The sequence below is a fragment of the Streptomyces luomodiensis genome, from assembly GCF_031679605.1.
Lineage (GTDB): Bacteria > Actinomycetota > Actinomycetes > Streptomycetales > Streptomycetaceae > Streptomyces > Streptomyces luomodiensis.
In genome coordinates, this window is the sequence record NZ_CP117522.1 from 2,863,901 (window position 1) to 3,320,288 (window position 456,388).

At 72.1% G+C, this 456,388-nt stretch carries 400 protein-coding genes, 4 tRNA genes, 1 other RNA gene, 14 pseudogenes and 2 riboswitches (2 of these 421 cut by a window edge); of the genes and pseudogenes, 222 read left to right on the forward strand and 197 right to left on the reverse strand.

The window, feature by feature from the left end; genetic code table 11:
* Positions 1-79, reverse strand: partial view of a sulfite oxidase-like oxidoreductase gene (locus tag PS467_RS12295; protein WP_268971502.1) — the start only. The gene continues 545 nt to the left of window position 1, outside the view; only the first 79 of its 624 coding nucleotides appear in the window; the start codon lies at positions 77-79; the stop codon falls past the left edge of the window.
* A 158-nt stretch (positions 80-237) separates the two neighbouring features.
* On the opposite strand from PS467_RS12295, the gene bfr reads away from it, so the two are divergent.
* The gene (gene bfr, locus PS467_RS12300; protein WP_311035298.1) at positions 238-717 is read left to right on the forward strand and encodes a bacterioferritin; all 480 of its coding nucleotides are present in this window, start codon (positions 238-240) and stop codon (positions 715-717) included.
* 31 nt (positions 718-748) lie between these two features.
* Here the strand turns inward: bfr and PS467_RS12305 are convergent, their stop codons facing one another.
* Both PS467_RS12305 and PS467_RS12310 read right to left on the reverse strand, forming a co-directional pair.
* Positions 749-1,012, reverse strand: a complete 264-nt coding sequence (locus PS467_RS12305; RefSeq protein WP_311035299.1) for a (2Fe-2S)-binding protein — start codon at positions 1,010-1,012, stop codon at positions 749-751.
* 135 nt (positions 1,013-1,147) lie between these two features.
* Positions 1,148-2,497, reverse strand: coding sequence for a class II 3-deoxy-7-phosphoheptulonate synthase (locus PS467_RS12310; protein WP_311035300.1), 1,350 nt, complete (start codon positions 2,495-2,497; stop codon positions 1,148-1,150).
* Positions 2,498-2,769: 272 nt separating this feature from the next.
* On the opposite strand from PS467_RS12310, the gene PS467_RS12315 reads away from it, so the two are divergent.
* The 3 genes from PS467_RS12315 to PS467_RS12320 all read left to right on the forward strand — a co-directional run bounded on the left by PS467_RS12315 (position 2,770) and on the right by PS467_RS12320 (position 5,463).
* The gene (locus tag PS467_RS12315; RefSeq protein WP_311035301.1) at positions 2,770-3,321 is read left to right on the forward strand and encodes a hypothetical protein; all 552 of its coding nucleotides are present in this window, start codon (positions 2,770-2,772) and stop codon (positions 3,319-3,321) included.
* 38 nt (positions 3,322-3,359) lie between these two features.
* The gene (locus PS467_RS42320; protein ID WP_106516695.1) at positions 3,360-3,416 is read left to right on the forward strand and encodes a trp operon leader peptide; all 57 of its coding nucleotides are present in this window, start codon (positions 3,360-3,362) and stop codon (positions 3,414-3,416) included.
* Positions 3,417-3,507: 91 nt separating this feature from the next.
* Complete coding sequence (locus PS467_RS12320) at positions 3,508-5,463, forward strand: anthranilate synthase family protein (protein WP_311035302.1); 1,956 nt, start codon at positions 3,508-3,510, stop codon at positions 5,461-5,463.
* An 87-nt stretch (positions 5,464-5,550) separates the two neighbouring features.
* Here the strand turns inward: PS467_RS12320 and PS467_RS12325 are convergent, their stop codons facing one another.
* The 4 genes from PS467_RS12325 to PS467_RS12340 all read right to left on the reverse strand — a co-directional run bounded on the left by PS467_RS12325 (position 5,551) and on the right by PS467_RS12340 (position 9,483).
* A complete protein-coding gene (locus PS467_RS12325) occupies positions 5,551-6,579 on the reverse strand; it encodes a 6-phosphofructokinase (protein ID WP_311035303.1) in 1,029 nt (342 codons plus the stop codon).
* A 180-nt stretch (positions 6,580-6,759) separates the two neighbouring features.
* Complete coding sequence (locus PS467_RS12330; RefSeq protein ID WP_268971511.1) at positions 6,760-7,440, reverse strand: response regulator; 681 nt, start codon at positions 7,438-7,440, stop codon at positions 6,760-6,762.
* Entirely contained in the window at positions 7,437-8,693 is a 1,257-nt protein-coding gene (gene macS / locus PS467_RS12335; RefSeq protein ID WP_311035304.1) for a MacS family sensor histidine kinase, read from the reverse strand. The genes PS467_RS12330 and macS overlap by 4 nt, the downstream gene beginning before the upstream one ends.
* Before the next feature lie 64 nt (positions 8,694-8,757).
* Positions 8,758-9,483: a lysophospholipid acyltransferase family protein gene (locus PS467_RS12340; protein ID WP_268976926.1), complete on the reverse strand. Its 726-nt coding sequence runs from the start codon at positions 9,481-9,483 to the stop codon at positions 8,758-8,760.
* 141 nt (positions 9,484-9,624) lie between these two features.
* On the opposite strand from PS467_RS12340, the gene PS467_RS12345 reads away from it, so the two are divergent.
* On the forward strand, positions 9,625-10,440 hold the full coding sequence (locus PS467_RS12345) for an alpha/beta hydrolase (RefSeq protein WP_311035305.1): 816 nt from the start codon (positions 9,625-9,627) through the stop codon (positions 10,438-10,440).
* Positions 10,433-11,053, forward strand: coding sequence for a hypothetical protein (locus PS467_RS12350; protein WP_311035306.1), 621 nt, complete (start codon positions 10,433-10,435; stop codon positions 11,051-11,053). Before PS467_RS12345 ends, PS467_RS12350 begins: the two co-directional genes overlap by 8 nt.
* A 71-nt stretch (positions 11,054-11,124) precedes the next feature.
* Here the strand turns inward: PS467_RS12350 and PS467_RS12355 are convergent, their stop codons facing one another.
* The 6 genes from PS467_RS12355 to PS467_RS12380 form a co-directional block, all read right to left on the reverse strand.
* Positions 11,125-11,922 carry an endonuclease/exonuclease/phosphatase family protein gene (locus PS467_RS12355; RefSeq protein ID WP_311035307.1) on the reverse strand — a complete coding sequence of 266 codons (798 nt, stop codon included), beginning with the start codon at positions 11,920-11,922 and terminating at the stop codon, positions 11,125-11,127.
* A 21-nt stretch (positions 11,923-11,943) separates the two neighbouring features.
* The gene (locus PS467_RS12360; RefSeq protein ID WP_268971518.1) at positions 11,944-12,885 is read right to left on the reverse strand and encodes an ROK family glucokinase; all 942 of its coding nucleotides are present in this window, start codon (positions 12,883-12,885) and stop codon (positions 11,944-11,946) included.
* Between the two features lie 57 nt (positions 12,886-12,942).
* Positions 12,943-13,416 (reverse strand): DUF5304 domain-containing protein, encoded by a 474-nt coding sequence (locus tag PS467_RS12365; RefSeq protein ID WP_311035308.1) that lies wholly within the window; start codon positions 13,414-13,416, stop codon positions 12,943-12,945.
* A gap of 119 nt (positions 13,417-13,535) precedes the next feature.
* The gene (locus PS467_RS12370) at positions 13,536-14,891 is read right to left on the reverse strand and encodes an ArsA family ATPase (RefSeq protein WP_311035309.1); all 1,356 of its coding nucleotides are present in this window, start codon (positions 14,889-14,891) and stop codon (positions 13,536-13,538) included.
* A 45-nt stretch (positions 14,892-14,936) separates the two neighbouring features.
* Positions 14,937-15,377 carry an SRPBCC family protein gene (locus PS467_RS12375; protein ID WP_311035310.1) on the reverse strand — a complete coding sequence of 147 codons (441 nt, stop codon included), beginning with the start codon at positions 15,375-15,377 and terminating at the stop codon, positions 14,937-14,939.
* 66 nt (positions 15,378-15,443) lie between these two features.
* Positions 15,444-16,205, reverse strand: coding sequence for a metallophosphoesterase family protein (locus PS467_RS12380; RefSeq protein WP_311035311.1), 762 nt, complete (start codon positions 16,203-16,205; stop codon positions 15,444-15,446).
* A 252-nt stretch (positions 16,206-16,457) separates the two neighbouring features.
* Between PS467_RS12380 and PS467_RS12385 the strand changes: the two genes are divergently transcribed.
* Positions 16,458-18,254, forward strand: coding sequence for an AMP-dependent synthetase/ligase (locus PS467_RS12385; RefSeq protein ID WP_311035312.1), 1,797 nt, complete (start codon positions 16,458-16,460; stop codon positions 18,252-18,254).
* Positions 18,255-18,315: 61 nt separating this feature from the next.
* Here the strand turns inward: PS467_RS12385 and PS467_RS12390 are convergent, their stop codons facing one another.
* The 6 genes from PS467_RS12390 to PS467_RS12415 all read right to left on the reverse strand — a co-directional run bounded on the left by PS467_RS12390 (position 18,316) and on the right by PS467_RS12415 (position 25,217).
* Positions 18,316-19,458, reverse strand: coding sequence for a glycosyltransferase family 4 protein (locus PS467_RS12390; protein WP_268971524.1), 1,143 nt, complete (start codon positions 19,456-19,458; stop codon positions 18,316-18,318).
* A gap of 98 nt (positions 19,459-19,556) precedes the next feature.
* Positions 19,557-20,831: a hypothetical protein gene (locus tag PS467_RS12395; RefSeq protein ID WP_311035313.1), complete on the reverse strand. Its 1,275-nt coding sequence runs from the start codon at positions 20,829-20,831 to the stop codon at positions 19,557-19,559.
* A 31-nt stretch (positions 20,832-20,862) separates the two neighbouring features.
* Positions 20,863-22,035: a C40 family peptidase gene (locus PS467_RS12400; RefSeq protein WP_311035314.1), complete on the reverse strand. Its 1,173-nt coding sequence runs from the start codon at positions 22,033-22,035 to the stop codon at positions 20,863-20,865.
* A 224-nt stretch (positions 22,036-22,259) separates the two neighbouring features.
* The gene (locus tag PS467_RS12405; protein WP_311035315.1) at positions 22,260-23,285 is read right to left on the reverse strand and encodes a C40 family peptidase; all 1,026 of its coding nucleotides are present in this window, start codon (positions 23,283-23,285) and stop codon (positions 22,260-22,262) included.
* Positions 23,286-23,592: 307 nt separating this feature from the next.
* On the reverse strand, positions 23,593-24,954 hold the full coding sequence (locus PS467_RS12410) for an NYN domain-containing protein (protein WP_311035316.1): 1,362 nt from the start codon (positions 24,952-24,954) through the stop codon (positions 23,593-23,595).
* A gap of 17 nt (positions 24,955-24,971) precedes the next feature.
* Positions 24,972-25,217: a hypothetical protein gene (locus tag PS467_RS12415; RefSeq protein WP_268971528.1), complete on the reverse strand. Its 246-nt coding sequence runs from the start codon at positions 25,215-25,217 to the stop codon at positions 24,972-24,974.
* Between the two features lie 153 nt (positions 25,218-25,370).
* Here PS467_RS12415 and PS467_RS12420 point away from each other — a divergent pair, with 153 nt between their 5' ends.
* Together PS467_RS12420 and PS467_RS12425 are read left to right on the forward strand one after the other, a co-directional pair.
* Positions 25,371-26,081: a rhomboid family intramembrane serine protease gene (locus tag PS467_RS12420; RefSeq protein WP_268971529.1), complete on the forward strand. Its 711-nt coding sequence runs from the start codon at positions 25,371-25,373 to the stop codon at positions 26,079-26,081.
* Positions 26,078-26,359 carry an Lrp/AsnC ligand binding domain-containing protein gene (locus tag PS467_RS12425; RefSeq protein WP_268971530.1) on the forward strand — a complete coding sequence of 94 codons (282 nt, stop codon included), beginning with the start codon at positions 26,078-26,080 and terminating at the stop codon, positions 26,357-26,359. The genes PS467_RS12420 and PS467_RS12425 overlap by 4 nt, the downstream gene beginning before the upstream one ends.
* A 53-nt stretch (positions 26,360-26,412) precedes the next feature.
* On the opposite strand, the gene PS467_RS12430 is transcribed toward PS467_RS12425, so the two are convergent.
* The 6 genes from PS467_RS12430 to ctaE form a co-directional block, all read right to left on the reverse strand.
* Positions 26,413-27,810, reverse strand: a complete 1,398-nt coding sequence (locus PS467_RS12430) for an aminotransferase class V-fold PLP-dependent enzyme (protein ID WP_311035317.1) — start codon at positions 27,808-27,810, stop codon at positions 26,413-26,415.
* A 200-nt stretch (positions 27,811-28,010) separates the two neighbouring features.
* Positions 28,011-28,129, reverse strand: a riboswitch (SAM riboswitch).
* Positions 28,130-28,243: 114 nt separating this feature from the next.
* Entirely contained in the window at positions 28,244-29,317 is a 1,074-nt protein-coding gene (trpD, locus tag PS467_RS12435) for an anthranilate phosphoribosyltransferase (protein ID WP_311035318.1), read from the reverse strand.
* A gap of 174 nt (positions 29,318-29,491) precedes the next feature.
* A complete protein-coding gene (gene qcrB, locus PS467_RS12440) occupies positions 29,492-31,129 on the reverse strand; it encodes a cytochrome bc1 complex cytochrome b subunit (protein ID WP_311035319.1) in 1,638 nt (545 codons plus the stop codon).
* Entirely contained in the window at positions 31,126-32,181 is a 1,056-nt protein-coding gene (gene qcrA, locus PS467_RS12445; protein ID WP_311035320.1) for a cytochrome bc1 complex Rieske iron-sulfur subunit, read from the reverse strand. Before qcrA ends, qcrB begins: the two co-directional genes overlap by 4 nt.
* Positions 32,178-32,987 (reverse strand): cytochrome bc1 complex diheme cytochrome c subunit, encoded by an 810-nt coding sequence (gene qcrC / locus PS467_RS12450; RefSeq protein WP_311035321.1) that lies wholly within the window; start codon positions 32,985-32,987, stop codon positions 32,178-32,180. Before qcrC ends, qcrA begins: the two co-directional genes overlap by 4 nt.
* Before the next feature lie 69 nt (positions 32,988-33,056).
* Positions 33,057-33,677 carry an aa3-type cytochrome oxidase subunit III gene (ctaE, locus tag PS467_RS12455; RefSeq protein WP_268971536.1) on the reverse strand — a complete coding sequence of 207 codons (621 nt, stop codon included), beginning with the start codon at positions 33,675-33,677 and terminating at the stop codon, positions 33,057-33,059.
* 211 nt (positions 33,678-33,888) lie between these two features.
* Between ctaE and PS467_RS12460 the strand changes: the two genes are divergently transcribed.
* On the forward strand, positions 33,889-34,290 hold the full coding sequence (locus PS467_RS12460; RefSeq protein ID WP_311035322.1) for a hypothetical protein: 402 nt from the start codon (positions 33,889-33,891) through the stop codon (positions 34,288-34,290).
* 33 nt (positions 34,291-34,323) lie between these two features.
* Here PS467_RS12460 and PS467_RS12465 read toward each other — a convergent pair whose 3' ends face one another.
* The 4 genes from PS467_RS12465 to ctaC form a co-directional block, all read right to left on the reverse strand.
* Positions 34,324-35,571: a L,D-transpeptidase gene (locus tag PS467_RS12465; protein WP_311035323.1), complete on the reverse strand. Its 1,248-nt coding sequence runs from the start codon at positions 35,569-35,571 to the stop codon at positions 34,324-34,326.
* Positions 35,572-35,740: 169 nt separating this feature from the next.
* On the reverse strand, positions 35,741-36,139 hold the full coding sequence (locus PS467_RS12470; protein ID WP_311035324.1) for a cytochrome c oxidase subunit 4: 399 nt from the start codon (positions 36,137-36,139) through the stop codon (positions 35,741-35,743).
* Positions 36,136-37,878 carry an aa3-type cytochrome oxidase subunit I gene (ctaD, locus tag PS467_RS12475; RefSeq protein ID WP_268971540.1) on the reverse strand — a complete coding sequence of 581 codons (1,743 nt, stop codon included), beginning with the start codon at positions 37,876-37,878 and terminating at the stop codon, positions 36,136-36,138. Before ctaD ends, PS467_RS12470 begins: the two co-directional genes overlap by 4 nt.
* Positions 37,875-38,837 (reverse strand): aa3-type cytochrome oxidase subunit II, encoded by a 963-nt coding sequence (gene ctaC, locus PS467_RS12480; RefSeq protein WP_311035325.1) that lies wholly within the window; start codon positions 38,835-38,837, stop codon positions 37,875-37,877. The genes ctaD and ctaC overlap by 4 nt, the downstream gene beginning before the upstream one ends.
* A gap of 1,156 nt (positions 38,838-39,993) precedes the next feature.
* Between ctaC and PS467_RS12485 the strand changes: the two genes are divergently transcribed.
* A complete protein-coding gene (locus tag PS467_RS12485; RefSeq protein WP_311035326.1) occupies positions 39,994-41,394 on the forward strand; it encodes a cysteine desulfurase/sulfurtransferase TusA family protein in 1,401 nt (466 codons plus the stop codon).
* Positions 41,395-41,527: 133 nt separating this feature from the next.
* On the opposite strand, the gene PS467_RS12490 is transcribed toward PS467_RS12485, so the two are convergent.
* The gene (locus tag PS467_RS12490; RefSeq protein ID WP_268971542.1) at positions 41,528-42,502 is read right to left on the reverse strand and encodes a carbohydrate kinase family protein; all 975 of its coding nucleotides are present in this window, start codon (positions 42,500-42,502) and stop codon (positions 41,528-41,530) included.
* Between the two features lie 172 nt (positions 42,503-42,674).
* Between PS467_RS12490 and PS467_RS12495 the strand changes: the two genes are divergently transcribed.
* Both PS467_RS12495 and PS467_RS12500 read left to right on the forward strand, forming a co-directional pair.
* Entirely contained in the window at positions 42,675-42,899 is a 225-nt protein-coding gene (locus tag PS467_RS12495; RefSeq protein ID WP_268971543.1) for a hypothetical protein, read from the forward strand.
* Positions 42,900-42,990: 91 nt separating this feature from the next.
* The gene (locus PS467_RS12500) at positions 42,991-44,484 is read left to right on the forward strand and encodes a hypothetical protein (protein ID WP_311035327.1); all 1,494 of its coding nucleotides are present in this window, start codon (positions 42,991-42,993) and stop codon (positions 44,482-44,484) included.
* A 102-nt stretch (positions 44,485-44,586) separates the two neighbouring features.
* Here PS467_RS12500 and PS467_RS12505 read toward each other — a convergent pair whose 3' ends face one another.
* Positions 44,587-44,940, reverse strand: coding sequence for a HesB/IscA family protein (locus PS467_RS12505; protein ID WP_020871998.1), 354 nt, complete (start codon positions 44,938-44,940; stop codon positions 44,587-44,589).
* 236 nt (positions 44,941-45,176) lie between these two features.
* On the opposite strand from PS467_RS12505, the gene nadA reads away from it, so the two are divergent.
* Positions 45,177-46,355, forward strand: coding sequence for a quinolinate synthase NadA (gene nadA, locus PS467_RS12510; protein WP_311035328.1), 1,179 nt, complete (start codon positions 45,177-45,179; stop codon positions 46,353-46,355).
* Between the two features lie 63 nt (positions 46,356-46,418).
* Here the strand turns inward: nadA and PS467_RS12515 are convergent, their stop codons facing one another.
* The 4 genes from PS467_RS12515 to PS467_RS12530 form a co-directional block, all read right to left on the reverse strand.
* Positions 46,419-47,096 carry a response regulator transcription factor gene (locus PS467_RS12515; protein WP_311035329.1) on the reverse strand — a complete coding sequence of 226 codons (678 nt, stop codon included), beginning with the start codon at positions 47,094-47,096 and terminating at the stop codon, positions 46,419-46,421.
* On the reverse strand, positions 47,093-48,376 hold the full coding sequence (locus tag PS467_RS12520; protein WP_311035330.1) for a sensor histidine kinase: 1,284 nt from the start codon (positions 48,374-48,376) through the stop codon (positions 47,093-47,095). The genes PS467_RS12515 and PS467_RS12520 overlap by 4 nt, the downstream gene beginning before the upstream one ends.
* Before the next feature lie 116 nt (positions 48,377-48,492).
* Positions 48,493-48,771, reverse strand: coding sequence for a PspA-associated protein PspAA (gene pspAA, locus PS467_RS12525; RefSeq protein ID WP_311035331.1), 279 nt, complete (start codon positions 48,769-48,771; stop codon positions 48,493-48,495).
* Between the two features lie 37 nt (positions 48,772-48,808).
* Complete coding sequence (locus tag PS467_RS12530; protein ID WP_268971557.1) at positions 48,809-49,597, reverse strand: PspA/IM30 family protein; 789 nt, start codon at positions 49,595-49,597, stop codon at positions 48,809-48,811.
* A gap of 270 nt (positions 49,598-49,867) precedes the next feature.
* Between PS467_RS12530 and PS467_RS12535 the strand changes: the two genes are divergently transcribed.
* A complete protein-coding gene (locus tag PS467_RS12535) occupies positions 49,868-50,464 on the forward strand; it encodes a DUF3043 domain-containing protein (RefSeq protein ID WP_268971558.1) in 597 nt (198 codons plus the stop codon).
* Positions 50,465-50,592: 128 nt separating this feature from the next.
* Positions 50,593-51,258, forward strand: a complete 666-nt coding sequence (locus tag PS467_RS12540; protein ID WP_311035332.1) for a class I SAM-dependent methyltransferase — start codon at positions 50,593-50,595, stop codon at positions 51,256-51,258.
* Positions 51,259-51,845: 587 nt separating this feature from the next.
* On the opposite strand, the gene PS467_RS12545 is transcribed toward PS467_RS12540, so the two are convergent.
* Positions 51,846-52,049, reverse strand: coding sequence for a hypothetical protein (locus PS467_RS12545; RefSeq protein WP_268971560.1), 204 nt, complete (start codon positions 52,047-52,049; stop codon positions 51,846-51,848).
* Positions 52,050-52,190: 141 nt separating this feature from the next.
* On the opposite strand from PS467_RS12545, the gene PS467_RS12550 reads away from it, so the two are divergent.
* Together PS467_RS12550 and cobT are read left to right on the forward strand one after the other, a co-directional pair.
* On the forward strand, positions 52,191-53,390 hold the full coding sequence (locus PS467_RS12550) for a bifunctional adenosylcobinamide kinase/adenosylcobinamide-phosphate guanylyltransferase (RefSeq protein WP_311035333.1): 1,200 nt from the start codon (positions 52,191-52,193) through the stop codon (positions 53,388-53,390).
* A 682-nt stretch (positions 53,391-54,072) separates the two neighbouring features.
* Entirely contained in the window at positions 54,073-55,122 is a 1,050-nt protein-coding gene (gene cobT, locus PS467_RS12555) for a nicotinate-nucleotide--dimethylbenzimidazole phosphoribosyltransferase (RefSeq protein ID WP_311035334.1), read from the forward strand.
* 140 nt (positions 55,123-55,262) lie between these two features.
* On the opposite strand, the pseudogene PS467_RS12560 reads toward cobT, so the two are convergent.
* Positions 55,263-56,021: pseudogene (locus tag PS467_RS12560) on the reverse strand (adenosylcobinamide-GDP ribazoletransferase); the annotation flags it as partial.
* A 432-nt stretch (positions 56,022-56,453) separates the two neighbouring features.
* Between PS467_RS12560 and PS467_RS12565 the strand changes: the two are divergent.
* From PS467_RS12565 to PS467_RS12595, 7 genes and pseudogenes are all read left to right on the forward strand, one after another.
* Positions 56,454-57,989 (forward strand): leucyl aminopeptidase, encoded by a 1,536-nt coding sequence (locus tag PS467_RS12565; RefSeq protein WP_311035336.1) that lies wholly within the window; start codon positions 56,454-56,456, stop codon positions 57,987-57,989.
* Positions 57,990-58,284: 295 nt separating this feature from the next.
* Positions 58,285-59,673 carry a dihydrolipoyl dehydrogenase gene (lpdA, locus tag PS467_RS12570; RefSeq protein ID WP_030838769.1) on the forward strand — a complete coding sequence of 463 codons (1,389 nt, stop codon included), beginning with the start codon at positions 58,285-58,287 and terminating at the stop codon, positions 59,671-59,673.
* A gap of 53 nt (positions 59,674-59,726) precedes the next feature.
* Positions 59,727-61,487 (forward strand): 2-oxoglutarate dehydrogenase, E2 component, dihydrolipoamide succinyltransferase, encoded by a 1,761-nt coding sequence (gene sucB / locus PS467_RS12575; RefSeq protein ID WP_311035337.1) that lies wholly within the window; start codon positions 59,727-59,729, stop codon positions 61,485-61,487.
* Between the two features lie 126 nt (positions 61,488-61,613).
* Positions 61,614-62,237, forward strand: a complete 624-nt coding sequence (locus PS467_RS12580) for a GntR family transcriptional regulator (RefSeq protein WP_268971567.1) — start codon at positions 61,614-61,616, stop codon at positions 62,235-62,237.
* A gap of 91 nt (positions 62,238-62,328) precedes the next feature.
* A complete protein-coding gene (gene aceE, locus PS467_RS12585; protein ID WP_311035338.1) occupies positions 62,329-65,004 on the forward strand; it encodes a pyruvate dehydrogenase (acetyl-transferring), homodimeric type in 2,676 nt (891 codons plus the stop codon).
* Between the two features lie 178 nt (positions 65,005-65,182).
* Positions 65,183-65,755, forward strand: a pseudogene (locus PS467_RS12590) (helix-turn-helix transcriptional regulator); the annotation flags it as partial.
* Positions 65,756-66,577: 822 nt separating this feature from the next.
* Positions 66,578-66,985, forward strand: a pseudogene (locus tag PS467_RS12595) (WYL domain-containing protein); the annotation flags it as partial.
* A gap of 67 nt (positions 66,986-67,052) precedes the next feature.
* Here the strand turns inward: PS467_RS12595 and PS467_RS12600 are convergent.
* A complete protein-coding gene (locus PS467_RS12600) occupies positions 67,053-67,973 on the reverse strand; it encodes an SDR family oxidoreductase (RefSeq protein ID WP_311035339.1) in 921 nt (306 codons plus the stop codon).
* Between the two features lie 150 nt (positions 67,974-68,123).
* Between PS467_RS12600 and PS467_RS12605 the strand changes: the two genes are divergently transcribed.
* From PS467_RS12605 to PS467_RS12615, 3 genes are all read left to right on the forward strand, one after another.
* Complete coding sequence (locus PS467_RS12605) at positions 68,124-68,645, forward strand: DUF4240 domain-containing protein (RefSeq protein ID WP_311039835.1); 522 nt, start codon at positions 68,124-68,126, stop codon at positions 68,643-68,645.
* A 49-nt stretch (positions 68,646-68,694) separates the two neighbouring features.
* The gene (locus tag PS467_RS12610) at positions 68,695-69,585 is read left to right on the forward strand and encodes a TIGR01777 family oxidoreductase (protein ID WP_311035340.1); all 891 of its coding nucleotides are present in this window, start codon (positions 68,695-68,697) and stop codon (positions 69,583-69,585) included.
* 305 nt (positions 69,586-69,890) lie between these two features.
* Entirely contained in the window at positions 69,891-71,234 is a 1,344-nt protein-coding gene (locus PS467_RS12615) for an NAD(P)/FAD-dependent oxidoreductase (RefSeq protein WP_311035341.1), read from the forward strand.
* Between the two features lie 581 nt (positions 71,235-71,815).
* Here the strand turns inward: PS467_RS12615 and PS467_RS12620 are convergent.
* Positions 71,816-73,294: an NsdA family TPR-like regulatory protein gene (locus tag PS467_RS12620; protein ID WP_311035342.1), complete on the reverse strand. Its 1,479-nt coding sequence runs from the start codon at positions 73,292-73,294 to the stop codon at positions 71,816-71,818.
* A 205-nt stretch (positions 73,295-73,499) separates the two neighbouring features.
* Here PS467_RS12620 and lipB point away from each other — a divergent pair, with 205 nt between their 5' ends.
* The 4 genes from lipB to PS467_RS12640 all read left to right on the forward strand — a co-directional run bounded on the left by lipB (position 73,500) and on the right by PS467_RS12640 (position 76,614).
* Complete coding sequence (lipB, locus tag PS467_RS12625) at positions 73,500-74,324, forward strand: lipoyl(octanoyl) transferase LipB (RefSeq protein ID WP_311035343.1); 825 nt, start codon at positions 73,500-73,502, stop codon at positions 74,322-74,324.
* Between the two features lie 212 nt (positions 74,325-74,536).
* Positions 74,537-75,487: a lipoyl synthase gene (gene lipA / locus PS467_RS12630; protein ID WP_268971575.1), complete on the forward strand. Its 951-nt coding sequence runs from the start codon at positions 74,537-74,539 to the stop codon at positions 75,485-75,487.
* A gap of 238 nt (positions 75,488-75,725) precedes the next feature.
* Positions 75,726-75,923 carry an SCO2195 family GlnR-regulated protein gene (locus PS467_RS12635; RefSeq protein WP_268971576.1) on the forward strand — a complete coding sequence of 66 codons (198 nt, stop codon included), beginning with the start codon at positions 75,726-75,728 and terminating at the stop codon, positions 75,921-75,923.
* Positions 75,924-75,933: 10 nt separating this feature from the next.
* Positions 75,934-76,614, forward strand: coding sequence for a DUF4191 domain-containing protein (locus PS467_RS12640; RefSeq protein ID WP_311035344.1), 681 nt, complete (start codon positions 75,934-75,936; stop codon positions 76,612-76,614).
* A 173-nt stretch (positions 76,615-76,787) separates the two neighbouring features.
* On the opposite strand, the gene PS467_RS12645 is transcribed toward PS467_RS12640, so the two are convergent.
* The gene (locus PS467_RS12645; RefSeq protein WP_311035345.1) at positions 76,788-77,255 is read right to left on the reverse strand and encodes an RDD family protein; all 468 of its coding nucleotides are present in this window, start codon (positions 77,253-77,255) and stop codon (positions 76,788-76,790) included.
* 253 nt (positions 77,256-77,508) lie between these two features.
* Between PS467_RS12645 and glnA the strand changes: the two genes are divergently transcribed.
* Positions 77,509-78,918, forward strand: coding sequence for a type I glutamate--ammonia ligase (glnA, locus tag PS467_RS12650; RefSeq protein ID WP_268971579.1), 1,410 nt, complete (start codon positions 77,509-77,511; stop codon positions 78,916-78,918).
* A 94-nt stretch (positions 78,919-79,012) separates the two neighbouring features.
* Here glnA and PS467_RS12655 read toward each other — a convergent pair whose 3' ends face one another.
* The 5 genes from PS467_RS12655 to PS467_RS12675 all read right to left on the reverse strand — a co-directional run bounded on the left by PS467_RS12655 (position 79,013) and on the right by PS467_RS12675 (position 83,364).
* Positions 79,013-79,612, reverse strand: a complete 600-nt coding sequence (locus PS467_RS12655) for an Ig-like domain-containing protein (protein ID WP_311035346.1) — start codon at positions 79,610-79,612, stop codon at positions 79,013-79,015.
* Between the two features lie 333 nt (positions 79,613-79,945).
* Positions 79,946-81,298: a hypothetical protein gene (locus tag PS467_RS12660; RefSeq protein ID WP_311035347.1), complete on the reverse strand. Its 1,353-nt coding sequence runs from the start codon at positions 81,296-81,298 to the stop codon at positions 79,946-79,948.
* A 67-nt stretch (positions 81,299-81,365) separates the two neighbouring features.
* The gene (locus PS467_RS12665; protein WP_268971582.1) at positions 81,366-81,956 is read right to left on the reverse strand and encodes a TetR/AcrR family transcriptional regulator; all 591 of its coding nucleotides are present in this window, start codon (positions 81,954-81,956) and stop codon (positions 81,366-81,368) included.
* A gap of 113 nt (positions 81,957-82,069) precedes the next feature.
* Positions 82,070-82,588: an inorganic diphosphatase gene (locus tag PS467_RS12670; RefSeq protein WP_311035348.1), complete on the reverse strand. Its 519-nt coding sequence runs from the start codon at positions 82,586-82,588 to the stop codon at positions 82,070-82,072.
* Between the two features lie 83 nt (positions 82,589-82,671).
* Positions 82,672-83,364 carry a TetR/AcrR family transcriptional regulator gene (locus tag PS467_RS12675; protein ID WP_311035349.1) on the reverse strand — a complete coding sequence of 231 codons (693 nt, stop codon included), beginning with the start codon at positions 83,362-83,364 and terminating at the stop codon, positions 82,672-82,674.
* A gap of 138 nt (positions 83,365-83,502) precedes the next feature.
* Here PS467_RS12675 and PS467_RS12680 point away from each other — a divergent pair, with 138 nt between their 5' ends.
* The 3 genes from PS467_RS12680 to PS467_RS12690 are packed head-to-tail and all read left to right on the forward strand — an operon-like array spanning position 83,503 to position 86,632.
* Complete coding sequence (locus PS467_RS12680; protein WP_311035350.1) at positions 83,503-84,558, forward strand: medium chain dehydrogenase/reductase family protein; 1,056 nt, start codon at positions 83,503-83,505, stop codon at positions 84,556-84,558.
* Positions 84,555-85,958 (forward strand): carotenoid oxygenase family protein, encoded by a 1,404-nt coding sequence (locus tag PS467_RS12685; RefSeq protein WP_311035351.1) that lies wholly within the window; start codon positions 84,555-84,557, stop codon positions 85,956-85,958. The genes PS467_RS12680 and PS467_RS12685 overlap by 4 nt, the downstream gene beginning before the upstream one ends.
* 41 nt (positions 85,959-85,999) lie before the next feature.
* Positions 86,000-86,632 (forward strand): GntR family transcriptional regulator, encoded by a 633-nt coding sequence (locus PS467_RS12690; RefSeq protein WP_268971587.1) that lies wholly within the window; start codon positions 86,000-86,002, stop codon positions 86,630-86,632.
* 1 nt (position 86,633) lies between these two features.
* Here the strand turns inward: PS467_RS12690 and PS467_RS12695 are convergent, their stop codons facing one another.
* The 3 genes from PS467_RS12695 to PS467_RS12705 all read right to left on the reverse strand — a co-directional run bounded on the left by PS467_RS12695 (position 86,634) and on the right by PS467_RS12705 (position 89,275).
* Complete coding sequence (locus PS467_RS12695) at positions 86,634-87,005, reverse strand: cupin domain-containing protein (RefSeq protein ID WP_311035352.1); 372 nt, start codon at positions 87,003-87,005, stop codon at positions 86,634-86,636.
* Entirely contained in the window at positions 87,002-87,805 is an 804-nt protein-coding gene (locus PS467_RS12700; protein ID WP_311035353.1) for a carbon-nitrogen hydrolase family protein, read from the reverse strand. The genes PS467_RS12695 and PS467_RS12700 overlap by 4 nt, the downstream gene beginning before the upstream one ends.
* A 114-nt stretch (positions 87,806-87,919) precedes the next feature.
* Positions 87,920-89,275 (reverse strand): MFS transporter, encoded by a 1,356-nt coding sequence (locus PS467_RS12705; protein ID WP_311035354.1) that lies wholly within the window; start codon positions 89,273-89,275, stop codon positions 87,920-87,922.
* Positions 89,276-89,513: 238 nt separating this feature from the next.
* On the opposite strand from PS467_RS12705, the gene PS467_RS12710 reads away from it, so the two are divergent.
* Positions 89,514-90,236 carry a DUF2848 domain-containing protein gene (locus tag PS467_RS12710; protein WP_311035355.1) on the forward strand — a complete coding sequence of 241 codons (723 nt, stop codon included), beginning with the start codon at positions 89,514-89,516 and terminating at the stop codon, positions 90,234-90,236.
* Positions 90,237-90,407: 171 nt separating this feature from the next.
* On the opposite strand, the gene PS467_RS12715 is transcribed toward PS467_RS12710, so the two are convergent.
* Positions 90,408-90,848: an SPW repeat protein gene (locus tag PS467_RS12715; protein ID WP_268971592.1), complete on the reverse strand. Its 441-nt coding sequence runs from the start codon at positions 90,846-90,848 to the stop codon at positions 90,408-90,410.
* 112 nt (positions 90,849-90,960) lie between these two features.
* On the opposite strand from PS467_RS12715, the gene PS467_RS12720 reads away from it, so the two are divergent.
* Positions 90,961-93,972, forward strand: coding sequence for a helix-turn-helix transcriptional regulator (locus tag PS467_RS12720; RefSeq protein ID WP_432280739.1), 3,012 nt, complete (start codon positions 90,961-90,963; stop codon positions 93,970-93,972).
* 287 nt (positions 93,973-94,259) lie between these two features.
* Positions 94,260-95,048: a S1 family peptidase gene (locus tag PS467_RS12725; protein WP_311035357.1), complete on the forward strand. Its 789-nt coding sequence runs from the start codon at positions 94,260-94,262 to the stop codon at positions 95,046-95,048.
* Positions 95,049-95,109: 61 nt separating this feature from the next.
* Here the strand turns inward: PS467_RS12725 and PS467_RS12730 are convergent, their stop codons facing one another.
* A complete protein-coding gene (locus PS467_RS12730; protein WP_311035358.1) occupies positions 95,110-95,481 on the reverse strand; it encodes a 5-carboxymethyl-2-hydroxymuconate Delta-isomerase in 372 nt (123 codons plus the stop codon).
* Between the two features lie 339 nt (positions 95,482-95,820).
* On the opposite strand from PS467_RS12730, the gene PS467_RS12735 reads away from it, so the two are divergent.
* On the forward strand, positions 95,821-96,378 hold the full coding sequence (locus tag PS467_RS12735; protein WP_311035359.1) for a winged helix-turn-helix domain-containing protein: 558 nt from the start codon (positions 95,821-95,823) through the stop codon (positions 96,376-96,378).
* 122 nt (positions 96,379-96,500) lie between these two features.
* Here the strand turns inward: PS467_RS12735 and PS467_RS12740 are convergent, their stop codons facing one another.
* Positions 96,501-98,696 carry an MMPL family transporter gene (locus PS467_RS12740; protein WP_311035360.1) on the reverse strand — a complete coding sequence of 732 codons (2,196 nt, stop codon included), beginning with the start codon at positions 98,694-98,696 and terminating at the stop codon, positions 96,501-96,503.
* Positions 98,697-98,950: 254 nt separating this feature from the next.
* Between PS467_RS12740 and PS467_RS12745 the strand changes: the two genes are divergently transcribed.
* The gene (locus PS467_RS12745) at positions 98,951-100,228 is read left to right on the forward strand and encodes a sensor histidine kinase (RefSeq protein WP_311035361.1); all 1,278 of its coding nucleotides are present in this window, start codon (positions 98,951-98,953) and stop codon (positions 100,226-100,228) included.
* A gap of 71 nt (positions 100,229-100,299) precedes the next feature.
* Here the strand turns inward: PS467_RS12745 and PS467_RS12750 are convergent, their stop codons facing one another.
* The 3 genes from PS467_RS12750 to PS467_RS12760 all read right to left on the reverse strand — a co-directional run bounded on the left by PS467_RS12750 (position 100,300) and on the right by PS467_RS12760 (position 103,104).
* Positions 100,300-101,211, reverse strand: a complete 912-nt coding sequence (locus PS467_RS12750; protein WP_311035362.1) for a hypothetical protein — start codon at positions 101,209-101,211, stop codon at positions 100,300-100,302.
* Between the two features lie 75 nt (positions 101,212-101,286).
* Positions 101,287-102,144 (reverse strand): putative RNA methyltransferase, encoded by an 858-nt coding sequence (locus PS467_RS12755; RefSeq protein ID WP_311035363.1) that lies wholly within the window; start codon positions 102,142-102,144, stop codon positions 101,287-101,289.
* Between the two features lie 180 nt (positions 102,145-102,324).
* Positions 102,325-103,104, reverse strand: coding sequence for a hypothetical protein (locus PS467_RS12760; protein ID WP_311035364.1), 780 nt, complete (start codon positions 103,102-103,104; stop codon positions 102,325-102,327).
* 165 nt (positions 103,105-103,269) lie between these two features.
* On the opposite strand from PS467_RS12760, the gene PS467_RS12765 reads away from it, so the two are divergent.
* From PS467_RS12765 to PS467_RS12780, 4 genes are all read left to right on the forward strand, one after another.
* On the forward strand, positions 103,270-104,355 hold the full coding sequence (locus PS467_RS12765) for a hypothetical protein (protein ID WP_311035365.1): 1,086 nt from the start codon (positions 103,270-103,272) through the stop codon (positions 104,353-104,355).
* Between the two features lie 95 nt (positions 104,356-104,450).
* Positions 104,451-105,098, forward strand: a complete 648-nt coding sequence (locus PS467_RS12770) for a response regulator transcription factor (RefSeq protein WP_311035366.1) — start codon at positions 104,451-104,453, stop codon at positions 105,096-105,098.
* Between the two features lie 107 nt (positions 105,099-105,205).
* Complete coding sequence (locus PS467_RS12775; RefSeq protein ID WP_311035367.1) at positions 105,206-108,346, forward strand: alpha-N-acetylglucosaminidase; 3,141 nt, start codon at positions 105,206-105,208, stop codon at positions 108,344-108,346.
* Positions 108,347-108,411: 65 nt separating this feature from the next.
* Positions 108,412-110,358, forward strand: a complete 1,947-nt coding sequence (locus tag PS467_RS12780; protein WP_311035368.1) for an amino acid adenylation domain-containing protein — start codon at positions 108,412-108,414, stop codon at positions 110,356-110,358.
* A 30-nt stretch (positions 110,359-110,388) separates the two neighbouring features.
* On the opposite strand, the pseudogene pulA reads toward PS467_RS12780, so the two are convergent.
* From pulA to PS467_RS12810, 6 genes and pseudogenes are all read right to left on the reverse strand, one after another.
* Positions 110,389-112,926: pseudogene (pulA, locus tag PS467_RS12785) on the reverse strand (pullulanase-type alpha-1,6-glucosidase); the annotation flags it as partial.
* 277 nt (positions 112,927-113,203) lie between these two features.
* Complete coding sequence (locus tag PS467_RS12790) at positions 113,204-114,595, reverse strand: alpha-amylase (RefSeq protein WP_311035370.1); 1,392 nt, start codon at positions 114,593-114,595, stop codon at positions 113,204-113,206.
* 252 nt (positions 114,596-114,847) lie between these two features.
* Positions 114,848-115,879, reverse strand: a complete 1,032-nt coding sequence (locus PS467_RS12795) for a LacI family DNA-binding transcriptional regulator (RefSeq protein ID WP_268971607.1) — start codon at positions 115,877-115,879, stop codon at positions 114,848-114,850.
* Entirely contained in the window at positions 115,876-116,706 is an 831-nt protein-coding gene (locus PS467_RS12800; protein WP_311035371.1) for a sugar ABC transporter permease, read from the reverse strand. The genes PS467_RS12795 and PS467_RS12800 overlap by 4 nt, the downstream gene beginning before the upstream one ends.
* 2 nt (positions 116,707-116,708) lie before the next feature.
* Positions 116,709-117,731 (reverse strand): carbohydrate ABC transporter permease, encoded by a 1,023-nt coding sequence (locus tag PS467_RS12805; protein WP_311035372.1) that lies wholly within the window; start codon positions 117,729-117,731, stop codon positions 116,709-116,711.
* Positions 117,732-117,742: 11 nt separating this feature from the next.
* A complete protein-coding gene (locus PS467_RS12810; RefSeq protein ID WP_311035373.1) occupies positions 117,743-119,023 on the reverse strand; it encodes an extracellular solute-binding protein in 1,281 nt (426 codons plus the stop codon).
* A 293-nt stretch (positions 119,024-119,316) separates the two neighbouring features.
* Here PS467_RS12810 and PS467_RS12815 point away from each other — a divergent pair, with 293 nt between their 5' ends.
* The 9 genes from PS467_RS12815 (at position 119,317) to PS467_RS12855 (ending at position 129,687) form a co-directional block, all read left to right on the forward strand.
* A complete protein-coding gene (locus PS467_RS12815) occupies positions 119,317-120,978 on the forward strand; it encodes a glycoside hydrolase family 13 protein (protein ID WP_311035374.1) in 1,662 nt (553 codons plus the stop codon).
* A gap of 25 nt (positions 120,979-121,003) precedes the next feature.
* Positions 121,004-122,092, forward strand: coding sequence for a LacI family DNA-binding transcriptional regulator (locus tag PS467_RS12820; RefSeq protein ID WP_311035375.1), 1,089 nt, complete (start codon positions 121,004-121,006; stop codon positions 122,090-122,092).
* Between the two features lie 65 nt (positions 122,093-122,157).
* Positions 122,158-123,006, forward strand: coding sequence for a phosphatase PAP2 family protein (locus PS467_RS12825; protein ID WP_311035376.1), 849 nt, complete (start codon positions 122,158-122,160; stop codon positions 123,004-123,006).
* A gap of 192 nt (positions 123,007-123,198) precedes the next feature.
* On the forward strand, positions 123,199-124,029 hold the full coding sequence (locus PS467_RS12830) for an HAD family hydrolase (RefSeq protein WP_311039836.1): 831 nt from the start codon (positions 123,199-123,201) through the stop codon (positions 124,027-124,029).
* A 62-nt stretch (positions 124,030-124,091) separates the two neighbouring features.
* Positions 124,092-124,956, forward strand: a protein-coding gene (locus PS467_RS12835; RefSeq protein ID WP_311039837.1) for an IS5 family transposase whose coding sequence is annotated in 2 segments (ribosomal slippage) — positions 124,092-124,634 and positions 124,636-124,956 — 864 coding nt in all. Because the reading frame shifts where the segments join, the coding sequence is not laid out codon by codon here.
* A 179-nt stretch (positions 124,957-125,135) separates the two neighbouring features.
* Positions 125,136-126,047 (forward strand): MerR family transcriptional regulator, encoded by a 912-nt coding sequence (locus PS467_RS12840; protein WP_311035377.1) that lies wholly within the window; start codon positions 125,136-125,138, stop codon positions 126,045-126,047.
* A 909-nt stretch (positions 126,048-126,956) separates the two neighbouring features.
* A complete protein-coding gene (locus PS467_RS12845) occupies positions 126,957-127,286 on the forward strand; it encodes a hypothetical protein (protein ID WP_311035378.1) in 330 nt (109 codons plus the stop codon).
* A 98-nt stretch (positions 127,287-127,384) separates the two neighbouring features.
* A complete protein-coding gene (locus tag PS467_RS12850) occupies positions 127,385-128,479 on the forward strand; it encodes a hypothetical protein (RefSeq protein WP_311035379.1) in 1,095 nt (364 codons plus the stop codon).
* Positions 128,476-129,687, forward strand: coding sequence for a hypothetical protein (locus PS467_RS12855; protein WP_311035380.1), 1,212 nt, complete (start codon positions 128,476-128,478; stop codon positions 129,685-129,687). Before PS467_RS12850 ends, PS467_RS12855 begins: the two co-directional genes overlap by 4 nt.
* An 83-nt stretch (positions 129,688-129,770) precedes the next feature.
* Here PS467_RS12855 and PS467_RS12860 read toward each other — a convergent pair whose 3' ends face one another.
* Positions 129,771-132,998 (reverse strand): bifunctional [glutamine synthetase] adenylyltransferase/[glutamine synthetase]-adenylyl-L-tyrosine phosphorylase, encoded by a 3,228-nt coding sequence (locus tag PS467_RS12860; protein ID WP_311035381.1) that lies wholly within the window; start codon positions 132,996-132,998, stop codon positions 129,771-129,773.
* A 149-nt stretch (positions 132,999-133,147) separates the two neighbouring features.
* Entirely contained in the window at positions 133,148-134,509 is a 1,362-nt protein-coding gene (glnA2, locus tag PS467_RS12865) for a gamma-glutamylpolyamine synthetase GlnA2 (RefSeq protein WP_268971630.1), read from the reverse strand.
* 481 nt (positions 134,510-134,990) lie between these two features.
* Between glnA2 and PS467_RS12870 the strand changes: the two genes are divergently transcribed.
* Together PS467_RS12870 and PS467_RS12875 are read left to right on the forward strand one after the other, a co-directional pair.
* Positions 134,991-136,643 carry a multicopper oxidase family protein gene (locus tag PS467_RS12870; RefSeq protein ID WP_311035382.1) on the forward strand — a complete coding sequence of 551 codons (1,653 nt, stop codon included), beginning with the start codon at positions 134,991-134,993 and terminating at the stop codon, positions 136,641-136,643.
* A gap of 153 nt (positions 136,644-136,796) precedes the next feature.
* On the forward strand, positions 136,797-138,551 hold the full coding sequence (locus tag PS467_RS12875; RefSeq protein ID WP_311035383.1) for an NAD+ synthase: 1,755 nt from the start codon (positions 136,797-136,799) through the stop codon (positions 138,549-138,551).
* A 359-nt stretch (positions 138,552-138,910) separates the two neighbouring features.
* On the opposite strand, the gene PS467_RS12880 is transcribed toward PS467_RS12875, so the two are convergent.
* From PS467_RS12880 to PS467_RS12895, 4 genes are all read right to left on the reverse strand, one after another.
* Complete coding sequence (locus PS467_RS12880) at positions 138,911-140,116, reverse strand: MFS transporter (protein WP_311035384.1); 1,206 nt, start codon at positions 140,114-140,116, stop codon at positions 138,911-138,913.
* 205 nt (positions 140,117-140,321) lie between these two features.
* Entirely contained in the window at positions 140,322-141,350 is a 1,029-nt protein-coding gene (locus PS467_RS12885; RefSeq protein ID WP_311035385.1) for an endonuclease/exonuclease/phosphatase family protein, read from the reverse strand.
* Positions 141,351-141,524: 174 nt separating this feature from the next.
* On the reverse strand, positions 141,525-142,142 hold the full coding sequence (locus PS467_RS12890) for a TetR/AcrR family transcriptional regulator (RefSeq protein ID WP_311035386.1): 618 nt from the start codon (positions 142,140-142,142) through the stop codon (positions 141,525-141,527).
* Positions 142,139-143,764, reverse strand: a complete 1,626-nt coding sequence (locus PS467_RS12895) for an MFS transporter (RefSeq protein ID WP_311035387.1) — start codon at positions 143,762-143,764, stop codon at positions 142,139-142,141. The genes PS467_RS12890 and PS467_RS12895 overlap by 4 nt, the downstream gene beginning before the upstream one ends.
* 191 nt (positions 143,765-143,955) lie before the next feature.
* Between PS467_RS12895 and panB the strand changes: the two genes are divergently transcribed.
* From panB to PS467_RS12910, 3 genes are all read left to right on the forward strand, one after another.
* A complete protein-coding gene (gene panB / locus PS467_RS12900; protein WP_311035388.1) occupies positions 143,956-144,816 on the forward strand; it encodes a 3-methyl-2-oxobutanoate hydroxymethyltransferase in 861 nt (286 codons plus the stop codon).
* Positions 144,817-144,959: 143 nt separating this feature from the next.
* Positions 144,960-145,973, forward strand: a complete 1,014-nt coding sequence (locus PS467_RS12905) for an ATP-binding cassette domain-containing protein (protein WP_311035389.1) — start codon at positions 144,960-144,962, stop codon at positions 145,971-145,973.
* A 64-nt stretch (positions 145,974-146,037) separates the two neighbouring features.
* Positions 146,038-146,862, forward strand: a complete 825-nt coding sequence (locus tag PS467_RS12910; protein WP_311035390.1) for an ABC transporter permease — start codon at positions 146,038-146,040, stop codon at positions 146,860-146,862.
* A 309-nt stretch (positions 146,863-147,171) separates the two neighbouring features.
* Here the strand turns inward: PS467_RS12910 and PS467_RS12915 are convergent, their stop codons facing one another.
* The gene (locus PS467_RS12915) at positions 147,172-150,564 is read right to left on the reverse strand and encodes an ATP-binding protein (protein WP_311035391.1); all 3,393 of its coding nucleotides are present in this window, start codon (positions 150,562-150,564) and stop codon (positions 147,172-147,174) included.
* A 230-nt stretch (positions 150,565-150,794) separates the two neighbouring features.
* Here PS467_RS12915 and PS467_RS12920 point away from each other — a divergent pair, with 230 nt between their 5' ends.
* Positions 150,795-151,592: a site-2 protease family protein gene (locus PS467_RS12920; protein WP_311035392.1), complete on the forward strand. Its 798-nt coding sequence runs from the start codon at positions 150,795-150,797 to the stop codon at positions 151,590-151,592.
* Positions 151,593-151,617: 25 nt separating this feature from the next.
* Here PS467_RS12920 and PS467_RS12925 read toward each other — a convergent pair whose 3' ends face one another.
* The 6 genes from PS467_RS12925 to PS467_RS12950 form a co-directional block, all read right to left on the reverse strand.
* Positions 151,618-151,821 carry a hypothetical protein gene (locus tag PS467_RS12925; RefSeq protein WP_311035393.1) on the reverse strand — a complete coding sequence of 68 codons (204 nt, stop codon included), beginning with the start codon at positions 151,819-151,821 and terminating at the stop codon, positions 151,618-151,620.
* A 100-nt stretch (positions 151,822-151,921) separates the two neighbouring features.
* Entirely contained in the window at positions 151,922-152,668 is a 747-nt protein-coding gene (gene npdG, locus PS467_RS12930; protein WP_311035394.1) for an NADPH-dependent F420 reductase, read from the reverse strand.
* 71 nt (positions 152,669-152,739) lie between these two features.
* On the reverse strand, positions 152,740-153,603 hold the full coding sequence (locus tag PS467_RS12935) for a carbohydrate ABC transporter permease (RefSeq protein ID WP_311035395.1): 864 nt from the start codon (positions 153,601-153,603) through the stop codon (positions 152,740-152,742).
* The gene (locus PS467_RS12940) at positions 153,600-154,532 is read right to left on the reverse strand and encodes a carbohydrate ABC transporter permease (RefSeq protein ID WP_311035396.1); all 933 of its coding nucleotides are present in this window, start codon (positions 154,530-154,532) and stop codon (positions 153,600-153,602) included. Before PS467_RS12940 ends, PS467_RS12935 begins: the two co-directional genes overlap by 4 nt.
* Before the next feature lie 8 nt (positions 154,533-154,540).
* Complete coding sequence (locus PS467_RS12945) at positions 154,541-155,863, reverse strand: ABC transporter substrate-binding protein (protein WP_311039838.1); 1,323 nt, start codon at positions 155,861-155,863, stop codon at positions 154,541-154,543.
* Between the two features lie 92 nt (positions 155,864-155,955).
* The gene (locus PS467_RS12950; protein ID WP_311035397.1) at positions 155,956-157,083 is read right to left on the reverse strand and encodes a sialidase family protein; all 1,128 of its coding nucleotides are present in this window, start codon (positions 157,081-157,083) and stop codon (positions 155,956-155,958) included.
* Positions 157,084-157,392: 309 nt separating this feature from the next.
* Between PS467_RS12950 and PS467_RS12955 the strand changes: the two genes are divergently transcribed.
* Entirely contained in the window at positions 157,393-157,998 is a 606-nt protein-coding gene (locus PS467_RS12955) for a hypothetical protein (RefSeq protein WP_268971648.1), read from the forward strand.
* A gap of 532 nt (positions 157,999-158,530) precedes the next feature.
* On the opposite strand, the gene PS467_RS12960 is transcribed toward PS467_RS12955, so the two are convergent.
* Positions 158,531-158,737: a hypothetical protein gene (locus tag PS467_RS12960; protein ID WP_268976931.1), complete on the reverse strand. Its 207-nt coding sequence runs from the start codon at positions 158,735-158,737 to the stop codon at positions 158,531-158,533.
* An 87-nt stretch (positions 158,738-158,824) separates the two neighbouring features.
* Between PS467_RS12960 and map the strand changes: the two genes are divergently transcribed.
* The 3 genes from map (at position 158,825) to PS467_RS12975 (ending at position 161,270) form a co-directional block, all read left to right on the forward strand.
* Positions 158,825-159,682 (forward strand): type I methionyl aminopeptidase, encoded by an 858-nt coding sequence (map, locus tag PS467_RS12965; RefSeq protein WP_311035398.1) that lies wholly within the window; start codon positions 158,825-158,827, stop codon positions 159,680-159,682.
* Positions 159,683-159,832: 150 nt separating this feature from the next.
* Complete coding sequence (locus tag PS467_RS12970) at positions 159,833-160,477, forward strand: biliverdin-producing heme oxygenase (RefSeq protein ID WP_311035399.1); 645 nt, start codon at positions 159,833-159,835, stop codon at positions 160,475-160,477.
* A gap of 88 nt (positions 160,478-160,565) precedes the next feature.
* On the forward strand, positions 160,566-161,270 hold the full coding sequence (locus PS467_RS12975; RefSeq protein ID WP_311035400.1) for a hypothetical protein: 705 nt from the start codon (positions 160,566-160,568) through the stop codon (positions 161,268-161,270).
* Positions 161,271-161,298: 28 nt separating this feature from the next.
* Here the strand turns inward: PS467_RS12975 and PS467_RS12980 are convergent, their stop codons facing one another.
* Positions 161,299-161,619, reverse strand: coding sequence for a hypothetical protein (locus tag PS467_RS12980; RefSeq protein WP_311035401.1), 321 nt, complete (start codon positions 161,617-161,619; stop codon positions 161,299-161,301).
* Between the two features lie 575 nt (positions 161,620-162,194).
* Between PS467_RS12980 and efeO the strand changes: the two genes are divergently transcribed.
* From efeO to PS467_RS13000, 4 genes are read left to right on the forward strand one after another with little or no spacing between them, the layout of a single operon-like run.
* The gene (gene efeO, locus PS467_RS12985) at positions 162,195-163,328 is read left to right on the forward strand and encodes an iron uptake system protein EfeO (RefSeq protein ID WP_311035402.1); all 1,134 of its coding nucleotides are present in this window, start codon (positions 162,195-162,197) and stop codon (positions 163,326-163,328) included.
* Between the two features lie 11 nt (positions 163,329-163,339).
* On the forward strand, positions 163,340-164,635 hold the full coding sequence (gene efeB / locus PS467_RS12990) for an iron uptake transporter deferrochelatase/peroxidase subunit (RefSeq protein ID WP_311035403.1): 1,296 nt from the start codon (positions 163,340-163,342) through the stop codon (positions 164,633-164,635).
* Between the two features lie 33 nt (positions 164,636-164,668).
* A complete protein-coding gene (efeU, locus tag PS467_RS12995) occupies positions 164,669-165,646 on the forward strand; it encodes an iron uptake transporter permease EfeU (protein ID WP_311035404.1) in 978 nt (325 codons plus the stop codon).
* Positions 165,597-166,502: an SCO2278 family lipoprotein gene (locus tag PS467_RS13000; RefSeq protein ID WP_311035405.1), complete on the forward strand. Its 906-nt coding sequence runs from the start codon at positions 165,597-165,599 to the stop codon at positions 166,500-166,502. The genes efeU and PS467_RS13000 overlap by 50 nt, the downstream gene beginning before the upstream one ends.
* Positions 166,503-166,551: 49 nt before the next feature.
* Here PS467_RS13000 and PS467_RS13005 read toward each other — a convergent pair whose 3' ends face one another.
* Complete coding sequence (locus PS467_RS13005; RefSeq protein WP_311035406.1) at positions 166,552-167,289, reverse strand: bifunctional DNA primase/polymerase; 738 nt, start codon at positions 167,287-167,289, stop codon at positions 166,552-166,554.
* Positions 167,290-167,457: 168 nt separating this feature from the next.
* Between PS467_RS13005 and PS467_RS13010 the strand changes: the two genes are divergently transcribed.
* Both PS467_RS13010 and PS467_RS13015 read left to right on the forward strand, forming a co-directional pair.
* Positions 167,458-168,360 carry a glycerophosphodiester phosphodiesterase gene (locus PS467_RS13010; protein WP_311035407.1) on the forward strand — a complete coding sequence of 301 codons (903 nt, stop codon included), beginning with the start codon at positions 167,458-167,460 and terminating at the stop codon, positions 168,358-168,360.
* A 480-nt stretch (positions 168,361-168,840) separates the two neighbouring features.
* On the forward strand, positions 168,841-169,863 hold the full coding sequence (locus PS467_RS13015; RefSeq protein WP_311035408.1) for a small ribosomal subunit Rsm22 family protein: 1,023 nt from the start codon (positions 168,841-168,843) through the stop codon (positions 169,861-169,863).
* A 106-nt stretch (positions 169,864-169,969) separates the two neighbouring features.
* Here the strand turns inward: PS467_RS13015 and PS467_RS13020 are convergent, their stop codons facing one another.
* The 3 genes from PS467_RS13020 to PS467_RS13030 form a co-directional block, all read right to left on the reverse strand.
* Entirely contained in the window at positions 169,970-171,286 is a 1,317-nt protein-coding gene (locus tag PS467_RS13020; RefSeq protein ID WP_311035409.1) for a cytochrome P450, read from the reverse strand.
* A 116-nt stretch (positions 171,287-171,402) separates the two neighbouring features.
* Complete coding sequence (locus PS467_RS13025) at positions 171,403-172,506, reverse strand: serine hydrolase domain-containing protein (RefSeq protein ID WP_311035410.1); 1,104 nt, start codon at positions 172,504-172,506, stop codon at positions 171,403-171,405.
* Positions 172,467-173,822 (reverse strand): multidrug effflux MFS transporter, encoded by a 1,356-nt coding sequence (locus PS467_RS13030; RefSeq protein WP_311035411.1) that lies wholly within the window; start codon positions 173,820-173,822, stop codon positions 172,467-172,469. The genes PS467_RS13025 and PS467_RS13030 overlap by 40 nt, the downstream gene beginning before the upstream one ends.
* A 92-nt stretch (positions 173,823-173,914) precedes the next feature.
* Here PS467_RS13030 and PS467_RS13035 point away from each other — a divergent pair, with 92 nt between their 5' ends.
* A complete protein-coding gene (locus PS467_RS13035; protein ID WP_311035412.1) occupies positions 173,915-174,922 on the forward strand; it encodes a Gfo/Idh/MocA family protein in 1,008 nt (335 codons plus the stop codon).
* Between the two features lie 48 nt (positions 174,923-174,970).
* On the opposite strand, the gene PS467_RS13040 is transcribed toward PS467_RS13035, so the two are convergent.
* Entirely contained in the window at positions 174,971-176,593 is a 1,623-nt protein-coding gene (locus PS467_RS13040; RefSeq protein WP_311035413.1) for an alkaline phosphatase D family protein, read from the reverse strand.
* A gap of 173 nt (positions 176,594-176,766) precedes the next feature.
* Between PS467_RS13040 and PS467_RS13045 the strand changes: the two genes are divergently transcribed.
* The 12 genes from PS467_RS13045 to PS467_RS13100 all read left to right on the forward strand — a co-directional run bounded on the left by PS467_RS13045 (position 176,767) and on the right by PS467_RS13100 (position 191,594).
* The gene (locus tag PS467_RS13045; protein WP_311035414.1) at positions 176,767-177,540 is read left to right on the forward strand and encodes an SDR family oxidoreductase; all 774 of its coding nucleotides are present in this window, start codon (positions 176,767-176,769) and stop codon (positions 177,538-177,540) included.
* 350 nt (positions 177,541-177,890) lie between these two features.
* Positions 177,891-178,499, forward strand: coding sequence for a hypothetical protein (locus PS467_RS13050; RefSeq protein ID WP_311035415.1), 609 nt, complete (start codon positions 177,891-177,893; stop codon positions 178,497-178,499).
* 144 nt (positions 178,500-178,643) lie between these two features.
* Positions 178,644-179,483, forward strand: a complete 840-nt coding sequence (locus tag PS467_RS13055) for a glycosyltransferase family 2 protein (RefSeq protein ID WP_349256485.1) — start codon at positions 178,644-178,646, stop codon at positions 179,481-179,483.
* A 156-nt stretch (positions 179,484-179,639) separates the two neighbouring features.
* Complete coding sequence (locus PS467_RS13060) at positions 179,640-180,848, forward strand: PP2C family protein-serine/threonine phosphatase (protein ID WP_311035417.1); 1,209 nt, start codon at positions 179,640-179,642, stop codon at positions 180,846-180,848.
* Positions 180,849-180,867: 19 nt separating this feature from the next.
* Positions 180,868-183,444 carry a SpoIIE family protein phosphatase gene (locus PS467_RS13065; protein WP_311035418.1) on the forward strand — a complete coding sequence of 859 codons (2,577 nt, stop codon included), beginning with the start codon at positions 180,868-180,870 and terminating at the stop codon, positions 183,442-183,444.
* A 209-nt stretch (positions 183,445-183,653) separates the two neighbouring features.
* Positions 183,654-185,567: a molecular chaperone DnaK gene (gene dnaK, locus PS467_RS13070; RefSeq protein ID WP_311035419.1), complete on the forward strand. Its 1,914-nt coding sequence runs from the start codon at positions 183,654-183,656 to the stop codon at positions 185,565-185,567.
* A 92-nt stretch (positions 185,568-185,659) separates the two neighbouring features.
* Complete coding sequence (locus PS467_RS13075) at positions 185,660-186,262, forward strand: nucleotide exchange factor GrpE (RefSeq protein WP_311035420.1); 603 nt, start codon at positions 185,660-185,662, stop codon at positions 186,260-186,262.
* Between the two features lie 21 nt (positions 186,263-186,283).
* Complete coding sequence (locus tag PS467_RS13080) at positions 186,284-187,252, forward strand: DnaJ C-terminal domain-containing protein (RefSeq protein WP_311035421.1); 969 nt, start codon at positions 186,284-186,286, stop codon at positions 187,250-187,252.
* A 28-nt stretch (positions 187,253-187,280) separates the two neighbouring features.
* Positions 187,281-187,652, forward strand: a complete 372-nt coding sequence (locus PS467_RS13085) for a chaperone modulator CbpM (protein ID WP_311035422.1) — start codon at positions 187,281-187,283, stop codon at positions 187,650-187,652.
* The gene (gene clpB, locus PS467_RS13090) at positions 187,643-190,285 is read left to right on the forward strand and encodes an ATP-dependent chaperone ClpB (RefSeq protein ID WP_311035423.1); all 2,643 of its coding nucleotides are present in this window, start codon (positions 187,643-187,645) and stop codon (positions 190,283-190,285) included. The genes PS467_RS13085 and clpB overlap by 10 nt, the downstream gene beginning before the upstream one ends.
* Positions 190,286-190,473: 188 nt before the next feature.
* Entirely contained in the window at positions 190,474-191,082 is a 609-nt protein-coding gene (locus tag PS467_RS13095) for an Hsp20/alpha crystallin family protein (RefSeq protein ID WP_311035424.1), read from the forward strand.
* An 80-nt stretch (positions 191,083-191,162) separates the two neighbouring features.
* On the forward strand, positions 191,163-191,594 hold the full coding sequence (locus tag PS467_RS13100; RefSeq protein WP_311035425.1) for a DUF2267 domain-containing protein: 432 nt from the start codon (positions 191,163-191,165) through the stop codon (positions 191,592-191,594).
* A gap of 50 nt (positions 191,595-191,644) precedes the next feature.
* Here PS467_RS13100 and PS467_RS13105 read toward each other — a convergent pair whose 3' ends face one another.
* The gene (locus tag PS467_RS13105; protein WP_311035426.1) at positions 191,645-192,547 is read right to left on the reverse strand and encodes an alpha/beta fold hydrolase; all 903 of its coding nucleotides are present in this window, start codon (positions 192,545-192,547) and stop codon (positions 191,645-191,647) included.
* Between the two features lie 117 nt (positions 192,548-192,664).
* Here PS467_RS13105 and PS467_RS13110 point away from each other — a divergent pair, with 117 nt between their 5' ends.
* Entirely contained in the window at positions 192,665-193,555 is an 891-nt protein-coding gene (locus PS467_RS13110) for a LysR family transcriptional regulator (protein WP_311035427.1), read from the forward strand.
* Positions 193,556-193,612: 57 nt separating this feature from the next.
* Positions 193,613-194,683, forward strand: coding sequence for a tartrate dehydrogenase (locus PS467_RS13115; protein ID WP_311035428.1), 1,071 nt, complete (start codon positions 193,613-193,615; stop codon positions 194,681-194,683).
* Positions 194,684-194,738: 55 nt separating this feature from the next.
* On the opposite strand, the gene rnpB is transcribed toward PS467_RS13115, so the two are convergent.
* Positions 194,739-195,143: RNase P RNA component class A (rnpB, locus tag PS467_RS13120), an RNA gene on the reverse strand.
* 174 nt (positions 195,144-195,317) lie between these two features.
* On the opposite strand from rnpB, the gene yaaA reads away from it, so the two are divergent.
* Together yaaA and eda are read left to right on the forward strand one after the other, a co-directional pair.
* Positions 195,318-196,121, forward strand: coding sequence for a peroxide stress protein YaaA (gene yaaA, locus PS467_RS13125; protein WP_311035429.1), 804 nt, complete (start codon positions 195,318-195,320; stop codon positions 196,119-196,121).
* A gap of 94 nt (positions 196,122-196,215) precedes the next feature.
* Positions 196,216-196,875, forward strand: coding sequence for a bifunctional 4-hydroxy-2-oxoglutarate aldolase/2-dehydro-3-deoxy-phosphogluconate aldolase (gene eda, locus PS467_RS13130; RefSeq protein ID WP_311035430.1), 660 nt, complete (start codon positions 196,216-196,218; stop codon positions 196,873-196,875).
* Positions 196,876-197,088: 213 nt separating this feature from the next.
* On the opposite strand, the gene PS467_RS13135 is transcribed toward eda, so the two are convergent.
* The 3 genes from PS467_RS13135 to PS467_RS13145 all read right to left on the reverse strand — a co-directional run bounded on the left by PS467_RS13135 (position 197,089) and on the right by PS467_RS13145 (position 200,114).
* Positions 197,089-198,411, reverse strand: a complete 1,323-nt coding sequence (locus PS467_RS13135; RefSeq protein ID WP_311035431.1) for a bifunctional RNase H/acid phosphatase — start codon at positions 198,409-198,411, stop codon at positions 197,089-197,091.
* A gap of 4 nt (positions 198,412-198,415) precedes the next feature.
* Positions 198,416-199,159, reverse strand: coding sequence for a zinc ribbon domain-containing protein (locus PS467_RS13140; RefSeq protein ID WP_268976935.1), 744 nt, complete (start codon positions 199,157-199,159; stop codon positions 198,416-198,418).
* Between the two features lie 94 nt (positions 199,160-199,253).
* Positions 199,254-200,114, reverse strand: coding sequence for a Nif3-like dinuclear metal center hexameric protein (locus PS467_RS13145; protein WP_268971678.1), 861 nt, complete (start codon positions 200,112-200,114; stop codon positions 199,254-199,256).
* Positions 200,115-200,456: 342 nt separating this feature from the next.
* On the opposite strand from PS467_RS13145, the gene PS467_RS42110 reads away from it, so the two are divergent.
* Both PS467_RS42110 and PS467_RS13155 read left to right on the forward strand, forming a co-directional pair.
* On the forward strand, positions 200,457-203,168 hold the full coding sequence (locus PS467_RS42110; RefSeq protein WP_432280577.1) for a hypothetical protein: 2,712 nt from the start codon (positions 200,457-200,459) through the stop codon (positions 203,166-203,168).
* 135 nt (positions 203,169-203,303) lie between these two features.
* A complete protein-coding gene (locus PS467_RS13155) occupies positions 203,304-203,465 on the forward strand; it encodes a hypothetical protein (RefSeq protein ID WP_268971679.1) in 162 nt (53 codons plus the stop codon).
* Between the two features lie 121 nt (positions 203,466-203,586).
* On the opposite strand, the gene PS467_RS13160 is transcribed toward PS467_RS13155, so the two are convergent.
* The 3 genes from PS467_RS13160 to chsH3 form a co-directional block, all read right to left on the reverse strand.
* Positions 203,587-204,603 carry a 3-oxoacyl-ACP reductase gene (locus PS467_RS13160; protein WP_311035432.1) on the reverse strand — a complete coding sequence of 339 codons (1,017 nt, stop codon included), beginning with the start codon at positions 204,601-204,603 and terminating at the stop codon, positions 203,587-203,589.
* On the reverse strand, positions 204,588-205,673 hold the full coding sequence (locus PS467_RS13165; protein ID WP_268971681.1) for a Zn-dependent alcohol dehydrogenase: 1,086 nt from the start codon (positions 205,671-205,673) through the stop codon (positions 204,588-204,590). The genes PS467_RS13160 and PS467_RS13165 overlap by 16 nt, the downstream gene beginning before the upstream one ends.
* 85 nt (positions 205,674-205,758) lie before the next feature.
* Positions 205,759-206,616: an enoyl-CoA hydratase ChsH3 gene (gene chsH3 / locus PS467_RS13170; protein ID WP_311035433.1), complete on the reverse strand. Its 858-nt coding sequence runs from the start codon at positions 206,614-206,616 to the stop codon at positions 205,759-205,761.
* A gap of 320 nt (positions 206,617-206,936) precedes the next feature.
* On the opposite strand from chsH3, the gene PS467_RS13175 reads away from it, so the two are divergent.
* The 9 genes and pseudogenes from PS467_RS13175 to PS467_RS13215 all read left to right on the forward strand — a co-directional run bounded on the left by PS467_RS13175 (position 206,937) and on the right by PS467_RS13215 (position 214,665).
* Entirely contained in the window at positions 206,937-208,145 is a 1,209-nt protein-coding gene (locus PS467_RS13175) for a sensor histidine kinase (protein ID WP_311035434.1), read from the forward strand.
* A gap of 173 nt (positions 208,146-208,318) precedes the next feature.
* Complete coding sequence (locus PS467_RS13180) at positions 208,319-208,924, forward strand: response regulator (protein ID WP_311039839.1); 606 nt, start codon at positions 208,319-208,321, stop codon at positions 208,922-208,924.
* 39 nt (positions 208,925-208,963) lie between these two features.
* The gene (locus PS467_RS13185; protein ID WP_311035435.1) at positions 208,964-209,248 is read left to right on the forward strand and encodes a hypothetical protein; all 285 of its coding nucleotides are present in this window, start codon (positions 208,964-208,966) and stop codon (positions 209,246-209,248) included.
* Positions 209,230-209,640: pseudogene (locus PS467_RS13190) on the forward strand (hypothetical protein); the annotation flags it as partial. The gene PS467_RS13185 and the pseudogene PS467_RS13190, both read left to right, overlap by 19 nt.
* A gap of 94 nt (positions 209,641-209,734) precedes the next feature.
* Positions 209,735-210,421, forward strand: a complete 687-nt coding sequence (locus PS467_RS13195) for a class I SAM-dependent methyltransferase (RefSeq protein WP_311035436.1) — start codon at positions 209,735-209,737, stop codon at positions 210,419-210,421.
* Between the two features lie 843 nt (positions 210,422-211,264).
* Entirely contained in the window at positions 211,265-212,143 is an 879-nt protein-coding gene (locus PS467_RS13200; RefSeq protein ID WP_311035437.1) for an N-acetylmuramoyl-L-alanine amidase, read from the forward strand.
* Positions 212,144-212,305: 162 nt separating this feature from the next.
* Positions 212,306-213,136 carry a DUF5336 domain-containing protein gene (locus PS467_RS13205; RefSeq protein WP_311035438.1) on the forward strand — a complete coding sequence of 277 codons (831 nt, stop codon included), beginning with the start codon at positions 212,306-212,308 and terminating at the stop codon, positions 213,134-213,136.
* A gap of 160 nt (positions 213,137-213,296) precedes the next feature.
* Positions 213,297-214,307, forward strand: coding sequence for an LLM class F420-dependent oxidoreductase (locus PS467_RS13210; RefSeq protein ID WP_268971695.1), 1,011 nt, complete (start codon positions 213,297-213,299; stop codon positions 214,305-214,307).
* 64 nt (positions 214,308-214,371) lie between these two features.
* Entirely contained in the window at positions 214,372-214,665 is a 294-nt protein-coding gene (locus tag PS467_RS13215; protein WP_268971697.1) for a hypothetical protein, read from the forward strand.
* A gap of 171 nt (positions 214,666-214,836) precedes the next feature.
* Here the strand turns inward: PS467_RS13215 and PS467_RS13220 are convergent, their stop codons facing one another.
* The 3 genes from PS467_RS13220 to PS467_RS13230 all read right to left on the reverse strand — a co-directional run bounded on the left by PS467_RS13220 (position 214,837) and on the right by PS467_RS13230 (position 218,100).
* Positions 214,837-215,937 (reverse strand): prenyltransferase/squalene oxidase repeat-containing protein, encoded by a 1,101-nt coding sequence (locus PS467_RS13220; RefSeq protein ID WP_311035439.1) that lies wholly within the window; start codon positions 215,935-215,937, stop codon positions 214,837-214,839.
* Positions 215,934-216,677: a class I SAM-dependent methyltransferase gene (locus PS467_RS13225; RefSeq protein WP_268971699.1), complete on the reverse strand. Its 744-nt coding sequence runs from the start codon at positions 216,675-216,677 to the stop codon at positions 215,934-215,936. Before PS467_RS13225 ends, PS467_RS13220 begins: the two co-directional genes overlap by 4 nt.
* An 85-nt stretch (positions 216,678-216,762) precedes the next feature.
* A complete protein-coding gene (locus PS467_RS13230; protein ID WP_311035440.1) occupies positions 216,763-218,100 on the reverse strand; it encodes a glycosyltransferase family 4 protein in 1,338 nt (445 codons plus the stop codon).
* A 412-nt stretch (positions 218,101-218,512) separates the two neighbouring features.
* Here PS467_RS13230 and PS467_RS13235 point away from each other — a divergent pair, with 412 nt between their 5' ends.
* Entirely contained in the window at positions 218,513-219,127 is a 615-nt protein-coding gene (locus tag PS467_RS13235) for a TetR family transcriptional regulator (protein WP_268971701.1), read from the forward strand.
* 300 nt (positions 219,128-219,427) lie between these two features.
* Positions 219,428-220,048, forward strand: coding sequence for a response regulator transcription factor (locus PS467_RS13240; RefSeq protein ID WP_311039840.1), 621 nt, complete (start codon positions 219,428-219,430; stop codon positions 220,046-220,048).
* 182 nt (positions 220,049-220,230) lie between these two features.
* Here PS467_RS13240 and PS467_RS13245 read toward each other — a convergent pair whose 3' ends face one another.
* Positions 220,231-220,464 carry a ferredoxin gene (locus tag PS467_RS13245; RefSeq protein ID WP_311035441.1) on the reverse strand — a complete coding sequence of 78 codons (234 nt, stop codon included), beginning with the start codon at positions 220,462-220,464 and terminating at the stop codon, positions 220,231-220,233.
* A complete protein-coding gene (locus tag PS467_RS13250) occupies positions 220,464-221,930 on the reverse strand; it encodes an aldehyde dehydrogenase (RefSeq protein WP_311035442.1) in 1,467 nt (488 codons plus the stop codon). The genes PS467_RS13245 and PS467_RS13250 overlap by 1 nt, the downstream gene beginning before the upstream one ends.
* A gap of 112 nt (positions 221,931-222,042) precedes the next feature.
* Here PS467_RS13250 and PS467_RS13255 point away from each other — a divergent pair, with 112 nt between their 5' ends.
* Complete coding sequence (locus PS467_RS13255; RefSeq protein ID WP_311035443.1) at positions 222,043-223,119, forward strand: Strvi_7410 family MBL fold metallo-hydrolase; 1,077 nt, start codon at positions 222,043-222,045, stop codon at positions 223,117-223,119.
* 139 nt (positions 223,120-223,258) lie between these two features.
* Entirely contained in the window at positions 223,259-224,821 is a 1,563-nt protein-coding gene (locus PS467_RS13260) for a cytochrome P450 (protein ID WP_311035444.1), read from the forward strand.
* Positions 224,822-224,897: 76 nt separating this feature from the next.
* Here PS467_RS13260 and PS467_RS13265 read toward each other — a convergent pair whose 3' ends face one another.
* A complete protein-coding gene (locus PS467_RS13265; protein ID WP_311035445.1) occupies positions 224,898-225,362 on the reverse strand; it encodes a protein-tyrosine phosphatase family protein in 465 nt (154 codons plus the stop codon).
* A gap of 125 nt (positions 225,363-225,487) precedes the next feature.
* Here PS467_RS13265 and PS467_RS13270 point away from each other — a divergent pair, with 125 nt between their 5' ends.
* The 6 genes from PS467_RS13270 to PS467_RS13295 all read left to right on the forward strand — a co-directional run bounded on the left by PS467_RS13270 (position 225,488) and on the right by PS467_RS13295 (position 232,447).
* Entirely contained in the window at positions 225,488-226,060 is a 573-nt protein-coding gene (locus PS467_RS13270) for a GNAT family N-acetyltransferase (protein ID WP_311035446.1), read from the forward strand.
* Between the two features lie 20 nt (positions 226,061-226,080).
* A riboswitch (cobalamin riboswitch) is annotated at positions 226,081-226,155 on the forward strand.
* Positions 226,156-226,322: 167 nt separating this feature from the next.
* Positions 226,323-227,621, forward strand: a complete 1,299-nt coding sequence (locus tag PS467_RS13275; protein ID WP_311035447.1) for an SCO2321 family membrane protein — start codon at positions 226,323-226,325, stop codon at positions 227,619-227,621.
* 158 nt (positions 227,622-227,779) lie between these two features.
* Positions 227,780-228,427 (forward strand): SCO2322 family protein, encoded by a 648-nt coding sequence (locus PS467_RS13280; RefSeq protein WP_432280740.1) that lies wholly within the window; start codon positions 227,780-227,782, stop codon positions 228,425-228,427.
* A 50-nt stretch (positions 228,428-228,477) separates the two neighbouring features.
* A complete protein-coding gene (locus tag PS467_RS13285; protein ID WP_311035448.1) occupies positions 228,478-229,836 on the forward strand; it encodes an energy-coupling factor transporter transmembrane component T in 1,359 nt (452 codons plus the stop codon).
* Positions 229,833-231,455 carry an ABC transporter ATP-binding protein gene (locus PS467_RS13290; RefSeq protein ID WP_311035449.1) on the forward strand — a complete coding sequence of 541 codons (1,623 nt, stop codon included), beginning with the start codon at positions 229,833-229,835 and terminating at the stop codon, positions 231,453-231,455. The genes PS467_RS13285 and PS467_RS13290 overlap by 4 nt, the downstream gene beginning before the upstream one ends.
* Positions 231,456-231,646: 191 nt before the next feature.
* Entirely contained in the window at positions 231,647-232,447 is an 801-nt protein-coding gene (locus PS467_RS13295) for an ECF transporter S component (RefSeq protein WP_311039842.1), read from the forward strand.
* A gap of 69 nt (positions 232,448-232,516) precedes the next feature.
* On the opposite strand, the gene PS467_RS13300 is transcribed toward PS467_RS13295, so the two are convergent.
* Both PS467_RS13300 and PS467_RS13305 read right to left on the reverse strand, forming a co-directional pair.
* Positions 232,517-233,083, reverse strand: coding sequence for a hypothetical protein (locus PS467_RS13300; protein ID WP_311035450.1), 567 nt, complete (start codon positions 233,081-233,083; stop codon positions 232,517-232,519).
* 287 nt (positions 233,084-233,370) lie between these two features.
* Positions 233,371-234,540 carry a steroid 3-ketoacyl-CoA thiolase gene (locus PS467_RS13305; protein ID WP_311035451.1) on the reverse strand — a complete coding sequence of 390 codons (1,170 nt, stop codon included), beginning with the start codon at positions 234,538-234,540 and terminating at the stop codon, positions 233,371-233,373.
* Positions 234,541-234,799: 259 nt separating this feature from the next.
* Between PS467_RS13305 and PS467_RS13310 the strand changes: the two genes are divergently transcribed.
* A complete protein-coding gene (locus PS467_RS13310) occupies positions 234,800-236,038 on the forward strand; it encodes a cytochrome P450 (protein ID WP_311035452.1) in 1,239 nt (412 codons plus the stop codon).
* 35 nt (positions 236,039-236,073) lie between these two features.
* Here the strand turns inward: PS467_RS13310 and PS467_RS13315 are convergent, their stop codons facing one another.
* The 3 genes from PS467_RS13315 to PS467_RS13325 form a co-directional block, all read right to left on the reverse strand.
* The gene (locus PS467_RS13315) at positions 236,074-236,703 is read right to left on the reverse strand and encodes a superoxide dismutase family protein (protein WP_311035453.1); all 630 of its coding nucleotides are present in this window, start codon (positions 236,701-236,703) and stop codon (positions 236,074-236,076) included.
* Between the two features lie 88 nt (positions 236,704-236,791).
* Entirely contained in the window at positions 236,792-238,855 is a 2,064-nt protein-coding gene (locus PS467_RS13320; protein WP_311039843.1) for a bifunctional glycosyltransferase 87/phosphatase PAP2 family protein, read from the reverse strand.
* Between the two features lie 274 nt (positions 238,856-239,129).
* A complete protein-coding gene (locus PS467_RS13325; protein WP_311039844.1) occupies positions 239,130-239,942 on the reverse strand; it encodes a helix-turn-helix domain-containing protein in 813 nt (270 codons plus the stop codon).
* A gap of 166 nt (positions 239,943-240,108) precedes the next feature.
* Between PS467_RS13325 and PS467_RS13330 the strand changes: the two genes are divergently transcribed.
* From PS467_RS13330 to PS467_RS13340, 3 genes are all read left to right on the forward strand, one after another.
* Positions 240,109-240,519, forward strand: coding sequence for a DUF2000 domain-containing protein (locus PS467_RS13330; protein WP_268971715.1), 411 nt, complete (start codon positions 240,109-240,111; stop codon positions 240,517-240,519).
* 268 nt (positions 240,520-240,787) lie between these two features.
* Complete coding sequence (locus tag PS467_RS13335; RefSeq protein WP_311035454.1) at positions 240,788-241,111, forward strand: DUF6355 family natural product biosynthesis protein; 324 nt, start codon at positions 240,788-240,790, stop codon at positions 241,109-241,111.
* A gap of 615 nt (positions 241,112-241,726) precedes the next feature.
* Complete coding sequence (locus PS467_RS13340) at positions 241,727-242,053, forward strand: antibiotic biosynthesis monooxygenase family protein (RefSeq protein WP_311035455.1); 327 nt, start codon at positions 241,727-241,729, stop codon at positions 242,051-242,053.
* A gap of 123 nt (positions 242,054-242,176) precedes the next feature.
* Here PS467_RS13340 and PS467_RS13345 read toward each other — a convergent pair whose 3' ends face one another.
* Positions 242,177-242,740, reverse strand: coding sequence for a flavoprotein (locus tag PS467_RS13345; RefSeq protein ID WP_311035456.1), 564 nt, complete (start codon positions 242,738-242,740; stop codon positions 242,177-242,179).
* A gap of 130 nt (positions 242,741-242,870) precedes the next feature.
* On the opposite strand from PS467_RS13345, the gene PS467_RS13350 reads away from it, so the two are divergent.
* The 4 genes from PS467_RS13350 to PS467_RS13365 all read left to right on the forward strand — a co-directional run bounded on the left by PS467_RS13350 (position 242,871) and on the right by PS467_RS13365 (position 247,129).
* Positions 242,871-244,055 carry a helix-turn-helix domain-containing protein gene (locus PS467_RS13350; protein WP_311035457.1) on the forward strand — a complete coding sequence of 395 codons (1,185 nt, stop codon included), beginning with the start codon at positions 242,871-242,873 and terminating at the stop codon, positions 244,053-244,055.
* 133 nt (positions 244,056-244,188) lie between these two features.
* Positions 244,189-244,491: a hypothetical protein gene (locus PS467_RS13355; protein WP_311035458.1), complete on the forward strand. Its 303-nt coding sequence runs from the start codon at positions 244,189-244,191 to the stop codon at positions 244,489-244,491.
* Positions 244,488-244,820 carry a hypothetical protein gene (locus PS467_RS13360; protein WP_311035459.1) on the forward strand — a complete coding sequence of 111 codons (333 nt, stop codon included), beginning with the start codon at positions 244,488-244,490 and terminating at the stop codon, positions 244,818-244,820. Before PS467_RS13355 ends, PS467_RS13360 begins: the two co-directional genes overlap by 4 nt.
* Positions 244,821-245,911: 1,091 nt before the next feature.
* A complete protein-coding gene (locus PS467_RS13365; protein ID WP_311035460.1) occupies positions 245,912-247,129 on the forward strand; it encodes a hypothetical protein in 1,218 nt (405 codons plus the stop codon).
* Between the two features lie 17 nt (positions 247,130-247,146).
* Here PS467_RS13365 and PS467_RS13370 read toward each other — a convergent pair whose 3' ends face one another.
* Positions 247,147-247,413 carry a GntR family transcriptional regulator gene (locus PS467_RS13370; RefSeq protein WP_311035461.1) on the reverse strand — a complete coding sequence of 89 codons (267 nt, stop codon included), beginning with the start codon at positions 247,411-247,413 and terminating at the stop codon, positions 247,147-247,149.
* Between the two features lie 537 nt (positions 247,414-247,950).
* Between PS467_RS13370 and PS467_RS13375 the strand changes: the two genes are divergently transcribed.
* From PS467_RS13375 to PS467_RS13385, 3 genes are all read left to right on the forward strand, one after another.
* Entirely contained in the window at positions 247,951-249,147 is a 1,197-nt protein-coding gene (locus PS467_RS13375; protein WP_311035462.1) for a helix-turn-helix domain-containing protein, read from the forward strand.
* Complete coding sequence (locus PS467_RS13380) at positions 249,144-249,539, forward strand: hypothetical protein (RefSeq protein ID WP_311035463.1); 396 nt, start codon at positions 249,144-249,146, stop codon at positions 249,537-249,539. The genes PS467_RS13375 and PS467_RS13380 overlap by 4 nt, the downstream gene beginning before the upstream one ends.
* A 123-nt stretch (positions 249,540-249,662) precedes the next feature.
* Positions 249,663-250,445 (forward strand): HD domain-containing protein, encoded by a 783-nt coding sequence (locus tag PS467_RS13385; RefSeq protein ID WP_311035464.1) that lies wholly within the window; start codon positions 249,663-249,665, stop codon positions 250,443-250,445.
* A gap of 34 nt (positions 250,446-250,479) precedes the next feature.
* On the opposite strand, the gene PS467_RS13390 is transcribed toward PS467_RS13385, so the two are convergent.
* A complete protein-coding gene (locus tag PS467_RS13390; protein WP_311035465.1) occupies positions 250,480-251,778 on the reverse strand; it encodes a glycoside hydrolase family protein in 1,299 nt (432 codons plus the stop codon).
* 218 nt (positions 251,779-251,996) lie between these two features.
* Between PS467_RS13390 and PS467_RS13395 the strand changes: the two genes are divergently transcribed.
* The 5 genes from PS467_RS13395 (at position 251,997) to PS467_RS13415 (ending at position 256,340) form a co-directional block, all read left to right on the forward strand.
* On the forward strand, positions 251,997-252,740 hold the full coding sequence (locus PS467_RS13395) for a response regulator transcription factor (RefSeq protein WP_268971725.1): 744 nt from the start codon (positions 251,997-251,999) through the stop codon (positions 252,738-252,740).
* Positions 252,737-253,456, forward strand: a complete 720-nt coding sequence (locus PS467_RS13400; RefSeq protein WP_311035466.1) for a sensor histidine kinase — start codon at positions 252,737-252,739, stop codon at positions 253,454-253,456. Before PS467_RS13395 ends, PS467_RS13400 begins: the two co-directional genes overlap by 4 nt.
* Positions 253,457-253,697: 241 nt before the next feature.
* Positions 253,698-254,936: a cytochrome P450 gene (locus PS467_RS13405; RefSeq protein ID WP_311035467.1), complete on the forward strand. Its 1,239-nt coding sequence runs from the start codon at positions 253,698-253,700 to the stop codon at positions 254,934-254,936.
* A 19-nt stretch (positions 254,937-254,955) separates the two neighbouring features.
* Positions 254,956-255,153 (forward strand): ferredoxin, encoded by a 198-nt coding sequence (locus tag PS467_RS13410; protein WP_268971728.1) that lies wholly within the window; start codon positions 254,956-254,958, stop codon positions 255,151-255,153.
* Positions 255,150-256,340, forward strand: coding sequence for an NAD(P)/FAD-dependent oxidoreductase (locus PS467_RS13415; protein ID WP_311035468.1), 1,191 nt, complete (start codon positions 255,150-255,152; stop codon positions 256,338-256,340). Before PS467_RS13410 ends, PS467_RS13415 begins: the two co-directional genes overlap by 4 nt.
* 536 nt (positions 256,341-256,876) lie before the next feature.
* On the opposite strand, the gene PS467_RS13420 is transcribed toward PS467_RS13415, so the two are convergent.
* Positions 256,877-257,215, reverse strand: coding sequence for a P-II family nitrogen regulator (locus PS467_RS13420; protein WP_311035469.1), 339 nt, complete (start codon positions 257,213-257,215; stop codon positions 256,877-256,879).
* Positions 257,212-258,522, reverse strand: a complete 1,311-nt coding sequence (locus PS467_RS13425; RefSeq protein WP_311035470.1) for an ammonium transporter — start codon at positions 258,520-258,522, stop codon at positions 257,212-257,214. The genes PS467_RS13420 and PS467_RS13425 overlap by 4 nt, the downstream gene beginning before the upstream one ends.
* Positions 258,523-258,975: 453 nt before the next feature.
* Here PS467_RS13425 and thrS point away from each other — a divergent pair, with 453 nt between their 5' ends.
* Entirely contained in the window at positions 258,976-260,208 is a 1,233-nt protein-coding gene (gene thrS, locus PS467_RS13430; RefSeq protein WP_311035471.1) for a threonine--tRNA ligase, read from the forward strand.
* A 492-nt stretch (positions 260,209-260,700) separates the two neighbouring features.
* Here the strand turns inward: thrS and PS467_RS13435 are convergent, their stop codons facing one another.
* The 5 genes from PS467_RS13435 to PS467_RS13455 all read right to left on the reverse strand — a co-directional run bounded on the left by PS467_RS13435 (position 260,701) and on the right by PS467_RS13455 (position 264,630).
* Positions 260,701-261,846 carry a serine hydrolase domain-containing protein gene (locus PS467_RS13435; RefSeq protein ID WP_311035472.1) on the reverse strand — a complete coding sequence of 382 codons (1,146 nt, stop codon included), beginning with the start codon at positions 261,844-261,846 and terminating at the stop codon, positions 260,701-260,703.
* A 140-nt stretch (positions 261,847-261,986) separates the two neighbouring features.
* A complete protein-coding gene (locus tag PS467_RS13440; protein ID WP_311035473.1) occupies positions 261,987-262,541 on the reverse strand; it encodes a GNAT family N-acetyltransferase in 555 nt (184 codons plus the stop codon).
* Between the two features lie 86 nt (positions 262,542-262,627).
* Positions 262,628-263,203: a helix-turn-helix domain-containing protein gene (locus PS467_RS13445; protein WP_311035474.1), complete on the reverse strand. Its 576-nt coding sequence runs from the start codon at positions 263,201-263,203 to the stop codon at positions 262,628-262,630.
* Positions 263,204-263,341: 138 nt separating this feature from the next.
* Positions 263,342-263,608 carry a hypothetical protein gene (locus tag PS467_RS13450; RefSeq protein ID WP_311035475.1) on the reverse strand — a complete coding sequence of 89 codons (267 nt, stop codon included), beginning with the start codon at positions 263,606-263,608 and terminating at the stop codon, positions 263,342-263,344.
* 326 nt (positions 263,609-263,934) lie between these two features.
* Entirely contained in the window at positions 263,935-264,630 is a 696-nt protein-coding gene (locus tag PS467_RS13455) for a hypothetical protein (RefSeq protein ID WP_311035476.1), read from the reverse strand.
* 125 nt (positions 264,631-264,755) lie between these two features.
* Here PS467_RS13455 and PS467_RS13460 point away from each other — a divergent pair, with 125 nt between their 5' ends.
* Positions 264,756-265,295, forward strand: a complete 540-nt coding sequence (locus PS467_RS13460; protein WP_311035477.1) for a GNAT family N-acetyltransferase — start codon at positions 264,756-264,758, stop codon at positions 265,293-265,295.
* A 207-nt stretch (positions 265,296-265,502) separates the two neighbouring features.
* Here PS467_RS13460 and PS467_RS13465 read toward each other — a convergent pair whose 3' ends face one another.
* Positions 265,503-267,596, reverse strand: coding sequence for an MFS transporter (locus PS467_RS13465; RefSeq protein WP_311035478.1), 2,094 nt, complete (start codon positions 267,594-267,596; stop codon positions 265,503-265,505).
* Between the two features lie 176 nt (positions 267,597-267,772).
* On the opposite strand from PS467_RS13465, the gene PS467_RS13470 reads away from it, so the two are divergent.
* Positions 267,773-268,825: a peptidoglycan-binding domain-containing protein gene (locus tag PS467_RS13470; protein WP_311035479.1), complete on the forward strand. Its 1,053-nt coding sequence runs from the start codon at positions 267,773-267,775 to the stop codon at positions 268,823-268,825.
* A gap of 176 nt (positions 268,826-269,001) precedes the next feature.
* A complete protein-coding gene (locus PS467_RS13475; protein ID WP_311035480.1) occupies positions 269,002-269,652 on the forward strand; it encodes an HAD-IA family hydrolase in 651 nt (216 codons plus the stop codon).
* A gap of 1,027 nt (positions 269,653-270,679) precedes the next feature.
* Here PS467_RS13475 and PS467_RS13480 read toward each other — a convergent pair.
* The gene (locus tag PS467_RS13480; RefSeq protein WP_268971741.1) at positions 270,680-271,261 is read right to left on the reverse strand and encodes a TMEM165/GDT1 family protein; all 582 of its coding nucleotides are present in this window, start codon (positions 271,259-271,261) and stop codon (positions 270,680-270,682) included.
* A 191-nt stretch (positions 271,262-271,452) separates the two neighbouring features.
* Positions 271,453-272,268: an ABC transporter permease gene (locus tag PS467_RS13485; RefSeq protein WP_311035481.1), complete on the reverse strand. Its 816-nt coding sequence runs from the start codon at positions 272,266-272,268 to the stop codon at positions 271,453-271,455.
* 187 nt (positions 272,269-272,455) lie between these two features.
* Between PS467_RS13485 and PS467_RS13490 the strand changes: the two genes are divergently transcribed.
* From PS467_RS13490 to PS467_RS13510, 5 genes are all read left to right on the forward strand, one after another.
* Positions 272,456-273,124, forward strand: a complete 669-nt coding sequence (locus PS467_RS13490; RefSeq protein WP_311035482.1) for an HNH endonuclease family protein — start codon at positions 272,456-272,458, stop codon at positions 273,122-273,124.
* 116 nt (positions 273,125-273,240) lie between these two features.
* A complete protein-coding gene (locus tag PS467_RS13495) occupies positions 273,241-274,995 on the forward strand; it encodes an alkaline phosphatase D family protein (protein WP_311035483.1) in 1,755 nt (584 codons plus the stop codon).
* A gap of 461 nt (positions 274,996-275,456) precedes the next feature.
* Positions 275,457-275,939, forward strand: a complete 483-nt coding sequence (locus tag PS467_RS13500; protein ID WP_311035484.1) for a DoxX family protein — start codon at positions 275,457-275,459, stop codon at positions 275,937-275,939.
* A 243-nt stretch (positions 275,940-276,182) separates the two neighbouring features.
* Positions 276,183-276,872 carry a DedA family protein gene (locus PS467_RS13505; RefSeq protein WP_311035485.1) on the forward strand — a complete coding sequence of 230 codons (690 nt, stop codon included), beginning with the start codon at positions 276,183-276,185 and terminating at the stop codon, positions 276,870-276,872.
* A gap of 84 nt (positions 276,873-276,956) precedes the next feature.
* Complete coding sequence (locus PS467_RS13510; protein WP_311035486.1) at positions 276,957-277,655, forward strand: lytic transglycosylase domain-containing protein; 699 nt, start codon at positions 276,957-276,959, stop codon at positions 277,653-277,655.
* Here the strand turns inward: PS467_RS13510 and PS467_RS13515 are convergent.
* Positions 277,639-278,421, reverse strand: a complete 783-nt coding sequence (locus PS467_RS13515; RefSeq protein WP_268971748.1) for an alpha/beta fold hydrolase — start codon at positions 278,419-278,421, stop codon at positions 277,639-277,641. The two genes, PS467_RS13510 and PS467_RS13515, sit on opposite strands and share 17 nt — an antisense overlap.
* Before the next feature lie 463 nt (positions 278,422-278,884).
* Between PS467_RS13515 and PS467_RS13520 the strand changes: the two genes are divergently transcribed.
* Entirely contained in the window at positions 278,885-279,469 is a 585-nt protein-coding gene (locus PS467_RS13520) for a helix-turn-helix domain-containing protein (RefSeq protein ID WP_311035487.1), read from the forward strand.
* A gap of 39 nt (positions 279,470-279,508) precedes the next feature.
* Here the strand turns inward: PS467_RS13520 and PS467_RS13525 are convergent, their stop codons facing one another.
* The 3 genes from PS467_RS13525 to PS467_RS13535 all read right to left on the reverse strand — a co-directional run bounded on the left by PS467_RS13525 (position 279,509) and on the right by PS467_RS13535 (position 282,091).
* Positions 279,509-280,114, reverse strand: coding sequence for a ClpP family protease (locus PS467_RS13525; protein ID WP_268971750.1), 606 nt, complete (start codon positions 280,112-280,114; stop codon positions 279,509-279,511).
* Position 280,115: 1 nt separating this feature from the next.
* Positions 280,116-280,778: a ClpP family protease gene (locus PS467_RS13530; RefSeq protein WP_268971751.1), complete on the reverse strand. Its 663-nt coding sequence runs from the start codon at positions 280,776-280,778 to the stop codon at positions 280,116-280,118.
* 191 nt (positions 280,779-280,969) lie between these two features.
* Positions 280,970-282,091, reverse strand: coding sequence for an MFS transporter (locus PS467_RS13535; RefSeq protein WP_311035488.1), 1,122 nt, complete (start codon positions 282,089-282,091; stop codon positions 280,970-280,972).
* Positions 282,092-282,365: 274 nt separating this feature from the next.
* On the opposite strand from PS467_RS13535, the gene PS467_RS13540 reads away from it, so the two are divergent.
* The 3 genes from PS467_RS13540 to PS467_RS13550 are packed head-to-tail and all read left to right on the forward strand — an operon-like array spanning position 282,366 to position 283,704.
* Positions 282,366-282,980, forward strand: coding sequence for a TetR/AcrR family transcriptional regulator (locus PS467_RS13540; RefSeq protein ID WP_311035489.1), 615 nt, complete (start codon positions 282,366-282,368; stop codon positions 282,978-282,980).
* 43 nt (positions 282,981-283,023) lie between these two features.
* Positions 283,024-283,335 (forward strand): hypothetical protein, encoded by a 312-nt coding sequence (locus PS467_RS13545; RefSeq protein ID WP_311035490.1) that lies wholly within the window; start codon positions 283,024-283,026, stop codon positions 283,333-283,335.
* 27 nt (positions 283,336-283,362) lie between these two features.
* The gene (locus PS467_RS13550; protein ID WP_311035491.1) at positions 283,363-283,704 is read left to right on the forward strand and encodes a hypothetical protein; all 342 of its coding nucleotides are present in this window, start codon (positions 283,363-283,365) and stop codon (positions 283,702-283,704) included.
* A 120-nt stretch (positions 283,705-283,824) separates the two neighbouring features.
* Here PS467_RS13550 and PS467_RS13555 read toward each other — a convergent pair whose 3' ends face one another.
* Complete coding sequence (locus PS467_RS13555; RefSeq protein WP_311035492.1) at positions 283,825-284,415, reverse strand: TetR/AcrR family transcriptional regulator; 591 nt, start codon at positions 284,413-284,415, stop codon at positions 283,825-283,827.
* Between the two features lie 135 nt (positions 284,416-284,550).
* On the opposite strand from PS467_RS13555, the gene PS467_RS13560 reads away from it, so the two are divergent.
* Positions 284,551-285,201 (forward strand): peroxiredoxin-like family protein, encoded by a 651-nt coding sequence (locus tag PS467_RS13560; RefSeq protein ID WP_311035493.1) that lies wholly within the window; start codon positions 284,551-284,553, stop codon positions 285,199-285,201.
* A gap of 84 nt (positions 285,202-285,285) precedes the next feature.
* Here PS467_RS13560 and PS467_RS13565 read toward each other — a convergent pair whose 3' ends face one another.
* Positions 285,286-286,737 (reverse strand): amidase, encoded by a 1,452-nt coding sequence (locus PS467_RS13565; protein ID WP_311035494.1) that lies wholly within the window; start codon positions 286,735-286,737, stop codon positions 285,286-285,288.
* Positions 286,738-286,945: 208 nt separating this feature from the next.
* A pseudogene (locus tag PS467_RS13570) lies at positions 286,946-287,176 on the reverse strand (hypothetical protein); the annotation flags it as partial.
* A gap of 274 nt (positions 287,177-287,450) precedes the next feature.
* On the opposite strand from PS467_RS13570, the gene PS467_RS13575 reads away from it, so the two are divergent.
* Positions 287,451-288,299 (forward strand): oxidoreductase, encoded by an 849-nt coding sequence (locus tag PS467_RS13575; RefSeq protein ID WP_311035495.1) that lies wholly within the window; start codon positions 287,451-287,453, stop codon positions 288,297-288,299.
* Positions 288,299-288,913 carry a TetR/AcrR family transcriptional regulator gene (locus PS467_RS13580; RefSeq protein WP_311035496.1) on the forward strand — a complete coding sequence of 205 codons (615 nt, stop codon included), beginning with the start codon at positions 288,299-288,301 and terminating at the stop codon, positions 288,911-288,913. Before PS467_RS13575 ends, PS467_RS13580 begins: the two co-directional genes overlap by 1 nt.
* 283 nt (positions 288,914-289,196) lie before the next feature.
* On the opposite strand, the gene PS467_RS13585 is transcribed toward PS467_RS13580, so the two are convergent.
* Positions 289,197-289,682, reverse strand: a complete 486-nt coding sequence (locus tag PS467_RS13585) for a hypothetical protein (protein WP_311035497.1) — start codon at positions 289,680-289,682, stop codon at positions 289,197-289,199.
* 154 nt (positions 289,683-289,836) lie between these two features.
* Here PS467_RS13585 and PS467_RS13590 point away from each other — a divergent pair, with 154 nt between their 5' ends.
* Together PS467_RS13590 and PS467_RS13595 are read left to right on the forward strand one after the other, a co-directional pair.
* Complete coding sequence (locus PS467_RS13590; RefSeq protein WP_311035498.1) at positions 289,837-290,106, forward strand: hypothetical protein; 270 nt, start codon at positions 289,837-289,839, stop codon at positions 290,104-290,106.
* A gap of 21 nt (positions 290,107-290,127) precedes the next feature.
* Positions 290,128-291,270: a methyltransferase domain-containing protein gene (locus tag PS467_RS13595; RefSeq protein ID WP_311035499.1), complete on the forward strand. Its 1,143-nt coding sequence runs from the start codon at positions 290,128-290,130 to the stop codon at positions 291,268-291,270.
* Between the two features lie 247 nt (positions 291,271-291,517).
* On the opposite strand, the gene PS467_RS13600 is transcribed toward PS467_RS13595, so the two are convergent.
* A complete protein-coding gene (locus PS467_RS13600; RefSeq protein WP_311035500.1) occupies positions 291,518-291,934 on the reverse strand; it encodes a hypothetical protein in 417 nt (138 codons plus the stop codon).
* A 746-nt stretch (positions 291,935-292,680) separates the two neighbouring features.
* On the opposite strand from PS467_RS13600, the gene PS467_RS13605 reads away from it, so the two are divergent.
* From PS467_RS13605 to PS467_RS13630, 6 genes are all read left to right on the forward strand, one after another.
* Entirely contained in the window at positions 292,681-293,343 is a 663-nt protein-coding gene (locus PS467_RS13605) for a hypothetical protein (RefSeq protein WP_311035501.1), read from the forward strand.
* A gap of 252 nt (positions 293,344-293,595) precedes the next feature.
* Positions 293,596-294,807, forward strand: a complete 1,212-nt coding sequence (locus tag PS467_RS13610) for a helix-turn-helix domain-containing protein (protein ID WP_311035502.1) — start codon at positions 293,596-293,598, stop codon at positions 294,805-294,807.
* A 113-nt stretch (positions 294,808-294,920) separates the two neighbouring features.
* Positions 294,921-295,508, forward strand: coding sequence for a hypothetical protein (locus PS467_RS13615; protein ID WP_311035503.1), 588 nt, complete (start codon positions 294,921-294,923; stop codon positions 295,506-295,508).
* Positions 295,505-295,849, forward strand: coding sequence for a hypothetical protein (locus PS467_RS13620; RefSeq protein WP_311035504.1), 345 nt, complete (start codon positions 295,505-295,507; stop codon positions 295,847-295,849). The genes PS467_RS13615 and PS467_RS13620 overlap by 4 nt, the downstream gene beginning before the upstream one ends.
* Positions 295,850-296,187: 338 nt before the next feature.
* Positions 296,188-296,658 carry a glycine-rich domain-containing protein gene (locus PS467_RS13625; protein ID WP_311035505.1) on the forward strand — a complete coding sequence of 157 codons (471 nt, stop codon included), beginning with the start codon at positions 296,188-296,190 and terminating at the stop codon, positions 296,656-296,658.
* A gap of 45 nt (positions 296,659-296,703) precedes the next feature.
* Positions 296,704-297,366, forward strand: coding sequence for a class I SAM-dependent methyltransferase (locus PS467_RS13630; RefSeq protein WP_311035506.1), 663 nt, complete (start codon positions 296,704-296,706; stop codon positions 297,364-297,366).
* A 159-nt stretch (positions 297,367-297,525) separates the two neighbouring features.
* Here the strand turns inward: PS467_RS13630 and PS467_RS41930 are convergent, their stop codons facing one another.
* Positions 297,526-297,672 (reverse strand): helix-turn-helix domain-containing protein, encoded by a 147-nt coding sequence (locus tag PS467_RS41930; RefSeq protein WP_349256465.1) that lies wholly within the window; start codon positions 297,670-297,672, stop codon positions 297,526-297,528.
* Positions 297,673-297,992: 320 nt separating this feature from the next.
* Positions 297,993-298,064 (reverse strand) — tRNA-Val (locus PS467_RS13640).
* 272 nt (positions 298,065-298,336) lie between these two features.
* Here PS467_RS13640 and PS467_RS13645 point away from each other — a divergent pair.
* The 3 genes from PS467_RS13645 to PS467_RS42115 all read left to right on the forward strand — a co-directional run bounded on the left by PS467_RS13645 (position 298,337) and on the right by PS467_RS42115 (position 301,106).
* Positions 298,337-299,650 (forward strand): hypothetical protein, encoded by a 1,314-nt coding sequence (locus PS467_RS13645; RefSeq protein WP_432280578.1) that lies wholly within the window; start codon positions 298,337-298,339, stop codon positions 299,648-299,650.
* Positions 299,651-299,756: 106 nt separating this feature from the next.
* Positions 299,757-299,984 carry an FmdB family zinc ribbon protein gene (locus PS467_RS13650; RefSeq protein WP_311035508.1) on the forward strand — a complete coding sequence of 76 codons (228 nt, stop codon included), beginning with the start codon at positions 299,757-299,759 and terminating at the stop codon, positions 299,982-299,984.
* 144 nt (positions 299,985-300,128) lie between these two features.
* Entirely contained in the window at positions 300,129-301,106 is a 978-nt protein-coding gene (locus PS467_RS42115) for a DUF4383 domain-containing protein (RefSeq protein ID WP_432280579.1), read from the forward strand.
* On the opposite strand, the gene PS467_RS13660 is transcribed toward PS467_RS42115, so the two are convergent.
* The 4 genes and pseudogenes from PS467_RS13660 to PS467_RS13675 all read right to left on the reverse strand — a co-directional run bounded on the left by PS467_RS13660 (position 301,063) and on the right by PS467_RS13675 (position 307,792).
* A complete protein-coding gene (locus PS467_RS13660; RefSeq protein ID WP_311035509.1) occupies positions 301,063-301,725 on the reverse strand; it encodes an O-methyltransferase in 663 nt (220 codons plus the stop codon). The genes PS467_RS42115 and PS467_RS13660 overlap by 44 nt on opposite strands.
* Before the next feature lie 134 nt (positions 301,726-301,859).
* On the reverse strand, positions 301,860-302,732 hold the full coding sequence (locus tag PS467_RS13665; RefSeq protein ID WP_311035510.1) for an HAD family hydrolase: 873 nt from the start codon (positions 302,730-302,732) through the stop codon (positions 301,860-301,862).
* 101 nt (positions 302,733-302,833) lie between these two features.
* Positions 302,834-306,292, reverse strand: a pseudogene (locus PS467_RS13670) (phosphoribosyltransferase); the annotation flags it as partial.
* Between the two features lie 231 nt (positions 306,293-306,523).
* A complete protein-coding gene (locus PS467_RS13675; RefSeq protein ID WP_311035511.1) occupies positions 306,524-307,792 on the reverse strand; it encodes an HpcH/HpaI aldolase/citrate lyase family protein in 1,269 nt (422 codons plus the stop codon).
* Between the two features lie 234 nt (positions 307,793-308,026).
* Here PS467_RS13675 and PS467_RS13680 point away from each other — a divergent pair, with 234 nt between their 5' ends.
* Positions 308,027-309,181 (forward strand): TerD family protein, encoded by a 1,155-nt coding sequence (locus PS467_RS13680; RefSeq protein WP_311035512.1) that lies wholly within the window; start codon positions 308,027-308,029, stop codon positions 309,179-309,181.
* 82 nt (positions 309,182-309,263) lie between these two features.
* On the opposite strand, the gene PS467_RS13685 is transcribed toward PS467_RS13680, so the two are convergent.
* The 6 genes from PS467_RS13685 to PS467_RS13710 form a co-directional block, all read right to left on the reverse strand.
* Positions 309,264-310,007 carry a TerD family protein gene (locus PS467_RS13685; protein WP_311035513.1) on the reverse strand — a complete coding sequence of 248 codons (744 nt, stop codon included), beginning with the start codon at positions 310,005-310,007 and terminating at the stop codon, positions 309,264-309,266.
* Between the two features lie 147 nt (positions 310,008-310,154).
* The gene (locus PS467_RS13690; protein ID WP_311035514.1) at positions 310,155-311,360 is read right to left on the reverse strand and encodes a DUF475 domain-containing protein; all 1,206 of its coding nucleotides are present in this window, start codon (positions 311,358-311,360) and stop codon (positions 310,155-310,157) included.
* Positions 311,361-311,410: 50 nt separating this feature from the next.
* Positions 311,411-311,986 carry a TerD family protein gene (locus tag PS467_RS13695; RefSeq protein ID WP_311035515.1) on the reverse strand — a complete coding sequence of 192 codons (576 nt, stop codon included), beginning with the start codon at positions 311,984-311,986 and terminating at the stop codon, positions 311,411-311,413.
* A gap of 146 nt (positions 311,987-312,132) precedes the next feature.
* Positions 312,133-312,708, reverse strand: coding sequence for a TerD family protein (locus PS467_RS13700; protein WP_268971776.1), 576 nt, complete (start codon positions 312,706-312,708; stop codon positions 312,133-312,135).
* Positions 312,709-312,810: 102 nt separating this feature from the next.
* A complete protein-coding gene (locus tag PS467_RS13705; protein ID WP_311035516.1) occupies positions 312,811-313,269 on the reverse strand; it encodes a peroxiredoxin in 459 nt (152 codons plus the stop codon).
* Between the two features lie 114 nt (positions 313,270-313,383).
* Complete coding sequence (locus tag PS467_RS13710; protein WP_030826007.1) at positions 313,384-313,824, reverse strand: DUF3052 domain-containing protein; 441 nt, start codon at positions 313,822-313,824, stop codon at positions 313,384-313,386.
* A 471-nt stretch (positions 313,825-314,295) separates the two neighbouring features.
* Here PS467_RS13710 and aceE (PS467_RS13715) point away from each other — a divergent pair, with 471 nt between their 5' ends.
* The gene (gene aceE, locus PS467_RS13715; protein ID WP_311035517.1) at positions 314,296-317,025 is read left to right on the forward strand and encodes a pyruvate dehydrogenase (acetyl-transferring), homodimeric type; all 2,730 of its coding nucleotides are present in this window, start codon (positions 314,296-314,298) and stop codon (positions 317,023-317,025) included.
* A 123-nt stretch (positions 317,026-317,148) separates the two neighbouring features.
* On the opposite strand, the gene PS467_RS13720 is transcribed toward aceE (PS467_RS13715), so the two are convergent.
* Together PS467_RS13720 and PS467_RS13725 are read right to left on the reverse strand one after the other, a co-directional pair.
* On the reverse strand, positions 317,149-317,535 hold the full coding sequence (locus PS467_RS13720) for a peptidase inhibitor family I36 protein (protein WP_311035518.1): 387 nt from the start codon (positions 317,533-317,535) through the stop codon (positions 317,149-317,151).
* A 124-nt stretch (positions 317,536-317,659) separates the two neighbouring features.
* Entirely contained in the window at positions 317,660-319,261 is a 1,602-nt protein-coding gene (locus tag PS467_RS13725) for an MFS transporter (protein ID WP_268971780.1), read from the reverse strand.
* Between the two features lie 127 nt (positions 319,262-319,388).
* Between PS467_RS13725 and PS467_RS13730 the strand changes: the two genes are divergently transcribed.
* From PS467_RS13730 to PS467_RS13750, 5 genes are all read left to right on the forward strand, one after another.
* On the forward strand, positions 319,389-320,054 hold the full coding sequence (locus PS467_RS13730) for a TetR family transcriptional regulator (protein WP_268971781.1): 666 nt from the start codon (positions 319,389-319,391) through the stop codon (positions 320,052-320,054).
* A gap of 100 nt (positions 320,055-320,154) precedes the next feature.
* The gene (locus PS467_RS13735; protein ID WP_311035519.1) at positions 320,155-321,360 is read left to right on the forward strand and encodes an alpha/beta hydrolase; all 1,206 of its coding nucleotides are present in this window, start codon (positions 320,155-320,157) and stop codon (positions 321,358-321,360) included.
* A gap of 86 nt (positions 321,361-321,446) precedes the next feature.
* A complete protein-coding gene (locus tag PS467_RS13740) occupies positions 321,447-322,505 on the forward strand; it encodes a DUF4429 domain-containing protein (RefSeq protein WP_311035520.1) in 1,059 nt (352 codons plus the stop codon).
* Positions 322,506-323,897, forward strand: coding sequence for a sensor histidine kinase (locus PS467_RS13745; protein ID WP_311035521.1), 1,392 nt, complete (start codon positions 322,506-322,508; stop codon positions 323,895-323,897).
* Positions 323,894-324,574, forward strand: coding sequence for a response regulator (locus PS467_RS13750; RefSeq protein ID WP_311035522.1), 681 nt, complete (start codon positions 323,894-323,896; stop codon positions 324,572-324,574). The genes PS467_RS13745 and PS467_RS13750 overlap by 4 nt, the downstream gene beginning before the upstream one ends.
* A 778-nt stretch (positions 324,575-325,352) precedes the next feature.
* Here PS467_RS13750 and PS467_RS13755 read toward each other — a convergent pair.
* Positions 325,353-326,396, reverse strand: coding sequence for an aldo/keto reductase (locus PS467_RS13755; RefSeq protein WP_311035523.1), 1,044 nt, complete (start codon positions 326,394-326,396; stop codon positions 325,353-325,355).
* Positions 326,397-326,403: 7 nt separating this feature from the next.
* Positions 326,404-326,844, reverse strand: coding sequence for a MerR family transcriptional regulator (locus PS467_RS13760; RefSeq protein WP_311035524.1), 441 nt, complete (start codon positions 326,842-326,844; stop codon positions 326,404-326,406).
* A 148-nt stretch (positions 326,845-326,992) separates the two neighbouring features.
* Here PS467_RS13760 and PS467_RS13765 point away from each other — a divergent pair, with 148 nt between their 5' ends.
* A complete protein-coding gene (locus PS467_RS13765; protein ID WP_311035525.1) occupies positions 326,993-327,805 on the forward strand; it encodes a serine hydrolase domain-containing protein in 813 nt (270 codons plus the stop codon).
* 89 nt (positions 327,806-327,894) lie between these two features.
* Here the strand turns inward: PS467_RS13765 and PS467_RS13770 are convergent, their stop codons facing one another.
* Entirely contained in the window at positions 327,895-328,563 is a 669-nt protein-coding gene (locus PS467_RS13770; protein ID WP_311039847.1) for a pirin family protein, read from the reverse strand.
* Positions 328,564-328,677: 114 nt separating this feature from the next.
* On the opposite strand from PS467_RS13770, the gene PS467_RS13775 reads away from it, so the two are divergent.
* From PS467_RS13775 to PS467_RS13795, 5 genes are all read left to right on the forward strand, one after another.
* Entirely contained in the window at positions 328,678-329,862 is a 1,185-nt protein-coding gene (locus tag PS467_RS13775) for a PucR family transcriptional regulator (protein WP_268971789.1), read from the forward strand.
* A gap of 89 nt (positions 329,863-329,951) precedes the next feature.
* The gene (locus PS467_RS13780) at positions 329,952-330,947 is read left to right on the forward strand and encodes an ACP S-malonyltransferase (RefSeq protein WP_311035526.1); all 996 of its coding nucleotides are present in this window, start codon (positions 329,952-329,954) and stop codon (positions 330,945-330,947) included.
* On the forward strand, positions 330,944-331,954 hold the full coding sequence (locus PS467_RS13785; protein WP_311035527.1) for a ketoacyl-ACP synthase III: 1,011 nt from the start codon (positions 330,944-330,946) through the stop codon (positions 331,952-331,954). The genes PS467_RS13780 and PS467_RS13785 overlap by 4 nt, the downstream gene beginning before the upstream one ends.
* An 82-nt stretch (positions 331,955-332,036) precedes the next feature.
* The gene (locus tag PS467_RS13790; RefSeq protein WP_014060365.1) at positions 332,037-332,285 is read left to right on the forward strand and encodes an acyl carrier protein; all 249 of its coding nucleotides are present in this window, start codon (positions 332,037-332,039) and stop codon (positions 332,283-332,285) included.
* Between the two features lie 74 nt (positions 332,286-332,359).
* Positions 332,360-333,625, forward strand: a complete 1,266-nt coding sequence (locus PS467_RS13795) for a beta-ketoacyl-[acyl-carrier-protein] synthase family protein (protein ID WP_311035528.1) — start codon at positions 332,360-332,362, stop codon at positions 333,623-333,625.
* A gap of 887 nt (positions 333,626-334,512) precedes the next feature.
* Here the strand turns inward: PS467_RS13795 and PS467_RS13800 are convergent.
* Both PS467_RS13800 and PS467_RS13805 read right to left on the reverse strand, forming a co-directional pair.
* Positions 334,513-335,406, reverse strand: a complete 894-nt coding sequence (locus PS467_RS13800) for an NAD(P)-dependent oxidoreductase (RefSeq protein WP_311035529.1) — start codon at positions 335,404-335,406, stop codon at positions 334,513-334,515.
* A 60-nt stretch (positions 335,407-335,466) separates the two neighbouring features.
* Positions 335,467-335,961: a DUF3145 domain-containing protein gene (locus PS467_RS13805; protein ID WP_268971794.1), complete on the reverse strand. Its 495-nt coding sequence runs from the start codon at positions 335,959-335,961 to the stop codon at positions 335,467-335,469.
* A gap of 365 nt (positions 335,962-336,326) precedes the next feature.
* Here PS467_RS13805 and PS467_RS13810 point away from each other — a divergent pair, with 365 nt between their 5' ends.
* Positions 336,327-337,310: an SGNH/GDSL hydrolase family protein gene (locus tag PS467_RS13810; protein WP_311035530.1), complete on the forward strand. Its 984-nt coding sequence runs from the start codon at positions 336,327-336,329 to the stop codon at positions 337,308-337,310.
* A 799-nt stretch (positions 337,311-338,109) separates the two neighbouring features.
* Here PS467_RS13810 and PS467_RS13815 read toward each other — a convergent pair.
* The gene (locus PS467_RS13815) at positions 338,110-340,695 is read right to left on the reverse strand and encodes a glycoside hydrolase family 3 protein (protein WP_311035531.1); all 2,586 of its coding nucleotides are present in this window, start codon (positions 340,693-340,695) and stop codon (positions 338,110-338,112) included.
* Between the two features lie 179 nt (positions 340,696-340,874).
* Between PS467_RS13815 and PS467_RS13820 the strand changes: the two genes are divergently transcribed.
* Complete coding sequence (locus PS467_RS13820) at positions 340,875-341,477, forward strand: TetR/AcrR family transcriptional regulator (protein WP_311035532.1); 603 nt, start codon at positions 340,875-340,877, stop codon at positions 341,475-341,477.
* A 31-nt stretch (positions 341,478-341,508) separates the two neighbouring features.
* Here PS467_RS13820 and PS467_RS13825 read toward each other — a convergent pair whose 3' ends face one another.
* Both PS467_RS13825 and PS467_RS13830 read right to left on the reverse strand, forming a co-directional pair.
* The gene (locus PS467_RS13825) at positions 341,509-342,003 is read right to left on the reverse strand and encodes a DUF6299 family protein (protein ID WP_311035533.1); all 495 of its coding nucleotides are present in this window, start codon (positions 342,001-342,003) and stop codon (positions 341,509-341,511) included.
* A 223-nt stretch (positions 342,004-342,226) separates the two neighbouring features.
* Positions 342,227-343,414, reverse strand: coding sequence for an MFS transporter (locus tag PS467_RS13830; RefSeq protein WP_311035534.1), 1,188 nt, complete (start codon positions 343,412-343,414; stop codon positions 342,227-342,229).
* Positions 343,415-343,625: 211 nt separating this feature from the next.
* Here PS467_RS13830 and PS467_RS13835 point away from each other — a divergent pair, with 211 nt between their 5' ends.
* From PS467_RS13835 to PS467_RS13875, 9 genes are all read left to right on the forward strand, one after another.
* A complete protein-coding gene (locus PS467_RS13835) occupies positions 343,626-344,600 on the forward strand; it encodes a transcriptional regulator (protein ID WP_311035535.1) in 975 nt (324 codons plus the stop codon).
* 267 nt (positions 344,601-344,867) lie between these two features.
* The gene (locus tag PS467_RS13840) at positions 344,868-346,028 is read left to right on the forward strand and encodes a mandelate racemase/muconate lactonizing enzyme family protein (protein ID WP_311035536.1); all 1,161 of its coding nucleotides are present in this window, start codon (positions 344,868-344,870) and stop codon (positions 346,026-346,028) included.
* Positions 346,025-347,053: a zinc-dependent alcohol dehydrogenase gene (locus PS467_RS13845; protein ID WP_311035537.1), complete on the forward strand. Its 1,029-nt coding sequence runs from the start codon at positions 346,025-346,027 to the stop codon at positions 347,051-347,053. Before PS467_RS13840 ends, PS467_RS13845 begins: the two co-directional genes overlap by 4 nt.
* Before the next feature lie 246 nt (positions 347,054-347,299).
* Positions 347,300-348,289 carry a hypothetical protein gene (locus PS467_RS13850; protein ID WP_311035538.1) on the forward strand — a complete coding sequence of 330 codons (990 nt, stop codon included), beginning with the start codon at positions 347,300-347,302 and terminating at the stop codon, positions 348,287-348,289.
* A gap of 41 nt (positions 348,290-348,330) precedes the next feature.
* Complete coding sequence (chvE, locus tag PS467_RS13855) at positions 348,331-349,440, forward strand: multiple monosaccharide ABC transporter substrate-binding protein (protein ID WP_311035539.1); 1,110 nt, start codon at positions 348,331-348,333, stop codon at positions 349,438-349,440.
* A 14-nt stretch (positions 349,441-349,454) separates the two neighbouring features.
* Positions 349,455-351,020, forward strand: a complete 1,566-nt coding sequence (gene mmsA, locus PS467_RS13860; RefSeq protein WP_311035540.1) for a multiple monosaccharide ABC transporter ATP-binding protein — start codon at positions 349,455-349,457, stop codon at positions 351,018-351,020.
* Positions 351,017-352,249 (forward strand): multiple monosaccharide ABC transporter permease, encoded by a 1,233-nt coding sequence (gene mmsB, locus PS467_RS13865; protein ID WP_311035541.1) that lies wholly within the window; start codon positions 351,017-351,019, stop codon positions 352,247-352,249. Before mmsA ends, mmsB begins: the two co-directional genes overlap by 4 nt.
* Positions 352,250-352,272: 23 nt before the next feature.
* Positions 352,273-353,481, forward strand: coding sequence for an aldose epimerase family protein (locus tag PS467_RS13870; RefSeq protein WP_311035542.1), 1,209 nt, complete (start codon positions 352,273-352,275; stop codon positions 353,479-353,481).
* 286 nt (positions 353,482-353,767) lie between these two features.
* Positions 353,768-355,024: a pyroglutamyl-peptidase I gene (locus PS467_RS13875; RefSeq protein WP_311035543.1), complete on the forward strand. Its 1,257-nt coding sequence runs from the start codon at positions 353,768-353,770 to the stop codon at positions 355,022-355,024.
* 12 nt (positions 355,025-355,036) lie between these two features.
* Here PS467_RS13875 and PS467_RS13880 read toward each other — a convergent pair whose 3' ends face one another.
* Together PS467_RS13880 and PS467_RS13885 are read right to left on the reverse strand one after the other, a co-directional pair.
* Complete coding sequence (locus tag PS467_RS13880) at positions 355,037-355,834, reverse strand: EI24 domain-containing protein (protein ID WP_311035544.1); 798 nt, start codon at positions 355,832-355,834, stop codon at positions 355,037-355,039.
* An 86-nt stretch (positions 355,835-355,920) separates the two neighbouring features.
* Positions 355,921-356,178 (reverse strand): hypothetical protein, encoded by a 258-nt coding sequence (locus tag PS467_RS13885; RefSeq protein WP_311035545.1) that lies wholly within the window; start codon positions 356,176-356,178, stop codon positions 355,921-355,923.
* 207 nt (positions 356,179-356,385) lie between these two features.
* Here PS467_RS13885 and PS467_RS13890 point away from each other — a divergent pair, with 207 nt between their 5' ends.
* Complete coding sequence (locus tag PS467_RS13890; protein ID WP_268971812.1) at positions 356,386-357,180, forward strand: intradiol ring-cleavage dioxygenase; 795 nt, start codon at positions 356,386-356,388, stop codon at positions 357,178-357,180.
* Positions 357,181-357,278: 98 nt separating this feature from the next.
* Here the strand turns inward: PS467_RS13890 and arfA are convergent, their stop codons facing one another.
* The 3 genes and pseudogenes from arfA to PS467_RS13905 form a co-directional block, all read right to left on the reverse strand.
* Positions 357,279-358,787, reverse strand: coding sequence for an arabinosylfuranosidase ArfA (gene arfA / locus PS467_RS13895; RefSeq protein WP_311035546.1), 1,509 nt, complete (start codon positions 358,785-358,787; stop codon positions 357,279-357,281).
* A gap of 310 nt (positions 358,788-359,097) precedes the next feature.
* Positions 359,098-359,568, reverse strand: coding sequence for an NUDIX domain-containing protein (locus PS467_RS13900; protein ID WP_311035547.1), 471 nt, complete (start codon positions 359,566-359,568; stop codon positions 359,098-359,100).
* Between the two features lie 3 nt (positions 359,569-359,571).
* Positions 359,572-360,215, reverse strand: a pseudogene (locus PS467_RS13905) (XRE family transcriptional regulator).
* Between the two features lie 153 nt (positions 360,216-360,368).
* Here PS467_RS13905 and PS467_RS13910 point away from each other — a divergent pair.
* Positions 360,369-360,677: a hypothetical protein gene (locus PS467_RS13910; protein ID WP_311035548.1), complete on the forward strand. Its 309-nt coding sequence runs from the start codon at positions 360,369-360,371 to the stop codon at positions 360,675-360,677.
* Positions 360,678-361,323: 646 nt separating this feature from the next.
* Here the strand turns inward: PS467_RS13910 and PS467_RS13915 are convergent.
* Positions 361,324-361,701 carry a hypothetical protein gene (locus tag PS467_RS13915; protein ID WP_311035549.1) on the reverse strand — a complete coding sequence of 126 codons (378 nt, stop codon included), beginning with the start codon at positions 361,699-361,701 and terminating at the stop codon, positions 361,324-361,326.
* A 216-nt stretch (positions 361,702-361,917) separates the two neighbouring features.
* Here PS467_RS13915 and PS467_RS13920 point away from each other — a divergent pair, with 216 nt between their 5' ends.
* On the forward strand, positions 361,918-363,309 hold the full coding sequence (locus PS467_RS13920) for a glycoside hydrolase family 30 protein (RefSeq protein ID WP_311035550.1): 1,392 nt from the start codon (positions 361,918-361,920) through the stop codon (positions 363,307-363,309).
* A gap of 82 nt (positions 363,310-363,391) precedes the next feature.
* Here PS467_RS13920 and PS467_RS13925 read toward each other — a convergent pair whose 3' ends face one another.
* Positions 363,392-364,411 (reverse strand): NADP-dependent oxidoreductase, encoded by a 1,020-nt coding sequence (locus PS467_RS13925; RefSeq protein ID WP_311035551.1) that lies wholly within the window; start codon positions 364,409-364,411, stop codon positions 363,392-363,394.
* Between the two features lie 89 nt (positions 364,412-364,500).
* Here PS467_RS13925 and PS467_RS13930 point away from each other — a divergent pair, with 89 nt between their 5' ends.
* Complete coding sequence (locus PS467_RS13930) at positions 364,501-364,929, forward strand: MarR family winged helix-turn-helix transcriptional regulator (RefSeq protein WP_268971818.1); 429 nt, start codon at positions 364,501-364,503, stop codon at positions 364,927-364,929.
* Between the two features lie 30 nt (positions 364,930-364,959).
* Here PS467_RS13930 and PS467_RS13935 read toward each other — a convergent pair whose 3' ends face one another.
* The 3 genes from PS467_RS13935 to PS467_RS13945 all read right to left on the reverse strand — a co-directional run bounded on the left by PS467_RS13935 (position 364,960) and on the right by PS467_RS13945 (position 367,515).
* The gene (locus tag PS467_RS13935; protein WP_311035552.1) at positions 364,960-365,712 is read right to left on the reverse strand and encodes an SCO2400 family protein; all 753 of its coding nucleotides are present in this window, start codon (positions 365,710-365,712) and stop codon (positions 364,960-364,962) included.
* A 151-nt stretch (positions 365,713-365,863) separates the two neighbouring features.
* Complete coding sequence (locus tag PS467_RS13940) at positions 365,864-366,742, reverse strand: SMP-30/gluconolactonase/LRE family protein (RefSeq protein ID WP_311035553.1); 879 nt, start codon at positions 366,740-366,742, stop codon at positions 365,864-365,866.
* On the reverse strand, positions 366,739-367,515 hold the full coding sequence (locus tag PS467_RS13945) for an IclR family transcriptional regulator (RefSeq protein WP_311035554.1): 777 nt from the start codon (positions 367,513-367,515) through the stop codon (positions 366,739-366,741). Before PS467_RS13945 ends, PS467_RS13940 begins: the two co-directional genes overlap by 4 nt.
* A 145-nt stretch (positions 367,516-367,660) precedes the next feature.
* On the opposite strand from PS467_RS13945, the gene PS467_RS13950 reads away from it, so the two are divergent.
* On the forward strand, positions 367,661-368,293 hold the full coding sequence (locus PS467_RS13950) for a hypothetical protein (RefSeq protein ID WP_311035555.1): 633 nt from the start codon (positions 367,661-367,663) through the stop codon (positions 368,291-368,293).
* Here the strand turns inward: PS467_RS13950 and PS467_RS13955 are convergent.
* From PS467_RS13955 to PS467_RS13970, 4 genes are all read right to left on the reverse strand, one after another.
* A complete protein-coding gene (locus PS467_RS13955) occupies positions 368,268-368,693 on the reverse strand; it encodes an OsmC family peroxiredoxin (RefSeq protein ID WP_268971823.1) in 426 nt (141 codons plus the stop codon). The two genes, PS467_RS13950 and PS467_RS13955, sit on opposite strands and share 26 nt — an antisense overlap.
* 75 nt (positions 368,694-368,768) lie before the next feature.
* Positions 368,769-369,416 (reverse strand): histidine phosphatase family protein, encoded by a 648-nt coding sequence (locus tag PS467_RS13960; RefSeq protein ID WP_311035556.1) that lies wholly within the window; start codon positions 369,414-369,416, stop codon positions 368,769-368,771.
* Entirely contained in the window at positions 369,409-369,822 is a 414-nt protein-coding gene (gene trxA / locus PS467_RS13965; protein ID WP_311035557.1) for a thioredoxin, read from the reverse strand. Before trxA ends, PS467_RS13960 begins: the two co-directional genes overlap by 8 nt.
* A 67-nt stretch (positions 369,823-369,889) precedes the next feature.
* Complete coding sequence (locus PS467_RS13970; RefSeq protein ID WP_311035558.1) at positions 369,890-371,506, reverse strand: FG-GAP and VCBS repeat-containing protein; 1,617 nt, start codon at positions 371,504-371,506, stop codon at positions 369,890-369,892.
* Positions 371,507-371,678: 172 nt separating this feature from the next.
* Between PS467_RS13970 and PS467_RS13975 the strand changes: the two genes are divergently transcribed.
* A complete protein-coding gene (locus tag PS467_RS13975) occupies positions 371,679-372,326 on the forward strand; it encodes a CatB-related O-acetyltransferase (RefSeq protein ID WP_311035559.1) in 648 nt (215 codons plus the stop codon).
* Here the strand turns inward: PS467_RS13975 and PS467_RS13980 are convergent.
* Positions 372,323-372,853, reverse strand: a pseudogene (locus PS467_RS13980) (helix-turn-helix transcriptional regulator); the annotation flags it as partial. The gene PS467_RS13975 and the pseudogene PS467_RS13980 sit on opposite strands and share 4 nt — an antisense overlap.
* Before the next feature lie 381 nt (positions 372,854-373,234).
* A pseudogene (locus PS467_RS13985) lies at positions 373,235-373,756 on the reverse strand (helix-turn-helix transcriptional regulator); the annotation flags it as partial.
* 100 nt (positions 373,757-373,856) lie between these two features.
* Here PS467_RS13985 and PS467_RS13990 point away from each other — a divergent pair.
* The 3 genes from PS467_RS13990 (at position 373,857) to PS467_RS14000 (ending at position 376,674) form a co-directional block, all read left to right on the forward strand.
* On the forward strand, positions 373,857-374,435 hold the full coding sequence (locus PS467_RS13990; RefSeq protein WP_311039848.1) for a DinB family protein: 579 nt from the start codon (positions 373,857-373,859) through the stop codon (positions 374,433-374,435).
* Positions 374,436-374,533: 98 nt separating this feature from the next.
* Entirely contained in the window at positions 374,534-375,577 is a 1,044-nt protein-coding gene (locus PS467_RS13995; protein ID WP_311035560.1) for an aldo/keto reductase, read from the forward strand.
* Positions 375,574-376,674, forward strand: a complete 1,101-nt coding sequence (locus PS467_RS14000; RefSeq protein ID WP_311035561.1) for a winged helix DNA-binding domain-containing protein — start codon at positions 375,574-375,576, stop codon at positions 376,672-376,674. Before PS467_RS13995 ends, PS467_RS14000 begins: the two co-directional genes overlap by 4 nt.
* Before the next feature lie 33 nt (positions 376,675-376,707).
* On the opposite strand, the gene PS467_RS14005 is transcribed toward PS467_RS14000, so the two are convergent.
* The 3 genes from PS467_RS14005 to PS467_RS14015 form a co-directional block, all read right to left on the reverse strand.
* A complete protein-coding gene (locus PS467_RS14005) occupies positions 376,708-377,460 on the reverse strand; it encodes a GNAT family N-acetyltransferase (protein WP_311035562.1) in 753 nt (250 codons plus the stop codon).
* Positions 377,461-377,708: 248 nt separating this feature from the next.
* Positions 377,709-379,208, reverse strand: coding sequence for a carboxylesterase/lipase family protein (locus PS467_RS14010; RefSeq protein WP_311035563.1), 1,500 nt, complete (start codon positions 379,206-379,208; stop codon positions 377,709-377,711).
* A 21-nt stretch (positions 379,209-379,229) separates the two neighbouring features.
* A complete protein-coding gene (locus tag PS467_RS14015; RefSeq protein WP_311035564.1) occupies positions 379,230-380,144 on the reverse strand; it encodes an MBL fold metallo-hydrolase in 915 nt (304 codons plus the stop codon).
* A 249-nt stretch (positions 380,145-380,393) separates the two neighbouring features.
* Between PS467_RS14015 and PS467_RS14020 the strand changes: the two genes are divergently transcribed.
* Entirely contained in the window at positions 380,394-383,201 is a 2,808-nt protein-coding gene (locus tag PS467_RS14020; RefSeq protein WP_311035565.1) for a helix-turn-helix transcriptional regulator, read from the forward strand.
* 79 nt (positions 383,202-383,280) lie between these two features.
* On the opposite strand, the gene PS467_RS14025 is transcribed toward PS467_RS14020, so the two are convergent.
* A complete protein-coding gene (locus PS467_RS14025; RefSeq protein ID WP_311035566.1) occupies positions 383,281-384,189 on the reverse strand; it encodes an SDR family oxidoreductase in 909 nt (302 codons plus the stop codon).
* A 125-nt stretch (positions 384,190-384,314) separates the two neighbouring features.
* Here PS467_RS14025 and PS467_RS14030 point away from each other — a divergent pair, with 125 nt between their 5' ends.
* Positions 384,315-384,887: a TetR/AcrR family transcriptional regulator gene (locus PS467_RS14030; RefSeq protein WP_311035567.1), complete on the forward strand. Its 573-nt coding sequence runs from the start codon at positions 384,315-384,317 to the stop codon at positions 384,885-384,887.
* Positions 384,888-385,078: 191 nt separating this feature from the next.
* Here the strand turns inward: PS467_RS14030 and PS467_RS14035 are convergent, their stop codons facing one another.
* From PS467_RS14035 to PS467_RS14045, 3 genes are all read right to left on the reverse strand, one after another.
* Positions 385,079-386,452 carry an MFS transporter gene (locus PS467_RS14035; protein WP_311035568.1) on the reverse strand — a complete coding sequence of 458 codons (1,374 nt, stop codon included), beginning with the start codon at positions 386,450-386,452 and terminating at the stop codon, positions 385,079-385,081.
* Positions 386,449-388,146: an acetate--CoA ligase gene (locus tag PS467_RS14040; RefSeq protein WP_311035569.1), complete on the reverse strand. Its 1,698-nt coding sequence runs from the start codon at positions 388,144-388,146 to the stop codon at positions 386,449-386,451. Before PS467_RS14040 ends, PS467_RS14035 begins: the two co-directional genes overlap by 4 nt.
* Before the next feature lie 109 nt (positions 388,147-388,255).
* A complete protein-coding gene (locus tag PS467_RS14045) occupies positions 388,256-389,080 on the reverse strand; it encodes an enoyl-CoA hydratase/isomerase family protein (RefSeq protein ID WP_268971846.1) in 825 nt (274 codons plus the stop codon).
* Between the two features lie 205 nt (positions 389,081-389,285).
* Between PS467_RS14045 and PS467_RS14050 the strand changes: the two genes are divergently transcribed.
* On the forward strand, positions 389,286-390,257 hold the full coding sequence (locus tag PS467_RS14050; protein ID WP_311035570.1) for a LysR substrate-binding domain-containing protein: 972 nt from the start codon (positions 389,286-389,288) through the stop codon (positions 390,255-390,257).
* Positions 390,258-390,313: 56 nt separating this feature from the next.
* Here PS467_RS14050 and PS467_RS14055 read toward each other — a convergent pair whose 3' ends face one another.
* Positions 390,314-390,622, reverse strand: coding sequence for a hypothetical protein (locus PS467_RS14055; protein ID WP_311035571.1), 309 nt, complete (start codon positions 390,620-390,622; stop codon positions 390,314-390,316).
* Here PS467_RS14055 and PS467_RS14060 point away from each other — a divergent pair.
* Entirely contained in the window at positions 390,579-390,842 is a 264-nt protein-coding gene (locus PS467_RS14060) for a hypothetical protein (RefSeq protein ID WP_311035572.1), read from the forward strand. The two genes, PS467_RS14055 and PS467_RS14060, sit on opposite strands and share 44 nt — an antisense overlap.
* Positions 390,839-391,321 carry an MmyB family transcriptional regulator gene (locus PS467_RS14065; RefSeq protein ID WP_311035573.1) on the forward strand — a complete coding sequence of 161 codons (483 nt, stop codon included), beginning with the start codon at positions 390,839-390,841 and terminating at the stop codon, positions 391,319-391,321. The genes PS467_RS14060 and PS467_RS14065 overlap by 4 nt, the downstream gene beginning before the upstream one ends.
* Before the next feature lie 45 nt (positions 391,322-391,366).
* Here the strand turns inward: PS467_RS14065 and PS467_RS14070 are convergent, their stop codons facing one another.
* Positions 391,367-392,110 (reverse strand): SDR family oxidoreductase, encoded by a 744-nt coding sequence (locus tag PS467_RS14070; RefSeq protein WP_311035574.1) that lies wholly within the window; start codon positions 392,108-392,110, stop codon positions 391,367-391,369.
* A gap of 94 nt (positions 392,111-392,204) precedes the next feature.
* On the opposite strand from PS467_RS14070, the gene PS467_RS14075 reads away from it, so the two are divergent.
* Positions 392,205-393,107, forward strand: a complete 903-nt coding sequence (locus PS467_RS14075) for a LysR family transcriptional regulator (RefSeq protein ID WP_311035575.1) — start codon at positions 392,205-392,207, stop codon at positions 393,105-393,107.
* A gap of 136 nt (positions 393,108-393,243) precedes the next feature.
* On the opposite strand, the gene PS467_RS14080 is transcribed toward PS467_RS14075, so the two are convergent.
* The 6 genes and pseudogenes from PS467_RS14080 to PS467_RS14105 all read right to left on the reverse strand — a co-directional run bounded on the left by PS467_RS14080 (position 393,244) and on the right by PS467_RS14105 (position 398,465).
* Positions 393,244-394,119 (reverse strand): aminoglycoside phosphotransferase family protein, encoded by an 876-nt coding sequence (locus PS467_RS14080; protein ID WP_311039849.1) that lies wholly within the window; start codon positions 394,117-394,119, stop codon positions 393,244-393,246.
* Between the two features lie 279 nt (positions 394,120-394,398).
* Positions 394,399-395,250, reverse strand: a pseudogene (locus PS467_RS14085) (lantibiotic dehydratase); the annotation flags it as partial.
* A 246-nt stretch (positions 395,251-395,496) separates the two neighbouring features.
* Complete coding sequence (fxlA, locus tag PS467_RS42120; RefSeq protein ID WP_432280580.1) at positions 395,497-395,619, reverse strand: FxLD family lanthipeptide; 123 nt, start codon at positions 395,617-395,619, stop codon at positions 395,497-395,499.
* 41 nt (positions 395,620-395,660) lie between these two features.
* Entirely contained in the window at positions 395,661-396,902 is a 1,242-nt protein-coding gene (gene fxlM, locus PS467_RS14095) for a methyltransferase, FxLD system (RefSeq protein WP_311035576.1), read from the reverse strand.
* A 168-nt stretch (positions 396,903-397,070) separates the two neighbouring features.
* Positions 397,071-397,934: an exonuclease/endonuclease/phosphatase family protein gene (locus PS467_RS14100; protein ID WP_311035577.1), complete on the reverse strand. Its 864-nt coding sequence runs from the start codon at positions 397,932-397,934 to the stop codon at positions 397,071-397,073.
* Between the two features lie 33 nt (positions 397,935-397,967).
* A complete protein-coding gene (locus PS467_RS14105) occupies positions 397,968-398,465 on the reverse strand; it encodes an ATP-binding protein (RefSeq protein WP_311035578.1) in 498 nt (165 codons plus the stop codon).
* Positions 398,466-398,667: 202 nt separating this feature from the next.
* On the opposite strand from PS467_RS14105, the gene PS467_RS14110 reads away from it, so the two are divergent.
* Positions 398,668-399,090: an Hsp20/alpha crystallin family protein gene (locus tag PS467_RS14110; protein ID WP_311035579.1), complete on the forward strand. Its 423-nt coding sequence runs from the start codon at positions 398,668-398,670 to the stop codon at positions 399,088-399,090.
* Positions 399,091-399,154: 64 nt separating this feature from the next.
* Positions 399,155-399,553 (forward strand): DUF2267 domain-containing protein, encoded by a 399-nt coding sequence (locus PS467_RS14115; RefSeq protein ID WP_079115615.1) that lies wholly within the window; start codon positions 399,155-399,157, stop codon positions 399,551-399,553.
* A 20-nt stretch (positions 399,554-399,573) separates the two neighbouring features.
* Here PS467_RS14115 and PS467_RS14120 read toward each other — a convergent pair whose 3' ends face one another.
* The 5 genes and pseudogenes from PS467_RS14120 to PS467_RS14140 form a co-directional block, all read right to left on the reverse strand.
* Positions 399,574-401,664, reverse strand: coding sequence for a hypothetical protein (locus PS467_RS14120; RefSeq protein ID WP_311035580.1), 2,091 nt, complete (start codon positions 401,662-401,664; stop codon positions 399,574-399,576).
* Between the two features lie 818 nt (positions 401,665-402,482).
* Positions 402,483-402,854: pseudogene (locus tag PS467_RS14125) on the reverse strand (IS701 family transposase); the annotation flags it as partial.
* A 568-nt stretch (positions 402,855-403,422) separates the two neighbouring features.
* Positions 403,423-403,496, reverse strand: a tRNA-Ile gene (locus PS467_RS14130).
* A 174-nt stretch (positions 403,497-403,670) separates the two neighbouring features.
* Positions 403,671-403,743, reverse strand: a tRNA-Asn gene (locus PS467_RS14135).
* A gap of 5 nt (positions 403,744-403,748) precedes the next feature.
* A tRNA-Asn gene (locus PS467_RS14140) sits at positions 403,749-403,821 on the reverse strand.
* A gap of 248 nt (positions 403,822-404,069) precedes the next feature.
* On the opposite strand from PS467_RS14140, the gene PS467_RS14145 reads away from it, so the two are divergent.
* Positions 404,070-404,339 carry a YtxH domain-containing protein gene (locus PS467_RS14145; protein WP_268976948.1) on the forward strand — a complete coding sequence of 90 codons (270 nt, stop codon included), beginning with the start codon at positions 404,070-404,072 and terminating at the stop codon, positions 404,337-404,339.
* 25 nt (positions 404,340-404,364) lie between these two features.
* Entirely contained in the window at positions 404,365-405,861 is a 1,497-nt protein-coding gene (locus tag PS467_RS14150; RefSeq protein WP_311035581.1) for an FGGY family carbohydrate kinase, read from the forward strand.
* A gap of 633 nt (positions 405,862-406,494) precedes the next feature.
* On the opposite strand, the pseudogene PS467_RS14155 reads toward PS467_RS14150, so the two are convergent.
* The 5 genes and pseudogenes from PS467_RS14155 to PS467_RS14175 all read right to left on the reverse strand — a co-directional run bounded on the left by PS467_RS14155 (position 406,495) and on the right by PS467_RS14175 (position 413,790).
* A pseudogene (locus PS467_RS14155) lies at positions 406,495-407,798 on the reverse strand (RNA polymerase sigma factor).
* Positions 407,799-407,958: 160 nt separating this feature from the next.
* Complete coding sequence (dnaG, locus tag PS467_RS14160) at positions 407,959-409,980, reverse strand: DNA primase (protein ID WP_311035582.1); 2,022 nt, start codon at positions 409,978-409,980, stop codon at positions 407,959-407,961.
* Positions 409,981-410,053: 73 nt separating this feature from the next.
* Complete coding sequence (locus tag PS467_RS14165) at positions 410,054-411,349, reverse strand: NAD(P)/FAD-dependent oxidoreductase (RefSeq protein ID WP_311035583.1); 1,296 nt, start codon at positions 411,347-411,349, stop codon at positions 410,054-410,056.
* A gap of 192 nt (positions 411,350-411,541) precedes the next feature.
* Positions 411,542-412,912, reverse strand: coding sequence for a deoxyguanosinetriphosphate triphosphohydrolase (locus tag PS467_RS14170; RefSeq protein ID WP_268971858.1), 1,371 nt, complete (start codon positions 412,910-412,912; stop codon positions 411,542-411,544).
* Positions 412,909-413,790 (reverse strand): sirohydrochlorin chelatase, encoded by an 882-nt coding sequence (locus PS467_RS14175; protein WP_311035584.1) that lies wholly within the window; start codon positions 413,788-413,790, stop codon positions 412,909-412,911. Before PS467_RS14175 ends, PS467_RS14170 begins: the two co-directional genes overlap by 4 nt.
* A gap of 160 nt (positions 413,791-413,950) precedes the next feature.
* Here PS467_RS14175 and PS467_RS14180 point away from each other — a divergent pair, with 160 nt between their 5' ends.
* Positions 413,951-416,155 carry a molybdopterin oxidoreductase family protein gene (locus tag PS467_RS14180; protein WP_311035585.1) on the forward strand — a complete coding sequence of 735 codons (2,205 nt, stop codon included), beginning with the start codon at positions 413,951-413,953 and terminating at the stop codon, positions 416,153-416,155.
* A 383-nt stretch (positions 416,156-416,538) separates the two neighbouring features.
* Here the strand turns inward: PS467_RS14180 and PS467_RS14185 are convergent, their stop codons facing one another.
* Positions 416,539-417,516 (reverse strand): adenosine deaminase, encoded by a 978-nt coding sequence (locus tag PS467_RS14185; RefSeq protein WP_311035586.1) that lies wholly within the window; start codon positions 417,514-417,516, stop codon positions 416,539-416,541.
* A gap of 123 nt (positions 417,517-417,639) precedes the next feature.
* On the opposite strand from PS467_RS14185, the gene PS467_RS14190 reads away from it, so the two are divergent.
* From PS467_RS14190 to PS467_RS14200, 3 genes and pseudogenes are all read left to right on the forward strand, one after another.
* Positions 417,640-417,996: a hypothetical protein gene (locus PS467_RS14190; RefSeq protein ID WP_311035587.1), complete on the forward strand. Its 357-nt coding sequence runs from the start codon at positions 417,640-417,642 to the stop codon at positions 417,994-417,996.
* Positions 417,997-418,072: 76 nt separating this feature from the next.
* Positions 418,073-418,240 (forward strand): hypothetical protein, encoded by a 168-nt coding sequence (locus PS467_RS14195; RefSeq protein WP_311035588.1) that lies wholly within the window; start codon positions 418,073-418,075, stop codon positions 418,238-418,240.
* A gap of 73 nt (positions 418,241-418,313) precedes the next feature.
* Positions 418,314-418,985: pseudogene (locus PS467_RS14200) on the forward strand (SanA/YdcF family protein); the annotation flags it as partial.
* A 159-nt stretch (positions 418,986-419,144) separates the two neighbouring features.
* Here PS467_RS14200 and cutA read toward each other — a convergent pair.
* Positions 419,145-419,468 (reverse strand): divalent-cation tolerance protein CutA, encoded by a 324-nt coding sequence (cutA, locus tag PS467_RS14205; RefSeq protein WP_268971864.1) that lies wholly within the window; start codon positions 419,466-419,468, stop codon positions 419,145-419,147.
* A gap of 124 nt (positions 419,469-419,592) precedes the next feature.
* Here cutA and PS467_RS14210 point away from each other — a divergent pair, with 124 nt between their 5' ends.
* Entirely contained in the window at positions 419,593-419,952 is a 360-nt protein-coding gene (locus PS467_RS14210; protein ID WP_268971865.1) for a cupin domain-containing protein, read from the forward strand.
* An 18-nt stretch (positions 419,953-419,970) separates the two neighbouring features.
* Here PS467_RS14210 and PS467_RS14215 read toward each other — a convergent pair whose 3' ends face one another.
* Complete coding sequence (locus tag PS467_RS14215; protein ID WP_311035590.1) at positions 419,971-420,645, reverse strand: TIGR04222 domain-containing membrane protein; 675 nt, start codon at positions 420,643-420,645, stop codon at positions 419,971-419,973.
* Between the two features lie 184 nt (positions 420,646-420,829).
* Positions 420,830-421,495: a maltokinase N-terminal cap-like domain-containing protein gene (locus PS467_RS14220; protein WP_311035591.1), complete on the reverse strand. Its 666-nt coding sequence runs from the start codon at positions 421,493-421,495 to the stop codon at positions 420,830-420,832.
* Between the two features lie 271 nt (positions 421,496-421,766).
* On the opposite strand from PS467_RS14220, the gene PS467_RS14225 reads away from it, so the two are divergent.
* The 9 genes from PS467_RS14225 (at position 421,767) to nirD (ending at position 431,817) form a co-directional block, all read left to right on the forward strand.
* Complete coding sequence (locus PS467_RS14225) at positions 421,767-423,140, forward strand: ATP-binding protein (RefSeq protein ID WP_311035592.1); 1,374 nt, start codon at positions 421,767-421,769, stop codon at positions 423,138-423,140.
* Positions 423,140-423,586: a roadblock/LC7 domain-containing protein gene (locus PS467_RS14230; RefSeq protein WP_311035593.1), complete on the forward strand. Its 447-nt coding sequence runs from the start codon at positions 423,140-423,142 to the stop codon at positions 423,584-423,586. Before PS467_RS14225 ends, PS467_RS14230 begins: the two co-directional genes overlap by 1 nt.
* Positions 423,583-423,948: a DUF742 domain-containing protein gene (locus PS467_RS14235; protein WP_268971870.1), complete on the forward strand. Its 366-nt coding sequence runs from the start codon at positions 423,583-423,585 to the stop codon at positions 423,946-423,948. Before PS467_RS14230 ends, PS467_RS14235 begins: the two co-directional genes overlap by 4 nt.
* 115 nt (positions 423,949-424,063) lie before the next feature.
* Positions 424,064-424,657, forward strand: coding sequence for a GTP-binding protein (locus tag PS467_RS14240; RefSeq protein ID WP_432280581.1), 594 nt, complete (start codon positions 424,064-424,066; stop codon positions 424,655-424,657).
* A complete protein-coding gene (locus PS467_RS14245; protein ID WP_311035594.1) occupies positions 424,654-425,910 on the forward strand; it encodes a cytochrome P450 in 1,257 nt (418 codons plus the stop codon). The genes PS467_RS14240 and PS467_RS14245 overlap by 4 nt, the downstream gene beginning before the upstream one ends.
* Positions 425,907-427,169: a cytochrome P450 family protein gene (locus tag PS467_RS14250; RefSeq protein ID WP_311035595.1), complete on the forward strand. Its 1,263-nt coding sequence runs from the start codon at positions 425,907-425,909 to the stop codon at positions 427,167-427,169. Before PS467_RS14245 ends, PS467_RS14250 begins: the two co-directional genes overlap by 4 nt.
* An 81-nt stretch (positions 427,170-427,250) precedes the next feature.
* Positions 427,251-428,804: an NAD(P)/FAD-dependent oxidoreductase gene (locus PS467_RS14255; protein WP_311035596.1), complete on the forward strand. Its 1,554-nt coding sequence runs from the start codon at positions 427,251-427,253 to the stop codon at positions 428,802-428,804.
* A 2-nt stretch (positions 428,805-428,806) separates the two neighbouring features.
* On the forward strand, positions 428,807-431,431 hold the full coding sequence (nirB, locus tag PS467_RS14260; protein WP_311035597.1) for a nitrite reductase large subunit NirB: 2,625 nt from the start codon (positions 428,807-428,809) through the stop codon (positions 431,429-431,431).
* Positions 431,428-431,817, forward strand: a complete 390-nt coding sequence (nirD, locus tag PS467_RS14265) for a nitrite reductase small subunit NirD (RefSeq protein ID WP_311035598.1) — start codon at positions 431,428-431,430, stop codon at positions 431,815-431,817. The genes nirB and nirD overlap by 4 nt, the downstream gene beginning before the upstream one ends.
* On the opposite strand, the gene PS467_RS14270 is transcribed toward nirD, so the two are convergent.
* The 4 genes from PS467_RS14270 to PS467_RS14285 all read right to left on the reverse strand — a co-directional run bounded on the left by PS467_RS14270 (position 431,800) and on the right by PS467_RS14285 (position 435,357).
* Positions 431,800-433,080 carry a hypothetical protein gene (locus tag PS467_RS14270; RefSeq protein ID WP_311035599.1) on the reverse strand — a complete coding sequence of 427 codons (1,281 nt, stop codon included), beginning with the start codon at positions 433,078-433,080 and terminating at the stop codon, positions 431,800-431,802. The genes nirD and PS467_RS14270 overlap by 18 nt on opposite strands.
* 78 nt (positions 433,081-433,158) lie before the next feature.
* Entirely contained in the window at positions 433,159-434,340 is a 1,182-nt protein-coding gene (locus PS467_RS14275) for a CU044_5270 family protein (RefSeq protein WP_311035600.1), read from the reverse strand.
* 1 nt (position 434,341) lies between these two features.
* Complete coding sequence (locus tag PS467_RS14280) at positions 434,342-434,878, reverse strand: RNA polymerase sigma factor (RefSeq protein WP_311035601.1); 537 nt, start codon at positions 434,876-434,878, stop codon at positions 434,342-434,344.
* 104 nt (positions 434,879-434,982) lie between these two features.
* Entirely contained in the window at positions 434,983-435,357 is a 375-nt protein-coding gene (locus PS467_RS14285; protein ID WP_311039851.1) for a cellulose binding domain-containing protein, read from the reverse strand.
* A 333-nt stretch (positions 435,358-435,690) separates the two neighbouring features.
* Here PS467_RS14285 and PS467_RS14290 point away from each other — a divergent pair, with 333 nt between their 5' ends.
* The 5 genes from PS467_RS14290 to PS467_RS14310 all read left to right on the forward strand — a co-directional run bounded on the left by PS467_RS14290 (position 435,691) and on the right by PS467_RS14310 (position 442,657).
* On the forward strand, positions 435,691-436,734 hold the full coding sequence (locus PS467_RS14290; protein WP_268971877.1) for a LacI family DNA-binding transcriptional regulator: 1,044 nt from the start codon (positions 435,691-435,693) through the stop codon (positions 436,732-436,734).
* 327 nt (positions 436,735-437,061) lie between these two features.
* The gene (locus PS467_RS14295; protein ID WP_311035602.1) at positions 437,062-438,369 is read left to right on the forward strand and encodes an extracellular solute-binding protein; all 1,308 of its coding nucleotides are present in this window, start codon (positions 437,062-437,064) and stop codon (positions 438,367-438,369) included.
* On the forward strand, positions 438,369-439,292 hold the full coding sequence (locus PS467_RS14300) for a carbohydrate ABC transporter permease (RefSeq protein WP_311035603.1): 924 nt from the start codon (positions 438,369-438,371) through the stop codon (positions 439,290-439,292). Before PS467_RS14295 ends, PS467_RS14300 begins: the two co-directional genes overlap by 1 nt.
* On the forward strand, positions 439,289-440,206 hold the full coding sequence (locus tag PS467_RS14305; RefSeq protein WP_432280582.1) for a carbohydrate ABC transporter permease: 918 nt from the start codon (positions 439,289-439,291) through the stop codon (positions 440,204-440,206). Before PS467_RS14300 ends, PS467_RS14305 begins: the two co-directional genes overlap by 4 nt.
* 51 nt (positions 440,207-440,257) lie before the next feature.
* Entirely contained in the window at positions 440,258-442,657 is a 2,400-nt protein-coding gene (locus tag PS467_RS14310) for a beta-xylosidase/alpha-l-arabinosidase (protein WP_311035604.1), read from the forward strand.
* Positions 442,658-442,731: 74 nt separating this feature from the next.
* On the opposite strand, the gene PS467_RS14315 is transcribed toward PS467_RS14310, so the two are convergent.
* Positions 442,732-444,726, reverse strand: coding sequence for a hypothetical protein (locus tag PS467_RS14315; RefSeq protein WP_311035605.1), 1,995 nt, complete (start codon positions 444,724-444,726; stop codon positions 442,732-442,734).
* 545 nt (positions 444,727-445,271) lie between these two features.
* Positions 445,272-445,874 carry a TetR family transcriptional regulator gene (locus PS467_RS14320; RefSeq protein ID WP_311035606.1) on the reverse strand — a complete coding sequence of 201 codons (603 nt, stop codon included), beginning with the start codon at positions 445,872-445,874 and terminating at the stop codon, positions 445,272-445,274.
* A 109-nt stretch (positions 445,875-445,983) separates the two neighbouring features.
* On the opposite strand from PS467_RS14320, the gene PS467_RS14325 reads away from it, so the two are divergent.
* Together PS467_RS14325 and PS467_RS14330 are read left to right on the forward strand one after the other, a co-directional pair.
* Entirely contained in the window at positions 445,984-446,790 is an 807-nt protein-coding gene (locus tag PS467_RS14325; RefSeq protein WP_311035607.1) for an SDR family NAD(P)-dependent oxidoreductase, read from the forward strand.
* Between the two features lie 159 nt (positions 446,791-446,949).
* Positions 446,950-447,882 carry an oxidoreductase gene (locus PS467_RS14330; protein WP_311035608.1) on the forward strand — a complete coding sequence of 311 codons (933 nt, stop codon included), beginning with the start codon at positions 446,950-446,952 and terminating at the stop codon, positions 447,880-447,882.
* 7 nt (positions 447,883-447,889) lie between these two features.
* Here PS467_RS14330 and PS467_RS14335 read toward each other — a convergent pair whose 3' ends face one another.
* Positions 447,890-448,297, reverse strand: a complete 408-nt coding sequence (locus PS467_RS14335) for a hypothetical protein (protein ID WP_311035609.1) — start codon at positions 448,295-448,297, stop codon at positions 447,890-447,892.
* A 324-nt stretch (positions 448,298-448,621) separates the two neighbouring features.
* Positions 448,622-448,897, reverse strand: coding sequence for a hypothetical protein (locus tag PS467_RS14340; RefSeq protein WP_311035610.1), 276 nt, complete (start codon positions 448,895-448,897; stop codon positions 448,622-448,624).
* Between the two features lie 231 nt (positions 448,898-449,128).
* Here PS467_RS14340 and PS467_RS14345 point away from each other — a divergent pair, with 231 nt between their 5' ends.
* From PS467_RS14345 to PS467_RS14355, 3 genes are all read left to right on the forward strand, one after another.
* A complete protein-coding gene (locus PS467_RS14345; RefSeq protein ID WP_311035611.1) occupies positions 449,129-449,875 on the forward strand; it encodes a DUF6879 family protein in 747 nt (248 codons plus the stop codon).
* Between the two features lie 21 nt (positions 449,876-449,896).
* A complete protein-coding gene (locus PS467_RS14350; protein WP_311035612.1) occupies positions 449,897-450,748 on the forward strand; it encodes a helix-turn-helix domain-containing protein in 852 nt (283 codons plus the stop codon).
* A gap of 157 nt (positions 450,749-450,905) precedes the next feature.
* Positions 450,906-451,703: a putative protein N(5)-glutamine methyltransferase gene (locus PS467_RS14355; RefSeq protein WP_311035613.1), complete on the forward strand. Its 798-nt coding sequence runs from the start codon at positions 450,906-450,908 to the stop codon at positions 451,701-451,703.
* Between the two features lie 4 nt (positions 451,704-451,707).
* Here the strand turns inward: PS467_RS14355 and PS467_RS14360 are convergent, their stop codons facing one another.
* Positions 451,708-452,148 carry a MarR family winged helix-turn-helix transcriptional regulator gene (locus PS467_RS14360; protein ID WP_268971886.1) on the reverse strand — a complete coding sequence of 147 codons (441 nt, stop codon included), beginning with the start codon at positions 452,146-452,148 and terminating at the stop codon, positions 451,708-451,710.
* Between the two features lie 221 nt (positions 452,149-452,369).
* Between PS467_RS14360 and pcaH the strand changes: the two genes are divergently transcribed.
* The 4 genes from pcaH to pcaDC all read left to right on the forward strand — a co-directional run.
* Positions 452,370-453,137 (forward strand): protocatechuate 3,4-dioxygenase subunit beta, encoded by a 768-nt coding sequence (gene pcaH, locus PS467_RS14365; protein WP_311035614.1) that lies wholly within the window; start codon positions 452,370-452,372, stop codon positions 453,135-453,137.
* Positions 453,137-453,718 (forward strand): protocatechuate 3,4-dioxygenase subunit alpha, encoded by a 582-nt coding sequence (gene pcaG / locus PS467_RS14370; protein WP_311035615.1) that lies wholly within the window; start codon positions 453,137-453,139, stop codon positions 453,716-453,718. The genes pcaH and pcaG overlap by 1 nt, the downstream gene beginning before the upstream one ends.
* Positions 453,719-453,803: 85 nt before the next feature.
* The gene (pcaB, locus tag PS467_RS14375) at positions 453,804-455,135 is read left to right on the forward strand and encodes a 3-carboxy-cis,cis-muconate cycloisomerase (protein ID WP_311035616.1); all 1,332 of its coding nucleotides are present in this window, start codon (positions 453,804-453,806) and stop codon (positions 455,133-455,135) included.
* A gap of 145 nt (positions 455,136-455,280) precedes the next feature.
* Positions 455,281-456,388, forward strand: partial view of a bifunctional 3-oxoadipate enol-lactonase/4-carboxymuconolactone decarboxylase PcaDC gene (gene pcaDC, locus PS467_RS14380; RefSeq protein ID WP_311035617.1) — the 5' portion only. It continues 122 nt past the right edge of the window; only the first 1,108 of its 1,230 coding nucleotides appear in the window; its start codon is at positions 455,281-455,283; the stop codon falls past the right edge of the window.

Below are 456,388 nucleotides of genomic sequence, written 5' to 3' on the forward strand. Positions count from 1 at the left end.
TAACCGGCCAACCGCGCTGCAGTCGCTGCCCCGGGGGCAGCTTCGCGAGCTCCCCCTCGCGGCTTTCCGACTGACCCATGGACTCCATGGTCTCAGACCGCCGGGGGTGGTCGTGACCAGGGCATCGAGCGCCGGGACAACTCGTACTAAGCGTGCACTTACTGGACGCCCTACCAGGCGCGATGCGACGATGCGCGGAACCTGCCGTTCCCGATCGGATTGGAAGGAGCCCCTCCGATGCAGGGTGACCCCGAGGTCCTCGAGTTCCTCAACGAGCAGCTGACCGGCGAACTGACCGCGATCAATCAGTACTTTCTGCACTCGAAGATGCAGGACAACTTTGGCTGGACTCGGCTTGCCAAACACACCCGGTCGGAGTCTTTCGATGAGATGAGGCATGCGGAGACGCTCACCGACCGGATCCTTCTCCTGGAGGGCCTGCCCAATTACCAGCGGCTCTTCCACGTCCGGGTGGGCCAGACGGTGACCGAGATGTTCCAGGCCGACCGGCAGGTGGAGGTCGAGGCGATCGACCGTCTCAAGCGGGGCATCGAGCTGATGCGGTCCAAGGGGGACATCACCTCGGCCAACATCTTCGAGGACATCCTCGCCGACGAGGAACTCCACATCGACTATCTCGACACCCAGCTGGAGCTGATCGAGAAGCTCGGCGAGGCCCTCTACATCGCCCAGCAGATCGAGCAGCCGAGCGACTGAACCGGGACGCCGGCCAGTCCGGCCAGTCCCGTCAGGCCGCTTCGGCCGCCGCCGGAACGGAGGCGGCAGCGGTGGCCGTGGCCGCAGTAGTGGCCGCCGTCAGGACGACCGGGTCCAGCGCCTCGCGCCGGGGGCAGGCGCCGCGGCCCAGCAGCGCCTGGATCTTCCGCACGCACGAACCGCAGTCCGTGCCGGCCTTGCAGGCACCGGCGATCTGGCGCGGGGTGCACGCGCCCGCCTCCGCGTGCTCACGCACCTGCCGCTCGGTGATGCCGAAGCATGAGCAGACGTACACGGGCTCTCCAGCGGTGGCGGTGATCAGTGAGGTAACCCTTACCTTACCTGCCGCACCGGACCCCCACAACGCACAGGGGGCGCGGATCCTTGTGATCCGCGCCCCACCTGCGTCTTTGCGATCTTCGCCGGATGCCTACTGGTCCCGGTACATCTCCGCCACCAGGAACGCCAGGTCCAGCGACTGGCTGCGGTTGAGCCGCGGGTCGCAGGCCGTCTCGTAGCGCTGGTGCAGATCGTCGACGAAGATCTCGTCGCCGCCGCCCACGCACTCCGTGACATCGTCGCCGGTCAGCTCCACATGGATACCGCCCGGGTGGGTGCCCAGCGCCTTGTGGACCTCGAAGAAGCCCTTGACCTCGTCCAGCACGTCGTCGAAGCGGCGGGTCTTGTGCCCGGACGCCGCCTCGAAGGTGTTGCCGTGCATCGGGTCGCAGACCCAGACGACCTGCGCACCGGAGGCGGTCACCTTCTCCACCAGGTTGGGCAGCTTGTCGCGGATCTTGTCCGCGCCCATCCGGGTGATGAAGGTCAGCCGGCCCGGCTCGCGGTCCGGGTCGATCCGCTCGATCAGCGTCAGCGCCTCTTCCGGCGTGGTCGTCGGGCCGAGCTTCACGCCCACCGGGTTGCGGATCTTCGAGGCGAACTCGATGTGCGCCCCGTCCAGCTGCCGGGTGCGCTCACCGATCCAGACCATGTGGCCGGACACGTCGTACAGCTCACCGGTGCGCGAGTCGGTGCGGGTCAGCGCCGTCTCGTAGTCGAGGATCAGGGCCTCGTGCGAGGAGAAGAACTCGACCGTCTTGAACTCCTCCGGGTCCACCCCGCAGGCGTTCATGAAGGACAGCGCCCGGTCGATCTCGCGCGCCAGCGCCTCGTAGCGCTGGCCCGACGGGGAGGACTTCACGAAGTCCTGGTTCCAGGCGTGCACCTGGCGCAGGTCCGCGTAGCCGCCGGTGGTGAAGGCCCGCACCAGGTTCAGCGTCGAGGCCGACGCCTGGTACATGCGCTTCAGCCGCTGCGGATCCGGGATCCGGGCCTCGGGGGTGAACTCGAATCCATTGACGGAGTCGCCGCGGTAGGTGGGCAGGGTCACCCCGTCCCGGGTCTCGGTCGGCTTCGAGCGCGGCTTGCTGTACTGCCCGGCGATCCGGCCCACCTTCACCACCGGGACGGATCCGGCGTAGGTCAGCACGGCGCCCATCTGGAGGAGCGTCTTGAGCTTGTTGCGGATCTGGTCGGCGCCCACGCCGTCGAACGCCTCGGCGCAGTCCCCGCCCTGGAGCAGGAACGCCTCGCCCCGCGCCACGGCCCCCAGGCGGTGCCGCAGCGCATCGCACTCGCCCGCGAAGACGAGCGGCGGATAGGACTCGAGCTCAGCGATCACATCGCGCAGAGCCGCTCGATCCGGCCAGTCGGGCTGCTGCGCCGCGGGAAGAGACTGCCAGGTGTGGCCACCGGCGTGGGTTTCAGCGTTCACGGTCACCCGCACAAGGTTACGGGGTCCGCACCGCCTCCCAGGGCGCTGCCCACAGGATGAGACATCTTCCGCCACGCCGTGGGCTCTCTCCCGCCCCTCCCCCGCGCATCCGCTCCCGCCCCGCACATCCGCGGCCCCGGGCGCAAGAACGACCGCTCGGGCATCCTGCGACCGGTTATGGCCATGTCGTGAAGAACACGTGATGGAATCGCGCCCTCCTCGGACGCTGTCCGTGCCGGTCCACCCCGGGCCGGCACGGACACCCGAAGGAGTGCGCCATGAGGAAGCCCAGGCACCTGAGGAAGGTGCTCCGCTCCACCGCCACGGCCGTCGCGGCCGCCGCCTCGCTCGTCCTGCTGCCGTTGGCCGCCGCCCCCGCCCAGGCGGCGCCCTCGGCCATCGCGTCCGGGATGACCTGGACCGTGCTCGCCAAGGGCGACGGCACGGTCCGGGTGGGGGCCGACGCCTCGACCGACGCCTACAACGGCGACACCGCCGCCACCGCGACACTGCCCCTCCTGTGCCTGAGAGTGAACGGCAGCGCCGTGCCCAGCGGGATCACCCCGGACTTCTACGCCGGCTGGTCGCGCGGCACCGTCGCCGCGACCCCGCCGGTGCTGGGCCGGACGCTGACCAGCCGAGCCGTCGCGGACGCCCTGTGCGCGCAGTACTACGGCCCGGAGTGGCGCATGGCGGAGTTCCACGACGGCCGCTACGGCAGCGCTCTGGAGTACAGCGGCGGCTGGTCCTTCTGGGCGTACGGCTATGTCCCGGACGGCACCCGCTTCTGGACCGCGATCGACGACCAGCCCGCAAATCCTTGGAATTGATCCGTTGCGGCCGGAACCGGTCCTGTAAGGTCTGGCACATGTTCGCGCGACTGACCATGACCTGGTGGTGGACCGCTCATCCGGCGGCCCACTGAATCGCGCACTCCCAGACACCGCGAAGGCCGCCCGAGGGGCGGCCTTCGGCGTTTCCGCGGGTCGTTCCTCATTCCGGAAGGACTATCCGCCATGCAGAACCCCGCTCAGGCCGTCGTCGCACGGCTGCTCTCCGACGACGCGCCGCCCTTCGCCCTGCTGCACCGCCGCACCCCCGGCCGGGCGTCCGACACGGTCGAGGTGCTGCTCGGTCCGGTCACCGAGGTGGAGCGGCTGACCGACATCCCGCTGCCCACCGGCGCGCCGGAGGACGGTGCCCCGGTGGTGGACGCGCTCGCGCTGGTGCCGTTCCGGCAGATCCGGGAGCGGGGGTTCGAGGTGCGCGACGACGGGACGCCGCTGGCCGTGCTGCGGCCGCGGGAGACCGTCGAGCTGCCGCTCGCCGAGGCGCTTGAGGCGCTGCCCGCGCACCGGGTGCGGGTCGAGGACGGGGCGTTCGACGTGGCCGACGACGCCTACGCCGACATCGTGCGGCGGGTCATCGAGAACGAGATCGGCACCGGTGAGGGCGCCAACTTCGTCATCCGGCGGACGTTCCGGGGCGAGATCCCGGGGTTCGGCAGCAGCGACGCGCTCGCGCTCTTCCGGCGGCTGCTGGCCGGTGAGCGGGGCGCCTACTGGACGTATGTGGTGCGGCTGCCGGACGGGCGGACGCTGGTGGGGGCCAGCCCCGAGGTGCATGTGCGGGTGTCCGGGGGGACGGTCGTGATGAACCCGATCAGCGGGACGTACCGCTATCCCGAGGGCGGGCCGAGCACGGCGGGGCTGCTGGAGTTCCTGCACGACCGCAAGGAGGTGGAGGAGCTGTCCATGGTCGTGGACGAGGAGCTGAAGATGATGTGCACCGTCGGCGACATGGGCGGGACGGTGATCGGGCCCCGGCTCAGGGAGATGGCGCATCTGGCGCACACCGAGTACGAGCTGCGCGGCCGTTCCTCGCTCGACGTCCGGGAGGTGCTGCGCGAGACGATGTTCGCCGCGACGGTCACCGGATCGCCGGTGCAGAACGCCTGCCGGGTGATCGAGCGCTACGAACCCCTCGGACCGGACGGGGCCGCGCGCGGCTACTACGCGGGCGCCCTCGCGCTGATCGGACGGGACGGCGGCGGCGCCCAGACCCTGGACTCGCCGATCCTGATCCGCACCGCCGACATCGACGCCGCGGGATCGCTGAAGGTGGCGGTCGGCGCGACGCTCGTGCGCCACTCGGACCCGCGCGGCGAAGTGGCCGAGACGCATGCGAAGGCGGCCGGGGTGCTGACCGCGCTGGGCGTGCGGCCGGCGCCGGTACGGCCCGAGGCGCGGGATCCGCGGCCGCGGCTCGCGGACGATCCGCGGGTGCGGGCGGCGCTGGACGCGCGGCGGGCGGACCTGGCGCCGTTCTGGCTGCGGATGCAGCAGACCCCGTCGTCGGCGGACGGGTCCCTGGGCCGGAAGCTGTCCGGGCACGCCCTGGTGATCGACGGGGAGGACACGTTCACCGCGATGCTCGCGCATCTGCTGCGCACCTCGGGGCTGACGGTGACCGTGCGGCGGTACGACGAGCCGGGGCTGCGGGAGGCGGCGCTGGCGCATCAGGGGCCCGTGGTGCTCGGCCCGGGGCCGGGCGACCCCGGCGACACGACCGACCCGAAGATGCGCTTCCTGCGGGCGCTGACCGCGGAGCTGGTGGCCGGGCACCGGCACGGGCTGCTGGGGGTGTGCCTGGGCAGCGAGCTGATCGCGGCCGAGCTGGGGCTGGAGATCGTGCGCAAGGCTGTGCCGTTCCAGGGGGCACAGGAGCGGATCGACTTCTTCGGGCGCGAGGAGACCGTCGGCTTCTACAACACCTTCACGGCACGCTGCGACGAGGCGGCCGAGACGGAGCTGGCGATGCACCGCGTGGAGCTGAGCCGGGACCCGGTGACCGGCGATGTGCACGCGCTGCGCGGGCCGGGTTTCGCCGGGGTGCAGTTCCACCCGGAGTCGGTGCTGTCCCGGGACGGGGCGGCGCTGGTGGCGGAGCTGCTGGCGGCCGTGCTGGTCTGACGGGTCCGGCCGGTCCGCCGCGGGCGTGACGATGGGCCGGGTGCGGGGAACGCGCCCGGCCCATCGCCGTACTGCACCCAGACGGCCTCAGCCGAAGAAGACCTCGGCCTCGGCGTAGAGCGAGGGATCGACCGTCTTGAGCCGTGCGGTCGCCTCGGCGAGCGGGACCCGGACGATGTCGGTGCCGCGCAGGGCGACCATCTTCCCGAAGTCCTCGTCCCGCACCGCGTCGATGGCGTGCAGCCCGAAGCGGGTGGCGAGCCAGCGGTCGAAGGCGCTGGGCGTGCCCCCGCGCTGGACATGGCCGAGGACGGTGGTGCGGGCTTCCTTGCCGGTGCGCTTCTCGATCTCCTTGGCCAGCCACTCGCCGATGCCGGAGAGCCGGACATGGCCGAAGGAGTCCAGCGTGTCGTCCTTGAGGACCACCTCGCCGTCCTTGGGCATCGCGCCCTCGGCGACGACCACGATCGGGGCGTAGCGGATCTGGAAGCGGGATTCGACCCAGGCGCAGACCTGGTCGATGTCGAAGCGCTGCTCGGGGAGGAGGATCACGTTGGCGCCGCCGGCCAGCCCCGAGTGCAGGGCGATCCATCCGGCGTGACGGCCCATCACCTCCACGACCAGGACCCGCATATGCGATTCGGCGGTGGTGTGGAGCCGGTCGATGGCCTCGGTGGCGATGTTGACGGCGGTGTCGAAGCCGAAGGTGTAGTCGGTGGCGGAGAGATCGTTGTCGATGGTCTTGGGGACGCCCACGCAGGCGATCCCGTAGTCGCCGGAGAGCTGGGCGGCGACGCCGAGGGTGTCCTCGCCGCCGATCGCGATCAGCGCGTCGACCTCCTGCTTGACGAGGGTCTCCTTGACCCGCCGGATGCCGTCCTCGCTCTTGAGGGGGTTGGTGCGGGAGGAGCCGAGGATGGTGCCGCCGCGCGGCAGGATGCCGCGCACCGCGCGGATGTCGAGGGGGACGGTGTCGTTGTCGAGAGGGCCGCGCCAGCCGTCCCGGAAGCCGATGAAGTCATAGCCGTATTCCTGTACGCCCTTGCGCACGACGGCGCGGATGACCGCGTTGAGCCCGGGGCAGTCACCGCCGCCGGTCAGCACTCCGACCCGCATCGTTTCTTCCCTTCTCCCGTGAAATCCCGTGATTGGGCCCGGTATGGAAAGCCACGCTAACGGTGATCCAGGTCACACGGGATGGGGCGTCGGCCGATTTCCGTGCGCGCCAAGGGAGTTGGTTTTGAACTTCACTCGTACGAGCGGTTGCGCGGTGTCGACGTGCTCAGCCGGACGGCGTCAGGCGTCGTCCAGGCCACGCTCGATCGCATAGCGGACCAGCTCCACGCGGTTGTGCAGCTGAAGCTTGCCGAGGGTGTTCTGGACGTGGTTCTGCACCGTGCGGTGCGAGATGACCAGCCGCTCGGCGATCTGCTTGTACGACAGCCCCTTGGCCACCAGCCGCAGCACCTCCGTCTCGCGCTCGGTCAGCCGCGGGGCGGCCGGCTGGTCGGCGGCGGTGGGGGCGGGCTCGCCCGCCAGCCGCCGGTACTCGCCGAGCACCAGGCCCGCGAGCCCCGGGGTGAACACCGGGTCGCCGGCCGCCGTGCGGCGCACCGCGTCCAGCAGCTCCTCGGTGCTGGCCGACTTCAGCAGATAGCCGGTGGCCCCGGACTTGACCGCCTCCAGGACGTCCGCGTGCTCACCGCTCGCGGAGAGCACCAGCACCCGCAGCCCGGGGCGGTCGGCGACGACCTCCTTGCACACCTCGACCCCCGGCAGACCGGGCAGGTTGAGGTCGAGCACCAGGACGTCGGGCCCGGTGGCCTTGGCCCGGCGGACCGCCTGCGGCCCGTCCCCGGCCGTGGCCACCACGTCGAACCCGGCCTCGGCCAGGTCCCGGGCCACCGCGTCACGCCACATCGGATGGTCGTCGACCACCATCACCGTCACCGGCCGACCGTCCAGCTCAGCGGTCATCGCGCCGCTTCCCCCTTCTCCTTCTGCTCCGCCTTCTCCGCCGGCCGCTTCGCCGACGCCTTCGGCACCGTCAGCTCCACCTCGGTGCCCTGGCCCGGGGCCGAGATCCACTCGGCGGTGCCGCCGAGGTCGCGCAGCCGTCCCCGGATCGACAGGGCCACCCCCAGGCGGCCCTCCGCCTCCGCGTCCGCCAGCCGTCCCTCGGGGATGCCGGGGCCGTCGTCCCGTACGGTCACCATCACCGCGTCCGGCTCGTCCTCCAGCAGGATCCAGGCATGGGCCCCCTCCCCGGCGTGCACCCGCACATTGTCCAGGGCGGCACCGACGGCGGCGGCCAACTCCCCGGCGGCGCCCGCCGGGAGGAGCACCGGGGCGCCCGGTTCGGAGAAGGTGACCCGGGAGCCCGCGTGCGGTGCCAGCAGGGCCCGCAGATCGCAGGGCGCGCCGTCGGAGCGCTCGGGGCCGGGCGGACAGGGCGAGTCCGACGGGTCCGCCGCGCCCGGGAGTCCGTACGGGTCCGGTGCGGTGTCCGCCGCCCCGCGCGGCGGGGTCACCAGACCGGTGGAGACCAGGGTGCGCAGCGCGATCTCCTGTTCCCCGGCCATCCGGCCCAGTTCGGCCGCCTCGCCGCCGATGGCGGCACCGCGCCGCTGCACCATGGCGAGCACCTGGAGCACGCTGTCGTGGATGTCGCGGGCCAGCCGCTCCCGCTCCCGGGTCGCCGCCTCGATGCGCAGCGCGCGGGCGAGGGTGCGCTCACTGGCGCGGGCCACCTCGACCACATAGCCGATGGCCACGCTCGCCACCCACACCAGCATCAGCATGTGGATGGTGTCCTGGGCGAAGGTGCCACGCTCGATCACATTGGCGGCGCAGACGACGGCGGAGGCCCAAGCGCCCCAGCGCCAGCCGCCCTTGATGGCGAAGCCGAGGACCGCGCCCATCGTCCATATGGACGGCAGGGTGGGCGTGCCCTCGGCGATCCGGTCGTGGTTGTCCACGAGCGGGGTGAGCAGAATGCCGGCCACGGCGATGCCGAGGTCGCCGACGAGGAACCGCCGGGTGCAGCGCTCGGCCGAGGAGACCATCCGGAAGGTGAGCGCGGTCCACAGGGTCAGCACCGCCATGTAGACGACCGCGCCGAACGGATGGTCGTAGTCGTCGTACGCGTAGACGCACAGGCCGAGCGCGTAGAGCAGAGTGAGCACCCGGTAGGCGGTCAACGCCTGCCACAGCGGCTGCTCGACGGACATGCGCACCACACGTCCAGGCCTGGACCGCTCCGTCAACGTCCCCCCTCCCCCGGTGCCGGCGCCGCTAGGCGTCGGGCTTGTGCTTGTCCTTCTCCTTCTCCGCCTGCTTCCGGGCCGCTTCCGCCTCCGCGATCTGCCGCTTGGCGGCGGTCGCGTAGATGTCCACGTACTCCTGACCGGAGAGCTTCATGATCTCGTACATGACCTCGTCGGTCACCGAGCGCAGGATGAAGCGGTCGCCGTCCATGCCGTGGTAGCGGCTGAAGTCCAGCGGCTTGCCGATCCTGATGCCGGGCCGCATCAGCTTCGGCATGACCTTGCCGGGGGGCTGGATCTTCTCGGTGTCGATCATCGCGACGGGGATCACCGGCGCACCGGTCGCGAGCGCGACCCGGGCCAGACCGCCCGGCTTGCCCCGGTAGAGCCGGCCGTCGGGCGAGCGGGTGCCCTCGGGGTAGATGCCGAACAGCTCACCCCGCTCGATCACCTCGATACCCGCCTTGATGGCGGCCTCGCCGGCGCCGCGCGAGCCCGAGCGGTCCACCGGGAGCTGCCCGACGCCCTTGAAGAAGGCCGCCGTCAGCCGCCCCTTGACCCCGGGGGTGGTGAAGTACTCCTGCTTGGCGATGAAGGTGACTTTGCGGTCGAGCATCGCGGGCAGGAAGAAGGAGTCGGAGAAGGAGAGGTGGTTGCTCGCGAGGATGGCCGGGCCCTCGGCCGGGATGTGTTCCAACCCCTCCACCCAGGGCCGGAAGGCGAGCTTCAGCGCTCCCCCCACCGACAGCTTCATTGCGCTGTAGAACAACCGGGACCTCCTGTATCCGACGAGGAGACCTTAACCTGCCTACCCCCTGTGCGGCGCGCCGCGTACGCTGAGGACCTCGATACCCGCTTCCCGCTTCCCCGCTTCCCCAGTGAATGGAGATCCGTGGTGCCGCTCCTGCCCGGAGCCGAGCCGTTCCGCCACGACGGCGGCGAGATCGGCGTCCTCGTCTGTCACGGCTTCACCGGTTCCCCGCAGTCCGTGCGGCCCTGGGCCGAGCATCTGGCGGCCCGTGGCCTGACCGTCTCGCTGCCGCTGCTTCCCGGCCACGGCACCCGCTGGCAGGATCTCGCCGTCACCGGCTGGCAGGACTGGTACGCGGAGGTGGACCGCGAACTGCGGCGGCTGGTCCGGGTGTGCGAGCGGGTGTTCGTCTGCGGTCTGTCGATGGGCGGCGCGCTCGCGCTGCGGCTGGCCGCCCTGCACGGTGCGGCGATCAGCGGCCTCGCGCTGGTCAATCCGGCCAACAAGGTGCACGATCCGCTGGCGGTGGCGCTGCCGGTGCTGCGTCATCTGGTGCCCTCGGTGAAGGGCATCGTGAGCGACATCGCCAAGCCGGGGGCGCGGGAGTCGGGCTACGACCGGATGCCGCTGCACGCCGTGCACGCGATGCGCCGGCTGCTGAGCGTCGTCGACGCGGAGCTGCCGCAGGTGACCCAGCCGCTGCTGGTGATGCACAGCCCGCAGGACCATGTGGTGCCCCCCGCCGACTCCGAGCGCATCCTGAGTCAGGTGTCCTCGCGGGACATCACCGAGCGGCTGCTGGAGCGCAGCTACCACGTGGCGACCTTGGACCACGACGCCGAGTTCATCTTCGAGCAGACGGACACGTTCATCACCCGGCTGACGGCGGGTATGGGTCAGGACACCCGGACCGGCCTCGGGAAGGGCAGCGGAAAGGAGGGGGCGGCGGCCAGTGGCTGAGCGCGACTCGAATGAGAACGAGGCGGACGCGCGGCGCGATGACGACGCCGCCTTCGCCGCGATCGTCGCCGCGTACGGGGAGGAGCCGCAGGACCCGCCGGGCGCCGAGCGGTGGCCCGCCGCCGAGAACCTCGACGAGGACCCGGACCGGGACCGCCGGTCCGGCGCCGCGGACGACGACGCCGACGACGGCACCGATACCGACGCCGACGCCGAGGGCTCCGGTGAGGGCGCGGCGGCGACGGGCGGTCTGACCAAGCCCGACAAGCCGGTGGGCAGCTTCATCGTCTACGCCCCGGGCGTGGGGCCCCGCGACTGGGAGCCCGACGAGCCGTCCGAGGACGACTTCGACGAGACCGACGAGGGCCATTTCGTCCCGCCCGAGCCGCCCCCGCTCCCCGAGTCGGACACCACCTCCCGCTTCGCTTGGCTGGGGGTGCTGGGCGGACCGCTGCTGCTGCTCGGTGCGGTGATCTTCCAGGTGGAGATGGTCTGGTGGATCACGACGCTGGGCGTCGGCGGCTTCCTGGGCGGCTTCGTCACGCTGGTGCTGCGGATGAAGGACGACGACGAGGACGAGGACGACGACCCGGGGCGCGGCGCCGTCGTCTGACCCCGGCGCCCCGGCTCCCGGAAGGGTCCTGGCCCCCGCCGGCTGCCAAAAGAGCCCTGGCCGGCCCCGGCTCAGACCGGGGCCACGCGCGGCAGTCTGAGCGCGGCCAGGACCGGAAGGTGGTCGGTGGCCGCTTCGAGGTCCGCGTCGGCGACGCCCGGCAGCCCGGCCGGCACGCCACAGCCGATGATCTCCACGCCCTCGGAGGCGAAGACGGCGTCGATGCGCCGGCGCGGGTCCCGGGGGGTCGAGGTGGCCTCGCTCCCCCAGGGCTCGGTGGCCCAGCCGTCCCGCAGCTTCCCCGCGATCCGGCGGAAGGCGCGGCCGTCCGGCCGGTCGTTGATGTCACCGGCCGCGATGGCGTACGGGACGTCCAGCGCGGTCAGGTGGTCCAGCAGCATCCCGGCCTGGTCGTAGCGCTCGGCCTCCGCGAGGCTCAGATGGCAGCTGACCACGCCGAGCCGGACGCCGTTGCCATTCCCCGGACCGCCGGTGTCCCGGTGGCCGCCGCCGAAGCGCAGCACGGCGGTGGCGAACCCGCGCCGGTGCAGCCCGGGGACACGGGGCAGCAGGGTGTCCTCGGCGTGCTCCACCTGGGCGCGCAGCGAGGTGAGGATCATCGGGCCGGCGGCGGTGGCCCCGCCCGTGGTGTAGACGAGGCCGGTCTCCCGGGCCAGCCAGGCGGCGGCCTTGCGCCAGCGGAAGAAGCGCGGCGCCTCCTGGACGCACACGACGTCCGGGGCGCAGGCCCGGATCACCCGGGCCAGCGCCTCGCGGTCGTCACGCATCGAGCGGATGTTGTAGCTGAGCACCCGCACCACCGCCGCGTCCGGGCCGGTGGTGGATCGTGGCAGGTCCGCGAGCGGCACGATGTCGGTCCCCCTCGCCCCTCAGCCCTGGCGGGCCAGGTCGGCGGCGCCGACGAGCCCGGCCTTGCCGCCGAGCTGGGCGGCGAGCACCTGGGCGTGCGGACGCCACTGGTTGCCGACCAGCCAGCGCCGGAAGGACTTGCGGATCGGCTCCAGGACGAGATCGCCCTCGTCGGAGACCCCGCCGCCGACGATGAACGCCGAGGGGTCGAAGAGCGAGGCGAGGTCGGCGAGCCCGGCCCCGGCCCAGCGGGCCAGCTCACGGAAGGAGTCGACGGCGACCGCGTCGCCCTGGCGGGCGGCGTCGCTGATGTGCTTGCCCTCGATGCCCTCCGGGGTGCCGTCGCCGAGGCCGAGCAGGACCGTGGCGTTCTCCGGGGTGGCGGCGGCGCGCTGCTTGGCGTAGCGGACCAGCGCGCGGCCGGACGCGTACTGCTCCCAGCAGCCCTGGCTGCCGCAGCCGCACAGCAGACCGTCCGGGACGACCCTGATGTGGCCGAACTCGGCCGCGACGCCGAAGCGGCCGCGGTGCAGCCGGCCGCCGATGATGATGCCGCCGCCCAGGCCGGTGCCGAGCGTGATGCAGACGACGTCGTCATGGCCGACGCCGGCGCCGAAGCGGTACTCGCCCCACGCGGCGGCGTTCGCGTCGTTCTCCACCACGACCGGCAGGCCGACGCGCTGCTCGACCTTGTCCTTGAGCGCTTCGTGCCGCCAGTTGATGTTCGGCGCGAAGAGCACGGTGGCGCGCTTGTCGTCCACGTACCCGGCCGCGCCGATGCCGACGGCCTCGATGTCGTGTCCCTCGCTCACGATGCGCACCGCGTCCGCGATGGCATCGACGACCCCCTCGGGGGTCCGCGGGGTCGACACCTTGCTCGTCTCGAGAATCGTGCCCTCTTCGTCGACCACGCCGGCCGCGATCTTCGTGCCGCCGATGTCGACGCCGATGGTGAGTCCCATGAGTCCCTCAGTTATTTGGTCGAACCCCGCCGAGGCTAACGGTACCGGAGGTAGCGCTCAGTCGAGGTCGATGTGTTCACTACTCGAACTCTTGCCTTCGTCGCCACGGCCCTTCGTATCGCCGGCGGCGCCCTGGGTCCAGCGCCGCTCCTGGCCGGTCACGGCGGCGCGGTAGGCGGCGAGCAGCTCGGAGCCGGCGCCGGCGAGGTGCTCGAAAACGTCTGGGTTGCGCTCTATGACCGGCTCCACGGCGGCCTTGGCCTGTGCGATCAATTGTTGTACGGCCCCTTGAACCGCCGTCCCGCCGATCGGTGCCTGGATCCCGGCGACCTTGTCGGCGAGCGCGTCGGCGAGCTTGAGGAACTCCTCGGCGACGCTCCCCGGCTCCTCGGCCGTCTGCCGGGCCCGCCGCCGGGCCCGCTCGGCGGCGAGGTCCTCGGCACAGGCGCGCTCCCAGGCGTCGGGGTCGATCTCGGTGACCGGTACATCGGTGACCGGGGGTTCAGCGGGGCGCTCGGTGGCATCGCTCATGGCGAACTCCTGGCGGCGGGGATGCTGGCGGCCCGTGCGTTCATCCGGGCTTGTGACCGACGTTACCCGAAGGAGGGGGCGCGGTCAGAGCCCAGGACCGGCCGGGACGGGAGCCGGGTTCACGGCCGCTTCGGCCACAGCTCGGGGTCGGGGGCGAAGCGGACCTCGAGCCGGCCGTCGCGCAGCCCGGCACCGGCGACGGTGCAGCGGCGCAGGGCGGACGGCAGGGGCAGTACCCGGTGGAACGAGCCGACGGTGACGATCAGTTCATCGCCCCGGCGCACCAGCCCCAGTCCGTCGCGGTCGGCGCCGGGCAGCGGCAGCCGCCACAGCAGCACCCCGTCGTCGGCCAGCCGGTCCTCGACGGTCCAGGGGTCGGGGGCGGGCCGGTCGGGCCGCGGCTCGGGGACCCCGACGGCCCCGGCGAGCGCGGCGAGGCCGCCCGGGGCGCGCCCGGCGTCGCCGCCGGGCCCGGCCGGATCCGCCTGCCGCGCGTCCCCGGCCCCGAACGCGTCCCCGGCGCCCCGAGGGTCGCCGAGCCCCGGCACCTCGCCCAGCCCCTGCGGATCGCGGCCCAGATGCGGCAGTTCGCGGACCGGGACGGCGGGGGCCCACTGTTCGTACAGCTCCTTGAGCGCGGCCTGCTGCTGACCGGAGAGCGCGGCGAGCCACGGGTCGGAGGTGGCGGTGGGCAGCAGCCGGTTGGCGATGACCGCATCCACCCGGCAGCCGTGCAGCGCGAGGCCCGCGCGGGCGGTGCGCAGCGCCCGGTCGGCGAGCGGTCCGGGCTCCACCACCAGCCGTACCGTCGTGGCCTCGGACTCGATCACCGACTGGACGGCGGCCAGCTCCCGCTCCCAGCGCTCGGCCGTCTCGTACAGCTTCTGCGCGGGCATCGCCACCCCCGCCAGCTGGGCGAGCATCGGCCGCAGCGCACGGGCCGCCTGCCGCTCGGCGGGCAGCAGCCGCCGCAGATAGCGCCGCAGCTGCTCGGGCAGCGCGAGCGTGGTGACGGTCTCCGGCGCGGGCGGCATGTCGACGACGAGGACGTCCCAGCCGGCGCCGGGCGGGGCGGCCTGGGCGGCGCGCAGGGCACGCAGCAGCGCGACGGCCGCCACCCCGGGGAGGACGGTCAGCTCCTCGTCGTCCAGCGGGGTCGCGCCGAGCATGTCGAGCAGACCGTGGCCGCGCTCCTGGAGGGCGGCCAGCTCGCCGCGGAACCACTCGTCCGTGACGACCCGCGCGGCCCACAGCCCCGGGGCGAGCTCGACGGGTACGGACCACGGCAGCCGGTCCGCCGGCCGCCCGGGGGCGGACCGCAGCGGGCCGGTCCCGAGCAGCGCCTCCGGGGTGCCGTCCGGGTCGGTGGTGAGCAGCAGCGTCCGTCGCCCCTCACGGGCGGCGGCGAGGGCGGTCGCGGCGGCCACGGTGGTGCGGCCCGCGCCGCCGGTTCCGGTGACGAGGACCGTACGCATGAAGGAAGCCTCCGGCAGGTGATGCGTCAGACTGTCAGGAGGCTGTCAGGCGCCCTCGACGCGCTTCTTCAGGCCCGCGAGCGCGCGGTCGATGATGACCTTCTCGGCCTTGCGCTTGATCATGCCCAGCATGGGGATCTTGACGTCGACGGTGAGCTGGTACGTCACCTCGGTGCTCCTGCCCCCGTCCAGCGCCGACAGCCGGTAGGAGCCGTCGAGGGAGCGCAGCATCTGGGACTTGACCAGGGACCAGCTGACCAGGTCGTCGCCGGTCCAGGTGTACTGGAGGACGTAGTCGTCCTTGATCGCCCCGGCGTCGAGCAGCATCCGCACCTGCTCGGCACGCCCGTGGTCGTCCTTGGTGAGGATGTCGGCCTCCTTGACCTCACCGGACCACTCCGGGTAACGGTCGAAGTCGGCGATCACCCCCATCACGTCGGCCGGTGCCGCCTCGATCGTGATGCTCGAGCTGGTGTGTTCCGCCATCGCCGTGGCTCCTCCGTACCGGTCCGCCGCATGGGATCTCTGCCGCTGAAGGCTACCGCGCCCGGATCACCACTCCAGGGCCCAGGGGGTGCCCGAGGAGGCGAAGTGTCCGACATTGACGCACTCGGTGGCACCGATGCGCATACGGCGCGCGAGCGGCTGGTGGACATGGCCGAAGAGGGCGTACTTGGGCCGGACGGTGTGGATCGCCTCCAGCAGGGCCGCGCTGCCGCGCTCGAAGCGGCGGGCGACGGTGTCGTAGCAGAGGTCGGGCACATCCGGCGGGATGTGGGTACAGAGCACGTCCACCTCGCCGAGCGCCGCGAGCTTCGCCGCGTAGGTCTCGTCGTCGATCTCGAACGGGGTGCGCATCGGCGTGCGCAGCCCGCCGCCCACGAACCCGAAGACCAGCCCGCCGATGTCGACGCGCTCACCGTCGAGGACGGTGGTACCGGGCCGGGCGTACTCCGGCCACAGGGCGGGCATGTCGACATTTCCGTAGGTGGCGTACGTCGGGGTGGGGAACGCGGCGAACAGCTCGGCGTACTGCCGGCGGACCGCGGACTCGATGGCCGCGTCGCGGTCGAGCCCCGCCCACAGCCGGTTGCCGAACTCCCGGGCCTCCTCGAAGCGGCGGGCGGTGCGCAGCTCGACGATGCGGTGGGCGTTCTCCACCCCGAAGAGGTCGGGGAAGATGCCACGTGAGTGATCGGCGTAGTCGAGGAAGAGGATGAGGTCGCCGAGGCAGATCAGGGCGTCCGCGCCATCACCCGCCTTCTCGAGGTCCTCACTGTTGCCATGCACGTCACTCACCACGTGGACTCGCATGCGTGTCACCCTAAGACGTAAGGGTCCGCGCCCGTAAGGTGTTCCGCCTGCGTCTCCCCGCGTCCACCTGCGGTTCCCGGGCGGTCGCGGCGTCCGTCGACTAGTCTGCGGGCAGTGTGAAGGCGGTGTGTGACGCATCGAACATCTGGGCGGGAACCCCTATCCCGGAAGCGTACCGATGGGTAACGTCCGGGCCGTCCACCACCCCCCATGCCCTGTAGCGGCGCCGGCGCCCCACGAGGAGCAGCAGTCTTGCGCGAGTTCAGCCTTCCGGCCCTGTACGAGGTCCCGGCCGACGGCAATCTGACGGATCTCATCCGCCGCAATGCCGCCCAGCATCCCGATGTCGCCGTGGTCGGCCGCAAGGTCGACGGCCGTTGGGAGGACGTCACCGCGACCGAGTTCCTGGCCGAGGTGCGCGCCGCCGCCAAGGGTCTGATCGCGGCCGGGGTGGAGCCGGGCGACCGGGTCGGGCTGATGTCGCGCACCCGCTATGAGTGGACGCTGCTGGACTTCGCCATCTGGAGCGCGGGCGGGGTCACCGTGCCGGTGTACGAGACGAGTTCACCGGAGCAGGTCCAGTGGATCCTCAGCGACTCGGGCGCGGTGGCCGCGCTGGTCGAGACCGGGCTCCACGAGGCCGCCGTGGAGTCCGTACGGGACGGCCTGCCCGCCCTGAAGCACGTGTGGCAGATCGAGGACGACGCCATCGGGGCGCTGCGGAAGCTGGGCGCGGACGTGCCCGACGAGAAGGTGGAGGAGCGCTCCTCGATCGCCACCGCCGACTCCCCCGCCACCATCGTCTACACCTCGGGCACCACGGGCCGCCCCAAGGGCTGTGTGCTCTCGCACCGCAGCTTCTTCGCCGAATGCGGCAACGCGGTGGCGCGGCTCAAGCCGATCTTCCGCACCGGTGAGTCGTCGGTGCTGCTGTTCCTCCCCGAGGCGCATGTCTTCGGGCGGCTGGTGGAGATCGCGGCGGTGCTGGCGCCGATCAAGCTCGGTCACGTACCGGATGTGAAGTCCCTGACCGATGAACTCGCCGCGTTCCGGCCCACGTTGATCCTGGGCGTGCCGCGCGTCTTCGAGAAGGTCTTCAACGCGGCGCGGGCCAAGGCGCAGGCCGAGGGCAAGGGCAAGATCTTCGACAAGGCGGCCGACACCGCCATCGAGTACAGCAAGGCGCTGGACACCCCGGGCGGTCCGTCCCTCGGACTCCGGTTCAAGCACAAGCTCTTCGACCGGCTGGTCTACGGCAAGCTGCGGGCTGTGCTGGGCGGCCGGGCCACCCACGCCATCTCCGGCGGGGCGCCGCTGGGCGCGCGGCTGGGCCACTTCTACCGGGGCATCGGCTTCACGGTGCTGGAGGGGTACGGCCTGACGGAGTCCTGCGCGGCGACCACCTTCAACCCCTGGGACCGGCAGAAGATCGGCTCGGTCGGACAGCCGATGCCGGGCTCGGTGGTGCGCATCGCCGACGACGGCGAGGTGCTGCTGCACGGTGAGCACCTCTTCACCGAGTACTGGAACAACGAGGCGGCCACGGCGGACGCGCTCTCGGACGGCTGGTTCCACACCGGGGACGTGGGCACCCTCGACGAGGACGGCTATCTCACCATCACCGGCCGGAAGAAGGAGATCATCATCACCGCGGGCGGCAAGAACGTCGCCCCGGCGGTGATCGAGGACCGCATCCGGGCCCACGCCCTGGTCGCCGAGTGCATGGTCGTCGGCGACGGCCGCCCCTTCGTGGGCGCGCTGATCACGGTGGACGAGGAGTTCCTGCCGCGCTGGGCGGCCGAGCACGGCAAGCCCGAGGGCGTGACGGTGGCCGAGCTGCGGGAGGACCCGGAGCTGCTGGCCGAGATCCAGCGGGCGGTGGACGACGGCAACGCGGCGGTGTCCAAGGCGGAGTCGGTGCGCAAGTTCCGCATCGTGGCCACGCAGTTCACCGAGGACTCCGGGCATGTGACGCCGTCGCTGAAGCTCAAGCGGAATGTGGTGGCGAAGGACTTCGCCACCGAGATCGAGGCCATCTACCACGGCTGACGACGGCGAGGCCCCTGGGCCCACCTGGCGCCCGGCCCAGGTCAGGCCCAAGGCCGCTCCGTCACAGCAGCGACTTCAGGCGGTCGGCGAGCAGATCCCAGCGCCAGCGCTCCTCGACCCAGGCGCGGCCCCGCTCACCCATGCGGCGGCGCAGCTCGGCGTCCTCCAGGAGCGTCACGATGCGCTCGGCGCTCTGCTCGGCGGAGCCGCCCCGGACCACCCACCCGGTCTCCCCGTCCAGCACCGCGTCCGGCGCTCCGCCCGAGTCCCCGGCGACGACCGGCAGCCCGGTCGCGGACGCCTCCAGATAGACGATGCCCAGGCCCTCGACGTCCAGTCCGCCGCGGCGGGTGCGGCAGGGCATGGCGAAGACGTCGCCCGCGCCGTAGTGGGCGGGCAGCTCCTCCCAGGGGACCGGGCCGGTGAACCGTACGGAATCGGCCACGCCCGTGGTCTCCGCGAGCCGGTGCAGATCCTTCGCGTACGGCCCGCCGCCGACGATCAGCAGCACGGCGTCCGGCACCCGCCGCAGGATCCGCGGCATGGCCCGGATCAGCGTGTCCTGCCCCTTGCGCGGCACCAGCCGGGAGACGCAGACCACCACGGGCCGCTCGGCGAGGCCCAGCCGGGCCCGGATCTCATCGCCGCCCGAGCCGGGATGGAAGGTCTTCTCGTCCACACCGGGCGGGAGTTGGACCATCCGGGCGGCGGCCCGGGGGTCGAGCGCGGCGGCGATCCGGGAGCGGGTGTACTCACCGAGATAGGTGATGGTGTCCGTGGCCCCGCCGATCCGCCGCAGCAACCCCCGGGCGGCGGGCAGCTGCGCCCAGGCCGCCTCGTGGCCGTGCGTCGTGGCCACCAGCCGCCGCGCCCCCGCCCCGCGCAGCGCGGGGGCCATCAGCCCGAGCGGCGCGGCGGCGCCGAACCACACCGAGGTGCAGCCGTGCTCACGCAGCAGCGCGACCGCGCGGCGGGTGACACGGGGGGTGGGCAGCAGCATGGTCGTCCGGTCACGGACGACCTGGTACGGCTGCTCGGCGTCGAATCGGGCGGTGGCCTCCGCGCCCTCCTGGCCTCGCTTCCAGGTGGACGCGTAGACGACGATCCGGTCCGGGTCGAGGCGCAGCGCGATGTTGTGCAGGAACGCCTGGATGCCGCCGGGGCGGGGCGGAAAGTCGTTGGTCACGAGCAGGGTCTTGTCCATCGTGGCCGACAGTACCGGGTACGGCACCGCGCTCCCGCCCACGGCCACCCGCCCCGGGACCTCCCGGACCCGCGGGGGAGGCAGGCCCGGGTCGGGGTTCAGTCCAGCTTGCTCGCTACGTACTTCCGCCACAGCGCCGTGAAATCCGCCAGGTTCATCCCCAGCACTTCGTCCAGCGCGGACTCCACCGCCCCCGCGCGCTCGGGCGCCCGGCCCACCGTGCGGTAGAACTCGACCAGCTTCTTCTCGCCCCACCGGTCCGCGATCAGGCGGCAGGCGAGCCAGCCCTGTTCATAGGCGCGGGAGAGGCTGTCGGAGTCGCTGCCGAAGCGGAAGTCGTCGTCGCGCGGCAGCGCGGCGGGCAGGTGTCCGGCGGCGACGGCCTCGGCGAGTTCCGGGGCGACTTGGCGCGGGGGGCGGCCCGGGGCGCGGTAGCCCACCCAGTCGGCGAAACCCTCGGAGAGCCACAGCGGGGTGGCGGCGGTGGTGGCGGTGCGGGTGGCGACATGGGCCGTCTCATGGGTGATCACGACGTTCCGGCCGAAGTCACCGAGGACCTGGTACGCCTCGGGGTTGACGATCACACGGTCGGCGGGGGCCTCGTCACCGGACCCGCCGACCTCGCCGGTGGTGACGGCGGCGATCCCCCGGTAGCCGTCCGCGGAGGCGCCGAGCAGGGCGGCCATGTGGCCCAGGGAGGCGGGGACCTCGACCACGACGCGTCCGGCCCACGCATGGGGCCAGACCCGGTCGAGGGCGGGCACCGCCCGGTCCGCGGTGTCGGCGAGCGCGCGCAGCACCCGCCGGTCCTGGCCGACGCCGAGGACGAGGCTGTGGGCGCCGCGGACGACGTCGACCGTGCCCTGGTCCCACAGCTGCTGAAGACCGCGCTTGCCGTCCACCACTCCGTCGTCGTTCGCCACGTACCACCGTCCGCCGCGCTGGGCGAGGGTCAGGTACTGGGCGGAGACCAGCGGCGCGGTGTCGTACCCCTTGAGCCGGTAGCGGAGTTCGACCTGTGCGGCGAGGCGGCGGCCGGTGACCCGCGCGGGCTCGAAACCGCCGGTGCGCACCAGGCGGTAGGTCCAGGAGTCCAGCGGTACGGCGGACATCTGCCGGAACACCCGCCGCTGCTCGGCCCGGTAGCCGGCGGAGCCGCGGTCGACGGTGGCGAGGAACGCCTCCGCGTCCCGGTTCCGGACCGCCGCGGCCCGCTGGTCGAGCATGCGCTGCACGGCCCGGCCGTCGCGCCCCTCGGGGTCGTCGGGCGCGGGGACGGCGCCGCAGCCGCTCAGCGCGGTCACACAGAGCGCGGCCGCCAGCGGCAGGCACAACAGCGCCCGCCATCCGCCCGATCTCCACCGACCCGCCACGTCTTAGATCGTACGAGCCCGCGCGCCGGCTTCAGACGCGTGTGATGGAAGAGATCGGCAACATGCCGACGGGGTCATAGCGGACCCGTGCCCCGGGGTAAGGGGCATGGATCACTTGCCCGTTGCCCGCGTACAGGGCGACATGACTGGCATCGGAGCGGTAGACCACCAGATCGCCGGGGCGGGCCTGGGACAGCGGCACCGGCTGCCCGGCGTGCGCCTGGGCCTGTGAGGTGCGCGGGATGGCCACCCCGGCGCGGGCGTACGCCCATTGGGTCAGCCCGGAGCAGTCGAAGGCGGTCGGACCGGCCTGGCCCCAGGCGTACGGCAGCCCGAGGGCCGCCCGTGCCGCGTCGACGGCCGCGGCGGCCCGCCCCGAGGACGGCGCGAAATCCGGCCCGCCGGTGAGGCCGTCGGGGAACCCGCCCCAGCCGGAGCCAGATCCGGAGCCGGAGCCGTGCACGGAGCCGGAACCGCGACCGTGCACGGAGCCGGGGGCGGAGCCCGGCAGCCCGCCGGCGAGGGCGCCGGGCTCCCGTCCGCCCGCCCGCGAGGCGCGGCGCGCGTACGTCTCCCACTCCCTGGGCGGCAACTGGTGCACCAGCCGCCGCGCCGTGGCCAACCGGCGCTGGACGGTCCGCTTGTGGCGGGCCACGGCCCGGCGGCTGTGCTCCAGCTTCACCAGCTTGGCGGCGGCCTCCGCCCGTTCCTGCCGCAGCGTCCGCTGCGCGCCCTGGAGCACCCGCAGTTGGGCGGCCTGGCGGCTGGTGATCCGCTCCAGCGTGGCGGCCTTGTCGAGGTACTGGGCCGGGTCCTCGGAGAGGAGCAGGACGAGGCCCGGGTCGATCCCGCCGGAGCGGTACTGATCGCCCGCGAGGGCGCCGAGCGCCATCCGCATCCGGTTGACCCGCCCCTGGCCGCGGGCGACCCGGTCCTGGAGCCGGTCGACCTGGCGGCGCAGGCCCTGGGCGCGCGTCCGAGCCGCGTTGTAGCGCTCGGTGGCCCGCTCCGCCTGGGCGTAGAGGGTGGCGATCCGGTCGCCGGGGGACCGGGACGAGGGACGGCCCGCCGGGTCATGCGGTTCGGCACCGGCCGCCACGGCGGCCAGTGCGGCGGCGGAGGCCACCACGGCGGCCGAGGCGGCGGCCGTGACGGTGGCCCGGCCGGACCCGGGTTTCGCTGCGCGGTGGCGACGGGACGCCATGGGAAGCCGCACTCCTTTCCGCAGTGTCGGGCGAGAACTGCGGGCAGACAGTAGCCGGGGGGCTACGCACGGTCCAACGGCCGTGAGGTGCGGACAAGCTGACGCCCCGCCGACTGACGCAGGTCACCGGCGGGGCGGAGGATCAGCGAGGGTGCTGGAGATTCGCCCGAAAGGATGGCCTTTCAGACGGTTGAAACCCGGTTCGACCCGGTTCCCGGCTCCGGTCAGACCCGGACGCCGAACTGGAACGGCATGTTGTCCATCGACTCGTAGCGCACGTTGGCACCGGGCTTGGGCGCGTGCAGCACCTGGCCGTTGCCCGCGTACAGACCTATGTGGTGCAGGTCGCCGTAGAAGAGCACCAGGTCACCCGGCTTGAGCTCACCGCGGCCGATGCGGGTGCCGGCGTTCGCCTGGTCCTGCGAGATACGCGGCAGCTGCACACCGGCCTGCTGGTACGCCCAGCCGGTGAGGCCGGAGCAGTCGAACGACGACGGACCGGTGGCGCCCCACACATAGGGGGTGCCGATCTTCGTCTTGGCGGCGGCGAGCGCGGCGGCGGCACGCTGCGAATCGGGCACCTCGCTGCCCAGGTCGACACGGTCGCTGGAGCGGTTGGCGCGCTCCGCGTCCTTGGCCGCGATCTGGGCGCGCTCCTTGGCGGTCAGCGTGTTGAGGAGGTTCCGGGCCTTGGAGAGCTTGCCCTGGATCTCGTCCTTCTTCTTGCCCAGCGCCGTACGGGTGTCCGCCAGGTCCTGGAGCTTGGTGGACGCCTCCTGGCGCTGCTGCTTGAGGGTGCGCTGCTTGTCGGCGATCTTGCGCAGGGACTCGGCCTGCTTGCCGCTCAGCTGGTTGAGGGTGGACGCCTTCTCGAGGTAGGTGTCCGGGTCCGAGGAGAGGAGCAGCTGCACCGAGGGGTCGATACCGCCGGAGCGGTACTGCGCGGTGGCCATCGCGCCCAGGCCGTTGCGCAGCTTGTTCAGCTCCTCCTGACCGCGCGCCACCTTGTCCTGCAGCTCGCCGACCTGCTTCTCCAGCTTCTGCTGCTTCTCCTTGGCGCCGTTGTACTTCTCGGTCGCCTGCTCCGCCTCTTCGTAGAGCTTGTCGACCTGCTCCTTGACGTCCTTCTTGTCCTGCTTCGGAGCGGCCTGAGCGGCCTGGGACGTGAGAGCGACGGCGGCGGCCGCGGTCGCGGTGAGGACGGTTACCCGAGTGCGGCTCGGCTGCTTGGGTCGACGGTGGGACGCCACGAAGGCGAGCTCCTTCTTCCTCCAGCCGCCTACCGGGAGTTGGGGGGGTTGTGAAGCCCCGGCTCCGCGACAGGGCGCGGACTCGGCGGTACCTCCGCTGTCACCCCGGATGGGTGATCAACCGCGCGAAGGTTCGAGGCGACCATAGTGACCTCGCCGTGATCCGTTCAAATCCCGACGGCAAAAAAGTTGCTCCAGAAGGGCATCTTTTACAAACAACGCACAGGCAGTGACGGCCGATTGACGCTCCGCCGACATCAGAAGTGGTGCGGTTCCGACTTCTGAAGTGATTCGGACGTACCGGGCCTCAGGTACGGGCAAGTCGCTTCAGCAGCAGCGCGGATGCCACGGGGCGCGCTCCGGCGCGCGCCACCCCATCGGCCACCTCGCGATCGGTGGACACCACCACCACCGGCCGGCCCGGCGGCTCCGCCCGCACCAGCTGCCGGATCAACTCGTCGGCCGTCACCCCCGGCTTGCTGAACAGCACCCGCACCCCGCGCGGCGGTGCGAGCAGCACCGGCGCGGCCAGCTCCGCCCCGTCGAAGACACAGGTCATCTCCGCGCCCGTCTGGGCCGCGAGCACCGCAAGACCGCCCAGCAGCCGCAGCCGCTGCTTCTCCAACGGCATCGTCGGATAGCCGGTCTTGGTGACGTTGTAGCCGTCCACCACCAGATGCGCCTGCGGCAGCGCGAGCAGCTGGTCCAGCAGCGCCGGATCCATCTCCGACAGCGCCCGGGTCGCTATGTCCTTCGGCGTCATCTTCCCCGGCTCCACGGCGGCCACCGTGTCCGCCGGGCGCGTCGACGCGGGCGGCAGGGCCAGTTCCCGCCGCAGCCCCTGCGCCGCGTCCAGCACCGTGTCCAGCAGCAGCCGCAGCCGCATGTCCTCCACGCTGCGCCCCTCGCGCGCCGCCCGCCGGCTGGCCTCCAGCGCCGACTCCGCCTCCGCGAGCCGGGCCCGCAGCCGCCGCGCCTCGCTGTCCGCGGTCGCCTGACGCGCCGTCGCCTCCGACCGCACGGACTCCAGCTCCGCCTCGACCTTGCGCAGCGCGGCCGCGCCCCGCTTCACATCGCTCAGCGCGCTGCGCAGCTTGCGCTGGAGCACGTCGTTCTCCTTGCGGGCCGCCTCCAGTTCGCCGCGCGCCCGCTCCGTCTCGTGACGGATGGCCGCCTTGGTCTCGGCGAGCTGGTCGCGCAGCCGCTGGAGCTCGCGTGCCGCCTCCTCACCGGCCCGCTCGGCGGAGGCCCGCTGGGCCTCCTCGCCCGCCGCCTCGACCAGCTTGACCCAGCCCGCCGGGCGCAGCACATACGCCACCGCCGCGACGTCCACCGGGTCGGCCGCGGCGGGCGGCGAACCGCTCTCGATCGCCTCGGACAGCTCCGGCTGGGCCTCCCGCAGCCGGCTCGCGATCCGCTGCCGGAAGAGGGGGTCGCTCTCCACCGCGGCGGCCATCGCGTTGCCCGCGAACTTGGCGCGCCGGGTCGGGGTGAAACGGGCGTACTGCCGCAGCTGGGTGGGCAGCTCGGTGACCGTCAGCCCGCCGAAGGCATCGGCGACCAGCGCCACCACCCGCCGCCGCACCCCCTCCGGCAGGGGGCGGTCCAGCGCCTCGGTGACGCCCTCGGCATCACCGGCCGCCCCGGGGCCACCGGTCCGCTCCACCACCTGTCATCGCTCCGTTCTCAGTCGCCGGCGCCGCTGCTCGGACGGTCCACGAGTTCGATCTGGTCGACCGCGTTGCACCAGCGACAGCGCACTGACTCAATGGTCTCACTGAGCACCTCGCGCTCCTCGACACTGGGTTCCCCGGCCAGGTCGAGATGCACATACTCCACGGCCCTCGTCGCACGGGTCACATCGAACCGGGTGAGGTTGCCGCACAGCGTGCAACGCCAGCGGGTCTCGGCGGTCGGCTGGGGAACGGCCATGATTGCGGATCCTCGCTTCTCGGCTGTCGGCGGCGTCCTGTAACCCTACGGCCTGAGCCCTGGCCCGTGCCCGGCCCGTACCGCCGCCGCGTCCCGGCGGGAGCGCGGCGAGGCGCTCTGTGGAGGTTGTGCCCGGTACGCCATGATCTGACCATGATCGAGACGTCGGCGGGGCCCGGCCGTCCCTGGGTGACGTACGGCCTGATCGTCAGCTGCTGCCTGCTCTTCGTCCTCGGACCGGCCTCGGGGCTCAATCCCGGCTATGGCTCGGGCGGGGAGCTGGTGGCGGCCCAGTCCGCGTACTTCGAGCGCTGGGGGGTGGTGCCCAGCGCCCTGTGGGGCGGCGCCCCCGATGCGCCGCTCGCCCCGCTGACCGCGCTGTTCGTGCACGGCAACTGGCTGCATCTGCTCGGCAACATGCTGTTTCTGTACGTCTTCGGCGCGATGACCGAGGAGCGCATGGGCCGGTTCCAGTTCGCCGTCTTCTACGTCGCCACCGGCTATCTGGCGCTGCTCGGCTACGCCGCCGCGCACCCCGACTCCACCCAGAGCCTGGTGGGCGCCTCCGGGGCCATCTCCGGGGTGCTCGGCGCCTTTCTGTGGCTGTTTCCCCGGGCCCGGGTGACCAGCCTCTTCCCGTTTCTGTTCTTTCTCCCGCTGCGCTTCCCGGCCTGGGCGGTGCTGATCTTCTGGGTGGCCCTCCAGTGGCTGGCCGCCCGCGAGGCCGACGACCGTCCCGGGGTCGCCTATCTCGCCCATCTCGTGGGCTTCACACTCGGCTTTCTCTTCGCGTGGGCCCGGTTCGGGGGGACGCGTAGAGTGGGCGGCGCAGCCAGGTCCAGCGAGGGAGAAAGCCAGCCGTGATCACTTCGATCGTGCTCATCAAGACCAGTGTGGACCGGATCCCGGAGATCGCCGAGAAGATCGCCGCGCTGGACGGTGTGAGCGAGGTCTACTCGGTCACCGGTGCGCACGATCTGATCGCGATGGTGCGGGTGGCCCGCCACGACGACCTCGCGGACATCATCCCGGGCCAGATCAGCAAGGTGCCGGGGGTGGCCTCCACGGAGACGCACATCGCCTTCCGGACCTACTCCCAGCACGACCTGGAGGCCGCGTTCGCCATCGGCCTGGACAGCTAGGCCCGGTCCGGACAGGCCCCGGTCCGGGCCTCCCCCGGCGCCCGCCCAGGGGCTCAGCCGCGGTCCGGGACGCAGCGGCCGTCCTCGGTGCGGTAGCTCCACCGGGCACCGTCGCGTACGAGCTCGGCCACGGCGCGGACGAACCGCTCCACATGTTCGTCCGGGGTGCCCGCCCCGAAGCTGACCCGGATCGCGTTCAGCGCACGCTCCCCCGGCGCGGCCTCGGGCGCACCGCATTCCCCCGGCTCGTCGGGCTCGCTGTCCAACAGGGTGCGGACCAGCGGATGCGCGCAGAAGAGCCCGTCGCGCACGCCGATGCCGTACTCCGCGGAGAGCGCCGCCGCGAAGTGGGAGCTGTTCCAGCCCTCCACCACGAACGAGAGCACACCGACCCGGGGGGCGTCGTCGCCGAACAGCGACAGCACCCGCACCTCGGGCACCTCGGCCAGCCCCGCCCGCACCGTGGCGATCAGCTGCCGCTCACGGGCCACCAGGCCCTCGAAACCGGCCTCGGTCAGCGCCTTGCACGCGGAGGCGATCGCGTAGACGCCGATGACGTTCGGCGAGCCCGCCTCGTGCCGGGCGGCCGTGGTGTGCCACTCGACGTCGATCCCGCCGTCGTCCCGGCGCGCCACCTTACGGCTGGCGCCACCGCCCGCCAGATACGGCTGGGCCTCCCGCAGCCAGTCGGCCCGCCCGGCCAGCACACCGGCCCCGAAGGGCGCGTACAGCTTGTGCCCGGAGAAGGCCACCCAGTCCACGTCCGCCGCCGCGATGTCCACCGGGTGGTGCGGGGCCAGCTGCGCGGCGTCCAGCACGATACGGGCGCCGTGGGCGTGCGCCGCGGCGGCCAGCTCCCGTACCGGCCACAGCTCACCGGTCACATTGGACGCGCCGGTCACGCAGACCAGCGCCGGGCCCTCGGCCCGCCCCGCGAGCGCCGTCTCCAGCGTCTCCACCGCCTGCCGCGGGGAGCGCGGGGCGCTGAGGTAGTGGACGGCGATGTCCGCCCGCTGCCGCCAGGGCAGCAGCGAGGCGTGGTGTTCGGTCTCGAAGACGAAGACCTGGGTGCCGCGCGGCGCCACGGCGGCCAGGAGGTTGAGCGAATCGGTGGTGGAGCGGGTGAAGACGACCTGGTCGTCCGCGCGGCAGCCGAGGAAGGCGGCGACGTCCTTACGGCTGTTCTCGAAGAGGTCGGTGGACAGCTGCGAGAGGTAGCCCGCCCCGCGGTGCACGCTGCCGTAGTAGGGCGCGTAGGCGGCGATGTCGTCCCAGACCCGCCGCAGGGCGGGCGCGCTGGCGGCGTAGTCGAGCGCCGCGTAGGTCACCTCGCCGCCGGTGACCAGGGGCACCAGGACATCGCTGCCGAGCACGGGCAGCGGCTCACAGGCGGCGGAGGAGGAAGTGGCGGAGGAGTCGGCGGAGGCGAGGGCAGAAGGGCGCACGGACATGACGAGGTCTCCCGGAAGGGTCGAAGGCGTGCCGCGCCACGGGAGCGGCGGCGGTGAACCTGCCGTCGGGGCGCGGAAAGGTCGCTCGACGCACGGCACCACCGCGCGGAGCGGACAATAGAAAAACGGGCCGCTCGGCCCTAGCGCATTCGCTGCATCACGGAAGAGCTCCCTCGACCACCAGGACCCCTAGTGTGAGGGGTCCGCGCTTGCCACCGGCCTTGTTGCCAGGCGGCCTGGTCATCACCCGGGGCACCCCGCCACGGACGGAGGGTTGCCGGACAGCGGGCCGGGGCCGTAGTCGCTGTCGCTCGTGACCTGGGCAGGAGTATGCCATGCCGAACGCCGACGCCCATGTTCTGTCCGCATCCCGGACAGAACATGGGCGTCGTCAACAGAACACGGGCGGCGTAAGGGGGCCGCCGGGGTCCGCTCAGGCGTTGGTGGCCCGCACCCACCGCTCCAGGGCGTCGCGCGCCGCCCCCGAGTCGATCGACTCGGCGGCTTGCTCGACCCCCGCCGCGATCCGCTCCGTCAGGGGCTTGTCCCCCGGCTCCGGTTCGAGCGCCACGAGCGCCGCCGCCGAGTTCAGCAGCACCGCGTCCCGGACCGGGCCCCGCTCGCCCGCCAGCAGCCGGCGGGCCACATCCGCGTTGTACGAGGCGTCGGCACCGCGCAGGGCCTCCACGGGAGCCAGCCCGATGCCCACGTGCCGGGGGTCGAAGGTCTCCTGGCGCACGGCGCCGTTCCGGACCTCCCACACCTGGGAGGTCGAGGTCACGGTCAGCTCGTCCAGTCCGTCGTCGCCCCGGACGACCAGCGCGGAGGAGCCGCGCTCGGCCAGCACCCCGGCCATGATGGGCGCCATCCGGGCATCGGCCACCCCGGTCGCCTGGGATGTGACCCGTGCCGGGTTGGTCAGCGGGCCGAGGAAGTTGAACGGGGTGGCGACGCCGAGCTCGCGGCGGGCCGCCGCGACATGCCGCAGCGACGGGTGGAACTTCACCGCGAAGCAGAAGGTGATGCCCGCCTCCTCCGCGATCTCGACCACCCGCTCCGGGCTGATGTCCAGATTGACGCCGAGCTTCTCCAGGACGTCGGAGGCACCGCTGGCGGAGGACGCGGCGCGGTTGCCGTGCTTGACCACCCGTGCGCCGGTGCCGGCCACGACCAGCGCGGACATGGTCGAGATATTGACGGTCTTGGCGCGGTCGCCACCGGTGCCGACGATGTCCACGGTCGCCCCGGGCACCTCGATCACCTTGGCGTGCTCGTACATGGCCCGCACCAGACCGGTCATCTCGGAGACCGTCTCGCCCTTCGCCCGCAGCGCGACCGCGAAACCGGCGATCTGGACGTCGGTCGCCTCGCCCCGCATGATCTGGTCCATGGCCCAGGCGGTGTCGTCCGCGCCGAGGTCCTGGCCGGCCAGCAGCGAACTCAGTACGTCCGGCCAGGTGCGGGCCGTCGCGGTGCTGTCGCCTCCGGCGGGGGTCACAACGTCCATGGTCCGCTCCTGGATCCGTGGGGGTGGGCAGGGAAAAGGGGTCCGCGACGTCAGCGGCCCGCCGCAAGCCTATCGGCAGTACGACCGGGGCCCCGGTCCGGACCGTGCGGTCCGGGCCGGGGCCCTGGTCTGTGGCGTCGCTACAAGTGGAGAAACCGGTGGGTGGGAGAGAGATCAGTGGTGGCCGTGGCCGCTGGTGATCTCGTGGTACTCCTCGCGGGTCGGCTTCGGAATGATGTTGTCCCCGCCGTAGTAGCCCTTGGAGAGCTTGGAACGGAGCTTCTGGGAACGCTTTATCTTCCGCTTGACCCCGTTCTCGTCGACCTCGGGGCCGATCTCATAGGGCTCGGGCTGCTCGTGCTGGGTCAGCGCGAACAGCTGGTCCTGCGAGAGCGGCTCGTGGACCTCGATGAACTCACCGTGCGGCAGCCGCTTGATGATGCCGGTCTCACGGCCGTGCAGCACCTTGTCGCGGTCGCGCCGCTGGAGGCCGAGGCAGATCCGCTTGGTCGCGATGAACGCCAGGACCGGGCCGACGAAGAAGCCGATCCGCACGAACCACGTGATCGAGTTGATCGACAGGTGGAAGTGGGTGGCCCACAGGTCGTTACCGCCACCGATCAGCATCACGAAGTACGCGGTCAGCCATGCGACACCGAAGGCCGTACGGGTCGGGGCGTTGCGCGGGCGGTCCAGGATGTGGTGCTCGCGCTTGTCACCGGTGATCCAGGACTCGACGAACGGGTAGAGCCCGATCGCGAAGAGGACCAGCGGGAAGAGCACGATCGGGATGAACACGCCCAGGACGAGCGTGTGACCCCAGGCGGTGATCTCCCAGCCGGGCATCACACGGACCAGACCCTCGGCGAAGCCCATGTACCAGTCGGGCTGGGCGCCGGTGGACACCTGGTCGGGCCGGTAGGGACCGATGGTCCAGACCGGGTTGATGGTCGCGATCGCGGAGACGACCGCGATCACACCGAAGACCAGGAAGAAGAAGCCGCCCGCCTTGGCCATGTAGACCGGCAGCAGGGGCATGCCCACGACGTTCTTCTCGGTCTTTCCGGCCCCGGGGTACTGCGTGTGCTTGTGGTAGAAGACCAGGATCAGGTGCGCCACCAGCAGGCCGAGCATGATGCCCGGCAGCAGCAGGACGTGGACCGGGTAGAGCCTCGGGATGAGGTCCATCCCCGGGAACTCGCCGCCGAAGACGAACATCGAGATGTAGGTGCCGACCACCGGGATCGACAGGAAGACACCCTCGATGAACCGCAGACCGGTGCCGGAGAGCAGGTCGTCGGGGAGCGAGTAGCCGGTGAAGCCGGTCAGCATGCCGAGGAAGAACAGCAGGAAGCCGAACAGCCAGTTGATCTCACGCGGCTTGCGGAACGCACCGGTGAAGAACACGCGCATCATGTGCGTGAACATGCCGCAGAGGAAGACCAGCGCGGCCCAGTGGTGGATCTGCCGGATCAGCAGACCGCCGCGCACCTCGAAGCTGATGTCGAGCGTCGAGGCGAACGCCTCGGACATCTTGACACCCTGCATCGGGACGTACGGCCCGTGGTACGTGACCTCTTCCATGCTGGGGTGGAAGAACAGCGTCAGATACACACCCGTGAGGATGATGATGATGAAGCTGTAGAGGCAGACCTCGCCCAGCATGAAGGACCAGTGGTCCGGGAAGATCTTGCGCATGTTGGCCTTGGCCAGGCTGTAGATGCCCAGCCGGCCATCGGCCCAGTCGGCGACGCGCTCGCCCGCGGGCGCTTTGCCGCGGCGCTGCGCGCCGCTGTCGCTTGCAGTGCTCATCCGCGCTCCCAGTAAGCAGGACCGACGGGCTCCGAGAAGTCGCCCATGGCTTCGAGGTACCCCTGGTCGTTGGCCCTGATCCGCAGCTGCGGCAGCGCGTGACCGGCCGGACCGAAGATCACTCGGCCACCGTCGGAGAGGTCGAAGGTCGACTGGTGGCAGGGGCACAGGACGTGGTGCGTCTGCTGCTCATAGAGGTTGATCGGGCAGCCGACGTGGGTGCAGATCTTGGAGAACGCCACGATGCCCTCGTGCGACCAGTCCAGCTCGCGCTTGTCCTTGATGTTCTCCGGCTGGAGCCGGACCAGCATCAGGGCGGCCTTGGCGATCTCGGTCTGGAAGTCGTGGTCCTCCTCGCTCATGCCCTCGGGCATGGCGAAGGTGAGCGAACCGACGGCGATGTCCTCGGGGCGCAGCGGCTGCATGGTGTTGTAGTTCATCAGCCGCTTGCCCTTGGCCCACTTGGTGTGCCGCAGCTTGGTGCCCGGCATCGGACCGAGGTCGCGCAGCAGCACGACACCGGAGAGCGGCACCAGCGCGAGCGCGCCGAAGAGGGTGTTGCGGGCGAGCTTGCGCCGGCCGAAGCCGGACTCCTTCGCACCCTGGCGGAAGTCCTCGAGGACCTTCGACTTCACCTCGGGGCTGGCCTCGATGGCGTGCCGCTCGTCGGCGATCTCCTCGTCGGACATCAGGGTGCGGGCCCAGTGGACCGCGCCCGCGCCGATGCCGAACAGCGCGATGCCGAGCGTCACCCCGAGCGCGAAGTTGAGCGCGCTGATGTGCCCGATCGGGAAGACGTAGATGTACTTGTCGACCGGGATCGCCACGTACGCGGCGATGAAGGCGATCGTGGCCAGCATCGAGACCGTGAAGAGCAGGGCGACGGTGCGCTCGGAGCGCTGCGCGGCCCGCTCGTCGATGTCCTGCTTACGGTGCTCGTGCGGCGGCAGCCCCGGGTCGGCGAAGGGGTCGTCGGCCGGCCTTACGGCGCTGGCGGCCCCCCGCCCTTCCGGCAGCTTGTCTTCTGCTTCTGAAATCTCGTGGCTACTCATGACTTCTTGGCCTTTGCGGTCCGGGCGGCGACCCAGATGGTGAGGACGATCATCGCGCCCATGCCGAAGACCCAGCCGAACAGACCCTCGCTCACCGGGCCGAGCCCGCCGAGCTCAAGGCCACCGGGGGTCTTGCTCTTGTCGCTGTTGACCGTGTCGAGGTAGGCGATGATGTCCTGCTTGTTCTTCTCCGGCATCACGGTGTCGGGGAAGGAGGGCATGTTCTGCGGGCCGGTCTGCATGGCCTCGTAGAGATGCTTGGGGCTGACCCCTTCGAGGGACGGCGCGAACTTGCCGTTGGTCAGGGCGCCGCCCTTACCGCCGAAGTTGTGGCACTGCGCGCAGTTCGTCCGGAAGAGCTCCCCGCCCTTCGCGACGTCCGCGCCATCGGTGCTGTACTGGTCCTTGGTGGGCGTCACCGGACCGGCACCGAGCGAGGCGATGTACGCGGCGAGCTGCTCGATCTCGGCGTCCGAGTAGATCTTCTTCTTCTTCGGCACCTGGGCGCCCGGCTGCTGCGCGGGCATACGGCCGGTGCCGACCTGGAAGTCCACGGCGGCGGAGCCGACGCCGACCAGGCTCGGGCCGTCAGAGGTCCCCTGACCGCCCGTGCCATGGCAGCTGGCGCAGCCGACGGCATAGAGCTTCTTGCCCTCCTCGATGGCGAGGGACTGGGCGGAGCTGTCGTCGGCCTTCGCCTCACTCGGCGAAAACGCTGCGTACAGCCCTCCAGTGACCGCCAGCGCGAAGAGTAGGACGACGAGCGCAGCCAGCGGATGGCGCCGTCGTGCGGAGAGCTTTTTCACGGATTACCCCGGTGTCAGGATCTTCTGCGTCGATGCTGTTAAGGACGTTATTCCGGTGCGGTGACCGGCTTACTTGATCATGTAGATCGTGGCGAAGAGGCCGATCCAGACGACATCGACGAAGTGCCAGTAGTAGGACACGACGATGGCCGCCGTCGCCTGCTGGTGGGTGAACCTCTTGGCCGCGTACGTCCTGCCCAGGACCAGCAGGAAGGCGATCAGGCCGCCCGTCACATGCAGTCCGTGGAAGCCGGTGGTCAGGTAGAACACCGAACCGTACGGGTCGGACGAGAGCGAAAGCCCGTCGTTCTTGACCAGCTCGGTGTATTCGAAGATCTGACCGCCGATGAAGATCGCGCCCATGATGAAGGTGATCACGAACCAGGTCCGCAGCTTCTTCACGTCGCCGCGCTCGGCGGCGAAGACGCCGAGCTGGCAGGTGAGAGAGGAGAGCACCAGGATCGTGGTGTTCGTCGCGGAGAACGGGAAGTTCAGCGCGGACGCCATTTCCTTCCAGTGCTCGGCTCCGGTCACCGATCGCAGGGTGAAGTACATCGCGAAGAGGGCCGCGAAGAACATCAGCTCGGAACTCAGCCAGATGATGGTTCCGACGCTGGTGAGGTTCGGCCGGTTGACCGACGGGTGCGCGTGCCCGGTTTCTACTGCTGTTGCTGTCGCCACGACCGACATTATGTCGGTCGCTTATCCAGCCCTCACTCCCGGGGGTCCCGTTCGGAGTGTCAAGGGCCGCGTCAAGGGCATCGACCCTGCTCGTCGGGGCTGTTCGGGACAGTCCCCCGAAGGGAGGAGAGATCCGTACGCCCCCTCCTCCGGACGGCTGTACGGGAGTAGCATCCGCCCCAGGAGCCCGGCAGATCACTTACTTCGCCCGGAGGTCATGATGCGGCCGACCGCAACGGTGCTGGTCTACAGCGACGACGCGAGCACCCGCGAGCAGGTGCGCCTGGCGGCCGGGCGCCGGCCCGCCGCCGATGTGCCCCCGGTGGAGTTCCTGGAGTGCGCCACCCTCCCGGCCGTTCTCTCGGCGCTGGAGGAGGGCGGTATCGACGCCTGCGTGCTGGACGGTGAGGCGGTGCCCGCGGGCGGGATGGGCGTCTGCCGGCAGATCAAGGACGAGATCTTCCAGTGCCCGCCGGTGCTGCTGCTCATCGGCCGCCCGCAGGATGCCTGGCTGGCCACCTGGAGCCGCGCGGAGACCGCGGTGGCGCATCCGGTGGACCCGGTCGCCCTGGCGGACGCGCTGGCCGGGCTGCTCCGCAAGCGGCTCTCGGTGGACGCCTGACCTCACCGTCTTCCTCACACCCGGGGACCTTCCTCACACCTGGGGACGGAGCCGGGCCGAGTCGGCGGGGGTGCCGTCGGGCTGGCCCGCGGCGATCGCGCTGCCCTTGCGCCAGTCCGCCCACGCCATGTTCCAGTCGCCGTAGCCGTTGTCGAACGTCGCCATGTCCTCGCCGTTGCTGTTGACGACCTCCACGATGTCGCCCAGGCGCACGGTGTTGAAGAACCACTCGGCGTTCGCGGTGCTCATGCCCGTACAGCCGTGGCTGACGTTGGCGTAGCCCTGCGAACCGGTGGACCAGGGCGCGGCATGGACGTACTCACCGCTCTTGGTGACCCGGGCGGCCCAGTAGACCATCAGGTCGTAGGAGCCGGCGCCGAGTCCGATGCTGGCGCCCGTCATCCGTACGGCTGATTCCTTGGCCAGGATCACCTTGATGCCGTTCCGGGTGTCGAATCCGGGCATGCCGGTGGTGATCGGGATGGTCCGGATCGGCACGCCGTTCCGCTTCACCGTCATCTGGTGGGTGCCGGAGTCGGTGAGGGCCTCGATGCGGTCGCCGGTGGTCAGCCGCAGCGATGTGGACGGGCCGCCGTAGAGCCCGCCGCCGACCCTGATGCCCTTGAGATTGGAGTGGACCGTGATGGTGGCGTGGGCGGGCCAGTACTCCCGCGGACGGTAGTGCAGATTGCGGCTGTCCACCCAGTGCCAGACGCCCTCCACCGCGGGCCGCGAGTCCACCTTCAAGGCGCGTTCGATCACGGCTCGGGCCGAGGGGTCCTTGACGGGCCGACTCAGCCGGGCCGTGATGGGCTGCCCCACCCCGTACTCCCCCGCCTTGGGGCCGAAGGTGACCTTCAGCAGCCGGCGGGCGGGGCTGGTGGTGAAGTCGACGGTACGGCGGCCGGGGGCCCCGTTGGAATCCTCCGTGGACACCTTCAGTGTGTAGCGCGCCCCCGCGGCCAGTGGCACGGTGCTGCGCCAGCGCTTGCCGTCGGACGCCAGCTCGCCCCGGACATAACGGCCCGCGGCGTCGGTGGCCGTGACGTCCGTGATCCGGCTGTCGTCGTCCTTGGCCGTCACGACGAGCGGTTTGTCCGGATCGGCCTTGCGGCCGTCGCCGTCGCCGCTGAACGAGATCTGGTCGGCGGCGTCGTACGGCTTGGCGGACAGGGGGTCGGGAGAGCCCCCGCATCCGCTCAGACCCGCTATCAGCGGCGCCACCAGCAGGGCGCAGGTGAGCGTCGCCCGGCTGCTGAGTGATCGAGGTGTGTGGCTCATGGTCTCAACGTACGAACGGCGTCCGTGCCCGTCGCGCCGGATGAGGCAGTGGAGTGAGCCACCGGCCCGTGCCCCGGTGCGCGGGCGACAACGCGTAAGCGGGGCCCGGACACCTGGGGAGGTGTCCGGGCCCCGCTCGTCTCACCGGTCGTGTCGGCCGACCGGCCCGCTACTGGTTGGCGTTCTCGCCGCGGTAGTACTCGAAGACCCAGCCGAAGAGACCGATCATGATGATCGGGGCCGAGAAGAAGAGCAGCCACCAGCCGAAGACCACGCCCAGGAAGGCCATGGCGCCACCGACGGCCAGGGAGAGCGGCTGCCAGCTGTGCGGGGAGAAGAATCCCAGCTCACCGGCGTCGTCCGCGACGTCCGCGTCCTTGTTGTCCTGCGCTCCGACATCCACCCGGCGCGCCGTGAACGCCAGGTAGTAGCCGATCATGATGCTCAGCCCGAAGGCCAGGAAGAGCGCGGTGGTGCCGGCCGGCTCCTTCGACCACACGCCATAGACGATCGCCATGACGAGGATGAAGACGGCCAGCCAGATGAACATCCGGCCTTGGACCTTCACTTGCCGGCCTCCTTACCACCCGCGAGGGCCTTGTCATCGTCAGGCGCACCGTGGTTCTCGAGCTGGTCGAGCGCCGCGATCTCCGGGTGGTGCAGGTCGAACGCCGGGGATTCGGAACGGATCCGCGGCAGGGTGAGGAAGTTGTGCCGCGGGGGCGGGCAGGAGGTCGCCCACTCCAGCGAGCGGCCGTAGCCCCAGGGGTCGTCGACCTCGACCTTCTTGCCGTACTTGGCGGTCTTCCAGACGTTGTAGAGGAACGGCAGGATCGACAGGCCCAGCAGGAAGGAGCTGATGGTCGAGATGGTGTTCAGCGTGGTGATGCCGTCGGCCGCCAGGTAGTCGGCGTACCGGCGGGGCATGCCCTCGGCGCCCAGCCAGTGCTGGACCAGGAAGGTGCCGTGGAAGCCGATGAACAGCGTCCAGAAGGTGATCTTGCCGAGCCGCTCGTCGAGCATCTTGCCGGTGAACTTCGGCCACCAGAAGTGGAATCCGGAGAACATCGCGAAGACCACGGTGCCGAAGACCACGTAGTGGAAGTGGGCCACCACGAAGTACGAGTCGGAGACGTGGAAGTCCATGGGCGGCGACGCCAGGATCACACCGGTCAGACCACCGAAGGTGAAGGTGATCAGGAAGCCGATCGCCCAGAGCATCGGGGTCTCGAAGCTCAGCGACCCCTTCCACATCGTGCCGATCCAGTTGAAGAACTTGATACCGGTCGGCACCGCGATGAGGAACGTCATGAACGAGAAGAACGGCAACAGCACTCCGCCGGTGACATACATGTGGTGGGCCCACACCGTCACCGAGAGACCGGCGATCGAAATGGTCGCGGCGATCAGGGAGATGTAACCGAACATCGGCTTCCGGGAGAAGACCGGAATGACCTCGGAAATGATGCCGAAGAACGGCAGCGCGATGATGTACACCTCTGGATGGCCGAAGAACCAGAAGAGGTGCTGCCAGAGCAACGCTCCGCCATTGGCCGCGTCGAAGACATGCGCCCCGAATTTACGGTCCGCCTCCAGGGCGAACAGCGCGGCGGCCAGCACCGGGAAGGCGAGCAGGACCAGCACCGCGGTCAGCAGCACGTTCCAGGTGAAGATCGGCATCCGGAACATCGTCATGCCCGGGGCGCGCATGCAGATGATCGTGGTGATGAAGTTGACCGCACCGAGGATGGTGCCGAAGCCGGAGAGGGCCAGACCCATGATCCACATGTCCGCGCCCACACCCGGTGAACGCACCGCGTCCGACAGCGGGGAGTAGGCGAACCAGCCGAAGTCGGCCGCGCCCTGCGGGGTCAGGAAGCCGCCCACCGCGATCAGCGAACCGAACAGGTACAGCCAGTACGCGAACATGTTCAGCCGCGGGAACGCCACATCGGGCGCACCGATCTGCAGCGGCATGATCCAGTTCGTGAAGCCCGCGAACAGCGGGGTGGCGAACATCAGCAGCATGATCGTGCCATGCATGGTGAACGCCTGGTTGAACTGCTCGTTCGACATGATCTGCGTACCCGGACGGGCCAGCTCGGCGCGCATGAAGAGCGCCATGAGGCCGCCGATGCAGAAGAACGCGAACGACGTGACGAGATAGAGCGTGCCGATCGTCTTGTGGTCCGTGGTGGTCAGCCACTTGACGACGACATTGCCCGGCTGCTTCCGGCGTACCGGCGACTGCCGCTCATGCGAGCCGGCCGTGTCGGCGGCACCCTGGGGTTCGTTGAGGATGCTCACGATGTCTTGGTCTCCGCGTTCTTGGCGGCGTCCGTCTGCTCAATGCCCGCCGGGATGTAGCCGGTCTGGCCCTTCTTCGCCAGCTCCTTGAGGTGCTGCTGGTAGCGCTCCGGCGACACGACCTTGACGTTGAAGAGCATCCGGGAGTGGTCGACGCCGCACAGTTCGGCGCACTTGCCCTTGAAGGTGCCCTCGCGGTTCGGGGTGACCTCGAAGCGGTTGGTGTGGCCCGGGATGACGTCCATCTTCATCAGGAAGGGGACCACCCAGAACGAGTGGATGACATCGCGGGACGTCAGGATGAACTGGACCGACTCGCCCTTCGGCAGCCACAGGGTCGGACCCGGGTTGCCGGTCTGCGGGTTCCGCTCACCGGGGGTGCCCGCCTCGTAGACGCCCTCCGCGCCCTTGGGGACCGCGCTGAGCATGCGCTTGGGGATCGAGGAGATCTCCTTGGCGGTCGCCTTCGGAGTCGCGGTCTTCCCGTCCACGTTCTCCATGTAGTTGAAGCCCCAGCTCCACTGGTAACCCACCACGTTGACCACGTGGTCGGGCTTCTTGGAGGTCTTGAGGAGCGCGTTCTCATCGCGTGCGGTGAAGTAGAACAGCACCGAGACGATGATGATCGGGACCACGGTGTACAGCGCCTCGATCGGCATGTTGTACCGGGTCTGCGCGGGAACCTCGATCTTGGTCCTGCTGCGGCGGTGGAAGATGACCGCCCAGATGATCAGGCCCCAGACCAGGACGCCCGTGGCGAGCGCTGCCGCCCACGAGCCCTGCCACAGGGAGAGGATCCGCGGCGCCTCCTCCGTGACGGGGGTAGGCATTCCGAGGCGGGGGAAGTCCTTCGATGTGCAACCGGTGGCGGTCGCCAGGACCAAGCCCGCGGCCAGCGCCTGCAGCAGCTTCCGCCGCACCGGGCGCCGCGACGAGCGGTCGGAGCCGTTGGGACTCACGTAGCGCCTTCCCGAGAGTCTCGCCCGCGCGGTCGGCCGCGGCCGTCTGTCTGGTCGGTCGCCGGCCCGGTGCGGGCAGGGGTTTGGATGTTTATGCGGACCAAACCCTACTGGACGCCATTTGGGGTCGTGCGGGGAGGGTGCCCAACGCGCCGGGGCGCTCCACGAAGGGGTGGAATCCCGGGCTCCGGTGGCCTTTTCCGCACCTGACACGACCCCGCCCCCGGCCCCGGCACACCCCGCTTCGGGACCCTGGCACGGCCCGGCTCGGGGTCCTGGCACGGCTCGGCTCGGAGCCTTGCGCGCCCCGGCTTGGGGTCCTGGCACGGCTCGGCTTGGGGCCCTGCGCGCCCCGGTTCGGGCTCCTGGCGCGGCTCGGCTGGGGGCCCTGCGCGCCCCGCCCCCCCGAGTCGGCCACGGCCCAGCCTCGGCGCCGATGCGACCCAGCTGCGAGGCCAGTGCGGCCCGGCACGGCGCGGTCGCGGCCCCGCACCCGCGCGACCCCGGCCACCGGCCCGGCGTGACCTCGGCTCCGCGGTCGGTGCGGTCCCGGTACGGACCCGGCCCGCCCTCGCCCCCGGAGCCGGTGCCGTCTCCGTCCCGGACCTGGCGCGGCCCGGCCTCGGGCTGACGCGGCCCCGACCCGGGGCCAGGTGCGGCACGGCCCGGTCTCGGCGCCGATGCGACCCAGCTGCGAGGCCAGTGCGGTCCGGCACGGCACGGCACGGCACGGTCGCGGCCTCGGCCCCGCACCCGCGCGACCCCGGCCACCGGCCCGGCGTGACCTCGGCTCCGCGGTCGGTGCGGCCCCGGTACGGACCCGGCCCGCCCTCGCCCCCGGAGCCGGTGCCGTCTCCGTCCCGGACCTGGCGCGGCCCGGCCTCGGGCTGACGCGGCCCCGACCCGGGGCCAGGTGCGGCACGGCCCGGTCTCGGGGTCGGTGGGACTCGGCTGCGAGGCCAGTGCGGTCCGGCACGGCACGGTCGCGGCCCCGGCCCCCGGAGCCCGGCGGGGTCTCGGCTCGGCGGTCGGTGCGGCCCCGGTACGGACCCGGCGCGGCTCGGCCTCGCGCCCGGCACGGCTCGGCCCCGGCCGCCGGGCTCGGACGGGGGCCGCGCGCGCCCGGTTGTCGGTGGTGGCGACTAGCGTTTCGTATGTGCCCTACTTCGACGCGGCCTCGTCCGCTCCGCTGCACCCCGTCGCCCGGCAGGCGCTCCTGGCCGCCCTCGACGAGGGGTGGGCCGACCCCGCCCGGCTCTACCGGGAGGGGCGCCGCGCCCGGCTGTTGCTGGACGCCGCGCGGGAGGCGGCGGCCGAGGCCGTGGGCTGCCGCCCGGACGAGCTGGTCTTCACTCCTTCGGGGACGCGCGCGGTGCACGAGGGCATCGCGGGGGCGCTCGCGGGCCGTCGGCGCGCCGGCCGTCATCTGGTCGTCTCCGCCGTGGAGCACTCCTCGGTGCTGCACGCGGCGGCCGCGCACGAGGCGGACGGCGGCACGGTCACCGAGGTGCCGGTGGACCGTATGGGGCGGGTCGCGCCGGGCGCGTACGCGGCGGCCCTGCGGGAGGCCCCGGACGGGGTGGCGCTGGCCTGTCTGCAGTCCGCCAACCACGAGGTGGGCACCCTCCAGCCAGTGGCCGAGGCGGCCGAGGAGTGTGCGGCGGCGGGCGTACCGCTGCTGGTGGACGCGGCGCAGTCGCTCGGCTGGGGTCCCGCGGCGGGCAAGTGGTCGCTCCTGACGGCAAGTGCCCATAAGTGGGGTGGCCCTGCGGGGGTGGGGCTGCTCGTGGTGCGCAAGGGGGTGCGCTTCCGTACGGCCTCGCCCGCCGACGAGCGGGAGTCGGGCCGCTCCCCCGGTTTCGAGAACCTCCCCGCGATCGTCGCCGCGGCCGCCTCGCTGCGGGCCGTCCGGGCGGAGGCCACCGCCGAGGCGGAACGGCTGCGGGGGCTGGTGGACCGCATCCGGGCGCGGGTGCCGGCGCTGGTGCCGGAGGTCGAGGTGGTCGGCGATCCTCAGCGGCGGCTGCCGCATCTGGTGACCTTCTCCTGTCTCTATGTCGACGGAGAGGCGCTGCTCCACGAGCTGGACCGCGCGGAGTTCTCGGTCTCGTCCGGCTCCTCGTGCACCTCGTCCACGCTGACCCCGAGCCATGTGCTGCGCGCGATGGGGGTGCTGTCCGAGGGCAATGTCCGGGTCTCGCTGCCGCGCGGTACGGCCGAGGCGGAGGTGGACCGGTTCCTGGAGGTGCTGCCGGGGGTGGTGGCCGAGGTGCGCGAGCGCCTGGGCGCGCCACGGCCGGCCGGAGCCGAAGCCTCCGCCCCGGCTCCCGAGCCCGAGCTGGTGGTCGATTCGCTCGGCAAGCGGTGCCCGATCCCGGTGATCGAGCTGGCCAAGGTGATCGGCGACGTGCCGGTGGGCGGCGTGGTGACGGTGCTGTCCGACGACGAGGCGGCCCGGCTGGACATCCCGGCGTGGTGCGAGATGCGGGGCCAGACCTACGAGGGCGAGCGCCCGGCCGAACGGGGCGTGGCCTACCGGGTCCGCCGCCGCGACTGAGCCCCGTCGGCCCTGTCCGGCACATCACGCCGTCCGGCGGAGGCGGTGCGCGCGGCCTCTGGCACACGGGGTGCCTCCCAGCGGTGGCTGGAGGAGCCGGCACGGCGGGATGTGTCGGACAGGGCCGGTGGGGTCAGGAGAGGTGGGCCGCGATCTCGCCCGCCGCCTCATGGCCGTACGCCTTGGCGAACCGCTCCATGAAGTGGCCGCGGCGCAGCTCGTACTCCTGGGTGCCGACCGTCTCGATGACCAGCGTCGCCAGCATGCAGCCGACCTGGGCGGCGCGCTCGAGCGGGAGTTCCCAGGCCAGACCGGAGAGGAAGCCCGCGCGGAAGGCGTCGCCGACGCCGGTCGGGTCGGCCTTCCGCTCCTCCTCCGGGCAGCCGACGACGATGGGCTCCTCGCCCTCGCGGTCGATCCGCACACCCTGCGCGCCCAGCGTGGTGACCCGGGTGCCGACCTTGGCGAGGATCTGGTCCGCGGTCCAGCCGGTCTTGGTCTCGATCAGCGCGGCCTCGTACTCGTTGGTGAAGAGGTACTCGGCGCCGCCGATCAGCGCCCGGATGTCCTCGCCCTCCATGCGGGCGAGCTGCTGGGAGGGGTCGGCGGCGAAGGGAATGCCGCGGGTGCGGCACTCCTCGGTGTGGCGGACCATCGCCTCCGGGTCGTCCGCGCTGATCAGGACGAGGTCGAGGCCGCCGACCCGCTCCGCGACCGGCTGGAGCTCGATCTGGCGGGCCTCGCTCATGGCGCCGGTGTAGAAGGAGGCGATCTGGTTGTGGTCGGCGTCCGTGGTGCAGACGAAGCGCGCGGTGTGCAGGACCTCGGAGATCCGCACGGACGCGGTGTCCACACCGTGCCGGTCCAGCCAGGCGCGGTAGTCGGCGAAGTCCTCGCCGGCCGCGCCGACCAGGATCGGGCGCAGGCCCAGCACGCCCATGCCGAAACAGATGTTGGGGCCGACCCCGCCACGGCGGACGTCGAGGGTGTCGACCAGGAAGGAGAGGGAGACCGTATGCAGCTGATCGGCGACCAGCTGATCGGCGAAGCGGCCGGGGAAGGTCATCAGATGGTCGGTGGCGATGGAGCCGGTTACGGCGATACGCACGGGATTCGCTCCTGCGAGGGGCGGCGAGATCGGACGCTTCACGCTATCCGCTTCCCCCTGCCCATACGAACGGAAGAAACTACCCGATAGTAGGTCTTTTTTCGCGGACACCCGCTGAATAGCGTGCTCGACGCGGGGTACGCGTGGGCGGCCCCCTGGACCGGGAGACCTCATGCCTCAGCGATTCGCCTCCGCCTTCTCCGCCACCGGAGTCATCGAACCCGAGCAGCTGGAGGAGCTGCGCGGGGACGGTGCGCGGATGGCGCCGCACTGGGCGGTCACCGTATCGCCTGCCGCCGCCCCCGCTTCACCGGTCTCCCCCTCCCGCATCCGGGGGATCACCGTGCCGCCCGCGTCGGCCGATCTGCTGGCCGGCATGTCGGATTACGGCAACTGAAGGAACCGGGTGCGCCCCGGCTCCGTCTCATCGGCATCTCCTCGCGAGGGATGCGACCGTAGAACGTGAGCGGAGCCGAAGGAGCGAAACGGTGAGCACCGAGGACACCGACACCCCGCAGACCCCCGACGACGACACTCGCCGACCGCGCCGACGCTCGCCGCTGGCCGTCGTGTCAGTGGCGGCGGCGGTGCTGGTCGCCGGTGGTGGCGGCGCCTACTGGGCCTCCAGCGCGGCGGACGGCGGCACGCGAGGGCCGGGCGCGGCGGGCGAGGACGGCGCGCCGAAACCCCTCGCACTGGACGCCTACGCCTCCCCGGCCGGGGAGCGGGGCGGGGACGAGGGCATCGCGCCGGGTGAGCCCGATCCGCGCGGCGGCCGCTATGTGATCAAGGGGAAGTACCCGGACGGGCCCGAGGAGGCCCCGGTGTACCTGAGCGACCCGAAGGTCACCAAGGCCGATGCGGCGCGGCTGGCGAAGGCCCTGGACGTGTCCGGCAGCCCCCGCGCCGACCACGGGTACTGGAAGGTCGGCGGCACCAAGGACGCGAGCGGCCCGACGCTGCGGGTGAGCCGGACCGGACCGGGCAGCTGGTCGTACTCGCGCTATGGGGCGCCGGGCGGTACGTCCTGCGTCCACCCGGACGGGAAGCCGGCGGATCAGGGCGCGCGGACCGACAAGGGCGGTCAGGCCGCCGGGACGGAGGCTGACAAGGGCGCCGCGGACTGCCCCTCCTACCGGGACGGCGACAAGCGCGGTGACAACGGCGCCGGTGAGGGCGGCGACCAGGCCGTGTCCGAGGAGAAGGCGGAGCGCACCGCCGAGCCGGTGCTGAAGGCGCTGGGCCTGTCGGACGCGAAGCTCGACGCGCGGAGCCGCTACGGCGCCGTGCGGATGGTGAACGCGGACCCGCGGGTGGGCGATCTGCCGACCCACGGCTGGCGGACCAGTCTTCAGGTCGGCGCCGACGGCCAGCTGGTGGGCGGCAGCGGAACGCTGGCGCTGCCCCGGGAGGACGACAGCTATCCGCTGCTCGGCGCGGAGCAGGCGCTGCGGCGGCTGAACGATACGGCGGCGGCCAAGGGCGGCGACGGCTCCGACAAGGTGACGGTGCGCAAGGCCACCTTCGGCCTCGCCTCGCACCTGGTCGACGGCCGGCGGGCGCTGGTGCCGTCGTGGATCTTCGAGACCGAGCCGACCGGGGCCAACGGGGTGGCGGTCACCCTTCCCTATCCCGCGGTGAAGCCGGAGTTCATCAAGAAGGCCGAGGAGCCGGGCCACTCCCCGTCGCGGCCGGGCGAGGGGGACGAGACCTCCAAGCCCGATGACATCACCTCGTACAGCGTGGACGGCAAGACCCTGACGGTGCGCTTCTGGGGCGGTGTCTGCAACACCTACTCGCTCTCCGCGAAGGAGACGTCCGAGCAGGTGACGCTGGAGCTGGGGAGCAAGCCGACCCATCCGGGGCGGGCCTGCATCCTGATCGCCAAGCAGCTGGAGAAGAAGGTGACGCTGAAGGAGCCGCTGGACGGCCGGAAGGTCGTGGACGGGTCCACCGGTGAGACGGTGCCGCTGCGGAAGTGACGGTGCCGTCGCGGGAACAGGCGTAGCGCGGCATGCGGAAGGGGGCGGGCCCATGGGGCCCGCCCCCTTCGTCGCGCCGTTCGCCGCCGCCGTGCCGGCGGTTCAGCTGAAGGAGTCGCCGCAGGCGCAGGAGCCCGTGGCGTTCGGGTTGTCGATGGTGAAGCCCTGCTTCTCGATGGTGTCGACGAAGTCGATCGAGGCACCGCCCAGGTACGGGGCGCTCATGCGGTCGGTCACGACCTTGACGCCGCCGAAGTCCTTGACGACGTCGCCGTCGAGCGAGCGCTCGTCGAAGAAGAGCTGGTAGCGCAGGCCGGAGCAGCCGCCGGGCTGGACGGCGACGCGCAGCGCGAGGTCGTCGCGGCCCTCCTGCTCCAGCAGGCTCTTGACCTTCGACGCGGCGGCGTCGGACAGGATGATGCCCTCGCTCGCGGTGGTCTCGTCCTGAACGGTCATCTGCTTCTCTCCCGGGTCGTACGGACTGCTTGCCGTCGGAACCAACCAACGGCGTCCCGGATTCATTCCGGGCCCAGCGCTTGTCTCCTGTTGCCCTTCATGCTCGCACACGGGTCGGCACACCGGAATGCGTCACATCGACACAATGCCCATCGTCAAAGTGACGTGAAGCGGCTATGATAGATAGCGTCATTCTGACGATTAGGGTTCCCAGTGAAGAAAGAAGGGTGCGTGACGTGACCACCGCCCAACCCCTCGACGTGCAGCCGACCCCGCTCGCTCTGCTGCTTCTCGGCCGGGAGGCCGACCCCCGGAGCGAGCGCGGCGTGGAATGCCCGGGAGACCTTCCGGCGCCCTCCGACCCGGATCTGGTGGCGCGTGCCCGCGCGGCCAAGGAGAAGCTCGGGGACAAGGTCTTCGTCCTCGGCCACCACTACCAGCGCGACGAGGTGATTGAGTTCGCCGATGTCACCGGGGACTCCTTCAAGCTCGCCCGGGAAGCGGCGGCCCGGCCGGACGCCGAGTACATCGTCTTCTGCGGTGTGCACTTCATGGCCGAGTCCGCCGACATCCTGACCAACGACGCCCAGCAGGTCGTCCTACCCGATCTGGCGGCCGGCTGCTCGATGGCCGACATGGCCACGGCCGAGCAGGTCGCCGAGTGCTGGGAGGTGCTGACCGAGGCGGGGGTCGCGGATGTGACGGTGCCCGTCTCGTACATGAACTCCTCCGCCGACATCAAGGCGTTCACCGGTCGCCACGGCGGCACGATCTGCACCTCCTCCAATGCCCAGCGGGCCCTGGAGTGGGCGTTCCAGCAGGGCGAGAAAGTGCTGTTCCTGCCCGATCAGCACCTGGGGCGCAATACGGCGGTCCGCGACCTGGGCATGTCGCTGGAGGACTGTGTCGTCTACAACCCGCACAAGCCGAACGGCGGCCTCACCCCCGAGCAGCTGCGCGCCGCGACGATGATCCTGTGGCGCGGCCACTGCTCGGTGCACGGCCGGTTCTCGCTGGACTCGGTCAACGATGTGCGCGAGCGGATACCGGATGTGAACGTGCTGGTGCACCCCGAGTGCAAGCACGAGGTGGTGGCCGCGGCGGACCACGTGGGCTCGACCGAGTACATCATCAAGGCCCTGGAGGCCGCCCCCGCCGGTTCGAAGTGGGCGATCGGCACCGAGCTGAACCTCGTACGGCGCCTGGCCAATCGTTTCGCCGATCAGGGCAAGGAGATCGTCTTCCTCGACAAGACGGTCTGCTTCTGCTCGACCATGAACCGGATCGATCTGCCGCACCTGGTCTGGGCGCTGGAGTCGCTGGTGGACGGCAAGGTGGTCAACCGCATCCAGGTCGACAAGGAGACGGAGCACTTCGCCAAGCTGGCCCTGGAGCGGATGCTGGCGCTGCCGTAGCCGGCGGCGTGTGCCGGGAACCGGGGCTGAGCTCGGCAGTCGGCCCCGGTTCCCGGCCCCCGGTCAGTGGCCCGCGCGGACCAGCCCCGTCTCGTAGGCGATCACCACCAGCTGGGCGCGGTCGCGGGCGCCCAGCTTGGCCATCGCGCGGTTGACATGCGTCTTGACCGTGAGCGGGCTCACCTCCAGCCGGGCGGCGATCTCGTCGTTCGACAGCCCGCCGGCCACCTGGACCAGGACCTCGCGCTCGCGGACCGTGAGGACGTCCAGCCGCGCGGCGTCGTAGCCGCTCCCCTCGTCGCTCCGGTCGCCCTGGGCCAGGAAGCGGGCGATCAGCCCCTTGGTCGCGGCCGGGGACAGCAGCGCCTCGCCCGCCGCCGCGATACGGATCGCCGCGAGCAGCTCATCGGGTTCGGCGCCCTTGCCGAGGAATCCGCTGGCGCCCGCCCGCAGCGAGTCCACCACGTACTCGTCGACCTCGAAGGTCGTCAGCATGACCACCCGGACGCCGCCGAGCTGCGGATCTTCGGTGATCATGCGGGTGGCGGCCAGCCCGTCCGTACCGGGCATCCGGATGTCCATCAGGACCACATCGGCACCCTCGGCTCGGGCGATCTCCACCGCCTGCGCCCCGTCGGACGCCTCCCCCACCACCTCCATGTCCGGCTCGGAGTCCACCAGGACGCGGAACGCGCTGCGCAGCAGCGCCTGATCGTCCGCGAGCAACACCCTGATCGTCATGAGTCCCCTCCGCTACGCAACTGCAGAGGAAGTCTCACCCGGACCCGGAAGCCGCCCTCGGGCCGGGGTCCCGCCTCGCAGCTGCCGCGCAGCGCGGTCACCCGCTCGCGCATGCCCAGCAGGCCGTGCCCGCCGCCCCCGGTCTCCTCCCCGGGCGCGCCCTTGTCGTCCGTCCCCTCCGGCCCGCCCGGCCCCTCGGTCCGCGCCCCCGCCCCGTCGTCCTCGACGGTGACCTCCAGGGCGTCCCGGACGCGGACGATGCGGACCTCGGCGGTGGCCCCGGGCCCGGCGTGCTTGTGCACATTGGTCAGCGCCTCCTGGACGATCCGGTAGGCCGTCAGGTCCACCGAGCCGGGCAGCGGGCTGAGCGCCTCCGGTGGCTCCGCCCGGACCTCGACCCGCATCCCGGCCCGGACGAAACCGTCCACGAGCTGGTCCAGGACGGCGAGGCCGGGGGCCGGTTCGGTGGGCGCGGCGGGGTCGCCGTACTGCCGCAGCAGACCGACCGTGGCGCGCAGTTCGTCCAGCGCCGAGCGGCTCGCCTGCCGTACGTGGGCGAGCGCCTCCTTGGCCTGGTCCGGACGGTTGTCCATGACGTGGGAGGCCACCCCGGCCTGGACGTTGACCAGCGCGATGTGATGCGCCACGACATCGTGCAGCTCACGGGCGATGCGCAGCCGCTCCTCGGCGACCCGGCGGCGCGCCTCCTCCTCGCGGGTCCGCTCGGCCCTGACCGCCCGCTCCTCGATGGCGGCGATGAAGGCGCGGCGGCTGCGCACCGCGTCGCCGGCCGCCGCGGCCAGCCCGGTCCAGGCGAAGAGCCCCCAGTTCTCCTGGGAGTACCAGGGGTTGAGCCCGAAGAGCATCCCGGCCCCCGTGACCAGCACGGCCGTGGCGGCGCCGAGCCGCCAGGTGGTGGGGCGGTCGGTGCGGGCCGCGACGGTGTAGAGCGCCACCACGACGCCGAACACGATGGAGGTGCGCGGCGGGCCCACGTCATTGGTGATGATCTCGACGAGGGTGAGGCCGACGTTGAAGACGAGCACTCCGCACGGCCGTTCGCGGCGGAACACCAGCGAGCCGGCGGCGAGCACGGCCAGCAGCACGAAGAGGGGGCCCAGCGGCTGATCGGGCACGCGCGGACTGGCCACCGCGCCGACCAGGATCAGCACCAGGACCCCCGCCGACACCATGGCGTCCAGGGAGCGGGGGTGGTCGCACAGCCAGCGGTGCGGACGGGCCAGACCCGGCCCGACGGCGAGGGGAGTCACGGGATCCAACGGTAAGGGCCGCGGCGGGCCGCCCGGCTTCATGAGCGCCCGAGCCCGGCCGGCCGAGCGGGCACGAGCTGTGCTGGAGTGCGGTCCGGGGGCGCGTCGCACGACCTTGCGCCGCACTATCCCGGAATGAGGCCGTCGTCCTTGAGCATCGCCTTGACTTCCTCAAGGGTGGCGTCGGCGGCGGGGAGAATCAGCTCGGACGGCTGGAGGGCGTCGTCGGGCAGCGGCTCACCGGCCGAGCGCACCGCCTCCAGCAGCGCGCCCAGGGTCTTCCGGAAGCCCTCGTGATCGCCGTCCTCGATCTCGGCGAGCAGCTCGTCGTCCAGTCTGTTCAGTCCGGGCAGCCGGCTGTCGGCCACCAGCACCTGGCCCTCCCCCATGATCCGTACGATCATGACGACCTCCTCGGAGACCTCGCCCAAGGGGCGCGGGCTACTGCTTGTCGAACCTGTGCTGGGTCTGGGACTGCTGGGCCTGGTCCTGCTTGCCGCCCTCGATCGCCTGCTGCGGGCTGCCGCCGGCCAGCTCGGCCTTCATCCGCTGGAGCTCCAGCTCCACGTCCGTACCGCCGGAGATCCGGTCGAGCTCGGCCGCGATGTCGTCCTTGGTGGCCATACCGGACTGGTCGTCGAGGGCTCCGGAGGCCAGCAGCTCGTCGATCGCACCCGCGCGCGCCTGCATCTGGGCGGTCTTGTCCTCGGCACGCTGGATCGCCATGCCGACGTCGCCCATCTCCTCCGAGATGCCGGAGAACGCCTCGCCGATACGGGTCTGCGCCTGGGCCGCGGTGTAGGTGGCCTTGATGGTCTCCTTGCGGGTGCGGAACGCGTCGACCTTGGCCTGCAGCCGCTGGGCGGCCAGCGTCAGCTTCTCCTCCTCGCCCTGGAGCGTCTGGTGCTGCGTCTCCAGGTCGGTGACCTGCTGCTGGAGCGCGGCACGGCGGGACAGCGCCTCGCGGGCCAGGTCCTCCCGGCCGAGCGCGAGCGCCTTGCGCCCCTGGTCCTCCAGCTTGGTGGACTGGCCCTGCAACTGGTTGAGCTGAAGCTCCAGGCGCTTGCGCGAGGTCGCCACGTCCGCGACACCGCGCCGCACCTTCTGGAGCAGCTCGAGCTGCTTCTGGTACGAGTAGTCAAGGGTCTCGCGCGGGTCCTCGGCCCGGTCCAGGGCCTTGTTGGCCTTCGCGCGGAAGATCATTCCCATACGCTTCATGACACCGCTCATGGGCCTCGCGCGCCCCCTTCTGACGGACGTGTGCTCCGGCACTCCAATAGACCCAGCCTACGGGGCCCACTTCCATTACCGCACTGTTCGCGTCCGCGCGCGCTCCTCCTCCAGGACGATCAGGCACCCGGAGTCTCCGGCGCAAGGAGGAGTGCGCCCCCTGTGTCCCGATCTGTGTCCCGATCGGGCCCCGGTACGGCGGGATCCCGTTGCCGGATCGTTCCCCCTGAGGCTGGGGCACCCACCCGGCAACCCGTACCCTTGGGCTTTGTGTTCCGAAGCCGTTCCAAGGATGAGCAGGCCGCAACCACCAAGGTGACCGCGGACCAGCCGCAGCAGCCCCGTGACCCGCAGGCGCCCAAGGGCCGCCCCACTCCCAAGCGGAGCGAGGCCCAGTCACAGCGCCGCAGCCTGGCGAAGACGCCGGCCAACCGTAAGGAGGCCACCAAGCGTGCGCGCGAGGCCCGCCGCGCCGATCTGGCCAAGCAGCGCGAGGCGCTGGCCGGGGGCGACGAGCGGTATCTGCCGGCCCGCGACAAGGGTCCGGTGCGACGTTTCGCCCGCGACTTCGTGGACTCGCGGTTCTCAGTGGCGGAGTACTTCCTGCCGCTTGCGGTGGTCATCCTGGTGCTGAGCATGATCCGGGCCGGCGCCCTGCAGAGCTATGTGCTGCTGCTGTGGATGGTGGTCATCGTCCTGATCGTGATCAACTCCATCGTCCTCGGCTTCCAGCTCAAGCGGCAGTTGCGCAAGCGCTTCCCCGACGAGAACCTGCGCGGCGCGGTGGCGTACGCCCTGATGCGCACCCTCCAGATGCGCCGGCTGCGGCTGCCCAAGCCGCAGGTCAAGCGCGGAGAGCGGCCCTGAGCGGCCAACCCTCCGGCTTCGCCGGCGGGGCGACCGGCTGGCTGGGTCACCTCGGGGCCCTGCGGAACACCGTCCGGCAGACACTGGTCGCGCACCAGCTCGACGAGCAGATCACCGCCCGCTTCCCGGTGGGACAGCGGCTGCGGGTGCTCGACGTGGGCGTCGGCCAGGGCACGCAGGCCCTGCGGCTGGCCCGTGCGGGCCATGAGGTGACCGGGCTGGAGTCGGACGCCGCCATGCTGGAGGCGGCCCGCACCGTGCTCGCCGACGAGCCCGAGGGCATCCGGCGGCGGGTGCGGCTGATCGAGGGCGACGGCCGGGAGACCGGGGCACACTTCCTGCCGGGCACCTTCGACGTGGTGCTGTGCCACGGGGTGCTGATGTACGTGCCCGAACCGGATCCGCTGCTCGCCGGGCTGGCCCGGGTACTGGCACCCGGCGGCCTGCTCTCCCTGCTGGTGCGCAACGGTGACGCGCTGGCGATGCGGCCGGGGCTGGCCGGGGACTGGGACACCGCGCTGACCGCCTTCGACTCCCCCTCGTACACCAACCGGATCGGCCTGCGGGTGCGCGCCGACCGGCGCGAGGAGCTGACCTCGACCCTGACCGCGATCGGCGCGCCGCTGCGCGCCTGGTACGGGGTGCGCGTCTTCACCGACCTCGCCCCGAACGACGCGGAGCCGCCCGGCTCCCCGGAGTGGGAGCGCCTGCTGGCAGCCGAGGAACGGGCCGGCCGCACGGATCCGTACCGCGCGGTGGCGGCACTGCTGCATCTGTGCGGGGTGCGGGGCTGATCGCCGATGCGGGGTGGGTGCGGGGTGGCGGTGCCCACCGCCACCCCGCACCCACCCCGCGCGAGCGCCACCTCGCGCGGGCGCTATCGGGCGCGCACGTCCTGCTCGGCACGCTTCCCTGCGCACGCGCTCGCGCGGGCACCACCTCGCACGGACGCCACCCTGCGCGGGCACCACCCTGCGCAGGCACCTGCGCAGGCGCGCGGGCACCACCTCGTACGGACACCACCCCGCACGGACGCCGCTCCGCACGGGCAGCACCTCGCACGGGTGCCACCCTGCGCAGGCGCCACCTCGTGCGGACGCTATCGGGCGCGCACGTCCTGCTCGGCCAGCCCGCCCCTCGGCCCACCGCTTGCTCGGTCCGTATGTCTTGCTCAGAGCGCAGGTCTTGCTCGGCGCATGCGTCCGGCTCGGCGCGGGCGTACTGCAAGGTGTGCGAGTCCGGTGCGATGCACCCTTGCTCTTCGGGTGGGTGCCCTGCGGTGCGTGGACGCCTGATCGGCGTCCACCGTCCGGCTCGGTGCGCGCCGGCCGAGTAGGCGCGTGGGCCTACTCGGGGCGCACCGTCCGACTCGATGCCACGCCTACTCGGCGCGCAGGCTCATCGGGCCGTAGATCTTCGTGCCGTCCTCGAAGAGCGTCACCTGCTCCGCTCCTCCCTCGAGGAGCGCCCGCCACTCCTCGCCGATCCACGACTCCGCGTCCCCCTGAGTCGGGAACTCGTCCGGCTGCACCGCGGGCTTCGTCTCCGTCCCGTCGGACTTCTCGAATCGCCATGTCCACGCCATATCCAGCCTCCTCCATCCTGCCGGCCCACAGGTGATACCCGCCGGTCCACAGGTGATGTCTGCCCGCAGCCTAAGTGACTGATCACTCCCTAGGGGGTGGCCCCGCGCGACCCGTGGGACCGGACGCGAGACGATCAGACCGTGGAACTCACTCTTCTGGGCACCGGGTCGCCCGACGGGCTGCCGCGCCACGGCTGCCCCTGCGCCTCCTGCGCCGCCGCCGTCGGCGAGGAGGCGCGGGCCGCCACCTCGCTGCTGATCGACGGCGCGCTGCTGATCGACCTCACCCCGGGGGCCGCCTTCGCCGCCGCGCGGGCCGGCCACTCGCTGGTCGGCGTACGGCAGGTGCTGCTCTCGCATCCGCACGCGGGCCCGGCCGTCGAGTTCCCGGCCGGGCTGCCCGCGCCGGGGCGGGTGCCGGACGGCCGCCGGCTGTCCCTGATCAGCGGCCACCGGGTACGGGCGGTGGCGCTGGACTCCCCCGGTACGGGCTACGAGGTCACCGGCCCCGACGGCCCCCGGCTGCTGTACCTGCCGCCGGGCGGCGCCCCCGCCGGCCTCCCGGACCCGGCCGAGCCGTACGACATGGTGCTGCTCGATGTGCTGGGCCGCCCCGACGCCCTGGCCGCCCTGCGCGCCTCGGGCGCCGTGGGCGCCACCACGGACGTCGTGGCCGTGCACCTCGACCACACCGTCCCGCCGGGCCAGGAGCTGCACCGCCGTCTCGCCACGGCGGGTGCGCGGACGGTGCCCGACGGGCGGACGCTGATCGTCGGCGAGTACCACGCGGTGCCGGATCTGCCGCGCCGCACGCTGGTGCTGGGCGGTGCCCGGTCCGGTAAGTCCCTGGAGGCGGAACGGCGGCTGGCCGCCTTCCCCGACGTGCTGTACGTCGCCACGAGCGGCATCCGCGAGGGCGACCCGGAGTGGGCCGCCCGCATCTCGGCCCATCGCGAGCGCCGCCCCGGCTCCTGGCGCACCACCGAGACCTGCGATCTGACACCGCTGCTCGCCCAGGACGGCCCGCCGCTGCTCATCGACTGCCTGGCGCTGTGGCTCACCGACGCGATGGACTCCGTGGACGCCTGGGACGACGACAAGTGGGCGCACGGCGGTGAACGCGCCCTCCGCGAACGGGTGTCCGCGCTCGTCGCGGCGGTCCGCGCCACCAGCCGTACGGTGGTGGCGGTGAGCAACGAGGTCGGCGCCGGGGTCGTCCCCGCGACCGCCTCCGGCCGCCGCTTCCGCGATGAACTGGGGCGGTTGAACGCGGCGTTCGCCGAGGAGTGCGAGCAGGTGCTCCTGGTCGTGGCCGGTCAGCCGCTGCCGCTGCGCGGCTGAGCCCGGTCGGGGCAACCTCGGCCGGGCCCCGGGCGCCGGGTGGCCCGGCCGGGGCTCCTGGGTCCCCCGGTCTTGCGGGGCTGTTCGGCTCGGTCGGGTGCGGGTTTCGTCTCGCGCCTTCGGCGCACTTGAGCAGCGGGGCAGGGGGTGGGGGGCGCGGCGCCGCCGCCGGGCGCCGGGGCGGTGGGGGCGGGCGCCGGTGGCGGCTTCCGTGCTCGACGGCCGGGACCCATCCGGACTGCGGGCTGCGGGCTGCGGGCTGCGGGGCAAGATCCCGTCGGCTTCCGGCGGTCCGGCGCCGCACTCGATGAGATGTCCTCCCGCCCGGCCCTTCCCGGTACCCCCTAAATAACGCTTGATCTGACGCAACTAATTGGTCAATCAGTCTCCAGAGGGGTACCCCACCCCCCTGCTGTCCGGCATCGGCCTCGGCCCCCGGCCACGGAAGCCGCCACCGGCCCCCGCCCCCACCGACCCGGCGGACGGCGATGCGGGCCCGGCCCGGCACCCCCTGCCCCGCTGCTCACTTGCGCCGAAGGCGCGAGACGAAACCCGCACCCCACCGAGCCGAGCAGCCCGACGCCGATGCCGACGACAACGCCGACGACAACGCCGGCGCGTGAGCCGACCCCAACCGGCGGAGCCGGTACCGCTTTCCGGCCCGCCCGGTAGGGTTCGCCAGGTGAGTGCTCTCAATCTCGATGACTTCGTCGACCTGATCGAGCGCCCCGACGGGGGCATCCGGCGTGACGCCGAGGAGCGCCGCGAGCGGCTCGCGTTGCCGCCGGGTGCGCTCGGGCGGCTGGACGAACTGGGCGAGTGGCTGGCCGCCGCGCAGCAGCGGGTGCCGGTCAAGCCCGTCGAGCAGCCCCGCGTCATCCTCTTCGCGGGCGACCACGGCGTCTCCGACCTGGGCGTCTCCGCCCGCCCCGCCAGGAGCACCCACCGCCTCGTCCGCGCCGTGCTGGACGGCGAGAGCCCGGCCGCCATCCTCGCCGCCCGGCTCGGCGCGCCCGTCCGCGTCGTCGACATGGCGCTGGACTGCGACCCCGAGGACCTCCCCGAGGAGGTCACCCGCCACCGCGTGCGCCGCGCGTCCGGCCGGCTCGACGTCGAGGACGCGCTCACCCTGGACGAGGCCGAGCGGGCCTTCCGTACCGGCATGGCCATCGCCGACGAGGAAGTGGACTCCGGCACCGACCTCCTCGTCCTCGGCGACCTCAGCGTCGGCGGTACCACCGCCGCCGCCACCCTGATCGCCGCGCTGTGCGGTACGGACGCGTCCGTGGTCACCGGCCGGGGCGGGGCCGCCATCGACGATCTCGCGTGGATGCGCAAATGCGCCGCGATCCGCGACGGGCTGCGCCGGGCCCGCCCGGTGCTCGGCGATCAGCTCCAGCTGCTGGCCACCGTCGGCGGTGCCGACCTCGCCGCGATCACCGGCTTCCTGTTGCAGAGCGCCGTGCGCCGTACCCCCGTGATCCTGGACGGCGTCGTCTCGGCGGCCTGTGCGCTGGTCGCCCAGCGGGTGGCGTTCCGTGCCCCGGACTGGTGGCTGGCCGGTCAGGCCAGCGGCGAGCCGGGCCAGGAGAAGGCGCTCGACCGCATCGCCCTCACCCCGCTGCTCGACCACGGCGTCACGGTCGGCGAGGGCACGGGCGCGCTGCTGGCCCTGCCGCTGGTGCAGGCGGCCGCGGCCCTGCACGCGGAACTCCCCGAACAGGACGGCTGAGGTCCTTCCGACGGACCTCCGCGGGAGCCGCGCGTGGGAACGGGCCGCGGACCTGCCGTAGCGGCGGCCGCTCGCCGCCGCGAACCCACCGCAACCCGGGCACCGGGCACCGGATGGTCAGGGGCCGGCGGCGGTCGGCCCTAGCCGAAGGTCAGGATCACCAGGGCGGTCGTCGCGGCCGTCTCCGCGAGCGCGCCGAAGACATCGCCGGTCACCCCGTCGAGACGGCGGCGGCAGTGGCGCAGCAGGAGTTCGGCGGCCACCAGGGCGGCCAGGGCGGCGAAGGCGTGACGGACGACGGCGTACGGGCCGAAGGGGGCGGCCGCCACCGCGCAGCCGGCCACCGCCACCGCCGCCACGACACCGGCGGACCGCCACGGCACGGTGCCCGCGACGGCCGCGCCCAGTCCCTCCGGACGCGCCGCCGGGACTCCCACGCGCGCCGCGAGCGTCAGGGAGCAGCGCGCGGCGACACCGGCCACGGCCGCCGCGACCGCGCCGTGCGCCCAGTCCTGCCCGTACAGCTGGGCCAGGGCCGCCACTTGGCCGAGCAGGACGAACAGCAGCGTGATCACGCCGAACGGCCCGATGTCCGACCGCTTCATGATGCGCAGCGCGTCCTCGGCGGGCTTGCCGCTGCCGAGCCCGTCCGCGGTGTCGGCGAGCCCGTCGAGGTGGAGGCCGCGGGTCAGTACGGCGGGTATCGCGGCGGTGGCGACGGCCGCCAACAGCGCCCCGGCGCCGAGGAACAGCAAGGCCCCACCCACCGCCGCCGCGCACAGCCCCACGGCCAGCCCGGCCAGCGGAGCGCACAGCATCCCGGCGTGGGCCGCCTGCCGGTCCCAGCGGGTGACCCGTACGGGCAGCACCGTGAGCGTGCCGAAGGCGAAGCGGACCCCGTCGGCCCAGGGGGCGCGCGGAGCGTGCGCGGGCGGCGGGTCGTACGCGGGGCGCGGCGGATGCTCCGGGCGGCCGGGAGGCTCCGCGCCTTCCGGGCGACCGGGGGGCTCCGCGCCTTCCGGGTGCTCGGGCTCCGGCCCGCGCTCGGACTCCGGCCCGCGCGCGGACGACCGCGGCTGCGGCGGCTGCGACGGGGAGTGCGGCGGCTGCTCCGGCGTGGTGTCCATCGCGCGGAAGGCTATCGCGCGGCCTCTCATCCCTGAACGGCCACCGTCAATTCCGTTTCCCCCGCCCGCCCCCGCTCCGAGGCCCCGGGCACCACGCCCCTGAGGCGTACCGAGCCTCGAGAACAAGCGACCGCATACGATGCGGAGGGCGCGGCCTGCAACCCATATCGGCCGACGAACCAACGGAAGAGGGACCCGACCACTGTGACTGCTCTGACTCTCAGCACCTCCTCCGCCGCGGCACTGCGCGCGGACGCCGTCGTCGTCGGCGTGGCGAAGGGGGCCAAGGGCCCCGTCGTCGCCGCCGGCGCCGAGGCCGTGGACAAGGCGTTCGGCGGGAAGCTGGCCGCCGTTCTGGAGACGCTCGGCGCGACCGGCGCCGAGGGCGAGGTGACCAAGCTGCCCTCCGCGTCCGGCCTCAAGGCCCCGGTCGTGCTGGCGGTCGGGCTGGGCGAGGCCCCGGCCAAGGGCGACGGCTATGCCGCCGAGACACTGCGCCGGGCCGCCGGGGTGGCCTCGCGCGCACTGTCCGGTTCGAAGAAGGGCGCGTTCGCGCTGCCGGTCGAGAACGCGGCGGACGCCGGCGCCGTCGCCGAGGGCGCGCTGCTCGGTGCGTACGCGTACGACAAGAGCAACGGCAACGGCGGCAAGGCCAAGGACGGCAAGGACAAGAAGAACAACGGCCCGCTCGCCGAGGTCACCCTGCTCGGCGGCAAGCCGCGCGACAAGGCGTACAAGGCCGCCGCCGAGCGCGCCACCGCCCTGGTCGCGGAGGTCAACCGGGCCCGCGACCTGATCAACACCCCGTCCAACCTGCTCACCCCGGCCGTCTTCGCGGCCGAGGCGGTCGCGGCCGCGAAGGAGCACGGTCTCAAGGCCGAGGTGCTGGACGAGAAGGCGCTCAAGAAGGGCGGGTACGGCGGCATCCTGGGCGTGGGCCAGGGTTCGGAGGCCCCGCCGCGGCTGGTCCGGATCGCGTACACCCACCCCAAGGCCGAGAAGACGCTCGCGCTGATCGGCAAGGGCATCACCTACGACTCGGGCGGCATCTCGCTCAAGCCGGCCGGTCACAACGAGACGATGAAGTGCGACATGAGCGGGGCCGCCGCCGTGTTCGCCGCGGTCGTCACCGCCGCCAAGCTGGGTCTGCGGGTCAATCTGACCGGCTGGCTGGCGCTGGCCGAGAACATGCCGTCGGGTTCGGCCACCCGTCCCGGCGATGTGCTGTCGATGTACGGCGGCAAGACCGTCGAGGTGCTGAACACCGACGCCGAGGGCCGGCTGGTGCTCGCCGACGCGATCACCCGCGCCGGTGAGGAGAAGCCGGACGCGATCGTGGACGTGGCGACGCTGACCGGTGCGATGGTGCTCGCGCTGGGCAACCGCACGTTCGGGATCATGTCGAACGACGACGCGTTCCGCACCACGCTCCACGAGACCGCGGAGCAGGCCGGTGAGCAGTCGTGGCCGATGCCGCTGCCGTCGGATCTCCGCAAGGGCATCGACTCCCCGGTCGCCGATCTGGCGAACATGGGCGAGCGCATGGGTGGCGGTCTGGTGGCGGGTATCTTCCTGCGGGAGTTCGTGGCGGACGGGATCACCTGGGGCCACCTGGACATCGCGGGCCCGGCCTTCAACGAGTCCGGTCCGTTCGGCTACACCCCCAAGGGCGGCACCGGCTCCGCGGTCCGCACGCTGGTGCGGCTGGCGGAGCGCGCCGCCGACGGCGATCTCGGCTGAGCCGGGACGCGGACGGACGCGGCCGGGCCATGGGCCGAAAGTCCCGTCGATTTCGCCCTCAACGAAATCGACGGGGCTCCGCGTTCCGCCTACGCAGGAGTAACCCCTGAACTGGGGTGTGGAGATTTCTCACACAGCGGCCCCGCGTCCCGCCTCCTCTCAACAAGTGCGAAGATGTTGTCCCGGCAGGACAGGGCCCCAGACACCAGGGCCGTAAGCAAGAAGCGGCCGAACACCCGCCGCCGCCCGGCCGACCGACGGCCGACCCCGGCGCACCATGCATGGAGGACGTGACGTGGCGAACGACGCCAGCACCGTTTTCGACCTAGTGATCCTCGGAGGCGGTAGCGGCGGTTACGCCGCTGCCCTGCGCGCGGCGCAGCTGGGTCTGGACGTCGCCCTGATCGAGAAGGACAAGCTGGGCGGCACCTGCCTGCACCGCGGCTGCATCCCCACCAAGGCTCTGCTGCACGCCGGTGAGATCGCCGACCAGGCCCGTGAGGGTTCGGAATTCGGTGTCAAGACCACCTTCGAGGGCATCGACATCGAAGGTGTGCACAAGTACAAGGACGGCGTGGTCTCGGGCCTCTACAAGGGTCTCCAGGGCCTGATCGCCTCCCGCAAGGTCACCTATGTGACGGGTGAGGGCCGGCTGTCCTCCCCGACCTCCGTCGATGTGAACGGCCAGCGGTACACCGGCCGCCACATCCTGCTGGCCACCGGTTCGGTGCCGAAGTCCCTCCCCGGCCTGGAGATCGACGGCAACCGCGTGATCTCCTCCGACCACGCGCTGGTGCTGGACCGGGTGCCGAAGTCCGCGGTCGTGCTGGGCGGCGGTGTCATCGGTGTCGAGTTCGCCTCCGCGTGGAAGTCCTTCGGGGCCGACATCACCATCGTCGAGGCGCTTCCCCACCTCGTCCCGGTCGAGGACGAGAACAGCTCCAAGCTGCTGGAGCGCGCCTTCCGCAAGCGCGGCATCAACTTCTCCCTCGGCTCCCGCTTCTCCGGCGTCGAGTACACCGCCGACGGCGTCAAGGTCTCGCTGGAGAACGGCAAGACCTTCGAGGCCGAGCTGCTGCTGGTGGCCGTCGGCCGCGGCCCGGTCTCCCAGGGCCTGGGCTACGAGGAGGCCGGGGTCGCCATGGACCGCGGCTACGTCCTCGTCGACGAGTACATGCGGACCAACGTGCCGACCATCTCCGCCGTCGGCGACCTGGTCCCCACCCTCCAGCTGGCCCACGTCGGCTTCGCCGAGGGCATGCTGGTGGCCGAGCGGCTGGCCGGCCTGAACCCGGTGCCGGTCGACTACGACGGTGTGCCGCGGGTGACCTACTGCCACCCCGAGGTCGCCTCCGTCGGCATCACCGAGGCCAAGGCCAAGGAGCTGTACGGGGCGGACAAGGTCGTCGCCCTGAAGTACAACCTCGCGGGCAACGGCAAGAGCAAGATCCTCAAGACCGCGGGCGAGATCAAGCTCGTGCAGGTCCGCGACGGTGCCGTCGTCGGCGTCCACATGGTCGGTGACCGGATGGGCGAGCAGGTCGGCGAGGCTCAGCTGATCTACAACTGGGAGGCGCTGCCGGCCGAGGTCGCGCAGCTGGTCCACGCCCACCCGACCCAGAACGAGGCGCTCGGCGAGGCCCACCTGGCCCTGGCCGGCAAGCCGCTGCACTCCCACGACTGATTCATCCCGAGCGCGAACCATCCGTAAAGATCGTTAAGGAGCAACCGAACACCATGGCGGTTTCCGTAACCCTGCCGGCGCTCGGCGAGAGCGTGACCGAGGGCACCGTCACCCGCTGGCTCAAGGCCGAAGGTGAGCGCGTCGAGGCCGACGAGCCCCTGCTCGAGGTCTCGACCGACAAGGTCGACACCGAGATCCCGGCCCCCTCGGCCGGTGTGCTGACCTCCATCAAGGTGGCCGAGGACGAGACGGTCGAGGTCGGCGCCGAGCTCGCCGTCATCGACGACGGCGGCGCGGCCCCGGCCGAGGCCCCCGCCCCGGCGGCCGAGCCCGCTCCGGCGGCCCAGCCCGAGCCCGCCCCGGCGCCCGCCGCCGAGGCCCCCGCGCCTGCCGCCCCCGCCCCTGCCGCCGCCGCTCCGGCCGGTGGCGCCGAGGGCACCGATGTGGTCCTGCCCGCGCTGGGCGAGTCGGTGACCGAGGGCACCGTGACCCGCTGGCTCAAGGAGGTCGGCGACTCCGTCGAGGCCGATGAGCCGCTGCTCGAGGTCTCCACCGACAAGGTCGACACCGAGATCCCGGCCCCGGCCGCGGGCACCCTGCTGGAGATCCTGGTCGCCGAGGACGAGACCGCCGAGGTCGGCGCCAAGCTCGCCGTGATCGGCGCCGCCGGCGCCGCTCCGGCCGCCGCGCCCGCCCCGGCCGCCCCGGCTCCCGAGCCGGCCAAGGAGGCCCCGGCCCCGCAGGCCCCGAGCGCCCCGGCGCCGCAGGCCGCCACCCCGGAGCCGGTCGCCCCCGAGCCGGCCCCGGCCGCCCCGGCGCCCGCCCCGGCTCCGGCTCCGGCTCCGGCCGCGACCATCCCCGCTCCCGCGGCCCCCGAGGCCGAGGGCGCCTACGTGACCCCGCTGGTGCGCAAGCTCGCCGCCGAGAACGGCGTGGACCTGGCCACCGTCAAGGGCACCGGCGTCGGCGGCCGCATCCGCAAGCAGGACGTCATCGCCGCCGCCGAGGCCGCCAAGGCCGCGGCCCAGGCCCAGGCCCCGGCCCCGGCCGCCGCCGCCGCGCCGAAGGCCGCCCCGCAGGCGGTGTCCCCGCTGCGTGGCCAGACCGTCAAGATGCCGCGGATGCGCAAGGTCATCGGCGACAACATGATGAAGGCCCTGCACGGCCAGGCGCAGCTGACCAGCGTGGTCGAGGTGGACGTCACCAAGGTCATGCGGCTGCGCGCCCAGGCCAAGGAGGCGTTCGCGCAGCGCGAGGGCGTCAAGCTCTCGCCGATGCCGTTCTTCGTGAAGGCCGCCGTCCAGGCGCTGAAGGCCCACCCGGCCATCAACGCCCGGATCAACGAGGACGACAACACCATCACGTACTTCGACGTGGAGAACGTCGGGATCGCGGTGGACGCCGAGAAGGGCCTGATGACCCCGGTCATCAAGGGCGCGGGCGACCTCAACATCGCGGGCATCGCCAAGAAGACGGCGGAGCTGGCGGGCAAGGTCCGCTCCAGCAAGATCACCCCGGACGACATGTCCGGCGCCACCTTCACGATCAGCAACACCGGTTCGCGCGGTGCGCTGTTCGACACGATCATCGTGCCGCCGAACCAGGTCGCCATCCTGGGCATCGGCGCGACCGTCAAGCGTCCGGTGGTCATCAACCACCCGGACCTGGGCGAGACCATCGCGGTGCGCGACATGACGTACGTGGCCCTCTCCTACGACCACCGCCTGGTGGACGGTGCCGACGCGGCCCGCTACCTGACGGCCGTCAAGGAGATCCTGGAGGCCGGGGAGTTCGAGGTCGAGCTCGGTCTCTGAGCCCTCCGAGGCCCCCTCTGAGGCACTGCCGCGCCCCGCACGGGCTTTCCGTGCGGGGCGCGGTTTTCGTTCCGGCAGTACCGGGATAATGGCTGCTGTTCACTGTTGGTTCCTAAGGAGCGCCCCATGGCCCCGCCCGTCGTCCACTCGCTGCGCGAGCAGATCCGCGAGCACCTCGTGGAGGGCATCGTCAGCGGCCGCTGGAAGCCGGGCGAGCGGATCGTGGAGCGGAGGATCGCCACGGAACTGGAAGTCAGCCAGACGCCGGTCCGGGAGGCGCTGCGGGAGCTGGAGTCGCTGCGGCTGATCGAGTCGGCCCCCAACAAGGGCGTCCGGGTGCGGAATCTGACCGCGGCCGACCTCGAGGAGATCTATCCGGTACGGGCCGGGCTCGAGCAGATCGCGGCGGAGCTGGCCGCGCCCGCGCTGGCCGAGGACACCTCCGCGCTGGAGCCCGAGGTGCGGGCGCTGTACGCGGCGGACCGGGCGTCGGACGGGGAGGCGCAGGTCAGGCACACCGTGGCGTTCCACCGGGAGCTGGTGCGGGCGTCGGGCAACAGCGTGCTGCTGCACACCTGGGAGTCGCTGGGCATCGAGATCTGGACCACGCTGTCGATCCGCTGGCTGGGCACCGTCCAGCAGTCGTACGCCGAGGAGCACCAGGCGGTGGTGGACGCCTTCAAGCGGCGGGACCCGCGAGTCGGCGAACTGGTCAAGGAGCATGTGCTCGGCTGTGCACCGCGTGCCTAGTTTCGCGGCACGGAATGCCAATTTCGGCCTGCGGAGCAGTTTTTTCCCGGCGGCGCTTTGATCGATCATCGATCAGACTTACAGTCGGTCCATGACCGATCTCGCACGCACGCAGCCGAGTGCGCTCGACCAGCTTCCCGACCGTGACCCCGAGGAGACCGCCGAGTGGGGCGCCTCCCTGGACGCCGTCGCGCGGGAGGCCGGGTCGCACCGCGCCTCGTACCTCATGCGCCGCACCCTGGAGCGCGCCGAGAGCGCCGGGCTCGCGCTGCCGCCCCTGCTGGAGACGGACTACGTCAACACCATTCCGACCGCCGCCGAGCCCGCGTTCCCGGGCGACGAGGCGATGGAGGCCCGCATCACCGCCTGGAACCGGTGGAACGCGGCGGCGATGGTCACCCGCGGCAGCCGTGACGGCCTCGGCGGCCACATCGCCACCTTCGCCTCCGCCGCGTGGCTCTACGAGACGGGCTTCCAGCACTTCTTCCGCGGCAAGGAAGCCGACGGCTCCGGCGACCAGCTCTACATCCAGGGCCACGCCTCCCCCGGCATCTACGCCCGCGCCTTCCTCGACGGCCGGCTGACCGAGGCCCACCTGGACAACTTCCGCCGTGAGGCGGGCGGCGAGGGGCTGCCGTCCTATCCGCATCCGCGCCGGCTGCCGTGGCTGTGGGAGTTCCCCACCGTCTCGATGGGCATCGGCCCGATCTCCGCGATCTACCAGGCCCGCTTCAACCGCTATCTGGCGGCGCGCGGCATCAAGGACACCGCGAACTCCCACGTCTGGGCCTTCCTCGGCGACGGCGAGATGGACGAGCCGGAGTCGACCGCCGCGCTCGCCCTGGCCGGGCGTGAGGGCCTGGACAACCTCACCTTCGTCATCAACTGCAACCTCCAGCGCCTCGACGGCCCGGTGCGCGCCAACTTCAAGATCGTGCAGGAGCTGGAGGCCCAGTTCCGCGCGGCCGGCTGGAACGTGATCAAGTCGCTGTGGGGTTCCGCCTGGGACGAGCTGTTCGCGCTGGACACCTCGGGGGCGCTGGTCCGCCGGCTGCGCGAGGTCCCGGACGGTCAGTTCCAGACGTACGCGACCCGCGACGCGGCCTACATCCGCGAGCACTTCTTCGGCGCCGACCCGGAGCTGGCCCGGCTGGCCCAGGGCCTCACCGACGCCAAGCTCACCGAGTGTTTCCACACCTCGCGCGCCGGCCATGAACCGCGCAAGGTGTACGCGGCCTACCGCGCGGCCGTGGCGCACAAGGGCGCCCCGACCGTGGTGCTCGCCCAGACCGTCAAGGGCTGGACGCTGGGCCCCGGCTTCGAGTCGCGCAACGCCAACCACCAGATGAAGAAGCTGACGGGCAAGGAGTTCCGCGCCATGCGGGACCTCCTGGAGCTGCCCATCCCGGACAGCAAGCTGGACGACGCCCTCGTCCCCTACGTCCACCCCGGCCCCGACTCCCCCGAGGTCCGCTACCTCCAGGAGCGCCGCGCGGCCCTCGGCGGCCCCGCCCCGGCCCGCAAGGTCCACCCGGTGGCCCTGCCCGAGCCGTCCCCGAAGCCGTTCGAGACGCTCGCCAAGGGTTCCGGCAACCAGGAGATCGCCACCACCATGGCCTTCGTCCGGCTGGTCAAGGACCTGATGCGGGACAAGGAGACCGGGCGGCGCTGGGTGCCGATCGTGCCCGACGAGGCACGCACCTTCGGCATGGAGTCGCTCTTCCCGACCGCCGGGATCTACTCCCCGCTCGGCCAGACCTACGACCCGGTCGACCGCGATCAGCTCCTGTACTACAAGGAGGCCGCGAACGGTCAGATCCTCAACGAGGGGATCACCGAGGCCGGTTCGATGGCCGACTTCACCGCCGCCGCGACGTCGTACGCGACCCACGGCGAGCCGATGATCCCCTTCTACATCTTCTACTCGATGTTCGGCTGGCAGCGCACCGCCGACCAGATGTGGGCGCTCGCCGACCAGCTCGGCCGCGGCTTCCTCATCGGCGCCACGGCCGGCCGTACGACGATGACCGGCGAGGGCCTCCAGCACGCCGACGGCCACTCCCCGCTGATCGCCTCCACCAACCCGGCGGCGCTCGCCTACGACCCGGCCTTCGCCTACGAGATCGGCGTGATCGTGCGGGAGGGCCTGCGGCGGATGTACGGCCCCCGGGCCGAGGACGTCTTCTACTACCTGACGGTCTACAACGAGACCAAGGTCCAGCCGCCGATGCCGCAGGGCGAAGGCGTCGAGGAAGGCATCCTCAAGGGGCTGTACCGCTTCAAGGAGGCCGAGGCGCCCGCCGCCGACGCCCCCCGCATCCAGCTCCTCGCCTCCGGCACCGCCATCCACTGGGTGCTGGAGGCCCAGAAACTCCTCGCCGACGACTGGGGCGTGGCCGCCGACGTGTGGTCCGCCACCTCCTGGAGCGAGCTGCGCCGTGACGCCCTGTCCTGTGACGCGGCGCAGCTCAATGGCGAAGACCGGGTCCCGTTCGTCACCCGTGCCCTGGCAGGCGCACCGGGCCCGGTCCTCGCCGTCAGCGACTGGATGCGCGCCGTCCCCGACCAGATCAGCCAGTGGGTCGAGCAGGACTGGTACTCGCTGGGCACGGACGGTTTCGGCCTCTCCGACACCCGCGAGGCCGCCCGCCGCCACTTCGGCGTGGACGCCCCGGCCATCGTGGTGACCGCACTGTCCCGGCTGGCCCGTCAGGGCGTGGTACGAGCCACCGCGCCCAAGGAGGCCGCGAAGCGGTACGGCATCTGACGGCACCACTCCCCCGCCCCGCCCACGGCAGCCGACAAACGGCTCGCCGCGTGACGGGGCACCGCGTGGGGGGGCACCGCGTGGCGGGGCACCGCATGGCGGGGCCCAGACCTCGTGAGCCGGCTGTCCTGCGATCCGGCCCGGCCTCGCCACGCGGCGGCACGGCATCATGGGGGCCGTGCGTGCTGCCCGGCTCATCAAGATGGTGCTCCTGCTGCAAGCCCGGCCCTCGATCACGGGGGCCGAGCTGGCGCGGGAGCTGGAGGTCTCGGAGCGCACCGTGACCCGGGACGCCGCCGCGCTCTCCGAGGCGGGCATCCCGGTCTACGCGGACCGGGGCCGGGCCGGCGGCTACCGCCTCATCGGCGGCTACCGCACCCGGCTGACCGGCCTCGGCCGGGCCGAGGCCGAGGCGCTGTTCCTGTCCGGTGTGCCCTCCGCGCTGCGCGAGATGGGGCTCGCGGACGCCGCCTCCGCCGCCCGGCTGAAGGTCTCCGCCGCACTGCTCCCGGAGCTGCGGGACGCCTCGCACACCGTGGCCCAGCGGTTCCACCTCGACGCCCCGGGCTGGTGGCAGGAGCCGCAGACGCCTCCGCTGCTGCCGGAGGTCGCCGACGCGGTGTGGGACGACCGCCGGCTACTGGTGCGCTACCGCCGCCGGGACACGGAGGTGGAGCGCGAGCTGGAACCGTACGGGCTCGTACTCAAGGCGGGCGTGTGGTACCTGGCAGCCCGCGTGAACGGCACGGACGGCATGGATGGCTCGGACGGCACGGGCGGCGCGGACGGTACAGGCGGACCGGGCAGCACGGGCGGCGCGGGTGGCACGGGCGGACCGAACGGCACGGGCCGTCCCGGCGACACGGGCAGCGCGGGCGGCACGCACAACACGGACGGCCCGGACGGCGCGGGCCGTCCCGGCAGCACAGGCAGCGTGGGCGGCACACACAACACGGGCAGCGCGGGGCGTCCCGGTGGCACGCACAGCGCGGGGGGCACGGGCTCAGGCCGGCCCCGCGATCCAGGCCGCCCCGGCAGCTCCGGCGGCACGCACGACACGGGCGGCTCCGACGGCACGCACAGCACGGGCGACTCCAGCAGCTCAGGCCGCCCCGGCAGCTCCCGCGGCTCCGGCAGCACGCACTCCACGGGCAGCACGGGGGGCTCCGGCGGCACGGGCGGACCGAACGGCGCGGGACGTCCCGGCAGCACAGGCAGCGTGGGCGGCACGCACAACACGGGCAGCTCCGGCGGCACGCACGCCACGGGCGGCCCGGACGGCTCGGGCGGGCCGAACAGCACGGACGGCCCGGACGGCACGCACGCCACGGGCGGCAAGGGCGGCTCCGGCGGCACGGGCGGACCGGACGGCGCGGGACGTCCCGGCGGCACGGGCGGACCGGACGGCGCGGGACGTCCCGGCGGCACGGGCGGCGTGGGCGGCGCGCACAGCACGGGCGGACCGGACGGCGCGGGACGTCCCGGTGGTACGCACAGCGCGGGGGGCACGGGCTCAGGCCAGCTCCGCGGTCCAGGCCGCCCCGGCGGCCCCCGCGGCCCCCGCGGCCCCCGCGGCGACTTCCGGGTGTACCGGGTGGATCGCCTCACCGACGTCGCCCCCGTGTCCGGCGCCCCGCGCTTCGGTCGGGACGAGGCGTTCGACCTGCCCGCCTTCTGGGCCGAGCGGGCCGCTCAGTTCGCCCGCTCGATCCTCCGCGAGGAGATCACCCTGCGGCTCAGTCCGGACGGGGCCCGCCGCCTGCCGTACGTCACGGACCGTACGGCGGGCGAGGAGGCCGTCCGGGCGGCCGGGGAACCGGATGGGGAGGGGTGGATCACCGTCACGCTGCCGGTGGAGTCGGCGGACGTGGCGTACGGCCAGCTGCTGGCCCTCGGCCCCGAGGCGGAGGTGTTGTCCCCGGCCTGCCTGCGGGAGCGCTTCGCGACGGCGGCGCGCCGCATGGCATCGCGCTACCGGTAGCCCGGTAGCCCCGCCGGCCCCGCGCCATCGCCGGCCCCGCCCCATCGCCGGCCCCGCGCCACCGGTCCTACCGGTAGTCGGCGGCCGTGGCCTCCTTCTCCCCGAAGACGACGTCCCGGAAGTAGCCGGAGACGTCCGGCCGGGAGCCGTCCAGATCGGTGAAGCCGTAGACCTTGGCCAGATCCCCGCTGAAGACGGACTTCCCGTTCCACCGTGCCCGCTCCGGGTCGGCGGCGAGCGCCGCGACCGCCCGTCCGACGAAGCGCGGCGACTCGGCGATGGCGAAGTGCGGCTCCTTCTCCACCGCGTCCCGCCAGTTGGCCTCGGTCACCCCGAAGTGGTCCAGCATCTGTTCGGAGCGGAGAAAGCCCGGGGAGACGGACACCGCCGTGCCGCCGAACTCCTTCAGCTCCTCGGCGAGCCCGAAGGCCGTGCGGATCGGGGCGTTCTTGGTGAGGTCGTAGAAGAGGTTCAGGCGGTAGGTCCGGTTGAACTCCGCGGTGCCGTCGGTCACCTCGACCACCAGCCCGCCCGGCTGCCGGATCAGCAGCGGCAGCGCGTAGTAGGCGGTGATGAGGTGGGTCTCGACGCCGAGCCGGAGCATCCGCAGCCCGGACGCCAGGGTGGTCTCCCAGGTCTTCTTGCCGAACTCGATCAGCGCCTCGCCTCCCCATACGTCGTTGACCAGGATGTCCAGCCGGCCCTGTGCCCGGTCGATCCGCTCCACCAGCGCCCGCACCCGCTCGGGCTCCAGATGGTCGACCGGGACCGCGATGCCCACCCCGCCCGCGGCCGTGACCAGCTCCGCCGTCTCCTCGATGGTCTCCGTGGCCCGCCCCACCTCGCTGATCCGGTCCCGGGTGGTGCGCCCCGTCACGTAGACGGTGGCCCCGGCCGCCCCCAGTTCGACGGCCATCGCCCGGCCCGCGCCGCGCGTCGCCCCCGCGACGAGCGCGACCTTGCCCGCCAGCGCGCCCTGTGTGCCCATGTCCCCGCGTCCTCTCGGTGTGGCTGCCGTGTGGTGATGTGGCCGACCCTCGCAGGGAAACCCGACACCTGCTGTCCGGTATCGCGAGAGGGCCGCGTCCGGCCCGCTCCGCGTGCGGGGGTGCGCGGGAGGGCCGATCCTGATCCCGTGATGATGGACGAGACGGAGTTCTGGGGGCTGGTCGACAGCGCTCGGGAGGCCGCGGAGGGCGACCCCGAGGACCAGTCCGACCTGCTCGTCGAGCAGCTGTCACAGCTCGACCCCGACGCGGTGCTGGACTTCGCCCGGCACTTCGAGGCCCGCTCCAACCGGGCGTACCGCTGGGATCTGTGGGGCGCCGCGTGGGTGCTGCTCGGCGGGGTCGACGACGACGCCTTCGAGTCATTCCGCTACTGGCTGATCGGCCAGGGGCGGGAGGTCTTCGAGGGCGCGCTGCACGATCCGGACGCGCTCGCCGAACTGCTGGAGGACTTCGACGACCAGGTGGACGGCGACTGCGAGGACCTGGGGTTCGCGGCGGACGAGGCGTATGAGCGGCTGACCGGGGCTCCTCTGCCGGCGCTGGAGATCCCTCCCGCGCCCGGTGAACCGATCGGGGAGCCCGGCGACTTCGAGAACGAGGCGGTACTGGCGGAGCGGTATCCCCAGCTGTGGGAGCGGTTCCGGGCCTGACGGGCACGGACACGACATCCCTCCGGATGATCGAGGGCAGGATGGTGCCATGCGTATCGCGGTCACCGGCTCGTCCGGGCTCATCGGCACGGCTCTCGTCCGCTCGCTGCGCGAGGACGGCCACCAGGTGGTGCGTCTGGTGCGGCGCCCGCCGCGGGCGGAGGACGAGGTGGGGTGGGACCCACGACGGCAGTGGGTGGACACCGCCGGGCTGATGGGCTGTGACGCCGTGGTCCATCTCGCGGGCGCGGGCGTCGGCGACCGCCGCTGGACCGAGGCGTACAAGAAGGAGATCCGGGACAGCCGGGTGCTGGGCACGGCGGCCATCGCCGAGGCGATCGCCTCGCTGGACGTTCCGCCCCGGGTGCTGGTGAGCGGGAGCGCGGTCGGGTTCTACGGTGACACCGGGGAGCGCGCGGTCGATGAGAGTGCGCCCCCCGGCCACGGTTTTCTCCCGGATCTCTGCCAGGAGTGGGAGGAGGCGGCGGCCGCCGCGCAGGAGGCGGGCATCCGTACGGTCTTCGCCCGGACCGGTCTGGTGATCTCCGCCGAGGGCGGGGCGTGGGGCCGGCTCTTCCCGCTGTTCAAGCTGGGGCTCGGCGGGCGGATGGGCAACGGCCGCCAGTACTGGAGCTTCATCGCGCTGCGGGACCACATCGCCGCGCTGCGCCATGTCCTCGACACGCCCGAGCTGACCGGCCCGGTCAACCTCACCGCGCCGACACCGGTCACCAACCGCGAGGTGACGGCGGCCATGGGCCGCGTGCTGCGCCGCCCCACGCTCTTCACCGTCCCCGCCCCCGCCCTCCGGATCGCGCTCGGTGAGATGTCCGGCGATGTCCTCGGCAGCGTCCGGGCCGTCCCCCGCCGCCTCCTGGACTCCGGCTTCTCCTTCGCCCACCCGCGAGTGGACGATGCCATCAAGGCGGCGCTGGCGTAGGAGAGTTGACGGTCCTCGGGTTCCGGTAGCGCATCCCTCGAACCCCGGTCGAGCACCTCTCGAACCCCGGTCCAGCACCTTCTGAACCCCGGTCGCGTACCCCTCGGGCCCCGGTCGCGCACCCCCCAGCGGCAGTGTGCGACCGGCGTGCGCCCGTGCCCGGTCGATGCGCGTCTGGCATCGACCGTTTTTGTCCGTACTGTCAAGTACCGTCCCGCCGAGAGGTTGGGCGGGACGGTACGCATCCGGGCCGCCGGTCGGGGCAGCAGCCCCCGTGACGGACGCACCGACCTCGGGGAGGACACGTGCTCGAGCACGCGCACCGCACGGACGTCGTCATCGTGGGCGCCGGACTCGCGGGGCTGGCCGCGGCTCATCGGCTGACCGCCGCGGGAGTGGCGGTCACGGTCCTGGAGGCCGCGCCCCGCGTGGGCGGACGGATGACGACCGACACCGTCGACGGCTTCCGGCTGGATCGCACCGGCCATTTGATGAACACCTCGTTCCCGGAGCTGCGGCGCACTCCAGGGCTCGGCGCCCTCGCCCTGCGCCCCTTCGCCCAGGGGGTGCTGGTCCACAGCGAGGGCCGTACGCAACGGGTGGACACGCCCCGGAGCATGAGGGGCGCATTCACCACGGCACGCGCCCTCGCGAACGCCGCCCGCGCGCCGCTCGGCAGCGGGCTCGACCAGGCCCGACTCGGTGCCGCGCTCGGCAGGCTCGCCGCCCTGCCCGCGGACCGCCTGCTCGCCCGCCCCGACCGGCCGGTCTCCGAGACCCTGGGGGGGCGGGGCCTACCTGCTCGTACGGTCGAGGGGGTGCTGCGTCCGCTGCTCGTCTCGCTGCTCAGCGACCCGGACCTCACCACCTCCAGCCGCTGCGCCGACCTCGCGCTGCGCGGCTACGCACGCGGCCGCCTCTGCCTCCCGGCGGGCGGCGCGTCCACCGTCCCCGAACTGCTGGCGGCCGCGCTGCCGCCGGGGACGGTCCGTACGGGCGTCCGGGCCGTATCGGCCTCCACCACCGCCGTGGCCACCGCCGAACACGGCGAGATCGGCTGCCGTGCGGTGCTGGTGGCCACCGGAGCGCATGACGCGGCGGAACTCCTGCCCGGACTGCGGGTGCCGGCCTTCCACCCGATCACCGTGGTGCACCACACCGCCGGCCGGCCGCCGCTGCGCGAGCCCGCGCTGATACTCGCCGCGGGCGGCCGGGGCCCGGTCGCGCACACCACGGTGGCCAGCGAGGTCGACCCCTCGCGCACCCCGCCCGGCCGGGTGCTGATCACCTCCACGGTGCTGGGCACCGCCGCCGCGCTGCCGACCGCCGAGCTCGACCGGGCCGTCAGGACCCAACTGGCGGCGGTGTACGGGACGTCGACGGCCGACTGGGAGCTGCTGGCCGCGCACCACGACCCGTACGCGGTCCCGGCCATGCCCGCCCCGCACGATCCGCGCCGCCCGGTGCGGCTGCTGTCGGGGCTGTACGTATGCGGCGACCACCGGGACTCCAGCACGGTGCAGGGCGCCCTGGCCTCCGGCCGGCGGGCCGCCCGCGCGGTGCTCAGCGACTTCGGCGCACCTCCGGGCTCCGGGATGGACGCGGGCTCCGGCACCGGCTCCGGCTCCCTGCCCGCCGCGGCGGCCTGATCCGCCGCCCCCCTCGGGGCCGACCGGGCCCCGGGCGGCGGGCGGCGGCATCCGGCCCGAGACGAACCCCGGGCAGCGGCGCCCGGCCCGAGACGGACCCCGGGGTCGGCCCGGCCGCCCCGGTCAGCGGCCCGGCCACGGCCGGGACACGGGGTGCCGACGCACGCCACACCCCGCCCGGACACCGACGCGGCAACCGCCGGCCGCGCGCCCGAACCGACCGACCCCGCCCACTACCCCAGCGCCGCCACAGCCGCGACACGAGGTGCCGACGCGCGCCACACCCCGCCCGGACACCGACGCGGCAACCGCCGGCCGCGCGCCCGAGTCGACCGGCCCCGCCCGCTACCCCAGCGCCGCCACGGCCGCGACACGGGGTACCGACGCGCGCCCGAGCCAACCGGTCACCCCGCCCGGACACCGACGCGGCAACCGCCGACAACACGCCCGAACCGACCGGCCCCACCCGCTACCCCAGCGCCGCCACAGCCGCGACACGGGGCGCCGACGCGCGCCACACCCCGCCCGGACACCGACGCAGCAACCGCCGGCCGCGCGCCCGAGCCGACCGGCCCCGCCCGCTACCCCAGCGCCGCCACCCGCTCCCGGTAGCCCCGTACCGCCGCCGCGTCCCGGTACGGTTCCAGGCGGCGTTCGAAGTCCCGTACGTACTCCAGCGCCCGCACCGAGCGCATCTCCGACGCCTGCTGCGCCGCCTCCGCTCCCAGCTGGCACGCCTGCTCCAGTTCGCCGAGGCCCAGTCGCGCCGTCGCCAGCACCACCCGGCAGAACAGCCGGCTGCGGGCGAACCCGGCGCCGCGCAGTCGCAGGGCGCGCTCGGCGTGCTGGGCGGCGGCGCGGTACTGCTGGAGATCGCGGTGGCAGTGGCCGAACTCGTCGGCCAGCTGTGCCTCGTCGAAGAGCCGGGCCCAGTACGGCACCTCGTCCCCCGGCCGTGCCGCCTCCAGCGCCCGCTCGGCGCGGGCGAGGGAGGCGGTGCAGGCGCGCACCTCGCCCAGGATGCCGTGGCCGCGCGCCTCGACCGCGTGCAGCAGCGACTGGAGCACCGGCGGGGCGCCGCCGCCCACTCCCTGCTGGGCCACCCGGGCCAGCTGCACGGCCTCCCGCCCGTGGCCCAGATAGACGGCCTGGCGGCTCATCGTCACCAGCACATAGCCGCCGTACGGACGGTCGCCGGCCGCCTGGGCCAGCCGCAGCGCCTGGACGAAGTAGCGCTGGGCCAGACCGTGCGCGGCGATGTCGTACGAGGTCCATCCGGCCAGCCGGGTCAGATCGGCGATCGCGCCGAACAGCCGCCGCCCGGTGGCCTCGTTGTAGGTGCCGCGCAGCATGGGCTCGCCCTCGTGCTCGAGGTAGCGCACCAGGGCCTGCCGGGCGTGCCCGCCGCCGTACGTCTGGTCCAGCGCGCCGAACAGCTCGCCGACCGAGCGCAGGGCCGCGATGTCGCCGGAGGTCACCCGGTGACCCGCCGCGCGCCGGTCGCGGTCGGGCCGGCGCTGGCGGGGCAGCGGCGCCCGGCTCCGGTCGGGGGCGAGCCCCGGCCCGGGAGCCGGGCCGCCCGTCGGGCCGCCCGCCGTCGGCTCACCGCGCGCCACCCGGTCGTCGGGCCGGCCGATCAGCCAGTCGCGGCTGGGGACGACCAGCCCCGCCGGGGTGAAGGCGATCTTCCGCAGCTCCGCATGGCTGCCGGAGTCCTTGCGCCACAGCCCGCTGACGATGTCCACCGCCTCCTGCGGGGTGGCGGCGAACTCCAGCCCCGCGTAGACCGGCGCACACGCGTCCAGGCCCAGGTCCTGGGCGGTCAGCCGGCGTCCGAGGCGCCGGGTGAACACCTCGGCGATCAGCGCCGGGGTGGTGCCGCGCGGCTGCTGTCCGCGCAGCCACCGCGTCACCGATGTCTTGTCGTACCGCAGGTCCAGACCGTGCTCCAGCCCGAGCTGGTCCACCCGCCGGGCGAGCCCTGCGTTGGAGAAGCCCGCCTCGGCGATGAGCGCGGCGAGCTGACGATTGGGGATGCGCTGCGGGGGTTGTTCCGTCATCAGCCTGCCGGTCTCCCTGATCGCTCTGTGGAACGGCGCGAATGTAACCGCCGCTCGAGGGCTGATCGCGCCCGTCGGGCTCCATTCATCCGATCGTGTGAGAACGAGCCGAGTGAGGACGTAACGGCACACGGTCGTACAGTGGCTGAGGCGTCGCCGCGAGGCGTCGCCACCTCATCGAACGCGGGCCGAGAAGGAGCTTGTCGTGACCGCCGTGACCACGTCTTCCCCGGGGCCGGTCCCCGGTTCACCGGCACTGGCCTACGTCCACCTGGGCTTCGGGGCGGACGCCGTGGACTACCAGGAGGCGTGGCAGGAGCAGCGCCGGGTGCACGCCGCCCGCTTCGCGGACGAGATCCCCGACACCTGCCTGCTGCTGGAGCATCCGCCGGTCTACACGGCGGGGCGGCGCACGGCCGACAGTGAGCGCCCCCTGGACGGCACCCCGGTGGTGGACGTGGACCGCGGCGGCAAGATCACCTGGCATGGCCCCGGTCAGCTGGTCGGTTACCCGATCCTCAAGCTGCCGCGCCCGGTGGACGTCATCGCGCACGTCCGCCGCCTGGAGGAGGCGCTGCTGCGCACCTGCGCGGAGTTCGGCGTGGCGGCCACCCGGGTGGAGGGCCGCAGCGGGGTGTGGGTGCTGGGCGACCCGGTGGAGCAGCGCCCCGCGCTCGGCGGGCTGAAGCTGGACTTCGACCCGCGGCTGGCGGACGAGGAGTTCGACCCGCGGCTGAACGGCCCGGAGTACGCCCCGTCCAACGCCGGGCAGCGCCGTGAGGACCGTAAGCTCGCCGCCATCGGGGTGCGCATCGCCAAGGGCGTGTCCATGCACGGCTTCTCGCTCAACTGCAATCCGGACAACACCTGGTTCGACCGGATCGTGCCGTGCGGCATCCGGGACGCGGGCGTGACCTCGCTCTCGGAGGAGCTGGGCCGGGACGTACCGGTGGCCGAGGTGGTCCCGGTCGTCGAGCGGCATCTGCGGGAGGTCCTGGAGTCCTCCGTGCCGCTGCCGCGGGCGGTCTGACCCTCCCCCGCCGCCGCGGGTCTGGCCTTCCCCGCCGTCGCGGGCGGTCCGGCCCTGCGGCGGGAATGCGTCCTGGCTGCCTTCGGTTGCCCTGGACGTAAATCCGTACGAACCACGGGCGTACCCTGGTGACCGCCGACGACCCACAATCCCGCCGGCAAACTCGCCGCGCCGAGCCGCCCAGCAGAGCCAAGCAAAGAGGAGTGCCGGACGTGTCCGCAGTCGCACCCGACGGACGCAAGATGCTGCGCCTGGAGGTCCGGAACAGCCAGACCCCCATCGAGCGCAAGCCCGAGTGGATCAAGACCCGGGCGAAGATGGGCCCCGAGTACACCGAGCTGCACGGCCTGGTGAAGCGGGAGGGCCTGCACACCGTGTGCCAGGAGGCGGGCTGTCCGAACATCTACGAGTGCTGGGAGGACCGCGAGGCGACCTTCCTCATCGGCGGCGACCAGTGCACCCGGCGCTGTGACTTCTGCCAGATCGACACGGGCAAGCCGCAGGCGCTGGACCGGGACGAGCCGCGCCGGGTGGCCGAATCCGTACGCACGATGGAGCTGAAGTACGCGACCATCACCGGTGTGGCCCGTGACGACCTCGAGGACGGCGGCGCCTGGCTGTACGCGGAGACCGTGCGCCAGATCCACTCCCTGATGCCGGACACCGGTGTGGAGCTGCTGATCCCGGACTTCAACGCGGTCCCCGAGCAGCTCGCCGAGGTCTTCTCGGCCCGTCCCGAGGTGCTCGCGCACAACGTCGAGACGGTTCCGCGGATCTTCAAGCGGATCCGCCCCGGCTTCCGCTACGAGCGCTCGCTCGAGGTGATCACCAAGGCGCGTGAGGCGGGTCTGGTCACCAAGTCCAACCTGATCCTGGGCATGGGCGAGGAGCGCGAGGAGATCAGCCAGGCGCTTCAGGACCTCCATGACGCGGGCTGCGAGCTGATCACCATCACCCAGTACCTGCGGCCGTCCGCCCGGCACCACCCGGTGGAGCGCTGGGTCAAGCCCCAGGAGTTCGTGGAGCTGAAGGAGGAGGCGGAGGAGATCGGCTACGCGGGTGTGATGTCCGGGCCGCTGGTCCGCTCCTCGTACCGGGCCGGCCGTCTGTACCAGCAGGCCATCGAGCGGCGCAATGTCGCGGTGGCCTCCCAGGCGGTCTGAGGTCACCGTCCGTCACCGCCTTCGTCCGGTGTGAGCAACACGTTATGTGATTGCGGGCACACACATGTCCGAAGGCTCCGACAACGTCGCAGGTCACGGGCGTCATACGGGCCGCAGCGGGGATTCATCGGTGTTTGACCGCCCAGTCACGCACTGGTAACACCATTGGGTAACGATTAAGCCACGCACCGCTCATAGGTTGTGCGTCACGATCATCCGCCGCTTCCGAGGGGTACCCATGCCGGCTGCGCCCGTACGCCCGTCCGTCACCGACGCGCTCCTCGTCCTGGAGGCCCTGCTGCTGCGCGGCGGGCAGCGCACCGCCCGCCGCAACGCCTGGACGGCGGTGCTCGAGGACCGCCGCCGGGCCAAGGACCGGCACGAGGCGGAACATGTGCTGGAGGCCGTGTCCACCGGGGCTTCCCAAGCCACGTAAACTTCGCTGTATGGCGAGGAAGGAAACATCCGAGAACCCCGGGCGGCTGAAGCAGATCGCCCTGACCTACAAGATGACCAAGCGGGTCGACTCGAAGGTCGGTCTTGTCGTCGCCGGCGTGGGGATTGTCACCTTCGGTGTCCTTCTCGCGATCGGCTTCTGGATCGGCCACCCGATCTTCCTTGGCATCCTGGGCTTCGTCCTGGCTTTCCTCGCGATGGCGATCATTTTCGGCCGCCGTGCCGAGCGGGCCGCCTTCGGACAGATGGAGGGCCAGCCGGGCGCGGCGGCGGCGGTGCTGGAGAACGTGGGCCGCGGCTGGTCGGTGACCCCCGCGGTGGCCATGAACCGCAACCAGGACGTCATCCACCGCGCGGTGGGCAAGGCGGGCATCGTGCTGGTCGCCGAGGGCAACCCGAACCGGCTCAAGAGCATGCTGGCCGCCGAGAAGCGGAAGATGGCGCGCATCGTCGCGGACGTTCCGGTCCACGATGTGATCGTGGGCTCCGGCGAGGGCCAGGTCGAGATCAAGAAGCTGCGCACCACACTGCTGAAGCTTCCCCGGGTGCTGCCGGGCGCACAGGTCACGGTGGTGAACGACCGGCTGCGCGCACTGGGCGACCTGATGAGCAACATGCCGATTCCCAAGGGCCCGATGCCGAAGGGCATGCGGATGCCGAAGGGGCGCTGAGCACTCCCCGTCACCGCACGGACTACGCATACGAGACGGCGGCCCGGATATCGATTCCGGGCCGCCGTTTCTGTGCGTTTACGGGTCGTATGTAATCCGCGCATTGTATGTAATCGAAAGCCGGACGGCCGACCTGCGCGGGGTGGGCCTCGGCGATCCGCGCGGGGCGGGCCTCAGACCCTGATCTGCACCGAGCGGGAGAGCCGGTCGTGCAGTCCGCGGGTGTCGCGGTCCCAGACCACGGCCGGGATGACGAGCACCACCAGCACACTGCGCAGGACGGCCCGCGGCAGGCTCAGCCGCACTCCGCCCTCGCCGATGACCCGCAGCTTGAGCAGCAGCTTGCCGGGGGTGGCGCCGACGGTGCCCACGGTGATCAGGCTCAGCACCAGGAAGACGAGCAGGGCCCAGTTCCCGGCGGCCCGCGCATCGCGGCCGGACAGCAGGGCGTAGGAGACGAGGAGGCACAGGGCCCAGTCGATGAAGAGCGCCCCGAAGCGGCGCCCCAGTGGCGCTATGGCGCCCGGTCCGCTCTCGGGAAGCCCGAGGCCCTCTCCCCGGTAGCCGAATTCGACACCCATGTCCTCGGCGGCCGCGCGGGGCCCGGAAAGCCACGATCCGATTGCTTGCCTCTTGTCCACCCGTCCACGTTACTGCGACCGCATACGTTTCCCGGGCCGGGCCCCTCCCCATCGGCTTCCGCCGATCCCGTGCGGCGCCTATTCACCTGCCGCGAAGCCCCCGCAACCACCCCTGAGCCGGTTAACCTGGGTGAAACAAATGGGTCATGCACGGGAAATCCCGGCTGCCTATGGTCGGCGAAGCGCGCCACCGCACAGGACCGCGCGACCGAACGAATCCCCGTCCCCCCGCGGCCGGGCTAGGAGGAGTTGGATGTTCCAGAACGCCGACGACGCTCGGAAGTTCATCTCGGACGAGGACGTCAAGTTCGTCGACGTCCGATTCTGTGACCTTCCCGGCGTCATGCAGCACTTCACCGTACCGGCGGAGGCGTTCGACCCGAACGAGGAGCTGGCCTTCGACGGTTCGTCGATCCGCGGTTTCCAGGCGATTCACGAGTCGGACATGGCCCTGCGCGCGGACCTTTCCACGGCGCGGGTCGACCCGTTCCGCCGGGACAAGACCCTCAACATCAACTTCTTCATCCACGACCCGATCACGGGTGAGCAGTACAGCCGCGACCCGCGGAACATCGCCAAGAAGGCCGAGGCGTACCTCGCCTCCACCGGTATCGCGGACACCGCGTACTTCGGTCCCGAGGCGGAGTTCTACGTCTTCGACAGCGTGCGCTTCGAGACCAAGTCGAACGAGGCCTTCTACCACATCGACTCCGAGGCGGGCGCCTGGAACACCGGTGCGCTGGAGGACAACCGCGGCTACAAGGTCCGCTACAAGGGCGGTTACTTCCCGGTTCCGCCGGTCGACCACTTCGCCGACCTGCGCGCCGAGATCTCCCTGGAGCTGGAGCGGGCCGGCCTCCAGGTCGAGCGCCAGCACCACGAGGTGGGCACCGCCGGCCAGGCCGAGATCAACTACAAGTTCAACACGCTGCTCGCGGCCGCCGACGATCTCCAGCTCTTCAAGTACATCGTCAAGAACGTCGCGTGGAAGAACGGCAAGACCGCGACCTTCATGCCGAAGCCGATCTTCGGTGACAACGGCTCGGGCATGCACGTCCACCAGTCGCTGTGGCAGAACGGCTCCCCGCTCTTCTACGACGAGCAGGGCTACGCGGGCCTGTCGGACACCGCCCGCTACTACATCGGCGGCATCCTCAAGCACGCTCCGTCGCTGCTGGCCTTCACCAACCCGACGGTGAACTCCTACCACCGCCTGGTCCCGGGCTTCGAGGCGCCGGTCAACCTGGTGTACTCGCAGCGCAACCGCTCCGCCGCGATGCGTATCCCGATCACCGGCTCCAACCCGAAGGCCAAGCGCGTCGAGTTCCGCGCCCCGGACTCCTCGGGCAACCCGTACCTGGCCTTCTCGGCCCTGCTGCTCGCGGGTCTGGACGGCATCAAGAACAAGATCGAGCCGGCCGAGCCGATCGACAAGGACCTCTACGAGCTCGCCCCCGAGGAGCACGCGGGCGTTCCGCAGGTCCCGACCTCCCTCCCGGCCGTCCTCGACTCCCTCGAGGCCGACCACGAGTTCCTCCTCCAGGGCGGTGTCTTCACCTCCGACCTGATCGAGACCTGGATCGACTACAAGCGCACCAACGAGATCGCGCCGCTCCAGCTGCGTCCGCACCCGCACGAGTTCGAGCTCTACTTCGACGTGTAAGACGTGCGAGTCGACGTGTGAGCGAAAAGCTCGCGGTCTTCGCCGAGCCCCCGCCACCGCCCGATGGGCGGCGGCGGGGGCTCGGTGCGTCAGGTCAGGGGTTCACGGTCTGGGTGTCGGTGCCGGAGGACGGCAGGAAGCTGGTGTCGCCGTTGTAGAGGGCAACCACCAGGTGGGTACCGGCGTCCAGGTTGCTGAGCGACAGCGTCGCCGTACCGCCCGACAGCGGCTGGACGAACGTACCGCCGCCGGAGCCGCCGACGAAGAAGGTGACCGTCCCGGTCGGGACGCCCGACCCGGGTGCGATCGGGGTGACGTTGGCGGTGAACGTGACCGACTGGCCCACCGTCGAGGGGTCCGGCGAGGAGGTCACCGACGTCGTGGTCGCCGATGGGATGACGATGATGGCGCCAACACCGCTGGAGGGGGCGAAGGTGGTGTCACCGCTGTAGTTGGCGAGGACGGCGTGGGCGCCGACGCTCAGCCCGGCGGGGACGGTGACCGAGGTCGTCCCGCCCGACAGCGTCCCGGTCAGGGTGGGGCCGCCGGTGACGACGAACGTGACGGTACCGGTGGGGGTTCCGGTACCCAGTGGGATCACGGTGGCGGTGAGGGTGACCGACTGTCCGGCCGTCGCGGGAGTGGGGGTCACCGTGACCAGGGTGATCGTGGGCGTGGTCGTGGGCGTGGTCATGTTGGGCCCTCCGAGTGAGGTGAGGTTGGTGGGCCTCGCCCGCCACGCAGGCCCGGAGCGGGGCGCGGCGGTGCATCGGAGGCTAGGGGGTGCGCACATACGGCGATCCACGCGGGGACATCCCCGTGTCGCCGTCCCCCGGCAGATGGGGAACCCACCGGTCTGTAGCACCAGTAGGCGCGCGGCTCGCCGCCAATGCCATAGAGGTGCCGCCGAATTACCCCGGATAGCGCAGCGCTCGGCGGCTCCCCCAGCGCACATCGCTCACCTCACACGGCGCGCGTCCCCCACCGCCGGGACACCGCGCACACTCCGCGCATCCAGCCCCGGAGATCAGCCGCCGTCGCCGAAGCCTCCCCCGAAGCCGCCGCCGAAACCACCGTCGAAGCCGCCGCCGTCGCCGAAGCCACCGCCGAAGTCGTCGCCGTCCCCGCCGTCGCCGAAGCCGCCGCCGAAGTCACCGGTGTCGTAGCCGGGGCCGAGGGATCCGCCCAGCAGCGTGCCGATCAGCAGTCCGGGCAGCAGCATCGAGCCGTATCCGCCGAAGTACCCGCTCGCCCAGGGTCCGTAGGCGGGACCGGCCTCCCAGTACGGGCGTCGCCGGTCGCCGCCGACGGGGACGGTGCGGGCGTCCGGCTCGAGGCCGTCGTCGATGCGGGTGGCGTCGGCGGCGCAGGCGGGGACGGAGCGCGAAGTGCCGCCCGCGGGCGCCCACGGGACGTCCCGGACCGATGGTCCGTGCCGCGGGTCGAAGAAGCACGGAGGGCGCCGCTGGGGCAGCGGGCCGCCCTCGCGGCGGGCGTCGAGCATCGCCAGTGCGAAGCGGCCCTCCTCCAGCGCCTCGGTCACCGGCCGCATGTCCCCGGGCCGCCGGGCGGCGGCCGACCTGGCCTTGGCCTCGTCGTACGCGTCCAGGGCGCGGCCGTAGTCCTCCGCCATCTCGGGGGTGGACGCCGGGTCGGCGGGGTCGAAGCCGGTCCGGCCGAGCTTCTCGCCGTACGCGGTGATGTCCTCTTCGACCGCGCCGCGCACCTGCTCCAGCTCGGTCCGCTCGCGCTCACGGCGGTGCTTGTTGGTGCGCCGCAGCATGTAGAGGCCGCTTCCGCCGACGGCGGCCAGGACGATCAGCACCGCCACCGCGTCCCCCACCGACAGGCCGGTGGAGTCCCGCGCGCCCCGGTCGCCGCCGGTCCCCTGGCCGGTCCGGTCGTGGATCGCCGCCGCCGCGTCGGCCACGAAGCCGTCCAGGACCGCCGCGAGGTCGCGCGGATGCTGCCGCAGGTTCCGCTCCGCCAGCGCCTGCGAGGTGCGTCCGGGCAGCACCGAGGTGTCGGAGGCCGCTCCGAAGGAGGAGCCCAGCGCCACCGCGTAGACGCCGGGGCGGTCGACGGCGGCGCGCAGCCGCCCGAAGACGCGCTCTCCGCCGTACGCGGGGTCGTCCGGCAGGACGGCGACGTAGACGGGCACCCCGGCGGCACGGATGTGTCCCGCGAGGTCGCGCGCCTGCGCGGCGCTCAGCGCGGCGGAGGCTCGTGGATCGACGTACACCGGGTTGCTGCGCAACGCCTTGCCGATCTTGTCCACGTCCGTTTCGGCACGCGCGCCCCCGGCGGTGAGCACCACCGCCGCCAGGGCGACGAGGATGGACAGCACCACCGTGCCCCATCGCGACGTCTTGCCGGACACACCCCGGGGTTACCCGCACATGGGACATCTATGCACATTTAGGACTTGATGCTCAGGCGGCCGGCGGTCAGTGCGGCCGGCGCAGTCCCGCGATGAGGAGCTGAGCCAGTCGACGTGCGTCGTAGTGGCTGTCGCTCTCCGCGCCGATGCAGAGGTTCCCTACGCCGCGCATCAGCTCGTAGGCCCTCAGATCGGAGTGGATCTCGCCGGCGGCGGCCGCGGCGTCGAGCAGTTGGGTGCACACGGGCACGAGGCGGTCGAGGAAGTAGGCGTGCAGCGCGTCGAAGCCGGCGTTGTCGGACTGGAGCACGGCGGCGAGTCCGTGCTTGGTGACCAGGAAGTCGACGAAGAGGTCGATCCACTGCCCCAGGGCGGCGTGCGGAGTCGCGCTGGTCTCCAGCAGGGCCGGACCGGCCTCGGCGCAGGCCTCCACCTGGTGCCGGTAGACGGCGATGATGAGATCCGCTCGGGTCGGGAAGTGGCGGTAGATCGTGGCCGTCCCGACACCGGCCTTGGCCGCGATGTCGCGCACCGGCGCTTCCACGCCCGATGTGACGAAGATGGCGGCGGCCGCCTCGAGCAGGGCCTCCTGGTTGCGCCGGGCGTCCGCCCGCTTGGGCCGGGCCGCTTGGCCCGCGCCGCGGTCGCTGTCGTTCACCGTACCGGCTCCCTCCGTCATCGGGTTGGCTCACGGAACAGGGTTCCACAGCCTGAAGCGGAGTGAGGTTCCGATTCGCTCGATGATGCGTCGAGGCCGGCTTGTCCGGCTTGTCAGGGGGGCCGGAGCCGGCCGACTTCGGTTTCGGCCGCTCGGGCGCGGGAGGCGGCTATTTCGGCGTAGGCCCGGTCGCGGCCCTCCCAGTGGGAGCCCTCGACGGACTTGCCGGGCTCGAGGTCCTTGTAGACCTCGAAGAAGTGGGTGATCTCCATCCGGTCGAATTCGGGGACGTCCCCGATGTCCTGGACACCGGCATAGCGCGGGTCATGGGCCGGGACGCAGAGGATCTTCTCGTCCGGGCCCTTCTCGTCACGCATGCAGTACATGCCGATGGCCCGGCAGAGGACCACACAGCCGGGGAAGGTCGGCTCGGCGACGGTGACGAGGGCGTCCAGCGGGTCGCCGTCCTGGCCGAGGGTGTGGTCGATGAAGCCGTAGTCGGCCGGGTACTTCGTCGAGGTGAACAGCATCCGGTCCAGCCGGATGCGGCCGGTCTCGAAGTCCATCTCGTACTTGTTGCGGGACCCCTCCGGGATCTCCACGACCACGTCGAACTCAGCGTGCTCCTCCATCGCGCCCTCCGGTCACCCGTGCGCTCCGGTGTTCTTCCAGTGTGCGCCGGGCGCGCCGGACGGGCAGCTCGGACCGGGGCGCCTCAGCCGCCCCGCATCAGGGCGTCGATCTCGGCCTCGAAGAGGACCGAGGGATCGAAGCCCATGGTGGTGAACTGGCCTTGCAGATCCAGGCTGATCACGCCGTGCAGCCGGGTCCAGGTGCGCAGCGCACGGCCCTTCAGCTCGCCGCCGGGCTCCTCGCCGGACACCCAGGGACCCGCGCCCTCCAGATGGCGCGCCAGCTCGGCCTCGAGCTCGGTGAGGGGCTGCCCGCTGCTCCCGGCGCCGCCGCTGCCGGTGGCGGCACTCCCGGCGGTGGCACAGGCGTCGAGGATGGTCCGCATCAGCCCGGCCGCGATCTCGGTGGTCTCCGGCGGTGCCTGGTAACCGGGCACCGGGGTGCCGAAGATGAGCAGATAGCGGTCGGGCTGCCGCTTCGCCCAGTCGCGCAGGGTACGGGCCAGGGCGCGGAAGCGATCGGCCGGGGCGGCGTCGGCGACGGCCTGGGCCGCGGCCTCGGCCAGATCGCGGTAGGCGTCGGTGATCAGCTCGGTCAGCAGCTCGTCCCGGCTGGCGAAATAGCGGTAGAGCGCGGGGCCGGTCATGCCCATCTCCTTCGCGATCGCGTTGACCGAGATGCCCGCCGTGCCCGCCTGGGCCAGCTGGGCCAGGGCCACGGCCTTGGCCTCCTCCCGGGTCTGTTTGCGGTAGCGCTCTCGCCGTGCTGTCGCCATGGACGCGCCTCTCGTACGGATCGTCGACTTCGCACTTGACACTCCGAGAGTAACAGGTTCATTGTTTGGTTAGAAGTTCTTACGGAGACGAGAAGTCCTCACAAGAACCAGAAGCCCTTACGAGAACCGAGGTCAACCATGCTCACCGAAGTCGTTCTGCCGGGCCGGGTGGAGCCGGAGGGGCTCCAGCTCCGCACCCGACCGCTGCCCGAGCCCGGTCCCGGGCAGGCGCTGGTGGCCGTCGAGGCGTCGGGGGTCTCCTTCGCCGAGCAGCAGATGCGCCGGGGGAAGTACTACGACCAGCCGCCGTTCCCCTTCGTGCCCGGCTATGACCTGGTGGGCACGGTGGTCTCCACCGGCCCCGGGGTCGATCCGGCCCTGCGGGGGCGCCGGTTCGCGGCGCTCACGAAGATCGGCGGCTGGGCCAGCCACGCCGTCCTCGACGCGGGCGATCTGGTGGAGGTCCCCGACGGGGTCGGTTCGGCGGAGGCCGAGACGATGGTGGTCAACGGGATCACGGCCTGGCAGATGCTGCACCGCGTGGCCAAGGTGCGCCCCGGGGCGACCGTGCTCGTTCACGGGGCCAACGGCGGGGTGGGCTCCACCCTGGTCCAGCTCGCCCGTCTCGCGGGCGTCGAGGTCATCGGCACCGCCTCACCCCGCCATCACGACGCGGTGCGCGCCCTCGGCGCCACCCCGCTCGACTACCGCGACCGGGATCTGTCCGGCCGGGTGCGCGCGTTGGCGCCCGGCGGGGTCGACGCGGTCTTCGACCATGTCGGCGGCGAGGGCATCGTCGACTCCTTCCGGCTGCTCGCCCGCGGCGGCACGCTGGTCTCCTACGGCACGGCGGCCACCCGGGACGTCCCCGGATCGTCCCGGGCCCCGGTGCTCAAGCTGCTCGCCCGGCTGGCCCTGTGGCACCTGCTGCCGAACGGCCGGCGGGCGCACTTCTTCAACCTCTGGGCCGGACGGCGGCGGCGGGCGGCCTACCAGGCCCGGATCCGCGCCGACCTGGGGCAGGTGCTGGCGCTGCTGGCGAGCGGCGAGCTGACCGCGCTGGTGGCGGCGAGGATTCCGCTCACCGACGCCGCGGAGGCGATGCGGCTGGCCGAGTCCGGCACCGTCGCCGGAAAGGTGGTCCTGGTGGCGGATCAGGGTGCCCGCCGGGGCGGCGAGGAGGGCGCGCGATGAGCGGCAAGCCCTATGTCAGCGGCCACTACGCCCCTTTGGCGCTGGAGGCGACGGCCTGGGGGCTCACCGTCCACGGCTCCCTCCCGCCCGAGCTGACCGGCCGTTACCTGCGCAACGGCCACAATCCCGTGCCCGGGGTGGTGCCGTCGCACTGGTTCAAGGGCAGCGGCATGGTGCACGGAGTGCGGCTGCGCGATGGAAGAGCGGAGTGGTACCGCAACCGCTGGGTGCGGACACCGGCCCTCCACGACGCCGTGGAGGCGGCCGCGGGCGGTGCGGGGGCCGCGGCGGCGAGCACGGCCGAGGGGGCGGAGGGTGCGGCCGATCTCACCGCCAGCGTCGCCGGCACCCATGTGATCGAGCATGCGGGCCGCGTCCTGGCCCTCCAGGAGGCGAACCTCCCCTATGAGCTCACCCCCGAGCTGGCCACGGTCGGCGCCTACGACTTCGGGGGAAAGCTGACCCGGGCCATGACGGCGCACCCCAAGGAGGATCCGGTCAGCGGGGAGCTGCACTTCTTCTCGTACTCCCCCTTACCGCCCTATCTCGTCTATTACGTCGCGTCCCGCGACGGCCGCATCGTCCGCGAGGAGACCATCGAGGGTGCGGGGCCCTCGCTGATGCACGACTTCGGGCTGACCGAGCACTTCGTGGTCTGGCTGGACCTGCCGGTGGTCTTCGACCCCGCCGAGCGCTCCGGCATCCCCTACCGCTGGTCCGACCGCTACCGGCCGCGCATCGGGGTCATGCCGCGCACCGGGCCGCCCCGGGTCACCTGGTGCGAGGTGGAGCCGGGCGCCCTGCTGCACATCGCCAACGCCTACGAGGACGCGGCGGGCCGCATCGTCGTGGAGGGGCCGCGCTACGACCGCACCGCATGGCAGACCTCCTGGAAGTGGTGGACGGGCGCCCCGGGCCACGCCCCCGTCCCGCTGGTCGGCTCCCTGCGCCACCGCTGGATCCTCGACCCCGCCTCGGGCGGCGTGCGGGAGGAGCCGCTGGACGACCTGGTCACCGAGTTCCCCACGATCAACGACAGCGTGCTGGGGCGGCCCAGCCGCTATGCCTACGCCGTCGCCTTCCCCGGGGCCGGCCTGGAGGAGTACGCGCTGGTCAAGTACGACACGGCCACCGGAGCCCGGCAGATCGCGCCGACGGGGCCGGGCCGGATGCCGGGGGAGGCGGTGTTCGTGCCCGCGGCCGGGAGCGGAGGAGGCGGCGAGGACGACGGCTATCTGCTGACCATCGTCAGCGACCTCCGCCGCGACGCCTCCGAGCTGATCGTCCTGGACGCCCAGGACATCACGGCCGCCCCCGTCGCCACCGTGGAACTCCCCCACCGCGTCCCCGCGGGCATCCACGGCTCCTGGATCCCCGACGCGTCCCCCGGTCCGTGGTAATTTTCGTATACGAGTTGTATGCGAAGCAGCATGGGGGCCCAGTGCCAGCGCAGTCCGGACGAGAAAAGGCGTACGCGTTCCTCAAGGAGACCGTGCTGACCGATCCCGACATGCAGGGCAGGTTCCTCACCGAGCAGGAGATCGCCGACCGGATCGGCATCTCCCGGACCCCGATCCGCGAGGCCCTGCTCCTGCTGGCGGCCGAGGACCTGGTCCAGCTGGTCCCCAAGCGGGGCGCGCATATCGCCCCGCTCTCCGGCCGGGAGATCACCGAACTGATGGAGCTGCGCGGGATCGTCGAGCGCCATGCCGCCGAGCAGACCATCGAGGCGGGCACGGTGCCGGTCGGGAAGCTGGCGGAGCTGCTGGAGCGGCAGCGCGGGCTGATGGGGCCGGAGCAGGCCAAGGAGTTCATCGCCGTCGACCACCTCTTCCACGCGACCATGGTCGCCGCGGTGGGCAATGAACTCCTCAACCGGCACTACGACGGACTGCGCAGTCGGCAGATCCGGGCGGGCGTGGTGGCCCTGTTCAACCAGACCGGCCGCCAGGAGGCGGTGCTGGTGGAGCACCAGGCGATCCTGGACGCGGTGGCCTCCGGCGACGTGGCGGCGGCGCGGGCCGCGATCAGCTGCCATCTGGAGACCACGCTGAAGGTGCTGCTCGCCGGGTGAGTCAGCGCCCGGCCGTCACCTCCGGATAGGTGATCACCAGCATGGTGACGCCCTCCTCGGAGACCCAGGGGCCGTGGGGCATCCCCGGTGGCCGGCAGGTGTAGAAGCCGCGGGAGAAGGTCTTCTCCAGCGTCAGATCGCGCATGCTGCCCTCGAGGAGATAGACCTCCTCCCAGCCGTCGTGGCGGACGACCCCGGACGGGGAGGTGTCCGTCCCCGGCTCCCAGCGCACCAGGGCGGTGGTGTGGGTGCCGCTCCCGTCCACGGCCAGGATCTGTTCGCTGACCCCGGGGACCGCGCCCGGCGGCCGTCGCCAGGGCGCGGAGGGCAGGTGGAACTCGAGTTCGGGTTTGGCCCCGCCGGTGCCGCTCATGGCCGTACGCCCAGCCTGCGGTTGTCCAGGACGGCCACGCTGCGCCGTACGGCGGTGACCTCCTCGGTGTCCACCTCCCCGACCAGCAGTCCCGGCCCCGCGTCCAGCCGCTCCCGTACGGTGCCGTCCGGGCCGATCAGGGCGCTGTGGCCGATACCGGTGGGGGCGGAGGTCGTGGTGGTCCGGCCGGACGCCGCCGGGTCGGCCTGGCCCACGGCGGCCAGCCATACGGTGGCGTCGAGTGCCCGCGCCCGGGTCAGCAGTTCCCATTGCTCGCGCTTACCGGGTCCCGCGCCCCAGGAGGCGGGCAGCACGGAGAGCACCGCACCCGCGTCGGCATGCGCCCGGAAGAGCTCGGGGAACCGTACGTCATAGCAGGTGGCCAGGCCGATCCGGACCCCGTCGAGGTCGAAGGTCACCACCTCCGAGCCCGGGGCCACCGTCTTGGACTCGGCGAAGCCGAAGGCGTCATACAGATGGATCTTGTCGTAGGAGGTCTCCACTCCCGGGCCGGTGGCCAGCAGGGTGTTGGTCACCCGGCCGTCCGGCGCCGGGGTGAACATCCCGGCCACGACCACCAGCCCGGCATCCTTCGCGATCTGCCGGACCTCGGTGGCCCAGGGGCCGTCCAGCGGTTCGGCGACCGGTTTCAGCGGGATGCCGAAGCAGGCCATCGCCGCTTCGGGGAACACCACCAGACGGGCGCCGGCCTCCGCCGCGCGGTCCGTCTGCTCGCGCAGGAGGGCCAGGTTCTGCTCCGGCTCCGGACCGGTGGTGATCTGGCTCAGTGCGATGCGCATCAGGGGTGCGGCCTCTCTTCCATGGGTTGTTGGGTCCACTATGCGCCGTCCGGCGCCACGTGGCGGAGATCGAGTTCCGCCCCGGCCGGGCCGGTCGCCCGGCCCGGCCCGGCTTCAGCCGACCGTGGCGGAGGGGCGGTCCCCGGCCGGCAGCGGCTCCGGTTCCTCCCGCTGAGCACCGGACGCGTCGCGGCCCAGACACAGTCCGACGACAGTGACGGCGGCCGTGACGGCGATGTAGAGCGCCAGCGGCACCCATGCGTGATAGGTCCCGAGCAGCGTGGTGAAGAGCAGCGGCGCGATCGCACCGCCGATGATCCCGGCCAGGGTGTAGGCGAGCGAGGAGCCGGTGTAGCGCAGCCGCGGGGAGAACTGCTCGGCGATGAAGGCCGCCTGCGGCCCGTACATCAGCGAGTGGATCACCAGCGCGCCGATGACCCCGAGGGTGAGCAGCGCCCAATTGCCACCGGCGACCAGGGGGAAGAACAGGAACGGCCAGACACCGGCGGCCACGGCGGCGCCCCCGTACAGCAGCCGCCGGTTGACGCGGTCCGAGAGCGCCCCGGCCAGGGGGATGAGCACGATCTGCAACGAGGAGCCGATCAGCACGGCGGTCAGCGCCGACCCCCGTGACATGCCGAGTTCCTCGGTGGCGTAGGTGAGGACGAAGACGGTGAACATCGCGTACAGCACATCGGGGGCGACCCGGCTGAGGATCGCGGCGGTCAGCGCCCTCGGCTGGGTGGTGAACACCTCGCGCAGCGGTGCCTCCGGCCGGTCCTGCGCGGCCTCCATGGCCTTGAAGACCGGCGTTTCCTCCAGCTTGGCGCGGATCCACAGGCCGAACACCACCAGGGCGCCGGAGAGCAGGAACGCCACCCGCCAGCCCCAGCTGATGAACTGGTCTTCCGTCAGCGCCGCGCCCAGCCCGGCCAGGACGCCGTTGGCCAGCAGATTGCCCGCCGGGGGGCCGATCTGTGCGGCGGAGGCGTAGAAGCCGCGCCGCCGCGGATCGCCGAACTCGCTGGACAGCAGCACCGCACCGCCCCACTCACCGCCGACGCCGACGCCCTGCGCGAAGCGCAGCAGCACCAGCGCGGCCGGGGCCGCGACGCCGACCGTGGCGTAGGTGGGGAGCAGCCCGATCAGCAGTGTGGCGGCCCCGATGAGCACGAGCGTCGCGATGAGCACCTTCTTGCGGCCGATGACATCGCCGAGCCGGCCGAAGACGAAGCCGCCCAGCGGCCGGGAGACATAGCCGACGGCGTAGGTGGAGAACGCGAGCAGGGTGCCGGTGAAGGGGTCCTTGGAGGGGAAGAAGAGGTCGCCGAAGACCAGCGCCGCGGCGGCGGAGTAGACGGCGAAGTCGTACCACTCCAGGGCGGTGCCGGTGAGGCTGGCGACGAAGGCGCGGCGAACCCCGGACCGGTCGGCCCGGGGCGGCGGTGCGCTGGATGCGGTGTGCTGCATGTTCCGTCCTCGAGGTGGTGCGTGAGGTTGACGGGGGTGGTGCGGTGAGGGGCCAGGGTAAGCGCTCGACCTTCCGGCATACTTGTTGTATACCAAGCGTATGCGCAACCCCTCTGGAGGAAGTTAACCGCTTCGAAACCGCGGAAACCGCGGAAACCGCGGAAACCGTAGAAATCGCACTCGAATCCACACACAGCAACCGCACATCGCCCCACCGCGCCCTTGGAGAGCACCACCCATGACCACGCAGCCGTCGCAGCCCTCACAGCCCGCCCAGCCCTCGCTCACCTTCGAGCTCCCCGATGGCTCCCTCCAGCAGGTGCGGGTCACCCAGGTGCTCAACGCGGGCTACGCCGGACGCAGCCAGGAGGACGTGGCCGCCCATGTCGCCGAGCTCGCCGAGCTGGGCGTGCCCGCACCCTCCGTGACGCCCGCCCTCTACCCGGTCTCCCCCTACCTCGCCCAGCAGACCGGCCGGGTCAGCGTCCAGCACGCCCGCACCTCGGGCGAGGCCGAGTGGGCGCTGGTCGTGGCCGCGGACGGGGAGCTGCTGCTGACGGCCGCCTGCGACCACACCGACCGGGCCCTGGAGGTCCACGGCGTGGCCTGGAGCAAGAACGCGGCCCCCGATGTGCTCGCCGCCCGCGCCTGGCGGCTGGCCGATGTGGCACCCCGCCTCGACGATCTGACCCTCCGCGCCTGGGTCACCCACGACGGCACCGAGACGGAGGTGCAGAGCGGCACCCTGGCCGAGCTGCTGCCCCCCGCCTACTGGGTCGAGGTGCTGCGCGAACGCGGTGACCTGGTGCCCGGGACCGTGCTGATCTCCGGCACCATCCCGATGGCCGAGGGCGTGGACCAGTTCGCCGAGCGGTGGCGGGTGGAGCTGGGCGACCCGGCCACCGGCGAGACCATCGAATGCGCCTACGACGTGGTCCCGCTGCCCGAGCCGATCGGCTGAGACCGGCCGCACCCGGATCGTCCGGGGCCGGCCGCACCCGGATCATCCCGGACCGGCCGCACCCGAATCGCCCGGGACCGGCCGCACCAAGGCCGTCCGCCGTACGCCCCTCGGGGTCGTACGGCGGGCGGCCTTCGCCGATGTGCGGCGGTGGGGTGGTTCAGCGTCCGGTCAGGTCTCCCTGCCCTTCCGCATCACCATGCCGGCTGCGATCAGCCCGAACAGGCAGGTGATAGCGCCGACGACGACATTGTTCACGATCATCCCGGCATCAGGACCCCGGGCGACCACCCAGGGGGAGATGATCATCCACACACCGATCGCGGACATGGCCCAGCACAGGCTGTACATCCTCCTCGGTGCCGTGGTGAGTCCGAGCCCCAGCAGGGCGACGGTGACACCGAGAATGAGGTTGTTGACCATGAGGTTGGGGCTAGTGCCCGAGAAGTGCACCACCCATGGAGAGATGGCGAAGTACAGACCGGCGAGAAGCACCGGCCCGTCGAGGAAGACAACGTCCCGCGCGTCCATCATGCGGGCGTAGCGCTCCCGCATCTCGGACACGTCGGGGTGGCCCGTAAGATCACCTCTCGCGCGTGAGACGTCGGCCATTCGACTCGCCTCCTTCGATCCATGCAAGTCTGACCGCGCAGTGCGGTAAAAACACCGCACCACCATTGTGCGCCTCGCCTTGGTTTATAGGTAGATGTCGGATTCGTGGTCGATGGCGTACGGTTCGCCATCGGCCGCCGTACGGGCACGCGCACAGGAGGCAGGGGAGGGGGCGAGGCCCGTGGAGCGGTACGGCGAACAGCCGGAACCCGTGGTCGGACGCGGTGAGCTGCTGGCACGAGGGCGTGAACAGCTGGCCCGGGGCGGCAGCCTGCTGCTTCCCGGTCCCGCCGGGATCGGCAAGTCCACCGTGCTGCGGGCACTCGCCGCCGAGGGCGCGGACGGCGGGCGGCGGCTCGTGCTGCGCTGCTCACCGACCGAGTCGGAGAGTCAACTGCCGTTCCTGTCCCTCATCGATCTGCTGGGACCGGTGGCCGACGAGGCGTCCGGCGCGCTGCCCGCCGCGCAGCGCGCCGTCCTGGACGCGGCGCTCACCGGGCGGCGCGGCCCGGCCGACCACCACGACGGACTGGCGCTGCGGCTGGCCGTGCTGTCGGTGCTCCGGACGCTGGCCGGGCGGGCGCCGGTACTGCTGGTGGCCGACGATCTCCAGTGGATGGACGCGCCCAGCCGGGAGTTGCTGGCGTTCGCGGCCCGCCGGGCGGGCGGACTGCCGCTGCGGATGATCGCGGCGGTACGGACCGGCGCCCCCGGGACGGACCGCGTCGACCCGGACCCGCCGACGGACGCCGGGCACCACTCCCCGGACCACCCCCGCAGCCGCCCCCTGGACCGCTCCTTCGGCCGGCCCCTCGGCCACCTCGCAGCGGAGACGGGCGGCATCGACCACTTTCTACGCGCGTTACCCCCGCCCGCGCTCGTCCTGCCCGTCCCACCGCTCACCTATCCGCAGACGGCCGCGCTGCTCTCGGCGCGACGCCACGGAAGACCCGCGGACCTGCCCGGTTCCGTGGTCCGGGAGATCCATCGCACCAGCGCGGGCAATCCCTTCTACGCCCTCGAACTGAGCCGCGCCCTGGCCGAGTCGGGGACCCTGCCGCGCCCCTGCGACCCCCTCCCGGTGCCCACCGGGCTGCGCGCCCTGGTCCTCGACCGGCTGCGCGCCCCCGCCCCCGGCACCCGGGAGACCCTGCTGCTGGCCAGCGCCGCCGCCCGCCCCACCCTCGCGCTGCTGCGGGCGGCCGGGCGCCCGGACGCCGAGGCGGAGCTGGCCGAGGCCGCCGCGCTGGGCCTCGTGGACGGCGAGACGGAGCCGGTGGTGCGGTTCACGCATCCGCTGGTCTCCGCCACCCTGTACGCCGCCGCCGGGCCCCGCGAACGGCGCGGTGCGCACGCCGCCCTCGCCGCCGCCTCCACCGACCTCATCGAGCGGGCCCGCCATCTGGCGCTGGCCGCCCCCGGCCGCGACGAGCGGGTGGCCCGCACCCTCGCCGGGGCGGCCGCCGTGGCCCGGGAGCGCGGGGCGCCCGCGGCGGCCGCCCGGCTCGGGTTGCTCGCCGCCGACCGCACCCCGTCCGAGGCGGCACCCGCCGCCCACGCCCGGCGGCTGGTGGCGGCCGAGGACGCGCTGGTCGCGGGCGAACCGGAGGTGGCCCGCAGCATCGCGCACGAGGTGCTCGCCGAGTCCGTACGCCCCGCCGACCGGGTGCGCGCCTGGATCGCCGTGATCGACTCCGCCGGGCAGGCCATGGCGGACGTGGACGACGTCTTCCCGCAGGCGCTCGCCGACGCGGACGGCGATCCGCGGCTGCTGGCACCGCTGCACTACCAACTGTCCTGGCGGGCCCTGCTGGTCCTCGGCTCGCTGCCGCGGGCCCGTGCCGAGGCCGCCGAGGCCGCGCGGCTCGCGGCCCTCGCCGAAGACCGCCGCACCGAGCTGCTCGCGCTGTCCTTCCAGGCGCTGGCCGAGACACTGATGGGCCACCGGGACGCCGAACAGACCCTGGCCAGAGCCCTCGCCGAGCCCCAGGACCCCCATGTGGCCCGCGACCACAACGGCCCCGGTCACACCCGCTTCCGCTGCCTGCTGATGAGCGATCGGCTGGACGAGGCGCGGGCCGTCGTCGGGACGCTGGTCCGGCTGGCCGAGCGGAGCGGGGCCGTGGAGAGCCGCATCCTGTTCCTGCGCGGGCTCGCCGAGACGGAGCTGCGGGCCGGCCGCTGCGCCCACGCCCTCGAACTGGCCCACCGCAGCCTGCGGCTGGCGCGCGACGCCGGGATCGGCGAGGGCCCCGCCCTCCAGCTCACGGCGCTCGCGGAGGCGGCGGGCGGCAGCGTGGCACGCGCCCTGACGCTGGCCCAGGAGGCGGTGGACAGCGCCGAGGAGGACGGCGATCTGCTCTATCTCGCCCGCCATCTGTACGCGCTGGGCCACGCCCGGCTGGTGTGCGGCGACGCCGAGGGCGCGGTGACGGCGCTGCGGCGGGTACGGGAACTGGAGCGCGGGCAGGGCGTGATGGACCCGGCGCGCGGCCGCTGGCAGGGCGATCTGGCCGAGGCCCTGGTGGGCACCGGCCAACTCGCGGAGGCCGCCCAGGTGATCGAGTCCACCCGGGCGTCGGCGACCCGGCTGGGGCGCGGCGGGGTGCTGGCCGTGCTGGCCCGCGCGCAGGCGCTGGTGACGGCCGCGCACGGCGATCCGGGAAAGGCGGCGGGCGCGCTGCGCGCGGCGGGCGACCGACTCGGCGGGCTCGGCTACCGGGTCGAGGAGGGGCGCTGCGCACTGGCGCTGGCCCGGGTGGAGCTGGGCCGTGGGGAGGTGGCGGCGGCCCGTACCGCCCTGGAGGCGGCGGCCCGGATCTTCCGGCGCGCCCGCGCCCACCCCTGGCTGGAGCGGACGACGGCCGAACTCGCCGCCGTACCGGCCGGGTCGGCGCCGCCCGCGGCCGGTGTGACGGCGCGGCCACGGCTGTTGGACACCCTCGCCGAGACCGAGCGCCGGGTCGCCACGCTCGTCCTGGAGGGGGCGACCAACCGGGAGATCGCCGCCCGGCTGTTCATCAGCGTCAAGACCGTCGAGGCGACGCTGACGCGGGTCTATCGAAAACTGGGGATCCGATCGCGGGTCGACATCGTCAGACTCGCGACGGACGGCGGCACGTGAGGACGCGCGGCGGCCGCGAGGCCCCGGCGGCGGCACCTCAGGGCGCGATGAGGGACAAGGCGACGCGAGGGTGGCGCGACCGCACGGGTAACGGCCGTGTGAAACGGGTTTATTGACGGGGCATAGGGGGTTTTCCCTATGGCCCCGATCGAGGGCCGACCCTCATTGGGCGGGTGGCGGACGGCTCTTAGCGTGTAGCCGCCGTCGGCGACGGGCCACGTCGCCGGCCGGCTGTGCTCCGCTTCCGGTTCCGGTTTCCCCCACTCCTCGAAGCCCTGGAGAGAAGCATGTTCTTCAAGCTCCCCCGCCGCGCCGCGCTCGCCGCCGCCGCCGTCGCCACGGCCGCCTCCCTCGCCGGTGTGCTGACCGGCACCGCGCAGGCCGCTCCGCAGCCCATCGTGGGCGGTTCGACGACCACGACCACCGCGTACCCGTACGTCATGCAGATCACCGACGCCTCGCAGAACCAGTTCTGCGGCGGCACGCTGGTCTCGCCGACCAAGGTCGTGACCGCGGCCCACTGCATGGTGGGCGAGACCACCAGCAGCGTCCGGGTGGTCGGCGGCCGCACCTATCTCAACGGCACCAACGGCACGGTGAGCAGAGTCAGCAAGATCTGGATCAACCCGTCGTACAGCGACGCCACCAACGGCGACGACGTGGCCGTGCTGACGCTCTCCACGTCCATGCCGTACACCACGCTGCCGTATGTGTCGTCCTCCGAGACCGGGGTGTACGCCGCGGGCACCACCGCCCGCATCCTCGGCTGGGGCACCACCAGGTCCGGCGGCTCCTCCTCCAACCAGCTGCGCACGGCCACCGTCCCGACCGTGTCCGACTCCAGCTGCAGCAGCTCGTACGGCTCCGACTACATAGCCTCCGACATGGTCTGCGCCGGGTACCCCGAGGGCGGCGTGGACACCTGTCAGGGCGACAGCGGCGGCCCGCTGATCATCAACGGCAAGCTGGCGGGCATCACGTCCTGGGGCAACGGCTGCGCCCTGGCCGGCTACCCCGGTGTCTACACCCGGCTGACCACCTTCTCCTCACTGGTGTCGGCCCAGGTCAACTCCTGACCGGCCGGCCGCCCGCGGGGACGTCGCGGAACGCGTCCCCGCGGGCGGCCGCACGCGTCCGTCAGGCCGGATGCGCCACCTCGTGCTTCTGGTAGCAGTCACGGTCGAGATCGCGCACATCGACGGTGGTCTGCACGGTCAGTCCCGGCACGGGCGACACATGGGCGCGGACCACCTCCAGGACGGCGGCGGACAGCTCCCGCTTGGTCTCGGCGTCCCGCCCGGACAGGATGGACACCTCGACATGGATCATGGCGAGGCCCGGGGCGCCGTCCGCCAGAAAGGCGTCCTCCACCCGCCGGAAGCGGGTCTTGCAGCCCGCCACCGCCGTGTCGACGGTCTTGGCGATCACCGGGTGCAGGGCGGCACCGAAGCCGGGACGGTCGAAGGCGTCGGTCAGGGTGTCGGAGTATTCGACGACGATATGCGGCATGTGCGTGCGCTCCTCAAGGGGTACGCGGCGGCCTGGGGCACTCCCGCGTGGGGCCTCTTAACGTGGGCATCGTCGCACTTCTTCGTTCTCCGCGGCCGAGCGCCCCGGGCCCGGTATCTGCTTCAATAGGGGGCATGGCCAGCCTCCACCACCTCGCGACGGGTCGATACGACCTCGAGCCGTTCTGGCCGTCCCGGCAGGCGCACCACTTCGACCGCGAGTGTTGCCGCGCATCCGATGCGCGGGCCCGCTCGCTCGGCCGCTGATCTCTCCGCCCGGCCGCCCAGCCCGCGCGCACGACGTCCACTGACGCCCTCTCGCGCGAAAGAGCTGACCTCCATGACGCACGTCCGTAGTCTGTCGTCCGCCCCCGTCGCCCCGTCCGTCCCGGCGGCCCGCCAGCGGCTCCGAGCCGTCGCACCGGACGAGGTGCCGCCGGTCGCCGATCTGCTGCACCCGGGCGCCACCTGGCTGCCCGCTCCCCCGCACACCGTGCCCGCGCTCCCCGGCCATCCGCCGATGGTCGGCTATCTGGTGCTGGTCCCGGCCGACCGGCAGCAGCCCGAGGCGGCGGCGCCGCCCTCGGAGGCGACAGCGGCGACCACGGGTGACGGGCTCATCCGGATAGACCCCGAGCAGCGGACCGCCCAGATCGCGGGGCGCCCGCTGGACCTGACCTATCTCGAGTTCGAGCTGCTGGCCCATCTCGTCGCCCATCCGCACCGGGTGCACACCCGCGATCAGCTGGTGACCACGGTGTGGGGGTACGGCCATGTCGGCGACGGCCGGACCGTCGATGTCCATGTGGCCCGGCTGCGCCGCAAGATGGGCCCCGAGCACCGGGGCACGATCGTGACGGTGCGGCGCGTGGGGTACAAGTACGTGCCCACTGTCTGACCCATATCCGTATCCGTGTCCGCTACGACGCCCGCCGTGCCGGGCCGGCCAGGAGCCGGTCCGGCACGGCGGGCGCGCTCGTACGGGACGCGTTCATACGGCCCGCGCTCAGCGCCCCCCGCTCACCGGTCCGCCCCGACCAGCGGCGGCCGGGGCCGCTCCACCGGCTCCTCGCCGTGGCTGACGCTGGGCAGCCGCCGCAGGGCGCGCGGCAGGTACCAGTTGCGCTCGCCGAGCAGTGCCATCGCCGAGGGCAGCAGCACCATCCGCACCAGCGTGGCGTCCACCAGCACCGCCACCGCGAGCCCGACGCCCATCTGCTGCATGTCCTGCATCCGCAGCAGGGCGTAGACGGCGAACACGACGACCATGATGGCGGCCGCGCCGGTGACCGGGCCCGCCGTGGTCCGGATGCCCTCGCGGATCGCCTCCCGGGTGGCGAGGCCCCGTGCATGGGCCTCCCGGATCCGCGAGACCACGAAGACGTGGTAGTCCATCGACAGTCCGAAGAGGATGACGAGGACGAACAGCGGCATCCACGACTCGATCGCCCCGGCCGGCTCCGTCCCCAGCAGCTCCGCGCCCCAGCCGTGCTGGAAGACGGCGGTCATGGTGCCGTACGCGGCGCCCACCGACAGCAGGTTGAGCAGGATGGAGACGATCGCGATCGGCAGCGACCGGAAGCAGAGCAGCATCAGGACGAAGGTCACGGCGGCGATGAAGAGGAAGACCGGTGCGATATCGGTCTTCAGCTGGTCGTTGAAGTCGCGGTTCGCGGCGAGGTCACCGCCCACGTGGACCTGGTCGGAGACCGGTCCGAGAATCCTGGGGACCAGGTCCTCGCGGAGGGTGTCCAGGGCGTGCCGGGAGGTGGCGTTCCCGCCGTCCCCGGCCAGCGGCACCTCGATCCGGACCACCCCCCGCGTACGGTACGTCTCCACCTCGACCGTCCTGCCGAACTCCCCGGACGCGGCGAGCTCCTTCCTGAGGTCCGCCACGGCCGCCGCGAAGCGGGGAGAGCCGATGTCGCCGGAGCGCAGCACCACCTCGGCCGGGGCGGGGCCGCCGGGGAACGCGCCGGTGATCTCCTGGTACGCCACGGTGATCGCGGCGTCGGAGCCGAACTGCTTCTCCAGGCCGAGCTGTTCGGTCTTCATGCCGAGGGCGGGTGCGCACAGCACCAGCAGCAGCGCGCCCGACACGGCGGCGAACAGCTTCGGCCGGGCCAGAACGGGCCGCATCAGCCGGCCGGAGACGCCCCCGGCGGCCCGCGCGCCCTGCTTCCGGCGGCGGTTCAGCAGCGGCACCCGCCCGGCGTCGATCCGGTCGCCCAGCCAGGACAGCGTCGCGGGCAGTACGGTCACCGAGCCGAGCATCGCCATCAGGACGACCAGGATGGTGGCCACCGCGAAGCCCTTGAACAGCATCAGCCCGGACAGGAACATCCCCGCCATGGCCAGGATGACCGTGACCCCGGAGATCAGCACCGCCCGGCCACTGGTGGCGGCCGCGATCCGCAGCGCGGTCGCGGCGTCCCGGCCCGCGGCCCGCTCATCGCGCTCACGCCGCAGGTAGAACAGAGAGTAGTCGACCCCGACGGCCAGGCCCACCAGGAACATCACCGAATTGGTGGAGTCGAACAGGGGCACCTCACGGCTGGCGAAGGCGAGCAGTCCGAAGGTGCCGACGCAGGCGGTCACCCCGAGCAGCACCGGCAGCAGCGCGGCGACCAGCGCCCCGAAGACCACCAGCAGAATGCCCAGCGCCAGCGGTACGGCGGTCAGCTCGGCCTTCTTCAGGTCGTCGGTCAGCATGCCGTCGAGGATGTGCTGGGCGGTGGCGTCGCCGAACTCGTAGACCTCGATGCCCCGATGGGCCGCCTCGGTCCGCTCCACCGCGTCGACGACCGGCCCCACCCGCTCCCCGGCGGTGTCCGGATCGCCCCTCAACTCGAAGGTGACCAGTGCCTCCCGTCCGCTCTCCGAGCGCACCGGGGGCTGGACGCGCGCCGTCTCACCCGTCCGCTCCAGACGCGCCGAGAGGTCGCGGGCCGCGGCCCGCCAGCCGTCCGGGCGGTCGCTGCGCAGCATCACCATCTCTCCGGCCGGGGTCTGGAGGCCGGCGTCCTCCAGGATCTTCTCGGCGCGCGCGGAATCGCCCGCCCCGTTCTCGGAATTGGTCATCTGCCGGGACCCCGAGACGCCGCCGGCCACGGCGACGACCACGACGAACAGCAGCCATCCGATGATCGCGGTCTTGCGGTGGCGGGTGCTCCACCCGCCGAGCCGCACGGCCAGGCCCTTTCTCGTCGCACTCATCGCGTCTCTCCCCCTGAGCTACGGGCTGAACAGGTCATGCCACGACGCTAGGAATCCGCGGGACCGCGCCCCAGCCGGTCAGCCACCCCTTCGCCGAGCCATAGGGCCCGGCGGGGAGGTGGTGCCAGGTACACCCCGGAACGGGGCCGCGCCCCCGTGACCGGTGAAGGGGGCGCGGCCAGACTGGGGGGTGTTGACTGACCGTGCCGGACGATCAGGGGTCGGCCGGACGCGATCGCCGAGGGAGACGCGGGATGAAGGTACGCACGGCGCTGCTGGCCTGCGCACGGGGGCTGGCTCTGGTCCCCCTCACACTCGCGGGTTCGATCACGCTCTTCACACTGCTGGTCGTGTCGATCTGCCTGATCCCGCTGGGCGTCGGGGTGTTCACCACCCCGCCCCTGGTCCGCGCGGTACGGGCGCACGCCAATCGGCGCCGGCTGCTGGCCGCCACCTGGGCCGACGTCCCGATCCAGATCCCGTACCGCCCGCTTCCCGCCGGCCGGCGCTCCGGCGTCACCGGGCAGGTGGAGCTGTGCGCCTTCCTGCTGAAGGACCCGGCCACCTGGCGGGACCTGCTGTGGCTGCTCGTCGACATGGTCGCCGGCTGTATCAGCGCGCTGCTGGCCTTCGTTTTCGTGCCCTACGGGGTCGAGGGGTTCGTCATGGCCGCCGGGGTGTGGAAGCCGATCGTGGACGCGAGCGGCACCTACTGGTACGCGTTCCTCCCCATCGGCTCGTGGGGCACCGCCCTCCTGGCCGTCCCGCTCGGCGTCGGCTTCCTCTGCCTGGGCCTGGTCGTCTCCCCCCTCCTGCTGCGCGGCCACTTCCTGCTCTCGCGCGCCTTACTGGACCCGACCCCGCACATGGCGCTCGAGGAGCGGGTGCAGCGGCTCACCCAGACCCGGCACGACGCCGTGGACACCTCCGCCGCCGAGCTGCGCCGGATCGAGCGCGATCTGCACGACGGCGCCCAGGCCCGCCTCGTCGCCATGGGCATGAGCCTGGGCACCGTGGAGGCCCTGATCGAGAAGGACCCGGCCAAGGCCAAGGAGCTGCTCGCCGCGGCCCGTACGAACTCCGCCCAGGCCCTGGCCGAGCTGCGCGACCTGGTCCGGGGCATCCATCCGCCGGTCCTGGCCGAACGCGGCCTGGGGGACGCGGTGCGCGCACTGGCACTGCGGATGCCGGTGCCCGTGGAGGTGGACGTGGACCTGCCCGGCCGCGCCGACGAACCCGTCGAGTCGGCCGCGTACTTCGCGGTCAGCGAGGTGCTGACCAACGCGGCGAAGCACGCGGAGGCCACACGCATGTGGCTCGACGTGCACCACGAGGACGGCATGCTCCGCATCACCGTGACCGACGACGGCCGGGGCGGCGCGCGGATCACCCCGGGCGGCGGCCTGAGCGGCGTCGAGCGACGCCTGGGCACCTTCGACGGCGTCCTCGCGGTCAGCAGCCCCGGCGGCGGGCCGACCATGGTGACGATGGAGATCCCGTGCGCCCTCTCGGCCCCGGAGCCCACCGGCTGACGCGCCTACCGGCTGACGCGCCTACCGGGCGGCGGCGCACCGGTGCCGGGCCGGGGCCCCGCCGCCCGGCATCACGTCACCTCCACCCGGACCTCCTCGCGCAGATCGGTGGCGATCGCGGCGGACTCGTCGAGGGTCAGCGCCTTGTTGCCCTCCGTGGGGACCACCGCGCCCACGGTGCCGTAGTCGCCCCAGACGCACAGGGCGATGGAGGTCGGCTCCTCGGCGTTGGTCTCCTCGGTGGTCCGGATGGTCTGGCACTTCATGATGGCGTTGTCCAGCCCGTCGGGCGTCTTCCGCTCCGGGGTGCCGACCAGTTCCACATCGCTGTCGCCGCTGCCCGCCGTCCTGCTCCGGCGCTCGAGGTCGGCGAAGTAGGCGTCGACGGACTTCTCCGGGTCCGTCACCTCCCCGTAGGCGCCGATGAGCTGGAGCCGCTTGGCCTCGCCCGAGGTCTCCCAGACGGCGTTGAGACCGCTGCCGCCCTTGTCGACGCCGAAGGCGGCCGCCTGCTCATCGGTCAGCTTCTTCTCCGTCCCGGCGTCGGAATAGGCGCTTTCGTAGTCGCCGAGCACCCTCTCGGGCGCGGTGAGCTTGTACTCCTTGCCGTCGTCGGTGACCCCGCCGCCGTCGTCCCCGCCGAACAGCACCACCCCGCCGACGATCGCCCCGACCACCGCCACGGCCCCGATCGCGAGCCCGACCGCCTTCCCCTTCGAGCCGCGCCCGCCGCCCGGCGGTGGCGGCGGCGGATAGCCCGGGACCTGCGGCTGGGCATACGGATTCCCCCCACCCTGCGGCGGCTGTCCGTACGCCCCGTAGGGTCCGGGTCCGGGTTGCCCGTACGCCCCGTAAGGCCCGGGTTGACCGTACGGACCGGGCTGCCCGTACCCACCCGGCTGCCCGTACCCACCGGGCTGCCCACCGGGCTGGCCACCCGACTGCCCGTACGGCCCCTGCGGTGGCGGCTGGTGATGACTCATCGACAGCGTCCTTTCCCCCTGCGCCTCCTGCGCGACGCACCGCCCAACTGGACGCTCCCCGACGGCGGCACGGTTTCACCGGGGCCGGTAGACGGATGCGCGCACGGAAACGGTCACGGGTTGCGGACAGCTCAGGCGAGCGATGCGGTGGCGCAGCTCATCGGCGTCGATGTGGTGGGCGGTCGGCCCCATGGAGACCAGGGCGTCGAGGTCCTGCCCGCCGAGGCGCAGGACGTACTCCAGCGGCTCGGTGCGCTCATGCCGGAAGCGGTCGCCCAGCGCGCTGTGCAGCCGCCGCTCCTTGGCGGGGTCGACCGACAGCAGGCCGAGCCGGCTCCGCAGCTCTCGCAGATGCCCGGACGCCGGGGTGAGCACCAGCAGGGCGCCGTCCGGGCGGAGAACACGGTGGAACTCACCGCCGTTGCGGGGCGCGAAGACGTTGAGCACGAGATCGACCGAACCGGTCCGCACCGGCAGCGGCCGCCAGACGTCCCAACTGGCCGCCCCCGCACGCGGATGCGCCCGTGCCGCCGCCCGCAGCGCGTACGCGGAGGTGTCGAGCCCCAGCCCGAGCGCCCCGGGCAGCGCGTCCAGCACCGCCGCGAGGTAGTACCCGGTGCCGACCCCGGCATCCAGGACGGTGCCGTCGGCCGGGCACAGTGACAGCGCCAGCCCGGCGAGGCGGGACGCCAGCGGCGCGTAGTGCCCGGCCCCGAGAAACGCGGTCCGGGCCCGGACCATCTCCGGGGTATCGGCGCTGCGGGCCCGCCGGCCGGTCATCAGGCTGAGGTATCCCTGCCGGGCGACGTCGAAGCTGTGCCGCCCCTCGGCACAGCGCAGGGCACGCCCGGCGGGGACGAGGCGGGCCCGGCACACGGGACAGGTCAGCAGGGCCGGCAGCCCGTCGTGCGGGCAGGAACCGGTGAAAGGCATGGTCGCTCCTGGTGCGGCGGTGAGCCGCGTGCGGTGATGGACGAGGGCACACGAAGCCGGCGGCGTGACGAACCGCCCGGGAACCGAACCCGGGGTCACGCCGCTGTGCTCACCACCGCGTCAGAGAAAGCAGTGCGGAACGCTTGTCCATGCCATACCGCACAGACTACGCGTCGGTTCTCATGAAACGGTTTCGGGATCTTCGTCCTCCCCGCCGACCGCGATACGCACATAGGTGCGGTCGTCGTACGAGAGGTCGTCCGGCCGGAGGGATTTGGTCTGTGCGTGGTCGCCGATCAGCAGGGGGTCGGTCTTCAGCACCTGGGCGAGGGCGTCCTCGCTCTCGGCAAGGCTGGAGCGGACCTCGGGATAGCCGTCGCTGGCCAGCACGATCTCATGCCGCCCCGGAGGGACGTCGACGACTTCGATGCCCGAGAGCGGGACGGGATTCCCGTCCAGGACCGGGAAGGAGTACGGATGCGGTGTCGGCGTGTTCTGACACATTTCCTGGTACCGGTACAGCGTCTGCAGGATGTCCCGCACATCGCCGTCCAGTTCGTGCTGGTCCAGATCGGCGCTCAACCCCGCGTGGAGAATCAGACGGCGTACGTCGATCAAGGTTTGTTCGAACGCCTTGGGCGGCGGGTTGGACACCTGGTCGTCCACCCGGAAGGCGCAGTCACCGACTCGGATGATCTGACGCATGGCGTTCGAGTACACCACCAGATTCGCCGCCGGCCACGGAGGTGTGAGCCCGTCGCGGGCCATTTCGTCACGCCGCTCGGACAGGGCCTTCGTCAGTGCGGCGACGAGTTCGGCGGGCGTGGCATCCGGGGAGAGCCTCCGCACGGCGGCGCCCAGCGTCTCGGCCGCGTCCCGGCCGAGGGAGCGGCCCTGCCAGGTGCGGCCCCGCGGGTCACCGGCCCCGTCGATGACCGCGACGAAGTGCGGAGTCCTCACGAGGACGTCTTCGCTCGTCCTTGACTCCGACCGGGCGACAGTAAGTTCTTCGAGAACTCGCACACGCACACACTATCCGCGCATCCACAGGGTGTGCGGTTTTCGGGTCTGGTGTGCGGAGGTGTCGATGGGCCACCGGGGCATGCGTCCGTCATATAAGGTCGCATGATCACAGCTGTCGTGTTCCCGGGGGAGGACGCGCCGATGACAACGGCCGTGGACAGGCTCGCGAGTCAGCTCGAAGCCCTGCCGGGGGCGGACGATCCGTGGTTCCCGCCCGCGCTCAACGACCTGGTCTTCCGCACCTCGGAAGTGCGCCGGTCCCTCGACGCGATCGTCTGCGATGACACCAGACCACTGACGACCCGGTTCAAGGCCTTCTACGGCTACCTCAACCATGCGCGCCGATCGCTGGACATCAGCGCGTACGACCGCTATCACGACCGGCACGCGAACCTGTTCAGCGCGTTCCGCATGGCCCCACTGCTGCGCTCTCAGCGGTTCCTCAACCATCTGCAGGCCGGCGAACGGTCGAATGAGTTCGCAGTCGCGGCCAAGCGCTTCGCCGATGTCGCGAAGAGTCAACTGCCGGACCACTTCGGCGTCCAGGCCCACTGGGCGACCGTGGTCGCGACGACCCAGTCACTGCTCCCCGACGCTTCCCGGGACATCACCTTGCTGCGTGAGGCGATCGAGGCACAGGACCTCGCGCTCCTCGAATCGGATGGCAGGTACCCACGCTTTTACGCCACCAAGGCCGAACTGCTCCACCTGGTGCAGGACTGGGAGGCGGCTCTGGCAGCGATCGCCACCGCCATCGACCGGGAGGACTCGACCCTCGCGGACTATCCGGTGCGTATCGGCCGCTACCAAGCCCTGCGCGCCGAGATCGAGTCGGAGCGGCGCCTTCAGGCCGTCTTCGAATCCTCCGTGGCCGAATTGCACAGCCTCAGAGAGCAGACCGCCATGGTCCGCAAGGAGTTGGAGGGCCTGCGTAATTCGACCCTCACCCTCGTCGGTCTGCTCGCCGCCATCGTGGCGTTCATCACCACCAGCACGTCTTTGGCGTCCCGCCTGAAGATTGCCGACGCGATCCATTTGATCGCCGTGTCCAGCGCCAGCATGCTCGTGGTTTTCGCTGGCATTCTCTGGCTTGTCACCGGTGCGGACAACCGCGCCGCCGCCGTGAGGTTCCTGGGCGTATTGGTCCTGGCCGGTCTCCTCTGGGCCGTGGCCCTGATCCCGGCTTGACACCAGGTGCCACGGCTGCGGACGGAAAGAGCGGTAGATTCGGACCGATTCGGCCGTGTCCCCGCTCCGGGGCCCGAGGGAGTCAGGGAGCCGCCGTGCGTGTTGTGGTCGCCGAGGATCTGTTCCTGTTGCGGGACGGGCTGGTGCGGATGCTGGAGGCGTACGACGTCGAGGTGGTGGCCGCGGTGGCGAGCGGGCCCGAGCTGAGCAAGGCGTTGGCGGAGCTGGCGCCGGATGTCGCGGTGGTGGATGTGCGGCTGCCGCCGTCGTTCAGCGACGAGGGGTTGCAGTGCGCGCTGGCGGCGCGGCGGGAGCGGCCGGGGTTGCCGGTGCTGGTGCTGTCGCAGCATGTGGAGCAGCTGTACGCGCGGGAGTTGCTCGCGGACGGCAGCGGCGGCATCGGGTATCTGCTGAAGGACCGGGTCTTCGACGCGGATCAGTTCATCGACGCGGTGCGGCGGGTGGCCGCCGGGGGTACGGCGATGGATCCGCAGGTGATCTCGCAGCTGCTGGACCGGCGGGCGCAGGACAAGCCGCTGGGGCGGCTGACGCCGCGGGAGCTGGAGGTGCTGGAGCTGATGGCGGAGGGGCGGTCGAACGCGGCGATCGCCTCGCGGCTGTGCGTCACGGAGCGGGCGGTGGCCAAGCACACCTCCAATATCTTCGGGAAGCTCGGTCTGCCGCCGTCGGACGACAACAACCGCCGGGTGCTGGCGGTGCTGGCCTATCTCGATCGGGGCTGAGCGGGACTGAGCGGCGGCCTCGCCCCGCGCACCATTGCTCCCGCCCCGCAACGCTGGTTAAGTGCCGTATCCGCACGACGCATTGGCCGTTGTCCGATGGGGGGCGCATGAGCGACCTGAGCAGACGCACGCTGATCGGAACAGCCGGAGCACTCGGGGCCGGGGCCACGCTGGGGAGCCGGTTCCCCGCGGCGGCCGACGGGCCGGACGACGCACAGGACACCGCCGTGACCCCCTTCGACACCGCCCCCGCGCGCGCCGCCCTGCGGCGGCTGCTGCCGGCGCACGCCGATCAGTTCCGGCTGGTGGCGCTGGAGCGGCGGGGCGATGAGGAGCGGTTCGAGGTCGAGGGGTCCGCGGGGCGGCTGACGGCCTTGGGGACCAGCCCGGCGGTGCTGCTCACCGGCGTGCACTGGTATCTGAAGTACACCTGCCACGCCCAGATCACCTGGTCCGGCGATCAGCTGAACCTGCCGGAGCGGCTGCCCGCGCCCGCCCGGCGCGTGGCGGGCTCGACCACGCTGCCGCACCGCTTCGCGTTCAACGACACCCACGACGGCTACACCGCGCCGTTCGCCGACTGGGACCGCTGGGAGCACCTGATCGACGTCGCGGCCCTGCACGGCTGCAACGAGCTGCTGGTCACCGCCGGTCAGGAGGCCGTCTACCACCGGCTGCTCCAGGAGTTCGGCTATCCGGAGGCCGAGGCGCGCGCCTGGCTGCCCGCCCCCTCCCACCAGCCGTGGTGGCTGTTGCAGAACATGAGCGCATACGGCGGCCCGGTGTCCACCGCGCTCCTTGACAAGCGCACGGCGCTGGGGCGGCGGATCGCGGACCGGCTGCGCGAACTGGGCATGCGGCCGGTGTTCCCCGGCTACTTCGGCACCGTCCCGGACGGGTTCGCGGACCGCAACCCGGAGGCCCGTACGGTGCCGCAGGGCGACTGGAACGGGCTGCGGCGGCCCGACTGGCTCGATCCGCGCACCGCGTCGTTCCGTCAGGTGGCCGCCGCCTTCTACCGGCACCAGCGCGACCTGTTCGGCGAGGCCGAGCTGTTCAAGATGGACCTGCTGCACGAGGGCGGCGACCCCGGCGACGTCCCGGTGCCCGAGGCGGCCCGCGCCGTGGAGACCGCGCTGCGCACCGCCCACCCCGGTGCCATCTGGGTGATCCTCGGCTGGCAGGAGAATCCCCGCCGTGACCTGCTGGACGCCGTCGACCACGACCGGATGCTCGTCGTGGACGGGCTGTCGGACCTGGAGACCGTCACCGACCGGGAGCGGGACTGGGGTGCGGTGCCGTACGCGTTCGGCACCATCCCCAACTTCGGCGGCCGCACCACGATCGGCGCCAAGACCCATATGTGGGCCGAGCGGTTCACCGTGTGGCGCGACAAACCGGACAGCAAGCTCGTCGGCACGGCCTATATGCCGGAGGCGGCCGAACGCGACCCGGCGGCGTTCGAACTGTTCAGCGAGTTGGCGTGGCGGGACGAGCCGGTGGACCGGGCCGAGTGGTTCCGCCGGTACGCCGATGTGCGCTACGGCGGAGCGGACGCCAGGGCCCGGGAGGCGTTCGCGGCGCTGCGCACCACCGCGTACCAGATCAGCAGCAAGGACGGCCGGCCGCACGACTCGGTCTTCGCCGCCCGCCCCTCCCTGACCGCGCGCTCGGGCACCAACTACGCGACCCACACCCCCGCCTTCGACCCGGCCGGCTTCGACGTGGCCTTCGCGGCGCTGCTGGGCGTCCGCGCGCCGCTGCGCGACAGCGACGCCTACCGCCACGACCTCACCGACCTCGCGCGGCAGGCGCTCGCCAACCGCTCCTGGCAGCTGATCCCCCAGCTTAGGGACGCGTACGAGCGCAAGGACCGCACGGCCTTCCGGACGCTGTCCCGGCTGTGGCTGAAGCTGATGCGGCTCAGCGACGACATGACCGGCGCCCACCGGCGGTTCCTGCTGGGCCCCTGGCTCGAGGACGCCAAGCGGATGGCGTCCGGCGAGGAGGAGTCGGCCCAGCTGGAGCGGGCCGCCCGCACCCTCGTCACCACCTGGGCGGACCGCGCCACGGCGGACGGCGGCAAGCTCGCCAACTACGCCAACCGCGACTGGAGCGGCCTCATCGCCGACTTCCACCTCCCCCAGTGGCAGTCCTATCTGGACGAGCTGGAGGACGCGCTGGCGGAGGACCGCGCACCGCGCGCCTTCGACTGGTACGCCGTCGAGGAGCCGTGGACGCGGGAGCGCACGACCTATCCGGTGCGGCCGACGGCGGACGCCCACCGCACCGCCCAGCGGGTGTACGAGGCGCTGGCCAAGGCCCCGTACCAGGGCACGCTGACCGTCACCGCCGAGCCCGCCACCCTGCCGCCCGGCGGCTCCGCGTCCCTCACCGCCGCCCTGCGCAACGTCAACGGGCTGCGCCCCACCGGCCGCGTCGACTTCGACCTCACCGTGACCGGGCTGGACCCGGCCCCGTCCCCGGACGGCCCGACCCGGCTGCCCGGCGTCCCCGCGGGCGGCACCGGCGAGGTCCACTGGCGCGCGACCGCGCCCGACGAGCCGCTGGAGCGCCCGCTCGAGCCGCTGCCGTACGAGCTGGGCGTCACCTACGGGCCCCGGGGCGAGGACCGGGTGCGGGCGGTGCGCACCGGTTCGCTGTGGATCGCCGGACCGCTGGCGGAGGGGATGCGGACGGTCACCAACAGCGGTGCGGTCTTCGGCCGGCTGGACGACCGGTTCGCGATCGACGGCGCGGGCCAGGACCTGTGGAAGGGCACCGCCGAATTCGGCTCCGTCTACCGCGACGGCGTCCTTGACGTGGGCACGGCCATGACCGTGAAGGTGACCTCCCAGGCGGCCACCGGGCCGTGGGCGCGGGCCGGGATCATCGTCCGCAACGACCTCGCCACGGCCGGCTCCCCCGGTTTCGTGAACCTCTCCGTCACCCCGGCCAACGGCGTCGTCCTGTCGTACGACTCGGGCGGCGACGGCACGCTGGACACCTACCGGCGGATCACCGGCGTCAAGGCGCCCGTGCTGCTGCGGCTGACCCGCACCGCCGCCACCTCCTACACCGGCGAGCTGTCCACCGACGACGGCGCGACCTGGCGGACGGTGGCCACCGTGACGGCACCGGGCGGGGCAGCCGCGCAGGACGCCGGGATCTTCATGAGCGCGGCGAACGGCGGCAGCGGGGCGCGGGGCACGGTCGAGTTCAGCGGCTGGAAAACCAGCACGGCATAGCGGGTTCGCGGGGTGGCGGGACGGGGCCAGGTGACCAACCCGCCCCGCCACTCGTTCTACGAACCGTGGACCAGCACCAGGCGACAGTCGCCCCCGACGACGAGACCACCGGCCTGATCGACGTCGAGCAGGCCGAGGCCGCCATCGTCGAGCACTACCCACGGCTGGTGCGGCTCGCGTATCTCATCCTCCCGCCCGGCCTCGCCCGCACCCGCCGGGTGCTCGCGGCGCATGCCCTCGCACAGCGCGCGCTGCCCCGCAACCGGGCGTACGGCGCGGGCGCCGACCGGCAGCCCGAGGTCGAACTGCCCTGGCAGCGCGGGACGAAGGGCCCGGCGGCCGACGCGGGCTACGGCTATGTGCGGCTGCGGGTGCTGCGCCTGGCGCTGCGCGCCGCCCGGCCGCGCCGCTGGTGGCGGCCGCCCCCGGCGCTGCCGCAGGTGCTCGGGCTGCGGCTGTTCCCGCGCTCCGGCGGCGCCGATGAACTGGCCCTGGACAAGGCGCTGTCACAGCTGTCCGGGCCCGGCCGCGCCGCGTACGTCCTGCGGGAGCTGGAGCGGCTCGGCGAGCACGAGACGCGCACGCTGCTGCGGGCCGCGGGGGTCACCGACGCGCGGGCCGCGCTGGAGGAGGCGGAGTCGGTGCCGGAGCCGGCCGGCGGCCGGGACGGATCGCTGCTGGAGTCCGCGGAGTTCGACCCGTGTTCGCTCCAGGCGCGGCCCACCGATCTGATGCGCCGCCGTCAGCATCTGCGGGCGGTGCTGGTGGCCGTGGTGGCGCTGGTGGTGTGCGGCACGCTGCTGGGGACGCCGGGGCGGGGCTGGGGGCCGAGCGGTGCGGCCGCGCCCTTGTACGCCCGCCACCCCTCCGCCGAACGGGCCCTCGATCCGCAGCGGTTGACGCGCGCCCTGCCCGACGCCTGGCGCACCGCATCCCGTGCCGACTTCTCCGTCTGGCCCGCGCGCGGGGACCGCCTCCATGACACCGGTCTGCTGCGCCGCGCGCTGGCCGTCTGGGCGCGGCCGGGCCCCTCGGTGCGGGTGTCGGCCACCATGGGCACCCAGTCCGGGCCGCCCTCGGGGCCGCCGCAGCTGCTGTTCGCGGGCGAGGTGGACCGGACGTCGGTGGTGCTGCTGTACGACGGGCTGCGGGTGGCGCGGTACGCGGAGACGGGCGACGGCGACGGCGGTGCGGTGGCGCTGGACTTCGCCCGGCTGGACGCCGCCGACGCGGCCACCTCGACCGCGCTGGTCCTCAGCCGGGTGGACGGCAATGTGCGCTATCTGACCGCCCCTTGGGTGCGCCACGCCTGGGTGCGGGATCTGCTGCGCCCCGGCCAGGCGCCGCGTCCGCTGCACCGCACCGGCGAGGGGGTGACCGACCCGGTGCGCACCGTGCCGTCGCTGCGGCCCTGCCGGGGCTGGCCCGCGCTCCAGTTCGGCCCGCGGCTCGTGGCCGACCTGGGCGAACTGGCCCCGGCCCGGCTCACCTACGGCACCCCCGGGCACGGTGTGCGCGATGTGGCGGGGCGGGCGGCCCGGCTGAGCTGGGCCAGGACCGGGTGCCGGCTGGCGCTGATGCGGGCGCGCGGGGTGCGCACGGTCAACTCCTGGCGGTTCGCCGCCCAGCGGCTGCCGGAGGCGGGGGGCCACGCGGCCTGGCTGTGCACCCGCGCCGACACCTGGCGGGGCACGGGAGCCAAGGTGCTGGCCCAGTTCCAGCCGTGGGACACCCGCCGGGGCGCGGCGGGCGCGGTCGCCGCCGGCGCCGACAACTCCCCCGCCTGCGGCCCGCGTGCGCCGCGGGTGCTGGCGGGGGTGCTGTGGAAGGCGCGGTCCGGCCACTGGTACCTGCTGGCCGCCGGAAGCCGTCAGGTCACCGCGATCGCCGCCACCGGCGGTGTCCGGGGCCACTCCTACGGCCGCGCCCTGACCCTGCCCGCCAAGGCGGGTGCCCGAGCGGACCTGAGGGCCCGGCTGGCGGGCGGTGGCCGACTGGGCCCCCTGCGGTGACGCTCCGCGGGACGTGCTCCGCCCGTCCGCTCAGCGCCCGGCGGCTCCGGCCGTGAAGACGGCGACCGTGCGGCCGGGGACGGTGAAGGTGCCGGTCGCGCGCTCGTAGCCGGCCGTCTTCACCGTGGCGTCGGAGCCGTGCGCCTGGACCGGGTGGAGCGCGTACGGGGTTCCGGCCAGGGCGGGGACGGTTTGCGCCTGCCGGGACGGGGTGGCGTTGAAGACCACGACGAGCCGGTCGAGCCGCATGGTGATCACGCCGGGCGTCTCCCCGGTGCCGGACAGCGGGAAGGACAGCGCGTCCTGCACCCCCTTTGCCGTGGCCTGGCTGAACGCCTTCTCGGTGGTACGGATCCGCAGCAGGTCCCGGTAGGCCGCCGAGGCGCCGGTGATCTCCGCGCAGCCGGGGCGCGCCGCCGGGTTGGTCAACAGGGGTGCGGCGTAGGGCCACTTGGCCTGGTTGTCCGCGGCCGGGGGCAGTCCCCGGCCGAATCCGTTGCCGTCCTCGCAGTCCCAATGGATGGCGTTGAACCAGTCGCCGCTGTCGTAGGAGTTGCGGTCCAGCGACTTGGAGCGCAGCAGATCGGTGCCGGCCTGGCTGAGCGCCGGGCCCTGGGAGAGGGCGGCGGTGGCCAGGGCCAGGACCTGCGCGCGGGCGCGGTCGGCGGCCGGGGTGGTGGCGGGGAGCTTGTAGGCGAGCGCGTCGTAGAGGGTCTCGTTGTCATGGGCGTCGGCGTAGGCGAGCGCGTCGCCGGGGGCGGCGGCGTAACCGGCCGGGGAGCCGTTGTAGTCGACCTCGGAGCCCTTGACCCGGTGTCCGGCGGTGTCGGTGAAGGTGTAGTCGGCGAGGTTGCCGGAGAGCCCGACCTTGATCAGGTCCTGGGCGTGCAGCAGCCGGGCCCGCTGCTCGTCCGGTGTGCCGTTGGCGGGTGAGCCGCCCGGATCGGTGAAGAGTCCGGAGGCGAAGCCCTGGACGCGGGGGTCCTCATCGAACGGCCCGCCGCCGCGCACCGCGTCCCTGGCCCGGTCGCTGAAGGTGGCGATGCCGGTGCCGGCCATGGTGCGCTGGGTGGCCTGGACGAAGCGGGCGTCGTCGGCCACCTCGCCGAAGTTCCAGCCCTCGCCGTAGAGGATGATCGACTTGCCGTCCACCCCGTCCTTGGCGGGGGTCAGGGCGTCCAGGGCCTTGCGTACGGCCAGGATGTTGGCCTTGGGGTGGTGGCCCATGAGGTCGAAGCGGAAACCGTCGACCTTGTACTCCTTGGCCCAGGTGACGATCGAGTCCACCACGAGCTTGCCCATCATCGCGTGCTCGGGCGCGGTGCCGGGGCAGCAGGTGGAGGTGGCCACGCTGCCGTCGTCCAGCAGCCGCTGGTAGTAGCCGGGCACGATCCGGTCGAGCACCGACTTGCCGTCCTGTCCGGCGGCCACGGTGTGGTTGTAGACGACGTCCATGACGGTGCGCAGCCCGGCCCGTGCCAGGCCCTGCACCATCTGCCGGAACTCGCGGGTGCGCGCCGGGCCGTCCGGGTCGCTCGCGTAGCTCCCCTCCGGCACGGTGTAGTGCAGCGGGTCGTAGCCCCAGTTGTAGCCGTCCCGGCCGGCGGTCCGGGCCACGCACGTCTGCTGCTGGTCGGAGTCGGCGGGCAGGGCGGCCAGGTCGCAGCCGGGCCGGGCCTGGTCGGACCGCCGCTCCGGAACGGTGCCGAAGTCGAAGGCGGGCAGCAGATGGACGTACGAGGTGCCGGACCGGGCCAGCTCCCGCAGGTGCCGCATCCCGTCCGAGTCGCGGTCGGTGAAGGCGAGGTACTGGCCGGGGTGGGCGCTGGTGCGGTCCGCGACGGAGAAGTCGCGGATCTGGAGCTCCTGGATGCGGGCGTCGCGCAGCGGGACGGCCCGGGGCTTGGTCAGCTCCGCCCAGCCGGCCGGGGCGAGCCGGGGGTCGGCCAGGTCGGTGACCAGGCTGTGGGTGGAGTCGGCGGTCAGGGCGGTGGAGTAGGGGTCGGTGACCTCGTTGGTGACGGTCTTGCCGACGCTCGGCGCCCAGACCCGGACCCGGTAGCGGTAGGGCTTGTCCCGCCAGTCGGGGCTGCCGGTGACGCTCCACACCCCGCTGCGGGCGTCCCGCCGCATGGCGACGGTGCGCCCGTCCAGGTCGAGCGAGACGCTCCGGGCGGTCGGCGCCCATACGGAGAGGGTGGGGCGGGAGCCGTGGAAGACCGGGCCGAGGTCGGCCCGGCCGGCCCGGTCCGCGTAGAGGTCGTCCAGGACGCCGGGGATCTGTACCCCGGTGCGGTGCAGTACCTGCTCGTGGTCGTCGGCCGCGCGCTGGACGGCGGCGAGGGGGCCGCGCAGGGCGGTGGCGGCCTTGTCGCGGTCGCGCGGGTCGAGCCGGTAGGCGGGGCGGCCGGTCAGGTGCGGGTAGGCGGCCCGCTGGGCGTCGGTCAGGGAGGCCGGGGTCAGCCGCAGGGTGCCGCCACCGGTGTAGCTCAGCTCCTCGGTGGTCGCGGCGGTGTGCTCGACCGGCCAGACGACGGTGGCCCGGTCGATCCACTGCGCCTCGGCGGTGGCGGGGGGCTGCGCCCCGGCGGTGCCGGTCGCGGCCCGCGCGGTCTGCGGTACGGCGGGCACGGCGGCCGCGCCCAGGGCCAGGGTGGCGAGCGCGGCGGCGGCGCGGAAAAGGGTGACTCTCGGGGGTTTCACAGGGCTGGTGACTCCTTGAGGTGTGGTGTGGGTGTGGGCCCCGCGCCCACCCGCCCGGGTGCGGGCGCGGGGCCCCCGCACGCCCGGGGGCGCGGGCGCGAAGCCCTCACCCCCGGGCGTGCCCGCCGGTGCGGGCCACGGCCTATCCGCAGCTACGGGCACCCACGTGCAGCGCCACCGCCGTGTTGGCGCCCAGCGTCGCGGTGAACCGGCCGGAGGAATCCACCGTGACGGTCTTGCCGCTCTGCACATCGCAGTAGCCGCCCGACGGCAGCGAGGTCTGGAAGGTCTGGGTGAGGGAGCCGCTTTCGTGGTTGATGGCCACGAACGCCTTGTCGCCGCGCCCGAAGGCGATGGCGTCGTTGCCGTTGTCCCACCAGTTGGTCACCGCCGTGCCCCGGGCCGTGTTGCGGAGGGCGACCATGCTCATGATCTCGGGCCACTTGTGCTGGCACTTCCAGCCGTCCTGGTAGCAGGCGTTCACCGTGCCCCCGTTGGGCGGGCCGGCGTCGTTGTCGCTGAACTCGTAGCCGGAGTGGACGTCCGGGGAGCCGTAGGGCCAGGCCAGCATGAAGACGTTGGCCAGGGTGTAGTCGGCGCCGTTCTTGTAGGTGAGGGTGGAGCCGTTGCGCTCGGTGTCCCAGTTGTCGACGAACACACCGGACTTGCCGCTCGCCATGTAGCCCCAGCCCTCGCCGAAGTTGTTCAGGTAGGCCAGCTTCTCGTTCTGGAACACCCGCTTGAGGTCACGGCCGTAGCGGAACTCCTGCACATCGCCGTTGCCCAGGTACTCGGTCGGGGAGACCGCCTCGCCCTCGCCGTAGATGACCTCCTGCTTCCAGTAGACGCCCGAGTTGCTCAGCTGGCTCTTGATGGCGGCCAGGTCGTCGGCCGGGATGTGCTTGGCACCGTCGACACGGAAGCCGTCCACGCCGAGCGAGAGGAGGTCGTTGAGGTAACGGGCGATCCGGGTCCGGACGGAGGACTCGCCGGTGTCCAGGTCCGCCAGGCCCACCAGCTCGCAGTGCTGCACGTTCCAGCGGTCCTGGTAGTTGCTGATCTGCGAGGTGCAGTCGTCCATGTCCTGGGACTGGTAGATCCCGGGGTAGTTGTACTTGGTGTACGAGGAGCCGCCGGTGCCGGTGCCGGACCCGGCGGACATGTGGTTGATGACGGCGTCGGCGACGACCTTGACGCCCGCGGCGTGACAGGTGTCGATCATGTTCTTGAAGGCGGTGCGGTCGCCGAGCCGTCCGGCGATCCGGTAGCTGACGGGCTGGTAGGAGGTCCACCACTGGCTGCCCTGGATGTGCTCGGTGGCCGGGGACACCTCGACATAGCCGTATCCGGCGGGGCCCAGGGTGGTGGTGCACTCCTTGGCGACGGAGGCGTACGTCCACTCGAAGAGTTCGGCGGTGACGTCCTTGGTGCCGGGCGGTGCCGCCTGCGCGGGCTGCGGGGGCAGGGCGACGAGCGCCGCCGCGCCCGCCGCGAGGGCGAGCGCGGTGGCGAGGGGGGTGCGACTGCTGGCCATCGTTCCTCCGTGGGGGGAGTTCGGGGTGCCGATCGAGCCTCGTACGGCAACGCGCCATGCCCGTAAGGCCAGGTGAAGGTTCTTGCCGCACGCGCCAGTGCGGTGTTGGTGACGGGACCGTACTCGCGAGTTTTTGTTGTTGCAAGACCTTTCGCAAGCAATTGCGGCGGTGTTACGTTCAACCACGTTCTCCGGTCCGGCCGGTCGGGGGCCTGTATTAACAGGCCCCACGCGCCCGGCCGGTCGGGCCGGTTATGGCACTTGGGCCGTGGAGCCGCGGACCACCAGGTCCGGCTGGAAGACGAACTCCGTGCGCTGCACCGGGTTGCCGGCCATCTCCTCCAGCAGTGCCCCGACCGCCGCCGTCGCCATCGACTGCACCGGCTGACGGACGGTGGTCAGCGGCGGATCGGTGAAGGCGATCAGCGGGGAGTCGTCGAAGCCGACCACCGACACATCGCGCGGCACCCGCAGCCCCCGCCGGGCCGCTTCCCGGATCACCCCGAGCGCCATCAGATCGCTGCCGCACACGATGCCCGTACAGCCCTGGTCCAGCAGCGTGGCCGCCGCCACCTGCCCGCCCTCGACGCTGAAGAGCGTATGCCGCACCAACTGCCGTGCCTCGCCCGGCGACCGTCCGAGCAGGTCGGCGCTCGCCGCCAGGAACCCCTCGACCTTGCGCCGTGCCGGGACATAGCGGGCGGGCCCCACCGCGAGGCCGATCCGGTGGTGGCCGAGCGCGGCCAGATGGGTGGTGGCCATCCGGGCCGCGGCCCGGTCGTCGGGTGAGACGAACGTGGCGCGGATGCGCTCGTTGTAGCCGTTGATCAGCACGAACGGCACCTTGCGGCCGGCCAGCCGGGCGTAGCGCGCGGGGTCGGCCGTGGTGTCGGCGTGCAGTCCGGACATGAAGACGATGCCCGCCACATCGCGCTCCTCCAGCTGCTCCACCAGTTCGTCCTCGGTGGCGCCGCCGGGCATCTGGGTGCACAGGATCGGGGTGTAGCCATGGCCGGCCAGCACCTGCTCGATGATCTGCGCGAAGGCGGGGAAGACCGGGTTGGTCAGCTCCGGGATCACCAGGCCGACCAGCCCGGCGCTGCGCCGCCGCAGCCGCACCGGCCGCTCGTAGCCGAGGACGTCGAGGGCGGCGAGCACCCGCTGCCGGGTGGTGGCCGCGACCCCCGCCTTGCCGTTGAGCACCCGGCTGACGGTGGCCTCGCTGACCTCGGCCTGCGCGGCGATGTCGGCGAGCCGCGGCGGCGCCGCCGGTGGGCTCGTCACGACTTGGTCGCTCCGGCCGTGAGGCCCGCCACGAGGTGGCGCTGGGCCCAGGAGAACACCAGCGCGGCCGGGATGGCGATCATGACGGCCGCGGCCGTCATGGAGCCCCAGTCCGAGGTGTACTGGTTGACGAAGGTCTGGAGCCCCGCGGCGAGGGTGAGGTTGTCCTCGCCGGTCATGAAGGCGGAGGCGTAGGCGACTTCGGCCCAGGCGGTGATGAAGGTGTAGAACGCGGTCACCGCGAGCCCCGGCTTGGCCAGCGGGACGACCAGCCGCCAGAAGGTCCCGAAGGGGTTGAGGCCGTCGACCCGGCCCGATTCGTCGATCTCCACCGGGATGGTGTCGAAGAAGCCCTTCATCATCCAGGCGCAGAACGGCACGGCCACCGTGAGGTAGGTGACGATGAGCGAGATCGGCTGGTTGAGCCAGCCCAGCGTCGACATGATGTTGTAGAGCGGCACGATGAGGATGGCCACCGGGAACATCTGGGTGATCAGCAGCAGCCACATCAGCGGGCGCATCCCGGGGAAGCGGAAGCGGCTGACGGCGTAGCCGGTGGTGGCCGCGACGAACACGCCGAGGACCGTGGTGATGACCACGACGAACAGCGAGTTGCCGAACCAGGTCAGGAACTCGGTGTCGTTCAGTACGTGCTGGTAGTTGCGCAGCGTCGGGTTCTTCACCACATCGGTGCTGAACGCCTCGGTCTTGGGCTTGAACGAGGTCACCACCAGCCACAGCGGCGGGAAGACCGCGACGGCGGAGGCGATGACGAGCGTGGTGTGCAGCCCGACGGAGGCGAGCGGGCCGCGTCGTTGGTCGCGCATGGCTACCAGACCTCTCCCTGCTTGCGGAGCGAACGGCGGTAGACCACCGCGAAGAGCATGAGGATGAGCAGGATCAGCACACCCCAGGCCGAGGCGCCGGCGAAGTCGCGCGGGCTGTTGACGAAGGAGAGCCGGTAGGCGTACGTCACCAGGATCTCGGTGGAGTCGCCGGGTCCGCCGCGGGTCAGCAGGAAGATCACCGGGAACATGTTGAACGTCCAGATGGTGGACAGCAGGATCACGGTGGAGCTGACCGAGCGCAGTCCGGGCAGGGTGATGTGGCGGAACCGCTGCCAGGGGCTCGCCCCGTCCATCTCGGCGGCCTCGTACAGCTCACCGGGGATGGACTGCAATCCGCCGAGCAGGGCGACCAGCATGAACGGCACCCCGAGCCAGATGTTCACGGCGATCACCGAGACCTTGGCCATGGTGGGGTCGTTCAGCCAGGGCACCGCGTCGATCCCGCCGCCGTCCAGCACCTTGTTGAGGATGCCGTTCTTCTCGTTGTAGAGCAGCCGCCAGGCGAAGACGGAGACGAAGGCGGGCACGGCCCAGGGCAGGATCAGCAGCGACCGGTAGAGGGTGCGCCCGGCGAACCGGCGGTTGAGCAGGACGGCCAGGCCCAGGCCGATCGCGAAGGTGAGCGCCACACAGCTGACGGTCCAGGTGACGGTCCAGATCAGCCGGTCCCAGAAGACCTGGTCCTCCAGGATGGCCTGGAAGTTGTCGAGGCCGACCGTTGTGTAGGTGGCGGGGATGTGGTTGACCCCGATGGTGCGCTCGACGTTGGCCTCGTTGGCGTCGGTCAGCGACAGGTAGACGCCGCGGACCAGCGGATAGCCGATGATCAGCCCGATGACGACCACGACGGGCGCGACCATGGCCCAGGCGTACCAGTGGCGGGCCAGTGCGTGGCGGATGCGGCGCGGCGGCGGGGTGCCGTCCTTGCGAACCCGGCCGCCGCGGCCGCGGGCGCCCTTCGCGCCCGCGGCCGGGTCCAGCGGCCGGCTGGTGTCGACAGCCATCGTCGCCGGCCCTACTTCCAGTCGCCCTTGAGGAGCTTGCGGTATGCGTCACCGACCGACTTCGCGGCCTTCTCGGGTGAGGTCTTGCCGGTGAGGACGTTCGGGAACTGCACCAGGATCGCCTGGAAGAGGCTGTTGCCCTCGGGGATCCAGGGGCGCTCGACGGCCTTGTCCACGGCGTCCTTGAAGAACTTCACATTGGTGTTCGCGGCGACCGTCTTGTTCTCGTAGACGGAGGTGCGGGTGGGCAGCAGCGAGAGCTTCTCGGTGGTCTTGGCCTGGACCTCGGCCGAGCTCATGTACGCCGCGAAGGCGTAGGAGGCGTCCAGGTTCTTCGAGCCGGCGTAGACGGTGAGGTTCTGGCCGCCCTGCGGGGCGCCCTGGCCCTCGCTGCCGGCCGGGACCGGGACCACGCCGAGGTTGGACTTGTCCTTGAACGCCTTGCCGGCCAGGGTGTCCTCGATCGCCCACGGCCCGTTGATGGTCATCGCGACGTCGCCGTTCTTGATGGCGTTCTGCATGTTGTCCCAGCCGTCGGTGGCGTCGGTCTCCGCCGCCCCTGAGGTGACCAGGTCACGGGCGGCCGCGAACGCCTTGACGCCGGGCGCGTCGTCGACGGTGACCTTCTTGGCGCCGGTGTCGAGGAGGTCGCCGCCCTCGCCGTAGATGAAGGGCAGGTACCAGTAGGCGTCGTCGCCGCGCAGATACAGACCGGTCTTGCCGGTCTTCTCCTTGATCTTCTTGGCGGCGGCCTTCAGCTCGGTCCAGTCCTGGGGCGGCTCGACCCCGGCGTCCTTCAGCATCTTCTTGTTGTAGAAGAGGCCGAGGGTGTCGATGACCTGCGGTACGGCGTAGGTCTTGCCCTTGAACTTCGCGCCGGCGAGGGCCTTGGGCAGATAGTCGGACTGGTCGGCGAGGGCCGCGGTGCCGTCCAGCGGGGCGAGATAGCCGATGTTGGCGAGGTCCTGGGTCCAGGCGACCTCGGTGCGCAGCACGTCGGGGGCGCCGGAGCCACCGGAGCCCGCGGCGTTCTTGAACTTGGCCAGCGCCTCGCCGAAGGGCACGTTGACGTAGTTGACCTTGACGTCGGGGTACTTCTTCTCGAAGCCCAGGGCGAGCTCCTTGTAGGTGCCCTTCTCCGCGTCGTTCGACGTGTCCCAGTACGTCACGGTGCCGGACAGATGGCCGCCGGACTTCTTGTCGCCGCCGCTGTCGCCGTCGTCACCGCCGCACGCGGTCGCCGCGAGCGCCATGGCCGCGACGAGTGCGGTGGCCGCTATGCCACGTCGCATCTGAACTCCTCCAAGCCGGCCGCTCCGTCGCGGCCCCGGGTTGCGGAGGAACGTAACAGGGCCGCAAGCTCACCGAAAGACCTTGCGGCAAATTTCTGCAAGGCACCCGGGCATCGTTACCCGCACGTGTCCCGGCGGTAGCCACTCCGCTCCCCTATCGGCGCTTGACATCGGCTTACGGGCGCCCCGTACGCGCCCACGGTGCGACCGGAGTCCCCCGGAGCGCACCGGAGCGCATCACCAGCGGCTGCAAGCTCTTCCGCAAGGCATTGCAGAGCTGTTACGTTCCCGCCATGACCCAGGAGCTCACGACCTCCCTTCCCACCGAGCCGGAACGGCCGTCCCAGAGCCCCGGCTGGTGGCGCGACGCCGTCATCTACCAGGTGTACGTGCGGTCCTTCGCCGACAGCGACGGCGACGGGATCGGCGATCTGCGCGGGGTGCGGGAGCGGCTGCCGCACCTCGTCCAGCTGGGCGTGGACGCCGTCTGGCTGACCCCCTTCTACGCCTCCCCGCAGGCCGACGGCGGCTACGACGTGGCGGACTACCGCGCCGTCGATCCGCTCTTCGGCACCCTCGGCGACGCCGACGACCTGGTACGCACCGCCCATGAGCTGGGGCTGAAGGTGATCGTGGACGTCGTCCCGAACCACAGCTCGGACCAGCACCCGTGGTTCCGCGAGGCGCTCGCCGACCGGCCCGGCGGGGCGGCCCGCGCCCGCTACCACTTCCGCCCCGGCCGTGGCGCACACGGCGAACTGCCGCCGAACGACTGGGAGTCGGTCTTCGGCGGCCCCGCCTGGACCCGCACCACCGATCCGGACGGCACCCCCGGCGAGTGGTACCTGCACCTGTTCGCCCCCGAGCAGCCCGACCTCAACTGGGACTCCGACGAGGTCCGCGAGGAGTTCGACTCGGTGCTGCGCTTCTGGCTGGATCTGGGCGTGGACGGCTTCCGCGTCGATGTCGCGCACGGCATGGTCAAGGCCGCCGGACTGCCCGACATCGGCCGCACCGAGCAGGCCAAGCTGATCGGCGCCCAGGTGCTGCCGTTCTTCGACCAGGACGGGGTGCACGAGATCCACCGCTCCTGGCGCCGGCTGCTGGACTCCTACCCCGGTGACCGGATCGGCGTCGCCGAGGCATGGGCGCCCACCGCCGAGCGGCTGGCCCTCTACGTACGCCCCGACGAGCTGCACCAGGCGTTCAACTTCCAGTTCCTCAAGTGCCCGTGGGACGCGGCCGCGATGCGCGAGGTGATCGACGAGTCGCTGGCCGCGACCGCCTCCGTCGACGCCCCCACCACCTGGGTGCTCTCCAACCACGACGTGGTCCGGCACACCACCCGCTACGCCACCGACAGCCCCGAGCAGGGGCTGACCCGGGCCCGCGCCGCGGCCCTGCTCACCCTGGCGCTGCCCGGCTCGGCGTACCTCTACCAGGGCGAGGAGCTGGGCCTTCCCGAGGTGACCGAGCTGCCGGACGAGCTGCGCCAGGACCCGGCCTTCTTCCGCACCGCCCCCGACGGGCAGGACGGCCAGAACGGGCAGGACGGCTTCCGCGACGGCTGCCGGGTGCCCCTGCCCTGGACCCGCTCCGGCGACAGCCACGGCTTCGGCCCCGGCGGCAGCTGGCTGCCCCAGCCGGCCGCCTGGTCCGAGCTGTCCGTCGAGGCGCAGACCGGCGACCCCGGCTCCACCCTGGAGCTGTACCGCGCCGCGCTGGCGCTGCGCCGCGAGCTGCCGGGCCTGGGCGACACCCCGATGACCTGGCTGGACGCCCCGGAGGGGGTCCTCGCGCTGGCGCGGCCGGGCTTCGTGTGCACGCTCAACACGCTCGGGGAGGAGGTCGAACTGCCGGTGCCGGGGCGTGCCCTGCTGTCCTCGGCGCCGCTGGAGTACGGGGACGGCACCGTGCGCATTCCGGCTGATTCATGCGCGTGGTGGGCAATCTGACATGCGACCGGTACAGTCCCACTCCATGACCGCACGGCTTGCTGATATCGCAGCCCAGGCGGGGGTCAGCGAAGCCACCGTCAGCCGCGTCCTCAACGGCAGGCCGGGGGTGGCGGCGGCCACCCGCGAATCCGTCCTCGCCGCGCTGGACGTCCTCGGCTATGAGCGGCCGGTGCGACTGCGCCAGCGCAGCGCCGGGCTGGTGGGACTGATCACCCCCGAGCTGGAGAACCCGATCTTCCCCGCGCTCGCCCAGGTCATCGGGCAGGCGCTCACCCGGCAGGGCTACACCCCGGTGCTGGCCACCCAGACCCCCGGCGGCTCGACGGAGGACGAGCTGACCGAAATGCTGGTGGACCGGGGGGTGGCCGGGATCATCTTCGTCTCCGGGCTGCACGCGGACACCTCGGCCGATATGCAGCGCTATGACCAGCTGCGCGGCCAGGGTGTTCCGTTCGTGCTGGTGGACGGCTTCTCGCCGAAGGTGCGGGCGCCGTTCATCTCCCCCGACGACCGGGCGGCGATGGGGCTGGCGGTCACCCATCTGGTCTCGCTCGGTCATACCCGGATCGGTCTCGCGCTCGGACCGAAGCGGTTCGTTCCCGTCCTGCGCAAGATCGAAGGCTTCCAGCAGGCGATGCGGGACCGGCTGGGGCTTACCCCGGAGGAGACCGAGGAGCTGATCCAGCATTCGCTGTACACCCTGGAGGGCGGTCAGGCGGCGGCGACCGCGCTGATCGACCGGGGCTGTACGGCGGTGGTGTGCGCGAGCGACATGATGGCGCTGGGCGCCATACGGGCCGCCCGGCAGCAGGGTCTGCGGGTCCCTCAGGACGTCTCGGTGGTCGGCTTCGACGACTCCCCGCTGATCGCCTTCACCGATCCGCCGCTGACCACCATCCGCAAGCCGGTGCAGCCGATGGGTCAGGCCGCGGTGCGGGCGCTGCTGGAGGAGATCGGCGGCACCCCGGCACCGCCCAGCGAGTTCGTCTTCCTCCCCGAACTGGTGGTGCGCGGCTCCACGGCGTCGGCGCACGGCGTTCAGCCGCGGGGCCGGGCGTCCGGGAGCGCCGGAAGTGGCGGGAGTGGCGGGAGCGCCGGGAGTGCGACATAAGCGACGGACGGCCGGGGGCGCGACATAGGCGTACGTAGGGGTGCGTACGCCTAGACTGTTGCCCTATGGGTGGAGCGACTATCAGGACCACGGCAGGCCGGACGGCCGCCCCGGCACCCATCGCGGACACCGAGGCAGCACGGGCGCCGGGCAACACCCTGATGCAGCGGTTGCGGGCGCCCAGAAGGCCCCGGCTCTGGTTCGAGATCGTCCTGATCGCCGTCAGTTACTGGATTTATTCACTGGTTCGCAACGCCGTCCCGGAGCAGAAGTCGGAGGCGCTGCGCAACGCGAGCTGGATCTGGGACTGGGAGCACCGGCTCGGCATGGCCTTCGAGCGGGGCGTCAACCACGCGATCGACTCGGTCAGCTGGCTGATCGTGGGCATGAACTACTACTACGCCACGCTCCACTTCATCGTGACGCTCAGCGTGCTGGTGTGGCTCTACCACTGGCATCCGGGCCGTTACGCCGCCACCCGGCTGGCGCTCTTCGCGGCCACCGGCGTGGCCCTGCTCGGCTACTACTTCTTTCCGCTGGCCCCGCCCCGGCTGATGAGCGGCGGTCATTTCATCGACACCGTGGTGGTGCACAACACCTGGGGATCGATGGCCTCGGGGAACCTCGCCGACATGTCGAACCAGTACGCGGCGATGCCCTCGATGCACATCGGCTGGTCGCTGTGGTGCGGTCTGTCCATCGCGACCCTGGCCCGTCCGGTGTGGGTCAAGACGCTGGGGCTGCTCTACCCCTCGGCCACCCTGCTGGTGATCGTCGCCACCGCCAACCACTTCTGGCTGGACGCGGTCGGCGGGGTCGTCTGTCTCTCCTTCGGCCTCTCGCTGTCCTGCGCGTGGTACGGCTCGCTGCCGTACCGGCTGCCGCGGCAGGTGGCCGTGATCTGCACGGCTTGATCGCCCCTGGTCCGAACCGCCATTCTCTGTTCCGCAAGTTCGATGTTCGATGTGAGTTCAGGGGCTCCCTGTGTCGCGCCGACCGACGCGGAACGAGCACGATGAGCGTGACGAAAGGGACCACCGGCCACCGTGCACACCGCCGACCCGACCGCCTCCGCCCCTTCGACCGTCGCCGCTCCGGGCGCGCCGCTGCTCCCTGGGCCCCGCACCGCCGCGCGGCCCCGCTTCCCGCTGGTGGCCACCGACCTCGACGGCACCCTGTTGCGCGCCGATCTGACGGTCTCGCCCCGCACCCGTGCGGCGCTCGCCCTCGTCCGGACCGCAGGAGCCCGGCATCTGGTGGTCACCGGGCGTCCGGCCGCGTCCTGCCGGGAGTTCCTGGTCGCGATGGGCTACCGGGGGCTCGCGGTGTGCGGACAGGGCGCGCAGCTGTACGACGCCTCCGCGGACCGACTGCTGGTCTCGGCGTCGCTGGACCGGGAGCTGGCCCGGTCGGTGGTGGAGCGCACGGAGGAGGCGCTGGGCGCCGGGCCGCTGGAGCTCGCCGTGGTGACCGCGGCCCCCGAGAACCGCTTCCTGGTCACCGCCCGCTTCGCCGACCGGACGCGCCCGGAGTGGGGACTGGTGGAGCGGGCGGAGCTGTGGGCGGCGCCGATCGAGAAAGTGCTGATGCGCCACCGTACGGTTGAGGACGGACTGGTCGCCGCGGCCGCGGAGCGGGCGGGGGCCGGCGAGGTGGCGGTGACGCACTCCGAGAAGGGCATGATCGAGGTGCTCCCCGCCGGGACGGACAAGGCGGTGGGGCTGCAACTGGCCGCCGACCGGATGGGGTTCACCCCGGCGGAGACCATCGCGTTCGGCGACATGCCCAATGACATCCCACTGCTGGGCTGGGCCGGATACGGGGTCGCGATGGCCAACGCGCACCCCGATCTGCTGGCGATGGCCGACGAGGTGGCGCCCTCCCACGAGGAGGACGGAGTCGCGGTGGTCCTCGAACGACTCTTCACCCACGCTTGAGCGACTAGGCCGTGTTTTAGGTTCGGCTTCCTGTGCACGCCCTGGATGATGATGATCAAGATGTGGGGCGAGGGGATCTTTCTGATGAGCAGTGGTCGGTGCTGGAGTCGTTGCTGCCTGCGGTGGGCATAAGTCGCAGGTGGCCTAGCTGTCGGCGGCTGATAGACGGTGTGCGGTGGCGGGTTCGGACCGGAGTTCCGTGGCGGGACCTGCCGTTCGAGTACGGACCGTGGCAGACGGTGTATGGACTGCTCCGGAGATGGCAGCGTCGGGGTGTGTGGGCCCGACTGCTGACGTTGTTGCAGGCGAGAGCTGATGCGGCCGGGCTGATCTTCTGGGAGGTCAATGTCGACTCCACCATCTGCCGAGCACACCAGCACGCTGCCGGTGCCCGCCGGCGCAGTGCTGTGCAGAAGGAACCGCCAGGCGGAGTCAGCACCGAACCTGAAGACCATGGACTGGGCAGGTCGCGAGGCGGGTTCACCACGAAGATTCACCTGACGTGTGAGCAGGGGCAGAAGCCGTTGTCGCTGCTGATCACCGCCGGGCAGCGCGGCGACAGTCCGCAGTTCGAGCCGGTCCTGAACGCGATCGGGGTACCCCGGGCCTGGAGTCGGTCGGCCGAGAAGCCGCCCGCTGAGGGTGCGAGGCGATAAGGCGTACTCTTCACGCGCGAATCGCGCATACCTGCGCAGACGTGGCATCAGGTGCACGATTCCTGAGCCGGCCGATCAGGTCCGCAGGCGCCGCGGACGTGGCGGTGGCCGTCCGCCCTTCTTCGACCACGAGGACTACAAGGCCCGGCACGCGGTCGAATGCGGGATCAGCCGTCTCAAGCAACACCGGGCCGTGGCGACCCGGTTCGACAAACTTGCGGTTCGGTTCGAGGCGACGGTTCAGGTCGCGGCGATTCATCAGTGGCTGTGAACCCTCAGCCTGCCGTCGTGCGGATGCCACAGCAGCAAAGGACGGCCCTGCGGTCACTACGGAGGAAGGGCGCATTGCCTGGCATTGGCGCGGCGCGGTGTGTATGGGGTTGCACCTTCCGTAGCGGCATGTGGTCCGGTGGACTTACGTCCCGATGCCTTGAGGAAAGGTCCCTGCTCATGCATTCGTCTTTCATGCCACCCCGTCAGGTCAAGATCGGTGACGCGGCGGCCTTCGTCGGCAGCACGCCACGGGCGATTCGCCATTACCACGAGATCGGCCTGCTCCCCGAGCCTAAGCGGGGCGGCGATGACCGCCGCCGCTACGGGTACGAGGACATGATCCGCTTGCTGTGGATTCGCAAGATGGCCGACGCCGGGATCGCCCTGGACGACATCCGTGACGCCTTTACCACCGGCACGGCTTCCGCCGGTGCGGACAGCGGAGAAGGTATCGCGGGCATCCTGGAGCGGTTGGAGGAAACCCTCGCCGAGCAGGAGGCGGAATTGCGGCGGCAACGGACCGCCGTGCAGCGGATGCGCACCGAAGGCAGCCGGATGGGCCTGCTCTCCGACTTCGTCACCGAACGCCTCAAGAGCCTGCCCGAGGGCTCCCTGCGTCAGGCGGACCTGGACAGTCTGCTGGTCACTGAGCGGATCTTCGGCCCGCTCGGCGCGGCCGTCCAGGCCACCCGCTTCGTCGTCCTGGCCACGCATCCCACTCTGCGGGAGGATTCCGACCGCATCGATGACGCCGAGGAGGCACTCGATGACAGTGTCGCCGTCGATGATCCACGGGTGGCTCAAGTGGCCGTCGAGCGGCATGCCTTCGAAAGCGCCCTGCAGGCCGTCATTGAGGAGTCCGGCCTGGGTAAAGACGACGATGCCCTCTTCGATGCCTGGGACACTTTGCACCCTGCCACCGCCGATGACGGCGAGGGCGAGGCCGACCTCGGCTCTGGCAGACGGGAGGCTGACTCCATGAGCGTGTTCGAAGCCACCGGCAAGATGCCCTACGACTTCTCCCCAGCCCGCCTGCGCTGTATGGAACTGGCGGAAGAACTATCCGCCCAAGACTCACCCGCTACCTAAAACACGGCCTAGTGGACACCGGGGCCCGGTCACTGCGGCGCTACCGAGCGGCCCTCCCGGTAGGCATCGACGCCCCGGTGTCACTGGCTGAAGGGTGCCCCCCGCTGGTCGAAAAGGACTCGGGGAACGATCGGCGCGGCCAGGAGCCTCCGCTTGTCCGGCTCGGTCGGGTGCGGCTTTCGTCTCGCGCCTTCGGCGCACTTGAGCAGCGGGGCAGGGGGTGCCGGGCCAGGCCCGCGTCGCCGTCCGCCGGGCCGGTGGGGGCGAGGACCGGTGACGGCTTCCGTGACCGGGAGCCGACGCCGCTGCCGGACAGCAGGGGGTGGGGTACCCCTCTGGAAACTGATTGACAAATTAGTTGCGTCAGATCAAGCGTTTTTTAGGGGAGTACCGGGAGGGGCCGTCCCGACTGCCCCCGCAGTCCGGCGGGACTCCGGCCACCGAGTACGGAAGCCGCCACCGGCACCCACGCCAAAGGACCCGGCGCCCGGCGACGGCGCCGCGCCCCCCACCCCCGCCGCCGCTGCTCAATTGCGCCGAAGGCGCGAGACGAAACCCACACCGCGCCACCGTCCGAACCGCGTCCCGGACGGTCACACGCTCCCCGGCAGCCGGTCGAAATCACCCGCTTGAGCCCCTCGATGCGGTTCCGTACTGAGCACCACGGGCCTTCCCCGGGAAAGCGGTGTGGTTCCAGGTCAGCGGGGCCCGTTCATGAACAGCCCAGATGCGTACAGCATGCGAGAGGGTTCGGGGGTCGTCCTTCTCACTTCCGGTCAGATGGGCGGGGGCGGTCCACGCGCCGCATTACGGTGACGGCACGTTCCCCCTGTTCATCGGCGTCTGGAGGATGGTGTGCGGTACAAAGGGCCGCTTTCGAAGCGCGCGACCGGGCCGTTCAATCGGTGGGTGGCCGGGTTGCGCTCCTCTCCCCGGTGGGGGCGGCTGGTGCGCGGGCGCCTTACGGTCGTGACGTACACGGGGCGGCGCTCGGGCCGTACGTTCAGCACGCCGGTCGCCTACCGGCGGGCCGCCGACCTCGTCACCATCACCGTGGCCCTGCCCGAACGCAAAACGTGGTGGCGCAACTTCACCGATGAGGGCGGCCCGATATCGCTGGACCTGGACGGGGGCGACCGCACGGGACATGCGGTGGCCCGGGTCGACGGCAAGGGGCGGGTCACCGTCACCGTGCGGCTCGACCCCGGCCCGCCCGCCGGGGACGGTATCGGTCGCTGACGCGGCCACGCACCGCGCCCAGCCACTTGCCATGCCCCCTTCACGCTTTCGCGGAGCCGGTGCGTAAGATCGACGGCCACACGGGGGAAGGAACAGCGATGAAACAGCTGATGAGCGGCGTGCGCAGCCGCGTGCGTCGGCGGACCGCCCTGGTCGGCGGCGCCGTCGTGGTGCTGGTGGCGGCCGGGCTCGGCACTTGGGCCACGGACACCTGGCCGTTCGACAAGGACACCTACTGCTGGGGCGCCTGGAAAGAGGACAGCGGACCGCACTTCCTGAGCGGCGAGGCCATCGACGAGGACAACGCCGGCCGTACGTCGAAGGAGACCGCGCCGACACCACGGCGGCCACAGGGGCGGTGCACGGTCTCGCTCCACTCCGAGGACGCCGAAGTGGCCGAGAAGACCGAGGTCACGGTCGTCTACGGCCCCGCGCCCGAGGACGCCGCGGAGCGTGTCGAGTGGATCGGCGGATACCTCGGCGACCGGGCGATGCCGCTGCCCGACGGACTGCCGGGCGCCACCGACGGCAAGCACGCGCTGCTGGTGCTGCCCAAGGAGTGCGACACCCGCGACGGGCGGCCGACCGCGGTGACGCTCGACGCCACCGCGGAGTCGGTCTACCGCGACTCCACCATGTCGGGTGACGCGGGGCTCGGCGGCTCCCAGTCCGTGGCCCGGTTGCTGGTCGCGGTCGCCAACCGGGCGATGGAGAAGGCGGGTTGTGCCCCGGCGAAGCCGCTCGAGGTCCACTCGCCGATCACCACGCTGCCCGAGGAGGAGGAATCCTTCTTCACCCGCGCCTGCCGGATCAGGGGCCTGGACCTCGGCGATGCGGCCAAGGAGCTGGAGTACCAGGTCGGCGCGGTCACCCGGGACCTCCAGTCGTGTTCGGTGCGGCTACGGCGCGGCGAGGGCCGGTACTTCGACGCCCTGATGGTCGCCCAGCCGCGTCTGGCCGCGCTGTTCGACGGCGTCACCGGCAGCAAGGCGCCGGCGCGCGGCTGGCGCGGTACGGGGGTCTTCGCCGACGAGTACAAGGTCGTACGGGCCGGATGCGCGGACCGCCCGCTCACCGTGCTGATGCTCGCCCCGTCCACCCGCGAGACGACGCCGTACTTCGCCACCTTCGCCAACGCCGTGGCGCGACGCGTCGGTTGCGCGCCCATCGCACCTGGGGGGACCGACCGATGACCGACCACACCGGGGACAACGAGCACCACGACAGCACCGAGAACCCCGAGCAGGACGGCGACACGACCGCTGTGCCGCCGCCGCACGAGCGGCACCGCCCCTGGTGGCACTGGCGGCGCCTGACCGGCAGCCGGCTGCGGCTGGCCGTGACCGCGGGCGTGGCCGGGGCCGTCGCCGGTGCGCTGCTCGGCGGCGCGGGAGTGGCCTGGCGGGCCGAGGCGGGTCCGTTCGCGGACGACCGGGCCTGCTGGGGGGCGCTCAGCCGGGACGATGTGGCGGCGCTGTTCGACGGCAAGACGGACATCGAGACGTCCGACGTGCCCATCACCACCGACCGCATCGGCTCCGAGGGCCCGTCGGGCACATGCCGTCTGACGTCGCCGCGCGGGCGGCGGATCACCGTCGAGGCGCACCGGCTGGACACCCGGTTCGGCGGCTCGGGCGACCAGTGGGCCGATGAGTTCCTGTCCGCGCGGCTCACCCCGCTGGGCGGCGGGCTGCTGGGCATGGCCTCGGACACCCGGGCCTGGCTCGCGGTGCCCGACGGCTGCCTGGGCCGGCCGAGCCGGACCGGCGTCTCCGACGGCCCCACCGTGATCGACATGAACACCGGCTGGACCGTCTACGACGACGAGGTCGACACCGAGGCCCGCGACGCGCTCGCCCGCGCCGTGGTCAAGCTCGTCAACCACTACATGGCCGACCAGGGCTGCGCGGGCACCATCGCCGACCCGGTCGGCGGCATGCCCGCGCCGCCGCGCTTCCTGGACGAGAAGAAGGACGCCATGTGCGGCGTCGAGGGGCTGCCGCTCCCCGCCGCGTACCAGCGCGACGGGCTGGGCGGCCCGCTGGTGACCCGGGGCGACGGCCCGGTGCGCACCTGCGACCGCGATGTGCTCTTCGACCACCCCGGGCTGCGGCTGATGACGGTCGAGGACCCCCGGCTGGCCGTGCTCTACGACCGGCTGTCCCTGGACGGTGCCAAGGAGCCGGTCAAGGCCGGTGAGGGCGACGGACGCGGCTTCGTCCGCGACGACATGGGGATGTTCCAGGCGGAGTGCCAGACCGGCCAGGTCACCTTCCTGGTCCGGGCGGACGACGCGGACCGCCCCGGCGCCATCCGTACCCTGCTCACCCGCTATGTGGCCGCAGAGGCCGACCGCATCGGCTGCGGTCCGCTGCGCCTCACGCTGCCCGAGGACGGCTGAGGCACCGCTTCACCGCGCCGTCGGTTCCCGTAGGCGCCGTCGGTTCTGGTTCTCCTAGGCGCCGTCAGTTCTCGTCGTCGCCGTCAGTTCTCGTAGTCGTAGAACAGCCGCTCCACCACCGCCCGCGCCCGGCGGGTGGTGCGGCGGTAGTCCTCCAGCGCCTCGCCGACGTGGCCGGGGCCGTAGCCCAGGTAGCGGCCCACCGCGGCCAGTTCGCGGACATCGGTCGGGAAGGTGTCGCCGGGGCGGCCGCGGACCAGCATGACGGCGTTGCGGACGCGGCTGGCCAGGACCCACGCCTCGTCCAGGGTCTGGGCGTCCTCGGTGGAGATCAGCCCGGCGGCGTGGGCGGCGGCCAGGGCCTGGCGGGTGCGGGTGGTGCGCAGACCGGGCTCGGCCCAGCCGTGGCGCATCTGGAGCAGTTGGACGGTCCATTCGACGTCGCTGAGGCCGCCGCGGCCGAGTTTGGTGTGGGTGGTGGGGTCGGCCCCGCGCGGCAGCCGTTCGGACTCCATCCGGGCCTTGAGCCGCCGGATCTCGCGGACCGCGTCCTCGCCCAGCCCCTGGGAGGGATACCGCAGGGGATCGATCAGCTCGATGAACCGCTCGCCGAGCCCGGGGTCGCCCGCGACCGGTTCGGCGCGCAGCAGTGCCTGGCTCTCCCAGACCAGCGACCAGCGGCGGTAGTAGGCGGCGTAGGAGGCGAGGGTGCGCACCAGCGGGCCGGACTTGCCCTCGGGACGCAGGTCGGCGTCGATGAGGAGGGGCGGGTCGACGGTGGGGAGCTGGAGCAGCCGCCGCATCTCGTTGGCCACGGCGAAGGCGGCGCGGGCGGCTTCCTGTTCGTCGGCGCCCTCGCGCGGCTCGTGGACGAAGAGCACGTCCGCGTCGGAGCCGTAGCTGAGTTCATGGCCGCCGAAGCGGCCGAGGCCGATCACGGCGAAGCGGGTGGGCAGCTCATCGCCCCAGGTGTCGCGGACGGCGGCGCGCAGGGCGCCCGCCAGGGTCGCGGCGTTCAGATCGGAGAGGGCGTCACCGACCATGTCGACCAGCCCGGCGGCGTCCACGGGCGGTTCGGCGGCGGGGGCGGTGGGCCGGGCCGGCACATGGGGTTCGGACTCCTTGAGGGCGGTGGGCAGCTCGGAGCGCTTGGCCGCCGAGGGGGCGGGCGTGGGCCCGGTGGCCCGGCCCGGCGTCCGGTCGCCGGACGGCGGCCAGCTCACGGTGGGGCGCACCTCGCCGTTGGCCAGCCGGGCGCTTTCGATGATGTCCGCCGCCGCGGTACGGAACATCTCGCGCCGCCGCACTCCGCGCGCCACCGCGACCGCCTGCTCGGCACCGTCGGCGCGGCCGACGGCGGCCAGCACCTCCTGCTCCAGATGGGCCCGGCCGCGCGGGCGCAGCCCCTCCGGGTCGCCGAGCAGGGCGACCGCCTCGGGGGCGCGCAACAGCAGGTCGGGGGCGAGCCGCCCGGCGGACAGCACCCGGGCCAGGTTCTCCGCGGCGGCGCCCTCGTCCCGCAGCAGCCGCAGGTACCAGGGGGTTTTGCCGAGCGCGTCGGAGACCTTGCGGAAGCCGAGCAGTCCGGCGTCCGGGTCGGCGGAGTCGGCGAACCAGCCCAGCAGCACCGGCAGCAGCGTGCGCTGGATCGCCGCCTTCCGGGTCACCCCGGACGCCAGGGCCTCCAGGTGCCGCAGCGCTCCGGCCGGGTCCGCGTAGCCCAGGGCCGTGAGGCGCTGGCCGGCCGCCTCGGAGCTGAGCCGGATCTCACCGGGCTCCAGCTGGGCGACGGCGTCCAGCAGCGGCCGGTAGAAGAGCTTTTCGTGCAGCCGCCGTACCTCGCGGGCGTGCCGCCGCCACGCGGTGTCCAGTTCGGTGACCGGCTCCGTGCGGAACCCCAGCGACCGGCCGAGGCGTCGCTGATCGGCCTCGTCCTCGGGCATCAGATGGGTGCGGCGCAGCCGGTGGAGCTGGATGCGGTGCTCCATGGTGCGCAGGAAGCGGTACGCGGAGTTCAGCGCGGCGGCGTCGGTGCGCCCCACATAGCCGCCCGCGGCCAGTGCCGCGAGGGCGTCCAGCGTCGTGCCGCTGCGCAGCGACTCATCGGACCGTCCGTGCACCAACTGGAGCAGCTGGACGGCGAACTCGACGTCGCGCAGGCCGCCGGGGCCCAGCTTGAGTTCGCGGTCGACCTCGGCGACGGGGATGTTCTCGACCACGCGGCGGCGCATCTGCTGCACGTCGGGCACGAAGTTCTCGCGCTCGGCGGCCTGCCAGACGAGCGGCGCGAGGGCGTCCACGTACGCCTGGCCGAGCGCGCCGTCGCCCGCGACCGGACGGGCCTTCAGCAGCGCCTGGAACTCCCAGGTCTTGGCCCAGCGCTGGTAGTACGCCAGATGGCTGGAGAGGGTCCGCACCAGCGGGCCGTTGCGCCCCTCGGGGCGGAGGTTGGCGTCGACGGGCCAGATGGTGCCCTCGACGGTGACATCGGAGCAGACGCGCATCAGCCGGGAGGCGAGCCGGGTGGCGGCCCGTACCGCCTCGTCCTCCGGAACGCCCTCCACGGCCTCCGCCACGAAGATCACGTCCACGTCGGAGACGTAGTTGAGCTCGCGGCCGCCGCATTTGCCCATGCCGATCACGGCGAGTTTGCAGGCGGCGGCGTCCTGCGGCTGCTCCTCGGCCGCGATCTCCAGCGCGGCCCGCAGCGTCGCGGTCGCCAGGTCGGCCAGTTCGGCGGCCGTCTGGGTGATCTCGGTGGTGCCGCACACATCGCGGGCCGCGATGGCCAGCAGCGCCCGCCGGTAGGCGACGCGCAGCGCGTCGGCCCGGGGCAGCCCCGCCCCGGGCTCGCCCCAGACGCCCTCGGCCAGGGCCCGCTCGAATTCGGGGGTGGTCGGGTGCAGATCGGCCGACTCGTAGGTCACCAGGGCGTGCCAGTCCTGCGGATGGCGGGCGAGGTGGTCGCCCAGCGCCTCGGAGGCGCCGAGCACACCGAGCAGCCGGTCGCGCAGCGGTTTGGCGGTGACGAGGGTGTCCAGCAGCGCCTGCCGGGAACCGGCCCGCTGCCCGCCGTGCTCCCCCGGGCCGCTCTGCTCCTCCTCGGGCAGCGCCTCGACCAGCCGGACCAGCCCGAGCAGCGCCAGATCCGGATCGGCGGTCGCGCCGAGCCCCTCCAGCAGTACGGAATCGCTGCGCACCCCGGCCAGCTCGGGCGCGTCCAGCAGCCGCTGGGCGGCCGAGGCGTCGGTGAAACCGTGCCGCAGCAGCCGGGTGAAGTTGCTGCTCCTGCGTCCCTGCGGTACGGACATCCCGCCGCCTCCCGTCCCTGGTCGACTCCGCGCCGCCCGATCACGCGCCGCGCACAGCGTGATCAATGCGCCGCTGACGAGCCTAAGCGACCTCGGCGGCGAAGCGGCAGGTCCGGGCGGGGGCGCGGCCGGCGCCCCCGCCTGGCCCGCTACAGCACCGGCAGGTTCTTGCGCAGCTCGAACGGGGTGACCTCGGAGCGGTACTCCTCCCACTCCTGCTTCTTGTTGCGGAGGAAGAAGTCGAAGACATGCTCCCCGAGCGTCTCCGCGACCAGTTCGCTGCGCTCCATCAGGTCGATCGCCTCGCCCAGGTTCTGCGGCAGCGGTTCGATGCCGAGCGAGCGGCGCTCGGCGTCGGAGAGGGCCCAGACGTCGTCGTCGGCGCCGGCCGGGAGCTCATAGCCGCCCTCGATGCCCTTGAGCCCGGCCGCGAGCAGCACCGCGTAGGACAGGTAGGGGTTGGCGCCGGAGTCCAGGGAGCGGACCTCGACCCGGGTGGAGCCGGTCTTGCCGGGCTTGTAGAGGGGGACGCGGACGAGGGCGGAGCGGTTGTTGTGGCCCCAGCAGATGTAGGAGGGGGCCTCGCCGCCCGCGCCGGCGGTGCGCTGGGAGCCGCCCCAGATGCGCTTGTAGGAGTTGACCCACTGGTTGGTCACGGCGGAGATCTCCCCGGCGTGGCGGAGCAGCCCCGCGATGAAGGAGCGGCCCACCTTGGAGAGCTGGAACTCGGCGCCGGACTCGTAGAAGGCGTTCCGGTCGCCTTCGAAGAGGGAGAGGTGGGTGTGCATGCCCGAGCCGGGGTGTTCGGAGAACGGCTTCGGCATGAACGTGGCCTGCACCCCCTGCTCCAGCGCGACCTGCTTCATGACCAGGCGGAAGGTCATGATGTTGTCGGCGGTGGAGAGCGCGTCGGCGTAGCGCAGATCGATCTCCTGCTGGCCGGGGGCGCCCTCGTGGTGGGAGAACTCGACCGAGATGCCCATCGATTCGAGCATGGTGATCGCCTGGCGGCGGAAGTCCATGCCGATGTTCTGCGGGGTGTGGTCGAAGTAGCCGGAGGAGTCGGCGGGCACCGGGCGGGTGCCGTCCACCGGCTTCTGGCTGAGCAGGAAGAACTCGATCTCGGGGTGGGTGTAGAAGGTGAAGCCGAGGTCGGAGGTCTTGGCGAGGATGCGCTTGAGGACGTAACGGGGATCGGCGAAGGACGGTGAGCCGTCCGGCATCAGGATGTCGCAGAACATCCGGGCGGTCCCCGGGGCCTCGGCGCGCCAGGGCAGGATCTGGAACGTCCCGGGGTCCGGCTTGGCGATCATGTCGGACTCGTAGACACGGGCGAAGCCCTCGATCGCGGAGCCATCGAAGCCGATGCCCTCGTCGAAGGCGCCCTCGAGTTCGGCGGGTGCGACGGCGACGGACTTCAGAAAGCCGAGCACGTCGGTGAACCACAGCCGCACGAACCGGATGTCGCGCTCTTCGAGCGTGCGGAGCACGAACTCCTGCTGCTTATCCATGGTCCCCTATCCTTGCAGGTCAAACGGCTCTTTACGCGGGCGCGGGGCACCTTTCGCAGCCCCAGTATCACGTGGCGGGATTTCTTGGAGGTTTCGTCCGGCCGCTCCGGTCTCCCCCTGTACCTCACCACGATGTGTGCATCGTACTTTCACGCGGCCGGTCACGGACCCGAGCGTTCCGCGCCCGCCGTGGCGCCTTCGGGAGGTCCATACCCCTTGGGGGTAAGCTGCCGATCATCACGATGATCAAACAGTCGGATAATGATCATAACGGCCAGAGCGACCAGAACGGTCAGATGGAGGCGGCGATGCGCCGTCGGAGCCCCTCACCCCTCACCCCACCCCTCAGCCGGTCGCCGGCGCGCCGCACGGCACGCACAGGCCGTATAGAGCGGCGCGTCGGCCGCCCGCCCTCCCGGCGGGGCGGCGGACGCGCCGACCCTCACCCATACGGCACACATCAGCATTGGGGTACCGACTCATGCACGAAAAGACTCGCCGTGCCGTACTCGGCACGGGCATCGCCGCCGCCGGCAGCGGTCTGCTCCCGGCCTGCGGCTCCCCCGCCCCCCACCGCGCCAAAGACCACGACGGCATGGACGGCGCCCGCAGGGGCGCCCCCGGCAGGGCCGGCGCGCCCGCGAGCGACGTCCCGCCCGCCTACATCTCCCCGCACGGCCCGGAGGTCGCCGAGCGGGAGCGGAAGCGGGACCCGGGGCCGGTGCGGCGGTTCCGGCTGACCGCCACCGCGACCACGCTGGACATCGGCGCCCGCAAGGTGACGTCCTGGGCCTTCGAGGACCAGGTGCCGGGCCAGGAGATCCGCGTGACCGCGGGCGACACGATCGCGCTCACCCTCGCCAACAACCTGCCGCAGTCCACCACGCTGCACTGGCACGGCATCCGGCTGCGCAACGACATGGACGGCGTCCCGGGGGTGACCCAGCGGCCGATCAAGACCGGCGCCGCCTTCGACTACCGCTTCACGGCGCTCTACCCGGGCACGTACTGGATTCATCCGCACTCGGGCCCCCAGCTGGACCGGGGGCTGTACGCACCGCTGATCGTGGAGGATCCGAAAGAGACGCTGACATACGACAAGGAGTGGGTCGTCGTCCTCGACGACTGGCTCGACGGAGTGGGCGGCCGCACCCCGGACACGGTGCTGAAGCAGCTCAACGGCGGTAAGGCCGCCCATGCGATGGACGACGACGGTAAGGGCGACGCCGAGGAGGCGGCCAAAGGGGCCAAGGCGGCAGACAAACGTGCGGACAAGGGCGCCGCGAAGGGCGGCCGGGCCCGGCCCTCGGCCCGGCACGAGGCCGCGCCGATGGAGAGCGCGCTGCTGGGCGGCCACGCGGGCGATGTCACCTACCCCTACTACCTGGTCAACGGGCGCAGCCCGGAGTCCCCGCAGGTCTTCCGCGCCAAGCGCGGCGACCGGGTCCGCATCCGCATCATCAACGCGGGGGGCGACACCGCCTTCCGCGTCGCCCTCGGCGGCCACCGGATGACCGTCACCCACACCGACGGCTATCCCGTCGTGCCGGCCGAGACGGACGCGCTGCTGCTGGGCATGGGCGAGCGCTACGACGTTCTGGTCACCGTCAAGGACGGGGTCTTCCCGTTCGCCGTCCTCGCCGAGGGCAAGGGGCGGTCCGCGCTGGCGGTGCTGCGCACCCGCGGCAAGGAGCCCGTAAGGTTCCCGCGCCCCAAGGAGTTGGACGGCACGCTGCTCACCGCGGCCGGGCTGAAGGCGGCCGAGGAGGTGCGGCTGGCGCCCAAGGACCCCGACCGCATCATCCGGCTGCGGCTCACCGGCTCGATGCGGAGGTGGGACTGGGCGATCAACGGCCGGCCGTACGATTCCTCGCAGCGCTATCCGGTGCGGTCCGGGGAACGGGTCCGGCTGTCCTTCATCAACGGCACCGACATGTGGCATCCGGTGCATCTGCACGGCCACACCTTCGCGCTGCCGGACGGCGGCCCCCGTAAGGACACCACGATCCTGCTGCCGCACCACAAGGTGAACGTGGACCTCGACGCCGACAACCCCGGACTGTGGATGGTCCACTGCCACAACGTCTACCACTCGGAGTCCGGGATGATGACCATCCTCGGTTACCAGAAGTAGCCACCGCGGCGGAGCAGACCCGGCCCCGGAGCGCAGGGGCCGGGCGGGCGGGCGCCTTCGGATCGGGCGGGCGCCACCGGGGCCGGGCGGGCGTGAGCAGGCAGACAGAGACACCCCCGGCTATCGCGTCAGACAGACGATTACACTGGGCCCGTGCCTCAACTTCGCCTCGCTCTGAACCAGATCGACTCGACCGTCGGAGACCTCGCCGGCAACACCGAGTCGATACTCCACTGGACCCGGCACTCCGCCGAGCAGGGCGCCCATCTGGTGGCGTTCCCCGAGATGGCGCTGACCGGCTACCCCGTCGAGGACCTGGCGCTGCGCTCGTCCTTCGTCGAGGCGTCACGCTCCGCGCTGCGCTCACTCGCCGAGCGGCTGGACGCCGAGGGACTGGGCGAGGTGCCGGTGGTCGTCGGCTATCTCGACCGCAGCGAGCGCGCCCGGCGGTACGGCCAGCCGGCCGGCTCACCGCAGAACGCGGGCGCCGTGCTGCACCGGGGCACGGTCGCCCTGACCTACGCCAAGCACCATCTGCCGAACTACGGCGTCTTCGACGAGTTCCGCTACTTCGTGCCCGGCGACACCCTGCCCATGGTGCGCGTCCACGGCATCGACGTGGCACTCGCCATCTGCGAGGACCTGTGGCAGGACGGCGGCCGGGTGCCGGCCGCCTGCACGGCGGGGGCCGGGCTGCTGCTGTCGATCAACGCCTCGCCGTACGAGCGGGAGAAGGACGACACCCGGCTGGACCTGGTGCGCAAGCGGGCCCAGGAGGCGGGCTGCACCACCGCGTACCTGGCGATGATCGGCGGCCAGGACGAGCTGGTCTTCGACGGTGACTCGATCGTCGTGGACCGGGACGGCAAAGTCATCGCGCGGGCCCCGCAGTTCGCGGAGGGGTGTGTGCTGCTCGACCTCGATCTGCCCGCCGCGGACCCGGGCTCCGTCCCCGAGGGGGTCGTGGACGACGGGCTCCGCATCGAGCACGTCACCCTCTCCGCCGACCCGCTCCCCGCGTACGAGCCGGAGCTCGCGGGCGGCGAGGCCGAGCGGCTCGGGGACGACGAGGAGATCTACACGGCGCTGGTCGTGGGGCTCCGGGCCTATGCGGCGAAGAACGGTTTCCGCAGTGTTCTGATCGGGCTCTCCGGCGGGATCGACTCCGCCCTCGTCGCCGCCATCGCCTGTGACGCGGTCGGCGCGCAGAACGTGTACGGCGTCGCCATGCCCTCGCGCTACTCCTCCGAGCACTCGATCGCCGACGCCACCGAGCTGGCGCGGCGCACCGGGCTCAACTTCCGTACGGTCCCGATCGCCCCGATGTTCGATGCCTATATGGGCGCCCTGGGCCTGACCGGGCTGGCCGAGGAGAACCTCCAGTCGCGGCTGCGCGGCACGATGCTGATGGCGATCTCCAACCAGGAGGGCCACATCGTCCTCGCCCCGGGCAACAAGTCCGAGCTGGCCTGCGGCTACTCCACGCTCTACGGGGACTCGGTCGGCGCGTACGGCCCGATCAAGGACGTCTACAAGACGTCCATCTTCCGGCTGGCGAAGTGGCGCAACCGCGCGGCGGAGGAGCGGGGCCAGACCCCGCCCATCCCCGAGAACTCGATCACCAAGCCCCCGAGCGCCGAGCTGCGCCCCGGCCAGGTCGACACCGACTCGCTCCCCGACTACGACGTCCTCGACCGCATCCTGGAGCTGTACGTGGACCGGGACCAGGGGCGTGCGGAGATCGTCGCCGCGGGCTACGACGACGCGCTGGTGACCCGGATCCTGCGGCTGGTCGACACGGCGGAGTACAAGCGGCGCCAGTACCCGCCGGGCACGAAGATCTCCGCGAAGGGCTTCGGCAAGGACCGCCGACTGCCGATCACCAACCGCTGGCGCGAGCACGTGTGAGCCGGTTCCGGCCCCGGGCACCACGCCTGGGCGTCCAGGAACCCGCTGATCAGGCCCAGCCACTCGGCGGGCGCCTCGACCTGGTCGATCGCGCCGGGCGGCACGGAGGCGCGGCCGCCCTCGACGACGGCGGCCGGCTCCTCGGGCGTCATCCGGTCCGGACAGGGCGCGCCCGCGCCGACGAGCGCCGTCCAGCGGACGGCCGGCTCCCCGGTGCCCGAACGCCACCGGCACAGCCAGTCGCCGCCCCGTAGCCGCGTCCGGACGCCGGGGAAGGTCGCGGTCAGCTCCAGCGCATACGGGACAAGGCCCCCGCCGGTGGCGGGGGCCTTGTCCCGTAGTGCCGTCGGGCCGGGCGCTCAGCGCACCTCGGACAGCTGCGGCGTCGACTCGCTGCTCGCGACGACCCGCGAGCCGCTCGCCGGGGTCCGGTCGGTCAGCCCCGCGATCAGGGCGATCGACAGACCGACCACCGCGAGCACCGCGCCCACCAGCGTCGGGGAGGTCCAGCCCCAGCCCGCCGCGATGGCCACGCCGCCCAGCCACGCGCCACCGGCGTTGGCGAGGTTGAAGGCGGAGTGGTTGGAGGCGGAGGCCAGCGTCGGGGCGTGCTGGGCCTTGTTCATCACCAGCATCTGGAGCGGGGTGGTGGTCATGAAGCCGACCGCGCCCAGCACCACGACCGACAGCAGCGCCGCCCACTTCACATGCACCGTGAAGTCGAAGACCACGAGCATGGCGGCCAGCGCCGCCAGCGAGCCGTAGAGCGTGGGCCGCAGCGCCCGGTCGGTCAGCGGACCGGCGGCCAGGGCGCCCAGCGTCATGCCGATGCCGAACAGCGCCAGCACCAGGGTGACCGTCGACTCGCCGAAACCGGTGACCTCGGTCACCATCGAGGCGAGGTAGCTGTAGACGGCGAAGACGCCGGCGAAGCCGAAGACGGCGGTCAGCAGTCCCAGCACCACCTGCCGGTCGCGCAGGGCACCGAGCTCCTGGCGCAGTCCGCCGTGCTGGTCGTGGGAGATCTGCGGGACGAGCCGGGCCAGCGCGGACATGGCGACCACGCCGATGCCGGCGACGACCAGGAAGGTCGCCCGCCAGCCGAGGTGCTGGCCGAGCAGGGTGGCCACGGGGACGCCGACGATGTTGGCGATCGTCAGGCCCAGGAACATGGTGGCGACCGCGCGGGCCCGCCGGTCCTCGGTCACCAGCCGCGCGGCGACGACCGCGCCGACGCCGAAGAACGCGCCGTGGGGCAGTCCGGCGAGCACCCGGCCCGCGATCAGCAGGCCGAAGCTGGGGGCGAGGGCGGAGGCGAGGTTGCCCACCGTGAAGAGCGCCATGAGCAACACGAGCATCCGCTTGCGCGGGATACGGGAGCCGAGAGCGGTCAGCAGCGGAGCGCCCACCACGACCCCGATGGCGTAGGCGGAGACGAGGTATCCGGCCGTGGGCACGGAGGTGCCCAGATCGTTCGCGACATTGGGCAGCAGGCCCATCATCACGAATTCGGTAGTACCAATGCCGAAGGCGCTCACAGCAAGGGCGAGCAGGGCCAGGGGCATGAGAGACCTTTCAAACGAAGGAGAAACGTGCAGAGGATGCGTATGTTCTCTAGCTGAACAAACTCTCTCACGGCAGATGTTCCCGAAGAGGATCCCCAGATGAACAGCACGTAAGATCTCGCCGGGCGCCCCGTGAGTTGGGTCACCCGGGAGCGCCCCGAGCCCCCTGCCCCTGCCCCCTACGTCCCCTGAGTCCCCCGGAAGCTCAGTAGTCGACCGACGCCGCCACCGGAAGGTGATCGCTGCCGGTCTTCCCCAGTGTCCACGCCGAGACCGGGTCCACCCCCCGCACCATGATCTGGTCGATCCGCGCCATCGGGAACGAGGCGGGCCAGCTGAAGCCGAAGCCGTCGCCCGCCGCGCCCTGGGCGGACCGCATCTGCGCGGTGACGGGGGCGAGCGCCCGGTCGTTCATGGTGCCGTTCAGATCGCCGAGCAGGATCACCTTGTCGAGCGGCTCGTGGGAGATGGCCTCGCCCAGCGCCTCGGCGCTGGCGTCGCGCTGTTCGGCGGTGAAGCCCGCGTTGAACTTCACCCGCACCGAGGGCAGGTGCGCCACGTAGACACCGACCTCACCGTGCGGGGTGCGCACCGCGGTGCGCAGCGCCCGGGTCCAGCCCAGCTTGATGTCCACCGGCTTGGTGCCGGACAGCGGGTACTTGCTCCACAGCCCCACCGTGCCCTGCACGGTGTGGTAGCGGTAGCTGTCCGCCAGCGCCCGCTCGTACCGGGGCACGGCCGTGCTGGTCAGCTCCTCCAGCGCCACCACGTCGGCGCCCGAGGCGGCCACGTCCTTGGCGGTGCCCGAGGGGTCGGCGTTCTCCGCGTTGACGTTGTGGGTGACGACGGTCAGCTCGCCGCCGCTGCCGGACTTGTCGGAGAACATCAGCCCGCCGAAGAGGTTCAGCCAGACGGCGATCGGCAGCACCAGGGCCAGCACGGCGCTCGCCGACCGCCGCACCAGGCCGAGCACCAGCAGCACCGGAAGGGCCAGGCCCAGCCACGGCAGGAAGGTCTCCAGCAGGGAGCCGAGGTTGCCCACGCGGTTGGGCACATCCGCGTGGAAGATCATGACCAGGGCGAGCAGGATCGCGATCGCCGCCAGCACCAGCCCGCGCCGCCACAGCCCGCGATCGTTCCGCAGCCGGTCGAGCAGGCGGCCGATCCGGGAGCCCGATGGCTGGGGCGCGTCGTCCCCGAGCTGTCGTGTCTCCTGCGTGTACGCCTGCGTCATTCGCTGTCCCTCACTGCCTCAACTACCGCGCCTTGGGCTACGACCATAGGTGATGACCAGGGGCTTTCCCGGCGCCCCCTGGGGCGCTCCCGGTTGGAGGACGTCATGGTCCGGGCCGGGAGTTCCGCGACCGGGCGCGGACGGGACTGTTGTGACACAACAGGCACAAACCGCTCAGTCGCGTGGCGAGACCCCGGCGAGGACCGTGTCGACGATCCGTTCGGCCAGCCCTTCGGGAAGTTCCTTCCACTCGTGGAGCATGGCACGGGAGAGCATCGGGCCGGTGAAGAGGTCGGCGAGCAGCTCCAGATCCACATCGGCGCGGATCTCACCGCTCTCCCTCCCCCGCCGCAGCACGGCGCGCAGGCTCGCGCGGCGGGCCGCTATGACATTCTCGTCGTAGGCCCGCCACAGCTCCTGGTGCGCGTGCATCTGGGTGACGACGGTGCGCAGCAGGGCGGAGTGGCGCTTGGCGAGCCCGCGGCGGCGCATGAACTCCAGGACGGTGACGAGGTCGTCGCGCACCGAGACCCCGGCCGGCTCCGGGCTGGGCTCCTCCAGGGAGCGCAGCACGTCGAGCATCAGCGCGTCCTTACCGGGCCAGCGGCGGTACACGGTGGCCTTGCCGACGCCCGCCTCGCGGGCGATCCTCTCGATCGACAGCCCGCCGACCGAGGCGCCCTCCTCCAGCAGCCGCAGGGCGGCCTCGATGATCGCGGCGTCGGTGGCGGGGCTGCGGGGGCGGCCGCGCAGTTTGGGTACGGAGGGTACGGAGCTGTCCGGGACGGTCATCGGTCGGCCGACGCCTCCTCCCGCGGACCCGTCCGCCCGCTGTCGGGGGCCTGTCCGGAGGCGTCCTTGCCGGGCAGGAAGGCCAGCACGACCAGCGCGCCGAGGAGGGCGACGCCCGCCGAGCCGAGCGCGGTGACGTGCATGGCGTGCACGAAGGCGTCCTGCGCCGGGCCCACCAGCGTCTGACCCCTGGGCCCCAGCTTCTCGGCGACGGCCAAGGTGGCCTCGACGGACTCGCCCGCCGAGCGCCGTACGGAGTCGGGCAGTCCGGGCACGGCGGCCAGGGTGTCCCGGATGCCGTCGCGGTAGGCGGCGGAGAGCACCGAGCCGAGCACGGCGACCCCGAGCGCGCCGCCGACCTGCCGGAAGGTGTTGTTCAGCGCCGAGCCGGAGCCGGCCTTCTGGCGCGGCAGCGCCTGCATGATCGCGGTGGTCACCGGCGGCATGATATGCGCCATGCCGGAGCCCTGTGCGAAGAACAGCACCTCCAGCACGAAAATCGGGGTGTCCACGCCCAGCAGCAGGAACCCGGACATGGTGGCGGCCACCAGCAGCATGCCGCCGGTGCACACCGCGCGGGCGCCGAACCGCTCCACGACCAGCCGGGCACGCGGCGCGAAGAGCAGCTGCGCCACGGCCAGCGGCAGGATCAGCAGCCCGGATTCCAGCGCGCTGTAGCCGCGCACGCTCTGGGTGTAGAAGACCATGAAGAAGGTCACGCCCATGAGGGCGAAGAAGACCAGGGCGACGGCGGCGATGGCGGCGGAGAAGGCGGAATTGCGGAAGTAGCCGACGTCGATGGCCGGGTGGTCGCTGCGCTTCTCGTGCACCACGAACAGGGCCAGGACGACGAGTCCGGCCCCGATGGAGCCCAGCACCTGGGCGTCGGTGAAGTCGGCGAGCTGACCGCCCTTGATGATGCCGTAGACCAGCAGCACCAGCCCGACCACGGACAGCAGCACCCCCAGCGGGTCCAGCCGGCCGGGCGCGGGGTCCTTGGAGTCGGGGACGAGCACCACCATCGCGATCAGTCCGGCGATCACGATCGGCACATTGACGAAGAAGACCGAACCCCACCAGAAGTGCTCCAGCAGCAGCCCGCCGGTGATCGGGCCGATGGCGATGGCCAGGCCCACCGCGGCGACCCAGATGCCGATCGCCTTGGCCTGTTCCTCGCGTTCGAAGACATTGACCAGGATGGCGAGGGTGGCGGGCATCACGAAGGCGGCGCCCAGGCCCATCACGGCCCGGAAGCCGATGAGTTCGGCCGGCGAACCGGAGAAGGCGGCGAGCACCGAGCCCACGCCGAACACCGCCATCCCGCCGAGCAGGACCTTCTTACGGCCGAGCCGGTCGCCCAGCAGTCCCGCGGTGAACAGCAGCCCGGCGAAGACCAGCGTGTAGGAGTTGATCGCCCACTCGAGCTGACTCTGGGTGGCGCCGAGCCCGGTGGGCTTCGGTGAGGCGATGGTCTTCATCGCCACGTTGAGTATCGAGTTGTCGAGGACGACGACCAGGACGCTGACCATCAGGACGACGAGGATCGCCCAGCGCCGCCGGTGGACCGCCTCGGGAACGGCGGACCCGGCCGGGGCACCCTGGGTGCTGGAAGGGGTTGCCATGCCGTCCAGGCTAGGCAGCTTCCGATACGAGACCGTCTCGTATCGGAAAGTATGGAAAAGACTTTGCGAGGGTTTGGGGCCGACGGGGCGAGGGCCCCCACCACTTTCGTCCCGGCAGGAGCCGTGCCAGCATGGGGGTGGTCCGGGGACGCCGTCAGGGCGCCTCGAGATGATGAACAGGAGCCGTAGCGATGACGCACGTCAGCCCTGCGCGAAACCAGTCCGACAAGGCGCTCTACGGGGGCACGAGCTCCCGCCGCATCACCGTCCGGGACATCGCGGCCGCCAAGGAGCGCGCCGAGAAGTGGCCGATGCTCACCGCCTACGACGCGATGACAGCGTCCGTCTTCGACCAGGCGGGCATCCCGGTCCTGCTGGTCGGCGACTCGATGGGCAACTGCCACCTGGGGTACGAGTCCACCGTGCCCGTCACCATGGACGAGATCGCGCTGCTCTCCGCCGCCGTGGTCCGCGGCACCAAGCGCGCCCTGGTCGTCGCCGACCTGCCCTTCGGCTCGTACCAGGAGGGCCCGGTGCAGGCGCTGCGCAACGCCACCCGGCTGGCCAAGGAAGCGGGCGTGGGCGCGGTGAAGCTGGAGGGCGGGGAGCGCTCCGCCGACCAGATCGAGCTGCTGGTCCAGTCCGGCATCCCGGTCATGGCGCACATCGGCCTGACCCCGCAGTCCGTCAACGCCTACGGCGGTTACCCCGTCCAGGGGCGCGGCGAGGAGGCGGCCCAGCAGCTGCTGCGGGACGCCAAGGCGGTCCAGGACGCGGGCGCCTTCGCGGTCGTCCTGGAGCTGGTCCCGGCCGAGCTGGCCGCCGAGGTGACCCGGTCGCTGCACATCCCCACCGTCGGCATCGGCGCCGGTCCGGACTGCGACGGCCAGGTCCTGGTGTGGACGGACATGGCGGGCATGACCGACGGCCGGGTGCCGCGCTTCGTCAAGCGGTACGCACAGCTGCGCCAGGGCCTGGGCGACGCGGCGCGGGCCTTCGCCGAGGACGTGGTCGGCGGGGCCTACCCGGCCGAGGAACACTCCTTCCACTAGGGGGCACGCTCCGCCGGGGAGCGCTCCTTCCAGCAGCCGGCAAGAGCCACTGCGGTACAACGGCAGCCCGCCGATCTTCCCCCGTCGGCGGGCTGTCTGCCGCGTGTCGGTGGTCTGTCGGTGGCGCCTGGCATCGTGGTGGCATGACGCGAGGGGAACACAGGATCAGAGACGGCAACGCCGTCGAAGTACGGGGGCTGGTCAAGCACTTCGGTGACACCAAGGCCGTCGACGGGGTGGACCTGGACGTGCCGGAGGGCACCGTCCTGGGTGTGCTGGGCCCCAACGGCGCCGGTAAGACCACACTGGTGCGCTGCCTGTCCACCCTGCTGGTGCCGGACGCCGGCACCGCGGTGGTGGCCGGGTACGACGTGGTGCGCCAGCCCCGCCAGCTGCGCCGCACCATCGGGCTGACCGGGCAGTACGCCTCGGTCGACGAGAAGCTCCCCGGCTGGGAGAACCTCTACATGATCGGGCGGCTGCTCGACCTCTCCCGCAAGGAGGCGCGGGCGCGGGCGGACGCCATGCTCGAGCGGTTCTCGCTCACCGAGGCGGGCAAGCGGCGCGTGCGCACCTACTCCGGCGGTATGCGCCGCCGGCTCGACCTGGCCGCGTCCATGATCGGCCGGCCCTCGGTGCTCTATCTGGACGAGCCGACCACCGGTCTGGACCCGCACGCCCGCAACGAGGTGTGGGACGAGGTCAGGCGGATGGTCGCCGACGGGGCCACCGTGCTGCTGACCACGCAGTACATGGAGGAGGCCGAGCAGCTCGCCGACCACCTGACGGTGATCGACCGGGGCAGGGTCATCGCCGACGGCGGGGTGAACGAGCTCAGGGCCAAGATCGGCGGCCGCACCCTGCAAATCCGCCCCTCCGACCCCGGTGAGCTGCACCGGATGGTCGGCGCCATCACCCAGGCGGGGCTCGACGGCATCGGCGGCGCGACCGCCGATGTGGCGGAGGGCCTGGTCAACGTGCCCATCGCCAGCGACGAGCAGCTGACCGCCCTGATCGGGCTGCTCGGTCAGCGCGGTTTCGCGATCGCCGGAATCGACACCCATGTGCCCAGCCTGGACGAGGTCTTCCTGGCCATCACCGGCCGGAAGGCGTCCGCACTGCAGGACGGCAAGACGCTGGACGAGGTCGTCGCGTGAACGCCGCGCACCTCGATGTCACGAGCAGCCGCCGACGCGGCGGGACGAACGGAGGGGACACAGCATGACCGCGGCCACGACGACCGCGCCCGTGCCGGGAAAGAGCGACGCCCGGATCGGGCTCCGGGCCAATCTGCGCCATATCGGCGCGCTGGTGCGGCGCTACTTCATGCAGATCCGGTACGAACCGTTCTCGATGTTCGACGCCCTGGCGACGCCGATCGTCTTCTCGCTGCTGTTCACCTATGTCTTCGGTGGCGCGATGACGGGCGGCAACCGGAGCGAGTACGTCAACTACTTCATTCCCGGTCTGATGGCGATGGGCGGGCTCAACATCGCGATGTCGATCGGCACCGGCGTCAGTGACGACTTCAACAAGGGCGTCATGGACCGCTTCCACACGCTGCCGATCGCCCGCTCCTCGGTGCTGATCGCCAAGCTGGTCGTGGAGAGCGGCCGGATGCTGGTGTCCACCGTCATCCTGCTGATCATGGGCTTCATCATGGGCTTCGAGCTCGAGACCGGGCCGCTGGAGCTGTTGGCCGCGGTGCTGCTGGCCCTGGTCTTCGGATCCTCACTGACCTGGATCTTCATGCTGCTGGGGATGTCGCTGCCCACCCCGCAGGCGGTCAGCGGTATGGGCTTCATCGTGATCATGCCCCTACAGTTCGGCTCGTCCATCTTCGCCCCGACCGCCACCATGCCGGACTGGCTCCAGTCCTTCACCGAGTACAACCCGCTGTCCCGGCTCGCGGACGCCGCACGGGCGCTGACCAGCGGCCGGGGCGCGGTGGCGGAGCCAGTGACGGTGACCTTGATCTGGGCGCTGGCCATCACGGTGATCGTGGCGCCGCTCGCGGTGCGCAAGTTCCGCGACAAGACCACCTGACGGCCCGCGGCCCCGCCACGGCTCTTGCCCCGCGGCCCCGCCGGAGGGCCGCGCCGCACGGGAGGCGGCGCGACCCTCCGGCGTCGCCCCAGGCGCGGTCAGCGCCCTGCACCACCCGGCGGCGCCTGAACCAATCGGCCGTGGGCGGGACCACCGGGCCGTGCGCAGGCCCCCTGCGGGCCGGTACGCGGGTCCCCGGCCGGTATGCGAGACCCCGACCGGTACCCGGGCCCGAGCCACGCGCGGCCCCAAGCCGTACGCAAGACCCCCGGGCCAGCGGGCAGGCCCCCGGGCCGTGGGCGGGGCCAGTCAGAGCAGGGTGAGCGCCTCCTCCAAGGTGAGGCCGGTTCCCTCGGTGTAGGCCCGCTCGTACGCGGCATCCCCGAGCTCGGCCCGCACCGCGGCCTCGGTCCGCTCCCGGCCCGTCCGCTCCGTGGCGGCGCGCCGGTAGGACTGGGGCGTGCGCAGTGTGTCGTAGGCCCCCACCAGCCGCGCCGCGGCCGTGGCCCGCTCCGCGCCGCCGAGGCCGCTCAGCGCCTCGGCCGCGGTCAGCAGTTGCATCACCGGGATGAACGGCGCGACCAGCCCGGTCATCCGGTGGGACGTCTTCGCCAGGGCACCGCGGACCGTCGTCAGGGCGTCGCCCGGCCGTTCCTCCAGCAGGTCCAGCCCGGCCAGCATCCCCTCCACCATGCCCTCGAACAGCCGCAGCGCCCGGGTCGCGAACTCCCGGCGCAGCGAGGTCAGGATCGTCCGTGCCTCGGTGAGGCGGCCCGTGGCGGCACAGTGCTGCGCCAGATGGATCCGGGCGTACGACAGCGCCTCGGCGCCCACGTGCTGCCCCTGCTCGACCACCTCGCGCAGCATCCGCTCGCCCTTCGCGACCTGTTCGCCCTCCCCGAACTCCACGAACAGCCCGGCCAGCCGGGACCGCAGCAGCAGCACCTGCTCATGGGCCCCGAGGTCCTGGGCACAGCGGATCGCCGCACGGTAGTCCTCGGCCGCGGCGGCGGCCGCGCCCCGCCGCTCCCGGGCCTCGGCACGGCCGGACAGCGCCTCCGCCGCGCCCCACGCGTCACCGAGCCCGCGGAAGATCTCCAGGCTTTCGTCGGCGTCGCCGGCCGCGTCCTGGTCCCGGTCGCTCCGCTCGTTGTTGTCGATCTTGGCGCGCAGCTGGAGGGTGAAGGCCAGCTCCCAGGCGTAGCCCAGCTCCCGGCAGGTGCGCACCGCCGCGTCGGCCATCTCCCGCATCAGGGTGAAGTCGCCCTTGAGGAGCACCGCGAAGAACCACAGGGCACCGGGGAGACGGCAGGTCTGGGGCAGGCCGGGCCGGTAGGCGGAAACGATTCCCTCCAGCTCGCCGTGTGTCCCGTCGTCCGCCATGGCCTGGAGGTCGCCCTCGATGTTGGCCAGCGCGAACAGCCGCACCCCCCGCCGCGCCTCGACCAGCAGCTCGGGTGCCATCGGCGGCGGGGCGGCGGTGCAGCTGACGTACAGCGGCGGTGCGGGCGTCACGGGCGGTGCGAAGGGGCTCGGCCCGAGCGCCGCCGCGGCGACCGCCCAGTGCCGCGCTTCGCCGCGGTGGCCGCGCAGATGCCAGAACCAGCCGAGCGAGAGCACCAGGCACAGCGCCTCCTGCTCGTCACGGGCGGCCACGGCCCGGCGCAGCGCGGTGCGCAGATTCTCGTGCTCGGTCTCCAGCCGGTCCAGCCAGTGGCGCTGCGCGGGGCCGCGCAGCAGCGGATCGGCGGTACGGGCCAGCTCCCGGTAGGCGACCAGATGGCGCCGTTCGACCGCCGCCCGCTCACCGGACTCGTCCAGCCGCTCGGCCGCGTACTCGGCGACGGTCTCCAGCAGCCGGTAGCGCATCTCCCCGTCCGCGCCCGGTGCGGCGACGACGAGCGATTTATCGACAAGGGAACCCAGTAGCGCGGCCACATCGCGGGACTCCACGGCCCCGCAATCCCCTACCGCGTCCTGTCCGACCTGCCCTTCCGCGTCCTTCCCGGCGTCCCCTCCCGCCTCTCGTTCGGTGTCCCCGCACACCGCCTCCGCCGCGGCGAGATCGCAGCCGCCGGCGAAGACGGACAGCCGGGCGAGCACCGTGCGTTCGGGGGCGTCGAGCAGGTCCCAGGACCAGTCGACGACGGCTCGCAGCGTCTGCTGGCGGGGCAGCGCCGTACGGCTGCCGCTGGTCAGGATGCGGAAGCGGTCGTCGAGGCGGTCGGCGAGCTGCCGCGGGGTGAGCAGCCGCAGCCGGGCGGCGGCCAGCTCGATCGCCAGGGGCAGCCCGTCCAGGCGCCGGCAGATCTCGGCGCACGCGGCCGGATCGTCCTCGGTACGGAAACCGGGCCGGGCCGCCGCGCCCCGGTCCTGGAGCAGCCGCAGCGCGACGGGGTCGGGCAGCGGTTCCACCGGACGCACCAACTCGCCCGGCACCGCGAGGGGTTCACGGCTGGTGGCCAGGATGGTGACCCCGGGGCACTGGGCGAGCAGGGACTCCGCGAGGTGGGCCGCGGCCTGGACGAGGTGTTCGCAGTTGTCGAGCACGATCAGCATGCGGCGCGGGGCGCAGTGCTCGATGAGCCGGGTGCGTGGATCGCGCACGGCCGGATCGGTCGCGGCGCGCAGCCCTTCCGTCGCCGTGCCGAGGATGACGGTCTCGCGCGCCCCGAGCGCGGTGAGGACCGTCTCCGGAACGGTCTCGGGGTCGTCGACGGGCGCGAGTTCGGCCAGCCACACCCCGTCCGGCCAGGCGGACGCCACCGACTCGGCGGCCTCCTGCGACAGCCGCGTCTTCCCGGCGCCGCCGGGCCCGAGGAGGGTGATCAGCCGATGGCCCGCCAGATCGCGGCGCAGGGTGCGCAGATCGGACTCGCGCCCGACGAAGCTGGTCAGCCGGGCCCGCAGATTGCCGCCGCCGGTCCGGGCAGGGGCGGACGGCACAGGGGCGGGAGCGGACGGCACGGGGGCGCCCGCACCGGGCTCCGCCAGCAGCTCGGCGTGGAGCGCCCGCAGCTCCGGACCCGGATCGGCGCCCAGCCGCTCGGCGATCTCCGTACGGATCGCCTCGTACGCCGCCAGCGCCTCCGCCGTACGGCCCACGTCCCGCAGGGCGCGGATGCGCAGCGCGTGCAGCGGCTCGTCCAGGGGGTGGCCGTCGCAGAGGCCGGTGAGCGCGGGGAGGGCCTGCTCGGCACGGCCGAGGGCGAGGTCGGCGGCGAGCCGGCCGCGCCGCGCGGCCAGCCGCCGCGCCTCGGCACGGGCGGCGGGCGCCCCGGCGTCGGGCAGATCGCTGAGCGCCGGCCCGCGCCACAGCGCGAGGGCGTCGTCGAGCAGATCGACGGCCTTGGCCGGATCGCCGTCGGCGAGGGCGCGGGCGCCCTCCTCCGCGAGCCGTTCGAAGCGGTGCAGATCGACGTCGTCGGGGTGGGCGCGCAGCCGGTATCCGCCGGGGACGGACTCCACGGCGTCCTTGCCGAGCGCCCGCCGTAGCCGCCCGACCAGGGCCTGGAGCGCGCCCTGCCCGTCGGCGGGCGGATCGGTGTGCCAGATCTCCCCGATGAGCACCCCGGTGGTCCGGGCCCGGCCGGGCGCCAGCGCCAGCGCCGCCAACAGCGCGCGCAGCCGCGCCCCGCCGAGCTCGACGGGGGTGCCGTCGTCTTGGCGGGCCTGGGTGGTGCCGAGGATGCCGTAGCGCACGGGCCCATTCTGGTGGATGGCCCGCCCGGCGGGGCATCAGCCTCAACCGCGCGGGAACCGACGACGGGTCCGGGCCCGGCCCTCCGGTCGCCGGCCGGGCTCTCGATCCGCTCGCCGGGCGCCCCGCCCGCGTGGCCCTGGTCACGTCCGTTTCCCCTGGCCCGGAACTCCGTGCACGCTGTTCATCGTTCCTCTGCCAGCAATCACCAGCCGTATGGAGACCCCACCCGATGACCACCGCAGTCAGCCGCCACGACCGGCGCGTCAGTCCCGTCTTCCTCGGTCTGGTCGCGATCATGGCCGTGTCCGCGTGGGCCGTGTGGACGGAGTACTCCGCGAGCCCCGGCTTCGCCGTCTTCCTGTTCGTCGTCTCCGGCTGGGTCGTCTCCCTGTGCCTGCACGAGTACGCCCATGCGCGTACCGCGCTGCACGGCGGGGACCTGACCATCGGGGCGAAGGGCTATCTGACCCTCAACCCGATGAAGTACACGCATGTGGCGCTGAGCATCGTGCTGCCCCTGGTCTTCGTGATCATGGGTGGCATCGGGCTGCCCGGCGGGGCGGTCTTCATCGAGCGGCACCGCATCCGGGGCCGCTGGAAGCACAGCCTGATCTCGGCCGCGGGCCCGCTGACGAACGTACTGTTCGCGGCGGCCTTGACGGCCCCGTTCTGGCTCGGCGCCACGGACCGGGTGCCGGAGCTCTTCCGCTACGCGCTCGCCTTCCTGGCGCTGCTCCAGGTCACGGCGGCGATCTTGAACTTCCTGCCGGTGCCGGGCCTGGACGGCTACGGGGTGATCGAGCCGTGGCTGTCCTACCGCATCCGGCGCCAGGTCGCGCCGTACGCGCCGTTCGGGCTGCTCGCGGTCTTCGGCATCCTGTGGATACCGGAGGTCAACCAGGTGTTCTTCGACGCGATCGACGCGGTGATGCGGGCCCTGGGCGTATCGGAGTGGGAGACCTACTGGGGTCAGGAGTTCTTCCGCTTCTGGCAGGGCGAGCCCCAGCTGCCCGGCTTCGGCTCCTAGAGCCTGCCCGGCAGGGCTTCAGGGATCAGCTCGTGGCGCCCGCGCCCGCGCCCTCGCGGTCGGCACGGTCGGCGCGGGCCTTGCGCAGGTAGTACCAGGCCATGTTGGACGAGATACCGGCGATCAGGACCCAGACGATCCCGAGCCAGCTCCCCCGCGCGAAGGACACGACGGCCGCGGCAATGGCGAGGACGCAGACGGCCAGGGTGTAGAGGGCGAGGCGGGGCATGGGGTCGGCTCCTGTCGGGGGGTGTGTCACTCCCCCACATTGTCCCCCATGCACCGCCTAAGGGGCCGGGCGCCCCGGTGGAGCGGACGCGTGGGCGCCCTCAGATGTCCGTGACGCGCAGGCCGGCGTGGGCCTTGTAGCGACGGTTGACCGAGATCAGGTTGGCCACCAGGGACTCCACCTGGTGGGCGTTGCGCAGCCGGCCCGCGTAGACGCCGCGCATCCCCGGGATGCGGTTCGCGAGCGCCTGGACCAGATCGGTGTCGGCGCGCGACTCCCCCAGGACCATCACATCGGTGTCGATCTGCTCGACCTCGGGGTTCTGGAGCAGCACCGCCGAGAGGTGGTGGAAGGCCGCGGTGACCCGGGAGTCCGGCAGCAGGGCGGCGGCCTGCTCGGCGGCGCTGCCCTCCTCCGGCTTCAGGGCGTACGCGCCCTTCTTGTCGAAGCCCAGCGGGTTGACGCAGTCGATGACGAGCTTGCCGCTGAGCTCCTCGCGCAGCGACTCCAGCGTCTTGGCGTGGCCGTCCCACGGGACCGCGACGATGACGACATCGCTGCGGCGCGCGCACTCGGCGTTGTCCGCGCCCTCGATGCCGAGCTCCGCGCCGCCCAGTTCGCGCGCCGCGGTCTGCGCGCGCTCGGCGGCGCGTGAGCCGATGATCACCTTATGGCCCGCCCTGGCCAGCCGGTAGGCGAGGCCACGGCCCTGGTCACCGGTGCCGCCCAGGACGCCGACGGTCAGACCGGACACATCGGGGAGGTCCCAGGGGTCCTTGGCGGGGGCCTTCTTCGCGGGTGCGTCGGATCCGGGATGCGCGGCGTGAGGTGCGTCAGGAGTAGTCATGACAGCGATACTGTCACGCGCCGCGCTCCGCTTCGGGGTGACATCTCTTACGCCGTGACGCCCACCTGCCGTTACGCCTTGACGCTCCCCTCCGTCAGCCCCGTGCGCCAGTACCGCTGGAGGACGCCCATCAGCACCATCAGCGGCAGCACGGACAGCAGCGCCCCGCCGACCGTGTACTGGTACAGCTCCGGCTGCCGGTCCGCGTACCCCTGCCAGGAGGTCAGGCCGAGCTGGATCGGATAGAGGTCGGAGTCGGAGAGCATGACCAGCGGCAGGAAGAAGTTGTTCCAGATGTGCACGAACTGGAACAGGAAGACGGTGACCAGCGCCGGGGTCATCAGCCGCAGCCCCAGGGTGGAGAAGATCCGGGCCTCCCCCGCACCGTCGATCCGCGCCGCCTCCAGGAGGGAGCCCGGGACGGCGGCGGCCGCGTAGATCCGGCAGAGGTAGACCCCGAAGGGGCTGACCACGCTGGGGATCAGCACCGCCCAGTAGGTGTTGGCCAGGCCGATCTCGCTGAAGAGGAGGTAGAGCGGGAGGGCGAGCGCCGTGCCCGGGATCAGCACGCCGGCCAGGATGACGTTGAAGATCCCCTCCCGGCCGGGGAAGCGGAACGTGGCCAGGGCGTAGCCGGCCGCGGCCGACAGCAGGGTCGCGGCGAGCGCGCCGACGCCCGCGTACATCAGGCTGTTGGCGAACCACCGGACGTAGACGCCGTCGTCGTAGCTGAGCACCCGGTGCAGATAGTCGAGCGGATGCGGGTCGTGGAACCAGAAGCCGAAGGTGCCGAAGAGGTCGCTGCTGGACTTGGTGGAGGAGACAACGAGCCAGTAGACGGGGGTCAGGAAGTAGATCGCGGCGACGGTGAGCAGCGCGACGGTGACGATCCGGTGCCGCAAGGGGGGTTGGGACAGGTCGTTCGGTTTGCTCATCCCCGCTCACCGTCCTTCCCCCGCTGTCCCACGAGCCGGAGGAACCCGAAGGACAGCACACAGGCGACGAGGGCGAGCAGCACCGCCTCGGCTGCCGCGATGTGCTGGTTGTTGCTGGTGAACGCCTCGTTGTAGGCGGCCAGATTGGGGGTGTAGCCGGAGTCGATGGAGTTGCTCAGCGGTTTGAGCACCTTCGGCTCGGCGAAGAGCTGGAGCGTGCCGATGAGGCTGAAGACGGTGGTGAGCACGAGCGCGGGCCGGATGAGGGGGAGTTTGATGTGCCGGGCCACCTGCCAGGCACTGGCCCCGTCGATCCGCGCCGCCTCGTACAGCTCCCCGGGTATCGCCTTGAGCTGGGCGATCAGCACCAGCATGTTGTAGCCGGTGAACTGCCAGGTGACGATGTTGGCGATGGACCACAGGACCGCCCCGCGGCCCAGGAAGTCCACGTCCCAGCCGGCCGAGTGGGCCATCTCCACCAGCGGGCTGATCCCGGGGACGTAGAGGAAGCCCCACAGGATCGAGGCGATCACACCGGGCACGCCGTACGGCAGGAAGAAGGCGGTCCGGAAGAAGCCGACCCAGCGTGCGGAGGCGGCCTCCAGCAGCAGCGCGAGCGCGGTGGCGAAGGCGATCATCACTGGGATCTGGACGGCGCCGAAGAGCAGCACCCGTCCGAAGCCCGCCGTGAAGCGGTCGTCCTGGAGGGCGTGTGCGTAGTTGGACAGGCCCGCCCACACCTGGGTGGTCTCGCCGCCGAGGCCGAGCGGCCCGGTGCGCTCGACCTTCAGCAGGCTCTGGTAGAGGGCGTAGCCGATGGGGGCGATGAAGCACAGCAGGAAGAGCGCGAGGAAGGGCAGCAGGAACCCGGTCGCGGCTCGGGCGCCGCGCGCCTCGGTCCGGGTGAGGCGGCGGGGGCGTGCTCTCATCCGCCGCCTCACCCGGCCTCCACCTTGAGGCCCTTTTCCTTCAGATCGCCGATCGTCTCGCCCTGCACCTTCTTCAGCACGGAGCGGAAGGAGGACCCGTCTCCGATGGCCGCCGTGAAGGCGTCGCCGAGCCGCTGGTAGAGGGTGTCCGTGGCGGGGCCCCACTGCCAGCTGGTGTCCACGCCCTTGCTCGCCGCGTCGAAGACCTCGCTGTACTCCTGGCCGCCGAAGAAGTCCTTGTGCACATCGAGCTGGGAGGTGGTGTATCCCTGTTTGGCGCCGGGGGTGCCGTAGCCGTTCTCGATCAGGAGCTTGATCGACTCGGGGTCGGTATTGAGCCAGATCGCGAAGGCCAGCGCGTCCTTGGGGTACCTGGACTTGGCGAAGACCGCGGTGGTGGAGCCGCCCCAGTTGGCGTAGGCGGCGTCGCCCTTCCGCCACTGCGGCATGGGCACGACCCGCCACTTCCCGGCCGTCTTGGGCGCGTTGCCGACCAGCAGGGCGTCGCCCCAGCTGGCGCCGAGCCAGGAGGCCATGGCGCCGGTCTGGACATCCTTGTACCAGGCGTTCTGCCGGTCCGGGATGGTCTTGATCAGCTTCCGCCGGACCAGGTTGTCCCAGTAGTCGGCGACCTTACGGGTGGGCTCGTCGTCGATGGAGACGGTCCAGGTGTCGCCCTCGGTGCCGAACCAGCGCGCCCCGGCCTGCCAGGCCAGTCCCGCGAAGCGGTTGCCGTTGGTCGCCGAGAAGGTCTCGATCCAGGCGCCCTTCTTACGGATCGCCTCGGCCGCCGCCTCGTACTCGTCCCAGGTCGTGGGCGGTTCCACGGCCCACCGGTCGAACAGGTCGCGGCGGATGAACAGGCCCATCGGACCGGACGCCTGCGGTACGGCGTAGACGGCCTTGCCGAACACGGACTGCTGCCACTGCCAGCCGATGAACTTGTCCTTGTGGTCGGCGATCCCGTACCTGGTCAGGTCCAGCAGGCCGTTGTCGATGAGGAAGCTGGGCACGACCGGGTACTCGATCTGGCCGAGGTCCGGCGGATTGCCCGCCTTGATGGCGGCGTGCATCTTGGCGTACTGGGCGCCGTCGACGGCCGAGACCTTCTCGACCTCGACCTGGACCTCGGGGTTCTCCCTGTTCCACAGGGCGACGGGCTTGTCGATGCCCGGCACCCAGGACCAGAAGGTCAGGGTGATCTTCTCGCCCTTCTTGCGGTCCTTGGGCTCATCGCCGCCATCGCCGTCCGAGCCGCAGCCCGCGAGGGCGAGCCCGGCGGCCGCGGCGGCGGCCCCGCCGAGGACGGCGCGGCGGGACGCGCCGTACATCCGGGTGTTCCGTCGGGCCGGGGTGCCGCGCGTATCGGTCGGGGTGCCGCTCATACCGGTCGGGGTGCCGCTCGTATCGGTCGGGGTCTCGCTCATACCAGCTCCTCCAGGGGGATGCGCCGGAATGTGATGGTCGAGTAGGCGCTGAAGTCGCCGGTCTCGTAGAGCAGTCCGACCGTGGCGTCATCGAGCCGGACCAGGTCGGAATAGGCGGCGGGCAGGCCGTTCACGGTGTGCGTGGGCCGCCAGGTGACGCCGCCGTCATGGCTGGTGCGGACGGTCATCAGGGCCCGGTGGGCGGGGTCGGCGGGGCCGGAGTAGAGCAGCGCGTCCGGCTCGCCGAGGTGCAGCACACTGCCCTCGACCCCGGGGGTGACCAGACCGGCCTGGGGCCGGAAGGGGAGCTCCAGGGTGGCGCCGCCGTCGAGGGAGTAGGCGTCGGCGCGGGTGCCGGGCGCGTTCGCCTCGGTGCGGGTGTTGAGGTAGACGCGGCCGTCGGGGAGTTGGGCGGCGGTGGTCTCGTTGGCGTTGACGTAGCCGTCGGGGTTGTCGTCCACGTAACCGATCCGCCAGGTGGCGCCGTCGTCGTCGCTGAGCAGATCGTGCCCGCCGTTGTACCGGCCCTCGGTGCCGTCGTCGCCGGGGACGGTCGGGGGCAGCGAGTGGTTGGCCGGGACGACGATCCGGCCCGCGTGCGCCCCGTACCGCAGCCGGAGGGCGTGGCCGGGGGTGGTGGCGTACCAGCGCCATGCGGGCCGCTTGGTGCTCGCGGTGATCTCGCGGGCCTCGCTCCAGCTCGCGCCGTCGTCGTCGCTGTGCGTCAGCCACACCCGCCGCCCGTCGGCCGCGCCGACCTCGCCGCGCCGGATGCGGTCCTCGGTGGCCGAGGCGGCGCTGCGGACGTGCACCAGCAGGACGCGGCCGTCGTGCGGGCCGCCTTCGAGGACGACGGGGGCCGGGTTGCCCGCCGTGCCGTCGCCGTTGCGGGCGACGACCTGTAAGCCGCCCCAGGTCCGTCCGCCGTCGGCCGACCGCTTGAGCACGAGGTCGATGTCGCCGTGGTCGGCGGAGGAGCCCACCCGGCCCTCGGCGAAGGCGAGGACGGTACCGGCGCGGGTCAGCACGGTCGCCGGAATCCGGTAGCTCGCATAGCCCTCGGTCCCCGCCCGGAACGGAACGGACACCTCGTACGAGCGTGCCGCCCCCGTGCCGACTGCCATCAGACCTCCCGATGCCCCGTCGCAATCGAGTGCCGAGTCAGAAAAATGGGACGTAGGACGTCCCTTGTGTGCCGCGACCTTAGGGTTTGCCTCACAGAGCGTCAAGAGACGGCGCAATGAACAGTTCGAGACGGTTGCTGGGCGGCGAACTCCGTGCCCCGATACGGGATTCGGGACACGCCCCGGATCCCGTATCCGGATACGGACCCGGATACAGATCCGGATGCGCGATCCGGATACGCCCCGAAGGAGTGAGCCGGGGCCCAACCGGGCCCGCCGGGGCGCGGACCGGGGCAGGATGCGGATGCCATGGACGCCGTAAGGGTCGCGCTGCTGCGCGAGGTCCTCGCCGGAACCGAATGGCTTCAGGCCACCCGCCGCTTCGCGGGCTCGCTGCGGGCCTCGGTCGGGCCGCGTGCGGGCGGGCTGCTGCTGGTCGGCAGCGAGGAGTACGAACCATGGCACCTGGCCGCGCATCTGGACGACGAGGCGGCCTGGTCCGGACTGCCCGAGCTGTCCCCCACCCTGGTCCGCCACCGGGTCCCGGAGGGCGGCGCCGTCCCCGCGCATCTGGCGGTCGGGCTGGGGCGGCTGGAGAGCGCGGGCCGTGGTGAGACGCTGCTGGTGGTCGCGCCGGGCGACCCCGGGGCCGGGCTGCTGGAACGGGTCAACGACGCCCGCCGGGGCGGGGCGACCGTACTCGCCCTCGACAGCGGCGACACCGAGCTGGGGGCCCTGGCCCACGACGGGCTGTCCGCCCCCGAGGGCGGCGAGCTCGACCTCGACACCATTCAGCACCTGGTCAGCGCGGCCGCCGGGGAGAACAGCCTGCCGCGCCCCGGCCGCCGCCGCTTCCAGGACCGGCTGGCCCGGCTGGCCGAACACCTCACGGCACCGCCACCGACCCGCTGGTGACGGCGCGGATCGCTCCGCCGCTCCCCGGGCCGCTGCCGGATCGCCCGGCGGCGATCCGGCTCCTCACACCCCGCGCCCCGCCCCGCGGGAAACCGGACACCTCCCCGGCCTGAGTGCCGGGGCTCCTCCGGGAACCCCGATGGCCTACGGCGCCCGGCCCGGTCCCGGGCTGATCACCGGGCTGGCCCCAAGGCCCGGCGGCCCGGGGCCCGTCCCGTCCGGGCTCAGGACCCGTCCCGTCACGACTCGGGACCCGTCCCGTCTGAACTCGGGACCCGTCCCGTCCGGACCCGGGGCCCGTCCCGTCCGGACTCGGGACCCGTCCCGTCCAGGCCCAAGGGGCGTCGCGGCGGGGGGGCCGGGGCCCAACCGCCGTGGCCCAGCCGTCGTGGCCCACCGCCGTGATCCAGCCACCGTGACCCGGCCGCCGTGACCCAGCCGCCGGGGCCCAGCCACCGTGCCCCAGCCGCCGTGACCCAGCCACCGTGCCCCAGCCGCCGTGACCCTGCCGTCGGGGTCCAGCCGCCGTGGTCTAGTCGTCCTGCCAGCGGGGGTCGTTCCGCCACTCCTCGTTCCGCTCGCGCGCCGTCTCCATCGCGTGGGCGGCCTCCTCGGGGGAGGCGTACGGGCCGAGGCGGTCGGCGGCGCGGCACTCCGGGCCCTCCTCGACCTTCTGGTGCCGGACGCAGTAGTACCACTCGCCGGGCTTGCCGGCGGTCCCTCTCCTGAACAGCGCCATCCCGGCCTCGCCCTTCCGCTCGTGCTCCCCCGCGGCCATCTCTCTTGCGGCCATGCTGCCCCATGCGCCGCCGATACACTCGCTGGTATGTCTGGCCAGTCGCTTCTAGTCCCGGGGAAGCTCTCCCCCACTCGCGCCGTTCCCGCCTCGATCCCGCGCCCGGAGTACGTCGGGAAGGATGGCCCGACCCCCTATGCCGGGCCCGAGGTCCAGGACGCCGAGACGATCGAGCGCATGCGGATCGCGGGGGGCATCGCCGCGCGGGCGATGGCGGAGGCTGCCAAGCTGATCGCGCCGGGGGTCACCACGGACGAGCTGGACCGGGTCGCCCATGAGTACATGTGCGACCACGGTGCGTACCCCTCGACACTGGGCTACCGCGGCTTCCCCAAGTCGCTGTGTTCCTCGATCAACGAGGTCATCTGCCACGGCATCCCGGACACCACCGTCCTGAGGGACGGCGACATCGTGAACCTCGACGTCACCGCCTACATCGGCGGTGTGCACGGGGACACCAACGCCACCTATCTGTGCGGCGAGGTGGACGAGGAGTCGCGGCTGCTCGTCGAGCGCACCCGGGAGTCCCTCAACCGCGCGATCAAGGCCGTCAAGCCGGGCCGCCGGATCAACATCATCGGCCGGGTCATCGAGTCGTACGCCAAGCGCTTCGACTACGGCGTGGTCCGCGACTTCACGGGGCACGGCATCAACACCTCGTTCCACTCCGGCCTGATCGTGCCGCACTACGACAGCCCGCACCACACCACCGAGATCAAGCCGGGGATGACGTTCACCATCGAGCCGATGCTGACGCTCGGCACCTACGAGTACGACATGTGGGAGGACGGCTGGACCGTGGTCACCAAGGACCGCAAGCGGACGGCGCAGTTCGAGCACACGCTGGTGGTGACGGAGACCGGGGCGGAGATCCTGACTCTGCCGTAGCGGCTGAGACCAGAAGGGCTGTCGGTGGTGCCACCGACAGCCCTCTTTGCTGTCGTGTTTTACCGACAACCTGTCGGGAAGGTATTGACGTAGCGCACGGGCTCCACTTAGGTAAGGCTAACCTACTCACCCCGGCCCCGGAGGTCCACCGTGGAGTTCTCCGCCCTGATCCGCACCGCCTCACGGGAAGCGCACACGAGCGTCGGGAGCTCGTCGTTCATGAGCGATCTGCTCGGGGGGCGGCTCGGTGTGTCGGCCTACCGCCGCTACTCCGAGCAGCTGTGGTTCGTCTACCGCGCCCTGGAGGCCCCGGCCGACGCGCTCGCGAAGGACCCCGTGGCGGGGCCGTTCATCCGCCCGGAGCTGGCCCGCCTGGCCGAGCTGGAGCGCGATCTGGCCCATCTCGGCGGCCCGGACTGGCGCACCGGCCTGACCGCGCTGCCCGCCACGGCGGCGTACGCGGCGCGGGTGGCGGAGTGCGCCCGTGACTGGCCGGCGGGCTATGTCGCCCACCACTACACCCGCTACCTGGGCGATCTGTCCGGCGGCCAGATCGTACGGGACACGGCGGAGAAGACCTGGGGCTTTTCGCGCAAGGGCGACGGGGTGCGGTTCTACGTCTTCGAGTCGATCGGCAACCCCGCCGCGTTCAAGCGGGAGTACCGCGCGCTGCTGGACGCGCTGCCGGTGGACGACCTGGAGAAGCAGCGCGTGGTGGAGGAGTGCAAGCGCGCGTACGCGCTGAACGCGGCGGTCTTCGCGGACCTGGCCGAGGAGCTCCGGCTCAGCGCCTGAGCGGCGTCCACGCGGAAAAGCCGCCAATTCCATAGCGCACCAACTGGTCCTAAAATGTGTTGGCTTGGGGCCGACGGGGGGAAGGTTGATGCGCGTGGAGTCGACACCGGCGCTGATTGTGGCCGCCTTGCTCTGCTGGTTGATCTACACACTGTTCGTATGGATCCGCGGAGTCGTGCACCGGCGGGGGCTCCCGGAGCCGTCGGTCGCCCCGGGCCAGTTGGAGATCTACCAGGGGCAGGCGTTCCGCGAGATGTGCCGACGGGCGGCGTACCCGGGGCGGCGCGTGATGATGACCGACTACTTCGCCGAGCGCGGATGGAATCGGGCGGACGTCATGCGCATCCTGGCCGAACTGCTCAAGCACAAACTGATCGCTGTGGAGGGTTGGCGGTTCGGCAGCTACAGCGTGACGCACAAGGGCTGGGCCGAGTACGAGGGCAAGCTCATCTGGACAGGAGGCGAAGGGGTGCACATCTCCACCGGACCGGGCGGCTTCGTCGTGGCGAACGTCAACAGCCACCATTCGGTGGCCCACGGCGGCTACGGCAACCGGGCGAACGCGCCCGACGTTCCCCACCAGCAACTGATCGACGCCCTGCGCACGGACGCGGAGACCGCGACGTCCGATGAGGCGGTAAGGGCGCGGGAGTACGCCGACGACCTGGCCGCGGCCGTCGACGCACAGGATGCCGACAGGACGGCTCGCGTCCTCGAAAGGATCAACGCCCTCCTGTCCACCGCTACGGCTGCCTTCACCCTGGCTCGCGGACTACTGCCATCCGGCTCGTAGCGCCGAGCCCGCGGCCTCGTGTCAGACCTCAGCAGGTCGCGGCGGTGGAGATGCGAATCCCCGTGAGCGGTCCCGCGACGTCGATGGTGTACTCCGGCGGCAGGCATATGGTCGAGCCGGTGGAGAACCGGATGTGGGCGGTGTCGTCGAGACGGGTGTTGGTGATGGTGATGGTGCCGCTCGGTTGTGACGGCAACGGCTGCCAGTCCGTGGTGACGTCCTGGAACTGGCCGATCTTGAGGCCGTCCTTGAACAGACATACGTAGGGGTACGCACAGCTCGCCGCAGCCCTCGGCAGGATTGAAGCGCTCGTGGGGACGGCGACCGCCGTCCCTGCGGAAACGGCCATGAGCCCGGTGACCGTCACCGCGGCCCATACAGCTCGGCTGAGGGTCCGCCCTGATGGCCTCATCTCTTCTGTTATGGATGCACACGTACGGGTAGACGCAGGTGTCGGCGGGGGGCGGCGGAGGCCGACGACGCACCCAACGACAGGGTGGTTCCCAGCGCCGCTGCGGTACAGACGGCGCTCGCAATGGTTCGCGCGGTGCTCATGTCCCCCTCCACGTCGCCTTACGGCGATGCTCGGCAACAGTGGCTGGGACGCTAACCACTGAGCGGGGGATTCAGAAGCATCAATCAGGACCTCGCGCATTAATCGCCGAGGTCAAGCGGCCCTCGGGACACACCTCCCGGGCCGCTCGGCCGCAGGAGCCCTCCCAGCAACAGCCCACACACAAGAGATGTGCGTCACATTTTTCCGCCCGTCCACCGCATCAAATCAGCCAACTTGGCAAACGCTTTGCTTTCCACGGAGAACTCCTTGACTTTACATAGGACTCACACAGGCAAGGCTCAGTTAAGTTAGGTCAGCCTTATCCGGCTGCCTTGCGTCCGCCCGTCCTGATTCCGTCTGGAGCCCGTATGCGAGCCGCTCGCACCTCCGTCGTCGCCGCCGTATCGGCCCTGACGACGATCACCGTCGTCGCCGGCTGCGCCCAGAAGTCCGACGCCAAGGGCGCGGGCGCCGTCCAGGTCACCGCGTCCGACAGCGCGTGCGAGGTCTCCAAGACCTCCTTCCCCGCCGGGCATGTGAAGCTCGCGGTGGAGAACAAGGGCTCCAAGGTCACCGAGGTCTACGTCTACGCGCCGGGCGACCGGATCGTCACCGAGCGGGAGAACATCGGCCCCGGCACCCGCGCCTCGATCAACGCCGAGATCAAGGCCGGTTCGTACGAGATCGCCTGCAAGCCCGGGATGAAGGGCCACGGCATCCGCCAGAAGGTCTCCGCCACCGGCAAGGGCAAGCTGCCCCCGCGCGACCCGAAGCTGGACAAGGCGGTGGCCGCGTACCGGACGTACGTCCAGAAGCAGGCCGACGAGACGCTGCCCAAGGTCCGGACGTTCGCCGACGCGATCAAGAAGGACGACATCGAGGCCGCCAAGAAGGCGTACGCCCCCTCCCGCGTCGGCTGGGAGCGCACCGAGCCGGTCGCCGAGTCCTTCGGCGACATCGACCCCAAGGTCGATGTGCGCGCGGACGGCCTGGAGCAGGGCCAGAAGTGGACCGGCTGGCACCGGCTGGAGAAGTCGCTGTGGCAGACGAAGAAGATCACCGCGGCCGACCACGCCCTCGCCGACCAGCTGGTCGAGGACCTGAAGGACTGGCAGAAGCGCGTCGGCACCGCCGACATCACCCCCACCGGCATGGCCAACGGCGCCAAGGAGCTGCTGGACGAGGTGCAGACCGGCAAGGTCACCGGTGAGGAGGAGCGCTACAGCCACACCGACCTGGTGGACTTCGAGGGCAACGTCGAGGGCGCCAAGACCTCGTACACACTGCTCAAGCCGGTGGTGTCCGCAAACGACCCGGCGCTGGCCAAGGAGCTGGACAAGCAGTTCGCGGCCGTCGGGAAGCTGCTGGACGGCTACCGCCAGGGCGACGGCTTCGTGTCCTACGACACCGTCTCCACCTCCCGGCGCAAGGAGCTGTCCGACGCGGTCAACGCGCTGGCCGAACCGCTCTCGCGGCTCGCCGCCGCCGTGGTCAGCAAGTGAGGGAGCCGGGCATGACGGACGACGCCGGCACGTCTCCCTCCCGCCGGGCACTGCTCGGCTGGGGCGGCGCCGGGCTCGCGCTCGGCGCCGCGGCCGCCGGAGGCGCGGCGGCCGCGCTGAGCGGCGGTGCGGACGAGACCGGGGCGGCCGCCGGCAGCGGCGGCGCGGTGCCCTTCTACGGGGCGCACCAGGCGGGGATCGCCACCCCGGTGCAGGACCGGCTGCACTTCGCCGCGTTCGACGTCACCACCGACGACCGCGCCGAGCTGATCGCGCTGCTGAAGGAGTGGACGAAGGCGGCGGCCCGGATGACCCAGGGGCACCCGGTCGGCGGCGGCGCGGTGAGCGATCTGGTGGAGGCCCCGCCGGACGACACCGGCGAGGCGCTCGGCCTCAAGGCGTCCCGGCTCACCCTCACCATCGGCTTCGGACCCACGCTGTTCCGGGACAAGAAGGGCAAGGACCGCTTCGGTATCGCCGACCGCCGTCCCGAGGCGCTGATCGACCTGCCCGCGTTCCCCGGCGACAACCTCGAGGCGGCGCGCAGCGACGGCGATCTGTGCGTGCAGGCGTGCGCGGACGATCCGCAGGTGGCCGTGCACGCCATCCGCAATCTGGCCCGGATCGGCATGGGCCGGGTGGCCATCCGCTGGTCGCAGCTGGGCTTCGGCAAGACGTCCTCGACCACGCCGGACGCGCAGACCCCGCGCAACATGCTGGGCTTCAAGGACGGCACCCGGAACATCGCGGGCACCGACACCGCCGCGCTGGACAAGCACGTGTGGGTGAGCGAGAAGGCGGGCCCGGCGTGGCTGGCGGGCGGGTCGTACCTGGTGGCGCGCCGTATCCGGATGCACATCGAGACCTGGGACCGCACCTCGCTGAAGGAGCAGGAGGACGTCTTCGGCCGGGACAAGGGCGAGGGCGCGCCGCAGGGCAAGCAGCACGAGCACGACGAGCCGGACCTGCGGGCGATGCTGCCCACCGCGCACGTCCGGCTGGCGCATCCGGACTCCAACGGCGGGGCGCGCATCCTGCGCCGCGGCTACTCCTTCACCGACGGCACCGACGGTCTGGGGCGGCTGGACGCGGGGCTGTTCTTCCTCGCCTACCAGCACGACGTACGGGACGGGTTCGTGCCCGTGCAGCGGCGTCTGGCCCGCTCCGACGCCCTCAACGAATACATCCAGCACGTGGGTTCGGCGCTCTTCGCCATCCCGCCGGGCGTCCGGGACGCGGACGACTGGTGGGGCAGGGCGCTGTTCTCCGGACGGGCTCCGGACGGGGCTCCGGACGGGGCTCCCTGACCGGAACGGATCCTCGAAAGGAAGGCGAACCTCGTGTTCGGCAACTACCTGATCGGTCTGCGCGAAGGGCTCGAAGCCAGCCTGGTCGTCTGCATCCTGGTCGCCTACCTGGTCAAGACCGGGCGCCGGGACGCGCTGCGCCCGGTGTGGCTCGGCATCGCCGCCGCGGTGACCTTGAGCATGTCCTTCGGCGCGGCACTGGAGTTCGGCTCCCAGGAGCTGACCTTCGAGGCGCAGGAGGCGCTGGGCGGCTCGCTGTCGATCGTCTCGGTCGGCCTGGTGACCTGGATGGTCTTCTGGATGCGGCGCACCGCCCGCCATCTGCGGTCCGAACTGCACAGCAAGCTGGACGCGGCGCTGGCGATGGGCACCGGGGCGCTGGTGGCCACGGCCTTCCTCGCGGTGGGCCGAGAGGGCCTGGAGACCGCGCTGTTCGTGTGGACGGCGGTGCGGGCCAGCAACGACGGTACGGCGGACCCGCTGATCGGTGTGGTGCTGGGCCTGGTCACCGCGGTGGCGCTGGGCTGGCTGTTCTACCGGGGCGCGCTCCGGATCAACCTGTCGAAGTTCTTCACCTGGACCGGCGCGATGCTGGTCGTGGTGGCGGCGGGGGTGCTCGCGTACGGCTTCCACGATCTGCAGGAGGCGGACTGGCTCCCCGGACTGCACTCGACGGCGTTCGACATCAGCTCGACCATCCCGCCCGACTCCTGGTACGGCACGCTGCTCAAGGGCGTCTTCAACTTCCAGCCGGACCCGACCGAGCTTCAGCTGTGGATGTGGGCGCTCTATCTGGTCCCCACGCTCGCGCTGTTCCTGCGCCCCGGTAGGGTGTCGCCGTCCACAGCAGCCCCCAGGAACCGGGAGCCGGAGCCCCATGACACGCAGGTCGCCCCGTCGGCAGTTCGCAGTTCCGACCGCAGCGGTGGTACTGACGCTGGGGATGACGCTGACAGGGTGCATGACGGTGCACGGGGAGCGGGAGAACATCCCGTCGGTGGACAAGGCTGAGGCGCCCAAGGCCCTCAAGCGGTTCCTCGACACCTACAACGAGGCGTACCGGGAGCTGGATCCGTCGCTGGCGAGCCAGGTGGAGACGGGCCCGCTGGGGGCGATCAGCACGGCCGACCTCAAGGCCCAGCACGCGGGCTCGCCCGGCGGCAACCCCAGGTACTCGCCGCTGAAGCTGTCCGACGCGACGTTCCACATCCCCAAGCAGGTGGGCTGGCCGAAGTTCTTCGTCGCGGACACCGACAGCAACCGCGACGACAACCGCTGGCTGTTCGTCTTCACCCGCGACGGCGCCGACGAGCCGTGGAAGGCCGCGTATCTGTCGATCCTCAGCCAGGACGAGGTGCCGGACGTCGCGACCGACGAGGACGGCTGGGCCAAACCGGTCCCGGCCGCGGGTCCGGCCCCGAAGCTGGCGGCCCGGCCGGACAAGCTGAGCGCGGAATACACCGACTACCTGATGACGGGCAAGGGCGCGGTCTTCGCCGACGGCCAGTCGACCTCACGGCTCCGGGACGCGCGGAAGAAGTACCTGCGCACGCCGAAGTTCTGGACGGAGTACATCGACACCCCGGCGCAGGGCGACCAGTACGCCCCGGTGGGGCTGCGCACCTCGGACGGCGGGGCGATCGTGTTCTTCGCCTCGCACCACCTGCAGAAGCAGACCATGGCCAAGGGCTACCGGCCCAACCCCGATCCGCAGATCAAGGCGCTGATGACCGGGGAGGCGAAGAAGGCGGTGACGCTGACCAGGGTCGCCGAGTCGGCGGTGCGGGTCCCGGCCAAGGACGCGGCGGACCCGCAGGTGGTCTTCCTCAACCGCCTGGAGGGTGTGACCGCCGCCAAGGGCGAATGATCCGGTTCCGGGGCGCTACCGCCCCAGCAGCGCTGTCGCCCTGTCGGCGCTACCGCCCTATCGGCCAGGCGGCCGAGTCGTGGTCCTGGTCCTCGCCCGCGAACTGGGCACACGCGTCGGTGAGCGACTCCAGCAGGGTCAGGGGGTCGGGCAGCGGCCGCTCCGGGCCGAGCAGCCAGCCCACATGGCCGTCGCCGGGCAGCCGCGCGGGCGGTACCAGCACATAGCTGCCCCGGCAGTGCCAGCGCAGCCCCGGGTGCTCGTCCATGGTCTCAGGGTGGCAGTCCAGCTCACAGGGCCACCACTCGTCCTCGTCATCGGGGGTGCCCCGGGTGGCGGTGAAGAACAGCATCCGGCCCTGCTGGAGATCGCCGCTGCTGGTGGCCACCGGCCCGACCTCGACCTCGGCCGTGCCCAGCCGCTCCAGGGCCAGCCGCCCGGCGTCCGCGGGCACGTCCAGCACATCGTGGACGATGCCGGTGGCGGTGATGAAGTTGGCCTGCGGATCGGCCCGCAGCCACTGCGCGACCCGGTCCGGGTCGGTGGTCGCCTGCGTCTGCCAGGCGAACGAGACGGGGTGGCGGGCGGGGGTGGGACAGCCGATGCGGTCACAGGAACAGCCGTAACCGGAGGGGTGGGCGGCCGGTGCGAGCGGGAATCCCGCCGCGGCGGCGGCCAGCAGCAGGTCCTCGCGGACGCCGCCGGCGCCCGCTCCCGTGTCCTTGTCGCCGCCCGCTTGGCTCCTCGGCCGACGCAGCCACTGGGAGAACCTGCTCTTGCGTTCCATCTACCGCCTCGCTTCACCGCCGGCCCGGCGGTACCGCCGGTACCCGATCAATGCTGCCACCATCCTGCTCCCGAAGTGGCCGGTGTCCGCATCCGGGGTACGGAAGAGCACCCCGACCGGGTGCGGATAGCAGGGCATACCGGGCGTCCCGCCCCTAGCGTTCCGTTTATGTTCAGCAGGCGCGTATCGATCGCGGCCGCGGTTCTCAGCCTCTCCATACCGGCGGCCGTCGCGGCCCACCCCGCCGCCCGGCCGTCCCCCCGACGCCTCACACCCCCGGTCGCGGAACCGACGCGCCTCAGGCCCGCGCTCATCGTGCCCCCGGCCGGACAGCCCGCCGTCACCTACACGGCACACCGCGGCGGCGCCCTGGAAGTGCCCGAGAACAGCATGTCCGGGCTGGCCGTCGCCTTCCGCCGGCACGACGCCCAGGTCCTCGACTTCGACACCCGCATGCTGCGGGACGGCACGCTCGTGGTGATGCACGACGCGACGCTGGACCGCACCACCGACCGGACCGGGCCGGTACGGGACCTGACCGCCGCCCAGTGGCGGACGGTCCGGCTGCGCCCCGCCGCCTCGCTGCGCGGCGACTGGCGGCCCGAGCGTCCGCCGACGGTCGCCGAGGCGCTGGACCGGTTCGGCGGCCGGATCACCCTGATGGTGGAGGCCAAGGATCCGGAGAGTCTGCCGCGACTGGCCACGATGATCCGTGACCGCGGACTGATCCACTCCGTCTACGTCAACACCAACCGCCCCGAGGTGGCCCGCGAGGCGCACCGCGCGGGACTGCTGACCCAGCTGTGGCGGTCCGCCCGGCAGCTGCGCACCGACACCCCGCGCGACTGGCGCGGCACCGTCGATCTGCTGGACGTCGACTACCGAGCGCGGGACACCGATGTACGGCGGGCCGTCGCCTCCGGGATACCCCGGGTGTGGGCGCACACCGTGGACACCCCGGCCCAGCGGGACCGGATGCTGCGGCTGGGCTGCGACGGCATCATCACGGACGCGCCGGCCCGACTGGCCGCCACGCCCATACGACCGGCGCGGACGCGGGACGGGGGCTGAGGCCCCGCAGAGCCGTGACTGGCGCGGCCGCAGGGCCGTGACGACCGGCCCAAGGCGTCCGCGCACGCGTCCGCCGCCGGTGGCCCACCCCGGCCCGCCCTGCGGGCGGCCGCTCGCCGAGCACCACCAGGGCATCGAGCAGGACGCGGCCTCGGCGGGCCACCAGCGGCAGACGGTCCGCTCGCCGACCCCGGCGCGGTCGACGGCCCGGCACGGGCGACGGCCCGGCACGGGCGACGGCCCGGCGCTGGCGGCAACCCGGCACGGGCGGCAACCCGGCACGGGCGGCAACCCGGCACGAGGCGGCGCCCCAGCACGAGGCAGCGCCCCGGCGCAAGCGGCAGCCCGGCGCAAGCAGCGCGGCCCGGTGCGGGCGGTGGCGGTCTTGGGGGTGGGGTCCACGCCGGGGGCTGCCGGAGGCGGGGGAAGACGTTTCGCCGTGGGGAAGGCGGGCCCCTTTCGGCCGGTAGAATCCAGCGAATGCACGCCCCCGACGCCGCCCGCACCGACGAGACGCCGCACACCGCGCTCGCCGGCCTTCTCGACGGGCTGCCGCCCCGCCAGGCGGCCCAGGCGGTCGACCGGCTGATCGGCCACTACCGGGGGCGCACCCCGACCGACGCGCCCGTGCTGCGGGACCGCTCCGATGTCGCCGCGTACGCCGCGTACCGGATGCCCGCGACCTTCGAGGCCGTGCGCGCCGCGCTCACCGCCTTCCGCGCCGGGGCGCCCGCATGGGCCCCGGCCTCGCATATCGACATCGGCGGCGGCACCGGCGCGGCCAGTTGGGCAGTGGCCGCCACCTGGCCGGAGGCCGGGCACACCACCACGGTCCTGGACTGGGCCGAGCCCGCGCTGGACCTCGGCCGCGAACTGGCCCGCCAGGCGCCCTCCGCGTCGCTGCGCACCGCCCGCTGGCAGCGCCGGGCCATCGGCGACGGCCTCGCCCTGCCGGACGGGACCGACCTCGTCACCGTCAGCTATGTGCTGGGCGAGCTGACCGAGGCCGACCGGCGGGCCGTGGTGGCCGAGGCGAGCCGCGCGGCCCAGGCCGTGGTGCTGATCGAACCGGGCACCCCGGACGGCTATCTGCGAATCCGCGAGGCGCGGGAACGGCTGCTGGCGGCCGGGCTGCGGATCGTCGCCCCCTGTCCGCACGGCGCGGCCTGCCCGATCGAGCCCGGCGCCGACTGGTGCCACTTCGCCGCCCGGGTCCGCCGCTCCTCCCTGCACCGGCAGGTCAAGGGCGGTTCGCTGCCGTACGAGGACGAGAAGTTCAGCTACGTCGCGGCCGTACGGTTCGACGCCGCGCCCGCCGGGGCGCGGGTGGTGCGCCGTCCGCAGATCCGCAAGGGCCAGGTGCTGCTGGACCTGTGCGACCGGCCGGAGGGGCTGGGGCGCACCACGGTGACCAAGCGCCAGGGGCCGCTGTACCGGGCCGCCCGCGACGCGTCCTGGGGGGACGTCTGGCCCCCCGAGTCCGCCGCGACCGACCCGGCGTAGGGCCTGCGCCGGGCCCGGTCCGGCGGATCTTCGGGGCCACGGACCTTCAGGGCCACGGACCTTCGCGGGCCCGCGGTGCCTGGTACGGCTCCCCCGGCTGCCGGGCCTAGTCGGTGACGGGTGCCGGCGTGAAGGTGACCGGCAGCGAGACCAGGCAGCGGTACCACAGGGAGTCCGCCCACTGGAGTTCCTCGGGTTCGACGGCCAGCGTCAGGTCCGGGACGCGGTCCAGCAGCACCTCGATCGCCGTCTCCGAGATGATCTTGCCCAGCTCGGGGGCGCCCGCCGGGCACCCGTAGTCGCCGCCGGTGAAGGACACATGCGCGTTGTTCCCGGCGTAGCCCGCCGTGGAGTCGGGCCACAGCAGCGGGTCCGCGTTCGCGGCGGCCAGGCCGAGGACGAGGAGGTCACCGGCGCGGATGCGCTGCCCGCCGAGCGTGGTGTCCCGGGTGGCGAAGCGCCCGATGACGTTCTGGAGCGGGGAGTCGGCCCACAGCACCTCGTTCATGGCCTCGCCGATGCTCCGGCGGCCGCCCGCGAGGGTCACCGCGAACCGGTCGTCGGTGAGCATCAGCCGGACGGTGTTGCCGATCCAGTAGGACGTGGCGGGCAGACCGGCGGCCATCATCGCCATCAGGTCCCCGATCAACTGCTCGTCGGTAAGGTCCGGGGCGTTCTGGATGAACCGGGAGGTGACGTCCGAGCCCGGCGACTCGCGCTTGGCCGCCACCAGCTCCTCCACCCCCGTGGCGGCCCGCTCCTTGGCCGCCATGGACTCCTCGGTGGACAGCAGCGAGACGGTCAGGGCCTCCGCCATGTACTCCAGCCTGTCCTCGGGCAGGCCGAACATCTGGCCCATGGCGAGGGCGGGCACCGAGTACACGTAGTCCCGCACCAGGTCCGCCTTGCCGCTGCCGGCGAACTTGTCGATCAGCCAGTCCGCGAAGCGCTCGCAGTGGTTGCGCAGTTCGAACGGGTCGATGGCGGAGAGGGCGTCGCTGACGGCCGCCGAGCGCCGCCGGTGCTCGTCCCCCTCGGTGAGGTAGAGCATGGGGCCGTGCTCCACCCAGGGCAGGAGGGACCAGTCGGACGGCACCTCGTCCCAGCGGTTCCAGCGGCGCGAGTCACGGCCGTAGGTCTGGGTGTCGGTGACGACCTGGCGCACCTCGCGATAGCCGAGGACCAGCCACGCGGGGATGTCGGACTCGAGCAGGACCGGGGCGACCTGTCCGTGCTCCTTCCGCATCCGCTGATAGCTCTCGGTCGGATTCCGCAGGTAGTCCGCCCCGTACAGCAGCGCGGGGCCGGCGTGGGCGGGGCAGCCGGGGGGCGGCGCCACCGGGGCCGTGCCGCCGGGCGCGTCCCCCGCGCCCGGCACGTCCTGGGAATCCGGTATGTCCTGCGGGTCCTGGGGGTTCGTCACAGCGGTCTTCCTCGTAGCGGTGGATCAGCGCTGCCGCCGGGCGGATACGGCAGTGGCACAGGCTAACCAAGCGCATCGACCAGGCCAACTGCCGCGACGTTACAGGATGGTGCGGCTCAGCGCAGGGCGCGGGCCAGCGCCGTGGCCGCCGCCGCGCGGGGCGCGCTGTCGCCGGGGCGGCGGCGCGGGTGCACCGTGGTGGCGAGCAGCACCAGATAGGCCCCGCGGGCCCGGTCCACCACCAGGCTGGTCCCGGTGAAGCCGGTGTGCCCCGCGGCGCCCCGCCCCGCCAGCTCCCCCATGAACCACGGCTGGTCGACCTCGAAGCCCAGCCCCGGCGCGGTCAGCATCAGCTCGGTGGACTCCGGCGACAGCACGGGCCCGCCGCCGGCCAGCAGCGCCCGGCACAGCACCGCCAGGTCCCCGGCCGTCGAGAAGAGCCCCGCGTGGCCCGCGACCCCGCCCAGCGCCCACGCGTTCTCGTCGTGCACCACGCCCCGCAGCATCCCCCGGTCCAGCTTTCCCCAGGGCCGCCGCTGGTCCTCTGTGGCCGCGATCCGGGGCAGCCAGGAGGCGGGCGGGCGAAAGCGGGTGGCGGCCATGCCCAGCGGGCCGGTGACCGTCTCCCGCACGAGCTGGTCCAGGGTGCGCCCCGCGGTCCGCTCCAGCACGCGCTGGAGCAGCAGGAAGTTGAGGTCGGAGTAGCGGCGGGCGGTGCCGGGCGGGGTGGTGGGCGGCTCGGCCGCGACCCGGGCCAGCGCCCGCTCCCGCCCGTCCTCCTCGTACAGCGGCAGTTCGGGCAGCAGCCCCGAGGTGTGGGTGAGCAGCTGCCGCACCGTGATGCCGTGCTCGGCGGCGGCCGTGCACTCGGGGGCGTACGCGGCGACCTGCCCGTCCAGCGCGATCAGCCCGCGTTCGACCGCGCGCAGCGCCACGATGGTGGTGAACAGCTTGGTGAGCGAGGCGAGGTCGAAGACGGTGTCGTGCCGCACCGGCACCCACCGCTGTCGCGGCAGCTCCACGCCCCGGCCGGCGGCCTCGTCGTACGCCGCGTAGCGCACCGCCCAGCCGAAGGCCTCCTCGGCGACCGGGCCCGATCCGGTCCCGGCGGCCAGCGCCACCCCCGAACACCAAGGGCGCTCCCCCTCGGGAAGCGCCCTGACGGTCTCCAGCAGCCGGGTCAGGCCACGGTCGTGCTCTGCTTCGTACGTCGCTGCCACGGACGGCAGAGTCCCATGAAGCAGGCCATGGCCGCGAGCGCGCAGGACAGCTGGACGACGGCCATCGGCACCGCCGTGGTCTCGCCCGCGATCCCCACCAGCGGGGAGGCCACCGCGCCCAGCAGGAAGGTGGAGGTGCCCAGCAGCGCGGAGGCGGAACCGGCGGCGTGCGGGGTGCGGTTCAGCGCCTGGGCGTTGGTGTTCGGCATGGCCAGGCCCATCGCGGACATCAGCACGAACAGGCTCCCCGCCACCGGGACCAGACCGGCCTTCCCGAAGACCCCGGAGGACAGCACGAGCAGCGCGGCCGCCGCGGCGGTGATCACCACCAGCCCCACGGTCAGCACCTTGTCCATGCTGACCCGGCCGACCAGCACCCGGCCGTTGAGCTGGCCGGTGACGACCAGACCGATCGAGTTCAGCCCGAACAGCAGGCTGAAGGTCTGCGGTGAGGCGCCGTAGATCTCCTGGACCACGAAGGACGAACCGGCGACATAGGCGAACAGCGCCGCGAAGGTGAAACCGCCCGCGAGCATGTAGCCGGTGAAGACGCGGTCGGCGAGCAGACCGCGCATGGTGCGCAGGGTCTGGCCGAGCCCGCCGGCATGGCGCCGCTGGGGCGGCAGGGTCTCCCCCAGCCAGCGCCAGACCACGAGGGTGAGCAGGGTGCCGATCACGGTGAGCACCACGAAGACCCCGCGCCAGTCGGTGAAGCGGAGGATCTGGCCGCCGATGACCGGGGCCGCGATGGGCGCCACACCCGAGATCAGCATCAGGGTGGAGAAGAAGCGGGCCATCGCGATGCCGTCGTAGAGGTCGCGGACGACGGCGCGGGCGATCACTATGCCGGCCGAACCCGCCAGTCCCTGGAGCAGCCGGAAGGCGATGAGCATCCCGGCGCTGGGGGCGAAGGCGCAGATGGCGGTGGCGACGATGTAGATCACCATGCCGGTGAGCAGCGGGCGGCGGCGCCCCCACTTGTCGCTCATCGGGCCGACGACGAGCTGGCCGAGCGCCATGCCCATCAGACAGGCGGTGAGGGTGAGCTGGGCGGTGGCGGCCGAGCTGTGGAGCGCGTCGGTGACCTCCGGCAGGGCCGGGAGGTACATGTCCATGGACAGCGCGGGGAGTGCGGTGAGCCCGCCGAGGACCAGGGTGACGAGGAGGCTCGTACGGCGCTGCGCGGTGAGCCCGGGAGCGGAGGCGGCGGACCCGGGGGCGGCGGAGGGGAGGGAGGCGGTGACGGAGTCGGGGGACGGGGTGTCGGGCCGGTCGGCCCGGGGGGAAGCGGCGGCCGGTTGGCCGGGCTGCTGCATGCTTACCTTCCATGAGTCGTTGATGCGTTCTCTATGCTCTCAGCAATTCGAATCGGGTCGAACCTTTTACGGACAGGGGGCGTGGGGGCGGGATGGCCGGAACAAGCGGGTCGCAGGCCGTGCGGTGGGGGATTCTGGCGACCGGTGGGATCGCCGCGTCGTTCACCGCGGATCTGCTGGAGATGGCGGACGCGCAGGTCATGGCGGTCGGCTCGCGCCGGCCGGAGTCGGCGAAGCGGTTCGCGGAGCGGTTCGGGATACCGCGCGCCTACGGCGGCTGGGAGGAGCTGGCGGCCGATGACGAGCTCGATGTGATATACGTCGCCACCCCGCACTCGGCCCATCGGGCGGCGGCCGGGCTGTGCCTGGAGGCGGGGCGGGCGGTGCTGTGCGAGAAGCCGTTCACGCTCAATGTCCGTCAGGCGAAGGAGCTGGTGGACCTGGCCCGGAGCCGGGGCCGCTTCCTGATGGAGGCGATGTGGACGTACTGCGATCCGGTCGTCCGCCGGATGACCGAACTGGTCCACGACGGCGCGATCGGGGAGGTCCGGGCGGTCCACGCGGACTTCGGGCTGCCCGGCCCCTTCCCGCAGGACCACCGGCTGAGCGATCCGGCCCTGGGCGGCGGCGCCCTGCTGGACCTCGGCGTCTATCCGGTGTCCTTCGCCCAGCTGCTGCTCGGCGAGCCGGACACGGTGCGGGCGGTGGGGCAGCTCTCCCCGCGGGGCGTGGACGTGAACACGGGCCTGGCGCTGGGCTGGGACAGCGGGGCGGTGGCGCTGCTGTCCTGCTCGATCACCGCGGACACGCCGATGACCGCGGCGGTGACGGGGACGGCGGGGCGGATCGAGTTCCCGCGCGGCTTCTTCCACCCCGAGCGCTTCGTGCTGCACCGGCCGGGCCGGGACCCGGAGGAGATCACGGCGGTGGACGGGCTGCGCTCCTACCAGCGCGAGGCGGCGGAGGTGATGCGCGCGCTGCGCGCGGGCGAGACGGAGTCCCCGCTGGTGCCGCTGGACGGCACGCTGGCGGTGATGCGCACCCTGGACGCGGCGCGCGAGCTGATCGGGGTGCGGTACCCGGGCGAGGGCGGGGAGTGAGCCGGGCGGGCCCGGCGCAGGGGATGCGCGCCGGGCCCGTCCGTCCGGTCAGACCTGCCGCAGGCCGGGGTTGCCGGCCTCGCTGACGAACGACGCCGCCGTGGTGAGCGGCGCGTTGGGGGTGGTGACCGCGGAGACCGTCTTGTAGTCGGCCTGGGCCCGCCGCTCGTCCAGCGAGACCGTCACATAGCCGCGCCGGCCGTTGTAGAACTTCATATGCGGGTTGGCGTCCATGTACGTGGCCCAGTTGGCGGGCTTGTCGGCGCCGTCCTTGCCGCTGGCGATGGACGTGCCGACGAACTCCACGCCCAGGGTGCGGGAGGCCGGGTCGTCGAAGTCCCGCTTGATGTCGAAGGCGTAGTGCACATGCACATCGCCGGTGAGCACCACGAAGTTCTCCAGGCCGGCCTGCTCGACACCGGCCAGGATCCGGGCCCGGGAGGCGGGGTAGCCGTCCCAGGAGTCCATCGAGAGCTTGGAGCGCTCGGCGGTGGTGTTCTTCCGCTGCGAGAAGGTGACCTGCTGCGGCAGCACGTTCCAGGTGGCGGTGGAGCGCTGGAAACCGTCGAGCAGCCACCGCTCCTGGGCGGCGCCGGTGAGGGTGCGCGAGGGGTCCTCGGACTCCGGGCCGGGGTACTGCCAGCCGTCGCCGTACGCCTGGTTGGAGCGGTACTGGCGGGTGTCGAGGATGTCGAACTGGGCGAGCTTCCCGTAGTGGAAGCGGCGGTAGAGCCGCATGTCGGCGCCGTCCGGCCGCTGCGGCATGCGCAGCGGCATGTTCTCCCAGTACGCCCGGTAGGCGGCGGCCCGGCGGATCAGGAACTCCTCCGACGGACCGTCGTGCTCGTCGATGTCGCCCGCGTAGTTGTTCTCGGTCTCGTGGTCGTCCCAGGTGACGTACCAGGGGAAGGCGGCGTGGGCGGCCTGGAGGTCCTCGTCGGACTTGTAGAGCGCGTAGCGCAGCCGGTAGTCCTCGAGGGTCACCGTCTCGGTGTTGAACACCGCGGGCAGGGTGCGGTCGGTGTAGTTGCGGGCGCCGCCCACGGAGTTGACCGCGTACTCGTACTGGTAGTCGCCCACGTGGAAGACGGCGTCCAGGTCCTCGCCGGCCAGGTGGCGGTAGGCGGTGAAGTAGCCGTCGTGGTACGCCTGGCAGGACACCAGGCCGAAGCGGACGTCCCGGACCTTCGCGCCCGCGGCCGGGGTGGTGCGGGTGCGGCCGGCCGGGCTGGTCCAGCTCCCGGCCCGGAAGCGGTACCAGTAGACGCGGTCCGGCTCCAGCCCCTTGGCGTCCACGTGCACGGTGTAGTTGAACTCGGCGTGCGCGGTGGCGGTCCCCCGGCGGGCGACGCGCTGGAACTGCTCGTCGCGGGCGATCTCCCACTCGACCTTGACGGTGCCCTCTTCGGGCAGCCCGTTGCCCGGCTCGTACGGGCGCGGTGCCAGCCTGGTCCACAGCACGACCGCGTCGGGCAGCGGGTCGCCGGAGGCCACGCCGAGGGTGAAGGGGTTGTCGGTGAGCGCTTGCGGAGACACCTGCGCGGCGTGGGCGGTGGGCAGGTTGGTGGTGAAGGCGAGCGCGGCGGCGGCCGCGGTGACGGTGAGGAAGCGGCGGCGTCCCAGACGTGCGGCCGCGGCTCGTATGGCCCGCTGATGCGAGTCGTGTGCCATGTGCTCTCCCCTGGCTCGGTGCGTCAGAGGAATTGGAGTGTCGGGGGACGGCCAGGTGTTTGCCTGTGCACGACAACCGCATGACCGGTGGGTGAGGTCCGGCCCCGGAACGGACCTTTGCGGCGAACCGGCCCGGAGCCGCGGCGGGGTGACGTGGCGTACGCTGCGGCGCCATGAGCGACGGTCGTGTGTCGGTGGTGTCGAAGGTGGCGGTGGTGACGGGCGCGGGCTCGGGGATCGGCCGGGCGGTGGCGCTCGAACTCCTCGACGCGGGCTGGTCGGTGGTGCTGGCGGGGCGCCGCGAGGAGGCCCTGGCGGAGACGGCACGGCTGGCCGGCGGCGGCCCCCCGGCCCTCGTGGTGCCGACGGACGTGGCCGGCCCGGAGCGGGTGGACGCGCTCTTCGCGGCGGTGCGGGAGCGGTTCGGGCGGCTCGATCTGCTGTTCAACAACGCGGGGAGCTTCGGACCGCGCGGCGTGGCGCTGGCGGATCTGCGCTACGAGGACTGGCGGTCGGTCGTGGACACCAATCTGACGGGCGCGTTCCTGTGCGCGCAGGCGGCGTTCCGGCTGATGCGCGAGCAGGACCCACACGGCGGGCGGATCATCAACAACGGCTCGATCTCGGCCCACGCGCCCAGGCCGGACAGTGTGGCGTACACCGCCACCAAGCACGCCATCACCGGGCTCACCAAGTCGCTGTCGCTGGACGGCCGCCGGTACCGCATCGCCTGCGGGCAGATCGACATCGGCAATGCGGCGACCGAGATGACGGAGCGGATGCCCACCGGTGTGCCCCAGGCGAACGGGGAGGTGATGGTCGAGCCCGTGATGGACGTCGCGGACGTGGCGCGCACGGTGCGGCATATGGCGTCGCTGCCCCTGGAGGCGAACGTGCAGTTCGCGACGGTCATGGCGACGGCGATGCCGTACATCGGCCGTGGCTGACGGCGCATCGGCCACGACGGACCGCGCATCGGCCATGGCGGACCGCGCATCGGCCACGGCTGACGGCGCATCGGCCATGGCTGGCGGATGAGGGTTCGTCACCCAGCGTAGATAGCCTCCGCTTGTGGAGATGATGTGAGGATGCGGGTAATTCACCCCATCGGCACATCGGCTCCGGCGCCCGCCGTCACCGCCCCCGGACTGTTCGACACCCGCGCGGTATGGCAGTGTCGTCTCCCACCGCGCAACAGGTTTCACCACGGCCCCACGCCCCCGCCTCGTCTCACCACCCCACGACCGCACCCGTGTTCACCGCCCCACGACCGCCATCCGATCGAAAAGAGACCGCCGTGCGTTCTCTGCCGCTCATCCTGGTCGCCCGTCTGCTGCCCGTCGCCGTCCTCGCCGCCGCGGGTGTGGCCATGACGACATCGGGCGACTCGGACGCACACGCCACCCCGGCGAGCCCCTCCCCGCACCCCTCGGCCCCGGCCACCGGCTCCGCCGCGCCGCGCTACGCCAAGCCGCCCACGGAGGCGTGCGCCGCCCTTCCGGAAGCGCTGGTCAAAGAGCTGGTGCCGGGTGCGGAACCGGCCGGGAACGAGCTGAAGTCCAGCGACCTCAGCCGCCGCACGGGCTGCAACTGGCACGCCCTGCACGGCTTCGACTACCGCTGGCTGGACATCTCCTACGACGTCTCGGACGTCGCGCGGGCCAAGGGCAAGGGCGGCAGCGCGGTGTCCGGCCTGGGCGACGACGCCTCGGTGACCGAGGAGACCACCGAGGACGACGGCCAGGGCATACGCGAGGCGGTGGTGACGGTCCACCAGGACAACGCCACGGTCACCGTGACGTACAACGGCGGCGACTTCGAGAGCCACAAGGCCGCCGGCACCGACGCGATCCGTAAGGGCGCCATCAGCGCGGCCAAGGAAGCGGTCACCGCGCTCGACGACTGACCACGACGCGCTCATCGGTGAACATCAGCTGTACGGAAGTGGATTCCTGGGTGAACGGTTACGATCGCGGGCATCGCAACCGAGCTCTGGAGTCCCACCGTGTCCGCCACCTCCGAACCACGCCTGGGTATCGCCATCCTGACCATGGGCAACCGGCCCAGGGAGGTGGCGGCGCTGCTGGAGTCGGTCGCGAAGCAGGACCTGCCCCCGGCCCGCGTCGTGGTGGTCGGCAACGGCTCCCCGCTCCCGGAGATGCCCGCCGGGGTGACCACGGTCGAGCTGACGGAGAACCTCGGGGTCTCGGGCGGCCGTAACGTCGCCTGGCGGCGGCTGCGCGAGTTCGGCGACGTGGACGTCGTCGTCGACCTCGACGACGACGGGCTGCTGGTCGACGCCGACGTCTTCCGCCGGGTGCGCGACCTGTACGCCGAGGACCCGCGCCTGGGCATCGTGAGCTTCCGCATCGCCGACGAGACGGGCGAGACCCAGCGCCGCCACGTGCCCCGGCTGCGCGCCTCCGACCCGATGCGCGGCGGTGAGGTGACCACCTTCCTCGGCGGCGGCCACGCCCTGTCGATGCGGATGCTGGAGCAGATCGGCGGCTGGCCGGACGCGTTCTTCTTCACCCACGAGGAGACCGACCTCGCCTGGCGGGCGCTCGACGCGCGCTGGAAGGTCCTCTACGCCCCCGAGCTGCTGCTCCAGCACCCCCGCACCTCCCCCGCCCGGCACGCCGTCTACTACCGCATGACCGCCCGCAACCGGGTCTGGCTGGCCCGCCGCCACCTGCCGCTGCCCCTGGTCCCGCTCTACCTGGGCACCTGGACGCTGCTCACGCTCGCCCGCACCCGTTCCGTGACGGGGCTGCGGGCCTGGGCGGGCGGCTTCCTGGAGGGCCTGCGCACCTCCTGCGGCCGCCGCCGGCCGATGCGCTGGAGCACGGTGTGGCGCATGACCCGGCTGGGCCGCCCGCCCGTCATCTGACGGGCGGCGCGGCGCCGCCGCGCGGGAGCCGGTGCCCGCGCCCCCCCGTGCTCCCCCGGAAGTCTGCTCCTCCGGGCGTCTGCTCCCTGACGTCCGCTCCCCCGGGCGTCCGCTCCCCCCGGGCGTCGCAGGGCCCACCGCCGTAAGGTTGACCGCATGGTGGACGCGAGCGTGTCGGCCTCGGCCGAGACCGCTGAGCAGTTGCTGGAGGAGCTGCTCCGGGCCACCCACGAGGCATCGCCCGCGGAGCTCCCGGGGGCCTTGGACCGCTATACCGAGGCCATGCGCATGGGCCGCGCGGTCGTCTATCTGATCGACCTCCAGCAGCGGCTGCTGATGCCGCTCGCCGAGGGTGAGCCGCGCCTGGGCCTCGACGACTCCCTGGCCGGTTTCGCCTACCGGACCGACACCGTACGGGTCGAGGAGGACGGCGCGGACGGGCTGGCCCTGTGGCTGCCGCTGATGAACGGCGCGGAGCGGCTGGGGGTGCTCCAGCTGCGGACGGTCTCCCTGGACGGGCTCACGCTCTGGCGCTGCCGGATGCTGGCCTCGCTCCTCGCCCTGGTCATCACCTCCAAACGGACGTATCTCGACACCTTCGCGCAGCGCATCCGCACCCGGTCCATGCAGCTGCCCACGGAGATGGTGCGGGCGTTCCTCCCGCCCCGCTCCATCGGCACCGGCCGGGTGGTCTCGACGGCCGTTCTGGAGCCCGCGTACGAGCTGGGGGGCGACGCCTTCGACCATTCGTTCACCGAGGACGTCCTGCACGCCTCGATCCTCGACGCCATGGGCCACGACCTGGCGTCCGGGCTGACCACCTCCGTGGCCATGGCGGGCAGCCGCAACGCCCGGCGCACCGGCGCCGATCTGGCGGCCCTGGTCGCCACCGTGGACGAGGCGCTGTCCGCATGGCTTCCGGACCAGTTCTGCACGGGCGTCTTCGTCCGGTTGCACATGCCCAGCGGGGTGCTGCGCTGGGCCAACTGCGGCCATCCCACACCGTTGGTCATCCGCCGCCAGCGGCTGCTGGAGAAGGAGCTGGAGCGGGCCTCCGAGCCCCCGCTGGGGCTGCCCGCGCAGCTGTCGAACGCCACCCGGCAGATCCATGAGACGACCCTGGAACCCGGGGACCGCGTCCTGCTCTACACCGACGGGGTCGTGGAGTCGCGCGACGAGGGCGGCGAGCAGTTCGGCCTGGAGCGCTTCGCCGACCACATCATCCGGTCCACGGCCGCCGGGCAGAGCGCCCCCGAGGTGCTCCGCCTGCTCATCCACGCGATCCTCGACCACCGGCACCGCGAACTCAGCGACGACGCCACGATCCTGATGATCGAGTGGCATCCGCCGGATCCAGGTCCATGAGCCGCCTGGGCGATGTGCGATGACGACCCCCGACCCCACTGACCCCACCGCCCCCCGGGGCCGGCCGGACACGCCGCCCGGAACGGCCGGGCCGAGTGCGACCACGGCCGGCCTGGCCACGGCCACGGTCGACGACCACGGCGTGCTGACCGGGTGGAGCGAGGGCGCGCGGCGGTTGCTCGGCCACCGCGCCGAGGAGGTCCTGGGGCGGAGGGCGGCCGAGCTGCGCGCCGAGCCCACCGCCGAGCCCACCGCCGGGGACACCGTGGGCGGCGCCGGGCCGTGCCTGGCGGAGGGGGCCCGGTGGAGCGGGACGGTCGCGCTGCGCCACCGGGACGGCCATCGGGTGGAGGTCGAGCTGCTGGCCCACCGCGGTCCGGTGGCGGAGGACGGAGCCACGGGCTGGCTGCTGGTCTCCGCCGTACCCCGGGAGCCGCTCCCCCGCGACGCACCGGCCCTCCAGGACGCACCGCTGCCCCAGGACGCACCGCTCCCCCAAGACGAACCGCCGTCCCAGAACGAACCGCGGCCGCAGGACGCACCGCTCCCCCGGGACCCGGGTGCGGCGGAGCGCGGGTTCGTCCAGTCCCCGTGCATCCTGGCGCTCTTCGACACGGAGCTGCGGCTGACCCGGGCGAACGCCGAGATGGAGGCCACCACCGCCCTCAGCGAGGACCGGATGCGCGGGCTGCGGCTGTCGGAGCTGGCCCCCCACCGGGAGAGCGATCGGGTCGAGCGCGCCATGCGCCGGGTGCTGGAGAGCGGTGAGCGGCACGACCTGGAGTCGGGGCATCTGCGGTTGCCGGGCATGAGCCACGAGCACGCCTATTCGGTCTCCCTGGCCCCGCTGACCGACCCGGCCGGCGGACTCCGTGGCGTGTGCTTCGCGGCGTACGACATCACCGCCCAGCGCGAGGCCCGTCAGCGGCTGCTGCTGCTCAGCGAGGCGGGGGCGCGGCTGGGCAGCACCCTGGACCTGGACCGGATCGCCCAGGAGCTGGTCGAGGTGGCGGTCCCTCGGTTCGCCGACTTCGCCAACGTCGATCTGCTCACCTTCCTCCACCGCGGCGACGAGCCCCCGGAGGGGCCGCTGAGCGCGCCCATCACCCTGCGGCACACGGTCCACCGGTCCGTCCTGGAGGACGCCCCGGAGGCGCTGGCCGGCATCGGGGGTCTGATCACGCACCCCGAGCACTCCCTCACGGCCAAGAGCCTGACCGAGGGCCGGGCCGTGCGGTACCAGATAACGGCGCCCCTGCTGGCGAGCTGGGAGGCCAGGGACCCGGTGCGGGCCGCCCGGATCCGCGACCTCGGGATACATTCGGTGATCATGGTGCCGATGCGCGCCCGCGGGGTCACCCTCGGCGCCGCCTCCTTCGCCCGCCACCGCACACCGACGCCGTTCACCGCGGACGACGCGATGCTGGCCGAGGAGCTCACCGCACGAGCGGCCGTCTGCGTCGACAACACCCGCCGCTATCTGCGCGAACGCAGAACGGCCCTGACCCTCCAGCGCAGTCTGCTGCCGCAGCGGATGCCCGATCTGGCGGCGCTGGAGGTCGCCTCCCGTTATCTGCCCTCGGGCACCTACGCGGGGGTGGGCGGCGACTGGTTCGACGCGATCCCGCTCTCCGGCGCCCGCGCCGCCGTGGTGGTCGGCGACGTGGTGGGCCGCGGCCTGCGGGCGTCCGCCACCATGGGGCGGCTGCGCACCGCCGTACGCACCCTGGCCGATATCGACCTGCCGCCCGGTGAGCTGCTGACGCACCTCGACGACCTGGTCACCCGGCTGTCCTCGGAAGAGGACCCCGAGATGCCCGCGGCCGTCGGCGCCACCTGTCTGTACGCGATCTACGACCCGGTCTCCCGGCACTGCGCCATCGCCGCCGCGGGCCACCCCGCACCGCTGGTGGTCAGCCCGGAGGGCACCGCCGACCTGCCCGCCCTGTCCATCGGCCCGCCCCTGGGGCTGGGCGGGCTGCCCTTCGAGACCACGGAGACGGAGCTGCCCGAGGGCAGTGTGCTCGCCCTCTACACCAACGGCCTGATCAACAGCCGCCACCGGGAGATCGGCGAGGGGCTCGACACCCTGCGCAACGCCCTGAGCAGTCCCGTCGCCTCCCTGGACGCGCTCTGCGACAGCGTGCTGCGCGCCCTGCTCCCGGCCCGTCCCGACGACGACATCGCCCTGCTCCTCGCCCGCACCCGGGCGCTCGGCACCGACCGGGTCGCCACCTGGGCGATCCCCCCGGACGCGGCCGCCGTCGCCGACGCCCGCCGGAACACCGTCGAGCGGCTGACCGACTGGGGACTGGAGAAGGCCGTCTTCACCACCGAGCTGATCGTCAGCGAACTGGTCACCAACGCGATCCGTTACGCCCGCCCGCCCATCCGGCTGCGGCTGATCCGCGACCGCGCCCTCATCTGCGAGGTCTCCGACGGCAGCAGCACGGCACCCCATGTGCGGCGGGCCCGGGTCTTCGACGAGGGCGGCCGCGGCCTGATGCTGGTGGCCCAGATGGCGACGCGCTGGGGCACCCGGCAGAGCACGGACGGCAAGACGATCTGGGTCGAACAGGACCTCGCCTCCGACTGAACCGGACCCCGGCTGAACCGGGCCCCGACTGAACCGGACCCCGGCTGAACCGGGCCGACGCGCGTACGGAGCCGAGCCCCTGTCCCGCGGGGCCACCCGAGGCATCGACATTCGCCCCCGTGGACGCAGGACCCGAGCGCATCCGATTTGTCATGCTATGAGGTAGAGGCGTGCGACGTGACCCCCGGCCGGCCCCGAAAGGAGTTGCCATGGCCAAGGCAGTCGGAATCGACCTGGGCACCACCAACTCGGTGATCGCCGCATGGGAAGGCGGTGAGGCCTCGGTCGTGCCGAACTCCGAGGGCAGCCGCACCACCCCGTCGGTGGTGGCGTTCACCGACGCCGGTGAACGGCTGGTGGGGCAGCTGGCCCGGCGCCAGGCGATCCTCAACCCCAAGGGCACCATCTACTCGGCCAAGCGGTTCATCGGCCGGCACTACGACGAGGTCACCGACGAGGCCAAGGCGGTCGCCTACGACGTCGTCCCGGACGACCACGGCCTCGCCCGCTTCACGGTACGCGACAAGCTGCACTCGCCGGAGGAGATCAGCGCCCAGGTGCTGCGCAAGCTCGCCGACGACGCCGGGAAGCAGCTGGGCGAGCGGGTGACCGAGGCGGTCATCACCGTGCCCGCGTACTTCAACGACGCCCAGCGCAGTGCCACCAAGGACGCCGGTGAGATCGCCGGACTGAAGGTGCTGCGGATCATCAACGAGCCGACCGCCGCCGCCCTCGCCTACGGTCTGGACAAACGCGGCCATGAGACGGTGCTCGTCTTCGACCTCGGCGGCGGCACCTTCGACGTGTCCATCCTGGACGTCGGGGACGGGGTGGTGGAGGTCCGCTCCACCGCGGGCGACAGCCATCTGGGCGGCGACGACTTCGACCGCCGGCTGGTGGACCACCTCGCCGGCACGTTCCAGCGGCAGAACGGCATCGACCTGCGCCAGGACGCGCAGGCGCTGCAGCGGCTCTTCGAGGCCGCGGAGAAGGCCAAGACCGAGCTGAGCTCGGTGTCCCAGACCCAGGTCAGCCTGCCGTTCATCACCGCGGACGCCTCCGGTCCCAAGCATCTGACCGAGACGGTCATGCGGTCCACGTTCGAGCAGCTCACCGCCGACCTGGTGGAGCGCTGCCTGGGCCCGGTCCGGCAGGCGATGGCCGACGCGAAGGTCGGCGAGAACGACATCGACGAGGTGATCCTGGTCGGCGGTTCGACCCGGATACCCGCCGTACAGGCCCTGGTCCGCCGGCTGACCGGCGGCAAGGAGCCCAATATGAGCGTCAACCCCGACGAGGTCGTGGCCCTGGGCGCCGCGATCCAGGCCGGGGTGCTCAAGGGCGAGGTCCAGGACGTCCTGCTGCTCGACGTGACCCCGCTGTCGCTGGGCGTGGAGACCCGTGGCGGCGTCATGACGAAGATCATCGAGCGGAACACCACCATCCCGGTGCGCCGTACCGAGACCTTCTCCACGGCCGATGACAACCAGCCGGCCGTCGACATCGTGATCCTCCAGGGCGAACGGGAGCGGGCCGCCGACAACCGGGTGCTCGGCCGCTTCCAGCTGACCGGTATCCGCCCGGCGCCGCGCGGTGAGCCGCAGGTGGAGGTGACCTTCGATATCGACGCCAACGGCATCCTCAATGTCACGGCCCGCGACCGGGACACCAGCAAGGAGCAGTCCGTCCAGATCAGCGAGACCGGCAATCTCGACCGCGGCGAGGTGGAGCGGATGGTCCAGGAGGCCGAGCGCAACCGCGGCGAGGACCAGGCGCTGCGCGAGGCCGTGGACGCCCGCAACGACCTGGACGCCATCGCCTATCAGGTGGAGAAGCGCCTGTCCGAAGGGGGCGACGCGGTGCCCTCGCACGAGCGGTCGCGCGCCGAGATGCTGGTGAACGACGCCCGCGAGGCGGTCAGGAACGAGACCGGCGTGGAGCGGACCAGGCCGCTGATCTCCGAACTCCAGCAGGTCCACGCGGGCCTGGCCGCCCACCGGACGGCAGGCCCGGGTACGGGCGCGACGACCGGACCGACCGGACCGACCGGGCCGGGCACCCGGGACACCGGGGGCGGCGGGGGCGACGAGGACATCATCGACGCCGAGTTCGACAAGGACTGAGGCCGACCGATGCAAGAACCGGTGCAAGGGACGGTGCAAGGACCGGTGCAAGGAAAACCGACCGATTCGACGCAGGCTCACTGAGAGGCGCCATGTCCACTCAACCGCAGCAGCCCGAACCGTCGGCGGGCGCCGTGGCGGAGCCCGAGCGGGAGCGGGACCTGCCGGCCCCGGGCACCGCGGAGGCGGGCGGCACGGGACCGGCGGGCCCCGGCCCGGACGCGGCCGGAGGCCCGGCCCGGCCCCCCGGCGAGGCCGACGAGTACGCCGTGGCACTGGCGGAGCTCGAGGACCGCTGGCGCCGCGCCCTGGCCGACCTGGAGAACCTGCGCAAGCGCCACGCCAGGGAGCTGGAGCGGGAGCGGGCCGCCGAGCGGGCCCGTACGGCGGCGGCGCTGCTGCCCGTCATCGACAACCTCGAACTCGCCCTCTCCCACGCCGAGGCCGACCCCGGTTCGATCGTGTCGGGCGTCAGGGCCGTCCGCGACCAGGCCGTGGACGCCCTGGCCCGGCTCGGCTACGAGCGGCAGGGCGAGACGGGGGTGCCGTTCGACCCGGCCCGGCACGAGGTGGTCAATGTGGTGGAGGACGCCGACGCCGAACCGGGCACCGTGGTCCAGGTCCTGCGCCCCGGCTACGGGGCGACCGGCAACCAACTCAGGCCGGTGGCCGTCGCCGTGGCCAAACGGGAGTGACCGGAACGGGAGTGGCCGGACATGGCACGGGACTACTACGAGGTGCTCGGGGTCTCACGGGGCGCGAGCCAGGACGAGATCCAGCAGGCGTTCCGCACGCGGGCCCGCCGGTACCACCCCGATGTGAACAAGGCTCCGGACGCCGAGGAGCGGTTCAAGGACCTCAACGACGCCTACAGCGTGCTCTCCGATCCGAAGAGCCGGGCCCGCTACGACCGGTTCGGCGAGGACTTCCGCAAGGTTCCCGAGGACTGGGAGGAGCGCGTCGGCGCCGGTACCGGAGGCGGTGGCGGCGGTGGCTTCCGCGGCTGGACGACCACCGGCGACGGCGGCCGGGTGCGGTTCACCCGTGGCTTCGGCGACGACGCCCAGGGCGCGGGCGTGGACTTCGAGGACCTGTTCGGCGCGTTCTTCGGCGGCGGCGCGGGACCGGGCGGCGGCCGCGTCGACATCCCCGGCGCCGACCAGGAGGCGGAGCTGCCGCTCACCGTCGAGGACGCCTACCGCGGCGGCCGCCGCACCGTCACCCTGACCGGGCCCTCCCGGCAGCGCACCTTCGAGGTGGACGTCCCGGCGGGCGTCACCGACGGGCAGCGCATCCGGCTGGCCGGACAGGGCGGCCGGGGCACCGGGGACGCACCGGCCGGGGATCTGTACCTGCGGGTGCGGATCCAGCCCCATCCGCGGTTCCGGCTGGACGGCCGGAACATCCATGTGACGCTCCCGGTGTCCCCCTGGGAGGCCGCGCTCGGCGCGGCCGTTCCCGTACCGACGCCCGGCGGCACCGCCAAGGTCACGGTCCCGCCCGGGTCCTCCAGCGGCCGCCGGCTGCGGCTGCGCGGTGCGGGCATGCCCCAGCCGCGCGGGACCGACGGCGATCTGTACGCCGAGATCCGCGTCATGGTGCCGCCCCGCCTCGGCGACCGGGAGCGGGAGCTGTTCGAGGAACTGGGGCGGACCTCCCCCTTCGACCCCAGGAGGGAGCGATGAGCACCATCCACCACCACCGGAGGGAACGATGAGCACCCACGCGCCCCGAACCACCGCCACGGACACCAGGTACGCGCCCGTGACGTCCGTCCACCACGACCTGGTGCCCGCACGCAGGCTCTCCCTGGACACCGTGGCCGGCCGCACCGGGCTGCACCCCGAACTGATCCGGCGATTCGTCGCCCTCGGCCTGGTCGACGCCGAACGCGACGCCGCGGGGCGGCTGGTGTTCGCCCCCGACGCCCCGGCGGCGCTGGGCCGCGTCGAGCGGCTGCGCACCGGGCTCTGCCTGAACTACGCCTCCATCGGCCTGGTGCTCGATCTGCTCGACCGCATCAACCGGCTCGAAGCCGCGCTGCGCCGCAGCGGCGCGAGGAGTGAACAACCGCCATGGACATGAACCGCCTCACCCAGAAGTCCCAGGAAGCCCTCCAGGACGCCCAGACCAGGGCCCAGCGGCTCGGTCAGACCGAGGTCGACGGCGAGCATCTGCTGCTGGCCCTCCTCGAACAGCCCGAGGGGCTGGTGCCCCGTCTGATCAGCCGGCTGGGCGCCGACCCCGATGCGCTGCGGACCATGCTGGAGGCGGAGGTGGCCCGTAAGCCCAGGGTCACCGGCCCCGGGGCGGCTCCGGGGCAGGTCTTCGTCACCCAGCGCCTGGCCAGGGTGCTGGACACCGCCGAGCGGGAGGCGGCGCGGCTGAAGGACGAGTACGTCTCGGTGGAACACCTGGTGCTCGCCCTCGCCGAGGAGGGGTCCGGCACCGCGGCCGGGCGGGTGCTGAGGGACCACGGTGTCACCAAGGAGTCGTTCCTGCACGCCCTCACCCAGGTCCGCGGCAGCCAGCGGGTCACCTCCGCCGACCCCGAGGCGGCGTACGAGGCGCTGGAGAAGTACGGCCGCGATCTGGTGCTGGAGGCCCGTGCGGGCAAGCTGGACCCGGTGATCGGCCGGGACGCCGAGATCCGCCGGGTGACGCAGATCCTCAGCCGCAAGTCGAAGAACAACCCCGTGCTGATCGGCGACCCCGGCGTCGGCAAGACCGCCGTCGTGGAGGGCCTGGCCCAGCGCATCGTCCACGGCGACGTGCCCGAGGGGCTGCGCGACAAGACCGTCTTCGCCCTGGACATGGGCTCCCTGGTGGCCGGCGCGAAGTACCGCGGGGAGTTCGAGGAACGGCTCAAGGCCGTGCTCAGCGAGGTCACCTCCGCCCAGGGGCGCATCCTGCTGTTCGTCGACGAGCTGCACACCGTGGTCGGCGCCGGGGCCGCCGAGGGCGCCATGGACGCCGGGAACATGCTCAAGCCGATGCTGGCCCGCGGTGAGCTGCACATGATCGGCGCGACCACCCTCGCCGAGTACCGCAAGTACATCGAGAAGGACGCCGCGCTGGAGCGCCGGTTCCAGATGGTGCTGGTGGACGAGCCCAGCGTGGCGGACACCGTCTCCATCCTGCGGGGCCTGCGGGAGCGGCTGGAGGTCTTCCACGGCGTCAAGATCCAGGACACCGCGCTGGTCTCCGCCGCCACCCTGAGCCACCGCTACATCAGCGACCGGTTCCTGCCGGACAAGGCCATTGACCTGGTCGACGAGGCATGTGCCCGGCTGCGTACCGAGATCGACTCCATGCCCGCCGAACTGGACGAGATCACCCGTCGGGTCACCCGGCTGGAGATCGAGGAGGCCGCGCTCGCCAAGGAGACCGACCCGGCCAGCCGGCAGCGGCTGGAGGAGCTGCGCAGGGAGCTGGCCGATCTGCGCGCCGGGGCCGACGCCAAGCGCGCCCAGTGGGAGGCCGAGCGGCAGTCCATCCGCCGGGTGCAGGACCTGCGCCGGGAGCTGGAGGAGGTGCGCCGCGAGGCGGAGGAGGCCGAGCGCGCCTACGACCTCAACCGCGCCGCCGAACTGCGCTACGGCAGACTCGGCGAGCTGGAGCGCAAGCTGGCCGCCGAGGAGGAGCAACTGGCCGCCAGGCAGGGCGGGCACCGGCTGCTGCGCGAGGTGGTCACCGAGGACGAGATCGCCGACATCGTCGCCGCCTGGACCGGTATCCCCGTCTCCCGGCTGAAGGAGGGCGAACGGGAGAAGCTGCTGCGCCTGGACGAGATCCTCCAGGAGCGGGTCATCGGCCAGGACGAGGCGGTCCGGCTGGTCTCGGACGCCATCATCCGGGCCCGCTCGGGCATCCGGGACCCGCGCCGGCCGATCGGCTCGTTCATCTTCCTCGGCCCGACCGGCGTGGGGAAGACCGAGCTGGCCAAGGCGCTGGCCGCGGCGCTCTTCGACACCGAGGAGAACATGATCCGCCTGGATATGAGCGAGTACCAGGAGCGGCACACCGTCAGCCGGCTGGTCGGCGCCCCGCCGGGATACGTCGGCTACGAGGAGGGCGGCCAGCTCACCGAGGCGGTGCGGCGCAAGCCGTACTCGGTCGTCCTCCTGGACGAGGTCGAGAAGGCGCACGCCGATGTCTTCAACACCCTGCTCCAGGTCCTGGACGACGGCCGGATCACCGACGCCCAGGGGCGGCTGGTGGACTTCCGCAACACCGTGATCATCATGACCTCCAACATCGGCTCGCTGCATCTGCTGGACGGGGTGACCGCCGATGGCGAGCTCAAGCCGGACGCGAGGGGCCTGGTGATGAGCGAGCTGCGCGGGCACTTCCGCCCCGAGTTCCTCAACCGGGTCGACGACATCGTGCTGTTCAAGCCGCTCGGCGAGCGCCAGCTGGAGCGGATCGTGGAGCTGCGGTTCGACGAGCTGCGCGAGCGGCTGGCCGAGCGCCTGATCGCCGTCGAACTCACCCCAGAAGCCCGCAAGGTCATCGCCCACGAGGGCTACGACCCGGTCTACGGCGCCCGCCCGCTGCGCCGCTTCATCTCCCACGAGGTGGAGACCCTCATCGGCCGCGCCCTGCTGCGCGGCGACGTCCAGGAGGGCGCCACCGTCAAGGTCGACGCCCAGCACGGCGAACTGGCGGTCACCTACGAGGCACAGCCGCAGATGGCGGGAGCCGGAAGGCCCGCGTGAACGCGGTGCGCGGCGCGGGCCGTTCCGTTCGAGGTGCAGGCCGAGCCGACCCTGCTCATGCTGGACGAGGGGAGGTGACGGCCGCACCCGACGGCGATCCCCACCCATCCGAGCCACACATCCGACCCCGCATCCAACCCACGCATCCGCGCTACGCACCCGCTACACACGACCGGAGGTGAAGGGTGATGAGCACACCCGCCCGACGACAGCCACAGCAGCGCCAAGGCGCGATGGACCGCCCCCGGGCATGGGCGCGCAATCCGCTGGCGGAGTTCGACGATCTGCTCAACCAGATGGGCGGTCTGCTCGAATCCACGGTGGGCGGAGCGCCGATACCCGGTATCGCGTGGGCACCCGCCGCCGATGTGACCGAAGCGGACGAGGCGTACCACGTCGAACTCGAGCTCCCCGGGGTCAAGGGCCGGGACATCAACATCGAGGTCAACGGCCAGGAGTTGACCGTCTCCGGGGAGATCAAGGAACGGGAGCGCAAGGGCGTCCTGCGCCGCGGCGGCCGCCGCACCGGCCGTTTCGAGTACCGGCTGCTGCTCCCGAGCGAGGTGAACACCGAGAACGTCAGGGCGGCCATGTCCGAGGGCGTCCTCACGATCACCGTTCCCAAGGCGGAGATCGCCAAGCCCCGCCACATAGAGATCACCGAGAGCATCCAGGCGCAAGAACAGCCCCCGTGGCAACAGACACAGCAACAGCCCCCACAGCAACAGACACAGCAACAGACGCAGCAACAACAGCCGCAGCAGCCGCCGTCGCAGCAGCCGCCGGGCGGTTACTGAGGCCGCGAACCGGCTCTATCACCCCGCGGCGGCCCCCGCTCCGCCGGGCGGCCGCCGCGGGCACCGGAAGGACGAACACGATGGTCGCCACAGGTTTTCCCGCGTTCGACACGACGGTCGACAAGACCAACCGGCTCCTCAGGGAGATCGAGGAGGCGTACGGCTGGCCCAAGGAGCGCCGCAAACAATCCTATGCCGCCCTGCGCGCGGTCCTGCACCAGCTGCGGGACCGGCTGACGGTGGACGAGGCCGTTCAGTTCGGCGCCCAGCTCCCGATGCTGGTGCGCGGCTTCTACTACGACGGGTGGAAACCCGCGGAGACGCCCGTGAAGATGCACAGCGAGGAGTTCTTCCAGCGCATCCGGCATGACTTCCCGTACTCGATCCAGGGCGATACCGAGCAGCTGGTGCACACCGTCCTGGCGGCCCTTCAGCGCCATGTCAGCGAGGGCGAGTGGCACGATCTGAGGGCCCGTATGCCCGCCGACCTGGTCACCGTCATCCCGGCGTAGCAGGTGCCGCCCCCACGGCGGACGTGGCCGGCGCCGCCCCCACAGCGGGGTCAGGCGCCGCCGTGGTCCGCCAGGAACGCCCGCAGCTGGTGTGCCGTCTCGGCCGGCGCCTCCTCGGGAAGGTAGTGGTCGCACGGCAGGGCCTGCCCGCGCACATCGTCCGCGTAGCCGCGCCAGGCCGCCAGTACGTCGTAGTGGCGGCCCACGAAGCCGTACGCGCCCCACAGGGCCAGGACCGGCGCGGTGACCCGCCGGCCGGCCGCGGCGTCCGCGTCGTCGTGGACCAGGTCGAGGGAGGCGGCGGCCCGGTAGTCCTCGCAGGAGGCGTGGATGGCCGCCGGATCGGAGAAGCAGCGCACGTACTCGGCCAGGGCCGCCTCGCTGAACGGGGTTCCGCCGTGGTGGCGGGCTCCCATCCGGGTCCGGATCCAGAACTCCGGGTCCTGGCCGATCAGGTGTTCCGGGATGCCGTTGCCCGCCGTCAGGAAGAACCAGTGGTAGTAGCCGAGACCGAACCCCATGTCGGCGTGGTGGAAGGCGTACCGCGTCGGCACGATGTCGAGGACCGCGAGCGCCGAGACCGCCTCCGGATGGTCCAGGGCCAGCCGGTGGCCGACCCGGCCGCCCCGGTCGTGGCCGACGACCGCGAAGCGGTCGAAGCCCAGCTCCCGCATCACCAGCAGCTGGTCCCGCGCCATGGACCGCTTGGCGTACGGGGTGTGCGCGTCGTCGGAGGGGGGCTTGGCGCTGTCGCCGTAGCCGCGTAGGTCGGTGAGCACCACGCGGTGCGTGGCCGCGAGCACCGGGGCGACGTGGTGCCAGATCAGATGGGTCTGCGGATAGCCGTGCAGCAGCAGGACCGGCGGGCCGTACCCGGCCGTGCGCACGTTGATGCGCACCCCGTCGGCGTCCACGGTGCGGCGGTCGAAGTCGCCCAGCAGCTGATCGCTCATGGTCCGATCCCAGCAGCGGCCGGTGGTGCGTGTCCAAGACCGGTTGCCGACAATCCTTATAGGGGTGCCCTATAAGAAGGGGCGGCCGGCGGGACGGAACACGGGAGGCAGCACGCGGTGGATGTGCGGCAGCTGGAGTACTTCCTGGCCGTGGTGGACCACGGCGGATTCAACCGGGCGGCCGCCGCGCTGTATCTGTCGCAACCGTCCCTGTCCCAGGCCATCCGCGCCCTGGAGCGCGACCTGGGCAGCGACCTCTTCCACCGCATCGGCCGCCGGGCGGTCCTCACCGACGCGGGCACGGCACTGATCGAACCGGCGCGGGACGCCGTGCGCAGTCTCCAGCTGGCGCGGGCCAGTGTGGAGTCGGTGCACGGGCTGCGCGGCGGCCGGGTGGACATCGCGGTCCCACCGTCCCAGGCGGTCGAACCGCTGACGGGAATGATCGACCGCTTCACCCGGGCCCACCCCGGGGTGTCCGTGCGGGTGCAGGCCGCGTTCACCCCCCGCGATGTGACGGAGATGGTGCGCACCGGCGTGTGCGAACTGGGCCTGCTGGCCTCCCCCGGCCCCACACCGCACGGAGACGTACGCACCCACCCCCTGCACGAGCAGCGCTTCGTCCTGCTGGCACCCCCGGACGGCCCGTTCCGCCCCGGGGTGCCGGTGCGCCATGAGCAACTGTCCGGCCACCGGCTGATCGTGGGACAGAAGGGCACGGGCATGCGCCGCTACGTCGACGACCTCCGGGCCACGGGCGTCGAGCTGACCGTCGTGGTCGAGACCGAGCACCGGGTGGCGATCCTGCCCCTGGTCCTGCGGGGCGTCGGCCTGGCCGTGGTCGCCGACGCCTGGCGCGGCCTGGCGGAGCGGGCGGGCGCCCTGGTCCTGGACCTGGAGCCGACCACCAGCCTGCATATCTCCCTGGTCAGCAGGCGGGCTCCGCTGACACCGGCGGCCGAGGCGTTCGTGCGTACGGCCACAGCCCCTGATAAGGACGGCCTATAAGCGAGATGGATTCTGCATCTTGGACGGGTGCGGCAGGCCCCTGTTGCAATCCTCCCCATGACGAACCGCCGCACGACCAACCACCACATCGCCCTGATCCCCGGCGACGGCATCGGCACCGAGGTCATCCCCGCCGCCCGCCGCGTCCTGGACGCCGTCGCCGCCCGGCACGGCCTCGGCTTCACCTACGAGACGTTCGACTGGTCCTGCGAGCGCTACGTCCACCAGGGCGCGATGATGCCCGACGACGGCCTGGAGCGACTGCGCGGCCACGACGCGATCCTGCTCGGCGCCGTCGGCTACCCCGGCGTCCCCGACCACGTCTCCCTGTGGGGCCTGCTGATCCCCATCCGCCGGGGCTTCCAGCAGTACGTCAACCTGCGCCCCATCCGCGTCTTCGAGGGCGTGCCCAGCCCGCTGCGCGACGCCCGGCCCGGCGATGTCGACCTCGTCGTCGTCCGCGAGAACGTGGAGGGCGAGTACGGCGAGATCGGCGGCCGCCTCGGCCGGGGCCTCCCGGAGGAACTGGCCGTCCAGGAAGCGGTGTTCACCCGCAAGGGCGTGACCCGGATCCTGGACTACGCCTTCTCCCTGGCCGAGAGCCGGACCCGGCACCTCACCTCGGCGACCAAGTCCAACGGCATCATCCACACCATGCCCTTCTGGGACGAACTCGTCGCCGAACGCGCCACCGCCCACCCGGAGGTGGCCTGGGACCAGGAGCACATCGACGCCCTCGCCGCCAAGTTCGTCCTCGACCCCAAGCGCTTCGACGTCGTCGTGGCCTCCAACCTCTTCGGCGACATCCTCAGCGACCTCGCCGCCGCGGTCGCCGGCAGCATCGGCATCGCCCCCGCCGCCAACCTCAACCCCGAACACGACTACCCGTCCATGTTCGAACCCGTCCACGGCTCCGCCCCCGACATCGCCGGCCGCGGCATCGCCAACCCCCTCGGCGCGATCTGGTCCGCCGCCATGATGCTCGACCACCTGGGCCACCCCGAAGCCGCCACCCACATCACCGACACCATCGCGACCGTCCTGGCCAAGACCCCGGTACGCACCCCGGACCTGGGTGGCACGGCCACCACGACGGAATTCACCGACGCCCTGCTGGAACTCCTCTGACCCCGCCGCCGCCCCCTGGGACCACCGCCCCGGGCCGGGGCGGCGCTGCGGCGGGCGGACGAGTCGGCCTGTACGCCGGGTTCTGTCTCCCGGGGGCCTTGCGGCCCACGGGGAGGCGGCCATCCATCTAGGACCGGCGTTGCCGCCGGCCTCGTGCGGTCCACCCGCGGACTCGGGCGGGCAGCCCTCGATCGTCCGCGCAGAGCGCTTTTCACGGCGCTCCTCTTGACCTTGCTCCAGGTGGGGTTTACCGAGCCGTCCGAGTCACCTCGGACGCTGGTGGTCTCTTACACCACCGTTTCACCCTTACCGGACGCCTCGCGGCCTCCGGCGGTCTGTTTTCTGTGGCACTGTCCCGCGGGTCACCCCGGGTGGGCGTTACCCACCACCTTGCCGTGTGGAGCCCGGACGTTCCTCGGCGGGACCCGAAGGGCCCCGACGCGACCGCCCGGCCGGCTCGTCCGCCGTGCTGAGCATGATACCCGGCGAGGAGTGCCGGCCGTCTCAGCCGACGCCGGTCGTCTCCAACCCGAGGTCGTAGGCTGCGGCCGGGTGGGGCCGCGTCCGGGTCCGCCCCGTACCGTTGAACGTCGTTCTTCGTGGCCCTCAACGCCCCGACCCCTGAGGAGAGACCGTGCTCGTGCTGCTGCCCCCGTCCGAGGGAAAGGCCACAGGAGGCTCCGGGTCCCCGCTGGACCTGGGATCGCTGTCGCTGCCGGGCCTGGGCGGGGCGCGGGCGGAGGTGCTGGACGAGCTGGTGTCGCTGTGTTCGGGCGACGGGGCGAAGGCCGCCGAGGTGCTGGGGCTCAGCGAAGGGCTGCGCGGCGAGGTCGCGAAGAACGCGGCGCTGCGGGAGGCCGGGACGCGGCCCGCCGGGGAGATCTACACCGGTGTGCTGTACGACGCGCTGGGCCTGGCCACGCTGCCCGCCGCCGCCCGCCGCCGGGCGGAGCGGTCGCTGCTGGTCTTCTCGGGGCTGTGGGGCGCCGTACGGATAGACGACCGCATCCCCTCCTACCGCTGCTCGATGGGCGTGAAGCTCCCGGGACTCGGTGCGCTCGGCACCTACTGGCGGACCCGGACCCCGATGGCCGAAGTGCTTCCGGAGGCCGCCGGGAACGGGCTGGTGCTGGACCTCCGCTCGGCGGCGTACGCGGCGGCTTGGAAGCCCAAGGGGGCGGTCGCCGAGCGTACGGCGACGGTGCGGGTGCTCCAGTCGAAGATCGTGAACGGGGTCGAGAAGCGGTCCGTCGTCAGCCACTTCAACAAGGCGACCAAGGGCCGGATGGTACGGGACCTGCTGACCGCCGGTGCCGACCCGAGCGGGCCCGCCGAGCTGGTGGAGGCGCTGCGGGGGCTGGGGTACGCGGTCGAGGCCGCGCCGCCGGAGCGGGCGGGGCGGGCGTGGGGGCTGGATGTGGTGGTGACCGAGCTGTAGTGCCGGGGTACTGCGCGCGCACCGTCACCTCACCGTTCGAAGGCGTTGCGGCATACGCAACGACCGTTGCGCAGCGCGCCGCTCCGTGGGCAGGATGGGCGCCGTGACTAGCACCGCGCCCTCCCCAGGCTCCCCGGATTCCTCGCTGCTCGATCTCGCCCCCGTCATCCCCGTGGTCGTCCTCCACGACGCGGCCGACGCGGTCCCGCTGGCCCGTGCCCTGGTGGCGGGCGGGCTGCCCGCGATCGAGGTGACCTTCCGGACGCCCGCCGCCGCGGACGCCATCCGGGCGATCGCCGAGGAGGTCCCCGAGGCGGTCGTCGGCGCCGGTACGGTCCTGACCCCGGAGCAGGTGGAGACCGCCGTCGCCGCCGGGTCGCGGTTCCTGGTCTCGCCCGGCTGGACGGACCGGCTGCTGGGGGCGCTGGACGCCTCCGGGCTGCCGTATCTGCCGGGTGTCTCGACCACCTCGGAGGTCGTGGCGCTGCTGGAGCGCGGGGTGGCGGAGATGAAGTTCTTCCCGGCGGAGGCGGCCGGGGGCACGGCGTATCTGAAGGCGCTCGCCTCACCGCTCCCCGGGGCCCGGTTCTGCCCGACCGGCGGTGTCAACGCCTCGAACGCCCCCGAATACCTGGCCCTGCCCAACGTCGGCTGCGTCGGCGGCACGTGGATGCTGCCCTCGGACGCGCTGGCGGCGGGCGACTGGGGGCGGGTGGAGTCCCTCGCCCGGGAAGCGGCCGCCCTTCGCGGCTGACGCGCGGCCAGGGCCGCGAGCCGGGATCGGGTGCCAGGACCGCGCATCGAGACCGCCCCGCCCCCGCCGCAGGTGCGCCGTCTACCTGACCGCAGGTGCGTCCCTCCATCGCGGGTGCGCCGTCTACCGCAAGTGCGTTCCCCACCGCGGGTTCGTTCCCCACCGCGGGTGCGCCGTCTACCGCGGATGCGTCCCCCACCGCAGGTGCGTCTCCTACCGCAGGTGCGCCGTCTCGTTCAGCAGCCGCAACGACGCGTTTCCGTCCGCGTAGTACGCCACCGCCGAGAGCGAGGCCGCCGACAGCTCCATGCGGAACAGGGCCTCCGGCGGGGCGCCCAGGGCCAGCCGGATCAGCGTTTTGATCGGGGTGACATGGGTGACCAGCAGCACCGTACGGCCCGGATAACGGGCGATCAGCTTGTCCCGGGAGAGCGCCACCCTGCGCGCGACCGTCGCGAAGCTCTCGCCGCCGCCCGTGGGGGCCGCCTTGCTGGAGGCCAGCCATGCCTCCAGGTCGTCCGGGTGGCGCTCCTTGACCTCCGCGAAGGTCAGCCCCTCCCAGGCGCCGAAGTCCGTCTCCCGCAACCCTTCGTCGACACGGACGTCGAGGCCCAGGCGCCGGGCCACCACGTCGGCGGTCTCGCGGCAGCGCAGCAGCGGCGAGGTGACGACGGCCTGGATGGTGCCGCGTGCGGCGAGCGCCGCCGCCACCCGCTCGGCCTGGTGGCGGCCGACCGGGGAGAGTCCGGGGTCGGTACCGCCGCTGCCGGAGAAGCGCTTCTCGGGGGTGAGCGGGGTCTCCCCGTGCCGGAGCAGGACGAACGTGGCGGGGGTGCCCAGATCCGCCGCGGGCCGACCGACCATGGAGGCCCGGTCGGTCGCCGAGGCCCGGTCGGTCGCCGTAGTCCGGTCGGCTGCCGGGGTCCTGCTGTCTGCCGGGGTCCGGTCGGCTGCCGAGGCCCTGCCAGCCGCCGGAGCCCCGCCGACCGCCGGCGCCCCGCCGACCGCCGGGGCGTCGCCCGTCGCGGTGGGCTCGGCGAGGGTGTCGGCGGCGGGCGCGGCGGCCTCCGGCGCGCCCGCCGCCAGCGTGCCGCCCGGCGGCACCTTCGGCTGCCACTGCTCGCCCCGCTTGCCCGCGTCCATCGCCTCGTTGGCGAGCCGGTCCGCGTGCTTGTTCCGCTCGCGCGGGATCCACTCGTACGTCACCCGGCCGGGCGGGAAGACCGCCTTGGCGTCGGCGGCGAGCGGACGCATGTCCGGGTGCTTGATCTTCCAGCGGCCCGACATCTGCTCGACGACGAGCTTTGAGTCCATCCGCACCCGGACCCCGGCCTCCGGGTCCAGGGCGTACGCCTCCCGCAACCCGGCGATCAGGCCCTTGTACTCGGCGACGTTGTTGGTCGCGGTGCCGATGTACTCGGCCGCCTCGGCGAGCGTCTCACCGGTCTCCGCGTCGCGCACGACCGCGCCGTAACCGGCCGGTCCCGGGTTGCCCCGGGACCCGCCGTCCGCCTCGACGATGAAGCGCCGCGCCATGGGCCTACAGCCCCGACTCGGGCGTACGGACCAGGATCCGGCGGCAGTTCTCGCACCGCACCACCGTGTCGGGGGCCGCCGAGCGCACCTCGTTGAGCTCGGTGATGGCGAGCTCCTGGCGGCAGCCGTCGCAGCTCCGCTGGTAGAGCCGGGCCGCGCCGATACCGCCCTGCTGCTCGCGCAGCTTGTCGTAGAGCTTCAGCAGATCGGCGGGGATGGTCCCGGCGATCACCTCGCGCTCCTTGGTGACGGTCGCGACCTCGGCGTCGATCTCCTCGGCCGCCGCGTCCCGGCGTGACGTGGCGTCGCCGATCTTGGCCTGGAGGGACTCCACCCGCCCGGTCAGCTCGGTGACCCGCTCCTGGACGGACTCCCGGCGCTCCATGACCTCCAGGACGACGTCCTCCAGGTCGCCCTGGCGCTTGGCGAGGGAGGCGATCTCGTGCTGGAGGTTCTCCAGGTCCTTGGGCGAGGTGACGGCGCCGGAGTCCAGGCGCTTCTGGTCGCGGGCGGCGCGCTGGCGCACCTGCTCCACGTCCTGTTCGGCCTTGGTCTGCTCGCGGGCGGTGTCGCTCTCCTCGGTCTGCGCGGCGATGAGCAGGTCACGCAGCTGGGTGTGATCGGCGTTCAGAGTCTCGATCTCGGCGTGCTCGGGCAGCGTTCGGCGCTTGTGCGCGAGCTGCGACAGCCGGACGTCGAGCGCCTGGACGTCGAGAAGGCGGATCTGATCGGCGGGCGCGGCATTCAGCGTGGGGCTCCAGGGGAGTCGATGGGACGGAACGACGATAGAGAGGTCGAGCGGGGCGAGCGTCAAGCAGGAATCAACAGGCGTCAAGCAGTCATCAAGCGGAGAGGGACGGAGCGGTCGCGCCGACGGCCGGGGCCGCGGCGTGGGCCGTCCAGGGGTCGGTGACCGTACGCGAGACATGCGTCCGCAGGTCCCAGCCGTGCCGGTCGGAGATCTCGTCCAGCTGGGCCGCGGCCTGCTCGGTCCAGGGCCATTCGGTGGCCCAGTGCGCGGCGTCCACCAGGGCGAGATCGCTGTGCTCGCGCGCCTCCGAGGACGGGTGGTGGCGCAGATCGGCGGTGAGGAACGCGTCGACCCCGGCCGCGCGCACCACGTCGAAGAGGCTGTCCCCGGAACCGCCGCTGACGGCGACCCGGCGGATCGTACGGTCCGGATCACCGGCGGCGCGGATGCCCTGCGCGGTGGCGGGCAGCCGGGCGGCGGCGCGCTCGGTGAACTCCCGCAGCGTCTCGGGGTGGTCCAGCTCGCAGATCCGGCCCAGACCCCGGCGGCCCGCCGGGTCGGTGGCGTCCGGCACCAGCGGACCGACGATCCGCAGATCGAGCGCACCGGCGAGGGCGTCGGAGACACCGGGGTCGGCGGTGTCGGCGTTGGTGTGCGCGACATGCAGGGCGATGTCGTTCTTGATCAGCGTGTGCACCACCCGGCCCTTGAAGGTGGAGGCGGCGACCGTGGTCGTCCCCCGCAGATAGAGCGGATGGTGGGTGATCAGCAGATCGACGCCGAGGTCCACCGCCTCGTCGGCCACTTGCTGAACGGGGTCGACGGCGAACAGCACGCGGGTGACCTCGGCGTCGGGGTCACCGCACACCGTGCCGACGGCGTCCCACTGCTCCGCCCGCTCGGGCGGCCAGAGGGCGTCGAGTGCGGCGAGGACGTCGTTGAGTGAGGGCACGGAGCAAGGCTACCTCCCGGATCACGGCTGAGCCCTGCCCCGGCCTTCACCCAGCGCGACCCCCGCCGGGGCGTGCCTCCCCGCGAGGACGCGCCCCCGCCAGGACGCGATCCCCCGCCAGGGCTCGGGGCGAACGTCCGCTGGGACGCGGGGCGCCCCTCCCGACGTCCGGCACCGTGCCCCGCCTCGGCTCGCTCCCGCCGAACTCATCCCCCACAGCACACTCAGCACCGACCTCTCAGGCGAATCGGGCAACCGCCACACTTACGGGTGGAGCGCACCCATTACGGCCTTCGGCAGGCAGTACGAAAACTACTTTCAGTGGCCGGAGGTGACCGACCGATGACTGCCTGTGCCTTCGACACCGCCCTCACCGGGGGCGTCGGCGACCGGCCGCGAGGGGGTTTCACCATCGCCTCGGACCGCTCGTACGGCGCGCGGCTCGCGCTCAGCGCGGAAGCGGGCTGCTGGTACCCGGAGCGCTGGACGCTGGACGGCCCGGAGCCCTACGCCGTGCCGTTGCCCGCCGCCCAGCCCGAGGAGCCGGACAGCGAGCTGCTGCCGCTGGCCGACGGGCAGGTGCTCATCCACCGCCGGGTGGCCGGCCACCACGCCTTCTCGCTGCTCTACCCGGCCGGCCCCGGCACCGGCGAACGCCCGCTCGGTGTCATCGACCGCGCCGAGGTCTCGCTGCTGCCGCCCGCGCCCGGCGGTCTGTGCGCCTTCGCGCTCGGGCGCGGACAGCGGTCCACCTCCGTCTGGCTGGTGTTCGGCGGCGGCGTCCTCGCCCCCCTGCACCTGGCCGAGGTACCGGGCCGCTGCACCGGCGGCAGCTGGCTGGACCGCACCGGCCGGCTGCTGGCGCTCGACCGCGAACTCGACGGCCGGACGAAAACGGTGGTGGTCGATCTGCGGCGCGGCGGTGAGACCAGCCCGCTGCTGCAGATCACCGAGCGCAGCGACGACCGGCTGCTGCTCGCCGACCCCGACAGCGGTCTGCTGCTCGTACGGTCCGACGCGCCCGGGGACGAGCGGCTGGGGTGGGGCGTGCTGGGCAGCACGCTGCCGGTGAGGTTCCCGGACTGTCTGCGGCCCGCGGGACCGTCGGAGGCCACGCCGTTCGCGGTGCAGCCGGGGCAGGTGCTGACGCCGGAGGCGTGCGCCGTGGCCTTCCGCATCGACGGACCGAACGGTTCCGGGCGGCCGTGGGTGGGCGTATGGCGACCGGCGGAGCGGCGGTTGCGCGAGTTCCCCGCACCGGAGGGCTGGCTCGCGGGCGCGGGCCTGTGGACCCGGGACGGCGAGCTGCGGCTGCCGTACGTGACTCCCCAGGTGCCCTGCGGGCTGGCGCGGGTGCGTCTGCCTGGGATGCCTGGAGTGTCTGAGGTGCCTGGGGTGCTGGGAGCACCGGGGGCGTCGAGGCTGTCGAGGGGCTCCTGGGCATCGGCGCCGGGCGGCCGGGGTGCGGCGCGGATGGCGGACGTCACGGACACGACGGGCGTCGCGCGCGCTTCCGCAACGTCGTGGACGTCCGTCACGTCCTCGGCAGCGGAGACGCCGTCGAGGCCGGAGAGACCGTGGGCACTGGACGACGCGACGGGGGCGCGGCGGATCGCGCGGCGGGTGACACGGACGGCCGAACCGTCCGGCGCGCCCCTGCCCCCGACTCCGGCTCCGGCCCCGGCCGAGGCCGGGGCGCGGGCGGTCCAGACGCCGCGGACGGCGACCCCCGCGGCCGGGATCGCGACCAGAATCACACCGTGGACTCGGGTCGGGCCCGGCGGCCCCGGCGGCCCCGGCGGCCCCAGCGATCTCGACGGACCCGGCAGTCTCGGCGGGCCCGGCAGATCCGACAGTCTCAGCGGACCCGACGGACCCAGCAGCCTCGGCGGGCCCGGCAAACCCGGCAGCCTCAGCAGATCCGGCGGCCTCAGTGGACCCGGCGACCCTAATAGCCTCGACGGACCCAGCGGACCCGACAGCCTCGACGGGCCCCGCAGGCCCGGCAGCCTCGGCAGTCTCAACGGGCCCGACGGTCCCAGCAGTCTCCCCGGGCCCGGCGGTCTCGGCGGGCCCGGCGGTCTCGGCGGGCCCGGCGGTCTCGGCGGGCCCGGCGGTCTCGGCGGGCCCGGCGGTCTCGGCGGGCCCGGCGGTCTCGGCGGGCCCGGCAGACCCCACAGCGCCAGTGATCCCGGCGGCCCCGGCGGCCCCGGCGGCCTCGATAGACCCAATGGACACAGCGGACCCGACAGTCTCAGCAGTCTCGGCGGACCCGACGAACCCAGCAGCCTCGATAGACCCAGCGGACACAGCGGACCCCGCGATCTCGGCAGGCCCAACGGCCCCAGCAGTCTCAGCGGGCCCGGCGGCCCTGGCAGCCTCTACAGACCCAGCGGACCCGGCAGACCCGATGGCGCCAGTCGTCTCGGCGGCCCCGGCGGCCCTAGCAAACCCGGCGATCTCAGCAGGCCCGGCAGTCTCAGCAGGCCCGGCGGTCCCAGCGAACCCGACGGCCCTAACAGCCTCGACAGACCCAGCGGACCCGGCGGTCCCAGTGGACCCGGCGGTCCCAGCGAACCCGGCGGTCTCAGCAGGCCCGCCAGTCTCAGCAGTCTCGGCGGACCCGGCAGGCCCGACGCACCCGGCGGTCTCAGCGAGCCCGGCAGGTCCAACGGCCCCAGCAGCCTCGACGGGTCCCGCGATCTCGGGAGACCCAGCGGCCCCAGCGATCTCGGCGGGCCCGGCTCCGTGCGGTCGCCTGGGCTTGCGCCGCCGCGGGTGCCGGAGCCGACGCCGGGCCGGGCGCGGGTGCCGGAGGCCGAGGCCGGATCGGGCGTCGAGCCCTGGGGCGGGACCGGGTCATGGGCCGGGGTCGAGCAGGAGATGGGACCCGATCCGTACCCTGAGCCGGACCTCGGTCCAGGCCCTGATCCAGGCCCTCCCGACCCCGACGCGGGCCCCGCCCTGCGGCCCGTACCGCTCCAGCAGGCCCCGCTCGCGCGGCCCCCGCTGGCCCGCCCACCCCGCTGGGTCCGGGATCACCGCCCTGGTTAGACTCGGCCGGGGCTGCGCGTCCCTGTGCTCTGTCGTGCGCGGGACGCCCCAGGTGATGCGCGTGGAAGCTCGTGTTCCATCGTGACCAGCCCTTTTGCACCGTACAAAGAGATCTGACGGGGTGACGTACCCACCATGTCCGAAACCCACATCGACACGACCCAGGCGCGCCCGCAGGACGCCGCCGCGGCCCAGGCCGATGGCGGTCAGGGCAAGCACCGGGGGCAGGCCGCGTCGGAGGAGACCCAGGCACCGGCCCACGGCCGCCACCGCCGCCCGAGCGAAACCCGCTCCTGATCCTGAAGAGCGTCGAGATCGTCGACATTGTCCTCTAGGGGTCCGAGGGCCCTCCTCGATCGGCGGGCGGGCCGGATTCCCCGTGGGGTTCCGGCCCGCCCGCCGATCGTGGTCACCCCAGTCACCCCCGTTTGAGACCCAGCACCTCCACCGCCGCGAAGCCCTCCCCGCTCCGCTCCGCGAAGTACGGCGTCAGCACCGCGTCCAGTTCCTCGAAGCCGAAGGCGTCCCCCTTCGCGTCCAGCTTCGCCGCCACCTTCGGCCGCTCCAGGATCGCCACCATGCCGCCGTGCACCACGAACACCTGGCCGTTCACCTTCGCCGCGCCCGGTGAGGCGAGATAGCCGACGAGCGGGGCCACGTGTTCGGGGGCGAGGACGTCGAGGCGGCCGTCCTCCGGGAGCTCAAGGTCCGCGAAGACCTCCTCGGTCATCCTCGTGCGGGCACGCGGGCAGATGGTGTTGGCCGTCACCCCGTATTTGGCGAGCGCCGCCGCCGTGGAGGTGGTCAGCCCGACGATGCCGCCCTTGGCCGCCGCGTAGTTCGGCTGGCCCGGCGAACCGGCGAGGAACGCCTCGGAGGAGGTGTTGATGATCCGGCCGTGGACCGGGCCGCCCCGCGCCGCCTTCGACCGCTCGCGCCAGTGTGCGGCGGCGAAGCGGATGGTGTTGAAGTGGCCCTTGAGGTGGACGCGGATCACCGAGTCCCACTCGTCCTCGGTCATCGAGAAAACCATCCGGTCCCGCCGGATGCCCGCGTTGTTGACCAGGATGTCCAGCGTGCCGTAGGTGTCGATCGCGAGCTGGACCAGCTCGCCCGCCTGCGTGAAGTCGGCCACATCGCCCACGTGGGCGGTGGCCCGGCCGCCGGCCGCGCGGATCTCCTCGGCGACCTCCTCGGCGGGTCCGGCCGATGCCTCGCCCGTGCCGTCGCGTCCGCCCTGTCCGTAGTCGTTGACGACAACACTGGCGCCCAGGCGTGCCAGTTGCAGGGCCTCGGCGCGGCCGAGCCCGCGTCCGGCGCCGGTGACGATGGCGGTCTTCCCGGCCAAGGGGCCCGTCTTCCCGGCCGGCGGGTCCGTCTGCCCCGCCAGCGGACCGGTCTTCCCCACTGGCGGGCCCGTCAGATCTCGATGCATGTGCGCAGCGCCTCCCCGGTCCGCATCTGGCCGATCGCGTCGTTGATCTCGCCGAGCCGCACCCGGTGGGTGATCAGTCCTTCGAGGTCGATCCGGCCCGCGCGCCACAGGTCGATGGTCCGCCGGTAGGCGCGGAGCACATCGCCGCCGCCGTACAGCGAGGGCAGGATCCGCTTCTCGTCGAAGAACAGCTCGAACATGTTGAACTGCACGAAGTCGTCCGTCGCCCCGGCCCCGACCACGCACATCGTGCCGCCGCGCCGGGTGGTCTCGTAGGCCCGGCGGGCGGTGTCGGAGCGGCCCACGACCTCGAAGACGTAGTCGAAGCCCTCGCCCGCCGTGACGGTGTTCCGGGCGGCGTCGAGACCGTCCGGGGCCACCGCCTCGGTGGCCCCGAACCGCAGCGCGGCCTCGCGCCGCGACTCCACGGGGTCGACGGCGACGATCTGCGCGGCGCCCGACGCCCTGGCCCCCTGGATGACGCTGATGCCCACCCCGCCGCAGCCGATGACCGCGACCGACGAACCGGCCGCCACCCGGGCGGTGTTGAAGACGGCCCCGAGCCCGGTGGTCACCCCGCAGCCGATGAGGGCCGCGATGTCGTACGGGACGTCGTCGGGGATCGGTACGGCACAGGGCGCGGGGAGGACGATCTCCTCGGCGAAGGTGCCGGTCCCGGACATGCCGAACAGCTCCTCCGGACTGCCGCCGGGGCGCCGGAAGTTGGGCGTTCCGGCGCTCATGAACCCGGACAGGCACAGCTCGGTCTGGCCACGCCGACAGGACGGACAGCCGCCGCACGCGGGCAGCCAGCACACCAGCACCCGGTCGCCGGCGCTCAGCCCGGTCACCCCGTCGCCCACCTCGACGATCTCGCCCGCGCCCTCGTGGCCGGGGACGAAGGGGGCGGGCTGCGGCAGCACCCCGGCCATCGCGGAGAGGTCGGAATGGCACAGTCCGGTGGCCCTCACCCGCAGCCGGACCTTGCCGGGGCCGAAGCCCAGCGCCTCGACGTCGTCGAGGACCTCCAGCTTGTCCTGTCCCGTCTCATGCAGTACGGCAGCGCGCACGACGCCTCCTTGGGGATCGGGTCCTCGGGATCGGGTCGTTGGGAATCAAGCCGGCCCAGGACGGATCGGGCCGGATCAGATGGGATCAGGTGTGCTCGACGATGGTGTCGGTGAGGACCGGCGCGTCGTCCCGCTCGACGGCGGTCGCCGTCACATGGACCCGCTCCGGGTCCTGCCACATCCGGACGCGCAGGGTCTCGCCGGGATACGCCACCCCGGCGAAGCGGGTGGTGTACGAGCGCACCCTGGTGACGTCCCCGTCCAGCGCCGTGTCCACGACCGCCTTGAGCACGATCCCGTACGAGCACAGTCCGTGCAGGATGGGCTTGTCGAACCCCGCGGCCTTGGCGAACTCGGGATCGGCGTGGAGCGGGTTCCAGTCTCCGGAGAGCCGGTAGAGCAGCGCCTGGTCCTCGCGGATGGTCCGCTCCACGGTGCGGTCCGGTGCCCGGTCCGGCGGCGGCCCCACCCGGCCGGAGGGGCCGCGCTCACCGCCGAAGCCGCCCTCGCCGCGGACGAAGATCCGGGTGTCGCTGGTCCACAGCGGGCCGTCCGCGTCGGCGACGTCGGTACGCAGCACGATGACCGCCGCCTTGCCCTTGTCGTAGACCGCGGCGACCTTCGAGGTCTGGGTGGCGTCCCCGCTCACCGGGATCGGCCGGTGCAGTTCCACGGTCTGACCGCCGTGCAGTACGGCGGCGAGGTCCACATCGACCCCGGGTGCGCTCAGGCCCCCCGCGAGCGCCATACCGCCGCCCGCGACGGTGGCGAAGCTGGGGAGGACGTGGAGCCTGCTCTCCAGGGTGTAGCGGAGCTCCTCGGGGTCGGTGGCGGGGACACCGGCGCCGATGCCCAGGTGATAGAGCTGGATGTCCTTGTGTCCCCAGGAGAGACCGGTGCTCCGGGGTTCGGCCGAGACGGCCTTGGCTGCATCGATGGGCATAGGGGGACAGCACTCCTTGGTCCGCTCGCTCGGCCACGGTCCGAAGACCCCGGCCCGCCCGTCCGCACCGTCGGCCGCGCCGGGGTCGTCGCTGGTCGGCCGGGTCGCGTCACCGACGCGGGTATACCGACGTGGGCATCCCGACATGCGCATGTAGAACGCGTTCTAGCCGATGGCCCCTGTATAGCCCAATCGCCCCGAAGGGGGAAGGGCGCTGACGACCCATCAGACGATATGGCCGGCCCCTGGGACACATGTCACGGCCATCCCCCCACATTCGCATCTGCCCAGCTCATACGGGCCTCCGTAAGGTCAGGCGCATGTATGAGACCGCCGCCCGTATCGAGCGCCTCAAGCCGCCGGGTCGCCGCGCCTTCCTGCCCTGGCTCTTCATGCTCTCGGGGGACGTGCAGAGCCTCTTCAAGGGGAAGACCCCGCTGCCCTGGCTCGGCGGCGCCGGAGCCGTGGCCTTCGTGGCGCTCTACGTCGCGACCGTCTACACCGGCCTCGACGAGCGCCGTCGCCACACCAGGATCCCGCTGCTGGCGCTCGCCGGGCTGACCGCGGTCACCTACGCGCTGGGCATCGGTTACGCCGGGGACTGGCTGCTGTGCTTCCCGCTGCTCTCGCTGGCCTCCGGGATCGCGCTCCGGGGGCCGGGGCGGCGACTGGGGCCACTCATCCTCGTCTTCTCCGGCTCCGCCGGGGTCATCGCCGGGATCCGGGGCGGCGCCTCGGACTCGCTGACGGTCTCCTACGGAACCGTCCTGTCCGGTCTGGTGACGGCGGCCATCCTGTCGCTCTTCGAGACCGTCGCCCAACTCCGCGCGACCCGCCAGGAGCTGGCCCGTACGGCGGTGGAGAAGGAGCGGCTGCGGTTCTCCCGCGATCTGCACGACCTGCTGGGCCACACCATGTCGGTCGTCGTGGTCAAGGCGGAGGCGGTACGCCGGCTCGCACCGAAGAACCTGGAGGCCGCGCTGGGGCAGGCCGCGGACATCGAGGCGGTCGGCCGGCAGGCGCTCACCGAGATCCGCGAGGCCGTCACCGGCTACCGCGAGGGCAGCCTGGCCACCGAGCTCGACCGGGCCCGCTCGGCACTGGACGCCTCCGGCATCGAGGCCGTCATCCGCCGCTCCGGGCCGCCGCTGGCCCCGCAGACCGAGGCACTGCTGGGATGGGTGGTCCGCGAGGGCGTCACCAATGTGGTGCGGCACAGCGGGGCGGTCCGGTGCGAGATCGAGGTGCGCGGCGAGACGGACCGGGTGCGGCTGGAGATCACGGACGACGGGGGCGGCGTAGGCTCCCGTGCTGCCAGTGCGGCGGACACGGCAGGCATGGCAGGCACGGCCGTGGACGGCGCGATCGGCGGTACGGGGCTCAAGGGCCTGGCCGAGCGGCTGTCCGCGGCGGGCGGCTCACTGGAGTCCGGCCCCGGCGGGCGCCGGGGCTTCCGGCTCGTGGCCGAACTGCCGGTGGACACGGAGGAGCCGATGGAGACCGAGGCCAAGGAGGCCCGGAGGGCGTGAACGACGCGAAGGGTACGACGGGCGTGGGCGACGCGGGGGCGAAGGGCTTGGGCGACGCGGGCGCAACAGGCCACACCGGCGCTACGGGCCACACCGGCGCAACAGGCCACGCCGGCGGCACGGACAGCGCAGGCGGCACGGACGGCACGGGCAGTACCGCCGGCGCTGGCGGCGTGATCAGGATTATGCTCGCCGAGGACCAGGGGATGATGCGGGGCGCGCTCGCCCTGCTGCTCGGGCTCGAGGAGGACTTCGAGATCGTCGCGCAGCTCGGGAACGGCGACGAGATCGTGCCCCAGGCCCTGGAGACCCGACCCGATGTAGCGCTGCTCGACATTGAACTTCCCGGCCGCAGCGGTCTGGACGCCGCCGCCGCGCTGCGCGAGGCGCTGCCGGGGTGCCAGGTTCTGATCCTGACCACTTTCGGCCGCCCCGGCTATCTGCGCCGGGCGATGGAGGCGGGTGCGGCCGGGTTCCTGGTCAAGGACGGCCCGGTCGAGGAGCTGGCCGTCGCGATCCGCCGGGTCCTGGCCGGTGAGCGCGTCATCGATCCGGGCCTGGCCGCCGCGGCCCTCAGCGCGGGCCCCAACCCGCTGACCCAGCGCGAGCGCGATGTGCTTTCGGCGGCGGTGGACGGGGCGACGGTCGCGGACATCGCGACCAGGGTGCACCTGTCCCCCGCCACTGTGCGCAACTATCTCTCCTCGGCCATCGGCAAGACCCAGACCCGCAACCGCATGGAGGCCGTTCGCGCCGCCCGCCAGAACGGCTGGCTCTGACCCCCGCCGCGATTCCTACTCGTTTGATAATCTCGCCCCATGAGTGAGATGCCGTACAGCGTCGGGGAGGGCCCGGCCACCAGAGTGAGCCTCTCCCTCCCGGAGGGGACGGCCGAGGCGATTCGCCGACGGGTCGGCAAGCGAGAGTTCTCCGCGTTCATCACCGCGGCTGTGGAGCGGGAGTTGCGCGGCCAGATCCTCGACGAGTACCTGGCCGACTACGAGTGTCGTAAGGGGCCGGTTTCCGACCACGAGCAGGAACGGGCACGGCGGGTCTTCGACGAGGTATTCGCCGAGGAGGGGCAGTGGCCCGCCGCAAGCTGAGCCACGAGGGCACCCTCGTCCTCGACTGCGAGGGCCTCTCGAAGCTGGTGAACGACCACGAGCCTGTGGTGGCCCTGGTCGCGGAGGCGCGCAAGCGCGGCATGGAGGTGGTGATCAGCGCACTGACCATCATCGAGGCCGCGCACCGGCGGACCGACCGCCCACGGCTGGCCTGGGTACTGTCCGGGACGCGGATCGTGCCCGTCGGCGACGAGGATGCGAAACGCGCCTCCGCGATGCTCATCGCCGCCGGGCTGCACGGCCACAAGTACGCCATCGACGTCGCGGTCGCCGAGATGGCGCTGCGGCAGCGTCGCCCTGTCGTCATGCTCACCTCGGACGTCGATGACATGACGAAGCTGTGCGGCGAGAAGGTCCGTCTCGTGGCGGTGCAGACGGCAGCGGCGCATGGGGCGGCGAAGCCCTGCGCGGCCGAGGGGCGGCCCGCGGTGCCGGTCCGGTGAGGCCGTAGGGCAGGATGGGCCGGTGACTCAGTCTGCTGCCGCCACCACGCACCCGGCTCCCGACCACACCGTGCTCGCCGCCTTCGAGGAGGCGAAGGGCTTCATGCCGCTGGACGAGGGGCTCGCCCTGTACGCCGCCGCCGCGGAGGCCGCGGCGCTGGGGCTGCCGCTGGTGGAGGTCGGCACGTACTGCGGGCGCTCCACCATCCTGCTGGCCGACGCCGCCCGCGCGGCGGGGACGGTCGCCGTGACCGTGGACCACCACCGGGGTTCCGAGGAGCAGCAGCCGGGCTGGGAGTACCACGACCCGGAGGTGGTCGACCCCGAGATCGGGCGGATGGACACGCTGCCCACCTTCCGCCGCACCCTCCACCGGGCGGGCCTGGAGGACCATGTGATCGCCGTGGTCGGGCGGTCCCCGCAGGTCGCGGCGGTGTGGGGGCGACCGGTCGGGCTGGTGTTCATCGACGGCGGGCACACCGACGAGCATGCGAGCGCCGATTACGAAGGCTGGGCGCCACATCTCGCACCGGGCGGGCTGCTGGTGATCCACGATGTCTTCCCCGATCCGGCCGACGGCGGTCAGGCGCCATACCGGATCTACCGCCGCGCGCTCGCCTCCGGCACGTTCACCGAGGTCTCCGCGACCCGCTCACTGCGCGTCCTGCGCAACACCGAGACCACGCCCCGGCCTGCCCCGCCAGCCTGAGCCACGCCCCCGGCCCCACCCCGCCAGCCTGACCCGCGCCCCCGGCCCCACCCCGCCAGCCTGAGCCACGCCCCGCGGCCCCACCCCGCCAGCCTCAGCCGCGCTTCCGGCCTGCCCCGTCCGCCTGACCCGCGCCCCCGGCCCCGCCCCGCCAGCCTGGCCCGCGCCCCCGGCCCCACCCCGCCAGCCTGAGCCACGCCCCCGGCCCCACCCCGCCTGCCTGAGCTGCCACCCGGCCCGTCCCCTTCCGCGCGCACTCCGAACCGAATGCGCCCCGCCCGGAGTACGCCCTCGGCCCGAGCGCGCGGCCGGGGGCACACGGCCGGGGGCCCGGCACCCCCATCAGCCGCTGCCGGACAACGCCCCCCACCGGCCCCGCACCGGAAGCCCCCCGGTGGCACACCACGACGAACGCCCCCACGGCCGGGTCCGACCGGAAAACCCGGCAGCCACCAGAGGCCAGGGCGATGTACGGCACCCCAGTGCGAGTACGCCCCCGCCCGAGCGCACGGCTGGAGGCGCCCAGCCGACCCATCGGCGACTGACGGACGTCGCCTCCGCCGGGGCCGGGGCAGCGGCCCTTCGGCCGGACCCGGCCACCACCGAGGTCGGGGCGGAGAGTCCCCAACCGGACTCCGGCCACCACCGGAAACCGAGGCAGCGAGCCCCCAACCGAACCCAGCCGCCACCGAAACCGAGGCAACGGGCCCCCGGCCGGACCCGGCCACCGCCGGGGCCAGGGCGGCGGCGGGTGGTGGCGGGCGTTTGGGGCCACGGCGCGGTGGGCGGCGTCGCCGGTGCCGGCTTCTGGGGGGTGGCGGGGGCCCGGTTAGCATCGCCCGCGTGTCCAACGGCAGCTTTCCTCCTGAGTCCGGTCGCCGCGGCGGCACTCTCGCGATCGTCCTGGCGGCGCTGATACCAGCCTGTTGCGTCGCCTTCTGGCTGCTGTCGAGTTCCCCCGGCGGTTCGAAGGACGACGACGCGGACGGGGGCAGCGGGTCCACGGCCCCCTCCACGCCCTCGGCCACGGCCTCCCCGTCGTCCGGTAAGCCCCTCCAGGGCAAGGTCGTGGTCATCGACCCCGGCCACAATCCACACAACCGCGACCACCCCTCGCAGATCGCCCGGCTCGTGGACATCGGCACCAACAAGAAGGAATGCGACACCACCGGCACGGCTACCAACTCCGGCTACCCCGAGGCGTCCTTCACCCTGGACGTGGCACGCCGCGTCCGCTCCGTGCTCGAAGCGCGGGGCGCCACCGTGCGGTTCACCCAGGACGGCGACCGGCCGTACGGGCCGTGTGTGGACGAGCGCGCGGAGATCGGGAACGAGGCGCACGCCGATGCCGTGGTCTCCGTCCACGCGGACGGTGCGGCCGCCGGGCAGCGCGGTGTCCATGTGATCCTGCCCGAGTCCGTGCGGGGCGGCGACGCGGACACATCAGCCATCACCACCCCCTCCCGTCACCTCGGCGAGCGGCTGCTCGACCGGTTCGTCCAGGCCACCGGCAGCGAGCCCGCGCAGTACATCGGCGACGGCAGCGGACTGGACGTCCGGGGCGATCTGGGCGGGCTCAACCTGTCCACCGTGCCCAAGGTGTTCATCGAGTGCGGCAATATGCGCGACGCCCAGGACGCCGCCCAACTGACCGATCCGGCATGGCGCGAGCGCGCGGGCCGCGGTATCGCACAGGGCATTACGGACTTCTTGAACGAGTAGCGCCGTCGCAACCGAACGGGAGGTCACGACCGTGAAACCGATGGGACACCCTCGGTCTCCGCCGGGAGATTCCCCCGTACGATGGGGCCCACCCCCGACGCCTTCGCGCCACGCGCCTGGCGGCAGCGCTACGTACAGACAAAACCGACAAAGGACCTCACGTTGAACATCCGCTCGCTCACTCGAGGCGACGGCGTGGTGATCGGAGCAGCGGTGCTGCTGTTCATCGCCTCCTTCCTCGACTTCTACACCATCGACTGCGGCAGCAGCAGCTTCTGCAAGGACGCCGGTGAGAACGGGTGGGAGTCCGACTTCTTCCCCGTACTGCCGTCGATCTTCCTCGCCGGTGTGATCGCCGCCGGGCTGATCGTCTTCGCGCGTTTCCAGCCCCCGGCCCGCAACCTGTTCGGGCTCTCGCTCGAGCAGTGGGGCTCGGCGTTCGCGGTCTTCGCGGCCTGGAGCTCGCTGTGGACGATCCTCGGTGGCCCTGAGGGGGTCGACAAGGGCGTCGGGCAGATCCTCGGCCTGATCGCCACCCTGGCGATGGCCGCCGTCGCGCTGCTCAGCCAGCGCGTCCCGGCCCTGAAGGCCCCGCTGATGAACGCCAACGCCGGCGGCCCGGCCCCGGGCCCGTACGGCGCCCAGGCCCAGCCGGGTTACGGCTACCCGGGTCCGGGCGGTGCCCAGCCCGGCGCCCCCGCGCCGTACGGCACCCAGCCCGCCCAGCCGCAGGCCGGCCAGCCCTTCGGCGGCCAGCCGGCCCCGGCCCCGGCTCCGGCGTCCTCGGGCGGCGGCGACTTCTCCCCGTTCTGGTTCGCGGTTCCGGTGGCCCGTCCGCTGTACGCCGAGGACGGTTCGTCGAGCACCATCGCCGAACTGGCCCCCGGCACCTGGTACCTCGCGGTGGAGCAGCGCGGTCAGGCGCTGGTCGCCCAGACGCAGGACGGCCGCCGCGGTGTGCTTCAGGACACCACGGGGATCCAGCGCGGCTGACCCCACCGCACGCGTCCCCTGACGTGACGCGGCTCCACGGCCCCTCGCCCGAACCATCGGGCGAGGGGCCGTTGCCATGTGCGCCCCGGGCCCGTACAGTCCGCCGGACCGACGGCGCGTCAGCCGCACCGTCGGCCCGGCGGACGGGGAAGGGGCTCGTATGCGGCTCGGTCTGGCGCTCGGCTACTGGGGCCGTGGCCCCGACCCCCAGCACCTGGAACTCGCCCGGGAGGCGGAGCGGCTGGGCTACCACTCGGTGTGGACCGCCGAGTCCTGGGGCTCGGACGCCTTTACGCCGCTCACCTGGCTCGCCGCCCACACCAGCCGCATCCGGCTCGGCACCGCGGTCGCGCAGATGGCCGCCCGTACCCCCACCGCCACCGCGATGCAGGCGCTCACCCTGGACCATCTCTCCGGCGGCCGGATGATGCTGGGCCTGGGGCTGTCCGGTCCGCAGGTCGTCGAGGGCTGGTACGGGCGTCCGTTCCCGAAGAGCCCGCTGACCGCGACCCGTGAGTATGTCGAGGTGATCCGGCAGGTGCTGGGCCGGGCGGCGCCGGTGCGGCTCGACGGGCGCTACCACGCGCATCCGTACACCGGCCCGGACGCCACCGGGCTCGGCAAACCCCTCAAGTCCATCGTCCATCCGCTGCGCGCCGACCTCCCGGTGCTGCTGGGGGCGGAGGGGCCCAAGAACATCGCGCAGACCGTGCGCATCGCCGACGGCTGGCTGCCGCTGTACTGGTCGCCGTCGCGTACGGAGCTGTACCGGGCCGCGCTGGCCGACGCCCGGGACGGCTTCATGGTGGCGCCGATGGCGCAGGCCCGGGTGTGCGCCGATGTCGCCGAGGGGCTGAAGCCGGTGAAGGCGATGCTCGGCTTCTACATCGGCGGTATGGGCCACGCGGCCCGTAACTTCCACGCCGATCTGATGGGCCGCTTCGGCTACGAGGCCGAGGCGCGCCGGGTGCAGGAGCTGTTCCTGGCGGGCCGGCGCGCCGAGGCGATCGACGCGGTGCCGGACGCCTTCGCCGATGAGATCTCGCTGGTCGGGCCGCGTGAGCGGATCGCGGAGCGGCTGGAGCTGTGGCGGCGGGGCCCGATCACGGATCTGCTGGTACTCGCCCCGGACCCGGAAACCCTGCGGGTGCTGGCGGAGCTGACGGGCTGAACGCCTCGTACGGGTGTGCGGCCGCGCCGGGTTTGGCCCCGCTTCGGGCGGCAACACGTGAGGCATGTCACGAAGTTATCGCCACGGAAGCAATCAGGCGGCGACCGTCGTGGCGGTCGTCGCGGACGTCATGGCCGTCATCCTCGGCCTCTGGATCCTGTTCGCCCTTCTCGACGCCAACCGCGCCAACGACCTCGTGACAGTGGTCCACGACGCGGCGAGCTGGCTCGCGGGCTGGTCCCATGACCTGTTCACGATGGACACGGACTGGCTCCGCACCGTCCTCAACTACGGCCTGCCGGCCGTGGTGTACCTCTTCGTCGGCCACGCCATCGCCGGGCGGCTCCGCCGCGGTTAGCCCCGATGGCGGTGACGTAGGGGTGGGAGTGGGGCAGCGGACAGCGGACATGCCGTAGCGGCGGCCTCTCGCCGCAGCGGACCCACCGCAACCCGGGCGCCCGGTCACGACGCCAAGCACACGGCCCTGACCCAAGCACACGGCCGCGACGCCAAGCACACGGCCGCGACGCTACGCGCAGCAGTCCGAGTCCAGCCCGCGCGGCAGGCCCTCGCCGCCGAAGACGGCCGTGGTCGCCTCGTCGCCGCCCAGCGCCGCCACGGCGAGCAGCAGCGACCCGGCCGTCCAGGTGGTCCGCTCCTCCGGCCAGACCGCGTCGTCCTCGAAGACGTAGCCCGTCCAGTACATCCCGTCCTCGGCCCGCAGCCGCGGCTGGATCCACCTGAGGATCTCCACCGCGCGGTCGGACTCCCCCATCGCCCAGAGCGCGAGCGCCAGTTCGCAGCTCTCGCCGCCGGTGACCCAGGGGTTGGGGGAGACACAGCGCACCCCGAGCCCCGGGACCACGAAGCGGTCCCAGCCGGCTTCGATGCGCTCCTTGGCGGCGGCGCCGGTGAGGGCGCCGCCGAGGACCGGGTAGTACCAGTCCATCGAGTAGCGGTGCTTGTCGAGGAACCGTTCGGGGTGGTGGCGTATGGCGTGGCCGAGCAGTCCCGCCGACAGCTCCCAGTCGGGCTGGGGCTCCTCGCGGTGCTCGGCGATGGCCAGGGCGCAGCGCAGCGCCTGGTAGACGGAGGAGGAGCCGGTCAGCAGGGCATCGGTGTCGACGGAGCCGTCGGCGCGGCGCCGCCAGCCGATCTGGCCGCCGCTCTGCTGGAGCGCGAGGACGAACTCGACGGCCGCGAAGACGGTGGGCCAGATGGTGTCGAGGAAGGCGTCGTCGCCGGTGGACAGGTAGTGGTGCCAGGCGCCGACCGCGACGTAGGCGCAGAAGTTGGACTCCCGGCCGCGGTCGGTGGGGTCGGTGGCGGCCACGCCGTCGGGGGTGTCGGGGTAGGCCGCGTACCAGGAGCCGTCGGGGTTCTGGTGCTCGGCCAGCCAGCGGTAGGCGGCCGCGGCGCGCTCGTGCTCGCCCGCCGCGTCCAGCGCCATCGCGGCCTCGGTGTGGTCCCAGGGGTCGAGGTGGTGGCCGCGGAACCACGGGATGGCGCCGTCCGCGCGCTGGACTGCGGCAATGCCCTCGACCGTGCGCAACACCTGCTCGGGGTCGAGCACCCCGGGCAGTGCGAGCCGTTCGGTACGGGGGCCGGGGCGCGGTCCGAGCGCCGTCACGCCTGGCCCTCGCGCGGGGCGTGGGGCTTGGTGGCGTAGGCCACGAAGCTCTTGCCGATGACCGGGTTCAGCGCGCGTTCGGCGACCCGCGTGGCCAGCGGCTTCTTCATGATGTCCCACACCAGCAGCTTGTGGTAGGCGCGCACCGGCAGCGGCGCCTCGTCACCGTCCTTGTCCACGCCGAAAGCGCACTTGAGCCACCAGTAGGGGCTGTGCAGCGCGTGTGCGTGGTGGGTGCCGTACGGCCGCAGTCCGGCCTCGCGCATCTTCTCCAGCAGCTCATCGGCGCGGTAGATGCGGATGTGGCCGCCCTCGACCTCGTGGTACGCGTCCGACAGCGCCCAGCAGACCTTCTCCGGGCCGTAGCGCGGCACGGTGACGGCGATCCGGCCGCCGGGCCTGAGTACCCGCACCATCTCGGCGAGTACGCCCTTGTCGTCCGGTATGTGCTCCATCACCTCGGAGATGATGACCACGTCGAAGCTGTCGTCGGGGAAGGGCAGGGCGAGGGCGTCGCCCTCCATGGCGGTGGCCGTGGCGCCCGCCGGGGCCTCGCCGGCCTCCTTCATGGCGGCGAACCACTTGGCGACCTCGCGTATCTCGTCGCCGTTGCGGTCGAGCGCGACGACCTGGGCGCCGCGCCGGTAGCACTCGAAGGCGTGCCGGCCGGCACCACAGCCGAGGTCGAGGACGCGATCGCCGGCGGCGAGGGGGAAGCGGGAGAAATCGACGGTCAGCACGGGGGTCTGCTTTCGTCCGGCGGGATCGTGGGGCGGGGTAGGCGGAGTAGGGGGCAGGGGCCGGGGCGCGGGTCCGCGGCACGGGTCAGCGGCGGGCGGCCCGTGCGGACGCGCCGATGGCCTCGCGGTACCGCTCGACGGTGCCGCGGGCGGCCTGTTCCCAGGTGAAGCGCCGCAGCACCCGCTCACGGCCGGCCGCGCCCAGCCGGCGTCTGAGGTCGGCGTCGCCGAGCAGCCGGGTCAGGGCCGTGGCGAGCGCGTCGGCGTCGCCGGGCGGCACGGCCAGGCAGGTCTCGCCGTCCGCCCCGGCGACCTCGGGTATCGCACCGCCGGTGGTGGCGACCAGGGGGGTGCCGGTGGCCATGGCCTCGGCGGCGGGCAGCGAGAACCCCTCGTACAGCGAGGGCACACAGGCGATCTGGGCGCCGCGCACCAGGTCCACCAGTTCGGCGTCGCTGATGCCCTTGACGAACTCGACGGCGCCCTCGAGCCCGTGGCGGGCCATGGCGGCGGCCACCGGCCCCTCCTGTGGCCGCTTGCCGACGACCACCAGATGGGCCTCGGGGGTGCCGGCGCGGACCTTCGCGAGCGCCTCGATCAGATACACCAGGCCCTTGAGCGGCACATCCGCGCTGGAGGTGGTGACGATGCGTCCGGGGACCACCGGGACGGCGGGGTCGGGCGAGAACAGTGCGGTGTCCGCGCCGATGTGCACCACATGGATCCGGTCCGGCCGCACCCCGAGGTCCTCGACGATCTCCCGTCGGGAGGAGCCGGAGACGGTGAGCACCGAGGGCAGCCGCCGGGCCACCCGCTTCTGCATCCGGGTGAAGCCGTACCAGCGGCGCACCGACAGGCGCCGCTTGAAGCCGTCGGCGGCGTCCAGCTCCAGCTGCCGGTCGACGGTGATCGGGTGGTGGATGGTGGTCACCAGCGGGAAGCCGATCCGCTCCAGGCCCAGCAGTCCGTATCCCAGGGTCTGGTTGTCGTGGACGACGTCGAACTGGCCGGGGCGCGCGGCGAGATGGCGGCGGGCGCGCAGGCTGAAGGTGAGCGGCTCGGGGAAGCCGCCGGTCCACATGGTGGAGACCTCCAGGGCGTCGATCCAGTCCCGGTACTCCTCGCGCCGGGGGGTGCGGAACGGATCGGGCTGGCGGTAGAGGTCGAGGCTGGGCAGCTCGGTGAGGGTGACGCCGTGTTCGGCGTCGAGCACCGGATACGGCTGGGCGCCGATGACCTCGACGGTGTGGCCGAGCCGGGCGAGCTCCCGGGAGAGATGGCGCACATAGACGCCCTGGCCCCCGCAGAATGGATTCCCCTTGTAGCTGAGCAGCGCGATGCGCAGCGGACGTTCGTCGGGGGCGGTGGGGGGCACTGCTCGCAGCGGGTCGGCCCCGGTCTCCTGCGCGGCCTCTGCGGTCACTCGCGCCCCCTCCTTGGTGCAGTTCAGCGGGAGCGTATCCGCTTCCGTTCAGCTAGAACAAGTTTCACTAGCGCATCGCCTGAGGAGTCTCGAAGATACCCGCCCCGGACGGTCTCTCCAGGACCGGGGCAGGTGATCCCTACCACTCGGTAGCCGGGGCGCCGGGGTGAAGTTGACGACGGACGAGTCCACCGGGCCGGCCACCCGCCGACCCGGCCGCGCACACCGCGCGCACCGCGCACACCGCACGGCAGCAACCTGCCCCAACTGCGTGGACACGGGTGCTTCGGGCAGGTCCCGCGCTAGCCTAGAACGAGTTCCAGTGGCTCACAGGCCCGGTTCCGGTCCTGCCGCCATGCACGATGTCCGCTTGCCGCCGACCCGCAGACGCAATACCTCCGAAGTGGGACATATGACCGCAGAAGTCAAGCCGGCCACCCTTCAGCTGACCGAGCGGCAGGAGGCGCGCCGCCGACGCATCCTGCACGCCAGCGCCCGGCTGGCCAGCCGGGGCGGCTTCGACGCGGTCCAGATGCGCGAGGTCGCCGAGAACTCCGGCGTGGCGCTCGGCACCCTCTACCGCTACTTCCCCTCCAAAGTGCATCTGCTGGTGGCGACGATGCAGGACCAGTTGCAGCACATGCACGAGACGCTGCGCAAGCGGCCGCCGACCGAGGACGAGCCGGCCGCCCGGGTCGCCCAGACCCTGATGCGCGCCTTCCGCGCCCTCCAGCGCGAACCCCATCTGGCCGACGCGATGGTGCGCGCCCTGACCTTCGCCGACCGGTCGGTCAGCCCGGAGGTGGACACGGTCTCCCGGCTCACCACCGCGATCATCCTCGACGCCATGGGCCTGCCGGACGCCCCGACGGCCGAGCAGCTCTCCGCGGTCCGGGTCATCGAACACACCTGGCATTCGGCGCTGATCACCTGGCTCTCGGGGCGCGCCTCGATCGCCCAGGTCAAGATCGATATTGAGACCGTCTGCCATCTGATCGACCTCACGGCCCCCGCTCCGGCCCGCTAGCCGGGCGGATCGCGCACCGGCGCACACGGAATACCCACCGACCGCACACCCATTGCACACCCGTCACGCACCGATCACACATAACTCGCGCACCCACCACACACGATGTGCACATAGGGGCGCACGGGCCAAACTCTGCGCCCCTTAAAGCCTCCGGGTGTGGTTTGTGCGCCCTTGCGCCCCCTCTTGGCTCAAATTCCGCGTTCACGCCCTGCCCAATCCCGGTATTCATGAACGGCGCGCGACAGAGCCACAACGGCGCGCAACAAGAGAACAGCATCGTGGGGGGTGGAGAAATTCGTGATCCGGTTACTTCTGGTACACGATTCAGGTCTGTTGCGGTCGGCCCTGGCCTCTTTACTAGGGACCGAACCGGACATCGAGGCGGCCGCGTGCTCCTGGCGCGACGCGCGTAGCAGAGCCCGTTCCTTACAACCGCATGTGTGCGTGGTGGACGCCGACTGCCCGGCCTCCGACCGGGCGGCCCGCAAAGGCGAGTTGGGGAAGATCGTGGCCTCCGTCTCCGGGGAGGGCGGTGAGTGCGGACTGCTGGTGCTGGTCAACGCGGAGCGACCGGGTCCGCTGCGCCGCGCCCATGAGGCCCGCGCGCTCGGCTACGTCGACAAAGATGCCCCGCCACAGCGGCTGATCGAGGCGATCCGGCAGGTGGCGAGGAAGGAGCGCTATGTCGACGAGGCCCTGGGCTACGGCTTCCTCCAAGCGGCCGAGATCCCGCTGACCGAACGCGAGCTGGGTGTGCTGTCCCTGGCCGCCGACGGCGCCTCCATCCCGGAAATCGCCCGCACGCTCCACCTGTCCACCGGGACGATACGCAACTACCTGGCCGCGATCACCCGTAAGACCGGTGCGCGCAACCGCGTGGACGCCATACGCATATCCCAGGTCGCGGGGTGGGTCTGACCGGGACCGGCGACGACCCGAGGACGCCGCTCGGGGTGGTGGTCATGGCGCCGGTCGGGGTGGCTGTCGGGGCACCCGTCGCGGTGGCGGTCGGGGTGCCCGTCGTGGCGTCGGCCGGGGCGCCCGTCGGCGCACCCGTCGCAGCGCCCACCGGCACACCCGTCGCAACACCCCTCGTGGCGCTATTCGTCGGGGGGAAAGACTTGCTCACCCGTGTCCGTCAGCCGGATGGCGATTGCCTCGACCGGACAGCCCTCGGCCGCAGCCAGCACCGGCTCGGAGGCGTCGGCCTCCGGCTCGGTGGGATGCGACTGCCGCGCCCCGTCGAGCCGGAAGGCGCCGGGGGCGGTGGCGGCGCACATCCCCGAGCCGATGCACACGCCGCGGTCCACCTCGATCCGCCAGCGGTCCCCCATCAGCCCGGCTCCCCGTCCCAGCCCTGGGGCAGGTGGATCATCTTGTGCTCCAGATAGGCGGAGAACCCCTCCGGGCCGAACTCCCTGCCCAGACCGGAGTTCTTGTAGCCGCCGAACGGCCCGAGCATGTCGAGGCTGAAGGTGTTGACGGAGTAGGTGCCGGTGCGGACGCGCCGCGCGAAGTCGATGCCGTGCCCGACGTCCGCCGTCCATACGGAGCCCGACAGACCGTAGTCGGAGTCATTGGCGATCCGGGCCGCCTCCTCCTCGTCGCCGTACGGCAGCAGACAGATGACCGGGCCGAAGATCTCCTCACGGGCGATCCGCATGTCGTTGCCGACGTCGCCGAAGAGCGTGGGCTCCACGTACCAGCCGGTCTCCGGGGCCCTCGGGCGGCCGCCGCCGGTCAGCACCTTGGCGCCCTCGCGCTGCCCCAGCGCGATGTAGTCCAGCGACCGCTTCTGCTGCCGCCGCGCCACCAGCGGCCCGACCTGGGTGGCCGGGTCCAGGGGGTCGCCGACGACCAGGGCGGAGGCGGCGGCCACCAGACGCTCGGCGATCTCGTCGTAGTGGGCGCGCGGCGCGAGGATACGGGTCTGGGCCACGCATGCCTGTCCGTTGTTCATCCAGGCGTTGGGCACGATCCCGGCGACGGCCGTCTCAAGGTCCGCGTCCGGCAGGATCACCGCGGCCGACTTGCCGCCCAGTTCCAGCGTGACCCGGGTCAGCCGGCGCGAGGCGACCTCCATGACCCGTTTGCCGGCCGCGACCGAGCCGGTGAACGACACCTTGTCCACGCCCGGGTGGCCCACCAGATACTCGCTGACCTCGCGGTCGGCCGGAAGGATCGACAGCACCCCCTCGGGCAGCCCCGCCTCGGCCACGATCTCCGCCAAGAGGTAGGAGTCCAGCGGCGTCTCGGGCGACGGTTTGAGGATCACCGAGCATCCCGCGAGCAGCGCGGGCGCCAGCTTCGCGGCGGCCACGAACTGCGGCACGTTCCACGGCACCACGGCCGCGACCACCCCGACCGGCTCCCGCCGCACCAGCAGCGGGCCGAGCACCCCGGCCCGCCGCTCCTCGTAGACGAAGTCGCGGGCCACGGTGATGGCCGCGTCCCACACCATCATCGCGCCCAGCGCCTGGGCCAGGACGCTCCAGGAGTACGGGGAGCCGTTCTGCGCGCTGATGAGCCGGGCGATCTCCTCATGGCGTACGGCGATGGCGTCCTTGATCCGGGTGACCACCGCGATCCGCTCGTCCAGGCTCGTCCGGGCCCAGGGCCCCTCGTCGAACGCCGTCCGCGCCACCGCGACCGCCCGGTCCACATCGGCCCGGGAGGCGTGCGGCACCCGGCCGATGACCTCCTCGGTGTGCGGCGAGACGACCTCGATCACGTCCGTACCGGCCGGATCGGCCAACGCGCCGCCGATGAAGAGCTGTCCGTGCTCGATGAGGTCGCTCATCGTCGAGCCTCCCGCCACTCGCCCCGATCTGACGCCGAATCTGACGCAGCATCAGAACTGATACCAGTTGCGGTTATAGTGGGCAATGCTTGTGTCGAGGAGAGGGGCGCCGATGGCGCGGGGGACGCGGAGGACGCAGGTAGCGCGGGTGACCGAGCACGGCGGCGGGGTGTGGAGCATCCCGGTCCCGATCCCCGACAACCCGCTCGGGTACACCCTCGTCCACCTCCTCGACACCGACCGCGGCCCGGTCCTGATCGACACCGGCTGGGACGACCCCACCGCCTGGGACACCCTCACCGCCGGGCTCGCCGCCTGCGGCGCCTCCGTCTCCGACGTCCACGGCGTCCTCGTCACCCATCACCACCCCGACCACCACGGGCTGTCCGGCCAGGTGCGGGAGGCGTCCGGTGCGTGGATCGCCATGCACGCCGCCGACGCCGAGGTCGTCCGCCGCACCCGCGAGGCCGAGCCCACCAGCTGGCTCGACTACCTCGCCGAGAAGCTCGCCGTCGTCGGCGCCCCCGAGGACCACCTGGCCCCGCTGCGCGCGGCCCGCGCCTCGGGCCGCGCCGCCGCCCTCCCGCGCGGCCGCCCCGCCCAGCCCGACCGCGAGATCGTCCCCGGTGAACTCCTCGATCTGCCCGGCCGCCGGATGCGCGCCATCTGGACCCCCGGCCACACCCCCGGCCATGTCTGTCTGCACCTCGAAGAGACCCACCCGGCGGCCGGCGAGGACGCGCCCGGCCACGGCCGGCTCTTCTCCGGCGACCATCTGCTGCCCGAGATCAGCCCGCACATCGGGCTGTACGAGGACCCCGACGACGCCACCGTCACCGACCCCCTCGGCGACTACCTCGACTCCCTCGAACGCGTCATCGCCCTCGACCCGGCCGAGGTGCTCCCTGCCCACCAGTACGCCTTCACCGACGCCCCGGGCCGGGTGCGGGCCCTGCTGCGCCACCACGAGGAGCGGCTGGCGGGGCTGCGTACCCTGCTGGTCGACCGCCCGCTGACGCCGTGGCAGCTGGCCGAGGCCATGGAGTGGAACCGCCCCTGGGCCCAGATCCCGCACGGCTCCCGCACCATCGCGGTCTCGGAGGCGGAGGCGCACCTGCGCCGGCTGGTGAAGCTGGGCAGGGCGGAAGCGGTGCCGGGCAGCAATCCCGTGCGGTACCAGGCGATATGAGTGACGCATGAGGGTGCCGGTCCTTCCGGCCGGGGGCTAGGGTCCTTCTTCCGGATCTCCACCGCGTCGCGGAGATCCGGAAGCAGGACCCCAGCCTTACCCGGCCTGGCCCACACACCCCGTACCAGCAGGAGCACGCGTGACGAGCCCCACCCGCGATTCCGCCCCCACTCCAGGCCCGGCAGCCGGCCCGACACCGCCCCCGGGTTGCCCCGCGCACTCCGGCCAGGCCCCGGCCGGGGGACGGCTCGAGTCGCTGCACGGCCCCGAGTTCGCCGCCGACCCGGCCGCCACCTACGCGCGGCTGCGGGAACACGGGACCATCGCCCCCGTGGAGCTGGCGCCCGGCGTCACCGTCTCGCTCGTCACCGGCTACCGGACCGCGCTGGACATCCTGCGCAGCCCCGAGACGTACTCCAAGGACGCGCGCCACTGGCAGGCCCTCGCCGACGGCACCATCCCCCTGGACAACCCCGTGGTGCCGATGATGATGTACCGGCCGAACGCGCTGTGCAGCGACGGCGAGGCGCATGACCGGCTGCGGTCGGCGATCTCCGACACCCTCGACCGGCTGGACATCCACGCGCTGCACCGCTACGTGGAGCGGAGCGCCGACTTCCTCATCGACCTCTTCGGCCCCAAGGGCGAGGCGGATCTGCTCAAGGAGTACGCCGCCCGGCTCCCCCTGCTCGTCTTCAACCAGCTCTTCGGCTGTCCGCCGGAATTGAGCGACCGGCTCGTCAGGGCGCTCTCGGCGCTCTTCGAGATCACCGAGGACTCCGAGCAGGCCAACACGCTGCTGACGGAGACCCTCTTCGAGCTCGTCGCCCGCAAACGGGCCGCGCCGGGACCGGACATGACGTCCTGGCTGATCGCCCATCCCGCTCAGCTCACCGACGAGGAGCTGGTCCACCAGATCGTCGTCCTCGTCGGCGCGGGTACCCAGCCCCAGCAGAACCTGATCTGCAACGGGCTGTTGCTGCTGCTGTCCGACGAACGGTTCGCGGGCGCTCTGACGGGCGGCACCATGCTGATCGAGGACGCGCTCAACGAGATGCTGTGGAAGGACCCGCCCCTGGCCAACTTCTGCGTCCACTACCCGCGCCGTGACGTGACGGTCGACGGACACCGGCTGGCCAAGGGCGAACCCGTCGTCGTCAGCCTGACGGCCGCCAACAATGACCCGTACCTGCTGGCGAACCGGCGCGGCAACCGCGCCCATCTGGCGTGGAGCGCGGGCCCGCACACCTGCCCCGCGAAGGACCCGGCCCAGGTCATCGCCTCCGTCGCCATCGAGAAACTCCTCGACCGCCTCCCCGACCTCGAACTGGCCGTGCCGGTCGAGCAGTTGGAGTGGCGGCCCGGCCCCTTCCACCGGGCCCTGGCCTCGCTGCCGGTGCGCTTCCCGCGGACCGCCGCCAAGTCCGATGAGGCACTGGCCGAGATGGCCGCCGCGGCGAGCGCGATCGGCGCCGGGGCCGTGCTGGGCACGGCGCCCGCGGCCGCCACACCCGCCGCCGGGGAGAACCCGCCGCAGGACGGTCCCGGTGGGACCGCGTCCGCGCCGGAACCGGACACGGCGGCCACCGCCACGGCAGCCACCGCCACGGCAGCCCCTGGCACGGCAGCGGAACCCGGCGCCGAGCACGAGGCCCGGCGCCGCTGGTGGCAGTCCCTGGCCCAGTGGTGGCGCCGCGGATAGCCGAGAGGCGGCCGATACGACGGCCGACCGGGCGGGCCGGCCGGCCCGTTCGGTCCGGTCGGCCAGGTCGGCCCGGTCAGCCCGGCTGAGCAGGCCCCTCGGTGTGGTGAGAGGGGTCGAAGCGGGTGACGAACCGCCGCTGCCAGGGCGTCTCGACCGCGCGCCGTGAGTAGTGCTCGCGGACGTACGCCACCGCCTCCCGGCCGGGCACCCCGTCCAGCACCGCGAGACAGGCGAGCGCGGTGCCGGTGCGGCCCTGGCCGCCGCCGCAGGCCACCTCGACGCGCTCGGTCCCGGCCCGCTCCCATGCCTCGCGCAGCGCGTCGGCGGCGGCGGGACGGTCCGAGGGCAGCCGGAAGTCCGGCCAGCGCACCCAGCGGTGCTCCCACTCCACCGCCGGTGGGCGGCGGCCCAGCAGATAGAGCGCGAAGGTGGGCAGCAGCCCCTCCGGAAGCGGATGGCGCAGCCCCCGCCCCCGGATGAGCCGGCCCGACGGCAGCCGCAGCACACCCGCCCCCGTGGGCTCCCAGGTATGGGTCATGGGGGCGAGGCTATCGAGAAGCCTTTCTGCCGTGTTCCGGATGCGGAAACCCGCGGCGCGGGCTGAGACGGCGTTATCGGTATCGGATTGCCGGGCCGGTGGGCGACCGCATAGCGTCGCGGCGCATGACACCGACGCTGCGCACCGCGCGCCTGCTGCTCGAGCCGTACCGGCCCGAGGACGAGGACGCCTTCGTGGCGCTGTTCCAGGACCGGCGGGTGTCCCGCTGGATGGGGGACGGGAGGCCCGCCCCGGAAGCCGAGGACCGGGCGCTGTTCGGGCGGGTCTTCACCAAGGTCTACGCCCGGCGGCTGTTCGACGTCTGGGCGGTCCGCGAGGACGGCCGGTACGTCGGCCACGCCGAGATCAAGCCGGCCGAGGCCGTCGGCGGCCACGAGATCGTCTACGCGCTGGTGCCGGAGGCGTGGGGGCGCGGCCTGGGAACGGAACTGGCCGTGGCGGTCGTCGGCCACGGCTTCGGCGCGCTCGGGCTGAACGAGGTGCACGCCACGGTCACGGCGGCCAACGGCGCGTCGCTGGCGCTGCTCACCCGGCTCGGGTTCGCGCACAGCCGCGACATCGAGGAGGACGACGGCACCGTGACGCGCTGCCTCACCCTCGTCCGGGGCGACCGGCAGCGGCGGGCCGGCGAGGGTGGCCGAGGGCGGTCGACAAGTCGCCGCATAAACTGTCCGTAAACTTCATACGCGTCCGATCGGGGGAAGCCGGTGCGATTCCGGCGCTGACCCGCAACCGTGAGCGCGCCCCGCGGGGCGTACGAGCCGGAACACCCGGGCGGGCGCGACGACGCAGGCTCCCGCCGCCGGAGGACCGGCGGCGGCACCGTCGAGGTATGCGGAGCTGAGCCGGGTGCCAGCCGTGTCGCGGAGCGTTCCGCGGGCGGATGGACGGCCGTGCGCGGCTGCGTACGCCCGTTCACCGACCGAGAGGCACCAAGCCATGAACATACGCCGCAGCGTGGCGGCCCTTTCCCTGTGCGCCGCCCTGGGCGTGGCCGCCGCGCCTGCCGCCGTCGCCGACGACGGGTCGGCCGGGCGTCCCGAGGGGCTCTACGGCGCCAAGGACCCGAAGTTCGACGGGGTGTGGCGGCAGTCGCTGGCGCTGCTCGCCCAGGACGCGGTGGGCGTCACCCCGGCGAAGTCGGCCATCGACTGGCTGGCCGGGCAGAGTTGCGCCGACGGCGGTTTCGCGGCGTACCGCGCGGACACCTCGAAGGCGTGCGACCCGAAGAAGGGCGAGTTCACGGACGCGACCTCGGCGGCGGTCCAGGCGCTGGCCGCGGTGGGCGGGCGCGCCGAGGTCGTGGAGAAGGGCATCGGCTGGCTGAAGCGCCACCAGAACGACGACGGCGGCTGGGGCATGAACCCGGGCGGCCCGAGCGACGCCAACTCCACCTCGGCGGCGATCGGCGCCTTGGCCGCCACCGGTCAGGACCCGGCGGAACTGACCTCGGGCTCGGGCGAGGACGGCAAGACCCCGTACGACGCACTGCTCGGCCTGCAACTGGACTGCTCGGCGAAGGCGGAGGAACGCGGGGCGTTCGCGTACACGGCGGCCAAGGGCAAGCCGGTCGCCAACGAGCTGGCCACCGCGAGCGCCGCACTGGCCGCCCAGGGGAAGGGCTTCGTCTTCGAGACCGTCGGCAAGGACAACGGCGCCGATCCCGAGCCGCTGAGCTGCACGAATGGAAAATCGGACGGAAAGCCGGACGGAAAGGGCAAGGCGGGTACGCCGAAGGCGGCCGCCGAGGCGGCGCTGGCCCATCTGTCCCGCGTCATGTCCGACACCGGCGCGCACCTGAAGTCCGCGCTGCCCGGCGCCGAGGACCAGCCCGACTTCGGTGGCACCGCCGACGCGATCGTGGCACTCGCCGCCGGGGAGCACAGCGCGGTCGCGGGCAAGCCGCTCCAGTGGCTCCAGGGCAAGGACAGCGGCACGGCGGCCTGGGCCAAGGGCGATCCGGGCGCGCTCGCCAAGCTGATCCTCGCGGCCCACGCGGCCGGAGCCGACCCGCACGACTTCGGCGGCGCCGACCTCGTACAGCAGCTGAACGCCACCGGGCCCAAGCCCGAAGCGACGGCCGCGGGCGCGGAGTCGGACGGGGACGGCAAGAGCGAGGAGAAGAAGAAGGACGACAGCGGCGGGATCGGCGGCGTCTGGTGGACCGTAGGGGTCTGCGCGATCGCCGGTGTGGGCATCGGCTTCCTGCTCAGCGGCCGAAAGAAGCAGCAGCTTTGACCCCGCGCACATACCTGGCCCCGACCTCCCGCGCGTACACGGCCTTGACCCAGCGCACCCGCGCGGCGTGGTTCCGGTACGCCCTCACGGCACGGGCACGGCGCCCCCGCACGGCCTCGGCCCCACGCACCCGCGCGCCCTTCACCCCCCGCACCCGCGTGGCCCGGTTGCTGCTGCCCGTCCTCGTCCTGTGCGCGGTGCTCGGCGCCGCCCCCGCGCAGGCCGTCGACGGGTATCGCTACTGGTCGTTCTGGCAGCGGGGCGGGGACCGTGGCGGCTGGACCTATGCCGTCCAGGGGCCCTCGTCGGCGCGGCCCGGCGACGGCGACACGATCGGTTTCCGGTTCGCGGTCAGCGAGGACTCCGACGACGCCACCCGGCCGCGCGGCACGGCCGACTTCGCCGCCGTCTGCGCCGGCACCCCGGCCAAGGGCGGTACCAAACGGGTCGCGGTGGTCCTCGACTTCGGCACGGCCGCCGACGCGCCGGACCACCGGACCCCGCCCGCGCCCCGTACGGAGTGCGCCCGGGTCGGCGAGGACGCGACCGCCGGGGAGGCGCTCGCGGCGGTCGCGAAGCCGCTGCGCTACAACTCCGCCGCGCTGCTGTGCGCCATCGCCGGATATCCGGAGTCGGGTTGCGGTGAGAAGGTGAGCAGCTCCGTGGACGCCCACGCCGTCCCGAAGGGCGACGGCGACACGGCGGACGGCGACTCGGGCCCCTCCGCCGGGCTGATCGGCGGGCTGGCCGCCGTGGTCCTGCTCGGCGCCGCGGCGGTGTGGCAGGCGCGCCGCCGTCGCGCATGAGGACCCGGATGAGTGCGCGGGCGAGCGCGTGGGCGCGGAGGGGCACGCGGATGACCGCCACGCCACCGCGCACCGTGCACGGAACCGCCACGCCACGCCGCTCCGGCGCCCGCCCCGGCTCCCGTCCCGGCTCCCCGCGCAGCGGCGGCGCGCTGCACGCCGGGGCCTGGTGGCTGTGGGCGCTCGGGCTGGCCACGGCCGCGTCCCGGACCACCAATCCGCTGCTGCTCGGCCTGCTGATCGCGGTCGCGGGCTATGTGGTGGCCGTGCGCCGTACGGACGCCCCGTGGGCCCGCTCGTACACCGCGTTCCTCAAGCTCGGTCTCGTGGTGCTGGCCATCCGGCTGTTCTTCGCGGTCTTCTTCGGCTCGCCGATCCCCGGTACGCGGGTGCTCCTCACCCTCCCCGAAGTCCCGCTCCCCCACTGGGCGCAGGGCGTGCGGATCGGCGGCCGGGTGTCGGCCGAGGGGCTGGTGTTCGCGCTGTACGACGGGCTGCGGCTGGCCGCCCTGCTGATCTGCGTCGGCGCCGCGAACGCGCTCGCCAGCCCGGCGCGGCTGCTCAAGTCGCTGCCCGGCGCGCTGTACGAGGCCGGGGTCGCGGTCGTGGTGGCGATGACCTTCGCCCCCCATCTGGTGGCGGACGTCCAGCGGTTGCGCTCCGCCCGCCGGCTGCGCGGCCGCCCCGACCGCGGGGTGAAGGCGCTGCTGCGGGTCGGACTGCCGGTGCTGGAGGGCGCGCTGGAGCGGTCGGTGGCCCTGGCGGCGGCGATGGACGCGCGCGGCTACGGCCGTACCGCCCAGGTCCCGCCCGCCGTCGCCCGTACCACCACCGCGCTGACCCTGGGCGGGCTGCTCGGCGTCTGCTGCGGTACGTACGGCCTGCTCGCGGCCGAGGGCGCGGGCTACGGTCTGCCGCTGCTGCTGGCCGGGCTCGCCGCCGCGCTCGGCGGACTGTGGCTGGGCGGCCGCCGCACGGTGCGCAGCCGCTACCGCCCGGACCGCTGGGGTGTGCGGGCGTGGCTGGTGGCGGGGTCGGGGGCGGCGGTCGCGGCGCTGGTGATCGCTGCCGCCTCGTACGCCCCCCAGGCCCTCCAGCCGTCCGTCGTCCCGCTCACCGCCCCGACGCTGCCGCTGTGGCCGGCGGCGGGCGTACTGCTGGGGCTGCTCCCGGCGGTCGCGGCCCCGGCGCCGCCTCCGGCCCCAGGGCCGGCCCCGGCCCCGGCCCGCGAGCCGGTTCCGGCGGACGGCACCCCCACCGGACCGGCCAGGGGCCAGGGTCGATGGCGCCCGGAACGCGAAACCCCGCCCGGCGGGACCGAGCAAGAGGACGGGCCAAAGGACGAGCAGACGAACGAGCAGAAGAACGAGCGAGCCGAGGCGGGCTCCGAGGAGGAGGCCACGCAGTGATCCGTTTCGAGCAGGTGTCGGTCCACTACGACGGTGCGGCGCGGCCCGCCCTGGCGGGGGTGGACCTGACCGTCCCCGAGGGCGAGCTGTGTCTGCTCGTCGGCCCGTCCGGGGTCGGCAAGTCGACCCTCCTGGGCGCCGTCTCCGGTCTCGTACCGCATTTCACGGGTGGCACCCTGCGGGGCCGGGTCACCGTCGCGGGCCGGGACACCCGTACCCACAAACCCCGCGAACTGGCCGATGTCGTCGGCACCGTGGGGCAGGATCCGCTCGCGCACTTCGTCACCGACACCGTCGAGGACGAACTGGCCTACGGCATGGAGTCCCTCGGCGTCGCGCCCGACACCATGCGCCGCCGGGTCGAGGAGACGCTGGACCTGCTGGGCCTGGCCGAGCTGCGGGACCGCCCCATCGCCACGCTCTCCGGCGGGCAGCGGCAGCGCGTGGCGATCGGCTCGGTGCTCACCACCCACCCCCGCGTCCTGGTCCTGGACGAACCGACCTCCGCGCTCGACCCGGCCGCGGCCGAGGAGGTGCTGGCCGTGTTGCAGCGGCTGGTGCACGACCTGGGCACCACCGTGCTGATGGCCGAGCACCGGCTGGAGCGGGTGGCGCAGTACGCGGACCAGATGATCCTGCTGCCCTCCCCCGGCGCCGCCCCGCTGACCGGCCCACCGGCCGAACTGCTGCCGGTGTCGCCGGTCCAGCCGCCCGTGGTGGCGCTGGGCGGCCTCGCGGGGTGGCCGTCGCCGGTGCCGCTGTCCGTGCGGGACGCGCGCCGCGGGGCGGGCCCGCTGCGGGAGCGGCTGGCACCGCTCGTCCCCCGGTCGGTGGCCGATCCGCCGCCGGGCGAGCCGGTGGCCGAGGTGGCGCGGCTGTCCGTCCGGCACGGCCGGGTCGAGGCGCTGCGCGGGGTGGACCTGGCGGTGCGTCCGGGCGAGACCGTGGCGTTGATGGGGCGCAACGGGGCGGGCAAGTCCACGCTGCTGGCGAGCCTGGTCGGACTGCACGAACCCGCCTCGGGGTCGGTACGGGTCGGCCCCGGCCGGGTCGTACCGCACCGCACCCGCCCCGCCGAACTGCTGCGCCAGGTGGGCCTGGTACCGCAGGAGCCGCGCGATCTGCTCTACGCGGACACGGTGGCCGCCGAATGCGCGGCGGCCGACCAGGACGCGGGCGCGGCCCCCGGCACCTGCCGTGAACTGGTGGGCCGGCTGCTGCCGGAGGTGGCGGACACCGCCCATCCGCGCGATCTGTCGGAGGGGCAGCGGCTGGCGCTGGCCCTGTCCGTCATCCTCACCGCGCGTCCGCCGCTGCTGCTGCTCGACGAGCCGACGCGCGGCCTCGACTACGCGGCGAAGGCGCGCCTGGTGGAGGTGGTACGGGGGCTGGCGGCGGACGGCCACGCGATCGTGCTGGCCACCCACGACGTGGAGCTGGCGGCCGAACTCGCGCACCGCGTCGTCATCCTGGCCGAGGGCGAGGTGGTCGCGGACGGGCCCACGGCAGAGGTCGTGGTGTCATCCCCCGCCTTCGCCCCGCAGGTGGCCAAGGTCCTGGCGCCGCTGCCGTGGCTGACGGTGCGGCAGGTGCGCGAGGCGCTGGAGGGGGCGCCGTGAGCGGGACACCCCTCAGCGGGCCGCACCGGCCCGAGGAGCGGCACGGCGACGAGGCAACGGCCGTACGGGAACAGGACGCACGGAAGCAGGGCGCACGGAAGCAGGACGCACCGAAACAGGCCGCACAGAAGAAGAACACGCAGAAACAGGACACCCAGAAACAGGGTGCGCGCACGCGGACGGCCGCACCCCTGCGAGCCGTACGCCTCGGCCCGCGCTCGGTCGCGGCGCTCGCCCTCGTCTCCGCGATCGGCGTCGTCGCCTTCGGCTGGCCGCTGTTCGCACCGGGCGACTCCGGGATCACCACCCATGCCGCCGACGCCCCCTGGCTGTTCGCCGCGCTGCTTCCGCTGCTGCTGGCCGTGGTGGTGGCGACGATCGCGGACACCGGTCTGGACGCCAAGGCCGTCGCGATGCTCGGGGTGCTGGCGGCGGCGGGGGCGGCGCTGCGGCCGCTGGGCGCGGGGACGGCCGGGATCGAGCCGATGTTCTTCCTGATGGTGCTGTCGGGGCGGGTGCTGGGCCCGGGTTTCGGCTTTGTCCTCGGCGCCGTGTCGATGTTCGCGTCCGCGCTGCTCACCGGCGGGGTGGGGCCGTGGATGCCGTTCCAGATGCTGGCGATGGGCTGGGTGGCGATGGGCGCGGGGCTGCTGCCCGGCGCCGCGCGGCTGCGCGGCCGGGCGGAGTCGCTGCTGCTGGCCGGGTACGGGGCGGTGGCGTCCGTGGCCTATGGAACGGCGATGAACCTCCAGGGCTGGGCCCTGCTGCAGGGCATGGCCTCGGGGATCTCCTATGTCCCCGGCGATCCGCTCGACGAGAACCTGGCCCGCTTCGTGGCGTACTGTCTGGCCACCTCGCTGGGCTGGGACCTGCCGCGCGCCGTGGTCACGATGGTGCTCACCCTCACCCTCGGCGGACCGGTGCTGCGAGCGCTGCGGCGTGCCACGCGCCGGGCCGCGTTCGAGGCGCCGGTGGCGTTCGAGGACAGGTGACCGGGCGGGCCCGGCGCGATGTCCGCGCCGGGCCCGCCCGTCCTGAATCCTGGTCCCTGGTGGCGGGCGTCAGTTCTGGTGGAAGACCCTCGCGTCCCACTGCGCGACCCACCCGCCGTCACCGAAGCTCAGGTTGGCCGTGCACTTGTAGGTGTCGCCGTCGCAGTTCAGGGCGGTCACCGGCACCGGGGCGGCAGCGTCCCGCGGAGCCTTGACCGTCTTCGCCGCCGCGGCCGGCACGGCATTGGCCACGGCCTGGTGGAACACATTGGCGTTCCACTGGGCTACCCACCTGCCGTCCCCGAACTGCAGCCCGGCGGTGCACTTGTAGGTGTCGCCGTCGCAGGTGAGGGTGGTGACCGGGACCGGGGCGGCGGCGCTCAGCGGTGCGTCCGACGACCGGGCGGCCCGCTGATCGCTTGCCGCGCTCTGGTGGAACACGTTCACATTCCACTCCGCGACCCACCTGCCATCGCCGAAGCTCAGGTTGGCCGTACATGTGTAGGTGTCGCCGTCGCAGTTGAGGCTGGTCACGGGGACGGGCGCGGCGTTGGCCGCCGGGGCGACCGCCGTGGCGGCCAGGGCCAGGGCGCCCAGCCCCAGGAATGTACCGGTGAGCATGCGGTGAGCTGACATGTCGTCGCTTCCCTTCGACTCCGGCCACGGAAGGTGTACTTCATCGAAAAACCACCTCAAGCGGCCAATCTGATGACATCCCAGAGATTAGCTGCCCTTAAATACTTTTCATCTGCTCGTACTACATGAACTCATATACGACACAACCCCCGTTACGGCGAGGGCGGTCACCATGGATTGACGATTCCGGGCATATGAAAAAGGGCGGCACCCCAAGGGGTGCCGCCGAGGAATCGTTACCGCCGAAATCCAACCCGGGATTCCGGTCAATCAGCGCTCGGCTATCACTACAGCCGCTGCAGGATCGTGCCCGTGGCCAGGCCGCCGCCCGCGCACATGGTGATCAGCGCGAACTCCTTGTCCGCGCGCTCCAGTTCATGCAGCGCCGTGGTGATCAGGCGGGCCCCGGTGGCGCCCACCGGATGTCCCAGCGCGATCGCGCCGCCGTTCACGTTCACCTTCTCCAGGTCCTGTTCGAAGACCTGGGCCCAGGACAGGACCACCGAGGCGAACGCCTCGTTGATCTCGACCAGGTCGATGTCCTTCAGGGTCATCCCGGCCTTGCCGAGGACCGCCTTCGTCGCGTCGATCGGCCCGTCCAGGTGGTAGTGCGGATCGGTGCCGACCAGGGCCTGTGCCACGATGCGGGCGCGGGGGCGGAGTTTGAGGGCGCGGGCCATCCGCTTGGAGGACCAGAGCACCGCGCACGCGCCGTCGGAGATCTGGGAGGAGTTGCCGGCGGTGTGCACGGCGGTGGGCATGATGGGCTTGAGCCCGCTCAGCGCCTCCATGCTGGTGTCGCGCAGCCCCTCGTCCCGGTCGACGGCCCGCCACATGCCCTGTCCGGCCGTCTGTTCCTCGTCGGTCGTGGGCACCTGCACCGCGAAGGTCTCGCGCTTGAACCGCTCCTCCGCCCAGGCCCGTGCCGCCCGCTCCTGGGAGGCCAGTCCGAGCGCGTCCACGTGCTCGCGGGTCAGGCCGCGGTTGCGGGCGATGCGCTCGGCCGCCTGGAACTGATTGGGCAGGTCCACGTTCCACTCCTCCGGGAACGGTTTGCCCGGCCCGTGTTTGGAGCCGCTGCCCAGCGGCACCCGCGACATGGCCTCGACCCCGCAGCCGATGCCGATGTCGATGACGCCGGTGGCGACCATGTTGGCCACCATATGATTGGCCTGCTGCGAGGAGCCGCACTGACAGTCCACCGTCGTCGCCGCGGTTTCGTACGGCAGCCCCATGGCCAGCCAGGCGGTCCGCGCGGGGTTCATCGACTGCTCCCCGGCGTGGGTGACCGTGCCGCCGACGATCTGTTCGACGCAGTCGGGCTGGATGCCGGTGCGGGCGAGGAGTTCGCGGTAGGTCTCGCCGAGCAGATAGGCGGGGTGGAGGTTGGCGAGCGCGCCTCCGCGCTTGCCGATGGGGGTGCGTACGGCTTCGACGATGACGGGTTCCGCGGCCATGGCTGTCTCGTCCTCTCCTCGCGTCCGCGGGGCTCCCGGCAGCGCCCGCGCCAGAACTAGTACGCGTTCTAGTTCTCCCGCTCAGTCTGCTGAGGCCCGACCCGGCGGCGCAAGGGTCGTGCAGGGGTTGCGCGGACCGCGAGCGGCCTCGCCCCGCCGCAACAATGGCCGCCTTTTCTCTTGCCACTTGTAGAACCCGTTACTACGTTGCGGACACTTCTGATAGGCCGTCAGATCCGTTAGATCTCTGGAGTGGCCGATGTCCTGTCCAGCGCTCCCCGAAGGCTTTGACCTCACCGACCCCGACCTCCACCAGCATCGGGTGCCACTCCCGGAGCTCGCCCGGCTGCGGCGGACCGCCCCGGTGTGCTGGATACCCCAGCCGCACGGCGTCGCGGGCTTCGACGACGACGGGTACTGGGCCGTCACCCGCCACGCCGACGTCAAGGAGGTCTCCACCCGGCCGGAGACCTTCTCCTCCCACGCCAACACCGCGATCATCCGCTTCAACGAGCACATCCAGCGCGACCAGATCGACGTCCAGAAGCTGATCATGCTCAATATGGACCCGCCCGAGCACACCCGGGTCCGCCAGATCGTCCAGCGCGGCTTCACCCCACGCGCCATCCGCGCCCTCGAGGACGCCCTGCGCGACCGCGCCGAACGCATCGTGGCCGGGGCCAGGGAGGGCGGCAGCGGGGACTTCGTCACCGATGTCGCCTGCGAACTGCCGCTCCAGGCGATCGCCGAGCTGATCGGCATCCCCCAGCAGGACCGGTCCAAGATCTTCGACTGGTCCAACAAGATGGTCGCGTACGACGATCCGGAACTGGCCATCACCGAGGAGATCGGCGCCGAGTCGGCCATGGAACTGATCTCGTACGCGATGAACCTCGCCGCCGACCGCAAGGCGTGCCCGGCCAAGGACATCGTCAGCCGGCTGGTGGCCGCCGAGGACGAGGGCAACCTGGGCTCGGACGAGTTCGGCTTCTTCGTCCTGCTGCTCGCCGTCGCCGGCAACGAGACCACGCGCAACGCCATCAGCCACGGGATGCACGCCTTCCTCACCCACCCCGGCCAGTGGGAGCTGTTCAAGGACGAGCGCCCCGCCACCGCCGCCGACGAGATCGTGCGCTGGGCCACCCCCGTGATGTCCTTCCAGCGCACCGCCACCCAGGACACCGAACTCGGCGGACAGCGCATCGAGGCGGGCCGGCGGGTCGGCGTCTTCTACTCCTCCGCCAACAACGACCCCGAGGTCTTCGACCGCCCGGAGGTCTTCGACATCACCCGCGACCCCAACCCCCATCTCGGCTTCGGAGGCGGCGGACCGCACTTCTGCCTCGGCAAGAGCCTGGCGGAGCTGGAGATCCGGCTGATCTTCGAGGCCATCGCGGACACCCTCCCGGACATCCGGCTCACCGGTGAGCCCCGGCGGCTGCGCTCGGCCTGGTTGAACGGGATCAAGGAGATGCGGGTGTCCTACTCACCGTCCTGACCCCGCGACCACACCGTCCTGACCCCGCGACGCCGCTACTTGAACGGCACGTTGACGCACGCCACCCGGGCGCCGGCCTCCCCGGCCTTGCCCGACGTGGTGCCCGTCGCATGCTTGTGGATCACCACCGAGCGGGCCTCCCCGGACCTGAAGTGCCACTTCACCCACGCCTTGGCGTAACCCTTGCCGGAGCCGTTGGTGGTGACGTCCAGCCACACCTCGTTGTGCCGATTGGCGTACTTCGGATTGGTCGAGGGCTGCTTGGGATCCTTCTTGTTCTGGTAGTGCGGCCCCGACGCGTCGGGCTTGGTGCCGCACGCCTTCGTATGGACATGGATCCCGAAGTGGTGGTCGGCCGCGACGCCCCGCAGGCTGAGGAAGATGAACGTGCCACTGTGCATCTTGTAGTGGCCGCCGTGCATGTTCTTCTCGTGCTGCTCCATGCCCTTGCCACCCAGCCGCAGCTCCGCGACGAACGCCGTCGCGGTCGTCGGCACCAGCGACTTGTCGTAGGTCACCGCACCGGCGCTCTTCGCCTGCGACGCCGGCTGGAAGTTGTCGTGGACGAAGACGAAGGGGCGCGGCGGCGCGGCGACCGCGGGGGTCGCGATGGCCATCGAGGCGGCCATCGCCACCGCCGCTGTTGCTGCCTTCACCAGGGACATCCTTGATCCCTCCTCGGTCGGGGCCCCCGCTCCCCGTCTCGATTCCCGAATTACCCCGTCTGGGCCGTTTCCGCCCCTTTTCACCACGCTAGACCCGCCGGTCATGCCTCTCAACGCGAGGCGTCAGCCGCTCCGCGCCCGCCGTTTCCGCGGGCTCGGCCTCGTCGTGCTTTCCGCCGCGCTGCCGTACCAGCCCCGGCACCAGCTCCCGGGCCCGGGTGACCGCGGCGCCCACCGCCGCCGACAGCGGCGGTGCCTCCTCGTGCGGGCGCTTGCCCACGCCGAGCAGCAGGTACTGGAGCCCGAACCCGGCCGAGACGATGGCCGCGCCGCCGATCGCGTCCAGCACATAGTGGTTGGCGGTGCCCACGATGACGGCCGTCGTCAGCAGCGGGTACAGGATGCCGAGCGCCTTCGCCCATACGTACGGCGCCACGATCGCGATGACCACCCCGCACCACAGCGACCACCCCACATGCAGCGACGGCATGGCCGCGTACTGGTTGGACAGCTTGGTGAGCGCGCCGAAGTCCGGGTTGTTCAGGTCCTGCGGGCCGTGCGCGGTGTCCACGTACCCCAGGCCCATCAGCCGCGGCGGGGCCAGCGGGTAGAGCCAGAAGCCGACCAGGGCGAGCAGCGTGGCGAAGGCCAGCGGGGTACGGGCCCAGCGGTAGGTCGCCGGGCGGCGCAGATACAGCCAGGCCAGCAGGGACAGCGGAATCAGGAAGTGGAAGGTGCTGTAGTACCAGTTCATGAAGTGCTTGAGCCCCGAGGTGTCCGCCACGATGGCGTTGAACCAGTGCTCGATGTCGATGTGCAGCCAGCCCTCGAGGGAGAGCACCTGGTGGCCATGGCCCTCGGCCACGCTGCGCTCGTCCGGGGCGTGGCCGCGGATCCAGGAGTAGGCGAAGTAGCCGACGCGGATCAGCATCAGCTCGAGCATCAGATTCGGGCGGGACAGCGGCCGCTTGACGAACCTCAGCAACGGCACCCAGGCGAAGCGGCCCTTGGCCGGTTCGGCGACCGGGGTCGGCTCGGGATCGTCCCAGTGCGGCGAGGTACGGGAGAGGAACGGCACCACACAGGCGGCGGCGAGCGCGGCCAGCAGCGGCGCGTTGTAGCCGATATGGCCGAGGATCTCGATGTCGGGCAGCAGGGCGGTACGGCTGAGCGACATCGCCAGCACCACCAGCACCGGCCACACCAGCCGGTCCGAGGCGCGCCGGCCCACCCGGCCGACCACGGCCAGCAGAATCCACAGCTGCTGGTGCTGCCAGGAGGTGGGCGAGACCGCGAGCGCCACGCTGCCGGTGATGGCGGCGGCGAGAAGCGGCTGCCCGTCCCTCGCGTAGCGCACCGCGCGGCGCAGGCCGATCACGGCGACCGCGACCGCGAGCACGGCCAGCAGCACCAGCTCGGCCGGGCCTTCGAGGCCGATGCGCAGCAGCAGCCCGTGCAGCGACTGGTTGGCCAGGCTGTCGGCGGGCGCGCCGAGCCCGGCGCCGCCGATGTGGTGCACCCAGTACGTCCACGAGTCGTGCGGCATCGCCGCCCAGGCGAGCGCGGAGCAGGCGGCGAAGGTCGCGCCCGCCAGGGCCGCGGCCCGGCGCCGTCCGATGCACCACAGCACGACGGCGAACAGCAGCAGCGCGGGCTGGAGCGCCGCGGCCACGCCGATGAGCACCCCGGTCTGCCGTCCGGAGGTCCTGGGCAGCACGGTGAGGACGACCAGCAGTACCGGGATGATGCTGGTCTGGCCGAGGGTGAAGGTGTTGCGCACCGGAAGCGAGAGCACCAGCAGGCTGATGGCCAGGGGGGCGGCGATCAGCGAGGTGCGGCGGGAGACCGGACCGGGCAGCGCGCGGGCCACGACCAGCCCGAGGACCACGACCAGCAGCAGGGTGCCGAAGGTCCAGGCGACGCCGAGGCTCTGTTCGGCGGCCCGGGTCAGCGGCTTGAGGACGAGCCCGGAGAACGGGGTTCCGGTGAACGAGTCCCCGTCGTACAGCGACCCTCTGACGTGCAGTACGCCCTGGTCGCCGAGCCAGGTCTCCAGGTCGGTCAGCCGCTCGCCCGGCGGCCTCCGCAGCACCGCGGCCGCCTGACGGACGGCCAGCAATCCCGCCAGGAGCCACAGGGCCGCGAGTCCCATTCTGATCCGTGGCGTCCGCGCCCCGACCGCACCGGGGGCCGGCCCCGTGTCCGGGGTGCGCCCCAGTCCGCTCCGCTCCACGTTCGCCACGCCGTGCCGCTCCCCCACTTGCCGTCTTCACCTGTCCCGGATGTCTGAGACCCTACTGAGCCCACTACTCAGACGCCGCACACCCCCACGTCACCTGACTGTCGTCGGCGGTTGGCCGAAAGATGTCAGGCTTTGGCAGGGTGCTTGCGCTCCGCGTGCGTCCGTACGGTCCGGGCCAATTTCATCAGGGCTGCGGGGTGCGCCGCGAATCGGGACCGGCCGCGCGCTGGAACGCCCCCGGCGTCACCCCGAAGCACCGCACGAACCACCGGTGGAAATGGCTCTGGTCGGCGAACCCCGCCTGGGCCGCGGCCTCGGCCGCGCTACGGCCCGCGACCAGCAGCCCACGCGCCCGGCGCAGCCGGAGCTGGCGCTGGAAGTCGCTCGGCGCCATTCCGTACGTGGCGCGGAACGCCCGGTAGAGCGCGTACCGGCTGCATCCGGCGGCCTCCGCGAGCCGCGCCGCCGGGATCTCCTCCGCGTACGCCTCCTCCAGCAGCGCGCGGGCACGCAGCGCGGCCCGCGCCTGCCCGCCGCCCCCGGCCGGAAGCGCTCGGGCGCGCAGCGGGCCGGTGGACCCGCGCCGCACCATCGCCCCGACGGCGGCGGTCAGCCGCTCGTCCCGCACCAGCGGTCCGGCGCCGTCGACCAGGGCGGTGTGCAGCCGCAGCAGGGCGCGGGCCAGCACCGGATCGCTGACCACGGGCTGATCGAACAGCGGCAACGCCGCCCGGTGGTCCGCGACATCGGCCACATCGGCGAGAACGTTCCGCACCACATCGGGACCTATGTGGACGATCCGGTACTTGTACCCGAGCTCGGCGGCCGCCTCCCCGTCATGCGGATCGTCGGGGTTGAAGACCATCACCATCCCCGCCCCGCTGGTGCGCAGCGCACCCCGGCACCGGAAGCGCTGGGCGCCGATCTCGGTGACGGCGAAGGAGTAGGCGTCGTGGCTGTGCGGATGGAAGCGATGGCTGAAGAAGTGCGCGTGCATGGCCTCCACGGGCCGGTCGGGATCGCGCCAGTACCGGGCCCAGTCCTCCTGGCCCCGCGCTCCCTCTCCGACCGCACCGACGGCACCGACCGCTCGCACAGCTCCATTGTGCCGTCCCGCACCAGCGTTCAAGACCGCAGGTCACGACCGTGGCGAGGATGGGTCCATGCGTTTCGACACCAAGATCGCCGTCATCGTCCGCACCGACCTCGCCGACTGGCAGAAGCTGAACGTCACCGCCTTCCTCGCGAGCGGTCTGGCCCACGCCACGGACGAGATCGTCGGCAAGCCGTACGAGGACGCCTCGGGCAACGCCTACCTCCCGATGTTCCGCGAGCCGGTCCTCGTCTACGCCGCCGACGCCGCCGCCCTCACCCGCACCCACGCCCGAGCCCTCTCCCGCTCCCTGCCAACGGCCCTCTACACCGAAGAGCTGTTCGGCACCGACAACGAGGACGACAACCGCGCGACGGTCCGGGCCGTCGAGGCCGACGCGCTGAACCTGGTGGGCCTGGCGGTCTACGGACCGCGCGGCCAGGTGGACAAGGTGACCAAGGGCCTGAAGCTGCACGGCTGAGGGGGCCGCCGGGCCGACGCCGGGCCGACGAGCCGCGGCAAAGTGAGCGCTGTACGGCTCCCGACCGCCGGGCGCGCAACACCGGTACGGGCCGCGCAACACCGCGGCGCCGCGCGCGGGCCGCAGCACAGGCCCGGACGCCCTCCGACAGGACCACGACAGCGGCACGACAGCGGTACGAGAGTGCCCCTCTGCAGGCTTGTCCCCAAGCGACACCGAGCGATGCGCTCGACCGAGTGCACGCGGACGCCGACAGAAGGGAAAACTCATGCAACTGGTCAACGCGGTGAAGAGCCGGACGAGCGGACGGTGGAAGCGCGCGGTTCTTCCCGTCGCGGCGCTCGCCGCCATCGCGGCCTATGGCCCGTTCGCTCCCCAGGCTCAGGCCGCACCCGCCCTCAAGGACCCCTGCGGGTTCTTCGAGACCTCCACCGACGCCTACTACAACCACTGCACGACCGACAACTCACATATCGTGATCGAGATCGACGACTGGTTCACCAACACTGAGATGTGTGTGGGCCCAGGGGTGACCTGGATCGGGGCGGCCGGAGATGTCGACGGCGCCTGGTACACCGGGCGCACCTGCTGATCCCCATTCCGGAGATCGAGATGCCGGCGGCCGTGGTGTCGCCGGCATCGGCGCGGCCCCACGCCGCTCGGACCGGCGTCGGCAAGGGTGCGGACACCCGCGGCCAGGCATCGTCACCCGTCCGAAATTCAGTGGAACCGCACTCCCGTGCGCCGCTACCGTGCTCCCGCCCACCGTCACCCCGTGAAGGACATGCCGATGTACACCAAGTGAGACCCCCCAAGCGCTGATCCGTCGCGCGTCGCACCTGTGCGCCGTGCTCCTTTCCGCTGCGGTCTTCTCACTGAAACCGGTGTATCTCTGTGTCCAAGAACTGGGTGGTCGTGCCCACCTGCCCGCTGATCGTCCGTTACGACAACGACCCCGGCCCGGTCGCCGTACGGCGCCGCGACGCGGGCCGCCCGATCCGAACCGAGCGGCCGGCCTGGCAGTCGCCCTACGGTCCGCCGCCGCGCCGGTCACACCGTGGCCGGTGGGTGCCTGTGCCGGGGTGGACCGGCTCTCGGCCCGCTGCGCGGCATGGACACCTGTGCGGCCGGTGCGGCTGATCGCAGGCCGGACGGGCCCTGGCGTCATAGTCCGCGGCCTTCCTGGTGATGCGGCAGGATGGTGGGCATGAGCATCGTGAAGATCAATGTGCTGACGGTCCCGGACGAGCAGCGCGAGGTGCTGGAGAAGCGCTTCGCGTCGCGGGCCGGGACGGTCGAGAACTCCGACGGCTTCGAGTGGTTCGAGCTGCTGCGCCCGGTCGAGGGCACCGACCAGTACCTCGTCTATACGCGCTGGCGCAGCGAGGAGGACTTCCAGGCGTGGATGGAGGGCCCCATGAAGGCCGCCCACCAGCGCGGCGGCGAGGACGCCCCCCAGCACAAGCCCGCCGCGTCCGGCTCCACGTTGTGGTCCTTCGAGGTCGTCCAGCAGGCCGCGCCCAAGCAAGGCTGACACAGCCCCTTGCCACCATCGCTAGCCCTCTGGCCAAAGCCAGGGGGCTAGCGGTTTCGTGTTGCGCCCGTTAGACGGCTGCGAGCCCGCCTGCCCGTTGGTTGCACTGTCCGGGGAGGCGGCTCATGCGCCACGGGGATCGCGCCCGCTGAAAGCTGACGCGGCGGCTTCGAGAGCCAAGTGCCACGGATAGTTCTCCGGTCGATGCTGGCCCGGCTCGTTGGGTACGAAACCGCCTTCCCCGTACAGCACACGCACCCCCATCGCGCGGAGCGTGGCAACGCTGGTGTCGAACTGGGTGTGCTGGACGTAGGCGGCGTTGACGCACGGCAGGGCCACGGTGGGGATGCCCTTGCCGATGGCCTCGGCCACGAATCCGACGATGAACTTCTCGGTGATCCCCAGGGCCCACTGGTTGATCGTGTTGAAGGTGGCGGGTGCCAGGACGGCGACATCCGCGGGAGGCCAGGCGTCCGGCTGCCAGGGCAGCTTGTACTGACTGCGCACAGGGTGTCCGGTCAGCTCTTCCAACGCTGGCAGCTCGTCGTCAAGCCAGCGTGCGGCCGTGGGGGTCAATCCGAGGCAGACATCCCAGTCAGCCGTCTGCGCACGTTCGATCACGCCAGTGATGTTCAGCACAGGCGGGGCGGCGCTTCCGAACAGGTAGAGGACACGGTTCGCGGTCATGCGGGCAGTCCACAGTGCGGCACCCTCCCTCCGCAAACCATGCCCGCTTGGGGGGCACATCCCCGTTCACCGTCTTCGGCAGAGGCCGGGCGGGTAGCGTTTCCGTTGAGTGAGTCACGAGGAGGCATGCATGCCGCTCCCCGACGACGAGCACACGGGCGCTCGGATCGCACATCACCGGAAACGGGCTGGGCTGACTCAGCGAGGGTTGGCCCAGAAAGTTCCTTACTCCTACAGCCTGCTGACCCAGGTTGAGTCCGGGCACAAGCCAGCCAGCCCCGACCTGGTGGCCGCTGTGGCTAAAGCACTGTGCATCGACGTCACGGCACTGACCGGCCAGCCCTACGTAACCGAGCTACAGCAGGACCGGTTGGCCGCGCCGGTCCGCCCGATCCGCGAAGCCCTCGACCTTTACGACCTGGGGGCCGATCCGGCGATCACACCGCGCCCCACTCCCAAGCTCGTCGCCGCTGCTCAGGCTTTGTGTCAGCAGGTCCGGGCCACGAAGCTCCATGACGCTGCTCTTGATCTCCCAGGAACTATGGCGGAGATCACTACAGCCGCGTATCGGACGCCGTCATCCGAGTTGTGGGCTGCCCTGTCGAGTACCTACCGCACCGCGCACGACCTGGCCGTGAAGCTGGGCTACTACGACCTGTCCACGGTGGCTCTGGACCGTATGGACTGGGCTGCCTCGCGGGCATCCGATCCGTTGCTGTCCGCAGTGCGCCAGTACATGCGGGCCCTCGTCTACTTCCGAGAGGGTGAGTACACCATCGGCCAGCGGCTCGTAGCATCCGGGCAGGGGCTGTTGGGACAGTCTCCGCACACCCGAGAACGGCATGCCGTTGCCGGACAGCTTCACCTCGGGGCGAGCATCATCGCTGCCCGCGCCCATGACGAAGACGCGGTGAAGAACCACCTCGAAGAGGCCCGGTCCTACGCCAACCGGACAGGCGAAGCAGCGGACGTGCACTGGCTGTCATTCGGCCCCACGAATGTCGCCGTGCATGCGGTGTCGGCTCATGTCGAGATGCGGCACTACGGCGAAGCTCTGCAAGAGGCTGCGAAGGTGCGGATACCGCAGGACTGGGCTGTCTCCCGCGCCGCGCACTTCTACGTGGACCAGGCACGCGCCCAGATGGAAGCGGGGCGCTCTGAAGCGGCCTTGAAATCGATGGTGACCGCGCGGAAGCTGGCGCCGCAGCAGACCAGGTACCACGCGGGCGCTCGCGAGACCATCCGGGGCCTGATCCACTTGTCCCGGCGCACCCCGGACAGCCTGGATCACCTCGCCGCCTGGGTGGGCCTCTGACACTTTCACCGCAGTAGCCCCCGGCTTTCACTCAACTGTGAAAGTTGGGGGCTACGCATGTCACCAGCATGAATACTCAGCCGGTTTTTCATCCGCCACAGGGCCCCGGCGACGCGGGCGTGCGCCCCGGGGCGTGGCCAACCTGAGGAAGCAGGTCGACATGCGGCACTGTATCGGGAGGATCTTCGAACCGTTGATGAAAGTGCTACCACCCGGCCAGGGGCGTCATCACGCGGTTGCGACGCGTCAGCCGATGGACTGCGTCGATACCCAGACGTTGCAGCTGCCTCGTGTGCGCCAGACGCCGAGTGAGCCGGTGCTGCGCGGTGAGGACATGGAGCTTGTCCGGCCGTATCTGGTGGCGCATGAGCGTCAGAAGGCCGTGCCTCCGGTGGAACTGCTGTGCGCTCCGCACGGGATGGCGGTGGTCAGGTGAGCGCGCAACCGCGACTGCTGCCGTGGCCCGGCCCTGCCGGGCAGCCGTGCTACCTGGTGTCGGACGCGGACGGTGAGGGATATCTGTCGCGGCTGGCTGACGAGATGGAAGCGGTTCAGCTCCAGATGGGTGCTGAACTCATCGGTCACGCCCGTCTGCTGCTCCGCGACCGAAAGGCGGACGTGCGAGAACTCCGCTACCTCTCGGACCGTCTGATCGAGGCACTACAAGACGCGCTCCGGATCGCGGAGAGTCGCGGCGGGCGGCTACCGGTGCCTGGCGAGTGCGGGACCGACGGACCGGCTCGAACGGATGAGGAGGCCGAATGAGTGAGGCGTCAGGAGGCTGGCAGGTGGGGCCGGCGCCGGGGCGTGGCCTGTGTCCTGGGAAAGACGGCCGGCTTGAGCTGCCGCTTCGGGTTATCCGGCCCGGTCGCGCGTCCATGGCATCGCTGGTGCTGACGGTGGTGGAGGCAGAGCAGTTGCACGCTGCCTTGTGTTACGCGCTCGGTGGCGAGCCCACGCCTGAGGACGCGCCAGAGTGCCGGAAGCCAGTGCGCTATCCCGGTGGCCGACAACGGTACTGAGGTCCGCCCGGGTTGGAACACGCACAACAACCGACTCGTCGGCGTGGAGTCGGCAGGGGCGCGACTGGTGCCGCTTCGGGCGCGGACGGCTCCGGTGTGGTGCGGTTGGAGCTGCCGGTGGCGGCTGCGCGTGAGGTGGCGATGCTGGCGCGGGTGACGGCGGCCCGGTTACGCGGGGCGAGCTGATCGGGGTGGCCGGTGGCGGGCGTGCGGTGCTGGACCGGCGCGCTGTGGGCACCGCCGCCGGCCGTAGCGGCTTAGGGGCGGGAGCTGTCACGGGGCGAGAGAACAGGGGGCCTTACACTGGCCCGGCGAATCGGGCGGGTCTGTGATCCTGCCCGCGTTTGCGACCGATCGGCCTCCTGTTCTTAGAGGCTCGCCCCGTGGTGGCTGCCTAAAAGCCGCGTAGGCCGTCGGCCCCAGCCACAACGCCCCCGCCCCGGACGGCGGTCGGCCCTTGGCGAGCGCTCGCAGGTGCGCTGATAGGTGCGGGCGGTGGGCGCCCGACGGGACCGGCGGCCACGCCGCAGCCCGGCGGGGCGGCCAGACCGCCCGGCACGCCGCAAGGCGTGCCCTTGAGCAAGTGAAGACAAGTTTCGACAGTTCGCCGGTCGGGGGCTCAGACCGCGCGGGGTTGGCGGTGCTGTCGGTAGGCATCGACGACTGAGATAGCGAGCTGGATGATAGGGCGACCTGTCAAGTGCAATATTCAGGAAAGCGCCAAGATGCTCGCAGTCGGGACGACGCATAGCATGGATCTCCTAGGCATGGCCTTCTCGGGCTCCGTAGGTCCTTCGAAATACATCTAACACCCCTCCCGGGCAGGTGTTGAACGTGTCATTCTTTCTGGCGCTTTTCTCGGGCGCGTTTGGGGCCGTCGCGGGCGCGACCTTGGGAGCACTCCTGTCGCGCTGGTTGGGCCGTGAGCGCCTTTCTCTATCTCTGCTGTCAATAGCGAGAGAAGCCACTCAGCCAGGCACAGGTCTGTCGATCCCTCCAAGCGTTGTGGAGTGGACGCGCAGCTTTCATTGGGGAATGGGGCTACAGCGATTCAGCAACCCGGCTCGAATCGAGGAAGAGATTCGAGCCTGCAGACGATTCACCAACGAGTCTCCCGACGCAAAATCAACCTTGCCCTCTTTGGCTACACAGACAGAACATGCGACCACCCGTGCAGACAAGTTGACGGTAGTAAAGGAACTGATTAAAAAGCCGGTAATAATGAGCATTATAGCTGACGGCCTATACCGAAAGAGAATCCAAATCGGCGACGGCGGCGCGAAAGTCAGGTCAATGCCCGGCTGGAGCCAGGGCGAACTTTTGAATTACACCGTCGAACCAAAAGGAAAAGACAGAATTGAAATCAATTTCATCGTAGATTACGAGACCGAGGGCTGGGATCTTTCGGGGGAGCAGGCTGCACAGAAGCTTGAGGCAACGAAGCGTCTCTTGGTCGCCCTTCAGCGGTTCGACAGGGATGCCATTAAGGCATGTCTGGAATATGCACAAGAGGCAATAGATGAGGATTTCTTTAGGGCTTCAGCGATAGAGCCGCGACTCGAACAAAGTATTAAGCAAGGCCCGCTTCAGGTGGACGCCATTGTCACTAACCGAGGGAGTCAAATCGGCATAGTCAATCGGTATGCTCTTCTTTACGCCAAAGGGGGCTCGCCCCGCGAACTTGACCCCGTACTATTGAAAATCGATAGAGCTATAGGGAGGGACGGCCGTGGGGGCGGGAAACGTGATGATCACTACATATCCGTCGACCCTCATTCCACTAAGAGACTCATAATGACTTCCGAATCCGAGGGGGATAATGCAGAGCGAGTCGAGCAGTTGCGCAAACTGAAGGCCGCTTATGACACCGGAATTCTCGAATGCAAGATTTCCGTTATTGAACAAAGGACGCGCAATCGTCAACGGCGGTTGTGGTCTCCTCCGAAAAGTTTTGGCGCTGATTTGGTTAAGGATCTCAAAAATGCAGCCAAAGACCCGACTGTGCCCACTTCTCGATACCGCCTCTCTAGATACTTCTCCCCTGGTATCTAGGCTCTACATGACGATACTCAGATGGAGTGCAAGCCATGGATTGCGTGAGCGGCGATACGGTAGGCCAATTGTGCGCGGTCGGCGCTGGCACGTAGTTCTTCGAGGATCAGCGGCCGTTCGTTAGTGCCGTGGGTGACGCGGGTGGTGTGGAGGATCGGGGTCGCGTCGGGGACGTCCAGGGTGCTGTGCTCGTCGGGTAGCAGCATGAGCATGCGGGCGCTGACGGTCTCCGGCGCTTCGGCTAGCTGTTCGACCTGGTCGGCGGTGGCGAACGGGATCAGCACGGTGTGCAGGGCGCGGGTTCCGGTGTCGGGGTCGGTCAGCAGCCGTCAACGCCGAAGAGGGCTTCCCCTCGGCGAGTCCGAGCAGTGGACCCGTGATGGCCGGCGTCGCGGTGCGGTAGATGGCGGGGGTCTCTGCCTGCTCCCACGCCCTCAGCGCGGCTGACGGCTGCCCGCTTGTCCCGAGACGCATCGAGCGCACTGGCACGGCGGCCACACCGACGTCTCCAGCGGCCTCAGCGGATCGGTGGACCTGACCACGCGCGTCGGCCCGTAGGTCCTCCCGCTGTCCCGCGACACGCGCATGGTCATCATCGCGCGGCCCGTCACCGGGCTGCCTCACCGTGAAGCAGAGTGTTCGAGTAGGGGGTGGCTGGGTTAGTGTCCGTCACGTCGTCGCTCCCGTTAGCGATGGCCACGCCCCCGGGCCGGTCGCACGGTCGCGGGGGTCCTTGTCTTCGTCCAAGACAACCGCGAAGGAGCGGTCGCGGTTGGTGACCGCATGGTGACCACGCGGTGACACCGCGTACCCTGGCTCCCATGACCAGCGGGGAGTTCGGCCAACGAGTCCGCGATCTGATCCGTGACCGGGGCATGAGCGTGCGAGCGGTTGCCCGTCACCTGAACTACGACCACGCCTATCTGTCCCGCGTGCTCTGCGGGAAACAGCAGCCGTCGAGGCAACTCGTCACGGCGTTGGACAACCTGCTCGAGGCAAATGGGGAACTCTCCGACATCGCGGCACGCGTAACAGCGCCGGCAGATGAGCCGGAAGCTACTGGAACACCGGCCATCGCCGATCGGATTCTCAAACTCAACGAGGCACGCGGAGTCGACTTCGCACAGGCCATCCGGGAGACGTCCCATCGGCTGATCGTCCTGGACAATGAACTCAGCGGGGTATCCATCGCGGAGCCCGCGGGCCGCGCGTTCAAGGTCGTGCATCGGCGGCTCGGAGCCGGAGACTACGACCCTCGGTATGAGCGCGACATTCAGTCGGCCGCGGCGGAACTCGCCGAAGTCGCCGGCTGGGCTCTTTTCGACGCGGAACGAGACGGCGCCGCCCGGCGCTTCAACCAAGAGGCGCTGTTCCTCGCGAATCTCTCGGGGGACCGCTCCATCGCACTGCTGACGCTGCAGAACATGGCGATGCACAGTGAATGGCGTGGCCGGAACCAGGAGGCGCTGTCCATCGCCCGGTCGGTGCTCAACCGTGGACGGCTGTCCCCGCGCGTCGAGGCGATGTTCCGCATGCGTGAAGCGAAGGGACTGGTCGGCACGGGACGTACGTCGGATGCCGTCGAGTCGCTGCGACGCGCCCGGTCGCTCATCGAGCACGGTCACGACGTCGGCGAACCGGACTGGTCATGGTGGTTGACCGACAGGGAAATCGACGGCCACTGGGGTCACACGCTTCAGATCGCGGGTGACGCGAAGAAAGCCATCGAGCGGCTGCTGCAATCCACACAACCAGGGTGTGGCGTCGCGACCGGCTACGCGAGTATGTCATCCACCCGGCTCGCCCAATGCCTGCTGGACGTCCGTGCCTGGCGCGACGCGGAAGACCTCGTCAGGTCCCTGGTCACCGCCGTACCCGGAATCGCGTCGGGGCGGACGCTCCGCCTCATCGGTCAGGTCGCCCAGCAGCGCGAAAGGCTGACCGGTGCACCGTCAAGCCTTACGGATACTCTGGAGCACCTGGCAGAACGGCTCGATGAGGATCCCTTCACGCTATGATCACGTCTTCCCGTTTGACCACAGACGGCTGGGTCTTCGTCGCCGCCGTCACCACCGTCATCTACCTGGTCGCGATGCGCTGGTGCATGCCGACCCCGAAGGCACAGCGGCGCACGTTCCTCGCCCCGCTGGCCGGCTGCGTCTTCCTGATACCCAGCGCGGCGCTAAAAGGCTACTCCGTCTCCTTCACCCTGTATTTGTACAGTTGCGGCCTGTTGATGATGGTCATCATGCTGCTGCCGGTCAGGAAAAGGGTCGCGGCCGACATCGCGGAACAGGAGCAGAAGCCCTGGACCAAGGTGCCTTTCAATACCTTTTCCCTGTACTGGATCGCAGCGTCCTCCACGGGGTGCATCGTGGCGATGCTCCTGCTCTGGCCGCACGTCAGCTAGCGCACACGGAGGACTCCCTCCTGGCGAGAATCAGAGGTTTCTCGGCATTTTCGCCGCTGTTGGCTCGGTGACGCCCTTCATAGTCTCGTGGCACCAACCGCCGACCACGAGAAGGCTCTCCACATGTTTGACAAGAGCAAGGGCACGAAGAAGGTCACCCGGCGCACGATGCTGCAACGTGGGGCCGGCGTCGCCGCCGCGTCCGCGTTCGCCGCCGCGGTCTCCCATCCGCCCGCCGCCGCGGCGTCGAGGCCGCGTGCCGATGCCCTGCCCACGGCGGTGGCCGGTGTCCGCATTCCCGACAGCGACGTGGCCCGGGAAGCCGCGGCGTTCGCACGAGGCGCGTCCACCGAGACGCTTTTCAACCATGTCATGCGGACGTACCTCTTCGGCTGTCTGATGTTCGACAGGAACGGCGTGCGCTACGACCGTGAGCTCGTCTTCGTCGCCTCGGTCCTGCATGACCTCGGGCTGGTCGAGGCGTACCGGACGCCGAATGAGCGCTTCGAGGTCGACGGTGCCGACGCCGCACAGCGGTTCCTCCGGCAACAGCGGATGTCGGCCGACCGGGTGGCGGTGGTCTGGGACGCGATCGCCCTGCACACCACCGCCGGTATCGCGGCTCGGAAGCGACCGGAGATCGCCATGATCGCCGTCGGTTCAGGTATGGATTTCTCCGGGAATGACCTTCAGAAATTGCCGTCCGACATTCTCGATGACGTGCTGACCGCGTTTCCCCGGAAGGGATTCAAGCAAGAGGCGATCGACACCATAGTGTCGCTGTGCCGCACCAAGCCGATGGGAGAGCTCATGCATCCCTTCGCCGAGGTCGGCCGCCGCCATATCGCCGACTTCTCGGTGCCCACCGTGGAGGACCTGCTGCTCGCCGCGCCCTTCGAGGATTGACGCCACACTCCAAGGCCGCGTACCGCCGGCCGGGTCACGCGTCATTCGTGGCGTAGTACAGCCGGCACACGCCCCCGTCGTAGTCGGTCGCGGCCTCCAGCACCTCGCTGCCGTCGGCTGAAGGCAGCAGGCTGGAGCTGTAGTTGGGGCAGAAGTCGACCTTGTCGGACGTCACGGCGACGGGGGCCGGGATCTCGCGCCAGGCACCTTGGCCGCCCTTGCTGTTGGTCCAGATCGTGCGCCCGCTGCCCTCGGCCTTGCTGCCGTCCGCGTTGTACATCGCCTGCCCGACCAGCAGCAGCTTGCCCTGCGGATTTCCTTCCTCCGGTGCCCAGGCCAGGTTCGGCGCGTGCTTGAAGTACTTGCCGTCCGCGGTCTCGGGCCGGAAACCGAGGTTGGCGGGGTCGCCCCAGTCCCATCCGTCGGGAGAGGTGCGGTAGTGCACCACGCATGAGTACTGGGCGTCGTCGGAGCAGATCTCGTAGGTCATGATGTACGTGCCGGTCGGCAGCTTGCGCACGACCGCCATTCCGGGGCGGTCGGAGACCGGGGCGCTCGCGACGGTGTCGTGGAGGCCGCTCCACGAGACGCCGTCCCGGGAGCGCACGGCGACGAGCTTCTGGCTGTGGCGCGGATCGGTTTCGTCGGAGTAGTGGCAGACCAGGTTCCCCTCGGCGTCGATGGAGAACTCCGGCTCCCACAGCCCCTTGGCGTCCGTGGCGGCGGCGACCGTGGACAGGTAGGTCCAATGGCGGCCCACGTCGGTGCTCTTGAACGCCCGTATCGACATCCGGCGGTCGGACTCGTCCTGGCCGAAGGAAGCGGCCCACAGCAGCGTGCCGGCCGGCATGTCCCCGACCCGTCGCGGCAGTTCAAAGAGAGTCGCGCAGCACAACCCCCGGCCGTCAGCGGACTTGGGGTCGGCGATGGTGCCCACTTGGCGGAAGCTCGCTCCGTCGTCGGTGCTCTCCTGGATGGTGCCGACGCCGTCACCGCCGTCGTGGACGACGGACGAGGCGAGCACGCGTCCGTTGCGGTCGCCGCTGTGCTCCAGCCGGATCGCCCGGGGGTAGAGGGCCGCGCCGTCGCGCAGCGGAGTGACGGTCTTCTTCCGCAAGGACTCCGCGGCGCCCGATCCGCTCTTCGCGGAGCCGGCGGCGGAACGGGGGTCCCGGGAGCCGGAGTCGTGCGAGCCGGATGTGGCGGAGGACTCGGCTCCCGCGGCGTCGTTCCCGGTGTCCTGGCAGGCGGTCAGCCCGAACGCGGCGGCGGCGACCACCGCGGCGGCGGCGACGGCCTTGCGGGTGTGGTGACGTGCGGTGCGATAGGGCATGTGTCCCCCCGTGTCGTGAGTTCTGTCGTGGGCCGCCCCGTCCTTCGGGCTCGTGGCGACCACACTGTCCGCCGCCGCTGATGGGCTCCTGCCGATCCGCTAACAGGCCGCTAACCTCTCGTTCTCGCCTTCGGCGGCGGTGGGGAACTGTCCGGATCCCATCGCTCACGATCAGGGTCCTGGTGCCCCGGAACGGTCGGTTCACGTAGTGTCATGGCGTGTACGGGAGTGTCAGCGAAAAGCCCGAGAAGCCAGCACCCGCCCGTGGCGGCGGGCAGCACATCCTGGTCGTCGACGATGAAACGAGAATCGCCGAACTGCTGGCGACCACCCTGGAGCTGGCCGGTTACCGGGTCGGCACCGCGGCCACCGGCGGGGAGGCGCTCGACCGGGTCGGACGGGAGCGGCCCGACCTGGTGATCCTCGATGTGATGCTGCCGGACATGGACGGCTTCACGGTGTGCCGGCGTCTGGTCGCGGCCGATGAGGACCATCCGCCGGTGCTCTTCCTCACCGCCCGCGACTCGCTGGACTCGCTGGTCACCGGCCTCGGCATCGGCGGGAACGACTACGTCACCAAGCCGTTCCGGATCGCCGAGGTGCTGGCCCGGGTGCAGGCGCAGCTGCGCACCCGGAGCCGGCGGCGGGAGGAGCCGTCGCCGCGCTACGCGGATCTGGTGCTGGACGATACGACCCGTCAGGCGCGGCGCGGGCAGCGGACGCTGGCGCTGACCCCGGGGGAGTTCCGGCTGCTGCGCTATCTGCTGGTCAACGCGGGCCAGGTGCTGTCCAAGGAGCAGATCGGCGAGCATCTGTGGCTGGCGGAGCACAGGCGTTACGGGGACAACGCCATCGAGAAGCTGGTCTCCCGCCTCCGCCACAAGGTCGACGGGGCCGGGCCCGCCCTGATCCACACCCGCCGTGGCTTCGGCTACTGGCTCGGCCGCCTCGCGCAGATATGAGCGCGCACGGGGAGGAGGCGGACGAGCGCCAGCAGCGGCTGGAGGTGCTGCTGCACGAGCTGCGCACCTCCCTGACCACCATCCGGGGCTGGGCCGAACTCCCGCTCCAGGGGCTCAGCGACGACCCCGAGCTGATGGTGCGCGCCCTGCGCCGGATCCAGGACGAGGCCGACCGTATGCACCAGGCGGTCCAGCAGGTGTTTCCCCGTGCGGACGCCTCCTGGGTACCGGTGCCGGCCCGGGAGCCGGTGTGTCTGCGGGACGTGGCGGACGAGGCGGTGGCGGATCTGGGGGTGCTCGACCCCGAACGCCCCATCGCGCGGGAGGACTCCGGCCGGGTGGCCCTCGTCGCCGACGGCCGCCTGCTGCGGCACGCCGTCCGCAATCTGCTGGTCAACGCGTTGCGGCACACCCCCGCCGGGTCCCCGGTGACCGTGGCGGTGCGCGGTCCGGTGGCCGGGCCCGGCGGGCAGCCTCGGGCCGAGCTGTCGGTCAGCGACCAGGGGCCGGGCATGAGCCCGTACGACATCGCCCGGCTCACCGACGCTCGCTCCGCCGAGGACGGCCGGAGCGAGCTGGGCGGCGGGCTCGGCCTCACCATCGTGCGGCGGGTGGTCGAGCGGCACGGCGGCGAGGTGACCGTGCGCAGCGCACCGGGCCGCGGCACCACGGTCACGCTGGCCTTTCCCGCTGTCAGCGATTCGTCAGGAAACTGACCGTGGGACGTCAGGTGGAGGGGGTTCGCTGGTCACCACGTCCCCGACGCGGGAGCAGTCCCTGACGAGAAGGAGCACGTCCCCGACGCGAAGGATCGGTCCGACGCGCAGGAGCACGTCCCCGACGCGAAGGATCAGTCCGACGCGAAGGAGAACACGTCCCCGTATCTCGAAAGGTTCACGTCCCCGTATCGCGAAGGTTCACGCTCCGCTCATCGGAATCCCCCACCCGAGGAGAGACATGACCGAGACGCTGGCAGAGACCACGGCCCAGGCGGAAGAGCCGCTTGCGGAGTTTCCGATGCCGCGTGCGGCCGGCTGCCCCTTCGACCCGCCCCCGGCCACCCGGGTTCTCCAGAACGAGCGGCCGATCGCGAAGGTGCGGCTGTGGGACGGCAGCACCCCGTGGCTGGTGACCCGGCACGCCGACCAGCGCGCGCTGCTCGGCGACCCGCGGGTCAGCTCCGACCCCCTGGTGCCCGGTTTCCCGCATCCGAACGAAGGCTTCCGCGAGAACTCCAAGCGGCGGCGGACGTTCCTCGGCATGGACGACCCCGAGCACGCCCGGATCCGCCGGATGGTCACCGCACCGTTCGCGATCAAGCGGGTCGAGGCGTTGCGGCCCGACATCCAGAAGATCACCGACGATCTGATCGACGCCATGCTGGCCGGGCCGACCCCGGTCGACCTGGTGCGCGCGTTCGCGCTGCCGCTGCCGTCGCTGGTGATCTGCCGGCTGCTCGGGGTGCCGTACGAGGACCACGACTTCTTCCAGAAGAACAGCTCGGTGCTGATCAACATGGCGTCGTCGGTCGAGGACGTGGTCCGCGCCAACGAGGCGCTGACCGACTACCTGGACAACCTGGTCGCCGCCAAACTCGCCGACCCCGCCGACGACATGCTCTCCGAGCTGGCCGCCCGGGTCAGGGCCGGTGAGCTGACCCAGCGCGAGGCCGCCAACATGGGCGTGCTGCTGCTGATCGCCGGTCATGAGACCACCGCCAACATGATCGCCCTCGGCACCGTCGCGCTGCTGGAACACCCCGACCAGCTCGCCGTCCTGCGGGAGACCGACGATCCCAAGGCGGTGGCCAGGGCGGTCGAGGAACTGCTGCGCTACCTGTCCATCGTGCACAACGGCCGGCGCCGGGTCGCGCTGGAGGACATCGAGGTCGGCGGCGAGACCATCCGCGCCGGGGACGGGATCATCCTCCACACCGGCACCGGCAACTGGGACGCGGAGGTCTTCCCCGAGCCCGAGCGGCTGGACATCAGCCGCGACGCCCGCCGCCACATGGCGTTCGGCTTCGGCGTCCACCAGTGCCTGGGCCAGCCGCTCGCCCGGCTGGAGCTCCAGGTCGTCTACAGCACGCTCTACCGCCGGATTCCCACTTTGCGGCTGGCGACCGGCCTCGACCAACTACCGTTCAAACACGACGGTGCCGTCTACGGCGTCTACGAACTGCCCGTCACCTGGTAACGAGGAGTACAAGTCAGCCATGCGCGTGGAAGTCGATGTGCCCAAGTGTGTGGGGTCAGGTCAGTGCGTGATGATCGCCCCTGATGTGTTCGACCAGCGGGAGGAGGACGGCATCGTGGTCCTGCTGAACGACAGGCCCCCGGCCGAACTCCACGCTGATGTGGAGGAGTCCGCGGTGGTCTGCCCGGCGGCGGCGATACGGGTGGTCGAGAAGTGAAGCAGGTCGTGGTGGTCGGTGCCTCCGCCGCCGGTCTCGCGGCGGCGGAGACGCTGCGCCGGGAGGGCTACGAGGGCACGATCACGCTCATCGGCGATGAGCCGTACCACCCGTACGACCGGCCACCGCTGTCCAAGCAGATCCTCGGCCGGCAGTGGGAGGCCGACCGGGTGCCGCTGCGCGCGCCCGCCGACCTGGACGGGCTCGGTCTCGATCTGCGCCTCGGGACCGCCGCGACCGGGCTCGACCTCGCCGGCCGTACGGTCGCGCTGGCCGACGGGGCGCGGGTGCCGTACGACGGCCTGGTCATCGCCACCGGCGTCCGCCCGCGCCGACTGCCCGGCGACGGCGGGGAGCGCGCGCATGTGCTGCGCACCCTGGACGACGCCCTGGCCCTGCGGGACCGGCTGGTCCCGGGGCGGCGGCTGGTGGTGGTCGGCGCCGGATTCCTCGGCGCCGAGGCGGCCGCCGTGGCCCGGGGGCTCGGCGTGGAGGTGACCCTGCTGGAGCCGACCCCGGTGCCGCTGGCCCCGGCGGTCGGCGAGCGGGTCGGACGGATGCTCGCCGAGGCCCACCACGACCACGGCGTCGATCTGCGCACCGGGGTCACGGTGGCCGAGGTGGCCGACGGCGGGGTACGGCTGGCGGACGGCACCCTGGTCGAGGCCGACGAGGTGCTGGTCGCGATCGGCTCGGTGCCCAACACCGACTGGCTGGAGGGCAGCGGCCTCACCCTGGGCAACGGCCTGGAGTGCGACGAGTACAGCGCCGCCGCGCCGGGGGTGTACGGCGCGGGGGACGTGGCCCGCTGGCACAACCCGCTGTTCGGTACGGCGATGCGGATCGAGCACCGGACCAACGCCACCGAGCAGGGCATGGCCGTGGCCCGCAACCTCCTGCGCCCGGACGCGCGGAAGCCGTTCGCCCCGGTGCCGTACTTCTGGTCGGACCAGTACGACTTCCGCATCCAGGCCTATGGACTGCTGCGCGGCCATGAGGAGGTCACGGTCGTCGAGGGCGCCCTGGAGGAACGGAAGTTCCTGGCCGTCTACCGCTCCGGGGACCGGGTGGCCGGTGTGCTGGCCGTCGGGATGCCGCCCAAGGCACTGCGCACGTGGCGGCAGGCGGTCGCCACGCGGGCCGCGTGGCGGGACGCGGTGGGGGAGCTGGTCCCGGAAGGGGCGTAGCGACCCAACCCAAGCGACAAAAGCCCGGCCGGCCCACCCCCGGCCGGGCTCCGGTCCATCGTGCCCAGCCGTCCCGGCCCGTCGGCCCCGGCCGCCGGCCCCGGCCGGACGGGCGGGTCCGGCACGTCGAGACCGGCCGTCTCCCGGCCCGTCAAAATGCCCGGTCCAGCCCCGGCGCGTTGCCCAGTCGGTCGCGGCACGTCGGTCCGCCGTGCCCGGTGACGGCCCCGGCGCGTCGGCTCACCGGGCCCGGCCCGCCGACCCCTGGCCCATCACGCCCGGCCGTCGACCCCAGCACGTCGCCTCGCCGCCCCCGGCACGTCGGTCCGGGCGCACCCGGTGCTGGTCCCAACCCGTCGCCGCGGCCGCCCCGGTACGTCGCCTCGTCAGTCCCGACCCGCCGGTCCGGCACGCCCGGCCGTCGGCCCCGGCACGTCGCCTCGCCAGTCCCGTAGTCGGCCCCTGGCGGACGGGCGGGTCCGCCGATCGGCGGGCCCGGCCGTCTGGCGTCGCGGTTGTCGCCGTTATCGCGGTTGTCAGATGGCGTCCGGGCCGCGTTCCCCGGTGCGGACCCGCACTACGTCGTCGACCGGCACGGCCCAGACCTTGCCGTCGCCGATGCGTCCGGTGCGGGCGGCGGTGGTGATCGTCTCCATGACCGCCTCCGCCTCGGCGTCCTCCACGACCACGTCGATCCGCGCCTTGGGGACGAAGTCGACGCGGTACTCGGCGCCGCGGTAGACCTCGGTGTGGCCGAGCTGGCGGCCGAAGCCGCTGGCCTCGGTGACGGTGAGGCCCCGCACCCCGATCTCGCGCAGCGCCGTCCTGACGTCATCGAGCTTGAACGGCTTGATGATGGCCGTGATCAGCTTCATCCGAGCGGGGTCCTGTCCGAATGCGGGAGCGGGCGGTGGGCGTGGGCGTTCTGCGGCACACCGTGGCCCAGAACGCCGTGATCATAGGCGCTCTCGGCGTGGACGGCGAGGTCGAGGCCGGACCGTTCGTCCTCCTCTGCGGCGCGGAAGCCGAGGAACCGGTCGATCAGCTTTCCGATCCCGTACGTCACGGCGAACGCGTAGGCCCCCACCGCCAGCACCGCCACCACCTGCTTGCCCAGTTGCGCCGGGCCGCCGCCGGAGAGCAGCCCGGAGGCGCCGCTGGTCATGGCGGAGGTGGCGAAGAGGCCGATGAGGACGGTACCGACCACCCCGGCGACGAGGTGGACGCCGACGACGTCCAGGGAGTCGTCGTAGCCGAACCGGAACTTCCAGCTCACGGCGTAGGAGCACAGCAGCCCGGCGGCCAGTCCGATCACCAGCGCGCCGGCCACGCCCACCGAACCACAGGACGGGGTGATGGCCACCAGTCCCGCGACCGCGCCGGAGGCGGCGCCCAGGGTGGTGGCGTGGCCGTCCCGCAGCTTCTCGACCGCCAGCCACCCCAGCAGCCCGGTGCAGCCGGCCGCCTGGGTGTTGACGAACACGGCGGCGGCCAGCCCGTCGGCCCCCAGCGCCGAGCCCGCGTTGAAGCCGAACCAGCCGAACCAGAGCAGTCCGGCCCCCAGCAGCACCAGCGGCAGGTTGTGCGGCCGCATGGCCTCCTTCTTGAAGCCGATCCGCGGTCCGAGGATCATCGCGAGCGCCAGCCCGGACGCCCCGCAGTTGACCTCCACCACGGTGCCGCCCGCGAAGTCCAGGGCGCCCAGCTGGTCGAGGATCCAGCCGCCGGGTGCGAAGACCCAGTGCGCCACCGGAACGTATACGAGCAGTGTCCATACGGCCACGAAGACGACCCACGCCCCGAACCGGGCCCGGTCGGCGATGGCGCCGCTGATCAGCGCGGCCGTGAGGATCGCGAAGGTGAGCTGGAAGGTCGCGAACAGCAGGGTCGGCACATGCCCGGTGAGGGTGGTCGGCCCGATGCCGTGCAGGCCGATGTGGTCGAGGCTCCCGATCAGCCCCCAGCCGCCGGTATCGGTCCCGAAGGCGAGGCTGTAGCCGACGAGCAGCCACACGACGGTGACGACGGCGATCGAGACGAAGCTCATCATCAGCATGTTGAGTGCGCTCTTGGCGCGGACCATGCCGCCGTAGAAGAGGGCGAGCCCGGGGGTCATCAGCAGCACGAGCGCGGTGCTGGCCAGCAGCCAGGCGGTGTCACCGGTGTGGAGTCCGGTCGGCATATCGATATGTCACCTTCCCAGTCGGCATGGCTTCGCGTCGAGGCTCGACGGCCGCTCGGGGAAGGGTCACGTTTCCGCGTTACCGAGTGCGCACAGCGGTGTTTCCTGCGTGTTTCGTGTTGCCTGCACGTTTCCGGTGCGGGTTCGCGATGCGCGGTACCGGTGCGCGTTCGCGGTGCGCTTGCGCCGTTCCGGCGCGCGGTTCCGTGCGCGGTTCCGATGGCCGGTGGCGCAGGCCGGTGCCGCACGCGGAAAACCGGCGGCGGCCCCGGCCCGACCCCTGCTACCGTCATCCGCATGAAGCGCGCTGCCATGACGACGACGCCGGAGAGTGTCCCGGCGCGCTGATCGACGTTCTGATCCCAAGCCCCGGGGCGAGTGCCCCGGGGCTTTGCCGTGCGGTCACTCGCCCGATGTCCACCGACATCCACCGACCTCCCCGAGGAGACCGCGATGCCCGACCACCGCAAGCTCGGCCGTGAGCTGGACCTGTTCGACACCGACCCGCTGATCGGCGCCGGCTTGCCGTACTGGCTGCCGGACGGCGCGACCGTACGGCACACCCTGGAGGAGTACATCCGCGACGCCGAGCGCCGGGCGGGTTACCGGCATGTGTACTCGCCGGTGCTCGGCAAGCGGGAGCTGTACGAGCTGTCGGGGCACTGGTCGCACTACAGCGACGACATGTTTCCCCCGATGGAACTGGGCGCGCAGCCGGGCGGGGAGCAGGTCGTCCTGCGCCCGAGCCTGTGTCCGCACCATGCGGTGATCTACCGCTCCCGCGCCCACAGCTACCGCGAGTTGCCGCTGCGGATGGCCGAGCTGGGCGGGATGTACCGCTCGGAGCTGTCGGGCGTGCTCGGCGGACTGACCCGGGTCCGGGCCATCCAGCTGAACGACGCCCATATCTTCTGCACCCTGGACCAGGTCGCCGACGAGGCGGGGGCGGCCCTGGAGATGATCCGCCGGGCGTACCAGGCGCTGGGCATCGCCCCGGCCCGCTACCGGCTCTCCCTTCCGGGCCCGGGAGGGAAGTACGTCGCCGCCCCCGAGCTGTGGCGGCGGTCGACCGCCCTGCTGACCGACGTCCTGGACCGCTCCGGCCTGCCGTACGAGGCGGTGGAGGGCGAGGCGGCGTTCTACGGCCCCAAGATCGATGTGCAGGTGGCGGACGGCGCCGGCCGGGAGTCCACCCTGTCCACCGTCCAGGTCGACTTCCACCAGCCCGAGCGGTTCGACCTGCACTACATCGGCCCGGACGGCGCCCGGCACCGTCCGGTCATGGTCCACCGCAGCATCATCGGGAGCGTGGAGCGGGCCGTCGCCCATCTCATCGAGGTGCACGGCGGGGCCTTCCCCGCCTGGCTCGCCCCCACCCAGCTGGTGGTCCTCCCGATCTCCGAGGCCGAGCTGCCGCAGGCCGAGGCGCTCGTCCGGCGGTGCGCGGACCTCGGGCTGCGCGCGGAGCTGGCCGGACCGGAACGCGGCAGCCTGGGCGCCCGGATCCGGGCCGCCCGCCTCGTCCCCTACCAGGCCGTCGTGGGCGCCAGGGAGGCCGCCGACGGCCGGGTGGCCCTCCGTCTACGCGACGGCCGCCGACCGGCCCCGCAGGCGGCCGACGACACCCTGGCCCGGATCGCCGCGCTGATCGCGGCGCACAGCACCGACCTGTGGGACGAGGCATGACGCCGTCGCACCGCCGGTCTGCGGGACAGCCGCCCACCACCGAGGCTGTAGACCCGCCGCCTGGGAGCTGAGGGCCCGCCGTCCACCATCGGGACGCGGGCCCACCGCCCAGCACCGGCAGCCAGGGACCCACCAGCCACCGCCAGGAGCTGAGCGCCCGCCGCCCACCGCCAGGGCCCCGGACCCACCGCCCACCACCGGCAGCTGAGGGCCCGCCATCCACCACCGGGACCGCGGACCCACCGCCCACCACCGGCAGCCAGAGACCCACCACCCGCCGCCGGGAGCTGAGCGCCCGCCGCCCACCGCCAGGGCCCCGGACCCACCGCCCACGAACGGAAGCTGAGGGCCCGCCATCCACCATTCCGGGGCCGCGGACCCACCGCCCACCACCGGCAGCTGAGGGTCCGCCATCCACTATTCCGGGGCCGCGGACCCACCGCCCACCACCGGCAGCTGAGGGTCCGCCATCCACCATTCCGGGGCCGCGGGTCAGCCGTCGAGAGCGGTCCGCACGGTGGCGACGAGGCGGGAGGCGCGGGCGTCGCCGTGGCCGATCATGCGGTTGGCCACATAGGCGAAGCCCACGCCGAACTCGTCGTCACCGAAGGCGAACTGGCCGCCGGCTCCATCGTTGCCGAAGCTGCGCTCCCCCAGCATCGGCCGGAACGACGGCGAGTCGAGCAGGAAGCCCGAACCCCAGCGCGCTCCCATGTCGAAACCGAGCCATCCCTTACCGGAGGAGATCTCGCGGACCGCGTCCGTCACGGTCTCGGGCGTGAGCAGCCGCTCGTGGCCCTCGATACCGGTCACGGCCGCCGCGTACAGCCCGGCGAGCCCGCTCGCCGACGCGACGGCGCCCGCACCGGGCAGTTCCATGCCGAGCAGCGCCGGGTCGTTCCAGCCGTGCGGCTCGTCGAGGCCGGGGAAGGCCAGCGCGCCGTTCATGGTCACGATGCGGGTCAGCAGATGCTCGGGCCCCGGCATCCCGGGCCGCCCCTCGGCCTCGACCAGCCGGGCCCGCCCGGCCATCTCCGCCACGGGGAGCCCGATCCAGGCCCGCAGTCCCAGCGGGTCCCCCACGGCCTCGCGGAAGTACGCGCCCGGGGTGCGCCCGGTGATCCGCCGGATGACCTCACCGAGGAGGAAGCCGAAGACATGGCCGTGGTACTCGTACGCCGTGTCCGGCTCCCACAGCGGCTTCTGTTCCTCGACGGCGCGGATCACCGGCGCCCAGTCGGCGATCTCCTCGAATCCCAGCACCCGGTCGAGCACGGGCACCCCCGCCCGGTGCCCGAGGACCATACGGCAGGTGATGGCCTCCTTGCCGTACCGGCCGAACTCCGGCCAGTACCGGCTCACCGGGGCGTCGAGGTCCAGCCGCCCCTGCTGCGCGAGGAGGTGGGCGCAGACGCTCACGATGCCCTTGGCACACGAGAAGACCGGCACGGCGGTGTCCCGCTGCCACGCCCGCCCGCTCCCCTGGTCCGCGACCCCGCCCCACAGCTCCACGACCTTGCGCCCGCCGGCGAACACGGTCACCGCCGCGCCGAGTTCGGGGAACTCCGCGAAGTTCCGCGCGAACGCGTCGGCGACGCCCCCGAATCCCTCGTCGGCCCATCCGCTGTACCGCTCCACGGCTCCCCCGCCCTTCCCGCGACCCCGCTGGTCCTGCTGATCCCTGCTGGTCCCTGCTGGTCCCTGCTGGTCCCTGCTGGTGGTCCCTGCTGATGACAACCGCGCCACCCTAGACCGGGGTCACCACTCCCACGACCGATTTACGCTCCGGCCGGGGTCACCGGCGTATCGAGGTGTTTGTAGAAGAAGCTGGAGTCCTCCAGGGAGCCGTCCGGGTCGGTGGCGTAGCCGGGGACGACGCCGAAACGGGTCCAGCCGTCGGCGGCGTAGACCCGCTCGGCGGTGCTGCCGGTGCGGGTGTCCAGGAGCAGGAGGGTGACCCCGGCGGCGGTGGCGGCCGCTTCGGCGGTGGCCAGCAGGGCGCGGGCGATGCCCTGGCCCCGGGCGTCGCGGCGGACCATCAGCTTGAGGATCTCGGCCCGGTGCCGGCCGTTGGGCTTACCGGAGAAGGCCAGGCTGACGGTGCCGTTGATGCCGGTCATACCGTCGCGGGAAACCCAGACGGCGAGGGTGCCGTCGGCCACCGCCGGGGCCTGGGTCCGCCACCAGGACGCGGCGGCCTCATGGTCGAAGGGGGCCAGGAAGCCCAGCGAGGCGCCGTCGTCGACGACGTCGACCAGGAGCTCGGCCAGTCCCTTGACCGCGTCGGGGAAGTCGGCGGCGGTCAGGCGGTCGATGCGGTGGGGTGAGGGCACGGCGGTTTCTCCTTCTGCGGGGTCTGACGGGCTGGTGCCTGACGGGCTGGTTGCCTGACGGGCTGTCGTCCGGCGGTCTGGCGGTGTTACGGGAGGACGACCAGCAGGGCGTAGCGCACCGGTGCGGAGCCCACACAGCGGAACCGCGAGCTTCCCCACAGCCGGAACCGCAGACAGTCCCCCGCCTCGAGCTCGTGCACATGGCCGTTGGCCGTAATCTCCACCGCGCCCTCCAGAACCCAGATGTGCTGCTCGACGCCGGGGACCGGTGGCCCGTCGTAGGCGATGTCCGCGCCCGGACGCAGCGTGCCCTCGATCACCTCACCGCGCAGCCCCGGATGCGGCGGGGACACCGAGCGGCGGGTGAACCCCGATGTCCGGTCCCGCCACATGGACTGCGCGGCGGCGCGCACCACCTGCGGCGGCTCCGACTCCACCTCGGCCAGCAGCCGCGACATCGTGCGCTCGTAGACCGTGCACAACTTGTTGAGCAGGGCGGCGGTGGGGCTGATCTCGCCGCGTTCGAGACGCGACAGCGTCGAGCGGCTGATGCCCGCCCGCCGCGCCAACTCGTCCAGCGACCAGCCCCGTTCCATGCGCAGATCGCCGAGCCGGGCGGCCAGTCGGGCCTCCAGGGGTTCGACGCATTCCAGCTCTCCCATATCCGAGAGGTTATCCCATATCCGGGAAGACTCCCCCGGCTCCAGGGCATGAGAATGGCCGCCGCCCGGAGGGAGAAGCCGGGCGGCGGCCAGGTGGATGGTCGCGGGCGGTCGGATACGTCAGACTCTTCGGATACTTCAGATACTGATGAGACGCTCCAGCACATTGCGGTAACCCCGCATCGCCAGCCGCAGCTCTTCCGTCTCCGAGATGACCGCGTCATCCTCGTGCCAGGCGGCACGCAGCGTGCCGCGGCGTTCGGCCAGGAGGTCGGCGAGCCGGGTGGCCACCTCCTCGAGCAGGGTATCGGCCTCCTCGACCGCGCCGCGCGGGGAGTCCACGAAGCCGCTGATCGCGAACCGCAGCCGCTGGGCCAGCTCGTCGTGCTCGCTCGTCGGCAGCACGGGGAAGCTGGGACCGTTCGGGGTACCCGGCAAACCGGCGGAGGGCTGCTCGGACGGCCAGGACAGCTCGGACGGTGCGGGCGGCGTGGAAGGTGCGGACGGCTGCCATGGCGTCGTGGGCCTGGTCCCGTTTCCGTGCCCGTTTCCGTGCCCGTTTCCGTTTCCGGTTCCGTGTCCGTTTCCGGTTCCGTGTCCGTTCGTCGGCATCGGCGAGGCTGTCTCCGGCATGCCCATCGACGGGGGCGGCGCCTGGCGTCGTCGGCCATGGTTCCCCGTCGGGTCGCCCGTCGGGTCCGACGGGTCGCCGGTCGGGTCCGTCGGGTCCGTCACCACGCGCCGCCCTTCCTCGTGTGGCCGAGCCGGGCGTGGCCCGCCCCCGGCCCCGTCCCGGTGCCCGGCAGCCACCGGTGGAGTCGGCTGTGCTGCCGCCCGCCGTGATACTGCCGCGTGGTCTCGGGGCGGGCGGTGGCGCTGTGGTGCGGGGGCCTGACCAGCGCCTCGAAGAACGGCCGGGCGTGCACCACGGCCTCGCGCAGCTCCTCGGTGTCCGCCTGCCCCTGGCCGGCGCGTACGGCCGCGTCATGGATCTGCCGGTAGCCCTGGACGTGGTCGGCGTGGTGCACGGACAGCGCCGCCACCTGCTCCTCGTAACCGTCCGACGGATAGCCCCGGTCGCGGGCGAGCCGGGCCAGCAGCTGATCGGCGCCGGCCACCGCACGTTCCGGGGACTCGATGAACATCTCCTGCGCACCGGCCCATTCGGCCACGTACCGCTCACGCAGCTCACCGGACAGGGGCTGGGTCCTCACATCGCCGTACATCCGCAGCCGTTCGTCCAGCTCGCGCTGCGCCGCCTTGGCGTCGCCCGCGTGCTGGGCGACGGTGAGTTCGTACTCGGGTCCGAAGCGGCGTCGCAGAGCGCGTTCCCTACGGCTGGCGCCCGCGCGGACGACGCGGATGACGAGCGCGGCCGCGAGGACGACCGCGACGGCAACCACGATGCTGATCGCAGCAGTTGACATGGTCTGCTTCTGCCTTCCCGCTGGCTTCCCCCTCGGCGTTCGGGGGCTCCTTCCATCGGGTAGCCCGGTCTTGGGCCCTCAAACTGCGGTGCGTTCAGGGGAAAAGCGGTGCCAGGATGCCGGACATGACGAGTACGCCCCGCTCCCCCGCCGGTTCGCGCGTCCCGGCCGCCCGCGCCTGGACGGTCGCCGCAGGGCCCGTCGACGACCCCGTCTCGGCCATGCTGCTGCGCGAGTACCTCGTCGATGTCGCCGACCGCTACTACCGGCTCCACGAGGCGCGGGACTCGACCCCCGAGGAGATCGAGCGGGCGCTCGCGGAGATGCCCAGCGACGACCTCGCCCCGCCGCGCGGGGTGTTCCTGCTGGCGCGTCACGCGGGTGAGCTCGCCGGATGTGCGGGACTGCGGCTGCTGGACGCGCGTACGGCAGAGCTGAAGCGGGTGTTCGTACGGCCCGCCAAGCGGGGGCTGGGCGGGGGCGCCGCGCTGCTCACGGCCGTCGAGGCGGTGGCGCGGGAGCTGGGCGCCGAGCGGATCGCGCTCGACACCCGCCTCGATCTGGTGGAGGCCCGTGCGCTGTACGCGCGGCACGGCTACCGGGAGGTCGCGCCGTTCACGCAGGGGCCGTACGCCGAGGTCTGGCTGGCCAAGGAGCTGGGCTGAGACGGTGCGTGGCCCCTGGCCCGCTGAGCCAGGGCAGGTCCCGTGACCCGCCCCGGCCCCCTGGGCCGAGACAGGACCGGTGCCTCCCGAACCGCTGGGCCGAGGCCAAGACTCGACCCGTGCCCCCGGCCCGCAGGACCGAGGCAGGACCCGTGCCCCCGGCCCCCCTGGGCCAAGACACGACCCGTCGGACCCCGGGCCACGAGGTCAGGGTTCTCGCCACCGTGGCGGGCAGCGGTGGTCGGGGAGCGGGGCGGCGCCTCGCGGCTGTTCCGCGTCGGAGCCGCACAGCTCGCGCGTCAGCTCGTCCACCAGCGCGCTCAGGTCGGTCGGGCGGTCGGGTGACCACCAGTCGCCCAGGAGTTCCGCGAGGGACGCCTCGCGCGCCCGGAAGAGCCTCGCGGCGGCCTCACGGCCGTCCTCCGTGAGGGTCAGCTCCAGCCCGTAGCGGCGGCCCAGACCGCGTTCCTCGATCTGCCGGGCCGCCTCGGTGACGACCCGCAGCGGCAGGGGCGTGCGCTCGGCGAGCACCGCGGGTTCGACCGAGCCGTAGTGGTGGATGCGCAGCAGCATCCAGCTCGCGGCCGGTCCGAGGTCGAGCCCGGCGCGTCGGGTGATGTCCGTGTAGATCTCCCGGCGGCCCTCCCGGCTGCCGAGCAGGGACAGCGCGCGGGCGCACTCGTCGCGCGAGGAGCGTTCCACGGGGTTGCTGGCGAGTATCTCGCTGCCGTCCGGCGCGGTGACGCTGCCGCGCAGCGGCTCCTCGCGGAGGTACCAGGCGAGGAGGAAGGCGAGCAGTACGACCGGCACCGCGTACAGGAAGACGTCGGTGATGGAGACGGAGAACGCGTGCCGCACCGCCGCCCGCTCCACCGCCGGCAGCCGGCCGATGGCCCGGGGGTCGGAACTGAGGCCGGCGGGGGTGACGCCGGGGGGCAGGCGACGCCCGGCGACGGCGTCGGCGAGGTGCGGACCGAGGTTGTTGGCGAAGATCGCGCCGAAGACGGAGACGCCGAACGAGGCGCCGATCGAGCGGAAGAAGGTCGCACCCGAGGTGGCGACGCCCAGGTCCCGGTAGCCGACCGAGTTCTGCACGATCAGCACCAGCACCTGGATGACCAGGCCGAGACCGCAGCCGAAGACGAAGAAGTACGCGCTCATCTCCACCACCCCGCTGGACTCCCGCAGCTGGTGCAGGAGCAGCAGGCCGACGGCGGTGATCGCGGTGCCCAGGACCGGGAAGACCTTGTACCGGCCGGTGCGGCTGACCAGCTGGCCGGAGAGGGTGGAGCAGACCAGCGTGCCGAGGACCAGCGGCAGCAGGTGGAGGCCGGACGCGGTCGGTGAGACACCCTGCACGATCTGGAGGAAGGTCGGCAGAAACGTCATGCTGCCGAACATCGCGAAGCCGATGATGAAGCTGATGACCGCGCAGAGCGTGAAGGTGCGGCTGCGGAAGAGCGCCAGTGGCAGCACCGGCTCGGCCGCGCGGGACTCCACTCGTACGAAGGCCGCCAGCAGCACCAGGCCGGCCACCGCGAGCCCGATGATCTGCCAGGACCCCCAGCCGTAGCTGACCCCGCCGAGAGAGGTCATCAGCACCAGGGCGGCGGCGACCAGGGCGATCAGGAAGGTGCCGAGGTAGTCGATGGTGTGCGGGGTGCGGCGCACCGGGATGTGCAGCACGGAGGCGACGACGAGAAGGGCGACGATGCCGACGGGCAGGTTGACGTAGAAGACCCAGCGCCAGCTGAGACGGTCGACGAACACCCCGCCCAGCAGCGGCCCCAGCACACTGGTGGCGCTGAAGACGGCGCCGAAGAGCCCCTGGTAGCGGCCTCGGTCACGGGGCGGGACGATATCGCCGACGATGGCCATCGACAGCACCATGAGGCCACCGCCGCCCAGCCCCTGGAGCGCTCGGAAGGCGATGAGTTCGGCCATGTTCTGGGCGACGCCGCACAGCACGGAGCCGATCAGAAAGATGACGATCGCGGCCTGGAAGAGCTTCTTGCGTCCGTACTGGTCGCCCAGCTTGCCCCACAGCGGGGTGGCGGCGGTCGAGGCGAGGAGATACGCGGTGACGACCCAGGACAGATGCTCCAGGCCGCCGAGGTCGCTGACGATCGTGGGCAGCGCGGTGGAGACGATCGTCTGATCGAGCGCGGCGAGCAGCATGCCGAGCAGCAGCGCGCCGATGGCCACCAGAACCGTGCGCCGCGACCGGCCCTCACCCGGGCCGGGGGCCACGGCGCCGGAGGCTCCCGGGGCCGGAGCCGGGCTGCCGGCGTCCCACGCCATGGCGACTCCTCGACCGCTCGATCCGCCATCCCCCTTCGTCCTCACCCCATCCTCACCCCATCCCCGCCCTTATGCCCTGTTACGGACCGCCGGGTCCGTCCACGCAGCGGGCGAACGCCTGCGCGGAAGGGGATCGGATGCGCATAATCGCTGCGACTCCAGGGAGGGAAGGTTCCGTGACGGCAGAGTCCTGCCCGCACTGCTTCGCACCGGCGCGCGCCAACGGCCGCCCCGGCTGTACGTGTGCCGCACGCGCCGCCGCGTCCGCCGCGTCCGCCGCGACGGCAGGCGAGACCGATGACCAGACCCATCTGCGTCCGTATGTGACGCTCTCGGAGGAGAGCGCGGGCGGGCCGGATCCACGTGATCTGCGGCTGTTCGACGCGCCGCAGAAGCCGGAGAAGCCGGGGACGTCGGAGAGGTCGGGGAAGGGGGACGCCGAGGAGACGCGGGTGCTGGACCGCGTCGAGGAGAGACGCGGCGGGGGCGAGGCGGCACTGTCCGACGCGGCACAGTCCGATGCGGCGCCGTCCGACGCGGCGGGCAGTGCCGCCCCCGAGGCCGACGAGTACGACGCCCCCGGCCCCGGCCCCATCCGCCACCGCAGGAGCAGGCGCAAGGCCGTGGCGACCGTGCTCGCGGGGGCGGCCGCCGTGGCGGTGGCCGGTTCGCTGGCGATCGGCACCGGCTTACTCGGCGGGGACCACCAGGACGCCGGCGGCGGCTCGGACGACCGCGCGCTGGCCGACATCCGCACCAGCGCCCCGGCCGACGACACTCCGGCCGACGAGGAGAGCGCGTCCGGCACCCCCTCGCCGAGCGCGACGGCCCACCCCTCCGCGTCCGGCTCCGCGCGGGCGAGCGCGACCCCGAGCGAGACCGCCGCACCGGCCACCGCCCGCCCCTCGGCATCGGCCTCCGCGACCCGCTCGACGGACCAGCCCGAGCCGACCGCCTCCGGCGAGCCGACGGCCGACCCGTCCGATACCCCCGGGCCCACCGGTCCGCCGGTGCTGAGCGAGGGGGACAGCGGGGCCGAGGTGGTCGAGCTACAGAAGCGGCTGGCCCAGCTGCTGCTCTACATAGGCGTGGCGGACGGGGAGTACGACGCCGGGGTGCGCAACGCGGTCTCCAGCTACCAGGGCCAGCACGACATCACGGGCGATCCGGACGGCGTCTACGGCGAGAACACCCGCCACGACCTCGAATCCAGAACCGACGAGCCCTAGTAGACCTGCCCTGGGCCAGGCCGCCCTCCGGCGCGGAATCGAACCCTGAGGGCCCACCCCCCTGGCGCAGCACGGTCGCGCTTTGTATCGTGGAGGAACAAAGTGGCTCCGCCCGCTCTCCCTGACCGGCGGGCGGGGCCGCTTGTCTCTTTCCGCGCTCCCGCCCAGGAGTCTCGATGTCCCTCACCGCCCGCGCACTGCTCCTCGACATGGACGGCACCCTGGTCAACTCCGACGCCGTGGTCGAGCGCTGCTGGCGGCGGTGGGCGGCGGAGCAGGGACTGGACGCCGAGCGCGTACTCGGGATCGTCCACGGGCGGCAGGGCCACGCGACGATGGCGGTGCTCCTGCCCGACCGTCCGGTCGAGCGGAACCTGGCGGACAACCAGCGGATGCTGGAGTGGGAGACCAACGATCTCGACGGCGTCGTGCCGGTGCCCGGCGCGCCCGCCTTCTTGGCCTCGCTGGCCGGTCTTCCGCACGCCCTGGTGACCTCCGCCGACAAGGCGCTCGCCACCGCCCGGATGGGCGCCGCCGAACTGCCGATGCCGCGGGTGCGGATCACCGCCGAGTGCGTCGGCGCGAGCAAGCCGGACCCGGAGGGCTTCCTCAAGGGCGCCGCCGAGCTGGGCTTCGCCCCCGCCGACTGTGTGGTCTTCGAGGACTCGGAGGTCGGCATCGCGGCGGGCCGGGCGGCCGGGATGCGAGTGGTCGGAGTGGGGGCGCGCGCCGCGGCGCACGCCCCGGACGCCCATGTGCGGGACCTGGAGCAGGTACGGGTCGAGCCGCTGCCCGACGGCACCCTGCGGCTGAACTTCACGGCCTGAGCCCCGCCACCACGCGCCGCGCCCCACGCAGGACCGACCACCGCAACCCAGGTCTGAGCACCGCGCCCCAGAGCCGAGCGCCACGCCCCGGGACTGATAGCGCGCTCCCGAGCAACCGATCCCACGCCCCCGAGCCGAGCACCGCGCCCAGGACTGAGCGCCACAGCCCAGGACCGACCCGGCACCCCAGGGCCGAGCACCACGCCCCCAGGACCACGCCCCCAGGACCGACCCCACGGCCAGGACCGAGCGCCGCAACCCAGGGCTGGCGCCACGACCCGCCCCCAGCCGCAGCCCCACTCCCCACCCGGGGCGCGGGTAGGGGCGCGACGATGTCTGGGGCCGCAGCCCAGGTGGGCCCACGGCGACGAGTGGGGCGGCGGCCCGAGCAAGGCCGCAGCCCAGGCAGGGGCGCAGCCCGAGTGGGACCGCAGCCCGGATGGAGCGCGGCCCCGGGAGGGGCCACAACCCGGGTGGGCCCACGGCGAGGAGTGGGGCCGCAGCCCGAGTGGGGGCGCAGCCCAGGCAGGGCCGCAGCCCGAGCAGAGCCGCAGCCCGAGCGGGGGCGCAGCCCAGGCAGGGCCGCAGCCCGAGCAGAGCCGCAGCCCGAGCAGGGCCGCAGCCCGAGCGGGGCGCGGCCAGGGTGGGGCCGCAAACCAGGAGGGGCCGCAACCCGGGTCGGGCACAACCCGGGAGGGGCCGCAGCCCAGGTGGGCCCACGGCGAGGAGTGGGGCCGCAGCCCGGGTGTGGCGCGGCCAGGAGTGGGGCCGCAGCCCGGGTGGGCCCACGCGAGGAGTGGGCCCACGGCGAGGAGTGGGGCGGCGGCCCGAGTGGGGCGCAGCCCGGATGCGGCGCGGCCAAGGTGGGGCCGCAACCCAGGAGGGGCCGCAACCCCCGGGTGGGGCACAACCCGGGAGGGACCGCAGCCCAGGTGGGCCCACGGCGAGGAGTGGGGCCGCAGCCCAGGCAGGGCCGCAGCCCGAGCGGGGGCGCAGCCCGAGCGGGGCGCGGCCAGGGTGGGGCCGCTCAGCTCGTGATGGCCTCGTACAGGCTGAACCCGCCCAGCGCCAGCATCACCAGCGCCGCGACCTTGGTGATCAGCCGCAGTGGTACGAACCGCATGAGGGTGCGGCCGCCCACGATGCCCAGCCCCGCGACGGCCCACAGCGCCAGCACCGCGCCCACGCCCACCGACAGCGGGTCGTCGTAGCGGGCGGCGAGGTTCGCGGTCATGATCTGGGTCAGATCTCCGAACTCGGCGACCAGGATCAGCATGAAGCCCGCCCCGGAGACCTTCCAGAAGCTCTGGTCGGCGGGTTTGCGGATCTCCTCCTCCTCGTCGTCCTTCTTCAGGAGCAGCATCGCCGCTCCGCCGAGGAAGAGCACGCCCACGATCGCCTGGAGCAGCCGGTGCGGCAGCAGGGTGAGCACGCTGCCCGCCGCGATCGCGAGCAGCACGTGGAGGGCGAAGGCCGCGGCCACGCCGACGAAGACGTACGACGCCCGGTAGCGGGTGCCGAGCATCAGCCCGGCCAGGGCGGTCTTGTCGGGAAGTTCGGCGAGGAAGACGACGCCGAAGACCACGGCGGCGACGGTGATGCTGAACACGGGACGGATTACCTCATAGGTCGGGCCGCGCCAAGGGCCCCGGGGAGGGATCGCTTCGGCACGGCAGCGTCGGACACTGCGGCCGAAGGTCTCGCTGGCGCACGGCCCCGCGCTCCGCGGTGGTTCCGTACGCTCCGGGCGCCGGCCCGCACCTCGATGGGCGGGCAGTATGTCGACGGTCCGGCGAGGAGCTACTCCCCTTCTGCTGCCGACAAGGATACGGGAACCCTCCGGTGCAGCCGCCCCGCGGCCACCAGCTCCAGCACCACCGCGACCGCCACCGCCTGCACCGCCATCAGCGCGACCAGGACGAACAGCTGCACCGCGCCCGCCAGTACGGGCGAGGCGCCGCCCAGCAGCATGCCGACGAACGCGCCGGGAAGTGTGACAAGTCCCACAGTCCGGGTCTGGTCGAGCCCCGGCAGCAGTGCGTCCGAGGCCGCCGGGCGGGCGATCTCCAGCCGGGCGTCCCGGTCCAAGAGCCCGAGCGCGAGCCCCGCCTCCACCTCACCGTGGCGCGCGGTCAGCTCGTCCAGCGCCCGCCGTCCGCCGAGCACGGTGGCGGTGAGCGCGCCCCCGATGAGGATGCCGGTGACGGGGATCAGCGCGACGCCCTTGAGCGGCACCAGCCCGGTCAGCAGCAAGGTGGCCACCACCGGCGCCACCCCGGCGGCGATCGGCACCGCCGCCCACCACCAGGTGGCGTTAGGCGTGATCCGGCGGCCCGCGGTCCGTACGGCGACGGCGAACATCAGGGCCACGAAGGCCAGCAGCAGCGGTACGGACCGGACCACCCAGCCGATGGCGTAGGAGACGGCGGCCAGTTGGGCGGCCGCCCGCGCGCCGGCGAGCGCCATGGCGCGCGCGTACCCGCGCTCACGGCTGTCCGCGAGCCGCGCTCGAGCGGCGACGGTGACGGCGGCCAGCAGCAGCGCGCCGAGCACCACCCCGAGTGTGACGTTGACCGGCAGCAATGCCGCGGCCGCGAGGGAGGGGGCGCTGAGCACACGGCCACCTTACGGCGCGCGACGGCGGCGCCGGATCGCTCACGCGGCATCAACCGCCTCTCGACCCCCTTGCGTTGACATGACCGCGTCGTCACTCTGTTACCTGGCGCCCACCCCGTGGAAACCCGGCGTCGCCACCATGGCCGGGCACCAGCGGCCAACACCCCCCACCCTCAAGGGAGTTCGCATGTCGGACATGCACCGTCGTTCTACCCGTCGTCGCGTCTACGCGCGTCGCGCGTCCGTCTTCGGCGGGTTCGCCGCCCTGCTGGGCACGCTCGTCCTCAACGGGCCCGCCGCCCAGGCTTCCCCGCCCACCCCGCCCAGCGCCGCCACCGCCCGCACCCAGCTGGCCTCGCTGACCGTCAAGGCCGAGGGCTCGTCCGACGGTTACAGCCGCGACAAGTTCCCGCACTGGATCACCCAGAGCGGTTCCTGCAACACCCGTGAGGAAGTCCTCAAGCGCGACGGCGAGAACGTCCGGACCGACTCCAGCTGCGCGGCCACCAGCGGCACCTGGTACTCCGAGTACGACGGCGAGACCTGGTCCGCCTCCTCCGACGTGGACATCGACCACGTCGTGCCGCTCTCCGAGGCGTGGAAGTCCGGCGCGAGCAGCTGGACCACCGCCCAGCGCCAGGCGTTCGCCAACGACCTGACCCACTCCCAGCTCATCGCCGTGACGGACAACGTCAACCAGTCCAAGGGCGACCAGGACCCCGCCGAGTGGCTGCCGCCCCGGACCGCGTACCACTGCGTGTACGCCCGGATGTGGGTCTCGGTGAAGTACACCTACAAGCTCAACCTCGACTCGGCCGAGAAGTCGGCGCTCAGCGACATCCTCAACGGCTGCTGACCGGCTCCCACGGCTGCTGACCGGCTCCACCGCCGGGTGGAACCCCGCACCCTCCTCCGTCGTTCCGTACCGTACGCATGAACCGAGCACATCAGCGAACGACGGAGGAGGGCCGCATGGCCGGGCTGCGCCTGGGACCACTGCTGCGCCATGTCGACTGGGAGACCGGAACCGGCGCGACCGTCTGGGTCGAGGCCGACCGGCCCTGTGAGGCCGAGGTGCGGTGCGCCGACGGCGCCGGCGGCACGGCCCGCACCTGGCAGATCGCCGGCCACCACTACGCCGTGATCCCGGTCACCGGACTGCGGCCTGGCGGGGAGACCGTCTACCGGGTGCTGCTCGACGGTGAGCAGGTCTGGCCGCTGCCCGGCTCCCCCTTCCCCGACAGCACCATCCGCACCCCCGAGCCGGGGGCGGACGCCGCGCCGGTACGCGTGGCGTTCGGCTCCTGCCGGTGGGCCGCGCCGCCCTCCGACGCCTCGCACGACCCCGTGGGGCCCGACGCGCTCGACACCCTCGCACAGACCCTGGCCCGCGCCCCGCAGCGCCCGCGCCCCGATGTGCTGATCCTGCTGGGCGACCAGGTGTACGCGGACGAGACCTCCGCCGAGACCCGCCGCTGGCTCGCCACCCGCCGCGATCTGAGCGAACCGCCGGGCGAACAGGTCGCGGACTACGAGGAGTACACCCGGCTGTACTACGAGTCCTGGCTGGACCCCGAGGTGCGCTGGCTGCTCTCCACCGTGCCCAGCTGCATGATCTTCGACGACCACGACGTCATCGACGACTGGAACACCAGCGAGGCGTGGCAGCGCCGGATGCGCGCGACCCCGTGGTGGCGGGAGCGGATACTGAGCGGGCTGATGTCCTACTGGGTCCATCAGCACCTGGGCAACCTCTCCCCCGCCGAACTGGCCGCCGACCCGCTCTACGCACAGGTGCGCGCGGCGGCCGACGGCACCGAGGCGCTGCGGGAGTTCGCCGCCCGCTCCGACGCCGATCCGGCGTACACCCGCTGGAGCTACCGCCGCGACTTCGGGCGGACCCGGCTGCTGATGGTGGACACCCGCGCGGCGCGGGTGCTGGACGAGGGCCGGCGGGCGATGCTGCACGACAAGGAGCTCGCCTGGGTGCGCGAGCAGGCCCTGGCCGGCGTGGACGGCGCCCCGGACACCCAGCGGCCCGGGACCTCGGCCACGACGGGCCCGGAAGCATCGGCCACGGCGGGCCCGGGGGCCTCGGGCGGCTATGACCATCTGCTGCTCGGCACCTCGCTGCCCTGGCTGCTGCCGTATTTCGTGCATGACGTGGAGACGTGGAACGCCTCGGTGTGCGGCGGCAGACGCGGTGCCCGCTGGGCGCGGATCGCCGAGAACCTGCGGCAGCGCGGCGACTTGGAGCACTGGGCCGCGTTCCCCGAGTCCTTCGACGCGCTCACCGACACCATCGCCGAGGTGGGCGGCGCGGCCGGGGCGCCCGCCACGATCAGCGTGCTCTCGGGTGATGTGCACCACGCCTATGTGGCCGCCCCGGACTGGTCGCGGTGCTCGTCGCGGCCACCGCGGAGCCAGGTGCGGCAGTTGACCTGCTCTCCGGTCCACAACAGCATCCACGCGTCGATCCGGCTCGGCTTCCGCTTCGGCTGGAGCAGGGCGGGCCGCGCCCTGGGCCGGCTCTTCCGGCGCCATGGGCGGGTGGCGCGCTCCGGTCTGCGCTGGCGCAAGACGGGCGGACCGTGGTTCGGCAACCAGCTGATGACGCTGACCCTCCGGGGCCGTACCGCCCATCTGCGGCTGGACCAGGCCCAGTCGGACCCGTCGGGTGCCGGGGCCCGGCTGGTGACGGCGCTGGAGGCGGAGTGGGCGGGGTGATCACCCCTGATCATCCCTGATCCCCTTGATCACCCTCGCCCCGTTCACCCCGGCGCGCTTCAGGCGTCACTTTTTGGCCACCGGGCACGGCGGCCCCGACGAGGCCGCCGTGCTCGCGGAGTACGGCGTTCCGGTGGCGCGGCGCCGACCCCGGACACGGTGTTCCGGCCTTCCGCGGACGCCGTTTCACAGGATGTGCGCGACCGGGCGGCCATTCCGTCACCCTCTGCGACACGGAGCGGTACCACGGCCGGCGCCGCCCGTGGTGCCCCCTGGGGAGTCCTGACAGAAAGGTGCCCCGATGTGCGCGGTGGGGCTCTGAGGAGCGGGTTTCGGGCGTGAGGGGAGGGGTCAGCGGCACTCACCATTGGCAGGAACTTGAACTTGCAACAAAATATGAGGCGACCCTAACCTGGGCGGGCCGTTGTTTCCCGTCCCCGGAACAAGGAGCTTCTCCTCTCATGTCTTCATCCCCCACACCACGCAATCTCGGTGAGACGCTCGACAGCACCAAACCGTACGTTTTGTCGCTTTTCCGCATCGTCGTCGGACTGCTGTTCTTCTGCCACGGCGCCGCCTCGCTGTTCGGCTGGTTCGGCGGCATGGGCGGCACCGGAGCCACCGTCGAGGCCGGCACCTGGCCGGGCTGGTACGCGGCGGTGATCCAGCTCGTCGGCGGTGCCCTCGTGCTGCTCGGCGTCGGCAGCCGCAGCGCGGCGTTCATCTCCTCGGGCTCGATGGCCTACGCGTACTTCCACGAGCACCAGCCGGAGAAGCTGTGGCCCATTCAGAACGGCGGTGAGGCCGCCGCGATGTTCTGCTGGGCCCTGCTGCTGATCGTCTTCACCGGACCCGGCCCCTGGGCCCTGGACCGGTTCTTCGGCTCGGCCCGTACGAGCGAGCCGGCGCCGGAGACGCGGCGTCAGCCGACCGCGGTCCGATAGACATCAGCCGCACTCAGCACACAGCACACTCAGCACCCATCAGCGCATAGCCGCACGGACGCTCCATCACGCATCACGTCATGCGGGGCCGAGCGCCCCGCATGACGTTATTTCGAACGCCATCGTTACCCCCTTACCGTTATCCTCAACAGTCACAGGCGTACGCTGTATGGCTGTACAGGCTGGCGCCTGCCGCTTCCCGGCGACATGCGCAGCGGGGGGAACGGGATCGGGAGAAGAACGTTGTTGGAACATTTGGGGTCGCTGACCAACACCCCATGGATCTACGCGGTCATCGCGGCGTCCGTCCTGCTCGACGTCTTCCTGCCCGTTCTGCCCAGCGGCGTCCTGGTCATCACCGCCGCCACCGCGGCCGCCGGCACCACCGTCGACCCCGTCGGTGTGGTGCGCCAGGCCGACGCGGCCGACTTCCCCGCCATGTTCGGGCTGATGCTGTGCGCCGCGACCGCCTCCGTCCTCGGGGACATGGTCGCCTACCGGCTGGCCTGGCGCGGCAGCGACCGGCTCGACCGCGCGATCGCCCGCTCCCGCCGGCTCACCTCCGCCCAGGAGAAGTTGGGCACCGCGCTGGTGCGCGGCGGCGGTCCGCTCGTGGTGATAGCCCGCTTCGCGCCCGCGGGACGCTCGGTCGTCAGCCTGAGCGCGGGCGCGGCCCACCGGAGGGTGAAGGAATTCCTGCCGTGGTCCGTGGTGGCCGGGCTCGCCTGGGCGGCGTACAGCGTGGCCCTCGGCTATGTCGGCGGCCAGTGGCTCGGCGCGTCCTGGCTCGGCACTGCGGTCTCGGTGCTCGCCCTGTTCGCGGCGGGCGCGGGCGCGGCGTATGTGATGAAGCGGCCCGGTGAGGAGGAGACCGGCCCGCTGGCCGCGGCCCCCGCCGGACAGCCGGTCCCCCCGGTCCATCAGGCGTCGTAGCTCCGTGTCGGCAGCCGATTACGGATCGGCCCACGAGACCGGCTACGGTCCCTGCATGCGTAACCCCTCCGTGCCGGTTCCGGCATGCTGACCCGTGCCGCCGGGCTGGTCGCGGCGTTCATCGCCGGCCTCGCGCTGGTTGTCGCCGCGGTCCTCGTCGTACGGCATCTCACCGCACCCTCGAAGCCCGAGCTGCCGGTGATCCCCGAGAGCCGGCGCCCCGCCCTGGAGGCGGCGGCCCGCGTCTGTGCCCCGCTCAGCGTTCCGCTGCTGGCCGCCCAGATCGACGCGGAGAGCGGCTGGCGCCCGCGCGCGGACTCCGGACATGCCCAGGGCATCTCGCAGTTCGCGCCGGTCACCTGGAAGGAGTGGGGCCAGGACGGCGACGGCGACGGCAAGGCCGACGTCTGGGAGCCCCGCGACGCCATCCCCTCCCAGGCCCGCTACATGTGCCATCTGTACGACGTGGTCAAGGCGGTCCCGGGCAGCGAGACCAGCGTCGGGGCGACCCGGCTCGCGCTCGCGGCGTACAACGCCGGGCCGAACGCGGTGCTCCGGGCGCGCGGCATCCCGGAGATCCTCGAAACCGAGGAATATGTCGACAAGATCATGAAGGATCTGCTGCCCAAGTACCGGAAGAGCGAGGAGAAGTACCGGACGAGCGAGGCGAAGCGCACCGGCCGCGCCTCCGCCTCGCCGTCCGTCCCGTCCTCCGCCTCGCCCTCCACGGATCCGTCCGCGCCCGCCTCCGGCGACTCACCGGCGGCTACGCGTCAGCCGTGATGAAGTCCTCCACGGCCCGTACGAGTTCCAGCGGTGCCTCGTCGGCGGGGTAGTGCCCGGCGTACGGCAGCTCCAGCAGCTCGGCGTTGACGTACCAGCGCAGCCAGGTCCGCCGCATCAGCTCCGCCGTGAGCGCCGGGTCATGGGCGCCGACCACGACCCGGACCGGCACCTGGGCGCCCGTTATGTCCTCGTGGAAGTCCTCCAGCGCCCAGGAGTCCAGCCAGGCGCGGAGCGCCTTGGGGTCGCTGTGCTCCAGCGAGTGCCGCACCATCAGGTCCAGCCAGGCGGCCGGGTGGCGGCCGCCGGTGGTGAGGTCGATGATCGTCCGCCGGTTCTCCGGGCGGTCGGCGGCCGCCGCGAACAACTGCCACTGCTCGCCCTCCATCGGCATCCCGCTGGCCGGCACCGGCGCGACCCCGACCAGCCGGCGGACCCGCTCCGGGGCGGCCGCCACGACGCGCTGGACGACGGCCCCGCCCATCGAGTGGCCGACGAGCGAGAACCGCTCCCAGCCGAGGTGATCGGCGAGCGCGAGCAGATCGCCCCCGGCCTCGCCGGTGGTGTACGCGCCGGGGACATCGCGCGCCTCGCCGTAGCCGCGCAGATCGGGAAGTACATAGGTGAACGCGCGCCGGTCGATGTGCGGCAGCATCGCGGCGTACGCGGCGCGGTCCGCGAACCAGCCGTGCACCGCCATCACATGGTGCGGCCCTTCGCCGACGGTCTCATACGGTGGAACGAGGGGTGGAACGATGGGTCCCATGGCACCTCCGGTCCCAGTCGAGTACGGGCGCGCGGCGCGTGCCCGTGGGGGACAACGGTGACGGCTCCGGCGGAGGCTGGGCAAGCCCGGTGCGCATATGCGTGCGCGCGGCACGAGCCAGGTTCCAGGGACGGTGCGCGGTGTTCGCCATAGCGCCGCTGGGATTGAGCGGCTGAATGGGCCGTTTGTGGGGGCGGTCTACAGGCCCTACGGGGTGGGCCCGCAGGGCCCGTACCGCAGGTGGGGGCCGGGCCCGCGCTGTCGGGCCCGGCCCCCGCCGTGTCCGAGCGCGCAAGCAGCCCAGCAAGCGTGAACAAGGACAGCCATACGGTAGGGCCGGGCACTGACATCCAGCCGTCGAGCGCGGTCGAGCGGGCCCGGCTCGCCTCGAACCCATGAGCGATTCGCCAAGGGCAGAACGCCGCGCCCTTCCCGTCGGGCTCGGCGCTCCTACGCTGAGGGGGTGAACAGCCACGCGTCGAACCGAGCCCGCGTCATTCAACTGCGTCCGGCCGCCGCGGACCCGGCGCCCCAGGCGGGAGCCACCGCCGGAGCCGAGGCCCCGGCCGCCCCTACCGTGCCCGCTGTCCCGGCCGTTCCCGCTGTCCCCGCCGCGCCCGCCGGCCGGGAGCGGACCGGCACGGAGCCGGTGAGGGAACCCCTCTGGCGGGACGTCATCGGCAGCGTTCTGCGGCGTGAGCGCCTCGCCCAGCAGCGCACGCTCAAGGACGTGGCCGAGGCGGCCCGTATCTCGATGCCGTACCTCTCGGAGCTCGAGCGCGGCCGTAAGGAGGCCTCGTCCGAGGTCCTCGCGGCCGCCGCCCGCGCGCTCGGCCTCGGCCTGGCCGACCTTCTCGCCATGGCCCAGGGCGAGTTGATCCGCCTCGTCTCCGGTCCGCGACGGCGCGACGGCGCGAGGGTGTCCGTCACCTCCCTCACGTCCGTCACATCCGTCACGTCCGTCACCTCCGTCACGTCCGTCAGCTCCGGCGCGGACCGCGGGTCCCGGCCCACGGGGCGGCAGGGCGACGTGCGCCTCGCGGCCTGAGACGGCGGCGACGGCGGCCTGAGACGGCGGGGCCCGGTTTCACAACCCCCTGGCCATCCGCCGGTTCAGCACCTCGTCGGCGAGCCCGTACGCCACCGCCTCCCGCGCCGTGAAGACCTTGTCGCGGTCCATATCGGCGCGGAGGGTGGCGGTGTCGTGGGGCGTGTGGCGTGCGAGCACCTCCTCGACCTGGGCGCGGATCCGGAGCATCTCCTTGGCCTGGAGGCTGAGGTCCGAGACGGTCCCCTGCCGGCCGCCGCTCACCGGCTGCCCCAGCAGCACCCGGGCGTGCTCCAGCACGAACCGCCGCCCGGGGTCTCCCCCGGCCAGCAGCACCGCCGCGGTCGAGGCCGCCTGCCCCACACAGAACGTCGAGATGGGCGCGGACACGAACGTCATCGTGTCGTAGATCGCCATCAGCGAGGTGAACGAGCCGCCCGGTGAGTTGATGTAGATCGCGATCTCCTGCTCCGGGCTCGACGATTCAAGATGGAGCAGCTGCGCGATGACGACGTTCGCGACGCCGTCGTCGATCTCCGTGCCGAGGAAGATGATCCGCTCGGACAGCAGCCGGCTGTAGATGTCGTACGCCCGCTCCCCCTGCGTGGTGCGCTCGACGACGGTCGGAATCGTGTACTGCCCCATGTCAGATCCCCATCCTGCGCCGCGAACCGGCCGGCCGTACATCCGCCAGCGACTCCACCACCCGGTCGACCATTCCGTATTCCTTCGCCTGTTCCGGCGTGAACCAGCGGTCGCGGTCTCCGTCGCGGGAAATCGTCTCCGGGCTCTGTCCGGTGTGTTCCGCCGTGATGCGTTCGATGGAGCGCTTCGTGAATTCGAGATTCTCGGCCTGAATCGCGATATCGGCCACGCTCCCCCCGATACCGGCCGACGGCTGATGCATCATGATGCGGGAATTCGGCAGTGCGTAACGCTTTCCCGCCGTGCCGACGGTGAGCAGGAACTGCCCCATACTCGCGGCGAATCCCATGACGAGCGTGGACACGTCGTTCGGGATCAGCCGCATGGTGTCGTAGATCGCGAGCCCCGCCGTCACCGAACCGCCCGGACTGTTGATGTAGAGGCTGATATCCGTCCGTGAGTCCTCGGCCGACAGCAGCAGCAGCTGGGCGCAGACCCGGTTCGCGGACACCTCGTCCACCTGGGTCCCGAGAAAGACGATGCGCTGGGTCAGCAGTTGCGCTGCCAGATGATCGTCGAACCGCGTCGGAGCCGTGTCCCCCTCCGCGGCCCGCGGAACGGATGCCGGTGCCGCCGATTCCCAGCCGGTGGTGAACCTTTCCATCGGACCTCCCTGTGAGTACCGCGGCCCTCACCGCCGTGGTCCTTCCACCATCGGCCCGATTCCGGTGCCGGAGAGGAATTCTCGGCCCGCGGCAGATTCGCCCATGGCAGAGCTCAGGTCCTCGGTGATCAGCCGACTCGACCGGCTGTGGCGCGCGGCCGGTGCCGACCCGGCCGTGGGGCGCGACGGGCTCACCGCCCGGCCGGGAAGGCCGCGCGTCGGCCGCAGCCGACCGTGACCAGGGCGAGGAGCGCGAGCCCGATCATCCCGGCGGGGAGAACCGATGCGCCGATGCCGTCGACGACGAGGGCGCCGAGAGCGCCACCCGCGAAGATCGCCAGGTTGAAGGACGTCGTGAGCAGCGCGTTCGCCACATCGCCGTTCTCGCCCGCGGCTTCTCCCATCGCCGTCTGAAGGTGCGTCGCCGCGCCGCCGAAGGCGATGCCCCACAGGACGATCGCGAGGAGCGCGAGCACCGTGGACTGCTGGGCCAGCAGGAACGTCGCACCGGAGACGATGAACAGGCTCACGCTCACCAGGGTGAGCCGGCGCAGCGCGTGGTCGATGTACACCCCGGTGATCCAGATTCCGCCGAGCGCGGCGACGCCGAAGACGACGAGCGCGAGGTCGGGCCGGAGCGCGAGATGCGTCTGCCGCAGGTAGGGGGCGATGTAGGTGTAGAGCAGGTTGTGCGCGAGCATCCAGACGAAGACGGCCAGGAGGATGGTCGCCACGCCCGGAATGCCCAGCACCCGGGCGAGCGGAACCCGTGTCTGCGCGCGCTGCCCCGGAACGTCGGGCACGAGGAACTGCGCGAAGATCATGACGACGGCGGTGAGCAGGGACATCGCGGCGAAGGCCCAGCGCCATCCGGCCGCCGAACCGAGCCAGGCGCCGAGGGGCGTCCCCGCCGAGAGCGCGACCGGGGTTCCGGTCATGGCGATGGCGAGGGCGCGGCCCGCCTGTTCCGGCGCGGCGATGCGCCGGGCGTATCCGGCGAGCATGCCCCACAGCAGCCCGGAGAAGGCTCCCGCGACGAAGCGGGCGCCGAGTGCGACGGGGAGCGAGGGCGCCAGGGTGGTGACGGTGTTGGCGACCAGGAATCCGAGCAGCCCGGCGCGGAGGAGCGGCTTCCGCCGGGCCCCGCGGGTCAGCATGATCGCGGGTATCGCCGCGAGGACCGTCCCGATCGCGTAGGCGCTCACGAGCTGGCCGGCTCCGCCCTCGGAGACACCGAGTCCACCGGCGAGCTGCGGGAGCAGCCCGGCCGGCATCGTCTCGGTCATGATCACGATAAACCCGGTGCACGCCATCACGACCAGGGCCGGAACGGGAAGTGGCTCGCCTGATCGGGCGGGCGCCGGGGCGGTAGCGGGGTCGGACGCCGAATCGGAAGCCGGGCTGGAAGCCGCGCCGGAGGCTGAGCTGGGGGCCGGGTCGGAAGCCGGGCCGGAAGCCGGGCTGGGAAACGTCGAGGCCATGGGGAGGACTCCTCCATCAATTACGGATCGATCGATCCGATATTGACGAGCCATGACGCCATCCGTCAAACTGGACCAGTCATTCCGAAAATGGAGGAGATCCGCCGTGTCACCCGTCGGCCGCCCCCGTGCCTTCGACCTGGAGGCCGTCCTGGAAGCCGCGATGCTGCTGTTCTGGGAGCAGGGCTACGAAGCGACCTCGCTCGCGCAGCTGCGCGAGGCCACAGGACTGTCCTCGGCCAGCCTGTACGGCGCCTTCGGCTCGAAGGACGGCTTGTTCGAACGCGCCGTGCAGCACTACATCTCCGGACCGGGCAGCATCACCGACGTCGCCGCCGACGAGGCGCTGAGCCCCAGGGAGGCCATCGCACGCCTTCTGCACGGATCGATCGACATGCAGACCGACCCGTCCCACCCCCGCGGCTGCCTCATCGCCCTCTCGGGCACACTCGGCGCGCCGGACTCGGGAGAGGCGGCGCGGAAGGTGGTGGCGGCCCGGCGGGCGGTGGACCGAGCGCGCATCCGAGAGTGCGTCGTCCGCGGCATCGCGTCGGGAGACCTCGCCGAGGACACCGACGTGGACGGCACCACCTCGATGATCCACGGCTTCCTGCTCGGCATCTCGACGCAGGTGTGCGACGGCGTCCCGGCCCACGACCTGCACACCGCGGCCGACACGCTGCTCGCCACCTGGGGCGAGGGTGCAGCTCACGCCGGATGACCCAGCACAGCTCCCCGCGCCATGGTGGGTGCCTGGTGGCGGCATGGATGGGCTGGAAGCGGAGCTCCATCGCGAACTGGCCCCAGGACACCAGCTGTTCGACGCCCGCGTCTCCGCCGCCGCCCGGTGCGAAGGGTGCGACGACGTGCTGTTCAGCGTCGCCGACCGCCCCTTCCCCTGGGCCGTGGTGCACCTGACGTGGGCGGGCCGCCAGGAGCGTTCGCCCTGGCCGCTGACGACGCCGCTGGCCAGCCTGGCCGATCTCCTCACCCACTGGGACCACGGCTGCACCAGCGCTCAGCAGTCGCCTCCGCGACCGGGCGACCCCCGGACCGGCACCGGGGATTCGGGGTAACCGCTGCTGGAGTATCAGGAGGCGAACATGGAGCGCAGCGAGCTCACCCGGTTGCTTGCGAGCGAGGACGAGGCAACGGCCGGGGCCCGTGACGCGCTGGTTCATGGCGGCGAGTACGTGATCTGGCATGAGGCGGCCGACACCCGCTCGCTCACTCGCGCCTACGACCGCCGACTCCGACACACCCGCAGGACCGGTCAGGAAACCCTGGGCCTCGAGCGAACGGTCCAGATTCTGGGCGGACACGGTCAGCCTGTGCGCCTCGGTCAAGTCAACAGCCCCGATAGCTCGTGGGCCTTCATGCTCTTCCTCGCCGAGGACGGCCGAAAGCTGATCGCATGCACTGGTGTGAAGCGACAGGCACGCTGAACACCGCACACGAACGCCAGGGCCGGACCGCCGCCCAGGACAGCGCACATACCCGGTGGCTCGACGAGCCCTCGACGAGCCGGAGGCCGGAGCCGACGACTGCCGGACCAGGGACGGGGCCTACGGTCGGCCGATCGCTCGCAACGCCGTGGCCACCGTCGCGCGCAGCTCCTCCGCGTCGGCGCCCGCGCGGGAACGCAGGTTCACGCCGTAGGCGAGCAGCGCCAGCAGTTCGGCCGTCGCTCCGGGGTCGGTGCCGGGGGCGAGTTCTCCGCGGGTCCCGGCCGTGACGAGCCTCGCGTGCAGCGCGTCCCGCAGGTGCCGGTGGTTCTGGTCGAGCAGGGCGCGGACGCCGGGGTCGCTGTTCTCGGTGCCGGCGTGCGCGTTGGAGAGCAGGCAGCCCCAGCCGGCCCGCTCGCCCGAACAGCGCACGTCGATCAGCCCGTCGAAGAAGTCGACGACGGCCGGAAGTCCGCGCTCGTCCGTCGCCAGTCGGCCGAACGCGGGCCGGGCGTACCGCTCCAGGTAGCGGCGCAGCGCGGCGAGGTACAGCTCCCGCTTTCCGCCGAAGGTGGCGTAGAGGCTGGAGCGGTTCACTCCCGTCGCGGTCACGATGTCCTGGATCCCGGTCGAGGCCATGCCCTGCCGCCAGAACAGCCGTACCGCGCTCTCCAGGGCCACATCCGGGTCGAAGTGTTTGACGTCCGGCATCTCTCGCTCTGTCCATCGGGAAACGACGTGGCCAAGATACTCCGGCCCGGTGCCTCCCGGAGGTCTGACGCTGCTATCTTGGAACAGTCGTTCCGAGATATCTGTGAGCACGCCACGAACGAGAGGACCGCCACCGTGACCGCCCTCAACGCCGAACTGCGCGCCTTCTACGAATCCCTTCAGAAAGAGATCCCCGCCGAGGCCCGGCAGCTGATGGAGCGAGCCGGGCAGGAGCTCGCCGACTCCGGCCAGGCCGACCGGTCCCTCGCCGTCGGCGACCCCGCTCCCCGCTTCCGGCTGCCCTCCGCCACCGGCGCGACGGTGGCGCTGGACGACCTCCTCGCCCAAGGGCCGGTGGTCCTGACCTTCTACCGCGGCGCCTGGTGCCCGTACTGCAACATCGCCCTGCGCTCCCTCCAGCGGCACCACTCCGACATCGCCGCGCGCGGCGCGCGGCTCGTGGCCGTCTCACCGCAGATCCCGGACGAGTCCCTCACGCTCAGCGAGAAGCACGGTCTCGTCTTCGACGTGCTCAGCGACATCGGTTCCGACACCGCCAAGCAGTACGGCATCGCCTTCGACCTGCCCGACTATCTCGCCGACCTCTACGACGAGATCGGGTTCGACCTCCAGCGCGTCAACCACGGCCACCGGCGCACCCTGCCGTTGCCCGCGACGTACGTCATCGACCGCGCCGGCACGATCCGCTGGGCCTTCGTCGACACCGACTACACCACCCGCGCGGAGCCGGCCGACATCCTCGCGGCCCTGGACACGCTCGGCTGACCGCGTCGGACGCCTCGGCCTCGTCCTCGGCCTCGCCCTGGTCCTGGTCCTGGTCCTGGCTCGACGGGCACCCGGTCGTACGCCCTACCGCGGTGCCTGGAAGCCGCCGATCCTCCGCTCGAGCAGTTCGGCCAGCCGCAGCGGGGTGCGGTCCTCGAACATCGGGCCGATGAGCTGCACTCCCACCGGCAGGCCGGCGGAGGACAGGCCCGCCGGTACGGCGGTGGCGGGCAGGCCGGGCATGGTGGCCAGACCGGCCCAGACCAGCTGGTCGAGGTACGGGTACTCGACGCCGTCGATGTCGATCCGGCGTTCCAACAGATCGGGGTCGTGGTCGTGCGGGAACGCGGGAGTCGGCGTGATCGGGCACACCACGGCGTCGAACTCGGCGAAGAGCCGCCGCCAGCCATGACGGTGCAGCTCGCGACGGCTGTTCGCCTCCATCCAGTCGCGGTGGCTGAACACCGCGCCGCGCAGCCGCGCCGCACCGAGACTCTGGTCGTCCGCGCTCAGTCCGGCGGCGCGGGTCCGCAGCCGTTCGTACGCTTCGACGGGAAAACGCGCGGCGGAGCTCGAAAACAGCAACTGCGTGTAGAGCGTCGCGGCTTCGGTCAGATCGGGCAGCAGCGGAGTGCGCCGTTCGACGCGGGCGCCGCCGTCGGCAAGCGCGTCGGCCACCCGGTTCACGCCCGCCCGTACGGCGGACCCGGTCGGAAGGAGCGGATGCTCGTCGAGGACCAGGACCCGGAAGTCGCGGAGCCGCTCATGGCGCGCGGGCGGCAGCGTCACCTCGTGCGCCACACCGAGCGTCAGCGGGTCCGGTCCGGCCATCACGTCGAGCAGGAGCGCCAGGTCGCGGGCAGCGCGCGCCATCGGACCGACGACGGCGAGGTCAAGGTCTTCCGGCAAGGCCGGCGCGGGCGGCGGGACCATACCGCGGTTCGCCGCCAGCCCGAGTGTCGGCTTGTGTGCGTAGACACCGCAGAAATGTGCCGGGGTGCGCAACGAACCGCCGATGTCGGAGCCGATGGACAGCGCGCCGAACCCGGACGCCAGGGCCGCCGCCGACCCGCCGGAGGACCCACCCGGCGTACGACCGTGATCCCACGGGTTGTTGGTGGTGCCGTAGATCTCGTTGAAGGTCTGCACATCTTGCAGCCCCAAGGGCACATTCGTCTTACCGAGCACCACCGCGCCCGCGGCCTTCAGCCGCGACACCTGCACCGCGTCCTCGGCCGGCATGTGGTTCCGGTGCAGCGGCACGCCCCAGGTCGTGGGCAGCCCCGCGATGTTGTAGGACTCTTTGACCGTCACCGGAATGCCGAGCAGCGGCCGGTCCTCACCACGGGCGCGCGCCTGGTCGGCACCGCGCGCGGCGGCCCGCGCACGGTCGAAGTCCGGCACACAGATCGCGTTGATGGCCTTGTCCTCCCGCTCGATACGGGCGATCGCCTCATCGGTCAGTTCCGCCGAGCTCACTTCACCGGCGCGCAAGGCAGCCGCGAGTCTTTCGGCCGTCTGAAAACTCCACTCCATGAATCCGACCGTACTGACCCCTGGAACAGGCCATAAAATGCCGCTTCGCACAACGAAATGGCTGCCCCCATTTCGCCCGCCGGCCGGCGATGGCGACAGGCGGCGGGACCGGTGTCGGCCGCCTTCCGAAGGTCGATGAGTCCGTCGGGGCCGTCCACGGCCGGATGATGAGAGCGCACCCGCTCCCCGCAGGCCAAGGCCCCTGCCCCTACGAGCGGGACGCGCCGTCCGGCCACACGGCATCCACGGGTACCCCTGCCTCTCGCGCTTCCTCCACCACGTCCGCCGTCCCGCCGCCCTTGCCCGTGGGAGGCTGCCCGTTCCACACGGCCACGAGACGATCGGCCCGCCGCAGCAGCACGGCGTTCACCGCTTCGTACGCCTGGCGGTTCGCCGTGGCGCGCGGCATCACCAGCACCTCGTCCGCCGCGTCCACGACGGCAGGCGAGTGGCAGATCGCCGGTGATCAGGCCCCGCGTCTTCTCTCAGGCCCTCGCCGGGTGTCCCTGTGATGAGCGGGGCGCGGTTCCGGTTGACGGCCTGGCTGCTGGGCCTTGGCGGCGCCGATCCGGGCGGTGCGCGGCGCGCGGATGACCTTGGGTTCCCTTCCGTGAGCGCTACCAGAATCGACGCGGTAACGATAAAAATCGACACCGTGTAGACTTTGGTGAAGGGAGCGACCCGGCTCCTCGCGAGACCTCTCTGGAGGAACAGTGGACAAGCGGAACTGGCTCATCACCGGCGTCAGCACGGGCCTGGGGCGCGCTTTCGCGCAAGCAGCCCTGGCCGCAGGGCACACCGTCGTCGGCACCGTCCGTACCGAGAAGGACCTGCGGGCCTTCGAAGAGCTCAGGCCCGGCCATGCTCACGGCCGTATTCTGGACGTGACGGACGGTGACGCCGTCTCCGGCGTGGTCGCGGAGGTCGAGCGGAGCATCGGCCCTCTGGACGTCGTTGTCGCCAACGCCGGCTACGGCCTGGAGGGGACCTTCGAGGAAACCCCGCTGGCCGAGGTGCGGCGGCAGTTCGAGGTGAACGTGTTCGGGGCGGTGGCCACCCTGCAGGCGGCGCTGCCTCACATGCGCCGGCGCCGGCGCGGACACCTGATGGCCGTCACCTCCATGGGCGGGCTGATGGCCGTGCCCGGCATGTCCGCCTACTGCGGCAGCAAGTTCGCCCTGGAGGGAATCCTGGAGGCGCTGGGCAAGGAAGTCGCGCAGTTCGGGATCCATGTGACGGCGATCGAGCCCGGCTCCTTCCGCACCGACTGGGCCGGACGGTCCATGACACGCGCCGCGCGGACCATCGACGACTACGACGAGCTGTTCGCCCCCATCCGCGAGGCGCGGCAGAAGGCCAGCGGGAACCAGCTGGGCAATCCGGCCAAGGCCGGGGAAGCGGTCGTGCACATCACGTCGGTCGAGCAGCCGCCGGCCCACCTCGTCCTGGGCTCGGACGCGCTGCGGCTGGTCACCGCCGCGCGCACGGCCGTGGACGAGGACATCCGCGCGTGGGAGGCGCTCTCCCGGACGACCGACTTCGCCGAGGGCGCTCAGCTGTGATGCCCGGCCACCGCCCCGCGCGCGGCCGTCGCACCACCGAGCGCAAGGGGGATCTCCGGGAGCGGGCCATCCTTGACACCTGCGAGGCCCTGCTGGCGCACAAGGGCTACGACGCCATGACCGTCGGCGACGTGGCCCAGGGCGCCGGTATCACACGTGGTGCCCTGTACTTCTACTTCGGCTCCAAGCAAGAAGTGGTCACGGCACTCGTGGCCCGGACCGTCGAGCATCTGTGGGAGCGGTCCCGGGTCACCGCGCAGGCGGACGAGCCGCGTCAGGCCATCGCGGCGGCCATGCAGCGCACGGTCGAGCTGTGGAATGAGCACGGCCTGGTCATGCGCACGGCGATCGACCTGTCGTTGACCGTGCCGGAGATCGGCGAGCTGTGGAACCACACGGCTGACCTGTTCATCGCGGCCATCACCGCTGTCCTGGAACGCGCCGGCATCCAGGCCGGCACCGCACCGGACCAGGCCTCGGCGATGGCACGCGCCCTGTGCTGGATGATCGAGCGGTCCTTCTACCACGCCTCACAGGAATCCCGCGAGAAGCTCCAAGAGGCGTCGGCGACATGCGAACACATCTGGCTGACCAGCGCCGGCCTGATCACGTGAGGTATCTGCCACGGACGCGGTGAGACGCGGAACGCCCGGGTCGGGCCTTGCTCCCCGTGAAGTGGACACCTGTTCGCGTCGGTTATGCGGCGAGGGGGCTGGTGGCCAGATGCTGTTCGCAGGCGATCGGAGCCCCAGCTCCTCACCCAGGGCCGCCGCCGGCCTGCCCTCGGGGGGGCGCGCGGCCAAGCGGGTACGGCGTCCCGGGCGGTCAGGTCCAGGCCGAGGCGTCTGTACGGCCGGATGAGATCGCACCCGCTCCCCACAGGCCAAGGCCCCTGACCTACGAGCGGGACGCGCCGTCCGGCCACACGACATCCACGGGTACACCTGCCTCTCGGGCTTCCTCCACCACGTCCGCCGTCCCGCCACCCTTGCCCGTGGAAGGCTGCCCGTTCCACACGGCCACGAGACGATCGGCCCGCCGCAGCAGCACGGCGTTCGCCGCTTCGTACGCCTGGCGGTTCGCCGTGGCGTGCGGCATCACCAGCACCTCGTCCGCCGCGTCCACGAGCCGGTCGAAGGTTCCGGCGTGGTCCGGTTTCACCTTCACCTGCCGGTAGTCCTCCGAGGGGATCACCACAGCCAGGCGCCCGCCCGCGGCCAGGACCGCATCCGCGAAGATGCTGTCGCTGCCCTTCGCGATGCACGACACTCCTACCAGGTTGGAGGGCTCATAGGCGGCGAGGACCTTGTCCAGCTCCGCTCGCACCAGCGGCACCGACTCGTCGGTGAGGTCCATGTGCCCGGTGACAGCGATCGTCGTCATGGCGCCTTCCTCGTCATACGGTCAGCAAACTCCGGATGCTACCGCGCACATCGGCCACGGCCCGGGGGACGCCGTCTCCCACTGTGTAGGGGTACAGCTGTGCCAGTTGTGCGCGCACGCGGCCGGAGCGAAGGCCGGACGCGACATTGACGGCGTGTTGCGAGTAGTCGGCCCCGCGGGCTCCGACGCCTCCCGCATCGACTTCCGGACCGACTACGACAACCTGACGTACAAGCCGTGCGAGGTACCCAAGCACATCGCCGCAGGCGTCCACATGCTGACGTACGCCTGTCGACTCCACTACGTCGCCCTGGACTTCCTCGTTGAGCCACAAGGGCGCTGGCACCTGGTCGGCGTCAACCCCGAACGGACAGTGGGCATTCATCCCCGACCTGCGCACGCCCATCACCCGAGCACTCGCTGACCTACTGGAGAGGGCCACACCGTGATCACCGAAGCACCATCAGCAGACGAGCTGCGCCACCACATGGCCGACCAACTGGTAAGGGCCGGGCACATCCGGTCCAAGCCATGGCGCGCCGCCTTCCTCAGCGTCCCCCGCCACGAGTTCGTCCCCGACTTCACCATCCGGGCGCAAGGCAGCCTGCACCGGTACAGCCAGGGAGACCCCGCATGGCTGGCCGCGGCCTACCAGGACGCCTCCCTGCTGACCCAGTTCGACCAGGACGGCACCGCCACCAGCTCGTCCACGCAGCCCTCCCTCATGGCCCAGATGCTCGAGGCCCTCGACGCCCGGGACGGGGACACCGTGCTGGAGATCGGCGCGGGCACCGGATACAACGCCGCCCTGCTCTCCCACCGCCTCGGTGCCGCCAACGTCGTAACGGTCGACGTCGATCCCGACCTGGTGGCCGCCGCGCGGACCCGCCTGCGGAAGGCCGGCTACGAGCCCACCCTGATCGCGGGGGACGGGATGGCCGGCTACCCGGACCGCGCACCGTACGATCGGCTGCTGGCGACCTGCGGAGTCGGCCGGATCCCGACCCCCTGGCGGGAGCAACTCCGCCCCGGCGGGGGCATCGTGGCCAACATCGGCTGCGCCATCGCGCGCCTGGTGCTCGACACCAGCCACTCCGCCAGCGGCCGCTTCCTCCCCGGCCTGGCCACCTTCATCACAGCCCGGCCGACCCCCGACACCGTGGGCACCACCGCGAAGCGACTCGTGCAGCCGCTGCTGACGTGGTCCGGCGAGACACGGGAGATCACCGTCCCGGCGAGCCTGGACGTGCCGGTCGTGCAGCTGCTGTCCTCGCTGGCGCACCCTGCGGTGACCGACTTCACTCTGGTCGACGAGGAAGGCCGGCAGATCCGGTGCCTGTACGACCCGGACACCTCGTCGTGGGCGCGGATCACCTTGACCGGAGTGACGACCGCTCGGCTCGATCACGGGGGACCCCGTGATCTGTGGGCCGAGCGGGAACCGCTGCTCACCCAGTGGCGGGATGCCGGGCGGCCGGGGCACGAGCGCTACGGCCTGACCGTCTCCCCGGACGGCGCGCATTCGCTGTGGCTGGACAAGCCGGATGGCGTGAGCTGGCAACTGCCGGACCAGGCACGGGGGATGTGATCTTTGATGGGTGGGTCTGGCCGGGCCGGCATCCTCGATCGTGGGAATCCAGTGCCGCCGGAAGTTCGGCCGCGTGAGGACCCCAGCGGCCCCGAGGGTCGCTGCGCGTGAAGTGGGGATGTGAATGGCGTCGCCGCCACCACAGCCCTCGGCGCCGCCCGCCGCCGTGCAACTGATCGAGGACAGCGGCGGCAAGGCCCCGAGCCTGGCCAATGCAGCCTCGGGGCCGGCCGTAAGTCCGGCTGTCTCAGGTGGCGATGGTGAGGATCGCCGAGCCGGTGTACTGGTGCGCTGCGTTCTCGGCGTACAGCCGGAAGTAGAACGTCCGGCCCGCGGCCAGTTGGAACGTGAACGAGTTGCCGGTCAGCAGCGGTCCCGACACCCGGATGAAGCACGGACCGTCGGCGGTCGAGGGCCCGCCGCAGGACCCCTCGCGGTAGCCGGTCGTCACCGTGTCGGTCGGGTCCTTGGGGTCCCAGGTGACGGTCACCTGCTCGGTGGCCGCGTCATAGCTGTACGTCAGGCCGGTGGGCGCCGGCGCCGGCGCGGTCTGGGTGATACCGGTCGGCGCCGCTACCGCCGGGACGGCAGTCGCTCCCCCTGCTGCCGCCAGCGCGATGGCCACCGCAGCCGCGCGGCAGGCGATCCGTACTCGATCTCGCATGTCCCCCTCCAGGATGTTGATCGACTCGAACGGCGGGACGGTACGGGCGCCGCCCCACCGCTTGGATGACGGGCAGTGGGCGAGGGGATGGCGAACAGCTGAACACCCAGACCGTCTGGCCCCGCACCTGCTCGGCCGTCCCGCCCCGGCGGCCGGGCCCCAACCCATCGGCACCAGCGTGTCGGTCAGGGGCGAGATGCCACGCTCGTAGCGGGAGACCTGCGCGTTCCGCCGGTTCGCGACCGCACTCGGCATCCCGTCCCAAGACCTCGGCCTCACCGAACCGCCTCGACACAGTGCGACAACTGGCCCCTATCCGAGCCTCCCTGCGCCTACGGTGGGGATTCCCGGGCACGAGGACGGTGAGGACGCGGTGAAGCGCAGGAAACTGCTCGCGAACCTGACGATCACAGCAGCGGCAGCCGCCGGCGTCCCCATCACCGGCACCGGCCACAGCAGCGCCGCCGAGGCCCGGCCAGGGGAACTCCTCGTCGCCGGACTGCGGGATGCGATGCTCGGCCTCGGCCCGCTCGGCGCGCCCCTCTCTCCGGACCACTTGCCTGGCGAACTGGCGCGGGCCGTCGCGCACTTCAACGCCTCCAGCTACGGCAGCCTCGCCGTCCGCCTCCCACGCCTCATCCCGGGCCGGGCACCAGGCCGGCGCCGAGTACCACGCCGTCCTCGCGCGCTGCTACCTCCTGGCCACCCGCGCCCTCATCAAGCTCGATGAACCGCAGCTCGGATGGATGGCCGCCGACCGCGCCCGCCGACTCGCCCTGGCCGGCGGCGCCCCACTCGACGTCGCCGAGGCCGCCCGACAACAGGCCGTGCTGGCCCGCCAGGCCGGATGGCATGACCAATCCCTCACCCTCGCCCTGGCCGCCGCCGATGACCCCGCACTCCGCGAGGCTGGGACCATCGGCATCGCCCAGCGCGGCCTGCTCATCCAGTGCGCCGCGTACACCGTCGCCCACCAGCGCGACCAGGAAGGCATGCGCCGGCTCACCAAGGAGGCCGCCGCCATCGCCGACGAACTCGGCGGCATCACCCACCTGCGAGACACCGCCGGCGGCTTCAACGGCGCCACCGTCCAGCTGCATCTGATCTCGGCGGAGTACAAGGCCGGCGCCCCGTCAGCCGCCATCGCCGCCGCCGACGCCCTTCACCCCATGACGCTGCCCACCGTCGAGCGCCGCGCCCTCTACTGGACCGACCGGGCCACCGCTTACGCCCAGTGGGGCCGCCGGGACCAGTGCATCGACGCGCTCCTGGAAGCCGAACGCTGCGCGGCTGAAGAGACCCACGCCCGCCCCGCGGTCAAGGCCATGCTGAACGGCCTACTCGTCTCCGGACGCACCACACCCGAGCTCCGCGGTCTCGCTGCTCGCGCCGGCGTCCTCACCACGTAGGTGGCGGCGGCACCGACCTCCAGCACGGGTGCGCCACAGCCGGAGCCGACGGACGGCCCGAGCACGCCAGCTGCCCTTGCTCCCGACCGCCGACGACTCTGAAACGCATCGCCCCCTCTGCCTTCGGACCGGGGGGCTTTCCTCGTGTCAAGGAAGCGCGACGGCCCCCACCGGAATGGGGGCCGATCAGCCGTACCGGCGGAGCCGACCGCGGGTACCGTTCTGAGTGTCGAAGTCAGAACGGAGTTCAGCATGCCATACGGCAACGACGGACACACCGGCGGAATTGGACGGCGCATCGCCGAACTACGCGCCGTCCGCGGCTACTCACTACGACAGCTGGGGCAACGCTCGCACGTCTCCGCTTCGATGCTCTCGATGATCGAGAAAGGGGACCGGAACGCCAGCGAGGAGATCGTGGCCGCAGTCGCCCGCGCCCTTGACGTAGGCGTCTCCAACCTGCGCGGCCAGCCCTACCGCGAGCAGCTGCAACAGGACCGCATCGACCGCATGATCGAGCCGCTCGGCGGGGCCCTCGACAACTGGGACCTCGACCCCGACCCGGCCGCACCCCCACCGCGGCCGCTCGGCGAGCTACGCGCCGCCGTGACAGAGACAGTCCAGATGCGAGCAGCCGCAAACCTGGGCGGACTCGCCGAAAAGCTGCCATCCCTCATCGCCGAGATCCTCCACGCCATTCACCTCCAGGACCGTCCCGGGCGCGCACGCGAAGAGCTGCACGGGCTCCAGGCCGAGGCCGCCCGCGGCGTATGGCGGGTGGCGTACCGAGTCGGGGAGATGCATCTCGCCCGACTCGCGCTGTCCCGGATGGCTCAGGCCGCGGCTCAGTCCGGCGACCCGCGGCAGGTGGCGGTCGAGCGCTGGATGCGCGCGCAGACCAGCGTGGAGAGCGGCCGACCTGGCATCGACACCGGGCTTCGGCTGGTGAACCACGCGCTCAAGGAGCTAGACGATGACGGCTCCCCTGGCACCCGGGCGGTGCGCGGAGCGCTGTATCTGAAGGGTTCCATTCTCGCGTCCCGCCGAGGGGACAAGGACGGCTCCGACGCGTGGCTGGACGAAGCGCGCGGGATGGCGCAGGAAACGGGCGAGACGCGCGCCTACGAGCTGACGTTCGGGCCGACGAACGTGGAACTACACGCGGTTGCCGCGGCGGCGGACAGGGACAAGCACGGGCTGGCGCTGAAGCGTGCGGCCAAGGTGGAGATCCCGGAGGACTACCCGCCGGGCCGGGCCGGGCACTTCTACATCGATCTGGCGAGGGCCCAGGTGTGGACTGCCCGCCACGAAGAGGCGTTCGCGTCCCTGGTCAAGGCCCGGGAGACGGCGCCGCAGATGACGCGGCATCACCCGCAGGTGCACGAGACAGCGGCGGCGTTGCGTAGAGCACGTGCGAAGGTACCTGACCCGTTGCGCGAGTTCTCCCTGTGGTGCGGCGTGTAGCGCGCCGATCACCCTAAGTCAAGGACCCTGGCGTTCACAGTCTGTGGACACCAGGGCCTTGCTGCGTAGGCACGATGTGACGGTCAGCACACAGACCGCGCATGGAGCCGACCATGACGACCCGTACCCTGCCGTGGACACCGCCACCTGCTGTTGATGTCGAGGCGTTACCCGTGGGCAAATGGTGGGACGCCGTGCGGGCCGCACCCGTCGTCGGCGAACGCGCCCTCACGACGCTCGGTGACAAGACCGGCGCGGTGATCCAAGACCAGGGCGGCACCTTCTACTGGCTCGTCGCCGTGGGCTCGGCGACGAGCTGGAACCTGCGGCAGGTCCGCGTTCTCACCCGACTCACCGACGAACGCACCTACCTCGGAGTACCCCCCGCCTCCTGGACGAAGGGCCCCAAGACCCACTGGCGCGTACCCCTCGGCCCCAACCGCTACCTGACACACCCCTGGAAGCTGTGGGAAGTCCTGGCCGAGGCCGACCGCGCCGAGTACGGACGCAGGCCCAAGGGGCGCCAACTCTGCTACCACTGCCAGCTCCCCACCGACGAACCGATCCCGATCGAGGTGGCGGAAAGGGGCATGACCGTCAGCACCTACGCCTGCCCCAACCACGCCCCGCTCTACCCCACAGGCCAGCACCCCCGAACCCTCACCAGCGCAACCGCAGCCGAGCACGAGGGGCACCGATGAAGGGGCACCAGCCGGCCACCACGGCCCCGGGCCCGGCCGGCATCGACCCGGCCACCCTCACCCACGAACAACTCCAAGGCTGGCGCTGCGCCCTGTGCTGCGCGCTGCTCACCGGAGACCGCCCGCTCGGCACCGTCACCATCGGCGAGGGCCCCACACTCACCACCTACCCCCTGTGGGCGTGCAACCCCAACTGCGCCACGGAGAGCGCCTGGCGCGCGGCCATCACGCACGCCGCGGGCTGCCAGGCATGCAGGACGGGTGAGTGCGAGACCGGCCAGCGCCTCCTGGACACCTACTCAACAGCCATCCGGCAGGAGCACGCGAGAGGCGCCGGATGAGGCACCGCCGACAGCCCCCCACTGAACGAGCGGCGCTGTTCGCCTTCCGAGCCGCCCGGATGGGCCTGCTGCTCAGCGCGATCCCCGCACTGCCGGCGCTCGCGGTCCACCTCTGCGTGGCCGGGGACCCGGCCCGATAGACCGGGTGGGCCGCTGGTATTCCGGGCCCCCGTACCGGAAGCGACGGCGCCGGCGGCCCACTCTCCAAGACCCCCTGCCAGTCAGTAGCCGAGGAGCGGCCACGACAAGGCAGGGGCCGTGGGGCCTGGCAGGCCAGACCACCAGGCCAGGCGCCACCCCAGCAAGGCCAGACCAGGTCATCCGACATAGGAGGCAATGTGACCGTCACCGTAGAACGGCCGCTCGGCACCGCCACCGACCCCAGGAAGCTCCTCAGCACAGATCTCCTCAACCGGCTCGCAGCGCGCATCGTGAAGGACCACGATGTCGCGCTGCCGCTCGCCGAGCGGATCACCGCCCAGACCGCGGCCTTCCTCGCCACCTCCGCCAACAACACCGGCCAGCCGCTGACGCCCAGCAAGGCCATCGACATCGGCTGGCACACCTTCATCCTCCACACCCACGACTACGCCGGCTTCTGCCAGCGCGTTGCGGGACACTTCATCCACCATGTCCCCACGGACCCGACGGAAGGCGAGCACGGCACAGCCGCGGCGGCGCGGCAGCGCACCCTCGACGCCATCGCGGCCGCCGGGTACGCGGTGGATGCCGAACTCTGGCCCGAAGCGGCCGACTGCAGCCAGTGCCACGCGGGCTGCAGCGACAGCCCCAACAGCGGCACGAGCTGACGTAAGCACGCCGCCGGGCGGCCGGCCCACAGGAACGGAGAGCGCATGACGGAGACCGCCTGGGACACCTACGCGCAGCAAAAGCCCCAGCGACGGCCCGTGAACGCCGCCGGAGAGACGACGTGGTTCAACTGGACGCAGTACCCCGACCACGGCCCCGGCGCCGAAATCCTCGGCACAAGCCCTGGCTCGGCGGTGCTGGAGCTCGGCTGCGGAAAGGGCGGCAACCTCGCACACGTCGCAACACTCGGCGCACGGGCCGTAGGTGTGGACCTGTCCCTGGCCCAGCTCAAGGCCGCCAGCGTCCGATGGGCCGACACCGTCCAGTTGGAACTGCACCAGGGGGACGCCCTCGACTTCCTGACCCACTGCACGCACACCTTCGACGCGGTGTTCTCCGTCTTCGGCGCGGTGTGGTTCACCGACCCTGCCCGCCTGCTGCCGGCGATTCATGAGCGCCTCCGTCCGGGCGGCGTGCTGGCTTTCTCCCAGCGCCCACCCGTCGAGGGCTGCTACGGCTGTCAGGCGTCGTACATCACCAGGTCCGAGGACGAGGACCCGCTGGTGGTGAAGCGGTGGGATTACGAACCACCGAGCTGGACGCAGATCCTGCGCGAGCACGGGTTCACCGACGCGACCGCGCGGGTGCTGCCTGCACCAGCTGGCTCTCGGAAGATCGGCACCATGCTCGTCCGCGCCACGGCCTGAGCCTGCCCACGGCCCCGCCCGTGCGTCGCCCCCGTGGCGCGCGGGCGGGGCCTCGCTCCGGTCGATCTTCCGCCCCTGTTCTGCTGCGCGTATCGCGTACGCGCCGGTAGTCGCTGACCGAGTCGGCACCTAGTTGGGCACTGCACGGACCAGCATGGCTCAAGGACCATCGTGGAACAGCCGGTACGAGGGGACGTCGAGGGCGCGGGCCAGGCGTGCGATCTGGTCGACAGACGTGGGGTGCCTGCCGTTCTCGATAGGACTGATCGTCTTGTTGTCGATCCCGGCCCGCGTGCCCAACTGCATCTGCGTGAGCCTTACGTTTCTCCATACAGGCGCCCCCGCCGGCAAACCCGGCGGGGGCGCTCTCCCATGGTGTGAACCTCCCCGTTCAACGACCACGGGTCTGCCGAGGCAGGAATCGGCGACGCCGGATCGAGAGCAGCGCCACCCCTCGGGGTCTCACTGTATGAAATCCGTACCCCCCCATCGCACATGGTTACATCCCGTTGCACAGCATGATCCTTTGGGGATGTGGCATCTATGTGGCACCCAGACGAAAACGGCCCCTCAACCCGGAGGAGTTAAGGGGCCGAACCGCAACTCTCACCTGCGGTCAGTCACTGTGGGCGCAGACGGGTTCGAACCGCCGACATCTGCCTTGTAAGGGCAGCGCTCTACCGCTGAGCTATGCGCCCCTGGGGAGCTGTCAGCCTACAGGGTTCCTGGGGTGGTGCCGCAATCGTGGGGCTTGCCTGGGGAAGTCCGCAGATCGTGAACCGAACCGAGCACTGTGCTCGTCAGTGACGGGTGGGAGAATGACATTCGGACCTGGGCGATCCATCGGGAGCGGGAAGTGGCGGCGACATCTCCAGACTCTGCTCGTCCAGCGCGCCGTCCGCACCGTCCGGGCCATGCGCACCGTCCGGGCCGTCCGGCCGTGGCTGTGCGGCGCCCGCGTCGTCCGTCCGTGCTCGGGCTGATCCTGCTGCCGGTGCCGCTGCTGGCCGTGGTGGGGGCGCTGTCGTTCGCCGGTGGGGGCGGGGGGCGGCGGTGGTTCGGGGGGCGGGGGGCGAGTCAACGGGCGGAGGCGCAGGCGGCGAAGGACGCCGCGGCGGCGGCGTTCTACGAGCTGGACACCGCACAGCGGGATCTGCGGATCTCCATCGAGACGATCACCGCCGTGGACGATTCGCCCGCCGCGCGCCGCACGGCGTCCGACTTCTCGGCGCTCGGGCAGCGGATCGACCAGGTCAGCCGGGACTACATCACGGCCGTGGACGCCCATGATCTGGACCGGGACGACCTGGACGCGGCGACGGCCTCCCGGGCGCGGACGGATCTGACCAGGGCCAAGGAGGCGTTGGAGCGCACCAAGGCGGATCTGGACCGGTTCGCGCAGGGGCTGGGGCCGCTGCTGGAGCAGGCCGAGACGCGGCTGGCGCGGCTGGCGCCGGCGGTGGAGCGGGCGCGGCAGGCATTGCTCGCGGCGAGTAACGCGCTGGACGCGGTGCGTGCGTCCGGGCTGCGGGCGGACGATCTGGCGGCCCGGCTGGCGGCGCTGTCGCCCGAGCTGACCAAGCTCAACCAGGGGGCCGGGCAGCACGGCGTGCAGGAGACCCTGCGGCGCGCCGATGACGTGCTCCGCAGGGCGGAGGCGGTGCGCGGGGAGGCCGAGCGGCTGCCGGAGCGGGCGGCCGAGATCGACCGGCGGCTGGTGTCGCTGCGCACCCGGGCGCAGGCGATCACCACCCGCGCCGCCGGTGTCGAGCCGGTCCTCAGCGAGCTGCGCCGCCGTTACAGCGCGGCCTGCTGGCAGGACCTCCAGCCGGTCCCCGCGCAGGCCGCGCGGGATGTGGCGCAGGCCGAGGCGAAGCTCAAGGAGGCGCAGGCGGCGCGCGAGGAGCAGCGCTGGCCGGACGCCACCTCGCTGCTGACCACCGTACGGGCGCTGCTGAACACCACGGACGAGGCCGTCTCGGCGGCCGGGGACCGGCTGCGGCGGCTGGACGAGGTGTCGTACGACCAGCAGAAGGAGGTCGACCGCACCCGGTTCGCGGTCCGGGACGCCCAGCGGCTGGCCATGGCCGGGCGCAACACCCCCGATCCCCGCCACGCACGCCCGCTGGACGACGCCGTGGAGCGCCTCGAGCGGGCCATCGCGGGGCTGGAGGGCCGGCATCCGGACTGGTGGCACTTCCTCTCCGAGACGGAGGCCGTACGGCAGACCGCCGCCCGGGTCGTCCAGGAGATCCGGGAGGAGCGGGGCGGCGGCGCGCACTGAGGCCGCCACGGGGGGATGGGGCCGGGGGTGGGACCGGGAGTGGGACCGGGAGTGGGCCGGGATTGTTCGAGGGGTTGACCTGCGGATCGGTGGTTATGCTCCTGCCATGCCTCGCTATGAGTACCGCTGCCGCGCCTGCGGCACCACCTTCGAGCTGAACCGGCCCATGGCCGAGTCCTCCGATCCCGCGTCCTGCCCGGACGGGCACGACGACACGGTGAAGCTGCTGTCCACCGTGGCCGTCACCGGCGCCTCCGCCTCGTCCTCGCCCCGGCCCCCGTCCGGCGGTGGCGGCGGCGGTGGCGGCTGCTGCGGGGGCGGCTGCTGCGGCTGAGGCTGCTGCTGAGGTTGAGCCGAGGGGGACGCGGGCGGATCCTGGGAGGTACGTACCCGTGCCGCGCACGTGGCGTCCACGGGTACGGCCTCGGCCGCGGAGCGCGCGGAACCGGGGCCCGGCGCCAGCAGAAGGAGGCCGGAGATGGCTGTGGGACGCCCCTCCCCCATCGGTCCTCACCCCGCCGGAGTCGCACGGCACTTCCCGGAGCGGATCGGCGCGCACACCACGCTCGATGAGCATCTGCCGATCGATCACCGGCTCAGCCAGGTCTACCGCATCGGAGCCGGGCTCATGGGGCTGGTGCTCGTCGCCTTCGGCATCCTGGGCCTGATCCACCGGGTCGGCTTCTTCGACACCGGCGGGGCCACGGTCGCCGGTCTGAACACCAACGGCACGCTGAGCGTGCTGTCCATCGTCATCGGGCTGCTGCTCTTCATCGGCATGGTCATCGGCGGCAACTTCGCCTCGACGCTCAACATGGTGCTCGGGATCCTCTTCCTGCTGAGCGGGTTCGTCAATCTGGCGCTGCTGGCGACCCCGTTCAACTTCCTGGCGTTCCGGATGCAGAACGTGCTGTTCAGCTTTGTGGTGGGGCTGCTGCTGATGTGGTTCGGCATGTACGGACGGGTCAGCGGCGGGCTGCCGCACGACAATCCGTACTGGCTGACCCGCCACCCCGAGCAGGCCGAACGGGAGGCCCAGGCCCGTGAGCTGATCGCGGCACGCGGGCGCGCCGCCGAGCAGGCCGGTACGGCCGCCCCACCCGGCACCCCGCTGGCCCCCGGCGTCCCTGGCGTCCCCGGCGGTCCCGGCGGTCCTGGCGGTTCCGGCGGTCCCGGTGCCCCGGGCGGGCGCTCCACGGCCGGTGGGTCCGGTGCGGAGTCGGCGGCACGGCGGTCCGGTCAGCCGCCCGGTAAGTGGGGCAAGCTGGATCAGCCCGGGGGGCGTGGCACCGAGCCCGCCGACATGTCGACACCGGCACACCGCCCTGAGCAGCCGCCTGGGCAGCGTCCTGCGCAGCGGCAACAGCCGCCCACCCGCACCCGGCGGCTCGGCAATCGGCTCAGGAACCGGCTCAGCCGCGTCGGCGCGCGATCGTCAGACCGTCGGCGACGGTGAGCATGACCGCCTCCGTCCGGGTGTCCGCCGCCACGTGATCGTTGAACGCCTGGATCGCGGCGCCCGCGCCCGACAGCGCCGCGTCCGTGACCTGCCCGCCGTAGAACACGTTGTCCGCGACGATCAGGCCGCCGGGGTTCAGCCGCGGGACCAGCTCCTCCCAGTACGGGATGTAGTTCTGCTTGTCCGCGTCGAGATAGGCGAGATCGATATGGGGCTCGGCGGGCATCGCCCGCAGGGTGTCCAGAGCGGGCGCGATCCGCAGCTCGATACGGTCCTCGACGCCGGCCTTGGCCCACGCCTGACGCCCGTACGCCGTCCACTCCGCCGACACATCGCAGGCGATCAGCCTGCCGTCGGCGGGCAGCGCCTGGGCCATGGCCAGCGCGGAGAAGCCGGTGAAGGTGCCGACCTCGACGATGTGGCGGGCGCCGATCAGCCGGACCAGGAAGGCCAGCAGCGGGGCCTGCTCCTCGGCGGACTGCATCCCGGCGTGCTCGGGAAGGCTGCGGTAGGTGACCTCGACGAGCTCGCGCTGTACGGGGTCGAGCGGCGGATTGTGCCGCAGGACGTACGCGTACAGCTCGGGCGTCACCGGTGTGCTCTTGCTCTCGGCCATCACGGCCTCCCTTCGGCTCGCGGCGCCCAGCGGCCCGCCCCGCTCACCTTCCGACCGGCGTCGCGGTACGGCGGGGACTCGGCGACTCTAACCCGAGTTCCCCGGGGATTCGAGCTTCGGCCGACGCCGCGTGATCAGTCCCGGCCACGGGGGACGGCGCGGATGACCTCGCCGCGGGCCCGCGCCCCGGCCCGCGCCCCGGCGACGGAGGCGCGTTCGCCCAGGGCCCGGACGATGCTCTCGCCCGCCACGACGCCCTTCTCCTCGACCACGGTCAGCTGGGGCGCCGTCCAGCCGGCGTCGGCCAGTTCGCCGTGGCCGGGGCGCCAGGCGCGGTCGGCGGCGAGCAGCAGATCCGCGTCGAGCAGCGAATCGCCCGCGGCGAGCACCTCGTCCGCCCCGGTCCGGCTCGTGACCTCGGCGACCGCCGCGCTCTTGGTGAGCGGCTCGGGCACGGCGTAGATCTTGCGGCCCTGGAGGGAGACCGTCCAGCCGCGCGGCGCGGCCCACTGGGCGAGCTCCTTGACGTAGCTCTCGGGCAGCAGCTCCCGTTCGACCACCAGATAGGCGAACAGGTCCTCCGCCGCCCGCTCCTTGAGCAGCCAGGCGGGGTCGGCGGTGGCCCTGAGGTGGGCGCGGACCTCGTCCAGGGGAGCGCATGCGGCGGCCAGGGTGGTACGCACCCGCGTGTGCCAGTCGGGGTCGGGCTCGCCGTCGACCAGCAGCTGGCCGCCGTTGGCGCAGATCGCGAAGCGGGGGGCGGGGCCGGGGAGGCGGACGCGGCGGTACTGCTCGACGGTGCGGGTGGTCGTGGGGACGAAGACGGAGGTGCGGGCCAGTTCGGCGAGCAGTCCGGCGGCGGTCTCGGTCAGGTACGACAGCGGCCGGCCCTGGTACACCTCGACGCACAGCAGGCGCGGGGCCTCGGCGTCCGGCATGTCGAGGCCGAGCGCGGCCGCCGAATAGATGAGGGTGCGGTCGAGGTCGCTTGCCACCAGGACGCTCATCGTGCCGCCACCGTTCCCTCGTCCGCGTTGTCCGCGTTGCCGTTCGCCTTACCGTTCGTCTCGCCGTTGGGCTTGCCGTTCGCCTTGATCCCCTTGTTGCCGACCGCTTTGCCGTCGGCCCCGGTGGCGCCCCGGGTGTAGCGCGGGTGGATCAGCCCGACGCAGGTGTACGGGAGCCCGTCGGTCTCCTCGACCGGCACGCCGCGCTGGTCGGCGAGCAGCCGCACATGGTCCAGGTCCGCGCCCGCGCCGCGCCGGGCGAGGATCTTCCACGGGACGCGGCGCAGCAGCACCCGGGTGGTCTCGCCGACGCCCGGCTTGACCAGGTTGACGTCGTGGATGCCGTACTCCTGGCTGATCCGCTCGACCGCGGCCCATCCCGCCCAGGTGGGGGTGCGGTCAGTGGCCGCGAGCCGCCTGGCGTCGGCCACGGCGGCCTCGGCGACCTCGGCGAAGCGCGCCGAGACGGTGTCCAGGAAGTCGCCGGAGACGTCGGACCCGGCGAGTTCGCGGTAGTACTTCGCGCCGTGGAAGTCGTTCGGCCCGACGAGGTCGGCGCGGAGCACGGTACGCGATATCAGCCCGGAGACGGTGGAGTTGAGGCACGCGGAGGGGACGAGGAAGTCGTCCCGGGTGCCGTAGGTGTCCACACAGTGGCCGGGGTCGGCGAGGACCGCGATACGCGGATCGAAGTCCGGGTACGGGGCGAGGGCGTCCGACAGCTCGCGGGTGATGGCGCCCTTACCGGTCCAGCCGTCGACGAAGACGACGTCGGCCGGGTCGTGGTGGTCCGCCAGCCAGCGCAGCGCGGCGGTGTCGATACCGCGGCCGCGCACGATGGAGATCGCGTAGTGCGGGAGGTCCAGCCCGTGGGCGTGGCGTGCCCAGCGGCGCATCAGCACCCCGACGGGGGTGCCGGCGCGGGCGAGGGAGACCAGGACGGGGCGCGGGGAGCGCTCGGCGAGCACCGTCTCGGTCACCGCGCCGACGGCGCGGGCGATACGGGCGGCGGAGGCGTCGAGGGCGGACCGGAAGAGCTCCTGGTAGCGCTCGCTGGGCTGGTACTCCACGGGCAGCGACTCGGCGTAGTGCGCGCCCCCGCTCTGGATCGCCTCCTCCCGCTCCTCGGTGGGCGCTTCGAGGGTTACCCGGGAGAGGTCCTGGAGCAGCCAGCCGACCTCGTCGGGGGCGTAGGAGGAGAACTCGGGTCCGCGCAGGGGTTCGTGCGACGGTTGGTGCATGGGCGGGGCCTGTCGTTGGGAGACGGTGCGGGGGGTGGGCGGGGCGGGAGCGGTGGACGGAGTGGACGGAGCGGGCGGGGTCTGGGGGCGGTAGGACGGCACGACGGCGAGCACCAGCCGGTCCGTCTGCGCGCGCAAGCCGTCGAGCAGCCCGCCGGGGGCGTGCAGCGCGGGGGTGTCGGCGACCGAGTCCACGACGGCGACGACGGCGTCGAAGCGGCGCTCCGGATCGGCGCCGGGCGCCACGTTGTAGGCATAGCGCGGACCGGGGCCGTCGGCGGGCTCGTCGTGCGCGGGGAAGGTGAGCCGCGTCCGGATCGCGTACCCGGGGTCGTCGACGGCGAGCACGGGCGAGCGGGTGGTCGTCGAATACCGCACCTCGGCACCGTCGAGGACATCGTCGAGCGCCTCGGCGATCCGGAGGGGCGCGTACATCAACTCCTCGAACCCGAGGACGAGGACACGACGGCTCGGACGGGACGGACGGGACGGGTACGGGGGCCGGGGCCGGGCGGTGGCGCGGACGCCACCACCCGGCCCGGCCGGGGTGTCGGGCGTGGCGGGCCCCCCGGGGAACGCGGCGGGGCGGCCGTCCTGGCCGCCTGCCGCCGTAGCCGTAGTCGCAGGCGCGTCCGCCTCGGCCGGCGCCGCCTGGACGTCCGGCGCGACCGGTCCCTTGGGTTCCGCCGGGGCGCCATCGAGGGGTACGGCCGCGCCATCTGACACGACGTGCCTCCCGGCAGCCGGCGGAGCGCCGTAGGCGAGCGCGGCGGGATCCCCCGCCGCGGCATCGCGGGGTGCTGTCGCCAGCGCGTCCGCGACGCGGGCCGCCATGGCGGGGAGTGCCGCTTCCAGGCGGGCGCGGTGGCAGGGGGTGAAGCCGTGACGACCGCCGTCCGGGAGCCCCTCGGGCCAGCCGAGGTCCACGCGGACCACGGCTGGGAGGCCCGTGCGTTCTTGAGCGGCGGCCAGCCCGGCGTTCTCCTGTCGCTCGCCCACAGGGGCCGGAGCGGGCGCGCCCGAGACCGGGCGCCCCGCCTCGGCCGGAGGCGTCCTGTCGGCAGCCACGCCGGGGGCCGGGCGAGCCCCGTCGGCACTCGCGGCGGACACGCCGCCACGGGCCGCCCCACCGCCCGCGTCCGCGCCCGAGGCGACGGGGACGGAGGGCGTGGTGGGGATGACGCCCGCCGGAACCGCACCCTCGTCCGAGGCAACACCCGCCGACACCGCCTCCGCGTCCGCAGCGACACCCGCCGACACCAGCGGCGTGGCGGAGACGACACCCGCTGGGAGCACGCCCCCGTCCGAGGCAACACCCGCCGGAACCGCCTCCGCGTCCGCGGGGACACCCGCCGGGACGGGGGGCGTGGTGGGGACGACACCCGTCGGGACCGCACCCTCGTCCGAGGCAACACCCGCCGGGGCCGCCTCCCCGTCCGAGGCAACGCCCGCCGGAACCGCCTCCGCGTCCGCAGCGACACCCGCCGACACCAGCGGCGTGGCGGAGACGACACCCGCCGGAACCACGCCCCCATCCGAGGCAACACCCGCCGACACCGCCTCCGCGTCCGCAGCGACACCCGCCGACACCAGGGGCGTGGTGGGGGCGGCGCCCGATGGGGGCGCGGTGGGGGCGGGCGCGCCCCCGCCGGCCGTGTCCGCGTCGCTCTCGTACTCGGCCACCAGGCTCGCGCCGCGCTCCAGCACGTCCTCGGGGAGGTGGACCGCTCCGGCCGCGGCGGCGACCAAGTCGACGCGGGCGCCCAGGTCGGCCGCGAAGGCGTCCAGGCGGGCGCGGTCCTCGGGGGAGCGCATGTCCACCAGGGCGACCACCACATAGTGGTCGCGCGGGAAGCGGCGGTGGAGGGCGGCGATGGTGTTGAGGATCGTCCGGCCCGTGGAGAACTCGTCGTCCACGAGGACCAGAGGGCCCTCGGAGCTGAGCAGCCCGGGGTCCTCCGGGAGCAGCAGATGGGAGGTGGCGTGGCTGTGCTCCTCCTCGAAGCCGCCCACCGTGGCGACGCCCGGGACCGGGCGGCGGGTGGAGTGCAGGTACGGCGCGAGGGCGAGCCCGTCGGCGACGCTGTGGCCGAGGCCCGTGGCCGTCTCGGCGTACCCCAGCACCACCGCACGCGCCGCCGCCTCGTCGCCCAGCAGCTCCCGCACCCGATGGCCGAGCCGCACGCCCATGCCGTAGACGGTGGCGGGCCGCTGTGGGACGTGCTTGCCGAGCACGTTGGAGACCAGCAGATGCGCCCGCTTGGGGTTGCGCCGCAGCGCCAGCCCGAGCAGCTCGCGCAGCCCGAGCAGCTCGCCCAGCTCCGCGCCGGTGCCGTCGCGGTCCCGGCCGCCAGTGCCGTCGCGGTCCCGGCCGCCAGTGCCGTCGCGGTCCCGGCCGCCAGTGCCGTCGCGGCCGTCCCCGCCGTCCTCGAGCCGTACTCCCAGCCGGTCCGCGACCCACTGTCCCGACCACACGTTGCCCACGCTCACGCCGCCCTGTGCCTCGTTTCCCTCATCGTCCACCCCGGCCCGTCCCGAGCCCGGTTCGTTCTACGTGCCCAGGCTCGCCGCCAGCAGTTCCACGAAGCTCACGTCCTCCCGGGCCACCCCGAAGACCTCGGCGCGCCGCAGGGTCCGCTCGGCCCAGGCCCGGTGCGGCTTCACCTCGTTCATTTTGTTGGTGTACGAGGAGCGCAGCACACCGCCCCCGCCGCGCTGGGGTTCCAGGATGTCCACCGCGTCGCTGAACTCCTCGTGGCTGACGACGGAGAGCGCGTGCACGGGGGCGACATGGGTGGGGTGGATGCAGGTCTTGCCCTGCAGACCGTTGGCCCGGTCCAGCTCGATCTCGCGCAGCAGCCCGTCCATGTGGTGCTCGATCAGCGCGGTGCGCAGGGATTCGGCGCGGCCGCTGCTGAAGGGGCTGATCCGCAGCTGCGGTTTGAACATCCGCTCATGGGGCTTGAAGTACTCCCACACCGGTCCGGTGATCGTGAAGCCCGTGCCGTCGGCCCGGCCCAGCATGTTCACCACGTCCGCGATCACGGACGCGATCATCTGGACGTCGTAGGCGGTCATGTCCGGCGCCCTGCGCAGTCCGTACGCCGAGCACAGATCGGTGACCCCGAGGCGCAGCGCCAGCACCCGCTCCCGGTATTTGTCGACGATCCGGCCGAGGCCGCTCAGGGTCTCGGTGCGGGTTTCGCGGTGCATCAGCTCGGGCGACTCCAGGACCGGCATCGCATAGAGCCGCCGTCCGCCCAACGCCTCGGTCACCTGGGGACTTTCGGCCGACATCAGCGCTTCGAGGAAGGCCGCGCCGCGCTCCTCGGTGAACTTCGGCAGTACGAATCCGGACAGCAGCCGCACGCCCGCTCCCAGCCGGGTGACGAGATCGGGGATCTGCTCGGGGGTGCGGACCCGGATGAAGAGCAGCGGCAGCGGGGTGTCGGGGCCACGCCCGGACCGTCCCGCCGACGCGACCGACCCCGCCGACCCCGCCGGCCCCGCCAACCCTGCCGACCCCGTCGGCCCCGCCAGTCCCGCCAGCTCCGCGAATTGCCGTACGAGGTTCTCCTCCGCCCCCGGCACCTCGGCGTCGTCGATGGAGTCCTCCAGGCACAGCACCATGGACACCACGCCGCGGCCCGCCTGTTTGAGGATGTCCTCGGCGAGCCGGGGCCGGGTCGCCGGGCAGTAGAGGGTCGCGCCGAGCGCGACGGCCAGCGTCCCGGGCGGGGAGTCCACGGTGAACTCACCGGGCTCCCGGTGGAAGAGGTTCGCCCGTACCTCGTCCGGCAGATGTCCAAAATGCCGCATGTAACTCCCCGTACTGCCGGTACACTTCTTCGGCCACACTCGCCCATGGTTGGCCGATAATCGTACGTGCGGCCCCGGGTCAAAAGTTCCCCAAGAGCGTGAAAATCACGTAACCCGTGTGCGTCCATGCGGTGTCCGGCATGCCCGCCCTGCCACCCCGTACCACCTCCGCACCGCGACCCGCCCCGTACCCTGCGTTGTCCCGGCACCCGCCGGGAGGGCAGGATTGCGGCCATGACCCAGGCGATGCTGAAGGGATCGAACATCCCGCTGGAGGCCACGGCCATACGCGCGGTGCTGCGCTGGACCCCCGGTACGGACGTACCCGACGTGGACGCCTCGGCGCTGCTGCTGGGCGTGGACGACCGGGTGCGCTCGGACGAGGACTTCGTCTTCTACAACCAGCCGCACCACCCTTCGGGTCTGGTCCGGCATCTGTCCAAGAAGCCGGTCCAGGACGCGATGACGGACACCATCGAGGCCGAGTTCTCCGGTCTGGAGCCGGAGGTGCGCCGGGTGGTGCTCGCCGCGTCCGCGGACGGCGGCGCCTTCGGGCAGGTACGGGATCTGAGCCTGCTGCTGTACGACGCCTCCTCCGGTGCTCCGGACAACACGGACGCCGAGCCGATCGCGATCTTCGCGGTGCTGCCGGAGACCGGTAAGGAGGCCGCGCTGATCTGCGGTGAGCTCTACCGGCGCGGCGGCGGCTGGAAGTTCCGGGCCCTGGGCCAGGGCTATGAGTCGGGGCTGGTCGGACTGGCCACGGAGTACGGGATCTCGGTGGAGGACGGCGAGGGCAAGGACGTCCCGGACGAGGGCGCGCCCGCGGCCGGGCCGCAGGCCGCGACCGCCTCCGAGCCCCCGGCCCCCGAGCGCCCGTCCGCCGCCCCCGAGCCCCCGCCCGCCGACGCTCCCGAGTCCCCGGCCGCCGCCGCGCCGCCCGCGCCCCCGGCCGCCCCCGGCACTCCGCCCCCGCCGTCGTCCGAGGCGCCGACCCAGGCCCACTCCCCCGCGTACGGCTATCCGCACGCGGCGCCGCCCGACCCCTGGGATCCGCACCGCACCCAGCCCATGGCGCCCCCCTCGGCGCAGGGCGACAGCGGCTTCGCCGCTGTGCCGTCGCAGGTCCCGCCCCCGCCGCCGCAGGCCCCGGGGTATCCGCAGCCGCCCGCCCAGCCCCCGGCGCAGCCCGCCTACGGCTATCCGCCCCAGCAGCCCGTGCCCCAGCAGTCCCCGGCGTACGGCTATCCGCAGCCGCCCGCGTACGGCTATCCGCAGCAGGTGCAGCCGACGGGGCCGGTGCCGCCGCCCCCGCCGCCGATCCCCGCCCAGGTGCCGGACCCCCATTTCGTCCTGCCGCCGCAGGGGCCGCAGTTCCAGAACAGATGACAGACGGATGGGGGACGGACGAGGGACGAGACGGGGGGAGGGCCGGCCGTAGGGCGGGCGGCGGGCCCCCCAACCCCGCAGGTCACACCTTGGACTTGTAGCCCCGGCCCCACTGGAGCCCCCACCCGTACAGCCGGTCCAGCTCCGCCTGGAAGCCGTAGACGTACTTCACCTCACGGCGGACCACCATCTCGCCCTTGACGTTCTCGATCAGCACGACGGCGCATGAGCGTGCCTGCGGGGCCCGCTCGTCGAGCGGTATCTCCACCCGCGGCCCATTGCTCGGATAGAGGGTGACCAGGCCGTGGGTGCGGTCGAAGGCGGGGGTGCCGTCGTAGATGTAGACGAACACGAGCAGTCGCTTGATGTCGTCCTTGTGGTCCATGTTGACGTAGACCGTCTCACCGGACCCCGAGCCGAACCGGTCGTCCCCGCTGAGCTTGACGTAGGGCGCCTCGTTGAGGGCGCCGAAGAACTCACCGAGCGGCTGGACCACGCCCTTGGCGCCGTCCTTCAGCTCGTACATCACCGCGAGGTCGAGGTCGACATTGACCATCGCGGGCCCCTGGGCCTGCACCGGCTCGGGCTTGAACATCCGCAGCGGGTGGCGCAGCGAGCCGCGCGCCGCCCTGCTGTTGAAGTCCGAGGTGCGCATCTGCCAGGAGAGGTTGATCCGCAGATTGCCCGTGGCGGCCCCCTGCTTGGTCAGCGATATCGACGCGTTCCGCTTGGTCAGCTCGACCACTCCGGACGCGTCACCGCTGTCGAACTGACGCCATGCCGACCGTCCCCAGTTGCCCCGTCCCCAGTTGCTCCAGAACGCCATGGTGCGCACCCCCACCCTTCGTGGCTCCGCTGCCTCACTTGTGTCCAAACTTGTGTCCAACCGCCGCGGGGCGGCCGGGAGGTCGGAAGACCTCGGCCGCCCCGCTCAGAGCGTTCCTCGAACGCCGCCGCGTCACACTCCCGGAGGTCAGACTCCGGAGGTGACTTCCGTTTTGGCCTCCGAGTCCTCGCCGGCGGCCGCCTCCCGGCGGTTGCGCACGACCGAGGACCAGTACGAGGCGCCGATCAGCACGACGCCCACCAGGCCGGTGATGACCTCGTTGATCTCGTACTTGATGGTGATGAGCAGGATGACGGCGAGCGCGCCGATCGCGTAGTGCGCGCCGTGCTCCAGGTAGACGTAGTCGTCCAGGGTGCCCCTGCGGACCAGGAAGACGGTCAGCGACCGGATGTACATGGCGCCGATGCCCAGACCCAGCGCCATCTCGAAGATGTCGTTGGTGATCGCGAAGGCGCCGATGACTCCGTCGAAGGAGAAGGACGCGTCGATGACCTCCAGGTAGAGGAAGAGGAAGAACGCGGCCTTGCCGGCCAGGCCGGCCACGGTGGCACCGCCGGAGCCACGTCCGCCCTTCGCCCCTTCGACGTCCTTGCCCGCAGCGCCCGCCTCGTCGGCCTCCGCCTCGGCCTTGTCGGCCCCGGCAGCCTCTGAAGCCTCGGCAGCCTCTTCGTCGTCCTCCTCTTCGAGCTTGTCCTCGAAGTAGCCGGAGATACCGCCCACGATCAGATAGGTCACCAGACCGGCGACCCCGGCCAGCAGGACGGTCGCGCTCTTGTCACCGCCGCCGTGGGCCACGTCGGTGGCCACGGTGGTGGCGGCGACCAGCAGCGCGACCAGGGCGACGACGATCGAGAACGTCTCCAGCTTGCCCAGCTTGGCGAGCGGCTTCTCCAGCCACCCCAGCCACTTGATGTCCCGCTCCTCGAAGATGAAGTCGAGGAAGATCATCAACAGGAAGATCCCGCCGAAGGCCGCGATCGCCGGATGCGCTCCCGTGACCAGGTGCTCGTACTTGTCCTTGTCGTTGATCGCGAGATCGACGGCCTCGACGGGGCTCATCTTCGCCGTGATGGCGACGATGATCACCGGGAAGACGAGGCGCATGCCGAAGACGGCGATCAGAATGCCGACGGTCAGGAAGATCTTCTGCCAGAAGGCGTTCATCTTGCGCAGGATGCCCGCGTTGATGACCGCGTTGTCGAATGAGAGCGAGATCTCCAGGATCGAGAGGATCCCGACGATCGCGAGCCCCTTCCACCCCCAGAGGACGCCGGCCAGGGCCAGACCGATCGCCGTGATGGCGAACGACCACCCAAAGGTTTTGAGGAGCACTGCCAACCCCATCCTTCGTCGTAGGTCTCCCCCGCGCGCTCTACGCGGTTTTACGAAACGTTGACCCCGAAGTCTAGAGCGATGCCCCGCAGACCCGACGCGTACCCCTGCCCCACGGCCCGGAACTTCCATTCGCCGCCATAGCGATAAACCTCGCCGAAGATCATCGCGGTCTCGCCGGAGGCGTCCTCGGAGAGGTCGTAGCGGGCCAGCTCCTGCCCGTCGGCCTGGTTCACCACCCGGATGAAAGCGTTGCTGACCTGCCCGAACGTCTGACGCCTGGCATCGGCCTCATGGATGGAGACGGGGAAGACGATCTTGTCGACCTCGGCCGGGACCTTGGTCAGATCGACCAGCAGGGACTCATCGTCGCCCTCGCCCTCACCGGTGAGGTTGTCGCCGGTGTGCTCCACGGAGCCCTCGGGGCTCTTGAGGTTGTTGTAGAAGACGAAGTACTCATCACCGAGCACCCGCCCCGACGAGCACAGCAGCGCGCTGGCGTCGAGGTCGAACGGCGCTCCGGTGGTGGAGCGCGCGTCCCAGCCCAGGCCGATGAGCACCTGTGTCAGATTCGGAGCGGCTTTGGAGAGGGAGACATTGCCCCCCTTGGCGAGTGTGACGCCCATGATGCTGTTTCCTCCCCGGGTGTTGCGTGGGTGATGCGCGTCCGGCGCCGCACCTTGCGCCTCAAGGGGTGCAGGGTGCGGCGCCGGACCTGGCCTCGGTGCGGGCCCTTGACGGCCTTCGGCGGTCCGTCCGGACGGCGGTCCGTTCAGACGTTGACGCCGAAGTCCTGCGCGATACCGCGCAGACCCGAGGCGTACCCCTGGCCGATGGCTCGGAACTTCCACTCCGCCCCGTTCCGGTACAGCTCGCCGAAGACCATGGCGGTCTCGGTCGAGGCGTCCTCGGACAGGTCGTAGCGGGCCAGCTCATTGCCGTCGGCCTGGTTCACCACGCGGATGAAGGCGTTGCGCACCTGGCCGAAGCTCTGCTGGCGGGTCTCGGCGTCGTAGATCGACACCGGAAAAACGATCTTGGCGACATCGGCGGGCACGCCCGCCAGGTTCACCTTGATCTGCTCATCGTCGCCCTCGCCCTCACCGGTGAGGTTGTCGCCGGTGTGCTCCACGGAGCCGTCGGGGCTCTTGAGGTTGTTGAAGAAGACGAAGTTCTGGTCGTTGGCGACCTTGCCCTCGGCGTTCGTCAGCAGGGCGCTGGCGTCGAGGTCGAAGTCGGTGCCCGTGGTGGTACGGGCGTCCCAGCCCAGCCCCACGACGACCGCGGTCAGGTTCGGGGCTTCCTTGGTCAGCGAGACGTTGCCGCCCTTGCTGAGGCTGACTCCCACGAGTCCTCCCAAAAAGGTTCGTCAGGAGCACTGCGTGCCCCTTCATCGAAGGTCTTTCCCATCAGGATCAACGCATCGATCCTAGTGACGGGTTCCCCGCCGTTACAGCGTTTCGAGGGCCTTGACGTAGTCGTTCAGGTCCCGGGCGTCCGGCAGGCCGTTGACGACCGTCCAGCGCACCACACCCTCCTTGTCGATTACGAAGGTGCCGCGCACCGCGCAGCCCTTCTCCTCGTCGAAGACGCCGTAGGCGCGGCTGGTCTCGCCGTGCGGCCAGAAGTCCGACAGCAGCGGGTACTCCAGCCCCTCCTGCTCGGCGAAGACCCGCAGGCTGAACGGCGCATCGTTGGACACCGCCAGCAGCTGGACCTCGTCATTGACGAACTTCGGCAGCTCGTCGCGGAGGGCGCACAGCTCACCGGTGCACACACCGGTGAAGGCGAACGGGTAGAAGAGCAGCACGACGTTCTTCTCGCCCCGGAAGTCGGAGAGCCTGACCGACTCGCCGTGCTGGTTCTTCAGCTCAAAGTCGGGGGCCTTCGCGCCAACCTCTATCGCCATCGGGTACATCCCTTCGGTCACATTCGAATGATCATGCGGTGCGTGCTCAACCCTACGCGCGAGCCCCCCTCCGACAGTGCACGGAGGGGGGCTCTGACGTGTGGATTCGGGGCCTCAGCGCTTACCGGTGCGAGCGGCCTTGGGCGTGACCAGACGGCTGCCCGTCCAGTCCTTGCCCGCGTTGAAGCTCTTGGTCTGGGACAGGCCCGCGGTGGTCGCGGCCTCATTGATGTCGCTCGGCTCGACATAGCCGTCACGGCCGGTCTTGGGCGTCAGCAGCCAGACCGGTGCGCCGTCGTCGATCATCTGGATGGCGTCCACCAGCGCGTCCGTCAGATCGCCGTCGTCCTCCCGGAACCACAGCACCACGGCGTCGGCCACATCGTCGTACTCCTCGTCGACGAGCTCCTGGCCGGTGATCTCCTCGATGGCCTCGCGGAGCTCCTGGTCGACATCGTCGTCGTAGCCGATCTCCTGGACCACCTGATCGGGCTGAAAACCCAGCCTCGCGGCAGGGTTGGTCCGCTCCTCCGCGTGGTCCGCGGTCGCGCTCACGGATTGCCTCCTGTCATCTCGCGTTCACTCTTCGAGTCTGTGGGCCCCGCGCGCGTACGCGAGGGCTTGGGCGTAGTCCACACGGGCCGGGCGGATCGCGCAAGTACCCGGCCAGCGATCCCGCCCAAACGTTGACGTGTCGCCGCAACTCCCATCATGGAGGAACGGCGCGCAACGGCGCGCGGCAGACCGGATTGCCCAATTACGTCCGGCTTACGTGTGTGTATCGCCACCCTACGCCGCCCCGGTGCCGAACGGTCGTACGCAGACGACCCCCGTCGTGGGCGTAAGGTTGCGAACCGGCCGTCACACAGCGAGCGGCCGCCGGAGCGCCCGTCTCACCCGCTGGTGGTTACCACTGGGTAGAGGTGACGTATCCCGTACCCGAGGTACACGATGGAGAACGGCGCGACAGCAGCAGAGCACGAATCCATGTGCGTGCACAGCACGACCGAAAAGCGAAGGAATAGCGTGGCTTCCGGATCCGATCGCAACCCGATCATCATTGGCGGCCTTCCCAGCCAGGTCCCGGACTTCGATCCAGAAGAGACCCAGGAATGGCTCGACTCGCTCGACGCAGCCGTCGATGAGCGAGGCCGGGAACGTGCCCGCTACCTGATGCTTCGCCTGATCGAGCGCGCCCGCGAGAAGCGGGTCGCCGTGCCCGAGATGCGCAGCACGGACTACGTCAACACCATCGCGACCAAGGACGAGCCGTTCTTCCCCGGCAACGAGGAGATCGAGCGCAAGATCCTGAACGCGACCCGCTGGAACGCGGCGGTGATGGTCTCCCGGGCGCAGCGTCCGGGCATCGGCGTCGGTGGCCACATCGCCACCTTCGCCTCGTCCGCCTCGCTGTACGACGTGGGCTTCAACCACTTCTTCCGCGGCAAGGACCACGACAGCGGCGACCAGATCTTCTTCCAGGGCCATGCCTCCCCCGGCATCTACGCCCGCGCCTTTCTGCTCGACCGGCTGAGCGAGGACCATCTGGACGGATTCCGTCAGGAGAAGTCCAAGCTCGGTCACGCGCTGTCCAGCTATCCGCACCCTCGGTCGATGCCGGACTTCTGGGAGTTCCCGACGGTCTCCATGGGCCTGGGCCCGCTCGGCGCGATCTTCCAGGCGCGGATGAACCGCTACATGGAGGCACGCGGCATCGCCGACACCTCCAACTCCCACGTATGGGCGTTCCTGGGCGACGGCGAGATGGACGAGCCGGAGTCGCTCGGCCAGCTCTCCCTGGCCGCCCGTGAGGGCCTGGACAACCTGACCTTCGTGGTCAACTGCAACCTCCAGCGGCTCGACGGCCCGGTGCGCGGCAACGGCAAGATCATCCAGGAGCTGGAGTCGCAGTTCCGCGGCGCCGGCTGGAACGTGATCAAGCTGGTCTGGGACCGCACCTGGGACCCGCTGCTGGCGCAGGACCGCGACGGCATCCTGGTCAACAAGCTGAACACCACGCCGGACGGTCAGTTCCAGACGTACGCGACCGAGACCGGCGCCTACATCCGCGACCACTTCTTCGGTGACGACCAGCGGCTGCGCAAGATGGTCGAGGGCATGACCGACGACCAGATCCTGCACCTGGGCCGCGGCGGTCACGACCACAGGAAGATCTACGCGGCGTACGCGGCGGCCAAGGCCCACAAGGGCCAGCCGACGGTGATCCTCGCGCAGACGGTCAAGGGCTGGACGCTCGGCCCGAACTTCGAGGGCCGCAACGCGACCCACCAGATGAAGAAGCTGACGGTCGACGACCTCAAGCGCTTCCGCGACCGGCTGCACCTGCCGATCCCGGACAAGGACCTGGAGTCCGGCCTGCCGCCGTACTACCACCCGGGCCGGGACTCGGAGGAGATCCAGTACATGCACGACCGCCGCAAGGCGCTGGGCGGCTACGCGCCGACCCGTGTCGTGCGTGCCAAGCCGCTGCAGCTGCCGGGCGACAAGACCTACGCCACCCTGAAGAAGGGCACCGGCCAGCAGCAGATCGCCACCACCATGGCGTTCGTCCGGCTGCTGAAGGACCTGATGCGGGACAAGGAGATCGGCAAGCGGTTCGTGCCGATCGCGCCCGACGAGTACCGCACCTTCGGTATGGACTCGCTCTTCCCCTCGGCGAAGATCTACTCCCCGCTGGGCCAGACGTACGAGTCGGTCGACCGTGAGCTGCTGCTCGCCTACAAGGAGTCGTCGACCGGTCAGATGCTGCACGACGGCATCTCCGAGGCGGGCTGTACGGCCTCGCTGATCGCGGCGGGGTCCGCCTACGCCACGCACGGCGAGCCGCTGATCCCGGTCTACGTCTTCTACTCGATGTTCGGCTTCCAGCGCACGGGCGACCAGTTCTGGCAGATGGCCGACCAGCTGGCGCGCGGTTTCGTCCTGGGCGCGACCGCCGGCCGTACGACCCTGACCGGTGAGGGTCTCCAGCACGCGGACGGCCACTCCCAGCTGCTGGCCTCGACCAACCCGGCGGTCGTCGCCTACGACCCGGCGTTCGGCTTCGAGATCGCCCATATCGTCCAGGACGGTCTGCGCCGGATGTACGGCGAGAACAGTGAGGACGTCTTCTACTACCTCACCGTCTACAACGAGCCGATCCAGCACCCGGCCGAGCCTGAGAACGTGGACCGCGAGGGCATCCTCAAGGGCCTCTACCGCTACCGCCAGGGCGAGCGGGGCACCATTCCGGCGCAGATCCTCGCCTCCGGTGTCGCGGTGCCGTGGGCCGTCGAGGCCCAGCGCATCCTGGCCGAGGACTGGGACGTCAAGGCGGACGTCTGGTCCGCGACCTCCTGGAACGAGCTGCGCCGGGACGCCGTCGAGGCAGAGGAGCACAACCTGCTCCACCCGGAGGAGGAGCAGCGCGTTCCGTATGTCACCCGGAAGCTCGCGGACGCGGAGGGCCCGAAGGTGGCCGTGTCCGACTGGATGCGGGCGGTTCCCGACCAGATCGCGCGCTGGGTGCCCGGCACGTACCAGTCGCTGGGCGCCGACGGCTTCGGCTTCGCCGACACGCGCGGCGCGGCACGGCGCTTCTTCCACATCGACGCCCAGTCGATCGTGCTCGGCGTGCTGACGGAGCTGGCGCGTGACGGCAAGATCGACCGCTCGGTCCTGAAGCAGGCGATCGACCGCTACCAGCTGCTGGACGTGGCCGCGGCCGACCCCGGCCCGGCGGGCGGCGACGCGTAGCCGTCTGCGACGGCGGTGAGCCGTACGCGGGGGCAGGCTGGATTCCCAGCCTGCCCCCGCGTTGTTCCCTGACCCCCAGGGGCCCGATCCGGGCCGCGCCGGGCCGGGCCGTGCCGTGCCGGGTCAGCGTTCCCAGATTTTGAAGGCCCGGATCTGGTAGGGGGTTTCGGGGGACCAGGAGCCGGTGGGGTAGGTGCGGAACTCGGCCGTCTCGGCGCATTCGCGGCTCTGGTACGCCGTCACCGGGCGGCCCGTGCGGTTCGCCAGTGAGGCGGCGGTGGTGCCGGACGGCAGGGGCACACAGCTCTCGATGTCGGTATCGGCCAGTTCATGGGTCTGGCGCGCCCCCGTGAAGGCGCCGCCCCGCCACAGGCACAGCTGCCCGGCGGTGCAGGTCCCCAGCCGTGGTGGTGCGGCGGCCCCGGCCGCCGCGGCGGCCGGGGCGGGGGTGGTGGTGAGGGTGGCCGCGAGGGCCAGGGCCGGAACGACGGCCGTAAGGATCGTGCGCATCACGCTTTCGCTCCCCGTGTGGCAAGAGTGGAAGAACAGAACGGGAGCCAGCCTGTCGCCGGCTCCCGTTCGCCACCATGGGGTCGATCACGGTCCACCCTGATAGGGGATGGACGGCCAGGGGTCAGATGTGCACGGCCCCGCCGGCCGCCTCCGCGTTCTCACCGCGCTTGGTGAAGCCCGCGACCAGGGCCGCGACCACCGAGACGACGGCGGCGACGGTGAAGGCGAGGCCCATCCCTGACACGAAGGTGTCATGCGCGACGGCCGTGATCTTCCCCGCGATCTCCTGCGGAGTGCCCTTGGGAACCGGGGCGATACCGACCTCGACGGCGTCCGACGCCTGGGACTCCGCGCCCTTGGGCATCGGCGGCAGCCCGGCGTCGGCCCACTTCTCCGGCAGCGTGTCGTCCACCCGGCCCGCCATGACCGCGCCCAGCACGGCCGTGCCGAGGCTCCCGCCGACCTGCATCGCGGCCTGCTGGAGGCCACCGGCGACACCGGCGTGCTGGATCGGGGCGTTGCCCACGATGACCTCGGTGGCGCCGACCATCACCGGGCCGAGGCCGAGGCCCAGCAGGGCGAACCACACGGACATCTCGACGCTGCCGCTGTTCACGTCCAGCCGGGAGAGACCGAACATCGACACGGCGGTGATCACCATGGAGATCACGAGCGGCAGCCGCGGGCCGAACTTGGTGATCACCGCACCGGCCAGCGGTGAGGCGATGATCATCATCGCGGTGAGCGGCAGCAGTCGCAGCCCGCTGTCGACGGGGCTCAGCCCGTGCACGTTCTGGAGGTAGAAGGTGACGAAGAAGAGACCGCCCATGAAGCCGAAGGCCATCAGCACCATCAGCACGGTGCCCGCGCTCAGCGCCACCGAGCGGAACATGCTGAGCGGCAGCAGCGGCTCGCGGGTCCGGCTCTCCCAGAAGACGAAGACGACGAAGCAGACCACCGCCAGGCCCAGGAAGAGCAGGGTGCGCCGGTCGCCCCACTGCCAGTCGGCGGCCTTGATCAGTGCCCAGATGAGGCAGAACATCGCACCGGACAGCAGGACGATGCCGGGGATGTCGAAGGACCTCGGGGCCTTCTCGGCGCGGTGGTCCACCAGCAGCAGCAGACCGAGGACCAGCGCCAGCACGCCGACCGGCGCGTTGATGAAGAAGACGGACTGCCAGTTGACGTGCTCGACGAGCAGTCCGCCGACGATCGGTCCGGCGGCGGTGGAGGCGCCGATCACCGCGCCCCAGATCCCGATCGCCATGTTGAGCTTCTCGGCGGGGAAGGTGGCGCGCAGCAGTCCGAGCGCCGCGGGCATCAGCAGCGCGCCGCACAGGCCCTGGAGCACCCGGAAGGTCACGACGAGCGAGACCTCGCTCGAGAAGCCGATGGCGGCCGAGGAGAGGGCGAAGCCGACGACGCCGATCAGGAAGGTCTGCCGGTGGCCGAAGCGGTCACCGAGCTTGCCCGCCGTGATCAGCGCGACGGCGAGGGCCAGCAGATAGCCGTTGGTGATCCACTGCACCTCGGCGAGCGAGGCGCCGAGGTCCTTCTGGATCGCCGGGTTGGCGATGGCGACGATCGTGCCGTCGAGGGCGACCATCGTCACGCCGAGGGCGACGGTGAGAAGCGTCAGCCATGGATGACCCCGAAGTCCTTTCGGGGGATCGACTATGGGAGGTTCCGGCGCCGAATCGGCGACGGTGGTCGAAGACGTCATGCCGGGAGACTAATGTCAGCGTCTGACAAAAGACAAACCTATTCATCCGCCGGTTACTGACGTTTTCCTCACAGATATCCTGAGCAGCCGCAACGCGGCCCGAACGCGGCAGAAAGAGAGCCGATAGGTGACAACGGACGAGGCAGTGGCGAACCCCGCGACGCCACCACCGGCCGGGCTGCGCGAGCGCAAGAAGCAGCGGACGCGCAACGCCCTGGTGCGCTCCGCGCTGGAGCTGTTCACCCGTCAGGGATACGAGCGGACGACGGTCGACGAGATCGCCGAGGCGGTCGAGGTCTCCCAGCGCACCTTCTTCCGCTACTTCGCCAACAAGGAGGAGGTCGCCTTCGCCAGCCAGGAGTCGGCCGAGTGCCACTTCTTCGCCGCCCTGTGCGGGCGCCCCGCGGGCGAGGCGCCGATGACCGCGCTGCGCCAGGCGATCCTCGACGCCTGGGGGACCATGGGGGACGCCATCGAGCAGATGGTGCCGCCCCAGCTCCATATGCGGATGTACCGGCTGATCGAGTCGACGCCGAGCCTGCTCGCCGCCCATCTGCGCCGCACCGCCGAACTGGAGGAGCGGCTGGCGCGCGAGATCGCCCGCCGTGAGGGGCTGGACATCGACACCGACCCGCGGCCGCGGGTGGTGGTCGCCATGTTCGGCGGGGTGATCCGGGTGGCCGGGAAGATGTGGGGCGAGGGCGAGGACGACAGCACGGTCACCTTGCGGGACCTCACCGCGTTCCATCTTGATTACGTGGGCCCAGCCCTCGCCGAACAATGGGACAAGTAGCAACAATTCCGGCATAGATCCCAGGAATTCCCACCCTCAAACGTGATATGAATCACGGCATTTGGCACCCGGTGCCGTGCTTCTCCTAGGGTGTTCCGCGGTGACTTCCTTCTCGGAGCTCGGCTCCCCCTCTCCCGGTTCCACCGCCTGGCGCGCCCTGCTCGCGCTGGCGGTGGTTTTCGTACTCCTCGCCACCACCGGCTGGACCGCCATAAGAAGTCACACGGGAGCCGCCGATCCGCTCTCCGCGTCGATCAACGCTTGGCGCCACGGCAGACTCAGCGGCCACGCCCTGCCCGATCCGTACGGCTCGCCGCGCGCGCTCAACCGCTGGTTCGACTCGCTCAGCAAGGCCCAGACGGACCGTCTGGTGCGCCGCTACCCGCTGGTCATCGGCAATCTCAACGGCGCGCCGGTGGCCCTGCGCTACCGCGCCAACCGCGTCGCCCTGACCAAAGCGCGCGCCGAGGAGCGCAAGCGGGTGCACGACCCCCGGCTCACCCCGCTGGGCCGCGCCGACGCGACCCGCCGGATGGACCGCTACGAGGACCTGCTGGGCGCCGGGCGGCAGATCTTCTCCTTCGACCCGTCGGGCGCCGGACGGGCCGCCGAGGTCTTCGGCGACCTCGCCCACGCCACCCGGGTCTCGATCGTGGTCCCGGGCGTGGACACCAACATCCTGACGTTCCAGAAGACCGGGCGCCCGTACACCGCCACGGTCGGCATGGCCCGTGCGCTCTACCAGAACGAGCGGACCGACGCCCCGGACACCAAGACCGCCGTCATCGCCTGGGCCGACTACACCTCCCCGGCCGGGATCGGCATGGACGCGGCCACCGGCAAGCTCGCCGCCCAGGGCGCGGTGCGGCTGCGCGCGCTGGTCGACGCGCTGCCCTCGCTCTCCCGTGTCTCGCTGATGTGCCACAGCTACGGCTCGGTGGTGTGCGGGGTCGCCGCCCGCGACCTGCCGCCCAAGGTCACCGATATCGCGGTGGCCGGCAGCCCCGGTATGCGCGCCGACCACGTCTCCGACCTGGGGACCAGCGCCCGGGTGTGGGCGATGCGCGACTCCGGCGACTGGATCGAGGACATTCCGCATCTGGAGGTCGGCGGGCTCGGCCACGGCGCGGACCCGCTCTCCTCCGGCTTCGGCGCCCGGGTGCTGTCCGCGGACGGGGCGCATGGACACGCCGGATACTTCGAACCGGGCACCACCAGCCTGGACAACTTCGCACGGGTGGGAATCGGCGCCGTCCAGTCCGTGAGCTGCGGCAACGGTGACGACTGCACGGCGGGGCTGCGCTGACGCGACGCGGAAACACCGGAAACTCTAGTGACGCGCGTAGCCTCAAAGGGGGACGGGCCGGGGTACCGCCGCATACGATGAGCCGCATGGGTGATGTGCTGGCGGGTTTTCAGACCGTCTGGGAGTTCGACACCGACTCCGTGCTCATCCGCTTCGAACGGGGGATCCGCACGCCGAAGCTGCTCCAGACGCTCGGCGAACGCCGCATCCCCTACGAGGCGCTGTCCGGGGTGGAGCTCACCCCGGGCAAACGGGGAACGGTGGTGTTGCGCGCCGTGCCGAGACCGGGCGCCGACCCGCTGATGGACGCGGCCGGCGGCCAGCTCAAGGAGGCGTACGACCCGTACCGCCTGGTGCTGCCGGCCGAGCGGGAGACCCTCGCCGACTACTACGCGGAACAGATACGCGCCGTCCTGGGCCCGGACGCCGGCATCCCCGCCGAGGCGTATCTGGTGACCGTGCCCCAGGCGCCGCTGTCCTTCAAGGCGTACGACGGCAAGGCGTCCTTCGACGGCAAGGCGATCTCCTTCCGCTGGTTCTGGACCGGCGCCTCCTCGGCGAAGTGGAAGGCCGGGGACCAGCGCTTCCGGATCGAGGAGCTGACCGGGGTGGAGTGGCGGTCACCGGAGAGCCGGGGCTCGGCGGGCACCGCGCCCAAGGAGGGCTCCGCCCAAGGGGGGCCCGTCGCAGGCGGTTCCGCCACGGACGCGGCGGCCACGGACGCGGCGGCCAAGGACGGCACGGCCCGGAACGGTACGGCCAAGAACGGCACGGCCCGGAACGGCACCGGCAAGGGCTCCCCCAAGGGCGGCGGCCACGGCCATCTGCGGCTGCTGCGCCGCTCCGCCGAGGACCAGCCCGCCGGCCGCCCCGACCAGGACCCCGCGGCCGTCGTCTTCGGGATGGGCTACGGACTCGTCCACCAGTCGCTGCCGTTCGCCGCGGCCGTCCTGGAGGCCATCCAGGTCTCCGCCCCGGTGCCGTGCGCCGAGGGCGCCCCGTCCCCGGCACGGGCCGCCGCCCCGCGCCGCGACCCCGCCGACATTGCCGAACGCATCCGCCATCTGGGCGAGTTGCACACGGCCGGACTGCTGACCGACGACGAGTTCAGCGCGAAGAAGGCCGAACTGCTGGCGGAACTGTAGGTGTCCGGCTCCCCCTCCGCGCCGGCGGACGCGGCCGCCGGCCCGGCGTCCACCGCGCACGAGAGCCTGCCCAGGGCCGCCCGGCGGCAGGTGGGCGCCCTCGCCCGCGCCCTGGTGACCCCCAGCTATCCGGCGACGCCGCTGTTCGCCCGGTCGCCCAGGCGCTGGGTGCGCCGGGTGCCGTACGGCGTGGCGATGATCCTCATCGCGATCCTGCTTCCGGTCTCCGCCCAAGTCCTGACCTCCGAATACGGGGTGGGCGGCGGCGTCGCCACGCTGTTCGGCGTCGCCCAGTCCACCCCGCTGCTGCTGTCCGTCACCCGTCCCCTTCAGGCGTGGTGGATCGTCCTCCTCAGCGACATCGTCTGCGCGCTGACGGTGCTCGGCGCCACGGACCCCGACCGCCAGGTGTGGCCCTGGCCGCCGGCCGCCCTCATCGGCTACCTCTTCCTGCTGCTCGCCCTCGCGCTGCGCGAACCGCCCCGCACCCTGGTGGCGGTGTGGCTGGTCACCGGCGTCGCCGGGGTGGCGCTCGGCGTGGCCTTCCCGGAGCGGAGCAACGGCAGCAACGTGGTGCTGTTCGTGTTCAGCGGGGTGGTGCTGCTCGTCGTCGGCGCGCTGCGCGAGCGCGGGGACGCCCGGCGGCGGCTGGCCGAACAGGAGACGATCAGCGAGGCCGAACGGGCCCGTCGCACCCTGCTGGAGGAGCGCGCCCGGATCGCCCGTGAGCTGCACGATGTGGTCGCCCACCACATGTCCGTGATCACCGTGCAGGCGGACAGCGCCCCGTACCGGATCGGCGGTCTGCCCGCCGAGGCGGAGCGGGAGTTCTCCACCATCGCCGCCACCGCCCGGCAGTCGCTCGCCGAGATGCGGCGGCTGCTGGGTGTCTTGCGCAGTGCGGAAACCCGCGGGGAGCGGACGCCGCAGCCAGGGCTGCGGCAGGTGCCGCAGCTGGTCGAGGCGACCGTGCGGGCCGGCATACCGACCACGCTGACCGTCGCCGAGGACGTGGCCGGGCTCGAACCGCTGCCACCGGCCGTGGGGCTGTCCGCATACCGCATCGTGCAGGAGGCGCTGGCCAATGTGGTGCGGCACGCACCGGGCGCCGCCACCCGGGTGTCCGTCTCGGCCGTCCCGGCCGTCCCGGCCGTCTCGGCCGAGGACCGCTCGGCGCTGACCGTGCTGGTGGTCAACGGCCCACCGGCCGGCACGCCCACCAGACCCGTGGAGACCAGCGGCACCGGCCATGGCCTCGTCGGCATGGCCGAACGCGTACGGCTGGTCGGCGGCACGCTCGACACCGGCCCGCTGCCCGACGGCGGCTTCCGCGTCGCGGCCCGGCTCCCCCTGACCGACCTCGAACAGCGCGAAGAGACGGACCCGTCATGACCATCAAGGTGATCATCGTCGACGACCAGGCGATGGTGCGGGCGGGGTTCGCCGCGCTGCTCGCCGCGCAGAGCGATATCGACGTCGTCGGCGAGGCGCCGGACGGGCGGGAGGGCGTGGAGGTCAGCCGCCGCACCCACCCCGATGTGGTGCTGATGGATGTCCGGATGCCCGAGATGGACGGGCTGACGGCGGCCCGTCAGCTGCTGGACCCGCCGCGCGGGGTCACCCACCGGCCGAAGGTGCTGATGCTCACCACCTTCGACGTGGACGACTACGTCTACGAGGCGCTGCGCGCCGGGGCCAGCGGCTTTCTGCTGAAGGACGCCCCGCCGGCCGATCTGATCTCGGCGGTCCGGGTGGTGGCGGCGGGTGAGGCGCTGCTCGCCCCGTCCGTCACCCGCCGGCTGATCGCCGACTTCGCCCGCCAGCGCCCCGCCCCGCGCCGCGACGGACGCGCCCTGCGGCGCGGGCGGCTGACACCGCGTGAGACGGAGGTGCTGGAGCTGATCGCCCGGGGCCTGTCCAACCAGGAGATCGCCGAGGCGCTGGTGCTCGCGGAGCAGACGGTGAAGACGCATGTCGGCCGGGTGCTGGCCAAGCTCGCACTCCGCGACCGCGCGCAAGCGGTGATCTTCGCCTACGAGTCGGGTCTGGTGACTCCGGGCAGCCAGTGACCCCGGCCGGGGCCAGACCGGTTCGCAGCGGGGCTCGCCGCCCCAGAAACCGGCGACCGCCCACGCCCCGCCCGCCGCCCTCTGCCACGGCTACGGCTACGGCCACGGCCACGGCCACGGCTACGGCTGTCGGACGAGGCCATCGCGGACCGGCCGCCCCGCGATGGCCTCGTCCGACAGCCGTGCCGACCGCGCTGTGCGGGAATCGCTCCGCCTGCGTGCCGGACCGGCTTCGCGCTGGACCGCCCGGCCCAGGCCGCCGACGGGGTGACGCCCGCGACCCGCCAGGCGGCGGGGCAACCCACCGGACAGTGCGGCCACCCGCCGGGCACTACCGCGACGCACCACTGGCCCAGTACCGCAACCCCCGCCAAGCGCCACCGCGGCGCGCCGCCAAGCGGCCGACGCACCGCCAGGCCGACCGCGACACGCCAAGCCGACCCGCAGCACCCCACGCACCGCCGACCCGCTGCCACAACCCACCACCGAGCAGCACCGCGGCGCGCCGCCAAGCGGCCCACGCACCGCCAGGCCGACCGCGACACGCCAAGCCGACCGACCACACCGCCACACCCCACCGACCCGGCACCGCCACCCACGCACCCACCACCGGGCGGTGACGCAAACCCGCCGCCGGGCGGTGCCACGCCCCACCGTCGGCACAGTGCCGGGCCCCGCCGGGCGGTACCGCGCAGTGCCACAACCCGCCGCCGCCGCGGGCGTCACGCGCGGCGTGACGCCCGCGGCGGCGGCGCGTCGGCTGCCGCTGGGCTTTTGGCTAGGCGCGGCCCGCGCTCGTCGCGCTCATGTCGGCGTAGCGGGCGCCCACCACCTGTGCGGCGATCGGCTCCAGCGCGGCCAGCTCGTCCGCGGTCAGCTCGATCCGGGTCGCGGCGGTGTTCTGCTCGATCCGGGCGCGGGTGCGGGTGCCGGGGATCGGTACCACGGCGAGCCGGTGCACCTGGGCCTGCTGCTGCACCCAGGCCAGCGCGATCTGGGCGAGCGTGGCGCCGCGCGCCTCGGCGATCGTGCGGAGGGGCGCCAGCAGCGCGGCGTTGGCGGCCGCGTTGTCGCCGGTGAAGCGTGGCTGCCGGCGGCGGAAGTCGTCCTCGCCCAGCTCCCGCTCGGCGTTGACGAACGAGCCGGTCAGGAAGCCGCGGCCGAGCGGGGAGTACGGCACGAGGGCGACGCCCAGCTCCGCGGCGGTCGCCACGACGCTGTTCTCGCCGCCGTCCTCCACATCGCGGCTGAACAGGGACCACTCCGACTGCACCGCCGCGATGGGGTGCACCGCGTGCGCCGCGCGCAGCTCGTTCGCCGTGACCTCGCTCAGCCCGAGGTGCTTGACCTTCCCCTCGGCCACCAGCTCGGCCATGGTGCCGACGCTCTCCTCCAGCGGCACCTCGGGGTTGCGCCGGTGCATGTAGTACAGGTCGACGTGGTCGACCCCGAGGCGGCGCAGGCTGCCCTCGATGGCCTGGCGGATGTACGGGCGGTCGTTGCGGATGCGCTGGTTGCCGAACGGCTCGTTCTCGTTCCGCTGGATGGCGAACTTGGTGGCCAGGGTGATCCGGTCCCGGTTGGCCCGGACGAAGGGGGAGATGAACTCCTCGTTCCGCCCGAAGCCGTAGACATCGGCGGTGTCGAAGAGCGTGACCCCCAGTTCCAGGGCCCGCTCCAGCGTCGCCCGCGCCTCCGCCTCGTCCTGGGTCGGTCCGTAGGCCCAGCTCATGCCCATGCAGCCCAGGCCCTGGACGCCGACCTCGGGTCCGCCGGTGCCCAGGCCGACCGTGGCGATCGTCTCGTTGGTGCTGTCGCTCATACGGGGTTCAGACCCTCTCCGACGCCCTCCGGGCGTCAGCGTAGACATCGATCTTGTAGTCGAGAACGGCGAGCGTGCTCTGCAGCTCGGCGATCCGCTCCCGTACGTTCTCGCGGTGGGTGGTCAACAGCTCCTCCCGCTCGGGGAAGGTGTGCTCGCCCTCCCGCACCAGCTCGGCGTAGCGGACCATGTCCGCGACCGGCATCCCGGTCAGCCGCAGCTTGCCGACGAGGTGGAGCCAGTCCAGGTCGCGGTTGGTGAAGCAACGCTGGCCGGTGTGGGTACGGTCCACGTGCGGCATCAGCCCGATCCGCTCGTACCAGCGCAGGGTGTGCGCCGTCAGCCCGGTGTGGGCGGCCACCTCACTGATCGTGTAGCGGTCCTGCCCGGTGGGCCGGGGGTGCGTGGTGCTTCCCATACTCACCGGAGCGCTGTCCAACACGGTCATGCCGATTCACCTCTCGCAGGTCGTCGATCCGCACGCCTCATCGACGTCTTCAACGCTATTGACTTGGAGTGCACTCCAAGCAAGCGGAGATTTGGCGGAATCTTGGGCGGCGTGAGTCCCCTCGGCACCCGGCACTAGGCTCTGGGGCATGGAGAGCCTGCGGATGATCGAGAACTGGCCGGTCCCGACGGCGGCGGCCGCCGTCGTACGCGCGGACGGCACCCTGGCCGGATCGTACGGCCCGACCGGCCACCGATTCCCCCTCGCCTCGGTCACCAAACCGCTCGCCGCGTACGCCGCGCTGGTCGCCGTCGAGGAGGGCGCGGTGGAGCTGGACGAACCGGCGGGGCCCGAGGGCTCCACGGTGCGCCATCTGCTGGCGCACACCTCGGGGCTCGCCTTCGACGAGCACCGGCCGGCCGCCGCGCCCGGCAACCGCCGGCTCTACTCGAACGCCGGGTTCGAGGTGCTGGGCGACCACATCGCCAAGGCCACGGACATCCCGTTCCCGGAGTATCTGCGCCAGGCGGTGCTGGAGCCGCTCGGCATGACCGCCACCGAGCTGCCCGGCTCCCCCGCCAAGGACGGCGTCTCGACCGTGGACGACCTGGTGCGCTTCGCGGCGGAGCTCCAGGCCCCGCGGCTGCTGGCGGCCGAGACGCTGGCCGAGGCCACCTCCGTGGTCCATCCGGGTCTCACGGGTGTGCTGCCCGGCTACGGACACCAGCGGCCCAACGACTGGGGGCTCGGCTTCGAGATACGCGACGGCAAGTCGCCGCACTGGACCGGCGCCTCCTCCTCGCCCCGCACTTTCGGGCATTTCGGCCAGTCGGGGACGTTCCTGTGGGTGGACCCGGACGCGCGCGCCGCCTGTGTCGCCCTGACCGACCGGGCCTTCGGGCCCTGGGCGATCGAGGTCTGGCCGACGCTCACCGACGCGATCCTGGCGGAGCTGGGCTGAAGCCGGCCGCCCGTCGCCAAGGGCGCGTCGCCGTCGCCTGCCGCCCGTCACCAAGGGCTGTCGCCCGTCGCCTGTGCGTGCGTCGGCGGTCAGCCGAAGACCGGTTCCGCGCGCATCTCCCAGATCAGCAGCTCCGCGGGGCCCTCGGCCCGCGCCTCCAGCCCCCGCGCATCCGTGATCCGGGCCGCGTCGCCGGGTGCCAGGGTCTCCCCGTCGAGCCGCACCGCGCCGCGCACCGCATGCGCGTACACCCACGGCGCGTCCGGCAGCGCGGTGCGCTCACCGTCCATCAGCCGCCGTACGTGCAGTACCGCCTCGGTGCGCTCCAGTGCGTACGGGGTGCCGTCGGCGATGCCGCGCACCACCTCGTAGCCGGGGTCGGTCGCGGCGGCGGGGCCCGGCACCAGCCACATCTGGACGAAGGTGAGGGGTTCCGCGCCCGCGTTGCGCTCGGTGTGCCGCACCCCGCTGCCCGCGCTGAGCCGCTGCACATCGCCGGGGCGCACCACGGTCCGCGCGCCGGTGGAGTCCTGGTGGGTGAGCTCGCCCTGGACGACCCAGGTGACGATCTCCATATCGCGGTGCGGATGTTCGGCGAAGCCCGCGCCGGGGGCGAGCCGCTCCTCGTTGCAGGCGACGAGGGACCCGAACCGCACATTGCCGGGGTCGTAGTGCCCAGAGAAGGAAAAGGCGTGGCGCGTCTCGATGCCCGCGCCGTCCCCGCCCGGATACCGTGCACCGGACCGCTGTATCCACATCACCCGGTCCACGGTAGTGCGCCCCGATCTGCCCGTCCCGACCTCCCCCCGCCCCTACCCCCGCGTAGCCTCCCGCCCCCAGCGCTCACCACCCGATAAGGCAGTCTTGTCCTCGTGCCTGAACCAGCCTCGAACACCCCGCATCCGCACAGTGCCACCCTGCGCCGCCTGGAGAAGTCCTCCGGAAAGCTCGCCGCCAGCGCCATCGCGCGCATGGACGAGCAGCTGCCGTGGTACCGCGCGATGCCGCCCGAGAACCGCTCCTGGATCGGGCTGGTGGCGCAGGCGGGCATCGCGGCCTTCACCGAATGGTTTCGCCATCCCGAGACGCCCCAGGCGATCAGCACCGATGTGTTCGGCACCGCGCCGCGCGAGCTGACCCGGGCGATCACCCTGCGGCAGACCGTGGAGATGGTCCGCACGACCATCGAGGTCATGGAGTCGGCGATCGACGACGTGGCGGCGCCGGGCGATGAGTCGGTGCTGCGCGAGGCGCTGCTGGTGTACGCGCGGGAGATCGCGTTCGCCACCGCCCAGGTGTACGCGCAGGCCGCCGAGGCGCGCGGCGCCTGGGACGCCCGGCTGGAGTCGCTGGTGGTCAACGCGGTGCTGTCCGGGGAGGCGGACGAGGGGGCGCTGTCCCGCGCCGCCGCCCTGGGCTGGAACTCCCCCGACCATGTGTGCGTGGTGCTGGGCACCGCCCCGGACGGGGACAGCGAGCTCACGGTGGAGGCGATCCGGCGGGCCGCCCGCCACGCCAAGCTCCAGGTCCTCACCGGGGTGCTGGGCGACCGGCTGGTGGTGGTCGCGGGCGGCTCGGACAATCCGCTCCAGGCGGCGAAGGCGCTGATCGGCCCGTATGCCCCGGGTCCGGTGGTGGCCGGTCCCGTGGTCTCCGATCTGCTGGCCGCGACCCGCTCGGCGGGGGCGGCGGCGGCCGGTCTGAAGGCGTGCACTGCCTGGCCGGACGCCCCCCGTCCGGTACTCGCGGACGATCTGCTGCCCGAGCGCGCGATGGCCGGGGATCCGGCCGCCCGTGAGCAGTTGGTGGAGGAGATCTACAGACCGCTGGAGGAAGCCGGTTCCGCGCTGCTGGAGACGCTGAGTGTGTACCTCGAGCAGGCGAGCAGTCTGGAGGGCGCGGCCCGGATGCTCTTCGTTCACCCGAACACCGTGCGCTACCGGCTACGACGTGTGACCGACGTCACCGGATGGTCGCCTTCCGACGTCAGGTCGGCGTTTACTCTGCGCATAGCCCTGATCCTGGGCCGTCTCGCCGATGCGAACATATTGCCCTGACCGTTTGTCGGACCCCCACAATTCCCCTGACCGTTCTTCGTCCTTGTCCTCACGGGCGGGTCGGACCCCCCACAAGAGAGAGTGTGAGAGTGCTCGTACTCGTCGCTCCCGGCCAGGGCGCTCAAAAGCCCGGCTTCCTGACCCCCTGGCTCGACCTCCCCGGCGTCTCCGAACGTCTGGCCTGGTGGTCGGCCGTCTCCGGTCTGGACCTCATCCACTACGGCACGAAGGCCGATGAGGAGGAGATCCGCGACACCGCGGTGGCCCAGCCGCTGCTGGTGGCCGCCGGTCTGGTCGCCGCCCACGCGCTGTTCGCGGAGGGCATCGAGGGCGCGACCGGTCTCGCGGAGCTGCCGAACCGTATCGGCGCGGTCGCGGGCCACAGCGTCGGAGAGATCACCGCGGCCGCGGCCGCGGGCGTGTTCACCGACGAGGCGGCCATGGTGCTGGTCCGCCGGCGCGGCCTGGCCATGGCCGAGGCCGCGAGCCGTGCCGAGACCGGCATGGCCGCCATACTGGGTGGTGAGCAGGACGATGTCGTCGCCCATCTGGAGAAGCACGGGCTGACCCCGGCGAACGTCAACGGCGCCGGGCAGATCGTGGCCGCGGGCACCGCCGAGCAGCTGGCGGCGCTGGCCGAGGACAAGCCGGAGGGGGTGCGCCGCGTCGTACCGCTCAAGGTGGCCGGCGCGTTCCACACCGACCACATGGCCCCGGCGGTCGCCACGCTCGAGACCCTGGTCGCGGGCGTCCCGGTGGCCGATCCGCGCACCGCTTACGTCTCCAACCGCGACGGCGGGGTCGTGGCGTCCGGGGCCGAGGTGGTCGAGCGGCTGGTCGCCCAGGTGTCCAACCCGGTGCGCTGGGACCTGTGCATGGAGACCTTCCAGCGGCTGGGCGTCACCGCGCTGATCGAGCTGGCCCCGGGCGGAACGCTCACCGGCATCGCCAAGCGCGCCCTGCCGGGCGTCACCAACCTGGCGCTGAAGACTCCGGACGATCTCGACGCGGCCCGTGCGCTGATCGAGGAGCACGCCGTCCCCGCCGTCGACACACCGGCCGAAGAGGAGCCCCGAGAAGCATGACCGCGAAGATCAAGCCCAGCAAGGGCGCCCCGTACGCGCGCATTCTCGGCGTCGGCGGCTACCGGCCCACCCGGGTGGTGCCCAACGAGGAGATCCTCAAGCACATCGACTCCTCGGACGAGTGGATCCGCACCCGCTCGGGCATCGTCACCCGTCACTGGGCCGGTCCGGACGAGACGGTCGCCGCCATGTCCGTGGAGGCGGGCGGCAAGGCCATCGCCGACGCGGGGCTGACGCCGGAGCAGATCGGCGGTGTGATCGTCTCGACGGTCTCGCACTTCAAGCAGACCCCGGCGATCGCCACCGAGATCGCGCATCTGCTGGGCGCCGGCAAGCCGGCCGCGTTCGACATCTCGGCGGGCTGCGCGGGCTTCGGCTACGGGCTGACCCTCGCCAAGGGCTTGATCACCGACGGTACCGCGGAGTATGTGCTGGTCATCGGCGTCGAGCGGCTTTCCGACCTGACCGACCTGGAGGACCGGGCAACGGCCTTCCTGTTCGGTGACGGCGCCGGCGCCGTGGTCGTCGGCCCCTCCAAGGAGCCCGCGATCGGCCCGACCGTCTGGGGCTCGGAGGGCGACAAGTCCGACACCATCAGCCAGACCCTGCCCTGGGACGTCTACCGCGACCAGGACGCGGCGGAGGTGCGCTACCCGGCGCTGCGCCAGGAGGGCCAGGCGGTCTTCCGCTGGGCCGTCTACGAGATGGCGAAGGTGGCCCAGCAGGCCCTGGACGAGGCCGGAATCAGCGCGGAGGACCTCGACGCGTTCATCCCCCACCAGGCCAATATGCGGATCATCGACTCGATGATCAAAACCCTCAAGCTGCCGGAGCACGTCACGGTCGCCCGTGATGTGGAGACCACCGGCAACACCTCGGCCGCCTCCATTCCGCTCGCCATGGAGCGGCTGTTGGCGACGGGGCAGGCGAAGAGCGGCGACACCGCGCTCGTCATCGGATTCGGAGCCGGTCTCGTCTACGCAGCGACGGTCGTTACCCTCCCTTAGGCTCCATAGTCCATATCCACGCAGCCCCGCAGAAGTCGGACGCTGCGCCACCACCGCAACACACCGAAGAAGGAGCGCCGCAATGGCCGCCACTCAGGAAGAGATCCTCGAGGGTCTCGCCGAGATCGTCAACGAGATCGCCGGTATCCCGACCGAGGACGTCCTGCTGGACAAGTCCTTCACCGACGACCTGGACGTCGACTCGCTGTCCATGGTCGAGGTGGTCGTCGCCGCCGAGGAGCGCTTCGACGTGAAGATCCCGGACGACGACGTCAAGAACCTCAAGACCGTCGGCGACGCCGTCGAGTACATCCTCAAGCACCAGGGCTGAGCCCTAGGAGACCGGTTGTCGCCACCCATGCGGTGGCAGGTCCAGCACCTTCTACACGTGGAGTAAGAATTCCTGTGAACTCGACCAATCGCACCGTGGTCGTCACCGGTGTTGGTGCCACGACGCCGCTGGGTGGCGACGCCCCGTCGACCTGGGAGGCCATGCTGGCCGGCCGGTCCGGCGTCCGCCTCCTGGAGGAGGAATGGGCGGCCGAACTGCCGGTCCGCATCGCCGCGAAGGCCGCGGTCGACCCGGGCACCGTCATCCCGCGCCCGCAGGCCCGCAAGCTCGACCGTTCGGCCCAGTTCGCCCTGATCGCGGCCCGTGAGGCGTGGGCGGACGCGGGGTTCACCGCCAAGGCGGGCGAGGACTCCTCGATCGACCCCGACCGGCTGGGCGCGGTCGTGGCCTCCGGCATCGGCGGGGTCACCACCCTGCTCGACCAGTACGACGTGCTGCGCGAGAAGGGGGTCCGCAAGGTCTCCCCGCACACCGTGCCGATGCTGATGCCCAACAGCCCGGCGGCGAACGTCAGCATCGCCCTCAACGCCCGCGCGGGCGCGCACACCCCGGTGAGCGCGTGCGCGTCCGGCGCCGAGGCCATCGGCTACGCCATCGAGATGATCCGCACCGGCCGCGCCGATGTGGTCGTCGCCGGCGGCACCGAGGCGTCCATCCACCCGCTGCCCATGGTCGCCTTCGGCAACATGATGGCGATGTCCAAGAACAACGACGACCCACAGGGCGCCTCGCGCCCGTTCGACGTCGACCGCAACGGGTTCGTGATGGGCGAGGGCTCGGGCGCCATCGTCCTGGAGTCGGCTGAGCACGCCGCCGCACGCGGCGCCCGGGTGTACGCACAGGCCATCGGCCAGGGCATCTCGGCCGACGCCCACCACATCACCCAGCCGGAGCCGTCCGGCAACGGCATCGGGAACGCACTGCAGAACCTGGTGGAGAACACCGGCCTCGACGGTGCCGAGATCGCGCACGTCAACGCGCACGCGACCTCGACGCCGCAGGGCGACCTGGCGGAGATCAAGGCGCTGCGCAAGGTGTTCGGCGACCACGTGGACCACATGGCGGTCTCCGCCACCAAGTCCATGACGGGCCATCTGCTCGGCGGCGCGGGCGGTGTGGAGACGGTGGCCAGCGTGCTCGCGCTGTACCACCGGATCGCCCCGCCGACGCTCAACCTCGTCACCCCGGACCCGGAGGCGGACGCGGACTTCGTGACCGGCGAGGCCCGGCCGCTGCCCAGTGAGGGCCCGATCGCCGCGCTGAACGACTCGTTCGGCTTCGGCGGCCACAACGTGGTGCTGGCCTTCCGCACGCTCTGACCCTCGGCCGCCCCCTCCAGGGGCCCTGCCCAAGCGTGTGGCCCGCCTCGTGGCCCGCCTCCGGCTCCGACCGGAGGCGGGCCCTTCGCGTGTCGGCCTTTGGGGGCATCGGCCATGGGGGCGCCGGCCATGGGGGCGCCGGTCCTCGGGGCGCCGGCCCCTGGGGGCGCCGGCCCCTGGGGGCGCCAGCCCCTGGGGGCGCCGGCCCCTGGGGGCGCCAGCCCCTGGGGGCGCCAGCCCCTGGGGGCGCCAGCCCCTGGGGGCGCCGGCCCCTGGGGGCGCCAGCCCCTGGGGGCGCCGGTCCTCGGGGGCGCCGGCCCTCGGGGCGCCGGCCCTTGAGCGCCAGCCCTTGAGCCACCGGCCCTTAGGGCGCTGGTCCTTGAGGCGTCAGCCCTTGGATGCCGGTCCTTGAGGCGCCGGCCCTTGGGCGCCAGCCCCTGGGGGCGCCAGCCCCTGGGGGCGCCAGCCCCTGGGGGCGCCAGCCCCTGGGGGCGCCAGCCCCTGGGGGCGCCAGCCCCTGGGGGCGCCAGCCCCTGGGGGCGCCAGCCCCTGGGGGCGCCAGCCCCTGGGGGCGCCAGCCCCTGGGGGCGCCAGCCCCTGGGGGCGCCAGCCCCTGGGGGCGCCAGCCCCTGGGGGCGCCAGCCCCTGGGGGCGCCAGCCCCTGGGGGCGCCAGCCCCTGGGGGCGCCAGCCCCTGGGGGCGCCAGCCCCTGGGGGCGCCAGCCCCTGGGGGCGCCAGCCCCTGGGGGCGCCAGCCCCTGGGGGCGCCAGCCCCTGGGGGCGCCAGCCCCTGGGGGCGTCAGCCCTCGGGGCGTCAGCCCTGGGGCGCCGGCCATTGGGGCGCCGGTCCTTGGGGCGCCGGTCCTTGGGGCGCCGGTCCTTGGGGCGTCAGCCCTTCGTGTCGTCGAAGCTGGCGAAGTACGAGGCCACCATGTCCTCGTCGCCGTGGCCCGCCTCGATGGCGCGGCGGAACCGCTCGGCGCCCGCGGCCGCCACGTCCAGACGCACTCCGGCCCGTTCCCCGGCCGCCACGATCAGCCGGGCGTCCTTCTCGGCGGTCCTGGTCGCGAAGCTGGGCTCGAGGTCGCCCCGGAGCAGTTGGGCCGACTTGGTCCGCATATAGCCGTTGTCCAGCGGTCCGCCCTCCACCGCGCCCAGGAAGCCCTGCCAGTCCACGCCCAGCCCCTTGGCGAGGGCGGCCGCCTCGGCGGTGGCGTTGGTGACGCCCAGCACCCAGCTGTTGAGCACGAGCTTGAGCCGGGTGGCGGCGGCCTCCTCGGCGCTCTCGCCGACCCACACCGTACGGCTGCCGATGGCGTCGAAGACCGGCCAGACGACCGGGCGGACGGCGTTGGGCCCGGCGGCCAGCACCACGAGCTGTCCGCTCTCCGCGGGCTGCTTGGTGCCGAGGACGGGCGAGTCGACGAGGACGAGATCCTTCTCACGGGCGAACGCGGCGAGCGATTCCAGCGCGTCCAGCCCCGCCGTGGTGGCCTGGACCCACGCGGTTCCGGGGCGCAGCGCGGAGGCGGCCTGCCGCATCGTCTCCAGGACCGCGGCGCCGTCGTGGAGGATCGTCAGGACGGCGTCGGCGCCGTCCACCGCCTCGGCCGGGGTGTCGGTGACGCGCACACCGTCCTGGCCGAGCGGCTCGGCCTTGGAGCGGGTGCGGTTCCACGCGCGGACGTCGAGCCCGGAGCGGGCGAGGTTGCGGGCCATGCCCGAGCCCATGATGCCGGTGCCGAGGACCGCGACGGACGTTGCCGGGAGTTGTTCGGTCATACCGTCACGCTAGGACGTGAAGCGTGCTCGAAGCCAAAGGGGCGGCGGCGCGTCAGACGCTCAGACGACCTGGTGCAGCCAGCGGACGGGCGCGCCCTCACCCGCGTAGCGGAACGGCTCCAACTCGTCGTCCCAGGGCTTGCCCAGCAGCTTGGCGATCTCCTCCTCCAGCTCGCTCTCGCCGCGGGCGGAGCGGACGAGGGCGGCGCGCAGCCGGTCCTCGGGGATCAGGATGTCGCCGTGCATGCCGGTGACGGCGTGAAAGATGCCCAGCTCGGGAGTGGAGCTGTAGCGCTCGCCCTCGGCGGTGGCGCAGGGCTCGGCGGTCACCTCGAAGCGCAGCAGATGCCAGCCGCGGAGCGCGGACGCCAGTTTGGAGGCCGTACCCACCTCGCCCTGCCAGGAGAACTCGGCACGCCAGGTGCCATTGGCGGCGGGCTGTTTGATCCAGTCGAGGGTGACGCGCACGCCGAGGACGCCCGCGATGGCCCATTCGACGTGCGGGCACAGCGCGCGCGGAGCGGAGTGCACATACAGAACTCCACGTGTCGTCACCGGGACCTCCTGTGCGGTTCGAGGTGTGCCTTCCCCAGCGGCCTCGCGCCCGTACCGGTCCCGCCCGGGACATCGGATCACATTCTGCCCTAGCGATCACGCCCACACCAGTCTCGACGTTACCTTCAGTGAAATTTATCGTGCAGAATTCTCTAGAAACTGGACAGGATGTGACGTGGCGTAAGGTGCTGTTACCGCGCGGCGCGCCATGCCGCCGGGACGTCGCTCAACCTGGCACGAGAAACTGGCACGGGAAACGCGGAAACACAGGAACCACGAGGAAAACGTACCGTGCGGGTCGGCCGGAGGAGTGACGTACCGTCGGTCCGGACAGACATCACCCAACAGCCGGAGGGGGAACAGCCATGCGGGTCAGCGGGACACGCCGGAAGCGATCGGCGGCCGCTTCCTCGACCACGCGTACGGTCGTGCGCCCGACCCCGCGTACCGCCTCGCGCACCGCCCCACGCACCGCGGGGCGCACTGGTGTGGTGCTGTTCACCACCGCCGCCGTGCTGAGCTCGGCGGGCTGCTTCGGCAGTTCGGACGACCCGTCCCGGCACGGTCCGGCCCGCGCCCAGAAGACCCCCGGCGCCAAGACGGTCGTCTGGAACACCCGGCCGAGCTCGATCGCCTCCCTGGGCGACTCCATCACCCGCGGCTTCGACGCCTGCTCCGTCCTCTCCGACTGCCCCGAGGTGTCCTGGTCCACCGGCACCGATGTGCGGAGCCTCGCCCAGCGGCTGCTGCCCACCGCCACCGCCCGCGCGGGGACGAACGCCTGGAACTTCGCCAAGACCGGCGCGGTGGTGGCCGACCTCCCCGGCCAGATCGAGGCGGCCGCGGCCCACAAGCCGAAGCTGATCACCGTGATGATCGGCGCCAATGACGCCTGCCGGGACTCGGTCGACGACATGACCTCCACCGAGCAGTTCCGCACCACCTTCACCTCGGCCCTCACCCGGCTGCGCCGTGATCTGCCCAAGACCCAGGTGTATGTGGCCAGCGTGCCCAATCTGATGCGGCTGTGGTCGGAGGGGCGGAAGAACATCTTCGGCAAGCAGATCTGGAAGCTGGGCATCTGCCCGTCCATGCTGAAGGACTCCGACGCCGTGGACGCGGCCTCCAACGAGCGGCGGCAGCGGGTGGCGGACCAGGTGACGGCGTACAACAAGGTGCTGAAGGACGTCTGCGGGCGGGATGTGCTGTGCCGGTACGACCCGGCGGTGCACGAGTACCGCTTCACGTCGGCCGAGCTGAGCAAATGGGACTGGTTCCACCCCAGCAAGCGGGGCCAGCAGCAACTCGCCGACATGGCCTACCGCCGCATCACGGAAACCACGCCGTGATGGGGCCCGCCGCCACGTGATGGGGGCCGCCACGTATTGGGGTCCGCCGCGTGGCCGAGTCCGCGCCGTGGCCAGGGCCGAGCCGCGGCCGCCACATGACCGGACCGCGTCATACCCCAGGCAGCGACGTGGCCAGGGGCGCCACGTGACCGGAGCCGCCATGTGCCCGGAGCCGCCATGTGCCCGAAGCCGCGCCGGAGCCCGAGCCGCACGTGACCCGGGCCATCACGTGACCGGGGCCATCACGTGACCCGAGCCGCGCCGTGCCGTGACCCAGGCCGCCACATGACCGGGGCCACCACGTGCCCGGAGCCGCGCCGTGGCCCGAGCCGCACCGTGACCCAGGCCACCACATGATCGGGGCCATCACATGGCCCGAGCCGCGCCGTGCCGTGACCCAGGCCGCCACATGACCGGGGCCACCACGTGGCCCGAGCCGTGCCGTGATCCAGGCCGCCACCTGGCCCGAGCCGCGTCACGACCCAGGCCACCACGTGCCCCGAGCCGCGCCCGTGCCCCGAGGCGGGTCACCACCCGACCCGCCCCGCCACCTGACCCGAACCGTGCCGTGACCCAGGCCGCCACATGACCGGGGCCACCACGTGTCCGGAGGCGCGCCGTGACCCGAGCCGCGCCGTGACCCGGGCCGCCACGTGACCGGGGCCATCACGTGACGGGAGCCGCGTCACGACCCAGGCCACCGTCTGACCCGCCCCGCCACCTGACGCGAGCCGCGCCGTGACCCAGGCCACCACGTGGCCGGAGCCACAACCCAGGTGCGCGGTCGTCGGTCGTCTTCTCAGGGCACGCGCACCGGTACCGACACTCGGCGGTCGGCTACGCTGCGGCCCGCCTCCGCCGTATAGCTGCCGGGGACCAGCCGCCAGGCGCCCTTCGTCTCGTCCCAGATCTCCGCCGCCCGGCGGGGCAGGGGGATGGCCGCCTCCGCCGTCTCCCCCGGGCCCGCGGTGACCGGGGCGAAGGCCGCGAGGCATCGCACGGGCCGCTCCTCGCCGTCGTCCTCGGGCACCGTGAGGTAGATCTGCACCACCTCGCGCCCGGCCCGCTCCCCGGTGTTGCGGACCCGCACGGTCACGGTGCCCAGCACTCCGTCGCCCTCTTCGGTGCCGTGCCCGCCGGCGGTCGGCGCGGGGGTGAAGTCCACCGCCTCGTAGGCCCAGTCGGTGTATCCGAGGCCGTGGCCGAACCAGTACGCCGGAGCGGGTCCCTGTCGCCGCTCCCAGGCCCGGTAGCCGATGAACACGCCCTCGTCGTAGACCAGCCGGCCCTCGCTCGGGGTCACGGTGGACACCGGGGCGTCCGCGAGCCGCTCGGGCCAGGTCGTGGGCAGCCGCCCGCCGGGCTCCTCCGCGCCCAGCAGGACATCGGCGAGCGCGGCCCCCGCCTCCTGGCCCGGGAACCAGCTCAGCAGCACCGCGGCGGCCTCCTCCCGCCAGTCCATCTCCACCGGGGAGCCGGCGTTGACCACCACCACGGTGGGGGTGCCGGTGGCGGCGACGCGCCGCACGAGCTCGTCCTGGCGGCCCGGCAGCCGCAGATGCTTCCGGTCGAACCCCTCGCTCTCGACCCGCTCGGTGGTGGCGACCACCACCACGGCCACCTCGGCCGCCGAGGCCGCGGCGACGGCCTCCCGGATGAGCTCCTCGGCGTCCCGCTCCGGGGCCCGGTGCATCAGGCTGAAGCAGACGGCGTCGAGAAAGGCCTCCTCATGCCGCGCCACCACGCAGGTGAGGCTGACCTCCACAGGCTCGCCCGCCGTGAGCTCCACCTGGCCCCGCGGCACCGGTGAGCCCAGGAACGCCTCGAAGGGGTCGTCGACGGCCGCCGGGAGCTGCTCCCCTTCGAAGAGCACCTGCCCGTCCACGACCAGCCGGAGGCCGCCCAGCCCCCTGGTGCCGAAGGAGTGCGCGCCGCTCTCGCGCGGGGTGAAGGTGCCGACGGTCTCGACCGTGTGCAGCTCCTCGTAGCTCACCCCGTCGGGGAAGTCGCCGATCCACTGCACCTGCCCGCTGGGCAGCCGCGACTCGCCGAGCACCCGCCCGTCGGCGGCCCGGACCACGGCGCGCAGCTCGAATCCGTGGGCGGCGGGGGCGAGTTCGTCGGTGGGGTCGGCGCCCACGGCGTAGCTGAGCCGGACCTCCGGCGGCAGGGCGGCCCGCAGCCCGTCGAGCGGTGAGACCACATGGTCGGGGAAGACCACCGCCGAGCCGCCGCCCAGCACCCGCGCGTCCCGCGCCGCCGCGCCGATCAGGGCCAGCGACCGCACCCCGCCGGGACCGTGGACACCGAGGGGCAGCACCGCGTCCCGGCCGCCCGCGCCCTCGTTCCGCAGCAGCACGAAGGACCGCCGGGCGATCTCGCGGGCCAGCGCGTCCCCGTCGATCGGGGCGGGCCGGTCGGCGGGCGCGACGGCCGGGGCCGCTCCGTCCAGGACGCCGACCCGGGCGGCCAGGGTGAGCAGCCGCCGCACCGCCGCGTCCAGCTCCGCCTCGGTCACCCGGCCCGCGCGCACCGCGGCGGCCAGCGCCTCGCCGTAGACGGTCCGCGGACCGGGCATCGCGACGTCGAGGCCGCCCTTCAGGCCGCGCACGGTGTCCCGGGCGGCCATCCAGTCGGAGACGATGAAGCCGTCGAACCCCCACTCACCGCGCAGCACCCCCTGCTGGAGCTCGTGGTGCTCGGTCATGGTGGCGCCGTTGACCCCGTTGTAGGCGGCCATGACGCCCCAGGGGCGGGCGTTCTTGACGATGGCTTCGAAGGGCGCCAGATACAGCTCGCGCAGGGCCCGCGCACCGATCTCGTTGTCGACCGTGAAGCGCTCGGTCTCGGCGTCGTTGGCCACGAAGTGCTTGACGGTGGTGCCCACTCCGCCTTCCTGCACCCCCGTCACATAGCCGGTGCCGATCGCGCCGGTGAGATACGGATCCTCGCTGTACGCCTCGAAGTGCCGCCCGCCCAGCGGGGAGCGGTGCAGATTGACCGTCGGCGCCAGCAGCACATGGACGCCCTTGCGGCGCGCCTCCTGAGCGAGCAGCCGGCCCGCCCGCCGGGCGAGCTCCGGGTCCCAGGTCGCGGCGAGGGCGGTGGGGCTGGGCAGGGCGACGGAGGGGTCGTCGGCGGTCCAGTGGACGCCCCGGACGCCGATCGGGCCGTCGGACATCACCAGGGAGCGCAGCCCGATCGCGGGAACGGCGGGCAGGCTCCACATGTCCTGCCCGGACAACAGCCGCGCCTTGGTGTCCAGATCGAGGAGGCCGAGGGCCTTCTCCACGGCCTCCGCCGTACCGGCGGCCTCCGCCGTGCCGCCGCCCCCTGCCGTACCGTCGGCCCCTGCCCTGCCGTCGTCGCCGATCGCGTGCGCCATCGCTCGCCCTCCCGCTGCGGGTCCTGTCCGGCTCTTTGTCACTGCGTTACTTCGTGACCGCGTCACTTCGTCACTGCATCAACAGCGTTCACCGCGTCCGGGCCATCGTGGACCCGAGAACCTGTCACCAGGTAGGTACCGTTATCGATCCGTTATCAAACATGCTCTACGGTACGAGCATGGACAGGGTGACGGAGCGCGCTACCAGACGTGGTGAGGAGCGACGGGCGGAGATCGTCCGGTCCGCGCTCGAAGTGATCGCCGAGCGCGGCTACCGGGGCGCGACCCTCGGGGCGGTCGCCGAGCGGGTGGGGCTCACCCAGCAGGGGCTGCTCCACTACTTCCCCACCAAGGAGTCCCTGCTCATCGCCGTGCTCGAGGAGCGCGACCAGTGGGACACCGGCTCCGCCCGGCGGGACGGCGGGGACGCGTGGCCGCTGGACCTGCTCGCCACGCTGGTGGAGTACAACGCGATGCGCCCCGGAGTCGTCCAGACCTTCTCCGCGCTCCTCGGCGAGAGCGTCACCGGCGACCACCCCGCACGCGGCTTCTTCACCCAGCGCTATGCGAAGGTGCGCGCCGACATGGCGGCCACCCTGCGCGGCGAGTTCGGCGACCGGCTCCCCGGCGGGCTCACTCCCGAGGCCGCCGCGCCGCTGGTGGTGGCGGTGATGGACGGATTGCAGTTCCAGTGGCTGCACGACCGGGACGCGGTGGACATGCCCGCCCTCTTCCGGGCCTTCGTCTCCCTGCTGGAGCAGGGAGACGAGGAGACCTCATGACGGCGCGTACCGGCCCGCTCGTGACGTCGGCTCAGTCGTCGTCCGCGACCAGCCTGACCTTCTGATCGATCCCGGCCACGTTCCTCGGCACCGGTCCGAGGAGGTCGTTGAAGCCGTACTTCAGCAGCACGCCCTCGACGTCCGCCGGCCCCCGCACATACCGCCCCACCCCCGTCCCGTCGATCACCCAGCGGTGCCGCCACCCGTCACAGACCGCCTCGTACCCCCCGAGGCCATGACGCTCCCGGCCCTGGACGAGGGTGACGAGAACGCTCGCCCTCAGCCCTTCCGAGCCGTTCCCGGCACACCGGTAGCTTCCGTACAGCGTGACGGAGCCGTCCGGGGTGACGTCCCCGGTGCGGTCGACGGTCAGATCGTCGGTCCAGAGCGCGGATGGCCGCAGGTGGACGGAGCGCTCCCCCCGGGGGGCCGGACCCGACCACCCGGGGCTGGGCGCGGCATGGGCGGCCGGCGCCGCCATGAGGAGAACGATGAGGGCGCCGAGGGCGCGACGGCGGTTGCGCATGGACGTACGTACCTCCATGGACGGGGAACGGATTTTCCCCGTACAGCTACCGGGCGCCCGGACTCGTCCGGGGGAACCTCACCCCTTGGGCGGCGTGTCCAGCACCCCCGAGCGGGTGATCGCCGGGCGCCCGGTTGACCTGGCGGCGCCCTTACGGCCTCACCGCGGCCCGGCACCGGTCTCAGCACGCCCGGTACCGGTCTCACCGCGCCTCGGCACGGTTTCAGCGCGCCTCGGCGAGGCAGTCGCGCTCCGGATCGCCCCGCAGTCCGGGGGCCAGGGCCAGGGTGACGGCCACGGACACCGCCGCCATCACGGCCATCGCCACGGCCGGCGAGGTGGGCTGCGCCAGCGCGCCCGCGAGGGCGGCGGACACGCCCTGCATGGTGAGCATGCCCGAGGAGTGCAGCCCCAGGGCCTGGCCGCTCATCTCGTCCGGGGTCAGGGCCATCAGCCGCTGCTGGAGCGGCAGCGTGGCCGAGAAGCCGATGGAGGCGAGGACGACGGCGGCCAGCGCGAGGGGCAGCGGCGGGTGCAGGGCGAAGACCAGGTACGGCGCGGCCAGCAGCAGCCGCAGGGGCGCCGCGAGCCGCTCGCGGCGGTGCGGCGGCAGCAGCCGTCCGGTGAGGACGTCCCCCATCAGCATGCCGAGGGAGCCGACGGCGAAGAGCAGTCCGGCGTGCTCGGGTGCGTAGGGCACGAAGAGGGATTCACAGCCGACGATCAGCCCGTTGGGCACCCAGAGCGCGTAATAGACCTGGCGGCGGGGCGCGGAGGACCACAGCCGCGCGTTGACGCGCCAGGTCTCGGCGACCGAGGGCCGCCCCTGGGCCCGCGCCGGACGCCCGCTCAGGCCCAGCCGGGCGGTGGCGGCCGCGAGCAGGTACAGGGCGGCGGCGGTGATCAGGGTGCCGCGCGCCGAGAGAGCGGTCACCAGGAGGCCGCCGACCGCGTATCCGCCGATCTGCATCGTGCCGCTGGACATGTTGATCACGGAACGGCCCAGCGGATAGCCGTCCTTGGGCAGGATCTCGGTGAGCAGCCCAAGGCGGACGGCGCCGCCGAGGGAGGCCGCCGCGCCCAGCCCGAGCACGATGGCCAGGATCGCCGCCACCGGCAGGCCGGGGAGGGCCAACGCGGCGGTCCCCAGGGCGAAGAGCGCCGCCAGTCCGGACAGTGCGGCGCGCGGCGGCAGCCGGTCGGCCGCCGACAGCAGCGCCAGCGCGCCCGCCACTTGGGCCAGCGAGGGGCCGAACATGCTGAGCGCGGAGAGCAGCGGTGAGCCGGTCGCCGCGTAGACCAGGGTGCCGAGGGCGAGTCCGCTCGCCGTCGAGGCGGCCACCTGCATGGCGGAGGTCAGGAACAGCGGGGTGAACTCCGGGACCCGGAACACTTCTCGATAGGTACGCATGGCCGTCAGGCTCGGGAGTGACCACGCGATGGCGTTAATGTTTCGCGCGGACGCGAAACCGCGAGGCGGCTGGCGCGCGGACGCGGGACTTGCGCGCGGACGCCCCACTCTCGCGCGGACGCGGGCTTAGGTGCCGACGCGGACGTACGCGCGGACGCGAGACCACACGCCGACGCGAGAGACCACGGGGCGGTGGCCGGGAGGTGGCGGCATGGGGCTGTGGCTCGTCGACGCGGATACGCTCGCGGGCGGCCGGTTCGTCCTCTCCCCCCTCGCCGAGACCACCGCGGCCCTGGTCACCCTGGAGCGTGCGCGGGCCGCGCACCCCGGCGAACGGGCCTGGCTCGACGCCCATCTGCCGGCCTACCGGGCGCGGCTGACCGACGACCCGGTCACCGCGCTGCTCGTCCGGGCCGCACTGGGCCGGACCTGGCTCGCGGACTTCCTCACCCAGACGCCGCCGGGCGAGGGCGAGCCGTCCTTCGAGCAGGAACTGGCCCGCATCCGCGCGACGGCCCCCGCCACCGCGCGCGCGGACCTCACGGTCTCCCTGGGCCGCTCCCCGCTCCCCGCCGTGCTGCGCCGCGACGACCTGCCGGAGCGGCTCGCGGATCTGCTGGCGTGGGTGTGGACGGAGACGGTGCTGCCGTCCTGGCCGCGCCGCCGCCGGATCGTCGAGGCCGACGTGGTGGCGCGCACCGGCCAGGTGAGCCAGGGCGGCTGGGCGGCCGTGCTGGACGAGCTGCGGCCGGGGATGCGGTGGCTGGGCGGGAGCCGGCTCCAGATCAACGCCCATGACCATCCGCCCCGCGCGGTCCACGGCGCCCAGTTGCTCTTCGTCCCCGTCACCCCCGCCGCCGGGTGGGTCTCCTGGGCCGCGCCGCACCGCTACGCCGTGGTGTACCCCTGCGCCGGCGTCCTCGCCGTATCCGATCCGCCCCCGGCCCCCGATTCCCTCGCCCGTCTCCTCGGCCCGGCCCGCGCGAGCGTCCTGGTCCTCCTCGACACCCCGAAGAGCACCACCCACCTGGTGGCCCTCACCGGTCAGACCCTGGGCTCGGTCGGCCGCCATCTGCGGGTCCTGCGCGAGGCCCGCCTGGTGCGGCGACGGCGGGCGGGACGGTCGGTGCTGTACGACCGGACGGCGGCGGGTGAGGTGCTGGTGCGGGCCCAGGGGAACGACTGACCGGATGCGAAGGCGCTCAGAAAGTAACGCGATCAGAACGCAACGCGATCAGAAAGTACGCGCACAGAAAGCAGAGACGTACCCCGCGCAGGCATGTCGCATGGCGCCTTGATCGGTCATGATGGTTCTTGATCGGTCATGATGGGTTGTCACGTTCGAATGTCATTCGACGCATGACCATTGACACCCCTGACGCGCGCTTACTACCGTCACGCCAAGATTTCGAACGTGTGACGAAATATCGAACATCGCGGAAGGTCGATTGCTGTGCGCATCACCGGAATCAGTACGCATGTCGTCGGCACCCCCTGGCGCAACCTCACCTATGTGCAGGTCCACACGGATGAGGGGATCACCGGCGTCGGCGAGACCCGCATGCTCGGGCACACCGATGCGCTGCTGGGATATCTGCGCGAGGCCGAGGCCAACCACATCGCCGGGTCGGACCCGTTCGCGGTGGAGGACCTGGTCCGGCGGATGAAGTACGGCGACTACGGCCGGGCGGGCGAGATCGTGATGTCCGGGATCGCCTGTGTGGAGATGGCCTGCTGGGACATCAAGGGCAAGGCGCTCGGGGTGCCCGTCTGGCAGCTGCTGGGCGGGAAGGTGACGGACAAGGTCAAGGCGTACGCCAACGGCTGGTACACCGTCGAGCGCACCCCCGAGGCGTTCCACAAGGCGGCCTCCACGGTGGTCGAGCGCGGCTACCGGGCGCTGAAGCTGGACCCGTTCGGCACCGGCCACTTCGAGCTGGACCACGCCGAGACCCTGCATTCGCTCTCCCTCGTGGAGGCCGTGCGGGACGCGATCGGGCCGGAGACCGAGCTGCTGGTGGAGATGCACGGCCGGTTCAGCCCGGCGACCGCCGTGCGCCTCGCGGCGGAGCTGGAGCGGTTCCAGCCGTCGTGGTTGGAGGAGCCGGTGCCGCCGGAGAACCTCAAGGCGCTCGCGAAGGTCGCGGAGAAGACGCCGCTGCCGATCGCGACGGGTGAGCGCATCCACGACCGGATCGAGTTCCGCGAGCTGTTCGAGTCGCAGGCCGCCGACATCATCCAGCCCGACCTCGGCCACATCGGCGGCATCGGCGAGACGCGCAAGCTGGCCGCCACGGCCGAGACGCACTACGTCCTGGTCGCCCCGCACAACGTGGGCGGCTCCGTGCTGACCGCCGCCTCGCTGCAACTCGCCGGCTGCACCCCGAACTTCAAGATCCTGGAGCACTTCAACGACTTCGCCGACGCGGAGATCAAGAAGGTGGTCAAGGGTGCTCCGCAGGTCGTGGACGGCTACTTCCAGCTCTCCCACGAGCCCGGTCTCGGCGTGGAGCTGGACACCGACGCGGCGGCCGAATTCCCCCAGCAGCAGGCCCGTTTCGACCTGTGGGCCGAGGGCTGGGAGAAGAGGAACCCGAAGGGCGGGCGGAAGTGACCGCGCTCGTCCTGGACGCCCCCGGCGCGTTCCGCCTCGTCGAGACGGAGACCGGGACCGAACCGGCCCCGCCCGGCCCCGGGGACGCCCGGGTGCGGGTGTACGCCTCGGGGATCTGCGGCAGTGACCGCGAGCTGTACCAGGGGAACCGGCCCGAGGGCTATGTCCGCTATCCCGTCACCCCCGGCCACGAGTGGTCCGGGACGGTCGAGGCGGTGGGCGCGGGCGTGCCGGAGGCGCTCGTCGGCCGTAAGGTCGTCGGCGAGGGGTTCCGCAACTGCCAGGTGTGCGACCGCTGCCACGCCGGGGACACCACGCTGTGCACGGCGGGGTACGAGGAGACGGGGTTCACCCAGCCCGGGGCGATGGCCGACACCCTGACCCTGCCGGCCCGGCTGCTGCACCCGCTGGGGGACGACGCCGACCTCGGCGCCGCCGCGCTGCTGGAGCCGGCCGCGTGCATCGCCGCCGCCGCGCTCAAGGCCCACGCCCGGCCCGGTGAGCGGGTCGCGGTGGTCGGCACCGGGACGCTCGGCATGATCGCCGTGCAGTTCCTCGCCGCCGTCTCCCCCGCCGACCTGCTGGTGGTGGGCACCCGCCCGGACCGGGAGCAGCTGTCCCTGGACTTCGGCGCCACCGCCTTCCGTACCCGGGACCGGCTGTCCGACCAGCTCGGGGGCTACGACGTGGTCATCGAGACCGCCGGATCGGCCTCCGCCGCCCGCACCTCCGCCTCGCTGCTGCGCCGCGGCGGCCGGCTGGTGCTCACCGGCATCCCGGCGGCGGGCGCGGACGGGCTGGACCCCACCGATCTGGTGGTCCGCCAGATCGAGGTGCAGACCGTCTTCGGCGCCCCGCCCGCCGCCTGGTCGCACGCCGTCCAGGTGTTCGACGCCGGGCTGCTGACGCTGCGGCCGCTGATCACCCATGAGCTGCCGCTCACCGACTTCGCCACCGCGATCGAACTCGTCGGCGGCGGTGATCCGGCCGTCGGCAAGGTGCTGCTGCGGCCGCAGGCCCCTTAGCGCCTGGCACCCGGCACCCGGCACCTGGCAGGCCCCTAGCGCCTGGCAGGCCCCTTGGCGCCTCGGCAAGCCGCGAACCCGGCAAGCCTCCTGGCGCCTTTGGCAAGCGTTCCGTCCCGTTCCCAGTCAATCCACCAGCCTCCCGCGACCATTTCTAGTCATCCCCCCAGCCCCTCCCGGACAACGATGTCCTGGGCAGCATCAGCCGGACGCCGTACCACCGGCCATCACTCCACAGGGAGCACCGTGACCGCCGCCTCATCCGCCACTTCCGGCCCCCGCCGCCCCGCCGACGCGGCCCTCGCGTCGCTCGGCCACGCCGCGCCCGCCCCCGACCCCGCCGACGCCTCCGCGCACACCTTCCCCGACGGCGGCACCTGGCGCACCGAGATCCCGTCCGTCGAGGGTCCGGAGGCGCTGGCCACCGTGTTCAAGGAGGCCGGGCGGCTCGATGTGCCGATCCACCGGATCAGCCAGGGCAGCGGCGTGTGGATGCTCACCGATGCCGAGATCACCGAGATGGTGGAGTCCTGCGCCGAGCGGAACGCCGAGCTGTGCCTGTTCACCGGCCCCCGCGGCACCTGGGACATCGGCGCCGCCACCCGCTCCGACTCCGGCGGCGGGGGCCTGCGTGCCCGGGGCCATGACGCGGTGGCCGGATGTGTGGAGGACGCGCTGCGCGCGGCCTCGCTGGGCGTGAAGTGCCTGCTGGTCGCCGACGAGGGGGTGCTGTGGCTGCTGAGCCGGCTGCGGGAGCGCGGTGAGCTGCCCGCGGACACCACCTTCAAGCTGTCCGCGCTGATCGGCCCGGTCAACCCGGCCTCGTTCGCGGTGTACGAGCGGCTCGGTGCCGACTCCATCAACATCCCGTCGGATCTGACGCTGGAGCACCTCACCGAGATCCGCCGGGTCTCCCGCGCCCCGATGGACTTCTACGTCGAGGCCCCGGACGACCTCGGTGGCTATGTCCGGCTCTACGACGCGGCGGAGCTGATCCGGCGCGGCGCCCCCATCTACCTGAAGTTCGGGCTCAGCAAATCCCCGGGGATCTACCCGTACGGCGCGCAGCTGCGGGACGTGGCGCTGAACAGCGCCCGTGAGCGGGTGCGCCGTGGGCGGCTCGTACTCGACCTGCTCAGCCGGCTGGGCGCGGACGGCGGGATGTCCCCGCTCGGTTCCCGGCTGCCGGGTCCGCTGCGGCGGTTCGCCGCCGACGCGGACCACATCGATTCCTGACGTCCCGAAGCAACGACGCCCCAGGGAAGGACCCCAACACCATGCGCACGGTAAGAGGAGCACGAGTCGCGGCGATAGGCGCCGGTCTCCTCGCGCTCTCGCTGACCGCCACGGCCTGTGGCCAGGAGGCGGTCGGCGGCAGCCGGTACAGGAGCAAGGAGAAGGGAGGCACGATCGGCATCGCGATGCCGACCAAGTCCTCCGAGCGGTGGATCGCCGACGGCCGGAACATGGCCAAGCAGTTCCAGGCGGCGGGCTACAAGACGGACCTCCAGTACGGCGAGGACGACGTCCGTACTCAGGTGTCCCAGATCGAAAACATGATCACCAAGGGGCACCGGCTGCTGGTGATCGCGCCGATCAACGGCGGCGCGCTCTCCGACGTCCTGAAGCAGGCCCATGAGGCCAACATCCCGGTGATCTCCTACGACCGGCTGCTCCTGGGCACCAAGAACGTCGACTACTACGCGACCTTCGACAACGAGAAGGTCGGCCGGCTCCAGGGCCAGTACATCGCCGACAAGCTGGGGCTGTCCAAGGGCCGCAAGGGTCCGTTCTCCATCGAGCTGTTCGCCGGGTCCTCGGACGACAACAACACCAAGTACTTCTTCGACGGCGCGATGAGCGTCCTCAAGCCGTACATGGACAAGGGCGAGCTGGTGGTGCGCTCCAAGCAGACCAGCCTCAACCAGCTCTACACCGAGAAGTGGAGCGGAAGCGCCGCCCAGGACCGCATGGAGGACCTGCTCAACAAGGCGTACAGCAGCCGTGATGTCGACGCGGTGCTCTCGCCCTACGACGGCATGTCCATCGGTATCCTCTCCGCGCTCAAGGGCGTCGGCTACGGCACGAAGGACAAGCCGTACCCGGTGGTGACCGGACAGGACGCCGAGCTGGCCTCGGTGAAGTCCATCATCCGCGGCCAGCAGACGCAGACCATCTACAAGGACACCCGCAAGCTGGCGAAGGCCACCGTGGACATGGCCAAGGCGAAGCTGACGGGCGGCAAGCCCCCGGTCAACGACACCAAGTCGTACGACAACGGTGAGAAGGTCGTGCCGACCTACCTGCTCAACCCGGTCAGCGTCGACAAGTCCAATACCCAGGTGCTGGTGGACCAGGGTTACTACACCGCGTCACAGCTGAAGTAGGGCGGGTCCGGGCTATGAGCGACACCATTCTCGAACTGCGCTCGATCACCAAGACCTTCCCCGGTGTCAAGGCGCTCTCCGATGTCAACCTCCGGGTCCGCAAGGGCGAGATCCACGCCCTGTGCGGGGAGAACGGCGCGGGGAAGTCCACCCTGATGAAGGTGGTCAGCGGGGTCCATCCGCACGGCAGCTACGAGGGCGAGATCCTCTTCGAGGGCCAGTCGTGCGCCTTCAAGGACATCCGGGCCAGCGAGCAGCGCGGCATCGTCATCATCCACCAGGAACTGGCGCTGATCCCCTACCTGTCCATCGCCGAGAACATCTTCCTCGGCAATGAGCACTCCCGGCGCGGCCTCATCAGCTGGAACGAAACCCTGAAGCACGCCACCGCGCTGCTGCGGCGGGTCGGTCTGACGGATTCGCCGCAGACCAGGGTCACCGACATCGGCGTGGGCAAACAGCAGCTGGTGGAAATCGCCAAGGCGCTCTCCAAGGAGGTGAAGCTGCTCATCCTGGACGAGCCGACCGCGGCGCTCAACGACGAGGACAGCGGCAAACTCCTCGATCTGCTGCTGGAGTTCAAGGCGCAGGGCATCTCCTGCATCATCATCTCCCACAAGCTCAATGAGATCCGCCGGGTCGCCGACTCCGTCACCATCCTGCGCGACGGCCAGACCATCGAAACCCTGACCGTCCGGGAGACCCCCGAGTCCGACCCCGAGGTCTCCGAGGACCGCATCATCCGCGGCATGGTCGGCCGCGACCTCGACCACCGCTTCCCCGACCGCACCCCGTACGAGGGGGCGGACGCCTCCGACGTGGCGCTGGCCATCGAGGACTGGACCGTCCACCACCCCATCGACCAGCAGCGCAAGGTCGTGGACGGGGTGTCGCTGAACGTGCGGCGCGGTGAGATCGTCGGCATCGCCGGGCTGATGGGCGCGGGCCGCACCGAGCTGGCCATGAGCGTCTTCGGCCGGGCGTACGGGCGGTACGCGGGCGGCCGGGTGTTCCGGGACGGCCAGGAGGTCCGCACCCGCACCGTCCCGGAGGCCATCGACCACGGCATCGCGTACGTCACCGAGGACCGCAAGACGTTCGGCCTCAATCTCGACGACACCATCAGCCGCAATGTCTCGCTCTCCTCGCTGCCCAAGGTGGCGCGCCGCGGCGTGGTCAACGAGCACGAGGAGTCGCGGGTCGCCGAGCGGTTCCGCACCACCATGAACATCAAGGCCCCCACGGTCTTCGAGCGGGTCGGCCGGCTCAGCGGCGGCAACCAGCAGAAGGTCGTCCTCAGCAAGTGGATCTTCGCCGGTCCCGAGGTGCTCATCCTCGACGAGCCCACCCGTGGCATCGACGTCGGGGCCAAGTACGAGATCTACACGGTCATCAACGAGCTGGCGGCGCAGGGCAAGGCCGTCATCTTCATCTCCTCCGAGCTGGGCGAGCTGCTGGGGATGTGCGACCGGATCTACACGATGGCGGCCGGGCGGCTGACCGGGGAGGTCCCCCGGGGCGAGGCGACCCAGGAAGTTCTGATGCGCCATATGACGAGGGACAGAGGAGACGAAGGATGAGCACGGCCACCGAGAAGACCGAGAGCCCGGCCCCACCGCCGGCCGAGGGCTCCCCCAGCGTCGGGACGCTGCTGCTGGAGAGCATGCGGTCCAATATGCGGCAGTACGGGATGCTGGTCGCGCTCGCCCTGATCATCGTCATCTTCCAGATCTGGTCGGACAACATCCTGCTGCGGCCGCTGAACGTCACCAACCTGGTGCAGCAGAACGGCTACATCCTCATCCTCGCGATCGGCATGATGATCGTGATCATCGCGGGGCATATCGACCTGTCGGTCGGCTCGCTGGTCGCCTTCATCGGCGCGGCGGCCGGCGTGATGATGATCAAACACGATATGCCGTGGGGCCTCGCGGTCGTCCTGTGTCTGCTGCTCGGCGCGGTGGCCGGGGCCTGGCAGGGGTTCTGGATCTCCTACATCGGCATCCCGTCCTTCATCGTCACCCTGGCCGGCATGCTGGCCTTCCGCGGCGGCACCCAGATCCTGCTGGACGGGCAGTCCCTGTCGCCGTTCCCCGACGGCTTCGAGAAGATGAGCACCGGCTTCATCCCGGAGATGGGCCCGTACACCCAGTACCACAACCCCACGATGGTGATCGGCCTCGTCGTGTGCGCGGCCGCCGTCTGGCAGGAGTGGCGCTCCCGGCAGCAGCGGGCGGCCTATGAGCTGGACGTGGTGCCGCTCGGGCTGTTCTTCGTCAAGTGCGCCGCGATCGTGGTCGCCGTGATGGCGTTCACCATGACGCTGTCCAGCTGGCACGGCGCGCCGTACGGGCTGCTGGTCCTGGCCGTGCTCTTCGTGCTGTTCAGCTTCGTGATGCGCAACACCGTGGTCGGGCGGCATGTGTACGCCCTCGGCGGCAACCAGCCGGCGGCCAAGCTGTCGGGTGTCCGGGACAAGCGCATCACGTTCATGGTCTTCGTCAACATGGGTGTGCTGGCCGCGCTCGCCGGTCTGGTCTTCGCCGCCCGGCTGGGCTCCGCCACCCCCAGCGCGGGCCTCAACTTCGAGCTGGAGGCCATCGCCGCCGCGTTCATCGGCGGCGCCTCGGCCAGCGGCGGTGTGGGCACCGTACTGGGCGCCATCATCGGTGGTCTGGTGCTCGGCGTGCTCAACAACGGCATGTCGCTGGTCGGCATCGGCACCGACTACCAGCAGGTGATCAAGGGACTCGTACTGCTGGCGGCGGTCGGTTTCGACGTCTGGAACAAGCGCAAGGTCGGGTCCTGACCCCTAGCCTTATGGAGCCGCACATGACCACGAGCAGACGCACGGTGATCACGGCTGCGGCGGCGGCCGGACTGGCGGCCTCGGCCGCCCAGACCGGCACCGCCCACGCCAAGGGCAGAGGAGGAGCGGTGAGCGAGGAGAGCGCCACGGGCGGAGGAGACTCCGCGGGCACGGGAGGCGCGGTGAAGGAACACTTCGGCACGCTCGCGGACGGCACGGAGGTCGACCGCTGGACGATCGAGAACGGCCGCACCCGGCTGCGCGTGCTCAGCTACGGCGGTGTCGTCCAGGCCCTGGAGATCCCCGACCGCCACGGCCACCGCGCCAATGTCTCGCTCGGCTTCGCCGACCTGGACTCCTACGTGGCGAACAGCCCGTACTTCGGCGCCCTCATCGGCCGCTACGGCAACCGCATCGCCCGCGGCACCTTCACCCTGGACGGCGAGACGTACCAGCTGCCGGTCAACGACGGGCCGAACAGCCTGCACGGCGGCGACAAGGGCTTCGACAAGCACGTCTGGTCCGTGGAGCCGTTCCGCAAGGGCGCGGAGGTGGGGCTCACCCTGCGCCGGGTCAGCCCCGACGGTGAGATGGGCTACCCCGGCACGCTCACCGTGCGCGTGGACTACACGCTCACGGCGGCCGGCGACTTCCGCATCGACTACGAGGCCACGACCGACAAGGCCACGGTCGTGAACCTCACCAACCACACGTACTACAACCTGGCCGGGGAGGGCAGCGGCTCCGTCTACGGCCACCGGCTGGAGATCGCCGCCGCCCGCTACACCCCGGTCGACAAGACCCTCATCCCCACCGGCGAACTCGCCAAGGTGGCCGGCACCCCGTTCGACTTCCGCCGCGCCAAGGAGATCGGGCGGGACATCCGTCAGGCGCATCAGCAGGTGCTCTACGGACAGGGGATCGACCACAACTTCGTGCTGGACAAGGGCATCACCAGCCGTCCCGAGCACTTCCTGACGGTGACCGAGCCGGAGTCCGGCCGGGTGATGAGGATCGCCACGACCGAGCCGGGCGTGCAGTTCTACACCGGCAACTTCCTGACCGGCACGTTCGCGGGCACGTCGGGGCGGGTCTACCGGCAGGGCGACGCCTTCGCCCTGGAGACCCAGCACTTCCCCGACTCGCCGAACCAGCCGTCGTTCCCGTCGACGGTGCTGCGGCCGGGGCAGACGTACCGGTCGACGACGGTGCACTCGTTCTCGACGCGCTGAGCGGCTCCGCCGCGCGCGGCACCGCTGTCCCCGCCCGCCCCGCGCTCCCTCCCGGAGCGCGGGGCGGGCCCTGTCGTAGGCCGGCGGGGCCGTACCCCGTGGGGGGCGGGCGCTCGTACCCCGGGGGCGGGCCCTCGTACGCCCGCGGGGCGGCCCCCTCGTACCCCCGCGGGGCGGCCCACCGCACCCCGGTGGGAGAGGCCGTCGCCCCCGGGGGGGGCACCACCACACCCGTCATGCCCCAGCCACCACCACCTTCCCCGCGCCCCACCCGAAGGGACCTCGTATGAGACCGATACGCACGCTCCTGGCCCTGGCCGCCCTCCCCCTGGCCCTCACCGCCCCCGCCGTGGCCGCGCCGAGGGCCGACGCCACCCCCACCGTCGAAGAGCAGCGGCTGGACCGGGCCGCACCCCAGGAGATCCTGCGCCGCAGCGGATTCGACGACGTGGCGCCGGACTTCGCCCGTGCCCTGGCGGGCACGGACTCCGCCGCCGAGGCGGAACGCGTGATCACCCGCGAGGGCCGCGCCGTGTGGCGGCGGGCCGTGGACCGGGTACAGGGGCGCGGGCCCGCGGGCGGGGACCTCAGCCGGGACGACGACCGGCCGCTGTACTGGGCGCGGCTGGGGATGACCCGCGCGCTCGGCCAGTGGCAGCCGGACTTCACGCTCACCGAGGCCCGCCGCGCCGCGCTCCTCGCCACGCTGGAGCGCACCTCACGCGGCCAGGACTCGCTCGATCTCCCGGCCGGTACGCACATCAAGCGGATCGTGGTCACCGGCTTCGACCCGTTCCAGCTGGACGCCGACGTACGCCGCTCCAACCCGTCCGGCGCGGCGGCGCTCGCGCTGGACGGGACGACGATCCGTACGGACGACGGCCCGGCCCGGATCGAGACGGCCGTCTTCCCCGTCCGCTGGGCGGACTTCGCGGACGGCACGGTCGAGCGGACACTGCTGCCCGCCTTCCGGTCGGGCCCGCGCCGGGTGGACGCGTTTGTGACCATCAGCCAGGGCCGGGTGGGCCGGTTCGACGTCGAGCGCACCAACGGCGCCTGGCGCGGGGGCTATCCGGACAACGCCAACGTCTCCCGGACCGAGACCGTGCCCGTCCCGGCCGGTGTGCCGACCCCGCGTCCGCAGCCGCAGTGGACGACGACCACCCTCCCCTACGACAAGATCGTCGCGGCGGACACCGGTCCGGTCCCGGTGTACGACAACACCACCGTCACCGAGATCCCGGCGGGCGCCACCGCCCCGGTGGTGCGGCCGGACGGCCCGACGCCCGGTTCGACGGCCCGCGCCGGCGGTGGCGGCGACTACCTCTCCAACGAGATCGCCTACCGCGCCACCCTGCTGCGCGACGCGGTCGGCCTGAAGGTGCCGGGCGGCCATCTGCACACGCCCGTCCTGGAGTTCGGCCCCGGTAACACCGACCCGGCCACCGGCCAGGTCACCGACCCCGACTTCGTCCGCGACCGCGAGGCCATCACCGCCCAGGTCCGCTCGATCCTCACCGTGGTGGCGGATACGGCGCGCTGACGCCGCGGCGCCCTACGCCCCGTTGAGGGCGCCCGCCGGGCCCGCCGCGGTCTCGCCCTGCGGGATCTCCTCGTTCTCGCCCGTCAGGTCGCGTACGAGCAGGGTCCCGCCCGCGACGGCGCCCGGCATCAGGAAGACCGCGACCAGGGGGAGGAGGTAGAGGAGGGCCAGAGGAACGCCGAAGCCGAGGCTGAGGAGGCGGCGGGAGCGGAGCATGCGGCGGCGCTCCGTGAGGAGGACGCCCCGGCGCAGCAGGGCGATCGAGGTCACCTCCTCGGTGAGGAAGAAACCGGTCACGCAGAAGGCCAGCACGGGGACCACGGTCTGGCCGACGGCCGGGATGAAGCCGAGCGCGAAGAACAGCACGCTCCACAGGGTCACGCGGATGAGCAGCGCGATGGCCTCGCGCAGGCCGATCCACAGCTCCGCCCAGACCGACATGCCGGAGTCGGGGACCGTACCGCCCTCGGAGCGGTCGACCTGTTCGGAGAGCGACTCGTAGAAGGGCTGGCCGACCAGGAGGGTGACCGCGGTGAAGCTGATGATGGCCAGGAAGAGGCAGGTGGCGACGAAGAGGATCGACAGGGCGCCGCGGAAGACGCCGAGCCAGGGCGCGGACCAGTCGTCGGCGAAGGGCGTGGCCCAGGCGATGACGTCATCGGTCCAGAAGAAGAGGACGACGAGGGCCGCCGCGTAGCCGACGACGGTGATCAGGGCGGGGATCATCCCGAACCCCCACCATCTCCCGTGCCGGGCCACCCAGCGTTGTCCCTTCAACAGATAGCCGAAGCCTCTCGCAAGATCACGCATGGGCCGAGCCTACTGGCCTGGGAGGGGGCGAAAGGGACGCCGAGTTTATCGATCTCGTCACCGGTGGTGAACGCCGTCGAGAAGCGTCACTGTTCCGGCCCGGGTGTGGTCGTGGCGGTGGGGTGTGCGGAGTCGGCCGGGCCGGCGCCGTGGGCGGAGACCGTGGCGAGGCCACCGAGGGCGAGCGTCGCGGCGAGGCCCGCGGCGACCGCGGCCGGCCAGCGGCGGTTGCGGGCGGTGAGGGATACCAGGGAGGTGCTCAGGGCGCCGCCGGCACCGGTGACGCCGCTGATGTGGTCCGGTGTGCCGTGGTCGGGCATGAGGCGCATGGGGGGAAGGCGCATGGGGGGAAGTCCTCTCATCCGGAGGGTCTCCACACGGGAGGGGCGGTACCGCCCCGGCAGACAGCAGCCATTCCCGAAGAAGCTAGTAAGCGCTTGCGGCACTGTCAACTTCCGTCACCCGCACGGCAGTTGGCCGGTATGAGGAGTTGACGGAGGTCGACTTTGCCGAATTGACAGACGTCCCACAGGAACCACCCCTACCGTTCCATGCTCATGACAGACTTATCCTCCGCGCCCATCGGGCGCCGCAGAGTACTGGTCGCCGGAAGCGCCGCCGCCGCGGCCATCGGAATCGCCGGGGCGACCACCGCCGCCGCCCGCCCCGAGGCGGCCTCCACGGCCGATACGGCCACCACGGCAGCCGGAACCGTCGACGCCGCCGCCATCTGCACCCTGACCAAGGAGCTCACCGAGGGCCCGTACTACCTCGACCACGCCCTCGTGCGCTCCAACGTCACCGAGGACAAGGCGGGAGTGCCGCTCCAGCTCGCGCTCACCGTCGTGGACACCGCCACCTGCGCACCGCTGAACAAGGCGCTGGCGGAGATCTGGTACTGCGACGCCCTCGGTGAGTACTCCGGCTTCGTCGGCAACAACGGCCACCAGGAGCCGGACAACGGCAGGTTCCTGCGCGGCGGCGTGCTCACCGGCACCGACGGGGTGGCCAACCTCACCGGGATCTACCCCGGCTGGTACCGCGGCCGCTGCGTCCACATCCACCTCAAGGTGCACACGGGGGTCACGCTCACCTCCGACGGCTCGTTCACCGGGGGCAACGAGATCCACACCGGTCAGCTCTTCTTCGACGAGAAGATCACCGAGGCGGTGGCCAAGGTCTCGCCGTACTCCACCAACACCGTCCCCCGCACACCCCTGTCCTCCGACGGCATCTACGGCAACGGCGGCACCGCCGCCGGGCTGCTCGCCGTGACGGCGCTGGGCAGCACCCCGTCCGCCGGTTACCGCGCCACGCTCACCGTCGGCGTCGACCCGGACGCCTGAGCCGAGCGCGGTCCGCGGTCCCCCGCCCCCACGCGCCCCGCCCGGCATCCCGGGCGGGGCTCTTCACGGCAGTCGTCGGGGCATCCGTGCCTCCGGACTCAGGCCAAACGCACCACGTTCCACGACATCGGTTCGAGCGTGGTGCGCAGGGCGCCGTCCGTGAGCGCGGTGCCCTCGCCGGGATGCGGGGTGACGCGCTCGGGGTCCGTGAGGGTGTTACGGGCCTCGGGGTCGGCGTCGGCGAGGACGGTGTGCTCGACCACGCGGGTCACCGGCAGGCCGTGCAGGGTGATCTCCAGCGGCAGGGGGCGGTGCTGGTCGCGGTTGACCGCGAAGACCGTCACCGCGCCGGTGGACTCGTCGAGCACGGCGGTGGCGTGCAGCAGCGGGACCTCGCCGTAGGCGGCGGTCTCGTACGTCGGGCTGTCGACGTTGACCTGGAGCACCCTCCCCCGCCCGTGGGCCGACGCCTGCGCGAAGGGGTAGAAGGTGGTCTGGCGCCAGGCCGGGCCGCCCGGCTCGGTCATGATCGGCGCGATGACGTTGACCAGCTGGGCGAGGCAGGCCACGGTGACGCGGTCGGCGTGCCGGAGCATGGTGATGAGCAGCGAGCCGAAGACGACGGCGTCGGTGACGGAGTAGTTGTCCTCCAGGAGACGCGGGGCCTCCTCCCAGTTGGGCGGTTCGGCGTTCTTGTAGTGGGTCTGGTACCAGACGTTCCACTCGTCCAGGGAGAGGTTGATCTTCTTCTTCGACTTCAGCCGGGCACCGACGTGATCACACGTGGCCACGACGCTGTCGATGAAGGACTCCAGGTCCATGGCCGAGGCGAGGAAGGAGTCGCGGTCGCCGTCGCGCTCCTCGTAGTAGGCGTGCAGGGAGATGTAGTCCACCAGGTCGTAGGTCTCCTGGAGGACCGTCGCCTCCCAGCTGGCGAACGTCGGAATCGACTGGTTGGAGCTGCCACAGGCGACCAGTTCCACATCCGGATCGATCTGCCGCATCGCGCGGGCGGTCTCGGCGGCCAGCCGCCCGTACTCCTCGGCGGTCTTGTGGCCGGTCTGCCAGGGGCCGTCCATCTCATTGCCCAGACACCACAGCCTGATCCCGTACGGGTCCTTGTCGCCATGGCCGACCCGGAGGTCGGCGAGGGCGGTGCCGGAGGGGTGGTTGGCGTACTCCTGCAACTCCAGGGCCTCGGCGACACCGCGGGTGCCGAGGTTGAGCGCCATCATGGGCTCGCCGCCGACCTTGCGCACGAAGTCGATGTACTCGGAGAGGCCGAACCGGTTGGTCTCGGTCGACCGCCACGCCAGGTCGAGCCGGCGGGGCCGCTCCTCGACCGGCCCGACGCTGTCCTCCCACTTGTAACCGGAGACGAAGTTGCCCCCGGGATACCGGATGGCGGTGACGCCCAGCTCACGGATCAGCTCAAGAACGTCGGTACGGAGCCCGGCCTCGTCGGCGGCGGGGTGGCCCGGCTCATGGATGCCGGTGTACACGCACCGTCCGAGATGCTCGACGAACGAGCCGAAGAGGCGGGGGTTGACGTCCCCGACGGCGAAGGCGGGGTCGAGGGTGAACCGGGCGGAAGCGGTCTGCGGCATGGCGGCCCATCTCTTCAGGAGTCGCGGCAAAGGGGGGAGTCGCGGCAAACAGGGAGTCGCGGCCATTCGACATCTCGACCAGCGCTCGTTTCTTCGAACGTGACCGTAAGATCTCGCCGCCGGGTGCGTCAATGGCGGCGGAGGTGGTGGAGGTTGGGGGGCGAGCGTTGAGGTCGGGACTGCTGGGCGGCTGGACCGCTCGGCGTTCTGAACTCCGGCTCGGCCGCCTCCAAGCTGCGCATGAGCCGGGACCCGCCGGCTTCCGGGGCTGACGGGGTGCCTCGTTCCCGCAACCTGGTTGTTTCATGAGTCAGCCGAGATATGGCCGGTCGCGGTGTTCGAGGAAGTGGCGGAGTCGGAGCCGCTGTGTGTGATGCATGGGCAACTCGGCGAGTTCTTCCGGCGAGACGAACCGTAGTTCCGTGGACTCATGGGAGACCGCGAGTTGGCCGCCCACGATACGGGCGGTGAAGCAGACGTTGAACTGCCGGCGGACCTCGCCGTCCGTGTAGGCGATCACGTGACGCGGGTCGGTGTATGTGCCGACCAGCCCGGTGACCTCTACGTCGAGTCCGGTCTCTTCCTTGACCTCACGGACAGCCGTTCCCGGTAGGGAGTCGGCCATCTCCATGCCGCCGCCGGGCAGTGCCCAAAGATCATTATCTCGGCGGCGCTGAAGCAGGATACGGCCGCTCTCGTCGGTGACGACAGCGGACGCGGCGACAACCAAACTGTTCGGCTCGGGTGCGTCCGGATCGTCGTAGTACTCGGTCCGCGCCATGCGTCAGCCCACCTGTACCGGTGCCGCTGTCGCCCATACGGCGTCGAAGCTCTGGGCGTACGTGTCGAACATGCCGCCCTCGCCGTGTCGGCGCAGGTGCCAAACGGGCGCGCCGTACGCGTTGACGCCCCAAACGTGGGCGTTGACCATGATTTGATCATCCGCGCGGTACAGCGAGTTGTAGAGGGTCGTTCCGTGCGTCCGCACCTCGACGCCCGAGGTACCGATGAGGGGGCGGTAATGCAGGAGGGCGAGCCGACAGCGGGACTCGATGCCGTGACCGAACTTCTCTTCCTGGCCGCGCTGCTGGACGTTGGGACTGTCGGCATCGCCGACCGCGATCCGTACGGCGCAGCCTTGGGCGGCTCGTTCCCGTAGAAGATCGTTGAGGCGGGGGTACGCCTCGTGGAGGAAGACGGCGGCGTACACGAGCACATCGATCCGTTCGCGGGCCTGCGTCAGCATCTCCGCGAACGTGGACACGGGGATGTCCGCGCGCTGGTCGTAGAGCGCCACGAGCTCGGGGCTGACCGCACGGGCGGGGCGCGCTTGGCGTAGCGCTGGCCATAGGGCGTGCACGTCTTCTCCTAAGGGTCCACCTCGACCTTTTCCGCGAGGGTGGCGTACGTCCAGCCTCCGGAAGCCATGAGGGACGTTTTACCCAACGCGGGACGTCCAGAAGTGGGGTTTAGGGAGGTTCCTACGTCTTGGTCACAGCGCGATGATCGCGAAAAGACTCCCGCGACCGCGCATGAGCGGCAGTGCGGGACTGCCGGGCACGGTGTGCAGGCGGTGGCGCTGTGAGCGTGCGTCCCCGTTTGCTGCCGTGGCGCGGCCCTGCGGGGCAGCGATGCTATCTGGTGTCGGATGAGGACGGTGAGGGGTATCTGTCGCGGCTGGCTGACGAGATGGAAGCGGTCCAGCTTCAGATGGGCGCTGAGCTCATCGGCCATGCCCGTCTGATGCTCGGCGACCGGAAGGTGGACGTCCGTGAGCTCCGCTACCTCTCGGACCGTCTGATCGAGGCGTTGGAAGATGCGCTGCGGATCGCGGAGAGTCGCGGCGGGCGTCTGCCGGTGCCCGGCTCAGACGGAGGAGGGGCGCGATGAGTGAGGTGTCAGGAGGCTGGCAGGTGGGTCCGGCATCGGGGCGTGGCCTGCGTCGAGGGAGAGACGGTCGGCTTGAGCTGCCGCTGCACGTGCTCCGACCTGGTCACACATCGTTGGTATCGATGGTGCTGACGGTCGTGGAAGCGGAGCAGTTGCACGCTGCCTTGTGCTACGCGCTCGGCGGCGAGCCTGCGACACATGACGCGCCGGAGTGCCGTCAGCCCGCGGCTCGGTCGGGTGCGGATTTCGTCTCGCACCTTCGGCGCATGTGAGCAGAGGCGACGGAGGTGGGGGCGCGGCGGCGAGCGCCGGGTCCGTCGGTGTGGGCGCCAGTGGCGGCTTCCATGCTCGGTAGTCGGGTCCATCCGGACTGCGGGCGGCCCTCTCGGTACCCCCCTCAAAAGCGTTTGACCTGACGCAACTAATTTGTCAATCAGTTTCGGGGGGGGACCCACCCCCCTTGCTGTCCGGCACCGGCCTCGGCCCCCGGCCACGGAAGCCGCCACCGGGCCCTGCCCCACCGGCCCGACGCCCGGCGACGCCGCCGCACCCCCCACCCCCTGCCCTGCTGCTCAATTGCGCCGAAGGCGCGAGACGAAGCCCGCACCCGACCACGCCGAGCACCCCAACCGCCTCGCCCCGCCCTCTACAGCGGGCGGAGGTCGCTGCTGGTGGAGAGCCTCAGGCGCACCTCCTGTTCCTCGTCCCCCGCCACCACACCCTGCTGCCGCACCTCGAAGGCGTGGGACAGGACGTCCGCCATCTGCCGCACCTGGCTGGGGCCGCCCTGGAGTTCGGCGGTGACGGGTGCCGTCAGGGAGGCGGGCCGTGGCTCTCCGCGCGTATCGGCCACCTCGAACGTGGAGGTCCACACCGTGGGCCGCCCCTCCGTCGCGTCCTGCGGAAGATCGGCGAATGCGTCGTCGGAGCGGTAGCACGTGCGCAGGACACCGAAGACGGCCTCGGCGTCGTCCCGCGAGATTCCGCTCAGCGCCACCAGCACCTGTCCGGCCGTCGTGGACATGGGGGCCACCTTCCTCGTTGATCTCGTTCAGCGTTGTTCCGTCTCATTCGGCCTATGCCGAGGTCTACGGCCTATGCCGAGGTCTACGGGTACCCGCCGGCCTCGCCCGCATCACCTCATGAGCGATCCCTTGACCCGTCCCACCGCCGCCTCTACCGTGCGGCCGACGTTACGGAAACGTTCCGGAACTTTTCGGAGCCGAGAAGGGAAGTTTTCGTGCTCACATCGGTCCGCACCGCCCTCGTCGGCGCACTCGCCGCCGCGCTGATCCCGTTGGCCACGCCGTCCGCCACCGCGGCACAACCCCCTGGCGGCACCGTGGATTTCGGGAAGCACCTCCAGCCCATCGACGGTTTCGGCTTCTCCCAGGCGTTCCAGCGCGCCGACCTGATGCACGGCGCGCAGGGTCTGACGCCCGAGCATCAGCGGGAGGTCCTGGATCTGCTGCTGAACCGCGCCACGGGTGCCGGGCTGAGCATTCTGCGGCTCGGCATCGGCTCGTCCTCCGACGAGGTCTACGACCATATGAAGTCCATCCAGCCCACCGACCCGGGCGGTCCGGACGCGCCACCGCGCTATGAGTGGGACGGCGACGACGGGGGCCAGGTGTGGCTGGCCAAGGAGGCGCGGCGGTACGGCGTCCAGCGCTTCTACGCCGACGCCTGGAGCGCGCCCGGCTATATGAAGACCAACGGGACGGACGCGAACGGCGGGACGCTGAAGGAGGAGTGGCGACGGGCGTACGCCGACTACCTGGTGCGGTACGCGACGTTCTACCGCCAGGAAGGCGTGCGGATCACCGACCTCGGCTTCACCAATGAGCCGGATCTCGCCACGTCCTACGCCTCGATGCGGTTCACCCCGCGGCAGGCGGTCGACGTGGTCAAGGCGATCGGCCCGGCGGTACGGCGGGCCGGGATCAACCTGGTGTGCTGCGACGCGGCCGGATGGGACGAGCAGGCGGCGTTCTCCGCCGCGATCGAGGCGGACGAGGAGGCGGCGGCCCAGGTCGCGGTGCACACGGGCCACCCGTATGTGACCCCCTCCGACCAGCCCCTCCCGACGAGCCGCCGCACCTGGATGTCGGAGTGGAGCCCCAATGGCACGACCTGGAACGAGGCATGGGACGACGGCAGCGGGTACGACGGCTTCGCGGTCGCGGAGGCGATCCACACGACGCTCGCGGACGCGGGGGCGAGCGCGTATGTGTACTGGTTCGGCGCGTCGGTGGGCGCCACCCGGGGACTGATCCAGCTGGACGGCCCGGATTACCACGTCTCCAAGCGGCTGTGGGCCCTGGCCGCGTACAGCCGTTTCATCCGGCCCGGAGCGGTACGGGTGGCGGCGGACTCCGGGGCGGAGGGATTGCGTACGACCGCCTTCCGGAACCGCGACGGCCAGCGGGTGCTGGAGATCCTCAACACCGGTGAGGGCCCGGCGCGGGTGGATTACGCCCTGCGTGGAGCGGGCGGCGGGGACGCGCGGGGCGCGGTCTACCGGACGGATGACACGCATGCGCTCAGCCGGGTCGGGACCGCGCGGGTGCGCGGCGGACGGCTGGCGGCCGAGCTGCCGGGGCGTTCGCTGACGACGGTGGTACTGCCGTAAACGAGCGGTCCGGCGCTCCCCGCCATGCGGTGGCGGGGAGCGCCGGACCGGTGCGTCGGCTGCTCCTGTGATCCTGTGGACGTCAGTCCTCGAAGGCGACGATCATCTTGCCGGTGTTCTCCCCACGGAGCATCCCGAGGAAGGCCTCCACCGCGTTCTCCACACCCTTGGCGACGGTCTCCCGGTAGTGCAGCTTGCCCTCCCGGATCCAGCCGCCGACCTCCTCGAAGAACTGCGGCTGGAGATGCTGGTGGTCCGCGACCAGCATGCCCTGAATGCGCAGCCGCTTGCCGATGACCAACGCGAGGTTGCGCGGGGCGGGGGTCGGCTCGGTGACGTTGTACTGCGAGATCATGCCGCAGACGGCGATCCGGCCGTGCACCTTGAGGCGGCCGATGGCGGCCTCGAGGTGCTCACCGCCGACGTTGTCGAAGTAGACGTCGATCCCGTCGGGTGCGGCCTCCTTCAGCTGCTCGGCCACCGGGCCCTTCTTGTAGTTGAACGCCGCGTCGAAGCCGTACTCCTCGAGCAGCACCCGGACCTTCTCGTCGCTGCCGGCGCTGCCGATCACCCGGGAGGCGCCCTTGAGCTTGGCGATCTGGCCGACCTCGCTGCCGACCGCGCCCGCCGCACCGGAGACGAAGACCGCGTCGCCCTCCTTGAAGGACGCGACCTCCAGCAGCCCCGCGTACGCGGTGAGTCCCGGCATGCCCAGCACCCCGAGGTAGGCGGGGAGAGGGGCGGTCTCGGGGTCGACCTTCACCGCGCTCTTGCCGTCCACCACCGCGTACTCACGCCAGCCGCCGAAGTGCAGGACGTGGTCCCCGACGGAGACGCCGTCCACGGTGGAGGCGATGACCTTGCCGACCGCGCCGCCGTCCATCGGCTGGTCCAGCTGGAACGGCGGCGTGTACGACTTCACGTCGTTCATGCGCCCGCGCATGTACGGGTCCACCGACATGTAGAGATTGCGGACCAGCACCTGATCGGGGCCCGGCTCGGAGACCGGGGCCTCGCGCAGCGCGAAGTCCTCCGGCTTCGGCCACCCCTCGGGGCGGGCGACCAGGTGCCATTCACGGCCGGTGGTGGGGATGACGGACATGAAAAGGGGCCTCTCCTAAGCTTCAGCAGTTGAAACAATCATGCTGCTTGATATTTCAGGGTGTCAAGTAAATGGGTACCCTGGTGACCATGACGTCCCGCATCGACCCGCTGACCCTCGAGGTCGTCGAGCTCATCGGCACCATCGTGGCCCGTTATCACCAGGAATACGAGGAGGCGGCGGCCAAGCACTCCCTGACCGGCGCACAGGCCCGGGTGCTGGGCCTGCTGTCCGGCGGCCCGACACCGATGCGCCGCCTCGCCCAGCAGCTGAAGTGCGAACCGTCGAACGTCACCGGGATCGTGGACCGCCTGGAGTCGCGCGGCCTCGCCGAGCGCCGCCTCGACCCGGCCGACCGCCGGGTCAAGCTCGCCGCGGCCACCGAGGCGGGCCGGGAGACCTCCGAACGGCTCAGGGGCTCGCTCGACTTCGCCCGCGAACCGCTGGCGGAGCTCTCGGACGAGGAGCGCACGGTGCTGCGCGACCTGCTCAAGCGGATGCTGGGCGTGGCGCCGTAGCGGCCCCTGGACGGCCCCTGGGCCCCTTGGCTAGACGCACCACCACAGGAAGCAGCTTTCCGTGGCCGTCGAGGTCGGCGTCGGTTCGACGGTCGCCGGGTCGGTGGGCCCGGGGTGCGACGGGGAGGTGGGCCGCTGGGTCGCGCCGGGGCCGCCCGGGGCCGGGGCGGAGGCGTCCGGCGGGTCGGAGGAGGAGTCGTCCGGATCGGCCGAGGCGTCGCCGCTCCCGTCCTCGGACGTCTCGCCGCCCTCACCCTCGGCCTCGTCCCCGGACGGGTCGCCGTCCTCATCCTGGCCGTCGCTCCCCGCCGAGGGGGCCGCGCTCGGGCCGCCCGCGTCCTGGCCGCCCGACTCGGCGGAATCCGTCGCCCCGCCGGTGCGGTCGGCCGCCGGCTCCCGCTGTCCGGGCGCCGGGGAGGACTCCCGCCAGTGCCCCTCGGTGGCCAGCTCGGCCACGAACAGCGCGGCCAGCACCGGGCCGAGCACCGCCGCCAGGATCGTCACCCGGCGCCCCCGCCCCCGGCGGGCCCGGCGCGCGCGGCGGCCGATGAGGCCACGGGACTTGGGCTTCCGGCGCGAGGCACGGGAGGCACGCGAGGCGACGGGAGTGGCGGAAGAGCCGGGGGCGGCGGGAGAGGCGACCGGAGAGCCGGGGGACGCCTGCGTGCCCGCGTCCGCGTCCGGTGCGGCGAAGGCCGGCCCGGGGTCCTCGACGGGCGTCCCGCAGTCGGGGCAGGAGAGGGCACCGCCCAGATAGCGGTGGCAGGCAGAGCAGTAATCCATTTCGCGGGCAGGTTATGTGACCAACGGATAGGCCAGCAGGCCGCGGGGTGTGAGGATCCTGTGCAAAGAACCGTACGAACGCCCTCGTCAGCCCCTCCCCCGCCGGTGTCCGGCGCCCGCGCGGCCCCGCCCGGCCCCGCCCCGCCGTCGCTCAGCCGGCGAAGGCGGGTTGCGCCAGTCCCTGTCCCGCGCCCTCGATGACCAGCAGCGACCCGGCGAGCGGCGGCGCGGCGGCGCCGAGGCCGACCCGTGCCGAGGTCAGATACAGATCGCGGAGGTCCGCCCCGCCGAAGGCGCAGGCGGTCGGGCGCGGGAACGGAAGCTCCACCACCCGATCGAGTGTCCCGTCGGGGGCGTAGCGGCGGATCGCGGCGCCGTCCCACAGGGCGACCCACACCGCGCCGTCGGCGTCCACGCACAGCCCGTCCGGGAAGCCCGCACCCTCCTCGATCTCGACGAACGGCCGGCGCCCCGAGACCACCGGACCGTCCGCGCCGTCCGCGCCGTCCGCCACGTCGAAGACGTCGATACGGCGGGTGGGGGTGTCGATGTAGTACATGCGGCGGCCGTCCGGGCTCCAGCCGATGCCGTTGCTGACCGTGACCCGCGGCAGGAACTCCGTACGGGAGCCGTCCGCCCCGATCCGGGAGAGCGTGCCGCCGCCGGTCGCCTCGTCGTAGCGCATGGTGCCCGCCCAGAGCGAACCGTCGGGCGCGACCGCGGCGTCGTTGCCCCGGCGGCCGGGGACCGCCTCGCGCAGCAGCCAGCCGAAACCGCCGTCGGGCCCGTACACCCCGATGCCGTCGCGGAGGTTGACCACCAGTCCGCCGCCCGCGCGGGGCTTGGCCGCGCCGACGTGCTGCTCGGTGACCAGGGTGGTGCGGCGGCCGGTGGCGGGGTCGTAGCCGTGGACGCGGGAGGAGAGGATGTCCACCCAGATCAGCCGCCGGGCGGCGGCGTCCCAGGTGGGTCCCTCGCCGAGCACGGCGTGCGCGCGCACCGCGATCTCGAGCGACGGCCGCGTGCTCATATGTCCCGCCTCCGATGCCCCAGCCGTACCGACAGTTCCGCCGCGCCCTTGGCCGCCAGCTCCTCCAGCTCGGCCTGGCGCTCCTCGCTCCAGCGGATCGTCGGCACCGAGATCGACAGCGCCGCGACCACCTTCCCGGTGGAGTCCCGTACGGGAGCCGCCACGCAGTTCACATCCGGGTTGGACTCCCGCTGCTCGACCGCGACGCCGCGCTCGCGCACGGTGGCGAGGTGGCGGCGCAGTTCGCCGGGGGAGGTGATGCTGTTGTCCGTCATCGCGGCCAGCGGCTGGTCGTCGGGCAGCCGGGCGTCCAGGGCGTCCTCCGGGAGGGAGGCGAGCAGCATCTTGCCGACCGAGGTGCAGTGGGCGGGCAGCCGGCGGCCCGCGGCCGAGACCATGCGGACGGCGTGGGTGGAGTCGACCTTGGCGATGTAGATGACGTCGGCGCCCTCGAGGATGGCGACGTGCACGGTTTCGTCGCAGGTCTCGGCGACGGTCCGGGCCACCTGCCGGCCCTCGGCCGCCAGGTCGAGCTGTTCGGCGTAGCGGCTGCCCAGCTGGTACGGCCGCACCCCGAGCCGGTAGCGGCCGGGCTGGTCGGGTACGTGGACCAGGTAGGAGCGGGCGGCCAGGGTGGTCACCAGCTCATGGACCGTCGTACGGGGCAGTCCCAGCCGCCGGGTGATCTCGGGGGCGGAGAGCGTGCCGTCTCCGTCCAGGAAGAGCTCGAGTATGTCCAGGGCCCGTGTCACCGCGGGCACCAGGCGTCCCATAAGTACTCGCCCTCCGCTTCTGGTCCGGATGCATATGGTTCGCGCGCAGATGTTCGAGATCCCGGCCGATGGCCGGTAAACCGAACACAGGTTACGCATAGCCGTCTTCCTCCGGCAATGGTCCGGCAAAGGCACGATAGGAACCATGGATTCCGCACCGGACTCGTTCCCCACCCCCTTCCCCTTCGTCCTCGTGCTGCTGCGGCGGATGGCCGATCATCAGCCGGGGCTGGTCGAGGACGCGCTGCGCGAGCTGGGCTTCGGGCGTTCGGTGATGCGCGAGGCCAACCGCCGCTGGCAGGCCATGCGGCACGCGTCACGGCGGCGCTCGGCGGTCGCCCGCTACCGCGCCGTGCTGGGCCCGCCCGAGTCCACCGCCACCCGCCGGATCGGCGATCTGACCTGTGAGGCGCTGAGCTGGTCCGTGCCGCTGTGGCCGGATCTGCGGTTCGAGGTGCTCACCGCGCCGAACGGGGCGGTGTGGAACGAGTGGCTGGTGCGCGCCCCGGGCGCGCCCGGGGCGACGTTGCGTACGGCCGCCGATCTCGTGCCCTGGTCCTGCACGGTGGACGAGGTGGCGCGCGCCTTCGCGCCCGCGCGGCCGATGGAGGGCTCGGCGCCCACCCGCTGGCGGCTCGCCTTCGACGCATGGGACGGAGAGCACGGGGCGAACGGGGCGAACGGGGCAAACGGCGAACTCCGCCACTATGTGGCGGAGTTCACCTGGGGATTGCTTCAGCGCGTGGAGAACGTCAGGCCAGCTTCGCCGACAGCGTGATCTCCGTACCGGCGAGCGCCTGGCTCACCGGGCAGTTCTTCTTGGCGTCCTCGGCCGCCGCGACGAACGCGGCCTCGTCCAGGCCCTCCACCGAGCCCTCGACGGTGAGGTGGATACCGGTGATCCCGGTGCCGGGCTGGAAGGTGACCTCGGCCTGGGTGGTCAGCTGGGTGGGCGGGTTGCCCGCCTGGGTGAGGCCATGCGAGAGCGCCATCGAGAAGCAGCTGGAGTGCGCCGCCGCGATCAGCTCCTCGGGGCTGGTCTTGCCGTTCGCCTGCTCGGCGCGGGACGGCCAGGAGACCGGCTGCTCGCCGATGCCGGAGGAGTCGAAGGTGACGGTCCCCTTGCCCTCGGCCAGGTTGCCCTGCCAGACGGTGTGCGCGGTACGCGTCGTAGCCATGCTCGCTGTTCCCTGCTTCCTGTCGGTGACGTCCACCTGCCGGTGGAGCGCCGGATGTGACGTACGGTCGGATGATCACCGGGCGGGGGTGCCGCCCCTTCCGGCCGACCCCGGTCCGGAGATCGCCTCCGAGCCTACGTTCCAGGCGACGACGGCCGGGCGACCATGCTCAGTTCCGAGTCGACTCACGGTCGCGGTGTCCAGCCGGAAGAGCGCGCCGGCGGACGGGGGCAGCCCCAGCCGGCGGGCGGTGAGCACCCGCAGCACATGGGCGTGGGCCACCAGCACCACATCGGCGCCGTCCGCCGCGTCCAGCTCGGGCGCGATCCGGGCGAGCACCCGGTCCACCCGGGCCCCGATCCGCTCGGGCGACTCCCCCGGGTGGCCGGCTTCGCCCGGCGGGACGCCGTCGGTCCACAGGTTCCAGCCGGGGCGGGTGCGGTGGATCTCGGGGGTGGTGACGCCCTCGTAGCCGCCGTAGTCCCATTCGTGCAGCTCGGGCTCGGTCGTGAGGTCCTCGAGCCCGGCGAGCCGCGCGGTCCGCACGGCCCGCTCCATGGGGCTCACCAGGGTCAGCCCGATCTTGCGCGCGGCGAGCAGCGGGCGCAGGGCGCGCGCCTGCTCCTCGCCGTGCGCCGTCAGGGGCATATCGGTCCAGCTGGTGTGCTTCCCCGACCGGCTCCACTCGGTTTCGCCGTGCCGGATCAGCAGCAGCTCAGCCATTGCGGTCGGACGCCTTCTCCTCGTCGATGGCCCGCTTCTCGTTCGCGGCGGCCGCGATGGAAGCGCGCACCGAGTCCATGTCGAGGTCGCGGGCCTGGCCGATGACGTCCTCCAGGGCCGGCTCGGGGAGGGCGCCGGGCTGGGCGAAGACCGCGATGTTGTCGCGCACGATCATCAGCGTGGGAATGGACTGGATGTCGAAGGCGGCGGCCAGTTCGGGCTGGGCCTCGGTGTCGACCTTGGCGAACAGCAGATCCTGGTGGCGCTCCGCGGCCTTCTCGTAGATGGGCGCGAACATCCGGCACGGCCCGCACCAGGAGGCCCAGAAGTCGATCAGGACGAACGCGCTTCCGGACACGATGTCGTCGAAGTTGTCCTTGGTGAGCTCGACGGTGCTAGTGCTCATGCCTGCGTTACCCGCTTCCGTACGTCGGCAGATGCCTCGTGCACGGTAACCCCGCCGCCGCCGTCCGTTATTCCGGCCGGAAACGGATGCCGAGGTCGGCGGGGGTGAAGCGGCGTACGTCCCGGGTGGACAGCCCGTGGCCGGTCCCCCGCAGGACCCAGAAGCCACCCGTCCGGCCGCGGTCGTAGCCGGGCGCGGCGGCGATCACGTCGTCGTGGCCGTCGCCGTCGACGTCGAGCAGCGGGGGCTGGGGGGCGAAGCCGTCGGAGCCGTACGGAGCGGGCCGGCCGGGCACGCCCGGGGTGTCCAGGTCGACGGTCTGCTCCCCGCCGTCCTCCTCATGCGCGCTCGCGGCCGGGTCGTACTCGCCACCGCGCCCGCGCCGGGACCCGGGCAGCAGGGTGAGCCGGCCGTTGCCGTGGTGCTTCTCCGGGGTGGCCACCACGAGGTCGGGACGGCCGTCGCCGGTGATGTCGCCCACGGCCGGGGAGCCGCCGAAGCCATCGCCGCGCCGCGCGTCGCCGGGCAGGCCAGGACCGGACGGGTCGACGGTGAGCTCCGGACGCCCCCTGCCCAGCCCGGACCTGGCGCCGTGCACGACGGTGAGCCGCCCGGAGCCGCGGTGCGGGCCGGGGCCGAGGGTCCCCTGGCCGGGCGCGAGCAGATCGTCGATCCCGTCGTGGTCGGCGTCCCCGGCCGCGGGCTCGCGCGGACCGTCCTCCGTGCCGAGGGCGTGGGCCAGCCGCGCCTCGGGCCGCTTGTCCCGCACCAGGCCCTCGGGCCCGCCCCGGTAGTGGGCCACGGGTGGGTCGAGGGGGGCGGTGTCGTCGGATTCCGGCTGATCGGGCTGTTCGGTGTCGTAGGGGTAGGTCAGCACCACGTCGGTGCGGTGGTCACCGTCGAAGTCCCCGGCGGTGGCGGTGGCGGGCGCGGTACGGCGGTGCCGGCCGGTGGGGAGCGCGGCGGTACGGGCCGGGCGGGGCGTGGCGCGCCCCGACCCGAACGTCCCGAACGGCCGGAACGGCCCGTACAGCACGCGCACCGCGCCCCGGCCGTCGGCCGCCGAGGCCAGCAGGTCGGCGGCGCCGTCCCCGTCGAAGTCCCCCACGGCCAGGGCCAGGAATCCGGCCGCGCCACCGCGCAGCGGGCGTGGCGCGGCCAGCCCACGGGGGCCGCCGCGCAGCACCACCGTCTCCCCGGTCCGCGCGGACCGTGGTGTCCTCCCGTGCCGGAAACGCGCCGTCACCAGGTCGGTGAATCCGTCCCCGTCGAGATCGGTCCGCAGCGGCGGCCCCACGTAGTCGTCCTCGGCGCCGTCGACGACGAGGCGGTGCCGTGGGTCCAGGCCCCGCGCCGAGCCGTAGACGACCGCCAGCCGGGCGGGCAGCGGTCCCCGGGAGGCGCTGGTGGGGCGGATGGTGGTGGCGAAGTCGTCGTAGCCGTCGCCGTTGAAGTCCCCGAGCGACGCGGCGGCCGCTCCCTTCGTGGCCCCCTCCCCCGGCCTCCGGCCGCCATGGCCGCCCTTGCTGCACCCGGCGAGCAGCAGCACGGCGGACACGGCCACGGCGGCGACGGGGACGAGCGAACGCACGGCGGCGGCACCTCCGAGGCGGATCGACACGGGTACGGACATCGGCACGGGTACGGACATCGGCGGGGATACGGACAGGGGTTCATCGCTCAAGGACTCCACGCGGCGCTCTCGGGTTGCTCCGCGCGCCCCCGCGGAACCCCGTACGCCCCCACAGAATTCACGCGACACCGGGCGCCGAGGTTGCGATCATGGCGGGGACCTCGCTCTGGGCGGGGAACTGGACGCGTCACGAGCAACTCGACGAGGAGGAAGGCGATCCGCGATGCCGGCCGTACCCGCCGATCCGACGGTGCTGCACCCGATGCCCGAGCAGCCGCGGGTGGTGTTGCTGAAGCCGCTGGTCACCTCGCCACTGATCGAGGTCGGGGAGTTCTCGTACTACGACGACCCGGATGACCCCACCACGTTCGAGACCCGCAACGTGCTGTACCACTACGGGCCCGAGCGGCTGGTCATCGGGAAGTTCTGCGCACTGGGCGAAGGGGTGCGGTTCATCATGAACGGCGCCAACCACCGCATGGACGGCCCCTCCACCTTCCCCTTCCCCATCATGGGCGGTTCGTGGGCCGACCACTTCGACCTGATCACCGGCCTGCCGGGCCGGGGCGACACCGTGGTCGGCAATGACGTCTGGTTCGGCTACCGGGCGACGGTGATGCCCGGCGTCCGCATCGGCCACGGCGCGATCATCGCCTCCGGTTCGGTGGTCGTGGACGACGTGCCCGACTACGGCGTCGTCGGCGGCAACCCGGCCCGGCTCATCCGCCGCCGCTACGACGACGAGGACATCGCCCGGCTGCTGGCCCTGGCCTGGTGGGACTGGCCGGTCGAGCACCTCACCGCCCACCTCCGCACGATCATGTCCGGAAGCGTGGCCGACCTCGAGGCGGCGGCCCCGCGCCAGAACTAGCCAGGTGTGCGCTGTCCGGGGCCGTCGGCCGCCGCGGCAGCGGCGTAGCGGCGCGCCAGGTGCGCGAAGGCCTCCTTGAGTTCGGGCGGCCCGATGACCTCGATGTCGGCGTCGAACCTGCCGATGGTGGCGGCCAGTCCGGGCCATGACCACGCGCCCAGGACCAGTCGGCAGCGGTCCGGGCCGAGTGCCTCGACGACTCCGTCCCCGGCGAAGGGGGATACCTCGGCGGCGGGCAGGTCGAGGATCACCTCGCCACGGCAGGGCCAGCCGCCGGGCCCGTCGGAGCCCTGGAACCGGCCGGCGATGAAGGCGGCCACGTCCCCGCCGGGCACCTCACGCGGGGTGAAACGGGGCCCGGTGGGGGTGCGCGGGGTGATCCGGTCGACGCGGAAGGTGCGCCAGTCCTCGCGGTCGAGGTCCCACGCGAGCAGATACCAGCGCCCGCCCCAGGTGACGAGATGATGCGGCGCCACCTTGCGCGGCGGAGCCGCGACAGACCCGATACCGACCGCCCCCGCCGGTGAAGCCACTCCAGGCGGACAAGCCTCCCCCGGCCGGGAAACCGCCCCAGGCCGGGAGGCCGCTCCCGGCGGAGAAGCCGACCCAGGCGGACAAGCCGCACCCGCCGGAGAAGCCGCTTCCGGCGGGGAGGCCACCCCAGCCAGGGAAGCCGCACCCGGCGGGGAAGCCGCCCCAGGCCGGGAAGCCGCACCCGACAGAGAAGCCGACCCAGGCGGACAAGCCGCACCCGCCGGAGAAGCCGCTTCCGGCGGGGAGGCCACCCCAGCCAGGGAAGCCGCACCCGGCGGGGAAGCCGCCCCAGGCCGGGAAGCCGCACCCGACAGAGAAGCCGACCCAGGCGGGGAAGCCACCCCCGGCCGGGAAGCCGCACCCGACGCAGAAGCCACCCCCGGCCGGGAAGCTGCCCCCGGCGGGGTGGCGGGGGTGTAGTCGAAGCGGAGGACCTCGCGGGCGCGGACGGCTGTGCTGAGCGCCATGAGGACCTGCGGGTCGGCCCGCGGATGCGGCCGGTCTCCCGGACGTTCGACGGCGGTGATCTGGAGCGCGTCGACGCGGTGCCGCAGCCGTGCGGGCATGACCTGCCGGACGGTGTTCAGGGCGCGCGCCGCCGCGTCCTCGATCCCGGCGCCGGTGGTGAGGGCGGTCTGGAGCGCGACGGCGAGGGCGACGGCCTGCTCGTCGTCGAACAGCAGCGGGGGCAGCTCCGCGCCCGCGCCGAGCCGGTAGCCCCCGTCGGGGCCCTTGGTGGCCACGATGGGGTAGCCGAGTTCGCGCAGGCGGTCGACATCGCGACGCACGGTGCGCGGACTGATCTCCAGCCGCTCGGCCAGCAGCTGCCCCGGCCAGTCGCGGCGTGCCTGGAGCAGCGAGAGCAGGGACAGCAGTCGCGCTGACGTCTTCGGCATGACTCCCATTCTGCCCCGAGTAGCGGCCACAACCTGTCCGCTACCTCTGTGAGTGTTGTCTCCGTCAGACGACGAGAACGACCAGAAGGACCCGATCACCGTGACCGCCACCACCACAACCCCCGCCACCCTCGACGCCGAGCGGGCCGATCTGCTCGCCGAGCTCACCGCCGCGCGCTCCGCCCTGATCAAGACCGTGCAGGGGCTCAGCGACGAGCAGGCCGGTGAGCGCCCGACGGTCAGCGCGCTCTGCCTGGGCGGGCTGATCAAGCACGTCGCGTTCATCGAGGAAGGCTGGATGCGCTTCGTCCTCGAGGGCCCCTCGGCGCTGCGTTACGACCTGCCCGAGGGTGTCACCTGGGCCGACCTCATGGGCGGTACCGCGAAGGAGGTCCCGCAGTGGGCGATCGACAACCAGAACAACTTCCAGATGCTGCCCGGTGACACGCTGGCCGGGGTGCTCGAGGCTTACGAGCGGGTGGCCGCCCGGAGCGCGGAGGTCATCTCCACCGTCCCCGACCTGTCGGCGACGCACCCGCTGCCGGAGGCGCCCTGGAACGAGCCGGGTGCGGAGCACAGCGTGCGCCGGGTGATCATGCACGTCATCGCCGAAACCGCCCAGCACGCCGGGCACGCGGACATCATCCGCGAGACGCTCGACGGGCAGACGTCCAGCTGACCGCTTCCCGGAACCGCTCGGCGCCGCGCTGGTGACGGCCGTCACCTGCGCGGCGCCGGACCCCATGAGCCAAGGAACCGAAGGGAAACGGCGCGACCGTGAAGACGCGTGAGCTGGGGCGGACCGGTATCCAGGTCAGCCCCTACTGCCTGGGCACCATGAAGTTCGGTCAGGTGGGCAATCCCGACCACGACGACTGCGTCCGGATCATCCACCGGGCGCTGGACGCGGGGATCAACGTCATCGACACCGCCGATGTGTACGGCCCGCACGGGGAGTCCGAGGAAATCGTCGGCAAGGCGCTGCGCGGGCGGCGCGACGACATCGTGCTGGCCACCAAGGTCAACGGCAGGATGGGCGAGGACCCCAACCGCGGCGGCAACTCCCGGCGCTGGATCATCGCCGAGGTGGAGCACTCGCTGCGGCGCCTGCGGACCGACCACATCGACCTCTACCAGATCCATCACCCCGATCCGCGGACCGATCTCGAGGAGACCCTCTCCGCCCTCACCGACCTGGTGCGCAGCGGCAAGGTACGGGCGATCGGGTCGTCCAACTTCCCGGCCTCGGAGATCGTCGAGGCGCAGTGGGTCGCGGACCGGCGCGGGCTCCAGCGGTTCCGTACCGAGCAGCCCACGTACTCCCTCCTCAACCGCGGCATCGAGCACGAGATCCTGCCCGTCTGCCAGCGGTACGGCATGGGCACGCTGGTCTGGAGCCCGCTGGCGATGGGCCTGCTCAGCGGCCGTTTCCGCAAGGGCCGAACCGTGCCGCCGCAGGACGCGCGGATGCGCTGGGTGCCCCGGCACATGACCGACGAGCGCAAACTCGACGCCGTGGAGCGGCTCATCCCGCTGGCCGAGGAGGCCGGCCTGTCGCTGACCCACCTCGCGATGGCCTTCGCCATCACCCACCCCGGTGTCACCTCGGCCATCATCGGGCCACGCACCATGGAGCAGCTCGACGACCTCCTGGCCGGCGCCGGAACCACCCTCGACGACGAGCTCCTGGACCGGATCGACGAGATCGCGCCGCCCGGAACCGACATCGGCCCGATCGACGTGTCCTACACCCCACCGGCCGTCGAACGCGCCGCGCTGCGCCGCCGCCCGGCCGGGGAACGCGCCGCGGTGACCCGATGACCGTCCTGGGCACCCGGGCGCTGAACCGCGCGACGCTCGCCCGGCAGTTGCTGCTCGACCGCGCCGACGTCCCGGTCCACGACGCCGTCGGGCACCTGTGCGGTATGCAGGCGCAGGAGCCGCAGGAGCCGTTCGTCGGGCTCTGGTCGCGGCTGCGCGCGTTCGACCCGGCGGACCTCTCGGATCTGCTGGTCCGGCGCGGTCTGGTGCGGACCCACCTCATGCGCCGCACCGTCCATCTGCTCACCGCCGAGGACACCCTGGCCTGGCGGGCCCGCCACGGCACCATGCTGCGCCAGCGGGTGCTCGGCACCTACCGCCGCGAGTTCGAGGGGGTCGACCTCGACGAACTCGCCGTGGCGGGCCGGGCGGTGATGGCCGACGGCGAGCCCCGCTCGATGGCCGAGCTGGTGCGGGTGCTGGCCGACCGCTGGCCGGCCCCCGCACCGCGGGCACTGGGCGAGATGGTGATCGCCGCCCTCGTGCCGATGGCGCAGACGCCACCGCGCGGGCTGTGGCGCACCAGGGCGGGGGTGCGCAACGTCCTGCTCTCCTCCTGGCTGGGCCGGGAGGCCGACCCGCCCGTCCCGGACGGCTCCGATCCGGTCGGCCAGACGCTGGTACGGCGCTATCTGGCCGCCTTCGGCCCCGCGGCCTCGGCCGATGTCCGCGCCTGGTGCGGCCTGGCCGGGCTGCCGACCGCGGTGGCCGCGATCCGCGAGGAGCTGGTCACCTTCCGCGACGAGCGCGGGCGCGAGCTGCTCGACCTGCCCGACGCGCCGCGCCCGGACCCCGACACGCCCGCCCCGGTGCGGTTCCTGCCGGCGTTCGACAACGCGATCCTCGGCTACCACGACCGCGGCCGGATCATCGACGACGCCCACCGTGGCCTGTCGGTCGCCGGCGAGCGCGTGGTGCTGGTCGACGGCCGGGTCGCGGCGACCTGGAAGGTCGAGGCGGACACGGTGGCCGTCACCCCGTTGCGCCGCCTCTCCCCGGCCGAGTGCGCCACGGTCGCCGAGGAGGGGCGGGAGCTGGCGTCGTTCCTCTCCGACAGCGCGAGCGACCGGGTACGGGTCGCCGCGTCGCCGGGCTGACCCGGAACGCGCACCGGCCCCGCCCCGCCCGGGTCAGCCTTCGAGACTCAGGTACAGGCGGGTGCCCCGGGGCTCGTAGCCGACCCGTTCGTAGACGCGGCGGGAGCCCTCACCCGCGTACTCCAGCCATACCGACCGGGCTCCGCGCGCGAACATCGCCTCGGTCAGCGCGGCGGTGACGGAGGCGGCGACGCCCCGGCCCCGGAAGGCGGGCCGGGTGCCCACGCCCGCCAGTTCCGCGGTGCCCACGGCGGGCGCCGAGCAGGTGGCCGCACCGGCGCAGCCGCCGTCGGGGGCGCGGACGAACCGGACCGCGCCCCCGCCCTCCTGGACGCGGCGCAGCCGGTCCGCCCCCTCGGGGGAGGCGGCGAACTCGCCGAACGCCTCGGACAGCGCGGCGTCGATCGCCCGGTAGTCCTCGTCCGTGGCCGGGACCGCCACCGGGACGGCCGCCGTGCCGCGCGGGATGGTGAGCCGTTCCGGGGTGCAGACCAGATACGCGTGCACCGCCTCCACGGTGAACCCCGCCGCGCGCAGCGCGGGCTCCACGGCGGGTGCGGCGTCCGGCGCGAACTCGAGCCGGGGCTTGAGGCCGCGCACCCGGAACGCCTCGATCAGCTCCCGGACGTCCCGGGCGGTGGGCCGGGCGGCGGGCAGCGGGGTCGCGTAGTTGATGTACGGGCTGGTGGTGCCGGGGTCGAACCCCGCCACGAAGCCCCCGGTCTCGATGAGCACGGGGCGGCGGCGGAGGTTGGCGACGGCGAAGCCTTGGACGTCGGTGCCCATGGTGATGTGACCTCACGAAGAAAGCGAAGACAGGGAACGGACCTGCGTGGGGCCGCCGCGAGGAAACGGGTGTGGCACCGATGCGTCAGTGCCGACGGCGGCCGCTGGCGGACGCCGGGTTCATGGGCTTCAGTCCTTCGGAATGCGGATGGAATGCGGATGGAACACGGATGGAACGCGGGAATGCGCGGTGTTGTGCCGGCTGAGCGTACGCGATCCTCCCACCCGGTGTCAGGATCACGGGCGGGTCAGCTCCATGCCCGTCGTTCCCGGCCACGGGGGTCGTCGAGCTGGATCCACTCGGCGTCGATGCGCAGGGTGGCCCGGCGTTCGGTGTCGTACGGGTCCCAGCCGGGGTCGCCGGTCCGGGCGAACCGGATCCAGGTCTCGTGCATCCGGGCGGCGAGACCGGCGGGCGGCTCGTCGGGGCCGAGCAGGGCAGCCGGTCCCCGGAGTGCGGGCAGGTGCGCGAGGTCGAAGACGAAGGGGAGGTCGACCGCGTGGGTGGCGCCCAGTTCGCCGTCCAGGGCGTGGGAGCGCCACGCGAACTCGTACGCGAAGGTGGCCGAGCCGGGGTGCGCGGCGTGGGCGTCGGCCAGGGCCCAGCTGCCCGCGCCGAACAGCGCGTCCCCCATGATGGCGGACCGCAGCTCGGCGGCGGACGCCTCGGGGCGGGCCTTGCGGTACGCCTCGACGAGCTGGGCGGGACGCGGATGCGAGCGCGCCGCCGCCGCGTCGACGTCCTCGGCGGTGGACGTGGCGTACCTGCCCACGGGGACCAGGTAGAGGTTGCCCTCCTCGGTGGTGGTCCCGACGAGCAGGTCCACCTCGGCGGCCAGGCCGGCGGCGACGGACGCGGCGGGCTGCGTGTCGAGGACCAGGCTGAAGGGGCTGAGCCCGATCAGCGGGTCGTGGTGCGTGGCGGTGCGCAGATCGATGCCCGCGAGCCGGGAGGCGGCCTCGGCCAGACGGTCGTCGGGGATCCGGGCGAACGCGTCGGCGTGCGGCGCTACGCCCAGGGCCTCGGCCGCCGCCCGGGTGACGCGCGCGGCCTGCTCGGTGGTGAACGCGCCCAGGCCGCTGCCGCTTTGGACGACCGCCCGGCGGACGAGGCCCGCGGCCTCGGGGGTGGCGAGGACGCCGCCGACGATGGTCGCCCCGGCCGACTGGCCGAAGAGGGTGACGTTGTGCGGGTCACCGCCGAAGGCGGCGATGTTCTCCCGGACCCAGCGCAGGGCGGCGATGACGTCGAGCAGACCGCGGTTGGCGGGCGCTCCGGGGAGGTCCAGGAACCCGGCGATGCCGAGCCGGTAGTTGAGGGTGACGAGGACGACGCCGTCACGGGCGAAGGCGGAGCCGTCGTACAGCGCGGACCGTGTCGACCCGGCGACGAAGCCGCCGCCGTGGACGAACACCATCACGGGCAGGTCGCCGCCCGTCGCGGCCTCGGGCGTCCAGACGTTGACGGTGAGGTAGTCCTCCCCTCGGCACCAGCCGTCGCCGAAGTAGGGGGACATGTCGATGGTGCCGAGCCTGCGCTCGGCCTGGGGCGCGTTGGGCCCCGGTACGGTGGCGTCCCGTACGCCGTCCCAGGGCTCGTGCGGCCGCGGCGGGGCGAACCGGCCGGCGCCGAGCGGAGGGGCGGCGTAGGGGATGTTCAGGAAGACGGCGGTGCCGGTGCCGTCCTGGCGCAGTCCGCGCACCGCGCCCCGTGTGGTGGTCGCGACGGGACCGGGTCGGTGGTTCATCTCTCGTCCTTTCCGCGGGCCTCAGAGCTGTTCGGAGTACGCGGCGAAGGGCGCCCAGCCCTTGATGGTGAACGCGCTGCCGTCGCGCGCCACTTCCGCCGCGCCGTGGCCGCCCAGGTGGGCGGGGATCACCAGCGCGTTGTTGTCGGCCGCCCAGCCCAGGACCTTGCGGCGGGTGGCGCGGGCGCCCGCGGGGTCCTCGCAGAAGCAGCTGTTGACGTCCGGCTCCAGGATCTGCACCGGGGTGTGCAGCATGTCGCCGACGAACACCGCGCGGTCCGAGCCGGAGGTGAGGGTCAGCACGGAGGCGCCCGGGGTGTGTCCGGGGGCGGCGTCCAGGCGCAGGTTGCCGTCGATGCGGTGGCTGTTCTCCCACAGCAGCGTCTGGCCGGCCTGGTGCACCGGGGCCACGCTGTCCTCGAAGACGTTCTGGTTGCCGTAGCCGGACCGCGGCTTGTGGCCGTTCTCCGGGTTCCAGAAGTCGAAGTCGTCCTTGGGCATCAGATAGGTGGCGTTGGGGAAAGTGGGCGCCCAGTGCCGCCCGTCCAGATACGTGTTCCAGCCGACGTGGTCGTTGTGCAGATGCGTGTTGATGACGATGTCCACGTCCTCCGGCGCGACACCGGCCCGCGCGAGATTGTCCAGGAACGCGGTTTCGAGACGGCTCCAGACCCGCGCGTACGGGCGCTCCTTGTAGTTGCCCACGCCGGTGTCGACGAGGATGGTCCGGCCCTCACTGCGCAGCACCCAGGTCTGGATCGCGGACACCACGACATGGGTCTCGGGGTTCACGAAGTCCGCGTCGAGCCAGGAGGAATTGTCCTCCCACACCTCCTTCGAACTCTCCGGGAAGAAATCCTCGCGCTTGATGTCCACGGGTCCGAAATATTCCCATACCCGGGTGACGGTGACATCGCCGAGCTCGATCTGGTCCATGGGTGCTCCTTGAGAATCCGGGGAATCGGGGAATGTGGGGAATCGGGGAATGTGGGGAATTCCGTCGGGGAAAATCCCGCCGAGGCTTTCGCCTGCTTCCTGGAACCGTACGAACGCCCCGGTGCACGCGGTATCCGTAAGGTGACTGCACCTGTGCACGGCTCGGGCGGCGGGCCCCCGCGCTTGTAATGTGGGCGGCAGGCGGCGGGGCGGCTCCCGTCGGGGAGAGTCACGATTCCTGGAGACTCCGTGGACGAGCACACTGCCGGCGCCGGCGCGGTCAGCGGACCGGAGCCGGACGCGGCGGAGCCGATCGTCGGCCGGGACGCGGAGCTGGCACGCCTCTTCCACGCGGTGGACTCATCGGCCGACCCGCTGCTCATGCTCGTCGGGGACGCGGGCGCGGGGAAGAGCACGCTGCTGGACGCCGTGGCGCGCCGGGCCGAGGCCCGCGGCGCTCGTGTGCTGCGTGCCCGCGGGAGCGAGTCGGAGTCGAGCCTCGCCTTCTCCGCGCTGCACCAGGTGCTGCGGCCGGTGCCGGCCGAGGTGGCCGCGCTGCCGGAGCGGCAGCGCGCGGCGCTGCACCAGGCCTTCGGTGCGGGTTCGGCCGCGGCCGAACCCGACCTCATGCTGATCGGGATCGCCGTCCTGGGCCTGCTGTCGGCCCTGGGCGAACGGCATCCGGTCCTGGTGGTGCTGGACGACGCCCAGTGGTGCGACCGGGCCTCCCTGGACGCGCTGTCCTTCGCCGCCAGACGGCTGGCGGGTGAACCGGTCACGCTGCTGGTCGGCGCCCGCGCCCAGCCGCCGGGGCTCGACCGTCGGGTACCGGTGCTCACCCTCGGCCCGCTCGACGACGCCGCGGCCAACCGCCTGCTGGACCTCCGGCCGGAGCGCCCCACCGGCAGGACCCGGGCGCGCATCCTGGACCAGGCCGGCGGCAACCCGCTGGCACTGACCGAACTGGCGAGGGCGGCCACCGAACCGACGAGCGGGGCCACCGCGCACGACGCGGCCGCCCAGCCGCCGGCCGCGGGCCCGTTGCCGCTCACCGAACACCTGGAGCGGATCTTCGCCGCCCGTCTGCACGAGCTGCCCGCCGCCACCGCGCGGGCCCTGCTGCTCCTGGCCGCGATGGACACCGAGGACTCCGCGATCGCCGCCTCGGCCGGACTCGGGCACACCGAGGACGACGCGTGGCCGCCCGCCGAGCGGGCCGGACTGGTCCGGCGGACCGGCCGGGACGTCCGGTTCCGTCATCCGCTGGTCCGGTCCGCCGTCTATCACGCCGCGCCCTTCGACGCACGGCGTACGGCCCACCTCAGGCTGGCCGAGCTGCTGCGGGACGAACCCGACCGGCGTGCCTGGCACCTCGCCGCCGCCTGCCCCGGTCCGGACGCGGCCGTGTCGGCGGAGTTGGCCGAGACCGCGGACCGGGCTCGCCGCCGTGGCGGCTACGCGGCGGCGGCCAGGGCCCTGCACCGGGCCGCGGAACTCGCGCCCCGGCGCGAGGACAGCGCCCGGCTGCTGGTCGAAGCCGCCGCCACGGCCGTGTTCACCGGCGATATCGCCTGGGTGGAGGAGCTGGCCGCCGCGGCACGGGCGCGCACCGACGACGCGGCGCTGCAGGCCGCCGCCGCGGTGCAGGTCGGGCGGCTGGCGGCGATGACCGTGCGGCACACCGCGGTCTTCGCCCGGCTCACCGACACGGCCGAGCGGCTGACGGCCGCGCAGCCCGCCACCGCGCTGGACCTGCTGGCCGGCGCCGCCGTGGTCGGCTTCTACGGTGGACGGGACAGTCAGCGGCAGCGCGTCCGGGAACTCCTGCGGCGCCTTCCCGAGGACGCGTCACCCGGCTGGCTGCGCACCTGGGTGCGGGCCGTGTCGGACCCCTTCGCCGACCGGGCCGAGCTGCTCGGTCTGCTCCCCCGGCTGGCCGCCGAGGTGGCACACCGGCCCGAGCGGCTCACCACTCTCGCGATCATGGCGTGGGTGCTGGACGAGACCCCGCGCGCGGTCCGCGCCTTCGACGAGGCGTTCGCCCGCTGGGAGCTGCGGGGGCCGCTGCCGGCGGGGCTGGGCGGCGCGGCCGCCTGGAGCTATGTGGAATGCGGGAGATGGGAACAGGCCCGCGCGGAGTGCGCCCGGGTGAGCGCGGTCGGTTCGGCGGCCGGCCTCGGCCACGCCGTGGCGTGCGCGGCCACGGTGGACGCCACCGTGCTGGCCTACCAGGGCGACGCGGCGGCGGCCCGCGCCCGCGTCGAGGACGCGCTCGCCCTGGTCGATCCGCTGGAAAGCCGCTCGGTGGCCGTCTACGCCCGGCGCGCGCTCGGCGCCGCGGCCGCCGCGGAAGGCGCGTACGAGACCGCGTACGACCAGCTCCGCATGGTCTTCACGGCGGATGGCGCTCCCGTGCACTACCACGCCTCCTACCCGGCCCTCGCGGATCTGGCCGCCGCCGCGGTGCGCGGGGGGCGACGCGAGGAGGCCGCCGCGATCGTCGAGCGCTCCGCACGCGCCCTCGCGGCGGGCGCCTCACCTCGTCTGCGCGCGCTGATCAGCCGCGCACGGGGCCTGCTGGCGGACCCCGAGGAGGCCGAACCGCACTTCCGGGCGGCCCTGGCCGACCCGGCGCTGGCGCACTGGCCCTTCGAACGCGCCCAGACCCTGCTGGATTTCGCCGAGTGGCTGCGGCGCCGGCGGCGCATCGCGGAGGCGCGGGGGCCGCTCACCGAAGCCCTGGAGACCTTCCGGCGCCTCGGCGCGCGCCCGTGGATCGAGCGCGCCCGAGCCGAATCGCGCGCCGCCGGCCTCGATGTGACGGACACGGCCCCCGACGCGATCGCCGAACTCTCCCCGCAACAGCAGCAGATCATCAGGCTGGCCGCGCGCGGGCTGACCAACCGGGAGATCGGCGAGAAGCTCTTCCTCTCCCCGCGCACGGTCAGCTCGCACCTCTACCGCAGCTTCCCCAAGCTGGGCATCACCGCCCGCTCCCAGCTGCGCGACCTCCTCGAGGGCGGCCTCGCGACGGCCGGCCGCCACGGGCCCGGGTGACGCGCCCCGAGGCCATGGGGCGTGGCCCGGTCAGGCGCGGCCCGGTCAGGCGCGGCCCGGTCTTGCGCGGCGCGGACGGCTACGCGCGGGACGGCTCGCCGGTCCGGAAGTAGTGGCCCTCGCCGAGGTCGTCGAGGAGCCCCGGCCGGGTCGGCTGCCACCCCACCAGCTCGCGGGTCAGGTCGCTGGAGGCCGATCCGTCGGCGGCCACCATGGGGGCGAGCCAGCCGAAGTGCTCGCCGGCGTCCTCGGGAGAGATGGCGGCCACGGGAAGGCCGAGGTGCCGGCCGATCGCCTCGGCGAGGGTGCGGACCGGTATCCCCTCCTCCGCGACGGCGTGCAGCGCCGATCCCGCCGGTGCCTTCTCCAGGGCGAGGCGGTACAGGTGTGCGGCGTCCAGCCGGTGCACGGCCGGCCAGCGGTTCGACCCGTCGCCGACGTAGCCGGAGACGCCCTTGGCGCGGGCGATGTCGATCAGGGTCGGGACGAAGCCTCGGTCGCCCTCGCCGTGCACCGAGGGGGCGGGGCGTACCACGGACGAGCGCACGCCGCGCGACGCCAGCGAGAGCATCGCCTGATGGGCGGCGGCTCGGGGCGTCGCCGCGGGGTCCTGCGCGTCCCGCTCGGTGGCCACCCGGCCGGGCGCGAGTCCGAGGACGCCGGTAGTGATCACGAAGGGGCGGTCGGTGCCCTCGAGCGCGCCGCCGATCGCTTCGATGGCCGCCAGATCGGTGCGGGCCGCCTCGGCGAACCGCGAGAAGTCGTGGACGAACGCGAGGTGGATGACCCCGTCGGACGCGGCGGCACCCGCGTGCAGGCTGTCGAGGTCCTCCAGGGAGCCTCGGTGCACCTCGGCCCCGGCCGCGGCGAGGGCGGCGGCGGAAGCGTCCGAGCGGGCGAGGCCGAGGACGTGGTGACCGGCGTCGATGAGTTCGGGAACGACGGCGGAGCCGATGAATCCGGACGCACCGGTGACGAAAACGCGCATGAGAGCTACTCCGGGTGAGTGGATGCCGCCCCGCGCACACCTGTGGCGAGGACAGTCATGTCAGTGACTGTTATCAACAGTACCACCACCCATGACAGTGCCTGTCATCACGTAGGATGCGCGGTATGGGTCGATGGGAGCCGAACGCACGTGGCCGGCTGGCGCAGGCGGCGCTGGAGCTGTACATCGAGCACGGCTTCGAGCAGACGACGGTTGCCAAGATCACCGAACGGGCGGGACTGACGGAACGCACCTTCTTCCGGCACTTCGCCGACAAACGCGAGGTCCTGTTCGCCGGTACGGGCACGATGCTGGACCACTGCGTGAGCGCCGTCGCCGAGGCCCCCGACGCCGCGACACCGATGGAGATGATCGCCGCGGCCCTGGACGCCATGGCAACCGAGTTCCAGGGACGCGCCGAACTCATCCGGCAGCGCCAGGCCGTCATCGAGGCCCACCCCGAGCTGCGGGAACGGGAGCTGATCAAGCTCGCGACCTGGGCCGCGGCGCTCACCGACGCGATGCGCCGGCGCGGCGTGGACGCACTGACCGCCCACCTGACCGCCGAAACCGGGATCGCCGTGCTCAAGGTGGCGTTCGCCCGCTGGATCACGGAAGCGGAATCCGGTCAGCGGCCCCTGGCCCAGCTCATCGGGGAATGCCTGGACAGGCTCGGCACCGTGACCGCGAGCCGCTGACCGTACGCCGACGGCGCCCCGATGACCGCACGCCGACGGCCCGGAAGACCGTACGCCGACGGCCCGGAAGACCGTACGCCGACGGCCCGGAAGACCGTAACGCCGACGCCCCCGATGACCGTAAACGCCGACGGCCTGGGCAGCTCGTCGCTGCCCAGGCCGGTCGATGTCGCCGCGATGACCAGGCCGGCTCAGCCGTCCCGCACCGTGGTCCGGGCCAGCGGCAGCCCCGCCGTCTCGCGGAAGGAGAACAGCACCACCAGCGCCGAGACGACCGCCAGGGCCATCAGGTAGAACCCGGGCGCGAGCGGTGTGCCCGCGAGGGTGACCAGTCCGGTCGCCACGAACGGCGCCGTCCCGCCGAACAGCACGTACGCCGCCGTGCAGCCAAGCGCCGAACCGCTCGCGCGCAGCTGCCCGGGGAACATCTCCACCATGGCCGGCACGTTGGAGGTGCCGATCACCGCCACCAGCACCGCCAGCACCGAGGTGCCCACCAGCGCGCCGGCCAGTGAGGTGCCGATCAGCCAGAACGCGGGCAGGGTCGCCACGGCGAAGCCCCCGCACGCGGTGAGCAGCATCGGCCGCCGCCCGAAGCGGTCGCTGGCCGCCGCCATCAGCGGACAGGCGGCGCTGTACGCCAGCATCGCCACACACCCGGTCAGCATGGACTGAGCCTTGGTGTAGCCGATCTCCTCCGACATGTACGCGATGAGGTAGCTGCTCATCAGGTAGTAGCCGACCGCGTTGGTGATGCTGTAGCCGAACAGCGTCAGCACCTGCCGCCGGCACACCCGCCAGGCGTCCCGGATCGGGGCGTCGCGCACCGCCTCGCGCCGCTCCATGGCCCGGAAGACAGGCGTGTCCTCGATCCGGCCGCGCAGGTACAGGCCGATCAGACCGAGCGGCCCGGCCAGCAGGAACGGGATGCGCCAGCCCCAGCTGCGCAGCGCCTCGTCCTCCAGCGACCAGGTGATGAGCAGCCCGGTCAGCGACCCGGCCACCGCCGCGAGCCCCACGGTCAGCGCGACCACGCTGGCGTACCGGGCCCGGCGGCCCTCGGGCGCGTACTCCATGATGAAGGCCGAGGCGCCGGTGTACTCGCCGCCGGTGGAGAAGCCCTGCACCGCGCGGAGCAGGAACAGCAGCACCGGGGCGACGATGCCGAGCGTGGCGTAGCTCGGCATCAGGCCGATGAGCAGGGTCGAGCCGCTCATGCACAGCACGCTCAGCGCCAGCATCCGGTTGCGGCCGATGCGGTCGCCGTAGCGGCCGAAGAACACCGCGCCGATGGGCCGGGCCACGAACCCGCCGGCGAACACCGCCCAGGTGGCCAGCAGCGCCGCCGTCTTGTCGTACTGCGGGAAGAACAGGCCGGCGATGGTCGCCGACATCACCGCGTAGGCGCCGGAGTCGAACCACTCCACGAAATTGCCGATGGCGGTCGCCAGGGCCACCTTGCGCCGCTCGGCGGACGTGGCCGCCTCCTCGGGGGCGGCCGCGGGGGCCGGGGTGGTCGCGGCTCCCGGCGCGGTGGCCGCGCCGTTGACGTCGTGTCCGGTCACCTCGGTCCGTCCTTCCGGCTCGTCGCGCCCGCGTCGGGGGCGGGGGTGGGGGTGGGGCTGGTCGGCTCGGCGTCGCGGGCGCGCAGCGCGGCCCGCTGGATCTTCCCGGTGGCCGAACGGGGCAGTTCGCCGATGAACTCGATCAGCCGCGGATAGGCGAAGCGGGAGTGGTCCCGCTTCGCGTGCTCGGCGATCTCCCGGGCCAGCGCGTCGGACGGCCGGTACCCGGGGGCCAACTCGATCCACGCCTTGACCGCCTGGCCGCGCACCGGGTCGGGCACGCCCACCACACCGGCGTCGGCGACGGCGGGGTGGGTGCGCAGGACCGCCTCCACTTCGTACGGACCGACACGGTACCCGGAGGTCTTGATCACGTCGTCGGTGCGGCCCAGGAACCAGAAGTAGCCGTCCGCGTCGCGCACCGCCTGGTCCTTGGTGCGGTACCACGGCCCGCCGAAGGTCTCCGCGGACGCCTCGGGCCGCTCCCAGTACCCGAGCGGGAACTGCGGGTTCGACCGGGCGCGCAGGCAGATCTCACCGGGCTCGCCGTCCGGGACCTCGGTGCCGGACTCGTCCAGCAGGGCCACGTCCCAGCCGGGCAGCGGGCGACCCATCGAACCGGGCTTGACCGGCACGCCGGGGAAGTTGCCGAGCAGCGGGTAGGACTCGGTGGAGCCGTAGTAGTCGAGCGGGGTGACGCCGAACTGGTCGCGGAACCAGGTGATGAGGTCCTCGGTCAGCGGCTCGTTGGAGCAGCACACCACGCGCAGCGCCTGCGGGTGGCGGGTGCCCGCGTCCGGCACCTCCTGCCGCATCTTGCGCAGGAAGGTGGGGTTCACCAGGGCGGTGGTGACCTTGTTGCGGGACATGCTGGCGAGCAGGCCCGCCGGGTCGAAACCGGCGGCCGGCCGGTACACCAGGTGCACCGCGCCCGCCCGCAGTGGGCCCATCAGCTTCGCCATCGACCAGGCCCAGTCGCCCGCGCCGTAGAACACGTCGCCGGGCCGCAGGTCGTGGCAGTAGCGGAACTCGTTGTGGCCCAGCAGGGTGCGGTGGGCGTGCACGATGCCCTTGGCGGCCCCGGTGGTGCCCGAGGTGTAGAAGATCAGCGCCGGGTCGTCGGGGGCCGTGTCGACGGTGGTGAACTCCGGCGCGAGCGCCCCGATCGCGGGGTCGTCCACGTCGACGAAGGTGCCGTCGAAACCGGCCGCGCGGTGCGCGGCGGCGGCCTCGGTCACCAGGACCGAGGCACCGGAGTCGGCGAGCCGGTAGCGGATCGGCTCGTCCGCCCACAGCAGCGACATCGTCACCAGGATCGCCCCGGTGCGCAGCACGCCGAGATAGGTGGCCGGGGTGTCGGGCCGCTGCGGCAGCAGGACGGCGACCCGGTCGCCCTTGCGCACCCCGAGGGCGTGCAGATGCGCGGCGACCTGCCGGGAACGGTCCTGGATCCGCTGCCAGCGGACCTCCTCACGGTGGCCGGTGTGGTCCTCGAAGACGAGGGCGAGCCGGTCGCCGGGGTGCCGGTCGGCCACGTCGGCGGCCATGTTGTACCGCTCGGGAACCTCCCACCGGTGGTTGTCGACGAGGCCGCGGTAGGCGGCCTCGGCGTCCTGGGTGTCCTGGGTATCCCGGATGTCCTGGGTGTCCTGGACGTCCTGGGCGGGATCGGCGGCGGTGACGCCGGTGGACATGGCGAGTCCTCCTCGTGGCGCGGGAACGGGATGTCGGGGGGCGGCGGGGATGCCGGGGGACGGGGATGCCGGGGGACGGGGATGCCGGGGCGGCGGTGAGCGGAGGCGATCAGCGGCGGCGGCCGGCCAGGAAGCGGGCCATCTCACGCTGCGGCTCCCCGGTGGCGTACGCGGCCACATGGACCTTCTTGGCGGCCTCGATCGCCTCGTCGAGCCCGGCGTCGTCCAGTTCGCGCAGCCGGCCCTTGGTGAGCGCGACCGCGCCGGGCGGGAGCTGGGCCAGCCGGGATGCCTCGCCGAGGGCCTCCTCCTTGACCCGGTCCTCGTCGACCAGGCGGTTCAGCAGCCCGAGCCGCAGCGCCTCGGCGCCGTCCACGAGCCGTCCGGTGAGGGCGAATTCGGCGGTCTTCGCCCGGCCGAGGATGCCGCGCATCGCCCAGATGCCGGTGATGCTGGGGATGCCGGACAGCACCTCGGGCTGGCCCATGCGCACGCCCGGGTGGCCGATCCGCAGGTCGGCGAGGAGGGCGAACTGGAAGCCGGAACCGGCCGCGACCCCGTTCACGGCGGCGACGACCGGCTTGTCCAGGGCGCGTACGGCACGGAACAGCCGGCCGAAGTCGTCGATCCACTCCTCGGCGGCGGTGTGGTCCTCGGCGTCGATCGCGGCGGTCTCCGCGAGGTCCTGCCCGGCGCAGAACGCCCGGCCGGTGCCGGTCAGCACGACCGCCCGGCACCGGTCGTCGGCGCCGGCGGCGGCCAGCGCGGCGACGAGTTCGGCGCGCGTCGCGGCGGTCCAGGCGTTGAGTTTCTCCGGGCGGTTGAGCGCCACCTCGACGACGTGGCGGCCGTCGTGGGCGGCGTCGGCCGTTTCCTCCGTCTCGCTCGTGGTGACCGGGTGACGGGTGACGACGACAGTGCTGGACGCGGACATGACGGCGTTCCTTCCTGGGGCGGGGACGGACGGCCCGGTGGCGCGCGGGACACCGGCGCGCCGGGCCGGAGGGTGACGGGGAGGGGGATGACGGGGAGGGGGCCGGGAGTGGGCCTCCCGTGGCCAGTCATGGAAACAGCCGGGGATGTGAGCTGGCTAACACCAATCGGGACTGCCCGCGATATCACAGCGATATGGTGCGGCCATGGAGCTCCGCCATCTGCGCTACTTCGCCGTCCTCGCCGAGGAACTCCACTTCGGACGGGCCGCGGAACGCCTGCACATGGCCCAGCCCCCGCTCTCCCAGCGCATCCGGGACCTCGAGCGCGAGCTGGGGGTGCGGCTGTTCGACCGCACCCGGCCCCGCATCCAGCTGACCGAGGCGGGCGCGCTGCTGCTGGAACACACCCGCCCGGTGCTGGCCGGGGTGGACACGGCCCGCGAGGCGATGCGCCGTCTGCGGCCCGGCGAGGCCGGGATGCTGCGGGTCGGCGTACCGCCGGACACCCGGCCGCCGGTGCTGCGCACACTCACCGCGGGCTTCGCCCGGCGGGTCCCCGACGTCCTGATCGACCTGCACGAACTGACCACCGACGAGCAGTTGGTGCGGCTGCGGGAGGGCGAACTGGACGCGGGGGTGGTACGGCACCCCTCGGACACGGTGGGCCTGGAGTCGGGTCCCGTACTACGGCGCGAACTCGGCGTAGTACTGCCCGCCGACCACCCCTCGGCACACCCGGCCGATCCCCCCTCGGCACACCCCGCCGACCACCCCTCGGCACCCGGCGGGGCGCCGGTGCGACTGCGGGATCTCGACGGCGCGTCCCTGGTCATCTTCCCGCGGGTGATGGCCCCGCGCCTGTACGACCACCTGCTGCTGGTGTGCCGGGACGCCGGTTTCCTGCCGGGCGCCATCCGGCACGCCCGCAATCCGGACTTCGTCCACGGCCTGGTCCTGGCCGGCCGAGGGGTGCACCTGAACGAGGCACCGACCGCGCCACTGCCCGAGGGACTGGTGTGGCGCCCGCTGGACAACTTCTCACTGGCCTGGCTGACCTCGGTGGTATGGGTGCCGACCCGCCACAACGAGGCGATCGCCGCGTTCGCCGACGCGGTCCACGAAAGCCTCACCGAAGCGGGACACCGTCCACACGATCGCCCGCACGACCGTCCTTGAGACGTCCGCGTACGACTCACTCATCGGCATGCTCCGTTGCCGTGCGTTCCCGGCGATCACGCGTCTCGGCGTCGGGCGGCACCCAGGCGTCCGGTGGCCAGGGCCGCCAGGAGGGCGATGGCGGCGGCCAGGGCGAGGCTGACCCGCAGCCCGTGCTGGAATCCGGCCGGGGCGGAGATCAGGGCGCCGAAGACGGCGACGGCCAGGGCGCCGCCGATCTGGCGGCTGGTGTTGAAGACCCCGCCGGCGGTGCCGGTCTGCCCGGCGGGCACGTGCTCCAGCAGCAGCGCGGTGGTCGGGGGCATCACCAGCGGGCCGGCCATGCCCACGGGGATCAGCAGCAGCGCGCTCGCCCACACCGGCACCGAGGCGGGTACCAGCGCGAGGGCGATCGAGCCGGCCGCGATCGGCGGCGTCTCGGAGGAGATCCGGGACAGCCTCGCCGCCGCCCTCCAGCTCGACGACGTCGAGCGCGCCCACCTGGCCGCCCTCATCCGCGCCGCGAACGCCCCGCACCGCCCCGCCGACCGCGACGGCGGCACTCACACCTACGGGACAGTCTCCAGCAGATCCTCGACGCCATGACCGGTGCCGCCGCGTTCGTACGCAACGCCCACCTCGACGTCCTCGCCACCAATCGGCTCGCCCGCGCCCTGTACGAAGAAGCACTCGCCACCGACGACCAGCCGTCGAACCTGGCCCGCTTCGTCTTCCTCGACCCCCGGGCCCGCCGCTTCTACCGCGGCTGGGACGGCATCGCCCACGATGCCGTCGGCAGTCTGCGCGCTGAGGCCGCCCGCACACCGGGCAACACCGACCTCGCCGACCTCATCGACGAGCTCACGACCCACAGCGACGAGTTCGCCCTGCGCTGGGACGCACACGACGTCGAGTACTACCGCAGCGGACAGCAACGCTTCCACCATCCCGCCATCGGCGACCTCGACCTCGACTACGACGCCCTCGAAATCCCCGCCGACCCCGGCCTGACGATCGTCACCTACACCCTCGCCGCCACCTCGCCGCACGCCCCCGCGTTCCTCCGGCTTCAGCAGCGCAGCTGATACCAGCCCGGCACCGGCCCCGAGAAACGACACACGCGTGTGCACCTAGAGTTGCGAAGCCCCTCCGTCGACAGGGAACTCCGCTCCCGTCGAGAAGGTCGCATCGAACGCCAAGTACGCCACCGAGGCGGCCACTTCCTCGGACGTCCCCAGCCGCTGCATCGGGTTGGTGCTCCGGTAGGTGTCCTTGATCGTCTCGATGACGTCGGCGGGCACGGAGCGGTCCAGGATGCCCGAGTCGATCGGGCCGGGGCTCACGGCATTGACGCGCACCTTGCGCGGCAGCAGTTCGCGGGCCAGGGTGCGCGTCATCGACCGCAGGGCTGCCTTGCTCGCCGAGTAGACACTGAGCGCGTCGAGGCCCAGGACGTTCACCACCGAGGTGGTGAGGACCACGCCGCTTCCCTCGCGCAACAGCGGCGCCAATGCCTGCACCGTGAAGTACGGGCCCTTGGCGTTGATGTCGAACAGCTCGTCGTACATCTCCTCCGTCGTCGAATCGAACGGCGCGGACGCGGTGACACCGGCGTTGACGAACAGCGCGTCCACCGCGCCGAACCGCTCCTGGACCGTGTCGGCCAGCGCCTTGATGTCCTTCAGGGACGCGGCGTCGCTGCGGACGGCGATCGCCTTGTCCCCCAACTGCTCCAGCGCGGCGTCCAGGGTGGACCGGGTGCGGCCGGTGATCAGCACGTGCGCCCCACCGTCCGCGAACAACCGGGCCGTCGTCAGGCCCAAACCGCTGCTTCCACCCGTGATCACGATCTTCTTGCCGTCATAAGTGGTCATGCCCCCAACCCAAATGCCCACCCGCCCAGCCTGTCCAAGACCTGTTCCGTAAGCCGTCATGTCCCAGGCGTATGACCACACGTACCCTGGGCGAATGGACGTCGATCTGCGGCTCGTGCGCTATTTCACGGTCGTGGCGGAGTTCGGCAACTTCGGCCGGGCCGCCACCAGGCTGCACCTGGCGCAGCCGTCGCTGAGCCGCCAGATCCAGCGACTGGAGGCTCAGCTCGGCGTCCGGCTCTTCGACCGCTCGCCGCACGGCAGCAGCCTCACCGACGCCGGTCAGGCATTCCTTCCCAGGGCCCGGATACTGCTCCAAGAGGCCGAGCAAGCCGCTCGCACGGCCAGAGCCGCCGTCCAGCCCCGTACTGTCACCATCGGCTGCGCCGAAGGACTGGTCATCACCGCCTGTGTGCAGGAACTGCGCCGCCGGCACCCTGACAGCCAGGTCCGCACCCGGCACCTCGGCTGGCGGGACACGAGCGCCCTCGCCGAGGGGCGGGTCGACGCCCTCCTCGCGTACCGGCCCCTGCCCTTCCCCACGGACGGCTTCCGGGTGACCAAGCTCCATGAGGAGTCGCGGGTGCTCGTCACGTCGGCGAGTCATCATCTGGCGCACGAGAAAGCCGTCAGCCTGCGGGCCCTGTCGGACGAGGAACTGGTGGCCTGCGTCAGCACTCCGGTCGTCTGGAGCACGCCCAAGCCCATCGGCGACCGCCCTGCACCACCCCCGCCCGCGAGCGACGACAGCTACGAGGACAAGCTGGAACTCATCGCCACCGGCCACTGTGTCGCGCTCTTCCCCGCCGGCGATCGACGCGCCGCCGTGCGCGAGGACATCGCCCTGGTGCCGGTCATCGACATCGACCCCTGCGAGGTCGTACTCGTCACACGCGCCGACGACCCCAACCCACTGCTCGGATCACTGGAAGACGCCGCACGTACCTTGCTCGCCCCAGCCTCCCGACGGGAGAACCACGAACTGCCGGTCAACTGACGAACCCGTACAGCCGAGGCACGCCCTGGATGTGAGGGGTTCGGCCTGAAGTCTTGTCGGCGGACAAGATCACCGGATGCCTCCGGAGCTCGGGAAGCGCGCGCCAGCCACTCGCCCGTTTCGATGTCAGGTGTTCTCACCGGGTCAACGCGAGCAGCTCATCGATCACCGGCCCCTCACCACCGTTACCGAGGTGGGCGATGGCCGCGAACGGGGCGATCACCTGGCTCCAGGCATGGAGCCGGTCGCCATCGAGCCCGCACGCCGCCGCCACGCGCGCGCAGCGGGTCTCGACGCCCTCCAGCCCGGCACCGGCCACGACGTAATCCACAGCGTCGAAGCACGGATCACCCATACATGCCTTCGGATCGATGGCCATCAGACCGCGCTCCGCGCCGCCGTCGAGCACGTTGCCCAGGTGCAGGTCACCGTGGAGCAACACGGTTGTCGCTTCCGTGTCCAGCAGCCGCTCGCACCGCTGGATGGCCCTGTCCCACGCGGTGACGTCCATCCGTGCACTGATCGCAGGCTCGGACAGCCGCCTGCCGACCCGGGCGAAGGCCTCCTCGCACCGGCCGCGCAGCACACGCGGCGGCCACGGAGGCGGAGCGACCCCGTGCAACGCGGCGAGCAGGTCCGACCACTGCCCCGGAAGCGAAGCAGCGGACATGTCCTCCGCCGGCGTTCCGGGCACGATCTCCTCCAGCACCATGGCACCCGCGTCCTCGTCGACGGCCAGCACAGAGGGCACCCGGCCCGAGGCAGCGAACCACCCCAGCATTCCGACCTGCTCGGCCAGAAGAGCTCGCTCCGGACTGATTTTCAGCACCGCAGGCGTGCCGTCGGGCCAACGGCACCGCAACGCAAGCGATGAAGCACCGTCCGGGAGGGACTCACCGAGCGAAAGTCCCCACTGGGACGTCAGCCGCGCGATGAGATCCGGCGTGTCAGCGCACCATTCGGCAACCTGGGGACCGAATCGACGTACCAACCGCGTAGTGACGCTCTCCACATCCACCAGCAGCCGTTTCACACGGGTCAGTGTGCCGCTCGCGCGATCTTTGTCCACCGCTTTTCCACCGCTCGCCGTGAACGCGAGCCAACGAGCGCATCCGACCAGATCACGTGAGACAGGCTCATGGTCCGTGCACCGCAGCCACGAGCGCAGCAATCCGTATGTTCCGCAGGAACTCGTCGTTGTTGTCCACCCGATCGACGCTATGGCGCCTGTCGGACAGCTTGCTCCGGGGACGGGGCGCCTTCGAGCCGTTCGGGGCTGAGCACGGTCTGCTTCTCGCACCACAGCCTCGGGGATCTGCACGTCGCAGTCCAGGACGCTGTCCATCATCAGAGGAACAGGCGCGACGTCGGTGATCGCCCGCATCCGTTTGGAGGCATCGGCCTGCGGATGCCGTGGGAGAGGGCAATCGCGGCTGGCCAACGTCTGCCGGATGGCGTGGAGCCGCCGTACGAGGCCGGAGACCTCCGGGATCGTGTGCGCGTCGGCGGCGTCCAACTCGGCGCACAGGTGCTCGAAGGCGTCCACGGTGGTCGACGGAGCCCAGAGGCTGCTGATCAGCATGCCTTGTTCGAGCAGGCCGCCGAGAACGGTATCGATCTGCTGCGCGGACGCGTGGGGGAACTGGTCGGCGAGCAGGGTGCGCAGTTCGCCGTACCGGATCCGGGTCTCCGCAGCCAGAAGAGCCGCTGCGACCGGGCGGGTATGGCCCACGGAGACCTCCAGCGGGGCCAGGAGCGTCGCACGCCCGTCGGCCGGTCTGCCTGGGGCCACCCACCACGCACCACGTGCGTGACCGGTGTTGTTGGTGACGACGCGCAACCGGTCCAGGAGCGACGAACACCGCTCCGGGCGGGCTACGACGTCGCTGATCCATTCCGCGTCGGCCCGTACCGACACCGCGTCCGCGCTGCCCCAGCGGACTTTCGGGATGGCGCCGACCCTCAAAGGCGCTGTCCCGGCGAACAGGCCGAACGGCGTGGGGCGTCCGGACCAGCGCAACAGGTACGACAGTACGGGGAGAATGACGCGGCGGCTGCGGCGCGGATCCGGCTGCGCTGCGGTCAGCGTGCTCGTCACCTGCTCGGCCAGTACAGGACTGGCTGCTGACAGCGCGGTCTTCACGTCTCCCTGTCGCCAGATATCGGACAACCACGCGCGGGCGCGTCCAAGGCCCCCTCAGTGAGCAAGTCCAGGTCTTTCGGCAGGTCTTCTGCTGGGGGCCTGGCCCCGGTGGTGGCGCGCAGCATCGCGCCGGTCTGCCACCCGTAGCGGACTGGTGGTGCAGCCATCGCTCGCCCTTCCCTTCGAGCAGCGGGTCGGCCGACGGTGCTGGGGCGCCTCTGCACCGGCGCCCCAGCAACCGGGCCGTTAGGCCGGGTCCTCGATGAAGCTGTTGCAGGCGCTGGCGCCGTTCGCGCAGGTACTGCCGCAGCCGTCATTCGTGCTGCACATCAACTTGCCGTTCGGGTGGGCGGCCACGACCACGCGCACGTTCAGTGCGAACTCCTTCGTGAGTTGAGTGGTGCGGGCGCCTAGCTCTCGACGGTGGTCTCCACCGAGTGCCAGGACAAGGTGACCCGGCTGTGCACCTTGTCGATGACGCGCTCTCCAGGGAGCTGGTCGTCGGGCGTGCCGGCCGGGAAGACACTGATCTTCGGACCCGGGCCACCGCGGTGTTCCTTCGCCCAGGTGCGCACGTGCTCGGTCACCGTCTGGGCGAGCTTCTGACGGGTCGGCCCGAAGGCGTGGACGCCGTACTCGACGTGCTCGTCGTCTTCGGTCCGGCGTGTGGTGAGGTACGCGAAGCTGTCCCCCTCGACGGTGGCCAGGGAGAAGTACCGGTTGCTGGGCGCCACCAGGCCGGTGTCCAAGTCGGGGTCTACCGCCATGACGCAAAAACCGTCCAGGACGGTCGCCAGGTACATCTGCAGGGTGTCCACGTGCTCCTGAAGACCAACCGTGACCGAGGTCCACATCTCCTCGCGCACGGTAAGGACTGCGTTGTCCAGTTGACTTGGGTCCGCGGGCAGCCCGTCATCGAAGCGGAGACCGATCTCGTCGGTGCCGGCGACCAGCAGCAGTTCCTCCTGATGCGCGGCGGCACCCTGCATCGGCACGAAGCCGCACACCCTCGCCGAGCTGCTCTCCAGGTGGTCGCCCACGCGCTTGAAGTCGATGGTGCGCGTCAGCCCGCGCATCCGCAGAGGCACGACCAGACGCCCGCCGTCGGTCAGCTCCTCTCGCCAGCCAGGCAGGATGTCCCATGCCCCGGCGGTGACGATGATGCGGTCGTACGGCCCGCGCCCGGGAAAATCCTCGGCGGCGTCGGCGAGCACGACGTTGACCTGGGGGTAGCCGTTCTCCACAAGCAAGCGGGTGGCACGCTCGGTGACCTCGGGGTCGATGTCCACCGTCGTGACCGTGCCGGACTCGCCGACCAGCTCTGCCAGGTACGCCGCATTCAAACCGCCCGAGCCGATCTCCAGCACGTTCATGCCCGGCTTGACCGCGGCCTGCTCCAGCATCATCCCTTGGATCTGTGGCGCGCTGACCGAGCTGATGCTGACGCCGTGCTCGTCCTTCTTCGTTACGACAGCGCCGTAGGCGTTGTACGCCTCCTCCAGAGAGGCGCCCGGCGTGAACGCGTGCCGGGGCACGCGCCGCATGACCTCCTCGACCTCGGGAGTGGTCAGCCATCCCTTGCTGGTGAGTTCGTCCACCACATCGTTGCGCAGCCGATCCGCATCACTACGCTCAGTGGTCGCGGGAGTCATGGGCGAGTCCTTCCGATAGTTCAGGGGGTGCCTCAGCCTGCTATGTCGACCGCTGCGGCGGTGACCATGAAGATCGCATCCAGCTCGCGTGGGACACGACCAGCATCCCTCGCAAAACGCCTGGTGCAGGCGCCTTTGATACGACAGGGCCGTATCAGGCGAGGGTTGTCACAGGCGCTTTTCCTCGCCGGGAATCGCGACCTGCACAAGCTGCCTGTTGAGAATGTCCGAAAGCCGGTCGCCATCCAGGGTGAGACGGACGATGTGATGATCGGATACGTGGAGAGGTACCTCGATGACATCGACGTTGGTCACCGCGGCCAGCAGATCCGTGGTGACGTAGATCCTGTCGATGCGTGCGTCTGGGCCGTGCGTTGAGCAACCATCGACCGTACGTGACACCGCGGTCGCACTGCCGCACGGGGTGGTGGCCCGGTACCGGGCGACATCCTCCAGGCCGGCGATGCGCAGTACCTCGTCCACGCGGGTGTCCATCTGCCGTGTGCCGTCCGGGCCGACATACGAGCGGTGGAGGCGGTGCCGGCGGTCACGGATCTTCGCAAGCACGTACACGCTGTCACCCAGCAACACCGCTGCCCGCTCGGCCTGCTGAATGCGCAGCGTCAACAGCTCTTTATCGGCCCAGGTCCGCAGCTGCTCCTGCAGCGCGGCGGCCTCCGTCGCCCCGGGCTTCGGCGCTTCCCCCTCGGCGTGCTCAGCGCCCTCCACCGCGATCTTCTGTTCCGAGCCGAGCAGGTATCCGAGCGCGGTGTCCACGAGCTTCGCGGCGTCGCCCAGCTCCCGCCGCTCGATCCCCGTTTCATCACCTGCGGCCGCCGCAAGCTGGCCAGCCTGGTTGTTGTCATAGGCCGACAGCACCTTGTACGCGGCCAGCCGCCGCAGTTCCTGGGGCGGCAGCCACACGGCAGTCAGTTCCGGGAACGACTGGTTCCCCGGCCTGCCGGCCTCGGCCATCACCGGCTTGTAGTTCAGCCACGACCACGCATCGATCACGAACTGGCGCAGGCCCATCTCCACTCCCAGGAAGTCGGCCCCGCGCCAACATCAAACCCTAGCCGCCGTCCACCAGGCCCGCCGTCGCGCTGTGGGGGCAGTCCGCGACGAGTCCGAGGCAGTGCGCCCTGCGCCGCAGGGCACCACCGCGCGCACCGTCTTGCCACCGCCTGCCCTGCCGGTCACGGTCACCGAGCGAGCCAGCCGGTGAACCATCGGCCAGCCGAAGCCCCCGCCGCCGACCCGGTCCGAGATACGCCACTGCGGACGAACCAGGCTGGAGTCGCCCACGGCCACCTCGACGGCGTCCGGCAGAGCAGCCAGGCTCAGCACGCAGGAGCCTCCCGCGTGCCGCAGCGCGTTGGTGACCAGCTCCGACACCACCAGCGCCACGCTGTCGGCCGCCTCCCTACCAACATCGAATGGCAGACACTCCACGAAGGCGCGGGCGCCATCACGGGCCATGGCGATAGAGCCCGGCCGGTCCATCGAGACAAAGATCGTCAGCGTCGCCGGTCCGGCCACCGGCAGGATCTCCGCCTCATCCATCAGCCTCACCCCGTACTCCGGCGCGTTCACCACGGCGACTGCCCGCCCTGTGTCGTGTGCCCCGCACAGCCGGTCACTAACACAACAACCCGCCACGACGGGCAACAGGAAAGTTGCGCCCAGCCTTGTCAATTTTCGTCGGGCGAGCTATACCGGAAAACGCGGTGAACGCACTGGCATCCCGACGAAGGGAGTGATGACGATGCTGATGCGTACCGACCCGTTCCGTGAGCTGGACCGCCTCACCCAGCAGATCCTGGGCACACCAGCCCACCCCGCGGCCATGCCGATGGACGCCTTCCGAGACGGCGACACCTTCGTGGTCGAACTGGATCTCCCCGGCGTCGACCCCGAGACCATCGACCTCGACGTCGAGCGCAACGTCCTGACCGTCAAGGCCGAACGCCAGCCCAGTGCAGGCGAAGGCACCGAAGTCGTGGTCGCCGAGCGACCCACCGGCTCCTTCAGCCGCCAGCTGTTCCTCGGCGAGACCCTGGACAGCGAGCGCATCGACGCCTCCTACGACGCCGGCGTGCTGCGCCTGACCATCCCAGTCGCCGAGCAGGCCAAGCCCCGCAAGATCGCCATCAGCGGCGGCAGCAGCCGCAAGCAGATCAGCAGCTGACCCCCTCAGGGGCGGGGGCCGTCCGACCAGCACACCCTTCCGAGACGCGGGACCGGGAGGAACCATGCCCATGCACTGGGACGCATTCCTGGCAGCCATCCAAGAACGCGGCGAGTACGACTCACCCGAAGAAGCCGAACGAGCCGCCCGCGTCGTCCTCGCCCTACTGGGCGCACACCTGGTCGGAGAAGTGCGCGCCGAACTCGCCGCCCGCCTCCCCGACGCCTTGGCACTGGTACTCCTCAACCCCCTCCACTGCCACGAACCGCTCCCACCCGAACGATTCATCCGGGCAACAGCCGCATGGATCGAAGGCGCCACCGAACGCACCGCCACCTGGGACGTCAGCGCCGTGCTCAGCGTCGCGGCCGACCTCGCGGGCGAAGAACTGATGAACCAGATCCTGCTCCAGCTCCCCCCGGGCTACGACCTACTCTTCGGCCGCCCACAACCAGTCCGATGACCGCCTCTACCGACGACCACTTATTCGAGCAGGAACCGCGCTTGGGAGCCGGGGCCGGTGGAGTCCATCCAGAACGAGATGATCGCGTGTCGACTGGCCTGCGCCCAGCCCGATGGCGCGTATTCCTCCAAGGGGAGGACGAGCTTGGCCTGGTCAGCCCGAGCACGATCAAGTTCCCGGGCCTCGACCACGACATCCGCGGTCGGGCCGCCCCGCCCCCACGGCAAGGGCGTCTTCCTGCGACTGTCGAAGGTATCGCCGTGCCAGAGCACGCTCTTCACGGGTTCATCCGCGAGCAGATAGTCGACCCGGATGCCGAACATCGCCTCCGACGACTTCGGGTCGGAAGCCAACGTGTCGGCCGATATCTCCAGTTTCAGGGAATCCGGCAGCTTGCGGTATTCCGCGCCGACCAGGGCGGTACCCGCGTTCCCTTCGACACCCACGTAGGCGATGGCCCGTACGGCGTCATAGCAACCGTAGGCGTTGCCCCGCACGGAGGTCGTGTTTTTCGAACCTGGTATCCGATCGGCGAATGTGTGCTTGCGGACCAGTTCGGCATCCAGGCCATTCCGGTCCAGGACCGGATGCGCAGACTTGGTACCGACCTCGATGTACGCGATGCCGGGGCCGGCTACGGTCACGGTCTTGGACAATGACCGGGGAAGCTCGTCAAGGGTGGTGACCTCGGTGGGGACGAACTTGTTGTCGCTGTGTTCCAACGGACTGCCGTGCTTGCTGTCGATGAGGTAGACCCGCAACTCGGCCTCACCTCGGCTGGAGCCCTGAAGGTGAGACATCTGCACATCGATGCTTTGCGCTCGGCTGGTTTCATTCCACACCAAGACCGCGCTGCGATACTGGTCACTCGAGGCCATGGCGCCGATACCGGAAGGCAATTCCCCCTGTACCGAGCCGCGGCGGTCCGGCATCCGCGCATAGAGCTTCAAGGCATTGAACAAAGGAAGTTGGAGCGCCTCGCCCCCCTTGTATTCAATCAGGTGAGGAATCCAGCCACTGAAGGTGAATGTCTGTAGGTCGGGCACTTGCAGTGCATTCTTCAATGACACCATGGACCGCACCGCTTCCAACGTGGTCCCGCGACGCTTCCCCCACTCGTGCGGCTTGAACACACCGGACTGCGCCTGAATGATGGGAACGGTGTTGAAGTCGGTTCCCAGTGCATTGCGAGCAGCGGCGAACAGCTCGTCGAGATCCGCGCCATAGCTGTTCAGGGTGAGGTAGTCGAACGGCAGGCCAGAGTTGGCCTTGACTCGTTTCCGCAATGCATCGATCGTGGCTTGAAGGTGGGTGCGGCCACCTAGCTTCTCGCGGACGGGAGCGCTTGTCTTGATGAAGCTCGCCATACCGAACAGCCCTCGAGGAGCGATCGCATTCGTGTAGGCGTCGTAGATGTCGACCATTTGCCTGACCGAGGCGCGGTTCGGGGACCCGGTGAGATTGTGACTCGGCTCGTTCCACATGCACCAGCTGATCGGATAATCGCTGTAGAGCTTGGTCCACTTACCGATAGCATCCGCAGCGGCCGTCAAGTCGGTCGGCATGGGGAACAGGTGTGGCCGTTTAGCCTTTTCGTAGTCCCACCACTGCTTCGGCGCGCCCATCAACTGGATCATGATCTCCATGTTGCGCCGTTGCAGCCCGGTGAACAGCTTTTCGAGGAACTCATTCGGCAACACCGAGACCTCGTCGTTTTCACCCACCACGAAGGGGTATGGCGTCAACGAGGGGTAATCGGTCTCCGGAAAGCGGATCTCCCCGTCGTAGACCGCCGGCCGGATCTGGTCCATGTACGGCAGACTGTCCAGGATCTCAGTCATACTGAGGGCTCGCCCCACCCCGATCTTCGACTTGAGCAGCGGAAAGAACTCCGCCTTCCCAAAATCTACCTGAAGTGTCGACGAGGAGGACTTTCCCTCGGAACTGCTGCAAGCGCCGAGGAGAGCTGCGGTCGCGACCCCGGCGGCAGCCAGGACACCACGCCGGGTGTGCTCGACGGAAGTGGACTGAAATGATTGTTCCATTACTGGTACTTCTTTCCTGAATTCGCGGTCGGCGCGGTAAGGAATGATTTCCCTGTTCGGGATCACGATTCACGTACTCCACGGCGATCACTCTCGCGGCGGCATCGACGAGTACATGGCTCGAGAGCCGAGGTTGCGCGGTGTCCGCAGTGGCCGAACTCCACCTCGGTGCCGGTGCCGGTGAAAGTAAGGCATGCACGGTCGCCTCCCGGTGCGGCCGTGGTGCGCTGCATACGTGAAGGAAGTGAAAATATCCGGTCGCAAAACCTCCGACTCCGACTTGCCAGCCTTTCATTCCGTCCGTGCACCGCACAGCGGCGGCCTCACGGACCCGTTCCCCTCTTTTCTCCTAGATGCACTACAGCGCGCCTTGGTTCACCACAGCACGCCGCCACGCCGCCCGCACTTTCTCGCCCTTCTCATACTTCCCTCTCGCAGCTTTGCGGGCATCGCTCGCGCTGCACGCCTTCTGTGCGGTTTTGCCTTTTTCGTTCTGCGATGGATGCTGTGGCTCTGGCCTCATCGAGTACACCCCGGCCAGCCTGTCCTCCGGCATCGGCCGTGCGTTGACGGACCGCCTCACGGCACACGTCGACCATCTGAGGGTGCGCCTCGCCTGATCGATGTCATCTGTGGATGTCAAAGACCCCCAACCGGGATCGGCTGGGGGTCTTTTCGCTGGTGGGCGCAGACGGATTCGAACCGTCGACATCTGCCTTGTCATACTGCAACGGTGCTTGTGCTGATTGCTGAGCGGTTTCAGGGACTGTGTCCGCGCCGCTTGTAGTGACTGATACGGGCCTGACGTTGTCGTCTGCGGCGCCATGTCGACCAGTGCAGAACGTGGTCGACGGGTGCGGGCCGGCGGTCGGTGAGTCGGGTGATCAGGCGTCGGATCTCGGCGAGGCCGAGGTGGATGAGCTGGGAGGATCCGTTTCTGCTTTGTCCGCATCCAGCTGTCGGGCCCGCAGGACGGTCAGGCAGGCGTGGGCGGCCATGGCCAGGGTCATGTGACGGTGCCAGCCGGGGTAGCGGCGGACCTGGTAGTCGCCCAGGCCGCATTCCTGTTTCGCGGTCTGGAAGCATTCCTCCACGGCCCAGCGGCTGCCCGCGACGCGGATCAGCTCGTCCAGGGTGGTCTCGGCGGGGCAGTAGGCGATGTAGTAGGAGATCTCGTCCGGGCGGCTGACGCTGCGGCGGGCCAGGACCCAGTGCCGGCGGTCGGGCCGGTGCCAGGGCCGGACCTCAACCCGCGCCGCCTTATCTCGGCCGATCCCTAGGGCACGACCAGCAGTCGTCACATTCACCGTGGCCGGAAGAGCCAGCAGCTCCTCCATCCAGTCCCGTCACTCCGGACGGAGCCGGCGGAATCCGCACAGTCGGCCGGGGGCCAGGAACACGCTACCGACGCCGCCCTCAAGCGGGTCCGGGACCACTGCGCCATTCAGGGGCTGGAGATCCTGCGCATCGAGAACCTCGACAACCAGTATCCGGAGGACCAGCGGTCGAACTTCGCGCTGCTCCGCTTCTTCATCGCCAGGCCGGAAGGACCGGACGTCTCCCAGTGGGGCCCGTCTGCCGCTGCCCGTCCCCGGTCCGGGGGCGGCTCACGAGGTCGCGCCGAGCGGCGATCTTCCCAGCGGGCCGGGAAAGCTGCGTAGCCGCTCACGGCCACCGTCTGGGCCACTGTACGACCCTCTGGGCCACTGTAGGGCCACTTGATCTTGGGCTGGCCGAGTGAACGGGAGCCACCGCGTCGGCGCGGCGGCTCCCGTTTTCGCGTCTGCGCAGGTCAGGATGGTTCTGCCCGCGTAGTGCGGCTAGTGGGGCGGGTGGGACTCGAACCCACGGCCGACGGATTATGAGTCCGCTGCTCTAACCGGCTGAGCTACCGCCCCGTAACGGCGCGTCGTACACATCTGCGCACGCCGTCTGCCGCAGCATAGCCGCTCATACGATCTGCTGCTTCGGAGGATCGGTGATGAGCGCCTCCATGGCTTCGATCATGACGTAGATCACGCCCGGCGGGACCCGGAAATGAAAAAGGACCCCTCAAGGGGTCCTCCTCCCTGCTCCCCCGACTGGACTCGAACCAGTAACCCTCCGGTTAACAGCCGAATGCTCTGCCAATTGAGCTACAGGGGACCGAGCTCCCCCGACTGGACTCGAACCAGTAACCTGCCGGTTAACAGCCGGCTGCTCTGCCAATTGAGCTACAGGGGATTGCTCCGTGTGCCGCGACCGTGGCCCCGTCCGGGGCTCCCGGACGGCGTTCGCTCGCTGCGACACATACATTAGCGCAAGCAGGGGGGTGCTCCGCCAATCGGTATGGCCGCGTCAGTCCTCGGGCGGTCCTCGGCCGATCCAGGGATGATCTTCTATGTGATCGTGGGTGATCTGCGGCGCGGGCGGGTAGGCGTGCGGCACGACCCCGGGGTCCAGATGTGAAGGACAGCGAGAAGGGCAGGTCGATGCGCTACCGGCTGACGTTCATCACCGGGATGGCTGTGGGTTACGTACTGGGCACGCGAGCCGGCCGCGAGCGGTACGAGCAGCTGCGGGAGTGCGCGCAGAAGTTCGCACGGAACCCGGCCGTCCGCAATACCGCCGAGTCGGCCGCGCAGGGAGGCCGGCAGGCCGCCGTGCGCGCCCTGGACAAGGTGCGGCCGCTGCGCGAGAAGATCGGGCAGCGCGAGGCCCGCACCGGGACCGAGGACGACTGGGGCACCAGCAACACCTGACGGCGGCGGTGGCATGATCTGATCCATGGGGATAGTCGCCGGGTTGGACAGTTCGTCCGACAGCACACGAATCGTCGTCTGTGACACCGATACGGGTGCCGTGATCAAACAGGGGTACGCCCCGCACGCGGCCGGCGGCACCGGCGACGTGGATCCGCAGGCGTGGCTGATCTCCCTCGGTGAGGCCGCCGAGGGCGGGCTGCTCGAGGGGGTCCAGGCCATCGGCGTCTCGGCGCAGCAGCACGGGCTGCTGGCGCTGGACGCGGGCGGGGTGCTGGTGCGCCCCGCGTTGATGGGCAACGACAAGCGCGCGCAGTCCGCGGCCGCCGACCTCACCGAGGCGCTCGGCGGCCGCACCGCGTGGGCCCAGGCCGTCGGCGCCCTGCCGACCGCCTCGCAGCCGGTGGCCAAGCTGCGCTGGCTGACGCGGAACGAGCCGGAGGCGGCGCACCGCGTGGCCGAGCTGATGCAGCCGCACGACTGGCTGGTGTGGCAGCTGCTGGGGCGGCCGGTGCGGCGTACGACCGACCGCGGTACGGCCTCCAGCAGCGGCTACTGGTCGGCGGCGACCGGTTCCTGGCGTCCCGACCTGGTCCAGCTGGCCCTCGGTCACCAGGTGCGGCTGCCGGAGGTCATCGGCCCGGCCGACGCCGCCGGGCACACCCCCGAGGGGCTGCTGATCTCCGCCGGGACGGGCGAGACCATGGCCGCCGCCTTCGGGCTCGGGGTCGGAGTCGGCGACGCGGTGATCTCGCTGGGCGCCTCCGGCTCGGTCTTCTCCATCCACCACGAGGCGCTGGCCGACCCGACCGGCACGATCCTGTCGTACGCGGACGCCACCGGGATGCACCTGCCGGTGGTGCACACGCTCAACGCGGTACGGACGCTGCGCGGTACGGCGGAACTGCTCGGCACGGACCTCGAGGGGCTCTCCGCGCTCGCGATGAAGTCCACCCCGGGGTCGTACGGGCTGGTGCTGCTGCCGTATCTGGAGGGCGAGCGGACCCCGCATCTGCCGCATACGGCCGGCACGCTGACCGGGCTGCGGCGCGAGTCGATGAAGCCCGAGCACCTGGCGCGGGCCGCGTTCGAGGGCATGCTGTGCGGGCTCGCGGACGCGCTGGACGTGCTGCGCGGACGTGGCGTCCAGGTGCGGCGCGTCTTCCTGCTCGGGCCCGCGGCCGATCTCCAGGCCGTCCGCGCGATCGCGCCCGCGCTGCTGGGGGCGCAGGTCGTGGTGCCCCAGCCCGCCGACTACGCCGCCCTCGGCGCGGCCCGCCAGGCCGCGTGGGCACTGGGCGTCGCGCACGGCACCCAGTCACCGCACGAGCCGCCGCGCTGGCCGGCCGCGGCCAGCCAGGTCTTCGAACCGGGCGACGACCTGCCGGTGGGCCAGGCGGTGCGGCAGCAGTACGTGGCGGTACGGGAACAGACCCACCCCGGCGCCTTCGAGGCGGCGACCGGTGGGCACCACGCGGACGGCCACGTGCCCCCCGCCGGCGGGTACGAGACCGGAACCTGAGGCCGCACCCGGCCCGTGCGGCCCGAAGTGCACGGCGGAGCTTCTGGCGCGGCCCGGCGTGTGCGCGGCCCAAGCGCGGACGACCTGCGCGCGGCCCGGCGTGTACGCAGCGCGCGGCCTAGCGCAGCATGGCCCGTACGTAGCAGGGCCGTGCCCGGCGCAGGGCGGTTTGCTCCTGCCTAGCACGACGCGGCCTGTGCGCGGCCCGGCCTGGCACGACGCGGCCTCTGCGCGAACCCGGCCTGCGCGCGGTGCGGCCTGCGCACGGTTCTGCCTCGCACGACGCGGCCTCTGCCCGGCGCAGCCTGTGCGCGGCCCGACCGGTACGCAGCACGATCTACGCACGGCCCGACCCGTGCGCGGCGCCACCAGTACGCCGCCCAACCCGAGCGCGGCCCGACGTGCACGGCGGAGCCTGGCGCGGCCCCGCTCATACGCGGCGCGGCCCGTGCGCGGCACCAACCAGACGCCGCCCAACCCGTACGCGCCGTGGCCCGTACACGGCCCAACCCGTGCGCGGCCCGACGTACACGGCGGAGCCTGGCGCGGCCCCGCCCATACGCGGCCCGACCCGTACGCCGCCCCACCCGTACGTCGGCCGGTCCGTGCGGGGCGTGGGCCGTGTCGGCGGGGCTAGTCCAGGTAGCCGCGGAGTTGGTCGGCGAAGGCGTGGTCGCGGAGTTTGTTGAGCGTCTTCGACTCGATCTGGCGGATCCGCTCGCGCGTCACCCCGAAGATCCGGCCGATCTCCTCCAGCGTGCGGGGGCGGCCGTCGGCCAGTCCGTAGCGCAGCTGCACCACCTTGCGTTCGCGTTCGCCGAGCGTCGACAGAACGGCCTCCAGATGCTCGCGGAGCAGCAGGAAGGCCGCGGACTCCACCGGGGAGGCGGCGTCGCCGTCCTCGATGAGGTCGCCGAGGGCCACATCGTCCTCCTCGCCCACCGGCGCGTGGAGGGACACCGGCTCCTGGGCCAGCCGCAGCACCTCGCTCACCCGCTCCGGGGGGAGGTCGAGATGGGCGGCGACCTCCTCGGGGGTGGGTTCGTAGCCGCGCTCCTGGAGCATCCGGCGCTGGACCCGGATCACCCGGTTGATCAGCTCGACGACGTGCACCGGGACCCGGATGGTCCGGGCCTGGTCGGCCAGGGCGCGGGACATGGCCTGGCGGATCCACCAGGTCGCGTACGTCGAGAACTTGTACCCGCGGGCGTAGTCGAACTTCTCGACCGCGCGGATCAGGCCCAGATTGCCCTCCTGGACCAGGTCGAGCATGGTCAGGCCACGGCCGACATAGCGCTTGGCGACGGAGACGACGAGGCGCAGGTTGGCCTCGATCAGACGGCGCTTGGCCATCCGGCCCAGGACCACCAATCGGTCCAGGTCCACGGCGAGCTGGGAGTCGAGGTCGGGGGTGGTGCCGAGCTTCTCCTCGGCGAAGAGGCCCGCCTCGACCCGGCGGGCCAGCTCGACCTCCTCGGCCGCGGAGAGCAGGGGAATCCGGCCGATTTCGCGGAGGTACTGGCGGAAGAGGTCGGCGGAGGGGCCGCTGGTGTCGGCGCGGACCGTCGGTTCGGTCGGTTCGATCGGTTCGATCGGTTCCGTCGGTTCGACCGGTTCGGTCGGCTCGGTGGGGTTGGCCGACTCTGCGGGTTCGGTCGACTCTGCGGGGTCCGCTTCGGGGCCGGGGGCGGGGTCGGGTGTCTGGTCGGCGCCGGGCCGGTGCGGGGACTTGGGGCGCGGTGGCGCCGCGAGGGCCGTGTCGGTGAGGGTCTGGGTCTGCACGGGGGCGACCTCCAGGGTGATCGCTGCTGAGGGGGCAGAACGATCGGGTACGGCACGGCGGCCGCGCCGCCGTCCGTCCCGTACATCATGAGCGGATCTGCGAGGGATTCCGGCCCTACCCGGCCAACACCGCCGCGCTCCGAAGACTCAGGCACCGCACCCAGTGTGGAGTACGACACAGGCCTGCCACGAGGGGCGTGCGGGCACTTTTTGCGCAGCGGCCCGTGACCGTACGACTACCCGGCGGCTACGCCCGTCCCCGCCGTCCGCTCCGTCCGCCGCGCGCCCGCGCGCCCGTTCGCCCCGCGGGGCCGCCTACAGGGCGGCCGCGCCCCGGTCGCGCAGGGACTGGCCGTACTGCTGGAGCACCCACAACTCGTTCTGCACGGCGGCCAGATGGGCGGGGTCCGCGTGCTGCCCCAGGCGCTGGAGGGTGCCCCGCACCTCGGTCACGCGCTGATTGACCGCGGCCAGCCGCACGGCCACCAACTGCACGCCCGCGTACGCCTCGTCCGGGTCGCGGCGGGTGTGCGGCGGCTCGACGGCGAGCTCGGTGACCATGGCGCGCACCGTGTCGTCGGGCGCCGCCTCCCGGACCCGGGCGAGATAGTCGGCGTCGGCGGCGGTCGTGCCGCCCGCGTCCTCGATGGCGCGGCGCACCGCCGCGTACGGCGGGGCGGTGAACTCGTCGATGCCGTAGGCGTCGAAGGCCGGGGAGACCAGCTCGGGGCGCTGGAGCGCGAGCTTGAGCAGCTCGCGCTCGACGCGGTGGGCGGGACTGCGCAGATTCAGCGCCGGCCCGCGCGGGACCGGCGGCGCGCCCCCCGCGCCAGGACCGCCGGGTCCACCGGGTCCGCCAGGACCGCCAGGGCCGCCGGGCCCGCCCCCCGTGCCACCGTGGCTCCCCGGACCGCCCCGGCCGCCGTACCGGGGCCCGCCCGGACCGCCGCCCCGCTGGTCGCCGCGGCCACCGTGGTCCGGGCCGCCCGGACCGCCGTGCTGCCTGCTGCGGGCCAGCCCGCGCACCCGGCGGATGATCGACTGCTCCTCCGCCTGGCTGGCGATGCCGACCATCCCGATCAGCCGGATCGCATAGCGGTCCCGCAGCCCCGGGTTCTTGATCGCCGCGACCACCGGCACCGCCTCGTCGACCGCGGCGATGCGCCCCTCCTCGGTGTCCAGGTTGTAGCGGGAGACGATCGAGGTCAGCGCGAAGGCGAACAGCGGCGTCCGGCTGTCGACCAGGGCCGTCACGGCCTCGTCGCCGCGGGCCAGGCGGAGTTCGCACGGGTCCATCCCGTCGGGCGTGATCGCGATGGAGGTCTCGGCGGCGAACCGCTGGTCATCCTCGAAGGCGCGCAGCGCCGCCTTCTGCCCGGCCGCGTCGCCGTCGAAGGTGAAGACGACCTCCGCCCCCGCGTTGTCCATCAGCAGCCGGCGGAGGATCTTGATGTGGTCGCCGCCGAAGGAGGTGCCGCAGGTGGCGATGGCGGTGGTGACCCCGGCGAGATGGCAGGCCATGACGTCCGTGTAGCCCTCGACCACCACGGCCCGGCTGGTCTTGGCGATCTCCTTCTTGGCGAGGTCGATGCCGTAGAGGACCTGGGACTTCCGGTAGAGCGGGGTCTCGGGGGTGTTGAGGTACTTGGGGCCGTTGTCGTCGTCGCGCAGCTTGCGGGCGCCGAAGCCGACGACCTCACCGGAGATGTCCCGGATCGGCCACATCAGCCGGCCCCGGAAGCGGTCGATGGGGCCGCGCCGGCCCTCCTGGGCGAGCCCGGAGAGGATCAGCTCCTTGTCGGTGAAACCGCGGCCGCGCAGAAAGCGCACCAGGTGGTCCCAGCCGGCCGGGCTGTAGCCGACGCCGAAGTGGTGCGCCGCGGCCTGGTCGAAGCCGCGCTGGGCCAGGAAGGTGCGGCCGATCTCCGCCTCGGGGCTCTCCAGCTGCTCGATGTAGAACTGCGCGGCCACTTTGTGGGCTTCGACCAGGCGGGTGCGCTCGCCCTGCTGGCGGCCGGGGGTGTAGCCGCCCTCCTCGTAGCGCAGGGTGATCCCGGCCTGGGAGGCCAGCCGCTCGATGGTCTCGGCGAAGGAGAGGTGGTCGATCTTCATGATGAAGTCGACGGTGTCGCCGCCCTCCTGGCAGCCGAAGCAGTAGTAGAGCCCCTTGCTGGGGCTGACCTGGAAGGACGGGGTCTTCTCGTCGTGGAAGGGGCACAGGCCCTTGAGATTGCCACCCCCCGCGTTGCGCAGCTGGAGGTATTCGGATACGACGGCGTCGATCGGGACCGCTGCCCGCACCGCCTTCACGTCGTCATCGTTGATCCTGCCTGCCACGCCCGAATTCTACGGCCGGGGTCCGACACGGCCGCCCGTGCCCGCCGGACCCCGGAGGAACGGTGCCCGGCGGCTACGGGAGCAGCGAGGTCAGCGGCACGGACGGGTCGGCCAGGGCCGCCGGGTCGAGCTGGTGGCCGCCGCGGATGAGCCGCTGGATCGGCTCGGTGACGTCCCAGACGTTGACGTTCATCCCGGCGAGCAGGCGGCCGTCGTTCAGCCAGAAGGCGATGAACTGCCGCTTGCCGACGTCGCCGCGCACCAGCACCTGGTCGTAGCTGCCGGGCGGGGCGTAGCCGGAGTACTCCAGGCCGACGTCGTACTGGTCGGAGAAGAAGTACGGGACCCGGTCGTACGCGACGTCCTGGCCGAGCATGGCGCGGGCCGCCGCCGGGCCGCCGTTGAGCGCGTTGGCCCAGTGCTCGACGCGCAGCCGGGCGCTCGCGGGCAGGGCGGCCCGTACCGGGCTGCCTTCGAGGAACGCCAGCGGGGCGGAGGCGACGTCGCCCGCCGCGAAGATGTCCGGGTCGCTGGTGCGCAACGAGGCGTCGACCGCGATGCCGCCGCCCGCCGCGCGGTCCACCACCTCAAGACCCGCGGCCTCGGCGAGGGCGGTGCGCGGGGCGGCGCCGATGGCGGCCAGCACGCTGTGGGCGGGGTGCTCCTCGCCGTCGTCGGTGAGGGCTGCCAGCACCATGCCGTCCTGGCCGGTGATCTCGGTGAGGCGGACGCCGAAGCGGAACCGGACGCCGTGCTCGCCGTGCAGGTCGGCGAAGAGGGCGCCCAGCTCGGGGCCGAGCACGGGGTGGAGCGGGGTGGGCTCGGGCTCGACGACGGTCACCTCGGCGCCGTAGCCGCGGGCGGCGGCCGCGACCTCGAGGCCGATCCAGCCCGCGCCCGCGATGACCAGCTGGCCGTTGTCCCGGCCGAGGGCGGCCAGGACGCCCTTCAGCCGCTCGGCGTGGGCGAGCCGGCGCAGATGGTGCACCCCGGCCAGGCCGGTGCCGGGGATGTCGAGGCGGCGCGGCTCGGCGCCGGTGGCCAGCAGCAGCCGGTCGTAGTGGACGCGGGTGCCGTCGCCCAGGGTCACGGCCTTGGCGGCCCGGTCCAGGTGGACGGCGGGCTGGCCGAGGTGGAGTTCGATATCGGCCTGGGCGTACCAGGCGGGCTCATGGACGAAGACGCTGTCGCGCTCCTGGCCGCCGGTGAGGAAGCCCTTGGACAGCGGGGGCCGCTCATAGGGGTGGTCGCGCTCGTCACAGATGAGGATCACCCGCCCGGTGAAACCCTCCGCTCGAAGGGTTTCCGCGGCTTTCGCCCCGGCCAGGCCCCCTCCGACGATGACAAACGTCTGGTGTGCGTCGACCACTTGTCTCCTCCTCGCTGCCGAGCGATGCCGAGCAGTGCCTTTCGTGAACAGGTGTGCTGTGCGGGCTGTGCGCTGTGCGGGCTGTGTGTGCTGTGCGGGCTGTTTCCTATGGGAGCCTCCCGCACCGCGCGTGCGTCCGGAAGGGCCGGTACGCCGGACGTGTGCGCCCAGCCGTACCCAGCGGGCGGCGGCTCAACCGGTGAGACGGGCGTGGAGCCGGCGGGCCGAGGTGTCGGTCAGGGAGGCGATCTGGTCGACGATCGCCCGCAGCCGGCCCCGGTCGTCCCCGGCCGCGTCGAAGAGCGCCCGGAACTGGGGGTCCAGGCCGTCGGGGGCGCGGGCGATCAGCGCCTCGCCCAGCTCGGCGATGACGACGCGCTGATCGGCGCGGACCAGCTCCTGATCGGCGCGCTGGATGACATAGCGGTCGGCCACCGCCTTGAGGACCGCGCACTCCAGACGGACGGCGCGGGGGACGACCAGCTCGGCGCGGTAGCGGGTGAAGCGGCCGGTGCCGTACGCCGCGCGGGTGGCGCGCTCGGCGGCCAGGCAGAAGCGGCCGATGAGCTGGCTGGTGGCGTCCTTGAGGCGGGCCTGGGCGACGGACGAGCCGTCGTAGCCGTGCGGCCACCACTCCTGGTCCAGCAGCCGGTCCAGCGCCTCGGCCAGCTCCGCGGGCTCGGCCCCCGGGGCGTAGCGGTCGGCGGCGACGGCGAAGACCTCGCGCCGCTCGGGCTCGGAGAGCAGGCGCGCGGGGTCGAGATGGCCGGCGTGCAGCCCGTCCTCCACGTCGTGGACGGAGTAGGCCACATCGTCGGACCAGTCCATGACCTGGGCCTCGAAGGTCGTACGGCCCTCAGGGGCGCCCTGCCGGTACCACCCGAAGACCGGGAGGTCGTCCTCGTAGACCCCGAACTTCGGGGAGCCGGGGGTGCGCGGATGGCCGCCGCGCGGCCAGGGGTACTTGATGGCGGCGTCCAGCGCGGCGCGGGTGAGGTTGAGGCCGACGCTCACCGGCTCGCCGGTCTCCCGGTCGGGCACGAACCGCTTCGGTTCGAGCCGGGCCAGCAGCCGCAGCGACTGCGCGTTTCCCTCGAAGCCGCCGCAGGGCTCGGCGATCTCGTTGAGCACCTGCTCGCCGTTGTGCCCGAACGGCGGATGGCCGAGGTCATGGGCGAGGCAGGCCATCTCCACCAGATCCGGGTCGCAGCCGAGGGCGGCCCCCAGCTCCCGGCCCACCTGGGCGCATTCCAGGGAGTGGGTCAGCCGGGTGCGGGGCGTGGCGTCGAAGGCCGGGGCGCGCCCGGCCGGTCCGGGGTCGGCGGCCGGTGCGGCGGGCACCACCTGCGTCTTCCCGGCCAGTCTGCGCAGCGCGGCGGAGTGCAGCACCCGTGCCCGGTCCCGCTGGAAGGCGGTGCGGCCCGGCCGCTTGTCGGGCTCGGGCGCCCAGCGCTCGAGGTCCGCCGCGGCATAGCCGGGGATGCGGCGGGTGTCGGCCTCGGGGACACCGGTCGGGGGAACCGGATCCGGTCCGGCCGGTTCAGGGGGTGCGCTGCGGCTCATACACCGACGGTAGCCGCCGGGTGGGACACGGGCGCAGAGGCGAGGGCCTGTTCGTAACGGCGGAGTACGAGCCGTGCCACCGCCGGGTGGGCGCCGAGCGGGGCGGCCGCGACACCGGGGGCGGCGTGCGCGCACTGGGTGGCGAACCGGCCGGGTGCGGTGAAGTAGGAGGCGACCGCGATCCGGTCACGGCCGAGCGCGGCCAGGTCCCGTACCGCCTCGGGCACGGTGGGCCCGGAGCCGGAGGCGTAGCCGGGCAGCACGGGCACCCCGCCGAGCCGGGCGCTGAGCAGGGCGGCGGTCCGGGCCGCGTCGACCGCCGCGTCCGGGTCGCGGGAGCCCGCGGCGGCCAGGACGACACCCGCCCGGTGCGGGACCGTGGCGGGCCGCCCGGCATGCGTGGGCCGCCGACCGGTCCGGGTCGGCCCCGGCCCGGTCCGCGCGGGACTCCGCCCGGCCTGGGGCGGTGCCGGCCATCCGGCCTCCGCGAGCCGGGCGTGCAGCGCCTCGGCGAGCAGCGGGTCCGGGCCGAGCGGCGCGGCGATCCGGACGGAGAGATGGGGCGCGGCGGCGACGGCGGCCGGGATGTCCTGCTTGATGTGGTAGCCGCGGCCGAGGAGCAGCGGAACGAGCACGGCCGCACCGCGCAGCGCGGCCAGCGTGTCGGTCAGCAGCGGCTGGTTGAGCTCGATGTGGCCGAGGCGTACGGGCAGTCCGGGCCTCAGTGCGCGGACGCGGTCCAGGAGGGCGGTCACGGTGCGCAGCGCCTCGGGGTTCCGGCTGCCGTGGGCCACGGCGACGAGCGTCGGCGGGCGGCCTACGGAGCGGCCGGAGGGGCCGGGGGCACCGGGGGGACCGGGAGGTGGCGACGCCGTCATGCCCAGAGCGTAGGCAGCGGCATATTGCGCCTCCGTTGCGTGGCCGTGACGGGTGGTTGCGGCGATTTCACCAGCCGCCGGGCGGCGCGCTGAGGTCCGGTTCCCGGGGCCGTAATACGAGATGACGCGGGCCGTAACACGGCCGTAGCACGCTCTCCGCATGGTGCACGTTCCCGAGGACCGCTCCCCCGCCGCCGACCCCGTCGACACGCACTGCCCTTACTGTTCGCTCCAGTGCGGTATGACGCTGCGGCCGGTGCCGCAGGGCGCAGGACCGGACGGCGGACCGGACGGCGGACCGGGCAGCGGACCGGGCGGCGTCGAGGTCCTGGAACGCACCGCGTTCCCCGTCAACCGTGGCGCGCTGTGCGGCAAGGGCCGCACCGCGCCCGCCGTGCTCTCCTCCCGGGTGCGTCTGACCGAGCCGCTGGTCCGCCGCCCTGACTCCGGCCGGCTCGAACCGGCCACCTGGGAGGAGGCCCTCGACCGGATCGCCGAGAGCCTGGCCGCCACCGGCCGGGCGCACGGCCGCGACGCGGTGGGGGTCTTCGGCGGCGGCGGGCTGACGAACGAGAAGGCGTACGCGCTGGGGAAGTTCGCCCGGGTGGTGCTCGGCACCTCGCAGATCGACTACAACGGCCGGTTCTGCATGTCCTCGGCCGCCGCCGCGCACCAGCGGGCCTTCGGGCTGGACCGCGGGCTGCCGTTCCCGCTGGCGGACGTGGCCCGCACCGGATGCGTCATCCTCGTCGGCTCGAACCTGGCCGAGACCATGCCGCCCGCGCTGCGCTATCTGACCGAGCTGAAGGAGTCGGGCGGCCGGCTGATCGTGGTCGATCCCCGGCGCACCCGTACGGCGGAGCAGGCGGATCTGCATCTGGCGCCGCGCCCCGGCACCGATCTCGCGCTCGCGCTGGGGCTGCTGCACCTGGTGGTCGCGGAGGGCCGGGTGGACGAGGAGTTCGTCGAACGGCGCACCAGCGGCTGGCCCGAGGCACGGGCCGCCGCGATGGCCCACTGGCCGGAGCTGGTCGAGCGGATCACGGGCGTCCCGGTGCCCGAACTCCGCGCGGCGGTGGCGATGTTCTGCGACGCCGAGAACGCGATGGTGCTGACCGCCCGGGGCCCCGAGCAGCAGTCGAAGGGCACCGACACCGTCGGCGCGTGGATCAACCTGTGCCTGGCCACCGGCCGCGCGGGCCGCCCGCTGTCCGGCTACGGCTGCCTGACCGGCCAGGGCAACGGCCAGGGCGGCCGCGAACACGGCCAGAAGGCCGACCAGCTGCCCGGCTACCGCAAGCTGGCCGACCCGGCCGCACGCGCCCATGTGGCGGCCGTGTGGGGCGTCGAGCCCGATGCCCTCCCGGGGCCGGGGCGCAGCGCGTACGAACTGCTGGACGCGCTCGGCCAGGACGTCCGGGCGCTGCTGCTGATGGGCTCCAACCCGCTGGTCTCCGCCCCGCGCGCGGCCCATGTGGAGGCCCGGCTGCGGTCGCTGGACTTCCTGGCGGTCGCCGACGTCGTGCTCTCGGAGACCGCCGCGCTCGCCGATGTGGTCCTGCCGGTGGCCCAGTGGGCCGAGGAGACCGGGACCATGACCAACCTGGAGGGCCGGGTCATCCTCCGCCGGGCGGCCCTCACCCCGCCGCCGGGCGTCCGGACGGACCTGTGGGTGCTGGGCGGGCTCGCGGCCCGGCTCGGCTGGGAGAAGGGGTTCCCGGCCGATGCGGAGGAGGTCTTCGAGGAGCTGCGGCGGGCCTCGGCCGGCGGCCCGGCGGACTACTCGGGCATCACCTACCGGCGGATCGCGGAGGAGGACGGGGTGTTCTGGCCCTGCCCGGAGAGCGCGGACGGCGCCGGTCCGCATCCCGGTACGCCACGGCTGTTCCTCGACCGGTTCGCCACGGACGACGGGCGCGCCCGGTTCGTCCCGGTCGGCCACCGCCCGGCGGCCGAGGAGCCGGACGCGGAGTATCCGGTGGTGCTGACGACGGGCCGGGTGCTGGCCCAGTACCAGTCCGGCGCCCAGACCCGGCGCGTCACCGAACTCAACGAGGCCGCGCCCGCCCCCTACGTCCAGCTCCACCCGCTGCTCGCCGAACGGCTGGGGGCGGACGAGGGCGCGCCCATCGCGGTGGTCTCCCGGCGCGGCCGCGCCGTGGCCCCGGCCCGCATCAGCCGGGACATCCGGCCGGACACGGTGTTCATGCCGTTCCACTGGGCGGGGCCGGGACGGGCCAACACGGTGACCAACCCGGCCCTGGACCCGGTGTCGCGGATGCCGGAGTTCAAGGTGTGTGCGGTGCGGCTGGAGGTGGCGGCGGAGGCGGAGGTAGCGGCGGAGGCGGCGCGGACGGAGGGCTGACCGTACCGCGGCGCGCATCAGGCTGGGCTGCCCGCTGCCCGGCGTGGTCGGGTGCGGGTTTCGCCTCGCGCCGTCGGCGCCGTTGAGCGGCGGCGGACCCGTGACCGGCGGGCGCCAGGGGCAGCGGGCCCGTGACCGGCGGGCGCAAGGGCCAGCGGGCCCGTGACCGGCGGGCGCCGGGGTGGCGGGCGCCGTGGCCAGCAGGCCCGTGACCGGCGGGCGCCGGGGGTGGCAGGCCCGTGGCCAGCAGGCCCGTGACCGGCGGGCGCCGGGGGTGGCAGGCCCGTGGCCAGCAGGCCCGTGACCGGCGGGCGCCGGGGGTGGCAGGCCCGTGACCGGCGGGCGCCGGTGGCGGCTTCCGTACGCGACGGCCGGGGCCCGGCCTAGGCCTCCAGCTCCGCCAGATACGCCGCCCGCGTCTCCTCGTCCAGGAAGGCGGCCTGGAAGGAGTTGCGGGCCAGCGTCCGCAGCGTGGCCTCGTCGAGGCCGAGCGCGTCCCGTACGGCGATGACGTTGTCACCCAGGTAGCCGCCGAAGTAGGCGGGGTCGTCGGAGTTGACCGTCACCAGCAGGCCGGCGTCCAGCATCGCGGGCAGCGGGTGGTCCTCGAGGCGGTCGACGACGCGCAGCCGCACGTTCGACAGCGGGCAGACGGTCAGCGGGACCCGGTCCGCGACCAGCCGGGACACCAGCGCCTCGTCCTCCAGGCAGCGCACCCCGTGGTCGATACGGTCCACGCCGAGGACGTCCAGCGCCTCCCACACATACGCGGGCGGCCCCTCCTCCCCCGCGTGCGCGACGCACTTCAGCCCGGCCTCCCGGGCCAGCGCGAACACCTCGCGGAACTTCGACGGCGGATTGCCCACCTCCGCCGAGTCCAGACCGACGGCGGCGATCCGGTCCAGGTGGGGGCGGGCCGCCTCGAAGGTCTCCAGGGCCGACGCGGCGCTCTCGTCGCGCAGGAAGCACATGATCAGGCGCGTGGTGATGCCGTACGTCCGCGGCGCCGCGTCCAGCGCGCGGCCGATGCCGCGGATGACCGTGCCGATGTCGACGCCGCGTGCGGTGTGCGCCTGGGGGTCGAAGAAGATCTCCGCATGCCGGACTCCCTGCTCACGGGCGCGGGCGAGATACGCGTCGGTGAGGTCGGCGAAGTCGTCCTCAGTGCGGAGCACGGTCATCAGCGCGTAGTACAGGTTCAGGAAGTCCTGGAGGTCGCTGAAGGAGTAGGCGGCCCGCAGCTCCTCCTGGGTGGCGTACGGCAGCGCGACCCCGTTGCGCTCGGCGAGCGCGAAGGCCAGATCGGGCTCCAGGGTGCCCTCGATGTGGAGGTGGAGCTCTGCGGTGGGAATCGGCGGCACGACTGGGATCACCTGCTGGTTTCGCTGACGGGGGAGTCACTCAGCCTATCCGGGCGGCAGTCCCGGCCCGGGGCGATAGGCTCGGCGTCGCCAGCAGTGCACTCAGGGGCACAGGAGGCCACCGTGAGCAGTCAGCCGACCGAGGCGAGCGCTCCGCTGATCCCCATGCCGTCGCTGACCCCGGACGCGCTTCGGGCAGCAGTCGCCGAGATTGTTCCGAGTCGCCTCCCAGAACTGAACGAGCATCTGGCGCGTGCGGCGACCAGCGCGCAGCGCACGAGCAGCGTGGGACCTCTGAGAGCCTTCACCGCACATTGGGGAACCGTCGTCAACATCGAACGCTGGCCACAGCGCGCCGCCCGCTTCCACTCCTGTGAGGAACTGGCCGCGGATCCGCTGGCCGACCCGGAAGACGCCCGCGCGGCGGCGAGCGAGATCGGCCACATCCTCCGGACCGCAGGCGAGGAGATCGGTGTATGAGTGACGCGTGGGGGTGGGAGTACGACCCGGATGCGGAACACGTCGTGGGGGTCTTCCGCCGCACGTCGTCGCTGAAGTGGAACGGCTCGCCCATGAACTGGCCGTGCTGGGGAGAGACGCCGCCGAGGTGGGCGCCGGTCACCAGTCGCGCAATCTGGCTTTCCTGGATGTGGGGCTGCTGTACTTCCTGCCGGTGCCCAGCCAGCAACTGATCGCCGTGGTCCGCGTCACCTGGGCCGGGTGAGGCAACCGCCACCCCCCGCTTCCGCGTCACACAGCGCGACCGTGCCGGCGACGCGAAGAGGGAGAGGGAACGCATGCTGGGGTGGGTGCGGAGGCGGTTGCCGAGGACGCGACGCGGGTGGCGGCGGCTGGTGCGGGGGAGCGTCCTCGTCTGCGTCCTGGCCCTGCTCCCGGCGACCTGGCTGCGGCTGAGCACGGACGACCGGATGCATACGGTCGCGGATGTGCCCTCGGCCCCGGTGGGCGTGGTCTTCGGGGCGGGACTGTGGAACGGGGAGCCGTCGCCGTATCTGGCGCATCGGCTGGACGCCGCCGTACGGCTCTACAAGGCCGGCCGAATCCGTGCGCTGCTGGTCACGGGGGACAACAGCCGCGATGACTACGACGAGCCGGACGCGATGCGCGCGTATCTCGTCAAGCACGGGGTCCCGGACCGGCGGATCGTGAGCGACTTCGCGGGGTTCGACACCTGGGACTCCTGTAGCCGGGCCCGGCGGGTCTTCGGGGTGCGCAAGGCGGTGCTGGTGAGCCAGGGGTTCCATATCCGCCGGGCGCTGGCGCTGTGCGGGGCGGCGGGGATCGACGCGTATGGGGTCGCGGTCGACGAGCCGCACGACGTGACCTGGTACTTCGGCGGGACCCGGGAGGTCCTGGCGGCGAGCAAGGCGGCTCTGGACGCGGCGTTCGAGCCCGATCCGCACTTCCTGGGGCCCCGCGAGCGGGGGATCGAGAAGGCGCTGGCGGATCGGGACTCCGGGTCCGAGGCCGGGGCCAGCTCCAGGTCGGGGTCCGGCTCCGAGTCCGGGTCCAGCTCCGGCTCCGGCTCCGGCTCCGGCTCCGGCTCCGGCTCCGGCTCCGGCTCCGGGTGATCGTCGCCGCTTCTCCGCCCGAGCCGTCGACCGGGCTCAGCCGATGGTCGTCTCCGACACCACCCACGCCAGATAGTCCTCGCTGCCGTTCACGATCGGCATCGCGATGACCTCGGGCGTCTCGTAGTCGTGCGCCTCGCGGATATGCGCCTCCAGCTCGTCGTAGCGCGCGGCGGTCGTCTTGAACAGCACCTGCCACTCGGCCGCCGTCTCGACCGTCCCCTCCCACCGGTACACGGATGTCACGGGCTGGCTGATCTGCGCACAGGCCGCCAGCCGGGCCTCGATCGCCCCCCGGGCCAGCGCCTCGGCCTTCTCGGGGGTGTCGGTGGTGGTCAGTACGGTCAGGTAGTCGGCCACTGCTGCGGTACCTCTCTCCACGGCGCGGCTGCACGGCGCGGCTGCGAACTGGCGCGTCCCACGGTAGCCGGTGAGGATTGAGGGAACCCGCCGACGATCAGACCGGACCGATCGAGGGGCACTCATGGATGACCTCACCACGCTCGCACGCCACCATCTGGACCAGGCGAAGGCCGATCCGCACGGGCGCAGCGCCCATCTGTTCCTGCATGACGGTCCGCTGCGGCAGAGCGTGATCGCCATGGTCTCCGGCTGCGAGCTCGATGAGCACAACGCCCCTCCGGCGGCCAGTCTCCAGGTGCTGCACGGGCATGTGCGGCTGACCGGCGGCGGTAACCGGCTGGATCTCATCGCGGGCCAGGTGCAGGAGCTGCCGCACGAACGGCACGGGCTGCGCGCGCTGGAGGACTCGGTGGTGCTGCTGACCGCCGTGACCGCCACACCGGGCTGTCCCACCCCCTACGAGCAGGTGACCACCGCCTGACGGCCGCCGCGCGCCGCCCTAGTCCCCGCCGCCCCCGCCCCCGCCGCCCCCGCAGGAGTGGTGGCCGCCGCCGTGGCCCGCGCCGTGGTCGCCGCCGTGGCCCCAGCTCCACCAGGACGCGCCGTCCTGGGAGCCGGGGTGCGCGTCGATGTCGTTGTCCTCGGCCGCGGTGATGACGAGGCGCCGGCCCCAGTAGCCCAGCCCACCGCTCGCGACGGGCGTGGCGTCGCTGACGGTGCGGCCGCGCTCCCCGGCCGGGAGGGCGGTGAGGCCGTGGAAGGCGTAGGAGGGGAACGTCTCGTCCTGCTCGGCCGCCTCCAGGAGGCGCCGGCCCGCGCGGGTGGGGCGGCGCCGGAGCGGGGTGAGCAGACCGCCGGCGGCGAGCCGACGTTGGATCTCCGCCACCTCCGGCCCGCCGCTCAGCGTGGTGACGGCGTCGTCCACCCGCCTGGGGCGGCGGGCGCACAGCCCGACGAGCGCGCGCTCCACGGGGTGGTCGGCCTGGTCGGATCGGTCGGTCTGGTCGGCCTGTGCTTCCTGGAGCCGGACCCGGGCGCGCCGGATCGTGATGACGCCTCGCTCCTGGAGTGCGATGAAGACCGTCTGGACCACCCACGGCGGCCCGCCCACCAGATACGCGATGTCGTAGAGGTCCAGCGTCCGCGGCTCCGCCGAGGCCGGACGTCGGAACAAGGTCCCCATCGGAATGCCCCCGTCCATCCGAACTGCTTTATTACCGTCAGTTTTGTCCTTTCGATAAGCGATGAACCTGATGGACGGCATTTCAGAGCAATATTTGAGGTTTCGCGATCGGTATGGCGCTTATGAGCGCGGTGGAAGCACCGGCCACCGCCGGCTGCTTCCACCGCGCGGCGCGTCAGGAGGCCGTGTCGTGCAGGACGACGAACCGGCAGCGGGCCTCGCCGCCGTCCGGCAGCGGCCAGCCCGCGCTGACGTGGCCCCGGGCCCCGGTGGTCCCCGCGCCGGACTCCGGCCGGAGAACGCGCGCCACCTGGAGGGCCGGACCGCCGTCGCCCACCGTCAGGCGGGTGCCGTCCGGCCCGTTGGCCACGGCCGACGCCTCGGCGGCCCCGGCCGGGACGTCGAAACCGGCCCCGGCCACCTCGGCGGTGACGGAGGGGTCGGGGGTGTGGGAGACGCTCTGCGCCTGCGGTTCGGCACGGCCCTGGAGGAGCGCCAGCACCTGGGCGACGAACACCGGGTCGTGCGGCCCGTCGTACACCCAACGCCGGCCCAGCACTCCGTGCTCGGCCGTGCCGATGAGGGCCGGATCGGCCCCGTCGAGTGGCGCCGCGCGGTAGGTCATCGGCACGTGGTACCAGGCGGGCCGGTCGCCGGAGTCGTCCCGGACCACCATGAACTCGATCCCCACCTCGCCCTTCGGGTCGTCGAGCCGGAAGCCACCGGCCTTGGACAACTCCGGAGCGCGCTGGGTGGCGGCGTACCACGGCTGCGCGGGCAGCCAGGTCGCGAGCAGCTCCAACTTGGTCGGAGTCAAGGTGGTCTTGTGGATGATCGACATGCCGGTGAACGCCTTCCCTCGTCGTGTGTGTCCCCGGCCGCCGTCTCACGGCCCAGGACAGCCACTGGCCGTAGGACAGTCTGCCGTGGGCGGGAAAGCCGCGTAAGGAAGACAGGACGGGTAAGGCGGGTAAGGCAGACGTGGGCGAGCGCTGACCCTGGCGCGGACGCGGCCCTTACTCGTGAGAGTTTGGCAACTACCGGTCCAAACTGATCAGTTGGTCAGTAGTATCTGCCCTTTCTTGGCCGTGTCCCGGATGGAGGTGTCAGAGGTGCTGTCGGGGACAAAGGCCGTTGTCCTGGTCGCGTCCGCGGTGCTGGTACTGGTGCTGTCGCTGTGCCTCACCTGGGTGACCAGACTCCGTCGGGCGCGTGATGAGGCGCGTGCGGCGGTCGAGCGAGAACGAGCCGTTTCCGCACGGGAACGAGCCAATGCCGCACAGGCGCGCGCGCTGGCGGCCGAACGCGCCGAGGAGGTCGCACGGCTGGCCGCCGTGCAGACCGAGCTGGACGAGGCGGCGCGCCGGGAGCGGATGCTGCGGGACTCCGTCCAGGCGTCGTTCGAGTCCGTGGCCCGCAACATGCACGCCATGTCGATGGTGCAGCAGCAGGTCCTCGACGGCCTCGGGCAGCATGTCGCGGACGCGCCGCTGATGGCCGAGGTGATGAAGGCGGACCACGCCGCGGCCCAGATGACCCGCAAGGCGCAGACGCTGCTGGTGATGTGCGGGATCTGGCCCGCGCGGCGGGAGACCCGGCCGGTGTCGCTCTTCGACTGTGTGCGGGGCGCCCAGTCGCGCATCGTGGAGTTCGGCCGGGTGGACGTCCACGGCGGGCAGAACCTCTACGCGGTGGCACCCGCCGTGGAGGGGCTGATGCACGCGGTGGCCGAACTCCTGGAGAACGCCACGGTCTTCTCCCCCTCCCGCACCCAGGTCGCGGTCGCCGTCCGGGAGGTCGCGGCGGGCGCGGTCATCGAGATCGACGACGCGGGGCTCGGCATGCCGCCGGATGTGCTGGAGCAGGCCGTGGGTCAGCTGCGGGACGGTCTGGACCTGGCCCAGCTGGGCGCCGTGCCCCGGCTGGGGCTCGCCTGTGTGGGGCGCTGGTCGCGGGAGCTGGGCTTCGGGGTGGAGCTGTCCACGGCGTCGGCGTACGGCGGTACGCGGGTGGTGGTCTTCGTACCGCACCGGCTGCTGACCGAGCCGACGGGCGCCGTACGGATGGCGGACCGCGAGCCGGTCGTCGTGGAGCCCGTTCCGGTCGGCACGGTGCGCCAGGAGGCGGGCGGCGCCGGCCTCGGCCCGCTGAACGGCACCTCCCTGAACGACACCCCCGGCACCCCCGGCGCCCCCGGAACCTCCGGCGCCCCCGGCACCTCCGCGCCGCTCGGCAACGGGCTGCCCCGGCGCCGCAACCGCCGCCGCCCGGCCCCCGGAACCACCCCGGCCGACACGGGCGGCGCGTCCGCCGCCTCCCCCGCCCCGCCGGCCGCCGACACCCCCTGGACGCCCGAGGCCGCCCGCGCCTCCATCACCAGCGTCGTCTCCGGAACCCGCCGGGGGCGGGCGGAGGCGGCCGGGGCCGTACGGCCCGCGGATCAAGACCCGAGTCCGGACCGAGAAGACCGAGAAGGAGACCGGTAGTGGCCGGAACCATATCCAGGTTGCCCGACGTTGGATGGATGTTGCGTCCGCTGACCGGGATTCCCGGGGTGCGGCATGCCGTCGTCGTCTCGGAGGACGGTCTGCGCATGGGTCACGACTCCGCCGAGGGGCTGACGGGCGAGTCCCGGCTCGGCGTGGACGAGGCCGAGTCGCTGGCCGCCGCCTGTGCCGCGCTGACGGTGACCAGCCAGTCCACGGTGTCGCTGCTGTTCGGCGACGAGGCAGGGGTGAGACAGCTGATGATCGAGTCCGACAGCGGGTTCGTGCTGTTCACCTCGGCCGGTCAGGGCGCCTCGCTGGGGGTGGCCACCGACACGGAGGCGGATGTCGGGCTGGTGGCCCAGCAGATGCAGTTACTGGTCGCGAAGATCGGTGCCCATCTGAGCAGTCAGCCACGGGAACCGATGGGCCGCCCGGCGTCATGAGCTCGCCCGGCGAGGAACGTACCACGGCCGCGGTGCGCCCCTACGTGATCACACGGGGGCGCGCTGGTTCCTCACGGGAAGCTCTGCCGCTGGAAACGCTCGTCGTGGCGTCCGGGAGCGCGCTGCCGCCGCATCCGCAACCCGAGTACCGGCGGATCGTCGACTTCTGCCAGGGGCTGCTGTCGGTGGCGGAGGTCGCCGCCCATCTCGGTCAGCCACCGGCCGTGGTGCAGGTGCTGCTCGCGGATCTCATCGACTGGGGCCACATCGTGGCGCGTCCGCCGATCAGAGTGGTCAAGCGAAAACGTGCCGATTTGGACTTGCTGAGGAAGGTGCTCGATGGGCTTGAGAGCAAGCTCTGAGATCTTGATGGCCGGTACGGACGGCACAACAGACGCAGACCGCATGATCCCTACAGACCACATAACCGAGACAACCGAGACAGGCGAGACGGACGAGACGGGCGATACGGACGACATGGATGACATGGACGACACACCCGTCATGTATGTGCAATCCAGCGTGGCCGGCGCGGCCAAGATCCTGGTCGTCGGGCCGATGGGCGTCGGCAAGACCACGCTGATCGGCACGGTGTCGGAGATCAAGCCGCTGTCCACCGAGGCGACGATGAGCCAGGCCGGGGCCCGGCTCGACACCAAGGTGCGGCCGTCGAAGACCACGACCACCGTCGCGCTGGACTTCGGGCGGATCACCCTGGGCGGCGAGCTGGTGCTGTACCTCTTCGGCACCCCCGGCCAGCAGCGGTTCCTCCCCGCCTGGAAGGACCTGGCGCGCGGGGCGCTGGGCGCGCTGGCGCTGGTCGACACCCGAGATCTGGAGGCGTCCTTCGACGCCATCGGGCATCTGGAGGACCTGGATGTGCCGTTCTCCGTCGCGGTCAACGCCTTCCCGGACAGCACGCTGCACAGCGAGGACGACCTGCGCTCCGCGCTCGATCTGCTCCCCCACACGCCGCTGGTCATCTGTGACGCCCGGGAGCACAAGTCCTCGGTCAAGGCGCTGATCTCGCTCGTCTCGCATCTGATCGAAACGCTCACGGAGGCTACGTGACCGCCCCGGCCGCCGCCCGCGTGCCGCTGTACGGGACCACGCTCGACGGTCCGCTGACCGAGCTGTACGAGCGGATGCGGCGCGACCACGGTCCGGTGGTGCCGGTGGAGATCGCGCCCAAGGTCGAGGCGTGGCTGGTCATCGGCCACCGCGAACTGCTCCATCTCACCCGCGACGAGCAGTACTTCTCCCACGATCCGCGCCGCTGGACCCCACTGCGCGAGGGCCGGGTGGCGGCCGACTCACCGCTGATGCCGCTGGTGGGCTGGCGTCCGGCGCTGCTGTTCGCCGACGGCGCGGCGCACCGCCGGATGCGCTCGGCGGTGGCCGACGCGCTGGGGCGGGTGAACGGCCATGAGCTGATCCGCAGGGTGCGGGCCACCGCGGAACGGCTGGTCGCCGGATTCGCCGACCAGCACACCGCGGATCTGGTGCAGAGTTACGCCCGCGTGCTGCCGTTGCAGGTCGTCACCGAACTGCTGGGGCTGGACGCGGAGAACGGGGCGCGGCTGGTCGAGACGCTCACCACGATCGTCGCCCCGACGCTGGCCGCCACCGGCGCCAACAAGCGGATGGGCCAGATCCTGCTGGAGCTGATCGCCCGGAAGAAGCGGCGGCCGGGCCCGGATCTGACGTCCTGGCTGCTGGAGCACCCCGCCGGGCTCAGCGACGAGGAGGTGCTGCACAACCTCGTGGTGATCATCGTCGCGGGGAACAACACCACCGTGAACTGGATCGCCTCCACGACCCAGATCCTGCTCACCGACCCCGCGTTCCGCTCCTCGCTGACCCACGGCCATCTCACCGTCGACGACGCCCTGGACCTGGTGCTGTGGCGGCAGCCGCCCACCCAGAACTTCCCCGGCCGCTACGCCACCCGGAATCTGCGCTTCGGCGGCCAGGACATCCGCACCGGGGACATGCTCATCATGGGCCTCGCGGGCGCCAACGCCGACCCGGAGGTGCTGCCGGAGGACGGCCGGCCGGTGGTCGGCAACCGCTCGCACCTCGCCTTCGGCGCGGGCCCGCACACCTGCCCGGCCCGGGACCCGGCCCGGCTGATCACCCGTACCGCCGTGGACACCCTGCGCCACCGGCTGCCCGATATGGAGATCGCGGTGGCGCGGGAGCAGCTTCCGTGGATCACCTCGCCCTGGTCCAAGGGTCTGGCCAAGCTGCCCGTCCGGTTCTCCGCACCGCAGCTGGCCGCCGACGCCCCGGCCCCCGACTCCCCCGCAGGAGGCAGCAGATGACCGACGGTCGATGCCCCGTGACGCACGCCGTGCCGCCGCACCGCCTGGACCCCACCGGGGCCCACCAGCACGCGGTCAACGACGCGTTGCGTGCCCGCGGAGCCGCGGTCCCGGTCCTGCTGCCCGGTGATGTACCGGGGTACGCCATCACCCGGCACGAGGAGCTGAAGGAGTTCGTCACCCACCCCGATGTGGCCAAGAACGCCCGCCACTTCGCGGCGTTGCGGAACGACGAGCTTCCGCCCGGCTGGCCGATGCGGACCTTCGCCACCATCCGGGGCATGATCACCGCCGACGGTGAGGACCACAAGCGGCTGCGGTCCCTGGTGACCCGGGCGTTCACCCCGCGCCGGGTGGAGGCGCTGCGCCCGGTGGTCCACGAGCTGACCGGCACGCTGCTGGACCGGCTGGCCGAGGCCGCCGCCGCGGCTCCGGACGGGGTGGCCGACCTGCGCCGCCACTTCGCGCTGCCGCTGCCGATGAGCGTGATCTGCCAACTGCTGGGCGTCGACGACGCGTACCAGGACCGGCTGCACGCGCTGTCCAACGAGATCGTCTCCACCCAGACCGCCCCCGAGCGGGTCCCGGACGCCAACCGCGAGATGGTGGCGATCCTCGGCCAGGTGGCCGCGGCCCGGCTGACGGCCCCGGGGGACGACCTGACCAGCGCGCTCATCGCCGCCCGCGAGGAGAACGGGGACCAGCTCAGCGAGGAGGAGCTGATCGGCACCCTGATGCTGACGATCATCGCCGGGCACGAGACCACGCTCAACCTGATCACCAACGCGGTGCGGGCGCTGTGCAACCACCGCGACCAGCTCGACCTGGTCCGCTCCGGGGCCGCGAGCTGGGGCGATGTGGTCGAGGAGACGCTGCGGTACGACAGCCCGGTGAGCTTCTTCCCGTTCCGCTACCCCACCTCGGACCTGCCGGTCGGGGACACGGTCATCCCGAAGGGCGCGCCCGTGCTCGTCTCGTACACCGCCGCCGGGCGCGACGAGCGGGCGTACGGACCGGACGCCGCCCGTTTCGACGTCACCCGCGGGGCGCGCCATCTGTCCTTCGGCCACGGGGCGCACTTCTGCCTGGGCGCCCCGCTGGCCCGGATGGAGGCCGTGATCGCCCTCGAGGGGCTCTTCACCCGCTTCCCCGCCCTCGATCTGGCGGTTCCCGACGAGGAGCTGGTCCCGCACCCGAGCTTCGTCGGCAACAGCCCGCAGCGGCTTCCGGTCCGGCCGGGGGCGGCTCACAGCGGCTGAGGCGGTGCGCTGAGGGCAGCGTTGCGTGCGGGAAACGGTGGTGATGCGGTCGGGTAACAGGCGCCCCGCACGCTTCCTGGCATGGAGTCGAACAGGCAGCCGCAGCCGGGGAGCCCGCACCGCCGTGTGGTGATCGTCGGCGGTGGCATGGCGGGCACGCGGCTGGCGCAGCAGCTGGCCGCGGGCGCGGGTGCGAGCGGTGGCCCGGCCGATGGCGCGGGCCCGGCCGCCGTCACGGTCATCGGCGAGGAGCCGCATCCCGCGTACAACCGGGTGCTGCTCGCCGAGGTCCTCGCCGGGCGGTACGCCCCGGAGGTCATCGCCCTCCCCGCGCCGGCGGCCGGGGTGCGGCGGCTCGGCGGGGTGCGGGTGGTCCGCGTCGACCGCGCCACGGCACAGGTGCTGTGCGACGACGGCCGCCGCGTGCCGTACGACGCGCTGGTACTGGCCACCGGCTCCAACCCGGTGCTGCCGCCGCTGCGCGGCCTGTTCGGGCCGGACGGCCACGACCTGCCGGACGGCGTCCGCGCCTTCCGCACCATGGACGACTGCCTGGCCCTCGGCGCGGCGGTGCGGCCCGGGGTGCGGGCCGTCGTCATCGGCGGCGGACTCCTCGGCGTCTCCGCCGCCCGTGCGCTGGCCCAGCGCGGTGCCCAGGTGGTCCTGGCGCAGCAGGGCGAGCACCTGATGGAGCGCCAGCTGGACCCGGGCGCGGCGCGGCTGCTGCGGCGGCATATGACGGCGCTGGGTGTGGAGGTCCACACCGCATGCCGGGTCCGGGGCCTGCGCACCCGCCCCACGCAGCCGGCCGGCGACGGACGCGCATCCGAGCGCGGACGCGGACGCGGGCGTGCGGTGAGCGCCGTCGAGCTGGCCGATGGATACGCCCTGGAGGCCGATCTGGTGGTGCTCGCGTGCGGGGTCCGGCCACGGGTCGGGCTGGCGCGGGCCGCCGGGCTGGAGGTGGCGCGCGGCGTCGTCGTCGACGACGAGCTGCGGACGAGTGACCCGCGGATCTTCGCGATCGGCGATTGCGCGGAGCACGAGGGTGTGGTCTACGGCCTGGCGGGCGCGGCGCAGGAGCAGGCGGATGTGCTGGCGCGGTTGCTCTCCCCCGCCCCGTCCCGTCCCGGAACCAGCGGGCTCCCCCGCCGGGACTCCGCCCCGGAGCCCGCTGCCGCGGACCGGGTCGTGGGCCACCGTTCCCCGGCGGGGGCACCTCCCCGCGGTGGCCGGGCACGCCCCGGCCACCGGGTCGCACCCGGCGACGGGACCGCGACCCGCTATACGGGCACCCGCGCGCTCACCCGCCTCACGCTCACCGCGACGCCCGGCCCCGCCCCCGCGGTCACCGGGACGGCCGCCCCGGTGGCCGACGGCCGGCCCGCGCCCGGCCCCCTCGACCTCGCCGCCTTCGGCGACCCCACCCCCGCCCCCGGCGACGACGTCGTCCACCTCACGGACGCCACCCGCAACGCGTACCGCAAGGTCGTGGTCCGCGGGGACCGCCTCGTCGGCGGCGTTCTTCTCGGCGATCTCGGCACCGTCGGCGCGCTCGCCCGTACCTGGGAGGGCGACGAGCCGCTCCCCTCCACCCCCTTGCTCCACCTGCTGACCAACGATGGAGGCTCCTGACGATGAGCGCACCCCAGTCCGAACCGGCCGCCCCCACCATCGTGCTGGTCGGCCACGGCATGGTCGGCCAGCGGTTCCTCGAGGCGCTCGTCGACCGGAACGTCACCGAGACCGCCCGTGTCGTGGTGTTCTGCGAGGAGCCCCGGCCGGCCTATGACCGCGTCCAGCTGACCTCGTACTTCTCCGGCCGCACCGCCGAGGATCTCTCCCTCGTCGAGGACGGCTTCATGGCGCGGCACGGTATCGAGCTGCACCTGGGCGACCCGGCCGAGTCCATCGACCGCGCCGCCCGCACCGTGACCGCCCGCTCCGGGCTGACCGTCGGCTACGACACGCTGGTGCTGGCCACCGGTTCGTATCCGTTCGTGCCGCCCGTGCCGGGCAAGGACAGCGACGGCTGCTTCGTCTACCGCACCATCGAGGACCTGCTGGCGATCGAGGAGTACGCCAAGAACTGCGGGTCCGGCGTGGTCGTCGGCGGCGGGCTGCTGGGCCTGGAGGCGGCGGGGGCGCTGAAGGGGCTCGGGCTGACCACGCACATCGTGGAGTTCAACCCGCGGCTGATGGCCATCCAGGTGGACGAGGGCGGTGGCGCCGCGCTGCGCCGCACGGTCGAGGACATGGGCCTGATCGTGCACACCGGCGTCGGCGGTAAGGAGATCACGACGGGCGACGACGGCGCGGTCACCGCCATGGCGCTGTCCGACGGCTCGTCCATCGACACCGACCTCGTGATCTTCTCGGCGGGGGTGCGCCCGCGCGACCAGCTGGCCCGCGACTGCGGTCTGGAGGTCGGCGAGCGCGGCGGGATCGCGGTGGACGAGCGGTGCCGCACCAGCGATCCGGCGGTGTACGCGATCGGCGAATGCGCGCTGGCCGCCGACGGCCGGGTGTACGGGCTGGTGGCGCCCGGCTATGAGATGGCCGAGGTCGCGGCCGGTGAGATCGCGGCCGGCGAGATCGCGGCCACCGCCACCGAGGGGTTCACCGGCGCCGACACCTCCACCAAGCTCAAGCTCCTCGGCGTGGACGTGGCCAGCTTCGGCGACGCCCACGGCACCGCCGACGGCTGCCTGGACGTGGTCTACTCCGACTCCCGCGCGGGCGTCTACAAGAAGCTGGTGGTCGGCGCCGACGGCACCTTGCTCGGCGGGGTGCTGGTCGGCGACGCCGAGGCGTACGGCATGCTGCGGCCGCTCACCGGTTCGGTGCCGCCGGTCGCCCCCGAGCAGCTGGTGCTCCCGGCGGGGCTGGGCGCGCCCGCCGCCCTCGGGCCGTCCGCGCTTCCGGACGAGGCGGTCATCTGCAACTGCCACAACGTCACCAAGGGCACGATCCGTTCGGCCGTCACCGACCACCAGTGCACCACCGTCCCGGAGGTGAAGAAGTGCACCAAGGCGGGCACCGGCTGCGGCAGCTGCGTCAAGGCGCTCACCTCGCTGGTCAACGACGAGCTGGAGGCGAGCGGGGTCAGCGTCGACAAGGGGCTGTGCGGCTGCTTCGGATACACCCGCGCCGAGCTGTACGAGATCGTCCGCACCCTGCGCATCACCACCTTCGCGCGGCTGCTGGACAGCCACGGCCGTGACGAGGCGCGGCAGGGCGACGGCTGTGAGGTGTGCAAGCCCGCCGTGGGCTCGATCATCGCCTCGCTGGCCCCGACCGTGGGCGCCAGCGGCTATGTCCTGGACGGCGAGCAGGCCGCGCTCCAGGACACCAACGACCACTTCCTGGCCAATCTCCAGCGCAACGGGTCGTATTCGATCGTGCCCCGGATTCCCGGCGGGGAGATCACCCCGGAGAAGCTGATCGTGATCGGCGAGGTGGCCCGGGACTTCGGGCTCTACACGAAGATCACCGGCGGTCAGCGGATCGACCTCTTCGGCGCCCGGGTGGACCAGCTGCCGCGGATCTGGGCACGGCTGGTGGACGCGGGGTTCGAATCGGGCCACGCCTACGGCAAGGCGCTGCGCACCGTGAAGTCGTGCGTGGGGCAGACCTGGTGCCGCTACGGGGTGCAGGACTCCGTCCGGATGGCCATCGACCTGGAGCTTCGCTACCGGGGGCTGCGCGCACCGCACAAGCTGAAGTCGGCCGTCTCGGGGTGTGCCCGCGAATGCGCGGAGGCGCGCGGCAAGGACTTCGGCGTGATCGCCACCTCCAATGGCTGGAACCTGTACGTGGGCGGCAACGGCGGCGCCGATCCGCGCCACGCCGATCTGCTCGCCCAGGACCTGGACGACGAGCGGCTGATCCGGCTCATCGACAGGTTCCTGATGTTCTACATCCGCACCGCGGACCGTCTGGAGCGCACCTCGGCCTGGCTGGAGCGGATCGAGGGCGGTCTGGACCACGTCCGCGAGGTGGTGGTCGACGATTCGCTGGGGCTGTGCGCCGAGCTGGAGGCGATGATGGCCGACCACGTGGCCGGCTACCGCGACGAGTGGGCCGAGACCCTGAACGACCCGGAGCGGCTGCGGCGCTTCGTCTCCTTCGTCAACGCGCCCGAAGCGCCGGACCCGACGGTGAAGTTCGTGCCCGAGCGTGACCAGGTCAAGCCGGACCTGACGGTGCTGTCCGGTCCGACCCTGCCCATCCGTACTCTCGAAGGGACTGCCAGCCGATGACCATCGCACCCGAGCGGACCGCGGTCCGCGTGGAACTCCTCATCGACCAGCGGTGGTTCGCGGTCTGTGAGCTGACCGACCTGATCCCCGGGCGCGGAGTGGCCGCCCTGCTGCCGGACGGCACCCAGGTGGCCGTCTTCCTGGACCGCGCGGGACGGCCGTACGCGATCGGCAACCGCGACCCGTTCACCGGCGCCTACGTCCTCTCGCGGGGACTGCTGGGGTCGGCGGGCGGGCGGCCGTTCGTGGCCTCGCCGCTGCTGAAGCAGCGCTTCGACCTGGAGACGGGGCGGTGCCTGGACGACGAGACGGTCACCGTCCAGGCGTACGCGGCCCGTACGAAGGACGCGGTGTCAGCGCAGGTCGCGTCAGCGCAGGTCGCGTGAGACCAGCAGCCCGCACTGGACGGGGTCGCTCGCACAGCCGGCCAGCCCCGCGGCGAACACGCCCTTCGTCCCGGGGACGCCGGCGATGCCGAGCACGGTGGACATCTCACTGTGCTGGGTGACCTCGGCGGGCAGCTTCTCGGTCGCCCACTTCGTACCGGTCCAGCGGGACAGCACGGTGTGCGGGTCGCCCGGGGCCCAGCCGGCGATCCACAGCCGGCCGGCGCCGTCCGCGCCGGCGGCGTTCGCCTCGTCGACGGGCAGCGCGGGCAGTGACCGCCAGCCGCCGCCGGCCCAGCGGACGGCCATGGTGGCCCCGGCCGCCCGCGGGTCCTCGGTCCGGCCCAGCACATAGACCGTGCCCCGGCCGGCGGCCACGGCGTGGGTGGCCGACCAGCCGGTCGAGGTCTCGGCGGGGGTGGGCACCTCGCGGACCGTCCAGCCGCCGCCGTCCCAGTGGTACAGCAGCGGGACGGACACCTCGCCGGTGACGGCGTCGGCGGTGACCCAGACGTCGTCCGGGCCGGTGCCGGTGATGTCCGCGGGCCGCACCTCGCCGCCGCCGGGTGCGGCGGGCAGGGACTCCCGCCGCCACTCGGCGCCGGTCCACCGCTCCAGGTAGGAGACCTGGGCGTTGCTCTGCGGGTTCCAGTCGAAGCCGGTCAGCCAGGCCGCCTTGGTACCGAACGTGGCGATGTCGCCGACGAAGCTCAGCGACCCCTCGGGGGCGGCGGCGTGGTCGACCCCGGTCCACTTCTCGCCGTCCCAGTGCTGGAGCACGATCGGCGCGGAGGCGTTGTCGTCCAGGGTGCCGGCCGCCCAGGCGTCGTCCGGCCCGGAGGCGTCGACCCGCTCCAGCCGCGCGGCCTTGCCGCCGGTGGACGCGGCGGCCACATCCGTCCACGCGGTGCCGTCCCAGTGCCTGATCAGGGGGGTGGAGCCGGCGTCGCCGTCCGTCGTCCGGCCCACCGTCCAGGCGTCCTTCGCGCCGGTCGCGGCGACGCCCCAGAACTCCCGGGAGACGGTCTCGCTCAGCGGTGTCCGCAGCGTCCACGGGGTGGCGGCGCGGGCCGCCGGACCGGACGCGGTGCCGGAGGAGGCGGCGGGCGCGGTGCCGGAGGAGGCGGCGGGCGCGGTGCCGGTCGCGGCGTTCGCCTGCGCCCCGAGCGAGCCGAGTGCGATCGCGCCCACCGCGACCGCCATGCGCAGCCGCTTCCGGCGCGTTCCGGGTCGCCCTGCGGGTCGCCCTGCGTTCTGGGCCATGGTGCTCCTTCTGCTCGGTGCGGGTTCTCAGAAGGAAATGGCCGCCGGCCGACGGTTCTTACAGGTGGTCCCGGCCGGTCATTCGGGGGTCTTCAGCTGCCGGTCGGTCCACCGCGAGCTGACGGTGGCGGTGTAGTTCACCACGGTGCCCGCCGTGAGCCCCGCCTCGGCGGCCTCGGCGTCCGGCTTGGTCAGCGTCTCCTGCTCGGACAGCAGGGCCCCGGTCGCCGGGTCCACGATCAGCTCCGACCGTACGGCCCCGTAGCCGGGCCGGTCGGTCGCGGGCAGGGCGAAGCCGACGCCCTTGCGGCCGGTCGGGTCGGCCACCTCGCCCAGCGACCGGATGCCCGGCAGTTCCGCGATGACGCGGTACGCCGCGGCCCGGACCCCGGCCTTTACCGGCAGGTTGATCAGCTCGGCCGCCTGCCGCCACATCCACTCGGTGCGGTCGCGGACCTCGCTCCGGCCGTCCTCCTGGTAGAGGTCCGCCAGCACCGCCTTCAGCTCGGCGCTGTCCTCGGGGAGTTTGCGCAGGTCCTCATAGGTCACGTTGCGCGGGCCCAGGGCGGCGATGCGGTCACCCGAGTTGATCCGGTCCACCGTCGGCCGGCTCTCGGCCCCGGTGTCGATCCGCAGCCCGAGCTTGCCGCCCGCCCCGGAGTCGGCGAGGGTCAGGTCCTTCGGCGATCCGACGGCCCGCCAGCGCGCCGCGTCCTGCCCCGTGCGCGGCTCGGTGGTCGCGTCGAGCCCCATGACCATGAGGCTGTCCGTGCCGGACCGTACCCCGAAGGACCGCTGCTGCTTGTCGGAGGTGCGCACCGCGAAGGTCTCCCCGGACTCGGCGACCACGCCGATCCAGGCCGACCGCGTGGTCACCTGCCAGTACGTGCCCTCCGCCGCGGCGCGGTCCACCCGGTCGGCCACGGTGAGCAGCGCCAGGCGGCCGTTCTCCGGGGTGTGCCGGGAGCCGTCCGCCGAGGGCCCCGCGGCCGTCCGGGAGCCGTCGCCCGCCGAGCCGCCGCCCTGGGGCAGGGTGGCGACAAGGACCCCGGCCGCGACCGCCGTCGCCGCGACGGGCAGCACCCAGCGCCGGCTGAACGGGCGGGCGGGCCGGGGGGATTCCGGCCCCTCCGGTGCGCCGGCCATGATGGCGGCCAGGTCGCGCCGGGCGCGCTGGGAACCGGCCAGGCGGTCCGGGTCGAGTTCCGGGGGCCGCGCGTCCGCCAGGGTCTTCATGACATCGGGCCGTTTGCGTGCCATGTCAGTGCTCCTTCACTGTCACTTTCGGGCGCAGGTCTTGAGAGAGTTCGACCGCGTCCATGGCCCGCTCCAACCGCCGTCGGGCCCGGTGCAGCCGCACCGAGAACGTGGCGGTGGAACAGCCCAGGACGCGGGCGGCCTGTCTCGGGGCCAGCCCGTGCCAGGCGACCAGTGTCAGCAACTCGCGGTCGGCGGCGGACAGCCGCGTCAGCGCCTGGAGCGCCACCGCGCGCTCGGTCACATCGGCGGCCACGTCCTGGACCTGGGCGCCCGAGGTGATGACGCGCTGGGCCTCCTCGGCGGCCAGGGCGTACTGTCTGCCGTCGCTGCGCCGCAGCTCGCGGACCAGGTTGCGGGCCACGCCGAGCAGCCATGGCAGCGGCGGCGTCGGGATGTCCCGCAGCCGCCGCCAGGCGACCGTGAAGGTCTCGCTGGTGATGTCCTCACCGACCTGCCGGCCCACCAGACTGGCGGCATAGGCGAGCACACGGGGCTGGCACTCCTGGTACAGGTCCCGGAAGCGTTGGGCGTCTCTCACGCCGTCTCCTCATCTCGGCTCTCTCACCATGCAGTGGTCGAGGGCCGCGCGTTCTTACACCCGAGGAGAGGGAAATCCGATCCGTGACGGTGCGAGGCGGGCGTTCAGCCGGTGGTGCAGGTGGTCCCGTTGAGGGTGAAGGCGCCGGGCGCGGTATTGGCGCCCACCCAGCTGCCGTTGAGGCCGAACGACACCGAGGCGCCGGCGCCGATCGTGCCGTTGTACGCGGCGTTAGCCGCCGTGACCTGGGAGCCGGTCTGGGTGACGGTGGCGTTCCAGGCGGAGGTCACCTGCTGGCCGGAGGGGTAGGACCAGGCCACCCGCCAGCCGCTGATGGCGTCGGTCCCGGTGTTCTTGACCGTGACGTTCGCCGTGAAGCCGGTGTTCCACTGGCTGGTGACGGCATAGGTGACCGCGCAGCCCGTGGCGGGCCCCGGGTCGCCGCCGCCGTCGCCGGTCCAGCCGAGGGCTTCGGCGATGCCGTCGGAACTGGGAACCGGCGATGGCGGCGTAGGTGCCGCTCAGCTTGGCGGCGGTGACGGCGGTGCCGTAGTAGGCGCCCTTGGCCTCGGCCAGGTCGCGCAGCACCGGAGCGGCGGCCGCGCTGCCCGGGGTGGCCGGCCCCAGCAGGAGCGCACTGGCGGCGGCGAGGCCGAGGGCGGCTCTGCGTAAGCTCAGGACTGCATGGGGACGTCCCTCTCTCGTCTCTTCACGTGTGATCCGGTTTTCCGGAAGACTTCTGCAAGGTTCCGAGGGTGCGCCCCGGAAAGGTAGAGGCGGGGGTGGCTCCCGTCAACGGAGGAGGCGGAAAAATGGCTACGGAGAGCAGGGGCACCGAGGGCGGCGCCCGGCCCAAGGTGACGATCACGGCCATCGCCCAGGAGGCCGGGGTGTCGGTGCCCACGGTCTCCCGGGTGGTCAACGGACGGTCGGATGTCTCGCCCGAGACCCGGGCCCGGGTCGAGGACCTGCTGCGGCTCCACGGCTACCGCCGCCGCCAGAGCGCGCCCGGCGACCGGGCCGCCCTGGTGGACCTGGTCTTCAACGACCTGGACAGCCCCTGGGCGGTGGAGATCATCCGGGGCGTGGAGGAGATCGCGCACCAGGACGGGGTAGGCACGGTGGTCTCGGCGATCCACGGCCGCGCGGGCTCGACCCGGCAGTGGCTGAAGAATCTACGGGCCCGCGCCTCGGACGGGGTGATCCTGGTCACATCCGTACTGGAGCCGGTGGTCCACGAGGAGCTGCGGCGGCTGAACGTACCGATCGTGGTCGTCGACCCGGCCGGCTCCCCGGCACTGGACGCGCCCACCGTGGGGGCGACCAACTGGGCGGGCGGCATGGCCGCCACCGAACACCTGCTGAGCCTCGGCCACCGCCGGATCGGCCTGATCGCCGGTCCGCCGCGGCTGCTGTGCAGCCGCGCCCGGCTGGACGGCCACCGCGCGGCGCTGGAGGCGGCGGGCGTGCCGTTCGACCCGGCGCTGGTGGCGCAGGGCGACTTCTACCACGAGTCCGGTTTCCACGGCTGCGATCAGCTGATGGACGCCGACTCCCCGCCCACCGCCGTCTTCGCCTCCAGCGACCAGATGGCCCTGGGCGCGATCGAGGCGCTGCGCCGCCGGGGCCTGCGGGTTCCGGAGGACGTGAGCATCGTCGGCTTCGACGACCTCCCCGAGGTCCGCTGGTCGGCACCGCCCCTGACCACGGTCCGCCAGCCGCTGGCGGACATGGGCAAACTGGCGGCCCGTACGGTGCTGCGGCAGGCGCGCGGCGAGGAGATCGAGTCCCCGAGGGTCGAACTGGCCACCCAGTTGGTCGTCCGCGCCAGCACGGCCCCACCCACGGAGGGCTGACCCCCGGCGCCGGGTGCGGCGGTCCAGCGACCGCCGCACCCGGCGCACCGAACCGGACCCCGACCACGCACCCGGCGCGGCCGGGGCCACCGCGCTCCTGGACCGGGCCTCGGTCTCGGCGCCGAGGCCGAGACCCCAGTTGGGGGCACACCACCGCGCCGGAAAGCACCACCGGCCCACCCGCCCGCTCCGCCCCCACGCCGCACGGCTCCCGCCCCCGACGCGGGGCCGGACCCGTTGCGCCAACCCTTGACACCGCGTCAGCGCCCCCATACCTTCCACGCAACCGCTTCCGAGAATTATCGGGCTACTTCCGGAAGGCACACGATGCGCATACCTCGGTCAAGGTCCACCCTTCGTGCGTCCACCCTGGCGGCGGCCGCGCTGCTGGTCGGTACGGCGCTCGCCGGCTGCGGGAGCGGCGGGCCCGGCGGGTCGGATGACGGCTCCCTCGACGTGTGGGTCTACCAGGACGCCTCGACCAAGGTGCAGCGCGAGGTCGTCGAGCGGTTCAACAAGACCTCCGACATCAAGGTGACGCTCACCCAGGTGCCCGGTGAGGGCTACTCGGACAAGATGCGCACCTCCATGGGCACCCCCAACGCACCGGACGTCTTCTTCAACTGGGGCGGCGGCAGCATCAGCGACTTCGTCGAGAAGGACATGCTGCTCGACCTCGACCCGGTCATGGCCAAGGACCCGGAGCTGAAGAAGGCGTTCATCCCGACGATCCTCGACGCGGGCGCGATCGACGGTAAGCACTACGGCATCCCCATGCGCGGGATGCAGCCGGTGATCCTCTTCTACAACAAGGACGTCTTCGCGGACGCCGGGGCCGAGCCGCCGAAGTCCTGGGACGATCTGCTGAAGCTCATCGACACCTTCAAGGACGCGGGCGTCACCCCGTTCGCCCTGGCCGGCACCGATGCCTGGACCGAGCAGATGTGGGTGGAGTACCTGGTGGACCGCTACGGCGGGGCCGGGGTGTTCCAGAAGATCGTGAGCGAGGGCATGGCGGCCTGGGACGACCCGGCGGTGCTCAAGGCCGCGCAGACCGTCAAGGACCTGGTCGGCCGGGGCGCGTTCGGCAAGAACTACAAGTCGGTCAACTACACCGCCGACGGGGCCTCCACGCTCTTCGCCAAGGGCAAGGCGGCCATGCACCTGATGGGCAGCTGGGAGTACGCCAACCAGAAGTCCAACCAGCCCGCGTTCGCCAAGTCGGGCCTGGGCTGGACCACCTTCCCGGCGGTTCCCGGCGGCAGCGGCGACCCCAAGAGCGTTGTCGGCAACCCGACCAACTACTGGTCGGTCAACGCCAAGGTCAAGGGCGACAAGCAGAAGGCCGCGCTGGAGTTCGTGAAGTTCGCGGCGGAGCAGGACTACTCCAAGGACCTCATCGCCAACGGCGACGTCCCCACCACCTCCGACGCCGCCGCCCTGCTCGGCGAGCACGAGAACCCCGACTACGCGCGGTTCCAGTACGAGCTGGTCGAGCAGGCCCCCGACTTCACGCTCTCCTGGGACCAGGCGCTGCCCGCCAAGTACACCCCGCCGCTGCACACCGCCGTCCAGAAGCTGTTCAACGGACAGCTCAGCCCGGCCGGGTTCGTCGACGCCCTGAAGGGCATGTGATGGCGCACGCCGCGACACGCGCACCGCGCCGCAGCACCGGCCGGCCCGGAGTCGGCCGGCCCGGCGTCGCCTGGGCCCTTCCCGGGGCGCTGTTCTTCGTCTTCTTCGCCGTGGCGCCGATGGTCCTGGTCGGCGCCCTCGCCTTCACCGACTGGGACGGTATCGGGACCCCGAGCTGGACCGGGATGAGCAACTGGTCCCGGCTGTGGGACGACCCGGAGACCCATCAGGCCATCTGGCTCAGCCTGGTGCTGACCGTGCTGACCTGGCTGTTCCAGACCCCGCTCGCGCTGCTGCTGGGCGTGTGGGCGGCCGGGCGGCAGCGCAACCGGGCCGTGCTGTCGGCGATCTTCTTCCTGCCGCTGCTGGGCTCCTCCGTCGCGCTCGCGCTGGTCTGGAAGTCGCTGCTGGACCCCAACTTCGGCCTGATCGCCGACATCGGGCCCGCCCTGAGCTTCGCGGACGGCGATCTGCTCGGCAGCTCCAAGGGCGCCTTCGGTGCGATCCTCTTCGTCACCGCCTGGCAGTTCATCCCCCTGCACACGCTGATCTACCAGGGCGGCGCCCGCGCCATCCCGCGCTCGCTCTACGACGCGGCGGCGATCGACGGCGCCGGCACCGTACGGCAGTTCTTCGCGATCACCCTCCCCCAGCTGCGCAACACCATCGTCACCTCCTCGGTGATCATGGTGGTGGGCGCGCTGACCTTCTTCGACACCGTGCTGATCCTCACCAAGGGCGGTCCGGGCACGGACACCACGATCGTGCCGTACCTGATGTACAAGAACGGTTTCCAGGCGTTCGACCTCGGCTACGCCAGCGCGGTCGCCACCATCCTCGTCGTCGTCGCCACCACCGTCTCGCTGCTGCTGGTACGGCTCACCGGCTTCGCCGCGATGCGCAGCACCCGGGAGGGCATGTGACCGACGTCCTGCACGACCTGCACGACCGCCCCCCGAACGGCGTCCGTACGCCGAACAAGACCCCGGCGGCCTCTCGCCCCCGTCTCCGCCGCCGGGGTCTGCCCCGCTGGAACTATCCGGCCGGGCTCGGCTCCCTGATCTGGCTCGGCATCGTCGGACTGCCGCTGTACGTCCTGGTGGCCGCCACCTTCCAGACCCGCGACGGCTATATCGACGACGGTCCGCTGGCCCTGCCCGACCATCCGACGCTCGCCAACTACCGGCGGGTGCTGGAATCCGACTTCCTTTCCTACCTCCTCAACACCGCGCTGGTCACCGCCGTGTGCGCGACGATCGTGATCACGCTGTCGGTGACCGTCGGCTACACCGTCGTCCGCGCCCGCGGCCGGGTCTCCCGCCGGATCTTCCAGATCTTCCTGCTGGGGCTGGCGATCCCCTCCCAGGCGGTGGTGATCCCGGTCTACCTGGTCATCACCAAACTGCATCTGTACGACACCCTGCTCGCGGTGATCCTGCCGACGGCCGCCTTCTCGCTCCCGGTCAGCGTGCTGGTCCTGGTCGGCACGATGCGCGACATCGACGAGGAGCTGTACGAGTCGATGGCGCTGGACGGGGCGAGCCCCACCCGGGTGCTGCTCCAGCTCGTCGTGCCGCTGTCGCGGTCCGGGATCTCCACGGTCGGTGTGATGTCGGCGCTGCACGCCTGGAACGGCTTCCTCTTCCCGCTGCTGCTCACCCAGTCCAAGAGCAACCGGCTGCTGACCCTGGGGCTGTACGACTACGTGGGCGAGTTCCGGGTGGACACCCCGGCGCTGCTCACCGCCGTGGTGCTCTCCATCGTCCCGATCTTCCTGGTCTATCTCTTCGCCCGCCGTCAGCTGATCAACGGCCTGATGGGCGTGGGCGGCAAATAGACCGTCCCCCACCCCGCCGCCCTCGTCCGCTCTCCCCCGACAAGGAGCTTCATGCCTCAGCCCTGGCAGGACACCTCCCTCTCCGCGCAGGACCGCGCGGCGGCCCTGCTCTCCTCGATGACGCTGGAGGAGAAGCTCGCCCAGCTCTCCAGCGTATGGCCGGGTTCCGAGGCCGAGGAGGGCGAGGACGTCGCCCCGCTCCAGCACGAGGTGTCCGAGGCCGTGGACCTCGACGACCTCCTTCCCCATGGCATCGGCCAGCTGACCCGCCCCTTCGGCACCGCCCCCGTCGAACCGGCCGAGGGCGCCGCCGCGCTGGCCCGCCTCCAGGCCCGGATCGCCGCCGGAAACCGCTTCGGCATCCCGGCCCTCGCCCATGAGGAGTGCCTGACCGGCTTCTGCTCCTGGCGCGCCACCGTCTTCCCCACCCCGCTCGCCTGGGGCGCGTCCTTCGACCCGGCGCTGGTGGGCCGGGCCGCCGAGCTGATCGGCGGTTCGCTGCGGTCGGCCGGTGTCCACCAGGGGCTGGCCCCGGTGCTGGACGTGGTGCGGGACGCGCGCTGGGGCCGTACGGAGGAGTCCATCGGCGAGGACCCGTATCTGGTCGCGACCATCGGCACCGCGTACGTCCGGGGCCTGGAGTCCACCGGGATCGTCGCCACCCTCAAGCACTTCGCGGGCTATGCCGCCTCCCGAGGCGCCCGTAACCACGCCCCGGCCTCCATCGGCCCCCGGGAGCTCGCCGACGTCGTCCTGCCGCCCTTCGAGATGGCGGTGCGGGACGGGGGCGCGCGCTCGGTCATGCACTCCTACAACGACATCGACGGGGTGCCCTCGGCCGCCAACCCCTGGCTGCTGACCGAACTGCTCCGCGACACCTGGGGCTTCACCGGCACCGTCGTCGCCGACTACTTCGGAATCTCCTTCCTGGAGCTGGCCCACCGGGTCGCCGACACCCGGGGCGGCGCGGCCGGACTCGCCCTGGCGGCGGGGGTGGACGTGGAGCTGCCCGCGGTGCGCTGCTTCGGCATCCCGCTGCGGGACGCGATCCGGGCCGGGGAGGTGGACGAGTCGCTGGTGGACCGGGCGACGCTGCGGGTGCTGCGGCAGAAGTGCGAGCTGGGGCTGCTGGACCCGGACTGGTCGCCGACCCCGCCGGCGCTCGCCGAGGACGCGGGCCCCGTCGACCTCGATCCGCCGGAGATGCGGGCCGTGGCGCGGGAGCTGGCCGAGGAGTCGGTGGTGCTGCTCGCCGACGACGGCGATGTGCTGCCGCTCGCCCCGGACGCCCGGATCGCCGTGGTCGGCCCGCTCGCCGACGACCCGACCGCCATGCTCGGCTGCTACACCTTCCCCCGCCATGTGGGGGTGGAACACCCCGAACTGCCCCTGGGCATCGAGGTGCCGACCCTGTTCGCCGCGCTGCGCGCCGAACTGCCCGGTGCGCGGATCACCCACGCCGAGGGGTGCGCCGCGCCCGGCCCGGCCGCGTCCGCCGGGGACGCGGGCGGAGCGGGGGGAGCCGGCGGAGCGGTCTCGGCCGGGGCGGCGGCGCTCACCGCCGAGAGCCGGCTGGCGCAGGCCGCCAGGACGGCGGCGGACGCGGATGTGTGCGTCGCCGTGCTGGGCGACCGCTCGGGCCTGTTCGGCCGGGGCACCTCGGGCGAGGGCTGTGACGCCGCCGATCTCGAACTCCCCGGTGAGCAGGGGGCGCTGCTGGACACCCTGGTGGCCACCGGCACCCCCGTGGTGCTGGTGCTGTTCACCGGCCGGCCGTACGCGCTCGGCCGCTGGTCGGGGCTGCTGGCCGCCGCCGTCCAGACGTTCTTCCCCGGCGAGGAGGGCGGCCCGGCGGTCGCCGGGGTGCTGAGCGGACGCGTCAACCCCTCTGGCCGGCTGCCGGTGAGCGTCCCCTACGCGCCCGGCGGCCAGCCCTGGACGTACGCACAGCCGCCGCTCGGCCTGCGCAACGACGCCAGCTCGATCGACCCGACCCCGCTGTTCCCCTTCGGCCACGGGCTGTCCTACACCTCGTTCGCCTGGGAGCGCCCCGAGGCCGACGCCACCGATGTCCCGACCGACGGGGAGACCACGGTCCGGCTGACCGTGCGCAACACCGGCGACCGCGCCGGGACCGAGGTCGTGCAGCTCTACCTGCACGACCCGGTGGCCCGGATCGCCCGGCCGGAGTCCCGTCTGATCGGCTACGTGCGGGTGCCGCTGCGGCCGGGCGAATCCGCCGAGGTCCACTTCACCTTCCACGCCGACCTCGCCTCGTACCCGCTCGGGGCCGACGGCACGAGGGTGGTCGAACCCGGCGCCCTGGAGCTGCGGCTGGCCTCCTCCAGCGCCGACTCCGCCGTACGGCACACCGTCCCGCTGAGGCTGACCGGCCCCGAGCGCACGGTGGACCACCGGCGGCGGCTGGTGTGCGAGGCGCGGCTGAAATAGCCGAGTGGCGATCAGGGGGAACCACCGGGCGTGCCCCGGCCCCGGGGCGGCTCTCGCCCTGGGGCCGGGGTCGGTCAGGCCGGGCCCTCGCCCTTTTCCACCAGCGCCCAGGCGTGGGCGAACAGTTCGGGCAGGGTGCGGGTGGGCAGCGGAAGGGGGTTCTCCAGCCGCCCGTTGTAGGAGCGCCGGAGCCCGATCAGCTCCGCCTTCCACGCCTCCATGGGCTGGTAGGGCTTCTTGGCGTGGACCCACTCACCCGGCAGGAAGACCTTGCGGCCCGCCCGGGGCCGGGTGTCCTCGGTGACGAGGCCGCGCTCGACCAGGACGCCGGCCGCCTTCTGGTGCTGCGGGGCCTTCCACCCGTTCCAGGTGCGGACGTTCCGGTCGGTGGGCGCGGGCAGGGCCAGCAGCTGGAGGTAGAGCGCCGCCGCGTCCTCGTCGATGCCCAGTGTCCCGGCGACCCGCGCCACCACCTCGGGCGCGGAGGCCGCCGGGTTCGACTCGTACGCGCCGGCCGGCAGCGAGGCGCTCTCGATCCGCTCGACGATGCGCGCGCAGGCGGGGCCGCGCAGCCACTCGACGATCGGGAGGTCCTCCCGGTGGAAGCCGGCGGTGACCGCCGACAGGGTCCGGGAGCGCTCGTCGTCGCCGTAGAACGCGGGGCGGAAGTACAGACGGGGAGGGCCCTGGTACCCCCTGCGGTCGACCGCGCCGTCCGTGACGACGGTGAGCCCGTCGTCGATGCTCGCGACGTCCAGCCGCTCCGGGCCCGCGTACGGCCGGAACCCGAACCGGTCGTGCAGATCGGCGGCCGTACGCCCCAAGCCGGCGGCGGGGTGCCCGGCACGCAGCAGCAGCCCTGGGTGGTCCAGGCGCTCGAGCAGCAGCCGCACCAGTCCTGGCGCCCCCTCGCGGACCGGGTCACCGGCGGGAAGCGCGGCGTAGACCCAGCCCAGATTCGGCACGACGGAGTGCAGGCGCTCCGTGAACCGCACGATGTCCCACTGGGCGTCGGTGACCAGCGGGCCGTAGTCGCTGTTCTTGATCCAGGTGTCGAGCGGGGCGCTGAGCCCGGGTTCGGCGGCCGGGCCGGTGAACGCCGCGCAGAACTCGGCCGCCGACACGCGGAGCAGCCCCAGCTCGACGACCGCGTTGAACGTGCGCTCGGGCACCACGGTCCGGGCGCCGTACCGCGCCCGCCACGCCTCGGCGAGCCGCTCGGCCACCCCCCGCATACCGCCCGGCTCCCACAGCTCGGCGGGGTCGTCGGGCAGCACGTCCGCCACCAGCTCCAGACGGCCGGCGGCGCGCAGCCGGGCCAGCTCGGACGAACCGTCCTCGGCCTCGGCCGCCTTCAGCCGCAGCGTCGCCCGCTCCTGGTCGTCCAGGAACGGGACGTACATCCGCTCCAGCATCCCGGCGAGGGCGAGGGACGCGGCGGGGCGCCCCAGCCCCGTCCGCTCCCGCAGCAGGCTCACGGCCTCCCGGTCCCACGGGACCGGGCCCCGCTCCCGCACCAGCGCCACCAGCCGCCGCAGCTGCTCCGCGCTCCCCCAGCCGCGCGGCACCTCGGCGACCTCCTCGATCTCTCCCAGGCCGGGCGGCTCCGCGTCCCCGGTCCGCAGGTCGACGAACTGACGCCGTCCCTTACCGCTCCACCCCACGCTCACGGCCGCCCCGCGCTCGTCGCGCACCGCGAGCCGTTCGGTGACCGCGATCCCGGTACGCAGCCGGGCCCCCGGATCGGCGAACGGGCTCTCCGCCCACATCTCCAGCAGCGCCAGCAGCCGCTCCCGCCGCTCCGGACGCGTGGACGGCGCGGCGGCCCGGAGCGCGACGGCCCCGATCCGCCCGATGAACCGCACCCACGACCCTTCCCCGGCGATCCCGGGCCCGTCCTCGCCCTCGGGGCCCGGCGGATCCCAGGTCCCGGCCAGAAACCGCCCGGTCCGCTCGATGGCCCCCAGCGCCCCGGGCCGCCACATGCCCGTGCCGTCGATGAGCCCGCCCAGCGCGGGCACCACGCCACGGTCGTCCAAAGCCGCCCACGCGTCGGTCGTCTTCGTCATCGGACCTCCCCCGTCTCCCCCGTCGAATACGTCACGAGGAGATCTTCGCGCATGGGTCCGACAGCGAGCCTTGCCCGGCTCGGTCGGGTGCGGGTTTCGTCTCGCGCCTTCGGCGCACTTGAGCAGCGGGGCAGGGGGTGCCGGGCCAGGCGCTCGCCGCCGGGCGCCGGGCCGGTGGGGGCGGGGCCCGGTGGCGGCTTCCGTGACCGGGGGCCGAGGCCGATGCCGGACAGCGGAGGGATAGGACACCCCTCTGGAAACTGATTGACAAATTAGTTGCGTCAGATCAAGCGTTTTTTAGGGGGGTACCCGGAGGGCGGCCGGCCCGCAGTCCGGCGGGGCCCCGACCGCCGAACATGGAAGCCGCCACCGGCGCCCACCCAACGGACCCGGCGCCCGGCGGCGGCGCCGCGCCCCCCACCCCCGCCGCCGCTGCTCAATGGCGCCGAAGGCGCGAGACGGCGCCGCACCCGACCGAGCCGAGCAACCCAGCGGGCGGGACATAGGGGCAGCGGTGACAGCAACTCGGCGGCGACAGCGGTGTCCTAGCCGCGTACCGCGGCGACCGCTTCGTCGAAGGCCCGTTCCATATCGACGGTGCCGCCGCTGCGGACCCAGGTCTCCGTGGCGACTTCGGAGCAGGCCAAGGCGCAGGCGGCGAGCGCGTGGGCCCGCACCTGGGTCATGAGGTCCTCCGCGGCTCCCAGTCGTCTGGCGATGTCCGGCACGAGCAGTTCGGTCCACTGCTGCCGTTTCTCCAACTGGCGCGCCCGGAGGGAGGGCGACGCGTGGAGCATGCTGGTGATCTTGAGGAAGTCCTCCGCCGAGTACGCCAGGGAATCGACGAGTTCCCGCAGGGCCGCCCGGAGCGCTTCCCACGGAGGCTCGTCGGCCGGGCGAGCTTCCAGCGCGGCCCGCAGGACCTCTCCGTGTGCGGCGTGGTCGCCGAGCACGATGTCTTCCTTCGTGCCGAAGTAGCGGAACAACGAGCGCCGCGAGATGCCGATCTCGGTGGCGATCTGCTCCATGGTGGTGGCTTCGAAACCGCGCTCGAGGAACAACCGCATCGCGGTGGTGACGATCTCGGCCTGCACTGCTCTCCGGGTGCGTTCCCGTAGCCCCGCCGGGCGGCCCTTCTGATCGTTCATGGATCCGCAGCCTACTCCTTCGTACACCCAGTACCTCATTGACACCGAGTGACAGTTTAGGCGTACAGTGCCACCACTCAATCCCTCCACCACCGCCCAGGAGCAGCCCGTGAGCGCCGTCGACTACCACGGCCAGACCACCCTCATCACCGGTGCCAGCGCCGGCATCGGCGTGGAGTTCGCCCGCCGGATCGCCCAGCGCGGCTCACACGTCGTCCTCGTCGCCCGACGCAGGGAACGGCTCGAGAAACTGGCCGCCGAACTCACCGCCGCCCACGGCATCCGGGCCACGGCCATCCCGCTCGACCTGAGCCTGCCCGCGGCGGGGCAGGCCCTCGCCGAGGAGACGGCACGGCGCGGCCTGAGCGTGACAAGCGTGGTGAACAACGCCGGCTTCGGCACCTTCGGCCCGTTCCACACCGAGGACCCACGCCGGCTGAGCGAGGAGATCTCCGTTGACGTCGCCAACCTGGTCGACATCACCCGCGCGTTCATCGAGCCGCTGCGGGCCTCCGGGACCGGGGTGCTGGTCAATGTGGCGAGCATGGCCGCGTACCTTCCCGTCCCCAACATGGCCGTCTACGCGGCGGCCAAGGCGTTCGTGCTGCATTTCACCGAGGCCCTGTGGCACGAGTCGCGTGGCACCGGGCTGCGCGTGCTCGCCCTGTCCCCCGGTGCGACCGACACCGAATTCTTCGACGTCGTCGGCACCGATGGCGCGGACGGCGGCACCAAACGCCAGTCACCCCAGGAAGTCGTGGCCACAGCGCTGCGGACACTTGATCGCCGCACACCACCACCGAGCGTCATCTCCGGCCGCCTCAACCGCGTCATGGCAAGCCTGGGCCGCGCCTCCAGCAGGCGACGCGCGGTCATGATGATGGGGGCCACGACCACCGCCCCGGACCCGGCCTGAGGACCTTGGTGTCGCGGCGGCCTGATGGCCGGTGGGGAGGATGCCCCGTTCGACGCAGTTGTTCGCGCTGCCGCTGTAGCTGTCCGCGCGCCCCGCTTAGGCTGTCGCCGGACACAGGGGCTACCGGCGCGCGTAGCGCACACCGCGAAGGAGCGCGTGATGAAGGGCTGGACCGCGAGCGACATCCCCGATCAGACCGGCCGCACCGCCGTGGTGACCGGCGCCAACAGCGGCCTCGGTTACATCACCGCCCGTGAGCTCGCCCGGCGTGGCGCGCAGGTGGTGCTCGCGTGCCGCAGCGAGGCGCGCGGGGCCGAGGCGGCGGAGCGGATCCGGGCGCAGGCGCCGGGCGCCAACGTGCGGGTCGCGCCGCTGGACCTCGCGGACCTGGCATCCGTACGGGCCTTCGCCGCCGAGTACAAGGGCGACCGGCTGGATCTGCTGATCAACAACGCGGGCGTGATGGCCCTTCCGTACCGCAGGACCGCCGACGGCTTCGAGACCCAGTTCGGCGTCAACCACCTGGGACACTTCGCGCTGACCGGACTGCTGCTGCCGAAGCTGCTGGAGGCGGGCCCGGGGGCGCGGGTGGTCACCGTGTCCAGCTTTATGCACATGCTGGGGACGGTCGATCCGCGCGACCTGAACATGGAACGCGGATACCGGCGTTGGACGGCCTACGCCCGCTCCAAGTCCGCCAACCTCCTCTTCACCCATGAGCTGGCCCGCCGGCTGCGCGCGGCGGGCGCCCGCCTGGTGGCGGCCGCCGCGCACCCCGGCTACGCCTCGACCAACCTCCAGACCGCCGCCGCGAAGATGGAGGGCCGCCGGGCGACCGAGCGGTTCATGGAGATCGGCAACCGCTTCTTCGCCCAGAGCGCGGAGCAGGGCGCACTGCCCACCCTCTACGCGGCGACCGGCCCGGACGTCCGCCAGGACGACTTCTTCGGCCCACCGCTCCAGGGCCTGTGGCGCGGCTCCCCCGTCCGCTCGGCCCGCGCCAGGTGGACGCTCAGCGACCCGGCGGGGCGGGGACTGTGGGCCGCGTCCGAGCGGCTGACGGGCGTGCGGTACGAGGCGTTGGCGCCCTGAGCCACCATCACGCCTGCGGGCAAGGGATCTCGGGGCGCAACCGGTGGGGACCGCAGGCGATAAGGCATACGGAGAGAAACCGCCGCCCGGTGAGATACCAGCCCCCGGCGACGTCCTCCCCGGCCGCGACGGCCCCGGCCGCGCCCTCGACCTTCGCGGACAGCGTTTCGGCCGCGCGGTCGTGGTCGGAGGCGAAGGATGCGGCATGCGCGCGGGCCTGAGCGCCGAACCAGTCGGCGGCCTGGGCGGGGTCGGTCCAGGTGCCCTGGATGAGGGTGGGCGGCTTGAGCAGCCAGTGGGCGAGTTCAAGAGGGACGACTTTGGAGTGCTTGAAGTCCGGGTGGATGGGGCGTCTGGGGCCGTCCTTGAGGAGGTCGTGGCCCGAGCCGAGCCAGGTATAGCCGTGGTGGTGCAAGATGCCGCCTTCCGCTCACCGCAGGGCGGCCCCGGCGTCGGCCGGGACTGCCCTGCCTACCGGGGTTATCGACGGCCGCAGCCGTCGCCGCCACCGCAGCCGCCGCCCGAAGGGGGCGACGGCGCGTCGGTGTCGGGCATGGTGTCGCCGTCCTCCGGGTCGTGCCGTAAGACGGCCTTGTGTCCTGCCGGCCGCATCGGGAAGATTCCCTTCTGTGCTGTCGGCACGGGGACTCTCCGCGCGCCGTCGTGCACGTGCACCCGTTCCGGCTGGGCTCGACCTGCCAGGGCTCCGGTCCAGCCGGTACGGGGGTCTCGAAGCCGCCTACGTGGAGGCGGCCTTCTTCGTCCGCTCCTCCATCGCGGCCCGCATCAGGACATCCGCGAGCCGGTTCGCGCTGTCGAGGGGGATGCGGCCGAGGGCCACCAGCGGATAGCCGGACACCGTGAGTTCGCCCCGCAGGGTCGGCCAGTACAGCTCCCCGCCCTCGACACCGTGCGGCACGTCCGGGGTGAAGCCGAGCCGCTGCAACGCCTGGCGCAGCAGTTCGGCCACGGCCTGGGCCTCGGCTCTGGCCGTCCGGTGTCGGTCGGAACGCATTGCCTCGATGTCCTGTTCGCGAATTCTCATCGGTCACCTCTCCCGCCGTTTCTGCGTGAACGGGACATTAGGGAGAGGGAGCCGGGGTGCGCGATGCGATGTTCTCGAATGTTCTCGCCTCTGGGCGAGATGTTCTTGATTGATCTCACACAGGGTTAGCGAAGCGGTACCGAGCGCAGCCACGGGTGCGACATGCTCGTGGTGTCCAGATCGACGAGGAAGGACGTGATCATGGCGCGTCGACTGCGCTTCAACGGGACGGGTTCCGACGTCACAGGCTGCCCCGCCGTGCACGAGGACTTGGACAGCGGAGAGATCGTCATCCACGGAACACCGCTCTCCGACCCCGAGGACCTTGCCCAGCTCCAACACCTGGGAGAGGGCGAGACGCCCATCGTGGTACCACGCGAACTGCTGGTCGACTTCGGTCCCAAGGAGGTCACTCGCACACCGCGCATCATCGACCTGGATGACTTCGGCAAGCTCTTCGAGAACTTCAAGCACACCGCCTGGCGGCTGGAGACCCGCCGCCGGTTCGCGAGTGATGAAACGGCGCCCGACTACCAGGCGTTCGTCGAGACGGGCGAGGCGCCCCTGGACCTCTATCATCCGTTCTTCACCACGATCCGCGACCAAACTCAGCAGGGCAAGCGGTGCGAGCGAGTGCGCATCGTCGACGCCCCGCCCACGATCGGTCAGCGCTACCTCCTCTACAGCGCGAAGCGGAACTGCGCCGTGGGAGAGGACATCCGCAACCTGTGGCGTGCCGATGCCGACCGGCTCCGGCTGCCCGCCGAGGACTTCTGGATCTTCGACTCTCGGCTCGTCGCTCTCCTCAACTTCGATGACGACGACAACTTGCTCAACGTGGAGCTGATCACGGAGCCAGTGGCAGTCAACCGCTATCTGCAGGTGCGGGATGCGGCATGGCACTACGCCGTTCGGTACGACAAGTTCGCGGCGGAGCTGCCGTCGTAAAGGACCAGTACCGTGTGACCGGTGAGCACTGACTTTCAGCAGGCACGGGTGGCCCTAGGAGCGCGGCTTCGGGAGCTGCGCGCGTCATGCCCTGAAGGCCGGCTCACCGGTACACAACTCGCGGAGCGGCTGGGCTGGCCGCACTCCAAGATCTACAAGCTGGAGAACGGGCGCCAGACAGCGACAGCCGAGGACCTGCGCGCCTGGGCCATGGCAACCAATCAGCCGGAAGCCGCCGACGAACTAGTCTCCCGGCTCAACGGACTGGAATCCCACATCCGGTCGTGGCGCCGCCAACTGGCCGCCGGGCACAAGCCCGTTCAGGACAGGATCAACGCGGAGCATCAGCGCTCGACCACACTGCGCGGCTGGCAAAACTGTGTCGTGGTGGGCATGCTCCAGACGCCCGACTACGCACGAGCCGTCTTCACCCAGAACGCAGACCTGCACAAGTCTCCACGGGACACCGAGGCTGCCGTACGTGGTCGGCTACGGCGCCAGGAAGGACTGTACGACTCGCGCAAGCGGTACCACATCATCATGTGGGAGGGCGCCTTGCGCGCTCTCGTCTGCCCACCATCAGTCCTCGCCGCACAGCTGGACCGGCTGATGAGCGTCATCGGCCTGGACACCGTCGAGCTGGGCATCGTGCCCTTCGCCGCGCCTTTGAAGATCCAGCCCGCCAACGGTTTCTGGGTCCATGACGAGCGGCTTGTACTCGTCGAGGACTGGCATGCCGAATTGTGGATCAACGACGCCGACAGCATCGCCCTCTACCTCCGCGCCTGGAACACCCTGCGCGAATCCGCCGTCTTCGGCGCCGACGCCCAGCGCCTGATCAACGATGCCCGGCGGGCGCTGGACATCGGGTAACGTGGCCGTCACCCGTACGCACCAAGGAGGTGAGACCCATCAACGCCAGTTCAGGCTGGGCGCTCTCACTTCGTGGCCGCGTGGCCGCCACGACGTACGCGGCATAGCTGGCCGCCGGGAGCACCCTGAGACCTCCCGAAAGGCTTTTCAGGCTCCCATGTCGGCTTCACCTTCACTCGTCACCCTTTCCACCGTCGCCGCCAGGCTCCGCGCCGCCGGGTGCGTGTTCGCCGAGGACGAGGCGCGGCTGATCCTCGCCACCGCCGCTACCCCGGCCGCGCTCCACACCATGGTGGACCGGCGCGCCGCCGGGCTTCCGCTGGAGCATGTCCTCGGGTGGGCGGAGTTCCGGGGTTTGCGGATATCCGTGGACGCCGGGGTCTTCGTGCCGCGCAGGCGTACCGAGTTCCTGGTCGAGCAGGCCGTGGCGCTGGCCCGGCCCGGGGCCGTCGTGGTCGATCTGTGCTGCGGTTCGGGCGCGCTGGGCGCCGCGCTGGTCGCGGCGCTGGGCCGGGCCGAGTGGTACGCGGCCGACATCGACCCGGCGGCGGTGCGCTGTGCCCGGCGCAATGTCGAGGCGGCGGGCGGCACGGTGTACGAGGGCGATCTCTACGAACCGCTGCCCGCCGCACTGCGCGGCCGCGTCGACGTCCTGCTCGCCAATGTGCCGTACGTGCCGACCGAGGAGGTCGGGCTGCTGCCGCCGGAGGCCCGGGTCCACGAGGCGCGGGTGGCGCTGGACGGCGGCGCGGACGGGCTGGACGTCCTGCGCCGGGTGACCGCCGGCGCGCACGGGTGGCTGGCGCCGGGCGGTTCGCTGCTGTTCGAGACGAGCGGGCGGCAGGCCTCCTCGGCCATGGCCATCGTGGCCGGTGACGGGCTGGAGCCGCGGCTGGCCGAGTGCGCCGAGCTGGAGGCCACGGTCGTCATCGGCACCAGGCCGTCGGCTCCGTAACCCCTTACGCGCGCAGCTCCTCCGCCGCGTCCGCCACCCGTGCGATCAGCCGCAGCAGGGTCTCCCGCTCCGTCTCGTCCAAGGGGGCCAGGAAGACCCGGTTCATCCGGGCCGTCCGGGTGACCAGCTTGCGGTGGGTCCGGACGCCTTCCTCGGTCAGCCGCAGGACGTTGCGGCGGCCGTCGTGCGGGTCGCGCACCCGCTCCAGCAGGCCGCGGCGGGCCAGCCGGGCGACCAGGTCGGCGATGGTGGAGCGGTCGAGGTGGACGTGTTCGCTCAGCGTCCGCTGGTCGATGTCCGGCTTCTCCATCAGCGCGTTGATCACCGCGAACTGCGGCGAGGTGGTCTCCTCGGAGACCATCGCGCCCCACAGCAGGGAGTGCGCCTGCTGGAGGCGGCGGGCCAGATGCCCGGGGTGCGTGTTCAGGTCCACCGCACCGCCCATGCCGCCTCCTCCTGGCTTGTGACGTCTGCGCCGCTTCCGTGCCCGGTTAGTCCGTGCACTGAGCGATTCTGCCCCGCGGAAGAGCTGATGTCGAGAGGCAGCATTCCCCCAGCTCCAAACCCTTGACGCGCGAACCCGCCGATGGCAACGTGCCGAACCGGCGCCCAATTAATCAGCACACTGAGCATCCTGCCCACGGAGCGAAAAGGCTGACCACAGACATGGCTCTCACCCAGTCCGACATCGACGGCGAACTCACCCTGATACGGGAGTCCTACGAGAAGGCGCGTGCCGAGGGGGCGCCCGCCGCCGAGCACCCGTCGCGCGACTTCCGCCCGTACCGCAGCAGTACGCTGCGCCACCCCAAGCAGCCGCTGGTGGCGGTGCACGGCGACCCGGAGACCGTGGAGCTGCACACCCCGGTCTTCGGCCACACCGACACCACCGCGCTCGACAACGACCTCACGGTGCAGCACCAGGGCGAACCGCTCGGCGAGCGCATCACCGTCTCCGGGCGGCTCCTGGACAGCCGGGGCCGCCCCATCAGGGGGCAGCTCATCGAGGTGTGGCAGGCCAACGCGTCGGGCCGCTACGCCCATCAGCGCGACGACCACCCCGCGCCGCTGGACCCCAACTTCACCGGCGTGGGGCGGACGTTGACCGGCGACGACGGCTCGTACCACTTCACCACCATCAAGCCGGGTGCCTACCCGTGGCGCAACCACGAGAACGCCTGGCGGCCGGCGCATATCCACTTCTCCGTCTTCGGCACCGCGTTCACCCAGCGGCTGATCACCCAGATGTACTTCCCTGGCGATCCGCTCTTCGCCTACGACCCGATCCTCCAGTCCGTGACGGACCAGTCCGCGCGGGAGCGGCTGGTCGCGACGTACGACCACGGGCTGTCGCGGCCGGAGTGGTCGCTGGGCTACCGCTGGGACATCGTGCTGGACGGACCGTCCGCCACCTGGATCGAGGAGGGCCGCTGATGACCGAGAGGCTCGCACCCACGCCGTCCCAGACCGTGGGACCCTTCTACGGATACGCCCTGCCCTTCCCCGACGGCGGCGAGATCGCCCCGGCGGGCCACCCCGACACGATCACCCTGCACGGCCGGGTCTACGACGGCGAGGGCCGGCCCGTCCCGGACGCGCTGGTCGAGCTGTGGCAGGCGGACCCGGACGGCTCCCTGGCCGGAGCGGCCGGGTCGATGCGGCGCGACGCGGTGAACGGCGGGTTCCTCGGCCGCAACGGCGTGGACTTCACCGGGTTCGGCCGGATCGCCACCGACGCGGACGGCCACTGGGCAGCCCGTACGCTGCCGCCGGGTGGCCCGGCCGCCCCGTACATCAGCGTGTGCGTCCATGCCCGGGGGCTGCTGCACCACCTCTTCACCCGCGTGTACTTCCCCGAGCACACCGAGGCCAACGCCGCCGACCCGCTGCTCGCCTCGCTGGATCCGGCGCGCCGCGAGACGCTGGTGGCGACGGCGGGGTCCCGGCCGGGGACGTACCGCTTCGACATCCGCCTCCAGGGCGAAGGGGAGACGGTTTTCCTTGAGTTCCGCTAGTTCGGCTGAATCCGCTCGTTCCGCTGGTGCGGCTGGTTCCGCTCGTTCCGACGGTTCCGCTCGTTCCGACGGTGCCGGTGACGACGTGGGGCTGCTGTCCCCCGTGCGGGCCGGTTCGGCGGTGGAGGCGGCCACCGGCGACACCGCGTTCCTCCAGGCCATGCTGGACGCGGAGGCCGCGCTGGCGCGGGCGGTGGCACCGGCCGGGGCGGCGCAGGCGGTGGCGGGCGCGGCCCGCGCCGAGCTGTACGACGTACGGGAGCTGGCGCTGCGCGCCCGCTCCGGCGGCAACCCGGTCATTCCGCTGGTCGCCGATCTCACCGCGGCGGTGGCCCGCACGGACCGGGAGGCCGCGTCGTACGTGCACCGGGGCGCGACCAGCCAGGACATCCTGGACACGGCCGCGATGCTGGTGGCCGCCCGCGCGCTGCCGCTGATCGTGGCCGATCTGGACCGCGCGGCGGCGGAGCTGGCGCGGCTCGCCGCCGCGCACCGCGACACCCCGATGCCCGGCCGTACCCTCACCCAGCACGCCGTGCCCACCACCTTCGGGCTGAAGGCGGCAGGCTGGCGGACGCTGGTCCTGGACGCCCGTGACCGGCTCGCGGCGCTGCGGCCGCCCGCCCAGCTGGGCGGCGCGGCGGGCACGCTGGCGGCCTTCGGGGACGACGGGGCCGCGCTGCCGGCCCGGTTCGCCGAGGAGACCGGGCTGGCCGCGCCCGATCTGCCGTGGCACACCCTGCGCACCCCCATCACGGACCTCGGCTCCGCGCTGGCCTTCGCCGTGGGCGCGCTGGGGAAGGTGGCGGCGGATGTGCTGGTGCTCTCGCGCACCGAGATCGGCGAGGTGGCCGAGGGCACCGGCGGCGGATCGTCCGCGATGCCGCACAAGAGCAACCCGGTGCGCGCCACGCTGATGGCCGCCGCGGCCCGTCAGGCACCGCAGCTCGCGGCCACCCTGCTGGGCTCGCTGACCGCCGAGGACGAGCGCCCGGCCGGCGCCTGGCACGCCGAGTGGCAGACGCTGCGGGAGCTGTTGCGGCTCGCGGGAGGCTCCGCCCGGGACGCGGTGGAGCTGACCGGCGGGCTGCGGGTCTTCCCGGACCGCATGGCCGCACACCTGGAGCTGACCGACGGTCTGATCGTCAGCGAACGCCTCATCGCCGCCCTCACCCCGGTCGTCGGCCGCGCCCGTGCGAAGGAGCGGCTGACCCAGGCGTCGCGGCGGGTGGCGGCGGAGGGGGTGTCGCTGGCGGACGCGCTGGGCGATGTGCTGCCCCCCGACCGTTTGCGTGAGCTGACGGACCCCACGCGGTACGTGGGGTCCGCCCCTGCCCTGGTCGACCGTGCCCTCGAGCGTGGGGCCCGGCCCCAGCGGCGTCCCCATCAGCGCCCCGATCAGCGGCCCCACCCGTAGAGGTCTCGTCGCCGGGTGCGGGCCGGTGGGTGGTCGTGCCCACCGGCCCGCCGCGAGCGGCGTTGGCCCCACCACCCATGGCCCAACCGCCCATGGCCCACCACCCCATGGCCCCACCACCCCACCCACGAGCCGGAGTACCAGCGTGACCCCACTCCATTACGACCTCAGCGGGCCCGCCACCGCGCCCCCGCTCATCCTCGGGCCCTCCATCGGCACCTCCCTCGCCGTCTGGGACCCCCAGCTTCCCGCGCTCGCCCGGAACCACCGTGTGCTGCGCTGGGATCTGCCCGGCCACGGCGGCTCGCCCGCCGCGCTGCTGCCCTCCGACGGCTCGGCCACCATCGGGGCGCTCGCCGCCCTCGTCCTGCGCCTCGCCGACGACCAGGGGTGGGAGCGGTTCGCGTACGCGGGGATCTCCCTGGGGGGCGCGGTCGGGCTGTATCTGGCCGCCCACCACCCCGACCGGGTGGACTGCCTGTCCGTCGTCTGTTCCTCGGCCCGGTTCGGCGAGCCCTCGAGCTGGCGCGACCGGGCCCGGCTGGTGCGGGAGGAGGGCACGGAGGCGATGGTGGCGAGCCGGACCGGGACCTGGTTCTCGGAGGAGTTCGCGGCCACGCCACGCGGCCGCGCGCTGCTGGCGGACCTCCGCGCCACCGACCGGGCGGGCTACGCCGCCTGCTGCGATGTGCTCGCCGGCTACGACATGCGGGACGCGCTGCCGTCCATCACCGCCCCCACCCTGGTCGTGGCCGGCCGCGAGGACCCGGCCACCCCGCCCGCCCACGCCCGTCAGATCGCCGACGCGGTGCCGGGCGCGAGTCTGCTGGAGGTCGCGGGGGCGGCCCATCTGGCGGGCGTGGAGCGGCCGGACGCGGTCACCGGGGCGCTGCTCACCCACCTCGCCGACCACCTCGCCGGCGCGGCCCGGCCGTCCGACGACGCCTCCCGGCACGCGGCCGGGATGACGGTGCGCCGGGCCGTCCTCGGGGACGCGCACGTGGATCGCGCGGTGGCCCGTACGACCCCGTTCACCGCCCGCTTCCAGGACTTCATCACCCGCTACGCATGGGGCGAGATCTGGACCGGCGACGGACTGGACCGGCGGACCCGCAGCTGTATCACCCTCACCGCGCTGATCGCCCACGGCCATGACACCGAGCTGGCCATGCACGTCCGGGCCGCGCTCACCAACGGTCTGACCCGTGAGGAGATCGGCGAGGTGCTGCTCCAGTCCGCGGTCTACTGCGGGG

Excerpts from the sequence above, each read along its gene's own strand:
- glnA (WP_268971579.1), top strand. The coding sequence starts at position 77,509 with ATGTTCCAGAACGCCGACGACGCTCGGAAGTTCATCTCGGACGAGGAC.
- PS467_RS13500 (WP_311035484.1), top strand. The coding sequence starts at position 275,457 with ATGTCTTCATCCCCCACACCACGCAATCTCGGTGAGACGCTCGACAGC.
- map (WP_311035398.1), top strand. The coding sequence starts at position 158,825 with ATGTCTGGCCAGTCGCTTCTAGTCCCGGGGAAGCTCTCCCCCACTCGC.
- PS467_RS14330 (WP_311035608.1), top strand. The coding sequence starts at position 446,950 with ATGAAGGGCTGGACCGCGAGCGACATCCCCGATCAGACCGGCCGCACC.
- PS467_RS13060 (WP_311035417.1), top strand. The coding sequence starts at position 179,640 with ATGGTGGACGCGAGCGTGTCGGCCTCGGCCGAGACCGCTGAGCAGTTG.
- PS467_RS13015 (WP_311035408.1), top strand. The coding sequence starts at position 168,841 with ATGCACGCCCCCGACGCCGCCCGCACCGACGAGACGCCGCACACCGCG.
- PS467_RS13375 (WP_311035462.1), top strand. The coding sequence starts at position 247,951 with ATGACCAGCGGGGAGTTCGGCCAACGAGTCCGCGATCTGATCCGTGAC.
- PS467_RS12380 (WP_311035311.1), bottom strand. The coding sequence starts at position 16,205 with ATGCGAGTCCACGTGGTGAGTGACGTGCATGGCAACAGTGAGGACCTC.
- PS467_RS14295 (WP_311035602.1), top strand. The coding sequence starts at position 437,062 with ATGCGCATACCTCGGTCAAGGTCCACCCTTCGTGCGTCCACCCTGGCG.
- PS467_RS13380 (WP_311035463.1), top strand. The coding sequence starts at position 249,144 with ATGATCACGTCTTCCCGTTTGACCACAGACGGCTGGGTCTTCGTCGCC.
- PS467_RS12360 (WP_268971518.1), bottom strand. The coding sequence starts at position 12,885 with ATGGGACTCACCATCGGCGTCGACATCGGCGGCACGAAGATCGCGGCC.
- PS467_RS13755 (WP_311035523.1), bottom strand. The coding sequence starts at position 326,396 with ATGAGCGACAGCACCAACGAGACGATCGCCACGGTCGGCCTGGGCACC.
- PS467_RS13445 (WP_311035474.1), bottom strand. The coding sequence starts at position 263,203 with ATGGGAGAGCTGGAATGCGTCGAACCCCTGGAGGCCCGACTGGCCGCC.
- PS467_RS13810 (WP_311035530.1), top strand. The coding sequence starts at position 336,327 with ATGCGGGTCAGCGGGACACGCCGGAAGCGATCGGCGGCCGCTTCCTCG.
- PS467_RS42110 (WP_432280577.1), top strand. The coding sequence starts at position 200,457 with ATGACTGCCTGTGCCTTCGACACCGCCCTCACCGGGGGCGTCGGCGAC.
- PS467_RS12325 (WP_311035303.1), bottom strand. The coding sequence starts at position 6,579 with ATGCGGGTCGGAGTGCTGACCGGCGGCGGTGACTGCCCCGGGCTCAAC.
- PS467_RS14065 (WP_311035573.1), top strand. The coding sequence starts at position 390,839 with ATGACCGGTGCCGCCGCGTTCGTACGCAACGCCCACCTCGACGTCCTC.
- PS467_RS13650 (WP_311035508.1), top strand. The coding sequence starts at position 299,757 with ATGCCTCGCTATGAGTACCGCTGCCGCGCCTGCGGCACCACCTTCGAG.
- glnA2 (WP_268971630.1), bottom strand. The coding sequence starts at position 134,509 with ATGGATAAGCAGCAGGAGTTCGTGCTCCGCACGCTCGAAGAGCGCGAC.
- PS467_RS13455 (WP_311035476.1), bottom strand. The coding sequence starts at position 264,630 with ATGTCAACTGCTGCGATCAGCATCGTGGTTGCCGTCGCGGTCGTCCTC.
- PS467_RS14235 (WP_268971870.1), top strand. The coding sequence starts at position 423,583 with ATGAGCTCGCCCGGCGAGGAACGTACCACGGCCGCGGTGCGCCCCTAC.
- PS467_RS12390 (WP_268971524.1), bottom strand. The coding sequence starts at position 19,458 with ATGGACAAGACCCTGCTCGTGACCAACGACTTTCCGCCCCGCCCCGGC.
- PS467_RS13030 (WP_311035411.1), bottom strand. The coding sequence starts at position 173,822 with ATGCAGCAGCCCGGCCAACCGGCCGCCGCTTCCCCCCGGGCCGACCGG.
- PS467_RS12880 (WP_311035384.1), bottom strand. The coding sequence starts at position 140,116 with ATGCCCCTGGCCCTGCTCGCCCTTGCTGTGAGCGCCTTCGGCATTGGT.
- PS467_RS12740 (WP_311035360.1), bottom strand. The coding sequence starts at position 98,696 with ATGAGTGCGACGAGAAAGGGCCTGGCCGTGCGGCTCGGCGGGTGGAGC.
- PS467_RS13835 (WP_311035535.1), top strand. The coding sequence starts at position 343,626 with ATGGGGCTGTGGCTCGTCGACGCGGATACGCTCGCGGGCGGCCGGTTC.
- PS467_RS13685 (WP_311035513.1), bottom strand. The coding sequence starts at position 310,007 with ATGGCGTTCTGGAGCAACTGGGGACGGGGCAACTGGGGACGGTCGGCA.
- PS467_RS12720 (WP_432280739.1), top strand. The coding sequence starts at position 90,961 with ATGGCGTACGGTTCGCCATCGGCCGCCGTACGGGCACGCGCACAGGAG.
- PS467_RS13115 (WP_311035428.1), top strand. The coding sequence starts at position 193,613 with ATGACGAACCGCCGCACGACCAACCACCACATCGCCCTGATCCCCGGC.
- PS467_RS13320 (WP_311039843.1), bottom strand. The coding sequence starts at position 238,855 with ATGGGACTCGCGGCCCTGTGGCTCCTGGCGGGATTGCTGGCCGTCCGT.
- PS467_RS13460 (WP_311035477.1), top strand. The coding sequence starts at position 264,756 with ATGACGAGTACGCCCCGCTCCCCCGCCGGTTCGCGCGTCCCGGCCGCC.
- PS467_RS13105 (WP_311035426.1), bottom strand. The coding sequence starts at position 192,547 with ATGAGCGATCAGCTGCTGGGCGACTTCGACCGCCGCACCGTGGACGCC.
- PS467_RS12365 (WP_311035308.1), bottom strand. The coding sequence starts at position 13,416 with ATGAGCGATGCCACCGAGCGCCCCGCTGAACCCCCGGTCACCGATGTA.
- PS467_RS12790 (WP_311035370.1), bottom strand. The coding sequence starts at position 114,595 with ATGGCCAGCAGTCGCACCCCCCTCGCCACCGCGCTCGCCCTCGCGGCG.
- PS467_RS13245 (WP_311035441.1), bottom strand. The coding sequence starts at position 220,464 with ATGGGGGACCGCTGGCGGATCGAGGTGGACCGCGGCGTGTGCATCGGC.
- PS467_RS12885 (WP_311035385.1), bottom strand. The coding sequence starts at position 141,350 with ATGACGCAGGCGTACACGCAGGAGACACGACAGCTCGGGGACGACGCG.
- PS467_RS12685 (WP_311035351.1), top strand. The coding sequence starts at position 84,555 with ATGAGCGGCAAGCCCTATGTCAGCGGCCACTACGCCCCTTTGGCGCTG.
- qcrA (WP_311035320.1), bottom strand. The coding sequence starts at position 32,181 with ATGAGTAGCCACGAGATTTCAGAAGCAGAAGACAAGCTGCCGGAAGGG.
- PS467_RS12315 (WP_311035301.1), top strand. The coding sequence starts at position 2,770 with ATGAGGAAGCCCAGGCACCTGAGGAAGGTGCTCCGCTCCACCGCCACG.
- PS467_RS13875 (WP_311035543.1), top strand. The coding sequence starts at position 353,768 with ATGAGACCGATACGCACGCTCCTGGCCCTGGCCGCCCTCCCCCTGGCC.
- nirB (WP_311035597.1), top strand. The coding sequence starts at position 428,807 with ATGAGCGCACCCCAGTCCGAACCGGCCGCCCCCACCATCGTGCTGGTC.
- PS467_RS12850 (WP_311035379.1), top strand. The coding sequence starts at position 127,385 with ATGAAACAGCTGATGAGCGGCGTGCGCAGCCGCGTGCGTCGGCGGACC.
- PS467_RS13975 (WP_311035559.1), top strand. The coding sequence starts at position 371,679 with ATGCCGGCCGTACCCGCCGATCCGACGGTGCTGCACCCGATGCCCGAG.
- PS467_RS13760 (WP_311035524.1), bottom strand. The coding sequence starts at position 326,844 with ATGACCGTGTTGGACAGCGCTCCGGTGAGTATGGGAAGCACCACGCAC.
- PS467_RS13600 (WP_311035500.1), bottom strand. The coding sequence starts at position 291,934 with ATGCGAGATCGAGTACGGATCGCCTGCCGCGCGGCTGCGGTGGCCATC.
- PS467_RS13160 (WP_311035432.1), bottom strand. The coding sequence starts at position 204,603 with ATGCATCGAGATCTGACGGGCCCGCCAGTGGGGAAGACCGGTCCGCTG.
- PS467_RS13210 (WP_268971695.1), top strand. The coding sequence starts at position 213,297 with ATGCGGCTCGGTCTGGCGCTCGGCTACTGGGGCCGTGGCCCCGACCCC.
- PS467_RS13100 (WP_311035425.1), top strand. The coding sequence starts at position 191,163 with ATGGTCGCCACAGGTTTTCCCGCGTTCGACACGACGGTCGACAAGACC.
- PS467_RS14355 (WP_311035613.1), top strand. The coding sequence starts at position 450,906 with ATGTCGGCTTCACCTTCACTCGTCACCCTTTCCACCGTCGCCGCCAGG.
- PS467_RS13510 (WP_311035486.1), top strand. The coding sequence starts at position 276,957 with ATGCTGACCCGTGCCGCCGGGCTGGTCGCGGCGTTCATCGCCGGCCTC.
- macS (WP_311035304.1), bottom strand. The coding sequence starts at position 8,693 with ATGTCCGTCGAGCAGCCGCTGTGGCAGGCGTTGACCGCCTACCGGGTG.
- PS467_RS14345 (WP_311035611.1), top strand. The coding sequence starts at position 449,129 with ATGGCGCGTCGACTGCGCTTCAACGGGACGGGTTCCGACGTCACAGGC.
- PS467_RS13005 (WP_311035406.1), bottom strand. The coding sequence starts at position 167,289 with ATGGAACGCAAGAGCAGGTTCTCCCAGTGGCTGCGTCGGCCGAGGAGC.
- PS467_RS13285 (WP_311035448.1), top strand. The coding sequence starts at position 228,478 with ATGACCGCCACGCCACCGCGCACCGTGCACGGAACCGCCACGCCACGC.
- PS467_RS12695 (WP_311035352.1), bottom strand. The coding sequence starts at position 87,005 with ATGAGCGGCACCGGCGGGGCCAAACCCGAACTCGAGTTCCACCTGCCC.
- PS467_RS14340 (WP_311035610.1), bottom strand. The coding sequence starts at position 448,897 with ATGCGTTCCGACCGACACCGGACGGCCAGAGCCGAGGCCCAGGCCGTG.
- PS467_RS14010 (WP_311035563.1), bottom strand. The coding sequence starts at position 379,208 with ATGAACCACCGACCCGGTCCCGTCGCGACCACCACACGGGGCGCGGTG.
- PS467_RS13265 (WP_311035445.1), bottom strand. The coding sequence starts at position 225,362 with ATGACCCATACCTGGGAGCCCACGGGGGCGGGTGTGCTGCGGCTGCCG.
- PS467_RS13405 (WP_311035467.1), top strand. The coding sequence starts at position 253,698 with ATGACCGAGACGCTGGCAGAGACCACGGCCCAGGCGGAAGAGCCGCTT.
- PS467_RS13915 (WP_311035549.1), bottom strand. The coding sequence starts at position 361,701 with ATGTCCACGACGGCCGGACAGGTGCTGGTGGCGCTGAGCGGAATCTCG.
- PS467_RS13695 (WP_311035515.1), bottom strand. The coding sequence starts at position 311,986 with ATGGGCGTCACACTCGCCAAGGGGGGCAATGTCTCCCTCTCCAAAGCC.
- PS467_RS13495 (WP_311035483.1), top strand. The coding sequence starts at position 273,241 with ATGGCCGGGCTGCGCCTGGGACCACTGCTGCGCCATGTCGACTGGGAG.
- PS467_RS13620 (WP_311035504.1), top strand. The coding sequence starts at position 295,505 with ATGAAGGGGCACCAGCCGGCCACCACGGCCCCGGGCCCGGCCGGCATC.
- PS467_RS13085 (WP_311035422.1), top strand. The coding sequence starts at position 187,281 with ATGAGCACCCACGCGCCCCGAACCACCGCCACGGACACCAGGTACGCG.
- PS467_RS12680 (WP_311035350.1), top strand. The coding sequence starts at position 83,503 with ATGCTCACCGAAGTCGTTCTGCCGGGCCGGGTGGAGCCGGAGGGGCTC.
- PS467_RS13275 (WP_311035447.1), top strand. The coding sequence starts at position 226,323 with ATGAACATACGCCGCAGCGTGGCGGCCCTTTCCCTGTGCGCCGCCCTG.
- PS467_RS13530 (WP_268971751.1), bottom strand. The coding sequence starts at position 280,778 with ATGGAAAGGTTCACCACCGGCTGGGAATCGGCGGCACCGGCATCCGTT.
- PS467_RS13605 (WP_311035501.1), top strand. The coding sequence starts at position 292,681 with ATGGCCGCCGACCGCGCCCGCCGACTCGCCCTGGCCGGCGGCGCCCCA.
- PS467_RS12610 (WP_311035340.1), top strand. The coding sequence starts at position 68,695 with ATGCGTATCGCGGTCACCGGCTCGTCCGGGCTCATCGGCACGGCTCTC.
- PS467_RS13960 (WP_311035556.1), bottom strand. The coding sequence starts at position 369,416 with ATGGCTGAGCTGCTGCTGATCCGGCACGGCGAAACCGAGTGGAGCCGG.
- PS467_RS14110 (WP_311035579.1), top strand. The coding sequence starts at position 398,668 with ATGCTGATGCGTACCGACCCGTTCCGTGAGCTGGACCGCCTCACCCAG.
- PS467_RS13750 (WP_311035522.1), top strand. The coding sequence starts at position 323,894 with ATGACCATCAAGGTGATCATCGTCGACGACCAGGCGATGGTGCGGGCG.
- PS467_RS13565 (WP_311035494.1), bottom strand. The coding sequence starts at position 286,737 with ATGGAGTGGAGTTTTCAGACGGCCGAAAGACTCGCGGCTGCCTTGCGC.
- PS467_RS12750 (WP_311035362.1), bottom strand. The coding sequence starts at position 101,211 with ATGAGTCATCACCAGCCGCCACCGCAGGGGCCGTACGGGCAGTCGGGT.
- PS467_RS13525 (WP_268971750.1), bottom strand. The coding sequence starts at position 280,114 with ATGGGGCAGTACACGATTCCGACCGTCGTCGAGCGCACCACGCAGGGG.
- PS467_RS13465 (WP_311035478.1), bottom strand. The coding sequence starts at position 267,596 with ATGGCGTGGGACGCCGGCAGCCCGGCTCCGGCCCCGGGAGCCTCCGGC.
- PS467_RS13420 (WP_311035469.1), bottom strand. The coding sequence starts at position 257,215 with ATGAAGCTGATCACGGCCATCATCAAGCCGTTCAAGCTCGATGACGTC.
- PS467_RS13785 (WP_311035527.1), top strand. The coding sequence starts at position 330,944 with ATGACCGCGAAGATCAAGCCCAGCAAGGGCGCCCCGTACGCGCGCATT.
- chvE (WP_311035539.1), top strand. The coding sequence starts at position 348,331 with ATGCGCACGGTAAGAGGAGCACGAGTCGCGGCGATAGGCGCCGGTCTC.
- PS467_RS12745 (WP_311035361.1), top strand. The coding sequence starts at position 98,951 with ATGAAGGTACGCACGGCGCTGCTGGCCTGCGCACGGGGGCTGGCTCTG.
- PS467_RS13350 (WP_311035457.1), top strand. The coding sequence starts at position 242,871 with ATGCCGCTCCCCGACGACGAGCACACGGGCGCTCGGATCGCACATCAC.
- PS467_RS13000 (WP_311035405.1), top strand. The coding sequence starts at position 165,597 with ATGACGGTGCACGGGGAGCGGGAGAACATCCCGTCGGTGGACAAGGCT.
- PS467_RS14270 (WP_311035599.1), bottom strand. The coding sequence starts at position 433,080 with ATGGCCCAGAACGCAGGGCGACCCGCAGGGCGACCCGGAACGCGCCGG.
- PS467_RS13310 (WP_311035452.1), top strand. The coding sequence starts at position 234,800 with ATGTCCTGTCCAGCGCTCCCCGAAGGCTTTGACCTCACCGACCCCGAC.
- PS467_RS13535 (WP_311035488.1), bottom strand. The coding sequence starts at position 282,091 with ATGGCGTGCACCGGGTTTATCGTGATCATGACCGAGACGATGCCGGCC.
- PS467_RS13790 (WP_014060365.1), top strand. The coding sequence starts at position 332,037 with ATGGCCGCCACTCAGGAAGAGATCCTCGAGGGTCTCGCCGAGATCGTC.
- PS467_RS12545 (WP_268971560.1), bottom strand. The coding sequence starts at position 52,049 with ATGGCGTGGACATGGCGATTCGAGAAGTCCGACGGGACGGAGACGAAG.
- trxA (WP_311035557.1), bottom strand. The coding sequence starts at position 369,822 with ATGAGCACTAGCACCGTCGAGCTCACCAAGGACAACTTCGACGACATC.
- PS467_RS12730 (WP_311035358.1), bottom strand. The coding sequence starts at position 95,481 with ATGCCGCATATCGTCGTCGAATACTCCGACACCCTGACCGACGCCTTC.
- PS467_RS12855 (WP_311035380.1), top strand. The coding sequence starts at position 128,476 with ATGACCGACCACACCGGGGACAACGAGCACCACGACAGCACCGAGAAC.
- PS467_RS13630 (WP_311035506.1), top strand. The coding sequence starts at position 296,704 with ATGACGGAGACCGCCTGGGACACCTACGCGCAGCAAAAGCCCCAGCGA.
- PS467_RS14210 (WP_268971865.1), top strand. The coding sequence starts at position 419,593 with ATGGATGACCTCACCACGCTCGCACGCCACCATCTGGACCAGGCGAAG.
- PS467_RS12820 (WP_311035375.1), top strand. The coding sequence starts at position 121,004 with ATGACCGCACGGCTTGCTGATATCGCAGCCCAGGCGGGGGTCAGCGAA.
- PS467_RS13945 (WP_311035554.1), bottom strand. The coding sequence starts at position 367,515 with ATGGGACGCCTGGTGCCCGCGGTGACACGGGCCCTGGACATACTCGAG.
- PS467_RS12460 (WP_311035322.1), top strand. The coding sequence starts at position 33,889 with ATGCGGCCGACCGCAACGGTGCTGGTCTACAGCGACGACGCGAGCACC.
- PS467_RS13550 (WP_311035491.1), top strand. The coding sequence starts at position 283,363 with ATGGAGCGCAGCGAGCTCACCCGGTTGCTTGCGAGCGAGGACGAGGCA.
- PS467_RS13935 (WP_311035552.1), bottom strand. The coding sequence starts at position 365,712 with ATGGATTACTGCTCTGCCTGCCACCGCTATCTGGGCGGTGCCCTCTCC.
- PS467_RS12870 (WP_311035382.1), top strand. The coding sequence starts at position 134,991 with ATGCACGAAAAGACTCGCCGTGCCGTACTCGGCACGGGCATCGCCGCC.
- PS467_RS12340 (WP_268976926.1), bottom strand. The coding sequence starts at position 9,483 with ATGAAGCTGTCGGTGGGGGGAGCGCTGAAGCTCGCCTTCCGGCCCTGG.
- PS467_RS12370 (WP_311035309.1), bottom strand. The coding sequence starts at position 14,891 with ATGCGTACGGTCCTCGTCACCGGAACCGGCGGCGCGGGCCGCACCACC.
- PS467_RS12400 (WP_311035314.1), bottom strand. The coding sequence starts at position 22,035 with ATGGCGTCCCGTCGCCACCGCGCAGCGAAACCCGGGTCCGGCCGGGCC.
- PS467_RS13555 (WP_311035492.1), bottom strand. The coding sequence starts at position 284,415 with ATGCCGGACGTCAAACACTTCGACCCGGATGTGGCCCTGGAGAGCGCG.
- pcaG (WP_311035615.1), top strand. The coding sequence starts at position 453,137 with ATGACCGAGAGGCTCGCACCCACGCCGTCCCAGACCGTGGGACCCTTC.
- PS467_RS12420 (WP_268971529.1), top strand. The coding sequence starts at position 25,371 with ATGATCGAGACGTCGGCGGGGCCCGGCCGTCCCTGGGTGACGTACGGC.
- trpD (WP_311035318.1), bottom strand. The coding sequence starts at position 29,317 with ATGGACGTTGTGACCCCCGCCGGAGGCGACAGCACCGCGACGGCCCGC.
- PS467_RS12955 (WP_268971648.1), top strand. The coding sequence starts at position 157,393 with ATGGACGCCGTAAGGGTCGCGCTGCTGCGCGAGGTCCTCGCCGGAACC.
- PS467_RS13215 (WP_268971697.1), top strand. The coding sequence starts at position 214,372 with ATGTCACGAAGTTATCGCCACGGAAGCAATCAGGCGGCGACCGTCGTG.
- PS467_RS13925 (WP_311035551.1), bottom strand. The coding sequence starts at position 364,411 with ATGTCCGTCATCCCCACCACCGGCCGTGAATGGCACCTGGTCGCCCGC.
- PS467_RS14000 (WP_311035561.1), top strand. The coding sequence starts at position 375,574 with ATGACCGTCCTGGGCACCCGGGCGCTGAACCGCGCGACGCTCGCCCGG.
- PS467_RS12860 (WP_311035381.1), bottom strand. The coding sequence starts at position 132,998 with ATGTCCGTACCGCAGGGACGCAGGAGCAGCAACTTCACCCGGCTGCTG.
- PS467_RS13870 (WP_311035542.1), top strand. The coding sequence starts at position 352,273 with ATGACCACGAGCAGACGCACGGTGATCACGGCTGCGGCGGCGGCCGGA.
- PS467_RS14070 (WP_311035574.1), bottom strand. The coding sequence starts at position 392,110 with ATGACCACTTATGACGGCAAGAAGATCGTGATCACGGGTGGAAGCAGC.
- PS467_RS13235 (WP_268971701.1), top strand. The coding sequence starts at position 218,513 with ATGACCGCAGAAGTCAAGCCGGCCACCCTTCAGCTGACCGAGCGGCAG.
- PS467_RS13825 (WP_311035533.1), bottom strand. The coding sequence starts at position 342,003 with ATGCGCAACCGCCGTCGCGCCCTCGGCGCCCTCATCGTTCTCCTCATG.
- PS467_RS13035 (WP_311035412.1), top strand. The coding sequence starts at position 173,915 with ATGGCCGGAACAAGCGGGTCGCAGGCCGTGCGGTGGGGGATTCTGGCG.
- PS467_RS13950 (WP_311035555.1), top strand. The coding sequence starts at position 367,661 with ATGGATTCCGCACCGGACTCGTTCCCCACCCCCTTCCCCTTCGTCCTC.
- PS467_RS12670 (WP_311035348.1), bottom strand. The coding sequence starts at position 82,588 with ATGGAGGAGCACGCTGAGTTCGACGTGGTCGTGGAGATCCCGGAGGGG.
- panB (WP_311035388.1), top strand. The coding sequence starts at position 143,956 with ATGACGCACGTCAGCCCTGCGCGAAACCAGTCCGACAAGGCGCTCTAC.
- PS467_RS12815 (WP_311035374.1), top strand. The coding sequence starts at position 119,317 with ATGACCCAGGAGCTCACGACCTCCCTTCCCACCGAGCCGGAACGGCCG.
- PS467_RS14250 (WP_311035595.1), top strand. The coding sequence starts at position 425,907 with ATGACCGACGGTCGATGCCCCGTGACGCACGCCGTGCCGCCGCACCGC.
- PS467_RS14050 (WP_311035570.1), top strand. The coding sequence starts at position 389,286 with ATGGAGCTCCGCCATCTGCGCTACTTCGCCGTCCTCGCCGAGGAACTC.
- PS467_RS14100 (WP_311035577.1), bottom strand. The coding sequence starts at position 397,934 with ATGGGCCTGCGCCAGTTCGTGATCGATGCGTGGTCGTGGCTGAACTAC.
- PS467_RS13155 (WP_268971679.1), top strand. The coding sequence starts at position 203,304 with ATGTCCGAAACCCACATCGACACGACCCAGGCGCGCCCGCAGGACGCC.
- PS467_RS13340 (WP_311035455.1), top strand. The coding sequence starts at position 241,727 with ATGAGCATCGTGAAGATCAATGTGCTGACGGTCCCGGACGAGCAGCGC.
- mmsA (WP_311035540.1), top strand. The coding sequence starts at position 349,455 with ATGAGCGACACCATTCTCGAACTGCGCTCGATCACCAAGACCTTCCCC.
- PS467_RS12515 (WP_311035329.1), bottom strand. The coding sequence starts at position 47,096 with ATGACGATCAGGGTGTTGCTCGCGGACGATCAGGCGCTGCTGCGCAGC.
- PS467_RS13725 (WP_268971780.1), bottom strand. The coding sequence starts at position 319,261 with ATGACGTCTTCGACCACCGTCGCCGATTCGGCGCCGGAACCTCCCATA.
- PS467_RS13890 (WP_268971812.1), top strand. The coding sequence starts at position 356,386 with ATGCTCATGACAGACTTATCCTCCGCGCCCATCGGGCGCCGCAGAGTA.
- PS467_RS12800 (WP_311035371.1), bottom strand. The coding sequence starts at position 116,706 with ATGCGCGACCAACGACGCGGCCCGCTCGCCTCCGTCGGGCTGCACACC.
- nirD (WP_311035598.1), top strand. The coding sequence starts at position 431,428 with ATGACCATCGCACCCGAGCGGACCGCGGTCCGCGTGGAACTCCTCATC.
- PS467_RS12375 (WP_311035310.1), bottom strand. The coding sequence starts at position 15,377 with ATGGCGGAACACACCAGCTCGAGCATCACGATCGAGGCGGCACCGGCC.
- PS467_RS14300 (WP_311035603.1), top strand. The coding sequence starts at position 438,369 with ATGGCGCACGCCGCGACACGCGCACCGCGCCGCAGCACCGGCCGGCCC.
- PS467_RS14030 (WP_311035567.1), top strand. The coding sequence starts at position 384,315 with ATGGGTCGATGGGAGCCGAACGCACGTGGCCGGCTGGCGCAGGCGGCG.
- efeO (WP_311035402.1), top strand. The coding sequence starts at position 162,195 with ATGCGAGCCGCTCGCACCTCCGTCGTCGCCGCCGTATCGGCCCTGACG.
- aceE (WP_311035338.1), top strand. The coding sequence starts at position 62,329 with ATGACCGATCTCGCACGCACGCAGCCGAGTGCGCTCGACCAGCTTCCC.
- PS467_RS13675 (WP_311035511.1), bottom strand. The coding sequence starts at position 307,792 with ATGCGGCATTTTGGACATCTGCCGGACGAGGTACGGGCGAACCTCTTC.
- PS467_RS12755 (WP_311035363.1), bottom strand. The coding sequence starts at position 102,144 with ATGCCTTTCACCGGTTCCTGCCCGCACGACGGGCTGCCGGCCCTGCTG.
- PS467_RS14105 (WP_311035578.1), bottom strand. The coding sequence starts at position 398,465 with ATGGATGAGGCGGAGATCCTGCCGGTGGCCGGACCGGCGACGCTGACG.
- PS467_RS13385 (WP_311035464.1), top strand. The coding sequence starts at position 249,663 with ATGTTTGACAAGAGCAAGGGCACGAAGAAGGTCACCCGGCGCACGATG.
- PS467_RS13680 (WP_311035512.1), top strand. The coding sequence starts at position 308,027 with ATGACCCAGGCGATGCTGAAGGGATCGAACATCCCGCTGGAGGCCACG.
- PS467_RS13585 (WP_311035497.1), bottom strand. The coding sequence starts at position 289,682 with ATGACGACGATCGCTGTCACCGGGCACATGGACCTCACCGACGAGTCG.
- PS467_RS12605 (WP_311039835.1), top strand. The coding sequence starts at position 68,124 with ATGATGGACGAGACGGAGTTCTGGGGGCTGGTCGACAGCGCTCGGGAG.
- PS467_RS13095 (WP_311035424.1), top strand. The coding sequence starts at position 190,474 with ATGAGCACACCCGCCCGACGACAGCCACAGCAGCGCCAAGGCGCGATG.
- PS467_RS14220 (WP_311035591.1), bottom strand. The coding sequence starts at position 421,495 with ATGTCGATCATCCACAAGACCACCTTGACTCCGACCAAGTTGGAGCTG.
- PS467_RS13955 (WP_268971823.1), bottom strand. The coding sequence starts at position 368,693 with ATGGCTACGACGCGTACCGCGCACACCGTCTGGCAGGGCAACCTGGCC.
- PS467_RS12320 (WP_311035302.1), top strand. The coding sequence starts at position 3,508 with ATGCAGAACCCCGCTCAGGCCGTCGTCGCACGGCTGCTCTCCGACGAC.
- PS467_RS12655 (WP_311035346.1), bottom strand. The coding sequence starts at position 79,612 with ATGACCACGCCCACGACCACGCCCACGATCACCCTGGTCACGGTGACC.
- npdG (WP_311035394.1), bottom strand. The coding sequence starts at position 152,668 with ATGACTACTCCTGACGCACCTCACGCCGCGCATCCCGGATCCGACGCA.
- PS467_RS12415 (WP_268971528.1), bottom strand. The coding sequence starts at position 25,217 with ATGGCCGTTCCCCAGCCGACCGCCGAGACCCGCTGGCGTTGCACGCTG.
- PS467_RS12330 (WP_268971511.1), bottom strand. The coding sequence starts at position 7,440 with ATGACCGCTGAGCTGGACGGTCGGCCGGTGACGGTGATGGTGGTCGAC.
- PS467_RS14255 (WP_311035596.1), top strand. The coding sequence starts at position 427,251 with ATGGAGTCGAACAGGCAGCCGCAGCCGGGGAGCCCGCACCGCCGTGTG.
- PS467_RS14360 (WP_268971886.1), bottom strand. The coding sequence starts at position 452,148 with ATGGGCGGTGCGGTGGACCTGAACACGCACCCCGGGCATCTGGCCCGC.
- PS467_RS12675 (WP_311035349.1), bottom strand. The coding sequence starts at position 83,364 with ATGGCGACAGCACGGCGAGAGCGCTACCGCAAACAGACCCGGGAGGAG.
- PS467_RS13390 (WP_311035465.1), bottom strand. The coding sequence starts at position 251,778 with ATGCCCTATCGCACCGCACGTCACCACACCCGCAAGGCCGTCGCCGCC.
- PS467_RS12945 (WP_311039838.1), bottom strand. The coding sequence starts at position 155,863 with ATGTACGGCGCGTCCCGCCGCGCCGTCCTCGGCGGGGCCGCCGCCGCG.
- PS467_RS12910 (WP_311035390.1), top strand. The coding sequence starts at position 146,038 with ATGACCGCGGCCACGACGACCGCGCCCGTGCCGGGAAAGAGCGACGCC.
- PS467_RS14040 (WP_311035569.1), bottom strand. The coding sequence starts at position 388,146 with ATGTCCACCGGCGTCACCGCCGCCGATCCCGCCCAGGACGTCCAGGAC.
- PS467_RS13665 (WP_311035510.1), bottom strand. The coding sequence starts at position 302,732 with ATGAGCGTCCTGGTGGCAAGCGACCTCGACCGCACCCTCATCTATTCG.
- PS467_RS13040 (WP_311035413.1), bottom strand. The coding sequence starts at position 176,593 with ATGGCACACGACTCGCATCAGCGGGCCATACGAGCCGCGGCCGCACGT.
- PS467_RS12735 (WP_311035359.1), top strand. The coding sequence starts at position 95,821 with ATGACGCACGTCCGTAGTCTGTCGTCCGCCCCCGTCGCCCCGTCCGTC.
- mmsB (WP_311035541.1), top strand. The coding sequence starts at position 351,017 with ATGAGCACGGCCACCGAGAAGACCGAGAGCCCGGCCCCACCGCCGGCC.
- PS467_RS12635 (WP_268971576.1), top strand. The coding sequence starts at position 75,726 with ATGCCGGCTGCGCCCGTACGCCCGTCCGTCACCGACGCGCTCCTCGTC.
- PS467_RS14315 (WP_311035605.1), bottom strand. The coding sequence starts at position 444,726 with ATGACGAAGACGACCGACGCGTGGGCGGCTTTGGACGACCGTGGCGTG.
- PS467_RS12825 (WP_311035376.1), top strand. The coding sequence starts at position 122,158 with ATGGGTGGAGCGACTATCAGGACCACGGCAGGCCGGACGGCCGCCCCG.
- pcaH (WP_311035614.1), top strand. The coding sequence starts at position 452,370 with ATGGCTCTCACCCAGTCCGACATCGACGGCGAACTCACCCTGATACGG.
- fxlM (WP_311035576.1), bottom strand. The coding sequence starts at position 396,902 with ATGACTCCCGCGACCACTGAGCGTAGTGATGCGGATCGGCTGCGCAAC.
- PS467_RS13055 (WP_349256485.1), top strand. The coding sequence starts at position 178,644 with ATGGGCAACCGGCCCAGGGAGGTGGCGGCGCTGCTGGAGTCGGTCGCG.
- PS467_RS12725 (WP_311035357.1), top strand. The coding sequence starts at position 94,260 with ATGTTCTTCAAGCTCCCCCGCCGCGCCGCGCTCGCCGCCGCCGCCGTC.
- dnaK (WP_311035419.1), top strand. The coding sequence starts at position 183,654 with ATGGCCAAGGCAGTCGGAATCGACCTGGGCACCACCAACTCGGTGATC.
- PS467_RS13885 (WP_311035545.1), bottom strand. The coding sequence starts at position 356,178 with ATGCGCCTTCCCCCCATGCGCCTCATGCCCGACCACGGCACACCGGAC.
- PS467_RS12960 (WP_268976931.1), bottom strand. The coding sequence starts at position 158,737 with ATGGCGCTGTTCAGGAGAGGGACCGCCGGCAAGCCCGGCGAGTGGTAC.
- clpB (WP_311035423.1), top strand. The coding sequence starts at position 187,643 with ATGGACATGAACCGCCTCACCCAGAAGTCCCAGGAAGCCCTCCAGGAC.
- PS467_RS13580 (WP_311035496.1), top strand. The coding sequence starts at position 288,299 with ATGCCCGGCCACCGCCCCGCGCGCGGCCGTCGCACCACCGAGCGCAAG.
- PS467_RS13410 (WP_268971728.1), top strand. The coding sequence starts at position 254,956 with ATGCGCGTGGAAGTCGATGTGCCCAAGTGTGTGGGGTCAGGTCAGTGC.
- PS467_RS12580 (WP_268971567.1), top strand. The coding sequence starts at position 61,614 with ATGGCCCCGCCCGTCGTCCACTCGCTGCGCGAGCAGATCCGCGAGCAC.
- PS467_RS13425 (WP_311035470.1), bottom strand. The coding sequence starts at position 258,522 with ATGCCGACCGGACTCCACACCGGTGACACCGCCTGGCTGCTGGCCAGC.
- PS467_RS12940 (WP_311035396.1), bottom strand. The coding sequence starts at position 154,532 with ATGAGAGCACGCCCCCGCCGCCTCACCCGGACCGAGGCGCGCGGCGCC.
- PS467_RS13250 (WP_311035442.1), bottom strand. The coding sequence starts at position 221,930 with ATGAGCGACCTCATCGAGCACGGACAGCTCTTCATCGGCGGCGCGTTG.
- PS467_RS14290 (WP_268971877.1), top strand. The coding sequence starts at position 435,691 with ATGGCTACGGAGAGCAGGGGCACCGAGGGCGGCGCCCGGCCCAAGGTG.
- PS467_RS13720 (WP_311035518.1), bottom strand. The coding sequence starts at position 317,535 with ATGCGCACGATCCTTACGGCCGTCGTTCCGGCCCTGGCCCTCGCGGCC.
- PS467_RS14180 (WP_311035585.1), top strand. The coding sequence starts at position 413,951 with ATGGTGCACGTTCCCGAGGACCGCTCCCCCGCCGCCGACCCCGTCGAC.
- PS467_RS12710 (WP_311035355.1), top strand. The coding sequence starts at position 89,514 with ATGACCACGCAGCCGTCGCAGCCCTCACAGCCCGCCCAGCCCTCGCTC.
- PS467_RS13830 (WP_311035534.1), bottom strand. The coding sequence starts at position 343,414 with ATGCGTACCTATCGAGAAGTGTTCCGGGTCCCGGAGTTCACCCCGCTG.
- PS467_RS14320 (WP_311035606.1), bottom strand. The coding sequence starts at position 445,874 with ATGAACGATCAGAAGGGCCGCCCGGCGGGGCTACGGGAACGCACCCGG.
- PS467_RS14175 (WP_311035584.1), bottom strand. The coding sequence starts at position 413,790 with ATGACGGCGTCGCCACCTCCCGGTCCCCCCGGTGCCCCCGGCCCCTCC.
- PS467_RS13080 (WP_311035421.1), top strand. The coding sequence starts at position 186,284 with ATGGCACGGGACTACTACGAGGTGCTCGGGGTCTCACGGGGCGCGAGC.
- PS467_RS13940 (WP_311035553.1), bottom strand. The coding sequence starts at position 366,742 with ATGAGCACGCGGCCGTCGCTCGAGATCGCGGTGCGCGCGCACGCCGTG.
- qcrB (WP_311035319.1), bottom strand. The coding sequence starts at position 31,129 with ATGAGCACTGCAAGCGACAGCGGCGCGCAGCGCCGCGGCAAAGCGCCC.
- PS467_RS12980 (WP_311035401.1), bottom strand. The coding sequence starts at position 161,619 with ATGGCCGTTTCCGCAGGGACGGCGGTCGCCGTCCCCACGAGCGCTTCA.
- PS467_RS14005 (WP_311035562.1), bottom strand. The coding sequence starts at position 377,460 with ATGGGCACCGACGTCCAAGGCTTCGCCGTCGCCAACCTCCGCCGCCGC.
- PS467_RS13765 (WP_311035525.1), top strand. The coding sequence starts at position 326,993 with ATGGAGAGCCTGCGGATGATCGAGAACTGGCCGGTCCCGACGGCGGCG.
- PS467_RS13045 (WP_311035414.1), top strand. The coding sequence starts at position 176,767 with ATGAGCGACGGTCGTGTGTCGGTGGTGTCGAAGGTGGCGGTGGTGACG.
- PS467_RS13610 (WP_311035502.1), top strand. The coding sequence starts at position 293,596 with ATGCCATACGGCAACGACGGACACACCGGCGGAATTGGACGGCGCATC.
- pspAA (WP_311035331.1), bottom strand. The coding sequence starts at position 48,771 with ATGATCGTACGGATCATGGGGGAGGGCCAGGTGCTGGTGGCCGACAGC.
- thrS (WP_311035471.1), top strand. The coding sequence starts at position 258,976 with ATGCCCGACCACCGCAAGCTCGGCCGTGAGCTGGACCTGTTCGACACC.
- PS467_RS13515 (WP_268971748.1), bottom strand. The coding sequence starts at position 278,421 with ATGGGACCCATCGTTCCACCCCTCGTTCCACCGTATGAGACCGTCGGC.
- PS467_RS14150 (WP_311035581.1), top strand. The coding sequence starts at position 404,365 with ATGGGGATAGTCGCCGGGTTGGACAGTTCGTCCGACAGCACACGAATC.
- PS467_RS12505 (WP_020871998.1), bottom strand. The coding sequence starts at position 44,940 with ATGACCGTTCAGGACGAGACCACCGCGAGCGAGGGCATCATCCTGTCC.
- PS467_RS13075 (WP_311035420.1), top strand. The coding sequence starts at position 185,660 with ATGTCCACTCAACCGCAGCAGCCCGAACCGTCGGCGGGCGCCGTGGCG.
- PS467_RS13705 (WP_311035516.1), bottom strand. The coding sequence starts at position 313,269 with ATGGCGATAGAGGTTGGCGCGAAGGCCCCCGACTTTGAGCTGAAGAAC.
- PS467_RS14060 (WP_311035572.1), top strand. The coding sequence starts at position 390,579 with ATGCCCACGGGGATCAGCAGCAGCGCGCTCGCCCACACCGGCACCGAG.
- PS467_RS12950 (WP_311035397.1), bottom strand. The coding sequence starts at position 157,083 with ATGGCAGTCGGCACGGGGGCGGCACGCTCGTACGAGGTGTCCGTTCCG.
- PS467_RS13880 (WP_311035544.1), bottom strand. The coding sequence starts at position 355,834 with ATGCGTGATCTTGCGAGAGGCTTCGGCTATCTGTTGAAGGGACAACGC.
- PS467_RS13010 (WP_311035407.1), top strand. The coding sequence starts at position 167,458 with ATGTTCAGCAGGCGCGTATCGATCGCGGCCGCGGTTCTCAGCCTCTCC.
- PS467_RS12840 (WP_311035377.1), top strand. The coding sequence starts at position 125,136 with ATGCATTCGTCTTTCATGCCACCCCGTCAGGTCAAGATCGGTGACGCG.
- PS467_RS12895 (WP_311035387.1), bottom strand. The coding sequence starts at position 143,764 with ATGGCAACCCCTTCCAGCACCCAGGGTGCCCCGGCCGGGTCCGCCGTT.
- PS467_RS14045 (WP_268971846.1), bottom strand. The coding sequence starts at position 389,080 with ATGTCCGCGTCCAGCACTGTCGTCGTCACCCGTCACCCGGTCACCACG.
- PS467_RS12775 (WP_311035367.1), top strand. The coding sequence starts at position 105,206 with ATGAGCGACCTGAGCAGACGCACGCTGATCGGAACAGCCGGAGCACTC.
- PS467_RS14145 (WP_268976948.1), top strand. The coding sequence starts at position 404,070 with ATGCGCTACCGGCTGACGTTCATCACCGGGATGGCTGTGGGTTACGTA.
- PS467_RS13325 (WP_311039844.1), bottom strand. The coding sequence starts at position 239,942 with ATGCACGCGCACTTCTTCAGCCATCGCTTCCATCCGCACAGCCACGAC.
- PS467_RS14310 (WP_311035604.1), top strand. The coding sequence starts at position 440,258 with ATGCCTCAGCCCTGGCAGGACACCTCCCTCTCCGCGCAGGACCGCGCG.
- PS467_RS14240 (WP_432280581.1), top strand. The coding sequence starts at position 424,064 with ATGGATGACATGGACGACACACCCGTCATGTATGTGCAATCCAGCGTG.
- PS467_RS12465 (WP_311035323.1), bottom strand. The coding sequence starts at position 35,571 with ATGAGCCACACACCTCGATCACTCAGCAGCCGGGCGACGCTCACCTGC.
- PS467_RS13175 (WP_311035434.1), top strand. The coding sequence starts at position 206,937 with ATGTATGAGACCGCCGCCCGTATCGAGCGCCTCAAGCCGCCGGGTCGC.
- chsH3 (WP_311035433.1), bottom strand. The coding sequence starts at position 206,616 with ATGCCCATCGATGCAGCCAAGGCCGTCTCGGCCGAACCCCGGAGCACC.
- PS467_RS12530 (WP_268971557.1), bottom strand. The coding sequence starts at position 49,597 with ATGAGCGGTGTCATGAAGCGTATGGGAATGATCTTCCGCGCGAAGGCC.
- PS467_RS14115 (WP_079115615.1), top strand. The coding sequence starts at position 399,155 with ATGCCCATGCACTGGGACGCATTCCTGGCAGCCATCCAAGAACGCGGC.
- PS467_RS41930 (WP_349256465.1), bottom strand. The coding sequence starts at position 297,672 with ATGCAGTTGGGCACGCGGGCCGGGATCGACAACAAGACGATCAGTCCT.
- PS467_RS12765 (WP_311035365.1), top strand. The coding sequence starts at position 103,270 with ATGATCACAGCTGTCGTGTTCCCGGGGGAGGACGCGCCGATGACAACG.
- PS467_RS12905 (WP_311035389.1), top strand. The coding sequence starts at position 144,960 with ATGACGCGAGGGGAACACAGGATCAGAGACGGCAACGCCGTCGAAGTA.
- PS467_RS12935 (WP_311035395.1), bottom strand. The coding sequence starts at position 153,603 with ATGAGCAAACCGAACGACCTGTCCCAACCCCCCTTGCGGCACCGGATC.
- arfA (WP_311035546.1), bottom strand. The coding sequence starts at position 358,787 with ATGCCGCAGACCGCTTCCGCCCGGTTCACCCTCGACCCCGCCTTCGCC.
- PS467_RS14025 (WP_311035566.1), bottom strand. The coding sequence starts at position 384,189 with ATGCGCGTTTTCGTCACCGGTGCGTCCGGATTCATCGGCTCCGCCGTC.
- PS467_RS13345 (WP_311035456.1), bottom strand. The coding sequence starts at position 242,740 with ATGACCGCGAACCGTGTCCTCTACCTGTTCGGAAGCGCCGCCCCGCCT.
- PS467_RS13065 (WP_311035418.1), top strand. The coding sequence starts at position 180,868 with ATGACGACCCCCGACCCCACTGACCCCACCGCCCCCCGGGGCCGGCCG.
- PS467_RS12430 (WP_311035317.1), bottom strand. The coding sequence starts at position 27,810 with ATGTCCGTGCGCCCTTCTGCCCTCGCCTCCGCCGACTCCTCCGCCACT.
- PS467_RS13335 (WP_311035454.1), top strand. The coding sequence starts at position 240,788 with ATGCAACTGGTCAACGCGGTGAAGAGCCGGACGAGCGGACGGTGGAAG.
- PS467_RS12810 (WP_311035373.1), bottom strand. The coding sequence starts at position 119,023 with ATGCGACGTGGCATAGCGGCCACCGCACTCGTCGCGGCCATGGCGCTC.
- PS467_RS13330 (WP_268971715.1), top strand. The coding sequence starts at position 240,109 with ATGCGTTTCGACACCAAGATCGCCGTCATCGTCCGCACCGACCTCGCC.
- efeB (WP_311035403.1), top strand. The coding sequence starts at position 163,340 with ATGACGGACGACGCCGGCACGTCTCCCTCCCGCCGGGCACTGCTCGGC.
- PS467_RS13255 (WP_311035443.1), top strand. The coding sequence starts at position 222,043 with ATGGCGCGGGGGACGCGGAGGACGCAGGTAGCGCGGGTGACCGAGCAC.
- PS467_RS12925 (WP_311035393.1), bottom strand. The coding sequence starts at position 151,821 with ATGCCCCGCCTCGCCCTCTACACCCTGGCCGTCTGCGTCCTCGCCATT.
- PS467_RS12715 (WP_268971592.1), bottom strand. The coding sequence starts at position 90,848 with ATGGCCGACGTCTCACGCGCGAGAGGTGATCTTACGGGCCACCCCGAC.
- PS467_RS13770 (WP_311039847.1), bottom strand. The coding sequence starts at position 328,563 with ATGTGGATACAGCGGTCCGGTGCACGGTATCCGGGCGGGGACGGCGCG.
- PS467_RS14275 (WP_311035600.1), bottom strand. The coding sequence starts at position 434,340 with ATGGCACGCAAACGGCCCGATGTCATGAAGACCCTGGCGGACGCGCGG.
- PS467_RS14015 (WP_311035564.1), bottom strand. The coding sequence starts at position 380,144 with ATGGACCAGATCGAGCTCGGCGATGTCACCGTCACCCGGGTATGGGAA.
- PS467_RS13185 (WP_311035435.1), top strand. The coding sequence starts at position 208,964 with ATGAGTGAGATGCCGTACAGCGTCGGGGAGGGCCCGGCCACCAGAGTG.
- PS467_RS12890 (WP_311035386.1), bottom strand. The coding sequence starts at position 142,142 with ATGACCGTCCCGGACAGCTCCGTACCCTCCGTACCCAAACTGCGCGGC.
- PS467_RS13740 (WP_311035520.1), top strand. The coding sequence starts at position 321,447 with ATGGGTGATGTGCTGGCGGGTTTTCAGACCGTCTGGGAGTTCGACACC.
- PS467_RS13615 (WP_311035503.1), top strand. The coding sequence starts at position 294,921 with ATGACGACCCGTACCCTGCCGTGGACACCGCCACCTGCTGTTGATGTC.
- PS467_RS12975 (WP_311035400.1), top strand. The coding sequence starts at position 160,566 with ATGCGCGTGGAGTCGACACCGGCGCTGATTGTGGCCGCCTTGCTCTGC.
- PS467_RS12920 (WP_311035392.1), top strand. The coding sequence starts at position 150,795 with ATGACCACCGCAGTCAGCCGCCACGACCGGCGCGTCAGTCCCGTCTTC.
- PS467_RS14170 (WP_268971858.1), bottom strand. The coding sequence starts at position 412,912 with ATGAGCCGCAGCGCACCCCCTGAACCGGCCGGACCGGATCCGGTTCCC.
- PS467_RS12705 (WP_311035354.1), bottom strand. The coding sequence starts at position 89,275 with ATGCAGCACACCGCATCCAGCGCACCGCCGCCCCGGGCCGACCGGTCC.
- PS467_RS13900 (WP_311035547.1), bottom strand. The coding sequence starts at position 359,568 with ATGGCGCGGACCGAGTACTACGACGATCCGGACGCACCCGAGCCGAAC.
- PS467_RS13815 (WP_311035531.1), bottom strand. The coding sequence starts at position 340,695 with ATGGCGCACGCGATCGGCGACGACGGCAGGGCAGGGGCCGACGGTACG.
- PS467_RS13475 (WP_311035480.1), top strand. The coding sequence starts at position 269,002 with ATGTCCCTCACCGCCCGCGCACTGCTCCTCGACATGGACGGCACCCTG.
- PS467_RS13820 (WP_311035532.1), top strand. The coding sequence starts at position 340,875 with ATGGACAGGGTGACGGAGCGCGCTACCAGACGTGGTGAGGAGCGACGG.
- PS467_RS12620 (WP_311035342.1), bottom strand. The coding sequence starts at position 73,294 with ATGACGGAACAACCCCCGCAGCGCATCCCCAATCGTCAGCTCGCCGCG.
- PS467_RS13270 (WP_311035446.1), top strand. The coding sequence starts at position 225,488 with ATGACACCGACGCTGCGCACCGCGCGCCTGCTGCTCGAGCCGTACCGG.
- PS467_RS42115 (WP_432280579.1), top strand. The coding sequence starts at position 300,129 with ATGGCTGTGGGACGCCCCTCCCCCATCGGTCCTCACCCCGCCGGAGTC.
- bfr (WP_311035298.1), top strand. The coding sequence starts at position 238 with ATGCAGGGTGACCCCGAGGTCCTCGAGTTCCTCAACGAGCAGCTGACC.
- PS467_RS12700 (WP_311035353.1), bottom strand. The coding sequence starts at position 87,805 with ATGCGCATCGCACTGAGCCAGATCACCACCGGTCCGGAGCCGGAGCAG.
- PS467_RS14075 (WP_311035575.1), top strand. The coding sequence starts at position 392,205 with ATGGACGTCGATCTGCGGCTCGTGCGCTATTTCACGGTCGTGGCGGAG.
- PS467_RS13490 (WP_311035482.1), top strand. The coding sequence starts at position 272,456 with ATGTCGGACATGCACCGTCGTTCTACCCGTCGTCGCGTCTACGCGCGT.
- PS467_RS13135 (WP_311035431.1), bottom strand. The coding sequence starts at position 198,411 with ATGGCGCGGCGCTTCATCGTCGAGGCGGACGGCGGGTCCCGGGGCAAC.
- PS467_RS13545 (WP_311035490.1), top strand. The coding sequence starts at position 283,024 with ATGGATGGGCTGGAAGCGGAGCTCCATCGCGAACTGGCCCCAGGACAC.
- PS467_RS13400 (WP_311035466.1), top strand. The coding sequence starts at position 252,737 with ATGAGCGCGCACGGGGAGGAGGCGGACGAGCGCCAGCAGCGGCTGGAG.
- PS467_RS12495 (WP_268971543.1), top strand. The coding sequence starts at position 42,675 with ATGCCTCAGCGATTCGCCTCCGCCTTCTCCGCCACCGGAGTCATCGAA.
- PS467_RS13315 (WP_311035453.1), bottom strand. The coding sequence starts at position 236,703 with ATGTCCCTGGTGAAGGCAGCAACAGCGGCGGTGGCGATGGCCGCCTCG.
- PS467_RS13800 (WP_311035529.1), bottom strand. The coding sequence starts at position 335,406 with ATGACCGAACAACTCCCGGCAACGTCCGTCGCGGTCCTCGGCACCGGC.
- PS467_RS13300 (WP_311035450.1), bottom strand. The coding sequence starts at position 233,083 with ATGTCAGCTCACCGCATGCTCACCGGTACATTCCTGGGGCTGGGCGCC.
- PS467_RS13305 (WP_311035451.1), bottom strand. The coding sequence starts at position 234,540 with ATGGCCGCGGAACCCGTCATCGTCGAAGCCGTACGCACCCCCATCGGC.
- PS467_RS12805 (WP_311035372.1), bottom strand. The coding sequence starts at position 117,731 with ATGGCTGTCGACACCAGCCGGCCGCTGGACCCGGCCGCGGGCGCGAAG.
- PS467_RS13660 (WP_311035509.1), bottom strand. The coding sequence starts at position 301,725 with ATGGCCGAGAGCAAGAGCACACCGGTGACGCCCGAGCTGTACGCGTAC.
- ctaE (WP_268971536.1), bottom strand. The coding sequence starts at position 33,677 with ATGTCGGTCGTGGCGACAGCAACAGCAGTAGAAACCGGGCACGCGCAC.
- eda (WP_311035430.1), top strand. The coding sequence starts at position 196,216 with ATGGGCGCCGTGACTAGCACCGCGCCCTCCCCAGGCTCCCCGGATTCC.
- PS467_RS13930 (WP_268971818.1), top strand. The coding sequence starts at position 364,501 with ATGACGTCCCGCATCGACCCGCTGACCCTCGAGGTCGTCGAGCTCATC.
- sucB (WP_311035337.1), top strand. The coding sequence starts at position 59,727 with ATGGCGGTTTCCGTAACCCTGCCGGCGCTCGGCGAGAGCGTGACCGAG.
- PS467_RS12640 (WP_311035344.1), top strand. The coding sequence starts at position 75,934 with ATGGCGAGGAAGGAAACATCCGAGAACCCCGGGCGGCTGAAGCAGATC.
- PS467_RS12600 (WP_311035339.1), bottom strand. The coding sequence starts at position 67,973 with ATGGGCACACAGGGCGCGCTGGCGGGCAAGGTCGCGCTCGTCGCGGGG.